442 protein-coding genes, 3 tRNA genes, 2 other RNA genes and 1 pseudogene (1 of these 448 only partly in view) are annotated in these 446511 nt (G+C 63.5%); 179 read left to right on the top strand and 269 right to left on the bottom strand.

Annotated elements, in window-relative coordinates; translation table 11 throughout:
- From AC6H34_RS21910 to AC6H34_RS21900, 3 genes are all read left to right on the top strand, one after another.
- A protein-coding gene (locus AC6H34_RS21910; protein ID WP_497540209.1) for a DUF1176 domain-containing protein crosses the window boundary here: on the top strand, window positions 1-540 show its 3' portion. It extends 570 nt beyond the left edge of the window; 540 of the gene's 1110 nt are visible here — the last part of the coding sequence; its start codon lies off the left edge, out of view; its stop codon occupies window positions 538-540.
- Between the two features lie 78 nt (window positions 541-618).
- Window positions 619-1059, top strand: coding sequence for a MarR family winged helix-turn-helix transcriptional regulator (locus AC6H34_RS21905; RefSeq protein ID WP_497540208.1), 441 nt, complete (start codon window positions 619-621; stop codon window positions 1057-1059).
- Entirely contained in the window at window positions 1056-2561 is a 1506-nt protein-coding gene (locus AC6H34_RS21900; RefSeq protein WP_497540207.1) for an MDR family MFS transporter, read from the top strand. The genes AC6H34_RS21905 and AC6H34_RS21900 overlap by 4 nt, the downstream gene beginning before the upstream one ends.
- Here AC6H34_RS21900 and eno read toward each other — a convergent pair.
- A complete protein-coding gene (gene eno / locus AC6H34_RS21895; protein ID WP_497540206.1) occupies window positions 2558-3844 on the bottom strand; it encodes a phosphopyruvate hydratase in 1287 nt (428 codons plus the stop codon). The genes AC6H34_RS21900 and eno overlap by 4 nt on opposite strands.
- The gene (locus tag AC6H34_RS21890) at window positions 3841-4830 is read right to left on the bottom strand and encodes a phosphotransferase family protein (protein ID WP_497540205.1); all 990 of its coding nucleotides are present in this window, start codon (window positions 4828-4830) and stop codon (window positions 3841-3843) included. The genes eno and AC6H34_RS21890 overlap by 4 nt, the downstream gene beginning before the upstream one ends.
- 187 nt (window positions 4831-5017) lie before the next feature.
- Between AC6H34_RS21890 and AC6H34_RS21885 the strand changes: the two genes are divergently transcribed.
- Complete coding sequence (locus tag AC6H34_RS21885) at window positions 5018-5848, top strand: DeoR/GlpR family DNA-binding transcription regulator (protein ID WP_448147068.1); 831 nt, start codon at window positions 5018-5020, stop codon at window positions 5846-5848.
- Window positions 5849-5934: 86 nt separating this feature from the next.
- Here the strand turns inward: AC6H34_RS21885 and AC6H34_RS21880 are convergent, their stop codons facing one another.
- The 7 genes from AC6H34_RS21880 to AC6H34_RS21850 all read right to left on the bottom strand — a co-directional run bounded on the left by AC6H34_RS21880 (window position 5935) and on the right by AC6H34_RS21850 (window position 14038).
- A complete protein-coding gene (locus tag AC6H34_RS21880) occupies window positions 5935-7017 on the bottom strand; it encodes an ABC transporter ATP-binding protein (RefSeq protein ID WP_497540204.1) in 1083 nt (360 codons plus the stop codon).
- Window positions 7018-7027: 10 nt separating this feature from the next.
- The gene (locus AC6H34_RS21875) at window positions 7028-8038 is read right to left on the bottom strand and encodes a hypothetical protein (protein WP_497540203.1); all 1011 of its coding nucleotides are present in this window, start codon (window positions 8036-8038) and stop codon (window positions 7028-7030) included.
- The gene (locus AC6H34_RS21870; protein WP_497540202.1) at window positions 8035-9804 is read right to left on the bottom strand and encodes a glycerol-3-phosphate dehydrogenase/oxidase; all 1770 of its coding nucleotides are present in this window, start codon (window positions 9802-9804) and stop codon (window positions 8035-8037) included. The genes AC6H34_RS21875 and AC6H34_RS21870 overlap by 4 nt, the downstream gene beginning before the upstream one ends.
- Window position 9805: 1 nt before the next feature.
- On the bottom strand, window positions 9806-10804 hold the full coding sequence (locus AC6H34_RS21865) for a zinc-dependent alcohol dehydrogenase family protein (protein WP_497540201.1): 999 nt from the start codon (window positions 10802-10804) through the stop codon (window positions 9806-9808).
- Between the two features lie 12 nt (window positions 10805-10816).
- On the bottom strand, window positions 10817-11668 hold the full coding sequence (locus AC6H34_RS21860) for a carbohydrate ABC transporter permease (protein WP_497540200.1): 852 nt from the start codon (window positions 11666-11668) through the stop codon (window positions 10817-10819).
- Entirely contained in the window at window positions 11665-12585 is a 921-nt protein-coding gene (locus AC6H34_RS21855) for a carbohydrate ABC transporter permease (protein ID WP_448147061.1), read from the bottom strand. The genes AC6H34_RS21860 and AC6H34_RS21855 overlap by 4 nt, the downstream gene beginning before the upstream one ends.
- Window positions 12586-12658: 73 nt before the next feature.
- Window positions 12659-14038, bottom strand: coding sequence for an ABC transporter substrate-binding protein (locus AC6H34_RS21850; RefSeq protein WP_497540199.1), 1380 nt, complete (start codon window positions 14036-14038; stop codon window positions 12659-12661).
- 434 nt (window positions 14039-14472) lie between these two features.
- Here AC6H34_RS21850 and AC6H34_RS21845 point away from each other — a divergent pair, with 434 nt between their 5' ends.
- The 3 genes from AC6H34_RS21845 (at window position 14473) to AC6H34_RS21835 (ending at window position 18385) form a co-directional block, all read left to right on the top strand.
- The gene (locus AC6H34_RS21845) at window positions 14473-15978 is read left to right on the top strand and encodes an FGGY-family carbohydrate kinase (protein ID WP_497540198.1); all 1506 of its coding nucleotides are present in this window, start codon (window positions 14473-14475) and stop codon (window positions 15976-15978) included.
- A gap of 309 nt (window positions 15979-16287) precedes the next feature.
- A complete protein-coding gene (locus tag AC6H34_RS21840) occupies window positions 16288-17334 on the top strand; it encodes a hypothetical protein (RefSeq protein WP_448151263.1) in 1047 nt (348 codons plus the stop codon).
- Between the two features lie 232 nt (window positions 17335-17566).
- Entirely contained in the window at window positions 17567-18385 is an 819-nt protein-coding gene (locus AC6H34_RS21835) for a DeoR/GlpR family DNA-binding transcription regulator (RefSeq protein ID WP_448147058.1), read from the top strand.
- Between the two features lie 117 nt (window positions 18386-18502).
- Here AC6H34_RS21835 and AC6H34_RS21830 read toward each other — a convergent pair whose 3' ends face one another.
- A complete protein-coding gene (locus tag AC6H34_RS21830) occupies window positions 18503-19405 on the bottom strand; it encodes a LysR family transcriptional regulator (RefSeq protein ID WP_497540197.1) in 903 nt (300 codons plus the stop codon).
- Window positions 19406-19592: 187 nt separating this feature from the next.
- On the opposite strand from AC6H34_RS21830, the gene wrbA reads away from it, so the two are divergent.
- Window positions 19593-20222 carry an NAD(P)H:quinone oxidoreductase gene (gene wrbA / locus AC6H34_RS21825; RefSeq protein ID WP_497540196.1) on the top strand — a complete coding sequence of 210 codons (630 nt, stop codon included), beginning with the start codon at window positions 19593-19595 and terminating at the stop codon, window positions 20220-20222.
- 48 nt (window positions 20223-20270) lie between these two features.
- The gene (locus AC6H34_RS21820) at window positions 20271-20684 is read left to right on the top strand and encodes a DoxX family protein (RefSeq protein WP_448147055.1); all 414 of its coding nucleotides are present in this window, start codon (window positions 20271-20273) and stop codon (window positions 20682-20684) included.
- Window positions 20685-20837: 153 nt separating this feature from the next.
- Here the strand turns inward: AC6H34_RS21820 and AC6H34_RS21815 are convergent, their stop codons facing one another.
- The 5 genes from AC6H34_RS21815 to AC6H34_RS21795 all read right to left on the bottom strand — a co-directional run bounded on the left by AC6H34_RS21815 (window position 20838) and on the right by AC6H34_RS21795 (window position 26848).
- Window positions 20838-22007: a CaiB/BaiF CoA transferase family protein gene (locus tag AC6H34_RS21815; RefSeq protein ID WP_497540195.1), complete on the bottom strand. Its 1170-nt coding sequence runs from the start codon at window positions 22005-22007 to the stop codon at window positions 20838-20840.
- 35 nt (window positions 22008-22042) lie between these two features.
- On the bottom strand, window positions 22043-23440 hold the full coding sequence (locus AC6H34_RS21810) for an amidase (RefSeq protein ID WP_497540194.1): 1398 nt from the start codon (window positions 23438-23440) through the stop codon (window positions 22043-22045).
- A 119-nt stretch (window positions 23441-23559) separates the two neighbouring features.
- Window positions 23560-23985 (bottom strand): DUF3592 domain-containing protein, encoded by a 426-nt coding sequence (locus tag AC6H34_RS21805; RefSeq protein WP_497540193.1) that lies wholly within the window; start codon window positions 23983-23985, stop codon window positions 23560-23562.
- A gap of 73 nt (window positions 23986-24058) precedes the next feature.
- On the bottom strand, window positions 24059-25549 hold the full coding sequence (locus tag AC6H34_RS21800) for a cryptochrome/photolyase family protein (protein WP_497540192.1): 1491 nt from the start codon (window positions 25547-25549) through the stop codon (window positions 24059-24061).
- Between the two features lie 24 nt (window positions 25550-25573).
- Entirely contained in the window at window positions 25574-26848 is a 1275-nt protein-coding gene (locus AC6H34_RS21795) for a 3-phosphoshikimate 1-carboxyvinyltransferase (RefSeq protein WP_497540191.1), read from the bottom strand.
- A 210-nt stretch (window positions 26849-27058) separates the two neighbouring features.
- On the opposite strand from AC6H34_RS21795, the gene AC6H34_RS21790 reads away from it, so the two are divergent.
- Window positions 27059-28279, top strand: coding sequence for a TCR/Tet family MFS transporter (locus AC6H34_RS21790; protein WP_497540190.1), 1221 nt, complete (start codon window positions 27059-27061; stop codon window positions 28277-28279).
- A gap of 141 nt (window positions 28280-28420) precedes the next feature.
- Here the strand turns inward: AC6H34_RS21790 and AC6H34_RS21785 are convergent, their stop codons facing one another.
- Window positions 28421-29950 (bottom strand): UxaA family hydrolase, encoded by a 1530-nt coding sequence (locus AC6H34_RS21785; RefSeq protein WP_448151262.1) that lies wholly within the window; start codon window positions 29948-29950, stop codon window positions 28421-28423.
- A gap of 58 nt (window positions 29951-30008) precedes the next feature.
- Between AC6H34_RS21785 and AC6H34_RS21780 the strand changes: the two genes are divergently transcribed.
- From AC6H34_RS21780 to AC6H34_RS21770, 3 genes are all read left to right on the top strand, one after another.
- The gene (locus AC6H34_RS21780; RefSeq protein WP_448147048.1) at window positions 30009-30737 is read left to right on the top strand and encodes a GntR family transcriptional regulator; all 729 of its coding nucleotides are present in this window, start codon (window positions 30009-30011) and stop codon (window positions 30735-30737) included.
- Window positions 30738-30748: 11 nt separating this feature from the next.
- Complete coding sequence (locus AC6H34_RS21775) at window positions 30749-31789, top strand: aldo/keto reductase (protein ID WP_497540189.1); 1041 nt, start codon at window positions 30749-30751, stop codon at window positions 31787-31789.
- Between the two features lie 179 nt (window positions 31790-31968).
- Entirely contained in the window at window positions 31969-32880 is a 912-nt protein-coding gene (locus AC6H34_RS21770) for a homocysteine S-methyltransferase family protein (protein WP_497540188.1), read from the top strand.
- A 20-nt stretch (window positions 32881-32900) separates the two neighbouring features.
- On the opposite strand, the gene AC6H34_RS21765 is transcribed toward AC6H34_RS21770, so the two are convergent.
- Window positions 32901-33482 carry a hydrolase gene (locus tag AC6H34_RS21765; RefSeq protein ID WP_497540187.1) on the bottom strand — a complete coding sequence of 194 codons (582 nt, stop codon included), beginning with the start codon at window positions 33480-33482 and terminating at the stop codon, window positions 32901-32903.
- Between the two features lie 221 nt (window positions 33483-33703).
- On the opposite strand from AC6H34_RS21765, the gene AC6H34_RS21760 reads away from it, so the two are divergent.
- The 6 genes from AC6H34_RS21760 (at window position 33704) to AC6H34_RS21735 (ending at window position 38441) form a co-directional block, all read left to right on the top strand.
- On the top strand, window positions 33704-34474 hold the full coding sequence (locus tag AC6H34_RS21760; RefSeq protein WP_497540186.1) for a GNAT family N-acetyltransferase: 771 nt from the start codon (window positions 33704-33706) through the stop codon (window positions 34472-34474).
- 169 nt (window positions 34475-34643) lie between these two features.
- Window positions 34644-34943 carry a DUF2849 domain-containing protein gene (locus AC6H34_RS21755; protein WP_497540185.1) on the top strand — a complete coding sequence of 100 codons (300 nt, stop codon included), beginning with the start codon at window positions 34644-34646 and terminating at the stop codon, window positions 34941-34943.
- Window positions 34943-36610, top strand: coding sequence for a nitrite/sulfite reductase (locus tag AC6H34_RS21750; RefSeq protein WP_497540184.1), 1668 nt, complete (start codon window positions 34943-34945; stop codon window positions 36608-36610). The genes AC6H34_RS21755 and AC6H34_RS21750 overlap by 1 nt, the downstream gene beginning before the upstream one ends.
- Window positions 36594-37367, top strand: coding sequence for a phosphoadenylyl-sulfate reductase (locus AC6H34_RS21745; RefSeq protein WP_497540183.1), 774 nt, complete (start codon window positions 36594-36596; stop codon window positions 37365-37367). Before AC6H34_RS21750 ends, AC6H34_RS21745 begins: the two co-directional genes overlap by 17 nt.
- Window positions 37368-37426: 59 nt before the next feature.
- On the top strand, window positions 37427-37927 hold the full coding sequence (locus AC6H34_RS21740; protein WP_497540182.1) for a DUF934 domain-containing protein: 501 nt from the start codon (window positions 37427-37429) through the stop codon (window positions 37925-37927).
- 166 nt (window positions 37928-38093) lie between these two features.
- The gene (locus AC6H34_RS21735) at window positions 38094-38441 is read left to right on the top strand and encodes a hypothetical protein (protein ID WP_448147039.1); all 348 of its coding nucleotides are present in this window, start codon (window positions 38094-38096) and stop codon (window positions 38439-38441) included.
- A gap of 23 nt (window positions 38442-38464) precedes the next feature.
- On the opposite strand, the gene AC6H34_RS21730 is transcribed toward AC6H34_RS21735, so the two are convergent.
- Window positions 38465-38800 carry a hypothetical protein gene (locus AC6H34_RS21730; protein WP_497540181.1) on the bottom strand — a complete coding sequence of 112 codons (336 nt, stop codon included), beginning with the start codon at window positions 38798-38800 and terminating at the stop codon, window positions 38465-38467.
- Window positions 38801-39396: 596 nt separating this feature from the next.
- Here AC6H34_RS21730 and AC6H34_RS21725 point away from each other — a divergent pair.
- Window positions 39397-40227, top strand: a complete 831-nt coding sequence (locus AC6H34_RS21725; protein ID WP_497540180.1) for a class I SAM-dependent methyltransferase — start codon at window positions 39397-39399, stop codon at window positions 40225-40227.
- A 111-nt stretch (window positions 40228-40338) separates the two neighbouring features.
- On the opposite strand, the gene AC6H34_RS21720 is transcribed toward AC6H34_RS21725, so the two are convergent.
- Complete coding sequence (locus AC6H34_RS21720; protein ID WP_497540179.1) at window positions 40339-43692, bottom strand: YhdP family protein; 3354 nt, start codon at window positions 43690-43692, stop codon at window positions 40339-40341.
- 411 nt (window positions 43693-44103) lie between these two features.
- Between AC6H34_RS21720 and bcp the strand changes: the two genes are divergently transcribed.
- The 6 genes from bcp (at window position 44104) to AC6H34_RS21690 (ending at window position 49888) form a co-directional block, all read left to right on the top strand.
- Window positions 44104-44580, top strand: coding sequence for a thioredoxin-dependent thiol peroxidase (gene bcp / locus AC6H34_RS21715; protein ID WP_497540178.1), 477 nt, complete (start codon window positions 44104-44106; stop codon window positions 44578-44580).
- A 182-nt stretch (window positions 44581-44762) separates the two neighbouring features.
- The gene (locus tag AC6H34_RS21710) at window positions 44763-45419 is read left to right on the top strand and encodes a hypothetical protein (protein WP_448151261.1); all 657 of its coding nucleotides are present in this window, start codon (window positions 44763-44765) and stop codon (window positions 45417-45419) included.
- Window positions 45420-45534: 115 nt separating this feature from the next.
- Entirely contained in the window at window positions 45535-47631 is a 2097-nt protein-coding gene (locus AC6H34_RS21705; RefSeq protein ID WP_497540177.1) for a molybdopterin-dependent oxidoreductase, read from the top strand.
- A 1-nt stretch (window position 47632) separates the two neighbouring features.
- The gene (locus tag AC6H34_RS21700) at window positions 47633-48013 is read left to right on the top strand and encodes a nuclear transport factor 2 family protein (protein WP_497540176.1); all 381 of its coding nucleotides are present in this window, start codon (window positions 47633-47635) and stop codon (window positions 48011-48013) included.
- Complete coding sequence (locus AC6H34_RS21695; protein WP_497540175.1) at window positions 48000-48596, top strand: YdeI/OmpD-associated family protein; 597 nt, start codon at window positions 48000-48002, stop codon at window positions 48594-48596. Before AC6H34_RS21700 ends, AC6H34_RS21695 begins: the two co-directional genes overlap by 14 nt.
- Window positions 48597-48598: 2 nt before the next feature.
- Window positions 48599-49888: a cystathionine gamma-synthase family protein gene (locus AC6H34_RS21690; protein WP_497540174.1), complete on the top strand. Its 1290-nt coding sequence runs from the start codon at window positions 48599-48601 to the stop codon at window positions 49886-49888.
- A 112-nt stretch (window positions 49889-50000) separates the two neighbouring features.
- On the opposite strand, the gene AC6H34_RS21685 is transcribed toward AC6H34_RS21690, so the two are convergent.
- From AC6H34_RS21685 to AC6H34_RS21670, 4 genes are all read right to left on the bottom strand, one after another.
- Window positions 50001-51110, bottom strand: a complete 1110-nt coding sequence (locus AC6H34_RS21685; RefSeq protein WP_497540173.1) for an ABC transporter substrate-binding protein — start codon at window positions 51108-51110, stop codon at window positions 50001-50003.
- Window positions 51111-51141: 31 nt separating this feature from the next.
- The gene (locus AC6H34_RS21680; RefSeq protein ID WP_497541255.1) at window positions 51142-52185 is read right to left on the bottom strand and encodes an ABC transporter permease; all 1044 of its coding nucleotides are present in this window, start codon (window positions 52183-52185) and stop codon (window positions 51142-51144) included.
- A gap of 133 nt (window positions 52186-52318) precedes the next feature.
- Window positions 52319-53839, bottom strand: a complete 1521-nt coding sequence (locus AC6H34_RS21675) for a sugar ABC transporter ATP-binding protein (protein ID WP_448147030.1) — start codon at window positions 53837-53839, stop codon at window positions 52319-52321.
- Window positions 53840-54148: 309 nt separating this feature from the next.
- On the bottom strand, window positions 54149-55078 hold the full coding sequence (locus AC6H34_RS21670; protein WP_497540172.1) for a LysR family transcriptional regulator: 930 nt from the start codon (window positions 55076-55078) through the stop codon (window positions 54149-54151).
- Between the two features lie 105 nt (window positions 55079-55183).
- On the opposite strand from AC6H34_RS21670, the gene AC6H34_RS21665 reads away from it, so the two are divergent.
- A complete protein-coding gene (locus AC6H34_RS21665; protein ID WP_497540171.1) occupies window positions 55184-56020 on the top strand; it encodes an oxidoreductase in 837 nt (278 codons plus the stop codon).
- Between the two features lie 31 nt (window positions 56021-56051).
- Here AC6H34_RS21665 and AC6H34_RS21660 read toward each other — a convergent pair whose 3' ends face one another.
- On the bottom strand, window positions 56052-57542 hold the full coding sequence (locus tag AC6H34_RS21660; RefSeq protein ID WP_497540170.1) for a hypothetical protein: 1491 nt from the start codon (window positions 57540-57542) through the stop codon (window positions 56052-56054).
- A 205-nt stretch (window positions 57543-57747) separates the two neighbouring features.
- On the opposite strand from AC6H34_RS21660, the gene AC6H34_RS21655 reads away from it, so the two are divergent.
- Window positions 57748-59328, top strand: coding sequence for an alkaline phosphatase D family protein (locus AC6H34_RS21655; RefSeq protein WP_497540169.1), 1581 nt, complete (start codon window positions 57748-57750; stop codon window positions 59326-59328).
- 14 nt (window positions 59329-59342) lie between these two features.
- On the opposite strand, the gene AC6H34_RS21650 is transcribed toward AC6H34_RS21655, so the two are convergent.
- The 7 genes from AC6H34_RS21650 to AC6H34_RS21620 all read right to left on the bottom strand — a co-directional run bounded on the left by AC6H34_RS21650 (window position 59343) and on the right by AC6H34_RS21620 (window position 66783).
- Entirely contained in the window at window positions 59343-60800 is a 1458-nt protein-coding gene (locus tag AC6H34_RS21650; RefSeq protein WP_497540168.1) for a hypothetical protein, read from the bottom strand.
- A gap of 20 nt (window positions 60801-60820) precedes the next feature.
- The gene (gene purN, locus AC6H34_RS21645; protein WP_448147024.1) at window positions 60821-61462 is read right to left on the bottom strand and encodes a phosphoribosylglycinamide formyltransferase; all 642 of its coding nucleotides are present in this window, start codon (window positions 61460-61462) and stop codon (window positions 60821-60823) included.
- The gene (gene purM, locus AC6H34_RS21640) at window positions 61459-62532 is read right to left on the bottom strand and encodes a phosphoribosylformylglycinamidine cyclo-ligase (protein ID WP_448147023.1); all 1074 of its coding nucleotides are present in this window, start codon (window positions 62530-62532) and stop codon (window positions 61459-61461) included. The genes purN and purM overlap by 4 nt, the downstream gene beginning before the upstream one ends.
- Entirely contained in the window at window positions 62529-63512 is a 984-nt protein-coding gene (speB, locus tag AC6H34_RS21635; protein ID WP_448147022.1) for an agmatinase, read from the bottom strand. Before speB ends, purM begins: the two co-directional genes overlap by 4 nt.
- A gap of 63 nt (window positions 63513-63575) precedes the next feature.
- A complete protein-coding gene (locus AC6H34_RS21630; protein WP_497540167.1) occupies window positions 63576-64586 on the bottom strand; it encodes a LacI family DNA-binding transcriptional regulator in 1011 nt (336 codons plus the stop codon).
- Window positions 64587-64703: 117 nt separating this feature from the next.
- Complete coding sequence (locus AC6H34_RS21625) at window positions 64704-65591, bottom strand: phytanoyl-CoA dioxygenase family protein (RefSeq protein ID WP_448147020.1); 888 nt, start codon at window positions 65589-65591, stop codon at window positions 64704-64706.
- A 154-nt stretch (window positions 65592-65745) separates the two neighbouring features.
- A complete protein-coding gene (locus tag AC6H34_RS21620; RefSeq protein ID WP_497540166.1) occupies window positions 65746-66783 on the bottom strand; it encodes a PLP-dependent cysteine synthase family protein in 1038 nt (345 codons plus the stop codon).
- A gap of 181 nt (window positions 66784-66964) precedes the next feature.
- Here AC6H34_RS21620 and AC6H34_RS21615 point away from each other — a divergent pair, with 181 nt between their 5' ends.
- Window positions 66965-67519: a PRC-barrel domain-containing protein gene (locus AC6H34_RS21615; RefSeq protein ID WP_497540165.1), complete on the top strand. Its 555-nt coding sequence runs from the start codon at window positions 66965-66967 to the stop codon at window positions 67517-67519.
- Window positions 67520-67697: 178 nt separating this feature from the next.
- Here AC6H34_RS21615 and AC6H34_RS21610 read toward each other — a convergent pair whose 3' ends face one another.
- The gene (locus tag AC6H34_RS21610) at window positions 67698-68843 is read right to left on the bottom strand and encodes an AAA family ATPase (RefSeq protein WP_497540164.1); all 1146 of its coding nucleotides are present in this window, start codon (window positions 68841-68843) and stop codon (window positions 67698-67700) included.
- Window positions 68844-69090: 247 nt separating this feature from the next.
- Here AC6H34_RS21610 and AC6H34_RS21605 point away from each other — a divergent pair, with 247 nt between their 5' ends.
- Window positions 69091-69654 (top strand): hypothetical protein, encoded by a 564-nt coding sequence (locus tag AC6H34_RS21605; RefSeq protein ID WP_448147016.1) that lies wholly within the window; start codon window positions 69091-69093, stop codon window positions 69652-69654.
- A 36-nt stretch (window positions 69655-69690) separates the two neighbouring features.
- Here AC6H34_RS21605 and AC6H34_RS21600 read toward each other — a convergent pair whose 3' ends face one another.
- The gene (locus AC6H34_RS21600; protein WP_497540163.1) at window positions 69691-69897 is read right to left on the bottom strand and encodes a hypothetical protein; all 207 of its coding nucleotides are present in this window, start codon (window positions 69895-69897) and stop codon (window positions 69691-69693) included.
- 133 nt (window positions 69898-70030) lie between these two features.
- On the opposite strand from AC6H34_RS21600, the gene AC6H34_RS21595 reads away from it, so the two are divergent.
- Window positions 70031-71152: a LacI family DNA-binding transcriptional regulator gene (locus AC6H34_RS21595; RefSeq protein ID WP_497540162.1), complete on the top strand. Its 1122-nt coding sequence runs from the start codon at window positions 70031-70033 to the stop codon at window positions 71150-71152.
- A 91-nt stretch (window positions 71153-71243) separates the two neighbouring features.
- On the opposite strand, the gene rpsI is transcribed toward AC6H34_RS21595, so the two are convergent.
- The 3 genes from rpsI to AC6H34_RS21580 all read right to left on the bottom strand — a co-directional run bounded on the left by rpsI (window position 71244) and on the right by AC6H34_RS21580 (window position 72927).
- Entirely contained in the window at window positions 71244-71717 is a 474-nt protein-coding gene (rpsI, locus tag AC6H34_RS21590; protein WP_448147013.1) for a 30S ribosomal protein S9, read from the bottom strand.
- A gap of 4 nt (window positions 71718-71721) precedes the next feature.
- Entirely contained in the window at window positions 71722-72183 is a 462-nt protein-coding gene (rplM, locus tag AC6H34_RS21585) for a 50S ribosomal protein L13 (RefSeq protein ID WP_448147012.1), read from the bottom strand.
- A gap of 174 nt (window positions 72184-72357) precedes the next feature.
- Entirely contained in the window at window positions 72358-72927 is a 570-nt protein-coding gene (locus tag AC6H34_RS21580) for a nitroreductase family protein (RefSeq protein ID WP_448147011.1), read from the bottom strand.
- Between the two features lie 193 nt (window positions 72928-73120).
- Between AC6H34_RS21580 and AC6H34_RS21575 the strand changes: the two genes are divergently transcribed.
- Entirely contained in the window at window positions 73121-74053 is a 933-nt protein-coding gene (locus AC6H34_RS21575; protein WP_497540161.1) for an RgsD C-terminal domain-containing protein, read from the top strand.
- Between the two features lie 29 nt (window positions 74054-74082).
- Here the strand turns inward: AC6H34_RS21575 and AC6H34_RS21570 are convergent, their stop codons facing one another.
- Together AC6H34_RS21570 and AC6H34_RS21565 are read right to left on the bottom strand one after the other, a co-directional pair.
- Window positions 74083-74979 carry a cation diffusion facilitator family transporter gene (locus AC6H34_RS21570; protein ID WP_448147009.1) on the bottom strand — a complete coding sequence of 299 codons (897 nt, stop codon included), beginning with the start codon at window positions 74977-74979 and terminating at the stop codon, window positions 74083-74085.
- A 232-nt stretch (window positions 74980-75211) separates the two neighbouring features.
- Complete coding sequence (locus AC6H34_RS21565; RefSeq protein WP_497540160.1) at window positions 75212-75703, bottom strand: NUDIX hydrolase; 492 nt, start codon at window positions 75701-75703, stop codon at window positions 75212-75214.
- Between the two features lie 171 nt (window positions 75704-75874).
- Here AC6H34_RS21565 and AC6H34_RS21560 point away from each other — a divergent pair, with 171 nt between their 5' ends.
- Both AC6H34_RS21560 and AC6H34_RS21555 read left to right on the top strand, forming a co-directional pair.
- Window positions 75875-77182, top strand: a complete 1308-nt coding sequence (locus AC6H34_RS21560) for an MFS transporter (protein ID WP_497540159.1) — start codon at window positions 75875-75877, stop codon at window positions 77180-77182.
- 85 nt (window positions 77183-77267) lie between these two features.
- A complete protein-coding gene (locus tag AC6H34_RS21555; protein WP_448147006.1) occupies window positions 77268-78152 on the top strand; it encodes a LysR family transcriptional regulator in 885 nt (294 codons plus the stop codon).
- Between the two features lie 29 nt (window positions 78153-78181).
- Here AC6H34_RS21555 and AC6H34_RS21550 read toward each other — a convergent pair whose 3' ends face one another.
- The 3 genes from AC6H34_RS21550 to folE form a co-directional block, all read right to left on the bottom strand.
- Window positions 78182-79057, bottom strand: coding sequence for an NAD(P)-dependent oxidoreductase (locus tag AC6H34_RS21550; RefSeq protein ID WP_497540158.1), 876 nt, complete (start codon window positions 79055-79057; stop codon window positions 78182-78184).
- Between the two features lie 33 nt (window positions 79058-79090).
- On the bottom strand, window positions 79091-79498 hold the full coding sequence (hisI, locus tag AC6H34_RS21545) for a phosphoribosyl-AMP cyclohydrolase (protein WP_448147004.1): 408 nt from the start codon (window positions 79496-79498) through the stop codon (window positions 79091-79093).
- Between the two features lie 134 nt (window positions 79499-79632).
- Window positions 79633-80280, bottom strand: coding sequence for a GTP cyclohydrolase I FolE (folE, locus tag AC6H34_RS21540; protein ID WP_497540157.1), 648 nt, complete (start codon window positions 80278-80280; stop codon window positions 79633-79635).
- Between the two features lie 140 nt (window positions 80281-80420).
- Here folE and AC6H34_RS21535 point away from each other — a divergent pair, with 140 nt between their 5' ends.
- The 5 genes from AC6H34_RS21535 (at window position 80421) to AC6H34_RS21515 (ending at window position 84413) form a co-directional block, all read left to right on the top strand.
- Entirely contained in the window at window positions 80421-80864 is a 444-nt protein-coding gene (locus tag AC6H34_RS21535) for an iron-sulfur cluster assembly scaffold protein (protein WP_448147002.1), read from the top strand.
- A 120-nt stretch (window positions 80865-80984) separates the two neighbouring features.
- A complete protein-coding gene (locus AC6H34_RS21530; RefSeq protein ID WP_448147001.1) occupies window positions 80985-81314 on the top strand; it encodes a hypothetical protein in 330 nt (109 codons plus the stop codon).
- Between the two features lie 94 nt (window positions 81315-81408).
- Complete coding sequence (gene yidD / locus AC6H34_RS21525; RefSeq protein WP_448147000.1) at window positions 81409-81714, top strand: membrane protein insertion efficiency factor YidD; 306 nt, start codon at window positions 81409-81411, stop codon at window positions 81712-81714.
- 56 nt (window positions 81715-81770) lie between these two features.
- Window positions 81771-83723, top strand: coding sequence for a threonine--tRNA ligase (gene thrS / locus AC6H34_RS21520; protein ID WP_497540156.1), 1953 nt, complete (start codon window positions 81771-81773; stop codon window positions 83721-83723).
- A 159-nt stretch (window positions 83724-83882) separates the two neighbouring features.
- Complete coding sequence (locus AC6H34_RS21515; protein WP_497540155.1) at window positions 83883-84413, top strand: metallophosphoesterase family protein; 531 nt, start codon at window positions 83883-83885, stop codon at window positions 84411-84413.
- Window positions 84414-84436: 23 nt separating this feature from the next.
- Here AC6H34_RS21515 and AC6H34_RS21510 read toward each other — a convergent pair whose 3' ends face one another.
- On the bottom strand, window positions 84437-85000 hold the full coding sequence (locus tag AC6H34_RS21510) for a TetR/AcrR family transcriptional regulator (protein WP_448146997.1): 564 nt from the start codon (window positions 84998-85000) through the stop codon (window positions 84437-84439).
- 729 nt (window positions 85001-85729) lie between these two features.
- A complete protein-coding gene (locus AC6H34_RS21505; RefSeq protein WP_497540154.1) occupies window positions 85730-85966 on the bottom strand; it encodes a DUF1127 domain-containing protein in 237 nt (78 codons plus the stop codon).
- Window positions 85967-86246: 280 nt separating this feature from the next.
- Here AC6H34_RS21505 and AC6H34_RS21500 point away from each other — a divergent pair, with 280 nt between their 5' ends.
- Entirely contained in the window at window positions 86247-87755 is a 1509-nt protein-coding gene (locus AC6H34_RS21500; RefSeq protein ID WP_497540153.1) for a winged helix-turn-helix domain-containing tetratricopeptide repeat protein, read from the top strand.
- A gap of 158 nt (window positions 87756-87913) precedes the next feature.
- Here the strand turns inward: AC6H34_RS21500 and AC6H34_RS21495 are convergent, their stop codons facing one another.
- On the bottom strand, window positions 87914-88306 hold the full coding sequence (locus AC6H34_RS21495; protein WP_497540152.1) for a GFA family protein: 393 nt from the start codon (window positions 88304-88306) through the stop codon (window positions 87914-87916).
- 57 nt (window positions 88307-88363) lie between these two features.
- Entirely contained in the window at window positions 88364-88570 is a 207-nt protein-coding gene (locus tag AC6H34_RS21490; RefSeq protein WP_497540151.1) for a hypothetical protein, read from the bottom strand.
- A gap of 240 nt (window positions 88571-88810) precedes the next feature.
- Between AC6H34_RS21490 and AC6H34_RS21485 the strand changes: the two genes are divergently transcribed.
- Window positions 88811-89062 (top strand): DUF6719 family protein, encoded by a 252-nt coding sequence (locus AC6H34_RS21485; RefSeq protein ID WP_448146993.1) that lies wholly within the window; start codon window positions 88811-88813, stop codon window positions 89060-89062.
- A gap of 233 nt (window positions 89063-89295) precedes the next feature.
- Here AC6H34_RS21485 and AC6H34_RS21480 read toward each other — a convergent pair whose 3' ends face one another.
- The 6 genes from AC6H34_RS21480 to AC6H34_RS21455 all read right to left on the bottom strand — a co-directional run bounded on the left by AC6H34_RS21480 (window position 89296) and on the right by AC6H34_RS21455 (window position 94212).
- On the bottom strand, window positions 89296-90009 hold the full coding sequence (locus AC6H34_RS21480) for a hypothetical protein (RefSeq protein ID WP_497540150.1): 714 nt from the start codon (window positions 90007-90009) through the stop codon (window positions 89296-89298).
- A 135-nt stretch (window positions 90010-90144) separates the two neighbouring features.
- Complete coding sequence (locus tag AC6H34_RS21475; RefSeq protein WP_448146990.1) at window positions 90145-90351, bottom strand: hypothetical protein; 207 nt, start codon at window positions 90349-90351, stop codon at window positions 90145-90147.
- A gap of 178 nt (window positions 90352-90529) precedes the next feature.
- A complete protein-coding gene (locus tag AC6H34_RS21470; protein WP_497540149.1) occupies window positions 90530-90931 on the bottom strand; it encodes a hypothetical protein in 402 nt (133 codons plus the stop codon).
- Window positions 90932-91784: 853 nt separating this feature from the next.
- Complete coding sequence (locus AC6H34_RS21465) at window positions 91785-92291, bottom strand: hypothetical protein (protein WP_497540148.1); 507 nt, start codon at window positions 92289-92291, stop codon at window positions 91785-91787.
- 234 nt (window positions 92292-92525) lie between these two features.
- Window positions 92526-93209 (bottom strand): outer membrane protein, encoded by a 684-nt coding sequence (locus tag AC6H34_RS21460; RefSeq protein ID WP_448146987.1) that lies wholly within the window; start codon window positions 93207-93209, stop codon window positions 92526-92528.
- 927 nt (window positions 93210-94136) lie between these two features.
- Window positions 94137-94212 (bottom strand) — tRNA-Thr (locus AC6H34_RS21455).
- A gap of 149 nt (window positions 94213-94361) precedes the next feature.
- Here AC6H34_RS21455 and AC6H34_RS21450 point away from each other — a divergent pair.
- From AC6H34_RS21450 to AC6H34_RS21425, 6 genes are all read left to right on the top strand, one after another.
- A complete protein-coding gene (locus tag AC6H34_RS21450) occupies window positions 94362-95726 on the top strand; it encodes an L-serine ammonia-lyase (RefSeq protein WP_497540147.1) in 1365 nt (454 codons plus the stop codon).
- A gap of 268 nt (window positions 95727-95994) precedes the next feature.
- The gene (plsX, locus tag AC6H34_RS21445; protein WP_497540146.1) at window positions 95995-97071 is read left to right on the top strand and encodes a phosphate acyltransferase PlsX; all 1077 of its coding nucleotides are present in this window, start codon (window positions 95995-95997) and stop codon (window positions 97069-97071) included.
- On the top strand, window positions 97071-98048 hold the full coding sequence (locus AC6H34_RS21440; protein ID WP_448146984.1) for a beta-ketoacyl-ACP synthase III: 978 nt from the start codon (window positions 97071-97073) through the stop codon (window positions 98046-98048). The genes plsX and AC6H34_RS21440 overlap by 1 nt, the downstream gene beginning before the upstream one ends.
- A 407-nt stretch (window positions 98049-98455) precedes the next feature.
- On the top strand, window positions 98456-98773 hold the full coding sequence (locus AC6H34_RS21435) for an integration host factor subunit alpha (protein WP_448151259.1): 318 nt from the start codon (window positions 98456-98458) through the stop codon (window positions 98771-98773).
- A gap of 198 nt (window positions 98774-98971) precedes the next feature.
- Window positions 98972-99628, top strand: coding sequence for a MerR family transcriptional regulator (locus AC6H34_RS21430; RefSeq protein WP_497540145.1), 657 nt, complete (start codon window positions 98972-98974; stop codon window positions 99626-99628).
- Between the two features lie 81 nt (window positions 99629-99709).
- Complete coding sequence (locus AC6H34_RS21425; protein ID WP_497540144.1) at window positions 99710-101341, top strand: phytoene desaturase family protein; 1632 nt, start codon at window positions 99710-99712, stop codon at window positions 101339-101341.
- Between the two features lie 122 nt (window positions 101342-101463).
- Here AC6H34_RS21425 and AC6H34_RS21420 read toward each other — a convergent pair whose 3' ends face one another.
- A complete protein-coding gene (locus tag AC6H34_RS21420; protein ID WP_448146981.1) occupies window positions 101464-101739 on the bottom strand; it encodes a DUF4242 domain-containing protein in 276 nt (91 codons plus the stop codon).
- A gap of 81 nt (window positions 101740-101820) precedes the next feature.
- On the opposite strand from AC6H34_RS21420, the gene AC6H34_RS21415 reads away from it, so the two are divergent.
- Window positions 101821-102834: an AraC family transcriptional regulator gene (locus tag AC6H34_RS21415; RefSeq protein ID WP_497540143.1), complete on the top strand. Its 1014-nt coding sequence runs from the start codon at window positions 101821-101823 to the stop codon at window positions 102832-102834.
- Window positions 102835-102885: 51 nt separating this feature from the next.
- Here AC6H34_RS21415 and AC6H34_RS21410 read toward each other — a convergent pair whose 3' ends face one another.
- The 3 genes from AC6H34_RS21410 to AC6H34_RS21400 form a co-directional block, all read right to left on the bottom strand.
- Entirely contained in the window at window positions 102886-105036 is a 2151-nt protein-coding gene (locus tag AC6H34_RS21410) for a sodium-translocating pyrophosphatase (protein WP_497540142.1), read from the bottom strand.
- Between the two features lie 341 nt (window positions 105037-105377).
- Window positions 105378-106961: a gamma-glutamyltransferase gene (gene ggt / locus AC6H34_RS21405; RefSeq protein WP_497540141.1), complete on the bottom strand. Its 1584-nt coding sequence runs from the start codon at window positions 106959-106961 to the stop codon at window positions 105378-105380.
- Window positions 106958-107671 (bottom strand): FadR/GntR family transcriptional regulator, encoded by a 714-nt coding sequence (locus tag AC6H34_RS21400; RefSeq protein ID WP_448146977.1) that lies wholly within the window; start codon window positions 107669-107671, stop codon window positions 106958-106960. Before AC6H34_RS21400 ends, ggt begins: the two co-directional genes overlap by 4 nt.
- A gap of 175 nt (window positions 107672-107846) precedes the next feature.
- Here AC6H34_RS21400 and AC6H34_RS21395 point away from each other — a divergent pair, with 175 nt between their 5' ends.
- From AC6H34_RS21395 to AC6H34_RS21380, 4 genes are all read left to right on the top strand, one after another.
- Window positions 107847-108683 carry an ABC transporter substrate-binding protein gene (locus tag AC6H34_RS21395; RefSeq protein ID WP_497540140.1) on the top strand — a complete coding sequence of 279 codons (837 nt, stop codon included), beginning with the start codon at window positions 107847-107849 and terminating at the stop codon, window positions 108681-108683.
- 10 nt (window positions 108684-108693) lie between these two features.
- A complete protein-coding gene (locus tag AC6H34_RS21390; RefSeq protein ID WP_497540139.1) occupies window positions 108694-109461 on the top strand; it encodes an amino acid ABC transporter permease in 768 nt (255 codons plus the stop codon).
- Window positions 109458-110270, top strand: coding sequence for an amino acid ABC transporter ATP-binding protein (locus AC6H34_RS21385; protein WP_497540138.1), 813 nt, complete (start codon window positions 109458-109460; stop codon window positions 110268-110270). Before AC6H34_RS21390 ends, AC6H34_RS21385 begins: the two co-directional genes overlap by 4 nt.
- Before the next feature lie 103 nt (window positions 110271-110373).
- Window positions 110374-111918 (top strand): esterase-like activity of phytase family protein, encoded by a 1545-nt coding sequence (locus tag AC6H34_RS21380; protein WP_497540137.1) that lies wholly within the window; start codon window positions 110374-110376, stop codon window positions 111916-111918.
- Window positions 111919-111981: 63 nt separating this feature from the next.
- On the opposite strand, the gene thiL is transcribed toward AC6H34_RS21380, so the two are convergent.
- The 9 genes from thiL to AC6H34_RS21335 form a co-directional block, all read right to left on the bottom strand.
- Window positions 111982-112968: a thiamine-phosphate kinase gene (gene thiL / locus AC6H34_RS21375; RefSeq protein ID WP_448146972.1), complete on the bottom strand. Its 987-nt coding sequence runs from the start codon at window positions 112966-112968 to the stop codon at window positions 111982-111984.
- A gap of 17 nt (window positions 112969-112985) precedes the next feature.
- Entirely contained in the window at window positions 112986-113447 is a 462-nt protein-coding gene (gene nusB, locus AC6H34_RS21370) for a transcription antitermination factor NusB (protein ID WP_448146971.1), read from the bottom strand.
- Complete coding sequence (locus AC6H34_RS21365) at window positions 113444-113950, bottom strand: 6,7-dimethyl-8-ribityllumazine synthase (RefSeq protein WP_448146970.1); 507 nt, start codon at window positions 113948-113950, stop codon at window positions 113444-113446. The genes nusB and AC6H34_RS21365 overlap by 4 nt, the downstream gene beginning before the upstream one ends.
- A 142-nt stretch (window positions 113951-114092) precedes the next feature.
- Complete coding sequence (locus AC6H34_RS21360) at window positions 114093-114707, bottom strand: riboflavin synthase (protein ID WP_497540136.1); 615 nt, start codon at window positions 114705-114707, stop codon at window positions 114093-114095.
- Between the two features lie 13 nt (window positions 114708-114720).
- Window positions 114721-115860, bottom strand: coding sequence for a bifunctional diaminohydroxyphosphoribosylaminopyrimidine deaminase/5-amino-6-(5-phosphoribosylamino)uracil reductase RibD (gene ribD / locus AC6H34_RS21355; RefSeq protein ID WP_497540135.1), 1140 nt, complete (start codon window positions 115858-115860; stop codon window positions 114721-114723).
- A 105-nt stretch (window positions 115861-115965) separates the two neighbouring features.
- Entirely contained in the window at window positions 115966-116448 is a 483-nt protein-coding gene (gene nrdR, locus AC6H34_RS21350; RefSeq protein ID WP_448146968.1) for a transcriptional regulator NrdR, read from the bottom strand.
- A 94-nt stretch (window positions 116449-116542) separates the two neighbouring features.
- Window positions 116543-117838: a serine hydroxymethyltransferase gene (gene glyA / locus AC6H34_RS21345; protein ID WP_448146967.1), complete on the bottom strand. Its 1296-nt coding sequence runs from the start codon at window positions 117836-117838 to the stop codon at window positions 116543-116545.
- A gap of 347 nt (window positions 117839-118185) precedes the next feature.
- On the bottom strand, window positions 118186-119430 hold the full coding sequence (locus tag AC6H34_RS21340) for a L,D-transpeptidase family protein (RefSeq protein WP_448146966.1): 1245 nt from the start codon (window positions 119428-119430) through the stop codon (window positions 118186-118188).
- Between the two features lie 300 nt (window positions 119431-119730).
- On the bottom strand, window positions 119731-120138 hold the full coding sequence (locus AC6H34_RS21335) for a DUF6163 family protein (protein ID WP_448146965.1): 408 nt from the start codon (window positions 120136-120138) through the stop codon (window positions 119731-119733).
- Between the two features lie 51 nt (window positions 120139-120189).
- Here AC6H34_RS21335 and AC6H34_RS21330 point away from each other — a divergent pair, with 51 nt between their 5' ends.
- Together AC6H34_RS21330 and hemB are read left to right on the top strand one after the other, a co-directional pair.
- Complete coding sequence (locus AC6H34_RS21330; RefSeq protein ID WP_448146964.1) at window positions 120190-120318, top strand: hypothetical protein; 129 nt, start codon at window positions 120190-120192, stop codon at window positions 120316-120318.
- Between the two features lie 125 nt (window positions 120319-120443).
- Entirely contained in the window at window positions 120444-121481 is a 1038-nt protein-coding gene (hemB, locus tag AC6H34_RS21325) for a porphobilinogen synthase (protein ID WP_448146963.1), read from the top strand.
- Between the two features lie 12 nt (window positions 121482-121493).
- Here hemB and AC6H34_RS21320 read toward each other — a convergent pair whose 3' ends face one another.
- Window positions 121494-121775 (bottom strand): Rdx family protein, encoded by a 282-nt coding sequence (locus AC6H34_RS21320; protein ID WP_448146962.1) that lies wholly within the window; start codon window positions 121773-121775, stop codon window positions 121494-121496.
- 107 nt (window positions 121776-121882) lie between these two features.
- On the opposite strand from AC6H34_RS21320, the gene AC6H34_RS21315 reads away from it, so the two are divergent.
- The 7 genes from AC6H34_RS21315 to AC6H34_RS21285 all read left to right on the top strand — a co-directional run bounded on the left by AC6H34_RS21315 (window position 121883) and on the right by AC6H34_RS21285 (window position 128682).
- Entirely contained in the window at window positions 121883-123223 is a 1341-nt protein-coding gene (locus tag AC6H34_RS21315; protein ID WP_448146961.1) for a branched-chain amino acid ABC transporter permease, read from the top strand.
- A 120-nt stretch (window positions 123224-123343) separates the two neighbouring features.
- Window positions 123344-124093: an arginyltransferase gene (locus AC6H34_RS21310; protein WP_497540134.1), complete on the top strand. Its 750-nt coding sequence runs from the start codon at window positions 123344-123346 to the stop codon at window positions 124091-124093.
- A gap of 98 nt (window positions 124094-124191) precedes the next feature.
- The gene (locus AC6H34_RS21305; RefSeq protein WP_448146959.1) at window positions 124192-124479 is read left to right on the top strand and encodes a GCG_CRPN prefix-to-repeats domain-containing protein; all 288 of its coding nucleotides are present in this window, start codon (window positions 124192-124194) and stop codon (window positions 124477-124479) included.
- A 386-nt stretch (window positions 124480-124865) separates the two neighbouring features.
- Window positions 124866-125741, top strand: a complete 876-nt coding sequence (locus AC6H34_RS21300; RefSeq protein WP_497540133.1) for a carbohydrate ABC transporter permease — start codon at window positions 124866-124868, stop codon at window positions 125739-125741.
- Window positions 125726-126541 carry a carbohydrate ABC transporter permease gene (locus AC6H34_RS21295; protein ID WP_448146957.1) on the top strand — a complete coding sequence of 272 codons (816 nt, stop codon included), beginning with the start codon at window positions 125726-125728 and terminating at the stop codon, window positions 126539-126541. The genes AC6H34_RS21300 and AC6H34_RS21295 overlap by 16 nt, the downstream gene beginning before the upstream one ends.
- A 1-nt stretch (window position 126542) precedes the next feature.
- A complete protein-coding gene (locus AC6H34_RS21290; protein WP_497540132.1) occupies window positions 126543-127592 on the top strand; it encodes an NAD(P)-dependent alcohol dehydrogenase in 1050 nt (349 codons plus the stop codon).
- A gap of 4 nt (window positions 127593-127596) precedes the next feature.
- Complete coding sequence (locus AC6H34_RS21285; RefSeq protein ID WP_497540131.1) at window positions 127597-128682, top strand: ABC transporter ATP-binding protein; 1086 nt, start codon at window positions 127597-127599, stop codon at window positions 128680-128682.
- A gap of 38 nt (window positions 128683-128720) precedes the next feature.
- On the opposite strand, the gene AC6H34_RS21280 is transcribed toward AC6H34_RS21285, so the two are convergent.
- On the bottom strand, window positions 128721-129605 hold the full coding sequence (locus AC6H34_RS21280) for a PfkB family carbohydrate kinase (RefSeq protein WP_448146954.1): 885 nt from the start codon (window positions 129603-129605) through the stop codon (window positions 128721-128723).
- A 536-nt stretch (window positions 129606-130141) separates the two neighbouring features.
- On the bottom strand, window positions 130142-130300 hold the full coding sequence (locus AC6H34_RS21275; RefSeq protein ID WP_413988376.1) for a hypothetical protein: 159 nt from the start codon (window positions 130298-130300) through the stop codon (window positions 130142-130144).
- Window positions 130301-130509: 209 nt separating this feature from the next.
- On the opposite strand from AC6H34_RS21275, the gene AC6H34_RS21270 reads away from it, so the two are divergent.
- Both AC6H34_RS21270 and AC6H34_RS21265 read left to right on the top strand, forming a co-directional pair.
- On the top strand, window positions 130510-131112 hold the full coding sequence (locus AC6H34_RS21270; RefSeq protein WP_448146953.1) for a GNAT family N-acetyltransferase: 603 nt from the start codon (window positions 130510-130512) through the stop codon (window positions 131110-131112).
- Between the two features lie 294 nt (window positions 131113-131406).
- Window positions 131407-131880: a hypothetical protein gene (locus AC6H34_RS21265; RefSeq protein ID WP_497540130.1), complete on the top strand. Its 474-nt coding sequence runs from the start codon at window positions 131407-131409 to the stop codon at window positions 131878-131880.
- Between the two features lie 64 nt (window positions 131881-131944).
- On the opposite strand, the gene AC6H34_RS21260 is transcribed toward AC6H34_RS21265, so the two are convergent.
- The gene (locus AC6H34_RS21260; RefSeq protein WP_448146951.1) at window positions 131945-133075 is read right to left on the bottom strand and encodes a Gfo/Idh/MocA family protein; all 1131 of its coding nucleotides are present in this window, start codon (window positions 133073-133075) and stop codon (window positions 131945-131947) included.
- A 240-nt stretch (window positions 133076-133315) separates the two neighbouring features.
- Between AC6H34_RS21260 and AC6H34_RS21255 the strand changes: the two genes are divergently transcribed.
- Together AC6H34_RS21255 and AC6H34_RS21250 are read left to right on the top strand one after the other, a co-directional pair.
- Entirely contained in the window at window positions 133316-133474 is a 159-nt protein-coding gene (locus AC6H34_RS21255) for a hypothetical protein (protein ID WP_448146950.1), read from the top strand.
- Window positions 133475-133657: 183 nt separating this feature from the next.
- Window positions 133658-134485, top strand: coding sequence for a MurR/RpiR family transcriptional regulator (locus AC6H34_RS21250; RefSeq protein WP_448146949.1), 828 nt, complete (start codon window positions 133658-133660; stop codon window positions 134483-134485).
- Window positions 134486-134544: 59 nt separating this feature from the next.
- Here the strand turns inward: AC6H34_RS21250 and iolG are convergent, their stop codons facing one another.
- On the bottom strand, window positions 134545-135531 hold the full coding sequence (iolG, locus tag AC6H34_RS21245; RefSeq protein WP_448146948.1) for an inositol 2-dehydrogenase: 987 nt from the start codon (window positions 135529-135531) through the stop codon (window positions 134545-134547).
- 377 nt (window positions 135532-135908) lie between these two features.
- On the opposite strand from iolG, the gene AC6H34_RS21240 reads away from it, so the two are divergent.
- The 4 genes from AC6H34_RS21240 (at window position 135909) to iolB (ending at window position 141788) form a co-directional block, all read left to right on the top strand.
- Window positions 135909-137828: a bifunctional 5-dehydro-2-deoxygluconokinase/5-dehydro-2-deoxyphosphogluconate aldolase gene (locus tag AC6H34_RS21240; RefSeq protein WP_497540129.1), complete on the top strand. Its 1920-nt coding sequence runs from the start codon at window positions 135909-135911 to the stop codon at window positions 137826-137828.
- 164 nt (window positions 137829-137992) lie between these two features.
- Window positions 137993-139819, top strand: a complete 1827-nt coding sequence (gene iolD / locus AC6H34_RS21235; protein ID WP_497541254.1) for a 3D-(3,5/4)-trihydroxycyclohexane-1,2-dione acylhydrolase (decyclizing) — start codon at window positions 137993-137995, stop codon at window positions 139817-139819.
- A gap of 165 nt (window positions 139820-139984) precedes the next feature.
- Window positions 139985-140869 carry a myo-inosose-2 dehydratase gene (gene iolE, locus AC6H34_RS21230; RefSeq protein WP_497540128.1) on the top strand — a complete coding sequence of 295 codons (885 nt, stop codon included), beginning with the start codon at window positions 139985-139987 and terminating at the stop codon, window positions 140867-140869.
- Between the two features lie 124 nt (window positions 140870-140993).
- Window positions 140994-141788: a 5-deoxy-glucuronate isomerase gene (gene iolB, locus AC6H34_RS21225; RefSeq protein ID WP_497540127.1), complete on the top strand. Its 795-nt coding sequence runs from the start codon at window positions 140994-140996 to the stop codon at window positions 141786-141788.
- 99 nt (window positions 141789-141887) lie between these two features.
- On the opposite strand, the gene AC6H34_RS21220 is transcribed toward iolB, so the two are convergent.
- The 3 genes from AC6H34_RS21220 to AC6H34_RS21210 form a co-directional block, all read right to left on the bottom strand.
- Window positions 141888-142631, bottom strand: coding sequence for an outer membrane protein (locus tag AC6H34_RS21220; RefSeq protein ID WP_448146944.1), 744 nt, complete (start codon window positions 142629-142631; stop codon window positions 141888-141890).
- A gap of 295 nt (window positions 142632-142926) precedes the next feature.
- Window positions 142927-143937, bottom strand: a complete 1011-nt coding sequence (locus tag AC6H34_RS21215) for a S1C family serine protease (protein ID WP_497541253.1) — start codon at window positions 143935-143937, stop codon at window positions 142927-142929.
- Window positions 143938-144143: 206 nt separating this feature from the next.
- Entirely contained in the window at window positions 144144-145040 is an 897-nt protein-coding gene (locus AC6H34_RS21210) for a hypothetical protein (RefSeq protein ID WP_497540126.1), read from the bottom strand.
- A 586-nt stretch (window positions 145041-145626) separates the two neighbouring features.
- On the opposite strand from AC6H34_RS21210, the gene pdxY reads away from it, so the two are divergent.
- Genes pdxY through AC6H34_RS21195 form a run of 3 tightly spaced genes read left to right on the top strand, consistent with a single transcriptional unit; the run spans window position 145627 to window position 148159 of the window.
- On the top strand, window positions 145627-146475 hold the full coding sequence (pdxY, locus tag AC6H34_RS21205) for a pyridoxal kinase PdxY (protein ID WP_448146942.1): 849 nt from the start codon (window positions 145627-145629) through the stop codon (window positions 146473-146475).
- A 60-nt stretch (window positions 146476-146535) separates the two neighbouring features.
- The gene (locus AC6H34_RS21200; RefSeq protein WP_448146941.1) at window positions 146536-147438 is read left to right on the top strand and encodes a PhzF family phenazine biosynthesis protein; all 903 of its coding nucleotides are present in this window, start codon (window positions 146536-146538) and stop codon (window positions 147436-147438) included.
- Window positions 147431-148159: an NUDIX hydrolase gene (locus AC6H34_RS21195; RefSeq protein WP_448146940.1), complete on the top strand. Its 729-nt coding sequence runs from the start codon at window positions 147431-147433 to the stop codon at window positions 148157-148159. The genes AC6H34_RS21200 and AC6H34_RS21195 overlap by 8 nt, the downstream gene beginning before the upstream one ends.
- Before the next feature lie 93 nt (window positions 148160-148252).
- Here the strand turns inward: AC6H34_RS21195 and AC6H34_RS21190 are convergent, their stop codons facing one another.
- From AC6H34_RS21190 to AC6H34_RS21160, 7 genes are all read right to left on the bottom strand, one after another.
- A complete protein-coding gene (locus tag AC6H34_RS21190; protein ID WP_497540125.1) occupies window positions 148253-149017 on the bottom strand; it encodes a 2-keto-4-pentenoate hydratase in 765 nt (254 codons plus the stop codon).
- Window positions 149018-149047: 30 nt separating this feature from the next.
- Complete coding sequence (locus AC6H34_RS21185; RefSeq protein ID WP_497540124.1) at window positions 149048-150088, bottom strand: L-idonate 5-dehydrogenase; 1041 nt, start codon at window positions 150086-150088, stop codon at window positions 149048-149050.
- Between the two features lie 18 nt (window positions 150089-150106).
- Window positions 150107-151639: a tripartite tricarboxylate transporter permease gene (locus AC6H34_RS21180; RefSeq protein WP_448146937.1), complete on the bottom strand. Its 1533-nt coding sequence runs from the start codon at window positions 151637-151639 to the stop codon at window positions 150107-150109.
- Between the two features lie 24 nt (window positions 151640-151663).
- Window positions 151664-152110 carry a tripartite tricarboxylate transporter TctB family protein gene (locus AC6H34_RS21175; protein ID WP_497540123.1) on the bottom strand — a complete coding sequence of 149 codons (447 nt, stop codon included), beginning with the start codon at window positions 152108-152110 and terminating at the stop codon, window positions 151664-151666.
- A gap of 156 nt (window positions 152111-152266) precedes the next feature.
- On the bottom strand, window positions 152267-153274 hold the full coding sequence (locus AC6H34_RS21170) for a Bug family tripartite tricarboxylate transporter substrate binding protein (protein ID WP_448146935.1): 1008 nt from the start codon (window positions 153272-153274) through the stop codon (window positions 152267-152269).
- A gap of 214 nt (window positions 153275-153488) precedes the next feature.
- Window positions 153489-154202: a haloacid dehalogenase type II gene (locus AC6H34_RS21165; protein WP_448146934.1), complete on the bottom strand. Its 714-nt coding sequence runs from the start codon at window positions 154200-154202 to the stop codon at window positions 153489-153491.
- Window positions 154203-154267: 65 nt separating this feature from the next.
- Window positions 154268-155362, bottom strand: a complete 1095-nt coding sequence (locus AC6H34_RS21160) for an isocitrate/isopropylmalate dehydrogenase family protein (RefSeq protein ID WP_448146933.1) — start codon at window positions 155360-155362, stop codon at window positions 154268-154270.
- A 323-nt stretch (window positions 155363-155685) separates the two neighbouring features.
- Here AC6H34_RS21160 and AC6H34_RS21155 point away from each other — a divergent pair, with 323 nt between their 5' ends.
- Window positions 155686-156576, top strand: a complete 891-nt coding sequence (locus AC6H34_RS21155) for a LysR family transcriptional regulator (protein ID WP_448146932.1) — start codon at window positions 155686-155688, stop codon at window positions 156574-156576.
- 137 nt (window positions 156577-156713) lie between these two features.
- On the opposite strand, the gene AC6H34_RS21150 is transcribed toward AC6H34_RS21155, so the two are convergent.
- The 5 genes from AC6H34_RS21150 to AC6H34_RS21130 form a co-directional block, all read right to left on the bottom strand.
- Window positions 156714-157445 carry an SDR family oxidoreductase gene (locus tag AC6H34_RS21150; RefSeq protein ID WP_448146931.1) on the bottom strand — a complete coding sequence of 244 codons (732 nt, stop codon included), beginning with the start codon at window positions 157443-157445 and terminating at the stop codon, window positions 156714-156716.
- Window positions 157446-157447: 2 nt separating this feature from the next.
- The gene (locus AC6H34_RS21145) at window positions 157448-158365 is read right to left on the bottom strand and encodes an SMP-30/gluconolactonase/LRE family protein (protein ID WP_497540122.1); all 918 of its coding nucleotides are present in this window, start codon (window positions 158363-158365) and stop codon (window positions 157448-157450) included.
- Between the two features lie 30 nt (window positions 158366-158395).
- Entirely contained in the window at window positions 158396-159769 is a 1374-nt protein-coding gene (locus AC6H34_RS21140) for an MFS transporter (protein ID WP_497540121.1), read from the bottom strand.
- Between the two features lie 193 nt (window positions 159770-159962).
- Window positions 159963-160229, bottom strand: a complete 267-nt coding sequence (locus AC6H34_RS21135) for a hypothetical protein (RefSeq protein WP_448146928.1) — start codon at window positions 160227-160229, stop codon at window positions 159963-159965.
- Between the two features lie 94 nt (window positions 160230-160323).
- Window positions 160324-160911: a hypothetical protein gene (locus tag AC6H34_RS21130; RefSeq protein WP_448146927.1), complete on the bottom strand. Its 588-nt coding sequence runs from the start codon at window positions 160909-160911 to the stop codon at window positions 160324-160326.
- A gap of 352 nt (window positions 160912-161263) precedes the next feature.
- On the opposite strand from AC6H34_RS21130, the gene leuA reads away from it, so the two are divergent.
- Window positions 161264-162970, top strand: a complete 1707-nt coding sequence (gene leuA / locus AC6H34_RS21125; protein ID WP_497540120.1) for a 2-isopropylmalate synthase — start codon at window positions 161264-161266, stop codon at window positions 162968-162970.
- A 107-nt stretch (window positions 162971-163077) separates the two neighbouring features.
- On the opposite strand, the gene AC6H34_RS21120 is transcribed toward leuA, so the two are convergent.
- Window positions 163078-163668, bottom strand: coding sequence for a TetR/AcrR family transcriptional regulator (locus AC6H34_RS21120; RefSeq protein ID WP_448146925.1), 591 nt, complete (start codon window positions 163666-163668; stop codon window positions 163078-163080).
- 83 nt (window positions 163669-163751) lie between these two features.
- On the opposite strand from AC6H34_RS21120, the gene AC6H34_RS21115 reads away from it, so the two are divergent.
- Window positions 163752-164063, top strand: a complete 312-nt coding sequence (locus AC6H34_RS21115) for a hypothetical protein (RefSeq protein WP_497540119.1) — start codon at window positions 163752-163754, stop codon at window positions 164061-164063.
- A gap of 147 nt (window positions 164064-164210) precedes the next feature.
- Here AC6H34_RS21115 and AC6H34_RS21110 read toward each other — a convergent pair whose 3' ends face one another.
- The 3 genes from AC6H34_RS21110 to AC6H34_RS21100 all read right to left on the bottom strand — a co-directional run bounded on the left by AC6H34_RS21110 (window position 164211) and on the right by AC6H34_RS21100 (window position 168123).
- On the bottom strand, window positions 164211-165254 hold the full coding sequence (locus AC6H34_RS21110; RefSeq protein WP_448146923.1) for an ABC transporter permease: 1044 nt from the start codon (window positions 165252-165254) through the stop codon (window positions 164211-164213).
- A gap of 42 nt (window positions 165255-165296) precedes the next feature.
- Window positions 165297-166769 (bottom strand): sugar ABC transporter ATP-binding protein, encoded by a 1473-nt coding sequence (locus tag AC6H34_RS21105; protein ID WP_497541252.1) that lies wholly within the window; start codon window positions 166767-166769, stop codon window positions 165297-165299.
- A 316-nt stretch (window positions 166770-167085) separates the two neighbouring features.
- The gene (locus tag AC6H34_RS21100; RefSeq protein ID WP_448146921.1) at window positions 167086-168123 is read right to left on the bottom strand and encodes a sugar ABC transporter substrate-binding protein; all 1038 of its coding nucleotides are present in this window, start codon (window positions 168121-168123) and stop codon (window positions 167086-167088) included.
- A gap of 219 nt (window positions 168124-168342) precedes the next feature.
- Here AC6H34_RS21100 and AC6H34_RS21095 point away from each other — a divergent pair, with 219 nt between their 5' ends.
- Entirely contained in the window at window positions 168343-169605 is a 1263-nt protein-coding gene (locus AC6H34_RS21095; protein WP_448146920.1) for an FAD-dependent oxidoreductase, read from the top strand.
- A gap of 47 nt (window positions 169606-169652) precedes the next feature.
- Here the strand turns inward: AC6H34_RS21095 and AC6H34_RS21090 are convergent, their stop codons facing one another.
- The 3 genes from AC6H34_RS21090 to AC6H34_RS21080 all read right to left on the bottom strand — a co-directional run bounded on the left by AC6H34_RS21090 (window position 169653) and on the right by AC6H34_RS21080 (window position 172293).
- Window positions 169653-170969 carry a class I SAM-dependent methyltransferase gene (locus tag AC6H34_RS21090; RefSeq protein ID WP_497540118.1) on the bottom strand — a complete coding sequence of 439 codons (1317 nt, stop codon included), beginning with the start codon at window positions 170967-170969 and terminating at the stop codon, window positions 169653-169655.
- Between the two features lie 198 nt (window positions 170970-171167).
- The gene (locus tag AC6H34_RS21085) at window positions 171168-171437 is read right to left on the bottom strand and encodes an usg protein (protein ID WP_448146918.1); all 270 of its coding nucleotides are present in this window, start codon (window positions 171435-171437) and stop codon (window positions 171168-171170) included.
- Between the two features lie 196 nt (window positions 171438-171633).
- Window positions 171634-172293, bottom strand: a complete 660-nt coding sequence (locus tag AC6H34_RS21080; protein WP_497540117.1) for a TetR/AcrR family transcriptional regulator — start codon at window positions 172291-172293, stop codon at window positions 171634-171636.
- Between the two features lie 222 nt (window positions 172294-172515).
- On the opposite strand from AC6H34_RS21080, the gene AC6H34_RS21075 reads away from it, so the two are divergent.
- Window positions 172516-173664: an HlyD family secretion protein gene (locus AC6H34_RS21075; protein ID WP_497540116.1), complete on the top strand. Its 1149-nt coding sequence runs from the start codon at window positions 172516-172518 to the stop codon at window positions 173662-173664.
- Between the two features lie 123 nt (window positions 173665-173787).
- On the top strand, window positions 173788-175365 hold the full coding sequence (locus tag AC6H34_RS21070; protein WP_497540115.1) for an MDR family MFS transporter: 1578 nt from the start codon (window positions 173788-173790) through the stop codon (window positions 175363-175365).
- Between the two features lie 144 nt (window positions 175366-175509).
- On the opposite strand, the gene ilvC is transcribed toward AC6H34_RS21070, so the two are convergent.
- The 8 genes from ilvC to serB form a co-directional block, all read right to left on the bottom strand.
- A complete protein-coding gene (gene ilvC, locus AC6H34_RS21065; RefSeq protein ID WP_448146914.1) occupies window positions 175510-176529 on the bottom strand; it encodes a ketol-acid reductoisomerase in 1020 nt (339 codons plus the stop codon).
- A gap of 244 nt (window positions 176530-176773) precedes the next feature.
- Window positions 176774-177310 carry an acetolactate synthase small subunit gene (gene ilvN / locus AC6H34_RS21060; protein WP_448146913.1) on the bottom strand — a complete coding sequence of 179 codons (537 nt, stop codon included), beginning with the start codon at window positions 177308-177310 and terminating at the stop codon, window positions 176774-176776.
- Window positions 177311-177385: 75 nt separating this feature from the next.
- A complete protein-coding gene (locus tag AC6H34_RS21055) occupies window positions 177386-179149 on the bottom strand; it encodes an acetolactate synthase 3 large subunit (RefSeq protein WP_448146912.1) in 1764 nt (587 codons plus the stop codon).
- 407 nt (window positions 179150-179556) lie between these two features.
- Window positions 179557-180765, bottom strand: coding sequence for an efflux RND transporter periplasmic adaptor subunit (locus tag AC6H34_RS21050; protein ID WP_497541251.1), 1209 nt, complete (start codon window positions 180763-180765; stop codon window positions 179557-179559).
- A gap of 46 nt (window positions 180766-180811) precedes the next feature.
- The gene (locus AC6H34_RS21045) at window positions 180812-184006 is read right to left on the bottom strand and encodes an efflux RND transporter permease subunit (RefSeq protein WP_497540114.1); all 3195 of its coding nucleotides are present in this window, start codon (window positions 184004-184006) and stop codon (window positions 180812-180814) included.
- Between the two features lie 369 nt (window positions 184007-184375).
- Window positions 184376-184885, bottom strand: a complete 510-nt coding sequence (locus tag AC6H34_RS21040; RefSeq protein ID WP_497540113.1) for a dihydrofolate reductase — start codon at window positions 184883-184885, stop codon at window positions 184376-184378.
- A 68-nt stretch (window positions 184886-184953) separates the two neighbouring features.
- Complete coding sequence (locus AC6H34_RS21035; protein WP_448146909.1) at window positions 184954-185907, bottom strand: thymidylate synthase; 954 nt, start codon at window positions 185905-185907, stop codon at window positions 184954-184956.
- Window positions 185908-185989: 82 nt separating this feature from the next.
- On the bottom strand, window positions 185990-186883 hold the full coding sequence (serB, locus tag AC6H34_RS21030; RefSeq protein WP_448146908.1) for a phosphoserine phosphatase SerB: 894 nt from the start codon (window positions 186881-186883) through the stop codon (window positions 185990-185992).
- Window positions 186884-186886: 3 nt separating this feature from the next.
- On the opposite strand from serB, the gene miaA reads away from it, so the two are divergent.
- The 5 genes from miaA (at window position 186887) to AC6H34_RS21005 (ending at window position 192123) form a co-directional block, all read left to right on the top strand.
- Window positions 186887-187819: a tRNA (adenosine(37)-N6)-dimethylallyltransferase MiaA gene (gene miaA, locus AC6H34_RS21025; protein WP_448146907.1), complete on the top strand. Its 933-nt coding sequence runs from the start codon at window positions 186887-186889 to the stop codon at window positions 187817-187819.
- A 269-nt stretch (window positions 187820-188088) separates the two neighbouring features.
- Window positions 188089-189222 (top strand): FtsH protease activity modulator HflK, encoded by a 1134-nt coding sequence (gene hflK, locus AC6H34_RS21020; protein ID WP_448146906.1) that lies wholly within the window; start codon window positions 188089-188091, stop codon window positions 189220-189222.
- On the top strand, window positions 189219-190151 hold the full coding sequence (gene hflC, locus AC6H34_RS21015) for a protease modulator HflC (protein ID WP_448146905.1): 933 nt from the start codon (window positions 189219-189221) through the stop codon (window positions 190149-190151). Before hflK ends, hflC begins: the two co-directional genes overlap by 4 nt.
- 102 nt (window positions 190152-190253) lie before the next feature.
- A complete protein-coding gene (locus AC6H34_RS21010) occupies window positions 190254-190457 on the top strand; it encodes a DUF2065 domain-containing protein (protein ID WP_448146904.1) in 204 nt (67 codons plus the stop codon).
- A 163-nt stretch (window positions 190458-190620) separates the two neighbouring features.
- Window positions 190621-192123, top strand: coding sequence for a DegQ family serine endoprotease (locus AC6H34_RS21005; RefSeq protein ID WP_448146903.1), 1503 nt, complete (start codon window positions 190621-190623; stop codon window positions 192121-192123).
- A 192-nt stretch (window positions 192124-192315) separates the two neighbouring features.
- On the opposite strand, the gene AC6H34_RS21000 is transcribed toward AC6H34_RS21005, so the two are convergent.
- Complete coding sequence (locus AC6H34_RS21000) at window positions 192316-192915, bottom strand: SspB family protein (protein WP_497540112.1); 600 nt, start codon at window positions 192913-192915, stop codon at window positions 192316-192318.
- A gap of 56 nt (window positions 192916-192971) precedes the next feature.
- Window positions 192972-193323: a transfer-messenger RNA gene (ssrA, locus tag AC6H34_RS20995) on the bottom strand.
- Between the two features lie 82 nt (window positions 193324-193405).
- Here ssrA and fumC point away from each other — a divergent pair.
- From fumC to AC6H34_RS20980, 3 genes are all read left to right on the top strand, one after another.
- On the top strand, window positions 193406-194815 hold the full coding sequence (gene fumC, locus AC6H34_RS20990) for a class II fumarate hydratase (protein WP_497540111.1): 1410 nt from the start codon (window positions 193406-193408) through the stop codon (window positions 194813-194815).
- Between the two features lie 103 nt (window positions 194816-194918).
- Window positions 194919-195107: a DUF4169 family protein gene (locus AC6H34_RS20985; protein ID WP_497540110.1), complete on the top strand. Its 189-nt coding sequence runs from the start codon at window positions 194919-194921 to the stop codon at window positions 195105-195107.
- A gap of 9 nt (window positions 195108-195116) precedes the next feature.
- The gene (locus AC6H34_RS20980; protein WP_284314351.1) at window positions 195117-195332 is read left to right on the top strand and encodes a ribbon-helix-helix domain-containing protein; all 216 of its coding nucleotides are present in this window, start codon (window positions 195117-195119) and stop codon (window positions 195330-195332) included.
- A gap of 141 nt (window positions 195333-195473) precedes the next feature.
- Here the strand turns inward: AC6H34_RS20980 and AC6H34_RS20975 are convergent, their stop codons facing one another.
- Window positions 195474-199142 carry an AsmA family protein gene (locus AC6H34_RS20975; RefSeq protein ID WP_497540109.1) on the bottom strand — a complete coding sequence of 1223 codons (3669 nt, stop codon included), beginning with the start codon at window positions 199140-199142 and terminating at the stop codon, window positions 195474-195476.
- Window positions 199143-199694: 552 nt separating this feature from the next.
- On the opposite strand from AC6H34_RS20975, the gene AC6H34_RS20970 reads away from it, so the two are divergent.
- The gene (locus tag AC6H34_RS20970) at window positions 199695-199859 is read left to right on the top strand and encodes a hypothetical protein (RefSeq protein WP_448146898.1); all 165 of its coding nucleotides are present in this window, start codon (window positions 199695-199697) and stop codon (window positions 199857-199859) included.
- 189 nt (window positions 199860-200048) lie between these two features.
- Here AC6H34_RS20970 and AC6H34_RS20965 read toward each other — a convergent pair whose 3' ends face one another.
- Window positions 200049-201461 carry an FAD-binding oxidoreductase gene (locus AC6H34_RS20965; RefSeq protein WP_497540108.1) on the bottom strand — a complete coding sequence of 471 codons (1413 nt, stop codon included), beginning with the start codon at window positions 201459-201461 and terminating at the stop codon, window positions 200049-200051.
- A 152-nt stretch (window positions 201462-201613) separates the two neighbouring features.
- Between AC6H34_RS20965 and AC6H34_RS20960 the strand changes: the two genes are divergently transcribed.
- On the top strand, window positions 201614-202132 hold the full coding sequence (locus tag AC6H34_RS20960; protein WP_448146896.1) for a thioesterase family protein: 519 nt from the start codon (window positions 201614-201616) through the stop codon (window positions 202130-202132).
- Here the strand turns inward: AC6H34_RS20960 and AC6H34_RS20955 are convergent.
- The gene (locus AC6H34_RS20955) at window positions 202119-202925 is read right to left on the bottom strand and encodes a DUF817 domain-containing protein (protein ID WP_497540107.1); all 807 of its coding nucleotides are present in this window, start codon (window positions 202923-202925) and stop codon (window positions 202119-202121) included. The two genes, AC6H34_RS20960 and AC6H34_RS20955, sit on opposite strands and share 14 nt — an antisense overlap.
- A gap of 279 nt (window positions 202926-203204) precedes the next feature.
- Here AC6H34_RS20955 and AC6H34_RS20950 point away from each other — a divergent pair, with 279 nt between their 5' ends.
- From AC6H34_RS20950 to AC6H34_RS20940, 3 genes are all read left to right on the top strand, one after another.
- Window positions 203205-204176 (top strand): ABC transporter substrate-binding protein, encoded by a 972-nt coding sequence (locus tag AC6H34_RS20950; protein WP_448146894.1) that lies wholly within the window; start codon window positions 203205-203207, stop codon window positions 204174-204176.
- 138 nt (window positions 204177-204314) lie between these two features.
- A complete protein-coding gene (locus AC6H34_RS20945) occupies window positions 204315-205370 on the top strand; it encodes a quaternary amine ABC transporter ATP-binding protein (protein ID WP_497540106.1) in 1056 nt (351 codons plus the stop codon).
- Window positions 205367-207349 (top strand): ABC transporter permease, encoded by a 1983-nt coding sequence (locus AC6H34_RS20940; RefSeq protein ID WP_497540105.1) that lies wholly within the window; start codon window positions 205367-205369, stop codon window positions 207347-207349. Before AC6H34_RS20945 ends, AC6H34_RS20940 begins: the two co-directional genes overlap by 4 nt.
- Before the next feature lie 120 nt (window positions 207350-207469).
- Here AC6H34_RS20940 and AC6H34_RS20935 read toward each other — a convergent pair whose 3' ends face one another.
- Complete coding sequence (locus AC6H34_RS20935; protein ID WP_448146891.1) at window positions 207470-208108, bottom strand: LysE family translocator; 639 nt, start codon at window positions 208106-208108, stop codon at window positions 207470-207472.
- Window positions 208109-208388: 280 nt separating this feature from the next.
- On the opposite strand from AC6H34_RS20935, the gene AC6H34_RS20930 reads away from it, so the two are divergent.
- On the top strand, window positions 208389-210749 hold the full coding sequence (locus tag AC6H34_RS20930; protein ID WP_497540104.1) for an ATP-dependent helicase: 2361 nt from the start codon (window positions 208389-208391) through the stop codon (window positions 210747-210749).
- A 200-nt stretch (window positions 210750-210949) separates the two neighbouring features.
- On the top strand, window positions 210950-211714 hold the full coding sequence (locus tag AC6H34_RS20925; RefSeq protein ID WP_448146889.1) for an SDR family NAD(P)-dependent oxidoreductase: 765 nt from the start codon (window positions 210950-210952) through the stop codon (window positions 211712-211714).
- Window positions 211715-211796: 82 nt separating this feature from the next.
- On the opposite strand, the gene AC6H34_RS20920 is transcribed toward AC6H34_RS20925, so the two are convergent.
- Complete coding sequence (locus tag AC6H34_RS20920) at window positions 211797-213032, bottom strand: cytochrome P450 (protein ID WP_497540103.1); 1236 nt, start codon at window positions 213030-213032, stop codon at window positions 211797-211799.
- A gap of 313 nt (window positions 213033-213345) precedes the next feature.
- Here AC6H34_RS20920 and AC6H34_RS20915 point away from each other — a divergent pair, with 313 nt between their 5' ends.
- From AC6H34_RS20915 to AC6H34_RS20900, 4 genes are all read left to right on the top strand, one after another.
- Entirely contained in the window at window positions 213346-214395 is a 1050-nt protein-coding gene (locus AC6H34_RS20915) for a DUF1254 domain-containing protein (RefSeq protein ID WP_497540102.1), read from the top strand.
- A 141-nt stretch (window positions 214396-214536) separates the two neighbouring features.
- Window positions 214537-215706: an aminotransferase gene (locus AC6H34_RS20910; protein WP_448146886.1), complete on the top strand. Its 1170-nt coding sequence runs from the start codon at window positions 214537-214539 to the stop codon at window positions 215704-215706.
- A 50-nt stretch (window positions 215707-215756) separates the two neighbouring features.
- Window positions 215757-216680 carry a 50S ribosomal protein L11 methyltransferase gene (locus AC6H34_RS20905; protein WP_497540101.1) on the top strand — a complete coding sequence of 308 codons (924 nt, stop codon included), beginning with the start codon at window positions 215757-215759 and terminating at the stop codon, window positions 216678-216680.
- A 95-nt stretch (window positions 216681-216775) separates the two neighbouring features.
- Complete coding sequence (locus tag AC6H34_RS20900; protein WP_497540100.1) at window positions 216776-218587, top strand: aminopeptidase P family protein; 1812 nt, start codon at window positions 216776-216778, stop codon at window positions 218585-218587.
- Window positions 218588-218730: 143 nt separating this feature from the next.
- Here the strand turns inward: AC6H34_RS20900 and AC6H34_RS20895 are convergent, their stop codons facing one another.
- The 12 genes from AC6H34_RS20895 to murB all read right to left on the bottom strand — a co-directional run bounded on the left by AC6H34_RS20895 (window position 218731) and on the right by murB (window position 233104).
- Entirely contained in the window at window positions 218731-219033 is a 303-nt protein-coding gene (locus tag AC6H34_RS20895) for an AzlD family protein (RefSeq protein WP_497540099.1), read from the bottom strand.
- Complete coding sequence (locus AC6H34_RS20890; RefSeq protein WP_497540098.1) at window positions 219023-219742, bottom strand: AzlC family ABC transporter permease; 720 nt, start codon at window positions 219740-219742, stop codon at window positions 219023-219025. Before AC6H34_RS20890 ends, AC6H34_RS20895 begins: the two co-directional genes overlap by 11 nt.
- Before the next feature lie 187 nt (window positions 219743-219929).
- A complete protein-coding gene (locus AC6H34_RS20885; protein WP_497540097.1) occupies window positions 219930-220877 on the bottom strand; it encodes a helix-turn-helix transcriptional regulator in 948 nt (315 codons plus the stop codon).
- A 19-nt stretch (window positions 220878-220896) separates the two neighbouring features.
- Window positions 220897-221385 (bottom strand): DUF3828 domain-containing protein, encoded by a 489-nt coding sequence (locus AC6H34_RS20880; protein ID WP_497540096.1) that lies wholly within the window; start codon window positions 221383-221385, stop codon window positions 220897-220899.
- Window positions 221382-223508, bottom strand: a complete 2127-nt coding sequence (ligA, locus tag AC6H34_RS20875) for an NAD-dependent DNA ligase LigA (RefSeq protein ID WP_497540095.1) — start codon at window positions 223506-223508, stop codon at window positions 221382-221384. Before ligA ends, AC6H34_RS20880 begins: the two co-directional genes overlap by 4 nt.
- 102 nt (window positions 223509-223610) lie before the next feature.
- A complete protein-coding gene (gene recN, locus AC6H34_RS20870; RefSeq protein WP_497540094.1) occupies window positions 223611-225284 on the bottom strand; it encodes a DNA repair protein RecN in 1674 nt (557 codons plus the stop codon).
- Window positions 225285-225397: 113 nt separating this feature from the next.
- Window positions 225398-226264 carry an outer membrane protein assembly factor BamD gene (locus AC6H34_RS20865; RefSeq protein ID WP_448146877.1) on the bottom strand — a complete coding sequence of 289 codons (867 nt, stop codon included), beginning with the start codon at window positions 226262-226264 and terminating at the stop codon, window positions 225398-225400.
- Between the two features lie 263 nt (window positions 226265-226527).
- Window positions 226528-227484, bottom strand: a complete 957-nt coding sequence (gene lpxC, locus AC6H34_RS20860; protein WP_448146876.1) for a UDP-3-O-acyl-N-acetylglucosamine deacetylase — start codon at window positions 227482-227484, stop codon at window positions 226528-226530.
- A 325-nt stretch (window positions 227485-227809) separates the two neighbouring features.
- On the bottom strand, window positions 227810-229483 hold the full coding sequence (gene ftsZ, locus AC6H34_RS20855) for a cell division protein FtsZ (RefSeq protein WP_448146875.1): 1674 nt from the start codon (window positions 229481-229483) through the stop codon (window positions 227810-227812).
- Window positions 229484-229723: 240 nt separating this feature from the next.
- On the bottom strand, window positions 229724-231046 hold the full coding sequence (ftsA, locus tag AC6H34_RS20850; RefSeq protein WP_497541250.1) for a cell division protein FtsA: 1323 nt from the start codon (window positions 231044-231046) through the stop codon (window positions 229724-229726).
- The gene (locus AC6H34_RS20845; RefSeq protein WP_497540093.1) at window positions 231046-231936 is read right to left on the bottom strand and encodes a cell division protein FtsQ/DivIB; all 891 of its coding nucleotides are present in this window, start codon (window positions 231934-231936) and stop codon (window positions 231046-231048) included. Before AC6H34_RS20845 ends, ftsA begins: the two co-directional genes overlap by 1 nt.
- Before the next feature lie 250 nt (window positions 231937-232186).
- A complete protein-coding gene (gene murB, locus AC6H34_RS20840) occupies window positions 232187-233104 on the bottom strand; it encodes a UDP-N-acetylmuramate dehydrogenase (RefSeq protein WP_497540092.1) in 918 nt (305 codons plus the stop codon).
- A 78-nt stretch (window positions 233105-233182) separates the two neighbouring features.
- On the opposite strand from murB, the gene AC6H34_RS20835 reads away from it, so the two are divergent.
- Window positions 233183-233770 carry a nucleotidyltransferase family protein gene (locus AC6H34_RS20835; RefSeq protein ID WP_497540091.1) on the top strand — a complete coding sequence of 196 codons (588 nt, stop codon included), beginning with the start codon at window positions 233183-233185 and terminating at the stop codon, window positions 233768-233770.
- Between the two features lie 94 nt (window positions 233771-233864).
- Here AC6H34_RS20835 and murC read toward each other — a convergent pair whose 3' ends face one another.
- The 9 genes from murC to rsmH all read right to left on the bottom strand — a co-directional run bounded on the left by murC (window position 233865) and on the right by rsmH (window position 245206).
- Window positions 233865-235268, bottom strand: coding sequence for a UDP-N-acetylmuramate--L-alanine ligase (gene murC / locus AC6H34_RS20830; RefSeq protein ID WP_497540090.1), 1404 nt, complete (start codon window positions 235266-235268; stop codon window positions 233865-233867).
- Window positions 235269-235413: 145 nt separating this feature from the next.
- Complete coding sequence (gene murG, locus AC6H34_RS20825) at window positions 235414-236508, bottom strand: undecaprenyldiphospho-muramoylpentapeptide beta-N-acetylglucosaminyltransferase (protein ID WP_497541249.1); 1095 nt, start codon at window positions 236506-236508, stop codon at window positions 235414-235416.
- On the bottom strand, window positions 236502-237674 hold the full coding sequence (locus AC6H34_RS20820; protein ID WP_497540089.1) for an FtsW/RodA/SpoVE family cell cycle protein: 1173 nt from the start codon (window positions 237672-237674) through the stop codon (window positions 236502-236504). Before AC6H34_RS20820 ends, murG begins: the two co-directional genes overlap by 7 nt.
- Before the next feature lie 169 nt (window positions 237675-237843).
- Window positions 237844-239232 carry a UDP-N-acetylmuramoyl-L-alanine--D-glutamate ligase gene (murD, locus tag AC6H34_RS20815; RefSeq protein ID WP_497540088.1) on the bottom strand — a complete coding sequence of 463 codons (1389 nt, stop codon included), beginning with the start codon at window positions 239230-239232 and terminating at the stop codon, window positions 237844-237846.
- A gap of 2 nt (window positions 239233-239234) precedes the next feature.
- Complete coding sequence (gene mraY, locus AC6H34_RS20810; RefSeq protein ID WP_448146868.1) at window positions 239235-240356, bottom strand: phospho-N-acetylmuramoyl-pentapeptide-transferase; 1122 nt, start codon at window positions 240354-240356, stop codon at window positions 239235-239237.
- Between the two features lie 79 nt (window positions 240357-240435).
- Entirely contained in the window at window positions 240436-241887 is a 1452-nt protein-coding gene (locus AC6H34_RS20805; protein WP_497540087.1) for a UDP-N-acetylmuramoyl-L-alanyl-D-glutamate--2,6-diaminopimelate ligase, read from the bottom strand.
- A gap of 126 nt (window positions 241888-242013) precedes the next feature.
- Window positions 242014-243831, bottom strand: coding sequence for a peptidoglycan D,D-transpeptidase FtsI family protein (locus AC6H34_RS20800; RefSeq protein ID WP_497540086.1), 1818 nt, complete (start codon window positions 243829-243831; stop codon window positions 242014-242016).
- Window positions 243828-244184 (bottom strand): cell division protein FtsL, encoded by a 357-nt coding sequence (gene ftsL, locus AC6H34_RS20795; protein WP_448146865.1) that lies wholly within the window; start codon window positions 244182-244184, stop codon window positions 243828-243830. Before ftsL ends, AC6H34_RS20800 begins: the two co-directional genes overlap by 4 nt.
- The gene (gene rsmH, locus AC6H34_RS20790) at window positions 244181-245206 is read right to left on the bottom strand and encodes a 16S rRNA (cytosine(1402)-N(4))-methyltransferase RsmH (RefSeq protein ID WP_497540085.1); all 1026 of its coding nucleotides are present in this window, start codon (window positions 245204-245206) and stop codon (window positions 244181-244183) included. Before rsmH ends, ftsL begins: the two co-directional genes overlap by 4 nt.
- Window positions 245207-245462: 256 nt before the next feature.
- On the opposite strand from rsmH, the gene AC6H34_RS20785 reads away from it, so the two are divergent.
- Window positions 245463-246491, top strand: coding sequence for a DUF4424 family protein (locus AC6H34_RS20785; protein WP_497540084.1), 1029 nt, complete (start codon window positions 245463-245465; stop codon window positions 246489-246491).
- A gap of 43 nt (window positions 246492-246534) precedes the next feature.
- Here the strand turns inward: AC6H34_RS20785 and AC6H34_RS20780 are convergent, their stop codons facing one another.
- Complete coding sequence (locus AC6H34_RS20780; protein ID WP_497540083.1) at window positions 246535-247695, bottom strand: S1 family peptidase; 1161 nt, start codon at window positions 247693-247695, stop codon at window positions 246535-246537.
- A 115-nt stretch (window positions 247696-247810) separates the two neighbouring features.
- Window positions 247811-248845 carry a phytanoyl-CoA dioxygenase family protein gene (locus AC6H34_RS20775; RefSeq protein WP_497540082.1) on the bottom strand — a complete coding sequence of 345 codons (1035 nt, stop codon included), beginning with the start codon at window positions 248843-248845 and terminating at the stop codon, window positions 247811-247813.
- Between the two features lie 757 nt (window positions 248846-249602).
- On the opposite strand from AC6H34_RS20775, the gene AC6H34_RS20770 reads away from it, so the two are divergent.
- On the top strand, window positions 249603-250169 hold the full coding sequence (locus AC6H34_RS20770) for a glycosyltransferase family 2 protein (protein WP_497540081.1): 567 nt from the start codon (window positions 249603-249605) through the stop codon (window positions 250167-250169).
- Window positions 250170-250228: 59 nt separating this feature from the next.
- Here AC6H34_RS20770 and AC6H34_RS20765 read toward each other — a convergent pair whose 3' ends face one another.
- The 4 genes from AC6H34_RS20765 to AC6H34_RS20750 all read right to left on the bottom strand — a co-directional run bounded on the left by AC6H34_RS20765 (window position 250229) and on the right by AC6H34_RS20750 (window position 253045).
- On the bottom strand, window positions 250229-250480 hold the full coding sequence (locus AC6H34_RS20765) for a GlsB/YeaQ/YmgE family stress response membrane protein (protein WP_448146859.1): 252 nt from the start codon (window positions 250478-250480) through the stop codon (window positions 250229-250231).
- 126 nt (window positions 250481-250606) lie between these two features.
- Window positions 250607-251003: RNase P RNA component class A (rnpB, locus tag AC6H34_RS20760), an RNA gene on the bottom strand.
- A gap of 171 nt (window positions 251004-251174) precedes the next feature.
- Window positions 251175-251921: an N-acetylmuramoyl-L-alanine amidase gene (locus AC6H34_RS20755; RefSeq protein WP_497540080.1), complete on the bottom strand. Its 747-nt coding sequence runs from the start codon at window positions 251919-251921 to the stop codon at window positions 251175-251177.
- Window positions 251922-252010: 89 nt separating this feature from the next.
- Complete coding sequence (locus tag AC6H34_RS20750) at window positions 252011-253045, bottom strand: CorA family divalent cation transporter (protein ID WP_497540079.1); 1035 nt, start codon at window positions 253043-253045, stop codon at window positions 252011-252013.
- Window positions 253046-253265: 220 nt separating this feature from the next.
- On the opposite strand from AC6H34_RS20750, the gene AC6H34_RS20745 reads away from it, so the two are divergent.
- A complete protein-coding gene (locus AC6H34_RS20745) occupies window positions 253266-253973 on the top strand; it encodes a B3/B4 domain-containing protein (RefSeq protein WP_497540078.1) in 708 nt (235 codons plus the stop codon).
- A 78-nt stretch (window positions 253974-254051) separates the two neighbouring features.
- On the opposite strand, the gene metF is transcribed toward AC6H34_RS20745, so the two are convergent.
- From metF to AC6H34_RS20700, 9 genes are all read right to left on the bottom strand, one after another.
- On the bottom strand, window positions 254052-254945 hold the full coding sequence (metF, locus tag AC6H34_RS20740) for a methylenetetrahydrofolate reductase [NAD(P)H] (protein ID WP_448146855.1): 894 nt from the start codon (window positions 254943-254945) through the stop codon (window positions 254052-254054).
- Window positions 254945-255943, bottom strand: coding sequence for an ArsR/SmtB family transcription factor (locus AC6H34_RS20735; RefSeq protein ID WP_448146854.1), 999 nt, complete (start codon window positions 255941-255943; stop codon window positions 254945-254947). The genes metF and AC6H34_RS20735 overlap by 1 nt, the downstream gene beginning before the upstream one ends.
- A 294-nt stretch (window positions 255944-256237) precedes the next feature.
- Window positions 256238-256849 carry an MOSC domain-containing protein gene (locus tag AC6H34_RS20730; RefSeq protein WP_497540077.1) on the bottom strand — a complete coding sequence of 204 codons (612 nt, stop codon included), beginning with the start codon at window positions 256847-256849 and terminating at the stop codon, window positions 256238-256240.
- Window positions 256850-256878: 29 nt separating this feature from the next.
- Window positions 256879-257256: a hypothetical protein gene (locus AC6H34_RS20725; RefSeq protein ID WP_497540076.1), complete on the bottom strand. Its 378-nt coding sequence runs from the start codon at window positions 257254-257256 to the stop codon at window positions 256879-256881.
- Entirely contained in the window at window positions 257253-257882 is a 630-nt protein-coding gene (locus AC6H34_RS20720) for a LysE family translocator (protein WP_448146851.1), read from the bottom strand. Before AC6H34_RS20720 ends, AC6H34_RS20725 begins: the two co-directional genes overlap by 4 nt.
- Before the next feature lie 186 nt (window positions 257883-258068).
- Window positions 258069-259151: a 3-deoxy-7-phosphoheptulonate synthase gene (locus AC6H34_RS20715; RefSeq protein WP_448146850.1), complete on the bottom strand. Its 1083-nt coding sequence runs from the start codon at window positions 259149-259151 to the stop codon at window positions 258069-258071.
- 324 nt (window positions 259152-259475) lie between these two features.
- The gene (locus AC6H34_RS20710) at window positions 259476-260132 is read right to left on the bottom strand and encodes an SGNH/GDSL hydrolase family protein (RefSeq protein WP_448146849.1); all 657 of its coding nucleotides are present in this window, start codon (window positions 260130-260132) and stop codon (window positions 259476-259478) included.
- Window positions 260133-260281: 149 nt separating this feature from the next.
- Window positions 260282-261052, bottom strand: coding sequence for a trans-aconitate 2-methyltransferase (tam, locus tag AC6H34_RS20705; RefSeq protein WP_497540075.1), 771 nt, complete (start codon window positions 261050-261052; stop codon window positions 260282-260284).
- A 55-nt stretch (window positions 261053-261107) separates the two neighbouring features.
- Window positions 261108-261833 (bottom strand): SDR family oxidoreductase, encoded by a 726-nt coding sequence (locus AC6H34_RS20700; RefSeq protein ID WP_448146847.1) that lies wholly within the window; start codon window positions 261831-261833, stop codon window positions 261108-261110.
- Between the two features lie 142 nt (window positions 261834-261975).
- Between AC6H34_RS20700 and AC6H34_RS20695 the strand changes: the two genes are divergently transcribed.
- The gene (locus AC6H34_RS20695; protein WP_497540074.1) at window positions 261976-263319 is read left to right on the top strand and encodes an Hsp70 family protein; all 1344 of its coding nucleotides are present in this window, start codon (window positions 261976-261978) and stop codon (window positions 263317-263319) included.
- Between the two features lie 177 nt (window positions 263320-263496).
- Here the strand turns inward: AC6H34_RS20695 and AC6H34_RS20690 are convergent, their stop codons facing one another.
- From AC6H34_RS20690 to AC6H34_RS20665, 6 genes are all read right to left on the bottom strand, one after another.
- The gene (locus AC6H34_RS20690; RefSeq protein ID WP_497540073.1) at window positions 263497-264552 is read right to left on the bottom strand and encodes an NAD(P)-dependent alcohol dehydrogenase; all 1056 of its coding nucleotides are present in this window, start codon (window positions 264550-264552) and stop codon (window positions 263497-263499) included.
- 291 nt (window positions 264553-264843) lie between these two features.
- Complete coding sequence (gene ettA / locus AC6H34_RS20685) at window positions 264844-266499, bottom strand: energy-dependent translational throttle protein EttA (RefSeq protein ID WP_497540072.1); 1656 nt, start codon at window positions 266497-266499, stop codon at window positions 264844-264846.
- A gap of 161 nt (window positions 266500-266660) precedes the next feature.
- Window positions 266661-267425 carry a site-2 protease family protein gene (locus AC6H34_RS20680; RefSeq protein WP_497540071.1) on the bottom strand — a complete coding sequence of 255 codons (765 nt, stop codon included), beginning with the start codon at window positions 267423-267425 and terminating at the stop codon, window positions 266661-266663.
- A gap of 100 nt (window positions 267426-267525) precedes the next feature.
- On the bottom strand, window positions 267526-268560 hold the full coding sequence (locus tag AC6H34_RS20675; protein WP_497540070.1) for a CorA family divalent cation transporter: 1035 nt from the start codon (window positions 268558-268560) through the stop codon (window positions 267526-267528).
- A 111-nt stretch (window positions 268561-268671) separates the two neighbouring features.
- Window positions 268672-269124: an NUDIX hydrolase gene (locus tag AC6H34_RS20670; protein WP_448146841.1), complete on the bottom strand. Its 453-nt coding sequence runs from the start codon at window positions 269122-269124 to the stop codon at window positions 268672-268674.
- 110 nt (window positions 269125-269234) lie between these two features.
- A complete protein-coding gene (locus AC6H34_RS20665) occupies window positions 269235-269492 on the bottom strand; it encodes a hypothetical protein (protein ID WP_497540069.1) in 258 nt (85 codons plus the stop codon).
- A gap of 134 nt (window positions 269493-269626) precedes the next feature.
- Between AC6H34_RS20665 and AC6H34_RS20660 the strand changes: the two genes are divergently transcribed.
- The 4 genes from AC6H34_RS20660 to AC6H34_RS20645 all read left to right on the top strand — a co-directional run bounded on the left by AC6H34_RS20660 (window position 269627) and on the right by AC6H34_RS20645 (window position 273230).
- A complete protein-coding gene (locus AC6H34_RS20660) occupies window positions 269627-269917 on the top strand; it encodes a hypothetical protein (RefSeq protein WP_497540068.1) in 291 nt (96 codons plus the stop codon).
- A 90-nt stretch (window positions 269918-270007) separates the two neighbouring features.
- The gene (locus AC6H34_RS20655; protein ID WP_497540067.1) at window positions 270008-270775 is read left to right on the top strand and encodes a glucose 1-dehydrogenase; all 768 of its coding nucleotides are present in this window, start codon (window positions 270008-270010) and stop codon (window positions 270773-270775) included.
- A 370-nt stretch (window positions 270776-271145) separates the two neighbouring features.
- Entirely contained in the window at window positions 271146-271433 is a 288-nt protein-coding gene (locus tag AC6H34_RS20650) for a hypothetical protein (RefSeq protein ID WP_448146837.1), read from the top strand.
- A 165-nt stretch (window positions 271434-271598) separates the two neighbouring features.
- Window positions 271599-273230 carry a SulP family inorganic anion transporter gene (locus AC6H34_RS20645; protein ID WP_497540066.1) on the top strand — a complete coding sequence of 544 codons (1632 nt, stop codon included), beginning with the start codon at window positions 271599-271601 and terminating at the stop codon, window positions 273228-273230.
- Between the two features lie 10 nt (window positions 273231-273240).
- Here AC6H34_RS20645 and AC6H34_RS20640 read toward each other — a convergent pair whose 3' ends face one another.
- A complete protein-coding gene (locus tag AC6H34_RS20640; protein WP_497540065.1) occupies window positions 273241-274119 on the bottom strand; it encodes a hypothetical protein in 879 nt (292 codons plus the stop codon).
- 232 nt (window positions 274120-274351) lie between these two features.
- Here AC6H34_RS20640 and AC6H34_RS20635 point away from each other — a divergent pair, with 232 nt between their 5' ends.
- Window positions 274352-274846, top strand: a complete 495-nt coding sequence (locus AC6H34_RS20635; protein ID WP_497540064.1) for a hypothetical protein — start codon at window positions 274352-274354, stop codon at window positions 274844-274846.
- 9 nt (window positions 274847-274855) lie between these two features.
- On the opposite strand, the gene chrA is transcribed toward AC6H34_RS20635, so the two are convergent.
- Complete coding sequence (gene chrA, locus AC6H34_RS20630; RefSeq protein WP_497540063.1) at window positions 274856-276085, bottom strand: chromate efflux transporter; 1230 nt, start codon at window positions 276083-276085, stop codon at window positions 274856-274858.
- Between the two features lie 333 nt (window positions 276086-276418).
- Here chrA and efeU point away from each other — a divergent pair, with 333 nt between their 5' ends.
- From efeU to efeO (AC6H34_RS20610), 4 genes are read left to right on the top strand one after another with little or no spacing between them, the layout of a single operon-like run.
- The gene (gene efeU, locus AC6H34_RS20625; RefSeq protein ID WP_497540062.1) at window positions 276419-277255 is read left to right on the top strand and encodes an iron uptake transporter permease EfeU; all 837 of its coding nucleotides are present in this window, start codon (window positions 276419-276421) and stop codon (window positions 277253-277255) included.
- Window positions 277252-278421: an iron uptake system protein EfeO gene (efeO, locus tag AC6H34_RS20620; protein ID WP_497540061.1), complete on the top strand. Its 1170-nt coding sequence runs from the start codon at window positions 277252-277254 to the stop codon at window positions 278419-278421. The genes efeU and efeO (AC6H34_RS20620) overlap by 4 nt, the downstream gene beginning before the upstream one ends.
- Before the next feature lie 47 nt (window positions 278422-278468).
- Window positions 278469-279734, top strand: coding sequence for an iron uptake transporter deferrochelatase/peroxidase subunit (gene efeB / locus AC6H34_RS20615; RefSeq protein ID WP_448146830.1), 1266 nt, complete (start codon window positions 278469-278471; stop codon window positions 279732-279734).
- Window positions 279735-279778: 44 nt separating this feature from the next.
- Window positions 279779-280609, top strand: coding sequence for an iron uptake system protein EfeO (gene efeO / locus AC6H34_RS20610; RefSeq protein WP_448146829.1), 831 nt, complete (start codon window positions 279779-279781; stop codon window positions 280607-280609).
- Between the two features lie 134 nt (window positions 280610-280743).
- On the opposite strand, the gene AC6H34_RS20605 is transcribed toward efeO (AC6H34_RS20610), so the two are convergent.
- Both AC6H34_RS20605 and xylB read right to left on the bottom strand, forming a co-directional pair.
- Complete coding sequence (locus AC6H34_RS20605; RefSeq protein ID WP_497540060.1) at window positions 280744-281943, bottom strand: hypothetical protein; 1200 nt, start codon at window positions 281941-281943, stop codon at window positions 280744-280746.
- 79 nt (window positions 281944-282022) lie between these two features.
- Window positions 282023-283480: a xylulokinase gene (gene xylB, locus AC6H34_RS20600; protein WP_497540059.1), complete on the bottom strand. Its 1458-nt coding sequence runs from the start codon at window positions 283478-283480 to the stop codon at window positions 282023-282025.
- A 270-nt stretch (window positions 283481-283750) separates the two neighbouring features.
- On the opposite strand from xylB, the gene AC6H34_RS20595 reads away from it, so the two are divergent.
- Complete coding sequence (locus AC6H34_RS20595; protein WP_497540058.1) at window positions 283751-284095, top strand: hypothetical protein; 345 nt, start codon at window positions 283751-283753, stop codon at window positions 284093-284095.
- Window positions 284092-285501: a cytochrome P450 gene (locus AC6H34_RS20590; RefSeq protein WP_497540057.1), complete on the top strand. Its 1410-nt coding sequence runs from the start codon at window positions 284092-284094 to the stop codon at window positions 285499-285501. The genes AC6H34_RS20595 and AC6H34_RS20590 overlap by 4 nt, the downstream gene beginning before the upstream one ends.
- A gap of 48 nt (window positions 285502-285549) precedes the next feature.
- Here the strand turns inward: AC6H34_RS20590 and AC6H34_RS20585 are convergent, their stop codons facing one another.
- The 5 genes from AC6H34_RS20585 to AC6H34_RS20565 form a co-directional block, all read right to left on the bottom strand.
- A complete protein-coding gene (locus AC6H34_RS20585; protein WP_497540056.1) occupies window positions 285550-286398 on the bottom strand; it encodes a sugar phosphate isomerase/epimerase family protein in 849 nt (282 codons plus the stop codon).
- 10 nt (window positions 286399-286408) lie between these two features.
- Window positions 286409-287437: an ABC transporter permease gene (locus AC6H34_RS20580; protein WP_448146823.1), complete on the bottom strand. Its 1029-nt coding sequence runs from the start codon at window positions 287435-287437 to the stop codon at window positions 286409-286411.
- On the bottom strand, window positions 287434-288465 hold the full coding sequence (locus AC6H34_RS20575) for an ABC transporter permease (protein WP_497540055.1): 1032 nt from the start codon (window positions 288463-288465) through the stop codon (window positions 287434-287436). Before AC6H34_RS20575 ends, AC6H34_RS20580 begins: the two co-directional genes overlap by 4 nt.
- On the bottom strand, window positions 288458-289975 hold the full coding sequence (locus tag AC6H34_RS20570; RefSeq protein WP_497540054.1) for a sugar ABC transporter ATP-binding protein: 1518 nt from the start codon (window positions 289973-289975) through the stop codon (window positions 288458-288460). The genes AC6H34_RS20575 and AC6H34_RS20570 overlap by 8 nt, the downstream gene beginning before the upstream one ends.
- 102 nt (window positions 289976-290077) lie before the next feature.
- Window positions 290078-291079, bottom strand: a complete 1002-nt coding sequence (locus AC6H34_RS20565; protein ID WP_448151254.1) for a substrate-binding domain-containing protein — start codon at window positions 291077-291079, stop codon at window positions 290078-290080.
- Between the two features lie 211 nt (window positions 291080-291290).
- Here AC6H34_RS20565 and AC6H34_RS20560 point away from each other — a divergent pair, with 211 nt between their 5' ends.
- Complete coding sequence (locus AC6H34_RS20560) at window positions 291291-292331, top strand: LacI family DNA-binding transcriptional regulator (RefSeq protein ID WP_497540053.1); 1041 nt, start codon at window positions 291291-291293, stop codon at window positions 292329-292331.
- 32 nt (window positions 292332-292363) lie between these two features.
- On the opposite strand, the gene AC6H34_RS20555 is transcribed toward AC6H34_RS20560, so the two are convergent.
- Window positions 292364-292813, bottom strand: a complete 450-nt coding sequence (locus AC6H34_RS20555; protein WP_448146819.1) for an SRPBCC family protein — start codon at window positions 292811-292813, stop codon at window positions 292364-292366.
- Window positions 292806-293129, bottom strand: a complete 324-nt coding sequence (locus AC6H34_RS20550) for an ArsR/SmtB family transcription factor (RefSeq protein WP_448146818.1) — start codon at window positions 293127-293129, stop codon at window positions 292806-292808. Before AC6H34_RS20550 ends, AC6H34_RS20555 begins: the two co-directional genes overlap by 8 nt.
- Before the next feature lie 334 nt (window positions 293130-293463).
- Between AC6H34_RS20550 and AC6H34_RS20545 the strand changes: the two genes are divergently transcribed.
- Window positions 293464-293736 (top strand): hypothetical protein, encoded by a 273-nt coding sequence (locus AC6H34_RS20545; protein WP_497540052.1) that lies wholly within the window; start codon window positions 293464-293466, stop codon window positions 293734-293736.
- Window positions 293737-293823: 87 nt separating this feature from the next.
- On the opposite strand, the gene AC6H34_RS20540 is transcribed toward AC6H34_RS20545, so the two are convergent.
- The 3 genes from AC6H34_RS20540 to AC6H34_RS20530 form a co-directional block, all read right to left on the bottom strand.
- Window positions 293824-294225 carry a cupin domain-containing protein gene (locus tag AC6H34_RS20540; RefSeq protein ID WP_497540051.1) on the bottom strand — a complete coding sequence of 134 codons (402 nt, stop codon included), beginning with the start codon at window positions 294223-294225 and terminating at the stop codon, window positions 293824-293826.
- 68 nt (window positions 294226-294293) lie between these two features.
- Window positions 294294-299057, bottom strand: coding sequence for an anti-phage protein ProA (gene proA / locus AC6H34_RS20535; RefSeq protein ID WP_497540050.1), 4764 nt, complete (start codon window positions 299055-299057; stop codon window positions 294294-294296).
- A 146-nt stretch (window positions 299058-299203) separates the two neighbouring features.
- Window positions 299204-300970 (bottom strand): MFS transporter, encoded by a 1767-nt coding sequence (locus AC6H34_RS20530; protein WP_497540049.1) that lies wholly within the window; start codon window positions 300968-300970, stop codon window positions 299204-299206.
- A 397-nt stretch (window positions 300971-301367) separates the two neighbouring features.
- Here AC6H34_RS20530 and AC6H34_RS20525 point away from each other — a divergent pair, with 397 nt between their 5' ends.
- Complete coding sequence (locus tag AC6H34_RS20525) at window positions 301368-301895, top strand: DUF1697 domain-containing protein (protein ID WP_497540048.1); 528 nt, start codon at window positions 301368-301370, stop codon at window positions 301893-301895.
- A gap of 45 nt (window positions 301896-301940) precedes the next feature.
- On the opposite strand, the gene AC6H34_RS20520 is transcribed toward AC6H34_RS20525, so the two are convergent.
- Window positions 301941-303038, bottom strand: a complete 1098-nt coding sequence (locus AC6H34_RS20520; protein WP_497540047.1) for a sulfotransferase domain-containing protein — start codon at window positions 303036-303038, stop codon at window positions 301941-301943.
- A 216-nt stretch (window positions 303039-303254) separates the two neighbouring features.
- Here AC6H34_RS20520 and AC6H34_RS20515 point away from each other — a divergent pair, with 216 nt between their 5' ends.
- Both AC6H34_RS20515 and AC6H34_RS20510 read left to right on the top strand, forming a co-directional pair.
- Complete coding sequence (locus AC6H34_RS20515) at window positions 303255-303848, top strand: CatB-related O-acetyltransferase (protein ID WP_448146811.1); 594 nt, start codon at window positions 303255-303257, stop codon at window positions 303846-303848.
- Between the two features lie 80 nt (window positions 303849-303928).
- Window positions 303929-304069, top strand: a complete 141-nt coding sequence (locus AC6H34_RS20510) for a hypothetical protein (protein ID WP_448146810.1) — start codon at window positions 303929-303931, stop codon at window positions 304067-304069.
- A 45-nt stretch (window positions 304070-304114) separates the two neighbouring features.
- Here the strand turns inward: AC6H34_RS20510 and AC6H34_RS20505 are convergent, their stop codons facing one another.
- Window positions 304115-305029: a hypothetical protein gene (locus tag AC6H34_RS20505; RefSeq protein WP_497540046.1), complete on the bottom strand. Its 915-nt coding sequence runs from the start codon at window positions 305027-305029 to the stop codon at window positions 304115-304117.
- A 294-nt stretch (window positions 305030-305323) separates the two neighbouring features.
- Here AC6H34_RS20505 and AC6H34_RS20500 point away from each other — a divergent pair, with 294 nt between their 5' ends.
- The 3 genes from AC6H34_RS20500 to AC6H34_RS20490 all read left to right on the top strand — a co-directional run bounded on the left by AC6H34_RS20500 (window position 305324) and on the right by AC6H34_RS20490 (window position 308089).
- On the top strand, window positions 305324-306472 hold the full coding sequence (locus AC6H34_RS20500; protein ID WP_497540045.1) for a DegT/DnrJ/EryC1/StrS family aminotransferase: 1149 nt from the start codon (window positions 305324-305326) through the stop codon (window positions 306470-306472).
- 36 nt (window positions 306473-306508) lie between these two features.
- Entirely contained in the window at window positions 306509-307279 is a 771-nt protein-coding gene (locus tag AC6H34_RS20495) for a class I SAM-dependent methyltransferase (protein WP_448146807.1), read from the top strand.
- A gap of 114 nt (window positions 307280-307393) precedes the next feature.
- Window positions 307394-308089: a CatB-related O-acetyltransferase gene (locus tag AC6H34_RS20490; protein WP_448146806.1), complete on the top strand. Its 696-nt coding sequence runs from the start codon at window positions 307394-307396 to the stop codon at window positions 308087-308089.
- On the opposite strand, the gene AC6H34_RS20485 is transcribed toward AC6H34_RS20490, so the two are convergent.
- The 6 genes from AC6H34_RS20485 to AC6H34_RS20460 form a co-directional block, all read right to left on the bottom strand.
- Complete coding sequence (locus AC6H34_RS20485) at window positions 308058-308939, bottom strand: glycosyltransferase family 2 protein (RefSeq protein WP_497540044.1); 882 nt, start codon at window positions 308937-308939, stop codon at window positions 308058-308060. The two genes, AC6H34_RS20490 and AC6H34_RS20485, sit on opposite strands and share 32 nt — an antisense overlap.
- Window positions 308940-309115: 176 nt before the next feature.
- Window positions 309116-310168: an ABC transporter permease gene (locus tag AC6H34_RS20480; RefSeq protein ID WP_448146804.1), complete on the bottom strand. Its 1053-nt coding sequence runs from the start codon at window positions 310166-310168 to the stop codon at window positions 309116-309118.
- Between the two features lie 164 nt (window positions 310169-310332).
- A complete protein-coding gene (locus tag AC6H34_RS20475; RefSeq protein ID WP_448146803.1) occupies window positions 310333-311862 on the bottom strand; it encodes a sugar ABC transporter ATP-binding protein in 1530 nt (509 codons plus the stop codon).
- A gap of 122 nt (window positions 311863-311984) precedes the next feature.
- Window positions 311985-312914: a sugar ABC transporter substrate-binding protein gene (locus AC6H34_RS20470; RefSeq protein WP_448146802.1), complete on the bottom strand. Its 930-nt coding sequence runs from the start codon at window positions 312912-312914 to the stop codon at window positions 311985-311987.
- Between the two features lie 77 nt (window positions 312915-312991).
- Complete coding sequence (locus AC6H34_RS20465; RefSeq protein WP_497540043.1) at window positions 312992-313822, bottom strand: TIM barrel protein; 831 nt, start codon at window positions 313820-313822, stop codon at window positions 312992-312994.
- Window positions 313823-314112: 290 nt separating this feature from the next.
- Window positions 314113-315141, bottom strand: a complete 1029-nt coding sequence (locus AC6H34_RS20460; RefSeq protein WP_497541248.1) for a LacI family DNA-binding transcriptional regulator — start codon at window positions 315139-315141, stop codon at window positions 314113-314115.
- 151 nt (window positions 315142-315292) lie between these two features.
- Between AC6H34_RS20460 and AC6H34_RS20455 the strand changes: the two genes are divergently transcribed.
- The 5 genes from AC6H34_RS20455 to aac(6') are packed head-to-tail and all read left to right on the top strand — an operon-like array spanning window position 315293 to window position 319260.
- Entirely contained in the window at window positions 315293-316408 is a 1116-nt protein-coding gene (locus AC6H34_RS20455) for a fatty acid desaturase family protein (RefSeq protein ID WP_497540042.1), read from the top strand.
- 31 nt (window positions 316409-316439) lie between these two features.
- Complete coding sequence (locus AC6H34_RS20450) at window positions 316440-316757, top strand: MocE family 2Fe-2S type ferredoxin (RefSeq protein WP_448146799.1); 318 nt, start codon at window positions 316440-316442, stop codon at window positions 316755-316757.
- Window positions 316758-316762: 5 nt separating this feature from the next.
- On the top strand, window positions 316763-317998 hold the full coding sequence (locus AC6H34_RS20445) for an NAD(P)/FAD-dependent oxidoreductase (protein WP_448146798.1): 1236 nt from the start codon (window positions 316763-316765) through the stop codon (window positions 317996-317998).
- 19 nt (window positions 317999-318017) lie between these two features.
- Entirely contained in the window at window positions 318018-318824 is an 807-nt protein-coding gene (locus AC6H34_RS20440) for a 3-methyl-2-oxobutanoate hydroxymethyltransferase (protein WP_497540041.1), read from the top strand.
- Window positions 318814-319260 carry an aminoglycoside 6'-N-acetyltransferase gene (gene aac(6') / locus AC6H34_RS20435; RefSeq protein ID WP_448146796.1) on the top strand — a complete coding sequence of 149 codons (447 nt, stop codon included), beginning with the start codon at window positions 318814-318816 and terminating at the stop codon, window positions 319258-319260. The genes AC6H34_RS20440 and aac(6') overlap by 11 nt, the downstream gene beginning before the upstream one ends.
- Window positions 319261-319283: 23 nt before the next feature.
- Here the strand turns inward: aac(6') and AC6H34_RS20430 are convergent, their stop codons facing one another.
- The 7 genes from AC6H34_RS20430 to AC6H34_RS20400 all read right to left on the bottom strand — a co-directional run bounded on the left by AC6H34_RS20430 (window position 319284) and on the right by AC6H34_RS20400 (window position 326697).
- Complete coding sequence (locus AC6H34_RS20430) at window positions 319284-320105, bottom strand: alpha/beta fold hydrolase (protein ID WP_497540040.1); 822 nt, start codon at window positions 320103-320105, stop codon at window positions 319284-319286.
- A gap of 202 nt (window positions 320106-320307) precedes the next feature.
- Window positions 320308-321357: a Gfo/Idh/MocA family protein gene (locus AC6H34_RS20425; RefSeq protein ID WP_448146794.1), complete on the bottom strand. Its 1050-nt coding sequence runs from the start codon at window positions 321355-321357 to the stop codon at window positions 320308-320310.
- Window positions 321358-321376: 19 nt separating this feature from the next.
- Window positions 321377-322162, bottom strand: coding sequence for a ThuA domain-containing protein (locus tag AC6H34_RS20420; RefSeq protein ID WP_448146793.1), 786 nt, complete (start codon window positions 322160-322162; stop codon window positions 321377-321379).
- A gap of 185 nt (window positions 322163-322347) precedes the next feature.
- Window positions 322348-323439, bottom strand: a complete 1092-nt coding sequence (locus AC6H34_RS20415) for an ABC transporter ATP-binding protein (protein ID WP_448146792.1) — start codon at window positions 323437-323439, stop codon at window positions 322348-322350.
- A gap of 5 nt (window positions 323440-323444) precedes the next feature.
- Window positions 323445-324263: a carbohydrate ABC transporter permease gene (locus AC6H34_RS20410; RefSeq protein ID WP_448146791.1), complete on the bottom strand. Its 819-nt coding sequence runs from the start codon at window positions 324261-324263 to the stop codon at window positions 323445-323447.
- The gene (locus AC6H34_RS20405) at window positions 324260-325207 is read right to left on the bottom strand and encodes a carbohydrate ABC transporter permease (protein WP_448146790.1); all 948 of its coding nucleotides are present in this window, start codon (window positions 325205-325207) and stop codon (window positions 324260-324262) included. Before AC6H34_RS20405 ends, AC6H34_RS20410 begins: the two co-directional genes overlap by 4 nt.
- A gap of 230 nt (window positions 325208-325437) precedes the next feature.
- A complete protein-coding gene (locus AC6H34_RS20400) occupies window positions 325438-326697 on the bottom strand; it encodes an ABC transporter substrate-binding protein (RefSeq protein ID WP_497540039.1) in 1260 nt (419 codons plus the stop codon).
- A gap of 560 nt (window positions 326698-327257) precedes the next feature.
- Here AC6H34_RS20400 and AC6H34_RS20395 point away from each other — a divergent pair.
- Window positions 327258-328274 carry a substrate-binding domain-containing protein gene (locus AC6H34_RS20395; protein ID WP_448146788.1) on the top strand — a complete coding sequence of 339 codons (1017 nt, stop codon included), beginning with the start codon at window positions 327258-327260 and terminating at the stop codon, window positions 328272-328274.
- Between the two features lies 1 nt (window position 328275).
- On the opposite strand, the gene AC6H34_RS20390 is transcribed toward AC6H34_RS20395, so the two are convergent.
- Together AC6H34_RS20390 and AC6H34_RS20385 are read right to left on the bottom strand one after the other, a co-directional pair.
- Complete coding sequence (locus tag AC6H34_RS20390) at window positions 328276-329169, bottom strand: DMT family transporter (RefSeq protein ID WP_448146787.1); 894 nt, start codon at window positions 329167-329169, stop codon at window positions 328276-328278.
- A 132-nt stretch (window positions 329170-329301) separates the two neighbouring features.
- Window positions 329302-329949: a cyclic nucleotide-binding domain-containing protein gene (locus tag AC6H34_RS20385; protein ID WP_448146786.1), complete on the bottom strand. Its 648-nt coding sequence runs from the start codon at window positions 329947-329949 to the stop codon at window positions 329302-329304.
- 178 nt (window positions 329950-330127) lie between these two features.
- Between AC6H34_RS20385 and AC6H34_RS20380 the strand changes: the two genes are divergently transcribed.
- From AC6H34_RS20380 to AC6H34_RS20365, 4 genes are all read left to right on the top strand, one after another.
- Window positions 330128-330964, top strand: a complete 837-nt coding sequence (locus AC6H34_RS20380; RefSeq protein WP_497540038.1) for a S1/P1 nuclease — start codon at window positions 330128-330130, stop codon at window positions 330962-330964.
- Between the two features lie 287 nt (window positions 330965-331251).
- Window positions 331252-331458 carry a con-10 family general stress protein gene (locus AC6H34_RS20375; RefSeq protein ID WP_497540037.1) on the top strand — a complete coding sequence of 69 codons (207 nt, stop codon included), beginning with the start codon at window positions 331252-331254 and terminating at the stop codon, window positions 331456-331458.
- Window positions 331459-332050: 592 nt separating this feature from the next.
- Window positions 332051-332221 carry a hypothetical protein gene (locus AC6H34_RS20370; protein ID WP_497540036.1) on the top strand — a complete coding sequence of 57 codons (171 nt, stop codon included), beginning with the start codon at window positions 332051-332053 and terminating at the stop codon, window positions 332219-332221.
- A gap of 315 nt (window positions 332222-332536) precedes the next feature.
- Complete coding sequence (locus AC6H34_RS20365; RefSeq protein ID WP_497541247.1) at window positions 332537-333562, top strand: alcohol dehydrogenase catalytic domain-containing protein; 1026 nt, start codon at window positions 332537-332539, stop codon at window positions 333560-333562.
- Window positions 333563-333724: 162 nt separating this feature from the next.
- Here AC6H34_RS20365 and AC6H34_RS20360 read toward each other — a convergent pair whose 3' ends face one another.
- Window positions 333725-334591, bottom strand: a complete 867-nt coding sequence (locus AC6H34_RS20360) for a helix-turn-helix domain-containing protein (RefSeq protein ID WP_497540035.1) — start codon at window positions 334589-334591, stop codon at window positions 333725-333727.
- 423 nt (window positions 334592-335014) lie between these two features.
- Here AC6H34_RS20360 and AC6H34_RS20355 point away from each other — a divergent pair, with 423 nt between their 5' ends.
- Together AC6H34_RS20355 and AC6H34_RS20350 are read left to right on the top strand one after the other, a co-directional pair.
- The gene (locus AC6H34_RS20355; protein WP_497540034.1) at window positions 335015-336277 is read left to right on the top strand and encodes a low temperature requirement protein A; all 1263 of its coding nucleotides are present in this window, start codon (window positions 335015-335017) and stop codon (window positions 336275-336277) included.
- 83 nt (window positions 336278-336360) lie between these two features.
- A complete protein-coding gene (locus tag AC6H34_RS20350; RefSeq protein ID WP_497540033.1) occupies window positions 336361-336729 on the top strand; it encodes a hypothetical protein in 369 nt (122 codons plus the stop codon).
- 785 nt (window positions 336730-337514) lie between these two features.
- On the opposite strand, the gene AC6H34_RS20345 is transcribed toward AC6H34_RS20350, so the two are convergent.
- Both AC6H34_RS20345 and AC6H34_RS20340 read right to left on the bottom strand, forming a co-directional pair.
- The gene (locus AC6H34_RS20345) at window positions 337515-338207 is read right to left on the bottom strand and encodes an outer membrane protein (RefSeq protein ID WP_448146780.1); all 693 of its coding nucleotides are present in this window, start codon (window positions 338205-338207) and stop codon (window positions 337515-337517) included.
- 292 nt (window positions 338208-338499) lie between these two features.
- Complete coding sequence (locus tag AC6H34_RS20340; protein WP_448146779.1) at window positions 338500-338715, bottom strand: hypothetical protein; 216 nt, start codon at window positions 338713-338715, stop codon at window positions 338500-338502.
- 357 nt (window positions 338716-339072) lie between these two features.
- On the opposite strand from AC6H34_RS20340, the gene AC6H34_RS20335 reads away from it, so the two are divergent.
- Together AC6H34_RS20335 and AC6H34_RS20330 are read left to right on the top strand one after the other, a co-directional pair.
- Entirely contained in the window at window positions 339073-339345 is a 273-nt protein-coding gene (locus AC6H34_RS20335; RefSeq protein WP_448146778.1) for a hypothetical protein, read from the top strand.
- Between the two features lie 32 nt (window positions 339346-339377).
- A complete protein-coding gene (locus AC6H34_RS20330; protein WP_497540032.1) occupies window positions 339378-339932 on the top strand; it encodes a hypothetical protein in 555 nt (184 codons plus the stop codon).
- A gap of 413 nt (window positions 339933-340345) precedes the next feature.
- Here the strand turns inward: AC6H34_RS20330 and AC6H34_RS20325 are convergent, their stop codons facing one another.
- The gene (locus AC6H34_RS20325) at window positions 340346-340561 is read right to left on the bottom strand and encodes a hypothetical protein (RefSeq protein ID WP_497540031.1); all 216 of its coding nucleotides are present in this window, start codon (window positions 340559-340561) and stop codon (window positions 340346-340348) included.
- A 349-nt stretch (window positions 340562-340910) separates the two neighbouring features.
- Window positions 340911-341090: a hypothetical protein gene (locus tag AC6H34_RS20320; RefSeq protein ID WP_497540030.1), complete on the bottom strand. Its 180-nt coding sequence runs from the start codon at window positions 341088-341090 to the stop codon at window positions 340911-340913.
- Window positions 341091-341555: 465 nt separating this feature from the next.
- On the opposite strand from AC6H34_RS20320, the gene AC6H34_RS20315 reads away from it, so the two are divergent.
- The 4 genes from AC6H34_RS20315 to AC6H34_RS20300 all read left to right on the top strand — a co-directional run bounded on the left by AC6H34_RS20315 (window position 341556) and on the right by AC6H34_RS20300 (window position 344695).
- On the top strand, window positions 341556-341822 hold the full coding sequence (locus tag AC6H34_RS20315) for a hypothetical protein (RefSeq protein ID WP_448146774.1): 267 nt from the start codon (window positions 341556-341558) through the stop codon (window positions 341820-341822).
- Window positions 341823-342218: 396 nt separating this feature from the next.
- Window positions 342219-342521 (top strand): 30S ribosomal protein S21, encoded by a 303-nt coding sequence (rpsU, locus tag AC6H34_RS20310; protein WP_448146773.1) that lies wholly within the window; start codon window positions 342219-342221, stop codon window positions 342519-342521.
- Window positions 342522-343267: 746 nt separating this feature from the next.
- On the top strand, window positions 343268-343714 hold the full coding sequence (locus tag AC6H34_RS20305) for a hypothetical protein (RefSeq protein ID WP_497540029.1): 447 nt from the start codon (window positions 343268-343270) through the stop codon (window positions 343712-343714).
- A gap of 312 nt (window positions 343715-344026) precedes the next feature.
- Window positions 344027-344695, top strand: a complete 669-nt coding sequence (locus tag AC6H34_RS20300; protein ID WP_448146772.1) for an outer membrane protein — start codon at window positions 344027-344029, stop codon at window positions 344693-344695.
- A 329-nt stretch (window positions 344696-345024) separates the two neighbouring features.
- Here the strand turns inward: AC6H34_RS20300 and AC6H34_RS20295 are convergent, their stop codons facing one another.
- Complete coding sequence (locus AC6H34_RS20295; RefSeq protein ID WP_497540028.1) at window positions 345025-345276, bottom strand: hypothetical protein; 252 nt, start codon at window positions 345274-345276, stop codon at window positions 345025-345027.
- A 141-nt stretch (window positions 345277-345417) separates the two neighbouring features.
- Between AC6H34_RS20295 and AC6H34_RS20290 the strand changes: the two genes are divergently transcribed.
- From AC6H34_RS20290 to AC6H34_RS20280, 3 genes are all read left to right on the top strand, one after another.
- Window positions 345418-345684 (top strand): hypothetical protein, encoded by a 267-nt coding sequence (locus AC6H34_RS20290; protein WP_497540027.1) that lies wholly within the window; start codon window positions 345418-345420, stop codon window positions 345682-345684.
- A 16-nt stretch (window positions 345685-345700) separates the two neighbouring features.
- Complete coding sequence (locus AC6H34_RS20285) at window positions 345701-346387, top strand: SOS response-associated peptidase (protein ID WP_497540026.1); 687 nt, start codon at window positions 345701-345703, stop codon at window positions 346385-346387.
- Between the two features lie 277 nt (window positions 346388-346664).
- A complete protein-coding gene (locus tag AC6H34_RS20280; RefSeq protein WP_497540025.1) occupies window positions 346665-347564 on the top strand; it encodes an SDH family Clp fold serine proteinase in 900 nt (299 codons plus the stop codon).
- A gap of 19 nt (window positions 347565-347583) precedes the next feature.
- Here the strand turns inward: AC6H34_RS20280 and AC6H34_RS20275 are convergent, their stop codons facing one another.
- The 15 genes from AC6H34_RS20275 to AC6H34_RS20205 all read right to left on the bottom strand — a co-directional run bounded on the left by AC6H34_RS20275 (window position 347584) and on the right by AC6H34_RS20205 (window position 356599).
- Window positions 347584-348177, bottom strand: coding sequence for a nucleoside/nucleotide kinase family protein (locus tag AC6H34_RS20275; protein ID WP_497540024.1), 594 nt, complete (start codon window positions 348175-348177; stop codon window positions 347584-347586).
- Window positions 348174-349457 carry a metallophosphoesterase gene (locus tag AC6H34_RS20270; RefSeq protein ID WP_497540023.1) on the bottom strand — a complete coding sequence of 428 codons (1284 nt, stop codon included), beginning with the start codon at window positions 349455-349457 and terminating at the stop codon, window positions 348174-348176. Before AC6H34_RS20270 ends, AC6H34_RS20275 begins: the two co-directional genes overlap by 4 nt.
- Entirely contained in the window at window positions 349457-349627 is a 171-nt protein-coding gene (locus AC6H34_RS20265; RefSeq protein WP_497540022.1) for a hypothetical protein, read from the bottom strand. The genes AC6H34_RS20270 and AC6H34_RS20265 overlap by 1 nt, the downstream gene beginning before the upstream one ends.
- A gap of 32 nt (window positions 349628-349659) precedes the next feature.
- Window positions 349660-349929 (bottom strand): hypothetical protein, encoded by a 270-nt coding sequence (locus AC6H34_RS20260; RefSeq protein ID WP_497540021.1) that lies wholly within the window; start codon window positions 349927-349929, stop codon window positions 349660-349662.
- 11 nt (window positions 349930-349940) lie between these two features.
- Window positions 349941-350225 (bottom strand): hypothetical protein, encoded by a 285-nt coding sequence (locus AC6H34_RS20255; RefSeq protein ID WP_497540020.1) that lies wholly within the window; start codon window positions 350223-350225, stop codon window positions 349941-349943.
- Window positions 350128-350397 carry a hypothetical protein gene (locus AC6H34_RS20250; protein WP_497540019.1) on the bottom strand — a complete coding sequence of 90 codons (270 nt, stop codon included), beginning with the start codon at window positions 350395-350397 and terminating at the stop codon, window positions 350128-350130. The genes AC6H34_RS20255 and AC6H34_RS20250 overlap by 98 nt, the downstream gene beginning before the upstream one ends.
- Window positions 350394-350969 carry a hypothetical protein gene (locus AC6H34_RS20245; RefSeq protein ID WP_497540018.1) on the bottom strand — a complete coding sequence of 192 codons (576 nt, stop codon included), beginning with the start codon at window positions 350967-350969 and terminating at the stop codon, window positions 350394-350396. The genes AC6H34_RS20250 and AC6H34_RS20245 overlap by 4 nt, the downstream gene beginning before the upstream one ends.
- A 53-nt stretch (window positions 350970-351022) precedes the next feature.
- On the bottom strand, window positions 351023-351580 hold the full coding sequence (locus tag AC6H34_RS20240) for a hypothetical protein (RefSeq protein ID WP_497540017.1): 558 nt from the start codon (window positions 351578-351580) through the stop codon (window positions 351023-351025).
- A complete protein-coding gene (locus AC6H34_RS20235) occupies window positions 351577-351705 on the bottom strand; it encodes a hypothetical protein (RefSeq protein WP_497540016.1) in 129 nt (42 codons plus the stop codon). The genes AC6H34_RS20240 and AC6H34_RS20235 overlap by 4 nt, the downstream gene beginning before the upstream one ends.
- Window positions 351706-351709: 4 nt before the next feature.
- On the bottom strand, window positions 351710-352210 hold the full coding sequence (locus AC6H34_RS20230) for a TIGR02594 family protein (protein WP_497540015.1): 501 nt from the start codon (window positions 352208-352210) through the stop codon (window positions 351710-351712).
- A gap of 99 nt (window positions 352211-352309) precedes the next feature.
- Window positions 352310-352654, bottom strand: coding sequence for a hypothetical protein (locus tag AC6H34_RS20225; protein ID WP_497540014.1), 345 nt, complete (start codon window positions 352652-352654; stop codon window positions 352310-352312).
- 9 nt (window positions 352655-352663) lie between these two features.
- The gene (locus AC6H34_RS20220; RefSeq protein WP_497540013.1) at window positions 352664-354838 is read right to left on the bottom strand and encodes a hypothetical protein; all 2175 of its coding nucleotides are present in this window, start codon (window positions 354836-354838) and stop codon (window positions 352664-352666) included.
- Between the two features lie 37 nt (window positions 354839-354875).
- Window positions 354876-355289, bottom strand: coding sequence for a hypothetical protein (locus AC6H34_RS20215; RefSeq protein ID WP_497540012.1), 414 nt, complete (start codon window positions 355287-355289; stop codon window positions 354876-354878).
- Window positions 355290-355318: 29 nt separating this feature from the next.
- Window positions 355319-356365, bottom strand: coding sequence for a phage late control D family protein (locus AC6H34_RS20210; RefSeq protein ID WP_497540011.1), 1047 nt, complete (start codon window positions 356363-356365; stop codon window positions 355319-355321).
- A 3-nt stretch (window positions 356366-356368) separates the two neighbouring features.
- The gene (locus tag AC6H34_RS20205; RefSeq protein ID WP_497540010.1) at window positions 356369-356599 is read right to left on the bottom strand and encodes a tail protein X; all 231 of its coding nucleotides are present in this window, start codon (window positions 356597-356599) and stop codon (window positions 356369-356371) included.
- Window positions 356600-356660: 61 nt separating this feature from the next.
- On the opposite strand from AC6H34_RS20205, the gene AC6H34_RS20200 reads away from it, so the two are divergent.
- Window positions 356661-357005 carry a hypothetical protein gene (locus AC6H34_RS20200; protein WP_497540009.1) on the top strand — a complete coding sequence of 115 codons (345 nt, stop codon included), beginning with the start codon at window positions 356661-356663 and terminating at the stop codon, window positions 357003-357005.
- Here AC6H34_RS20200 and AC6H34_RS20195 read toward each other — a convergent pair.
- The 29 genes from AC6H34_RS20195 to AC6H34_RS20055 all read right to left on the bottom strand — a co-directional run bounded on the left by AC6H34_RS20195 (window position 357002) and on the right by AC6H34_RS20055 (window position 385568).
- Entirely contained in the window at window positions 357002-357418 is a 417-nt protein-coding gene (locus AC6H34_RS20195) for a phage tail protein (protein ID WP_497540008.1), read from the bottom strand. The two genes, AC6H34_RS20200 and AC6H34_RS20195, sit on opposite strands and share 4 nt — an antisense overlap.
- Window positions 357418-359427 (bottom strand): phage tail tape measure protein, encoded by a 2010-nt coding sequence (locus tag AC6H34_RS20190; RefSeq protein WP_497540007.1) that lies wholly within the window; start codon window positions 359425-359427, stop codon window positions 357418-357420. The genes AC6H34_RS20195 and AC6H34_RS20190 overlap by 1 nt, the downstream gene beginning before the upstream one ends.
- A 5-nt stretch (window positions 359428-359432) precedes the next feature.
- The gene (locus tag AC6H34_RS20185; RefSeq protein WP_497540006.1) at window positions 359433-359723 is read right to left on the bottom strand and encodes a hypothetical protein; all 291 of its coding nucleotides are present in this window, start codon (window positions 359721-359723) and stop codon (window positions 359433-359435) included.
- Window positions 359723-360241 (bottom strand): phage major tail tube protein, encoded by a 519-nt coding sequence (locus AC6H34_RS20180; RefSeq protein WP_497540005.1) that lies wholly within the window; start codon window positions 360239-360241, stop codon window positions 359723-359725. The genes AC6H34_RS20185 and AC6H34_RS20180 overlap by 1 nt, the downstream gene beginning before the upstream one ends.
- A 76-nt stretch (window positions 360242-360317) precedes the next feature.
- Window positions 360318-361865 (bottom strand): phage tail protein, encoded by a 1548-nt coding sequence (locus tag AC6H34_RS20175; RefSeq protein WP_497540004.1) that lies wholly within the window; start codon window positions 361863-361865, stop codon window positions 360318-360320.
- Between the two features lie 81 nt (window positions 361866-361946).
- A complete protein-coding gene (locus AC6H34_RS20170; protein WP_497540003.1) occupies window positions 361947-362426 on the bottom strand; it encodes a hypothetical protein in 480 nt (159 codons plus the stop codon).
- The gene (locus tag AC6H34_RS20165) at window positions 362426-363244 is read right to left on the bottom strand and encodes a glycine-rich domain-containing protein (RefSeq protein ID WP_497540002.1); all 819 of its coding nucleotides are present in this window, start codon (window positions 363242-363244) and stop codon (window positions 362426-362428) included. Before AC6H34_RS20165 ends, AC6H34_RS20170 begins: the two co-directional genes overlap by 1 nt.
- Window positions 363244-364230, bottom strand: coding sequence for a hypothetical protein (locus AC6H34_RS20160; RefSeq protein WP_497540001.1), 987 nt, complete (start codon window positions 364228-364230; stop codon window positions 363244-363246). The genes AC6H34_RS20165 and AC6H34_RS20160 overlap by 1 nt, the downstream gene beginning before the upstream one ends.
- An 88-nt stretch (window positions 364231-364318) precedes the next feature.
- Window positions 364319-367564 (bottom strand): DUF4815 domain-containing protein, encoded by a 3246-nt coding sequence (locus tag AC6H34_RS20155; RefSeq protein WP_497540000.1) that lies wholly within the window; start codon window positions 367562-367564, stop codon window positions 364319-364321.
- Window positions 367564-368703: a phage tail protein gene (locus AC6H34_RS20150; protein ID WP_497539999.1), complete on the bottom strand. Its 1140-nt coding sequence runs from the start codon at window positions 368701-368703 to the stop codon at window positions 367564-367566. The genes AC6H34_RS20155 and AC6H34_RS20150 overlap by 1 nt, the downstream gene beginning before the upstream one ends.
- Window position 368704: 1 nt before the next feature.
- Window positions 368705-369577: a baseplate J/gp47 family protein gene (locus AC6H34_RS20145; RefSeq protein WP_497539998.1), complete on the bottom strand. Its 873-nt coding sequence runs from the start codon at window positions 369575-369577 to the stop codon at window positions 368705-368707.
- On the bottom strand, window positions 369577-370002 hold the full coding sequence (locus tag AC6H34_RS20140) for a GPW/gp25 family protein (RefSeq protein ID WP_497539997.1): 426 nt from the start codon (window positions 370000-370002) through the stop codon (window positions 369577-369579). The genes AC6H34_RS20145 and AC6H34_RS20140 overlap by 1 nt, the downstream gene beginning before the upstream one ends.
- A 9-nt stretch (window positions 370003-370011) precedes the next feature.
- Entirely contained in the window at window positions 370012-370278 is a 267-nt protein-coding gene (locus AC6H34_RS20135; RefSeq protein ID WP_497539996.1) for a PAAR domain-containing protein, read from the bottom strand.
- A gap of 187 nt (window positions 370279-370465) precedes the next feature.
- A complete protein-coding gene (locus tag AC6H34_RS20130) occupies window positions 370466-370963 on the bottom strand; it encodes a phage baseplate assembly protein V (RefSeq protein WP_497539995.1) in 498 nt (165 codons plus the stop codon).
- Entirely contained in the window at window positions 370953-371792 is an 840-nt protein-coding gene (locus AC6H34_RS20125) for a hypothetical protein (protein WP_497539994.1), read from the bottom strand. The genes AC6H34_RS20130 and AC6H34_RS20125 overlap by 11 nt, the downstream gene beginning before the upstream one ends.
- The gene (locus AC6H34_RS20120; protein WP_497539993.1) at window positions 371789-372193 is read right to left on the bottom strand and encodes a hypothetical protein; all 405 of its coding nucleotides are present in this window, start codon (window positions 372191-372193) and stop codon (window positions 371789-371791) included. The genes AC6H34_RS20125 and AC6H34_RS20120 overlap by 4 nt, the downstream gene beginning before the upstream one ends.
- 7 nt (window positions 372194-372200) lie before the next feature.
- Window positions 372201-373223, bottom strand: a complete 1023-nt coding sequence (locus AC6H34_RS20115) for a major capsid protein (protein WP_497539992.1) — start codon at window positions 373221-373223, stop codon at window positions 372201-372203.
- A gap of 103 nt (window positions 373224-373326) precedes the next feature.
- Window positions 373327-373701, bottom strand: coding sequence for a head decoration protein (locus tag AC6H34_RS20110; RefSeq protein WP_497539991.1), 375 nt, complete (start codon window positions 373699-373701; stop codon window positions 373327-373329).
- A gap of 82 nt (window positions 373702-373783) precedes the next feature.
- Window positions 373784-375088, bottom strand: coding sequence for a S49 family peptidase (locus tag AC6H34_RS20105; RefSeq protein ID WP_497539990.1), 1305 nt, complete (start codon window positions 375086-375088; stop codon window positions 373784-373786).
- The gene (locus AC6H34_RS20100; protein ID WP_497539989.1) at window positions 375085-376689 is read right to left on the bottom strand and encodes a phage portal protein; all 1605 of its coding nucleotides are present in this window, start codon (window positions 376687-376689) and stop codon (window positions 375085-375087) included. The genes AC6H34_RS20105 and AC6H34_RS20100 overlap by 4 nt, the downstream gene beginning before the upstream one ends.
- On the bottom strand, window positions 376689-376892 hold the full coding sequence (gene gpW / locus AC6H34_RS20095; RefSeq protein ID WP_497539988.1) for a gpW family head-tail joining protein: 204 nt from the start codon (window positions 376890-376892) through the stop codon (window positions 376689-376691). Before gpW ends, AC6H34_RS20100 begins: the two co-directional genes overlap by 1 nt.
- A gap of 2 nt (window positions 376893-376894) precedes the next feature.
- Window positions 376895-378895, bottom strand: coding sequence for a terminase gpA endonuclease subunit (locus tag AC6H34_RS20090; protein ID WP_497539987.1), 2001 nt, complete (start codon window positions 378893-378895; stop codon window positions 376895-376897).
- Window positions 378895-379473 carry a DUF1441 family protein gene (locus AC6H34_RS20085; protein ID WP_497541246.1) on the bottom strand — a complete coding sequence of 193 codons (579 nt, stop codon included), beginning with the start codon at window positions 379471-379473 and terminating at the stop codon, window positions 378895-378897. Before AC6H34_RS20085 ends, AC6H34_RS20090 begins: the two co-directional genes overlap by 1 nt.
- A gap of 176 nt (window positions 379474-379649) precedes the next feature.
- Window positions 379650-380219, bottom strand: a complete 570-nt coding sequence (locus AC6H34_RS20080; protein WP_497539986.1) for a hypothetical protein — start codon at window positions 380217-380219, stop codon at window positions 379650-379652.
- A 108-nt stretch (window positions 380220-380327) separates the two neighbouring features.
- Complete coding sequence (locus tag AC6H34_RS20075) at window positions 380328-381131, bottom strand: hypothetical protein (protein WP_497539985.1); 804 nt, start codon at window positions 381129-381131, stop codon at window positions 380328-380330.
- A gap of 330 nt (window positions 381132-381461) precedes the next feature.
- Window positions 381462-383219 carry a DNA primase family protein gene (locus AC6H34_RS20070; protein ID WP_497539984.1) on the bottom strand — a complete coding sequence of 586 codons (1758 nt, stop codon included), beginning with the start codon at window positions 383217-383219 and terminating at the stop codon, window positions 381462-381464.
- A gap of 40 nt (window positions 383220-383259) precedes the next feature.
- Window positions 383260-383514: a hypothetical protein gene (locus tag AC6H34_RS20065; protein WP_497539983.1), complete on the bottom strand. Its 255-nt coding sequence runs from the start codon at window positions 383512-383514 to the stop codon at window positions 383260-383262.
- A 57-nt stretch (window positions 383515-383571) separates the two neighbouring features.
- Window positions 383572-384360 (bottom strand): deazapurine DNA modification protein DpdA family protein, encoded by a 789-nt coding sequence (locus AC6H34_RS20060; protein WP_497539982.1) that lies wholly within the window; start codon window positions 384358-384360, stop codon window positions 383572-383574.
- A complete protein-coding gene (locus tag AC6H34_RS20055; RefSeq protein WP_497539981.1) occupies window positions 384357-385568 on the bottom strand; it encodes a DUF7146 domain-containing protein in 1212 nt (403 codons plus the stop codon). Before AC6H34_RS20055 ends, AC6H34_RS20060 begins: the two co-directional genes overlap by 4 nt.
- Before the next feature lie 103 nt (window positions 385569-385671).
- Here AC6H34_RS20055 and AC6H34_RS20050 point away from each other — a divergent pair, with 103 nt between their 5' ends.
- Window positions 385672-385854: a type II toxin-antitoxin system HicA family toxin gene (locus tag AC6H34_RS20050; protein ID WP_497539980.1), complete on the top strand. Its 183-nt coding sequence runs from the start codon at window positions 385672-385674 to the stop codon at window positions 385852-385854.
- A gap of 49 nt (window positions 385855-385903) precedes the next feature.
- Window positions 385904-386308 (top strand): type II toxin-antitoxin system HicB family antitoxin, encoded by a 405-nt coding sequence (locus tag AC6H34_RS20045; protein ID WP_497539979.1) that lies wholly within the window; start codon window positions 385904-385906, stop codon window positions 386306-386308.
- A gap of 17 nt (window positions 386309-386325) precedes the next feature.
- On the opposite strand, the gene AC6H34_RS20040 is transcribed toward AC6H34_RS20045, so the two are convergent.
- Genes AC6H34_RS20040 through AC6H34_RS20005 form a run of 8 tightly spaced genes read right to left on the bottom strand, consistent with a single transcriptional unit; the run spans window position 386326 to window position 391592 of the window.
- Window positions 386326-388023 carry a DNA cytosine methyltransferase gene (locus tag AC6H34_RS20040; protein WP_497539978.1) on the bottom strand — a complete coding sequence of 566 codons (1698 nt, stop codon included), beginning with the start codon at window positions 388021-388023 and terminating at the stop codon, window positions 386326-386328.
- Window positions 388016-388243, bottom strand: coding sequence for a hypothetical protein (locus tag AC6H34_RS20035; RefSeq protein ID WP_497539977.1), 228 nt, complete (start codon window positions 388241-388243; stop codon window positions 388016-388018). The genes AC6H34_RS20040 and AC6H34_RS20035 overlap by 8 nt, the downstream gene beginning before the upstream one ends.
- Window positions 388236-389627, bottom strand: a complete 1392-nt coding sequence (locus AC6H34_RS20030; protein ID WP_497539976.1) for a DNA methyltransferase — start codon at window positions 389625-389627, stop codon at window positions 388236-388238. Before AC6H34_RS20030 ends, AC6H34_RS20035 begins: the two co-directional genes overlap by 8 nt.
- Window positions 389624-389758: a hypothetical protein gene (locus AC6H34_RS20025; protein ID WP_497539975.1), complete on the bottom strand. Its 135-nt coding sequence runs from the start codon at window positions 389756-389758 to the stop codon at window positions 389624-389626. The genes AC6H34_RS20030 and AC6H34_RS20025 overlap by 4 nt, the downstream gene beginning before the upstream one ends.
- Window positions 389755-390594, bottom strand: a complete 840-nt coding sequence (locus AC6H34_RS20020; RefSeq protein WP_497539974.1) for a hypothetical protein — start codon at window positions 390592-390594, stop codon at window positions 389755-389757. Before AC6H34_RS20020 ends, AC6H34_RS20025 begins: the two co-directional genes overlap by 4 nt.
- Window positions 390594-390866 carry a hypothetical protein gene (locus tag AC6H34_RS20015; RefSeq protein ID WP_497539973.1) on the bottom strand — a complete coding sequence of 91 codons (273 nt, stop codon included), beginning with the start codon at window positions 390864-390866 and terminating at the stop codon, window positions 390594-390596. Before AC6H34_RS20015 ends, AC6H34_RS20020 begins: the two co-directional genes overlap by 1 nt.
- Window positions 390856-391104, bottom strand: coding sequence for a hypothetical protein (locus AC6H34_RS20010; RefSeq protein ID WP_497539972.1), 249 nt, complete (start codon window positions 391102-391104; stop codon window positions 390856-390858). The genes AC6H34_RS20015 and AC6H34_RS20010 overlap by 11 nt, the downstream gene beginning before the upstream one ends.
- Complete coding sequence (locus AC6H34_RS20005; protein ID WP_497539971.1) at window positions 391101-391592, bottom strand: phage regulatory CII family protein; 492 nt, start codon at window positions 391590-391592, stop codon at window positions 391101-391103. The genes AC6H34_RS20010 and AC6H34_RS20005 overlap by 4 nt, the downstream gene beginning before the upstream one ends.
- Window positions 391593-391692: 100 nt before the next feature.
- Between AC6H34_RS20005 and AC6H34_RS20000 the strand changes: the two genes are divergently transcribed.
- Window positions 391693-392037: a hypothetical protein gene (locus AC6H34_RS20000; protein ID WP_497539970.1), complete on the top strand. Its 345-nt coding sequence runs from the start codon at window positions 391693-391695 to the stop codon at window positions 392035-392037.
- 13 nt (window positions 392038-392050) lie between these two features.
- Here AC6H34_RS20000 and AC6H34_RS19995 read toward each other — a convergent pair whose 3' ends face one another.
- Window positions 392051-392332 (bottom strand): hypothetical protein, encoded by a 282-nt coding sequence (locus AC6H34_RS19995; protein ID WP_497539969.1) that lies wholly within the window; start codon window positions 392330-392332, stop codon window positions 392051-392053.
- Window positions 392333-392724: 392 nt separating this feature from the next.
- On the opposite strand from AC6H34_RS19995, the gene AC6H34_RS19990 reads away from it, so the two are divergent.
- From AC6H34_RS19990 to AC6H34_RS19905, 18 genes are all read left to right on the top strand, one after another.
- Complete coding sequence (locus AC6H34_RS19990) at window positions 392725-393501, top strand: XRE family transcriptional regulator (RefSeq protein WP_497539968.1); 777 nt, start codon at window positions 392725-392727, stop codon at window positions 393499-393501.
- A 404-nt stretch (window positions 393502-393905) separates the two neighbouring features.
- On the top strand, window positions 393906-394355 hold the full coding sequence (locus AC6H34_RS19985; RefSeq protein ID WP_497539967.1) for a hypothetical protein: 450 nt from the start codon (window positions 393906-393908) through the stop codon (window positions 394353-394355).
- An 11-nt stretch (window positions 394356-394366) separates the two neighbouring features.
- The gene (locus tag AC6H34_RS19980) at window positions 394367-394606 is read left to right on the top strand and encodes a hypothetical protein (protein WP_497539966.1); all 240 of its coding nucleotides are present in this window, start codon (window positions 394367-394369) and stop codon (window positions 394604-394606) included.
- Between the two features lie 10 nt (window positions 394607-394616).
- Window positions 394617-395273 carry an HD domain-containing protein gene (locus AC6H34_RS19975; RefSeq protein WP_497539965.1) on the top strand — a complete coding sequence of 219 codons (657 nt, stop codon included), beginning with the start codon at window positions 394617-394619 and terminating at the stop codon, window positions 395271-395273.
- Between the two features lie 10 nt (window positions 395274-395283).
- A complete protein-coding gene (locus AC6H34_RS19970) occupies window positions 395284-395631 on the top strand; it encodes a YfdP family phage-associated protein (RefSeq protein WP_497539964.1) in 348 nt (115 codons plus the stop codon).
- Between the two features lie 36 nt (window positions 395632-395667).
- Window positions 395668-396618 carry a DUF2303 family protein gene (locus tag AC6H34_RS19965; protein ID WP_497539963.1) on the top strand — a complete coding sequence of 317 codons (951 nt, stop codon included), beginning with the start codon at window positions 395668-395670 and terminating at the stop codon, window positions 396616-396618.
- A 61-nt stretch (window positions 396619-396679) separates the two neighbouring features.
- The gene (locus tag AC6H34_RS19960; RefSeq protein ID WP_497539962.1) at window positions 396680-397063 is read left to right on the top strand and encodes a hypothetical protein; all 384 of its coding nucleotides are present in this window, start codon (window positions 396680-396682) and stop codon (window positions 397061-397063) included.
- Window positions 397064-397099: 36 nt separating this feature from the next.
- Window positions 397100-398218 (top strand): DNA polymerase III subunit beta, encoded by a 1119-nt coding sequence (dnaN, locus tag AC6H34_RS19955; RefSeq protein ID WP_497539961.1) that lies wholly within the window; start codon window positions 397100-397102, stop codon window positions 398216-398218.
- 2 nt (window positions 398219-398220) lie between these two features.
- Window positions 398221-398496 (top strand): hypothetical protein, encoded by a 276-nt coding sequence (locus AC6H34_RS19950; RefSeq protein WP_497539960.1) that lies wholly within the window; start codon window positions 398221-398223, stop codon window positions 398494-398496.
- Window positions 398496-398939 (top strand): hypothetical protein, encoded by a 444-nt coding sequence (locus AC6H34_RS19945; protein WP_497539959.1) that lies wholly within the window; start codon window positions 398496-398498, stop codon window positions 398937-398939. Before AC6H34_RS19950 ends, AC6H34_RS19945 begins: the two co-directional genes overlap by 1 nt.
- Window positions 398932-399849 (top strand): phage Gp37/Gp68 family protein, encoded by a 918-nt coding sequence (locus AC6H34_RS19940; RefSeq protein ID WP_497539958.1) that lies wholly within the window; start codon window positions 398932-398934, stop codon window positions 399847-399849. The genes AC6H34_RS19945 and AC6H34_RS19940 overlap by 8 nt, the downstream gene beginning before the upstream one ends.
- Window positions 399846-400241: a DUF4326 domain-containing protein gene (locus AC6H34_RS19935; RefSeq protein ID WP_497539957.1), complete on the top strand. Its 396-nt coding sequence runs from the start codon at window positions 399846-399848 to the stop codon at window positions 400239-400241. Before AC6H34_RS19940 ends, AC6H34_RS19935 begins: the two co-directional genes overlap by 4 nt.
- On the top strand, window positions 400238-400471 hold the full coding sequence (locus AC6H34_RS19930; RefSeq protein ID WP_497539956.1) for a hypothetical protein: 234 nt from the start codon (window positions 400238-400240) through the stop codon (window positions 400469-400471). The genes AC6H34_RS19935 and AC6H34_RS19930 overlap by 4 nt, the downstream gene beginning before the upstream one ends.
- Window positions 400468-400932, top strand: coding sequence for a single-stranded DNA-binding protein (gene ssb, locus AC6H34_RS19925; protein ID WP_497539955.1), 465 nt, complete (start codon window positions 400468-400470; stop codon window positions 400930-400932). Before AC6H34_RS19930 ends, ssb begins: the two co-directional genes overlap by 4 nt.
- A gap of 8 nt (window positions 400933-400940) precedes the next feature.
- Window positions 400941-401735 carry a Lar family restriction alleviation protein gene (locus tag AC6H34_RS19920; RefSeq protein ID WP_497539954.1) on the top strand — a complete coding sequence of 265 codons (795 nt, stop codon included), beginning with the start codon at window positions 400941-400943 and terminating at the stop codon, window positions 401733-401735.
- On the top strand, window positions 401732-401941 hold the full coding sequence (locus AC6H34_RS19915; RefSeq protein WP_497539953.1) for a hypothetical protein: 210 nt from the start codon (window positions 401732-401734) through the stop codon (window positions 401939-401941). The genes AC6H34_RS19920 and AC6H34_RS19915 overlap by 4 nt, the downstream gene beginning before the upstream one ends.
- Complete coding sequence (locus AC6H34_RS19910; RefSeq protein WP_497539952.1) at window positions 401938-402195, top strand: hypothetical protein; 258 nt, start codon at window positions 401938-401940, stop codon at window positions 402193-402195. The genes AC6H34_RS19915 and AC6H34_RS19910 overlap by 4 nt, the downstream gene beginning before the upstream one ends.
- A gap of 217 nt (window positions 402196-402412) precedes the next feature.
- Complete coding sequence (locus tag AC6H34_RS19905) at window positions 402413-403675, top strand: site-specific integrase (protein ID WP_497539951.1); 1263 nt, start codon at window positions 402413-402415, stop codon at window positions 403673-403675.
- Between the two features lie 21 nt (window positions 403676-403696).
- On the opposite strand, the gene AC6H34_RS19900 is transcribed toward AC6H34_RS19905, so the two are convergent.
- Window positions 403697-403772: transfer RNA gene (locus AC6H34_RS19900), tRNA-Ile, on the bottom strand.
- 145 nt (window positions 403773-403917) lie between these two features.
- Here AC6H34_RS19900 and AC6H34_RS19895 point away from each other — a divergent pair.
- Window positions 403918-404634 (top strand): SIMPL domain-containing protein, encoded by a 717-nt coding sequence (locus tag AC6H34_RS19895; protein ID WP_448146771.1) that lies wholly within the window; start codon window positions 403918-403920, stop codon window positions 404632-404634.
- 188 nt (window positions 404635-404822) lie between these two features.
- The gene (locus AC6H34_RS19890; protein ID WP_448146770.1) at window positions 404823-405317 is read left to right on the top strand and encodes an Lrp/AsnC family transcriptional regulator; all 495 of its coding nucleotides are present in this window, start codon (window positions 404823-404825) and stop codon (window positions 405315-405317) included.
- 190 nt (window positions 405318-405507) lie between these two features.
- Here the strand turns inward: AC6H34_RS19890 and AC6H34_RS19885 are convergent, their stop codons facing one another.
- From AC6H34_RS19885 to AC6H34_RS19870, 4 genes are all read right to left on the bottom strand, one after another.
- Window positions 405508-405993, bottom strand: coding sequence for a hypothetical protein (locus AC6H34_RS19885; protein WP_448146769.1), 486 nt, complete (start codon window positions 405991-405993; stop codon window positions 405508-405510).
- Between the two features lie 161 nt (window positions 405994-406154).
- Window positions 406155-406628, bottom strand: coding sequence for a transcription elongation factor GreA (gene greA, locus AC6H34_RS19880; protein WP_448146768.1), 474 nt, complete (start codon window positions 406626-406628; stop codon window positions 406155-406157).
- A 118-nt stretch (window positions 406629-406746) separates the two neighbouring features.
- Window positions 406747-410052, bottom strand: coding sequence for a carbamoyl-phosphate synthase large subunit (gene carB / locus AC6H34_RS19875; RefSeq protein ID WP_497539950.1), 3306 nt, complete (start codon window positions 410050-410052; stop codon window positions 406747-406749).
- Between the two features lie 613 nt (window positions 410053-410665).
- Window positions 410666-411598: a LysR substrate-binding domain-containing protein gene (locus AC6H34_RS19870; protein ID WP_497539949.1), complete on the bottom strand. Its 933-nt coding sequence runs from the start codon at window positions 411596-411598 to the stop codon at window positions 410666-410668.
- 451 nt (window positions 411599-412049) lie between these two features.
- Here AC6H34_RS19870 and AC6H34_RS19865 point away from each other — a divergent pair, with 451 nt between their 5' ends.
- From AC6H34_RS19865 to AC6H34_RS19855, 3 genes are read left to right on the top strand one after another with little or no spacing between them, the layout of a single operon-like run.
- Window positions 412050-414608 carry a DUF3141 domain-containing protein gene (locus AC6H34_RS19865; RefSeq protein ID WP_497539948.1) on the top strand — a complete coding sequence of 853 codons (2559 nt, stop codon included), beginning with the start codon at window positions 412050-412052 and terminating at the stop codon, window positions 414606-414608.
- Window positions 414595-415992, top strand: a complete 1398-nt coding sequence (locus AC6H34_RS19860) for a bifunctional enoyl-CoA hydratase/phosphate acetyltransferase (RefSeq protein ID WP_497539947.1) — start codon at window positions 414595-414597, stop codon at window positions 415990-415992. The genes AC6H34_RS19865 and AC6H34_RS19860 overlap by 14 nt, the downstream gene beginning before the upstream one ends.
- A 26-nt stretch (window positions 415993-416018) precedes the next feature.
- Complete coding sequence (locus AC6H34_RS19855) at window positions 416019-417206, top strand: acetate/propionate family kinase (protein WP_448146762.1); 1188 nt, start codon at window positions 416019-416021, stop codon at window positions 417204-417206.
- A gap of 209 nt (window positions 417207-417415) precedes the next feature.
- On the opposite strand, the gene AC6H34_RS19850 is transcribed toward AC6H34_RS19855, so the two are convergent.
- The 3 genes from AC6H34_RS19850 to carA form a co-directional block, all read right to left on the bottom strand.
- Entirely contained in the window at window positions 417416-418285 is an 870-nt protein-coding gene (locus tag AC6H34_RS19850) for a glycoside hydrolase family 16 protein (RefSeq protein ID WP_448146761.1), read from the bottom strand.
- A gap of 312 nt (window positions 418286-418597) precedes the next feature.
- A complete protein-coding gene (locus AC6H34_RS19845; RefSeq protein WP_448146760.1) occupies window positions 418598-419671 on the bottom strand; it encodes an extensin-like domain-containing protein in 1074 nt (357 codons plus the stop codon).
- A gap of 20 nt (window positions 419672-419691) precedes the next feature.
- Entirely contained in the window at window positions 419692-420903 is a 1212-nt protein-coding gene (gene carA, locus AC6H34_RS19840) for a glutamine-hydrolyzing carbamoyl-phosphate synthase small subunit (protein WP_497539946.1), read from the bottom strand.
- A 247-nt stretch (window positions 420904-421150) separates the two neighbouring features.
- Between carA and AC6H34_RS19835 the strand changes: the two genes are divergently transcribed.
- On the top strand, window positions 421151-421612 hold the full coding sequence (locus AC6H34_RS19835) for a GatB/YqeY domain-containing protein (RefSeq protein WP_497539945.1): 462 nt from the start codon (window positions 421151-421153) through the stop codon (window positions 421610-421612).
- A 160-nt stretch (window positions 421613-421772) separates the two neighbouring features.
- A complete protein-coding gene (locus tag AC6H34_RS19830; RefSeq protein WP_497539944.1) occupies window positions 421773-422912 on the top strand; it encodes an alpha/beta hydrolase in 1140 nt (379 codons plus the stop codon).
- Window positions 422913-422921: 9 nt separating this feature from the next.
- On the opposite strand, the gene AC6H34_RS19825 is transcribed toward AC6H34_RS19830, so the two are convergent.
- A complete protein-coding gene (locus AC6H34_RS19825) occupies window positions 422922-423845 on the bottom strand; it encodes an NAD-dependent epimerase/dehydratase family protein (protein WP_497539943.1) in 924 nt (307 codons plus the stop codon).
- Between the two features lie 84 nt (window positions 423846-423929).
- On the opposite strand from AC6H34_RS19825, the gene AC6H34_RS19820 reads away from it, so the two are divergent.
- The 4 genes from AC6H34_RS19820 to AC6H34_RS19805 all read left to right on the top strand — a co-directional run bounded on the left by AC6H34_RS19820 (window position 423930) and on the right by AC6H34_RS19805 (window position 429161).
- Window positions 423930-424841 carry a LysR family transcriptional regulator gene (locus tag AC6H34_RS19820; RefSeq protein ID WP_497539942.1) on the top strand — a complete coding sequence of 304 codons (912 nt, stop codon included), beginning with the start codon at window positions 423930-423932 and terminating at the stop codon, window positions 424839-424841.
- 913 nt (window positions 424842-425754) lie between these two features.
- Window positions 425755-427074, top strand: a complete 1320-nt coding sequence (locus tag AC6H34_RS19815; protein WP_448146754.1) for a porin — start codon at window positions 425755-425757, stop codon at window positions 427072-427074.
- Window positions 427075-427296: 222 nt separating this feature from the next.
- On the top strand, window positions 427297-428262 hold the full coding sequence (locus tag AC6H34_RS19810) for a threonine dehydratase (RefSeq protein WP_497539941.1): 966 nt from the start codon (window positions 427297-427299) through the stop codon (window positions 428260-428262).
- Between the two features lie 371 nt (window positions 428263-428633).
- The gene (locus tag AC6H34_RS19805; protein WP_448146752.1) at window positions 428634-429161 is read left to right on the top strand and encodes a lysozyme; all 528 of its coding nucleotides are present in this window, start codon (window positions 428634-428636) and stop codon (window positions 429159-429161) included.
- Between the two features lie 41 nt (window positions 429162-429202).
- Here AC6H34_RS19805 and AC6H34_RS19800 read toward each other — a convergent pair whose 3' ends face one another.
- Both AC6H34_RS19800 and AC6H34_RS19795 read right to left on the bottom strand, forming a co-directional pair.
- Window positions 429203-430126, bottom strand: coding sequence for an alpha/beta hydrolase (locus AC6H34_RS19800; protein WP_497539940.1), 924 nt, complete (start codon window positions 430124-430126; stop codon window positions 429203-429205).
- Window positions 430127-430182: 56 nt separating this feature from the next.
- Window positions 430183-431076, bottom strand: a complete 894-nt coding sequence (locus AC6H34_RS19795; protein WP_497539939.1) for a VOC family protein — start codon at window positions 431074-431076, stop codon at window positions 430183-430185.
- A 206-nt stretch (window positions 431077-431282) separates the two neighbouring features.
- Here AC6H34_RS19795 and dnaG point away from each other — a divergent pair, with 206 nt between their 5' ends.
- Complete coding sequence (dnaG, locus tag AC6H34_RS19790) at window positions 431283-433193, top strand: DNA primase (protein WP_497539938.1); 1911 nt, start codon at window positions 431283-431285, stop codon at window positions 433191-433193.
- Between the two features lie 457 nt (window positions 433194-433650).
- Window positions 433651-435651 (top strand): RNA polymerase sigma factor RpoD, encoded by a 2001-nt coding sequence (gene rpoD / locus AC6H34_RS19785; protein ID WP_497539937.1) that lies wholly within the window; start codon window positions 433651-433653, stop codon window positions 435649-435651.
- Between the two features lie 107 nt (window positions 435652-435758).
- Here the strand turns inward: rpoD and AC6H34_RS19780 are convergent, their stop codons facing one another.
- On the bottom strand, window positions 435759-436001 hold the full coding sequence (locus AC6H34_RS19780; protein WP_448146747.1) for a hypothetical protein: 243 nt from the start codon (window positions 435999-436001) through the stop codon (window positions 435759-435761).
- 146 nt (window positions 436002-436147) lie between these two features.
- Between AC6H34_RS19780 and AC6H34_RS19775 the strand changes: the two genes are divergently transcribed.
- Together AC6H34_RS19775 and AC6H34_RS19770 are read left to right on the top strand one after the other, a co-directional pair.
- Complete coding sequence (locus AC6H34_RS19775; protein ID WP_448146746.1) at window positions 436148-436456, top strand: HlyU family transcriptional regulator; 309 nt, start codon at window positions 436148-436150, stop codon at window positions 436454-436456.
- 85 nt (window positions 436457-436541) lie between these two features.
- Window positions 436542-436618 (top strand) — tRNA-Arg (locus AC6H34_RS19770).
- Between the two features lie 70 nt (window positions 436619-436688).
- Here AC6H34_RS19770 and AC6H34_RS19765 read toward each other — a convergent pair.
- From AC6H34_RS19765 to AC6H34_RS19675, 19 genes and pseudogenes are all read right to left on the bottom strand, one after another.
- On the bottom strand, window positions 436689-437831 hold the full coding sequence (locus AC6H34_RS19765) for a tyrosine-type recombinase/integrase (RefSeq protein ID WP_497539936.1): 1143 nt from the start codon (window positions 437829-437831) through the stop codon (window positions 436689-436691).
- On the bottom strand, window positions 437800-438090 hold the full coding sequence (locus AC6H34_RS19760; RefSeq protein ID WP_497539935.1) for a helix-turn-helix transcriptional regulator: 291 nt from the start codon (window positions 438088-438090) through the stop codon (window positions 437800-437802). Before AC6H34_RS19760 ends, AC6H34_RS19765 begins: the two co-directional genes overlap by 32 nt.
- The gene (locus AC6H34_RS19755) at window positions 438087-438626 is read right to left on the bottom strand and encodes a GIY-YIG nuclease family protein (RefSeq protein ID WP_497539934.1); all 540 of its coding nucleotides are present in this window, start codon (window positions 438624-438626) and stop codon (window positions 438087-438089) included. The genes AC6H34_RS19760 and AC6H34_RS19755 overlap by 4 nt, the downstream gene beginning before the upstream one ends.
- Before the next feature lie 4 nt (window positions 438627-438630).
- A complete protein-coding gene (locus AC6H34_RS19750) occupies window positions 438631-438807 on the bottom strand; it encodes a hypothetical protein (RefSeq protein ID WP_497539933.1) in 177 nt (58 codons plus the stop codon).
- Entirely contained in the window at window positions 438804-439010 is a 207-nt protein-coding gene (locus AC6H34_RS19745; protein ID WP_497539932.1) for a hypothetical protein, read from the bottom strand. Before AC6H34_RS19745 ends, AC6H34_RS19750 begins: the two co-directional genes overlap by 4 nt.
- Before the next feature lie 175 nt (window positions 439011-439185).
- Window positions 439186-439446 (bottom strand): hypothetical protein, encoded by a 261-nt coding sequence (locus AC6H34_RS19740; RefSeq protein ID WP_497539931.1) that lies wholly within the window; start codon window positions 439444-439446, stop codon window positions 439186-439188.
- 1 nt (window position 439447) lies between these two features.
- Window positions 439448-439873 carry a hypothetical protein gene (locus AC6H34_RS19735; RefSeq protein WP_497539930.1) on the bottom strand — a complete coding sequence of 142 codons (426 nt, stop codon included), beginning with the start codon at window positions 439871-439873 and terminating at the stop codon, window positions 439448-439450.
- A complete protein-coding gene (locus AC6H34_RS19730) occupies window positions 439873-440103 on the bottom strand; it encodes a hypothetical protein (protein WP_497539929.1) in 231 nt (76 codons plus the stop codon). Before AC6H34_RS19730 ends, AC6H34_RS19735 begins: the two co-directional genes overlap by 1 nt.
- 2 nt (window positions 440104-440105) lie before the next feature.
- Window positions 440106-440549 (bottom strand): hypothetical protein, encoded by a 444-nt coding sequence (locus tag AC6H34_RS19725; RefSeq protein ID WP_497539928.1) that lies wholly within the window; start codon window positions 440547-440549, stop codon window positions 440106-440108.
- 39 nt (window positions 440550-440588) lie between these two features.
- Window positions 440589-440816 carry a hypothetical protein gene (locus tag AC6H34_RS19720; protein ID WP_497539927.1) on the bottom strand — a complete coding sequence of 76 codons (228 nt, stop codon included), beginning with the start codon at window positions 440814-440816 and terminating at the stop codon, window positions 440589-440591.
- Window positions 440813-442291, bottom strand: a complete 1479-nt coding sequence (locus tag AC6H34_RS19715; RefSeq protein WP_497539926.1) for a DUF4942 domain-containing protein — start codon at window positions 442289-442291, stop codon at window positions 440813-440815. Before AC6H34_RS19715 ends, AC6H34_RS19720 begins: the two co-directional genes overlap by 4 nt.
- Window positions 442288-442767: a hypothetical protein gene (locus tag AC6H34_RS19710; RefSeq protein WP_497539925.1), complete on the bottom strand. Its 480-nt coding sequence runs from the start codon at window positions 442765-442767 to the stop codon at window positions 442288-442290. Before AC6H34_RS19710 ends, AC6H34_RS19715 begins: the two co-directional genes overlap by 4 nt.
- Window positions 442768-442934: 167 nt before the next feature.
- Entirely contained in the window at window positions 442935-443246 is a 312-nt protein-coding gene (locus AC6H34_RS19705) for a hypothetical protein (protein WP_497539924.1), read from the bottom strand.
- Entirely contained in the window at window positions 443243-443518 is a 276-nt protein-coding gene (locus AC6H34_RS19700; RefSeq protein WP_497539923.1) for a hypothetical protein, read from the bottom strand. Before AC6H34_RS19700 ends, AC6H34_RS19705 begins: the two co-directional genes overlap by 4 nt.
- The gene (locus AC6H34_RS19695; RefSeq protein ID WP_497539922.1) at window positions 443511-443843 is read right to left on the bottom strand and encodes a hypothetical protein; all 333 of its coding nucleotides are present in this window, start codon (window positions 443841-443843) and stop codon (window positions 443511-443513) included. Before AC6H34_RS19695 ends, AC6H34_RS19700 begins: the two co-directional genes overlap by 8 nt.
- On the bottom strand, window positions 443840-444193 hold the full coding sequence (locus AC6H34_RS19690; protein WP_497539921.1) for an HNH endonuclease: 354 nt from the start codon (window positions 444191-444193) through the stop codon (window positions 443840-443842). The genes AC6H34_RS19695 and AC6H34_RS19690 overlap by 4 nt, the downstream gene beginning before the upstream one ends.
- The gene (locus AC6H34_RS19685) at window positions 444190-444651 is read right to left on the bottom strand and encodes a hypothetical protein (protein WP_497539920.1); all 462 of its coding nucleotides are present in this window, start codon (window positions 444649-444651) and stop codon (window positions 444190-444192) included. The genes AC6H34_RS19690 and AC6H34_RS19685 overlap by 4 nt, the downstream gene beginning before the upstream one ends.
- Window positions 444648-445799, bottom strand: a complete 1152-nt coding sequence (bet, locus tag AC6H34_RS19680; RefSeq protein ID WP_497539919.1) for a phage recombination protein Bet — start codon at window positions 445797-445799, stop codon at window positions 444648-444650. The genes AC6H34_RS19685 and bet overlap by 4 nt, the downstream gene beginning before the upstream one ends.
- Window positions 445800-445806: 7 nt before the next feature.
- Window positions 445807-446511, bottom strand: a pseudogene (locus tag AC6H34_RS19675) (hypothetical protein); the annotation flags it as partial.

The raw sequence follows: 446511 nt of genomic DNA, 5'->3' as shown, positions 1-446511 counted from the left end.
CCTGAGGTGACGGTCGCAACAGCCGGCGAAAATGCCAAGGCGAACGAGGCATTTCTCCAGGCAATCTGGCGCAAGCTCAAAAAGGATAAGGACGATTCGTGCGTCAACGCTGATCCCGACGACAGCCAGTCGAAGGCGGCCGATGGCGAAGTCGACGCGCTCGACGCGAACCACACGCTGGTGACGATCAACTGCTCGGGCGGGGGCGCCTACAACATGGACAGCGAGTTCTTCGTCGTCACAGGCGCGGATGTCGGGAGGGCACGCCTTGTCAGCTTCCCCACCCTCGCCGAGGAGGGGAGCAAGAAGCCGCCAGAACCGGCGACGTCACTGGTCAATGCCGGTTACGACGCCAAGGAAGGCACGATAGGCTATTTTGCCAAGGGACGTGGCATCGGCGACTGCGGCGACAGCGGGACCTATGCCTGGAACGGCAAGGCCTTCGTGCTGGTCGGCACGAGCAGCATGGGCCAGTGCAAGGGGGTCGGCTCGGACGATTGGCCAGTCTACTGGCGGGCCAGGATCGTTCCCGCGCAGTGACATTCCGCTGATCCGCCTCAAAAAAGCCAGATACGGAATCCATATAGATAGGTAGCCTATCTATATGGATTCCTCGACATGCCCGGCTCTTCCGATGACGCTCTTGCGCTCGCAGACGAGATGCGCCCCGTTCTCCAGCGCCTCTATCGGCGTTTCCGGCGCGAAAGCGAGGACATGGATCTCGGCATCTCCTCGATCCAGCGTCTTCTCCTCATGGTGATCGGTGAAAAGCCCGGCCTCGGCGTCGGAGAATTGGCGAAGCATGAGAAGCTGCGCGGGCCCACCATCAGCGGCCATGTCAAGTTACTGGAGGCTGGCGGGCTGATCAAGCGCCTCGCCGTCGATCCGCTCGACCGCCGCCGCTCCAGCTTCTTTCTCACCGACAGGGGCCGCGACCTTCTCGAGGAGGCCCGCCGGCGTCGACGGGACTGGCTCGTCGGCCAACTCGATCGCCTGACGCCGGAAGGACGCCAGGCTATCCGCGCCGCCCTCGCCCCGCTCGACGAGATCAGCCAGTGACCGCCCAATCCCCCGTGGCCGCCGAGAGCGCCGCCCGCCGCCGCGAGATCCGCCTGGTCTTCATCGGCCTGATGATCGTGATGGGCCTCAGTGCCATCGACCAAAGTATCGTCGCAACGGCCCTGCCCCGCATCGTTGCCGATCTCGGCGGCGTCAGCCACCTTTCGTGGGTCGTCACCGCCTATGTGCTGGCTTCCACCGCGACTATGCCTCTCTACGGCAAGCTGAGCGACCAGTATGGCCGCAAGCCGATGCTCTATGCGGCCATCCTCACCTTCCTGCTCGGTTCCGTCCTCTGCGGGCTCGCGCAGGACCTTTTCCAGCTCATCCTCTTCCGTGCCGTCCAGGGCCTGGGGGCCGGCGGACTGCTGCCGCTTGCCCAGATCGTGATCGGGGACCTCGTCACCCCCGCAGAGCGCGGCCGGCGCCAGGGCATGATCGCCGCCGTGTTCGCGGTCTGCAGCGTGCTCGGGCCCGTACTGGGCGGCGTAATCACCGATCTCCTGTCCTGGCACTGGATCTTCTATGTCAACCTGCCCGTCGGCGCCGTCGGCCTCGCCGTTATCGCCCGTGCGCTCAGGCACACGCCACCGCATCATGTCCGGCGGATCGATTATCTCGGCTCGGCCCTGTTGACCATCGCCACCACGGCCTTCCTCATGGTGCTGGCCCTGGGGGGCACGACCTGGCCCTGGACTTCGCCGGAACTGTTCGGAACGATGGCGGCCGCCCTGTCTACGACCGTATTCTTCATCCTGCACGTTCGCCGCGTGCCAGAGCCGGTGCTGCCGCTCGATCTTTTCCGCAACAGGCTCTTCGTCATCGCCAGCGTGGTGATGGCGCTCGCATTCGTAGGCCTGATGGGATCGAGCGTCTTCTTCCCCCTCTTCTTCCAGGTGGTGATGGGTGTCACGCCCTCGCATTCGGGCTTCCTGACCGGCACGCTGATGATCGCCCTGGTGTGCTCGTCCATGCTGAACGGACGCGTGCTCATGCGCTACGGCCGCTACAAGCCAGCGCAGGTAGCGGGACTTTCAATGGCCGTCATGGCTTTCGCGGTGCTCGCCTGGGCGGCGGCTACGGCGCAAAGCCTGTTCGTGATCGAGCCGGCCATGGTCGCCCTGGGATTCGGCCTCGGACTTGTCATGCCCAACATGACGATCGCCGTGCAGAATGCGCTGCCGCCCGCGCATCGCGGCGTGGGCACCGCCACCCTTTCCTTCTTCCGCTCGCTGGGTGGCCTGCTCGGCGTCACCGGCTCCGGCGCGATCCTGACCGCCCAGTTGCACGGCGCGGCCAGCGACATCGCCACCTCGGCCGACACCGGCATGCAGGCCTTCTCGAAACTGTCGCCGGCCATGCAGGCCGGGATCGTCGCCCTCTACCGCCATGCCATCGCGGTGACCTTCACCACAGGCGTGTGTATCGTTGCGGCAGCGCTCCTCGTACTGCTCTTCCTGCCGGAACTGCCGCTGGAGGGACGCTCCTCCTCCGGGAATTAGCGACGAAACGGCAGCGCCCCGCCGCCGGCGAATTTGGCCGTGCTGCCGAGCGCTTCCTCGATGCGCAGAACTTCGTTCCACTTGGCCATGCGCTCGGACCGCGCGAAGGAACCGACCTTGAGCTGGCCCGCATGCCAGCCGACGGCGAGATGAGCGATGGCGACGTCCTCCGTCTCCCCAGAACGGGCAGAGACGACGGTGCCGAGACCCGCGCGCCGTCCAGCGTCGCAGGCGGCCTTCGCCTCCGTGACCGTGCCCGCCTGGTTGACCTTGACCAGCACCGCATTGACTGATCGATCCAGAACAGCCTTCTCGACCAGCGCCGCATTGGTGACGAGAAAATCATCGCCGATCACCTGGACATGGTCGCCCACCGCCGCGGTGAAGCGCCTCATCCCTTCGTAATCGTCCTCCGCGAAGGGGTCTTCGATGGAAAGAATGGGATACCGGTCGCACCAGCCGAGCAGGTATTCGGCCATGCCATCGCGGTCCAGTTCACGCTTTTCAAGCCCGAGCACGTAGCGCCCGCCCCTACCGAATTCCGAGGCCGCGATATCGAGCGAGATTGCCGCCTCCTTTCCGGGCGTGAAGCCCGCGCGCTCGATGGCGAGCACCAGTGTGTCCAGCGCCTGCTCATTGGAAGAAAAGGCCGGCCACCAGCCGCCTTCATCGGCAACGCCCTGCAGGAGGCCACGTTCGGCCATGATCTTGCCGGCAGCGATATAGACCTCCGCCGTCACTTCCAGCGCTTCGGCAAAGCTTCCTGCCCCGGGGGCCATGACCATGAAATCCTGGATATCCGTACGTCGCCCGGCATGGGCGCCACCGCCGAAGATCTGGATCTCCGGCAGCGGGATCGTCACGGCCTCCTCCCCGGCGAGATAGTGCCAGAGGGGCAGGTCCCGGCTGGCGGCGGCGGCGTGAAGCACGGCGAGCGAGACGGCAACGGTGGCGTTCCCGCCGAGGCGCTCCTTGGTCGGCGTACCGTCAAGATCGATCATGGCCGCGTCGATGCCGGTTTGATCGAAAGGATCACGACCGACGAGCAAGGGGGCGATTTCCTCGCGCACGCTCGCCAGCGCTCCCTGAACATCGAAGCCGCCGAGCGCCTTGCCCCCATCGCGGCGGTCGACCGCCTCGCGGGTACCGCGCGAGGCGCCCGCCGGCGCGACGCCGCGCGCCACCGTGCCGTCGCTGAGCGTAACCTCGGCCTCCACCGTGGGTCTTCCCCGCGAATCCCAGATCCGCCGGGCGTGAAGTCTACGAATGGCAATATCGGTCATGGACATGTCCAGGCGTTGGCAATGGAAAGGAGATCGGCAGGAGGTCGGGCGACGAGCGGCACGGCGAAGCGGCGGACGACCTCGCGCTCATCTTCGCCTGCCAGGTATTCAACTGGAGACTTTCCGTCGACACGCGCCAGGAAGAGCGCCGGCAGCATTGCTGCCGCGCGGGCTTCGAACTCGCTCGCCGGCTCCCAGTCGATGGAGGGGCGATAGGCCTCGACCAGTGCTTCGAAGGCGTCGCGATAGGCTTCGCGAGCTACGCCCCTGCGGGCGCCCTTCAGCATGAGGTGATTGAGGCAGAAGGCGACATCAAAGGCCGGATCGCCGTGGCAGGCGCATTCCGCGTCGAGGAAGACCGGGCCATCCACGCCGCACAGGATATTCTTCGGGCTTACGTCGCCATGCACGAGGGCTCGCTTGTTGGCGAGCGTCGTCTGCGCGATGGCCTCCAGGCGGGAGGCAAGATCGGGATGTGCCTTGCCGGTCGCCAACAGATAGGGCTCGATGCGGATCGGCACGAAGGTTCCGTCATTGGCGAAGTGCGAAGCGATGGCCGGATCGCGCGCGCTCCGCGCATGGATGACACCGAGATCGTGGCCGACCCTGGCTGCGAAGGCCGTGTCCACGCGTTGGGCCAGCAGCTCCGCCTTCCAGACGGGATTGCGTTCCGGCGGCAGGAATTCCATGGCGAAGAGGCCGAGATCCACATCCTCGCCCAGAATCCTGGGCACCGCATGCGGGAGCCAGAAGCCGACTTCTCGCATCCACGCCGCTTCCGCGGCATTGCGTCCAAGCGGGGCCTCCCACACGGCTGCCACCTTCAGGCGCGCAAGTGCGCGCTTGATGCAGAAGCGCCGCCCAGGTGCCTCGACTAGGTGGATATCGGAGGAGACCCCGCCCGTCAGGGGTGACAGCCGGACCGGTTCGCCGACCTTGACCAATCCCATCCTGCGCAACGATGCGAGCACGGCGTCATCCGCCATGGAAGGAATTCCTATGTGTTTCGAGAGCGGCACGTCGACAGCTCATGAACAAGGCATTTCCCCTCTTTTTCTGTGAGTCCGAAAGTCGAAATCAAGCTTGAGCGCCGTTCGCTTCCGTGAGCTCGCAGGATTTTATTGCGAAACGGAAAGAAATAGGCTTTCTTTTAAGAAAGTCAAAGGAAACGCCATGCAACCGCCCCGCAGGAACAACGAGATTGAAACGGAGGCGCTGGATATCGATCAGCGGCGCGACAAGATCGCCGCGATGGTCAATGCCGAACAGTTCGCCTCCGTGCAGGACCTCGCCAGGATGTTCGGTGTCTCCCAAGTGACGATCCGCGCCGACATCGATGCCCTCAGCAAGGAGCGCAAGGGCCTCAGGCGCGTGCGCGGCGGCATCATGCGCGGCCAAGCGCCCTACGCCGAGACCCCCTACGAGGCCCGCAGCCGCGCCCAGGCGGAAGACAAGGCCGCCATCGGACATGCGGCGGCAGCGATGGTGCAGTCGAACGACACCATCCTCCTCGACGTCGGCACGACGACGATGGCGATCGCCGAGGCGCTGGTACGCCGCGACGACCTCGCCAACGTCACCGTCTTCACCAATGGTCTCAATCTCGCCCTCACGCTGGAAAGCGCCTATCCCCGCATCCAGACGGTGGTGACGGGCGGCAGCCTGCGCCCGCTGCAGCACTCCCTCGTGGAGCCGATGGCGACCCTGGTGCTGGAACGCATCAGGGCCGGCATCGCCTTCATCGGCTGCAACGGCATAGATCCGGATTTCGGCATCAGCACCACCAATCTCCCCGAAGCGGCTATCAAGCAGGTGATCATGCGCGCAGCCCTGCGGGTAGTGATCGTGGCCGACGGCAGCAAGTTCGGCCGGTCCACCCTCGCGCGCATCTGCGGCGTCGAAGACGTGGACAGTTTCCTCACGGCGGGCCATGTGGACAACTCCTGCGCCATGCAGCTAAAGGAACTCGGAATCGAGATCGTGAACGCGAGACCGGTGGATTAGGGACCGGGCCAGCGGCAAGGAGCCTCACGTAGCCTCCTCGCCTGCTGGCGTGAGCCCTTGCATCGCTTGGTGATCGCCTGGCCCCTTCAGGCAGCCACGCGGTCCGGCGCCCTGGCCACTGCCTTGCCGGCGCCGTCGAACACATGCAGGTGCTTGCTCGCCACCGTCAGCCCCACCTGGCTGCCCTTCTCCAGCCTGGCATCGCGCCCGGCCTTGGCGATGATCGCCTCGCCTGTCGCGGTGGTGATGTAGACAAGCTGCACCTCGCCCAATTGCTCGACCAGGTCGATCGTACCGCTCACCAAAGGGTCGCTCTCGGTGAACATCATATCCTCGGGCCGCATGCCCAGATGTCCGGCGCCGCTTGCCTGATAGCGCACGTCCGTGACCTCGCCGCCCCCAGCCAAGGTCACCACGCCCGAACCGTCGATCGCACAGGGCAGGATGTTCATGGCCGGCGAACCGATGAAGCGGGCGACGAAGAGGTTTGCGGGACTGGTGTACAGCTCCATCGGAGTACCCGCTTGCTCCACCCGTCCGGCATTCAGCACGACGATGCGATCGGCGAGCGTCATCGCCTCCACCTGGTCATGCGTGACGTAGATCATCGTCGTTTGGGGCATGCGCTCGTGCAGCTTGGCTATCTCGATGCGCGTAGCGACACGCAGCGATGCATCCAGATTGGACAAGGGCTCGTCGAACAGGAAGACCTTCGGGTCCCGTACGATGGCACGGCCGATGGCGACGCGCTGGCGCTGGCCGCCGGAGAGCTGCCGGGGCAGACGTTCCAGGTAGGGCGTGAGTTGCAGCATCTCCCCCGCAGCGTTGACGCGCTTCTCGATCTCGGCGCCTGCGACCTTCGCCAGCTTGAGGCCGAAGGCCATGTTGGCGCGCACCGTCATATGCGGATAGAGCGCATAGGACTGGAACACCATGGCGATGCCCCGCTCATTGGGCGTGAGATTGTTCATCACCCTGTCGTCGAAGCGAAGGACACCGGAGGAGATCTCCTCCAGCCCCGCGATCATGCGGAGCAAAGTTGACTTGCCGCAGCCGGACGGGCCGACGAACACCACGAATTCACCGGCATCGATCTTGAGGTCGATGCCGTGAAGCACCTGGTGCCCGGCATAGGATTTCTTGACGTTCTCGAGCGAAAGGGCGGTCATCCGAACTTCCTCATTGCAGGACCGGGTCGGTGATCGCCAGATCATCGTCCAACGGACGGAACGGTTTCAAGCCCCGCTTCGCCAGGCCGGCGTGATAGGCCTTCACCCCCTCCTCCGGCGTGATGGCGCCATCGGCGACCCTGCGCATCTGCACGATGATGCCGAGCGGATCCTCGGCAAGATTGATCTTGCGGCCGAACAGGGCCACGCGGGCACCGTATTTGCGCGCATCGTGAAGCAGCTTCAAGCAGTCATGAGTCGTGCCCGAGGAACCGCCGAGCACCCCCACGACGAGGCCGGGATCATAGCCCGCCAATTCCTCCATCGCCTTCGGCCCATTGTAGACGACCTTGAGGAATTTCGGCCTGACGTGATCAGGAACCGCGGCCAGGCAACGGATGATGCAATCGTTCACGAAGAACGGCATCGCTTCAGGCGAAAGGTCCTTCGGCGCGTTTGGATTGAAGACCTCCAGGAAGTAAGAAAATCCCAGGTCCTCACATTCGCGGCGGAAATCCTTGAACGCCTGCAGGGCCTGGCGGTCCGCCTCCACGTCGTTGTTGAAGGTCACGGCATAAAGACCGATGTCGGCTCCCCTCTCGCCGTTCCTGCCAGGCAGGGCATGGCGCAGCTCGGCCGTGCGGAACGGCAAGGCCGGCGTATTGCGATAGGCGGTATGGCGCACCGCCCAGACATCGGTTGTGTCGTTGGCGCGGATGGCCGTGCCCATTGCGCTGCCCTCGAACAGGCGCTCCTGCACGGCCAGGCGATGCAGGTTCGAGACGCTGAGCAGCATGAGGTCGACGATGTCCTGCTTCACGATCTCGCGGATCTGCTCGAGGAATTCGATCCGGCCTTTCAGGCGGCCGGTCGGCCTGCCTTCCGCATCATGGACGGGTCCCGCGTGAGCGAGGCCGAAGCCCATGTCGCTGTCCTTGGCATCGCAGATGATGAAATCCTTGGCGCCGCTCGGATCGGCCTTGATGTTGGCGAGCTTCTGGTCGAGGCGGGTAGCGGTCATAGGGCGATCCTGGCTTGAGAAGGGGCAGAGAAGAGGTCGGGGACGGCATTGACGGTGGTCAGGCGACGGGCGAGTTCGTCGATCGCCATCCCGCGGGCCTGCGGAGACAATCCCGTCTCCTCGGCGAGAATATCGGCAATGCGCTCCAACGCGGGGCGGGTCAGCAATCCGTCCATGGCCAGTGTCGTGCGGCGGAAGACGATGTCGTCGAGAGTGGCCGCCATCTCGGCCTGGATGAGGCGACGGATCTCGCGTTCGCTATAGGGCGCGCCGCCAGGCAGGTCGCGATCCGATCCCTGGCGCTGGAAGGAGACCACGCCTGCGGCTCCGGTGCCGTAGCGCTGGACCAGCTCCCGTGCCCGTTCGATAGAGATGGTCGCCTCCTGCGATAGGCTGGCGATGAGGCTTTCCAGACCGTCCTGCGTACGGGGAAAGCCTCGGCCGCCACCAATCGCGATATTCCTGGTGTCAGCCCTTCGCGTAGCTCCGAGCCGCCTGAGCACCTCGTCGGTCACCTGCTCGGCAAAGGCGCGGAATGTCGTCCATTTTCCGCCGACCAGCGAAAGTATCGGGAAGGGACGCCCCGGTGCCGGCTCGAAAGCCGGCAAGGAGTGGTCGCGGCTGACGGCTCCGGGTGTCGCCGCATCGGATTTCGGCAGGGGTCGCACGCCGCAGAAGCGGTAGACGACGTGCTCGCGGCCAAGGTCGATCGTGGGGAAGATGATGCGCAGGGAAGCGAGGAGATAGTCCTCCTCTTCATCGGTGCAGACTGCTTCTTCAGGATTGGCGACGGGTATGTCGGTTGAGCCGAGCAAAACCTTTCCCGCCATGGGATAGAGCACGCAGACGCGCCCCTTGCCGTCATCGAAGATCATGCCGTGCCCGGCCAGAGCCTTCAGGAGACCTGCGTTGTCGATGACGAGATGGGACCCCCTGGTCCCGCCGATCAGCGGCTTTCCGCCGCCCATGGCCGCATTCACACTGTCGATCCACGCCCCGCCGGCGTTCAGAACAAGTTTGGGCCGGACGGCAAAACGCTCGCCGCCGACCAGATCCTTGAGAACGATAAAGTCGTCCTGGCCGGATTCGACCGTGCAATGGTTGAGCGCGAGGCTCGCCGGACAGGCCGCCAGGCCATCTGAGACCAGTTCCACGGCGATGCGCTCGGGCGCCCGGATCACGGCATCGTGATAGGTCGAAACCGCCCGTATCGCCGCGTGCAAAGCAGGGAAAACCCGATGCGCCTTCCCTCGCCCCATCTTGGCGTGCAACGGGGTGGCCCGATTGAAGCGGCCGAACCAGTCATAGATAAACAGGCCGATCTCGGCCATCACGAAGCCGCGCTCCCTCAACGATGCCTTCATGCCCAGCGAGCGTCTGGCGGCGGTGAAGAGGCCGGCGAAGTAGGAGAAGAAGGGAATGGCGATCGGCAGCGGCGCCACCATGTGAGGGGCATTCGCCAGCAGCAGATTACGTTCGCGCGTCGCCTCGGCGGTTAGGCGGAATTCACCGTTTTCGAGATAGCGCAGCCCGCCATGGGCCATGCGCGAGGAAGCCATCGAGGCGCCGGCGCCGAAGTCCACCTTGTCGATCAGCAGGGCGGGCACTCCCTGAAGGGCGAGATCGCGAAAGGTGCCGCAGCCGTTTATGCCCCCACCGATGATGAGCACGTCGATATCGCCGAGCGCCTTGGCCCGGGCAAGGCTTTCGGCCCGGGCTGGAAGGAGGGGGGCGTTCATGGCCGGGGTCACGCCGGAATCGGCCATCTCAAGCCCCGGCCTCGAACTGAACCTTCATCGTGCCTCCCTTGACCGGGGAGCGTAGTTGCTCCGCCACCGCCTCCAGCGGCAGGCGATGCGACACAAGCGCAGCCGCCCGGCTCCCCAGGCGCTTGAGCACGGCGACGGCATCGGGAATGTTGTTGGAGAGGGAATGGCTGCCAACCAGCGTCAGCTCGCGCCGGAAGATCTCGAAGGGTGCGAAGCCGGCCTTCGCGCCGGGCGGGCATACGCCGAAGAACAGGAGGGTCGCGCCATCTCGCGCAAAGGAAGGCATGCGCTCGCATACGCCGGGAACGCCTGTGCAATCCACCACCACGTCGAACCTGCCGGGGAGGTCACCTAGCTCCAGTCCCTTCGCCTGCACGACGGCATCGGCGCCCAGCGACTTGGCTCGCTCCAGCCGCGTCTCCTCGATATCGGCGACGGTGATGTCGACCAGGCCACGAGCGCCCAGCGCCATCATCATCATGAGGCCGATCGGCCCCGCTCCAAAGATCAGCGCCTTCATGCCCGGTTTGACGCGGGCACGGTCGATGCCGTGCATCACGCAGGCGAAGGGCTCCGCCAGGGCAGCGACGTGAAAGGGCAGATCACCGATGTCGTGAACATTGCCGGCATCGAGCGATAGAAAGGAGGCAAAGCCGCCATTCGACGTGGCTCCATAGGCCTTGAGGTCTTCACACAGGCTCGGGCGGCCAGCCCGGCAGGCCGCGCATTGGCCGCAGACGATCAGGGGATCGACCGCGATACGAGCCCCGATCTCGACGCCCCCGACCGCCCTGCCCTTGTCCACGACGGTACCGGCGATCTCGTGGCCGGGCACGACGGGATAGGAGGCGAGGTATCGCCCGTGCAGGATATCGAGGTCGGTATGGCAGATTCCGGTGGCGGCGACCCTGACTACGACATCGTTGGGGCCTGGCCGCGGATCGGGAATCTCCTCGATCACGGCCTCACCGATCGCCTTGAATACCAGTGCCTTCATTGTCGTCTCCCTTCAACCCTTGACGGCGCCGGCCGTCATGCCGTCGACCATCCGTCCCACCAGCGCGGAGGTGAAGACCAAGCTCGGCAGGATGGCGATGATCGTACCGGCCGCCATCCTGCCCCATTGGATGTCCGCGAATTTCATGAAGCCCAGGATCGCGCCGGTGATGACCTGGGTATCCTTGCCCGCCAGAACGAGAGGCAGCGCATAGGTGTTCCAGGCAAAGACGAAGGCGAGCACAGCGCTTGCCAGGATGCCTGTCATCGACATGCGCGTCGCGATACGGAATTTGGTGAAGACGGAGCCGCCGTCGACTTCCACGGCCTCCTCGATCTCCTTGGGCACCTCCTCGTAGAAGGAGCGCATCAGCCAGACGATCAGCGGAAAGGTGATGAGCTGGTAGGCGACGATCAGGCCCAGCGTCGTGTTGTTCAGCCCGAGCGAGCGGTAGAGCACGAAAAGCGGCAGGATGACGAACAGTTCCGGCGCGAAGCGCAGGCTCACGAACGAGAAGGCGATATGCTCGCGGAGCGGCAGGCGCATCTTCGCGATCGCATAGGCGGCCGGCAGGCCGATGCAGAGGCTCACCGCCACCGCTCCGACCGTGACCTTGAGCGTGTTCCAGAACGGTCCGAGGAAATCCGGAAGGGCGAAGATCGCCCGGTAGTTCTCCAGCGTCGGCGTGAAGTCGATGAACTTCGGCGGGTATGCGATGATGTCGTTGCCCTGCTTGAAGGACATCAGCACGATCCACAGGATCGGCGAGAGGGCGAACAGCGAATAGACGGCGAGACCGGCGAACACCCCTGCCCCGCGCCAGCGCTGCCGCCAGTTGACGATGCGGATATCGTTCCCGTTCATGCCACCCCCTCCTTCCGGCGAAGGCGCAGCAGCAGCATCGACAGGCCATAGCACAGAGCCCAGAGCACGAAGAGCGTCGCCATCGAGCGGCCGAAGTTCAGATAGGTGATGCCCTGCTCGTAACCGAAGACATGCAGGTTCTTGGTCACGCCCACGGGGCCGCCCTTGGTGGATGACCAGATCACGTCGAACATCTTGAGGCTGTCGATGCCGCGAAACAGCACGACGAGGATGAGAAACGGCGCGCTCATTGGAATGTAGATGCGCCTGAGCTTGGTCCAGAAGCCGGCACCGTCGACGGTGGCCGCCTCGACGATCTCCCTTGGAATGGACTGCAGCCCGGCCAGCAGGATGAGAATGGCGAAGGGCGTGAAGATCCAGGCATCGATCAGCACCACCGCCCAAAAGGCCATGGTGGGCGAGCCGAACCAGTTGACCGGCTCGAGACCGATTTGGGTGAGCGAATAGTTCACGACTCCTCTTTCGACCAGCATCACCCGCCACATGATGGTCGCGGCGATGGGCGGCACCAGCATGGGTATCACCACGATCACCCGGAACACCTTGGTCCAGCGGGCGGGCCAGTTGAGCAGGAGCGCCACCGAGAAGCCCAGCACCGTTTCAAGGACTACGCAGGTGACCGCAAAGCGCAGCGTCACCAACAGCGCACCGAATTCCGGCGTCCCGGGCGTGAAGACGGCGAGGATATTGGCGCCGCCATTGAAACGAATGATGTCGGGCCGCGTGAGCTGGAAATCGCTGAAGGCCCAGTGCACGCCCTGAAGGAACGGCCAGAGAATGCCGACCATCAGGAGGATGCCCGGCAGCACGAAGAGCAGCGAGAGAAGCCTGCCATCGCGACGCCCGCCAGGCGGGCGGGCGATCGGAACAGGATTGTCGAGAGCCTGATCGGACATGGCTGCTCCGGTTCACGCAGGATACGCCGTGGCTGGAGGCGCGGACGTTTCCGTCCGAGCCTCCGGGACTCTTTCACTTCTTTGCGTTTGCTCTCACGCGCTCCATCACGGCATCGATATCGGTCGCCGCCGCCTTCAGCGTCTCGGCCGGATCCTTGCCGAGGGCGAAGGCCTCCTGTGCGGCCAGCGCCCAGCGATTGCCGGCTTCGGAGAAGCTGGTGGAAGGATTCCAGCGCCAGGAAGCATATTTATCGAGGTTCTCGGTCCAGACCTTGTTGTAGTCGCCCCAATTGGCGACGAACTTCGTCATCTCGGAACCGTTGGCAACGGACTTGCGCGTCGGGTTGATGTTTCCAAACGGCACGGTCTTGCCCATGATTTCCTTCGAGGAAGCCCATTCTATGAAGAGCCAGGCGGCCTCCTTGTTCTTGGAAAAGGCGTTCATGCCGAGGGACCACAGCCAGATGCCGGACCCGCGCCCCGCCGGCCCGGAAGGCGCCAGGGCGTAGCCGACCTTGCCGACGACCTGACTCTTCTGGGGATTTTCGAACACTTCGGCCATGTGGTCGGCATCGAGCAGGAAGACCGCATTGCCGGCGGCGAAATCGGCCTGCGCCTGTTCCCAGCCATAGGAGGCGATGTCCGAGGGGCCGTTCTTCAGCAGCGCCACCCATTTCGTCGTGGCCTCGATCGACGCCGGACTGTCGGCCGCCGAAGTGCCGTCGGCATTGATGTCCTTCGCGCCATAGGCGGCAAGCACGCTGCCATAGCCGGTAATCAGGGTCGGCCAGAATTCCTGCCCGCGCGCCACGAACCCGCTCAGCTTCTTGCCGTCCATCTCGAAACCGTTGAGCTTGGTGGCTGCGGCGACGAGATCGTCGACCGTCTCCGGCACCTTCACCCCGGCCTTGGCCAGCACGTCCTTGCGATAGGCCAGCGAGTAGCCTTCCTCGTTCATTGGAATGGCATAGAGAGGCCCCTTGCCGAGACCGCCGAACTCCTCGCCAGTCCAGCGGTTGACATTGACTGCATTGGTAAAGAAGTCCGCGAAGTCCCAGTCCGGCGCCGTCAGTTTGGGATTGTCGACGTAGGGCTGCAGATCCTCGATCCACTTTCCGGCCGAATATTCCCAGTTGGTGGAGGGGCCCGTCATGAAGATGTCCACGGAGCCGTCACCGGCGGCCAGCTGCGCATTGAGCTTGACGCGGAAATCATTCTCCGGCGCCACCTCATAGTTGACCTTGATGCCGGTCTGCTTCTCGAAATCCGGCAGCATCGAAATCAGCGCGTCCGACATGGAATGGGCGGAGAAGCCGATATTGATGGTGGTGCCTTCCTTCTGGCGCCAGTTGAAGCCCTCAGCACCGGCGCCCGTCGCCAGCATGCCAAGCGCAACGCCGGCGCCCAGAATCGACGCGAGCGCCCCACGGCGCGTGCTCCCTGCGAAAAGCATATGTTCCCTCCTGTTGATTGCCGTTTGCGGCTGTTTTTTCGCGATCTCGGCAGCCGACAGCCCCTCCCCGAGGATGGAGAACGAAAGCTCCGCACTTGCCATAGTCGCTTGCGTTAATTTCTATTTCACAAGAAAAATGGTTGTCAAATTGAAAGTTAAGCATCCGATCGGTTTTCTGATGTCTTCAGGAGACATGCGCCCGACCACACGTCGAGGCTACCGATCTTGTAACAAAGACCGCATCAAGGCCGATCTCCGAACATATTATTGCTGAGGCCCTGCGGTGACCGCCGCCCGCCGGATCGCAACCCAGGCACACCACGAACCGCAAACTTTCGATACCGAAAGCAAATGACTTTGCGTTCGGCCTCTGGCCGTGGCAAGCTGAAGGCAAGCAATCACGGGGCGGCGACAAGCCCCGCAGGGAGGTCCTGGTGGCGGAATACATCCTTGCCCTCGACGCCGGAGGAACGGCCGTCAAGGCGGCGATCTACGACATTGCGGGCCGGGAGTGCGCCGTGGCCGGCGAGACCCTTTCCCCCATCCGTCCCGCCCCCGGCCACAACGAGCGTGATCCCGAGTTGATGTGGACCGCCGTCTGCCGGGTGACCCGCAAGGCGATCGAGGTGGCCGGCATCCTCTCCGGCGAAATCGCCGTCGTTGGTCTCACGGGCTATGGCAACGGTCTCTATCTCGTCGACGGGAAAGGCACGCCGGTGCGGAACGGCATCCTCTCCTCCGATCAGCGAGCCGCCTCCATAACCGAGCGCTGGTGCAGGCAGGGGCTCGAACCCCGGCACCTGGAAATGACCAACCAGAAGATCTGGGCCGGCAAGCCGCTGCCCCTCATACAATGGCTGGAGGAAAACGAGGCGCCGGTTCTCGACAGGGCGCAGCATCTGCTGATGTGCAAGGACTTTCTTCGCTTGCGGCTGACCGGACGGCTGGCGCTGGAAATCACGGACATGTCCTCGGGCAGCCTCTTCGATCATGCCGCCAGGCGCTGGACCCCAGCGGTAATCGAGCATGTCGGTCTGGGCCATCACGCGCGCCTGTTCGGCGATCCCCTGGAATCCCTTGCAATCGCCGGCACTGTCACGCCGGAAGCTGCCGAGGCGACGGGCCTGATGGCGGGTACACCGGTCTCAGCCGGATTTGCCGACAACCTCGCCATGGCGACGGCGCTCGGCATCGTCGACGAGAGCCACCTGCATGTCGTTTCGGGTACCTGGGGGCTCAACCAGCTCATCGCCGACAGCGCGCCGACCGACGGATCGATCCTCGCGGCGATGGTCGGCGCCACACCGGGCAAATATGTGCTTGTCGACGGGGGCGCGACCTCCGCCAGCACCTTCGAATGGTTTGTCGACACCATTGTCGCCCCCGCCATCGGCGCAGGCGACCATTCCAGCGTCTATGCCTGGTGCAACGAGAAGCTGGCCGACGCCAGAGATAGCGATCCGCCGGTCTACTTCCTGCCCTACCTGAACGGTCTGCTTGATATTCCCGCCGCGCGCGGCAGCTTCATCGGGCTTTCCGGCTGGCACGGCTTGCCGCACATGATCCGCGCGGTGTTTGAGGGAGTGGCGCTGGAGCACCGCCAGAATATCGAGAGGCTTCTCGCCGGCCGCCCCCGGCCGACGGCGGCGCGTTTTGCAGGGGGCGCCGCCCGCAGCCGGCCCTGGCTCGACATCTTTGCGGCGACGCTCGACATGCCGATCGAACTCGGCACCGCTAAGGAACTCGGCGCCCTGGGCGCGGCCATCATCGCGGCGGTCTCGGCCGGCCTTTATCCGGATCTCGAGAGCGGCGTCGCCGGCATGACGCATGTGAGGGAACGCATCGAACCGGACCCCGGCAAGGTTGCGCTGATGGAAAAGCGCTATCGCTCCTATCTCGTCCTGCGCGAATGCTTGGAGCCGGCGTGGAGCAGGATATGAGGGCGGCATACGGCTCGCTCCGACCAGCAGCAAGCAGGCCGAGCCCATATCCGTTCGCCGCCTATGAAGGGAGCTTCCCGGGCCATGCCCATCCCTCCGCCTCGCGCGGAATGACGCGTGATGCCGGCGCTTTGGCCACCACGGAAGCCGACCCTCTCGACTCTTCGGTCAAATTCGATCGACAACGCCACTTTGCGCTGGTTTGACATCTTTTGATAGTATATGAGTGCCATTGAAACGAACTTGAATCGTCGCCCCCAAGATGCGACGACAGCCCGGCAGCCCAAGGAGCGACCCGCCATGACCCCGATCGACACCCGCCTCGACCAGAAACTGCGCACCATCCGCGCCGGCAACTACAAGCCTTCCGACTTCATCATCGCCGACGCGAAGGACGCGGATATGGGCTCGGGCATCACCGGTACGGGCTTCGAGCGTAGCGCCGACGGCGGCACGGGCCGTCGCCGTACGCGCGCCGAGTTCCTGGACCAGATTCAGGCCATCGTCGAGCAGGACATCGTCGATATCATGCTCGTTTCCGCTTCCAACCTGGAAGCCCTGCATGAGCGCGGCGTTTTCCGCAACTCGCTGGTGAAGCCCGCCATTCGCGCCAACGACACCACCGACTGCTGGGGCGGCGTGCGCCATCAAGCCTATACCAAGCACCCCTCGCGCCATTTTCGCACGGCGAACGTCTCCCGCGTGATGTACGGCACCAACCAGCCTGCGATCGGGGCGCCGATCGCCCTCACCGATCTCGGCCTCTATTCGGTGACGTTCATGAACGATCTCGACCACGACTACGCGGCGCTCGATGCGTTCGCCGCCTTCCGCGAGGAAGCCGCCGAGAACAACTTCAAGTACTTCTTCGAGGTCTTCAATCCGAACGTGGATTGCGGGCTCGACCGGGAAGCGATCGGCGAGTACATCAACGACTCAATCCTGCGCTGCCTGGCAGGCGTGACCAAGGCCGACCGACCGCAGTTCCTCAAGATCGTCTACAATGGCCCCAAGGCGCTGGAGGAACTTGCCAGCTTTGACCCGGCCCTCGTGGTCGGCGTTCTCGGCGGCGGTGCCGGCACCACGCGCGATACCTTCGAACTGCTGAGCCAGTCTGAAAAGTACGGCGCCCGTGTCGCCCTGTTCGGCCGCAAGATCAACCTGGCCGAAGACCCGCTGGCGCTGCTGGTGCTGATGCGCGAAGTCGCCAGCGGCAACATCGCACCGGAAGAGGCGGTGAAGGCCTATCACGGAGAACTCGCCAAGAGCGGTCTCAAGAGCAAGCTCAGCCTTGAGGATGACCGTCAGATCACCGAGACGGTGCTCCAGTCGGCCGCGCTGAAGAAAGCCGCCTGATCGCCATCGGGCCTTGCCTGAACGATCGAGAAAGGCGGATCCTCGTGGTCCGCCTTTTGTCTATCCGGAGAGCAAGGCGGGACGGCATGAAAGTTTGATGGCTTTTGCAACATTGTGGGCAGGTCTTGACCGACACTTCAAATGCCGTCGCCCGGTGCGCCTGGATCTGCTAGAGCCTTGGAAAGGTCGGTAAAGCTGGATTTATCCAGGGACGCTACAGGAGTTCGCCTGAATGGAAGCCCCCGCCACCAAGCGCGTCGAGATCATTCCCGCCAAGCGGCGCGCGATGATCCTTGAGCATCTTCGCGTGAACGGTGCGGCCTCCATCCAGGAACTCGCCGATGCCATCGGCGGCTCGCAGTCCACCATCCGCCGCGATCTCGAGCACCTGATGGAAGGCGGCTACCTCGAACGCACCCATGGCGGAGCATTGCTGGTGCCGCCGCTACAGGCGACGTTCGAACGGGAGTCCCAGATCAACGCGCATTTCCAGCGGGCCCAGAAGATCGCCATCGGTGCCGAGGCGGCCCTGCGCATCAGCAACCGCGAAAGCGTGATCTTCGAAGCGAGTTCCACCGTCATGGAGGTGGTGCGCGCCACGGCCCTGCGGGACCTGTCGCTCACCGTGGTGACAAACAGCCTGGACATCGCCCAGATCAGTTCCGACGTCGCGAGCTGGCGTGTCATCATGCCCGGCGGCACTCTCAGGCCCGGTGGCTGGCGTTCGCTCTGGGGAGAGCCCGGGGAGAGCTTCTTCAGCACGGTGCATGCCGATGTCTGCGTCACCGGCGCCTACGCTGTGACCGGCAATATCCTCACCGACGCCATGCTGGAGATCGCTTCCATGAAGCGCAAGATGATCCAGTCATCCCGTCGGACTATCGTGGTAGTCGACAGTTCCAAGTTTTCGGCCCCTTCCTTCTGCACCTTCTGCGAGCTCTCCGCGATCGACGAACTCATCACGGATGACGGGATCAGCCCCGAGCAGTTGGAATCCCTGCATGCCTACGGCGTCAAGGTGACGGTAGTACCGGTGAAGGCAGGGGCGTAGGGCGCACGACGGGAGTGGCAATCCGAGACCGCCTTCCTGCCGCCCGCATATGCGATGGCCGCTGGAGAACGCTCCCTGCTCGGCATGTCTGCCGGACGAAGCAAGTGCCTTGGACACTCACCTCGCCTCTAGCGTCTCCTTGAGCTTCCCGAGCAGCCAGCTCGCGGCCGGACCCGGCGGGGCTTCGGCGCGGTGTATGGCCTGCAGGCGGTAGATCGCATTGTCCCAGGCCGTGATCGCCAGCCGCACGAGCCGGCCAGCCTCGACATCGTCCCGCACCATCTCTTCGGGCATGCTGCCCCATCCGATCCCGGCCTTGAGCAACAGGTACTTCGCACCGAGATCGGCAAGCCGCCAGGTCTTGGCGCTGATCACCTGATAATCCCGGCCCTCCGTCAGGGGCGACCTGTCGGTGAGCACGAGCTGGATGTGATCATGCACCCTGGCGTCGGCTTCTTCAGCCGACATATTGGCGAGCGGATGATTGGGTCCGGCCACGGGAACGAGGCGCACGGAGCCGATGGGCTTTCGCACGATGCCAACTGCCGTGTGCTCCAGAGGCCCGCTGACACCGATATCGGCGATGCCCTCCAGGACATGCTGCGTTACGGCGCCCAGCGCTTCCACATGCAGGCGAAACGCCACCGTGGGAAACTCCGCCTGGAAGGCATCGAGAGCCTGCACGAGGCTGCAGGGCGGCAGCATGACGTCGACCGTCAGCGTCACCTCGGCCTCAAGGCCCGACATAAGGCCCTTGGCCTTGGCGATAAGGCCGCCCATGCCATGAGCCACCACGCGCGCCTCGGCGAGGATCGCCTTGCCTGCCTCGGTCAGTTGCGGCTTTCGAGTTGTATCGCGGTCGAACAACTCCAGTTCGAGTTGGGCTTCCAGATTGGCGATCGTGTAGCTGATCACCGAAGTCGCCCGCCCCAGGCGCTTGGCGGCGCCCGCAAAACTGCCTGTCTCAACGATGGCGAGGAAAACCTGGAGCTGGTCAAGGGTCGGCTTGGGATCTGACATATCAACTTTCTCGAACCTAATAGTCGAGATTATCCATATTTTCTCGAAGATCAATCTCGGGCATTACACGATCCAAGTTCGTTCAGGTCCTCTTCACATGCTCATTGCCGCCATCCTCGATCGCCTGCTCGGCAGGAAATCGCCCGGAACAGCACCCAGCGTACCGACTGAAATCAAGGAATCCCCCATGTCTCAGCCCAAGGTTCTCATCGTCTTCTATTCGCGTTCGGGCGTGACGGAAGCTCTCGCCAATGCCGTGGCCGAAGGTGCCCGCTCCAGCGGTGCCGAGGTTCGCCTGCGCCGTGCCCGCGAATTCGTCAGCGCCGACGTAATGGCCCAGGCCCCCGGCTGGGCCGAACAGGCTGCCGCCCTCAACGCCAAATACGAGGCACCGACCGAGGCCGACGCCGAATGGGCCGACGCCATCATCTTCGGCACCCCCACCCGCTTCGGCGCCGTCGCCGCCGAACTCAAGGCCTATATCGACTCGCTCGGCGGCCTGTGGTTCCAGGGCAAGCTCAACGGCAAGGCCGGCTCGGTATTCGGCTCGTCCTCGACGCCGCATGGCGGCAACGAATCGACCCTGATCTCCCTCTACAATCCGCTCGCCCATCTCGGCCTGATCATCGTGCCGCTCGGCTATGCCGATCCGGCGATGTTCAAGAGCGGCACGCCCTATGGCGCCTCGGCCGTCTCCGGCAACCCGCCCGCTCCTCCGACCGCCGATGACCTCGAGGTCGCGAATTTCCAAGGCCGTCGCGTCGCCTTCGTCGCCCACGCGCTCAAGACTGCCCACATCACCGAAACCAAGGCCTGAGGCCAGCGCCGTGCCCCGAGGGGCCGGCCCTCACCAAGGAGGACTGCCATGTCCGCCGATACCCGCTACCTGCCACTCATCGGTCGTATCCTGATCGCCGCGATCTACATCCTCAGCGGCTTCAGCAAGCTGACTGCTCCCGCGGCCACGGCCGGCTACATCGCCTCCGCCGGCCTGCCCCTGCCCTATCTCGGCGTCGCCATTGCGGTCGTCGTCGAACTGATCGGCGGCATCCTGCTCGTGGTTGGCTACCAGACCCGCCTCGTCGCGCTGATCATGGCTGTGTTCACGCTGGCGACCGCCGTATTCTTCCACTCGAACCTCGCCGATCAGAACATGTTCATCCACTTCTTCAAGAACATCGCCATGACCGGCGGCCTCCTCCAGGTTCTTGCCTTCGGCGCTGGCAGCTTGAGCCTCGACGCCAGCCTCGCTCGCAAGAAGGGTCTGGCGACGGCATAAATCGCTGGTGTTCCATGCCGGAACCGCCGATTGGCGACCCGCTCCCGGACACCGCTTCTATCGCAAAGGAAGGACAGCCGGACCGAAAGGTCCGGCTGTTCTCTTTGGTATGGTGGTTTCCGAGAGCCGGACGGAAAACCGGCCAACAAGGTTTCATCCCAGGTCAGGGCTTGCCTGCAAGGCCACCATCGGCTCGCCGTCGATCAGGATGGGCGTGCGCACCGAAGGGATGAAGCCATCCTTCACGCCCGGATGCGGCAACTGGACGACCATGCCGCGATGCACGGCCTGGGGATCGTGCAGGGCGTCGGCCACCGAATTGATGGGACCGGCGGGCACGCCCACGCCTTCGAGCGCTGCCAGGAGGTCATCCCGCGTCCGAAGCGCCGTCAGCCCCCCGATCAGCACCGCCAGCGCGTCGCGGTTGCATACCCTGTCCTTGTTGGTCAGATAGTCGGGATGGCGTGCGATGTCGGGAATGTTGAGCACCGCACAGAGCTTCACGAACTGGCTGTCGTTGCCGCACGCAATGATCAAATGCCCGTCCTTCGCGGGGAACACCTGGTAGGGCACGATGTTGGGATGAGCGTTCCCCATGCGCGTGGGGCTCTTGCCCGAGGCAAGATAGTTCATGGCCTGGTTGGCCAGCACGGCAAGCTGGACGTCGAACAGCGCCATGTCGACATGGCCGCCCTCCCCCGTGAGTTCCCGTCGGCGCAGCGCCGCCTGGACCCCGACCACGGCGTAGACACCGGTAAATATATCGGCAAAGGCAACACCGATCTTCTGCGGTTCGCCCTTCGGGTCGCCGGTGAGATCCATGATGCCGCCCATGCCCTGGATCATGAAGTCATAGCCCGCCCGGCTCGCATAGGGGCCGTCCTGGCCGAAGCCGGTTATCGAGCAGGTGATGAGACGCGGATTGACTGCCCTCAGGCTCTCATGGTCGAGCCCGTATTTCTTCAGGCCGCCGACCTTGAAGTTCTCCAGCACGACATCGGCCTCGTGCACCAGGTCGCGCACCTTGTCCGCACCCTCCGCCGTCTCGAAGTTGAGAGCGATGGAGCGCTTGCCCCGATTGCAGGAATGGAAATAGGCGGCCCCCAGATTCTCCCCGCCGCTCCCCATGATGAAGGGAGGCCCCCAGGTCCGGGTATCGTCCCCCTGCCCGGGACGCTCCACCTTGATCACCTCCGCACCGAGATCGGCCAGGAGTTGCCCCGCCCAGGGACCGGCCAGGATCCGGGCAAGCTCGAGTACGCGGATACCGCGCAGGGGTTTGGGCGGCACGTCAGCCGGAAGATCGGAAAAGGGAGTCCACATCGGTTGATCTATACATCTTTCGAGTTCAAAGGGGATCAGGCCGGCAGAGGCGGAAACCGCGGCGGCCTGAGGGTCTCGATCCACCGTCCAAGCGCCAGCACACCACGGTCGTCGTGGCGGCGACCGACGATCTGCACGCCCGCCGGCATGCCGTTGCCGGCAAGTCCCATGGGCAGAGACAACACCGGGCAGGCGCTGGTGAGGTTGAAGTGGCCGGTCATGTCGACCGACTTGTAACGGCCGTCCGCGAGGATCTTGTCGCCCTGCTGGAGACGGGGATCGGCAGGCGGCGCCGTCACCGCCGTGGTGGGACAGAGAAGCGCGTCATACTCCCGCAGCAACGGCGCGAAGGAACGCCAAAGCGCGGTACGGCGATGCTCGATGGCCCTCAGACTTACGGCGTCGAGACGGCGGCCCCTCTCGATCAGCTGGACCACGCCCGGGTCGAGGTCCCTCCGATGGGAATCGAGCAGGTGCCCGACATCACCGGCGAAGCAATAGGCCCAGAGGTCATACCAATCCTTGGCAGCCTGCACGGAAAACGGCGTGCGCACCCAGCTGACCTCCGCCCCCGCCCTTTCGATATCCGCGACCAGCGCATGAAAGAGGCCGGCGACCTCGTCCGACACGACATGCATGTCGAGGTCGAGCGAAACCGCAAGCCTCGGCTTCCTGGGCGCTTCGGCTATCGGAAAGACCGGCGGCAACGCCGGCAGCGAGAGGGCATCTACATCATCCGGGCCTTCGCAGGCGGAAAGGAACAGCGCAGCATCTTCGACGCTGCGAGCCAGCGGGCCGAAATGGGCAAGCGTCTCATATTGCGTGCGCAGGATGTCCATCGGGATGCGGCCGAAGCTCGGCTTCAGCCCCACGACACCACAGAGCGAGGCCGGTATGCGGATGGACCCGCCCATATCCGTGCCCTCGGCAAGCAGGACGCTGCCGGTCGCCACCGCCGCGCCCGAACCGCCCGAGGAGCCCCCCGGGGTGCAAGCCGGGTCCCAGGGGTTGCGGGTGATGCCCCAGAGCGGGCTGTGGGTTGAACCGGAATAAGCGAATTCCGGCGTAGTGGTATGGGCCAGGATGATGGCACCGGCCGACTTCAGTCGGCGGACGATGACCGGGTCGTGCTCCGGGATATGGTCTCGATGCACCTTAGAGCCGAAGGTGGTGCGCTTGCCTGCCAGCGGGGTGAAGTCCTTGATGCCGATGGGTACGCCGCATAGGGGAAGACGTTCGCGCGCGGCCGCCGACAGCGCGTCGATGCGCGTCGCCTCCGCGCGCGCCTCCTCGGCATAGATTTCCGTGAAGCAGTTGAGCCTTGGCTGGACCACCGCGCTGCGCGCGAGACATGCCTCGACCGCCGCCAATGCCGAAGCCTCGCCCCGCCGGACAGCGTCCGACAGGCCCGCCGCAGTTTCAGGTTGCGCCATACTCGTCTCCCAGACTCAATTTGCAGCAACCTAGCGGGAAGGCGCAGGCGACGGTAGAGGCCGGCACCGCCGATGGCGTCCCGCCCTTGTGGCTGCGCCGGCGTCGAGGCGACGGATACTCACGCCCTGCCGGCCCGGCGCGCCCTTCTGCCAAACACCGTCAGCACCACGCCGAGCAGCAGGAAGACCGCCCCGAGCAGGCCGGCCAATGCCGCGGAGAACCAGCGCCCGACTAGGTCATCGACCACGGCATCGGAGGGGTTCGCGGGATCGTATGCGACGCTGACCTCATCGCCGACATGCCAGGAGGAACTGCGGACCGAGTTGGTGAAACGAATGATGCTGCCGTCGGCCATCGTGAACTCGATGGCGGGCAGGCTTCCCACGGTGACGATCTTGCCCGGCGCGGTAGCGGTATGGCGGCCGCGAAGCTCATTGCCGCCGAAATAGACTCCAAGCGCCAGGGCCATCAGCCCCAGGATCATGAAAACCCTGCCGACGATGACAAGGGCAGCCGGGCCACCGACCCGCCTTGCAGTGCTCATTGGCAGTTCCTCCGAGGAGCCGAAAAGCTGAAAATAGATAAGGTAATTCTCTCAACCATATGAAATATCTCTCTTAAATTTCTTCTTTATCTCGACCGCGCATGGCTTTCCAGCTCGCGAGAGCACGCCTGCGCGCGGTATCATGATCAACGATCGGCCTGGGATAGTCATCGCCCAGCCGAATGCCGGCTCCATCGAGCACCGCGGCTCCCGCCGTCCACGGATGGTGAACGGCGGCGGCGGGCAGCCTCTCCAGTTCAGGCAGCCAGCGCTTCACATAGGCGCCGTCGGGATCGAACTTCTTGCCCTGGAGCACGGGATTGAGAATGCGAAAATAGGGCGCGGCATCGGCCCCCGTGCCGGCAATCCACTGCCAGCTCGCCGGATTGTTCGCGGGGTCCGCATCGACGAGTGTATCCCAGAACCAGGACTCGCCCTCGCGCCAGTCGACCAGCAGGTGCTTGACCAGGAAGGAACCCACGATCATCCGGGCGCGATTGTGCATGCTACCTGTCGCCCACAATTCGCGCATGGCGGCATCCACCACGGGGTAGCCCGTACGCCCGTGCCGCCACGCCTCGAGCGCTGCCTTGTCCTGTCGCCAGGGCATGCCGTCGAAGGATGGGTGGATATTGTCGCGATGGAGGCTCGGATAGTGATAGAGCAGCGAGTAGGAGAATTCGCGCCAGCCGAGCTCGGACTTGAACTTTTCGATGTCGCGGCCCGCCGTCTTGAGCGAACCAGCGTGTTCTCTCGCCGCGAGAGCGTGCCAGACCTGGCGGATCGAGACATTGCCGAAGCGCAGGAACGGTGACAGGCGCGAGGTGGACTGCCGGTCGAGCCGGTCGCGATTGTCGGCATAGCCCTTCAGATCCTCGTCGAGAAAGGCGTGAAGCCGTTCGTGCGCACCTTCCTCGCTCCGCTTCCACAGGCCGCGCATGGAGGCCGCCCAATCCGGCTTCTGCGGATCGGCATCCAGTTCGAAACGGTAGGCGAAGCGCTTCGCCACCGCCCTTGGAACGTCGGCGAAGCTCATTCGCGTCGGGGCCGGCAAGGACATCGGTGGATCGCCTCGTCGAAGCGCCTCCTTCCAGTAGGGCGTGAAGACCTGGAAGGGGGAGCCCGCTCGTGTCGTCACCTTCCAGGGCTCGTGCAGCAGGGAGCCATTGAAGCTCTCGACCGCGATACCCTTGTCACGCAATCGCGCCTTGATCCGGGCATCGATCTCCCGTCCGGACGGATCATAGCGGCGATTCCAGTGAACGCCGCACGCACTGGAAGCCTCCACCAGCGCGTCCAGGATTTCACCGGCATCGCCCGCGAGGACATGCAGGCGCCCGCCTTCTGCTGCCAGCGAACGGTTCAGGTTCGCGAGGGACCCGTGCAGCCACCACAGCGACGCACCCTGCGGCGGGCGCAGGCCTTCCTCATCCTTCTCGTGAACGTAAAGGCAGATGAGTGGAGCTCCGCCAGCGGCGGCGGCATGAAGCGCCGGATTATCACTCAGGCGCAAATCATTGCGAAACCACATGATGAAGGGCGCAGGTGAACCAGGCTTCGTCATCCCCGCCCCCTTCCCGAACTTGCCTTACGCGGTCCGCTCCTCCAGCTGAACACCGAGAGATGCCAATGCGTTCCAGTAGCCCGGATAGGTCTTGGCGACGCAGGAGGGATCCTGGATGGTGATGCCGTGGATCTTCAGCCCCGCCAATGCGAAGCTCATGGCGATACGGTGATCGGCATAGGAATCGATCGAAGCCGGCAGTGTCTGCCCGGCAAGGCCGGGATCGGAGGCGATGACGAGATCGTCGCCTTCCTCCCGAGCCAGGTCCGGCCTGATGCGGATGAGGCCGTCCGCGAGCGCGGCGATGCGATCGCATTCCTTCACTCGAAGATTGGCGATCCCGGTGAAGCGCACGGGTGTCTCGTTGAACGCCGCGAGGACGGCGAGCGTCGGCACCGCGTCCTGCATCTGGGAACCGTCGATGACGGGCGGAAGATGCGGGAAGGCCGAGATCAGTTGATAGGCCTTGGCGTCTGGCTGGGTGAAGTCGGACGCCGGCACGCCAAGATCGATCGCCCCCCCCGTGAGCACTTCGGCGGCCCACAAATAGGTAGCGGCCGACGCATCGGGCTCGATGAGATAGTCGGTGGCGCGATAGCCGGTGGGTGCCACGCGCCAGGTGGCGGCATCCGGCCGCTCGATCTCGGCCCCGAACGCACGCATTGTGGCGAGCGTCAGGTCGATGTAGCCGCGGGCCCCGATCTCCTGGCCCGTGAGGGCAATGTCGATGGGCTCGTCGCCGCAGGCAGCCGCCATTAGGAGCGCTGAGACATACTGGCTGGAAAGACCGGCATCGATCTCCACCCGATTGGCACCGAAGCGCCCCCTGCCATGTACCGTCACTGGCGGGCATCCCGTCGGCGCGTCCGCCTCGACGCCGAGGGACTTCAAGGCCGAAACCAGCGGCGCGATCGGCCGCTTGCGCATATGCTGGTCGCCGTCCACGACGACATCCCCTTCCACGAGCGCGGCAGCGGCCGTCAGGAAGCGGGTGGCCGTGCCGGCATTGCCCAGGAAGAGCGGCCCTTCGGGCTTGCGGAGGTGCCCGCTGCCCGCAACGGTGAAGCTCGTGGCATCGGGCTCCTCTATGCTCACGCCCATCGCCTGCAGGGCCAGCGCCATATAGCGGGTGTCGTCGCTCTTGAGTGCCCCGGTGAGATGGCTCGTCCCCTTGGCAAGGGCCGCCACCAGCAGGGCTCGGTTGGTGATCGACTTCGAGCCCGGCGGGACCACTCTTCCCATCAGGGGGTGATCCGGCGGAAGCACCGTCGTCCGCTCTCCGCTTGCTTGCGCCGCCATCGTCCTGTTCCTCATGTCCATGCCCGGCGAACCGGTTCGCCGGGGAAGTGCCTACGCCCCTAGGGCCATCGTCGCGCGCCTATCTACGATTGTTGCGACGCTGCGCCAAGCCCGAAGCATCGCTTCCCTCCACCGGCCCCTTGGTTGCAAGCGCCTGCAGCGGGACGGTAGAAGATCCGCCTTCAACGACTGCGCCCGGAAGACATGGCTATGACCGCTTCGAAGACCAGCCCGCACGCGCTTACCTTTGTGCTGATCACGGTTCTCATCGACATGATCGGCCTTGGCATCATCATTCCCGTGCTGCCGCGCCTGATCGAGGACGTCGCGCATGTCGACATCGCCCACGCTTCCGTCATCGGAGGCTGGCTTTTCGTGGCCTATTCGGCGATGCAATTCCTGTTCGGCCCGATCATCGGCAACCTCTCGGACGCCTATGGCCGCCGGCCCGTGCTGCTGGCCTCGGTGGCCGGCCTCGGCGTCGACTACCTTCTCACGGCCTTCGCGCCGACGATCGCCTGGCTCTTCCTCGGCCGCCTGATCGCCGGCATCTGCGGCGCCTCCTACAGCACGGCCAACGCCTTCATCGCCGATATCACCACCCGCGAGAACCGTGCCAAGGCCTTCGGCATGGTGGGTGCCGCCTTCGGCATCGGCTTCACCATCGGCCCGGCACTGGGCGGATTGCTCTCCCATTTCGGCGATCGCGCGCCCTTCTTCATGGCCGCCGGGCTTTCGATCGCCAACGTCATCTACGGCTACTTCGTTTTGCCTGAGACGCTGTCCCCGGGCAGGCGCAGGCCCTTCACCCTCAAGCGGGCCAATCCGCTCGGTGCGCTGGTGGCTTTTCGTCGACATCCGCTGCTTCTGGGCCTCGGGGCCGTCCTGTTCCTGCAGTTCCTCGCGACGAACGTCTATCCGGCGATATGGGCCTACTACACCATCTATCGCTATCAATGGAGCGAACTGGAAGTCGGCCTGTCGCTCACGGCTTTCGGCGTGATCACCGCCATCGTCCAGGGCGGGCTGGTCGGGCCGTTCATCGCACGCTTCGGGGAACGGATGGCGGCGGTGATCAGCCTCACCGTGGAATGCGTCATCGCAGTGGGCTATGGCCTCGCGACCCATGGCTGGATGATCTATGCGCTGTTGGTCGTCGGTGCGCTGCAGGGCATCGCAATGCCTGCCATCAACGCGATGATGACGCACGAGGTGGAAGAAGATGCGCAAGGCGAACTGCAGGGTGCGATTTCCAGCCTGATGGGTATCTCCGCGATCGTGAGCCCGTTCCTGGGCACGCAGCTCTTCGGCATGTTCGCGGGGCCAGGCGCCCTGATGGAACTACCGGGCGCACCCTTCTTCCTGACCGCGATCCTCTCGGTGGTCGCGCTATGGATGTTCGTCGGCGTACCGAGAAGAAGGTTGGCCTAGACCGGGAGCGCCGGCCTTCCTCTGGCGTGGCCCGTTCGATGCCAATGCCCGGCGCCTTGTCGAAGAAAGGCCCGGCCGACGAGTTCCGTCATTGCCGGGCCTTAATGCGTCTCTCTCAGCTTCCGGAACCAGCGCTGCCGGTCACATCGTGGCTCCCACCTGCCAGGGCACGAACTCGTTCGAGCCGTAACCCAGCTCTTCAGACTTGGAGTGCTCGCCGGAGGCAACCGCAAGGATCTTGGCGAAGATCTCCTTGCCTTTCTCCTCGATCGACACGCCATCGAGCACGTCGCCGCAATTGATGTCCATGTCGTCGGTCATGCGGCGGTAGATGTCGGAATTGGTGGCCAGCTTGATCGAGGGCGTCGGCTTGCAGCCATAGGCCGAGCCGCGACCGGTGGTGAAGCAAAGCACATTGGCGCCGCCAGCCACCTGGCCGGTGGCCGAGACGGGATCGTAGCCGGGCGTGTCCATGAAGACGAAGCCCTTGTCCTTCACCGGCTCCGCATATTCGTAGACGGCGGTCAGCGTGGTGGTGCCGCCCTTGGCTGCAGCCCCCAGCGACTTTTCCAGGATGGTGGTGAGGCCGCCTGCCTTGTTGCCCGGCGAGGGATTGTTGTCCATCGAGCCGTTGTTCTTGGCGGTATAGTTCTCCCACCACTTGATACGCTCGACCAGCTTCTCGCCGACTTCGCGGCTGGCGGCGCGGCGGGTCAGCAGGTGCTCGGCGCCATAGATCTCCGGCGTCTCGGACAGGATGGCCGTGCCGCCCTGATGCACGAGGATATCGGCGGCGGCGCCCAGCGCCGGATTGGCGGTAATGCCCGAATAGCCGTCCGAGCCTCCGCACTGCAGGGCCAGCACGAGTTCCGAGGCCGGAATCGTCTCGCGCTTGGCCTGGTCGGCCAGCGGCAGCATGGCCTTGATACGCTCCATGCCCTGCTCGATGGTCTTGCGCGTGCCGCCGGTGTCCTGGATCGTCATGGTCTGGAAATGATCGCCCTCGACGATGCCATATTCCTGTTTCATGCGACCGATCTGGAAGACCTCGCAGCCCAGGCCGACCAGCAGCACGGCGGCGATGTTGGGATTGGAAGCGTAGCCCCATTGGGTGCGCTTCATGATCTCGAAGCCCTCCCCCTTGTCGGCCATGCCGCAGCCCGTGCCGTGCACGAAGGGCACCACGCCGTCGATGTTCGGATAATCCTTGAGAATGCCGGACTGATTGAACGCGTCGGCCATGAAGCGGGCCACGGAAGCCGAGCAGTTCACGCTGGTGAGAATGGCGACGTAGTTACGCGTTCCGGCCTTGCCGTTGGGGCGGCGAAAGCCCTGGAAGGTCGCCTGCTCGGAAACCGGCAGGATCGCTTCTTCCCTCGCGTCCTGCGCAAAGGCGTAGTCACGGTCGAAGGCATGGAACTCGCAATTGTGCGAATGGACATGACTGCCGGGCACGATGGCCTGGGAGGCGAAGCCGATGATCTGCCCGAACTTGACGATCGGCTCACCCTCGGCGACCGGAACAACTGCAATCTTGTGGCCCTTCGGCACACGCTGCAGCGCCGCGACGCCGTCGACTTCCATGCCCGGTTCGATCACATCAACGGCAACGATAACGTTGTCTTTGCTGTTCAGGCGGAGGGTCCGGGCGGTCTTGGGAACGATCTGCATGGCGAAATCCAGGAAAAAGGCGCTGGTCAAGCGCGGGATCAATTGCTAACATGTTAGCATGTCAGATGCGGCCGTCAAAGCTTCTTATGACTTTCTCGAACCGCTGGGCCTGAGCAGCCGTGGCGGCACGACGGAGCGCGTACAATCCATCCTGCGCGAGGCAATCATCGGCTTCGAACTCGCACCGGGGGCCGATATCGACAAGCTGGAGATCTGCGAACGGCTCGGCGTTTCCCGCTTTCCCGTTTCGGAGGCCCTCGCCCGCCTGCAGGGTGAAGGGCTGGTGGAGATCCTGCCACAGCGCGGCACCCGTGTCTCGCGCATCCGGCTCGCCGACGTGCGCCAGAGCATGTTCATCCGAAGCGCCCTGGAGGCCCAGGCGGTGCGGACGCTGGCTGGCCGTTCTGCCGCGGGCGACGCAGGCACGCTGTTGCAGGATCTGGAACGCAACCTTCGCTATCAGCGGGCTGCGGCCGACGCCGGAGACCGGCGGGGATTTCACCTGCTCGATCTCGAATTCCACCTCACCCTCCTCGACGCGCTCGGCTATGGCCGCGTGAAGGCCGCCGTGGAGGCGGCGCGGGCCAGCCTTGACCGTGTAAGGCGCCTGCTGTCATCCCCGCGCCATCACGATCTCACCGTCATCGACCATGAAAAGATCGTCGCATCCATCGCGGCCGGCGATGCGGATGCGGCCAGCCGTGCCATGGAAGAACACCTCGATTTCGTCATCACCGAATTGGTGGCCTTCGCCGCCGAGAACCCTGCCCTATTCGAAGACCTGTAAGCGAGAATTCAATGTCCCAGAGCAATTTCGGCGTCCGTTCCCATGTCAGCCGCTCCGGTGCGGTCATCCGTTTCACCGAGCTTGGCTTCGGGACGGCCCCGCTCGGCAATCTCTATCGTGCCTTGGACGAGGACATCGCCGCCCTCACCGTCAACGCCGCCTGGGATGCGGGCATCCGCTATTTCGATACCGCGCCGCTCTATGGCCTCGGCCTCGCCGAGACCCGCCTCAACCCCCTGCTGCGTCGCCTGAAGCGCGAGGACTATGTGCTTTCCACCAAGATCGGCCGCCTGCTCAAGGTGGTTCCGCCGGAGCGGCGCACAGGCATCGGCAAGTTCTTCAACACGCCCTCGCGCCAGGAAGTCTACGATTATTCCTATGACGGCGTGATGCGATCGGTGGAATTCTCGCTGGAACGGCTGGGCATCGACACCATCGACGTCCTCTTCGCCCACGACGTCGACATCTTCACGCATGGTTCGAAGGAGGCGTCGGACCGCCGCATCAAGGAATTGATGGATGGGGGCTACCATGCGCTGGTCAAGCTCCGCGAGGAAGGCACCGTCAAGGCGATCGGTGCCGGCATCAACGAATGGCAGGTCGCCGAAACGCTGGCCCGCGCCGGCGATTTCGACCTCTTCCTCCTCGCCGGACGCTATACGCTTCTGGAGCAGGAAGCACTGACGAGCTTCCTGCCCTATTGCGCTGAGAAGAAGATCGGCGTGGTGCTGGGCGGCCCCTACAATTCCGGCATCCTTGCCACCGGCCCCCGGCCCGGTGCCCACTACAACTACGATCCCGCCCCGCCGGCGATCCTCGACCGGGTGGCCCGGATCGAAAGGGTCTGCGCATCCCACGGCGTCAAGCTCGTAGAGGCCGCGCTGAAGTTCCCGCTCGGGCATCCCCAGGTCGTGTCGGTCATCCCCGGCGGGCAGGCACCGCAGGAGGTGACGCGCAACGCAGAGATCATGGGCGCGAAGATACCCGCCGCACTATGGTCCGATCTGAAGGCGGAGGGCCTGCTGCGCGAAGATGCTCCGGCGCCGAAATAAGGCGCCGCCCTCGGGTGCCTGCAGGGACTATCGGCACCCCTGCGGGTTTTGGCGCACGCGGCAAAATCGCAAAGTTTCCCGGCGGCGGACGAAGCCGCCCTCCGCCCGGCAAAAGGTGGTTCAATTCCGTCATTCGCCCATGTTAGGGATGCGCCTCCTCCAATGATTGCGAGCAGGCGATGGACAAGCGTATCAGGGTACTCGATGGCGGCATGAGCCGGGAGCTTCTCAGGCTTGGGGCGCCCCTGCGCCAACCGGAGTGGTCTGCAGCCGCACTCATGGAGACGCCCGCCCTGGTGCGGCAGGTGCATGACGAGTTCATCGAGGCGGGCGCCGACGTCATCACGACCAATTCCTATGCGCTGGTGCCGTTCCACATCGGCGAGGATCGGTTCCGGCGGGACGGTGCCCGTCTGATAGCGCTTGCGGGGCAACTGGCCCGCGAGGCCGCCGATGCGCATGGGGATCGCAGCATAGTGGTGGCCGGCTCCCTGCCACCCATCTTCGGTTCCTACGAGCCGGCCCGTTTCGATCCCGGCCGGGTGCAGGACTACCTGTCGGTCCTCGTGCGTGAACTTTCCCCTTTCGTCGATGTCTGGCTCGGCGAGACCCTTAGCCTGATCGCGGAGGCGGAGGCTGCCAGGCAGGCCATCGCCGCGACGGGCAAGCCGTTGTGGATCTCCTTCACACTCGCTGACGGCCCTTCGGCGGGTAGCGAACCGCAGTTACGGTCCGGCGAACCCGTGAGGGACGCGGCTGCCTGGGCGGCAGCGTCGGGCGCCGGCGCCCTGTTGTTCAATTGCAGCGAGCCGGAAGTCATGGAGCCCGCGATACGCGTGGCCAGGGACGAGATCGGCCGAAGCGGCGCTGCCCTCGATATCGGCGTTTACGCCAATGCCTTCGAACAGCAGCAGGAAGAAGCGGCGGCCAACGAGAGCCTGCACGACACGCGCGCCGATCTTACCGCCGTCACCTACAGCCGCTTCGCCTGCGAATGGGTCGCCGCAGGCGCCAACATGATCGGCGGATGCTGCGGCATTGGCGCGGCCCATATCAACCACCTGGCGAAGGTGCTTCGGAGCCAGGCGTGAAGCCCGTCTCGCTCCGATCCTCAGCCGCCCTTGATCGCTTGGAGGATTTCCTCGGTGGGACGGATGCGCGCGAGACGTGGCATGACGTTGTCGATCGAAAAGCGGTGCATTTCGGCAGACATGCTACTCACGGCGTCTTCGGGGACCACCGGGGCATAATTGTGGGCGAAAGCATCGCGCACGGTCGCTTCCACGCCGAAATTGGTGGCGATGCCCGAGACGATCACCGTATCGACGCCGCGCCGACGCAGTTGCAGGTCGAGTTCAGTCCCGTGAAAAGCGCTCCATTGCCGCTTGGTGATGACCACGTCGGCGATGGACGTGCTGATGCGCTTGTCGAAGGCGATGGCGTCGGCCGGCATCCTGTCCTCGGGCAGGATCATCGGCGAATCGACGGGCACCTTCACGACGTCCCCATAGCCGTCGGAGAAGGCCACGCGCACCAGCACGACGACGCCTCCGGCTTTCCTGAGCGCCTTGGCCATCTTAAGGGAACGATCGACGACATCCTCGCCCGAATGCGGCGCGAGAGGCCGGTTTACAATCCAATTCTGCAGATCGATCAGGACAAGCGCCGTACGGCGAGGGTCCAGGCTCAACATTGCCACACTCCAGTCTTGCATCAGGCACGGGGAGCCGCGCAGGCTCACCTGCCATCATCCGCCGTTATAGAAGCCCGGCTTCCCCGTGCTCAAGACGCTAATGCGGGCGTTGTCACCGTGCAAAGAGGCAGAGCATCCAGAAAAGCGCCAAAGGGGTTCCGTGGGGATGCACGGCCTGGCTATGCTGCCGGGAGACATGCATAAGTTCGGAGCCTCGGATCATGGCCTATCCTTCCACCATCCTCGCCAAGCGCGCGGAGCAGGCCTGCCTCAACGGCTGGCCGGCGTTGCAGAGCGTCACGCTGGACGGCTGGCAGTTGCGTTTTTCGCGTGGCCACACCAAGCGCGCCAATTCGATCAGCCTGCTCTGGCCCTCCAGCACGGACCCATGCGCCAAGATTCGGCTTTGCGAGAAGCTCTATGCCAGGCATGACCTGCCGACGATCTTCCAGCTTTCGAGCCTCGATGTCGAAATACTCGATCCTGCTCTCGATGCGGCAGGATACGGTGCCCGCTTCGATGAGAGCTGCATCCTCCATCGCAACCTTGCAAGCAAGCCCGGGCAGGATGTACCCGCGACGGTCACGTTGCAGACCAGCGTGGTGGAGAGCTGGCTCCAGGCCCTCGCCCGCATCCAGGGCCAGAGCATGTCCGCGCAGGCCAGCAGCCGGGCCCTCTTCGGATCGATCGCGTTGCCGGCGGCCTTCTCGGCCTCCCTCGTCCCCGATGGACAGATCGCCGCGATCGCTTTCGGTGCCGTGCATGACGGCATCGTCTGCCTGAACTCCGTGGCGACCGACCTGGCGTTCCGCCGCAGAGGCCACGCCCGTCTCGCCGTGGAAGCGATCCTTGCCTGGGCCCGGCGCGAGGAGCAGGCGGATGGCGCCTGTCTGCCGGTGATGGCAGCCAACACGGCAGCGCTCGAACTCTACAGGAGCTTGGGCTTTTCTACAGAAATTGGACGTTATTCGTATCGCTTGAAGCAATCGTGATCGAGAAATCTGCCTTGAGGCCGACGCATGGCTCCTACCCATGATCTTGATAAAAAAGGTTATTTTCAAACCGAGCCATTAATCACATTTTTTGTATGTATTTAAATCTATTTGACAAAATGAATGCGAGAACCGATATCGTGGATAAATTCCAATCAGGGTTTTCGCCATGCCGCTCGCTATCACTGCCAATCGCCTGAGGGATGGGCGCGTGGTGTTCCGCACGCCGAGCGGAAGCTGGTCGCTCGATGTCGCCGACAGCGCCATCGAAACCGATGAGGCCGCGGCCAACGCCGTGATCGCTTCCGTCAATGCCAATGCCAATGAGCAGGACGTCGTCGAGGTCTATGCGGTCGAGATGAACCTGAGCGGCAAGACCCCTCGCCCCGCCAGGCTGCGCGAGGCTATCCGCGCGCTCGGGCCGACGATCGCCTACCTGCCCAAGGCTGAACTCGAGGCCGCCGAATAATGGGTGCTCTCTATCGTTACGATGAGTTCGACCACGCTTTCGTCAAGGCGCGCGTGGAGGAATTCCGCGATCAGGTTGCCCGCCGCATCAAGGGCGACATCACCGAAGAGGAGTTCAAGTCCCTTCGCCTGATGAACGGCGTCTATCTGCAGTTGCATGCCTATATGCTGCGCATCGCCGTGCCTTACGGGACGTTGTCGTCGAAGCAGTTGCGCCAGCTCGCCATGATCGGCCGGCGCTGGGATCGTGACTACGGTCATTTCACCACGCGTCAGAACCTGCAGTTCAACTGGATTGCGCTCAAGGACGTTCCCGACGTGCTGCAGGCACTCGCCGATGTCGAGATGCATGCCATCCAGACGTCCGGCAACTGCATGCGCAACGTGACCGCCGATCACTTCGCCGGTGCCGCTGCCGACGAGATCGCCGATCCGCGCGTCTATGCCGAGATCATGCGGCAATGGTCGACCGCGCATCCGGAATTGTCCTACCTGCCCCGCAAGTTCAAAGTCGCCATCACGGGCGCCGAGGAAGATCGCGCGGCCGTGCGCGTGCATGACATCGGTTACCAGATCGTGCGCAACGAGGCAGGCGAGACCGGCTTCCGCGTCTTCGTCGGCGGAGGCCAGGGCCGCACGCCGATGGTCGGCAAGGCGCTGCGCGAGTTCCTGCCCGAAGCGGATCTCCTCACCTATACCGAGGCGATCATGCGCGTGTACAACCTCGAGGGCCGTCGCGACAACAAGTACAAGGCCCGCATCAAGATCCTGGTGCATGAAAAGGGGCTCGATGCGATCCGCGAGGAAGTCGAGGCCGAATTCGATCGCGTCAAGGATAGCGCCCTCAAGCTGACGCCGGAATCGGTAGCGGCAATGGCGAAGTACTTCGCTGCCAGCCCCTTCGAGGCGATCGGCGCGACGCCCGTGTTCGATGCGGCCAAGGCGAAGGACGCTGCCTTCGCTCGCTGGGTCGCGGTCAACGTCCATGCCCACAAGAAGCCGGGCTATGGCATAGCCACCATTTCGCTGAAGCCGATCGGCGGCATCCCGGGCGACGCTTCGTCCGACCAGATGGATCTCGTCGCCGACCTCGCCGACCGCTATTCGCTGGGCGAGATCCGGATCAGCCACGTGCAGAATCTCGTGCTTCCCCATGTGAAACTCGACGATCTGCCGGCCCTGTTCGGGGCGCTGCAGGTTGTCGGTCTCGCAACGCCGAACGAGGGCCTGATCACCGATATCATCGCGTGCCCGGGGCTCGACTACTGCTCGCTCGCCAATGCGCGCGCGATCCCGATCGCGCAGGGACTGTCCGAGCGCTTCGGTTCGGCTGAGCGCCAGGCGGAAATCGGTCACCTGCCGATCAAGATCTCGGGCTGCATCAATGCCTGCGGACACCATCATGTCGCGGCGATCGGCATTCTCGGCGTCGACCGCAAGGGCGTGGAGAACTACCAGATTACGCTCGGTGGTTCGGCGCGCGAAGACTGTTCGATCGGCGAGCTCGTCGGCCCCGGATTCGGTGTCGACGGCATCGTCGACGCGGTGGAGAAGGTCGTGGACACCTATCTGGGCCTGCGGCTTTCTCCGACGGAAACATTCCTGGAGGCGGTTCGTCGTGTCGGCCTGCCGCCCTTCAAGGAGGCACTCTATGGACAGCGTGCTTGATTACCATGGCGTGGCTTCATCTGTGGATAGCCTAGCGGTCAGCGCCGATGTGGATCCGGAAGCCCAGGCCATAGCCCTGGCAGCCCAGTACCACGACGCCAGCGCGCAGGATATCCTGAAGGCCGCGCTCTCGCTTTATGGCGGCCGCATCGCGCTTGTTTCGAGCTTCGGCGCGGAATCGGCCGCCCTGTTGCACATGGTCGCCGAGATCGATCGTGCGACGCCGGTGATCTTCCTCGACACCGGTCGTCTGTTCAGCCAGACGCTGCTCTACCGCAACGAGCTGGCGCGCCGGCTCGGCCTAACCGATCTGCGCACGGCCAAGCCTCGTGCGGCGCTCGTGCAGCAGGAGGATCCTGACCGGCTGCTCGCCTACCGCGATCCCGACATGTGCTGCTGGATCCGCAAGGTCGATCCGCTCGACACGGCCCTAGAACCGTTTTCCGCCTGGATCACCGGCCGCAAGCGTCACCAGGCAGCGACGCGTTCGGCGCTCCGCCCGTTCGAAGCCGAGTCCGGCCGCATCAAGGTCAACCCGCTCGCGAACTGGAGCGCGAAGGACGTTGCCGACTACCTGACCAGGCATGACCTGCCGCCACATCCGCTGGTCGCCGACGGATATCCTTCCATCGGCTGCATGCCCTGCACGAGCCGGGTCGTCGAGGGAGAGGACGCTCGCGCCGGGCGCTGGCGCGGCAAGGGGAAGATCGAGTGCGGCATCCATGTCACGCCGGAAAAATCCGGCAGCGGCATCTGAGCAAGGCGCTCGCATTTGCGGAACCTGCCTCGGCATGAGGCGGTATGAAGGAGGCTCCCGTGGCCCTTTGGAAGAACGGCCAGTTTGAGGCCGACAGCTATCGCTCCGTCGGCGATGACGAGGTCTTGCCGGAAGGCGCGGTGATCGTGTCACTCAAGCGCTTTCTCGCGGAGAAGGACGCATTGTCGGCGCGCAACACGCCGCTCGGCGTCCTGCTGCAGCCCGCCGACAAGATCGAACTCATCGCGGACGACCTGCCAGGCTTGCCGCTTCTCGCCCTCGCCTTCCCGAAATTCGGCGATGGGCGCGCGTTCTCGCTCGCCCGCATCGCGCGCGAGCGATATGGCTTTCGCGGCGAGCTGCGTGCCGTAGGCGACATTCTGTTCGACCGTGTCGCCTATATGATTCGCTGCGGCTTCGATGCGCTCGACATCAGCAATGCGCCGACCGTTGCGGCACTCGAGGCCGGAAAGGTCCCCGTTTCGCGCGAGCATTACCAGCCTACCGGCACCGACGGCAAGAAGGGCGATCCGCTCAAGCCCTGGCGTCGCTGGGCGTGATTCCGGCCCCTTTAGCAGTCGTGAGCTGCTTTGTGCACTCCGGCGGTACAATCGGCGGGCAACGCGTTTCGCCACGATGCTTCAGGCACACAGGTGGCATGCAAAGGTCGGCCTTGCACCACCTGCCGTAAGGGACCACAATCCTCCTCTAATCGGAGGTACCGTATTGTCATTTCCGACCTTGTTCCTGCGGGCGATGTCGTCCGCGATCGAAGCTCACCACGCCAGCACCGTAACCATTAGTCGTCGCATGCCGATCCTGGCGAGCCTGCCTTTCTGGCCTCACCCGGAGAGCATCATCGAGGCGAACCTGATGGTGATCGAGAAGTTCGAAGCGCTGGCAGAGGGTACGCTTGCAGCCTCCCAGCAGCTCACGGCGCTAAGTCTTCGTGCCGCGATGGGCAAGGCCGACGCTGGCGACATCGCGACCGGCATGATGGCCGTGGCGGTGGCGGCTGCCAGGCCCGCCCAGAAGCGGGTGCGGGCGAATGCACGGCGGCTGTCGCGGAGCTGATCGGCTCCGCTCGACGGACGAGATCAGGGAAGCGGCGCCTGGCTCACGCGGAGCATCCGGCGCTCGACATTCCTGTTCCGGTATTCCTGCGGAACGGTTTCCGAAGACGAATACCATTCGCCGGAGCGGCGCTGGAGCAGATAGTCCCGGCTGATCAGCCCGACCAGGTAGCCAGCCTGCAGCGCAAACATGATCACCCCCAGTTCGAGCAGGATAAAGCCGGGTTCGACGCCATCGATCCACATCGAAGCGGTCCCCCCGAGGGCCGCGACCATAATGGCAAGGGAAAAAGGCAACAGGGGAATCCGGGTCCCGCAGAAAATTCCAAGTATAGATACCATGACGACGGGCCAGATCACGACTACCCCCTGTTGATTGGTCTTGACATCCGCACGCAATACTTATCCGCCCCTGGACGCGCTGCACGAGCAGCGCCCAAGGCTGAAACATTTAGTCACAAGCCGCCCAGGCGCAGCAAACTGCGCAGAGCAATACCTTCGATGGAATGCAAACTGCAGGGACCAGCATCGACTGATCGAGGCATCTTCCCTGCTCAACGGCACTATGTCAGCGCCGGGCGCGGCTATTGCATAGCGCGGCCGAGACTTCAAGTCCAAATACGTTGATAATCTCTGTTTAGATCGAATGAACATGCACGCGCTGTGCGAAAACGCACAACACGGCGCAAAAACACCCGTATAGAATACGGCTGGGGCGCAATGTGAGGCTTGGGTCGACTTCTATACTGGCGGTTACTCCGTCTTCTCCAATCATTCGTGCTGCCGCATCCGAACGCGGCTCCCCCCGCCAGGACCACCTGGCATTACCCGCCGTTAAGCACACTGGCGCGACATCGGTGTGGCGTCAGGCCATCAATCGGACGTAAGGTCTACATGCTGAAACGCCCGGTCGAGGCATCGGCGATGTCGTGTCCTCCTGTATCCAGAGTGCCGTCATGGTTGTCGAAAAGGTCTCGCTGACCGGAGAGAAGCAGACACTTCTCATCACGCTTTACGGCAAGGGCGAGGAAAGCCGCCTGCCGGACTCGCTCCTGCACGATCGCTTCGCCGCGGCGGCAATCGAACGTATCGACTATGACTTCAAGAGCCTGCACGTCACCCGCGACATCCTGATCGCCATCGCCATGCGTGCCCATGTCTTCGACCGCTGGACGAAGGCCTTCCTCGCTTTCCACCCGGGCTGCACCGTGCTGCATCTCGGCTGCGGGCTCGACAGCCGCATCTTCCGCCTCGATCCCCCGCCCGGTGTGCGCTGGTTCGATGTCGACTATCCGGAAGTCATCGAACTGCGGCGGCGCCTCTATCCCGAGCGCAGCGATTACACCCTGATCGGTGCATCCCTCACCGACTCCGGCTGGCTCGAGACGGTACCCGCCGATCGCCCCACCCTGATCCTGGCGGAGGGAGTTTCGCCCTATCTGCCGAGCCACGCCGCCCTGCCGCTGCTCGACCACCTCACCGCCTACTTCCCGGGCGGCGAACTGGCCTTCGACGCCTATAGCCGGCTTGGCCTGCGTATCATCCGCAAGCAGCCCTTCTTGCGGGCAAGCGGCGCCCAGGTGCATTGGAGCCTGGAAGATCCAGGCACGATCGAGAAGGCGATCCCGCGACTGCGGCTGATGCAGGATCTGCATGCCTATTCGCCGGAAGGCTACGACCCTAGCCAACTCGCCAGGATGACCCCCGCCACGCGGGCGGCGATCTGGCTGTTCCAGGTTGTGCCGGCGCTTGGCAAGGTCGGGCGCCTGCTGCGCTTCCGCTTCTAGGGCAGGTTGGGGGCAGTTCGAACGGTTCGCTCTGCCTGACATGCGGAAATCACGAGGATCTTGCGATACGTGACGATCCCGTCCGAAAGTAAAACGCGCTGAGCAACGGCCTCAATTGGTCTGTTTCTGAAACTCGAAGATCTTGCGCAGGAAGCCGGGCGCAATGGCGGACAGAGGATTCACCGTCAGCACCGGCGCACTGGCCCGGCCTGCGACCTTGAAGTTGATGGCGAACAGGCCGCCATATTTGCCGCCCCCGAGGATCTCGCCGAGAAGGGGGATCTTGCCGAAGATGTTGTTCAGCGCATAGGCCGGCACGAAAGTCCCGACAAGGCCGACGCGATCCGCCGCGTAGTCGATGTCGCCGGAGAGGCTGACGCCGACATCCGGCCCCCAGACCACTGAATCGAGGATGCCGATGCGCGAGGCCGTCCGCGTAAAGGAAAGCTGGAGGCGGGTGAACTTGGCGGAGTTGCCGTTGAGCGGCGCGTCCACCGAGGCCTTGCCCGAATTCTTCAGGGTGGTGCGATACTGTCCGAGAGCCGGCTCGTTCTCCACCGCGAAATCGCGCATGATGAGATTGCCGCGCATGTTATCGATCACCGGCGTGACACGGGCCGAAAGGCTGCCGCCGCGCAGATGCGTATAATAGTCCATGAAGCGCATGAAGGCACCGGCATCGGTGGACTGGGCGTCGATGACGTTGGAGCCGCTGTCGTCGTCGTTAAGAGCGGCCGTCAATTGGCCGCCGCTATCCGAAGTGCCCTTGAGGTCCAGTTTCCGGATCGTCGTGCCTTTGCTCTCGAGAGCCAGGCCGAACGAGCTGAGCGTTTCGTCGTTGAAGCCGAGCAGCTTGTCGATCTTGATGTCGGCGCTGAAGCTGCCATTGGCGCCGCTCGCCTTCGAGCGCTTCTGGAGCGAGGAGAGCAGCGGGCGAGCGTCGAGCTGGTTGCCGCGCACATAGACCTTCCAGCCGTTGGCGGCAGGTTCGAAGGTGCCTTGGAAATCGTCGCCGGGCGACAGGCGGATCGTGCTCATCGTCGCCTTGCGCAGCTTGTTGTCGGCTGTGAGAGCCACGCTGCCGCGCAACGACACGGGTCCATTGTCGACGACGATGTCCTGCACCGTCCCCCCGCCGCCCTTGTCGGCAGGATTCCAGGTGAAGCTGGCCTTCGCAGGCTTGCCTGCCGGCTTCTGCCAGCCGGGCAGCAGGTCCTTGATACGTACCGCAGTCAGATCGAGGTCGATGTCGAATTGAGGATCGTTCGTTCCGTTCGTGGGACGAATATCGGCCACGATCGGCCCGCTCAGCGCATCGCCGAAATCAATCCCCTTCTTCTTGCGGATCGCATCGTCGAGCGTAACGTTGAGGGCCATCTGCGCATCGTGATCGGCCGCCTTGCGCATATCGATGGTGGCCGGCAGGCCCCCGAAAACGCCTTTGCCGGTAAGCAGGAGCAGCCCCGGCTCGATGGAGACCTTCATGGTGCCGTTGTCGAGCTTGCCACCCGACAGGTGGTCGATCGACATATCCTCCATGCCGCCGGTAACGGAATAGTGCACCTCCTCCGGCTTGGGATGGTCCTCGAGCGGCATTTCGAGCTTCACGTCGAGATCAGCAGTGCCGGTGACGCTGTTCGGATCGATCTCGATCCCCTTGACCGCATCCGACAGCGGAGGCTGGGTTAGGAGCTTGGCGACCGCACGCGTGGGACCGTTGATCGAGAAGCCGACGATCTGGTCCGGCGGATTGGGCGCGAAGTCCGGGATTGTGTAGGAGCCCTTCTCGACCGAAAGCTCGTCGCCGTCCCCCGTATCGATGCTGCCGCTGTCGACGACGACATTGAGACGCCGACCGCTGAAAGTGACCTTGGCCTCGACATTGCTGACCGGCGGAAGCGTATCGACGATCTGCACCGTCCCGTTGGAGACCGTCACCTCCCCATGCATCGCCTCGTCAGGCAAAGGCGGTGTCTTCCCGTTGACGGCGACCAGTGCGTCCCGGGGGACGGTAAGAGTCAGTCTTGCGCCATCGAGCACGCCGGCCTTGATGTGGTCCTCCATCCACGCCTTGGCGCGAGGCAGGGAGAACACCGGCCAGACCCGCGTCATGGCCACCGCGGGCAAGTTCTTCGCGTCCAGTTCAAGATCGATGGCAGGCGTCTTGCCCCCGAAAGTCACGCCGCCGGTGAAGCCGATGGCCACCGTGGGACCGGTCGCCCCGCCCTTGTCGAGGGTCAGGCGATTTGTAGCCGGATCATAGCGTCCCTCGACGCCGATGCGATCGAGCTTGAGCGGCGGCTGCTCGGCGCGCCGCCCGGCAAGCAGGACATCCGGCGCAGCCAGGTTGAAAGTCCAGATTTCTCCGGTGCCGGCCGAGGGCGGAACTATGGTGCCCTTGAAATCGATGATGCCCTCTCCGGCCTTGACCATGGCGCTGTCCAGCCGCACGACATGTGCGGCCTTGTCCCAGTGAACGCTGATGCCCGCCTTGTCGTAGACGAAGGGATCGGCCCGCGGCTCGACGTCCCAGACGCCGCCCTCGCTCGTCACGTTGGCCTGCGCCATCTCCAGCGTGCCATCAGCCTGGATGGTTGCGCGCGCCAAGACGTCGAACGAAGCGGTCATCGCGGGCTGCTCCGCGCCCGGCGCGAATGTCGTCACCAGTTCGCTCAGTACGAGGTTGTTCGCCTTCACGTCGATGGTGCGGGGCTCGTCGCCCGTGCCCGAAGTGGTCGCGTTCACCGTGCCGCCGCCGGCGGCCAGGGCGATCGACAGGCCTCCCGCCGTCGCGGTGCGCCTGATGGTCAGGTCGATGTTGCGGTGGGTGATATCGTGCCCGAGCGCCTGATCGTGGATGGCGAGGGTAGCGTCCTTGACCTCGACGGTGTCCACCGATCCGGCGGATGCGATGATGGCGTCGAGCGCGTTCATGACCGCCACCGGCGACAAGGCCTCTCCCACCGGCTGTTCGGCCGTCTGTACGCCCGGCCGCAGTGTGAACTTGCCGTCGCGGCTGACATAGGCCGTCGCCGCGGCTCCCTCGACCACGATGGAGCGCGCCGCCACGCTGCCCGCCAGGAGTGAAGCCGTATCGAGCCCGATGACGATGCGCGGCGCGGATGCGATTTCGGTGTTGCCGTCCTGGATCGTGACGCCGCTGATGGTCGCGGTCATGCCGCTGTCGCGGCGCTCCAGCGCAACATCCGCTATGTTGATGCGATAGCCGGGCGGCATCTTCTCCGCGATGGCATCCCGAACGGTCTGCGTGACGAAGGGCATCGACATCGGCTCGTTGGCCAGACGCCAATAAAGAATGCCGGCCATCGCGCAGACGACGGCCACGAGGGTCAGCATCAGGGAGACGCAGCGGCGCATGAAGATCGCCCCGAAGCTGCGCCGATGCCGTTTGGAACGTATCAGTGACCGCACGCGCTCTTCGCGGGCCGCCGTTTCATGCGGCATTTCATTCTCGTGGGAAGTGCCGTAGCGGGAGCTATCCACGGCTGTCGTTGCATCCTTCGGCTTTTCGGCCTCCGGCTCCTTTTTCTGCAACGCGTTATGGACGTTCCTTGGCATCAACGATTCGCCAGCCTCTTTCAATAGGCCCCTCGCGAGCCTGCGCGCGAAGGGGTGACCACTGTCTCATCCCGCCTTGCGGCCTTACCGGGGGATTGCAGCAAGATGAAGACACAAACACTTGAAACAGCTCGACTTTCGAAAAGCCGGGCCATCTGCCGATACGCTGGACAAACCGTTGTTTCCGACACGAATTCGCCGACGCAGGAACACGAAGGCAGAAACGCTCTGGACCATACCTGTCATGACCCATACACGATTGTGCTCTTAGCCGCCATTTGGTCGAAAGGAAGGCACATGCAGACGCTTCAGGCTGGGCAGCCCGCTCCCGCCTTCTCCCTCCCAAAGGCTGATGGCGGAATCGTGAGTCTCGCCGATTTCAAAGGCCGCAAGCTCGTCATTTTCTTCTATCCCAAGGCGGATACGGAAGCATGCACACGCGAGGCGATCGATTTTTCGGGCGCGAAGGCAGATTTTGCCGCCGCCGGCACCGAGCTCCTCGGCGTCTCGCATGATCCGGTCAAGAAGCAGCAGAAATTCGTCGCCAAGCATGGCCTCAGCACCACCATCGCCTCTGACGAAACGCTCGACATGCTGAATGCCTATGGAGTCTGGGGCGAGAAAAGCATGTATGGTCGCACCTATCTCGGCATCGAGCGCACGACCATGCTGATCGACGCAAAGGGCGTCATTTCCCAGGTCTGGCCCAAGGTACGCGTCGCCAATCATGTGGCGGAGGTCCTGGAGGCGGCGAAGGCCCTGCACGCCCGTTAGGACCTGCCGCGAGGCGGCGGTAGCGGGCTTGATTTGGCCACAACCGCGGCGCAAGCACGTGCGCGGGGCGATATCCGTCGGCTTGTCGTGCGGAGTGTCTGGGGCGTCATCTCTGTTCCGGAGAAGCCCGCCAAGTGCAGAAAGTTCATGTCGTCATTCACAACTACGCCCTCGATTTCTGGATGGCGCGCGGCGCGGTCTTCGTCATCGCCATGCTCCAACTGCTCTTGGTCAACGACCTGACCGTCGGCCCACGCTGGCTGGCCCCGGCCATCGAGCTGATCATGCTCATCCCGCTCTCCATCGCCACGGCCTGGACACAGGTCAGGGTTCGCTCGGCGACGGCTGACCATCATTGGGAAGCCATCCGAAACTATCGCCTCTGGATCAGGCGGACGGCCATTCTTCTCACCGCCGTCGTCAGCCTTATCAATTGCTTCGCGCTCCTCCAGCTCGTGCGCCGGCTCTTGGAAGGCCATGGCGGCAGCGCCCAGACCCTGCTGGTGGACGCCCTCAACATCTGGGTCACGAATGTCATCATTTTCGCGCTCTGGTACTGGAGCACGGACCGCGGAGGGCCGCCCACCTGCGGGCTGACGAAACGAGCCGAGGCAGATTTCCTGTTCCCCCAGATGACGCTGTCCGACCGTGAGCTCGACAACTGGATTCCGGGGTTCGTCGATTACCTCTTCCTCGCCTTCACCAACGCGACCGCCTTCTCGCCGACCGACACCCTGCCATTGTCTGCGCGGGCCAAGCTCCTGATGATGACGGAAGCGATGATTTCGTTGCTCACCGTCGCCCTCGTCGCGGCCCGCGCCGTGAATATCCTGGCATAGACGACGCCTCATTCGCCGCATGAATGGATCCATCAATTCTTGCGATGGACAAAAGCGGGGCTGGCGCTTGCCGGCCCCTGCCCGTAGATTAGCCGGGCAACATCAAGAGCTTTCGATGAACAGACCGCTCGGCCCGATCCGCAGGGCCTCCGCCTGCCCGCATGATTGCCCCTCCACCTGCGCGCTGGAGGTCGAAGTGCTCGACCGCAAGACGATCGGGCGGGTGTATGGTGCCGCGGACAACAGCTTCACCAAGGGCGTCATTTGCGCCAAGGTGGCCCGCTACGCCGAGCGCGTGCATCACAAGGACCGCCTCCTCCATCCCCTGATGCGCACCGGTCCCAAGGGATCGGGCCAGTACAAGCGCATAGACTGGGACGAGGCGCTCGACCGCACCGCGCAGGCCATGCTGGCGGCCGAGCGAGATTTCGGAGCGGAGAGCGTTTGGCCCTATTACTATGCAGGCACCATGGGGCTGGTGATGCGCGACGGCATCAACCGCCTGCGCAATGCGAAACGCTACTCCGGCCAGTATTCGACCATCTGCACCTCTCTGTCCTGGGCCGGCTATCTCGCGGGCCATGGCCGCATGGCCGGCGCCGATCCTCGCGAGATGGCGCAGTCGGACTGCATCGTGCTGTGGGGCACCAATGCGGTGGTGACTCAGGTCAATGTCATGACCCATGCCGCTGCCGCCCGCAAGAAACGCGGCACGCGGATCGTTGCAGTGGATGTCTACGACAACGCCACGATGCAGCAGGCCGACGTCAAGATCATCCTCAAGCCGGGTACAGACGGGGCGCTTGCCTGTGCCCTCATGCACGTTCTTTTCCGGGACGGCTACGCGGACCGGCCCTACCTCGAGAAGTTCTCCGACCATCCCCGCGAGTTCGAGGCACATCTGGCCACCCGCACACCCGAATGGGCCGCCGCGATCACCGGCGTTCCCGCTACCGAAATCGAGGCGCTGGCCAAGCTGCTGGGCGAACGCCCCCGCACTTTCTTTCGCCTCGGCTACGGCTTTGCACGCTCGCGCAACGGGGCGGCCGCGATGCATGCGGTCAGCTCGATTCCAGTGGTGATGGGCGCCTGGCAACATGAAGGCGGCGGCGCCCTGCATTCCAATTCCGGCATGTTCGGCTGGCGCAAGAGCCTGATCGAGGGGCTGGACGTGCGCGACCCCAAAGTGCGCCAGCTCGACCAATCGCGCATCGGCCCCATCCTCACAGGAGACCCCGAAGCCCTGCTGGGCGGTCCGCCGGTGAAGATGCTGCTGATCCAGAACACCAATCCGCTATCGGTTGCGCCGGACCAGACCCTGGTCAAGCAGGGCTTCGCACGCGAAGACCTCTTCACCGTGGTGCATGAGCAGGTGATGACGGATACCGCGAAAATGGCCGACATCATCCTGCCGGCGACGATGTTCGTCGAGCATGACGATGTCTATCAGGCCGGCGGCCAGCAGCACATCCTGTTGGGGCCGAAGCTGGTAGATCCGCCGGGTGAATGCCGCAACAATCATGAAGTGATCACGGCCGTCGCCGCGCGCGTCGGTGCCGAGCATCCGGCCTTCGCCATGGACCCTCGCGAGCTGATCGACCGCACGCTGCAGGCTTCCGGGCATGGCACGCTGGCGGAACTGGAGGAAAAGCGCTGGCTTGACGTGCAGCAGCCCTTCGAGAAGGCACATTTCCTCGACGGTTTCGGCTGGCCCGACGGCAAGTTCCGCCTCAAGGCCAACTGGCCCAAGAACCCCTACGCCGCCCCGGCGAAATTCGGTCCCGTGCACGACATGCCGGAGTTCCCGGACTATTGGACGGCAATCGAACTGGCCGATGAGACCTTCCCCTTCCGCCTCACGACCAGCCCGGCGCGCAACTTCCTCAATTCGAGCTTCACGGAGACTCCGACTTCGCTGGCCAAGGAGGAACGGCCGACCGTGCTGATCCATCCCGACGACGCCGCAGCCGCCGAGATCGATGACGGGGACAAGGTCGAGCTCACCAGCCTGCGCGGCAGCGTGAAACTCCACGCCAAGGTCTTTTCCGGCCTCCGCCGAGGCGTCCTGATCGCCGAGTCGATCTGGCCGAACTCATCCTATGAGGATGGCAAGGGTATCAACACTTTGACGGGGGCCGATGCGCCGGCCCCGGTGGGTGGCGGCGCCTTTCACGACAACAAGGTCGCCATCCGCAAGCTTCAAGCAGCCTGAGATGGTCGCGCCCCAGGATGGAAGCGCGGCCGAAGCCGTCGTCGCCGCACAGCTCGAAGCCTATAATCGACGCGATATCGAGGCCTTCATGGCGTGCTGGCACGAGGATGCTGTCTATTTCGCCCATCCCGACACGCTTCTCGCCAGGGGCGCCGCCGAGATCCGGGCCCGGCACCTCGACCGCTTCCGCGAGAGCGCCCTGCATGGAAGGCTGATTGCCCGGCTGTCGGTCGGCGATCTCGTGGTCGATCGTGAAATCGTCACCCGCAACTTTCCCGACGGCATTGGCGCGATCGACGTGATCGCCATCTACCAGGTGGAATCCGGCAGGATCGCCCGGGCCTGGTTCAAAATGGGAACGCCGCGAATTGGATCCCCGTAAGGCGAATTTGCCCGTCCTCGCCTTCTCGAGCGCGGCGGAGTGGGATGAATGGCTCGCCGAGCAGACCTCGGACAGCCCTGGCGTCTGGATGAAATTTGCCAAGAAGGGCCGCGGGACGCCGACCATCGCCAAGCCCGAAGCCATCGACGTCGCCCTCTGCCACGGCTGGATCGACGGACAGCTCGGCAGCCTGGACGAGGATTATTTCCTCACCCGCTTCACGCCCCGGAAAGCCGGAAGCATCTGGTCGCAGAACAATCGGGTCCGCGCGCTCGCCCTGGTCGAGCAAGGCCGCATGCACGCGGCGGGGCTCGCGGAGATCGAAAGGGCCAAGGCCGATGGGCGCTGGGACGCCGCCTACGCCTCCCAGGGCAAAGCCGAAATGCCGGAAGATCTCAAGACCGCGCTGAAGGCCAATGCCACGGCGGCCCGATTCTTCGAAACGCTCAACGGCGCCAACCGCTATGCTATCCTTCACCGCCTGCATAACGCCCGCAAATCGGAAACGCGGGCGCTCAAGCTGGCCGAGTTCGTGACCATGCTCGAGCGTGGGGAGACGTTTAATCCGAAAAGGAGAGGCTGACCATGGCAACGGACCGCAGCCACAAGGCCATGCTTAACAACCATCCCCTCCACCCCGAGACCCTGATGCTCGGCTACGGCTATGATCCCGCACTCTCCGAAGGATCGGTGAAGCCGCCTGTCTTCCTGACCTCGACCTTCGTCTTCCAGACGGCCGAGGACGGACGGGACTTCTTCGATTATACGTCGGGCCGCCGCGCCCCGCCGGAGGGCAGCAGCGCGGGCTTGGTCTACTCGCGCTTCAATCACCCCAACACCGAGATAGTAGAGGATCGCCTCGCAATTTTCGAGCAAGGCGAGACCGCCCTCCTGTTCTCCTCGGGCATGGCGGCGATTTCGATGGCGGTGCTCGCCTATGCCCGCCCCGGCGACGTGGTGCTGCACAGCCAGCCGCTCTACGGCGGCACCGAGACGCTGCTCGCCCGCACGCTAGCCGATTTCGGCATCGGCCAGGAGGGCTTCGTCGACGGCCTTCATGCCCGTGAGATCGGCGAGGCCGCGGACCGAGCCGTGAACCGGGGCCGCGTCAGCGTCATCCTCATCGAAACACCCTCCAATCCCGTCAACACGCTGGTGGACTTTGCGCTGGTCGGTGAGGTCGCCGACCGCATCGCCGAGCGGCAGGGTGCCCGCCCGGTCATTATCTGCGACAATACCCTCCTGGGTCCCCTCTTCCAGCGTCCCCTCGCACACGGCATCGACATCGTCGTCTACTCCGCTACCAAATATATCGGCGGACACAGCGACCTCATCGCCGGGGCGGCGATCGGCAGCAAGCCCATGCTGAAGCCCGTCAGAGCGCTTCGCAGCGCCATCGGCACGCAGCTCGATCCGCATACTTGCTGGATGTTGGGCCGTTCGCTGGAAACCCTGTCGCTTCGCATGCAGGCCGCGGCGCGCAACGCGATCACCATCGCGGACTTCCTTGCGGCCCATGGCAGCGTCGAAGCAGTGCATGCACTGCATCACCTGCCCGAAGGCGGCGCCGCCCGCACCGTGTTCGACCGGCAATGCACCGGCGCGGGTTCGACTTTCAGCCTGGAGATCAAGGGCGGCGAGGCGGAGGCCTTCCGCATGCTGAATGCCCTGCGCGTCTTCAAGCTCGCGGTGAGCCTCGGCGGCACGGAGTCGCTCGCAAGCCACCCCGCTTCCACCACGCATTCCGGCGTGCCGGCGGACCTGCGTGCCCGCCTTGGCGTAACGGCGAGCACCATCCGCCTGAGCGTCGGCATCGAGCATGCCAACGATCTGATCGCCGATCTAGCCCAAGCACTGGAGGTCTCGGGCACATGAGGCACGAGACGCGCCGGCGCTGCCCTATGGGGCGCAGCCGGCCCCTCCCCCAGATGGGGGAAGGGCTCCTCGCGCCCATTGCTGGCCGCCCTGTTGAGCGGCGCCCGTCGTCCTACTGGCCCGTCCAGATCTTCTTGTAGGCGTCCCGGTAGCCGTTGTCGGGATCGAAGACGTTCTTGGGGCCGCCGTCATAGGCGATGTTGTCCGGCGTCACCAGATGGACGCCAGGAACATAGCCCGACCACTTCTCTCCGGCGAAGGCGCGGTTGAGCTCGTCCACCAGCTGCCACCCCTGCATGGCCAGGGGTTCCGGCACCGTGGCCGCCTGATGGTCCTTGGCACGGATGCGCTGATAGGCCGATTCCGAACCGTCGCCCGCCGAAATGTTCTGCGGATCGCCGTCACCGGCGATGCCGGCGGCTGCCAGCGAGGGCGGCATGAAATCGTAGTAGAGGTCGTTGATGGCGAGGGAATATGTCCACTTGGCGCCGTTCTGCTGCAGCAGCGTCGTGGTCAACTGAGGAATGCGGGTGGAAACATCGGCAAGCGGGGTATCCTCGAAAGCCAGCACAGAGCAGCCGCCGCATTGCTTGATCACCGCCTCCATCGCGCGTCCCTTGGCGATGGCGATGGCGTAGGTCGAATCCGCGAAGATCACCACGCCGGCCTTGCCGTCGGAATCGGCGATGGCCTTCATGGCCGCGACCTTGGCGACCTCCATGGAGTCCGTGGTGACGTTGGCGAAGATCGGCACGCCGTCGAGCGGCCCTGGTTTCGGCCCCGAATGCCAGCCCACCAGTTTGATGCCTTCCTTCGCCGCGGCTTCGATGCCCGCCTTCTGCTCCTGCGCATCGCTGCCGCCGATGATGATCGCGTCGGGCTTGAGCGCAACGGCCTGGCTCAGGGCGGTCGCCTGTCCGGAGACGGTGCCCTGCCCGTCGATCTCGCGATAATCCCAACCGATGATGCCCGCCGCCTCCTTCACGCCCTGCGCCACGCCGAGGATACCTCCGTTGCGCATGTCGCCGGCGACATAGACGATCGTCTTCTTGCCCACGGACTTCGGTCCTGTGGTGGGGCCGTCCCATTTGTCGACACGCTGCGAGGCCTTGGCGACCACGGCCTTCGCCTCATCGACAAAGGCATCGGCCCGGGCCATCGCCGGCAGCGCGAGCAATGCCAGGACACTGGCAGCCGCCATCCAGGAATTTCGTCTCAACATAGGCCTTCCTCCGCAGGTTGCGACGGTTCGCTCATGCGTCCGTCTTTTTGAGGGGTTTCACAGCGCTGCCGCGACGCCTCTGCGCGTAGCCGGCAATGCCGATGGCGATCAGCAGCGTCACGCCGTTGAACATCGGCTCCACCCAGAAGGAGCCGCCGAACTGCTGGATGCCGGCAATGCCGATGGCGAGGATGGCGACGCCCACGAGCGTGCCCCAGACATTGACGCGGCCGGGCTTGATGGTGGTGGAGCCGAGGAAGGCCCCCACCAGCGCGGGCAGCAGGTATTCGAGGCCGACGCTGGCCTGACCGATGCGCAGCTTGGAGGCGAGCAGGATGCCGGCAACGGCCGTGAGGACACCCGAGGCGACGAAGGCGCCGATGGTGTAGCGGCGGACGGGAATGCCGTTGAGGGCGGCTGCCTTCGGGTTGGCCCCGATCGTGTAGATGTATCGCCCGATCGGCAGGTGCTCGAGGACCAGCCAGAGGCAGAAGGCGAGGATGATCACATAGAAGCCGGTGATCGGCAGGCCGAACACCATGGTGCCGTTGAGGGCCAGGAAGCCTTGCGGCAACTGTGCCACGACCTGACGCCCGCCGGTATGCCAGAGCGCGACGGCGTAGAGCACTGTACCGGTGCCGAGCGTCGCTATGAAGCTGTCGATGCGGGCGACTTCCACCAGGACACCGTTGATGAAGCCGATGAAGGCGCCCAGTACCAGCACGATAACCACCGCCACCTGCCAGGGCACGCCGAGCATGGTCTGCAGGCTGATGGCCAGGATGTGCCAGATGACGATGGCATAGCCGACGGTGAGATCGATCTTGCCGGCGGCCATCGGAATCATAGCGGCCAGGGACAGGAGCGCGATGATCGCCTTGTCGGAGATGATCGAGCGCAGGTTCAGCATGGTCGGGAATGTCTGAGGCAGCAGCAGGGAGAACAAGACCGCCAGGAACACCGCAAGGATCGGCAGGCCGTAAACCGGCAGCCGGCGCGCCAGCCTTTCTCCGAAGCTCAACCGTTCAAGCTCCGCCTTTGTCGGCTCCAGCGCATCGGACTTGATCGAGTTCATCGACATACGGCGGCCTCCGTAAGCAGAATTCACGAACCCCGTTTTGGAAGGGCTTGCTGCGTCTTCTTGAAGTTCCTGCGGGATTTTCAGGGCCGGATCCCAACTCCGGTCCTGAAAATCCCGCCCAGCATCTCTATTGGGTCATCATCGCTTCCGAAGCCGACGCGGCCGTGATCACGGCCTCCGTCGTCAGGGCCTCGCCCTGGAGTTCGGCGATGATCCGGCCGCGGTTGAAAACGAGCGCGCGGTGACAGATATGGGCGATCTCCTCGAAGTCCGTGGAAACCGCGACGACCGCGAGACCCTGTTCAAGGGCGCGGGCGATCAGGCGGTAGATCTCTGCCTTAGCACCCACGTCGACGCCGGCCGTCGGATCCTCCGCGACGAGCAGCTTGCGCCCTGTCGCAAGCCAGCGGCCGACCACGACCTTCTGCTGGTTGCCGCCTGACAGGCCTTCGATGGGTAGATCGGGATCGTTCGGCCGCAGGCCGACCGAAGCACCCAGTTCCACGGCGGATTTCGCTTCCCTGCGCGGGGAGAGAAACGACAGCAGTCCTCGCCCGCTGGCACCCGGATTGAGAAAGGCGTTCTCGCGCACGCTGAGCGCCGGCGCCAGGGATTCCTCCATGCGGTCCCGCGCCATTAGCCCGATGCCGGACTGCAGCGCGGCACGAGGCGAGGATAGATCCGGTCGCGTGCCGTCGAGGGTTATCTCTCCCTCGTGAGGCACCACGCCGAAAAGCGCCCTGCCGATTTCCTCCTGTCCCGCCCCACGCAGGCCGACCAGGCCTAGCAGTTCGCCCTGGCGTACGTCGAAGCTGATCGGCCCGGCGCTAGCGGTCGATACGTCCCTCACCCGCACGCGCAGGGGTCCCGATTGCACGGCGGCCTTCTTGAAAAGATCGAGATTCGAGCGCCCGACGATGAGGCTGACGAGTTCATCCGGATTGGTCTGTCCGATCGGACGCTCCCCGACCTTCAGACCATCGCGCATCACCACCACCCGGTCGGCGATACGAAAGATCTCGTCCAGCCGGTGCGAAACGTAGATCATGCCAACCCCGCGCTGCTTGAGGTGGCGGATGGCATCGAAGAGACGCTCCACCTCGTCGGCCGGCAGGCTGGCGGTCGGCTCGTCGAGCACCAGGAAATCACATTCCACCACCAGCGCCCGTGCGATGGCGACGAGGGATTTCTCGGTGCGGCTGAGGCTGTGCACACGCGTCGTCGGATCGATGTCACAGCCGACGAGCTTAAGGGCCTCGCGCGCCTGCCGCTCGGCCGCGCGCCAGTCGATGAGGCCGAGCCTGCCGGACCACGCCCTGCCGGCGAAGCCCTGCGGCAGGCTCATATTCTCGGCCACCGTCATCCATTCCACCAGACCGAGATCCTGGTGGACGAAGGCGACGCTCTGGCGCTCGGCCCTGGCATGGGCGCGATGGCGATAGGGCTCGCCATCGATGCTCACGCTGCCGCTGTCGGGCCTGACGATGCCGCCGAGAATTTTGATCAGGGTGGATTTTCCGGCGCCGTTCTCTCCCAGGAGGGCGACGACTTCACCGCGGCCGACGTCGAAGCTCACCCCTTTGAGGGCGCGCGTGCCGCCAAAGGATTTGGCCACGTCTTCGAACCGGAGAAACCCGGCGCCAGCCATCCCGCTACCTCCCGGTCAGGCTGGTTTAATCGTTTTACTCGGACCTTGGCCTGACGAACTTTTGTCTTCGATTACCGGCAGCGTTGTCAAGAAGACTTCGTAATGGTCTGAGGAAATGCCCTGTTCCGGTCGATGAAAAAACATCGCCATGTCGTTCCAGAGATCCAAGACGTTCCACTGTCTCCTGCGACACAGGTTTTCCTGCCCCGCACCGATGCGCCACCGTTTCGGCATTGCCGTATCCACCACCTCGACATGGAATGCTCGTCGCATATACGAGGCTCGGATGACGTTTCCTCCATCGTTCAGTCACCGCTCACACTGCAGGTTGGCCGTGGCATCTGCGCCCAGGACGTCCCGGGCGACCTCGATGAAGGCGCGCAGTTTGGGTGCGCGCGAGGCTCGCCGGGGATAGTACAGGAACAACCCCGGCTCCTCGATGGCGCTCTCAGGCAACAGCCATCGGAGACGCCCTTCCTGCAGGTCCCGGCGGATGAGAGGCTCGAAGACATAGGCGATGCCGGTTCCCGCCAAGGCGAGTTCCCTCGCATAGGTTGGATCGCTTACCTGCACGCTGCCCCTCACGCTGACGGCCATGTCCTCTCCCTTTTCCAGCACCTCCCAGGCATAGAGGCCGCCGGATGCCAGGAGCCGGAAGCCGATGCAATTATGTGCCGCGAGATCGGCGATGGCCTTCGGCTCGCCATGCACCTCCAGATAGGAGGGTGCGGCCGCTATGACGGCCTTGAAGGGCGGCGTGAGGCGGATCGCAACCATATCCTGCGCAATCATGCCGCCCAGGCGCACACCGGCATCGAAGCCGCCGGCAATGATGTCGACGAGGCTGTCGTCGCTGAAGACCTCGACGACGAGGCCGGGGTGGCGGCGTGAAAGCGCCGCCAGCACCGGCGTGATGGCGTTGGGCAAGGCGACGCGCGGCGCGTTGAGACGGAGCAGACCGGCTACGCGCCCTCTCGCCGCCCGCAATCGTTCCACCGCCTCCCCGATGTCATCGAAGGCGGGGGCGATATCCGCAACGAAAGTCCTGCCCGCTTCAGTCAGCGCGACGCTGCGCGTCGTACGTGCGAAGAGCGGCGCCTCGAGCCTGTCCTCGACGGCGCGCACCGCATGGCTCACCGCAGAGGGACTCATGCCGAGATCGGCCCCCGCCGCCGCGAACCCGCCGCGCCGCGCCACCGCAAGGACCACTGGTAGATGAATGAGTAGATCGCGATCCATTCATGCACCAAATCGCATAAGATATTCGAACTCAGCTATCTTATCATCTTATGCGCAAGGAGCGATCTTCGATCACGTTCCGATGATCGAAGAAGGAGTTATGCCATGCCGGCTGCCACCACCTGGTTCATTACCGGTGCCTCCTCAGGCTTCGGCCTGAGCTTCGCCCGCTATGCCCTATCGAAAGGCTACAATGTGGTAGCCACGGCGCGAGATCCTTCCAGGCTCGCGTCATTCCAGTCGCAGGCTCGCGAACGGGTGCTCGCCGTCGCGCTCGACGTCAACGACAGGGCCAGCATCGAGGCTGCGGTCGAGTCCGCGCGATCCCGCTTCGGGCAGATCGACGTGCTTCTCAACAATGCCGGCTACGGTATCGTCGGCGCGGTCGAGGAGACGCCGGAAGCCGAGCTGCGCGCCCTGATGGAGACCAACTTCTTCGGCGCAGCGGCAATGATACGGGCCCTCCTGCCGCTGCTGCGCCACCAGGGAAGCGGCGCCGTCGTCAACATTTCCAGCCTGGGCGGCCAGCTTTCCTATGGCGGATACGGTGCCTATTCGGCCAGCAAGTTTGCCTTGGAAGGACTATCCGAGGCACTCGCGCTGGAAATGGCCCCGTTCGGCGTCAAGGTGATGATCGTGGAGCCGGGCGCCTTCCGCACCGAATTCGCAGGCGGCGCGCTGCGTCACATGCCCGTGCTGCCAGCCTATGCCGACGGCTTGCGGGCGGTACGCGATTTCACCAGCGGCATGCGCGATACACAGCCGGGCGACCCCATGAAAGCCGCGGCGGCCATCGACACCGCGCTTCGCGCCGCCAACACGCCGTTGCGGCTCCAACTCGGCAAGGATGCCATCACCGCCGTGCGCGGACATGCCGAGGCGCTGCTGGCAGACCTCGCGGCCTGGGAGAGCCTGGGTCTCGAAACGCGGATCGTGGATTGATCGATCCGCGATCGGGCGACAGGCCTGCAGCCTAGGGTTTCTTCGCGCCGGGTCCGAAGGACTGGCCGTTCACGGTGACAGTCTTGCTGGCACTGTCGAACCCGATGTCCCAGGTGAGGCGACCATCCGGGCCGGTCTTGGCAAGCCCCTTCAGGAAAGCGATGCCCATCACACCCTGCTGCGCATTCGGCATGGTGGAGGCGGCATTGGTGAAGGCGGTCATCACACCATCGAGGCTGGACGCCGAAACGCTGGCCTTGCCCTGCTGGGATGGCACCAGGCTTGTCTCCCCCTGCCCCTTCAGATCGAAGGCCGGGGCAGTGACGCTCTGCTCGAAGGCAAGATGCGGAGAGGCGCCCAGGAATGAAGCCAGGAATGCAGACTTGAGAGCGTCGGGTTTCACCTCGCCTTTCGGAACGACGAAGGTCTCGATGAGCTGGTTGGCCATGGTATCGAAATCAGCGCCTGTCAGCTTGAGATTGACGACGCCGCTCTTCGGCACCAGGGGCGCGGCCCAGTCGGGCACCATGCCATCCGGCAGTTCGAGCCCGGAGAAGCTCGTATTCATGCCGACTTCGGCGCTCTTAACAGCGCCGGTGCTGACCGTCTGGCTATCGACGGAGGCGACCTTGACGATACCCTTGGGCGTGCCGACGCTGAGGTTGGAATAGGTGATGTCCCCCTTCAGGCCCTGCCAGATCGGCAGGGCAGCCTTCAACTTTGCCTGCGCTTCTGCGCGATAGGCCGAACCGACGGCGAAGTCATGCTCGGCGAAGAACGCCAGTACATCCAGGAGACGAATATTGTGGAAACCGGCAATCGTCGCCTCCTGGTGTATCCGATCAGACCGGATAGCGATGGGCGGCATGGGGTTGCGCGGATCCTTGACGGTTACGGTTTCGACCAGATCGACCGCTTCCCACGTCATCGCCACGTCTACGACGCCATCATCGCCGGGCTTTGCATTGCTCACATAGGTGAGCTTGCCCATGGAGGCATCGACATCCTCGACCGACGAACGCATGGCCACGGTCACGCTTTCGCACGCCATGGCCTGGTTGCCGAAAGGCATGCTCTTGAAATCTAACACGCCACTGCCGCTGCAATTCTTGAGATGTTCGGCGAACTCCAGGGGTTCAGCGCCCTTCGGCGACTTGAAGGTCACGTCGATGGAAGGATGGCCGGCCGTAAAGGCATAACTGCCGTCATCCTTCTGCGTCAGTTGCACCGTGACCGGGCCGAACTGGAATTGAGGTCCATCTGCGGGCAGGCCCAGCTTTGCGCCATCGAGCGCATAGGTGAGATCGTAGTGGTCGCCCTTCGGCGTCACTGTAATCACGCCTCGGTCCACCAGCTTCCGACCGAAATAGCGCGCGAAGCCGTCGGTGATCGCCTTGGCGCCAGCGGGCGTTGCGGTAGCCGCGTGAGCAGGCGCTGCCAGGAAAAGACCTGCCAGGGCGGCGGCCGGCACAAGGCCGCGCCTTGCGCGCCCTACGCGATGACGAATGTTCGAAACAGCCATGAAAAACTCGATCCGCTGCTAAAGATCCCCATTCCTCCTATGCCATGTGTCCAACGGGTCGTGTGTGAAATTTTTGTGCACCTGCCGACCATAGCGGTGGTCGCATCGCCGCCCTGGTGCAATTTATAAAACATCCAACGAGGCGACATGCCGCTGTCATCTGGCTGTCCAACACTCCGCCCGCTTTGAAACGGGGAGAGTCGCGATGCGCATCTTTGAAAAACCCTTGTCCCGACGCCGGTTCCTGACCACCAGCGCCACCACCGGCCTTCTGGGCGCCGCCAGCAGCTTCGCCATACCGGGTCTGTCCCGTGCAGCGGATCGGCCGGTGGTCACCAGCGGCCTGCAGTCAGGCGACGTGCATAGCGGCCGCGCCGTTTTCTGGTCTCGTACCGATCGTCCGGCGAATGCGATCTTCGAGTGGTCGACCACCGAGAGCTTCAAGACGGTGAACCGTCTGCCGGCCGTGGCGACCTCGCCGGAAACCGACTACACCGCCAAGATCCTGGCGGAGGGCCTGCCATCGGACCAGGAGATCTTCTATCGCGTGCGCTTCCAGAACCTCGCCGACATCAACGTCGAGAGCGAGCCGGTGATCGGCCATCTGCGGTCGGCGCCCGCGGGCCTGCGCAACGTCTCCTTCGTGTGGTCGGGCGATACGGTAGGCCAGGGCTGGGGCATCAATCCCGATGCCGGCGGCATGAAGATCTACTCCACCATTCTCAAGCACGATCCGGACTTCTTCATCCATTCCGGCGACAACATCTATGCCGACGGCGTGATCAAGAGCGAGGTCAAGCTGCCTGACGGTACGGTATGGAAGAACATCGTCACGCCGGAAAAATCGAAGGTCGCCGAGACACTCGACGAGTTCCGCGGCCAATACAAATACAACCTCATGGACCAGAATTTCCAGGCGCTCTACCGCGCGGTGCCGGTGGTCACCCAGTGGGACGACCATGAGGTGACGAACAACTGGTCCTCCTCCAAGGACCTGTCGCATGACGATCGCTACAAGGAAAAATCGATCAAACTGATCGCCTCCCGCGCCGCCCAGGCCTTCCACGAGTACATGCCGATCGCCACGACGCTGGCCGAGCCGCGCCGCGTCTATCGCAAGGTCCCCTACGGCCCGTTGCTTGACGTCTTCATGCTCGACATGCGCACCTATCGCGGGCCAAACGGCGACAACCTCCAGACGATCGAAGGCGGCGAGGCGGCCTTCCTCGGCGCAGAACAGCTTGCCTGGCTCAAGCGCGAACTCGCCAATTCCCGGGCAACCTGGAAGGTGATCGCCGCCGACATGCCGCTCTCCCTCGTCGTGTGGAACGATGCCGACAACAAGAAGGGCTTCGAGGCGGTCTCGAACAACAACAACGGCGCCCCGCTCGGCCGCGAACTCGAATTCGCCGATCTCCTGCGTTTCATCAAGGCGGCAGGCGTGAAGAACACGGTGTGGCTAACGGCCGACGTCCACTACACCGCCGCCCACTACTACAATCCGGACAAGGCGGTCTTCCAGGACTTCGATCCCTTCTGGGAATTCGTCTCCGGCCCGCTCAATGCCGGTACCTTCGGACCGAACGATCTCGACATGACGTTCGGCCCGGAACTCAAATATGTGAAGGCGCCCGAGGCCGGCAAGGCCAACCTCTCGCCCGCCGCCGGCCTGCAGTTCTTCGGCCATGTCGCCATCGCCGCCGACACGCGCGTGATGACGGTCACGTTGCGCGACGTCGCCGACGCGTCGCTGTGGTCGATCGATCTCGAGCCGAAGCTCGGCTGATCAGGCGCCCTCGCCTACTTTTCCGGCAAATCGAAGGTCTGGCCATTGACCGTGAATTTCTTGGCCAGACCATCCACCGAGACGTTCCAGACAAGCCGGCCGTCCTCGCCGCTCTTCGCCAGGCCCTTGATCAGCGCCAGCCCGAGATTCGCATTGGCGGCGTCGGGCGAATTGAGCTTGCCCACAGCGGCTACGATGTCGTCGAAGCCCCGCATGGAGAAGACACCGTTGCCTTGCAGCTTGAGGTCGATCGGCGCTTCGGCGTGACCGTCAAAGTCGTAGGCCGCCGCCGCCGCATTCACATTGGCGGTGATGCGAGCATCTCCCTTGAACAGAAGGCTCATCAGCGCCCCCTGCACCGCATCGTTCGACGGGCTGGGGTTATCGAAAATGGTCTTCGCCGCACTATCGAGGTCGAGGCCTGAAATCTTGAGCCCGATACCCGCCTTCCCCGGCAACAACGGCGTGGCTTGCGGGGGCATCTGGGGGCTTGCGACCGTGAGGCCCGCAATATTCATATCGACCTGGTAGTTCGAATCCTTGGCGACGCCCGAAAGGGCCTGACGCTCGGCATATTGTTCCAGCTTGACGCTAACCTCGTCACTCTCGACGCTGATGCCGGTAAACTCCGAATTGATCTTGAGCATGTTCCACAGCGGGAGCGCGGCCTTCGCCTTCGCCAGCACTTCGCTTTCCAATGGCTTTTTCTTGCCCATGCCCTCGGACGAACGTGCCAGCATCAGAAGATCCGCGATCTCGTGGGCGCGGGCCGCCTCCACACCAAGATCGTAGCGCAGATCGCCGATCTTGAAATGAATGAGTTGGTCCTTCTTCTTCTCATCAGGGAAAATTGCCGTAAGGCCGCTCATCGCTACGGACAACTTCAGGTCAGCGGTGGCTCCTTGCTCCACGCCGCTCCAGGCCAGCGAGAATTTTCCCATATCGAAGTCGATGGGATCCTTCGCATCGGGCGCCTTGATGGATACGGCATCGCACCCGGCGGAAACCGTCGAGAGATAGCTGTCCTTCGGATTGAATACGCCGTTGGCAACGCAATTCGTCAGCTTCACGCTGGTGATTTTCTTCGGATCGTCGGTATCCGGCGACGAACCGGAATAGGAGAGAGGATCGGCGATGAAGGCATAGGTGCCATCATCCTTTGGCGTCACATGCACGGTACCCACGGGCAGCGGTTGAGACGGCTTCGACTTGGACTCCCCCTTGTTGGGGTCGACGATGAAATCGTAGCTTTCCCCTGCAGGAACGATCCTGACGATGCCTTTGCGAAACGCCTCGTCATCCCCCAAAAAAGCCTCCAGCCTGGCCTGCAGGTCGCGGGCTCCCTGCTCGGTCGCCGGGGCGGCATGGGCCGGCGCGAATGTGAGGGCGGTCGTCGCCATCAGGCCGGCACCGGCCAGCATCTTGAGACCACGGCGAGAAAGCCCTGGATATGAATTACGCAATGCGCCCATTATTTCTTCCCAACCCAACTCTATGCGTCGTCGATGAACACCAGATCGCCCGGTGCAATCTCGACGCGTTCACCCATCACGGGTGCTTCCCCGCGTACCACCCGGGCGAGAGCCGCCGGATAGAGCCTGTGCTCGGCTCGCAGCACGCGGGCCGCCAGTTCGGCAGCCGTATCGCCGGGCAGCACCGGGACGGCAGCCTGGGCGATGATCGGTCCCTCGTCCATTCCCGGGGTAACATAGTGTACCGTGCAACCATGCAGCCGGACACCCGCTTCGAGCGCGCGCTCATGCGTGGCCAGCCCCGGGAAGGAGGGCAGCAGGGCCGGGTGGATGTTGATCATGCGCCCCGCCCAGCTTTCGACGAAGGCCGCCGTCATCAGGCGCATGAATCCCGCGAGTGCGACGATATCCACGACATGGGCTTCGAGGCGGGCTTCCAGCGCCGCCTCGAAATCCGAACGGCTGGCGAAAGCCTTGTGATCGATCGCTTCGGCGACCAGGCCGGCCTCGCGGGCCCGCGCAAGGCCCGGTGCGTCGGGGCGATTGGAAATGACCGCGACGATTTCCGCCGGATAGGACGGGTCTTTCGCGGCCTCGATCAGAGCGGCCATGTTGGAGCCGCGGCCGGAAATCAGGATGGCGACCCGTTTGCGGCCCTTCATAGTGCGAGCGTGCCGCGATAGGTGACGCGCTCGGCGCTCTCCTGCCGCACCACCGTGCCGAGGCGCATCGGCGGCAGGCCCGCCTCCGCGAGAGCCTTCTCCACCGCCTCGGCATCGCCTGCAGCCGTGACGACGATCATGCCCACGCCGCAATTGAACGTGCGAAGCATCTCGCGCTCCTCCACCCCTCCGGTCCGCGACAGCCAGCCGAACACCGGCGGGGGCTTGATAGCGGCCAGATCGATCGATGCCCCGATGCCGTCGGGCAGCACGCGCGGGATGTTGTCGGGAAAGCCGCCGCCCGTGATGTGGGCGAGCGCCTTGATTGCGGTGCCCGTGGCCTTGAGGGCGGCGAGCAGCGGCTTCACATAGATCCTCGTCGGCGTGAGCAGCGCCTGGCCAAGGGTACCGCCTTCGCCGAAGGGAGCGGGAGCATCCCAGGCGAGACCCGACAGGGAGACAATCTTGCGCACGAGCGAATAGCCGTTGGAATGCACGCCGGAGGACGCAAGGCCGAGGATGACGTCCCCCTCCGCCACGCCGCCCCGCGGCAGGATGGCATCCCGCTCGACGGCGCCGACGGCAAAGCCGGCGAGATCGTAGTCGCCATCCGCATACATGCCCGGCATCTCGGCTGTCTCGCCCCCGATCAACGCACAGCCGGCGTCCGTGCAGCCCTCGGCAATTCCCTTGACGATAGCGACGCCCTGCCCCGGCGCGAGCTTGCCGGTGGCGAAATAGTCAAGGAAGAAGAGCGGCTCCGCGCCCTGCACGACGAGGTCGTTCACCGACATCGCCACGAGATCGATGCCGACCGTGTCGTGAATACCGGTTTCGATCGCCACCTTCAGCTTGGTGCCAACGCCGTCATTGGCGGCAACCAGCACCGGATCCTTGAAACCGCAGGCCTTGAGGTCGAACAGGCCTCCGAAACCGCCGATCTCGGCATCCGCACCGACACGACGGGTCGCGCGCACCAGTGGCTTGATGGCATCGACCATGGCGTTGCCGGCATCGATGTCGACGCCGGCATCGGCATAAGTCAGGGAATTCTTGTGTATCTTGCTCATATCCCGGCTTTGCCCTGCTTCCGCTCTGCAATCAAGCCCAGATAGTGCTGAACCACAGTTGCCCCCGCGATCGAGGTGATGTCCGCATGATCATAGGCGGGTGCCACTTCGACGAGATCGCAGCCGACGATGTCGAGGAAGCCGAGGCGGCGCAGGATCATCAGCGCCTGGCGGGAAGACGGGCCTCCCGACACGGGAGTACCCGTGCCTGGCGCATAGGCCGGATCGAGGCAGTCGATGTCGAAGGTGATGTATGTCTTCGCATCGCCCACGCGCTGGCGGACCTGCTCGACCACCTCGTTGACCGTCAGGGTCTCGAGATCCTCACCGTAGAGAATCCTGATGCCGAAATCATCGGGAGCATGGGTGCGGATACCGATCTGGATCGAACGCTCCGGCAGTATGACGCCATCCCGGACGGCGCGCCCGACGAAGGAGCCATGATCGATGCGGCCCTCGTCGTCATACCAGGTGTCCTGGTGGGCATCGAAATGCACCAGCGCCATCGGACCGTGTTTCGCAGCATGGGCCTTCAGGAGCGGCCAGGTGACAAAGTGGTCGCCACCGATGGAGCACAGCATGGTGCCGGTATCGATGATGTCGCGCGCCTGCGCCTCGATGCAGGCGGGGATTTCGCCGTGGCGCGCATAATCGAAGGAGCAGTCGCCATAGTCCACCACCGCGAGATGCTCGAACGGATCGGCGTGGAAGGGATATTGCGGATCGCCGTCGAAGATGGCCGAAGCACGCCGCACGCCCTGCGGTCCAAAGCGCGCCCCGGGCCGGTTGGACACCGCCGCATCGAAGGGAATGCCCCACACGGCAACGTCGATGCCTGTCAGGTCCCTCTGGAAACGCCGCCGCATGAAGGACAGCACGCCGCCGTAGGTCGGCTCGGTGGCGCCGCCCAGGATCTCCTTGCGGAAGACGGCGTTGTCGGTCGGGCGAGGACGCAGCGGATCGGCAGTGGGGCCAGCCATGGTGAACTCCGGAAGATGATGCCAGAGGATTTACGGCGAACGCGTGACAAAGGAAATACCAGCTCAGCGGGTGACGGGCCCGGCGACGGAATCCCGCACTATCAGCCTGGCGGCAAGTTCGATGCGCCGAGGCTCGGATATGTCGCCAGCCATGCGGGCGCGCAGGCGCTCGACGGCCTGGATCGCCAGTTCCTCGACGGGCTGGCGCATGGTCGTCAACGCGGGGCGGAAGGCACTGGCCCAGGGAAAATCGTCGATCGCGACGACCGATATGTCTCCCGGCACCCGAAGGCCGGCATCGTGGAGGCGCCGCATGACGCCGACCAGCATCTGGTTGTTGGAGACGAACAGCGCGGTAGCGCGTCGTTCGGCTCCGATCAGGGCGCCGACTGCTTCATAGGCGCCTTCCTCCCGAAAGTCGGCATGGACGATGTCCTCCGCCCCGAAGGTCAACCCGCGTGCCTCCAGGGCGGCGAGGAAGCCGCGCGTGCGTTCGACACTGGAAAGGCCCTGCTGGGGACCTGCGACAGCGGCGATATGCCGGTGCCCGAGTTCCATGAGGTGCGAGGTTGCCACGAAAGCCGCCGCGAAATTGTCGATCACCACAGAGTCGGCTCCCGCTCCCGGCGGCGCGCTGTCGACAAGCACGATCGGCGGTCCGCGGCCGATTGCGAAGGCGTCCCCGTAATCCGGAATGTCGCCGGCGGGGCACAGGACGATGCCGTCCACCCGCTGGGTACGCATCAGGGCAAGGGCCTCGCGCTCACGCGTAACGTCGAAGGCGGTATTGCACAACACCATCGAGTAGCCGTCCCGGCGCGTGATCTGCTCGACGTAATGGACCAGCCTGGTGAAGAAGGGATTGGTGATGTCGGGGATCACCAGGCCTATGAGGCGGGAGGATCCGCTCTTCAGGCTGCGGGCGATGCCGTGAGGCGAATAGCCCAGTTGGGCGACTGCCTCCCGCACTCGTGCCTGCAGCGCGTCGCTGACGAAGGCTGCGCCGCTGAGCGTAGCGGAAACAGTGGCAGTAGAGACGCCGGCGAGACGGGCAACGTCGCGGATGGTCGGCATGAACGCTCGAGTGGTAAGGTGGGCGGGCGCAAGCCTGCCGGCCAGGAAGGAATCAACCTGGCCGATTGTTACTGCTAATCGCGACCCCGACAAACGTCGGGACCGCGGCGCGAAGCGCTAGCGCCACCAATGGCCATCCGCATCCGTGCCGGCCTTGCGGGCCGAGCGCTGGGCAATGGCATTGTCGGGCAAAGGCTCGATATCCATCAGGAAGCGCTGGGCCGCGCTCATGCGTTCATAGAGGTCCTGCGTCAGATATTCACGCTGGACCAATTGCTGCGGCAGATCGCGGCGCGTGTAGGTGAGATGGAGAACGCGCCGCCGCTCACCGCTGCGGTTGACCGTGCCCCCATGCCACATCGAGGAATTGACGATGATCACCGAGCCCTTCGGGGCCTTCACATGCATCTCGCCCGGATAGGGCGCAGCGAGATCAGCGGGCGTACGCTCCTCCTCCTCGGGCGTGAGAGGGGACGGTTCCCAGTCTCCCTGGTTGACATGGGGTACGTTGATGGGATGCCACCGGTGGGAGCCGGGCACGATGCGGGTAGGCCCGTTTTCCGCCGTCATGTCGTCGAAGGTGACGATGGCGTTAAGCACCCACCAATCGTCCGGGAAATATTTCGGCACGTCGACGTGAAGATCCTGATGTCCCTTGCCCGGCAGTGGGTCGCGCAGATTGGCGCCGTGCAGCTTGAACTCGCCGAGCAGGTAGTGCGAGGCAGCCAGGAGCGGCTTGATCTCCAGGCAGCGATCATAGGCCGCCGTCTTGTTGAAGAGGTTGGATACGCGGGGAGCGCCCGGCTCGACATGCACCTCGTGCCCACCCTGCTCGCCCTCCTTGCGATGAAGATTGTCGAATTCGGCGGCCATCTCGCGGCATTCCTCCGGCGAGAACACGCCGGTGATGACGAAATAGCCGTTCTCGTCGAGGGATCGCCTCTGGTCCTCGGTAAACTCCGCTCCGGTAACGCCGAGTTCGCGCAACGCCTGCTTGGTATACATTCCCTTCCTCCGATCTGCGGTGATTCAATCACTCTTCAGCATGGCCATGTGGAAACTAGCCGTTTAGCTAAACGTTTAGTCCAGAGGAAACATACATTTTTCGACCCTGACAGACAAGGAAGCATTTCAAGACGGCAGAAGTGTGCGGCGCCCGCTAGATCAGGGCGCGGACGGCGTCGATCCGCCCGGCCAACCCCTCTCCGAAGCGGCTCGCGACCAAGGCGTCATCGAAGAGGTCGGCATAGCGTTCGCCGGAATCGCAGATCAGCGACACGATCGAGCCAGCCTGCCCTGCCTCGATCACGCGCCGCCGCAGACGCAGCACACCCATGAAGTTCGTGCCTGTGGACGGGCCGACCCGCCGGCCCAGGATCTGCGAGAGCACGCGCATGGCGGCGATGGAATCGAGGTCTGCCACGGGGATCATCTCGTCTACGACATCGCGGATGAAGGAAGGCTCGACGCGCGGGCGCCCTATGCCCTCGATGCGGCTGCCCAGGGCGGAGACCAGGCTGCGGTCACCCGTTGCGTGGTAGGGCGTGAATACCGAATTCTCGGGATCTGCCACGGCGACCTTGGTGGCGTGCCGGCGATAGCGGACGTAGCGCCCGAACGTCGCGGAGGTGCCGCCCGTGCCTGCGCCGACCACGATCCACGCCGGAATCTTGTGTGTCTCGCGAGCCATCTGGTTGAAGACGGATTCGGCGATGTTGTTGTTGCCCCTCCAGTCGGTCGCCCGCTCCGCGAAGGTGAACTGGTCCATGAAATGACCATTGGTGTCCCGGGCGAGCCGGTGCGAGGCCTCATAGACGGCGTCGGCGCTGTCGACCAGGTGCAGCCTGCCTCCATAGAACTCGATCTGCGCGCGCTTCTCGGCCGAGGTGGCGCGCGGCACCACGGCGATGAAGGGCAATCCCAGCAGCCGCGCGAAATAGGCCTCGCTGATCGCCGTCGAACCCGAGGAGGCCTCGATGATGGTGGTGCCCTCGTGCACCCAGCCGTTGCACAGGGCATAGAGGAAGAGCGAACGAGCCAGCCGGTGCTTGAGGCTTCCGCTGGGATGCGTGGTCTCGTCCTTGAAGAAGAGATCGATATCGCCGCCGATCGGCACGCTGACGAGATGCGTATCGGCAGAACGGGCGAAGTCCGCCTCGATCCTGGAAATGGCGCCGTCGAGCCAAGTGCGGGACACGCTGTTTCTCCTATGATCCGGCCTGCGCCTATAAGCGAAAGTAGCGCTTTGCGCCACCTCTGCTCCACCCCGGGGCACCGGCCGTGGCGCGTCGAACGGCCCACTCGCGAAGAGAAGATAAGGAACATCAAGGACGTCCACACGTTTTCAAAGCGGGACGGGCTCATGAGAGGAGGTTTTCATGATCCGTAAGACAGCACCCTACGCGTTTGCTCTTGCCGCAATGCTGGCGACGCCGGTCATGGCACAAGCTCAGCAGGCATCACAGCAGCCGCAGACAACGCAACCGCAGGCAAACTCGACGTCACCCGCCGGTGCCGTCACCTTCATCACCAAGGCAGACCCCGGACAGTATCGGGCAAGCCAACTCGTCGGCGTCAAGATCTACAATCCGCAGGACGAGAATATCGGTAACGTCAACGAATTGATCGTCGACAAGAAGGGTTCGATCGTCGGAGTGGTGATCGGCGTGGGCGGCTTCCTGGGGATAGGCGAAAAGAACGTCGCCCTCCCCTACTCCGTCATCTCCTGGGTGGACATGCCACCGCCGGCGCCTGATACGACGGCCGCACCACCCGCGGGCGGGGCTGGGCCGACCACCCCGACGCCCGCTCCGGCTGCAGCGCCCCGAAACACCGTGCAGGATTACCCCTATCGGGGCACACTGGCGATGACCAAGGAACAACTCCAGGGCGCACCCGACTTCAAATTCGCCTCGGAGACCTCCACCCAATAAGGACTGATCAGTCCATAATAAGTGCCACGACGAACCAACCCAACAGGATATGGAACAGGCCGGAGTCTCCCCGAGATTCCGGCCTGCGCTCATATCGAGACTGGTGCAACATGCAGCTCGGCCGCTGGAATGAAGTTCTCCGTCAGCGATGACCGGCCTTCTCCCGCGTAATTTGTCCTCAGTCCTCGGCTGCGAAGTCGCCGGACAGGCGGAGACCTTCGAGCCAGGTCTCGCCGTCGCGCTTGACCACCCTGTGAGGGCCAACGCCGGAGAGATCCCGAATGGCATCCGCCAAGGTCTGCGAATGCGTGACCAGCCAGATCTGCGTGCGCTGGGAAGCACGGACGATCATGCCGGCAAGCGGCACAAGCAGGTCGGGATGCAGGCTTGCCTCGGGCTCGTTGAGCGCAATGAACGGCGGAAGCCGGGCCGACAGGAGAGCGCCCGCCATGGCAAGATAGCGCAAGGTGCCATCCGAGAGTTCGCCCGCCTCGTAGATGCGCCTGGCATTGTCAGGGAAGACCATGCCGAAGGACGCCGTACGATCCGGCATTGGCACGACCAGCCGGGCCCCTGGAAAGGCTTCCTCGATGCTCTCCTCCAAGGCAGCGGTGTCGGTCCGGATATGCACCAGCGTGGCAAAGACGGCGGCGAGGTCGTGGCCGTCCGATGCCAGCGTGGGGGTTGCTACCGCGTGACAAGGCTGGCGCAGGGGTGAATCCCGATCGGTGCGCAGGCCATGATAAAAACGCCATTCAATGAGGGCGCGCCGGACAGCCGCTATGTCGGCCAGGCGATCGGCGTCATGCAACGTGGCGAGCGCGGTCTCGGACGCAAGCAGGGGAACACCGAAGGAACGCCTTTTTCCATCTTGTCCAAGGATGGTGAGCGACGGCCCCTTGCGTTCCAGCACGGTTTGCTCCCGCCCGCGATGGCTGAATTTGAGTGTCTCAAGCTTGACCTGCGGCTCGCCGAGGAAACCATTCCCGAAAATCGCGCCGCCCGCCTGCTGCACCAATCCCGCCTCGATGCGATAGCGATAGGCTGCAGCCTCCCCGACCAGGCCGACATCGAGGTGAATGCGCGCCGGCTCGTTCTTCGGACGTGTTCCGGCCCAGAGTGCTGCGGCCAAGCCTCCTTCACGAGCCAGTTCGTGCGCGAAGCTGCCTCGCGCCGCTGCCTGGATCAGTTGCAGGCCGCGATATAGATTGGTCTTGCCCGTGCCGTTGGCGCCGACGAAGACGGTCAGTTCGCCCATCTCGAAATGAATGGAGCGCAGGGAGCGATATCCCTTGAACCAGATATCTCTGACGGAAAAGGACATGTGCCTTCCGATCCGGGCCTGGCCAGCGCTGCCCCTTCCATCGCGGTGGGACATGGCTCGCCATGCGACCTGCCCTGACGCCCGCGAACCGCGTTGCCGCTGGGCCGATTCTCCGGGGGATAGTCGCAGCCGGCCGGGCCTCGCGCAATCCCGCCTCTGCCAGGCCTAGAACTCCGGCGAATCCGAGTGGTTGTCGCCAGGGCCAACTTCCACCATCCTGCGGAATCTTCAGCCTTGGGGGGATGGGGTGAGACGCTTATTCCTGGTTCTGGCCACCGCTCTGTCCACCGCCGGCGGTGTCCATGGGGAATCCAGCCTGCTCGGCCAATATGGCGCGGCGAGACAGGCGTTCCTTGGCACTGCCGGTAATTCGGGCAGCTTCCTGCGCGACTATCCGCAGGTGGTCTTGGCCGACATCGACGGCCTATGGCTGTCTCTCACCGTATTGTTCGATGAAGCGCAGGCTTCGGATGGTGCCATCGCCACTGCCTGCACGAAGCTTGGCATGCGGATCCGGCAAAAGAGCCGCTATGCCTTCACGGGTACGCGCAGCGCCGGCACGGATCACGAACTTGACGTGATCTACAGTTCCATGGGCGGCAACAGGTTCTCGGTCTTTGCCGAAGAGACCCAACTGTTTCGCTTTCTCGGCATCGACGCATCAAAGACCGACGAGGCGAGCCGAACCACGGTGACGAACTATCTGCGCAGCCTGAATGTTCCGGTGACGATCTTTCGGCCATCTCCTGACATCCTGGTCATCCAGCCGGAAGGCCTCAGCCCCCAGATCTTCGGACGATGCTCGGCCTGACGAAGGCGCTGGATCGAACAGAACGCGATCCAGCGCTCAACCGCGCTGGGAGGAATATCTTCCGGGAGAGCATTGCCTCTCGATCCCCTTCTCCTCTCCCCTCGGAGCGAGGAAAAGCGCCAGGAGACGGTCCAGCCAACGTCGCCCCTCTTCCACCTCCACTTCCGGCACCCCTTCCGGCAGTTCGGGTCGCTCCCATTCACGGCAATTGGCAGCCTTGAAGAAGTAGCTCGCAGGAATCATGACGCAGGTTTCCTGTTCAAGTTATTGAATCGATTCAAAAAATACGCCATGCAAATCCGCCAAAAGACAAATCTGACGGATCGTGGCTTATTGAATCGATTCAAAATAATCCGGAGGACTCTCGAAAGTCAAGATGTTTGAATCGATCCAACGCTCCTATTATCGTCGTGTCGGCCAGTGGCAGGGAGCAGCATTCTTGGAGAAGGTCGTACGTCTCGCCGACATCGCCAAGGCGGCCGGAGTGTCGCAAGGCACCGCCTCGAACGTCTTCAACCGCCCGCATCTCGTGCGCATGGAGGTTCGTGAACGCGTAGAGGGTATAGCGCGCTCACTCGGCTATCACGGCCCTGATCCCAAGGGCCGGCTGTTGCGCGCCGGCAAGGTCAACGCCATCGGACTGGTGACGGCCGAGCCCCTATCCTACTTCTTCGAGGATCCCTACGCGCGTGCCATGATGACGGCGATCTCGCAGGCCTGCGACGCGCGTGGCGCGGGGATCGCCCTGGTCTCGGCCATGAACGAGCAGAAGCTCGCATGGAACGTCCACAGCGCCCTGGTGGACGGCTTCATTCTCTTCTGCATCGACGAAGGGCCGCGGCTGGTCGAACTCACGCGAGAGCGCCAGCTTCCGTTCGTTGCCCTTCACCTGGGCACGAAGGACGAAACGATCTCGGCTATCGGCGTCGACAATTTCGCTGGCGCCCGCCTTGCGGCGCGACATCTGGCGGATCTCGGGCACCGCAGATTTGCGATCCTCGCGACGCCGCTCACGGATGAGCATTACGGCTTCGTGACGCTGGTGGACGTGCAAGCGGGTATCTACTCGACGTCACGCGACCGGGTCGCCGGGTATTTCGACGTCCTCCGCGAGTTCGGAATCGAGACCCGCAACGTCCCTATTCTCGAGACCCAAAGCGAGCACGAAGAGGCCGTTCGTCAGGGCCTGGAGCAGATCTTCGCCGCCGCGGAGCCACCCACGGCCTTGCTGTGCATGTCCGACCGAATCGCCTTCCTCGCCATCGGCTGGCTCGGCGAACGCGGCCTTTCAGTGCCCGGCGAGGTGTCCGTCATCGGCTTCGACGGCATTGCGGAAGGCGCCCAGTTCCACCCCCCCCTTACGACCATTGCCCAGCCGATCCATGCCATGGGCCGGCTCGCCGTCGAGATGATCCTGGACGATGCAGGCGGCATCGAGCGCCGGGAATTCGAGACCAAGCTGGTCACGCGAGCGTCGACGGCGCCCGCAAAGCATTGAGGCCGCAAGGGGCCGCTGCGTTCCGCAACCGCGACGGCAATAAAAAACCCCGCCGGAGCGGGGTTTTTCGAAAAACCGAAGTCCAGAAAGCTTAGCGCTTCGAGAACTGGAAGGAGCGGCGGGCCTTGGCGCGACCGTACTTCTTGCGCTCGACCACACGGCTGTCGCGGGTGAGGAAGCCTTCCTTCTTCAGGGCCGAACGAAGTTCCGGCTCGAAGTAGGTGAGGGCCTTGGAAAGGCCATGGCGCACGGCGCCGGCCTGGCCGGACAGACCACCACCGGCGACGGTGATGTTGATGTCATACTGGCCGGCGCGGTTGGCAACGGTCAGCGGCTGCTGGATCAGCATGCGCAGAACGGGGCGGGCGAAGTAGACATCCAGCTCGCGGTCGTTGACCGTGATCTTGCCCGGACCGGGCTTGATCCACACGCGGGCAATGGCGTCCTTGCGCTTGCCGGTGGCATAGGCGCGGCCATGGGCGTCGAGCTTCTGGACATGCTTGGGCGCCTCGGCGGCTGCCGCCACATCACCCAGCGACTGAAGCGAATTGAGCGTATCGGCCATCGGATCAGCCCTTCACATTCTTGGCGTTCATGGCGCCGACATCGAGCACTTCCGGCTGCTGAGCCTCGTGCGGATGCTCGATACCCTTGTAGACGCGCAGGTTGAGCATCTGCTTGCGACCGAGGGGGCCACGCGGAATCATGCGTTCCACGGCTTTCTCGACCACGCGCTCGGGGAACTTACCTTCCAAGATGAACTTGGCGGTGCGTTCCTTGATGCCACCGGGATGGCCTGTGTGGTGGTAGTAGACCTTCTGATTGCGCTTGCGGCCGGTGAGCACCACCTGCTCCGCATTGATGACAATCACGTTGTCGCCGCAGTCGAGATGGGGCGTATAGGTCGGCTTGTGCTTGCCGCGTAGACGCATGGCGATCACCGAGGCAAGGCGGCCCACAACCAGGCCCTTGGCGTCGATGATGACCCACTTCTTCTCGATATCGGCGGTCTTGAGCGTAAAGGAGGACATGGTCTCGCCTGAGTTTCGCTGTCGATCGACGGTTAAAACGGACAAGGCGACCTACGGCCGCCGAGTTGGCGTGCTTCTACACGAGCCCTCGGCGGACGTCAACGCACGTCTTTAGCGAAACATCAAAAATAGTCTTTAAAAAACAATTGCTTACGATAATGGTATTAAAATACCTTAGTTTTGAGCGTAGTATGTGACGACATCGGCAAGATTGGGACGGGGTCGGTCGGGCATGGCTTCCTTTGCCGTTCCGATATGAACGAAGCCGGCAACCTTCTCGTGGGAAGCAATACCGAGGCGAAGGAGCACGCGCTCGTCATAGGCCATCCAGCCGGTCAGCCAGCTCGCGGCGAACCCGAGCGCATGGGCGGCGATGACGAGATTCTCGCACACGGCCCCGGCGGAGAGTTCCTGCTCCCAGAGCGGAATCTTCACGTGATTGGCCGCCGTGGAGACCACGCCGACCACGAGCGGCGCCATGGAGAAACGATTCGATTCCTTCTTCCGCGCGGGCTCGTCGGCATCGGGACAGGCGGCCATGAAGGTGTCGTAGACGATCTGGCTGGCCTTGTCCCGGGCCGCGCCCTGATAGATCACGAAGCGCCAGGGCGCGAGCTTGCCATGGTCCGGCACCCGGCTGGCGATGCCCAGGATCGTCTCGAGTTGCTGCACATTGGGTCCAGGTTCCACCAGAAAGGCAGGCGGCACCGAGCGGCGGGTCTTCAAAAGCGTGACGGCATCCATCGCGAAATCCTTTTGCCGAAAATCCCTATGCGTATGCATCGAGCAACGCGCGATGACATAAGCGGTAGGATGGGCTTTGAACAGACCTCACAATGTCCCGCCCACGGTCTTCGAGCCCCGCTTCATCGGGGAGGAAGGGGTTGCAGGCCAAGATCGGGCTTGAAATTGCCGGCTTTCCGTGAATCGTGGCGGCATGAGTTTCAATCGTTCCTCCTGCCTCCTTGTGGCGAGTGCTGTCCTACTGGCCGTCTCCACGCCGCTCGCGGCGCAGCAAGCGACTCCCGACGCCGGCAAGCCGCCTGCCCCGCCGGCGGCGAATCCGGCCCCGACGTTACCGGCGGCTCCGTCCCAGGCGGGACCGGCAGCCGATCCGGCGTTGCTTCGCAGCGTGAGCCTGTCCGCGGTCTTTACAGAGAAAGGACCGCAAATCGTCTCCGGCATGAAGTGGCGTGTGTTCCGTGTCGAGTCGGCCCGATCAGACGCGGTGAAAGTGACGGAGTCCGACGATCCCAGCCCGAAATTCACCCTGGCACCCGGCCACTACATCGTGCATGCCGCCTATGGCCTCGCCGCCGTCACCAAGGACATCACCGTCGGCCGGGACGCCGTGCAGGACACGCTGATGCTCAAGGCCGGCGGTCTGCAGGTTGAAGCCTCGGTGCTCGACAAACCGATTTCGCCCACGCAGCTGACGGCCCGCATCATGCTGATCCAGCCGACGGGCGAACGCCGTCTAATCGCCGAAGGCGTATCGGCCACCGACATCATAAGGCTGCCCGAGGGCCGCTACTACGTCGAATGCACCTATGGCGATTCCAATGCCGCCGTTTCGGCGGAAATCTCCGTTACGGCCGGCAAGCTGACGGAAGCGACTTTCCACCAGATGGCGGCCAGCCTCACGCTCAAGCTGGTAAGCCAGCCAGGCGGCGAGGCCATCGCGAATACCGCCTGGTCCGTTCTCACGCCGGGCGGCGACGTCATCCGGGAATCCATCGGCGCCTTTCCGTCGCTGATCCTGGCCGAGGGCAACTACACCGTCGTCGCTCGCCACGAAGGCCGGGTCTACACTCGGGAATTCGACGTGAAGGCTGGCCAGGATGGTGACGTCGAAGTCGTGGCACGCTGAGGCAGGAGCGAGTTCCGCTTCCCTGTGCGCTACGAAGCCAGGAGCACGGGAACGCCCTTGTGCTTGGCCTTTTCCTCCGGCTCGACATGGATGGTCACGCGGGCGCCTTCGATCTCCTTGCGCAGGGCTGCCTCGAGCCTGTCGCAGATCGCGTGGGACTCCGATACCGACATCGTGCCCGCCACCACGAGATGGAAATCGATGAAGGTGACGCTGCCGACCTGCCGCGTGCGCACGTCGTGAGCCTCCTGTGCACCCTCGCTGTGGCCGGCGATCGTCCTCGCGATCCTGTCGAGCACGTCGGGAGGTGCCGAAGCGTCCATCAGGCTGGAAACGGAATCTCGGATCATCACCCAGCCCGACCAGAGAATGTTGAGCGCCACCACCGCCGCGAGGAGCGGATCGAGGACCAGCCAGCCGGTAATCGCCACCAGGCTCACGCCCACCAGGATGCCGACGGAGGTCCAGACGTCCGCCATGACATGGTTGCCGTCAGCGATCAGGGCCGGCGAGCGCCATTCACGCCCACGCTTGAGCAGCAGCCAGGCCCAGACGCCGTTGATGACGCCGGCGACGGCATTGACGGCGAGACCAAGAGCCGGCGTTTCTAGAGGTTTAGGCGCCAGAAATCCGGCATAGGCTTCCTTCAGGATCATGACCGCTGCGCCGACGATCAGCACGCCTTCCAGCACGGCTGAGAAATACTCTGCCTTGTGATGGCCATATGGATGCCCGCCGTCGGCCGGCCGGGAGGCAACGCGCAGGGCAAGAAAGGCGGCCCCCGCGGCCACGACGTTGATGATGCTCTCGAGCGCGTCGGAATAAAGTGCGAGCGAGCCCGTCAGCCACCACGCGCCGAGCTTGAGCGCGAGGACGACGATACCGATGCCGGCACTCCCTAGAGCGGCTTTCTGGGCGCGATCCATGCTGATTCCTGAATAAGAGCGGCATCCCTACGCCGATGCGCGCCATGCGCTGCTCCCTACTCCCTGCCCTCGTCCTAAGGCCAGAGCAAGTAGTATAGCTCGAGCTATCGTAAGGCAGGCAGGCACCGCCTTTTGGTGCATGGCGACGCCCGCAATACCGTAAATTTCATGCCGGAGCGGCAATTTCCGCCGCATTCCGACAGCAGGCGCAAATCCGTTTTCAATCTGGGGATTACTTGTGCCTCGCCGTTCCACCCTGCCCGGCCATGCCGCAACGTTGCCCGTCGAGATACTCTGCCAGACCGGTCGGATAGAGTTCGAGCCGCGAGCGGCGCAGGCTTGACGGCTCGAACCAGCGCGCGCGACACCGGGTGCCGTCGTCCTCCGCGAACAGGATCTCCTCCTGATCGTAGAGTTCCCGACGTATCAGATCGACGTCGACGGCGAAGATGATCTCATGCCCTGGCGCGCCTTCATGGCGATAAATATTCTCGAAAACATGCCAGCCGCCCACGATGACCACCGGGCTCACCAGTTCCTCCAGGAACTCACGCCGGAGCGCCTCCTCGCGGCTCTCGCCGAACTGGACCGAACCTCCCGGCGGGCGCACGCCTTTCAACGTTCCTGCATCGGTGTCGATCTCCACCGCCAGCAGGCTCTCCCTTCGCCAGGCGAGGCCGATGACCTTCACGCACACCGTCTCGGGGGGACGCCAGCCGGCCATCCCTTCACACCCACCCACGGAGCCGCCGCGAGGAGCAGGCCGGCATGTCATGGATCATGATGAATTCCCGTTTCACATTTTCCGTCCGAAAGCAGTAACGCTAGTTTCGCGAAATCGCAGCCGAATCAAGAACTGCGAGAACATTTCACAAAGCATAAACGGAAAAGCAAAATGGCAGGAAACGCTGGAGCCAGTCCCGCCTCGACGGGCGGAATACCTCAGACGCAGGGCGGTCTCGGCCGCATCGTCCTGGCGAGCCTGGTGGGCACCACCATCGAATTCTATGACTTCTACATCTATGGCACGGCCGCTGCCCTCGTGATCGGGCAGACCTTCTTTCCCGCCTCGGATCCGGGCGTGCAGACGCTCAACGCCTTCCTGACCTTCGGCATCGCCTTCATCGCCCGCCCCATCGGCTCGATACTGTTCGGACATTTCGGCGACAGGATCGGCCGAAAGTCCACCCTCGTGGCCTCCATGCTCGTCATGGGCCTCTCCACCACGCTGATCGGTGCCCTGCCCACCTACGCCTCGGCGGGCGTACTGGCTCCGGTCCTGCTTTGCCTTCTGCGCTTCGGCCAGGGTATCGGACTTGGGGGGGAATGGGGCGGCGCGGCATTGCTCGCGACCGAAAATGCCCCGAAGGGCAAGCGTTCCTGGTTCGGCATGTTCCCGCAATTGGGACCACCGATCGGCTTCTTCCTCGCGAATGGCCTGTTCCTGCTCCTGCTGCTCCTCCTCAGCGAAGACAGCTTCAAGGCCTGGGGTTGGCGCATTCCCTTCCTGCTCAGCACACTCCTGGTGGCAATCGGGCTGTATCTGCGCGTCTCGATCAGCGAGACGCCGGAGTTCAAGGCCGCAATGGCCCGCAACGAGCGTGTGGAAGTACCGCTGCTGGATGTCCTGCGCGACCACTGGGGCGCCCTGATACAGGGGTCGCTTACCATCGTCGTATGCTACGCGCTGTTCTATATCTCTACCGTTTTCGCCCTCGGCTACGGCGTGGCGACACTGCACATCCCAAGCATCGACTTCCTAGGCCTGCTGTGCATCGCAGTGGTGTTCATGGCGATCGCGACGCCGATCTCCGCTGCCCTCTCAGACAGTTTCGGCGCCCGCCCCGTGCTGTTGGTCTCCACTGCCATGGCCGCTCTTTCAGGTTTTGCCCTGCCTCTCCTGCTCGGCAGCGGCAATACGGTCGATATCCTCATCTACCTCTCCATCTCGCTGGGACTGATGGGCCTCACCTTCGCCCCGCTCGGTGCGCTGCTGCCTGCCTTGTTTCCAACGCGGGTTCGCTATACCGGCGCGTCCAGTGCCTACAATCTCGGTGGCATCCTCGGAGCCTCTCTCGCGCCCTATCTGGCCAAGCGCCTGCAGGAATTCGGCGGCCTGCCCTATGTCGGCTACTACATCACCGCGGCGGCCGTGATCAGCTTCCTCGCGGTGCTGAGCATCCGGCGGACAGAGGGTGCATGACCGCAGCCAGGCGTAGGCGGTAGCGCCTCGGGACCTCGCGCGCTAGGGTGGCTCGGACAGCAATATTGTTGAACCGGCCTCATCGATGCGCGCCACCGACCTATCCGAGCTTGCCGCCTTCGACGCGGTTGCCCGCCATCGCAGTTTCCGCCGCGCCGCCGAGGAGCGCGGCGTCACTGCTTCGGCAGTCAGCCACGCGGTGAGCAATCTCGAAGCGCGAGTGGGCATCAGGCTGCTCAACCGCACCACGCGAAGCGTCTCGCTCACCGATGCAGGCACCATGCTGCACAAGCAGCTTTCTCCCGCGTTCGGCGACATCGGGACGGCGCTCGATGCCCTCAACCAGTTCCGGCAGACGCCGTTCGGCAAAGTGCGGCTCAACCTGCCGAACTCGGTCGGCCCCTTCCTCGTCGGCACGGTGCTGGGACCCCTGCTCAAGGCGAACCCGAACCTCGAACTCGAAATCGTAGCCACCGATCAACTCGTCGACATCGTCGAGGAAGGTTTCGACGCCGGTATTCGCCTTGGTGAAAGTCTGCGCGAAGGCATGGTGGCGGTCAGGATCAAGCCGCGCCTGCGCTTTGCCGTCGTCGGCTCGCCGTCCTACTTCAGCAAGCATGCCATCCCCACGACGCCGCACGACCTTGCCGAGCATGTCGGCATCCAGAACATGTATCCGAGTGGCCAGCGCTACGCCTGGGAGTTCCAGCGCGGCGAGGAGACGGTGTCCTACCAACCGTCAGGACCGCTATCCCTGGACAACCATGAATTGATGGTGAATGCAGCGCTCTCCGGCGTGGCGCTGGCGTATGTCTGGGAAAACCAGGCCGAAAGCGAGATCCGCGAAGGGCGCCTCATCCGCTGCCTCGACGAATGGTGCCCGCCGGAGGACTGGTTCCACCTCTATTATCCAAGCCGACGGAATATGTCGGCAGGCCTGCGAGCCGTCATCGAGGCGATGCGGGCATAGGGTCGAGGGCGTTGCCGGAACCGGCGCGCTCAGCCCTTCCCCGCCCGCCGGGCTGCAACCCGCGACAGCGCGGCGAGATCGAGGTCGCCCTCGCCATGGGCGACACCATTCAGCAAGTTGTCCTTCAGCGTGCTCGCGAAGGGCATCGGCGCGCGAGCCGCCTCGGCGGCCTCCAGGGCAAGGCGGATATCCTTCAAGCCCAGTGCGAGCTTGAAGCCGGCCGGCTCGAAGCGCTCCTGCACCATGGCCTCGCCGTAGATCTTGTAGACCGGAGCGGCAAAAGCCGTGGACGTCGCCATCGCCAGGAAGTCGGCGGGGGCGACACCATGCCCCGCCACCATGGCCGAGGCCTCGGCCATGGACTCTATGGCGCTGACGAGCATGAAATTGGCGGCGAGCTTGACCGCATTCGCACGCTCCGGCTGGGAGCCGAAACGCCAGGTCTTCTGGCCCATGGCGTCGAAAAGGGGTTGCACGCGGTCGATCAAGCCGGAATCGCCGGCTGCAAGGATATTGAGTTGCCCTGCCTCCGCGACATTCACGCGGCCCAGCACCGGAGCCGCGATATAGCCGACACCCTTCTCGGCATGCCGCGCGGTCATCTCTTTTGCGAAGGCCACCGAGACCGTCGCCATGCAGACATGGATGGCGCCCGGTTTTAATTGCGCGAGCGCTCCCCCTTCATCGAGGATGGAACGGGTCGAAGCATCGTCCGCCAGCATGGTGACCAGCACTTCAGCCTGCGCCGTCTCAGCCGGGCTCGAAGCTGCCTGCCCCCCGAGGGCAACCAGTCGAGCGACCGGCTCCTTCGAGCGGTTCCAGGCCTTCACGGCGTGGCCGGCCCTGACAAGGTTCGCCGCCATGGCGAAGCCCATATTCCCGAGCCCGGCAAATCCGACCTGCATGACTAACTCCCCATCGCTTCCCGAGGTCGAGCCTCACTGCGCCAGCACGAGACGCGCCGGCGCGTCGTGATCGCCCTTCACCACTCGGTAGAAGCATGAATGGCGCCCGGTATGGCAGCAGCCGCCATCGCCGCCCACCTCCACGCGGATGACAAGGGCATCCTGGTCGCAGTCCGTGAGCATTTCCACCACGCGCTGGATCTGCCCCGAGGTCTCGCCCTTGCGCCACAGGCTCCGGCGCGAACGAGACCAGTACCAGGCCTCGCCGGTCTCCAACGTGCGAGACAGCGACTCCTCGTTCATATGCGCCACCATGAGCACCTCGCCCTTCTCTGCTCCAACGGCGACGACGGTGACGAGGCCGTCCCGGTCGAATTTCGGCGTGAAGACCAGACCTTCCTCAAGAGCGGCCTTGTCGCCGGGCGGGGGGAAATGAGGCATGGAGATAACCTTGGACTGAACGAAGTGAGGCCGATCCCGCGCGAGGAGGAAGATCCCACGCCGCGGATGGAAATGCTCCCGGCCTGCCCGGTCAATGATCTGGGCATGACCTCGGCGCACGGGGCACGCCGGCCTCAGCGCGCCTTGAAGGGCTGGCGAACCAGGGTGAGAAAGCGCATCTGCTCCTGCGGGTCGTCCTTGAAGACGCCGGTGAAGCCGGTGGTCACCGTGGAGACGCCCTGTTTCTGGATACCGCGCATGGCCATGCACATATGCTCGGCCTCCATCAAGACGGCCAGGCCGCGTGGCTTGAGGTGCTCCTCGATCGCCTGCGTCACCCCTGCAGTGAGATGTTCCTGGGTCTGCAGGCGCCGGGCATGGATATCCACCACTCGGGCAAGCTTGGACAACCCCACCACGCCTCCGCTCGGGTAGTAGGCGATGTGGGCATGGCCGAGGATCGGCAGCACGTGGTGCTCGCAATGCGAGAAGAAGGGAATGTCGCGCACCAGCACCATGTCCTGGTAGCCGCCCACCTCCTCGAAGATAGTGTCGAGTTCCTCGGCGACATCCTGGTCGTAGCCGGCGAACATCTCGCGCCAAGCCTTGGCCACGCGGCGCGGCGTGTCGAGAAGGCCCTCGCGTTCCGGATCGTCTCCCGCCCACTGGATCAGGGTGCGCACGGCCGCCTCCGCGTCCTCGCGCGAGGGGCGGTGCGCGGGTTTGCGATGAACGCCTTCCCGTTCTGGCCGGGCCGCGTGCTTGTCTACGAGCGCATCCATTCATCCACTCCAGCCACCGGACGACGCGCCCGGCAGTCACAAAGCCATCATTTCGTGCTGGATCGAAGAGTACCTCTCCCCAACACGCATTCCATGCTTATATAGTCGTGAGCTACGCGCCCACAACCAAGCGGCTCCCCATGCTCGACGACGTCTATAATAAACGTATTCTCGAATTGGCAGCGAATATTCCGCGTATCGGCCATCTGCCACATCCGGACGCGGCCGCTACGGCGCATTCCAAGCTTTGCGGCTCCACCGTGTCGGTGGAGCTTACCGTCGACGGCGACACGGTTTCCGACTTCGCCCATGTCGTGAAGGCCTGCGCCCTCGGACAGGCCTCGTCCTCCATCATGGCGCGCAATATCATAGGTGCGAGCAGCGCAGAACTGCGTGAAGCGCGTGAGACGATGCGACGCATGTTGAAGGAGAACGGCCCGCCTCCGCAGGGCCGCTTCGCCGAGGCTTCAGTGCTGGAGCCGGTGCGCGACTTCAAGGCGCGGCACGCCTCGACCCTGCTCACCTTCGACGCGGTGGTCTCCGCGCTCGACAGCATCGAGGCCAAGAAGGCTGCCGCAGAATAGGCAGCGCTCCGTGCCAGGTCTTCATTCGGAAAAAATGGCGGAAAATTTTCGTTGCGGCCTTGAACTTGCCGGCATTTCGGGGAATTGAGCATCACGGTTGCGGAACGATGGGAGGCGCCGATGTTGAAATTGATACTGCGGCGCACTGCCAAGTCCGGCCTGATCGGCGGCAAGAAGTTCGAACTCACCAGCCGCATCGAGAGCGACAGGGATCTCCACGCGCTGTTCAAGGGCTATCCGGACGAACTGGTGCTCGCCTACAAATCGATATGGGCCGATCGCTCGATCTCCCTCAAGCGAAGCGAATTCCTGCGCGGCAGCAAATTCTCTGTCGCCTCGCTCAACGAGATGATCGAACTGGAGGAAAGGCTCCAGATGGCCTTCGACCAGACAAAGCGCATGATCGAAATCGTGCAGACCCTCGAAACCGAGATCGCGCTCGAGGATTGATTGGTGGGCCGGTTTTCCAAGCGGGCCCTGCATTTCCGAGATGGTCGGCCTGAAGGCCGGCCCGTCCCCCCGGAGTTCGGGGAAAAGCCTCGCCATGACCCTGCCCCGCACCCTCGCCCGCTACGCCATCATTGCCTATCGGGTCACGCTATCCTCGCTGATCGGACGGCAGTGCCGCTTTTTCCCCAGTTGCTCGGAGTATGCCGAGGAAGCAATCGAGAAGCACGGCGTTTGGGCGGGTGGCTGGATGGGGGCTTTTCGCATCTGCCGCTGCCATCCCTGGGGCGGCTCGGGGCTCGATCCCGTGCCGGAGCGATTGCCCGCCGATGCAAGCTGGTATAGACCGTGGCGCTATGGCCGGCGCCGGCCTTTCGTCTGCGACGCGGGCGATCCCCAATAAACAAACGTGAATTCGCTTACCTGCTTGGTTGGCAGGAGTGAGCCTGGAGACAGACTATGCCTGTTCTGACTTTTCCCGACGGCAACCTGCGTTCCTATGAGCCCGGCGTGACGGGCAAGGCCGTTGCCGAGGGCATCTCCAAATCCCTGGCCAAGAAGGCCATCGCCGTGAAGCTCGACGGCGTGCTTGCCGATCTCGCCGACGAGATCGGCAAGGATGCCCGCATCGAGATCGTAACCCGTGAAAGCCCCGAGGCGCTGGAGCTGATCCGCCACGATGCCGCCCATGTCATGGCCGAGGCCGTGCAGGCACTCTGGCCCGGCACGCAGGTCACCATCGGCCCGGTCATCGAAAACGGCTTCTATTACGACTTCTTCCGCAACGAACCCTTCACGCCGGAAGATTTCCCGAAGATCGAGGCGAAGATGCGCGAGATCATCGCGAAGAACGCCCCCTTTACCAAGGAGATCTGGAGCCGCGACAAGGCCCGGCAGGTGTTCCGCGACAAGGGCGAGGCCTTCAAGGTCGAACTCGTCGACGCCATCCCCGAGGACCAGGACCTGAAGATCTACTATCAGAACAACTGGTTCGACCTTTGCCGCGGCCCGCACATGGCTTCCACCGGCCAGATCGGACCCGCCTTCAAGCTGATGAAGGTGGCTGGCGCCTATTGGCGCGGCGACAGCAACAATCCGATGCTGACGCGCATCTACGCCACCGCCTGGCGCAGCCAGGAGGAACTCGACCTCTATCTCAAGCAGATCGAGGAGGCCGAGAAGCGCGACCATCGCCGCCTCGGCCGCGAGATGGACCTCTTCCACTTCCAGGAGGAAGGCCCCGGTGTGGTATTCTGGCACGGCAAGGGCTGGACGATCTTTCAGGAACTGATCGCATATATGCGCCGCCGCCTCAAGGCCGACTACAAGGAGGTCAACGCCCCGCAACTTCTCGACAAGCATCTGTGGGAGATCTCAGGCCATTGGGGCTGGTACCGCGAGAACATGTTCATGGCGAAATCCGCCGGCGAGGACACGGATGACGACCGTATCTTCGCCATCAAGCCGATGAACTGCCCCGGCCATCTGCAGATCTTCAAGCACGGGCTCAAGTCCTATCGCGACCTGCCGATGCGTCTCGCCGAATTCGGCGCCGTGCACCGCTACGAGCCCTCGGGCGCCCTGCATGGCCTGATGCGCGTGCGCGGCTTCACGCAGGACGATGCGCACATCTTCTGCACCGACGAGCAGATGGCGGCCGAGTGCCTCAAGATCAACGATCTCATCCTGTCGACCTATGCCGACTTCGGCTTCGACGAGATCGTGGTCAAGCTCTCGACGCGGCCGGAGAAGCGGGTCGGCTCGGACGATCTGTGGGATCGGGCCGAAGACGTGATGATGCAGGTGCTCAAGCAGATCGAGGAGCAGTCCGGCGGGCGCATCAAGACCGGCATCAACCCCGGCGAAGGTGCGTTCTACGGGCCGAAGTTCGAATATACGCTGAAGGATGCCATCGGCCGCGACTGGCAGTGCGGCACCACGCAGGTCGACTTCAATCTGCCGGAGCGCTTCGGCGCCTTCTATGTCGATTCGGATGGCGAGAAGAAGACGCCCGTGATGATCCACCGTGCCATCTGCGGCTCGATGGAGCGCTTCCTCGGTATCCTGATCGAGAACCATGCCGGGCATTTCCCGCTCTGGCTGGCGCCCGAGCAGGTCATGGTGTGCACCATCACCAGCGAGGCCGACGAATATGCGGAGGAAGTAGTCGCAGCCCTGCGCAAGGCGGGCTTGCGCGCCGAAGCCGACCTGCGCAACGAGAAGATCAACTACAAGGTGCGCGAGCATTCGCTCACCAAGACGCCGGTGATCTTCGCCCTCGGCAAGCGGGAAGCGACGGAGCGGACCGTCTCGATCCGACGCCTCGGCTCCCAGCAGCAGCAGTTTCTTGCGCTGGACGAGGCGATCAAGGCGCTGGTCGACGAGGCGACGCCCCCCGACCTCAAGCGCTGACAGCGATGTACCGGCCCTGGGGCCGGTACGTTCCATCCCGATTGACGGAAGCCGGAAGCCCTGCCGGGCCCGTTCGCGTCCTGCCTGCCTTGGAAGCAATGCTTCACGATGCAGGCAGGACGCGAACGGGCCGAAGAAGCTCCCAACCAGGCAACGACCGTGAGCAAGCTCTTCCTCACTGCCGACACCCATTTCGGCCATGAATCCATCATCCGCCTGTGTAAGCGTCCCTTCGACAACCTGGAGGCAATGGATGAGGCCCTGATCACACGCTGGAACAGCAAGGTGGCGCCCAACGACGTGGTCTACCATCTGGGCGATATCAGCTTTCGAGCGGGGAAGCCGGCCGAGACCTATCTGGAGCGGCTGAACGGCCAGATACACCTGGTTATCGGCAACCACGACGACCGGGAAAAGCTGGAGGTGGCCGGGCGCCTCTGCTCAATCTCGGACATCAAGGAAATCGCCTGGAATGGCCAGCGCATCGTGCTTTGCCACTATCCGATGCGCGAATGGCCAGGCGCCTGGCGCGGAGCCTGGCACCTGTTCGGCCATGTCCACGGCAATCTCGACAACGCACCGCTCGGCTACAGCCTGGATGTCGGCGTCGACAGCCATGGCTACGCCCCACTGTCGATCAATGAAGTCGCCGCCATCATGGCAACGCGCAGCAAGCACTTCGGATCATGACGGCAGGGGGTGACGCCCGCCCCCTACTTCACATCCCGGACAGCGACACCGGCCAGCACCGTATCCATCACCCTGTCGACATAAGCCTGGTCCGGTGCGGTGATCGTGGAAAGGAAGCGGAACAGGATCGGGCCCAGCACCAGGTCGACGATCAGATCCGGATCCACATCGTCACGTATCTGTCCCTTGTGAATCGCCGAAATCACGAAAGCGCGTGCGATATCCTGCCGGCGCTTCAACACGATTTCGCTGAAACGCTGGCGGAACCCCCGTTCGAACTGGGCCTCGGCAAACAGCGCACGGTAGGCTCCTTCCATGACCGGGTTCGGCAGATAAGCGGCCAGGCGGTGCAGATAAGCCCGGAAATTCACCAGCGGCTCGCCGCCTACCACCACAGGTGGCATCGCCTCGCTGTAGCGGGTCAGGAATGCGTCGAGCAGAAGATCCGCCTTGCTGTCATACCAGCGGTAGATCGTCTGCTTGCCTACGCCCGCCGACGCAGCGATACGCTCGACCGAAATATCGCGATAGGGCGTGTGCTCGAGCAGATCCGCGGCGGCATGCAGGATCGCCTTATGCGTTTCCATGCACCGTGGTCTTCCGACGGGGCGTGCCGTCTGCTGAGCAATGGCCACGGACAACTCCTTATAAGCTAAATATCAATTGTAGACGTAATGTCTCGTATATAAAGCTATTCCTGCTTTTTTGCAATCAACTCTCCCTTGCAACCGTGCCAGCGGGCTAGCGCCTGCAAGCCCCTTGCAGAGCCAGGTTCAGCGGCCGTCGATCGGCACCTGAAGCGATAACGCGGACATGCCCGCTTTTTTCCCTCTTCACGAAAATTTCAATCCGCCCCGTATCGTTTCTCGTTGCAAAAGGAGACGCCGCGTCTTATAAATGACTTACTCGTGGCGAGTTGAGGTGTTGAAATCAAATCGTCGCAATGGGGGGTTATAAGCAAGTCATCCCTCACAGTCGGTAACGATTGTAAGCACGAAATTGTAGTTGACGGCGACCCACGCCGATCGAAGTGATCTATTGTAGTTTGTAATGGAACGCCGCACCTTCCCAACGGGTGCGGCGTTTTTATTTTGGAACACCCCTGCCGATATTGCCGCCACCAAGGTCGTATGCTGCAACTCACGGTTAGTTTGCTCCCCCTGTCCGTTTCGCCAGCCAGCCGGCAGCATTGGCGCTGCCGCATCATAGCTTCCGATGGGTCGGGCTGGCACATCGGCGGCTTGGCCCACGTGGTACAGTGCGGATGATAATCCCAGCTTGCGACTTGAGGCCGGTCTCGCTTTTGAGCACGTACTCTATGGTTGCCAGAAGCGCTTGGCGATCTCCCCCTCGACCTGCCAACTCGTCAGGCCGATATCCTTGATCATGTGGGGATTGGTCCTCGACATTTCCTCGAGTTCCCGCCGTAAACGTATCCGCTCGCGCCAGGTCGCGACCATGCTTCTCAAGGCCGACAGGCTGTAGAGCCGCCGGCGTGCTCTGGGCAGCGGCGCCTGGCGCGAAGCCGGCGCAAGAGTGGGGACATCGTTCATGGCAGCCTCTTGTGGTTCGAAGGCCGAGGAAACCTCGACCTGAAAGAGGATGAATTCTGGAGGACACGAACGGCGCGGTACTTAAGCCTTCCCAAATAGTTCTCAAAACTTCCAAATGAACCCCGGCGTTTTGTGTCCGCGCCGACATGGCAGATTGACGAGATCGAGCAATGGGCCGCATGGCAGGCGCATCGCCGCGCTGCCGCTCCCAAGGATGCCTCCCGTCAAACTCCAATCCACGACTGACGGCACGCCCTGAAGCCTGCTATGGATTTGCCGCATGCAGGAATCGCGCTTTGCCTTTGGGCCTTTCGTGCTTGATCCAGGTGCGGGAACGCTTCGGCGGGACGACACCCCCGTTGCCGTTGGCTACCGGGGGCTGAAGCTGCTTGCCGCGCTCGCGGGACGCGCGGGCGAAATCCTCGGCAAAGCCGAGCTGATGGACGCGGCATGGCCTGGTACTGCCGTCGAGGAGGGCAATCTCACCGTACAGATCGCCCTGCTGCGCAAGCTCCTGGGTCCGGCTGCCGACGGCGGCGAATGGATCGCCACGGTTCCGCGCGTCGGCTACCGCTTCACCGGCGCCGTCGAACGGCTCGGCAGCGCAACGCGAGAACCCCTGCCTCTCCCCGCCAGGCCATCGATAGCCGTGTTGCCCTTCGTCAGTCTCGGTAACGATCCCGAGCATGACTCGTTCGCGGACGGATTGACCGAAGACCTGATCACAGATCTCGCCAGGATCCCGGGCCTGTTCGTCATCGCACGCAATTCGACCTTCGCCTACAAGGGAATGGCATTCGACGTGCGCGCCATCGGACGGGATCTCGGCGTGCGCTACGTGCTGGAAGGCAGCGCGAGACGCGCTCCGGGACGCGTACGCATCAATGCTCAGTTGGTCGATGCCGCGAGTGGCGATCATCTCTGGGCAGAGCGCTTCGATCGCAACCTGGAGGATATCTTCGCCGTACAGGACGAAGTCACGGCCAAGATCGTGGAGGCGTTGCTCGGCAGGCTGCGCGCGCTGCCGCAACGCAATCGTCCCAGGAACCTCGAGGCTTACGATCTCTGCGTGCAGGCGCGCAAGTTGATGGACGATTCACCGCAGACAGCGCGGGAAGCACAACTGATGCTCACGCGCGCAGTTTCGCTCGATCCGCAATATGCCGAGCCTTATCGCTGGCTTGCCATGAACCGCTGGATGGGGTGGGTTCACTCGGGCGGCCCCACCGGGGATGACCGTGGCGCCGCCCTGGCACTGGCGCGCAAAGCCGTGGTGCTCGATCCCACCGATGCAGGCTGCCGTTGGGTCCTGGCCTACCTGCTTGCCTATGACCGCAGCTTCGCCGAGGCTGATGCGGAGTTCGCGAGGGCGACGGAGCTCGATCCGAACGAGGCTGATGCCTGGGCCGCACGATCCGACATAGCGGTTCTCGCGGGGCAGGTCGAGGAGGGTATCGAACACATTCGCAGGGCGTTTCGCCTCAATCCGTTCCCCGCAAGCTGGTACTATCTGGCGCTCGGCCAGGCACAATACGCCGCTGGCGACTATGAAGCCGCGGTTGGGACACTGCGCAGGGACGAAACCTATCGTACGAGCTCACGCCGCTTCCTGGCGGCAAGCCTCGCCCAGTTGGGCCGACTGGAAGAGGCACGCTCGGAGGTCGAACTGTTCCTCGTGGGCAATCCGCATTTCACCATCCGCCACTGGGCCGCGACGGAGCCGTTCCGCGACGGCGCGACGCTCGAGCATTTCATCGAGGGCTACCGCAAGGCTGGCCTTCCCGAATAGCATGCCGCCGCGAACCTGCCGAGCAGCCGTTCGATCCGACAAAGGCCTACCGCTCATCCGCGCAAAGTGCGTTGCGCTCGAGAAAGTAGTCCGGGGCAGCTCATTATCGGTGAGCGTATCTTGCGGCTCGCAGCGAGCCGGCGCGGATGTGAAACGCACTACTCCTCGAGGCGGCTCGTAGGGTCGCGATCGCGATCGTACCGTCTCGCGAGCGGAAACGGCGGCAACCAGGACTCGCGGCGGATGATCCAGCTTTCATAGGTCGGCATCAACTGGTCGGGAGCATCCAGCGATCCAAGGTTCACTTCGGTCTCGTCCGCGGTACGTGCGAAGACGGGCGACCCGCAGCGGGGACAAAAGAAGCGCCCAGCATAGCCGCGTGTTTCGCCGTCGATCGTCACCGCATCCTCTGGAAATATCGCGGACGCGTGAAACAGGGCGCCATGATGCTTGCGGCAGTCCATGCAATGGCAGAGACCGACCCTGTAGGGTCGGCCCGACGCCACAATTCGGACATTGCCGCAAAGGCAACCGCCCGTGAAACGTTCCATGCCGCCCCTCCCCTCAGATTAAGCAGGCGGAGTGTCTACAACGAGCAGCCCCGTCATTCAAAATACCTGCAGGAGGCGAGAATGCACCGCTCTTCCGCCGCTGGCGCCGTTCATCCGCAAGGCTTCGCCGAGAGCGCAGCCGATCACGGTACCCGGTGCCTCCTTCGCCTTGAAGTTCCCCTCAAAGCGCCAAGCACTGTTTGGAGGAAGTCCGCGCCGCTCGGATTTGGTTGTCGGTACCGTAATGGCGAGATAGGTGATCATCCACTTCTTCCTCGGCCCTGTCGCCTTCTGAGAAGTTCTGGCTGCGACTTGGCCATGTTCCCCGGCGGGCGCTCGATTGCAGCGACCAACCTAAAGGACGGTGACAGGGGGCAATTGTGACACGAGCGTGACGGCATCGATGATCGAGGCCTTGTTGCCCCTCGTCGCTCCAAATATCTCTTGCGTGCATGTTTCTATCTTCGCACTTTTGACGGGGGGCGAACATCAGCGGGAAGCAACATGAAACGTGCATCGATCGCATTGGTTACAGTGCTGGCTATCACAAATACTGGCTATGTCGGCCTTGCGTACGCAAATGCGGGGAAATTAGTCCAGTCCCAGATCTTGAAGCAGGAACCACCGAAGGGCACGCTGCGGGCTGGCGCAACGGCCCTAGTCGATGATGGCACATGCGGACCCGGCAAGATTAAAAAGATAACGGGCGGATCCCCCGGTACTCCGCGCAAGAAAGAATGCATCGCCAAGCCATGACCTGATGCATTCATCTTTCGGACGGAATCGTCGGGATCGAGTGCGGGAGCGCCAAGACATGCAAAGTCTCTTTGGCGCCCCGATGCCATCTTCCTAGGCTGGAACCGCCGCTCCCGCCGGGGGGCGCTTTCTTGCTTTAGGAGGTCGGCAAAGATCAGGGAGTGGGCGCCCCCGCGAGCAGGAATACAGGCCCGCGAGGATAAACCCTTATCGCCGCTGATTGCGAGCGTCGCTCACTTTCCGCCCTCGACCTCGATATAAACCTCGATAGGATCGATTACCGTGTCCTCCGCCTTCGCTGCAGCCCCTTCCGGCGTACTGAGCAATGCCTGCATCTTGGCGAGGTCCACGCCTTCGGCGACGACAGATACGCTCTTCCCGTCGGCATGCTTGAAAAGGCGATAGCTTGAGCAGAACTTAGGAAACAGCCGCTCGCGATTACCAGCTTTGAGCCACTGCTCGAAATCGCCCACGGCGTGGGTCACAACTACTGCCGTCATCGTGTCCTCCCGATTAGCTATGTTGGCCGCAAGCTGGAAAAGCCTAGGCTTGGACACATTAACATGGCCGTGCGGATCGCGTGTGCATTCCTTGCACGGCAAATCCGGAAACTCAGCGCAATCATCGGCCGCAGCTGCAACCGCGCGGCCTTCATCAGTAATGACGAAAATCGTTGGCCCACTCTCGCTCATCGTATCGACAAGGCCGCGTTTCCTGAGAGGCAGAAGCACATGATTGCGAACGAACGCATATTGCACCAAGTCTTGATTATACCCGCAAACCCTCGCAAGCGCCTTGGCTGTCCGTCCACGATCGTCGCTCAGGCACTTCAGAAGAACGAGCTCCAGCTCAGTTACCAGATCTCCGGCCACGACACCGATGCCTCCCAGATCCCAGGCAGCCCCCGCGCCAATCGCCATTTTCGTGCGTAAGTCTTGGGTGATCATTAGGGAATGCTCGTGCTCGGCCACCGCTAGCCCTTGACGTCGATCGCCGCGTCGCCCCTAACGTCGTGTCCGGGCGCTCGAACTAACCTACACGGAGATCTGGTTATCTCGCGACATCGAGCCAACGGCCAACGGCTACTCCGCAAACCAATGCTGGAAATAATGGGAGACAGCAGCTCCCGCACCGGATTGATCGGTGGTGTTTAGCCGCGCCACGGTGTCGCGAATGATGTCGGCGATCTGGGCGGCGGGAAGAATGTTGGCTTTTTCCAGGGTCAGCAGGAGCTGCTCGACCAGGATCATGCTGCCTAGAGCCGCGTCTTTAGCGTTGAAATCGGACATTAGACTTTTCCCATCAGAGGTTAAATAGAGACTCAGGCTATCCTGGTGGATCAACGTCTACATTTACTTCAGATGTGTCTCCACTCCAGCAATGCCACACTCAGAATCCTCCGAGCAAGAGTTAGATTCTCTCTGCGCATTGATGCTGGCTTGTCCCCGCATACCGGCCGGCGAAATATCAATGACCGCGACCCTGGATCTTCTCCGTTTCCAACTGATTGAGCAGTTCAGCCAGATTCGCAGCCTCGTCCAGTGCGAGGCCCGTGCAAATGATATCGTTGAAGCACGCCGGCTCACCTGTCCTCACATCGAGGACAATCCACATGATATCGTCGTCATCGGGGCATATATCGTAAGGCCGGGTGCACCGAATACCGTTGTGTTCGGGCCAATCGCTCGTCGACCGAGCTAATTTATCCACAGCCTCGATAGCATTGAGTAGACCAGCCAAGTCGTCTGCCTGCTCCATGCTCAGCCCTTCGAGTGCCAGCCCACCGACAATTGCGATCTCATTGGCGCCGGTCTCGTAGACAGCCCAATATAGGCCGTCCCCGATCGGGCGGGCTTCGTACCGTGCCATTATTCGCAGCCTACGGGCGTCCGGCCGCGTCGAGCCGGAGTTACAGCGTTATCGAAGGTGCATGTGGCAGGGTCGTCGCTCAGGGCTGGAGCGACGATACCCACGACTTTTCCCGATACGTCGCTGCGACGAAGCAAGGCGAATGCCTCGGAGATGGCATGCCTGGACGAAGTCACCTCCGGAACCGGGCCTGACGCAGTCCCTCCGTTCCGTCTAAGGACGCTGGACAGAACGGGGTGGCAACCAAGGCGATTCATTTGTGAATGTCCGAAAAACGAGAAACCGGGAACGAGCTGCTGTCTGGCGCCAAGTCAGTCGCCCGGCAGCGGAAAGGCAATGCGATAATTGTTTAAATTTTGAAACAAATCGTTGTTGTATTTGATGAGCTACCGCTTACGAGTCGCTCGCTAAGTCAGCATCATTAAGCGCTCTTCCGACAACGGCCGAATTTACCTGAATTTGGTTATGCACGGACTTTCGGGTGCGTCGGAATACAGAACATCCCCCGCCACGAAATGAAGGTGCCTGCCGGTCATGAAATGGATCCACGTGCTCTTCGGCATCCGTGACCGCATCACCCGTCGGGATTTACGATATAGGCGGTCACCACCAACGCACCGTCCCGCCTCGCACGCGCCCTACGGCCTTACCGATGCATGCATCACATCGGACGAGGGATAGGACAGCATCATGCCAGATTCGTTCCGGCCGGGCCGAGAACACTGGAAGAGCGCAGAACTTATCATCGCCGATGATGGCAGCGTGATCGACCTGACATCGAAGCAATAGGGCGGAAAGCTCTGCTGCCGAAAAACAGGAGAATTGCTCGCGAGAGAATAAAATAAGCCAAGAGCTAGAACCGCGAGGCTCCGACCCCCCTAAAAATGATCGACTCGAGGCATTTCTTCTGCGGCGCTAACGACAGGTTGTTCAGCTCGATTTTTCCTCCGGCCCAAAAATCAAAATCGACTTTGTAGGTAACCGGTGGGTTTGAGACAGTGTAGGGCTTGTCCGAAGAACCATAAAGCCGAACAAGATCCTTGTATTCGTTCACAAATTCGCTGCCGCAGCTCCATGCTGGCGCAAATTCTCGAATCAACCCGACTTGAACAAGCTGATTATTTTTAAACAGAAAGCTGATATTAAAAGTGCTGCCAGACATCTGAGCAGAACGGCCATGGATGACGACGAAGCCACCGCCGATGGGATATTGCTTTGGGGCAACACCCGCTAAGGAACTCACCTTTTCCATGCTCATTCCAAAATCGAACTTTTGGAAGCCTTTCAGAGCTCCCGGCCGATCCGATACCGGGATCAGGCTCAATGCGGAGGCTGCCACTACCAACGCCCCATGAACCATTCTCATCTCCCTCAGCTATTGCCCACCTGAGAGGCAGTTCCTCCAGCCGTCAAAGCCCTCAACGATTGCTGACGATCGGCAACGGCGCTCAGGCGTTGGATGAAGCACGCGTGAGCGAATTCGTGGCGGCAACGCAATCGATGTCGGAGAGTCGAAGATCGAGAGGGCAGAGTTCAAGCGGCAAAAGCAAAACCCCCGCCGAAGCGGGGGTTCCATTTTCGCGCCAGTTTCTGGTCAGAACTTGTAGCTGACACCAAGTGTCGTCGACACCTCGTTCAGCTTCACACGTGCGGGAACGCCTAGGTTCGTGAAGGAATTGTGCCCAAAGTCGGTGTAACGGACCTCGCCGCGCAAAAGCCAATTGTCGGTCAGGGCATACTCAAGGCCCGCACCGATGGTCCAACCGGTTCGAGTGTCACTGTTCGAAACGCGAGCGAACGGAACAGTTTGAACCGCTGTGAACTTCTCATCCCCGAACGCAACGCCGCCAGTAATATAAGGCAGGAAGCGATCAAAAGCGTATCCAACGCGAGCCCGGATCGAGCCCTGCCACTCGCTCTTGATATTTGCCGTGAAGAGTGTTCCACCAAGAACGGTGCTCGTATCCTTGTCCAGGCTCGTATAGTCGATGTCGCCCTCGAGACCCACCACGAAGCCGCCATCGAATTGATAGTTGTACCCGAGGTGTGCGCCGCCGATGAAGCCCGTATTGTCGAGGCTATTGAAATCTACGCCACCGACCCTGGCTGAGGAGTTCGTGAAAACTGCACCGGCGTGCACGCCCGCGTAAAATCCCGTCCAGCTGAAGGGGACAATTACTGGGACCACGGGCTCGACAGGCTGCGGCGCCAAATCGGCAGCGGTCGCGGTGCCGGAAACAATAGCCAAGGTGGAAGCGGCAATAAGCAGACGTTTCATTACTCATCCCCCCACAAAATGAACTACCAAAGTTATTTACCATGAAGAGCATGATTTATGCTGTATCTTTTTTGCATCACTAAGTGAATTTCTTTGGATGGGCCGCGCACCTCCAAAAACCAAAACTGCCCCTCCGGTCCAAAGAACTGAGGGGCTCAAAACCTGCGCATCCCGTTTACGATGTCGCGGGAAGCGGCGAAACATCCCCAAATACTTCAATGCCCCCAGTACGAACACCCTAACGACCTCGCGTCAGCATCAACGACGAAACCAGTCCCTTCGGTTCCGGGAGCGCCTTGCCGTTGCCGGTTGCCTTGCTATCGATCTCGCGGAGCCTCGCCAGTACCTCGTCACGAAGCGCGCCACGTCCTTGTTGCCGTCGCGCACATGCCGTTCGATCGTCTCGGAAAGCTCGCCTACCTTCTCGCCATTGCCTCCAGGCTCCCACCAAGTTTGGCCGCCACGGTCGGCTTGTGCTGCCGCTTGCCGTAGAAGATCGCCCGATACCTCCCGGCACAGCGGTGATGACGCAGCAACTCCCGCCCACAAGACCTGACGATGCCACCGCATTCTTCATTTCCGGCCCCGCCTGCGGGTAGTCATGGACTTGACGACTTCCGCGCCGCACGTGTGCCAGGATCGAGAAGGCGACCACGCCGCCGTAGGCGGCCTGACGGAGGGACGACGACGCAGAAATCTGCACCCAGTCGCGCCAGCAATCCGCTGTCGCGAGGAGCTATATTAAGGTCACCGGGAGGCAGTCCACCAAGGTGGCAAAGAAGTGCCTGGTCACCCGAAAGGTGGCCGGTAGGCATCAAACTTCCGAACAAAAACGGTCTCTCATCGGAATGACGACCGACTATTCCGGCAAAAAAGCTCTGAGCAATATGCCCGCTGATACCAAACGATTGAAATTAAAATGGAATATGGTGCCGGTTGCGTGAATCGAACACGCGACCTACCGCTTACAAGGCGGTTGCTCTACCAGCTGAGCTAAACCGGCGTCGGTTTTGGGGTAGCAATTCAAGCTCCGCCGCGCAAGTTTCCTGTGCAACGAAAATGGATGTAATATTTGTTACGAGCCGTCCGCAGACGGCGCGTTTCGATTGCTGCACTCCAATGACAGCGGCGTTTCAGGGGAACTTTCTGCCGATGATCAGTGTCTTCGACATCTTCAAAATCGGCATCGGGCCCTCCTCCTCGCATACCGTCGGCCCGATGCGCGCGGCGGGCCGCTTCGTGCAGTCCCTGCGCCAGCGGGGGCACTTCGTCCACACGCATCGCGTCGAGACCACGCTCTACGGCTCGCTCGCCTGGACCGGCCACGGACACGCCACCGACATCGCCGTGATCCTGGGCCTCTCCGGCGAGGAACCCGAGACGGTCGATCCCGAAGCCGTCGCCACCATCGTCGAGGAGGCCACCGCCAAGGGCATGCTGGCGCTGGGCGGGCGTCGCGCCATGAGTTTCGAGCGCAATCGCGACATCGTCTTCGACCGCAAGACCCCGGCGAAGGGCCATCCCAACACGCTCTCCTTCACGGCCTGGGACGAGGACGGCACGGCGCTGTTCACCGAGTTCTTTTTCTCGATCGGCGGCGGGTTCGTCCTGGCCGAAGGCGAGAGCGCGGTTGCGCAGGCCGCCGTGGAAGCCCCCCACCCTTTCAAGAGCGGTGCCGACCTCCTGCGCATCGGCACGCAGCATGGCCTCACGATCGGCGGCATCGTGATGGCGAACGAGAAGGCGAACCAGACGGAGGCCGCGATCCGCGAGCGCCTCGCGCGCATACGCGCCGTGATGGACGCCGCCATCGACCGCGGCATGAGCCTGGAGGGCGAACTGCCGGGCGGGCTGCGCGTGAAGCGCCGCGCCAAAGCGCTGCATGACCGCCTGCTTACCGATATCGGCCGCAATGTCCGCGCGCCGCACGAGGTGATGGACTGGGTCTCGCTCTACGCCATCGCCGTCAACGAGGAGAATGCCGCTGGCGGGCGCGTGGTGACGGCCCCCACCAACGGCGCGGCGGGCATCGTGCCGGCGGTTCTTCGCTACTATCGCGACTTCTGCGACTTCAGCGAGGAAGGCGCGGACGAGTTCCTGCTCACCGCCGCGGCCATCGGCATGCTGTTCAAGATGAACGCCTCCATCTCGGGTGCCGAGGTCGGCTGCCAAGGCGAGGTCGGGGTGGCGGCTTCGATGGCGGCGGGCGGACTCGCCGCCGCGCTGGGCGGCACCATCGAGCAGGTGGAGAATGCGGCCGAGATCGGCATGGAACACCACCTGGGCATGACGTGCGACCCCATCGGGGGCCTCGTGCAGATCCCATGCATCGAACGCAATGCCTTTGGCGCCAACAAGGCCATCGCTGCCGCCTCCCTCGCCCTGCGCGGCGACGGCACCCACAAGGTCAGCCTCGACCAGGTGATCACCACCATGCGCGTGACGGGCGCGGACATGCAGTCCAAGTACAAGGAGACCTCGCAGGGCGGCCTCGCCGTCAACGCGGTGGAATGCTGAGCAGCGCGAGCGGCCGGTATCCACGAGCGTTTCCTGACGATACGAGGGGTGCTTGCGCTCATGTGCCGCGTTTCTCCCCAGAATCGTCAAAATCATCATCTTTCTGACGCGAGAATCAGCCAGTCGACAAGGCTGTGTGCGGAGGCTTGGCCGAATTTCCGGCCATCATCCCTCCTTACACTCTTGTGGTGCATGGTCTTTTGCTGCAAAACGCAGCGCCTTCAAACCGCGCGCGGCGGATAGACGAAACAGGGCTCTCGAGCGATTCATGGCTTCCGACAATCGGGCTTCGAAAATTCGTATCGCCCTTGATGCGATGGGCGGCGATCACGGCCCCACGGTCGTCGTTCCCGGCGCCGAAGTCGCGCTCGCGCACCATCCCGAACTCAGCTTCCTGTTCTATGGCGACGAGCAGGCGATCCGTCCGCTGCTCGACGCGCGCCCGAAACTAGCGTCGGTCTCGAGCATCCACCATACCGACATCGCCATCAGGATGGACGACAAGCCGAGCCATGCCCTGCGCTACGGCCGCAAGAAATCCTCGATGTGGCTGGCCATCGACGCGATCAACAAGGGCGAGGCCGACGCCACCGTCTCGGCCGGCAACACCGGCGCCCTGATGGCGATGGCGCGCTTCTGCCTACGAACGCTGGCGGAGATCGACCGCCCCGCCATCGCCGCGCTCTGGCCTACGCTGCGCGGGGAATCGATCGTGCTCGACTGCGGCGCCTCGATAGGCGCCGATTCGGATGCCTTGATCGACATGGCGGTGATGGGCGCGGCCATGGCCCGCATCGTGCTCGGCGTCGAAAGGCCGACGGTCGGCCTCCTCAATGTCGGCGTCGAGGAGGTCAAGGGCCTCGAAATGGTCCGCGAGGCCGGCCGCATCCTGCGCGAGACCAGCCTGCCGGACCTGACCTATCACGGTTTCGTCGAAGGCGACGATCTCGGCAAGGGCACGGTGGATGTGGTGGTCACCGAAGGCTTCGCCGGCAATATCGCCCTCAAGACTGCCGAGGGCACGGCCAAGCAGATCGCTTCCTATCTTCGCTCGGCGATGTCGCGCACGCTCATGGCGCGCATCGGCTATCTCTTTGCACGCGGTGCCTTCCAGGCCCTGCGTGAAAAGCTCGACCCCAACCGCGTCAACGGCGGTGTCTTCCTCGGCCTCAACGGCATCGTCATCAAGAGCCACGGCAGCGCCAATGCCGAGGGCTATGCGGCGGCCATCGGGCTGGCCTACGATATGGTGAAACAAGACTTGATGAAGAAGATCACCGAAAGCCTCAGCTTCGACCACCGTGCAGTGACGGCCGCAGCCGCAGCCAACCCGGACGCAGCATAATGGCAACGCTTCGTTCCGTGATCCGGGGTATCGGTTCCTATCTCCCGGAAAAGCGCGTCACCAATGAAGACCTCGCCAAGGTGGTGGACACGTCCGACGAATGGATCGTGCAGCGCACCGGCATCCGGGCCCGGCATCAGGCGGCCGAGGGCGAGTTCACGTCGGACCTCGCCACCAAGGCGGCCCAGAGGGCCCTGGCCGACGCCGGACTCAAGGGCTCGGACATCGACCTGATCGTGCTGGCGACCTCGACACCTGACAACACCTTCCCCGCGACCGCGACGACCGTCCAGGCCAATATCGGCATGACGGGCGGAGCCGCCTTCGACGTGCAGGCAGTGTGCACCGGCTTCGTCTATGGCCTCACCATCGCCGACAACTTCCTGCGCTCCGGTTCGGCCAAGCATGCGCTGGTGATCGGTGCCGAGACCTATTCACGCATTCTGGACTGGACCGACCGCACGACATGCGTGCTTTTCGGCGACGGTGCCGGCGCCGTCGTGCTCGAAGCCACCATGGGCGACGGCTCGATCCATGACGAGGGCGTGCTGGCTGCTCGGCTGCGCTCGGACGGCACCCACAAGTCGAAGCTCTACGTCGATGGCGGCGCCTCCAGCACCGGCACGGTCGGAAAGCTGCGCATGGACGGCAAGGAGGTCTTCAAGCTCGCCGTGGGCATGGTGCCCCAGATCCTGCACGACACGCTCGACGATGTCGGCCTTCCCTTCGATGCCGTCGACTGGTTCGTACCGCACCAGGCCAATGTCCGCATCATCCGCGCTACTGCCGAGAAGCTCGGCCTAGCACCGGAGAAGGTGGTGCTCACCGTGGCCGACCACGCCAACACCTCCTCGGCCTCGATTCCCCTCGCGCTTGATGTCGCCGTCAAGGACGGGCGTATCAAGAAGGGGGACCTGGTGCTGCTCGAGGCCATGGGCGGCGGGTTCACTTGGGGCGCCGCGCTCATCCGCTGGTGATGATTTCCAGCCTTCGGACCATGCCTGCCTCGCGGATATGAGCCGCAGCCGCTGCGGTAAATGACCGGTGCCCGTGGCAGAGATGGGCGCATGGAGCGGTATTCCTGCACGGTTGCATATCGGCACGTGATGATCATGCGTGTCATGGCGAGGGGAACGCATCCGGCTTCGATTGGAGGTTGACCTGCGTTCAATTCGTCAATAGCTTCGCGTTTTCAGTGACATAGAGTCGGGACTTGAATCCTGGCCACACTGGAGAGGATTGCGGAATGGATTTCACGGCGGTGCTACGGTCATTGCCGGATATTGAACATGGTTCAATCGCGTAATCTGTAGCTGCGGTGATCGAACAACCAACAGCCTGCCCTTGTCAGGGAGGGGTCTGTCCAGCGAGGGGCATGAAAGCGATGGCGGGAAATACCGTCACAAGAGCAGATCTTTGTGAAGCCGTTTATCAGAAGGTCGGCCTGTCGCGGACAGAGTCGTCGGAGCTCGTTGAACTGGTGCTCCATGAGATTTCGAGCTGTCTGGAACGGGGGGAGACGGTCAAGCTGTCTTCTTTCGGCTCCTTCGTCGTGCGCTCCAAGGGCGAGCGTATAGGCCGCAATCCGAAGACCGGGAAGGAAGTGCCCATCTCACCGCGGCGGGTTATGGTGTTCAAGCCATCGAACATCCTCAAGGCCCAGATCAATGGTGAATCCGTCGAAGGTGTTTCGGATGAGTAAACGCAGCATGGCGGGCTCTCCCTCCCCCGGCTCGATCCGTCGATAGGCGCCCCAACGTTACTCGATAGGGTTGGCTCATGCCGCGCGGTGATGTTTTGGGTTGGAAAGATGTTATAAATACTTGTCTTTTATGACAGAATCGGACGACTGATAGGAGAGGAGCAAACTTAGCCGCCTTCCGGTCAGGAGTTCAGGGCCATGGAAAAAGCACCTGACGCGTTTCGCACCATCAGTGAAGTCGCCGAAGATCTCGATCTGCCTCAGCACGTGCTGCGTTTCTGGGAAACACGATTCACCCAGATCAAGCCGCTGAAACGGGGCGGCGGGCGGCGTTATTACCGCCCCGACGATATCGATCTGCTCAAGGGTATCCGCTACTACCTCTATGGCGAGGGCTATACGATCAAGGGCGTGCAGCGGATTCTCAAGGAACGCGGCAATCGCCATGTGATCGAGATCGGCCGTGCCCAGAACGAGGATTATGTGCCGCCGGTTGCCGTGATCCCGAGGGCGGATGAGGAAGAACGCCGCCGCGAGCGCGCCGAATGGCCGGAAGCCGAAGGGCCGGCCCATGCCGAAGCCGCCAGCGAGTATGAAGATCTGCCGGAAGAGCATATCGAGCCCGCCCTCGATGAGGAAGCGGAACAGTACGAGCCCTCGCCCGCCCAGCAGTCGCTGCCGCTTTCCTCGCTTGCCGCCCCGCCCGTCAGGGCGGAGCGTCGCCCAGCCCCGCCCGTCGAGGATCGCGCCGGCCCGGTTTCGGACGAATTGGGACGAGACGATCGCCGGAGGCTGCAGACCGTCCTGATGGAGTTGAACGACTGCAAGCGCATACTTGACGCCGCACGCGGTTGATGCTGCACCTCTTTGAAGTAGCGTCGCCTTCCTACCGGGAAGAATGAGCAAATACCGGGGCGATGCCGTTGAGGAACGAGATTGACTGGCACATCACTGCAGGGGAGCGCGCCTGCTCCCACGACCTATGACGCGGTCATCATCGGGGGCGGTCACAATGGCCTGACCTGCGCCTACTACCTGGCGCGGGCCGGCCGGAAGGTGAAGGTCCTGGAGCGTCGTTCCGTCGTTGGCGGTGCCGCCGTGACCGAGGAATTCCATCCCGGATTTCGCAATTCGGTCGCTTCCTACACCGTCAGCCTTCTCAATCCGAAGATCATCCGCGACATGGAACTCGCGCGCCACGGCCTTCGGATCGTGGAACGCCAGGCCTCCAATTTCTTCCCCTTCCCGGACGGACGCTACATCCTTTCCGGCGAGGGCCGGACGGAGTCGGAGATCGCCAGGTTCAGCAGGCGGGATGCCGCGCGCCTTGCCGCCTACAGTGCCGAAATCGAAACGATCGCGGACGTGCTGCGCGATCTCATCCTGCAGACCCCGCCCAATGTCTCCGACGACGGCTGGTTCGGTTCGCTGCCGGAATTGCTGCGGGCCGGCAAGCTCGGCCGGCGTCTGTCCCGCCTCGATATGCATCACCGCCGCGTGCTCCTCGACCTCTTCACCAAATCGGCCAGCGACTATCTCGACAGCTGGTTCGAGAGCGAGGAGGTCAAGGCCCTGTTCGGCTTCGATTCGATCATCGGCGCGTATCTTGCGCCTTCCACGCCCGGCTCGGCCTATGTGCTGCTGCACCATGTCTTCGGCGAGGTAAACGGCAAGAAGGGGGCGTGGGGCCATGCCATCGGAGGCATGGGTGCCATCACGCAGGCCATGGCCGCCGCCGCCCGCGAGGCCGGCGCGGAGATTGAAACGGACGCGCCGGTGAAGGAGGTCATCGTCGAGAAGGGCGCAACCGCCGCCGTGCTGCTGGAAGACGGACGCATCGTCCGCGCCAAGGCGGTGGCCGCCAATATCGGCCCGCGGCTGCTCTTCGACAAGATCGTGCCGGAGGATGCCGTCCCCGCCGATTTCCTCGAGCGCATCCGCCGCTTCAAGGTCGGTTCCGGCGTGTTGCGCATGAATGTCGCCTTGTCCGAACTGCCGAGCTTCACCGCCCTCCCCGGGCATGAGCAGCGCGTGCAGCATACATCCGGCATCGTGATCGCGCCGAGCCTCACCTATATGGAGGACGCCTTCATCGATGCCCGGCGCACCGGCTGGAGCAAGGCGCCCATCGTCGAAATGCTCATCCCCTCGACACTCGACGACACGCTCGCGCCAAAGGGGCAGCATGTGGCGAGCCTGTTCTGCCAATATGTGGCGCCGCAGCTTCCAGGCGGCGAAAGCTGGGACGTACGGCGCGAGGAGGTCGCGGACCTGATGATCGATACGGTCGAGCGCTACGCTCCCGGCTTCAGGCAGAGCGTGCTGGCCAGGCAGGTGCTCACGCCTCTCGACCTCGAACGCATCTTCGGCCTGGTCGGCGGCGACATCTTCCACGGCGCGCTCTCGCTCGACCAGCTCTTTTCCGCGCGCCCAATGCTGGGCTACGGCGACTACCGCACGCCTCTGAAGGGCCTCTACATCTGCGGTTCCGGCACCCATCCCGGCGGCGGCGTCACGGGGGCACCGGGATACAACGCAGCCCGCGAGATGCTCTGCGACCGGGTTTGACCCTTCTGGCCCGGTTATGGAATCGCAGGAAGCACCTTTCGTCGCTGCGCCGAAATGCGGTCGAAAGGTCCGGCGGCCGGATGTGTCGGACGCTCCGGCCGCCGGGTCTCACAGGGCCGGCGTCATCCTTCGGCCGTCATCGGCTCGATGATCGTCCTGACCTGTGATACCTTGTTGGCTGGAAAGCCGGCGCGCATGGCATGTTCGCGCACCATGCCTTCGTCCGGCGCGAGATAGATGCAATAGATCTTGTCGTCGGTGACATAGGAATGGATCCATTGGATCTGCGGCCCAAGGGCGCCCAGCACCGCGCAGGATTTCTGCGACGCGCCCTGCAACTCCGGGCGGGTCAACGCGCCCACGCCAGGCATGTCACGCTCGATTACGTACTTTGGCATAAGTGCCTCCCGATTGTTGGTTTCTCCACCGGAGCAACGTGCTCCCCGTGAATGACCACAGGATCATCCGGAGCCCGCTCAATGACCATGATCGATACACCGAGCCCCCTGATCGAAACCCCCGATGTGGCAGTTGCAACACAAAGAGTTGATCTTCTGTCAGACATTCTCGCCCACATCCGGCTGTCGGGCGCGGTATTCCTGCGTGGCGAATATTCGGCGCCGTGGGCCCTTGCATCCCCCGAGCACCCGGACCTCGTAGCATTGCTGGCGCCGGGTACCGCGCGCCTCATCCTCTTCCACATCATCCGGGAAGGCCGCGCCTGGATCAGCGCCGGAGGTTTCAGGATCGAGGCAGAGGCGGGCGATATCGTGGTGCTGCCGCATGCCCACCAGCATGCGATGGGGAGCCAGGATGCGTTGGATCCGGTGCCGATCGCCACGCTCCTGCCGCCTCCGCCTTGGAGGGGCATTCCGACCTGCCGGGTCGAAGGCGGCGGCGAGATGGCGCGCATCGTCTGCGGCTACCTGCAATGCGGCGATCTCCTGTTCAACTCCTTCATGCGCCGCCTGCCTCCTGTCTTTCGGGTTCGCCCACCCAAGGGGGTGACGGCCGACTGGATCGACGCTTGCGTCAACTATGCGCTGGAGGAGCGCACCCAGAGCCGTCAGGGGAGCGCCATGATGCTGTCGCGGTTGCCGGAACTGCTTCTGATGGAAGTCCTGAGGCTCCATTGCGAGCAGGACCCCAGCGGCAGGGGCTGGCTCGCGGCGACGGGCGATGCCGTCATCGGCCGGGCCCTGGCCCTCCTCCATTCCGAGCCATCCCGCAAATGGACCGTGGAGGCACTGGCGCGCAGTGCGGCCACGTCGCGCTCGGTACTCGATGCCCGCTTCAGGGAGATGCTGGGGCAAGCGCCGATACGCTATCTCGCCGAGTGGCGCATGCAGCTCGCGGCCGATCTCCTGCGCTCCACCGACATGAAGATGGCGGCCATCGCCGAGGAGGTGGGCTACGGATCCGAGGAGGCATTCAGCCGCGCCTTCCAGCGCCACCTCGGCCGGTCGCCGGCCGAATGGCGGTGTGTGGCATGAAAAAGGAGGGCGAAACGCCCTCCTCCCTCGATCCTGTCCTGGTCCCGCCGATCAGTGATGGGCGAGGACCGCCAGCAGCAGCAGGGCCACGATGTTGGTGATCTTGATCGCGGGGTTCACGGCCGGACCCGCCGTGTCCTTGTAGGGATCGCCGACGGTGTCGCCGGTGACCGACGCCTTGTGGGCTTCCGAACCCTTCAGGTGCTTGACGCCGTTGGCATCGATGAAGCCATCCTCGAAGGACTTCTTGGCGTTATCCCAGGCGCCGCCGCCCGCCGTCATCGAGATGGCGACGAAGAGGCCCGTGACGATCACGCCGAGCAGCATCGCGCCCACCGCCGCAAAGGCGTCCGACTTCGAGCCCGTGATCAGGAGAACGACGAAGTAGATCACGATGGGCGAGAGAACCGGCAGCAGCGAGGGAAGCAACATCTCCCTGATCGCCGCGCGGGTCAGCAGGTCGACCGCCTTGCCGTAATCGGGCTTGTCGGTGCCTTTCATGATGCCCGGCTTTTCGCGGAACTGGCGGCGAACCTCCTCCACGATGGCCGAGGCGGCCTTGCCGACCGCCGTCATGGCGATGCCGCCGAAAAGATAGGGGATCAGGCCGCCGAGAAGCAGGCCAACCACCACGAAGGGATTGGCCAACGAGAAGTTGGGTTGCACGCCTTCGAAATAGGGGTATTGCGCCGCATTCGAGGAGAAGTAGGTGAGGTCCGACGTATAGGCGGCGAACAGCACCAGAGCGCCGAGGCCGGCCGAACCGATGGCATAGCCCTTGGTGACGGCCTTGGTGGTGTTGCCGACGGCGTCGAGCGCGTCCGTCGACTTGCGCACCTCCTTGGGCAGGCCCGCCATTTCTGCGATGCCGCCGGCATTGTCGGTGACGGGACCGAAGGCGTCGAGCGCCACCACCATGCCAGCGAGACCGAGCATCGTGGTCACCGCCACGGCGGTACCGAAGAGGCCTGCCAGGGTGTAGGTGGCGACGATGCCGGCGACGATGACGATCGTCGGCAGGGCCGTGGCTTCCAGCGAGACCGCAAGACCCTGGATGACGTTCGTGCCATGGCCGGTGACGGAAGCCTGCGAAATTTCGCGGACGGGCCGATAGCCGATACCGGTATAATACTCGGTGATCCAGACGATCAGGCCGGTCACCAGCAGGCCGACGATGCCGCAGCCGAACAGGGAAGTGCCGGTGATGGCGCGTCCCGCCACGGTACCGACCTCGCCCCAGCCGATCAGGAAGTGGGTGGCGATCGCAAGTCCGCCAATCGAAAGCACGGCCGAGGCGATGAAGCCCTTGTACAGAGCACCCATGATCGACTGGTTGGCGCCCAGCTTGACGAAGAAAGTGCCGATGATGGAGGTGACGATGCAGGCCGCGCCGATGCCGAGGGGATAGAGCAGCACGTTGGAGAGCACCGGCGTGCCGGCGAACAGGATCGCTGCCAGCACCATGGTTGCGACCACCGTGACCGCATAGGTCTCGAACAGGTCCGCCGCCATGCCCGCGCAGTCGCCCACGTTGTCGCCGACGTTGTCGGCGATGGTCGCGGGATTGCGTGGATCGTCCTCGGGAATGCCGGCCTCGACCTTGCCGACGAGATCACCGCCGACATCGGCGCCCTTGGTGAAGATGCCGCCGCCGAGGCGGGCGAAGATGGAGATCAGCGAGGCGCCGAAGCCAAGAGCCACGAGCGAGTCGATGATCTCGCGGGCCTGCTTGGGATCGGCGAAGCTGAGGCCCAGGGGGCCTGTCAGCACGTAGTAATAGACGGCAACACCCAGCAGAGCGAGGCCCGCGACCAGCATGCCGGTGACGGCGCCTGCCTTAAAGGCGACCTCGAGACCCGAACCAAGCGAGTTCATCGCGGCCTGCGCGGTACGGACATTCGCCCGCACCGACATGTTCATGCCGATGAAGCCCGCCGCACCCGACAGCAGCGCGCCGATGGCAAAGCCGATCGCGCTGGGGATGGACAGGAAGTAGGCGACAAGGGCGAAGATGACGATGCCGACGCCCGCAATCGTCATGTACTGGCGACGCAGATAGGCCTGCGCGCCCTCGCGCACGAAGCCGGCGATTTCCTGCATCCGGGCGGTGCCGGCTGGCTGCGCCATTACCGACTGGAATGCCCAGATGCCATAGACGAGGGAAAGCGCCCCGCACGCAATAATAACCCACAATGAAAGCATGGACGTCTTTTTCCTTGTCCCTTACTTCGCACAAGTTGCCAAGCCCCGCCCCCCTTGGTGAAAGCCGGGGAATTGTCGGTGCGGCGAATCCTCCACCGGACGCCGTGAAATGTCCGGATTGCCCTGATGCTGCCAAAATCAGAGAGGCAGCGCAACCAACGTGGCGCGATCAGTCAAAGTTCTTTGAGAGACAGGCCTGCTGCCGCCAAGTAAAGCGGCTGATGATGACAACCGCATTTCGGTCCAGGCAATTTGGTCGAGGCTAGAAGGACGTGGGGATCGGACGGCATTTCGCCCTTTCGCAACTATGCGAGGGGCAGCGTGCAAGAAAAGGCCATTCATCAATATCCGATCGCCAGCCCGTCCTTTCGCGGATCCGAGCCGCCGGTCAACGTACCCCTGTCCCAGTCGATGACGATCATCTGGCCACCGCCCAGAGCTTCCTCCGCGATGCCGACGAGGTGACCGCGCTCCTGCAGCCCGCGCATGACGGCCGGCGGAACGCTGCGCTCCACGACGGCCCCGCCCCTGTTGTGGAACGCCCGGGGAAAATCGATCGCCGCCTGAGGATCCATGCCGTAGTCGAGGACGTTGGTGAGCACGTGGACATTGCCGAACGGCTGATAGTCGCCGCCCATCACCCCGAAGGGCGCCAAGACACGTCCGTCGCGCATGGCCATGCCGGGCATGATGGTATGCAGGGGCTGCTTGCCCGCAGCGATGCAGTTCGGATGTGACCGGTCTATCCGGAAGCCCGCACCGCGATTCTGCAGGACGACGCCGGATTTCGGCCCGACAAGGCCGCTGCCGAAGGACCAATAGGTCGAGTTTATGAAGCTGACTGCGTTGCGATCGGCGTCCACCACCGAAAGATAAACGGTATCGGAGGGCTCCATCACGGCATGCGGAAGTTCAAGGGCCCGGTCGGGCGCGATTCTCGCTCGCAGCTTGTCGGCGTAGGTCTTCGAGAGGATCCCACCGACGTCCACACGTGCCTGCCCGGGATCGGCGACCAGGGCATCGCGTACCTGGTAGGCCAGCCGTCCCGCCTCGATCTCGAGATGGAAGCGCGCCGCTCCCAGGGGGTCGAGCCCCGCGAGGTCGAAGCCCGAGAGGAGGTTCAGCATCAGCAAGGCCGTGAGCCCCTGGTTGCTGGGAGGCATCTGCCAGATCTCGGTGCCGCGATATGTTGTCTTGACCGGAGCGGCGTAGCTGCCCTGCGCGGTCGCGAAATCCTCCAGCGTGTGCAATCCGCCGCCGGCCTTCAGGCGTGAGACGAGATCCTCCGCCACCTCGCCTTCGTAGAAGCCGCCGCGTCCGTGCCGGGCGATGCGCCGCAGCGACTCGGCGAGTTCGGGCTGGCGATGCACGTCACCGGCCTTCGGCACAGCGCCGGCCGGCAAGAAGATACGTGCGGCCGTCTCGTCCCGGACGAGCAGGGCCCGCGCGTCCGACCAGTCTGCTCCGACGCGGTCCTGCACCACATAGCCATTCCACGCATAATGGATGGCCGGCGCGAGGACGCGTTCCAGCGGCGTGCGGCCATGATCGGCCGAAAGGCGGCACCAGGCGTCGACGGCGCCTGGAATGGTCACGGCATGCGCACTGTCGGTGGGAATGGCCTGGAACCCTCGTTCCTCATACCAGTCGACATGGGCGCCGGAAGGTGCCCTCCCGGCCCCGTTGAAGGCGATGACCTCGCCCTCGCCGCCCGGTACATAGAGACAGAAGACATCACCGCCGATGCCTGTCGACTGCGGCTCGACCACGGCAAGGACCGCAGCGGCGCAGATCGCCGCATCGATGGCATTGCCTCCCTCCCGCAGCAAAGCCAGGGCCGCGGCACTCGCCAAGGGATGGGAGGTGGCGACCATGGCTTCGGTCGCACGCGCCGGCGAGCGGCCGGGAAAATGAAAATCTCTCATGATATCGCTTCCTGAAATGGGCTGGCGGAAACAGCGTCCTCTTCATCGAAGAGGAGCAGGGCATGCTGGACCGAGTGCAGATGCCGGCGCATTGCCGCCTCCGCGGCCGGCGGATTGTGGCCGGCGATCGCCTCGACGATCTCCCGATGATGGGCGGACAACTCTTCGAAACGCCCCGAAGTGGTCGGATCGCTGCGCAGATGTCGCCATGCACCCTCGTCGCGCACGGCATTGAGGCTGTCGAACACCGCCGTTGCGAGCGCATTGTGGGTCGCCTCCGCGATCGCCCGGTGCAGGCGAACGTCCCAGATGTCCCAGGTGACGGGATCGCGGGCTGCGGTGCTCCGAGCGAGAAGATAGCGTAGATTGTCGATATCCATGCGGCTTGCCCGGAGGGCGGCGACCCGCGCGAAAGCTGGTTCGGTCCACAAGCTGACATCCATGAGTTCGGCCGGGCTGGTGCTGGCCGTGACGAGGGACATGCCCAACTCACGCCCGGGCGGCCTGGTGCCGACGAAGGTGCCCTTCCCGACATGGCGCCACAGGCGTCCCTCCGCCTCGAGCATCTCCAGGGCGTAGCGCAGGGCCCGGCGGCTCACGCCCAGTTCGAGCATCAACTCCCGTTCCGGCGGAAGCTGGGAACCGGAGGGATAGCGACCGCCGTTCATCAGAGCGATCAGACCCTGGATGGCTTGTTCTCGTGAATTCATATGAGACCAATTTCCATATTGGTTCCAACAATTATGGGCACATAAGTACAAAAGTCTACTGTGTTTGCAATTTTTCTTGCTGATTCATCAAAGAGTATGCACCAATAATGATATCGCCATAAAAATTGGTTCCAGACAGAAGGACCATGCTGGCAAACCCAACCGGAGCATCATCATGCGCGTGCCACGTGCCGTATCGCCTTGTCTTCGTTCCAGTTTCGGCCTGTTTGCCGGAGCGATCCTGTCCACCGCGCTGCTCTCCTCGGCACAGGCCCAGGGCGTAACGCCGCCGCCTGCCATCGCGGCGGCCAAGAAAGTCGTGATCTGCGCCGATATCGGCTCGCCGCCGCTATCCTTCTACAAGGAGGACGGCTCGCTGGTCGGCGCCGAGGTCGACCTCGGCAACGCCGTCGCCAAGCAATGGGGCGTCACCACGGAATGGAAATATGTCATCTTCGACGACATCATTCCGGCCCTGATCGCCAGGCAATGCGACATGATCATGTCGGAGCTCTACGACAAGCCCAAGCGCCGCGAGGTGGTGGATTTCGTCGACTATCTCAATTCCAGCGAGTCCATGGTAGTGCTCAAGGGCAATCCCACCGGGGTCAAGACCCTTGACGATCTCTCCGGCAAGAAGGTCGCGGTGCAGAACGGCACGACCGTCCAATCGCTCATCGAGGACGAGAACAAGAAGCTCGCGGGCGAAAGCAAGGCGCCGGCGCAGATCGTGGTGTTTCCGAAGGATACCGACGCTTTCCAGGCCCTGCGTGTCGGCCAGGTCGACGTCTACGGGACGACGGTGAAGACGGCGGGCTACTATTTCACCCAGGCCCCCGATCTCTTCGAAATCGCCGGCGAGCCCTTTTCCCGCACCGTCATCGGCGCCGCCTTCCGCAAGGATGAAAAGGACCTCGAGGGCGCTTTCGCCCAGGCACTGGACGCCGTTCGCAAGGACGGCACCTATATGTCGATCCTGAAGACGTGGGGAATCGAACGGGACGCCCTGTGAGGCCGGCCCGATGATCTTCAATTGGAGCATCTTCTTCCACTATCTGCTCGAGCCCAGCAGCATCTACCTGCACGGGCTCTGGCTCACGCTCAGCATCAGCGTCGTGTCGCAGGTTGTCGGCACGACGCTTGGCCTCTTCGTTGCCCTCGGTCGCCTGTCGCGGCTGCGCCTTCTCCAGGTCATCGCAGGCTTCTATGTCTGGGTGATGCGGGGAACGCCCCTGCTGGTGCAGATCGTCTTCATCTACACAGCGCTTGCGGCGGCCAACATCATCCGCTTCCACGACGTGGATCTCGGATTCATGGTGCTTCCTGGCAATGTGCAGGCGGGCATCATCGCGCTGAGCCTGAACGAGGCCGCCTATATGTGCGAGATCATCCGCGCCGGCATCAACTCGATCGACAAGGGCCAGACCGAAGCGGCCAAGTCGCTCGGCATGACCCCGGGGTTGCTCCTGCGCCGCATCATTCTGCCCCAGGCGGCCCGGGTGATCCTTCCTCCGCTCGGCAACAACTTCAACTCGATGCTGAAGAGCACGACGCTGCTCAGCGTCATAGGCGTCCCGGAACTTCTGCTGGCGACGCAGATGGTGACTTCGGCCACTTTCCGGGTATTCGAACTCTATTCCGTCGTGGCACTCTACTATCTCTCCCTGACCACGCTCTGGAGCGTCCTTCAACGGCGGATCGAAGATCGCTACAGCGCCCCCTTTGCCGAGGCGCGAAACAAGCCGGCGGGCCGTTCATTTCTCGGCGGCGTCTTTGGAGGCGCGCAATGAAGGACTCCGATATGCAATGGGTGGTGGAGGCCGAGCATGTCGAGAAGTGGTTCGGCTCCACGCAGGTTCTTCAAGGCGCCTCGCTCAACGTCAGGCGTGGCGAGGTCGTCGTCATCGTCGGCGCCTCGGGCTCGGGCAAGACGACCTTCGTGCGCTGCGTGAATCATCTGGAGAAGATCCAGAAGGGCCGCATCAGGGTCAACGGCCATCTCATCGGCTATCGCGAGGCGAAGGGGCGGCTAATCGAGGACAGCGAGCGCAATATCGCACGCCAGCGCCGTGAGATCGGCATGGTGTTCCAGCGCTTCAACCTTTTTCCGCACCTCGCGGCTCTCGGGAACATCGTTGAAGCGCCGATCCAGGTCCTCGGCGTCGACAAGGCGACCGCACAGGCCGAGGCCATGGCATTGCTGAAGCGCGTTGGCCTGGGCGACAAGGCGGCGGCCTACCCTTCCCAGCTCTCCGGTGGACAGCAACAGCGTGTAGCCATTGCGCGGGCGCTGGCGATGAAACCCACGCTGATGCTGTTTGACGAGCCCACGAGTGCTCTGGATCCCGAGATGGTAGGCGAGGTTCTCGAAGTCATGAAGGAACTGGCGCGCGACGGCATGACGATGATCGTCGTCACCCACGAAATGGGGTTTGCCCGCGAAGTGGCCGACCGCGTGGTGATGATGGATGGAGGAAAAGTGATCGAGGAGGCCCCGCCGGAGGTCTTTTTTACCGCTCCGAAATCGGAGCGCACCAGGGCCTTCCTCATGCGCGTGGCGGGAGCAAACGGCCATCAAGGCCAGCGGCAGCCCGCGTAAATCACCTGGCGTGCCCGCCCGCCATGACAAGCAGGGGTTGTCATGCCCCTGTCACCCTGCCTTGCAAAGGAAGCCTCGATGCAAGCTGCCCAGCGAGGAAACCATGCGCCTTCTCAGAACCGCCCTTCTCATTGCCGCTTCGACCCTGCCCGCCGCCGCGCATGCCGAGCCGCTCGCCTACAAGTCCCCCTTCGTCTCCACCAATGCCGGTGACGACAAGATCGACTTCGCCGGCGGCACCTTCGTCAATCACGGCCTCGTCGGCATCGGGCGGCTGAGTGCCGATCTCAAGGATGCAAAGGGCGATTCGCTTGGTTCCTTCTCCTCCATGGCGATCGATCCCAAGAGCTGGGCCAAGACTGCGACGGGCTATACCGGGCGGCTCTATTCGCTGCCGGATCGCGGCTACAACGATCCCGACAAGAACCTGTTCTTCGACTATCAGGGCCGGGTGCTGGCCTTCGACCTCAACTTCATGCCCTACTCCGGCCCGGGCCTTCCCGCTGCGACTACTTCGCAATCCCAGGTCACCCTCAAGCCGCTCGACGACAAGGCTGTGTTCCTCACCGGCCTCGACGGTAAGCCGACGACGGGCGCCGACCCCGGTTCGAATACGGTGAGCATGGATGGCTATACGCTGCCGGTCCCGCCTGCCGGAGCGCTGGGCGACGGCTCGCTGTCCTTCGACGCCGAAGCCCTCACCTATCGCGCCGACGGCAGCTTCTATGTCGGCGATGAGTATGCCGCGGCGCTCTATCTCTTCTCGGCGGACGGCAAGCTCAAGGGCCTGATCCCTCCCGGCCCCGCGCTGGTGCCCATGAAGGATGGCAAGATCAACTACACCTCGATGGATGCGCCGGATACGGGCCGCCGCAACAACCAGGGCCTGGAAGCTGCCTCCATCACGCCCGACGGCAAGACCTTGCTCGCGGTCCTCCAGAGCGGGGCGTTGCAGGACAGCTCGGCCAAGGGACAGGCGAACCGTGCCATAACCCGCATCTACGCCTACGACATCTCCGCCGATCCGCTGCCCAAGGCGCCGAAGGCCGTCTACGCCATCGAACTGCCGGTCTACTCCAAGAAGGGTGACGGCAAGATCGATTCCACCGCGGCGCAGAGCGAGATGGTCGCCCTCGACGACCACCGCTTCCTGCTGCTTGCCCGCGACAGCACCGGCCATGGCTGCAACTGCAAGGCCCCTGAAATGTACAAAGCCGTGCTGGTCGTGGATACGACCGGCGCTACCAACCTCGCCGGCACCGACTACGAGACGGGCGTGAAGCCGATCGCCCCGATAAAGGACGGCAAGGACGTGCTCGATGCCTCGATCACGCCCGCCAAGTCCGAAGTACTGATCAACATGCTGAATACCGCCCAGCTCAAGAAGTTCGGCATGAATATCGACAATCCCAATGCCAACGACTTCACGCTCGGTGAGAAGTGGGAAGCCATGACGCTGGTCCCCGCCCTGGATCCGGCGGCGCCCAACGATGCGTTCCTTTTCATCGGCAATGACAACGACTTCCTTACCACCAAGGGCGTCATGAAGGGTGCGGCCTACGATGCCGGCCTGACTAACGACACGATGGTGCTGGCCTATCGGCTGACGCTGCCCGAGGATCTCGCCAAGGCGCTCGCCGCAAAGTAGACAGGAGCGAGACCTGCCGCACCTCGGTGTGCCGCCCACCAGGCCGGCACACCGAGGCGCCTCTCAAAAATGACTGAAGCTACCGTGCGAGAAGGTCCTCTCCCGGCCGTCCGCGGTCAGGAAGCGCGCCGGATGGTCGCCCGAGGTCACAGTGCCCACCCATGCAACCGGGACGCCGAAGGCGCGTGCCATGCCCTCGAAGACGCTGCGCTCTCCCAGTGGTACCGCGCACAAGATCTCGTAATCATCGCCGCCGGTCAGTGCCCGCTCGAGACAGGCCGGATCGTGGGCACAGGCGTTCCTCACCGCCCGCGACAGCGGTACCGCCTCCAGCTCGACATCGGCGGAGACTTGCGAAGCGCGCAGCAGCTTGGCCAGGTCGCCGACGAAGCCGTCCGAAATGTCCATCGAGGCCGACGCGTGGGCAAGAACGGCCCCCGCCAGCGCACTGCGCGGCTGAGGCAGAAGATAGCGGCGCGTCAGGTAACTGCGATCCTCTTCGGGCAGGGCATCAAGGTCTCCCCTTCCCGTCCGCGTCAGCAATCCCAGGGCTCCGTCGCCGATCGTGCCCGTGACATACAGACTGTCCCCCGGCCGAGCACCGTCGCGGCGCGGAATACGCTCCGTCGGCGTCATGCCGAAGGCATTGACGGCTACGGTCAGCGGACCGGGCGTCTTCACGGTATCGCCGCCGAGCAGGGCAAAATCGAACTCCTCGCCGTCCTGCCGCAATCCCTCTGCGAACCTCGCCAGCCAGTCCTCGCTCCAATTTTCCGGCAGGGCGAGGCAAAGCGTATAGGCAAGCGGCCTCGCCCCCTTGGCCGCAAGGTCGGAGAGATTCACGCGCAGCGACTTGCGGGCGATGAGATCCGGCGGATCGTCGGGCAGGAAATGCACCCCGGCAACCAGTGCGTCCGTCGTGACCACGAGGTGTTGGCCTTGCGGCACGCTCAGCGTGGCGGCGTCGTCCGTAAGACCACGGGCTCCGCTCGCAGTGGCAAGCGGCGCGAAGAAACGGCTGATGAGTTGATCTTCGGTAAGCCTCGCCATGCAAGCCCCCGGAGACGCTACGAAGCCTGAAGGTGATCGCTGCGTTCGGCCTTGGCTATCTTGTCGAGCACCGCATTGACCATGCCGGCCTCGTCGCGATCCAGGAAGGCATGGGCGACGTTGACATATTCGGAGATCGTCACTTTGGGAGGAATATCGCGGCGATGCGACAATTCGTAGACGCCGGCACGCAGGATGGCCCGCATGATCGCATCGACACGCTTCAGCGGCCAGCCTTCGGCCAGCGCCTCATCGACCTTCGGATCGATCTTGCGCTGCTCCCGGACCACGCCGCCGACGATGTCGCGGAAGAAGCCCTCCTCAGCTGGTGAATACTCGACGCCCTCGATCTCCTGTCCGATCCAGTGGTTCTCGAACTCGGCCAGCACCTCGACCACGCTCGTGCCGCGGATATCCATCTGGTAGAGCGCCTGCACTCCGGCCAGGCGCGCGGCGGAGCGTTTTTGCGCGCGGCTCATGCCTCGGCCCCATGCAGGCGGCGTTTGAGCGCAATCATGTGCAGGGCCGCATCGGCAGCCCCCCCGCCCTTGTTCAGTTCGGAAATGCTGGCGCGTACTCGGGCCTGCTCGTCATTCTCGACCGTGAGAATGCCGTTTCCGAGCGGCAAGGCGCGGTCCACGGAAAGTTCCATCAGGGCGCGTGCGCTTTCTCCCGCCACGATGTCGTAATGGCTGGTCTCGCCCCGCACGACGCAGCCGAGCGCCACGGCCCCGTCATAGGCGCGGCCGCGCTGGGCGGCGGCATCGAGCGCGATGACGACGGCGGAAGGGATCTCCAGGGCGCCAGGCACGGTGATCACGTCGAAAGTGGCGCCGGCCGCCTTGATGGCGCCGGTTGCGCCGGTGAGCAGGTCATCCGCGATCTCGTCGTAATAGCGCGCTTCGACGATCAGGATATGCGGAGGAAGGGGGCCGCCGAACTCGGTATCGGCGCTTGCGGAAGAACGGCGTGGGCCGGCCATAACGGATCTCTTTATTCGGAAGGGAAGCAGCCTGGAACCATCCCGGCCGCGAAATCATATTGGAGGCGTTCACTAGAGCATCGCACCGAAAAGGGGAAGCCGCTTTTCGGCTACGATCGCGGCGATGACGAGAACCGCGGCCTCAACGGCCGGCGGCGACATCCGCGAGGCGCGCGGCGTAGCGGGCCATGGTGTCGATCTCGATATTGATCTTGTCGCCGGCCTTGGCATCGCCCCAGGTCGTCACGGCCAGCGTATGGGGGATCATCATCACGGTAAAATCGTCGCCCTCGACATGGTTGACCGTGAGCGAGGTGCCGTTGAGCGCGACGGATCCCTTCTGGGCGATGAACCTCGAAAGCTCCTTTGGCGCGCGGAAGACGAAATGAGAGGTGCCGTCCTGGTCCTTGCGGGAGACGATTTCGGCGACGCCGTCGACATGACCCGACACGATGTGCCCGCCAAGCTCGTCACCGATGCGCAGCGCGCGTTCCAGATTGACCCTGTCGCCGACGCGCCAGTTGCCCATCGTTGTCTTGTCGATGGTTTCGGAGGAGGCGTCGACCGTGAACACCGTATCCTTGTTCCCGCGGGGCGCCAGGGTCGTCACCGTGAGGCACACGCCCGCATTGGCGATGGAAGCGCCGATCGGGATCGAGTCGAGCGGATATCCGCAGGCGATGGCTACCCGCCTGGTGGAGCCATGATCCTCGAGCGAGACGATCTCGCCGATATCGGTGATGATGCCTGTGAACATGACGGGCGGGTCCTCAGCTTCTGCGTTGAATGGTCATCGTATCATGGCCGGCCATCCTGGCGGCCAGGTTGGGCAATTGCGCGTCGACTTGCGCCAGGAGTTCGGGTGTGAGCGCCACCAGCCCCTCCCCCATGGGATCGGGGGAGGAGAACTGCACGAACTCCTCGATCAGGTCCTGCTCGATCAGGGCGGCGGCAAGGTGCGGGCCGGCCTCGACCATCAGGCGCGTGACCCCGCGCGTACCGAGGAGGCGCAGCGCCTCGCCGAGATCGAGCGACTGGCTGGCTGTGGCGGGGACGGCGGCACAGCCGATGCGCATCACCTCGACGCCGGCCGCGACCAGCCCCGCTTCGGGTTCCACCGGCGCATCGGTCCGGGCGATCACCCAGACCGGGACCTCCCGTGCCGTCAGAACGAGTTTCGAGGTGAGCGGAATGCGCAGATGGGAATCGAAGACGATGCGCAGGGGCGACGAAGCCGCCATGCCCGGCAGCCGCACGTTCAGCATGGGGTCGTCGGCCAGCACGGTGCCGATGCCGACGGCGATGGCATCGCTCTGCGCGCGCATCATGTGGACGCGGGCGCTGGCGTCCGGGCCCGTGATCTGCACCTGCCTGCCCCCCGGCCCGGCGAGCTTGCCGTCGGAGGATACCGCGATCTTCACCGTCACGGCTGGCCGGCCGAAGGTCACGCGGGTGATATGCCCGACATGGGCCTGGAAGGCCTCGTCGGCCAGCACGCCCTCGGCGACATCGAGGCCATAGCGGCGCAGCATGTCGAAGCCGCGGCCCCCCACGCGCGGATCGGGATCGCGTAACGCGCCCACCACGCGCGCTACGCCCGCGCGCGCAAGGGCATCGGCACAAGGCCCGGTACGCCCGTAGTGGGAACACGGCTCGAGTGTGACATAGGCCGTGGCCCCCTTGGCAAGCGGCCCTGCCTCCGCGAGTGCCTGCGTCTCCGCATGCGGCCTGCCGCCGGGCTGGGTCCAGCCGCGTCCGACAACCACATCGGCATCCCCGACGCGACGGACGATGACACAGCCGACCGCGGGATTGGGCCAGGTATTTCCCAGCCCCCGGCGTCCCATCGCCAGTGCGGCGCGCATGAAGCGCTCGTCACGGCGCAAGGCCTCGATGGCGGAGGGGAGCATGGGCGCTGTCACGGTGCGGGGCAATCTGACCAAGCAAAGGAATTGCACAGGCAGATAGACAGGCTGGAGGCGCTATTCAACCTGCAATGCTGCAGGGCAGCTCTGTCAAAGCTGCTCCGCGCCGTCCTTGGACTCATCCTCGCTGTTGAGTTCCTCCAGCAAGGCGCTGAAGTCCTTGGCCTCGTTGAAATTGCGATAGACGGAGGCGAAGCGGACATAGGCGACGTCGTCGAGAGTCTTCAGGCCCTTCATGACGATGCGGCCGATCTGTTCCGAGGTGATCTCGCTTTCGCCGAGGGATTCGATCTGGCGTACCAGGCCGTTCACCAGGCGCTCCACACGCTCCTCGCTGACCGGGCGCTTGCGCAACGCCGTCTCGATCGAGCGAGACAGCTTGTCGCGATCGAAAGCCACCTTGCGGCCGGAACGCTTCACCACCGTCAATTCGCGCAACTGCACGCGCTCGAAAGTGGTGAAACGGCCGCCGCAATCCGAGCAGACCCGGCGGCGGCGGATCGAAGTACCGTCATCGGTTGGGCGACTGTCCTTCACCTGGGTGTCGGGCGCGCCGCAATAAGGACATTTCATGGAACATTCCTGGGAGTGCGGATGTGGCGTCCGCCTCTTGGAACCGCATCGCTCGCGAAAATGAAAGAGCGGACGAGAAGTCCGCTCTTTCAGCTCAGTAGATCGGGAAGCGCGCGGTCAGCTTGTTGACCTTTGCACGCACCGCTTCCTCCACCGACCCATTGCCGTCGGCTCCGTTCTTGGCGAGGCCTTCCAGCGTCTCGGTGATGAGATCGCCGACCTCCTGAAACTCCGTGGCGCCGAAGCCACGCGAGGTCGCCGCCGGCGTGCCGAGGCGGATACCCGAGGTCACCATCGGCTTCTGCGGGTCGTAGGGGATGCCATTCTTGTTGCAAGTGATGTGAGCTCGCTCCAGCGCCTTCTCGGCAAAGTTGCCGGTGAGATTCTTGGGACGCAGATCCACCAGCATCAGATGGTTGTCAGTACCGCCGGAGACGATATCGAAGCCATTGGCCTTGAGATTGTCGGACAGGGCGGTGGCATTCTCGACCACCTGCCTGGCATAGACCTTGAACTCCGGGCGCAGCGCTTCGCCGAAGGCCACCGCCTTGGCGGCGATGACATGCATGAGCGGACCACCCTGGAGACCCGGAAACACCGCCGAATTGACCTTCTTGGCGATCTCCTCGTCATTGGTGAGGATGATGCCGCCGCGCGGACCGCGCAGGGTCTTGTGCGTGGTCGACGTGGCGACATGAGCGTGGGGGAACGGCGAAGGATGGGCGTCTCCAGCGACCAGTCCCGCGAAATGTGCCATGTCGACGAAGAAGTAGGCTCCGACCGCATCGGCGATTTCACGGAAGCGGGCAAAATCCCAGTGACGGGCATAGCCCGAGCCGCCTGCGATGATCAGCTTCGGCTTGTGTTCATGGGCGAGGCGCTCGACCTCGTCCATGTCGACGCGATGGTCGTCCGGGCGCACATTGTAGGGCACCACGTTGAACCAGCGGCCGGACATGTTGACGGCCGAGCCATGGGTGAGATGGCCGCCGGCGTTGAGATTCAGGCCCATGAAGGTGTCTCCGGGCTTCATCAGCGCCAGGAACACGCCCTGGTTGGCCTGGCTGCCGGAATTGGGCTGAACGTTGGCATAGGCACAGCCGAACAATTTCTTTACGCGCTCGATGGCGAGATTTTCGGCCATGTCGACGAATTCGCAGCCACCGTAATAGCGGCGGCCCGGATAGCCCTCCGCATATTTGTTGGTCATGATCGAGCCCTGCGCCTCGAGGACGGCGCGTGAGACGATGTTCTCGGAAGCGATCAGCTCGATATGGTCGCGCAGACGGCCGAGTTCGAGATCGATCGTCCGCGCCAGCTCCGGATCCGCGGCATGCAGATCGGCGGCGAAGAAGCTGTTCGACAGGGTGGCGGAGCGAGCGTCATTCATCAGGGGCGGGCCTTGTTGGACAGGAGGCAGACGACATAGCGAAGTTGCGCCGCAAAGTCATGTCTGCAAGCGACCAAAGTGTGATTGGCGGACACGAGCCGTTCGTGAGACCGAAGCGTGCGGCCTGGTGCGCCGGTCTCCACAGACCGCCCGGTATTTATCCGGACGTCGAAAGAGAGGCGATTTCAGGCCCTCGGGAGCGAAACGTTGTCATCCCCGCCCTCCGGGAAAGGAAGAGGCAGGCTGGAAGCCTGGGTTCGCAGGAGCGACTACGCTCGTGCCCAAATAAAACGGCGCCGCAGATGCCTGCGGCGCCGAAACGTCCTCCTGAAGCCCCGATGCCGGAATCAGCCCTGCTCTTCCTTGGTCACCACGGCGAGGTTCGCGTAGCCGTCCTTGTTGTAGACGTCGTCACGGAATTCCACGAGGCCCTCGGGAGTGGCCCAGGCGGTGATGTAGGCCCAGAACACCGGCACCTTGGCCTGCGGCGTCGCCGTGGTGCGGGCACCCGAGCGAATGACTTCGTCGATACGGTCGCGGGTATACTCCGTACCCTGGAGGATCCAGGCGCAGAGCTCGCGTACGTCCTGCACGCGGGCGCAGCCCGAGGAGTCGAAGCGATATTCCGAACCGAACACCGACTTGTAGGGCGTATCGTGCATGTACACGCCATACTGGTTGGCGATGTTGATGCGCACCTGGCCGAGCGAGTTGCCAAAGCCGGGATCCTGGGTGAAGCGCATGCGGGTCGCCTCATCCGAATTCCAGTTGATCTGCTCGGGCTGAATCTCCTGGCCCTGGGGGGTGTAGATGCGGATATGGTGCTCGGCCAGATAGGTCGGCTCCTTCTGCATCAAAGGAATCAGGTCCTTCTTGATGATGGAGAGCGGCACCGTCCAGAACGGGTTGAAGTTCACGTTCTGAACCACGGTCGAGAGGATCGGCGAGGGACGGTCCGGCTTGCCGATGACGGTATTGTGGCGCTGCTCGACCACCCCGTTGCTGACGGCTTCGAGTTCCGTCGCCGGGATGTTCATCATGATGTAGCGGTTGCCGAGATTGCCCATGGTGCGCAGACGCACGATGTTCATCTGCAACTGCTTCAAGCGGATCTCGATCGGGATCGCGAGCGCGGCGCGCGAGGTATCGCCGACCACACCGCTGGCCAGGATGCCATGGCGGGACTGGAAGCGCTTCACGGCACCGTCGAGATAAGAGTCGAACACCGGGGAGCCGCCGAGAGAGGGAGCAAGATCACCCGAGACGATGAGGCGCTGGCGCAACGACACGACGTCGGCGTTGCGGTCGCCGAGCTGAAGGCGGCCATTGCCGGTCACCTGCGGCCAGCCGCCCTGGGAGGCGAGTTCCGTGTACTTGGCCAGCGCGTTCTGCGTCGCCTGCAGCGTATAGGGCGAGAAGGTGGGAGAGGAACTGGTCGCCGCCGCGATCGGACTGGCGACGGAATCATAGCGATCCTTCATCTCCATCTGCCCGAGGCCGAGATCGTCGGCGAGGGCGGAACGGGTAAGTGCGGTCGTCGCAGCCCCCAAAGCCAGGGTGGAGAGGAAATTGCGGCGAGAAAAATGAGACATATCGATCCAATCCTGCAGTCAAAGCCTGCTTCCGCCACGTTCCTACCGTACCGGCAGTCCCCCGCAGCCGTGAATTGGCGCAGGTATTACACCAGACAGGTAAACGAACCGCGACCAGAACAGAACTCTGTCACCAGCCCCGACAGGCATACGCGTTATACTAGACTTGAGACTGACGCCTATCGGCAGAAAACGGCAAAACCGGGACAAATATGGCGGCTCTCCGGCAAGATCACCCGGATGTGAGCTTTCCCCGCATCGCCGTGACATTGTTGCAACAGCCTGCACCCCACCCCGGCGTCAGTGATGCCGCCGCTCGCGGGACGCAAAATACGCCAGCCCGACATAGAGGGCAATCAACACCCCGATCGTCGTCATCATCGCATATTGCCGTCCGAAGATCTCGGGGCGAAACAGCGAGATGATGAAGTAGCTGCCCGAGGCGATCAACCAGATCACGCCGCCCCATGTCGCCGTCATCCACAAGCCGACGGCGGCAACCAGATCGAAGACCGCGAAGAAGATCACCGCGGTCTGGGTCAGAACGGGCATGCCAAGGAAGCGATCGGGGTCGGCATGCCCGATCCCGAGTATGAGGCACCAATGGATGATACCCTTTGCCATCCAGAGGACGGCGACGGCACGCATGAACCACAACAGATAGGCGCCATAGGGCGGGCCGTCGCGGTCGAACTCGATATCGCTCATGTCATGCCTCGTTACGCATGGTCTTCTAGCGGGGAGCGTGCCGGAGGGCAAATGGGAGCTCCGGCACCCTCTGGATGGAGCCGGCTCTACGGCCTGGCGCGCGCCAGGCCCGGAGCGGCGATCACCGATCGCCCTTCTTCTCCCCCAGGGCACTTCGTCTCCAAGGTCGTCGATTGGTGATCGAAGCTCCCGTGTCGAGCGCGCATGTTTTCGTCCGTCTTCCGGGGGTGTGACATGACGCCCTCTGCGCCAAGGCGCGGATGTGCTAGAACTATTCGAAACAATCGCCTTTCCAAGAGACTGCCATGCCCTCCTCCGTCACGCCGCTCAAGACCGCCCCCGCTCCCCGGAACGATCGGCTGGATCTCTCCGAACGCCCACGCCGCAACCGCAAGAGCGAATGGGCACGCCGGCTGGTGAAGGAAAACGTGCTCACTGCCAACGACCTGATCTGGCCGATCTTCGTGCAGGACGGCATCAATACGCGCACGCCGGTTGCCGCGATGCCCGGCGTCGACCGCGTCACCATCGATATCGCCGCGCAGGAGGCCGCTCGCGCCGCCGAGTTGGATATCCCCGTCGTGGCGATCTTCCCGTACACCGATCCGGACCTGCGCGATCCCACGGGCAGCGAGGCCCTCAACGCCCAGAACCTCACCTGCCGCGCCTGCCGCGCCATCAAGGCCAAGGTGCCGGAGATCGGCCTCCTTACCGACGTCGCGCTCGACCCCTACACCTCCCACGGCCATGACGGCCTGCTCGAAGACGGTCGCATCCTCAACGACGAGACCGTCGCCCTCCTGGTGCGCCAGGCCCTGGTCCAGGCGGAAGCGGGTTCCGACATCATCGCCCCCTCGGACATGATGGACGGCCGCGTCGGCGCCATCCGCGCCGCGCTGGACGATGCTGGCTTTATGGACGTGCAGATCATGGCCTACTCGGCCAAATACGCTTCGGCCTTCTACGGCCCGTTCCGGGAAGCGGTCGGCTCCTCCGGCGCCCTGAAGGGCGACAAGCGCACCTATCAGATGGACTATGCCAACAGCGACGAGGCCGTACGCGAGGCAGAGCTCGATCTTGCCGAGGGCGCCGACATGATCATGGTCAAGCCGGGGCTGCCCTATCTCGACATCGTTGCCCGCCTGAAATCGACCTTTGGCCGACCGACCTTCGCCTACCAGGTCTCGGGCGAATACGCGATGATCATGGCGGCGGCCCAGAACGGCTGGATCGACGGCGAAAAGGCCATGGTGGAAAGCCTGACAGCCTTCAAGCGAGCCGGCGCCGACGGCATCCTCACCTATTTTGCCCCGCGGGTCGCCGAATATCTGCGGAAGAAATAGGAGGAGGGGTAATCACCTGTCGATGTGCCCGAGATCCCGTTCTGGATCCAGCCTGTCGCGCACCAACTGCTTGAGCGTCTTCACATCGGGAAAGCCTCCGTCACGCTTGCGCTCCCAGATCTCCAGCCCTTCATATTCGATGCGGAACGCGCCGCCGGTCGCGGGGACGAGCGTGACCTCTCCCAGGTCCTCCTGAAAGGTGGAGAGGAGTTCCTGGGCCATCCAGGCTGCGCGCAGCATCCAGTTGCATTGGCGGCAGTACACGATGGTCACGCTCGGCTTGTCGTCACGCATGGGAATCCTCGAACCGAAGGAATGGCATGGGGCAAAGATAGGCTTGCGCACTGCCCGGGGAAAGCGCATCGATCGTCGAAACACAGACAGTCCCGATAGCAGCCGCCTTGATTCATCGCCTCGTCGCCCTGATCCTCATGGCATTGTGTCTCGTCTCCTGCCGGGATGGGCTCGACCAGCAGGAAGTCACGACCTGCCGGCAGACATTGCCCGCCGTGGATCTCGACGCGGAGAAGTTTCTCGTCACGGCGGTCGCACCGGCCCCGTCGCCCTACACCATGCGTATCGACTATCGCGTCACCCGGCACGGGCAGACCAGCCTCTCCTTCGTGCTGTGCGGCTTCGGACCTGGCGAACGGGGTGATCGCGCACGCGAACTGACGATCCTCTCTACGCCTACCGAGATCTATTCCCCTGTCAGGCTTCATATACTCAAGCGATACTGGCTCGACCGCCGAGACCTTTCCTATGCAGCCGATCCCGGCCCCGGTGAAACCGCGGTCGATGTGCCGCAGGTGCCGGCGCCCATCGCCTATCTCCTGCAGAGCATCGCAAACGGCTTGCCCAACATGGCGATGACGATGCTCATCGCGGTCGCCTATGCCCTGGTCTTCGGCCTCGTCGGACGGATCAATCTGGCATTCGGCGACTTCGCCGCTCTGGGGGGCATCGTCAGCATATCGGCCGTACTGGCCATGCTTGCCTTCGGTTCGGCATCCATGGCCCTCAACCTCCTCTGTGCAGGCGCAGCGGCCGTGGGCCTGACCATGCTCGCCGGCAAGGTTGTCGAGCAACTGGTATTTGCCCCCCTCGCCTTCCGGAGCGGGCAGACCATCCTGATCGCTACCCTCGGCGTCGCGGTAGCCATGCGTGAACTGATGCGTCTCATGGAAGGGCCGCAGAACCGATGGGTGCCCCCCATCGACGCCACGCCCATTCCCCTGGCCAGGGCGGAAGGCTTCGTCGTCAACATCACGCCGATGCAGATCGCGGTTGGAGCCGGAGCCACAGCGCTGGCCCTGCTCGTGGCCCGGCTCATGCATGTGACCGAGTTCGGCCGGCGCTGGCGCGCCATCTCGGACGATGCGCTGATGGCCAATCTGGTGGGCATATCGAGTCGCGCCATGCTGACACGGACCTTCGTGATGGCCTCCGCCCTTGCCGGGATCGCCGGCTTCATCACGACGGCAAGCTATGGCGGCACGGATGCCTATGGCGGCGTGCTGATCGGTTTGAAGGGCCTCGTCGCAGCCGTGATCGGCGGTATCGGCTCGGTGGAAGGGGCCCTTCTCGGCGGGCTTGCGCTCGGTCTCTTCGAGATGATCTGGCAGGCCTATCTGCCCATCGGCGAGCGCGACGTCGCGGTCATGGTGGTGATGGTGGTGATGCTGATCTTCCGCCCCGGCGGCCTGCTCGGTTTCGCCGAGACCGGTCCGCGGCAGGTCTAGGGCAGCCGTAGGTCACGCCGGGATGCGGATCGCCACTCAAAATCCCGTTCGCCCCCACGAGATACTGGCAGTTGGGGCGCCCCGGTGGTACGCTTGTCCCAATCGACAAGGAAAGTGGCGTTGAGCATAGAAATCAGGGACTCGCCGCAATTCTACCTGACTGCGCCCTCGCCCTGCCCCTATCTGAAGGGCCGGCAGGAACGGAAGGTCTTCACCCATCTGATCGGCGAACGCGCGTCCCGCCTCAACGACGTCCTGAGCCATGGCGGCTTCCGGCGCTCGCAGACTATTGCCTATCGCCCCGCCTGCGAGAACTGCAAGGCCTGCGTTTCCGTACGCGTGCCCGTGGCGGACTTCCACAAGACGAAATCCTTCCGGCGCACCTGGACGGACAACGGCGACGTCGTCTCCGACATGCGGAGCGCCACGCCGACCTCCGAACAGTATTCCACCTTCCGCGCCTACCTCGACCAGCGCCACGCCGATGGCGGCATGGCGGACATGACGGTGCTCGACTACGCCATGATGGTCGAGGACACGCATGTGAACACCAAGCTGGTGGAATATCGCCTTTCCGGCCCGGACCTGCCGGTCAATCGCCAGGGCGAGGGTCCGCTGATCGGCGTCTCCCTCACCGACATCCTCGCAGACGGCCTGTCGATGGTCTATTCCTTCTATGAACCCGGAATGGCCGGGCGCAGCGTCGGCACCTACATGATTCTCGACCACATTGAGCGCACCAGGGCGATGAGCCTGCCCTATCTCTATCTGGGCTACTGGGTCGAAGGCTCGCGCAAGATGGCCTATAAGGGCCGCTTCCTCCCGCAGGAACGTCTGGGCCCCAATGGCTGGGATCGCGTCGAGAAATAGTCCGCAATGTTTCTGAACGAAGGATGACCGGCGCGCTCAAGCCGCGTTCAGTCGTCCTGTGCGACAGTTGCCCTCATCGCAATGCCAGTGAGGGTCTCATGACTTTCCCCACCAAGACCATTTTTGCGGCCGCTCTCGCCATCACCGGCCTGGCCGCCACCATCGAAACCTCATCCGCCATGCCTCTGGGTTCCAAGGTGCCGGCGGCCTCGCCCCTGCTGCAGGATGTGCGCTGGGGATGCGGCCCGGGCTGGCACCCCAATCCGTGGGGACGCTGTGTTCCCGATCGCCGTCCGGCCTATGGCTATGGCTACGGCTATGGCTATCATCCCCACTACTGGGGGCATCCGGAGTATCGCCCCTATCATCGCTGGTACCGCTACTAGGCCGCTTCTCCCTTTGGTTCGCTTGCGCCAGGATCATCTACCGGCCGGAGCCGCCGGTCGTCGCGTAACGGCTCCAGTCTGGAAAACGGCGTCCCTACGGGGGCGCCGTTTTTCATTGTCCGACCAATCGCGTTGACGACCCGGAAAACTTGATCAATAGTTGTCTACCCCAACAATCTCGCTTGGGTTGTAACAAGACAAAAATAGAACTTGGAGGAAACGTGCCGGGGCAGTTCCGTCCCGCCACACCCGCAACCAGGCGCCGGCGCGCACTCTTCCCGATTTACGGAAGGAGGCGGCCGCCAGGTGACGTCGTTCCATCGGACGGAACGGATGCCACCTAACTTCATATAGCCCCTGTCCCTCGTTGCGCGGTGGTTGCCTCTATGAAGATCAGGACGCGCCTTCCGGTGCTTTTCACGGCACCGTCTATGCTGACGCTGCTGTTCCTGTCGCTGGTGCCGACGGTCTACGCGATCAACATCGCCTTCCAGGACCGCGAGCTCAGCAGCGAAGAGGTCAGCTATGTCGGCTTCGCCAATTTCGTCGACCTCTTCCATGACAATCGCTTTCTCAACGCCATCCGGGTATCGCTTCTCTGGGAGATCACGACGGTGGCGGCCACCATGCTCGTTGCGGTGGTACTCGCCATCCTCCTATTCGAGACGACCTCCCCGCGCGTGCGCAACATCCTGTGCGCGATCTTCATAATCCCCGTCCTGCTGCCGCGCGTCTCGGCCGCCTTCGTGTGGAAATTCGCCTTCCACCCCCTTTTCGGTATCGCCGTCTATCCCATCCGCATGATCACCGGCGAGCCGATCGACCTCCTCGCCGATCCGCGTACCGCCATGGCGACCGTCGCCATCGTCGACGTCTGGCAGTGGAGTCTTCTGTTCTGTGTCATCCTGGTCAAGCTGCTCGAAACCCTGCCGCAGCAGCCGCTCGAGGCCGCCCGGCTCGATCATGCCCGCACGTGGGAAGTCTATTTCTATATCGCCCTGCCCATGCTTGCCGCGCCCCTCGTCAGCCTGACCTTCGTCAAGATGGTCGAATCGCTGCGCGCATTCGACCTCATCTACGTCATGACCCGCGGCGGTCCCGGCATCGCGACCGAGACGCTCGACATGTACGCCTTCTCACAAGGCTTCATCGAGTCGGGGCGCATCTCCTACGCCTCCTCAATGGCCGTGCTCATGATGGTCGCCACCACCATCGCCTTCACCGTCATCTTCAAGCGGGTGAAAAAATGGCAAGAGGTCTAGCCCGTTATATCGCCTGGCTGATCATCGCCGGGCTGGTCTTCCTGACGCTTTTCCCGCTGTTCTGGACGCTGCTCAGCGCCTTCAAGAACCGTGTCGACATCGTCACCACGTCTCCCGTCTTCTTCTTCACCCCCACCCTCGACAATTTCACCTACATCCTCACCCGCGACAGCGTGCAGGCGGGCCTGATGAACTCCCTCATCGTCACGGGATCGGCAGTCGCCATCGGCGCCCTGCTGGGCCTGCCCTGCGCCTATGCCGTCGCGCGCTATCCCATGAGGCTGTCCGACGACATAAAGTTCTTCGTCCTCTCAATGCGCTTCATGCCGCCGGTCGCGATCGCCGTGCCGCTGATGGTCATATGGCTCAATCTCGGCCTGTACGACAGCAAGATCGCGCTGATCGTCACCTATTCCCTCTCGACCCTCGCCACCACGGTATGGCTCGCCATCCCGGCATTCTCGCGCGTTCCGCGTGAGATCGAAGAGGCGGCCTATGTCGACGGCTACGGCCCGTACTCGATCTTCTTCCTCATCGCCATTCCCGTCGCCGCCAAGTCCCTCATCGGCGCGCTCGTCTTCTCCTTCATCCTGGTGTGGAACGAGTTCTTCATCGCGCTGATGCTGACCACTTCCGACGCCAAGACCCTGCCCATCGTCGCCTCGGAATTCACCCAGCTAGGCCGGGACGTTCCCTGGGGCATCCTCAACGCCTCGGTCATCCTTCTGTCCCTGCCCCCGCTCCTCTTCCTGGGTGTCATCTCCGGCTTCATCAACTCCGCCCTGAAATCACGAGACTGAAATGCGCGCGCTTGTCCTGGAAAAGAAAGACGTCCTCTCCATCCGCGATATCGACCTGCCGCAGAAGGTCGGGCCCCATGACGTGAAGATCCGCCTGCACACGGTCGGCATCTGCGGCAGCGACGTGCATTACTACACCCATGGCGGCATCGGCTCGCGCAAGGTCGAGGCACCGATGGTGCTGGGCCACGAGGCCTCTGGCACGGTGGTCGAGGTGGGCTCGGCCGTGAAGAAGCTGCATGTCGGAGATCGTGTCTGCATGGAGCCCGGTATCCCCGACATGAACTCGAAGGCCACCCTGCTCGGCATGTACAATGTCGACCCTGCGGTGACCTTCTGGGCGACCCCGCCGATCCATGGCTGCCTCACCGGCTATGTCGTCCACCCGGCGGCCTTCACCTTCAGGCTTCCCGACAATGTCAGCTACGCCGAGGGAGCGATGGTGGAGCCGTTCGCGGTGGGCATGCAGGCGGCCGCCCGCGCGCGCATCAAGCCGGGCGATGTCGCCGTGGTGCTCGGCGCCGGCCCCATCGGCATCATGGTGGCGCTGGCGGCGTTGGCGGGAGGCTGCAGCAAGGTCATCATCACCGACCTGCACCAGCCCAAGCTCGATATCGCGGGCGGCTATGCCGGCATCATTCCCGTGAACATACGCGGTGACGACGTCAGGCAGGTCGTCGAACGCGAGACCGACGGCTGGGGCGCCAATGTCGTGTTCGAGGCAAGCGGCGCACCGAAGGCGATCGAAAGCGCGCCCACCCTGGCCTGTCCGGGTGGCGCGATCGTCTTCGTGGGCATTCCGGTGGATGCCTATCACCTCTCGATCCATGCCTTGATGGGCAAGGAACTCAGGGTCGAGACGGTGTTCCGCTACGCCAATGTCTATGACCGGGCCATCGGCTTGATCGCCTCCGGCAAGGTCGACCTCAAGCCGCTGATCTCGGAGACCTTCGACTTCGAACGCTCCATCGAAGCTTTCGAACGGGCCGCCTCGGGCCGCCCCGAAGACGTCAAGCTGCAGATCGAGCTCGAATCCACCCAGGACTGGTAGCATCATGGCCGACATCTCGTTTCGCAAGGTCGTCAAGAAATTTGGGGAAGTCGGCGTCGTGCACGACTTCAGCCTGGATGTGGCGGACCGCGAATTCATCGTCTTCCTGGGACCGTCGGGCTGCGGCAAGTCGACCCTGCTGCGCATGCTGGCGGGACTGGAGAACATCAGCGGCGGCGAGATCGCTATCGGCGGCCGGGTCGTCAACGACCTCACGCCCCGCGAGCGCGACGTCGCCATGGTGTTCCAGAACTACGCCCTCTATCCGCATATGAGCGTCTACGGAAACATCGCCTTTGGCCTGAAACGCATGAAGATCGCCAAGGCCGAGATTGACAGGAGAGTGCACGCGGCAGCCGCGACGCTTGGCCTCGAGCCCTTCCTCGATCGCAAGTCCACGGCCCTCTCAGGCGGCCAGCAGCAGCGCGTCGCCATCGCTCGGGCCATCGTCAAGACGCCCGGCGTCTTCCTATTCGACGAACCGCTCTCCAATCTGGACGCCAAGCTGCGCAACCACATGCGTGTGGAAATCGCGCGCCTCCATCAACGCCTCTCCACCACCACGGTCTATGTCACGCATGACCAACTGGAGGCGATGACGCTGGCGGACCGCATCGTGTTGCTGCGCGACGGCGTCATCCAGCAGGTCGGCACGCCGCGGGAAATCTTCGAGCGCCCCAGGAGCCAGTTCGTCGCCGCTTTCATCGGCACCCCGGCGATGAACTTCATCGACGTCGACCTGCACGCCCCGGCCGGCATCACCATCGACCGCACTCGCTTCGAACTCGAAGGGCGAAGCGCGGTGGTGGCGGGCATCCGTCCTGCCCATTTCCGTCCCGCGCAGCCCCAGGAGACGAGCAATCTCGTCGAAGGCACGGTCGACCTCATCGAGTTCCTCGGCAATGAAGCCCTTATCAGCCTGCAATATGCCGGCGTCGAACTCGGCATCCTGGTGCCGGCAGGCCAATGCCCCGCAGTCGGCGACAGGATACGCATGACCTTCGATCCCGAGAATCTGCATGTCTTCGACAGGCAGAGCGGCGCGTCGCTGCGCCGGAGCGATGCGGAACGCTCCCGGGCCGTAGCCTAGAGCGCTTTGTGTTTTGACGGAATCGACAATGCGCGCGGTCAGCCCAGCCGCGCCATGGCTTGCTCGACGGCATCGCGGCCAGGCATCCCGTCCCAGCCATTGCCGAGCTCGCATTTGAGGCTTGCCGCCGCGCTGGCAAATCGAGCCGCCTGCAGCAGCGGGCGCCTGTCGGCGAGCGCCGCCGCCAGGGCACCGTGGAACACGTCGCCTGCACCGGTCGTGTCCTGCACGGTGACACGCAGGGCTGGAACATGGGCGAGGCGGCCGTCTGTCCACCAGATCGACCCCTCTGACCCGAGGGTTACGCCGATCGTACCGCCGAGCCGCTCCGCCAGGGCCTGGCAGCTCGCCGCGTCCGGCTCAGCTCCCCCGCTCATCAGCGCGAAGCCGTCCTCCGAGAAGACCGGGAGACTGGAACGGCGGGCAAGATCGAACAGCTTGTCGGGTTCGATCCCCTCCGCATCGAGCACTGAAGCCACGTTGGCAGCGCGAGCGGCGTCCAGCGCCGCCGCCGCTCCTTCGAACCAGCTCACGTCGGCAAGGATTGCACCGGCTTTTTTTACGTCGCCAAGCGGCAGATGCGCCGCCGAGCATGGCAGGGAGCCGTGACCATAGCCGACGATGAAGCGCTCGCCCTTGCGATCGACGATGACCACCGCCGTGACGGTGTCCGCACCGTCTTCGAAAAGGGTTCCGGCCAGGCCCACGCCGTGATGATGCAATCTCTCGCGCAGGAACTCGCTCTCCGGATCGGCTCCCATGCGGCTCCACAGTTCCGCCGGCCGGTCCAGAACCGCGCACGCCACAGCCGCCGTCGCCGCCGGTCCGCCACCGCGCTTGGCATGGCGGAGGGCCGGGATCTTTATGGCCTGCTTGGGCATCTCCTCGATTTCAAGCACCTGGTCCAGGGTGGTCGTGCCCACGCAAATGACGGGCTGGGATCGCGTCGCCGCACTTGTCACAGTCTTAGGTCCGTTCCTCGGTACCGGCCGGGCCGGTCATTTCCTCAACTATCTCTCTGCCGCGGAACAGGTTCCGATTCTTGACGATCGGCTGGAACAAGCCCGGACCAGGCGCGTGCAACGCGGCACGCAGGCGGATAATAGGTGGAAATTGTCAGAGGAAACAACTGCCGTCTCGCCGCAGGTGGCTGCGAATCAAGTGCGAAGGAGCAAGGCGGGCTGGCACCGCTCCCAACGGCACGCCAACCATCTGTCATGCGGCCTCCGCCTCCGATATAACACCCGCGTCACGCTGAGATGGGGATGCTTGGAGCAGTATCCGCAGCCCTCTGGGGGAGCGCATTATGCAGAGAAGGACGGAGATCGTTCCGTCGTCCGATTGTGGCGGCGTACCACGCCGCACAGCTCCCCGCGCGCATATCAGGCAAAATAAAAGCCCGGCACGCAACCAAGCGTCCGGGCTCGTTTCTATTTCTCACGGGAAGCCAGCGAAGGTGTCAGCCATGCCGGGCGAGGTCAGGAATATCGCCGCGGCTGAAGCCGATCTCGGCAAGATCCTTGTCGGTGAGCATCTGATAGGCAGCCAGACGATTCTGGTAGGCCCGGTAGGCCTGGTAGCGGGCGCGCAGAGCGGCAATAAGGCTCGCGAAGATCATGATCTTTCTCTCAAATCCATTGTTTGTTGCAGTGCAATATAGAGAGGCGCCGCTCCGTCCGGTAGCGATGAGAGTGCATGGCTACCATGCGGGCATATCGCAACCACATCCGTGAAGCTTCTTGAACAAGGAACAGGACTATCGCCTCCCTCGTCGACGTCACCTCCCCCCACTCGGCAACGGGCCCAAAAGCTCCGCCGGGCGCTACCATGAATACCGATCCACCATTTGAGATCGAGGAAAGTTCACCCATGCCCCGACTGTCGGCATTCTCCGTTCCACCGACTCTCGAGACGCCGCGCCTCATACTTCGCGCACACGGACCCGGAGATCTGGAACCCTGCACGGCGATGTGGTCCGAGCCCGCAGTCCTGCGATACATCCGCAAATCCCCCTATCCCCGGGAGGAAGTGTGGACCCGCATCCTTCGCTACGGGGGGCATTGGCAGTGGCTCGGCTTCGGCTTCTGGGTCGTCCTGGAGAAGGCGACCGGGCATTTCGTCGGAGAGGTGGGCATTCAGAACTTCGAGCGTGACATCGAGCCCGAATTCCGTGGCACCCCGGAACTCGGCTACAGCATCACGAGCGCCAACCAAGGTAAAGGTTATGCCACGGAAGCAGCAAAGATGGTCCTAAGCTGGTTCGATGGCCATATTGATATTCCACATACCAATTGCATGACGAGTCCCGATAATATTCACTCACAACGGGTCGCGCTCAAATGTGGCTATGAATATGTCCGGCAGTCCATACATCAGGGCTCCCCTGTTGCAATGTTTCGTAGGCGCCGTGCCGCGCAGCCTGCAGGCTAAACCCTTCTGAAAAACGACAGATCCTATACTTACTGACGTTACGGCGAAAAACGCCATAAACTATGACATGTTCATGAATTGCACGCCGGGCGAGCATGCCCGGCAAGCTTTGCCCGAAACGGAAACTTGTCCCTCTACGCCCAGGTTCCGCTTTTTTCTTTCGCAGACTCAGTCTATTACCGGTTCGTGCCGTACCTTCGCCGCAATCCTAATCGCAGAAATAGGCATCCCGGCCGAGGGTTTATCCAAGAGTCGGCGGCGGACATGGTCCGCCGAGAGAGAGGGAGTTACCAGATGATTCGTTCAGCCATCATCGCTACCGGGCTGGCACTCGCCGGCGCCATGGCCTTCGCGGCCCCCGCCAGCGCACTTACGATGAAGGAGTGCAGCACCAAGTACGAAGCGGCCAAGTCGGGCAATATGCTCAACGGCATGAGCTGGAACGATTTCCGCAAGGCCCAGTGCGGCGCTGACGCGACGCCTGCCGCGGCTCCTGCCGCTCCCGCACCGGCTGCTCCCGCCGCTCCCGCTCCGACGACCACGGCGGCCAAGCCCAAGCCGGCGGCACCCACCGCCACGACGGGCGGTGCCGTGTTCCCGACAGCCGTATCGCCCAAATACTCCACCGAGTCGGCCGGCAAGCAGCGCATGCATACCTGCCTCGACCAGTACAACGCCAACAAGGCCAATAACGGCAATGGCGGCTTGAAGTGGATCCAGAAAGGCGGCGGCTACTACAGCGAATGCAACAAGCGGCTGAAGGGCTGAGCTGAGCCCACACGCAAGGCTTGAGAATGTTTCGAGGCCGCGGGTGCTACCCGCGGCCTTTTTGTCATCCGACCTTCACCCAGCCGCCTCCGGCGAAGCTGTCGGCTATTGCATGCACCGTTTTCTCGATGGCGAGTCCATCGTCGAAATCGAAGATCGAGGCCTTCTCGCCCTTGATTCGCCCAACCAATTCGCGGCATTCGATCACCTTGAGATCGTTGAAGCCGAGGCCGTGGCCGGGCGCTGGAATGAAGCGGTCATAGGGCCCGTGCACCGGCGCGGCGAGGATGGTTCTGAAGCCCTGCGTCTCCTCCGTGCCCTCCCGCGTGAAGAGCTGCACTTCGTTGAAGCGCTCCTGATCGAAGACGATGCTGCCCTCGTGCCCGAAGATCTGCAACTGGATGCGCCCCTTGCGCCCCCAGGCAGCGCGATTCACCGTCAATACGCCGGAGGCGCCGTTGTCGAGCCGCAACAGGGCGGTCGCGATGTCGTAATTCTCGATGGCACGGCGCCCTCCCTTGCCGTCCGGCCGGTTCGGGTAGGGGCGCGACATCTCCCCGAAGACCTCGCTCACCCCGCCGAGCACGAACCGCAGAAGGCTGAGGGGATGCACGGCGAAATCGTCGAGCGCCCCATAACCCGCGCTCGCCTCGTTGCGCATGGCGAAAGGCGCCTCGGAATCGGCCATGAAGTCCTCGTCCATCTCCATGCGAACGTGGTTGACCGTGCCGATCGCCCCCTCCCCGATCAGCTTGCGGATCAGGCGCACGACCGGATTCTGGATGTAGTTGAAGCCAAGGACGGCGACCCTGCCGCTCTCGCGCCAGGCTGCATGCATCGCCTCGGCTTCCCGCAACCGCGGCGCCATCGGCTTCTCGCACCAGACATGCTTGCCCGCCTTTAGGGCCTCGATCGCCATCTCCGCATGGAAGCGGTTGGGCGTCGTAATGGAGACGACATCGACCTCAGGATTGGCCAGGAGATCGCGCCAGTCGCCGGTCGCTGCGGCGAAACCCAGTTCGGCGGCCTTGGCGTGCGCAAGATCCGCCGAGGCCTCGGCCAACGCGACGAGGCGCGGCCGCTCGACATCGCCAAATGTCGAGGCTACCGCATTCCAGGCCAGCGCATGACATTTGCCCATGTAACCCGTGCCGACGAGGCCGACACCCAGCCCCTTTCCTTCCGTTCCACTCATGGCGCGTTCCTGCCCTCAAATGATCAACTCTTGGTCATGGGACGGTGGCATACCGCCTTGGTATGGCCGTCATTCCATTTCATTGTGCACTGCAGCACGACTTTGTTGTATGCTGCAGCGCACCAAAATCGACGCAGATCGATTCGTCTTTGAACGACCGGCCGAACCGGCCGGGCGAAGATAACTTATCCGAACGAGGCTCCCCGGCCACCCACGGCCGGAAGCCGAGGGGCAACTGCCATGCTTTTTACTGGCTTCATCGCGGCGCTCATCGCCCGCTTCTACGATCCACAGGCCCAGCGCCTCCGCAATCGGCGCCATCCCTCCATGCGATCCCGCAACAGGGACGACGATGGATCGGGAGCCGACCAATCCGGCCCGCTCACCCGAAAGTACTGAACGGCTGCACGCTGCTGCCGATCCGATGAATTTCACGGCAGCGGGGCTTGCGCTAGCCTCGGACCTGCCGCAACCTTTGCATGCGGCCGGGCGCCGGGCATGGGATCGACTCTCTCCATAGACGCCGCGCGAGACTTGCGGAGCGGCAACGGCGTTGCTCCGTTTCGGTAACGGGGCACTTGGATGGCTGAAGACGATACGCGCGATTTTGCCGACTTTTCGGCGCGTCTCGCCGAGAGGGTCGAGCAATTGCCGAAGCGTCTGCGGCAGGTAGCCCATTTCGCAAGGGAGCATCCGGATGAGATCGCGCTCGGGACTGCCGCATCGGTCGCCGAGAACGCGGGCGTCCAGGCATCCACCCTGGTGCGCTTCGCCAAGACGCTGGGATATGCCGGCTTCTCGGATCTGCAACAGGTATTCCTCGCGCGCCTGAAGGAGCGCTTTCCCGACTACCGTCAGCGCGTCGCCTTGCTGCGCACCGACACCAACGCCGGCTCGCTCTCCGGCCCGCTGCTCAATGGATTTGCCGACGCCGCGAATCTGTCGATCGAGCGGCTGCGCGCCTCCGCCGATACTGCCAAGATGGATGACGCCATCGAATTGCTCGCGGGCGCGGAGATCATCCACCTGCTTGCGGCGCGGCGGCTTTTCCCCGTGGCGGCCTACCTCGCCTATGCCTTCGGCAATCTCGGCCAACGCTGCGCCCTCGTCGACCATGTCGGCCAGCTCGGTCGCGAACAGATCGGCCTTGCCGGCCCGCGGGACGTAGTGCTGGCGATCTCCTACGCCCCCTATTCGCCCGACACCGTGCAGCTTGCCACGCTGGCGGTACAGCGTGGAAACCCGGTGGTGGCGATAACGGACAGTCCCTCCAGCCCGCTCGCTCGCCTCGCGAGGATCCGCCTGGATGTCGAGGAGGCCGATCATGGCGCCTTCCGCTCCCTGGCGGCGACGTTCGCCCTGGCGATGACCCTCGCCGTAGGCACCGCCGAACGCAAGGGCCGCGACTGACCGGCACTCAGGTCCTGTCATCGTCCATCTTGCCCTGCTGACTGGAGGAAAGGCCCGCCCTACAGCCTGACGGCTTGGCCCGTCCTGGCGGATTCGGTGGCGGCATCGGCCAGGATCTGGGCCTTCAGACCATCCTCGCCCGAGGGATTGGGCGCCTTGCCGGCTGCAATCGCATCGAGGAAGGCGGCCATCTCCAACCGATAGGCCTCCGCATAGCGCTCAAGGAAGAAATCCTGGATGGGATCGGCCAGGAAGCCGGCTCCCGTCGCCACCTCCACCGTCGTGCGCGGCACGTTGTGAGCGCGGATCAGGCCCTTGGAGCCATGCACCTCGATGCGCTGATCGTAGCCATAGGTGGCGCGGCGTGAATTGGAGATCTGCGCGATCTTGCCCGAGGCGGTCTTGAGCAGCACGGCCGCGGTATCGACGTCGCCGGCCTTGCCGATGGCCGGATCGACCAGGGCAGAGGCCACGGCATGGACCTCGACCGGATCCTCGGCCAGGAGGAACCGGGCAAGATCGAGATCGTGAATCATCATGTCGCGGAAAAGGCCGCCCGACGTCTCGATATAGGAAACGGGCGGCGGCGCCGGATCGCGCGAGATGATGGTGAGGAGTTCCACGTCACCGATCGCGCCGTCGACGATGCGCTGCTTGAGATTGGCGAAATTGGGATCGAAGCGGCGATTGAAGCCGATCATCAGGGGCTTGCCGGTCTTCGCAACCTCGGAAAGACAGGCCCGGATCCGGTCCGATGACAAGTCCACCGGCTTCTCACAGAAAACCGCCTTGCCGGCCTTGGCCGCCTTCTCGATGAAATCGGCGTGAGTCGTGGTGGGCGTGCAGATCAGAACTGCGTCGACGTCGGTAGAATCGATCGCCTCCTCCATGGAACGCACGGCGGCGCCTGTTTCGGCGGCGAGAGCCTCCGCGGAGGGCTGGTGCGGATCGGAGACCGATACCAGTTTGGCCTGCGGATGAAGCGAGGCGTTGCGGCCGTGGATCTTGCCGATACGCCCGGCCCCGAGAACTGCGAGACGAACCATTTCTCTCCCCATTGTTCGTGCTTGGCCCGACAATCGGGCATAAGATCATGTCGTGAGCATAGACGTCAGCGCAGCTCTTCAAAGGGCGATTTAGCCCTTTTGACCCGCCGCGCATCGACCTCTTGCTTCGTTCCAAAATATGGCATTTTTATTCTATATTGACAACACAATAGAATATATGTTTCATTTTTGGAGCGCGAGGCAAGGACGCGCCGGGCCTGAATCGGTGTGACCCCAACCCTCCGCGACAACAACAACAGCGCAGCGATTCCACCATGGCTCGTTGCGACGAGGAAGCGTTTGGCTGGCGATATCCTGGCCCTCCCCGCCACCGGTGTGGGAGGCCGAACGATCGGCGGCATGTCTGGAGGTCACGGATGAGCACACCCACACTCGATGTCATCACCATCGGCCGCGCCTCGGTGGATCTCTACGGCCAGCAGATCGGTGGCCGTCTCGAAGACATGGCGTCCTTCATCAAGGCTGTCGGCGGCTGCCCGGCAAATATCGCGATCGGTACGGCCCGGCTCGGCCTGAAATCCGGCTTCATCACCCGCGTGGGCGACGAGGCCATGGGCCGCTTCATCCGCGAACAGATGCAACGCGAGGGTGTCGACACCGCGGGCATCCATACCGACCCAGCCCGCCTCACCGCCCTCGTCGTGCTCGGTGTACGCGATGAAAAGCAATTTCCGCTGATCTTCTACCGGGACAACTGCGCCGACATGGCAATCGACGAGAGCGATGTCGACGAGGCCTATGTCGCCTCGGCCGCCGCCATCGTCGTCACCGGCACCCATTTCTCCAAGCCGAATACCGACGCCGCGCAGCGCCGGGCCATCGCCTTTGCGCGCAAGCACGGCCGCAAGGTGGTCTTCGACGTCGATTACCGTCCGAATCTGTGGGGCCTCGCCGGCCATGGTGCGGGTGAGGAGCGTTACATCAGGGCCGACCACGTCACGGCCCATCTCCAGACCATCCTGCCCGACTGCGACCTGATCGTCGGCACGGAGGAGGAACTGGCCATTGCCGGCGGCTCGGAGGATACGCTCGAGACGCTGCGCCGCATCCGCGCGATTTCGGGCGCGACCATCGTCTGCAAGCGCGGCCCCATGGGCTGCGTCGTCTTCCCCGCCGATATCCCCGACAGCCTGGACGACGGCGTCAAGGGGCCGGGCTTTCCTGTCGAGGTCTACAACGTCCTCGGCGCGGGCGATGCCTTCATGTCAGGCTTCCTGCGCGGGTGGCTCAGGGGAGAGCCCCTCGAAACCGCCTGCACCTATGCCAATGCCAGCGGCGCCTTCGCGGTCTCGCGCCTTCTCTGCTCCCCTGAAATACCGACCTTCGCGGAACTTCGGTACTTCCTGGAAAATGGCAGCAAGGAACGGGCCTTACGCAAGGATGCGGTCATCAACCATATCCATTGGGCGACCACCCGCCGGCCCGCCGCCGACGGATTGATGGCCTTCGCCATCGATCACCGCGCCCAGATGGAAGCCATGGCGGACGAAGCCGGCGCATCTCGCGAAAAGATTTCCGCCTTCAAGGTCCTGGCCGTGAAAGCGGCTGCAAGGGTCGCTGGAGGACAGCCGGGCTTCGGCATGCTGATCGATGGCATCTACGGTCGGGAGGCTTTGTTCCGAGCCGCCGATCATCCCTTCTGGATCGGCCGTCCGGTGGAACTGCCGGGCTCCCGGCCGCTCGAATTCGAGGGCGGTGGCGATGTCGGAACCAGCCTGATCGAATGGCCGGTCGGCCAGACCATCAAATGCCTTTGCTTCTACCATCCCGACGATCCCGAGGACCTGAAGGAGCAGCAGGAAAGGCAGCTCCTGCGCCTTTACGCGGCGGCGCGCACCGTGGGCCGCGAACTGCTCGTCGAGATCATCGCCGGCAAGCACGGTCCGCTGAGAGACGACACGGTTTCGAGTGTCGTGCAGCGTCTGTACGACCTCGGCATCAAGCCGGACTGGTGGAAGCTCGAGCCCCTCAGGACTGCCGCGGCCTGGAGGGCGGTCGCCGATGTGATCGAGCGGAATGATCCGCTCTGCCGCGGCATCGTCCTGCTCGGATTGGAGGCCCCGGAGGAGGACCTCGAGGCCGCTTTCGCCGCCGCCGCGCGCGAGCCCCTGGTCAAGGGCTTTGCCGTGGGCAGGACCATCTTCAACGAACCCGCCCGAGCGTGGCTTCGCGGCGCGCTGAGCGACGAAGCCGCGATCGACGCGATGGCTTCCAAATTCGCCAGACTCGTGGGTGCCTGGCAGGCAGCCTCAGGCCACGCGGCGGCGGCGCAATAGCGCTCGCGACCCAGGACCTCCCGCGCTATGGTGCGGGCGGGAGACAACCGGAAAACTAGATCTAGTTCCGAAATAACAAGACCTTAAAGCCAATGGCTCAACCGTTTTGACGGTTGCCGGGCTCGATCACAGGGAGAGTACTCGTGGCAACGATCCGCCTCACAATGGCCCAGGCCCTGGTCCGCTTCCTCATCGCCCAGAAGACGGTTGTCGACGGGCAGACGGTCCCGATCTTTGCCGGCGTATTCGCGATCTTCGGGCACGGCAATGTCGCAGGCATGGGCGAGGCGCTTTACCAGGTCCGGGACGCACTGCCGACCTACCGCGCCCACAATGAGCAGTCGATGGCCCATGCAGCCACCGCCTACGCCAAGGCGATGCGCCGTCGCCGCGTGATGGCCTGCACCACCTCTATCGGTCCCGGCGCGACCAACATGGTGACTGCCGCGGCCGTGGCGCATGTGAACCGCCTCCCCCTGCTGCTCCTCCCCGGCGACGTCTTCGCCAATCGCCATCCCGATCCCGTGCTCCAACAGCTCGAGAATTTCGGCGACGGCACGGTGACACCCAACGACGTCTTCCGCCCCGTCTCGCGCTATTTCGATCGCATCACCCGGCCCGAGCAGATCATCCCTGCCCTGGCGCGCGCCATGACTGTCCTGACAGATCCGGCCGAGTGCGGCCCGGTGACGTTGGCCCTCTGCCAGGACGTGCAGGCCGAGGCCTACGACTATCCCGCCTCCTTCTTCGAGGAACGTGTCTGGTCCGCCCGCCGCCAGCGCCCCGACGTAGACGAACTCGCCGCCGCGGTCGCCGCACTGAAGGCCGCCAGGAAGCCTGTGATCGTAACCGGGGGTGGCACCCTCTATTCCGAGGCGGAAAAGGCCCTGGCGGAGTTCGCCGAAAAGCATGGCATTCCCGTCGGCGAGACGCAGGCCGGCAAAAGCGCCCTCGCCCATGACAACACGCTCGGCATGGGCGCCATCGGCGTCACCGGAACCGGCGCGGCCAACGAGATGGCGGAGGAAGCCGATCTCGTGCTTGCCGTCGGTACGCGCCTGCAGGATTTCACCACCGGTTCATGGGCCCTGTTCAAGGGCGAGAAGCACCGGATCGTGGGCCTGAACACCCAGCCGTTCGACGCGAGCAAGCACAAGGCGCAGCCTCTGGTCTGCGACGCCCGGGTCGGGCTCGAGTTGCTCTCATCGGGCCTCGGCAGCTGGAAGGCGCCGGCCGCCTGGACGCAGAAGGCGATCGAGAGCCGCGGCGCCTGGCTGAAGACGGCGGCGCGCTATACCGAGGCCAGCAATGCCGAACTGCCCTCCGACGCGCAGGTGATCGGCGCCGTGCAGCGCGCTGGCAAATCCTCCGACATCGTGGTCTGCGCAGCCGGTGGCTTGCCGGGCGAGTTGCATAAACTCTGGCAGTCCGGCGCACCCGGCGGCTACCACATGGAATACGGCTATTCCTGCATGGGCTACGAAATCGCCGGCGGCCTTGGCGTGAAGCTCGCCCAGCCCGACCGGGAGGTCATCGTCATGGTGGGAGACGGGTCCTACCTGATGGCCAATTCCGAGATCGCCACTTCGATCATGGCCGGCGCCAAGCTCACCATCGTCGTTCTCGACAATCGGGGTTACGGGTGCATCAACCGCCTTCAGCGCGCCACCGGCGGCGAGAGCTTCAACAATCTCCTGCGCGACACGCGCCACGAGGAGTTGCCTGACATCGACTTCGCGGCTCACGCCGCCAGTCTTGGCGCCCTCGCGGTGAAGGTCAGGAGCCTCGCCGAGTTGGAAGCCGCCGTGACCGAGGCGCGCGGACATCGCCGTACCTCGGTCCTGGTGATCGATACCGATCCCCTGGAATCCACGGATGCCGGCGGCGCCTGGTGGGACGTCGCCGTCCCCGAGGTTTCCGTGCGACCCCAGGTCGAGGCAGCCCACGCCAACTATGTGAAGTCGAAAACCCTGCAGAGCATCGGCGATTGATCGACTTTTCCTGCAGGGCAGGAGCGGACGGGGCCAAGCTCGAGCGGCCCCGGCGCTGCGGCTCAAATCCGCTTGGCCATTTCGCGATCCCGGTGCTCGCCACTCATTTCACCAAGGCCCCGGAGGGCCGCCCCCGGCAAGGGGTGATGTATCAGGAGTTCATCCATGCCTATCCGCATCGGCGCCAATCCCATCGGCTGGTCGAATGACGACATGCCCGAGATCGGAGGCGATACGCCGCTCGAAACCTGTCTGGCCGAGGCCGGGGAGGTCGGCTTCGAGGGCATGGAACTCGGCAACAAGTTCCCGCGGCAACCGGAGGCTCTGAAGGCGGCTCTGGCTCCCTTTGGCCTGGTCTGCGTGGGCGGCTGGCATTCAATCGAACTGCTCGAGCGCGACGAACATGCCGAGTTTGCCGCCGCCCGCGCCCATATCGACCTGCTCAAGGCGATGGGGACCAGCGTCTTCATCGTGGCCGAGACGTCGAACGCCATCCACGGCGACAAATCCAGGCCGCTCTCGCGGCGCCCTCGGCTGGCGGATGGAGACTGGGCGGAATATGGCCGGCGCATCACGGCCTACGCAGAAATGCTCAGGGCGGAAGGACTGCAGCTCGACTATCACCATCATATGGGCACGATCGTGCAGTCCGGTGCCGACATCGATCATTTCATGGCCTCGACCGGCCCGGCCGTGCATCTCCTGCTCGACACCGGCCACGCAACCTGGGGCGGCTCGGACCCTGCCGACCTTGCCCACCGGTATCGCAACCGCATCAGCCACGTCCACACCAAGGACGTCCGCGCCGCCGTGCGGGCACGTTCGGACGCGGAGGACTGGAGCTTCCTCGACAGCGTGCTGGAGGGCGTCTACACCGTGCCGGGAGACGGCATGATCGACTTCCCCTCCGTCTTCAAGGCACTCCAAGGCTATTCCGGCTGGGTGATCGTGGAGGCGGAGCAGGATCCCAAGAAGGCCAATCCGCTGACATATGCCAAGGCCGGCTACGCCCATCTCAAGAAAGTGCTGGCGGAAGCCGGGCTGGCCTGAACGGGACACCGGACGTACGGTCCGCCTTGCCCTTGCCAAAGATACGTCGTTTCAAAGAGCGGACGCCGCGGCCACATCCCACAATGTCCGATATGGCTAAAGTCCGCGCTTCCGAGAGGTTTCCATGTCCAGGCTGCTCATCAAACCCGACAAGACTTCCTCGAAGATCCATCAGGTCACGCCCGAATCGGCGGGCTGGGCCTACGTGGGCTTCGAAGTGCATCAACTCCCCCCAGGCGCGATGCTGAGCGCGGATACCGCCGACAGAGAGGTCTGCCTCGTGCTCGTTGCAGGCAAGGCCTCGATCACGGCCGGCGGCCAGGATTTCGGCGTGCTGGGCGAGCGCGACAACCCCTTCGATTCGGCTCCCTGGTCGGTATACGTGCCGGCCGGGTCGCATTACGAGGTGACGGCGCAGACACCCGTGGAACTCGCCGTCTGCGCGGCCCCGGGCACCGGCGCCCTCCCGGCGCGTGTCATCAGCCCGGACAAGGTGGGCCAGGAGACGCGAGGCAAGGGATCGAACACCCGCCATGTCCGCAATATCCTGCCTGAGTGGGAGCCTGCCGAGAGCCTTCTGGTGGTCGAGGTCATCACTCCTTCCGGCAACTGGTCGAGCTACCCGCCGCACAAGCACGATCAGGACAATCTGCCGGCCGAAAGCCTCCTGGAAGAAACCTACTATCACCGCTTCAACCCGCCGCAGGGCTATGGCGTGCAGCGCGTCTACACCGACGACCGCTCTCTCGACGAGACCATGTCCTTCGGCGACCGCGACGTTGTACTGGTACCCAGGGGGTACCATCCGGTCGGCGCCGCCCACGGCTACGACCTCTATTATCTCAACGTGATGGCCGGGCCGAAGCGCGTCTGGAAATTCCACAACGATCCCGACCACGAATGGCTGATGAAGGCCTGACAGCGCAGGCAGCCACTTTGCTGCTGAAGGCGGTCGGCCTCCGGCCATATAAAAAGCCCGGCACAAATGGCCGGGCTTCCCTCCACCATACGTGGCAGATCAGAATTTGTAGGCGATACCAACGCGGATATCGTTGGTCTTCAGATTGGCGGTGTCGTTATAGCCACCGTCAGCAATTGCGGTCGGCTTGTAGTCCAGCTTGGTCTTGTCGCCGTAGTCCGTGTAGCGATACTCGACACGGGCGATCAGGTTGTCCGTGATGGCATATTCAAGGCCCGCTCCGATGGTCCAGCCCCACATCGTCACGTCGTGAGGCACTGACAGGTCGATCGGATAGAACGGCCGCCACCGGAAATCTGCGCCGGCAACACCGCCTGCGATGTAGGGCAGGAAGCGATCAAACGCATAGCCGATGCGCAGGCGAGCAGCGCCATCCCACTTGATCCTGGTGCTCGTCGGGGCATTCGGACGTCCCACCGAGGGCCCCACGCCCACCATGTCGTCCCGGCCGTCGATCGCACCGAACTTGGCGTCGATTTCAGCGCCGATCACGAAGTTGGTGTTCGCGAACTGATAGTTTGCACCAAGATAGCCACCGCCCGAGAACCCATCGCCATCGATGCTTCCCTTGTAGTCGGTAACGCCATCCGTGAGATGATAATTGCGGGTGTCAGACGAGGACCAGCTATAGGCTGCCTGAAGACCGCCATAAACGCCCGTCCAGATGTAGGGAGTAGCGACGACAGGTGCCACGGGCTCAGCAGGAGCGGGGGCGAGGTCGGCGGCGAACGCTGCAGAAGATATCGCCAACAGGGAAACCGACGCGAGAATCAAACGGTTCATCGAGCTGCTCCTTATACACTACAACTGGACGTATCACATACCGCTGAGGAAATCTGTAGCTCAATTGCAACAGTCTCCGTGATTCTAAAACCGTAGAGCACGCCGAATAAACTCTGAACACCTACAGAAGAGAGAACGAGTTCTACATTCGATTAGACTTACCTCATTGTCCTGTACACATAAGAATGCTGATCATCCAAAAGCCTTAAATCCTACGACTTTCGTTGCCGAGAATTAGCCTATGGAGGAGGGAGACCGGCAAAGCGCACCCCTCGGTACGCCCGGCCAGCATTGTTCAGGAACCCTTCCGCTCCCTGGGTGTAACCTGGAAGGAGCGGGACTTTCCGTTGCGCAAGACATCGAAGCGCGTGCTGCGTCCGATGCGCTCCTCGTTGAGCAGCCGGATGAGATCATCCACTGCGGACACCTTGTACCCATCCAGGGCGACGATGATGTCGCCGATCAGCAGGCCTGCCGAATCGGCCGGCTGGCCGGTTTCGGCAGCCGAAATCATCACGCCGGCGGGTTGATCGATACCGGCTGAGAGCTGCACCCTGCGCGCGATCGTCGCCTGCTGCGCGGCAATGCCGATGGAGGCGCGGCGCACGCGGCCGTGCCGGATGAGTTGCCCCATCACGAAGCTTGCCGTGTTCGAGGCCACCGCAAAGCAGATGCCCTGGGCTCCCATGATGACCGCGGTGTTGATGCCGATCACTTCACCCAGCGTCGAGACCAGCGGACCGCCGGAATTGCCGGGATTGAGCGCGGCGTCGGTCTGGATGACGTCGTCGATCAGCCTTCCGCTCTTGGCACGCAGCGAACGGCCGAGCGCTGAAATGACGCCCGAGGTCACCGTCGTCTCGAACCCGAGCGGGTTGCCGATCGCCACCGCGACCTGCCCGCGGCGCAGCGCGCTCGAATTGCCGAGCCTGGCCGCCGCGAGGCTGACGGGCTGCTCGATATGCACGAGCGCCAGATCGGTATCGGGATCGTCACCGATCAGCCTGGCATCGAAGCGATGGCCGTCCTGGGTCTGCACCGCGACACGCGGCGCGCCCTGCGCGACATGGCTGTTGGTGAGGACGAGCCCGTCCGGAGACAGGATGACGCCGGAACCCGATCCGGCCGGCTTACCGCCCTTCTGGATGTCGAGCTTCACCACGGCCGGGCCGACTCGGTCGACCACGCCCATCACCGTGTTGGAGTAGGCATCGAGAAGCTGGGCATCGTTAGGCGTCCCAAGAGATTGGGAAGCTTGCGGGATGGGATCCTCGTCGAGGATGAAGGTAGGAGAAGTATCGAGCAACATAGCACTAACCGGGATCAGACTTTCAATCGGTCAGCGCTATATGGGTGTACTTGATCGTTACTGTAAGGGTGCCTCGCCCAGGGCCGTGTGCATGGCTGTGATGACGGGAACGGGCCTACCGGATCGCAAAGTCGAGGACAGCGCCCGACATCGCCCACCTCCTCCAAAGAGGACCGCAGGCGGTAGCCGGCCGCCCGGTCTCTCTATCGCCCGAGGACCTGCTTCACCGTCTTGCGCACACCCTGGCGCATCGGCGTCATCACCTGCATCACGGCCGCCTTTGCGTGGTCGGAGGACGGGTTGACGCCCGGCTGCTGGGGCTTCATGCCGAGCATGCGCAGGTAGTGATTGGCCGAACGGGCGCTGCTGCGCTCGCGGCTGGCGTCGGTCTCGAAGACGAAAGCGTACGAAATACTGCGCACGGTGCCAGTCTGGACCCAGTGGGGCGCATTCTGGGGCTGATGGAAGCCCCTGCCAGGCTCGAGGTTGAAGACGTGTTCTTGCTTGGGATCGCAGCTCGCCAGATCGAGCTGGCCGATATCCACCACGCCTTTCACGTAGAAACGCTCGAGATCCGCCTCGTCCACGGCGGTCGGGGCGAAGACGTGGTAGTTCTTCGGGCCCTCGATCTGGAAGAAGTGGTTGATCTCGGGATCGAAATGGAACGGCGTCGTCGAAGCGGCGGAGGAAATGAAGACCGATGACTCCAGCCGCATGACCTTCTCGCCCTTCAAGCCGCCGCGCAATTCGCTCAGGCGGTCGAACAGCGTATGAAGCAGGTCGCGGAATTCCGAATCATGGTTCTCCACCCGCTTCAGCAGCACGCGCACCGGGCTGCTGCCCAACTGGCCCAGTGCCTCATGCGGTTTGAACATGCTGTGCTTGACGTCGTAGAATTTCGTTCCGGGCGTCGCCGCCGAAGCGGCCACGAAGAAATCCTGCGCCTTGTCGGCATAGCGCTCCGCCAAACGCACCAGGGCCTCCGGCTGGAACATGGGCAGCTTGTGCAGGCTGTGCTGGAAGCCGAAGGGCTGGGTATCGAAGGCATTCCGGTAGCCCATCGGATCGATGGTCAGAAGCTCGTCTGCTGAAGGAATCATAGTGGCCAACCCTGCGTCGCCCGAGCGACCGTGCATCTGCCAGTATTTCTGCGCCCTGTTGAAAGGCAATTCAAGATCATCACCCGGCGGTATCCGTGCGAGGAAAGTCGTGCGTGAATGACGTCGCCAGCTGCACGTCCGGCGCCAGCGAAGTCAAAAAACCAAATTAACACGTTGAAATATAATGGACAAACTAGAAAGAAAGGCCACGGCCGCGAGATTTTCCAAGCACAACCTGCCTTGCGTGAATACAACGAATACATGACGTATTGGTGCATTGTTCGACGGAAAGGCGGTGGACGGCACCCGAAGGAATAGAGGCGTTCTACCCCTAAGGAGGAGGCAGGACACGCCAATGACCCCAGCCTTCGCGGCCGTGGAACCGAGGGTTCCCATCGATGAGCGGCCGTGCCGGCGTGGACACGCGGCCCGAATCCTCGCGCGGCTTGCCCGGTATACTCCATGGAGCGGGCAATTTGATGGGATCGATCAATAATCCTGATAGGCTCGGCCGCCCTGCAATGTTGCGTCCTGCGGCATTATCGTCTCATCTGCGAGGCATCTTCCATGCCCTCCCGGTTGCGCAATGAACATTCTCTCCATCCAGTCCTGGGTTACCTATGGCCATGTCGGCAATGCCTCGGCAGTCTTTCCGATGCAGCGCCTGGGCTGCGAGGTCTGGGCCATCCACACCGTGCAGTTTTCCAATCATACCGGCTACGGGGCATGGAAAGGCCGCGTCTATGATGGAACCATGGTGGATGAACTGGTGGAGGGCCTCGCCGAACGCGGCGTTCTCGGCCGCTGCGACGGAGTGCTCTCGGGCTATATGGGTTCGTCCGACATCGGCAACGCCATCATGGCCGCGGTCGAGAAGGTGCGGGCCGCCAATTCCGCCGCCACCTATTGCTGCGACCCCGTGATCGGCGACGTCGGCCGCGGCATCTTCGTGCGTCCCGGCATTCCCGAGTTCATGCGTGACAAGGCGGTGCCGGCGGCAGACGTGGTGACGCCCAACCGGTTCGAACTCGAATATCTTTCAGGCCAGGAAATCCGGACGGTGGGCCAGGCCAAGGCCGCCGTCTCGGCGCTGCATCGCCTCGGCCCGAAGGTCGTGCTCGTGACGTCGCTCGACACGCAGGAAACGCCGGAGGACGCGATCGATCTTCTCGCCTCCGACGCCAGCGGTTTCTATCGCATGCGCACCCCGCGCCTCGGCCTGTCGATCAATGGCGCGGGCGACGCGATCGCCGCGCTGTTCAATCTGCACTGGAAGCGCTCGGGATCCGCCGCTGAAGCGCTCGATCTCGCCGGCTCCTCCATCTACGGCCTCCTCAAGCGCACGGAAGAGGCCGGCTCGCGCGAGATCCTGACCGTGGAGGCCCAGGAGGAATTCGTCACGCCGAGTCGCCGCTTTCCCGTCGAGAAGGTCTGACGGCCCCTCGGGCCCGCAGCCTTCCTCCGGCCCGCAGGGGCCAGCCATTCAGGAGTTCCCATGCCCCGCCGCTTCTACACCCTTGACGTCTTCACCGACCATGCACTCGCCGGCAATCCGCTCGCCGTGGTGCTCGACAGCGAAGGCCTCGATACCGCCGCGATGCAACGGATCGCCCGCGAGTTCAACTTGTCCGAGACGGTCTTCGTCCTGCCGCCGGCCGACGACCGGCACAGAGCCAGGATCCGTATCTTCACGCCGGGCCTGGAAATGCCCTTCGCCGGCCATCCCACGGTTGGAACCGCCGTCCTGCTGGCGAGCCTGGACCATGAAAATGCCAGCGGTGACTACTTGTTCGGCCTTGAGGAACTGATCGGCACCGTGCCCTGCGCCGTCAGCCTCGGCGGTGATGCCGCCTATGCACGCTTCGACGTGCCCGCCCTGCCCACGGAGCGCGGCGCCCCGGCCGCGACCGCGCTGATCGCCGAAGCGCTCGGCCTCAACGTCGCCGACATCGGGTTCGAGAACCACGTCCCGACATTGTTCGGCACCGGCTTCCCCTACACCTTCGTGCCGGTCCGCACCCTGGAAGCCATGGGGCGCATCCGCATCAACACCAGCCTCTGGATTTCGGCTTTCGGCCAGGAGGGCCTCGGCGCGGCCTATGCCTATACGCGCCAGACCGTGGAGCCGACATCGAGCCTCCACGCCCGCATGTTCTCGCCGGGAGACGGTATCCCCGAGGATCCCGCCACGGGATCGGCCGTGGCCGGCCTGTCGGGCGTGCTCCATCGCTTCGACGATCTCAGCGAGGGCAATCGGCATTTTCGTATCGAGCAGGGCTTCGAAATGGGCCGCCCGTCCCTTATCGACCTCACCATGCAGATCGATGGCGTGAACTTCCGCTCCGCCTCCATCGGAGGCCACGCGGTGATCGTCAGCCAAGGGAAGCTGCATGTCTGATCCGCAGATCGTCGAACTCGATGAGATCGATTGCCGCTTCGAGCCGCGCCCCTGGGCTTTCGCGGAAGAAAACCACGCGGCGATCGCAACGCACTGGGAGGAGGTCATCCGGCAGAAGCCCGCCAGCTTCAACGGCAGGATCCTGCTGCTGCATCGCTGGGAAATCAGCGGCCGGCGCTTCCGCGGTTCCTACCTCATGACAGACTATGCGAGCTTCCTGGCCTGGCGCGATTTCGGCACGCCGGGAGAGCCCAAATGGAACTGCTTCGCCATGGCGGCTCTCCAGGCGGCCGATGGCGCCTTTCTGCTCGGCGAGATGGCCGAGCATACCAGCAACGCCGGGGCCATCTATTTCGCGGCCGGCACGCCCGACCCGTCGGACCTCGACGGAGACATGGTCAATCTCGCCGGCAGCGTCACGCGGGAGCTCGAGGAGGAGACCGGCGTATCGCCCCGCGACGTGACGATCGCCGCCGGCTGGACCGCCGTATTCCATGGCCCCCGCATCGCGATGATGAAGACCGTTCGGTCGCCAGTTCCGGCAGGAGCGCTGAAGGCGAGGATCGAGGGCTTTCTCGCCGCCGACAGCCAGCCCGAACTCAGCCGCATGCATGTCGTCCGGAGCCGCGACGACCTGGTGGCCGACAGGATGCCGGCGTTCCAGCGCGCCTATCTCATGCATCGGCTGGAACGGATCTCGTCTGAAGCGCCTGGAGTCTAGAGCGCCGTCGCTCGAGACCTGGTCGCTGCCGGGGTGGGAGAAGTCTCCCGCCGGGGCGGACGAAGGCAGGGCCCGCAGCCCCTGGCACGCAACTCAGATCCTCACGGTCACGGCCTTTCCGATCGAACGTGCCGTGATTCGACCGGCACCCTCGGGTGTTTCGAACGGCCGCGTCAGCGTCCCCGTCAGGATGACGTTCCCACGGCGCAATGAAAGCTCGCGCCGGCGCGCATGGTCGATGAACTCATGGAGCGCCGCCAGCGGATCGACGAGATCCTCGCCCGCGAGCCCACGCGCCTGCTCGACACCGTCGACTTCGACGGCAACATCGGCGACGATCGCGCCGAGATCCCCGATGTCGAGGGCCTCCCCCAGCACGATGGCGTGGGCGAAGGCGTTGTCGGCCACCGTTTCCGGTACGCTCGCTTTGGTCCTGTCGGCATAGCGGGACTGCACCAGTTCGAATGACGCATGCGCCGAGATACGACCTGGCAGCGCCTGGAGAGCGCCCGCTTCGACATCCTCATCCACGACGAAGGCGATCTCGAATTCGACGACCAGGGGCCGTCCGTTCGTCCGCGGGGCGAGATCTCCGGATTTCAGCGAGCGCGACGCCACGATCTGCCCGATCAGCGGCACGGTGAGGCCGTTCTGGCGCTTACCGGCGGGACTGCCGCCGCCGAGTTTCCAGCCGACCACCGGCCCGCCGAGCCGGGCCACGAAAGCCTCCTGGACCGCATAGCCCTGCGCAAGCGTGGCCGGGCGCAGGCCCGGCGAAAAGCCGGGCAGCGCGTCCCCTCCCCGCCATGTGTCCGCAAGCAGGGAGGCTGCGGCCTCGGGGTCGAAGGCTGTGGTCATGGTGGCACCTCAAGGAACGATCGGGATTGCTCAGGCCTCGCCGAGCGCAAGCTGGACTTTTATCGACCGACTCTTGTCGGCGGCGAGGTCGAAAGCTCGCCGTGCTTCCGGCAGCGGTACGATCTCCGTCAGGAGTGGACGTACGTCGATCTGCCGCCGGGCTATGAAGGAGACCGCCGTCTGGAACTCAGTGTCGAAGCGGAAGGTGCCGACCATATTGATCTCCTTGGTGACGACGATCGACATGGGCAGATCCGCCTGGGCGCCCTGGCCGATCTGCACGATCGTTCCCAGGGGCCGCACCACCTTGAGGCCCGACAGCAGCGGTACGGCACTTCCGGCCGCCTCGAACATGACGTCGAACCAGCCTTTCTCGGCTTCGAACGACGACATGGCCTCGGGCTCGCTGGCGACGTTGATGGTTCGGTCCGCTCCCATCCGGCGCGCCATGGCCAGCGGCCCGTCGAGAATGTCGGTGGCCACGATCTCCGCCGCCCCGGCCGCTCGTGCCGCCGCAACGGTCAGGATGCCGATCGGGCCGGCGCCCGTGACCAGCACGCGCTGCCCGAGCAGTGAACCCGCGCGGACGACGGCATGGAGGCAGACAGCGAGCGGCTCGGCGAAGGCGGCCTCATTGACCGATGTACCCTCCGGCAGCGGCACCGCCTGCATGGCTTCGCAGACGATGCTGTCGCGGAACGCTCCCTGGACATGGGGCATGCGCATCGCCGAGCCGTAGAAGCGCATGTCGAGGCAATGATTGTGCATCCCTTTCGCACAGAATCGGCAGATGCCGCAGGCGAGACTCGGATTGACGGCCACGACGTCGCCGGCCTTCACCGAGGTGACGCCCGGTGCCACCTCCTGAACGATGCCGGCGACCTCGTGGCCCAGGATCATGGGCTCGCGCAGCCGCACGGCACCAAAGCCGCCATGCAGGTAATAGTGCAGGTCCGAGCCGCAGATGCCTCCCGCACGAAGGCCGACGCGCACCTGGCCAGGCCCGAGTTGCGGGAGGTCGCGTTCCTCGACGCGCAGATCGAGCGGCGCATGCAGGACCACAGCTCTCATGACAGGCTTTCCTTCACTTCATTTGACGGGTGACCGTCGCTTGCCGACAACATCGAGCGAACGGGTAAGAAGAGACGATACGCTCATCTTACGGCTGGAAAGCAGCAACGCCAGCAACAAGGTGAGAACGAGGATGCCAAGACTGATCGGACGGGTGAAGAAGGTCGAGGCATCGCCGCCCGAGATGATCATGGCACGGCGAAAATTCTCCTCAAGCAGGGGCTCCAGCACGAGAGCGAGGATCAAGGGTGCCGGACTGCAGCCCACCGTCTTGAAGAACACGCCCACTGCCGCGAAGATCGCCGCCAGCAGCACGTCGAAGGACTGGTTGTTCACGCTGAAGACGCCGATGCAGCAGAAGGCCAGGATAGCCGGAAAGAGCGCCTGGAACGGCATGCGCAGCAGCCTGATCCAGATGCCGATCATCGGCAGGTTTAGCACCAGCAGCATGACGTTGCCGATCAGCATGCTGGCGATCACGCCCCAGAACAGGTCAGGATATTTGGTCATCACCTGCGGCCCAGGGGAGATACCCTGGATCTGCAGCGCTCCCAGCATGAGCGCCATCGCCGCCCCGGCGGGAATGCCGAGCGTCAGCATGGGAATGAAATGGGTGAGCGCGGCGGCGTTGTTGGCCGACTCGGGGCCGGCCACGCCCTCGATCGCTCCCTTGCCGAAACGCGCCGGATCCTTGGCGAGCTGGCGCTCCATGGCATAGGAGGCGAAGGAACTCAGCAGCGGTCCGGTGCCGGGAAAGATGCCGAGGAACCCGCCGAGCGCCGTGCCGCGCACGATCGGCTTCCAGGCCGCGGCAAGATCCGGGCGTGTCGGCAGGAGGCCTTTGACCTTGGCCATCACACCCTCCCGGCGGATCGGGAAGCCCACATTCATGATCACCTCGGTGAAAGCGAAGAGCCCCACCGCCACCGCGACGAAGTTGATGCCATCGGCCATCGCCGGCACGCCGAAGGTGTAGCGCTCGTCGCCGGTCGTGAGGTCCGTGCCGATGCAGCCGAGCAGCAGGCCGAGCACGGACATGCTGAGCGTCGTTACCAGCTTGTCATTGGTGAGCACGCAGGCCATGACGAGCGCCATCACGATGGTGGCGAAATATTCCGTAGGCCCGAACATCATCGAGACGTCGGCGAGGAGCGGCGAAAGCACCGCGATCACCACCACGCTGACGCAGCCGGCGAAGAAGGAACCGATGGCCGAAATCGACAAGGCCGGTCCTGCCCGCCCCGCCTGCGCCATCGGGTGGCCGTCGAGGCAGATGACCACCGAGCTCGGCTCGCCCGGCATGTTGAGCATGATCGCCGTGGTGGAACCGGCGTGATGCGAGCCGTAGTAGATGCCCGACAGCATGATCAGCGAGCCGATCGCCGGCATCTTGAAGGTGAGCGGCAGCAGCATGGCGATGGCCGTGACGGGTCCTATGCCCGGCAGGATGCCGACCAGCGTGCCGGCTGCCGCGCCGATGAGGCAGAACAGGAGATTGGCGGGGCTGAATGCCACCGAGAAACCGAGATTCAGGTTTTGCAGAAATTCCATGATGCAGCTCCCTTCCGCGGCCCGTCAGCGCCAGCCCAGCGTGATCGGGAGCTGAATGACATAGATGAAGACGAACCAGGTAAGGGCCAGGACAGCAGCATAGATGGCCAGCACCGCGAGGGGCTGCCGGAAGATGCGGCTGTAGCAGCCCAGACCCATCAGCGCCGCGAGCGAGACCGCCAGGCCGAACGGCCTGATCAGGAATGAGAAGGCGATCACGCCGGCAATGATGAAGAGGCAGGCCACGACCGGAATGCGGTCCATGTGGACGGGCTGCTTCGTCCGGATGGCCTGGATCACGGACACGCCGCCAAGCAGTACGAGGCAGATCCCGAGCAACATCGGAAAATAGCCCGGTCCCATTTCGCTCGCGCTGCCGAGATCGGCCGGCAGCAGCTTGAGGGCGACGATACCTATGAAGAGAAAGAAGAGACCGGATGTGAATTGCTTCTGGTCGACGATCTTGAGCATGAAACCCTCCCCAGCAGTGTTCCATGACCGACGCCACGAAGGGCCCTGCCCTTAGCGGGCAGGAGCGACACTGCAAGACACCAAATTCGGGCCGTTTTCTTGGGCTCGGTGCCGCGCCCCGCGAAGGAGCGAGGCCGGGCCATGGCCGGGATCGGTTCAGCCGCCGAGCTTCACGCCGACCTTCTGAACGATCTCCCGCCAATGGGCGAGATCCTTCACCTGGTAGTCCCTGAAGTCCTTGCCGCCGATATCCAGGGGCTCGAGGCCGAGGTCATGGAGGCGCTGGACAGTCTTGGGATCCTGGATGATCGCCGACATGTGGTCGCGGATGGTCTTGACGATATCGGCGGGCGTGCCGGCTGGCGCATAGATGCCGGTGCACAGATCCACCGTCAGCTCCGGCATACCCTGTTCGCCGACCGTCGCGAGATCGGGCAGCACTTTCATGCGATTCTGCCCGGTGCTGGCGACGGCCCGCAGCGTGCCGGCGGTGAGATAGGACATCACCGAGGCGGAGGATGGCAGCGTCAGGTCGGCGAAGCCCCCGGTGACCGCCACCACGGCCGGCGCCGCGCCGCGATAGGGCACATGCACCATGTCGATGCCCTCGACCTTGGCGATATAGGCCGTTTCCAGATGCCCGCCGCCGCCGACGCCGGAACTGCTGTACTTCAGCTCGCCCGGATGTGCCTTGCCGTACTCGACCAGATCCTTCATCGATTTGATCGGCAGCTTGGGATTGACGGCGACGATCAGCGGATCGGACGCGAAGCCCGAAACGAATTCGAAATCGTCCGGGATCTTGTAGGGAACGCTGGGCTTGACTGCCGGCAGAATGGTGATGCCGTCGGAGGACGCCCAGAGCAGCGTATAGCCGTCATTGGTGGACTTGGCGGCCTGTTCGATGCCGATCTGGGATGCCGCGCCCTCGACGTTCTCGACCACGACGTTCTGGCCGAGGCTTCTGCTCAACCCCTCGGCGGCGATGCGCGCGGTCAGGTCGGTTCCCCCACCGGGCGGGAAAGGCACGATCAGCCGTATCGGCTTGTCGGGATAGGTGGCGGCAGAAGCGGCGCCGGGCAGGCCCGCCACGGCAAGTCCAAGGGCGGCGACGCCTCCCCGCAGGATTGTCCGCCGGCTCGGATAGCTGGATGTGGTCTTCATGATTCCTACTCCCTCGGGTCCATTGTTTTTGCCCCCGGACGTCGGACGGTACGTCTCGGGCTTTGTCGATTTCGGTTCGGGCACCCCGCATGCGTCGACGGCGGCGACCGGGGTGCGTGGGACCGCAGTAGCGATCTCCGATCGCCGCCCGCGGTTCCAAAAAGCGCTTCGTTTTCGAGAGTAGCGGTCGCAGATCGCCGCTCCCTTCCCGAAATCAGCAACCGAGCTTTGTCGCAAGCTCGGGGAAGCTATCGGCGATCACGTCGAAGTCGTGCTCGGCCCGCAGATCCTTGGTCTTGTTCGGGCCATCCTCGAGCGGCCGGTCCACATAGGCGGTCTTGAAACCGCGGCTGCGGGCAGCCAGCAGATCGCTGTTGTGCGCAGCCACCATCATGATCTGCTCAGGCGGCAGATCGAGCGCGGCGGCGCTGCGGTCATAGGTCTGGGGCGTCGGCTTGTAGGATTGCGCGATCTCGGCCCCGACGATGGCGTCCCAGGGCAGGCCGGCATGGCGAGCCATATTGGCCATCAGGGCGATATTGCCGTTCGACAATGTCGCCAGGATATACTTACGCCGAAGCCGCGTAAGGCCTTCGATGGCATCGGGCCAGGCATCGAGACGGCGCCACGCATGGCTGAGGTCGTCAATCTCGGCATCGCTCAGCCCCTCCACCCCGAACTGCGGCAGGACGAGCAGAAGATTTTCGCGATGGAGGATGTCGAGTTTTACCCAGGGCCGCTCGCCAGTGCGAACCTTCTCCATCGCAGGTTGATAGCAAGCGCGCCACTTATCCGCGAAGCCGTGCCAGTCGAGATCATATCCCTTGGGCGAGAGCGCTGTTTTTGTCTCCCGAGCGACGCCATCTCTCCAGTTGACGACCGTACCGAATACATCGAACGTCAACGCCTTTACATTGTCTATAGCCATATCTCACAGTTCCTGAATAAACCACCCGGCGGACGATAGACCGGGACACGCTGATAGCCAGGCTTTCACGGATTCTTGATCTTTTCGATCACGGCCCTGGCGATCGCGCTCGTTCCATCCTGTCCGCCGATGTCGAAGGACTTGACGGCACCGGCCCCGAAGGCGGCATCGATGGCTGTTTCGATCTCCTCGGCTGCCTCGCTCAGGCGGCTGCTGCCATGACGAACGGCAAGCCAGTCGAGCATCATGGCGGCGGAAAGGATCATGGCGACGGGATTGGCGATGCCCTTGCCGGCGATATCGGGGGCACTGCCGTGGCAAGGCTGGAAAAGCGCGTGCTCATCGCCGATGTCGGCCGACGGGGCGAAGCCCATGCCGCCGACGAGGCCGGCGCCGAGGTCGGAGAGAATATCGCCGAACATGTTCTCCGTGAGCAGGACGTCGAACTCCCAGGGCTTGCGGATGAGATCGAGCGCCATGGCGTCAATCGAATGCTGGCGCGCCTCCACGTCGGCCTGCCGGCCCGCGACCTCGAAGAAGACCTTGCGCATGAACGCGAAGGAGAGGAAGGCGTTGGACTTGTCGACCAGCGTCACGACGCCCTTGCGGTTACGGCGCTCGGATCGGCGCTTGGCGAGGTCGAAGGAGAAGCGGGAGACGCGCTCGGTGACACCCCGGGTGATGACCATAGTGTCCTTGGCGACCGTGTCGTCTTCCACCGTGCCCTTGCCGCGCGAGGCGAAGAGGCCCTCGGTCGATTCCCGAACGAGGGCGAAGTCGATTTCGCGGGCGCGGGGAGAGGCCAGCGCCAGCGGCACCCCGGGAATGGCACGGATCGGGCGCAGGCCGGCATAGAGTCCCATCCGGAAACGCAGGTCGAGTTGGGGAGCGGGTTCGGTACCGTCGGGATGTCTGATATCGGGCAGCCCCATGGCGCCGAAGAGGATGGCATCCGCCTTCTCGGCCGCCTCGAAGGCATCCTCCGTCATCGCGACGCCGGTTTCCTTGTATTGGCGGGAGCCGCCGCTGACATAGCTCTTGGAGAAACTGAAATCGTGCCGTGCTTCGACGGCATCGAGAACGGCAACAGCGGCCTCCATGACTTCCTGGCCGATACCGTCGCCAGGCATGACCGCCAGTTGAAACGAATTCGAAGACATTACATTGCTCCCTAGTGGAGCAATACTTTAAGTTGGCTGCGTCATGCCCGAACAGCATCGGTTCGGCATGCCCCCTTTCTCCGATGGCGGACGCTGCTGCGCCCCTTCCGGCAGGGCTTGAACATTCTGGATAGAAAAGTCCAGATAACCGAGCTGCTTCGCGTGCGATGGCCGACATGCCCATTCCTCGGGCCGAAGGCCGGTTTCACCGAGGCGGCTCCGGCAAGAAAACAAATGAGACGGCCTCCCTCGTCACGAATCGGGAGACGTTCGAGACAAGCGCCACCTCGAGTGGGATGGCGTCGACAAGGGAAGGGAGTGGCGTGAAGAAACCGGACTTTACCACCTTGCGGATATTCCTGACCGTTCATCGGCTGGGCAACATCAGCAAGGCCGCCGAGTATGAGCACATCGCATCATCCGCGATCAGCAAGCGCATCCAGACCCTCGAAGCCGAAATGGGCGCACCCCTGTTCTACCGCCACTCGAGAGGGGTCACTGCAACGCCGGCCGGGGAAACGCTGGCCAGACACGCCCTCACGCTCTTCGACAGCCTTAACCGCATGACAGCCGACATGAGCAGCTTCGTCTCCGGCGTAGCCGGTCAGGTGCTGATCCACTCCCATACTTCGGCGATCATCGAGTTTCTCGCACCGCAACTCGCTTCCTTCAGCGCCAAATATCCGGATGTGAAGGTCATCCTGCGCGAAGACACCAGCACGGCTGTGGTGCAATCAACGGTGGAGGGCATCAGCGATATCGGCATCTTCGGAGGCAACATCGAAACGCCGGATACCCTCAACGTGATCCGCTACAAGCGGGACCGGCTGGTGGCGCTGCTGCCGGCAGGCCATCAACTCGCGGATCGCGAGACGATCAGCTTCGAGGATCTCCGCGATTTCGACCATATCAGCCTGGCGACGGGCAGTTCGCTGCAGAAATTGCAGGCCGACATGGCTCAGGCCTGTGGCTTCGTCGTCCGCACGCGGATCGAGGTCAAGACCTTCGAACCTGCCATCCGCATGGTCGAAGCGGGCCTGGGCATTGCCATCATTCCCGATGGCGTGCTGCGCGACGAACGCGTGCGCCCCGAGGTCAGGGTGGTGCAGCTCTCCAACCCATGGGCGACGCGTCAGCACCTCATCTGCACGCGCAACGGCCGCCAGCTCACCGCCGCAGCGGCTCTGCTCCTCAAGCATATTTGCGAGAGCTGAGACGCAGGGCCCGCGGTCCGCGAGGCTCGATCAGGGAGGACAGCGCCGGCCGGTCCGTGTCCACGCCCCCCCGGCTCTCCGGCCGGGTTCACGCTCCGTGCACGGTCCTCGGCCGCATGCGGCGGGATCTCGTCATTTCATCTTCCACCGCTGACGCGGATGTCGGTACCGACCACGTAGCTGGCCGCATCGGAGAGAAGAAAAACCACGACGGAGGCGATTTCGTCCGCCGTGCCGGAGCGACCTATCGGGATGGAGGGCGAGAGCCGCGCGAGCCGATCCGGCGAATTCATATCCGTCTCGATCAGGCCGGGATTGACACAGTTTACCCGGATCCCCTCACGCGCGACTTCCAGACCCAGCCCGTGCGTCATGACGTTCACCGCGCCCTTGGTGGCCGCATAGTGGACCCGTTCGCCGGGAGCACCCAGCCAGGACGAGGCGGAGCCCATATTGACGATGACACCCCCCTGCCCGCCCCTGGCCGTCGACATACGCTGTACGGCCTCGCGGGCGCAGAAGAATACGCCCACCACGTTTACATCGATCACCCTGCGCAGTTCCTCGGTCGTCAGGTCGGCGACGCGGACCGGTCCGCCATTGATGCCGGCATTGTTGACGAGGCCGGCAATGCGGCCATGACGCGCCGCCTCGTCGAAGAGCCGCGCGACGTCCTCCTCCCTGGAGCTGTCGGCCTGGACGGCATGGGCACGGCCGCCGGCCTCCGAGATGCTCCTGACCACAGCCTCCGCATCCTGCGCTCCCTTCATGTAGCTCAGCACCACCAGCCAGCCCTGGGCGGCAGCCTGGCGCGCGATCGCGGCGCCGATACCTCTGCTGCCGCCGGTCACGACGAGAACCTTGTCCATGGTCACTTTCCTCTTTCACTGGGATCCGATGCGTCACCTTGTCCGAACCATGACTCCGGCACGCCGCGCACGCCATGGTTCCTGATCGCGAAAATCGAACCAGCCTCCGGTTCTCTCGCGCGCTGCTCCTCACTCAGGAAGATGCTGCCGCTGGTGACATAGAGAATGTCGAGGTCATCGCCCCCGAAGCTGCACATGGTCGGCGTACTGACCGGGAGACGAAGGAGACGATCGAGGCGCCCCGTCGGATCGAACCGGCCGATGGCACCGTCGAAGATCAACGCACACCAATAGAAGCCTTCGCTGTCGAAGGTCCCCCCATCCGTCTGCCAGGGCATCTCGACGCTGGAGAAGAACGGGCGCCGATTGCTCACCTGGCCGGCATCGAGGTCGAAGTCATAGGCGTAGAGCAAGCCGGCATTGGTATCCCCGACGATCATCGTACGATCATCCGGGCTGAAGGCGAGACCGTTTCCCAGGATGTAGCCCGTATCCATCCTGTGGCAGGACAGGTCGGGATCCAGGCGGAACAGCGAGCCGCCCGGATCCTCCTCGCTGGAGCCAGTGGAGACGCACCAATAGCGCCCGCGCCGATCGATCTTGCCGTCATTGAGGCGATGTTCCGGGTTGGCCGCCTCGGGATCGGCAATGGTCGTCACGCTCCCATCCGAGGGATCGAAGTGCACAAATCCCCTTTTCGTCCCCGCTACCAGCCCTCCCCCCCTCCTCAGGGCGATGGTGCCGAGCCGGTTCGGCATCGCCCACTCCCGGAACGCACCGTCGGCTCCGAGTCGCTGGATCGAAGGCCGCCGCGTGTCGACCCAGTACAGCGCGCGTTCCAGTGGGTGCCAGAGCGGTGATTCACCCACGAGATTGCCGGCCGACTTCACCACCTGGATGTCGTATTGCCGTTTGAGCATCGCATGTTTCCTCGATTGCCGGTCGGCCCTCTATCCTTCCTGATCGAATCCGTAGACTTCGGGGAGGATGAAGATCGCGGCGAGCAGGCCGACAAGGGCGATACCGGAGACCAGGAGGGTCGCGTTGGCCTGTCCTATCGCCGTGAAGATGGTGGGGAAGAGGAAGATGGATGGAAAGGCGGCCAGCTTGACGAACATATAGGAGAAGCCGCCGGCCGTACCGCGATATTCCGGCTTGGCGACGACGGTGGAGATCGTCATGCAGTTGGAGACCGAAAGGTACTCGCCCCAGATCATCACCGCCGCCGCGAAAGGCAGGACGGAAGTCCATCCCGCGTAAAGCGCCGCGGCTGCCGCCAGCAAGGCAACGAACACCGTGCCGAAGCCTAGAATGCCCACGCCGCGGTGCCCCACTTTCGTGGTGATCCAGGGCGCCATCCAGCCCGATACCGCCGCGACGCCATAAAGGCAGAAGAGGATCAGGTCGTTCCCGAGCAGTGTCGAGACGCCGACCATGGCGAACAACACCGGCAGGTAGAAGCCGAACGTCTGGAAATCGGCAGTGGCGCAGAAATTCGCGATCCAGCCATAGAGGCTGGCGCGCCAGCGGACGGGATCGCGGCGCAGGTCGGCCAGGAACGCCGTCGGGCTGGGCTTGACCACCTGGATGTCGCGGTCCGGCAGCATGTCGAGAGGGTCGTTGTACATGCTGAGCGAGACCTGCTTGGCCTCCCGGAAGCGCCCCTGGCGGATCAGCCATACCGGTGTCTCTGGAAGGTTGCGGCGCATCACCAGGATGAGAAGAGCCGGCGCCGCGCCGAGCCCCAGCGTGATGCGCCATAGCAGTTCGTGATCCATACCCGTCAACAGCAGCAGGGCGACCACCCCCACCGAGGCCATGCTGCCGACAGCGAACACGAACTGCCAGCGATTGCCCATCAACTCACGCTGGCCCTTGGGCAGGAACTCCATGATGTAGCTGAAGCCGGTCGCCGGATCGCTGCCGAGCGGGATGCCCAGGAAAAAACGCACGACAATCAGCCAGCCGATGCTGGTGACGAAGGACTGCGCAAGCGCCAGCACGATGAAGATCGCCATCGTCGACAGGAACATGATGCGCCGGCCCAGCTTGTCCGTCAGCCATCCGCCGAACAGGGCGCCGACGATGGCGCCTCCTTGCGTGGCAGCAGCGGCAAGGCCCAGGGCCAGGGGGGCCGGATTGTAGTGCTCACGGATGAAGACGAGCACGAAGCCGATGGCATAGAGATCCCAGGCCTCCACCAGAATCGACGCCAGCATGAGCCAGCCGATGGAAGAACTCTTGGTACTGTAGTTGTTTACGAGGTGACGAACCGCTTCGCCGATATTGTCTCGTTGCGGTACGCTGGTCTCTGCAGACGTCATCCAATGCCTCCCCGATTGCCCGCTTTTCTTGGCGTTGCAGGCCGACGATGTCCCTCGCCTTTGCCGCCGCCATTCGAACATTCGGGAATCAGGTAGCACCCGGGTCAGGCGCCTTGAATTATCGTCTCGGCATCCCCCCCATCGCGAAATACGATGCGTAAGAGAGCAGAAACGGTGGGGACCGCCGCACCGCTCAGCGGACGGGGTAGCCGTGGCGGCGCTGGGTGGACGAGATCAACTGCTCGGCTTTGGCATCGTCGCCGGCGCTGCAGGCCTTCGCCGCCGCATCCAGGTCCCTGCCCATGTCGTCGTGAACCTTCTTGTCCACGAAGCCGATCTTCACGTCCTTGTCGATGACACGGTGCACGAAGGCGATGCGATCACTGCAGGAAGCGGCGAGAGCGGGGGCAGCGGCACAGGAAGCCACCAGCAGGGCGGCGCAGATCAGAAGACGCATCATGAACATTCCATTGGTTTTCATGGCCGGGACCATCACGTCCCGGGATCGTCCCGATCTCTACGGCAATTTGGTTTAAAAGCCGTGAGGCATCCGCTCACGGCTGTGGCGGCGGTTCGATCTTCAGCGCGGGATCGAGCTTGTAGGTTGCGCTGAACCGGGCGGTGTCGCCTCCGCTCTCCACGCTACCCTCAGTCCTCACCGGCAACCGGCTCGCCGGATCGACATAGACGGTCATCGGCACGGTGAAGTTCGCGATCGCCGCGTCATACTTGAAGGCGACATAGCTCACGCCGTCGACGACCTTGCCGCCAAGGCACTCGATATTCCGGGCGCCATCCGAATAAAGGATGCCGGCCGCCACATAGTCGCTGTGCATGCGGCGCATGGTGCCTTCGTCGAGCGCCAGCCACAGGCCCTTCACCTTGCCCCAGGCCCGGTCTCCGACGATGATAACCTCCTGATCGCCCCGCGACGTGCTGACGAGGAGGTGGGCCGTATCAGGCACGATGACCTCCGTCACCGTTTCCATGTGCAGCGCGCCCACGGACGCCTCCCCGTCGACCCGGAAGGGGCCGGCCTCGCGTCCGTGCTGCATGATCGCCGTGAAATCGGCGACGCAGTCTGCTCGCGCTGCTGCGCCGCCCAGGAGAACTGCGACGAGTGCTAAGGGGACGGCGCGCATGGAAACTCCGGGCGAGATGGGCTGGCCACCAAAACCTAGCGCATCGCTCCTGATTCCCAAATCCGTTGGCAGTGCCGGCGCGGAATGGTCTTGCTCGCGCGGCAACATCGCTGTACAAGCCCCTCACACCGCGCGGCTTCAGCCGCTGCAAGATGAGGAACGAGCCGTGGCGATATCGCCCGCCAAGATCGAGTCGCTTGCGCTTCCCGCGCCGGCGACGGCGCTCGCCCTTCTTTCCGGCCTCCTCCTTAGCCGCCCCTGAGGGCCGGCCGGGCATCAGCCTGGGCGCTCAGGGGTTCATGTTCAGCGGTCTAGCTCGCCGCCCCTTCCCTTCGGCTGAAGAGTTTCCACCATGACATATGCAGGCAAAGTCTCGCAATTTTCCGCCCCCAAGGTCGATGTCGCCGCCAAGTACAAGCCCTGGCCCCCGATCGACCTGCCGGATCGCCAGTGGCCCTCCAAAACCATCACCCATGCTCCCACCTGGTGCGCGGTCGACCTGCGCGACGGCAATCAGGCGCTGATCGAGCCCATGGGCCACGAGCGCAAGCTGCGTATGTGGGACACGCTGGTCGCCATGGGCTTCAAGGAAATCGAGGTGGGCTTTCCCTCCGCGTCGCAGACCGATTTCGACTTCGTGCGCTTCCTGATCGAGACGGACCGCATCCCCGACGGTGTCGCCGTCCAGGTGCTGACTCAGGCTCGCGAGGAGTTGATCCGCCGCACCTTCGAGAGCCTGAAGGGCGCGAAGCTGGCCATCGTCCATCTCTATAACTCCACCTCGGAGTTGCAGCGCCGCGTCGTCTTCCGCCAGGATCGCGATGGCATCAGGGACATCGCCGTCAAGGGCGCCGAACTGATCGTCCAGCTCACGAAGGAGCTGGGTATGGAAGACAATATCCGCCATCAGTATTCGCCCGAGAGCTTCATGGGCACCGAGCTCGATTTCTCCAAGGAGATCTGCGAGGCGGTGATGGACATCTACAAGCCGACGCCGCAGAAGAAGCTGATCCTGAACCTGCCCCTGACGGTCGAGATGTCGACGCCGAACATCTATGCCGACCAGATCGAGTGGATGTCACGCAACATCAAGAACCGCGACAGCGTGATCATCTCGCTGCACCCCCACAACGACCGCGGGACCGGCGTCGCCGCCGCCGAGCTCGGGTTGATGGCGGGAGCCGACCGCGTTGAGGGGACCCTGTTCGGCAATGGCGAGCGCACGGGCAACGTCGACCTCGTCATCATGGCCGGCAACCTCATCATGTCGGGGGTCGATCCGCAGATCGACATCTCGGACGTGAACGCGCTGGTCCGCGTGGCGGAGCACTGCAACCAGTTGCCGATCCACCCGCGCCACCCCTATGCGGGTGAACTGGTGTTCACGGCCTTCTCCGGCTCGCACCAGGATGCGATCAACAAGGGCTTCAAGGCGATGGAAACGTCGAGCTCCCGGGTTTGGGAAGTGCCCTATCTGCCGATCGATCCGAAGGATCTCGGCCGCTCCTACGAGGCGGTCATCCGCATCAACTCGCAGTCCGGCAAGGGCGGCATCGCCTTCATCCTCGAGAAGGAGCATGGCCTCGAACTGCCGCGCCTGCTGCAGGTCGAGTTTTCCAAGGTCGTGCAGGGCATCGCCGACGGCGAGGGCGTGGAACTTGGCGCCGACCGGCTGTGGCATGCCTTCACCGGCGAATATCTCGACAACGGCCGCTATTCCTTCGTGTCGCACCAGGTCACCAGCGAAGGTGACGGCGAGGAACGCAGCATAACCGCGCGCATCCGCGACAATGGCGAGGAGAAGACGGTGACGGGCCAGGGCAATGGTCCGATCGATGCCTTCGTGCAGGCCATGCGCCAGGAAAGCGGGCTCGATTTCGATGTCGCCAACTATCGCGAGCATGCAATCGGCTCCGGCGCCAACGCGGCGGCTGTTTCCTATGTCGAACTGCGCATCACCAACGGCTCGACGCTCTTCGGCGTGGGCATCGACAGGGACACCACGAAGTCGGCCCTCAAGGCGGTGCTCTCGGGCGTGAACCGGATCCTGAAGAGGTAACCCGGAAGCGCGGACGGAGACGTCCGCGCGCCGACTTCTCGGAGAGGAAGCGCGGAGTGGCGGAGGCGACCAACTCGCGTTCCACGCATGGCCGCGAGGCTGGTTCCTCACCGCCCGCCGACGAGATAGCTCCCCAGCAACTGCCTGACCTCGGCTTCCAGCGCAGCATCGTTTCCCTCCTCCAGGCTGAGCGCCTTAAGGAGATGAAGGACGAGCGTGGCCATGACGGCCGCACGCTCCGGCGAAAGATCCTTGCGGGACTTGCGCAGGATGGCCGCGACACTCGCGCGAAGGGAATTGCGAAACTCGGCCCGCTTGTCTCCGCCGTCGCCCTGTGCATCGACGAGCGCAACGGCAAAGCGCCGCTCCGAGCGAAGAGCGATTGCGAAAACGATCAATTCATCCGCCAGTTCCCGAGCACTCAGATTGGCAGCCAGATCCTCGAGGCTCGCCAGCCGGTTCAGGCTCCCTTCGGCGAATTGCTGCAGCAGCGCATCGGCAAGCACTTCCTTCGAAGGAAAGAAGCGATAAAGCGAACCGATCGCCGTCTTCGAGCGAAGGCCGATCTCCGTCATCGTGGCGGCCTCGTAGCCCTTCTCGCGGAAAACCTCCGCCCCAGCCGCAAGAATGGCGGCGACGCGCAGATGCCCGCGGAGGCGCTTGGGAGTCCGGGCGTCGGCTGGCACGCTCGTTGACATATGCGAGGGTATCCTCTACTAACTGTTTTGCGAGGATATCCTCGCATATCTCTCTTCCCCCTGCCAGCCGGGCCTGAGCCTCAATGAGCGATATCCTGCTGTTCCTCGCCGGCGCGCTCCTGTGCAACGCCGTCCCGCACATCGCCAGCGGGTTGACCGGATCGCCGTTCCCAACGCCTTTCGCCAGGCCGCGTGGCATCGGGAACTCCCCGCCGCTGACGAATTTTCTCTGGGGAGGCCTGAACCTGGTGCTCGGCCTCGCCATCCTTGCGGGCCACCCCGTGGCTATCGGCATCAACGACGGCTTCATCGCCCTGCTCGTCGGCGCGCTGGCGCTGGGGGCGTTCATGTCGCGCCATTTCGGCAAGGTGAAAAGCGGCGAGATTTCGCGATAACGCCTGGGACCGCCGGCATCCCGGAAGCGACTGCCATCTCGACAGAAGGCGCAAACCTAACCGAGTGCGCCCCCTCCTATTTCTTTCTCGTTTCCAGGGGAGTCGGCAAGGAAGCCGGCTGTCCCAGGAGATGTATGCGCCTCCAGCCTACCCCGCCGCAGCACTCTCATCGCGCAAGCGCTGGGCGTAGACGTTGATGATCAGAGCTGCCAGGAGGATGACGCCGCGGATCAGGATCTTCAGGAAGCTGTCGATCTCGACGTGGTCGAGACCGTTGTTGAGGACGCCGAGCACGCACAGGCCCACGATTGTGTTGCCGATACCGCCGCGTCCGCCGAACAGGCTGGTGCCGCCCACGACCACCGCGGCAATGGCGTCGAGCAGGTAGCCGGTGAACTCGTTCTGCTGGGCGCTACCGAAATGGGCGACGCCGATCATTCCCGCGACGCCGGAGCAGATCGCCGAAATCACCATCACCGACGCCAGGATCATCTTGATGTTGATGCCGGAAAACTCGGCCGCCTCGCGATTCCCGCCCACCATGTAGATGTAGCGTCCGAAGCGCGTATAGGTCAGCACGACGTGCCCGACGGCCAGGAAGATCGCCAGGACGACGACGATCCAGGGGATGCCGCCGATGCTGCCGGAGCCGAGGGTGGTAACGAGAGAGGGCACCGCATAGGCGATCTGGCCGCGCAGCAGCAGGGCGCAGACGCCGTCGGCGATCTGCATCATCGCCAGCGTCATGATGAAGGAGGGAATACCGATCCTTGTGAGGCCGAAGGCGTTGACGAGGCCCAGTGCCGCGCAGGCCACCAGAGCCAGCACGATGGCGACGCCGCCCGGCATGATGAAATCGGCATTGGCGATGTTCACATAGGATTCCTGCGCCGTGAAGAAGGCCACCGCCACGCCGGTCACATTGGCGATGGAAGCCACGGAAAGGTCGATCTCGCCGCACAGGATCACGAAGGTCAGGCCGACCGCGATCACGCCGGTGACCGAGATCTGCACGAGGATGTTGGCGAGGTTGTCCAGCGTGACGAAGGATGGACTGGCCACGGCGAAGAAGATCACGAGCGCGAGCAGCGTGACGAAGGGCGCTATGTTTCGCATCTGGTTGCGCAGGATGGCGCCCCATCCTTGTCGCGCGAAGGCCGCCTGGCCGCCATCCTGAACCGGTGTGCTCATCAACAGAAACTCCCAGGCATGCTCATGCCGCCGCTCTTCGGCTCACGCGGCTTCGAGCAATTTGTCTTTTGAAATTGTTTCATTGGCGAATTCGCGCACGATCCGCCCTTTCTTCATCACGACGACGCGGTCGGCGAGCGAGAGAACCGTCTCCGGCTCGGCCGACACGACGATCACCGCCAGGCCCTTGTCCCTGAGGTCGCGAACGATCTTCACCACGTCGTCCTTGGCGCCCACATCCATGCCGCGCGTCGGCTCGCTGAGGATCAGCACCTTCGGAGGATAGGTCAGCCACTTGGCCAGCGCCACCTTCTGCTGGTTGCCGCCTGAAAGCGAGCCCAGCAGGGCGTTCACCAGGGGCGGACGGATATGCAGCGCCTCGATGTGGCCCTGCGCCGTCCGGCGCTCGACATTCGGCTTCAGCCACAGGCGCGAGATGCGATCGAGGATGCTGATCGAGACATTCCGGTAGATCGGCTGATGGTGGAACAGCATCGAGCGCCGGCTCTCCGGCACGAAGGCGATGCCGGCATCGCGGGCCTGCGACGTATTGCGCAGGTGGCGCGTCTTGCCCTGAAGCTCGATATGCCCGTGCGAGGGCTTGAGCTTGCCGAAAAGGGTACGGGCGAATTCGAGCTGTCCGCAGCCCATGAAGCCATAGACCCCGAGCACCTCGCCTGCCTGAACGTCGATGCTCACATCGGCGAAGGCGCGCCCATAGGACAGCCCCTGCGTCGCGAGGACCGGCGTGCCGGCAGGCTTGGCCGGCAGGCTGATCAGGCCCGAATAGCTTTCCTCCAACCCCTCATGGCCCCGGCCGATCATGTGTTCGATCACCCAGTTCTTGTCGATGCCCTGGGTCGAATGGGAAATCACATGCCGGCCGTTTCGGAAGATGGTCACGGCATCGGAAATGCTGAGGATGTCGTCGAGGAAATGGGAGATGAAGACGATGCTCCGACCGTCAGCCCGCACCTTGCGCAGCACCTCGAAGAGCCGTGCCACTTCGGGGGGCGAGAGCGCTGATGTCGGCTCGTCGAGGATGATGATGCGCGCACCCGAGAACAGCACGCGGGCAAGCTCTATCAACTGCTGCAGCCCGATCGGCAGGGCACCGATACGCATGCGCGGATCGACGTCGATGCCGAGATTCCGGAGCTGCTCGCGGGCGCCTTTCACCATGGCCGGCCAATCGACGGCGCCAAGAGCATTAAGCGGCTGCTTGCCGAGATAGACATTCTCCGCAACGCTGAGGTCCGGCACGATGCTCAGTTCCTGATGCACCATGCTGATGCCCGCCGCCAGCGAGTCGTGGGCGGAGCGGAAATGGACTTCCTTGCCGTCGATTTCCAGCGTGCCTTGATATTCGGTGTGAACGCCGGCGATGATCTTCATCATCGTCGACTTGCCGGCACCGTTCTCACCCACGAGTCCGTGGATCTCACCGGCCTGTAGCGTGAAATCCACCCCTTTCAGGGCCGCCACGCCGCCGAAGGATTTGGAGATGCCCGTCATCTTCAGCCGCGGCTGACCGAGAGCGCCCTCTTGCGTTGCGTCCAACGACATTACGCCTCACAGGATTGAAAAGATGTGCCGGTCTTCGGAACCGGCCTCGCAAACGTGACGAGGCCGAGAGGCTCGACTTGTCATGTCCTGGCCTTTCCCTGGCCTCCAGCCGTGCGCCCTCTTGCGGCGTTCCACTGGATTGCAGGGACGGGCGCGGCAATGACAAGCAGTCGAGGTGCCATCGACATTCCAGCCAATTTCCCGGGACCGGCACGACATACAAGGGAAAGTGCCGGCCTGAAGGACCGGCACCTACCGATCACGCTCAGATCAGGAAGTGCTTTTCCATCCAGAGCATGCCCGCGGCATTGTCCTTGGTGACGACCGGCCCATCCGTGACGACGTTCTTGGGAATGCCGTCGTCGCCCGTCTTCTCCCCGCCGACAACGGCCGCGACGCCGGCAACGATCGCGCCGCCATGGATGCGGCAGGACGGATTGCGCACGGTGGCGAACATCCGCCCGTCTGCCACCGCCGAAATGGCCGGGGGCATGGCATCGACGCCGCCGATCTTGATGTCGGTGCGGCCGCGCGCCTTCATGATGTTGTAGGCGGCGAGCGCCATGTCGTCATTGTGGAAGAAGGCCGCGTCGATCTGCGGATACTTCGTCAGGTAGGTCTCCCAAAGGCGAGCCGCCTTGGTGACGTCCCAATCGGCCGGCTGGGTGTCGAGCACCTCGATCCCCGGGAACTGCTTGACGACGGATTCGAAGCCCCTCGCCCGCCCCTGCGCGCCGGTATGGCCGAGGGCGCCCTGCGTCATGATGATCTTGCCCTTGCCGCCGATGGCATTGCAGAGCGCCTGCGTGACGGAGGCTCCCATGAATTCGTTGTTGGGAGCGAGGAAGGAATGCACATTGATCTGGTCGAGCGGGGCGATCAGCGTGTCCATGTCGATGACGGGAATGCCTGCATCGATCATCTTCTGCACGGGCTGCGTCAGCGTGCCGATGCCGAAGGCCTGGATGGCGACGAAATCCCACTTCTGCGAGGCCATGTTGTCGATGGCGGCGCGCTGCTTGACCGCATCGAGCTGGCCGTCGAACCAGGTCACCTCGACGTTGAAGAGCTTGCCCCAATATTCCGCGGCCTGCTTGCCCTGGGCGCACCAAGTAGCCTGGAGGCCGGCATTGGAGAAAGCAGCCTTGAGGGGCTTCTCGGAGCGCCCTGCCACTTGCGCGGCTTCCGCGGCGAGGGCCGGATCGATGCCAAAGCCTCCGAACAGGGCAGCGGCGGCACCTGCGGAGAACGAGGCGGTGCGAATGAAGTCCCGCCGCGTATGCGGCGTCGAATCCTTGGTCATTATTTCCTCCGTTGCGATTTTGCTTTCAATGCCTCGGCATTGATGCGGCCCTTTTGAGCCTGACGCGTCCGGTTGAGTCCGGTGCGCTCACATCATCTTATGATTGTTCGGACAAATGACAACTGGGATTCTTCTGCATTTCATTTCCGTTTCGTCACAACTGTGGATCGCAGAGGGCCGCCGCTGGCGGTGAATCCGGCCCTGGCGATAGGATCGGGCATGAGCAGCCTTTCCATCGCGGTCGTCGGCGCCGGCGTCGCCGGTCTCGCGGCAGCCTCCTTTCTTGCCGACGCCGGACACAGGCCGGTGATCTTCGAGCGCTTTGAGCAGGCCCGACCGGTCGGTGCCGGCCTGCTCATCCAGCCCACCGGCCTCGCCGTGCTCGAACGGCTCGGCCTGCGCGAAGAAGCAGCGCGCATCGGCTCCCGCATCGAACGTCTCCATGGCCGCAGCGGACCCGAGGGGCCCCTTATCTTCGACAGGCGCTATGACGAGTTGCTGCCCGGCCTGCACGGCACGGGGCTGCACCGGGCATCCCTGTTCCACCTCCTGATCGGCGCCGTGCAGGCCCGGGCGATACCCCTCCAGCAGGCGACGGAGATCGCGGGCGTCGAGGACATCTCGTCATTTCCCCGGCTTCTGGACGGGAGAGGGCGCCGTCTCGGCCCATTCGACCTGGTGATCGATGCCAGCGGTGCACGCTCGCGACTGCGCGAAGCTCTCGGCCCGCAGCGCATCCGGCCCTATGCCCATGGGGCTGTCTGGGGCGTGGCGCGCGACACGGGTTTCCTGCGGGATACACTGCAACAACGCTATCGCACCGCACGTTTCATGATCGGCGTCCTGCCGGTGGGTTCCTTGCCGGGCGATCCCACTCCGCTGAATGCCTTCTTCTGGAGCCTGCCGGTCGCCGAACTCGAGCGCTGGAACAAGGCCGACCTCGCCGCATGGCGGGAAGAGGTCGGGTATATATGGCCGGAAACCGGTCCCCTGACGGCCCAGTTCACAAGGCACGACCAGCTCACCCAGGCCCGCTATGCGCAATTGACCGTGCCGGCACCGGTAAGCGGACGGCTTGCCCTGCTCGGCGATGCCTGGCACCAGACCAGCCCCCAGCTCGGCCAGGGTGCGAACATGGCGTTGCTCGATGCCGCCGCGCTCGCCGATGCCATTGCGCTCCACCGCGACCTCGGCGAGGCCCTCACCTCCTTTGTAGTCGGGCGGCGGGCCCATATCCGCTTCTACCAGACCGCAAGCGCGATACTGACGCAGTTCTTCCAGTCGCATTCGCGGATGACGGGGCCCGTACGCGATGCGGCGTTCGGTCCGATGGGAAGGATGCCCTGGCTGAAAGCCGAAATGGTCAAGACGCTGGCGGGACTGAAGACAGGACCGTTCTCCTGGCGGAGGGCAGAGGAACTGGCGGGGCTTGCAGGCGGGACGCCGCGACGGATGCAGGGCATGGCCGAGGAACAAATCTGACGAAACACCGCGTCATGGCCGGGACGCCTGCCATCCCGGCAACGACACTACCGATAGAGGTCCTCCCGGGTCGGCGGCAGGCCGGAAGGACCCTTCGCCTTTTTCGATGCCAGCGTCTGGAAGATACCCACAGCCGAGCGCTCGAAGGCCAGCGAACACCCGGCGAGATAGAGGAGCCAGATCCGGGTCTTCGCTTCGCCCACCTCCTTGGCCGCGTCCTCGCGGCGGGCATGGAGGTTTTCGGTCCATGCCTTCGTCGTGCGGGCATAGTGCTCGCGCCAGGCCTCGACGTCATGCACTTCGAAACCATGGCTTTCCAGGCCGTTCGCGGACATGCCCACGGTATCGAGTTCACCGCCCGGGAAGATGTAGCGCGTGAGCGCCGCGAACTCCGGGCGCTTCTTGCGGAAGCTCTTCATGTCGCGCTTGGCTGGCCGGGCGATGGCATGGTGGAGATAGAGGCCACGCGGACGCAGCAGACTGTGGATCTTGCGGAAATAGGCGTCGTGATTGTCGAGGCCGACATGTTCGAACATGCCGATCGAGGCGATTTTGTCGAAGTTGCCCGTCAGGTCGCGGTAGTCCTTGAGCTCGACCGTCACCTTGTCCTGCAGGCCTAGCCGGGCGATGCGCTCCTGCGCGAAATCATACTGCTCCTGCGCCAGCGTCACGCCATGCGCGGTCACGCCGTAATGCTGCGCGGCGTGGCAGATCAGTCCCGCCCAGCCCGAACCGATATCGAGGAAGCGCTCCCCCGGCTGCAGGCGCAGCTTGCGGCAGATCATGTCGAACTTGGCGGTCTGCGCCTCGTCGAGCGTGGTTTCAGGTCTCGGCCAATAGGCACAGGTGTAGGCCATGGTCGGTCCGAGGAAGAGGCCATAGAAGTCATTGGACAGGTCATAGTGGAACTGCACCAGCGGCTTGTCGTCCCTTCCCTTCTCGACCTTGTCTGCGACGTCGCCGGCATAGTCATGCTTCTCCGCCTTCTCGTCCTTCCTGGGAAGCGAGCGGGTGAGGAAAGGCCACAGGCCCCGGGCGAGCTGGAGCTTGCTCAGGCGCTTGAACAGGCCCTTTGTGTTCATGCTGCCGCGACGGGCCGCAACATCGAGCAGCGTGCCGCCCTCGATCCGCAGGCTGCCATCTGCCAGGAGCTGGATGAGCTGGTCGAATCCCTTGCCCAGGGTCGCCTTGCGCACGAGGCGCGTGATGGCCTCCGGGTTCATGATCTTCAGGCGGAGATCGGTACGGGCGTCCTTTCCAAGCGGCAGGATCTCGCCATTCCACAACTCGACGGCGAAATCCGCCTGCAACTGGTCAGCCAGATGAGTGATCAGCCGCCGAGCAACCTCGATATATCTGTCCACGGAGCCTCCGCATGATTGGGAGGCGTTATAGCGTTATTTGCAGGTGATGCCAGCTTCCGGTGTGCCGGTTCTCCGACAGGCACCAACCGTATTCCGGGCCGTCCCCGATCCGGACGCCGTCGCATCCCGACGGCATTTCGCTTCCAGGCGGAATCACCATGAACAGCAAGACGCGGTTCGATCTAACCGCACTTTGCCCTAGTGAAGCCGGAACTCCTGTCCAACCGCTCGCAACTCCGCCGGCTTGATCAGCCCGCTATGCGACACGGTGACCGAGTGCAGCGCTCCTTCGAGCTTGTCCCGCCAGAAACCGAGAAATCTCTGCAGTTCGGGGAATACCGGAGCCAGGTCGTACTCCTGCCAGATATAGGTCTGCAGCACCGCCGGATGATCCGGAAGGCGATAGAGGATGTTGGCCGTTGTCAGGCCGTATCCTTCCAACTGACGACGAAACGCAACCGACACCATAGACGGTACCTCCTGCGACGGTGACAGTCATATTGCATCGCAAAAGTCACATTCCCGCAATGAAATTTTCGTTAATAATAAAACGAAATCAATATGTTAGCACTCAACACCATGGAGTGCTGCCAAAAGTGTGGCGGTCCGGCCGAACCTGGATCAGGCTCTTGGGTCCGCCATCCGCTGACGTGGCGCGGTCTCGTCACTTCGGCGCCCTGGCGCAGCAGCCCCTGAGGAATACCCGGGCGCATAGCCTGGCGCGATAGGCAATCTCCGCATCGTCGGGTGCGCTGCGCCGGCCGAGCATGACGGCGCGCTGCAATTCCATGATCATCATGCCGCGCAGCATTCCCGTCGCAGCCCCTGGATCCGGCAGTTCGAGCAGACCGCGCTCGGCCTGCAGGCGGAGCCATGTCTCGATCGCCGCGTTCGTACGCATCACGGCAGTCTCGTAGAAAGCGTCGCCAATCTCCGGGAAGCGGTCATACTCCCCGATCACCAGGCGATTCATAGCGATGGTCTCTTCACTGAGCGTCAGCTTGCCATAGGCGATGAGAATGCGCTCCAGCGCGGGCACGAGTCCGTCCTCGTCAAGCGCCTCGTCATCGATCACCAGCATGAACAAGCGGATGCGATCGGCCACGACCCTGGTGAACATGTCGGCCTTGGTCGGGATCAGCCGATACATCGTCTTGGTGGAGACCCCTGCCCTCTGCGCCACCGCGCTCATGCTGGTGGCGGCATAGCCATTGGCCTGGAACTCGCTGGCGGCAGCTTCCACGATCAGGCGCCTGGTCTCCTCGTCCGACCGGATCTGGGGCCTGCCGCGAGGGCGCTTCACCGGAAGTTGATTTTGTCGCATGACAGTTTTCCAATTTCCCGTTGACAACGGGCCTTCGCGGATTATTTTAGAAAACAACTGATTTCCTAATTAGGGCATACCGGCCGACACCGCAAGGGCGGCCAGCGCACAGAACCGGAAACAGACGCCTATTTTCGGAAAAAACGATGCGACGACGAAAGACCCGCGGCACCCGTCCTGGTTGAAGTGGGCCCGCTGCTGCAGGGAAACGAGGTACAGACAATGACCAAGCATCCAACATCCCTCGAGATCGACCGCCCGATTCCCGCCGCCGAGGCGGCTCCGGGGATGAATATCGGCACCGGGCCGGCCACGCCGCCCGCCGTGCCTCCTCCGGCACGGAAGAACCGCCTGCGCAAGCCGTTGCTGATCGGCGCAAGTCTCCTCATCCTCGCTGGCGCTGCCTATTACGGCGAACAATACTGGACGGTCGGCCGCTTCCAGATCTCGACGGACGACGCCTACGTCCAAGCCGACAATACCACGATCGCCCCAAAGATCTCGGGCTATATCAGCGAGGTCCTGGTCGGTGACAACCAGGGCGTCAAGGCCGGCCAGGTCCTGGCCCGCATCGACGACCGGGACTTCAGGGTGGCCCTCGACCAGTCCAAGGCGGACGTCCTTGCCGCGCAGGCCGCAATCGACGGCAAGCAGGCGGCGCTCGACACCCAGCAGTCCATCATCGACGCCGCCAAGGCGACGATCACGGTAGACCAGGCCAACGAGACGTTCGCCGAGCAGGACGACAAGCGCTATGCCTCATTGGCCAACCAGGGCTTCGGCAGCGTGCAGAATGCGCAGCAGGCGAGCGCCCGCATCATGGCTGCCCGAGCCACCACGCAGCGCGACACCGCTGCCCTGGTGACCGCCACCAAGCAGGTCGACAGCCTGAAGGCGGAACTCGCGCAGGCCCGGGCCACCCTTGCCCGCGACCAGGCAGTCCAGCACCAGGCGGAACTGAACCTGTCCTATACGAGTGTCGTCTCGCCGGTGGACGGCGTCGTCGGCAATCGTACGCTGCGGGTCGGCCAATATGTACAGGCGGGCACGCAGCTGATGGCGGTGGTCCCCACCAAGGCCGCCTATATCGTCGCGAACTACAAGGAAACGCAGCTGACCGACGTCCACGCCGGCCAGAAGGTCGACATCGATGTCGACATGTTTCCGGGCGTGAGCGTCAGCGGTCATGTCGACAGCGTCGCTCCGGCCAGCGGACAGGAATTCGCCTTGCTGCCGCCCGACAACGCCACCGGCAACTTTACCAAGGTGGTTCAGCGCATACCCGTGAAGATCGTGCTCGATCCCGACAGCCCGCTTGCCGACCAGTTGCGCCCCGGCATGTCGGTCTACCCCACGATCGAGACGAAGTAACCCCGGGACCGCCGGCATCCGCCGCTCCGGTCCCGGCATGAACAAGCACGCCGTTTCCACGAGGCGGGCAGGACGCGACCGACGGACTCGATCGCGACCCACCGTCCGCGCTCACAGGGAATCATGACCATGGCCCAGACATCGACCTCGACCCCTGAGAGGGCCAGCCTCACCACCTGGATCGCCATCCTCGCCGGAATGATCGGCGCTTTCATGGCGATCCTGAACATACAGATCACCAACGCCTCCCTTCTAGACATCGAAGGCGGCATCGGCACGGGCGTCGACAACGGCGCCTGGATCTCGACCTCCTACCTCATCGGCGAGATCGTGGTGATCCCACTGACCAGCTATTTCAGCCGCGTCTTCTCCTTCCGCCTCTACATGATCGCGAGCACGGTATTCTTCGCCCTGTTCTCCATGGCCTGTGCGTTCACCCACGACCTCGGCTCGATGATCGCGATGCGCGGCCTGCAGGGCTTCGCCGGAGGCGTGCTGATCCCCATGGCCTTCACCATGGTCGTGACCAAGCTGCCCAAGGCCCAGCAGCCCGCGGGGATGGCGATGTTCGCCCTCGCAGTCACCTTCGCACCTGCCATCGGCCCCACGATCGGCGGCTACCTTACCGAGAATTACGGGTGGCAGACCATCTTCTTCATCAATACCGCCCCGAGCATCGTCATGGTCGTGGCTCTCTACTTCACCCTGGAGCGCGAGCCGATGAATCTCGCCTTGTTAAGGGAGGGAGATTGGGCCGGCATCGCCACCATGGCTATCGGCCTGTCGGCGCTGCAGACCATGCTGGAGGAAGGCAACAAGGACGACTGGTTCCAGTCGACCTTCATCGTGCGCCTCGCCGTCATCGCCTTCGTGTTCCTCTCGGCATTCATCTGGATCGAGCTGACGGTGAAAAAGCCGCTCGTGGACCTCAGGCTGCTGATGAACCGTAATTTCGGCATCGGCACGGTCGCGAACGTGCTCGTCGGCTTCGCCCTGTTCGGCTCGGTCTATGTGCTGCCGCAATATCTGGGACAGGTGCAGGGCTACAATGCCGAGCAGATCGGCCAGGTCCTGGCCTGGACCGGCCTGCCCCAGCTCCTTCTCATTCCGCTCGTGCCGCGCATGATGAAGAGTTTCGACGTACGCTATATCGGCGTGGTCGGCATCTCCCTGTTCGCCCTCAGCTGCTTCATGAACATCTCGATGTCTCTGGACTATTCCGGCGACCAGTTCTTCGTGCCCAACATGGTGCGGGCCATCGGCCAGGCCATGGTGATCACGCCTCTTACCGCGATCGCCATGCTCGGCATCGCTCCCAAGGACGCCGCCAACGCCTCGGGCCTGTTCAACATGCTGCGCAACCTCGGCGGGGCCGTGGGCACGGCGAGCCTTTCCACCATCATCACCAAGCGCGAGCAGTTTCACTCCAACATCATCGGCCAGTCGGTGACGACCTACCGCGACGTGGTGCGCGAGCGGATCGACCAGATGACCGGCTACTTCCAGTCCCACGGGATCGCTGACCAGGCGCTCGCCCACCACAAGGCGATCGCCGCCCTCGGCAGCATCGTCAAGCGCCAGGCCCTGATCATGGGATTCAGCGACACCTTCGCCGTCATCGGCATCATGCTGGCGATCGCCGCGATTTCGCTGCTGTTCGCCCGGAAGGGCCAGGTAGCGGGCGGCGCCGCGGCACACTGATCCCAGGGACCGCCGCACCTTGCCGGCCCCTGAACCACCGCGGCATGAAAAAAGGGCGCGACCGTCGAGGTCAGCGCCCTTCCTCTTATTCCATACGCTTCCGGGAACCGGCTGGAGCCGGCGGTCCCAGAAAGCGCACCCGGCTTAGTTGCGGGCCTTGTCGACCAGCTTGTTCTTGCCGATCCAGGGCATCATGCCGCGCAGCTTCTCGCCGACGGCCTCGATCTGATGGGCGTCGTTGAGGCGGCGGATACCCTTGAAGCGCGAGGCGCCGGCCCGGTATTCCTGCATCCATTCCGAGGTGAACTTGCCGGTCTGGATATCGTTGAGGACGCGCTTCATCTCGGCCTTGGTCGCATCCGTGATGATGCGCGGGCCGGAGACATATTCGCCCCACTCGGCGGTGTTGGAGATCGAATAGTTCATGTTGGCGATGCCGCCCTCATAGATGAGGTCGACGATCAGCTTCACTTCATGGAGGCATTCGAAATACGCCATCTCCGGAGCGTAGCCCGCCTCGACAAGCGTCTCGAAGCCAGCGCGAATCAGCTCGACCAGGCCGCCGCACAGCACCACCTGCTCGCCGAACAGGTCCGTCTCGCACTCTTCCTTGAAGTTGGTCTCGATCACGCCCGATCGGCCGCCGCCGACGCCGCAGGCATAGGAAAGCGCGATGTCATGGGCATTGCCGGAAGCATCGTGATGGACAGCGATCAGGCAAGGCACGCCGCCGCCCTTCTGGTACTCGCCGCGCACCGTGTGGCCGGGGCCCTTCGGTGCGATCATGATGACGTCGACCGTCTTCTTGGGCTCGATCAGGCCGAAATGAACGTTCAGCCCGTGCGCGAAAGCGATGGCGGCACCGTCCTTGATGTGGGGAGCGATCTCGTCGCGGTAGATGTCGGCCTGGAGTTCGTCAGGAGTCGCCATCATCAGCAGGTCGCCCCACTTGGCGGCTTCCGGCACCGTCAAGACCTTGAGGCCATCGGCCTCGACCTTCTTGGCGGTGGTGGAGTCGGGACGAAGCGCGATGGCGATGTCCTTGACGCCCGAATCCTTCAGATTCATCGCATGGGCACGGCCCTGGGAGCCGTAGCCGACGATGACAACCTTCTTATTCTTGATCAGATTGAGATCGGCGTCACGATCATAATAAACGCGCATGGTCCTTCGTCCTTCAGACATTTCCTATGAGGGGAAGATTATTGATGGGGGCGAATAGCCCTTCATCAGGTGGGAGGCAAGTTTCGTTGCGGGAAAAAGCACGGCCGGCTTCGAATATTTCGTCCGGCACGGCCGGAACGTAGCGAAAATAGATCGGGGGCTTCGTCGCCCCTCGCTCATCGCCGCCTCTGGCCGGCAGCGCCGCCTGGATCCCGGCTGGAGAGCGGGGCAAGCGGCGCCATTCTCAAAGCGGCTCGGGGCCTCGCGAAATGGCGGCGATGCCGGTGCGCGAAACCTCCACGAGGCCGATCGGGCGCATCAGCTCGATGAACTGGTCGAGCTTGTCGCCCTTTCCGGTAAGTTCGAACACGAAGCTCTCGACCGTGGCGTCGATGACACGGGCGCGGAACGCATCGGCGATGCGCAGGGCTTCGCCCCTCTCCTCGCCCTTGCCGCGCACCTTGATCAGCATGAGTTCGCGCTCGAGCGCCCTGCCGGTGAGGGTGAGGTCCACGACCTTGTGCACCGGCACGAGGCGCTCCAGCTGGGCCTTGATCTGCTCGATCACGCTGGCCGTGCCGGTGGTGACCACCGTGATGCGCGAGACATGCTCGGCATGCTCGGTCTCGGACACGGTGAGGCTTTCGATGTTGTAGCCGCGGCCCGAGAACAGCCCCACGACGCGCGCAAGCACGCCGGGCTCGTTGTCGACCTCGATCACCAGCGTATGGGTCACGATGGTCTCGGCCGTGGAGGCCATGAAATAGGCAGATCCGGTCATGATGGATTTCCAGGTCGGTATGGATGGGCGGGGCATCCCCGGGACCGCCGGCGTCCGGCAGCCCCGGGGCAAACCTCACACCAGTTGCTTGCCCTTGGCGTCGATCACGCTGCCGATATCGACGGCCGCATCGCCCAGGATCATCTCGTTGTGCGCCTTGCCCGAGGGAATCATCGGGAAGCAGTTCTCGGCCTTGTCGACGTGGCAGTCGAAGATCACCGGATGAGGCGCGTCGATCATCTCCTTGATCGCTGCGTCGAGGTCTCCGGGCTTGGAGCAGCGGATGCCGACCCCGCCATAGGCTTCCGCCAGCTTGACGAAATCGGGAAGCGCCGCCGAATAGCTCTCGGAATAGCGCCCGCCATGCAGCAGTTCCTGCCACTGGCGCACCATGCCCATATATTCGTTGTTGAGGATGAAGATCTTCACGGGCAGGCGATACTGCACCGCCGTCGACATCTCCTGCATGTTCATCAGGATCGAGGCTTCGCCGGCAATGTCGATCACCAGGGACTTGGGATGCGCGATCTGCGCGCCGATGGCGGCGGGCAGGCCGTATCCCATGGTGCCGAGGCCGCCGGACGTCATCCAGCGGTTCGGGTCCTGGAAATGGAAGTGCTGGGCGGCCCACATCTGGTGCTGGCCGACCTCGGTGGTGATGTAGACGTCGCGGTCCTTGGTGAGCTGGTAGAGCCGCTCGATGGCGTATTGGGGCTTGATGACCTCGTCCGAGTGCCGGTAGTTCAGCGACTTGCGCGAGCGCCAGCCCTCGATCTCGCCCCACCAGCTCTTCAGCGCCGCCTTGTCGACGCTCGGCTTCGACTCGCGCCAGGCCGCGAGCATCTGCTCCAGCACATGGGCGCAGTCGCCGATGATGCCGATATCCACCTTCACGTTCTTGTTGATCGAAGACGGATCGATGTCGACATGGATCTTGCGGCTGTGCGGCGAGAAGGCGTCGATGCGGCCGGTGATGCGGTCGTCGAAGCGGGCGCCGATATTGATCAGCACGTCGCAGTCATGCATCGCCAGGTTGGCCTCGTAGGTACCGTGCATGCCCAGCATGCCGAGCCATTGCGGATCGGCGGCGGGATAGGCTCCGAGACCCATCAGGGTCGAGGTCACGGGATAGCCCGTCAGCTTGGCGAACTCGCGCAGCAGGGCCGTGGCGCGGGGACCGGCATTGATGACGCCGCCGCCCGTATAGAACACCGGCTTCTTGGCGCCGGCGATCAGGGCCACCGCAGCCTTGATCTTGTCGGCGTCGCCTTCGAGGCGCGGACGGTAGGTCTTGTGGATGTTGTCCGTCGGCTTGAAATACTCACCCGTCTTGAACTGGATGTCCTTGGGGATATCCACCAGCACCGGTCCCGGACGGCCGGTCGAGGCGATCTGGAAGGCCTCGTGCAGGATGCGCGGCAGATCCTCGATGCGTTTCACCAGATAGTTGTGCTTGGTGCAGTGGCGGGTGATGCCGACGGTATCGGCCTCCTGGAACGCGTCCGAACCGATCAGATGGGTGGGCACCTGGCCGGTGATGCACACCAGCGGGATCGAATCCATCAAGGCATCGGTCAAGCCGGTCACGGCGTTGGTGGCGCCCGGGCCGGAGGTCACCAGCACGCAGCCCACCTTGCCGGTGGAGCGGGCATAGCCTTCAGCAGCGTGGACGGCGGCCTGTTCGTGCCTTACCAGGACGTGACGAAGCTTTTCCTGATGGAAGATCGCATCATAGATCGGCAGAACCGCACCGCCGGGATAGCCGAACAGGGTGTCCGCACCCTGGTCGATCATGGCTTGCACCACCATTTCCGCGCCGGTCATTTGCTTCGTCGACATCGCCTTTTTCCTTGGCTACAGAATTTGGGCTTTCGGACTTCGTATTTTCGTTCGTTGAGCTTTAGGCAATAAAAAAGGCCCTCAAGGGGCCCATGTGCGTCATCGCAGGAGATTCGGGACTATGCCCGCTCCACCGACGACGCCAAACCTACGATAAGAATGTTGCGCAACGGAGCGCTCCTCTTTGCGAAAGTTACGGGGTTTTAGGGGCTTGTGTCGAAGCGGTCAAGCGCTGATTACGAGAAAATAACATTTGCCGCACGTTCCGGCCGCCCGGGACTCAGGATCAGGCTGTCCGAAGCGAATTCTCGGACTAGAGGGGATGGAGCGGGCACCGGCAGAAGAGATCTCCGGATGTCCAGGACCAACCCCAGCCGAGCGCGCGGACGCGCCGCCCAAGGAGCCCCCTATCCCTTTGCCTTCGCAGCTTCCTTGCCGGTGCCCACCGGGCCGGCTACGCGTACCTCATCGCCCTCCTCCAAGCCGTCGGGAGGCGAGGCGATCAGGCGATCATCCGCGGTCAGGCCGGAGCCGATCTCGATCTCGCTGCCGAGGTCCCGGGCGATCGTCACCGGCTTGAACGCCACCTTGTTGCCGGCGGCGACGGTGGCGACGCGCAGTCCCCTCTGGTCGAAGATCAGCGCGCTCACCGGGATGCGGAAGGCCCCCTGGACGCCCGAGAGGTCAAGCTTCACATTCGCATAGGCACCGGGCATCAGTTCGCCCATGGCGTTGTCGACGCTGAGCTGCATCTGGGTGGTGCCGGAGGCGACGTCGACGGCGCGAGCCGAGGCGACCACCGTGGCCGGGAAGGTGCGCCCCTGATATTCGGGCACCGAGACCGTTGCGGCAGAGCCGATCCGCACGACCGGCGCGTAGTTCTGCGGCACATTGATATAGACCCGCAAGGTGTGGACGTCCGACACCACGAACATGGCGCGCCCGGCATTCGAACCGGCGGCGATCAGATCGCCGACGTCCGTGTTGCGCTCGGTGATCAGCCCGTCGAACGGAGCGGTGACCGCCTTGTAGCCCGACAGGACCTGCAGGCGCTCGACATTGGCCTCGCCCGAACTCACGGCCGCCTGCTTGCTGGCGAGGTCAGCGACACGCTGGTCGATCTCCTGCTGCGCCACGGTATTGGAGGCGAGCAACGGGCGTTCCCGCTTTAGCGTGAGATCGGCCAAGGCCTCGGCGGCCTTCGCATTGGCGAGGTCCGCCCGGGCCTGCAGCAATTGCTGGTCCTGGTCGGGCGCCTCGATCTCCGCCAGGACCTGGCCGGTCTTGACGCTGGCGCCGATGTCGACCTTCCAGTCCTTCACATAGCCGCTGACACGCGCATAGATCGGCGCACTGTTGTTGGCCTGCAGGCGGCCGGGCAGGTTGAGGCTCACCACGCCGGGCTTTGCATCGAGCGGCGCCAGGCTGACGGTCGGGACCGCCTGCGCCTCCGTCCATTCGGCGAGCTCGGCGCTGCTCTTCTCGCGGGCGCTGATGCCGGTGTAGACCACGGCCACGGCTCCCGCGAGCAGCAGCACGCCGACAATCCCGAGCGCTCCCCCGGAGCGCCGCCTCGCCGGCCGCGTCACCGGCTCGGACGGTGCAGGGCCCTTCATGGTGCCGGCATCGGCCGGGCTGTCGAGTGCTTCGGCGATGGCGGGCTCAGACATGGCGCGGGGTCTCCTGCAGCGTCACGGGATGGAGCTTGTCGGGTGCCCCGCGGCGCTTGTGGACGAGGGAGAAGACGACCGGCACGAATACCAGGGTCGCCAGGGTTGCGAAGATCAGGCCGCCGATGACCGCACGGCCGAGAGGTGCGTTCTGCTCCCCGCCCTCGCCCATGCCCAGCGCCATCGGCGCCATGCCGATGACCATGGCGAGCGCGGTCATGCAGACCGGACGGAAGCGCACGAAGCCCGCTTCCATTGCCGCGGCGAGTGGATCGCCCAGTTCCTCCAGGCGCTCGCGGGCAAAGGAGATCACCAGCACGGAGTTGGCGGTGGCGACGCCCATGCACATGATCGCGCCGGTCAGGGCCGGCACGGAGAGCGGCGTCTGCGTAACGAACAGCATCCAGACGATGCCCGCGAGGCCCGCCGGCAAGGCGCATATGATCACGAAGGGATCGGACCACGACTGGAAGTTCACGACGATGAGCAGATAGATCAGCACGATGGCACCGAGAAGGCCCAGAAGCAGGCCGACGAATGCGCTGTTCATGGTCTGCACCTGGCCAAGCAGCACCACATTGCTGCCCCGGGGCACCTGTGCCCTGGTATCGGCGACGACTTTCGCGATATCGGCCGCGACGGCTCCCAGGTCCCGCCCCTGGGTCGTCGCATAGATCTGTACCATGGGCTGGATGTTGTATTGGGAGACCACCGCGTCGCTCTTGCTGCGGGTGACCCTGGCCACCCCTCCCAGGATCGGAAGAGAGGCCGTGCCGGCCGCCGTGATCGGGATGGTCTGAAGGGCGCCGAGGGTGTCGACCTGGTATTGCGGCGTCTGCATCACGATCGGATAGGAAACGCCGTTCCTGGGATCGAGCCAGTAGGTCGGGGAAACCTGGCTCGAGCCCGCAAGGTTGACGACCAGGGAGTTGGTGACATCCTTCTCGGTCAGGCCAACATATTCGGCCTGCGCGCGGTCCACGTCGACGTTCAGAGTAGGATTGGCATCCGACTGCTGGATGCGCGCATCGGCGACTCCGGGAATATGACGCAGCCTGCCGAGCAGCACGTCTGCATATTTGAAGTCGGCCTCCAGATCGTTGCCGCGCACCTGCAGGTCGATCGGCGCAGGCGCACCGAAATTGAGGATCTGGCTGATGATGTCCGCGGGCAGGAAGGAGAAGGTCACGCCAGGAAAGCGCTGTGGCAGTTCCTCGCGCATCTTCCGGACATAGGTGTCGGTCGGGCGGTGATCCTCGGAAAGCTTGATCTGGATGTCGCCGTCCTGGGAACCGATCACTCCGGTGTTGTTGTAGGCGAGATTGATGCCCGAGATGGGCATGCCGATATTGTCGACCAGCGTCGAAAGCTGGTCGGGGGGGATGATGCCGCGGATCGCCTTCTGGATCTCCGCGAACTCCCCGGCGCTCTCTTCGACCCGCGTACCGACGCGCAGCCGCACATGCATGAGGATCTGGCCGGTATCGACGGCAGGGAAGAAGTTGCGGCCAAGATAGGGCGTCAGGACGAAGGATGCCAGGACGAAGGCGAGGAAGCCCACGATGAAGATCGCCCGATGCCCAAGCGCGAGATCGAGCAGGCCGTGATAGCCCGTCCGGATGCGCTCGAAGCCCGCTTCGAAGCCGCGCTGAAACAGCACCAGCGGGTTGCGCGTGCGCGGCCGGCCATGAACACCGTGGTCGACATGGGGCCTGAGCAGGTAGTTGCACAGGGTCGGCACGAAAGTGCGTGACAGGATGAAGGACGAGATCATCGCAAACATCACCGCCTCGGCCATCGGCACGAACAGGAAGCGGGCGATACCGTCCAGGAAAAACATCGGCACGAACACGATGCAGATGCACAGCAGCGAGACGAAAGCGGGCATGACGATCTGCTGGGCTCCGTCGAGGATGGCGGTGCGCACGTCCTTGCCGTGTTCGAGATGCCAGTTGATATTCTCGATCGTCACCGTCGCATCGTCGACGAGAATGCCGACTGCGAGCGCCAGGCCGCCCAGCGTCATGATGTTGAGCGTCTCGCCGATGGCCGACAGCGCGATCACCGATCCCAGGATCGCCAGCGGGATCGAGGCGGCGATGATGACGGTCGAGCGCCAGCTGCCGAGGAAGAGCAGGATCATCAGGCTGGTGAGCGCGGCCGCAATCACGCCCTCGCGCGCCACGCCCGCAATGGCGCCGCGCACGAAGATCGACTGGTCTCCCAGCAGCGAAACCTTGAGGTTGTCCGGCAGGGTCGAGGCCATCTGGGCGAGTTGATCCTTGATGCCCTGGATGATGGCGAGCGTCGACACGGAACCGTTCTTGAGCACCTGCAGGAGTACGGAGCGTGCGCCGTCCACGTGCACGATGTTGGTCTGCGGCGGGTTGCCGTCCCGGACGCTCGCAACGTCCTTGATGTAGACGATGGCCCCATCCACCGACTTGATCGGCAGATTGGCGAGATCGTCGAGGGATGACGGCGCGTCGTTGAGCTGGACCGCATATTCGTAGTCGCCGATCTTCTCGGTGCCGACCGGCGTGATCAGGTTCTGGGCACCGAGCGCGTTGGCGACGTCCTGTCCCGAAAGACCGCGCGCCTGCAGGGCGTAGGAATTGAGGTCGATCTGGATCTGACGCGACTTGCCGCCGAACGGATAGGGGATCGCCGCGCCCGGCACGGTGACGAGCGGCGTACGGATCGTCTGCAGGCCGAGATCCGCGAGGCCCTGCTCCGTCATGCCTTGCCCCGAGAGGGCGATCTGCAGGATCGGCACGGTGGAGGCGTTGTAATTGAGGATCAGCGGCGGGGTGATGCCCGCCGGCATCTGCTTAAGCACCGTCTGCGACACGGAAGTGACCTGCGCATTGGCGGTACGAATGTCGACGTTGGGCTGGAAGAAGATCTTGATGATGCCGAAGCCATTATAGGAAGTGGCTTCGATGTGCTGGATGTCGTTCACCGTCGTGGTGAGGCCACGCTGGAACGGCGTGGTCACGCGGCCGGTCATCTGGTCCGGCGGCAGGCCCGTATACTGCCAGATCACGCTGATCACCGGAATGCGGATATCCGGGAAGATGTCCGTGGGCGTGCGCAGCGCCGCCAGAGGCCCGATGATCAGGATCAGCAGCGCTAGGACGATGAAGGTATAGGGACGGTTCAGGGCAATGCGAACGAGTGCGATCATGCAGCCGGGCCTGAGTCCACGTCCTGCCGCCCTCCCCCTGAACAGAGCGCCAAGCGTGAAACGAATGATGAGAAGCCCCCGGCCGCGCAGCGACAGGCGGAGCCCATTTCCCATGACACAGGTCGCGCCTGGATGAGATTCACAGCCTCGTGAAGTATTTCTCCAACCTATTCAATAGGTTGCCGTCTCGGGCGGCCCTGCAATCCGAAGCTGTGCCGCCGGCTCCGAAGCGTATGTCCCTATCGTTGAAATCACTCGGCAATTCGCAATGTTTCGAAACGAGCGCGCTGTTCAGCAAAATTCCAGAAACAAAGTTCAAACTTTTTTGTGCGACGCAACAGTCACCGTGATTTCGACGGACCGCAGGCGCTATCGCCGCTGCCAGGTGACGACCTCGAAGGAAGCGTCGTCGCCTTCGCCGCGTGGAAACGCAACACGCGAGACTTCCAGCCACTCGGTCGGCGATACCGTTGGGAAAACAGCGTCGCCCTTCGCCTCCAGGTCGAGTTCCGTGAGCAGCAGCCCGTCCGCCTTCGCCAGCGCCTGCGCGTAGATGGCCGCTCCACCCGCGACGACCACGGCATCGGCCCCCATCTCGGCCGCTATTTCCTGGCCCCGGGTCAGTGCCGTTTCGAGCCCGTCGGCGACTTCCACCCCCTCGGCCGCAAACGCCTTGTCGCGAGTGACCACGATGGTTCGGCGTCCCGGCAGGGGCCTTCCGATGGACTGGTAGGTCTTGCGGCCCATGATCAAGGGCTTGCCCATCGTAGCCGCCCTGAATTGCTTCAGGTCGGACCGCATGCGCCATGGCAGGCCGTTGTCGACGCCGATGACGCGATTATGGGCCATGGCGGCGACCATGATGACGGGAACAGGCATGGCGGCTCCTGGAAGTGCGGACATCCCTGCGACACTCTAAGGAAGTGTCGGATGGTCCGCTCTCTCGCTCACACAGCGATCGGCGCCTCGATGGCGGGATGGCACTGGTAGCCTTCGATGATGAAATCCTCGAACTTGTAGTCGAGGATCGAGGCAGGCTTGCGGGCGAAGCGAAGAGTCGGCCAGGGCAACGGCGTACGGCTGAGCTGTTCACGGACCAGATCGCCATGATTCTCGTAGACGTGGGTGTCGCCGCCGAACCAGACGAACTCACCCGGTTCGAGATCGCATTGCTGAGCCAGCATGCGGATCAGCAAAGAGGCCGTCATGATGTTGTAGGGCACGCCTAGGCCGACGTCGCAGGAGCGCTGGTGCAGGAGACCGGAGAGCCGCCCGTCGGCAACGAAATACTGATAGGTCGTATGGCAGGGCGGCAGCGCCATGCCGTCCAGTTCGGCGACGTTCCAGCCCGTGAACATCAGCCGCCGCGACGTGGGGTTGGTGCGAATGTCGTGCACCAGCCTCGCGATCTGGTCGATGCCGGCGGGATCGCGCCGGTAGAGTTGCTCCTCGCCCTGGACGTCGGTGGGCACGAAGAGCGGCCAATGCCGCCATTGCGCGCCATAAACGGGACCGAGATCGCCCCAGCGCTCGGCAAAGGCCTCGTCGGCGACGATGAGGGCCTCGAAATCCTTCTGCGAGATCTGGTCTCCCGTCTCGCGCCGATATTTGGCGAGCGGCCAGTCCGTCCAGATCGTCACCTTGTCCTTGAGCAGCGGCCGGATGTTGGTGCCGCCGTCGAGGAACCACAACAGCTCCCGCACGATCGTCTTCCACGAGACGCGCTTGGTGGTGAGAAGCGGCATCGTGCCGTCCGAAAGGTCGAAGCGCAGCGTCTGTCCGAACAAGGCGCGGGTGCCCACGCCCGTCCGGTCGCGCCGGGGCGACCCCTCGCGCCAGACTCGCTCGAGGAGTTCCAGATAGGCTTGTTCAGGATGCGGTTTGCGGGTGCGATCGAGCATGGGCTCTATATAGCCTCCGAAGAGCGATTCCGCGATGGCTGTTAGCCGTCATCCACTGTCGCAGAAGCAGGCTAACAAATATCTACCCCCTGGCGATCTCCTTGATGGAATAGCCCTGCGCATAGAGCAGCGCCGTCAGGTCGCCATGCTCGACACGCATGCGCGCCGCAGCCGCCACAGCGGGCTTGGCGCGATAGGCGACCCCGAGCCCGGCCTCGCCCAGCATGGCGAGATCGTTGGCGCCGTCGCCCACCGCCATCGTATCGGAAGCGGCCAGCCCCCTCGCCTGGCGCAGGCGTTCGAGATTGGCGCGCTTGGCCTCCTTGCCGAGAATCGGCTCCGCCACCTCGCCGGTGAGGCGGCCATCCTCGACCATGAGGACGTTCGAATGGTGCTCGTCGAAACCCACCATCTCGGCAATCCTGGCGGTAAACAGCGTGAAGCCTCCCGAAACCAGTGCGGAATAGGCGCCGTGCGCCCGCATGGTGCGCACCAGTTCCGGCCCTCCGGACGTCAGCGTAAGCCGCTCGCGGACCACTTCGTCAGCTATGCTCTCCGGCAGGCCTTTCAGGAGCATCACGCGCTCCCGCAAGGCCGGTTCGAAGGCGATCTCACCGCGCATCGCTCGCTCGGTGATCTCGGCCACCAACGCCTTGGCCCCGACGAAATCCGCAAGCTCGTCGATGCATTCCTGCCCGATCATGGTGGAATCCATGTCGGCGAGGAAAAGATGCTTGCGCCGTCCCTCACCTTCCTGCACCACCACATCGACCGGAATGCCTGCCAGCGCCTCGCGCAACCGCGCCTCGATGGCCTGCGGCGCGCCATCGGGCTCGCAGGCGATATCGGCGGCGATGCCGGCGGCGAGGAGCACGGGAGCCTGCGGCGCGCTCAGCGCCTCGGCGGCCCGGGCGAGCGCCTGGGCGTCGATGGCGGGCCGGTCGGGGTGGGAGATCAGCGTGGCGACAAGGGACATGTGGTGACTGCCAGACAATTCGATGCGGTGCTTCTGGCAGGTCCGACAGCCAGCGGCAAGTCGGCTCTCGCCCTCCATCTCGCCGAGCGCTTCGGCGGAAATGTCATCAACGCCGACTCCATGCAGGTCTACCGCGATCTCCACATCCTCAGCGCCCGTCCGGATGCGAGCGAGACGGCGCGTGCCCCACACCTGCTGTACGGCCACGTCGACGGCGCCATCAACTATTCGGTCGGCCGCTGGCGCGAGGATGCGGCGGCGGCGCTGGACTCGACACGTCGCGAGGGGAGGCTGCCCATCGTGATCGGCGGCACCGGGCTTTACTTCAAGGCTCTCGAACAGGGACTCGCCGATATGCCGGCCGTGCCGGATGCGGTGCGTGAAGCGATCCGCCTGAAGGCCGAGCCTCTGGAGACGCCGACCCTCCACGCCTGGCTGGCGAAGGATGATCCCGGGACAGCGGCTCGGCTGAGACCAAGCGACCGCCAGCGCCTGATCCGCGCGCTGGAGATCTTCGCGGCGACGGGCCGCGCCCTCTCCTCATGGCAGCAGGAACCGCACTCCCCGCCCCTGCTCGACGCCTCGCGCTGCCTGCGCCTCTTCCTCGCGCCCGAACGCCAGGTCCTCTACACCAGGATAGACCAGCGCTTCGACGCGATGATCGAACAGGGCGCGATCGAGGAAGTGCGTGCGCTCGCCGCCCGCCGTCTCGATCCCGCACTGCCAGTGATGCGCGCCCACGGCGTCCCCGGCCTGCTCCGCTATCTCGGGGGCGAGATTTCGCTCGCCGAGGCGATCGAGGGAGCAAAGGCAGATACCCGCCACTATGCCAAGCGGCAGTTCACCTGGTTCCGTCATCAGATGCCCGGCTGGCGATTCATTTCCCCGCAGGAAGCCCCCGAATGGGCTGTTGGGAGCCTGATGAACGAAATTTAACCAGCCCGCCGCCAGGAAGTGCGCCCGGCCGCCCGGAGATAGGTTTACATAGAAATATCAATGCCATGCCGATGAAGTTTCGCTTGGGGGCGAGAAGAAGGCGGGCATGCCCCAATCTTGGAGCGGGCTCATAGAGGCTTGTTTCCAAACGAGCTTTCGGATTGATCGAAGGGGCTGCGTTCCTATATGCAGCTTCTTCATGGCCCTTTCTGCCTCCCAGATCGGGATTTCGCCATGATGATGCAGACGACGATTTGAAGGACCCAGACATGCCTTGGAGTAACCAGAGCGGCGGTGGAGGCCCCTGGGGGAGCGGCGGCGGCAATGGCAGCGGCGGGCGCCCCGGTGGCGGTGGCCCCTGGGGCGGTGGTCCGGCCGGCGGCGGCGGTCCTCCGCCCGATCTCGAAGACTGGCTGCGCCGCAGCAAGGACGGCCTGAGAAACCTGCAGGGCGGCGGCGGTTTCACGCCGCGCAACATCGCCATCGGCCTGGTGATCCTGATCGTCGTCTGGCTTCTCACCGGCTTCTATCGCGTACAGCCCAACGAAGTCGGCCTCAATCTCGTCTTCGGAAAATATGTTTCGCTGAGCCCGCCGGGCCTGCGCTACAACATTCCCTATCCCATCGGCACGGTCGAAAAGCCCACCGTCACCAATGTCGAGACCATCAATATCGGGGCGCGCGGCGACAACGACAGCAACAACGAAATGCTGACGGGCGACGAGAACCTCGTCAATATCGGCTTCACCGTGCAATGGCAGATCAATCCTGCCAATCCGCAGGACTATGCCTTCAATCTCTCCAATCCGCGTGGAACGATCCGCGCCGTTGCTGAAAGCGCGATGCGCGAGGCCATCGGCCAGCGCAACATCACCCCGATCCTGACCGGCGACCGCCAGGCGATCGAGCAGCAGGTCCAGGTGGAAATGCAGCGGGCGCTCGACAGCTACAAGGCCGGCGTCCTCGTCCGCCTCGTTCAGTTGCAGAATGTCGATCCGCCTCCGCAGGTGATCGATGCCTTCCGTGACGTCCAGGCGGCCCGGGCCGACCAGGAGAACACCGTCAACCAGGCCCAGGTCTACGCCAACAAGGTGATCCCGGAAGCGGGCGGCCAGGCGGCGAGCATCACGCAAAGCGCCGAGGCCTATCGCGTCCGCACGGTCGCCGAAGCAAACGGCGAGGCCACTCGCTTCAACGAGGTCTACGCCGCCTACAAGCAGGCCCCGGCCGTGACCCGCGAACGCATGTATCTGGAAGCCATGACCGCCATCCTCTCGGATACCAACAAGGTGATCCTCGACAACAAGGCGCCGGGCCAGGGCATCGTGCCCTATCTGCCGCTGGACCGCCTGATGAAGCAGCCGCCGGCTCCCCAACAGCCCCAGCAGGGAGGCGCCCAATGAGATCGCCCATCGCTACCGGCGGCCTGATCGCAGTTGCGGCCGCCTTCATCCTCGTCTTCCTGTCGGCCTATACGGTCACCCCGCGCGACTATGCCCTGCCGCTGCGCTTCGGCGAGCCGCTGCCGGCCAAGATCGAACCGGGCCTCTACTGGAAGTGGCCGTTCATCGAGAATGTCGAATACATCAACAAGCAGGTGCTCGATCTCGACTCGACCCCGCAGGAGATCATCGCCAGTGACCAGAAGCGCCTGAAGGTCGACGCCTTCGCCCGCTATCGCGTCAAGGATCCGCTGCGCTTCTACCAGACCTCCCGTTCGGAAAAGGGAGCGGAATTGCAGCTGTCCTCGATCCTGTCCTCGGCCGTGCGCCGCGTGCTTGGCCAGGCCACCTTCGCGGCCGTGGTGCGCGACCAGCGCGCCAACCTGATGGAGAAGATCCGCAGCGACGTGAACCGCGAGGCCGATGGCCTGGGCATCGACGTCGTGGATGTGCGCATCCGCGGCGCCGATCTGCCGGACGCCAACAGCCAGGCCGTCTACAAGCGCATGCAGTCGCAGCGCCAGACTGAGGCTCAGCAGATTCGCTCGCAGGGCACGCAGAACGCCCAGATCATCCGCTCCGATGCCGACCGCCAGGTCGCCAAGATCCTCGGCGAAGCCCGGGGCAAGGCGTCGGCGACCATCGGCGAGGCCGACTCGGCCAAGGCCAAGATCCTGGCCGACGCCTATGGCAAGGATCCGGAGTTCGCGCAGTTCTACTTGTCGACGCGCTCCTATGTCGAGACGACGAAGCCCGCCAACACGCAGGTCGTGGTGAGCCCGGATTGGGATTACTATCGTTACTTGCGCTCGCCCGCCGCTCCCGGCCCGGGCCCATCAACCGGGGCCCCTGCCCCAGCGGCGCCCTCGGCCTCGGCGCCTTCGCAATAAGCTTGACGCCAGCCCTAGATAAAGCTCCATTGCGCCGGCCGCTTCCTTGCGGCCGGCGTTTTCATTGAATACCAAGAACCGTGCGTATCATGTGTGGGGCGGATGGGCAGTTTCTCTTTCGGCGATTTCATTACGGCACTCGGTCTCGCCTTCGCGATCGAAGGACTGGTCTTTCTTGCTTTTCCTGACCCCGTGCGGAAGATGATGGTCTCGGTCGCCACCTCCCCCAATGCGCAGCTGCGCATCGCCGGTTTTATCTCCGCCATCATAGGCATCATCATCATCTGGTGCGTACGAGGACTGTGACGACCCTGTTTCGAGTGCCTATGGGAACAGGATGGGACACAACATTGCGTGAATGGCAGCAGGCGTCACGCTCGCGCCGCATTCAACCCTTGAAATCCACTCGGATTGCTCACCACATCAGCGGCCAATCAACCTGGACAATGCCGCATCCACCGAGGACTCTATGCTGATCGACTCCAAGAGCCTGATGCGCCGCAGCGGCGCCGTCGCCCTCGCCGCCCTGCTCGCCGCCAGCCCGGCCGCCCTGTTCGCCCCGCCTGCCTTCGCCGCCGCCGGCCCCCCGTCCGTCGCCGACCTCTCGGAGCAGTTGATCGATTCGGTCGTCAACATCTCGACCTCCCAGACGATCACGGCCGACAACAACAATGACGACGATGAAGATGCTCCCCAGCAGCCGATGCCCAAGCTGCCTCCGGGATCACCTTTCGAGGACTTCTTCAACCAGTTCTTCAACAAGGACGGCAAGGGCGCGCCTCCACGCCCGCGCAAGACCGAGGCGCTCGGGTCGGGCTTCGTCATCGACTCCTCGGGCATCATCGTCACCAACAACCACGTGATCGACGGCGCCGACGACATCGAGGTCAATTTCAACGACGGCAGCAAGCTCAAGGCCAAGCTCCTGGGCCGCGATAAGAAGGTGGATGTCGCCGTCCTCAAGGTCGACCCGCCGAAGCCGCTGAAGGCCGTGAAGTTCGCGGACAGCGACAAGGTGCGCGTGGGCGATTGGGCGATGGCCATCGGTAACCCGTTCGGCCTGTCGTCGACGGTGACGCTCGGCATCATCTCGGCCCGCAACCGCGACATCAATTCCGGGCCCTACGACAACTATCTGCAGACCGATGCCGCCATCAACAAGGGTAATTCGGGTGGCCCGCTGTTCGACATGAACGGCGACGTCATCGGCATCAACACCGCCATCATCTCACCCACGGGTGGCTCCATCGGCCTCGGTTTCTCCGTGCCCGCCGCTACCGTGCAGCCGGTGATCGACCAGCTGGAGAAATATGGCGAGACGCGCCGCGGCTGGCTCGGCGTGCGCATCCAGGCCGTGACCGACGATATCGCCGAAAGCCTCGGCATGGATCACGCCCAGGGCGCGCTGATCGCCGGCGTCGACGACAAGGGTCCCGCGAAACCCGCGGGCCTCGAACCGGGCGACGTGATACTCAAGTTCGACGGCCACGACATCAAGGAGATGCGCGATCTTCCCCGGATCGTTGCCGATACCACCGTCGAGAAGCAGGTCGAGGTCGTGATCCTGCGGAAGGGCCAGACGCTGACCAAGACCGTCACAGTGGCCCGGCTCGATGAAGGCGACACCGTAATCAAGGCTTCGGCCGAACCTGTCGTGCCAGCGAAACCGAAGACCGCCAAGGCGTTGGGCCTCGAAATATCGGGGCTGACCAAGGAACTGCGCGACCAGTTCAAGCTCGGCAGCGACGCCAAGGGCGTGCTGATCACCAAGGTGGACGATGGCTCTGCTGCCCAGGACAAGCAGGTCAAGCCGGGCGACCTCATCATCGAGGTCGGCCAGCAGAGCGTGTCCAGTCCGGATGATGTGACCAAGCGGCTGGACGATCTGAAAAAGACAGGCACGAAGCAGGCTCTGCTCCTGCTCTCGAACGCACAGGGCGAGCTTCACTTCGTGGCCCTGGCGCTGAACTGAGCGCGGGTGCCATTTTTCGCACCGGTAGCCTGATCAAACAAAAGCCCCGCTTCAGCCACTGGAGCGGGGCTTCGTGTTTCCAAGGCACAGTGGTGCCGGATCGAACGACGATCCGCCATCCGGCGCAACTCCGAAGGAGACCCGGCGCGGCGCCCCGCGATCCCTCCTCAAGCCGCCCCGATCGGCCAGGCGCTACTTTTTCTTGCGGAAATGGTCGAGGCTGACGATCTTTTCGTCCTCGGCAGGCTTGTCTTCATCCGATGGCTCGGGCGGCGCTACCGTCTCCTCGTCCTGCGCTGCAGCAGCCTTCTTGCCGCGGGCCGGCTTTGCTGGCGCCTCCCTCCGGACCTCGACCGCCTCGGCGGGCGACGGGACGGCCCGTACGGCCGGCGCTGCCGGCTTGGCTTCCGCCACCGCCTCTTCCTCTTCGGGCTCCTCGTCGACCTCGAACTTGACGCCGAAATCGACGGACGGATCGAAGAATGCCGTCACGGCCGCGAAAGGCACCGTGAGGCGCTCGGGCGCATTGCCGAAGGAAAGCCCGACCTCGAAACCGAAGTCGCTGACATTGAGATCCCAGAACTGGTGCTGAAGGACGATCGTAATCTCCTCCGGGAACTTCTCCGCAAGGCGCGCAGGAATGCTGACGCCCGGATATTGCGTCTTGAAGGAGATGAAGAAGTGATGTTCGCCCGGCAGGCCCATGCGCGCGGCGTCGGCCAGCACGCGGCGAACCATGCCGCGCAGCGCATCCTGAGTCAGGAGATCATAACGGATATGGTCAGTACTCATCGCGCTTCTTTACCAGGCCGGCTCATTGGAAAGGCCTGCAGGCAGACCGGAAATGAAGTGGAGGCTTCTGTTGCCAGGTGCCTCCGAACCCCGCCTGCCGGTGCTACCCGTCAGGACTTGATTTCGGTCTAGTTACCGCTTACGCGGCAACCGCAACCGGAGCATAGTTGTCGTTGGCAACTATTGAAACGGCCCGATATCGGCGGAACCATGCCGAGCGAAAGCACACCCTTTACACCCTCGTCGATCCTGTTTCGCCCCCGCCGCAGCCCGCGCGTGACGGGCTCTGGTGGAGGCGCCGGGTACTGCCCCCGGGTCCGATAGGTTTATTCCGATGACCATTTATCGCCATAGCCGGCGCGAGCCGGCAAAGAGAATATAAGCTGCCTGTTCGGGAGAAAAAAGAGGCGATTGCCGCTTACGCATGCTTTCCTCAGGATTACGCAGCCTTATTTGAACGAACGTACCACGGGCCACACAGGAGAAGACGATGAACGAGCGCGCGCAGGCCACTCGCCGCGAGAGCGATTCCTTCGGTACCATCGAGGTTCCCGCCGAACATTATTGGGGTGCCCAGACCCAGCGTTCGCTGCAGAATTTCCGCATCGGCGTCGAACGGATGCCGCGGCCGCTCGTCCATGCGCTCGGGCTGATTAAATTGGCCGCCGCACGCGCCAACAGGGAACTCGGCGCGCTCGATGCGCGTTTGGCAGACGCGATCGAGCGTGCGGCACGCGAGGTTGCGGATGGCAAGCTCGACGATGAGTTCCCGCTCGTGGTCTGGCAGACGGGTTCGGGAACGCAGACGAACATGAATGCCAATGAGGTGATCTCCAACCGGGCCATCGAGATGCTCGGCGGCGCGATGGGGTCGAAGACGCCCATCCACCCGAATGATCACGTCAATCGCGGGCAATCCTCCAACGACACCTTCCCCACGGCAATGCACGTCGCCGCGGCTGTCGAGATCGAGAAGCGCCTGCTGCCGGCCCTCACGCAGCTGGCGGAAGCGCTGGAGCACAAGGCCGAGAGCTTCAAGGACATCATCAAGATCGGACGTACCCACCTCCAGGACGCGACGCCGCTCTCGCTCGGCCAGGAGTTTTCGGGTTACGTGACCCAGCTCCGCCACGGGATCCGGCGGGTGGAGGCAGGGTTGTCGGAGTTGATGCCGCTCGCTCAGGGCGGCACCGCCGTCGGCACCGGCCTCAATACACGCGAGGGCTTTGCCGAGCGGATCGCAGCGGAGCTCGCCAGCCTCACCGGCCTGCCCTTCGTCACGGCTGCCAACAAGTTCGAGGCGCTGGCCACGCATGACGCGCTGGTGTCCGCCCACGGTGCGCTCAATACCGTCGCCGTCAGCCTGTTCAAGATCGCCAACGACATCCGCCTGCTCGGCTCCGGACCTCGCGCCGGCCTGGGCGAGTTGATCCTGCCCGAGAACGAGCCGGGTTCTTCGATCATGCCGGGCAAGGTCAATCCCACCCAGTGCGAAGCGATAACGATGGTCTGCACGCGCGTGTTCGGCAACCATGCAAGCATCACCTTCGCGGGGAGCCAGGGACATCTGGAGCTGAACGTCTTCAAGCCCGTGATCGCCGATGCCGCGTTGCAGTCCGTACGCCTCCTGGCCGATGCCGCGAACAGCTTCCGCGAGCACTGCGTCGAGGGCCTGGCTGCCGATACCGCGCGAATCAGCGACCTGGTTTCGCGTTCCCTGATGCTGGTGACGGCACTCACGCCGATCATTGGCTATGATAAGGCAGCTTATATTGCGAAGGCTGCCCATCGAAACGGTACTACGCTACTTCAAGAAGTAATGGCAGCGAAAATAATGGACAAAAAGGCATTTGAGGAAGCGATGAGCCTTGCACGGATGATCACAACAGATAAAGAATGATCAAATGAATGTTTTTAACCAACCTTTATATAGCGTAAGCTGTATCTAAAAAGGTAGCAACGGAACTACTCATGCAGGAGAAAATTTCCCCTCGGGTAAATATATGGTCGAGATCATAAATTTAAGGAGAGCTCGCAAGGCTCAGGCAAAGAGGAAAGCCGAGCAGGAGGCTGCGCGGAACCGCACTCTACACGGGTTGTCACGAGCACAGAAAGAAAGGCTTCAGGCGGAGAATAGAGATGCTGAAATTCATCTCGACCAACACCGGCTGGAGCCCAAGTATGAAGAGTGATTGGCTGCCATGAAGAGCAAAGTTGTAAAACGATCGATAGTCATCGCCGGGCACAAGACGAGCGTGTCTCTGGAGGATGCGTTTTGGGATGCTTTGAAGGAGCTCGCCGCGAAACGCGACCTGACGCTCTCCGACGTCGTTGCCGAAATCGACGCGACGCGGGCCCAGGGCAATCTGTCGTCAGCCATTCGCCTGTTCGTATTGGAGAACGTTCGCCGCGGCTGAGAAGGCAGAGCATCCGCCGCCCGCGCCTTTCCCCCGAATCGTTCCTGCTCCCCAGGCATTCCCGGCATTGTCGCGACCAATCGCCCCAATTCCCGCCGGAGATGAGCCGACTCCTATCCTTCTCCCGTCTCGGCAGGGTTCCTACGGCGTGACGGCGGGCGCTTCGGTCGGAGGCGCCAATTGCGGCCCGCCCGGCAGGGTCGGCGGCGGCAACACCGTCGTCTGGCCCGGGGCAACGGGTGTCGACGGCAAGTTGTTCAAGGACGGCATTTTGATCACCGGCGCGCCCTGGACCTGCGGCACGGGGGGCGGCACCGGCGAAACCGCGGCGGGCGGCAGTTGATCCTTCGGGGGCCCGGCCGGCCCGGGCGACTGCAGCAGGGCCTTGATGCGGGCATCGTCGATCGCCTTCTGCATCTTCGCCGCCTCCGCACGCCGGGCCTCCTCCTGCACCTTCTCCTCCGCCTGCCGCTGAGCCTCCAGGATTTCGAGCTTGCGCGCCTGCTGCTCGGCGCCGCGGATGCTCAGCCAGGCAAGGAGGCCGGAAACGTCGACATCCTTCCGAAGATTGTCGATGGCGCCGCGGATCTGGACGGGAATGGAAGGAGCAGGTCCGCCGAAACCATCCGGCATATCAGCCGGCATCAACACGACGTCGCTCTTCACGGTCAGGTCGGAAAGGTCGAGCAGGCCTGAAAGCGCCACGGCACTGCCCGCCGACGCCGTGCGTGTGGAAGAGAGCCTCAATATGCCTCCCGCGAGCGAAAGGTTGCCGGTTATCGGGCTGAGATTCAACGGCTCGGTTGCCAGGCTCTGCTCGAAGGCCGGCTTCACACGGGCCGCATCGGCGGCGAGGCCGCCGTCGACCGCCGCGACGGTCTGCCTGAAGGCGTTCTCCGAAAAGCCCGACAGCACCGGCTCCTTCAGTTCCAGCGTCCCCCCGCCTGTCAGGGATGACATCAGGCTGTCGGGCGAGCGGCCCGTCCCCTGGAAGTCCAGAGCCGCGGTCAGCCGGCCATCGACATCCTGTGTCCGGAGGTCGACGTCCTTCAAGGTGAAGCGTCCGGTTGCCGCGGTATCGAGTGCGGCGCGGGAGAGCTGCAAGGCACCGGCGATGGTGCCGCCACCGAGGCTGGCGGAGAAATTATCGACGGCCACCAACCCGGCGCCGAAACTGAGCTCACCCTTCGCGTCGGAGAGGTCGGGCAAACGGCGCGATAGCTGCAGGGCCTGGGCCGTGACGGTCAGGCGGCCGGCGACGTTGTCGAGGGCGGTCGTCCCGAACGCCTCGTCGGAGAAGGCGTTGCCGTTCGCGTTGCCGGCGTCGAGATCCGCTCCCGAGAGCAGCGATCCCAGGAGCTTGGCATCGGCTTCAGCGAAGCTCAACTGCCCGTCCAAGTGGCTCGGCGAACCCGGATTGACAGTAAGGGCCCCGCTCACGGGCATGCCGAGCACCGTGCCGAACAGGTTATCGAAGGCGAAGCGCCCGCCACGCATGTGCAGGCCGGCGGACAGCGTTACCCCCTGCTCGGGCAGGACGCCGGGCAGTGCCACGCCGAAGAGCTGGGCGGGAGCGAGGACGTCGTCCGTGCTGGCGCTGACCTGCCCATCGAGAACGGGAGCCTCCAGCGAGCCCGCCACCTGGCCCTTGCCGCTGAGGTCGAGCCCGGTTCCCTTGAAGGCAGCCGTCCAGTTCATCGCAGTCCCCGGCACGCCGGACAGGCTGGTATCCAGCGAGGCACGGCCGGGAATATTGCCGGTGGAAAGGCGCAGGCCCGTCTGGCGCAGCAGGGTGGCGACGTCCAGGCTGTCGGCCTTCAGCTTGACGTTGACCGCCGACTTGCCGGAGGCATTCCCCAGGTCGGTGTCGAGCTGGATGACGCTGCCTCCGAACTTGCCATCGATCGAGTAGCGCTCCGTATTGCCGAACGCGATGACAAGATTGCCGTTGGCCGGGGAGAGGGCGGCGGCCCTGTCCGCGAAGGCCCCTACCCAGAAGGCCGGCAGGGCACTGCGTCTCAACGTGGCCGCGAGGCCCGTCAGGTCGCGCCCGTTCAGATTGACGCGGATCTCGCCCTGCGGACGGGTCCCGATATTGTCGATATGGCCGTTCGCCGTGAGGTTGGCGCCGCCCAGATCGTTCACCACCACGTCCTCGAGGGCGATCAGCTTGCCCCCGGCCTTGATATGGCCGCTGACGGACTTGGCTTCGATGCCCGCGAGCGCCAGTTCCTGCGCCTGGATCTTGACATCGGCCTCGCTGAAGATGTCGCTGCTGCCGGGCAGCAAGGCCGCAACGGACGGCAGGGCATCCAGATCGATGCGCTGGGCGGCAAGATTGGCATCGACCCGGCCGGCCGCCCTGCCCTGGGCCAGGCGGCTCCAGGCCAGGTTGCCCTTGACCGCCGCGTCATCGACGGAAAGCGTGAGCTGGGAGAGGCCGACCTTGTCGGCGTCGGCGGCGAGATTGGCCTGCAGCGTCAGTTTCCTCGCCGCATCCGGACGGCCTAGCACCGGCTGCCCCTGCAGCCAGCCGATCAGGCCGGTTGCCCGGTCGGAGTTCAAGGTGAGACTGCCCTTGAAGCCGCCGCCATCGTCGTTCACGTCGCCCGCCAGCAGCAGATGCGACTGCCCCGGCAGGTCAGCCTCGAGATGATCGACCTGGAGACGACCGTCATTCATGCGCAGGCTGGCGCGGGCATTGCGCATCAGTTCGCCGCCCAGCATCAGGCTTTCGACCGACAGATCGACATGCGAGGACGCGGCTAGGTCGGATGAGCCCGGCAAGGCCCGCATCAGCCGGGCCAGCACTGCGGCGGGCGGCATGCGCTGATCGGGACCTATGCCCGCGAAACGGTCGAGTTCGAGTTGCTTGCCGGAAAGTGCGCTCTCCAGCACCGTGCGCGTGCCGAAGGAAAGATTGAGGCTGCCGTTCAGTTTCAAGGCGGTTTCGTCCGGCCCGATCTGGATGGCTACCTTGTCCGAGATGAGGCCGGCCGGCGAAGCCGTCACGGGACCGGTGATGCTCCACGGCGTCTGAACCTCATCCGAACCATCCGACGCCGGCGCGCTGTTGGTCCTGGCGGCGAAGACCGGCCGCATCAGTGTGGCATTGCCGACGAAAGTCGGCTTGCCCTCCTGGATTTTCACCGCTCCCTCGAGATCCAGCGTCACCGGCTTGTCGGCGGGCACCGCGGTGAGGCGCAGATTGAGGCCGTTGCCGTCGAGCACGCCGGTGGTCAGCTTGATCGTGTGGGGCACTCCCGCGAATTGGGCGCCGCCCTCCGCCTTGTAGGGACCGAAGACGGAACCGGCCTCTCCCACCAGATTGATGCCGGCCAGCGTGAAGTCCTGGCCATCGGCCTTGTTGATATAGTGGAGAGAGCCGTCATTGAGCTCGAAGCTCTCCACTGCAGCGTTCAGCGAGACCAGGTTCTGCGCAAGCGGCGACACCAGCCCCTGGTCGTCGGCCACCACGGTCAGATCGGGGCTGCGCACCACGACATTCGACAAGTCGACATCGCCGCGCAACAGGCCACCCAGGCTGACATCGCCGTCGATCCTCGCCACCTTCAGCTTGGTCGTGCCGTAGGGATCTCCGATCGCCACGTCGCCGAGGGACAGCCATGGCTGAGGCAGGATGCGCGCCTGGATCTGGCCCCTGATGACCACGGGCGTCCCGAAGTGCTCGGACAGGCGGGCGCCTATATCATCGCGCCATGCATTCCAATCCACGTAGAGCGGCGCCGTGAAGAGAGCCGCAAAAGCCAGGATCAACAAGAAACCGACAACGGTGAGCGCCTCGCGCACGCCGAACTTCCTTTCATCCAGCTCCAACCGGAGCCTTACCGGGCCTAAAGATCATGCCCGCACCGGCATTTGGCGACTGGCCGTGAATATCGTCCCACTCATCGGACCATACGCGAAAACAAAGGCGGGGCGAAATCGTCAACAAGGAAAAAGCGTGGTCTGCACAAGAAGCAGGCGGCGTTCACATTTTCACCAAATCTTTAGATTTCATTAAGGTGCGTACAAAATTTGTGATATGAAAACTAGTGCCGGGATCAGTGCAAAAGCATGGGCCGGTAGGGCTGTACCCTGGACGATCCCGAAACAAATGTGGGCGTCCGGAGTTAAGGGGTGGTCGATTTGACGACCATCGTCATAACAGCGTCGCGTCAATAGAGGAACGGTATCTCTCGCTTTCAGTGAGGTGGGTACACAATGTTACGCTTGATCAGCTCCGTTGGAGTCGCATTGGCGTTAGGTGTTTTCGGCGCAGGCTTCTATACGGTTGGCACTCACACGGTTCAGAATCCCTTGGCCCGCAGTGAACCCTCCAGCCGTGTGGCAGCGGCAAACATGCTCGTATTTCTTTCGGTGGACAAGCAGACGCAGCAGGCTGGCTATCTCGACGGCCGGCCGGTTCCTTCCGGGCTAACCATGCCGATCATCGTTCGTGTCAAGCCCAAGGACGCCACCGAGGGAGCAAAGGCTGTCGGCCAGCCTGTGGTGGTCACACCATAGCCAGCGGCATTTTCTGATGATGCGCTCCGGTTTCGCTGGAAGCCGGGTCCCCTCGAGGAGAGTGCCTATGATCATACAGAATTTCGCCGGCAGGCGGGTGTTTCAGGGAGAACACCCGCCTGTTTTGCGTTCCGGCGCCAGATCCTGACTTGAACGTCTTCGCCGAAGGACCGTGGGCACTCCCGCCGCTCAATCCGGGAGGATCTTGCCTGGATTGAGGATGCCCTTCGGATCGAGCGCGGTCTTGATCGCCTTCATGGCCGCGAGAGCCGCCTCGCCATGCTCGGCCTTCAGATATTTCCGCTTGCCCTGCCCCACCCCATGTTCGCCGGTACAGGTCCCTTCCATGGCCAGCGCGCGCTGGACGAGCCGCTCGAGGAAACCCTTGCAGGCCTCGACCTCGTCGGCATTGTCGACATCGATGATCGGCTGGACATGGAAATTGCCGTCGCCGACGTGGCCGACGATCGGGGCTACGAGACCCGTCTCGTCGATATCCCGACGCGTCTCGGCCACGCATTCGGCAAGCCGCGAGAGCGGCACGCAGACATCGGTGGCAAGGCTGCGCATGCCTGGACGCAGGGCGCCCGCCGCCCAATAGGCATTGTGGCGGGCCGTCCAAAGCCTGGTGCGTTCTTCCGGCCTGGTGGCCCAGGAGAACGGGCCCCCTCCATATTCGGCCGCGATCTCGCCGAAGCGCTCGGCCTGTTCGGCCACGCCCGCTTCGCTGCCGTGGAATTCCAGGAACAGCATCGGGCTTTCCGGGAGATCCAGCCCCGAATAGGCGTTGGCGGCCCGCACCATCAGCGCGTCGAGCAACTCGATGCGCGCGACCGCGAGGCCCGACTGGATGGTGGCGATGACGGCATCGCAAGCCGCCTTCTCCGTCGCAAAGGGGCAGACGCCCGCGCTGATCGCCTCCGGAATGCCGTGCAGGCGCAGGGTCACCTCGGTGATGATGCCAAGAGTGCCTTCGGAACCCACGAGCAGGCGCGTCAGGTCGTAGCCGGCCGAACTTTTCTTGGCGCGGCTCGCGGTCGAGACAACCTCGCCATTGGCAAGCACGGCACGCACCGACACGACGTTATCCTTCATCGTGCCGTAGCGCACGGCATTGGTGCCGGACGCGCGGGTGGCGGCCATGCCGCCGATCGAGGCGTCGGCACCGGGATCGATCGGGAAGAACAGGCCCTGGTCGCGCAGATAGTCGTTGAGCTGCTTGCGCGTCACGCCCGGCTGGACCACGACGTCGAGATCCTCGGCGTGGACGGCGACGACCGCGTTCATGCGCCCCATGTCGACGCTGATGCCGCCCTCGGGCGCATTGACGTGGCCTTCGAGGCTCGTGCCGGTGCCATAGGCGATGACCGGGACGCCGTGCTCGGAACACAAACGCACGATCTCCGCGACCTCGGCCTCGCTTTCGGGGAATACGACGCCGTCCGGCGCCTGCGGCGGCAGCCACGTCAGCACGCTCGCATGCTGGTCACGCAACGCCTGGCCCGTCGAAAAGCGCGCCCCGAAGCGCGCCGCCAGCCGGTCGCATAGGAATGACAGGTCTTGGGCCGTGAACCGCCGGGCATTTTCGCCAGAATCAACCATATTGTGCTGCTTTTTCTTGAGGTGTCGCTCATTTTGCATACACTGAGTTGGGAGGCCAGCGCGAAGGCCCGCTCGCAACCAGGGTTTGGAGCCCCAATACCGGCGGTGGGCCAATGCGAGATCAGAAGAAACTCAGTTGCGTGGGAGCGGAAATGTTTGACACCAACAAGCTACCAGCGCTGTTCTTTGCACCTTTCGTGTCTTCCTCCATGCGGATAGAGCCGCAATGGATCGATTACAACGGCCATCTCAACATGGCCTATTATCATGTCCTGTTCGATAACGCCTTGGGCGAGGCACTGTCGCTCGTCGGCCTGGGCGAAGACTATATCCACCAGCGCGGCATGTCCTTCTTTACCGGGGAGGTCCATGTCATCTACAAGCGTGAACTTCACCTCGACGACCCGGTGAGGGTGCGTCTCCAGCTCGTCGGGTTCGACGAAAAGCGGCTGCACATCTACGAGGAATTGTGCCACGCGACCGAAGGATGGGTATCGGCGACCTGCGAACTGATCTCGCTGAACATCGATCTCGCCACCAGGCGCGTCGCGCCATTCCCGGGCGACATCATCGACAACCTCGCCGAGATGCGCTCCTCGCACGGCTATCTTCCGACGCCGGAAATCATCGGACGCGCCATCCGCCGGCCTGCTCCGCTTACCCGGCAATAGCCTTGCGCGCCGGGCGGCGCAGCAGCACGGGCCGGTGTACCAGCGACACCATCACAAAGCTGACGATCATCAGAAGATACCAGGCACCCAGCTTGCCGAGGGATACCAGCGCAAAGCCGTGATGCTGGTGCGGATAGATCCAGACCTGGCTGTAGGTACCAACGTTCTCGGCAATCCAGATGAACAGGGCGACCAGGAAGAAACCGAGGAGGAGCGGCATCGAGCGCCTTTCCCTGTCCACGGTGAAATAGATGTCGGTATGCCGGAACAGCCACCCGATCCCGGCGAACAGGGCCAGGCGGATGTCCGGGAGGACATGATGCGTGAAGAAATTCGCATAGATGAGGGCAGCGAGAAGCATCGTCCACCGCATGCGAGGATAGGCGCTGTAGTGGAAATCGAAGAGCCGCGCGGCCCGGGCGATATAGCTGCCTACGGCCGAGTACATGAAGCCCGAGAACAGCGGCACCATGCCGATTTTCAACAGGCTCGCCTCCGGATAGGCCCAGGAGCCCACCGAGGTCTTGTAGATCTCCATGATCGTGCCCACGACATGAAAGATCGCTATGACGGCTGCCTCGTCCCACGTCTCCAGCCTGAGGGCCAGGAGCAGTCCCTGGATGCCCAGCGCGGCAAGGACCAGGAAATCGTAGCGGCTCATCCAGAAGCCGGGCGGATAGCAAAAACGTGTCGCCAGGATCAGGGCCAGGAAAGCGCCGCCGAACAGGCACGCCGACGCCTGCTTGAGGCCGAAGAGCCAGAATTCGCGAAGGAAGAGCCGGAATGTCATCATGCGCGAGCATCCCATGAAGGCTTGCAGCCATCGTGCAGACGCGGTGATGCCGACGTGGAAATCTCGCGGAGCCGAAAGGCGCCCCAGATCCGGGCATAATGTTCAAAAACATGCCAGCAACTGATTGAAATATAATCATTATTCTTGAGGTTAAAAATACTTGCTCAGGAGAGAACTCTGCGCCAATGTTGACGTGCCGGGCCGGCAACGAACCTCCTCAAGAAAACCATAAAGTTACCGGCCAGCCGGGAACAGCAATTGGCCAGAGGGGTGCCTGCCATGGAATTTCTGAAGTCTATTCGACGTAGTACCTATGCGGCCGTGGGGGCGGCCCTGCTGACGTGGACTTCCCCCGTCTTCGCGGCCTCGCCGGAGTCCTCGGACCCGATCAAGATCGCGCTTTTCGATTGGACCAGCGTCAATCTCAACGCCAAGATCCTCGGCGGAATTCTCGAGAAGCTCGGCTATACGGTCGAATACCCGACGGCCGACTACCTCTCCAGCCTGACGACCGGCCTCACCAACGGCGACCTGACGGTCGGGATGGAGTTCTGGGACACCACGGCCGGCGAGGCCATGAAGGCGTCCGACGCCACCAAGCAGACCGAACGCCTCGGTAAACTCGGCCCGAAGGCGAAGGAAGAGTGGTGGTACCCTCTCTACATGAAGGAAAAATGCCCCGGCCTGCCGGATTGGCACGCGCTGCTCGACCCGAAATGCGCCGAGGCCTTCTCCACGCCCGATACGACGCCGAAGGGGCGCTATCTCGGCGGTCCGGTGACCTGGGAAGGTTTCGACGACGAGCGCGTGGTGGCCCTCAAGCTGCCCTTCACCGTGATCCATGCCGGCACGGATGGGGCCATGTTCGCCGAGCTCGACTCCGCCTATCAGCGCAAGGCGCCGATCATGCTGTGGATCTATTCGCCTCACTGGGCGCCTGCGAAATACCAGGGCGAATGGGTGCAATTCCCAGAGTACGAACCGGCTTGCTACACGGACCCGAAATGGGGCGTCAATCCGGATGCGAAATATGATTGCGGCAAGCCCCACGGCGAGATCTGGAAATATGCCTGGGCCGGGATGAAGGACAAGTGGCCGGTGGCCTACAAGGTCGCCAAGGCCTATTCGATCGACACCGACGAGTTGAACAAGATGAGCGGCCAGGTCGATCTCGACGGCAAGAGCATCGATGACGTCGCGGCTGCCTGGATCGCCGATCACGAGGCCACCTGGCAGGCCTGGTCGAAATAGGCCGGACGGCCTGAAGCGCTCCGGTGCCCGCTATCGTACGGGAATACCGGGGCGCCTGATTGTTGCAGCGGGCGCCCTCGCCGCCCGCCTCTTTCGATCGAGAGCAAAGGCAGCCGGATGCATGGCGCAATGGCAACCATGAGCAAGCAGGCATCGCAAAGGCGCGTGAAACTCGCCTGCCGCGGCCTGTGGAAGGTCTTCGGCCCCAATGCCGCGCATATGCTGGCATTGCACAACCATCAGCCCTCCCAGGAGGAGCTTGCCGGGGCCGGCCTCGTGGCGGCCGTTCGCCAGGCCGACCTCACGGTCCATGAGGGCGAGATCTTCATCATCATGGGCCTGTCCGGCTCGGGAAAATCCACTCTGCTGCGCTGCCTTTCCCGGCTGGTCGAGCCGACGGCCGGACAGGTCGAGTTCGACGGCCGCAACCTGCTGGCGGCCAGCGAAGCGGAAATGATCGAGTTGCGCCGCCACAAGATGGGCATGGTCTTCCAGAACTTTGCGCTGCTGCCCCATCTGACCGTTCTGGAGAACGTCGCCTTCCCGCTGGCGATCCAGGGCGTCGCCAAGCCCGAGCGGCACAAGCGTGCGCAGGAGATGGTGGATCTCGTCGGCCTCAATGGACGCGAGGGCTTTTACCCGCGGGAGCTTTCCGGCGGCCAGCAGCAGCGCGTCGGCATTGCTCGCAGCCTCGCGGTGGGGCCGGAGCTCTGGTTCCTCGACGAGCCCTTCTCTGCGCTCGACCCCCTCATCCGGCGTGAGATGCAGGATGAACTCATACGCCTGCAGACCGCGCTTCGAAAAACCATCGTCTTCATCACCCATGATTTCGACGAAGCGATCCGCCTGGCTGACCGCGTCGCCATCATGAAGGATGGCATCATCATCCAGACCGGCACGCCCGAAGAACTCGTGACCCGGCCTGCGACCGACTATGTCGCGGACTTCACCCGCGACGTTCAACGCGCCAAGGTGGTCTCTGCGGGGGGCCTCATGCGGCCGGCAACCGCGGGGATAAGCCATGCGGGCACATTGGCGCGAGGCGACAAGGTCGCCTCCTTTGCCGCCGCCGTCATCGGGGCCGGCGCCCCCTTCGCCGTGCTGGATGCCGCAGGCACCATCCTGGGCGAAGTGACGCCGGAAGCCGTGCTGGACATCCTGGCCGGCGCGGATCAACGCAGGACAGCGGCGTGAGCAATCTCGCACCGACCGCTATCGCCGAGCGGGGCGCCGCCGGACGCCGTGTGCAGGCTTGGCCGTTCGTCTGGGCGCTGGCGGCCGCCTTTGCCCTCTCGCTCTATGTGCTGCGCGACCAGTTTCCCGAGGCCAATGCCTGGCCGGAGAGCGACGCCGTGCCCTTCGCTGCCTGGTTCTCGGCCGTGATGGCGTGGCTGAAGGTCAATTTCACCTGGGCAACGCGCGCCATCGCCGCCGTACTCGATGTTCCCCTGCAGATCGCCTTCGGTCTCCTCGCCAAGCCCACCAGGCTTGCCGGCCTCGGCATCGTCGTGCCGACCCTGTCCTGGGCGGGCGTAGTCGCCTCGGCCGTCATCGCCGGCCATGCGGCGGGCGGCCCTAGGCTCGCCCTCCTGATGGCCGCCTGCTTCGGCTACATCGCGCTGTTCGGCCAATGGCAGAGCGCCATGCTGACACTTGCCCTGATCATCATCGCCGTGCCGCTCTGCGTGATCACCGGCCTCCTGCTCGGCATCTGGGCCTGGCGCTCGCCCCGTCTGGAGAAGTTCGTGGTGGCGCCGCTGCTCGACCTGATGCAGACGATCCCGACCTTCGCCTATCTGATCCCGATGCTGATCCTGTTCGGCAACAGCCCCGTTTCGGCGATGATCGCCACCAGCATCTTCGCCACGCCCCCGATGGTACGCGCGACCATGGTGGCGCTCGCGCGGGTTCCGCCGGAAATCGGGGACTTCGCAGTGATGGCTGGATGCACGCCGCGCCAGAGGCTGTGGCGGGTGCTCATCCCGACAGCGCGGCCGATGCTGATGGTCGGCGTCAACCAGGTGATCATGCTGGCGCTGAACATGGTGATCATCTCCTCGATGATCGGCGCCGGCGGCCTCGGCTATGATGTGCTTCTAGCCCTGCGTGCCCTCAAGATCGGACAGGGCATGGAGGCGGGCCTGGCCATCGTGGTGCTCGCCATCGCGCTCGACCGGCTGTCGCAGGCCTTTGCGTCGAAGGGCGGCGCGCCGGTACATCACACGACGAAGCCTTTCCTAGCGCGAAATCCGCATCTCTTCCTCGCCCTCGCCATCCTCGCCGCCACCACGCTCGCCAGTCTGGCGCTGCCCGCCCTGGCCAAGATCCCGCCGGGCTGGACCCTCTCGACAGCGCCCTGGTGGAAAGCGGCAGTCGATTGGGTCACCGTCCACTTCTTCGACGTCATCGAGGCATTCCGGGTCGCCTTGCTCGTCTATGTCCTCAATCCCATGCGGGCATTCTGCGAGAGCTTTCCCTGGCTCGGCGCTCTCCTACTGCTTGCGCTGGCCGGCTATCGGCTCGGCGGCTGGCGGCTGGCCTGCCTTATCGGCCTGCTCGTCCTGTTCTGCGCCTCCTCCGGCCTGTGGGAAAAGACGATGTCCACCGTCTACCTGTGCGGCGTCTCCGCGGTCATCGCTCTTCTGGCTGGCATTCCCATCGGTGTGTGGGCCTCGCGCAGCGACCGTTTTGCGCGCCTGATCGAACCGGTCGTGGATACGCTTCAAACGCTTCCTTCCTTCTGCTTCATCATCCCGATCGTCATGCTCTTCCGCGTCGGCGACGTCACGGCCCTGATCGCCACCGTCTCCTTCGCCATCGTGCCGGCCATCCGATATACCAATCACGGCCTGCGCCAGGTGCCGCCTACCCTGATCGAAGCGGCCAAGACGGCCGGCTGCACCCGCCGGCAGACCTTCTGGCGCGTCCAGTTGCCGATGGCGCTGCCCGAGGTGCTGCTGGGTGTGAACCAGACCATTCTGCTTTCACTGAGCATGATCATCATCTGCGCGATGATCGGCACGCGCGACCTCGGCCAGGAGGTGTTCATCGCACTGGCCAAGGCGGACGCCGGGCGCGGTATCACAGCCGGCCTCGCCATCGCCTTCATCGGCATCGTCGCGGACCGCTTGATCGGCGGGGCGAGCGCCAAGGCCAGGAAGCGATTGGGATAGTTCGCCACGTCTTCCGGGATCGAAGCGCCGTGAATCGTGGAATGTTGATTGTTGCCGCGTGCCAGGCTGGATGAACGGTTCAACCTGAACGCATTCCGCTCCCGGAGACCTGCGCCTCCATCATCCCCGCGCCGAGACCAGCCCGCGGGCACCGTCGAACAGAGACTTCGCTCCGAACCCGACGAAGACCACGCCGACGATGCGCGTCACCCACAAGCCATAACGGGCGAAGAAACGCCGCACCGGCGACAGGCCGATGGCCACGAACAGAATGAGATCGGCCACCACGAAACCGGCGAAGGCGCTGGCGATCAGCGCCGGAGTCGCTCCCCAGGTGATGCTCGAGCCATAGGGCGCAACCAAGGCTCCGAAAGTGGCGAAGGCGACGGGGTAGGATTTGGGGTTGGTAAGGCCGAAGAGAACGCCGTTCAGCAGCGGCCTCTCGGCACCGATCACGGCCGCCTTGCCGTCCTTGCGCGTCATGATCGCCTTGGCGCCCATATAGATCAGATAGAGGCCGCAGCAGATGCCGAGAACGTCGAACAGCATCGGTCCGATCTGGCTGACGCCGACGATCGCCGCCAGCGCAGCCACGGACCAGGTGATATCGCCCACGAGATGCCCTGTCATGAACCACGCTCCGGGGCCCCGCCCCTTCGCTGCGCCGAGGGTGAAGAGAGCCAGGAAGGCCGGTCCGGGCGAGATCGTGTAGATGAAGCCGGCGAGGAAGGTGGCGAAGAGGAGCGGCAGGCTGATCATGAGGAGAATCCGAGGGAGGGTGCCCGATATTGCTGCATGGATGGGGTACCGACGCAACCTTCACGGGACAGCCGGCTCCGAGAACATGGCGCCTGTAGATGGAGGGGACTTCTCGCGGCCGTCATTGCGAGCGCGGCGTCTCGCCTTCTGGACAAAGCGCCATGTTCTCAGGAACACACAGGCAGCCGACCGTTCCAGGAAAGACACAGCCTTCCAAAACTCGACGCAGCCCCCCATCTAAGCCATTATCCGGCGTCCGAGAATCAACCGAAAGCGCACCTTGTCCAACGAGCGTTCCCCTTCCCTTGCCCACCAGCCGGCTACCGGCGGCATTGCCGCGCGGGCCATGGCGGCGGCCAGGCCTGCCGTCTATCTGCAGGGTCTCAATCCCGAGCAGCGAGAGGCGGTGGAAACACTCGACGGCCCCGTTCTCGTGCTCGCCGGGGCAGGCACGGGCAAGACGCGCGTCCTCACCACGCGTATCGCTCATATTCTCGCCACCGTGCGGGCGGCGCCCCACCAGATCCTCGCGGTGACCTTCACGAACAAGGCGGCACGCGAGATGCGCGAGCGCATCGGCGTCCTGATCGGCCAGAGCGTCGAGGGCATGCCATGGCTCGGCACCTTCCACGCCATCGGCGTGAAGATCCTGCGTCGCCACGCCGAACTGGTTGACCTCAAATCCAATTTCACCATCCTCGATACCGACGACCAGATCCGCCTGATGAAGCAGGTGATCGAGGCCGAAGGCATCGATGAGAAGCGCTGGCCCGCCCGCCAGCTCGCCAACGCAATCGACAGTTGGAAGAACCGGGGTCTTACCCCCGCGCAAGTGCCGGCGGGCGAAGCCGTGTCCTTCGCCAACGGCAAGGGAGGCGCGCTCTATGCTGCCTATCAGGCGCGTCTGAAGACCCTGAACGCCGCCGACTTTGGCGACCTCCTCCTCGAATGCATCCGCCTCTTCCGCGAGAATCCAAGCGTGCTCGCCGAGTATCACCGGCGCTTCCGCTACATGCTGGTGGACGAATATCAGGACACCAACGTCGCCCAGTATCTCTGGCTGCGCCTGCTCGCACAGGCCCCGGCCGGGGAGAAGCCGAACCTCTGCTGCGTTGGCGACGACGATCAGTCGATCTATGGCTGGCGCGGCGCAGAGGTCGACAACATCCTGCGCTTCGAGAAGGACTTTCCGGGCGCGGCTGTAATCCGGTTGGAACGGAACTACCGCTCCACCGGCCACATTCTCTCGGCCGCGGGCCATCTCATCGCCAACAATGAGGGACGCCTAGGCAAGACGCTGTTCACGGATGACGAGGAAGGCGAGCGCGTCACCGTTGCGGGCGCCTGGGACTCGGGCGAGGAGGCCCGCGCTATCGGCGACGAGATCGAGACCCTTCAGCGCAAGGGCCACGCCCTCAACGACATCGCCATCCTGGTGCGTGCCTCGTTCCAGATGCGCGAATTCGAAGACCGCTTCGTCACCCTTGGCCTGCCTTATCGCGTCATCGGCGGCCCGCGCTTCTACGAACGGGCCGAGATCCGCGATGCGCTGGCTTATTTCCGCGCGACCATGCAGGCGGCGGACGATCTTGCCTTCGAGCGCATCGTCAACGTGCCCAAGCGCGGCCTCGGCGATGCCACCGTTCAGATCATCCACGACTTTGCCCGTCATAACGGCGTGCCGATGATGCAGGCAGCCCGCGTGCTGGTGGAAACGGAGGAACTCAAGCCGAAGCCGCGCCAGACGCTGCGCGACCTGATGACCTCCTTCGCCCGCTGGGCGGCGCAGAGCGAGGTTCTGGGCCACCAGGAACTGGCCGAGTTGATCCTCGAGGAATCGGGCTACACCGACATGTGGCAGAAGGATCGCACCGCCGAAGCCGCGGGCCGGCTCGAGAACCTCAAGGAACTCGTACGCTCGATGGAGAGCTTCGAGAACATGGCCGGCTTCCTTGAGCATATCTCGCTGGTCATGGATGCAAGCGAGGAAGGCGCCAGCGAAGACAAGGTCTCGATCATGACCCTGCATGGCGCCAAGGGCCTCGAATACGAAACGGTTTTCCTCCCCGGCTGGGAGGAAGGCCTGTTTCCGCACCAGCGCTCGCTCGATGAGAACGGCCGCGCCGGTCTCGAGGAAGAACGCCGGCTCGCCTATGTCGGCCTCACCCGCGCCCGCCGGCGCGCCAAGGTCTGGTTCGCCTCCAACCGCCGCATCCATGGCCTCTGGCAGGCGACGATGCCCTCGCGTTTCGTGGATGAATTGCCGGCGGCCCATGTCGATGTCGTCGAACCCTCGGGGTCCTATTCGTCGGGCGGCGGCTTCGCCATGAGCCGTTTCGACAAGGCCCAGCCGTTCGCAGGGTCGACCTATTCGACTCCGGGCTGGCAGCGCGCGCAGCAGAACATGGCATCCGGCTTCAAGGCAACGCAACCGCCGCCGCGCCGCGAACCGCTGACGATCGAGGGCGAACTCGTGGCCCGTTCCACCGGCACGGCCTCGGTGCACAAGATCGGCGACCGCGTGTTCCACATCAAGTTCGGCTACGGGGAAGTCGCGGAGATCGACGGCAACAAGCTCACCGTTGATTTCGACAAGGCCGGTCGCAAGCGGGTGGTTGACTCGTTCGTCAACGCTGCTTGAGGCGCGCCGGGCGAGGAGTGGCACTCACCATGGCCTGTCGCGACTCAAGCCCCCCTGTCGCGGTAGGGCGTCTCCTTCCGGAAACCTGCCCTCTCGTATGACGATCGTGCTTGCGAAGTTTTGACTTGGCCCCGCTGCCCTTTCCACGAATGATGTCGTTCGTCTGAACAATCCCAAAGATTCAATCGAAGGAAACGTCCATGCAACTCGATCTTGCAGGCAAGGGTGTGCTGGTCACCGGTGCGAGCACCGGCATCGGCGCGGCTGTCGCCAAGGCCTTTGCGGAAGAAGGCGCCCTCGTCGTCCTCCACTACAATTCGAGCGAGGCTGAAGCCCGGGAAGTCGAAAGCGCCATCAAGGCCAAGGGCGGGAAAGTGTGGCTGGTTCGCGGCGACCTCGGCAAGGAAGGCGAAGCAAAGCGTGTGGTGGAGGAAGCCGTCAAGGCGCTCGGGCGGCTCGACGTACTCGTCAACAATGCCGGCTCCCTGATTGCTCGCAAGCCATTTCTCGAATTGGATAGAGACCTTTACGACAAGGTCCTAAACCTGAATGTCGCGGCGGTGATCGAAGGTACGCAAGCAGCCATACCGCATCTGGAGAAGCAGGGAGGCGGCGCCATCGTCAATCTCGGCTCGATCGCGGGGAACAATGGCGGCGCGCCGGGCTCGGCCATCTATGCCGCTGCCAAGGCCGCCATCCATAATCTGACGCGTCATATGGCGACCGATCTCGGCCCCAGGAACATCAGGGCCAATGCCATCGCGCCAGGCGTCATTACCACGCCTTTCCATGCCTCGACGCCACCCGAACGCCTCGAATTCGTGCGCAAGACCACGGTGCTCGGGCGGCTGGGCACGGCGGAGGAATGCGCGGGCGCCGTACTCTTCCTCGCCTCGGACGCCGCGGCCGGCTACATCACGGGACAAATCCTGCACATCAACGGCGGACAGTTGATGCCGGCCTAGCGAGGGGCGGTCACCACCGCACTTCTCGAAACCACCACGCTTGTGATGAGTGAAATGGCGGTCGGTGACCGCCACTCCAATCCTACCAAGCCACGTCCAATGCCCTTAACCCGTGAAAATGATAGGTATCGCCATAGAGCGGCTTCCCTTGCAGGCGCAGCCCCGGGAACCGCTCGAACAGGATGGGTACCGCCACTTCGAGTTCCAGCCTAGCCAGCGGCGCGCCGACGCAGAAATGGATGCCGCCGCCGAAACTCACGTGGGGAGGCCGTTCCCGGCTCGGGAGGAAGCGTTCGGGCTCCGGGAACCTGTCGGGGTCGTGATTGGCCGCACCGAGCAGCAGCCCGACCTGTTCGCCCTTGCGAAGTGTTGCCGGACCGAGCGCGATCTCCGCCAGGGCATAGCGCTTGAACATGTGCAGCGGGGGATCGAAACGCAGCATCTCCTCCACCAATCCCTCACCTCCTGCCTGGACGGCCGCTGCCCCGAGGCCCTCCTGCAGGATCGCCTTCACGCCATTGCCTATGGCATGGACCGTCGCCTCATGCCCTGCATTGAGGAGCAGGATGCAGGTGGAGATCAGTTCCTCTTCGCCCAGCCGGTCGCCCTGCGCCTCGGCGGCAATGAGATGACTGATCAGATCGTCGCGCGGCACTGCGCGACGCTCCCTGACGTATCCCTTTAGGAAGGAAGAGAATTCCTCCGCTGCAGCAACAGCTTGATCTTCGATGCCGCGCGTGCGCTTGAACTGATACATCGCCACCATGCGATGCGACCAGTCCAGCAGTTGCGGCGCCATGGCGGGAGGAACGCCGAGCAGCTCCGCTATGAGGATCACGGGTATGGGCGTCGCGAACGCATCGATAAGATTGCCCCTGCCCTTCGCCTCGAAGCCGTCGATCAGTTCGTGCGCGAGCGTGGCGATGCGCGGGCGCAGCCGCTCGACCTGCCGGGACACGAAAGCGCGGTTCACAAGGGTTCGCAGCCGCGTATGCACCGGCGGCTCGCGCTCCAGCATGGAATGGGCGTCGACGGCGTCGAAGGGCGCGAGATGGGCCTGGGGCTGAGGCCAGCCCAGCTCCTCACGCGTGGCGACATGGAGGATTTCCCGCCCAAAGCGCCTGTCCCGGAAGAGATCGAAGACGAGCTGGTGAGATGCGGCACACCAACAGCCATACTCCTCCCAGAAGAAAAGCGGTGCGCGCTCACGGATCGCCCGGTAGGCGGGATAGGGATCCTGGACGAAGACGGGATCGGTCGGGTCGAGGGTTACGCGGAAACCGGAGGCGTCGATCTTGAGGCTGGACGGGAGGGACATGAATCGAGGCTGGCACTTCTACTGGAATTGGCTTCGGGCTTGCAGCCATGTTGTCATTGCGAGCGAAGCGGAGCAATCCAGGGGATAGAGGGCGCGCGCCTGTGCTCGCGGACTGCTTCGCTCGCGACGACGTCAGCGGCACCAAGCAGGAACGACTGTAGTACCAGGATGGTCGGGGCGCCATGTCATTCATGGACAGGACGCCGTTCGGCGTCGGCCCGACCGGCGCGGAGCAGGCTGTTACCGTTACAGAGTCAAATGCGTCGACGCTCAAGGCTAGGTTGCGTGAAGGATCATATTCGAGGGCTCCGCCATGCAGCGCAAGACAACGATTCTGGCCACCATCTTCCTCTTCGCTGGGCCAGCCCTGGCTGTTGAAACTGCGCGAGCCGGGGACACGCCGGCCGTGCCAGTGACGGCGGATAATTTCCCGCGCGCCGAGTCCGATCTCTATTTCGCGGGTGTCGTGAAGGATGCCGGCGGCCTGGGAGTAATCCTCCACCACAGGGAGCCCGCCGCCATCGAGCACCAGACCGTCATCCGCCTGAACCGCGACACATTATATTCGGCGGCCGTGTTCGACCTCGATGCAGGACCGGTGATGATAGCTCTGCCCGACGCCGGCAAGCGTTTCATGTCCCTGCAGGTCATCGACGAAGATCAATATACGCCCCACGTCTACTACGGTTCGGGCACCTACAAGCTGAGCAGGGAGGAGATCGGGACGCGCTATGTGGTGGCAGCCATTCGAACACTCGTGAACCCCGGCGACCCAAAGGACGTGACGGCGGTCCATCAACTGCAGGATGCCATCAAGGTGGAGCAACCGGGCGGCCCAGGCAAGTTCGAAGTCCCCCTCTGGGATCCGAAGAGCCAGAAGAAGGTTCGGGAGGCGCTCATCGCGCTCGCGGCTACCTTGCCCGACACGAAGGGAATGTTTGGCCCGAAGAGCGAAGTCGATCCCGTCAGGCGCCTCATAGGCTCGGCGTCCGCCTGGGGCGGGAATCCCGAGAAGGACGCGCTCTATCTCAATGTCGTTCCCGCGAAAAATGACGGAAAGGAAGTCTACAGGCTCAATGTCGGCGAGGTGCCGGTCGATGGATTCTGGTCCGTCTCCCTCTACAATGCCAAGGGCTATTACGAACCTAACAGGCTCAACGCCTACAGCCTGAACAGCATCACCGCTGAGAAGGATGGGGATGGGAAGATCACCATCCAATTCGGCGGCTGCGGCAAGACAACGGCGAACTGCCTGCCGACCATGCCTGGCTGGAACTACATGGTCCGGCTCTATCGCCCACGCCCCGAGATCCTCGACGGAACCTGGAGATTCCCCGACGCGCATCCCGCCTCGATGCCGTAGTAGAGATGCATCGGGATGGAGGCGGGATGGCAGGCCGTGAAAACACACCTGGCGGGGTCGGAGCAGGAAATTCCGCCCTCCGCCACAAATGTCATTCCCGGGCCCTTGCCAGTTTCGGGGGCTGCAGGCATGAAAACGCCCATGAGCACCTCGCCCGCGATCAATCCCAATCTCATCGACACCGCCACGCCGCCCATTCCCGAGGCCCAGGCCTGGGCCAGGGCCTATGACGGGGCGGCCGGCCCGCTGATCGACCTTTCCCAGGCCGTACCGGGCTATCCGCCGCACGCCGAATTGCTGGAGCGCCTGAGCCGGAACGCAGGCGAAGCTAGCACGGCGAGTTACGGCCCCATCGAGGGCGATACCGCGTTGCGCAAGGCCTATGCAGCCCATGTCTCGGCACTCTATGACGGGCCGATCGATTGGCGGGATGTGGCCATCACCACGGGCTGCAACCAGGCCTTCTTCATCGCGGCCATCGCGACAGCCAAGGCAGGCGACTCGATCCTGCTGCCGAGCCCCTGGTACTTCAACCACAAGATGACGCTCGACATGCTGGGCATCGAGGCGCGTGCCCTCTCCTGCCCGCCGGACAACGGCTTCGTCCCGGATGTCGAAAGCGCGGCCGAGTTGATCGATGCGACCACTCGGGCCATCGTGCTGGTCACGCCGAACAACCCGACGGGAGCGGTCTATCCGCCTCAAACGATCGAAGCCTTCGCGCGGCTCTGCCGCGAACGCGGCCTCTTCCTCATCCTCGATGAGACTTATCGCGATTTCATCGCCGGCCGCCCACACGAGCTCATCGCATCAGAAAATTATAGCAACACATTGATCTATCTATATTCTTTTTCCAAGAGCTACTGCATCCCCGGCCACCGCCTGGGCGCATTGACCGCCTCGCCCAAACTCCAAGAGCAGATCGGCAAGATCCTCGACACGCTGCAGATCTGCGCCCCGCGTGCGGCGCAAGGCCCCGTGGCGTGGGCGATCGACGGGCTCACCGCCTGGCGCCAGGCCAACAGGCTTGAAATCGAGCGGCGCGCACAGGCCTTCCGCGCGGCGTTCGATGGTCTCAATGGCTGGAAGGTTGATTCCATGGGCGCCTACTTCGCCTTCCTGCGCCACCCTTTTCACGGACGCCCTGCGTCAGGCGTCGTCAGGGAACTCGTCGAACGCTCGGGCGTGCTCTGCCTGCCGGGGCCCTATTTCGGCCCGGGGCAGGAAGGGCATATGCGCGTCGCCTTCGCCAATGCCGGCGTGGAGCAACTCCAGGCCTTGCGTGAACGCTTCTCGCGTTTCAACGCCTAGCGGGCGCGATTTCCGTTGCCCTTCCCTGCCGGGCGCGATAGCCAAGCACCATGCTTGAAGGACTGCACCCCAACAATCCCACTCATGTCGCCCGCATCGTCACGGACGAGGTGCGGGCACGCCGCATCGCCGACCTGCTGGGCGAGAGCTTCGATCCAACCGAGACGGCCATCGCTGCCTTCGAAAGGGAAGACGGCACCGCAAAGCCACCGTGGCTGGTGGAGGTCTATTTCCGGTCCGCGCCGGACGAGGACAGCGTCAGGGGCCTGATCGCCCTCGCTGCCGGGCCCGACATCGACATCGCCTTCGACAGCTTCGACGACAAGGACTGGGTGGCGGCCTCCCTGGAAGGGCTCGCGCCCGTGCGTGCAGGCCGTTTCACGATCCATGGCAGCCATGACCGCTCGGCGGTCCCGGCCAACACCATCGGCATCGAAATCGAAGCGGCGCTCGCCTTCGGCACAGGCCACCACGGCACGACGCGCGGCTGCCTGCTTGCCCTCGACGACCTTCTCAAGCGCGAACGGCCGCGGCGCCCCCTCGACATAGGCACGGGCACGGGCGTGCTCGCGATTGCCGCCGCGCGGGCGCTGCATCTGCGCGTCCTCGCCTCGGATATCGACCCCATCGCCATCGCGACGGCACGCAACAATATCCGCTTCAACAAGGCGGGTGCCTATGTCCAGAGCTTCGTTGCCCGCGGCACGACGGCCCATGCCATGCAGGCGAACAAGCCCTTCGACCTCGTCTTCGCCAACATCCTGATGGGACCGCTGGTACGTCTGGCCGCGCCGATGAGCCGGCTGCTCGCTCCTGGTGCCACGGTGATCCTGTCCGGCCTGTTGCATGCCCACGCCAACGCGGCGCTGGCGGCCTATCGCATGCAGGGCCTCCATCTCATCCGCCGCATCAAGCTGGACGAATGGACGACGCTGGTCCTGTCCTATGGCGGCGGTAAGCCGAGGAAGATCTAGGCTGAGAGCGCGGACGTCCCGTCCGCTCTTCCCGGCGTCAGACGACATCGTTTCAAAGAGCGGACGGGACGTCCGCGCTCCCAGGGATATCACCAATGCCTTTTCAGTCCTTCGATGAAGTTTCCCAGCCCTCGCTTGGTCCCGCCCGCGTCAAGGCCCTGCGTGAGAAGATCGGGGAACTCGGCCTGGACGGCTTTGTCGTACCCCGCTCGGACGAGCATCAGAACGAATATTGCCCGCCCTCCGAGGAGAGGCTCTCCTGGCTGACCGGCTTTGCCGGCTCCGCCGGTATCGCGGTCGTCCTGATGGACCAGGCCTCGATCTTCGTCGACGGGCGCTACACGGTGCAGGTTCGCGAGCAGGTCGACACCCGCCTGATCACGCCGCGCCACCTCATCGACGAGCCGCCGGAGAAATGGCTGGACGAGGCGCTCAAGCCCGGCCAGAAGCTCGGTTATGATCCGCATCTTCAATCGATGAATGAGGTTGAACGGCTTCGTTCGGCGTGTGAGAAGGCCGGCGCAAACCTCGTGCCTGTCAACGAAAACCCCATCGATGCGATCTGGAAAGATCGCCCGGCGCCGCCCGTCGCGCCGGTTGTCCTCCACGATGTGGCCCTTGCCGGCGAGGCCGCCGATTTCAAGATCGCGAGGCTGCAGGCGAAGCTGAAGGAGCAGAAGGTCGACGCCGTCTTCACCAACGACGCGCACGCGGCTGCCTGGCTCTTCAACATCCGCGGCGGTGATGTCTCCCACACGCCCCTTCCCCTCTCCTACGCGCTGGTGCCCGCGGAGGGCCAACCGACTCTGTTCGTCGACGGACGCAAGCTTTCCAACGCAGTGCGCGATGACCTGTCTCATCACATGGCCATTGCGGAACCCCGCCAGATCGAGGCGGTGTTGGCCGGGACGATAAAGGGCAAGACGGTGCGGCTCGATCCGAACATGGTGGTCGAGCACTTCGCCACACTGGTCGAACGTGCCGGCGGCCGGATCCAGAAGGGCGGCGATCCCGTCGCCCTCCTGCGCGCCGTAAAGAACGAAGCGGAGCGAGCCGGAACCCGTGCGGCCCACATTCGTGACGGCGTGGCGTTCGTGAACTTCCTCGCCTGGTTCGACCGCACGGTTCCCGGGGGCAAGGAGACCGAAATCTCCGTGGCCGAGGCATTGGAGCAATTCCGTGCCGGCACCGGTGTCCTGAAGGATCTGTCCTTCCCCTCGATCTCGGCGGCCGGACCCAACGCAGCGATCCCGCATTATCGCGTGAGCCACGGTTCGAACCGTCCGATCACGCCGGGGCTCTATCTCATCGACTCCGGCGCGCAATATGTAGACGGCACCACCGACATCACCCGCACCATCGCAGTGGGCGAGGTCACGCCCCTGATGAAGGACCGCTATACCCGCGTGCTCAAGGGCCATATCGCCATTGCGCTCGCCCGCTTCCCGAAGGGCGCAGCCGGCTCGCAGCTCGACAGCTTCGCCCGGGCCCCGCTATGGGAGATCGGCACCGATTTCGACCACGGCACCGGACATGGCGTCGGCTCCTACCTCTCGGTGCATGAGGGTCCCCAGCGCATCTCCAAGCTCGGCACCACGCCCCTCGAACCCGGCATGATCCTCTCCAACGAGCCGGGATACTATCGGGCCGGCGAGTTCGGCATCCGCACGGAGAACCTCGTGCTGGTGGAGGAAGTCGCCGTCGAAGGCGCCGAACGCACTATGTACGGTTTCGAGACGGTCACCCTGGCCCCGATCGATACCCGCCCGATCGAGGTCTCGCTGCTCACCGCGAGCGAGGTCGACTGGCTGGATGCCTATCATGCCCGCGTCTACGAGACGATTTCCCCGCTCGTGGACGATGCCGAGCGCGAATGGCTGGAGCAGGCGACCGCGAAGATCGGGTAGTTTCCCGAAACGGACGTTCGCGGCAACCGTCAAGCCGCATGGGGCACGGCCCCCACGCCCAGGACGAGCCCGAGCGTGACACGGGCGCCGTGCCTTTCCGGGCCTGCAGCGAGCCGGGGCAGGCTTCGGGGATCTGTCCCGCTCTACGGCATCGCCATGCGCAGCAATACCACGCTGGCCACGCCCACTAGGATGGTCACCAGCAGCGGCATGCGCGTCGCGGAGATGCCTGCGATCACCGTGGCGACCGTTTCCGCCGGTCCGGTAGCGAGCGCAACGGGCGCGATCACCGAGACCAGGACAGCGGCGGGAATGGCGTCGAACGCGGCTTTCTGGCGCCCCGTGAGATTGAGGCGGCCGGAGAGGAAGATGCCGGCAAGGCGGGTGCCATAGGTCACCAGTGCCATGGCGAGGATGGCTGCGACCACATGGGAATCAAGCAACATTGAGGGCTCCCTTGCCATCCTGTCTGCAGGCCCTGGGTTTGGCTGCAAGGTAGGCGGCCGCGATGCCGGCAAGGGCGCCGGCCGGCACGTGCCATGGCGCACCGAACTTGGCGTAGACAATGGCCGCCACCGCCGCGCTCGTCAGAACGGTGGCCGCCGTGGAGCGCCCTTCCCAGAAGCCGGCGATCAGGCCGATGAAGAGCGCCGTGAAAGCAAAGTCTGCGCCGTAGCGGACGGGATCGCCCAGCAACTGGCCGACTAGGCTGCCCGCCGTGCTCCACACCAGCCAGTTGAGATAGAAGAAGATCGCCATCGAGAAATAATAGAGAGGCGTCAGGGTCGTCCGGCTGGCACGTCGCTCCGACATCGCCCAATTCTCGTCGGCCATGAAGAAGAAGCCCAGGAAGCGCTGGGCCGGTGTGAACTGCCTCGTCTTCGGGGTGAGCGAGGCACCCATCAGGATATGCCGGCAGTTGATGAGCAGCGTGCCGAAGGCGAGCGTCAGGATCGGGGCCGGTTGAGCCCATTGCTCGAGCGCCGAAAACTGCGCGCTGCCGGCAAATACCGTCATGGACATCAGGGCCACCTCCGCCGGAGACAGGCCTTTCGAGACGGCGATGGCGCCAAACAGGAAACCGATGGGCACGGCCGCCAGGGCGGGCGGTGCTATGTCGATGAGGGCGGTGCGAACTTCGGATCGGGCGGACAAGACGGGGCTCCTTGGAGAGCCGCCTGATTAAACGCATCCCGCTGCAGGGTCTTGGACAAAAGTTGCAGCAGCACGTTGCGTGGAAGCGTTCATGATCGACGTCCCGGACGCGCCCAATGGAGGTGCGAGTGCAATGCCGTCAGAGAACGAGCTTCGCCCTCGGCGCGCCTCTCCCAGCAACGGGTACTTACGGCGCCCCGCCGGGGGTTCCGCGGGCTACGGCCTGCTCGCCCCTGAATGCACCCGGCGTTACGCCTGTGCGCGCCTTGAACACCCGGTTGAGATGGCTCTGATCGTAAAAGCCGCAGGCCAGGGCGACCTCGGCCGGCCCTTCCCCCTGGGCCAGCAGGCGGCGGGCCGCACGATAACGCCGATCGAGCAGATAGGCGTGTGGCGTCGTGCCCATCGTCTTGCGGAAGGACCGCACCAGGTGGCTGCGATTGAGCCCCGCCACCTGTGCCAGTTCATCGAGCGCCACATCCCTGTCGAAATGCTGGTCGAGATGAGCCCGTACCTTGGCGAGCGGCCCGCTTTCGTCTCCCAGCCGGATCGGCTCGCCCAGGCCGCCCCAGCGTCCCAGCATGGCTGAGAAAAAGCGTCCGAGTCGGGTGTCGCGCTCCAGAAGCGATATTTCGGGATCCTTGAGCGCGATCTGCAACGTCGCCAGTTCAGCGGCGAGCTCGGGATCGTGCACCACCGAGCGATCGAACCACGGCGTCCCGGAAACCGGCCTGCCGAAGGTATCCTCGGCAATGGAGCGCATCAGGTCGACGGTGGGATAGAGCACGCGGTAGACGAAACCCTCGCCCGCCGGCTCGCCGTCATGCAACTCATCCGGGCAAACCACGGCGAAACTGCCGGGACAGGCGTAATTCCTGGTCCCGCGGTGGTTGAAGACCTCGCAGCCGTCGAGAACGGCGGCGATGGCATAGGTTTCATGCGTGTGAGGCACGTAGCGGTGCCGCCTGAACACCGCGTTCAGGCACTCCAGCCCGTCATAACGCTGCTCGCGCCAGAAACGGACTGTATCACCCCGTTCGGCGGCATCCCCGAGTGTCGTGAAGGCGGTGGACTGCGGCTGCATACCCTTCAGGATAGCGCAGCCGCCGGCAACTTGCTTGGATGAAAGTTGCATCCGAGGACAGACGTCCGCCCTATTTCAGCGAAAGCATGTCACGCAGGGACCATGCGTCCTCCGCGCTGCCACGCTTGGATATGTTGAAGACGTGCCACTGGCCGCCTTCCCTCACGAAATCGTAGAGCAGAACATCGCGCTGGGGATCGCCACGATTGAAGCTGACCTCGACCTGGGCCTTGTCGCCCTGCACAGGCATGGGAGCGACCTTGAGGTCCTTGATCATCGGATCCTGGGAATCGCTGACGGGATCGAAGTCGAGCGCACCCACCTCGCCCGACTTGGCGGACTCGTCGATATCCTTCTTCACCGCAGCCGCCAGATCCTTGCTGAGATATTTGTCCCGCAGCTTGGCATTGCCGATGATGTCGATGCCCTTCGTGGCGGGCGTCTTTCCCGAGTAGATCTGCTTCACCACGGTTTCGGGCGTCGCTTCCGCCCCGAGCGCCGGCGCAGCCAGCCCGAAGGCAAGCATGAGGCCGAAGGCAAGTTTACGTATCCTGGTCATTCGCTTTTGTTCCCTGCTCCATTCACGAGCTCGAACCATTCATCCTCATTGATGACGCGAACGCCGTGCTTTTGCGCATCCGCCAGTTTCGAGCCGGCGCCGGGACCGGCCACGACGAGGTCCGTCTTCTTCGACACGGAGCCCGAAACCTTGGCGCCGAGCCGATCGGCCATGGCCTTTGCCTCGTCGCGGCTCATGCGTTCGAGAGAACCGGTGAAGACCACGGTCTTGCCTGCGACGGGGCTCTCTGCCCGCGGCTTCTCGGCATCGACGATGCGGATCTCGGCGGTGAGGCGTTCGAGGATGGCAAGGTTATGCGACTCGGCGAAATAGGCTCCGATGGCATCCACCACAGTCTCGCCGATCTGGTCGATGGCATCCATCTCGGCAGCCGCCTCCTCATCCTTGGCGGCGATGCGCAGGGCGGCCTGCTCGAAGGCCTGCCAGGAAACATAGGCGCGGGCCAGTTGGCGGGCCGTTGTTTCGCCGACATGCCGTATCCCCAGGGCATAAAGGAAGCGCTCCAGCGCGATGTCGCGGCGCGCGTCGATGGCAGCGAACAGATTGCGCGAGCTGGTATCGCCAAAGCCCTCGCGGTCCTTGAGCTTCTTGAGGTTCCGCTTGTCGCGGGCCGCAAGGGTGAAGATATCGCCGGGCTCCCGGATCGGCAGCTCCGCATCCTCGAAGAAGAAGGCGATCTGCTTTTCGCCGAGCCCCTCGATATCGAATGCACGGCGGGAAACGAAGTGGCGCAGATGTTCGATCTTCTGGAACGGGCAGGCAAATTCGCCCGAGCAGCGCCGCACGGCCCCTTCCCCGCCCGTGACCGTCTCTTCCCGCACGACCGGCGTCTGCAGGGAGCACGGGCAGAGCGCTGGGAAGACATAGGGCACGGCCTCCGGCGGGCGCTTTTCGATGACGGGTCCGAGGATCTGGGGAATGACGTCTCCAGCTCGCTGCACGATGACGGTGTCGCCGACGCGCACATCCTTGCGTGCGATTTCGTCTTCGTTGTGCAGCGTGGCGTTCGAAACCACCACTCCGCCGACCGTGACGGGCTGCAGCTTGGCCACGGGCGTCAGCGCGCCCGTGCGGCCCACCTGGATCTCGATGTCGCGAAGGATCGTCATGGCCTTCTCGGCCGGGAACTTGTGTGCGGTGGCCCAGCGTGGCGAGCGCGAGACGAAGCCGAGGCGCTGCTGCAGATCGAGCCGGTCCACCTTGTAGACCACCCCGTCGATGTCGTAGCCGAGGCTTGCACGCTGTTCCTCGATCATGTGATAGCGCTTGAGGAGTTCGTCCACGCCGTGGCAGCGCACCATTAGCGGATTGACGGTGAAGCCCCACTCGGCAAAGGCCTGCACCACGCCATACTGCGTGTCCGCCGGCAATGAACTTACATCGCCCCAGGCATAAGCAAAGAAATGCAGGGGGCGGCTCGCGGTGATCGAAGCATCGAGCTGGCGAAGGGAGCCGGCGGCCGCGTTGCGGGGATTGGCAAAGAGCGGCTTGCCCGCAGCGGCCTGTCGCTCGTTCATGGCATTGAAGTCGGCGTGCCGCATATAGACCTCACCGCGCACCTCGAAGCGCTCGGGCACCTTGCCCTTCAGCACATTGGGCACGTCTCCGATGGTGCGGACATTGGCGGTGACGTCCTCGCCCTCGGCACCATCGCCGCGAGTTGCGGCGACCACGAGCCTGCCATCTTCATAGCGTAGCGAACACGACAGCCCATCGATCTTCGGCTCCGCCGTGATGACGAGATCGTCATTGTCATCAAGGCCCAGGAAGCGGCGGATGCGACCCACGAATTCCTGGACATCCTCGTCCAGAAAACTGTTGGACAGGGAGAGCATCGGCACGCGATGGCGCACCTTGGCGAATTTCTCCGAGGGTGCCGCACCAACCCTGTCCGATAGGCTCTCCGCAGACTTCAGTTCCGGAAACTTCGCCTCGATAGCCCCATAGCGCAGCCGCAACGCGTCATACTCCGCGTCCGACATGACCGGTGCATCATCCTGGAAATAGGCCCGCTCCGCCTCCAGCAGCTTGGCCGCGAGCGCGTCGTAGTCGGCGCGAGCTTCCTCGAGAGTAAGATCGGAGACGGATTTCAGCTTGGTCATGATCGGCCCGGACAGTGCGATGAATCGACCTTGGCTTAGCATAACCGGTCTAATCGGGGCAGAGGCTTGGCGTGCCCAGCCGATGGTCTGCGCTCCAAACCCTTATCCCCCTATGCCGCCTCCCAGCAGCCTGTCCGCAGCCGCCCTCGCCTCGTCCGTCACATGCGCACCGGCGAGCATGCGGGCGATTTCCTCGCGGCGGCGAGGGCTGTCGAGCGGAGAGACGCGCGTCGCCACCTTCTCCTTTCCCTGCGCTTCCTTGGCGATGAGGAAATGGGTGGAGGCACGAGCGGCAACCTGCGGCGCATGCGTCACGTTGATTACCTGCACGCGCGCGGCAAGGCGCGACAGCCTCTGGCCGATGGCATCGGCGACAGCTCCCCCGACGCCCGAGTCTATTTCGTCAAACACCAGGGTGGGGGCCGAGCCGCGATCGGCCAGCGCCACCTTGAGCGCCAGCATGAAACGGGAGAGCTCGCCGCCGGAGGCGACCTTCATCATCGGACCGGGGCGCGTGCCGGGATTGGTCTGCACCCAGAACTCGACGCGGTCGAAGCCGTCTGGCGAAGCCAGTGTCTTGTCGCTATCGACATTGGTCGAGAACCGGGCGCGTTCGAGCTTCAGAGGCCCGAGTTCGCCGTTGACGGCCTTGTCGAGCTGCCCGGCTGTGGCCTGACGCTTTTGGGAAAGGAGGGCTGCCTGCCCCTCATAGGCCTGCCGGGCAGCCCGATCTGCCTCCTCCAGCGTCTTGAGCTGGCCTTCACCCTCGTCGAGCGCCGCAAGATCCGCCGCGTAGCGTTCCGCGAGCGCCGGGAGCCCTTCGACGGGTACGTCATATTTACGGCTCGCGCCACGAAGGGCGAACAAGCGCTCTTCCAGCCTCTCCAGCTCCGCCGGATCGAAATTGGCTTCCTCCAGCGCCGTCTGAAGGGCGATCCTCGCCTCCTCCAACGCATTCAAGGCCTGGTCCAGCGAGGCAATGGCGGGTTCGACGAGGCGAGGTGCCTGCGCGCCCCTGCGCTCGAGGCGCCTGATGATCGCTGCCAGGACCGGACCGGGCGAGTCATGGCCGCCTACGCCCTCATAGGCCTCCTTGAGGTCGACGGCGATCTTCTCGGCCTGCATCATATGGGCGCGCCGCTCGGCCAGGGCCTCCTCCTCGCCCCCCTGGACGTCCAGCTTGGAGAGCTCGTCCACGGAGTGACGCAGCCAGTCTCCCTCGGCCCTCGCCTTTTCGAGGCGGGCGCGGTGCTGGGCAAGGGTTTGCGTGGCCTTTCGCCAGGCGGCGTGCCTGGATGAGACGTCGCCCGCCAGCTTTTCCAGTCCGCCGAAGGCGTCCAGCAGCGCGCGATGCGAGGCGGGATCGGTCAAGGCGCGGTCGTCATGCTGGCCGTGGATCTCCACCAGTGCCGCGCCCGCGGCCCGCAGCACCTGCACGCTGACGGGCTGGTCGTTGATGAAGGCCCGGGTCCGGCCGTCCGCCATCTGCACGCGCCGCAGGATGAGATCACCGTCGTCCGGAATGTCGTTAGCCTTGAGCACCGCTCGCGCCGCATGGTCGACCGCTATGTCGAACACGGCCGTCACCTGCCCCTGATTCTGCCCGTGACGGACCAGCGTACCGTCTCCGCGACCGCCGAGCGCGAGCGAGAAAGCGTCGAGCAGGATCGACTTGCCGGCGCCGGTCTCACCCGTCAGCACGGATAGCCCCGAGACGAATTCGAGGTCGAGCCGATCGATCAGGACGATATCACGGATAGCGAGTTGGACGAGCATGCGCCCTTATATATCGCTCTTGCGGCCGCGCCGCATGACAAAACAGCCGGCTGCGCACAAGGAAAAGGCCGGTCGCGAAGACCGGCCTTTTCGATAGACCGAATGGGACTTTATTACAGCGTGATCGCGTTGCGGAAGGTACGGCTCAGCCAGGAGTCGGTATCCTCGCGCGGCTCGAGGCCATGGGACTTCACGAGCGAATAAGCGTCCTTGTACCACTGGCTGTCCGGGTAGTTGTGGCCCAGGATCGCGGCCGCTGTCTGCGCCTCGCTGCTCAGACCGAGCGCCATGTAGCATTCGGTCAGGCGGCTCAGCGCTTCCTCGATCTGGCGGGTCTGGGCGTATTGGGCCACCACCGTCTTGTAGCGGTTGACGGCCGCCGTATAGTTCTGCTGCTTCTGGTAGAAGCGGCCGATCTCCATTTCCTTGCCGGCCAACTGGTCCCTGACCACCTGGATCTTGAACTTGGCATCGTCGACATATTCCGACTTCGGATAGTCGGAGACGATCATCTGGAAACCTGCCAGGGCCTGGCTGGCCCGATCCTGGTCGCGCGTGATGTCCGGGATCTGCTTGTACTGGGCGTTGGCCCAGATATAGGTCGCGTAAGCTGCGTCCTTGTCCTTTGGCCACAACGTCACATAGCGCCGGGCGGAAGAGATCGCGTCGTCATAGTTCGCGGAGGAATAATTGGCGTAGGCATTCATCAGAATGGCCTTCTTCTGCCACTCCGTCTGAGGATACTGCTTGTCGAGCGCGTCGAAGCGCTTGGATGCCTTGGAATAGTCGCCGGCCTTCATGGCCACGAGGCCCTGATTGTAGAGCAAGTCGGGCGGATCGGTGGCCTGGGTGGTGTAGACCGGATCGTCGTCCCACAGGCCACAGGCGGCCAGCGGAGTCGCCAGCATTGCGATTGCGACGGCGCGAACCGCGAGCCGCGTCGCGATCACGCGGGAAGACGAGAGGGAACGCAGCGGCATCACTCAGACCTCTACTTCGACGAAAACTGGCGTTACGGCACGCTTCCGCTGGATGAAACCACCCATCAGACTCGCACCACAACGTTAACACTTCGTGGCTCGACCTTTGCAGGCAACAATGGCCCCTCCATGGCGGAAGAGCCACTTGACCTGCGGTAATTGAAGCGCCCTTCTAGCCGATTGTGAGGCCAAGCGCCACCGCTTCGATCGATTTGTACAAAGCTTTGCTGCGATATCGCCAAATGAGGCTAACGCCTCTGCGCTCAGTTGGTATCGGGCGCAAAGGCGGCAGCAGCCAGGCCGCTGCTCAGCTCGGCATGGCCGCTCTCGCGGCGTACCGGTGCATCGACCATCGTCCAGGCGCTATCATCGGCGAAGAGCGCCTCCAGCACCATGAAGTTTACGCGATGGCCACCACAATAGGACCGATAGTGGCCAAGCAGCGGTGCTCCCGCGAGAGCGAGGTCGCCCACGGCATCGAGCATCTTGTGGCGAACGAATTCGTCGCTGTAGCGCAGCCCCTCGGGGTTGAGGATGCGATCCTCACCCAGCGCCACCGAGTTCTCCAGCGAGGAACCAAGCGCAAGGCCCCGTTCCCAGAGCTGCTCGACATCCTTCACGAAACCGAAGGTGCGCGCCCGCGACAGTTCGCGACGGAACACATCCGGCGTGAGGTCCAGGATCCGGCGCTGGCGTCCGATGAGGGGCGTCTCGAAATCGATCTCGACATCGAGACGGAACCCGGCGTTGTTCTTGTCGGAGGGCAGCAACTCGGCCCAGGCACGGCCCATCTCGACCCGTACCGGCTTGAGCACCTTGATCTTGCGGCGGCGCGCACGCAGCGTGGCAATGCCGACCTGGTCGATCGCATCCACGAAAATGGCAGCCGAACCGTCCATGATCGGAACTTCGGGACCGTCGATCTCGACGGTGACATTGTCGATGCCGAGGCCACGCAGGGCGGCCATCAGGTGCTCGACAGTGGCGACGGACCCACGCAGGGGATCGCCGACCACGGTGCACAGGCGCGTGTCGATGACGTTGGGATGATGAGCCAGAATCTCCCGCTCGCGCCCATTCTCAAGATGCGTGCGCAGGAAGACGATGCCGCTATTGGCCTCGCCCGGATGCAAGGTGATAGAGACAGGCTTGCCAGAATGGACGCCGATCCCCTCAAGGGATACCCGGTCATTCAAAGTCGTCTGGAAACCAGATTTCATGTTCGTATTCCACAAGCCGTCCGCCAACAGGGCGAAACCCAACCAAAACCAGACTGGCCTGTTTTCTCTTTTGACCCCTGGCCCTTATCGACCATGCCTAGCGACATGGACTCGGGCCTTTCTTCAGAAATACGTAAAGCAGAACCCAAAGGTTTAGCCAAATCACGCTTTCTTACGGTCTGTAACACAGGTCCGCCTCATTCCGGCATCGCAGCCTAATTTCGGAATCCTTAAACATTTCAAAAGATTACGGCCCGGGCGACAAACCCGGGCCGTGGATGTTCAGTCATATGGTTACAAATTCGTCACGGGTACGAATTCGGCCTCAATTCGAGTGGCGGCGCAGGAAGGCCGGAATCTCCAGCTGCTCGTCCTCGATGGAGCGTACCTGGGGAGCCGGACGCGGAGCCGGCGGGCGGCGCTGGGCTTCCGGCGGACGGGGCGGAGCCGGACGCGGTTCGGGCTGGCGCGCCACTGGTGCCGGAGCCGGCTCGACATCTTCCGATTCCGGCCGGCCGAGACCGACGGCGGCAAGGCGCTGGAGCAGCGTCATACGCTTCCTGTCGCCACCGGCGCCCTGCGGAGCCTCAGGCGTGCGCTGGGCAGCGATCTGGGCCTGAGCCGGCATCGGCAGGTCCTCGATGCGCGGCATGCGGGGCGGGCGAACCACTGCGCGCTCGGGAGCCGGCGGCACGAAGTGGTCAGGTTCGACATAATGTTCGGGAGCGCGCGGAGCTTCCTCGACCACCGGCTCACGGAAGAGCGTGGGCTTGGGAGCCATCGGGCGCAGCGTCACGTCATTGGCGACCGCCATCGGCGCCGCTTCGACCGGCGCGGGTGCGAGAACCGGCTGGGCGATTTCGGGCTGGACCGGGGCGGTCTCGACCACGATCGGCGCCGGCGCCGGAGCAGCCTGGCGGGGCGCCGCAACGCGCGCAGCCTGGGCGGCCTGGGCCGCAGCCTGCTCGCGAACACGAGCCGTCATTTCGGCGAGGCGCATGTCATCCTTGGAAGGAGCCGCCTGGGGTAGAAGCGCCGAGTCGATGCCGGTGGCGACCACCGACACGCGCATCGTGCCCTCCAGAGAGGGATCCTGCGTGGCACCGAGGATGATGTTCGCCTCGGGGTCGACTTCCTCGCGGATACGGGTAGCGGCCTCGTCGAGCTCGTAGAGCATCATGTCGGGGCCGCCCGTGATGGAGATGAGAAGGCCGCGGGCCCCCTTCATCGAGACATCGTCCAGCAGCGGATTGGCGATGGCGGCCTCGGCGGCCAGGATGGCGCGGCGCTCGCCGGAAGCTTCGCCCGTGCCCATCATCGCCTTGCCCATCTCGCGCATCACGGCGCGAACGTCGGCGAAGTCGAGGTTGATGAGGCCCGGCTTGACCATCAGGTCGGTGATCGAGGCGACACCCGAATACAACACCTGGTCGGCCATCGCGAAGGCGTCGGCGAAGGTGGTCTTGTCATTGGCGACCCGGAACAGGTTCTGGTTCGGGATGACGATCAGGGTATCGACGCTCTTCTGCAGTTCGGCGATGCCGGACTCGGCCAGGCGCATGCGGCGCAGACCCTCGAAATGGAACGGCTTGGTCACCACGCCGACCGTGAGGATGCCGACCTCGCGAGCCACGCGCGCGATCACGGGAGCAGCGCCGGTGCCGGTGCCGCCGCCCATGCCGGCCGTGACGAACACCATGTGCACGCCGTTGAGGTGATCGCGGATCTCATCGATGACCTCTTCGGCCGCCGCGCGGCCAACCTCGGGCTGTGAACCCGCACCGAGGCCCTCGGTCACCTGGATGCCCATCTGAACGATGCGATCGGCCTTGGAGAGAGTCAGCGCCTGGGCGTCCGTGTTGGCGACGACGAAGTCGACGCCCTCGAGCCCAGCTTCGATCATGTTGTTGACGGCGTTGCCGCCAGCCCCACCAACGCCGAACACAGTGATACGCGGCTTCAGTTCCCGGATATCCGGCATTTTGAGGTTGATCGTCATGGTTCGCCTCTTTTGCAAGGCCGCGTCACCGCGCCCCTTAATTGACTTTCTTCAAGGCCTTACGACCCCTTCCTGCCCTTTGAATCAGAAACTTGCTGATTTGCGAAGCAGGCTTTTGTGTATTCCGGCCAAAATCGACCGGATTTTTTAAGTTCAAACGGCCTTGAAAAACCGTTCGTTCTTAGTAGTTCAAGGTAGACGTCCTGATTCGAAACTGGATTTCCGTTTTGAAATCAGGGTTTAGAAACTATGCTTCAACCACCGTCCCACCCGACCGAAATAACCGTCTGTTCCAGTGGCCTGAGCCCGCATCCGGACCTGCGGCTCGAAATGCTCGACACCTGCGATCTGCGGATAGACCAGAAGCCCTGCTGCCGTAGCGAAAGGCGGTCCCTTTGCTGCTTCCGGCATGCCCGCGATGCCCAGCGGACGGCCGATGCGAACCTGCCGGTCGAGGATCTTGCGGGCGAGTTCCACGGTCCCCGTGAGCTGGCACGCGCCACCGGTCAGCACCACGCGACGACCGGCCTCGGCCCAGGCTCCCGAATTGCGCAGGCGGTCGCGCACCATTTCGAGGATCTCCTCGATGCGTGGGCGGATGATGCGCACCAGCCGTGAACGAGGCACATGGTGGATGCCGTCGCCCTGGTCGTCACCGACAGGCGGCACCGATATGGTTTCGCGATCGTCGGAGGGGCTGGCGATGGTGGCGCCGTAGAGAACCTTCAGGCGCTCGGCTTCGGCAAGCTTGGTCGAAAGGCCGCGCGCCACATCCGTGGTCACGTGCGCCCCGCCGACCGCAAGGCCGTCGGCATGCACGAAGGCGCGGTTGGCGAAGACGGCCACCGAGGTGGTGCCGGCGCCCATGTCGATGAGGGTCACGCCCATCTCGGTTTCATCGTCGACCAGTGCGGAGAGGCCGGCGGCGTAGGGCGTTGCCACCATGGCCTCGACGTGAAGATGACAACGCTCGATGGCGAGCATGAGATTCTTCGCGGGCGAGGACTCGGACGTTACGACATGCATGTCCACGCCCAGCTGGCGGCCGAGCATGCCGCGCGGGTCACGGATCCCGCCCACCCCGTCCAGCATGTGGCCGATGGGCAGCGAGTGCAGCACGACGCGGCCGTCGCGAACCGAATGGCTGGCACCGGCGTCGAGAACGCGATGAATGTCGTGGTCGCAGACCTGGTGGCCACTCACCTGCACGGAGGCCGAATAGTGCTCGCTGTTGATCCGGCCGCAGGAAACGTTGACGATCACGGATTCCACGCGCACCCCGGCCATGCGCTCGGCGGCATCGACCGCGTGCCGGATGGCCTGCTCGGCGGCCTCCATGTCGACGACGGCACCCGACTTCATGCCGCGAGAGCGCTGGTGTCCGATGCCCAGGATCTGGGCTTGATGGCTGCGCCCCGGAAGCAGATCGGCGCCCTCGAGGGGGCGCAGGCGGGCGATCAGGCAGACGATCTTGTTGGTGCCGACGTCCAGCACCGACATGACGCTCGTCCTGCGAGGCGCCAGTGGCTTCAGCTTCGGCGTGAGGCCGTTCTCGAAGGGGATCATACCTTGCCCCCCTTCTTCTTGGCGAAAGCGTCGGCCCGGGCGGCCGCAGCCTGTTCACTCAAACGAAAAGTAGCGCGATCAGGCATACGCATATCGACTGCCAGTATATCTTTTTCCAAAACCTTGGCGTCGCGTTCGAGCGACGCCAAATTCTTCAAAGCCTGCACGGGATTTTCTTCCGGCAGCTTCACCACCACGCCGTTGTCCAGCGTCAGGTTCCAGCGTCGCTGGGAAACCAGCGTCGCGCCCCTGGTCCGCCCGGCGAGTTCCGGCGCGTCGGCAAGAGCCGACACGATCTCGTGGGCCCTCTTGTCCGCCCCCTCGCCCACCACCAGCGGCAGGTTGGCGAAACGCTGATCCACGGCATCATCGATCAGGGTACCGTCATCGGCGATGATCGATACCGCGCCGTCGCGCTGCCAGAGCGCATAGGGCTTGCGCTCCTCGATCGTCACCGAGAGCGTGGAGGGAAACAGCTTGCGCACCTGGGCGGACTTGACGAGTGGGAGCTTCTCCAGCCCCTCGCGCGCCACCTCGGCATCCAGGAACAGGAGAGAGGAGGTATTGGTGACGCCCGCCGCCGCGAAGATCTGCTGGTCGGTGAGTTCGCGCTGGCCAGTCACGGCCACGGTCTCGATACGAAAACCGAAGGCGTTGGCCGCCATGTCGAGTGGCGTACCGTATTGCGCCTGCAGCTGAGGCCAGACCGGTCCGGTTTCGGCGCCATAGACGATGGTGCCGGCGAGAAAGGCCAGTGCCAGCGTCAGCCCGAGGCCGCGCGGCGGATTGGAAACGAAGCGCTGCAGACGCGAGGAACGCAGATCCACCCAGGTGCGGGTCGTGAATCCGGCTTGTCGCAGATCGGGCAGATTGAACAGACGCAGCATATGCTCGAAGCCAACGCTCTCTTGATGAACCACCCGCTCGGGATGATCGTTTGGAAGGGCGGTTTCAGGAGCCCGATCATTTCCCCGGCGGGAAATGCTTCATGCCCCATTAAGGTTAGCTTTCGGACAAATCGGTAAACAATCGGTTACCGTCGCTTAAGGATTATGTCTCTAGCGGCTGGCATCGTTCACAAAATTGCATGTGGGACGCTGGGACATGCCGTTACGGTAGACACGTCCGCCCGAACCGTCACGCCGGCCGGCCGACGCGCTTGATCTCCCATTCGAGCTCTATGCCCGATTGGTTCCTGACACGTTCGCGAACTGTCTCACCCAGAGTCTCAATATCGGCGGCGGAGGCATTGCCGAGATTGACCAGGAAGTTGGTGTGCATCGGCGAAACCTGGGCTCCGCCAACGATGAGCCCGCGGCAACCGGCCTCATCCACCAGCTTCCAGGCCGAGCTGCCCGGCGGGTTCTTGAAGGTCGAGCCGCCAGTGCGTGTATTGACCGGCTGGGTGGAGGACCGGGATTCGGTGATGCGTTGCATTTCCGCCAGAATTTCCTCGCGGTCGCCGGGCTCGCCGCGGAAGACGGCCTGCGTGAAGACGATGTCGGAAGCGGCCGCGCATTTGCGGTAGGAGAAGCCCATGGCCTGCGCATCGTAAGTGACGCGAGAACCATCGCGCGCAACCGCCCGCGCGGACACGAAGACATCCTTGGTCTCGCCGCCATAGGCTCCGCCATTCATGCGCAGCGCACCGCCGATGGCGCCCGGAATGCCGCGCAGGAAGGACAGCCCCCTGATACCGGCATCGGCCGCAGCGCGCGCCACCTTCACGTCTGGCGCCCCAGCCCCGGCGCTAACGGTGAGGCCATCCACCCTGATGTCGCCGAAGCCCTTGCCAAGGCGGATGACGATGCCCTCCACTCCGCCATCCCGCACTAGGAGATTGGAGCCGAGCCCCACCACCATCCACGGCAATTCCGCGGGCAACGCGGTCATGAAGAGCGCGAGATCGTCCTCATCCGCGGGCGTGAAGAGCACTTGCGCCGGCCCACCCGTGCGGAACCAGGACAACGGCGCCATCGGCGCATTGGCTTCCAGCGAGCCGCGCAAGCCGGGCATCAGGGAACGGAGGGTCGGAGTGATATCGGGGAAGGTCATCGAAGCAAGCGGCGATTGGGATCGCGCGCTTTATTGCCTACATTGCCGCAAAAGCCCAGCGATTCTGCCGCACGCCCGATGAACAAGCCCCGGACCCACGAGGATCGCCTGCGCGCCATCCTGACAGCAGACCAGGATCTCATGGCCATCCTGCGCATTGCCCGTTCCCTCGCCCTACCGCAGTGGCGGCTCGTTGCCGGCAGCATCTACCAGACCGTGTGGAACCACCTCAGCGGCCTGCCGCGCGGGACCGGGATCAAGGATTATGATCTGATCTATTTCGATGGAAGCGACCTAAGCTGGGCGGCGGAGGATATTGTGATCAAAACGGCCGAGGCTGCCTTCGCCGGCCGGTGGCCCGTGGAAGTCCGCAACCAGGCCAGGGTACATCTGTGGTTCGAACGGCGCTTCGGCGCCCCCTACCCGCAATTGCGATCAGCGGACGAGGCCTTGGGCCATTACGCGGCAGTCGCGCATGCAGTGGGAGTACGGCTCGATGAGGATGGCCGTCTCGATATCGCCGCGCCTTTCGGGCTGGACGACATGTTCGGCCTGATCGTACGGCCCAATCCGCTGCGGGAGATCGATAAGGGGCTTGCCGCCAAGACGGCCAGGGCGAAGGCAATCTGGCCCGGTCTGACGCCCGTGGGCTTCACAACCCCATGAAGCAGCCATGCAACAGCACTCGAAAGCAAGGGCCTGCCTGCCCTGGCGAAACCGCACGAAGGGCGGGTCGCAGGAACGCCGCCTCACGTGATGCCTATCCCAGTGCCGCCAGTTCGCCCGGCAACGCATAGGCCCATTGCGTGATGTTGCCGGCACCGAGACAGACGACATAGTCGCCGGGCCGGGCGACCGACGCGACGATGCCGGCGAGCGCGCCCGGCCGCTCGAGGGCCACCACATGGCGGTGCCCACGTGCACGGATCCCGGCGACGAGGGCGTCCCTGTCGGCGCCTGGGATCGGGGTTTCCCCAGCCGCATAGACATCGGCGACGATGACCATGTCGGCATCGTTGAAGCAGGCGGAGAATTCGTTGAAGAGGCTCGCAAGCCGGCTGTAGCGGTGCGGCTGCACCACCGCTATCACCTGTCCCGTGGTCGAGGCGCGTGCGGCCTTGAGCACCGCCGCTATCTCGACGGGATGGTGGCCATAGTCGTCGAACACCGCCACGCCATTCCACTCGCCCGTGCGGGTGAAGCGCCGCTTGACGCCGCCGAAGCTCTCCAGCCCCTTGCGGATCGTCTCGGCATCCATGCCGAGATTGTGGGCCACTGCGATGGCCGCGGTGGCATTGAGCGCATTGTGTCCGCCCGGCATCGGCAAGCCCAGATCCGGTATTTCCACGACGGCGCCGGTCTTGCGGTCGCGGATCACCACGCGGAACCGCGATCGTCCGCCCGCAAGGTCGAGATCCACGAGGCGCACGTCCGCCTGCGGATTTTCGCCATAGGTGACGACGCGCCGGTCCTCGATGGTGCCGACCAATTCCTGCACCACGGGATGGTCGAGGCACATCACGGCAAAGCCATAGAACGGAATATTCTCCACGAAGGCCCGGAAGGCGTCCTTGATGGCCTCGAAGGTCTTGAAGTGATCGAGGTGTTCCGGATCGATATTGGTGACGATGGCGACGTCCGTCGGCAATTTGAGGAACGTGCCGTCGCTTTCGTCGGCCTCGACCACCATCCAGTCGCTCGATCCGAGACGAGCATTGGTGCCATAGGCGTTGATGATGCCGCCATTGATGACGGTGGGGTCGAAATTGCCCGCATCGAGCAGCGTGGCCACCAGAGATGTCGTCGTGGTCTTGCCGTGGGTGCCGGCGACGGACACGCAGGTCTTCAGCCGCATCAGCTCCGCCAGCATCTCGGCGCGACGCACGACCGGCAGGCGCCGTTCCCGCGCGGCGACAAGCTCGGGGTTGTCGCGCTTGATGGCGGTGGAGACCACGACGACCTCCGCCTCGCCGAGATTTTCGGCCGCGTGGCCGATGAAGGTCTTGACGCCTTTGTCCTTGAGCCGCTTGACGTTGTAGTTGTCCGCCGCGTCGGAGCCCTGAACCGTGTAGCCGAGATTGACCAGCACCTCGGCGATACCGGACATGCCGATGCCCCCGATGCCGACAAAGTGGATGGGGCCGATCTCGCGGGGCAGCTTCATGGAATCTCTCGGAAAAGTGGCATTTCGGTTCGTATAGGGGGGTAGGCGGCGGGAGGCAACGCAATTGGGAGCAGCCCTTCGCAGCCGGCCCATCCTTGCGGACGACGATGGGGCGGCGGCGCAGGCCGGAAACCTGCTTGCGCGACTACATGGCCGCCAGCTTCACCACCCACTCCGCCAGCCGGTCCGTCGCGTCGGGGATGCCTGCCTGGCGGGCGTTCGCCGCCATGTGTTCCAGGCCCAGAGGGTCTGCCAGGAGCGCGGCAAGGTCGCTTGCCAGCGTCTCCGGCGTGAAGTCGGACTGCATCACCATCTTCGCTCCATCGACCGCCGCAAGCGTGCGGGCGTTGGCGGCCTGGTCCTGATCCAGCGCCCCAGGAAGGGGCACGAGGATAGAGGGGCGACCGATCACGGAAAGCTCGGCGACGGTGGAAGCGCCGCTGCGGCTGATCACCAGATGGGACGCGGCGATACGGGCCGGCAGGTCGCGGAAGAACTCCTCGATTTCGGCGTTCACACCCAGATCGGCATAGGTCTGACGCACCGCCGCCAGATCCTCCTTGCGAGCCTGCTGGACGATGGTCAACTTGCGGCGCAGGCTTTCGTCAAGGCGGGCGATTGCCGGCGGCACGATCTTCGACATCACGGCAGCGCCCTGGCTGCCGCCGAAGACCAGCAGATTGATGCGCTCGCCGGTCGCGGGATAGGGCGTCGCCGCCGCGACGATCACAGCGGGGCGCACCGGATTGCCCGTGTGGATCAGCTTCGACCTCGGCACGTCGTCCATCATCGCCACCTCGGCGAAGCCGGTGGCGATGCGCGTCACCTTCGGTGCCAGCATGCGGTTGGCCCGGCCCATCACCGCATTGGCCTCATGGATCATGGTTGGGATCTTGCGCCAGGTCGCGGCCGTCAGCGGCGGCACCGTGGGGTAGCCCCCGAAACCGACGACTACGGCCGGCTTCACCCTGCCCAGCATGCGCCATGCAGCCACCGTGCCGCTGCCAAGGCGCCAGAGCGTGTTCGCCATCGCCATGGGTGAGCGCGAGCGCACCGTCTCGGAGGGAATGACGTGGATGTGCTGCCAGGCAAAAGTGCTGGTGTAGCGCTCCACCCTCTCGTCGGTTGCGAGTTGCACGACGAAGCCGAGCGGCACCAGGGCGCTGGCGAGCGCCTCGGCCGGGAAGAGGTGCCCACCGGTGCCCCCGGCGCAGAGCAGGATAGTCTTGCCGCTCACGATGCCAGCCCCACGCCGGCCTGAGCGGGACCATGGCGGCGATCCCGGAAGGAGAAGGCGCTTTCGAGCATGTCGGTGCGCGGGCGGCGACGGGTGAGCGCCAGCACCATGCCCATGCCGTAGGCGACCGAGATCAGCGATGAGCCACCGTAGGAGATGAAGGGAAGCGTCATGCCCTTGGCCGGCATCATGTGGAGATTGACCATCAGGTTGATCGAGGATTGCAGGCCGAAGAGGAGGGTCAGGCCGGCGGTGGCGAAGCGGCAAAACGGATCTTCAAGCCGGAAGGCATGCCAGAAGCCTCGCAGCACGATCAGTGCAAACATGGCGACCAGCACCATGACGAAGAGAAGGCCGAACTCTTCCCCGGTCACCGCCATGATGAAGTCGGTGTGGCAGTCCGGCAGGATGAGCTTGTAGGTGCCCTCGCCGGGCCCCTTGCCGAACCAGCCGCCGGAGAGGAAAGCGTCGCGCGCCACGTCGACCTGGAAGGTGTCGGTACCTTCCGGCTTCAGGAAACGGTCGATGCGCGAGGTCACATGCGGGATGAAGTGATAGGCGGCGACGATGCCGACCGCACCGACCCCGCCGAGCCCGACCATCCAGAACCAGTGCAGGCCGGCCATGAAGAACAATGCGCCCCAGACGATCGAGATCAGCATGGTCTGGCCGAAGTCGGGCTGCATGATGAGCAGGCCCGCCGAACAGGCGAGCAGCAGGATGGCCAGGATGTTTCCGGGCACGTCCGGCCGCTTGACATTCTCGGAGAAGAACCAAGCCGCCAGGACCACGAAGGCGGGCTTGAGGAATTCAGAGGGCTGGATGCCTGCGATCCAGCGCTTCGAGCCCTTCACCTCCGCACCGAACAGGAGCGTCGCCACCACCAGCATGATCGAGACAACGAAGACGGCCAGCGCCAGCCGCCGCAGCGCCTGCGGAGAAAGAAAGGACACCCCGACCATCACCGCCAGCGCCGGCGGGATCAGGATCGCCTGGCGGTTGACGAAGTGGAACATGTCGTTGATGCCGATGCGCTCCGCAACGGCCGGGCTGGCGGCCAGCAGGAGCACGATGCCGATCAGCATCAGCGCGAGGATGGTCATCAGCATCAGCCGATCGACGGTCCACCACCAGGAATTGAAGGCTGAACGTTCGGTACGCGAGGCCATGAATGGGAGGTCCGTCAACTGAGGCAGGATAAGCCCTAGCAGTGCTCCCGACACGGTTTAGGAAGGGTTAAGTGGGACGAGGATTTCCTGGGATCGCGGGCACGCCAGCCTGCCCCGCATCCCTCATGCGCAACGTTCCAGGAGCACGCAGGACTGCCTGCGATCCGGATCAGATCCCCTCTATCCCCGGCAGTCCCGCCACCGCCTCGCTAAAGGCCTTCCCGCGCTCCTCGAAATTGCGGAACTGATCGAAGGAAGCGCAGGCGGGCGACAGCAGCACCACCGGCTCGGCAAGGCCCGAGGCCACCGCGTCGGCAGCCGCCAGCGGCACCGCCTTCTCGATCGTCCCGGCCCGTACGTAGGGGACGCGGCCCTCGAGCGTGGCTGCAAACTCCTCGGTGGCATCGCCGATCAGGTAGGCCTTGCGGATCTTCGGAAAATAATCGGCCAGCGAACCGATGCCGCCGGTCTTGGGCTTGCCTCCGGCGATCCAGTACATCGTCTCGAAGGAGGCGAGTGCCTTGGCCGCCGCATCCGCGTTGGTGGCCTTGGAATCATTGACGAACAGCACCGGGCCGAGGTGCCCGACCTGCTGCATGCGGTGCGCAAGGCCGGGGAAACTGCGCATGCCGGCCTGGATCTGGTCAAGACCGAGCCCCTGGGCACGGGCGGCCGCGAGCGCGGCACAGGCATTCTGCGCATTGTGAGTCCCCCGCAGCGACCCTATCCCGGCGAGCGAGGCTACCTCGGCAACCTCCCCGGCGTCCGCCGAATAGAGCTTCTCGCCGACGGCATAGACACCATCCCTCAGGACCTTCTCGACGGAGATGCGCACCACCTTGCCACCCTCTCGCTCGATGTCGTCGGCGATGGCTGCACACCAAGGGTCGTCCACACCGACGACGGCGGTCCGGGCGCCGTGTACCAGGCGGGCCTTGACGGCGGCATAGTGTTCCAGCGTTCCGTGGCGATCGAGATGGTCTTCGGTGACGTTGAGCAGGATGCCGACGGAAGGATCGATGCCCGGTGCGAGGTCGATCTGGTAGGAGGAGCATTCGACGACATATACTCGGCCGGCGGATGGCGGCTCGAGCGAGAGAATTGCCGTGCCGATATTGCCGCCGAGCTGGGTGTCATGCCCGGAAGCCGCGAAGAGATGGGCGATCAGCGCCGTCGTCGTCGACTTTCCATTGGTACCGGTGATGGCAACGAAGGGCGAGCCCGGTGCCTGCAACCTGCGCTGACGCACGAAGAGCTCGATGTCGCCGATCACCTCGACGCCATGTCTGGCCGCCAGCTTCACCGTCCAATGCGGCTCGGGATGGGTGAGCGGCACCCCCGGCGACAGGACAAGCGCCGCAAGCAAGGTCCAGTCGATCTCGGCCAGGTTCCTGACAGCCAGTCCCTTGGCGGCAGCAGCCGCACGCCCCGCCTCGCCGTCGTCCCAGACGACAGGGCGCGCGCCTCCGGCGACGAGGGCGAGCGCAGTGGCGAGACCGGAGCCGCCGAGGCCGAACACGGCGATCTGGCGGTCGCCGAAACAAGTCACCGGGATCATGCTTACCTCAGCTTCAGCGTGGCAAGGCCGAGCAAGGCCAGCACGATGGCGATGATCCAGAAGCGGATGACGACCTGCGGCTCGCTCCAGCCTAGCTGTTCGAAATGATGGTGGATCGGCGCCATCTTGAAGACGCGCTTGCCCGTGTAGCGGAAGGACACCACCTGTATGATCACCGAAAGCGTCTCCGCCACGAACAGGCCGCCGACGATCAACAATACGACTTCATGCTTGGTGGCCACGGCGATCGAGCCGAGCATGCCACCGAGGGCGAGAGAGCCGGTGTCGCCCATGAAGATCTGGGCAGGCGGCGCATTGAACCACAGGAAGCCCAGGCCCGCCCCGATCATGGCACCGCAGATTACCGCGAGCTCACCGGTGCCGGGCACGAAATGAATCTGCAGATAGTTCGAGAACACCGCGTTGCCGGCCAGATAGGCGATGAAGCCGAAGCTGCCGGCCGCCACCATCACTGGCACGATGGCGAGACCGTCGAGCCCATCCGTGAGATTCACCGCATTGCCGAAGCCGACGACGATGAAAGCTCCGAAGACGATGAAGAAGTAGGAGAGAGGGAGAAGGAGTTCCTTGAAGAACGGAAAGGCCAGCGCCGTCGCCTGCGGATTGGGTTCGGCGCCGCCCCACAGGAAACCGAAAAAGCGCGCGCCTCCTGCCTCCGCCATCACGATCACGGCTACCGCCGCGATGGCGAATTCCAGGGACAGGCGCGCCCTTCCCGAAAAGCCCTTGTGGCTCTGCTTCGTAACCTTCAGGAAATCGTCATAGAAGCCGATGGCACCGAAGCCGAGCGTGACGAACAGCACCGCCCAGACATAGGGATTGGCCAGATTGCCCCAGAGCAGCACCGATACCGTCAGGCCGGAGAGGATCATCAGGCCGCCCATCGTCGGCGTGCCGCGCTTGGAAAGATGCGACTGGGGTCCGTCGGTGCGGATAGGCTGGCCCTTGCCCTGCTTCAGGCGCAACCAGGAAATCGTCCAGGGTCCGAAGAAGAACACGAAGAGCAGTGCGGTCGCGATTGCCCCGCCTGTACGGAAGGTGATGTAGCGAAAAACGTTGAGGGCCTCGAAATGTTCGCTGAAGCGGCTCAGCAAGTAGAACATGGAAACCCTCTCAAACCTTCGGCCATAGTGGCCGAATCATCTCGCTCGACGGAGCGACGTTACACCAAATGGGCCTTGATCACGCCGTTCTGCGCGCAATGGCCTCGCGCGCCACATCGTGATCGGAGAAAGGCAAGACGGTCTTGCCGACGATCTGTCCGGGCTCATGCCCCTTGCCGGCGATCAGCAGGACATCTCCGCTGCCGAGTTCGGCCACGGCCGTCTCGATGGCAAGGCGGCGGTCGCCGATGTCGATGGCGCCCGGCGCGGCAGCCAGGATGGCCGCCCGGATCGTGGCGGGATACTCACTGCGGGGGTTGTCGTCGGTGACGATGACCTTGTCGGCGAGGCGAGTGGCGATCTCGCCCATCATCGGGCGCTTGCCGGGATCGCGATCGCCCCCGCAGCCGAAGACGACCACGAGCCGCCCCTTGGCGAAGGGCTTGAGGGCCTCGAGCGCCTTCTCCAGTGCATCGGGCTTGTGCGCATAGTCGACGAGCACCGGCGCCCCCTCGACCGTGCCGACGAGATCGAGCCGTCCCTTGGCGCCACGCAGATGTTCGAGGGCCGCGAATACCGCCTGCGGCTCGCCCCCCGTTGCTAGGCAAAGGCCGGCAGCCACGAGGGCATTCTCGACCTGGAAACGTCCGGCCAGCGGCAATTTCACCGTGTAGGTGCGTTCGCGATAGTCGAGCGTGAGATGCTGGGTGAAGCCGTCGATGCGGTCGGAGACAAGGCGTATCCCCTCCCCGGCCTCCCCGACGGTGGTCAACCGCAGCCCCTTGTCCCGGGCGGCCACGATGAACTTTATCGACTCCGGATGGTCCGCTGCGACAACCGCACCGGCGCCGGGCGGCAACAGCTCGCGGAAGAGGCGAAGCTTGGCGTCGAGATAGGCCTCCACCGAAGGATGGTAGTCTAGATGGTCGCGCGAAAGGTTGGTGAAGGCACCGGCCGAAAGCCGCACGCCGTCCAGCCGATACTGGTCGAGCCCGTGGGAGGAAGCCTCCATCGCAAGATGCGTGATGCCCTTGCCCGCGAGCTCGTCGATCAGCCGATGGAGCTCCACCGGATCGGGCGTGGTCAGCGAGCCATAGGTCTCACCCCAGGGTGCCACGAGGCCGATCGTACCGACATAGGCAGCCTGGTGGCCAAGTCTCTCCCAGATCTGGCGCACGAAGGCGGCGACCGAGGTCTTTCCGCTGGTGCCCGTCACGGCCACGATCGTCGGCGGCTGGCGATCGTAGAAGGCTGCCGCGATTTCGCTCAACGCCTTCCGGGCATTTGGGACCACGATCGCGGCCACCGCGCTTTCGAGCTGCAACGGCTGCTGCGCCACGACCGCCACCGCGCCCGCCGAGACCGCCTGCGGGACATAGTCGAGCCCGTCGCTCTTCGTTCCCGGAATCGCGACGAAGACGAAACCTGGTTTCACCTGCCGGGAATCCGAGGTAACGCCGGATACGGAAATCTCTCCGAAGCGAGGATCGAGGCTGCCGGGAGGAGCGATGTCAGCGAGGGTCTTGGTCATGAGGCGATCGATCGGCGGGGAATCGGCGGGCTGCTTCTATAGACACAAGCCCGGCAATGGAACTTTTCCATAGCCGGGCCGGGGCATGATCTGCCATGCCATTCATCTTCTTTCAGGTCCGCCGCTTCAATGGGCCGTCAGCCAGGCCATGTCGAGGGCCTGGTCCTTCGGGGCGTATAGCGGCGGCACGTTGTTCGGCACCTCGTAGAAGCGGGGCTTCACGCCAAGAAGGGGCGCGATACGCTCGACGACCTTGCCGGTGGTGACGCCGCCGTTCCAGGCCGCCGTGGTGTAACCGTAGCTCTCCGGCACAGGCTGGGGCTCGTCATAGATCACCAGCACGAGATATTTGGGCTTGTCGAAGGGAAACACCGCCATGAAGGTGGTGAAGTTGTGCAGTTTGTCCTTGGCGTACCGGCCGTTGATGAGCTTTTCGGCGGTGCCCGTCTTGCCGCCCACCTGGAGGCCGGGCCGGTCCGCGAATTTGGCCGAGCCCTTCGGATCCGTGGCGTTCAGACGCAGAATGTAGCGCATCACATCGGAGGTGTGCGGCTTGAGCACCTGCGTCGAGGCAGCGATCGCCTCCTCCTCGTTCCTCACGAGGAAAGTCGGCTTCATCAGATGGCCGCCGTTCATCATCGCGCCGACAGCCATCAGCGCCTGCAGGGGCGCGACCGCGATGCCATGGCCGAAGGAGATCGTGGCCGTGTTCACCTCGCTCCAGCGCCGCGGCACCAGCGGCATGGCATTCTCCGGAAGTTCCGTGACGAGGCGGGTGGTCTGCCCCATCATGGTGAGGAACGCCTTCTGCGCGTCGACGCCGAGAGAAAGGGCGATGCGCGCCGCGCCGAGGTTGGACGAGTGGACGAACACCTGCGGCAGGCTGAGCATGCTGTAGGTCGCGTGGTAGTCCGTGATGGTGAAGCGGCCGTAGCGCAGCGGATGAACCGCATCCAGCACCGAGTTCGTTGTGTACTTGCCCGATTCGATGCCCTCAGCCACGGTCAGGGCCTTGAAGGTGGAGCCCATCTCGTAGGTGCCGACATTGATGCGGTTGATCCTGTTGGGATCGAGCGCATCGGCTGGATTGTTTGGATCGAAATCGGGAAGCGAAACCAGTGACAGGATCTCGCCCGTATTGACGTCCATGACGGCTCCGGCAGCCGCCTTGGCGCGGTAGTGAGCCATGCCTCCCACGAGCTCATCGCGCATCACCGCCTGCGCGCGCAGGTCGATGGAAAGCTGCATGGGCTTCATATCGCTCGAATTCGAGGCATAGCCGAGCGCCTGCAGGTCGCTCAGCCCCCGCTTGCTGTCGATATATTTCTCGATGCCGGCAATGCCCTGGTTGTCGATGTTGACGGCCCCGAGGACATGGCTCAGCGTGGACCCGTTCGGATAGATCCGCTTGTTCTCCATGATGAAGCCTATGCCGGGCAGGCCGAGGCGGTAGATCGCCGCCTGCTGCTCCGGCGTGATCTCACGCTTCAGCCAAAGAAAGCCCTTTCCGGAAGCTAGCTTGCTGCGCAGGTCGCGGGCATCGAGTTCGGGGAGTTGCGCGGATAGCAGCTCGGTCGCCTCGTCGACGTCGATGATCTTCTTCGGCTCCGCGTAGAGCGACGGCACCTGCACGTCGGTGGCAAGGATGCGGCCGTTGCGATCCACGATATCGGGCCTTGCAGCGGCGAGCTGGTCGGCTGCGGAACGGCGGGCGTCATATTGCTGGTCAGGCTCGGCGCCGAACTGAGTCAACCGGGCGAAGATGGCGACATAGATGCAGACGAAGCCGCCCACCAAAAGGATGATGCGGCTCGCGCTCTTCTGGAGCTTGGTCATGCGCCGGCGCGGTGGAGCGGCCCTGGGCGGCGCGGCCACCGGTTCGGGCACCTCGGCGGCGGCACTAACGCCCGCAGACAGGTCTTCCACGACGGTTTCCTCGCTCATTGCGTCGATCCTGTCACTTGCGGCGGCCCGGCAAGACCAAGCCCTTCCAGTTTCTCGGCGATCAGATCACCCTGCTGCACCTTGGCCGGCAGTTCCGAGGGATTGACGACCTGCGTGATCTTCATCGGCACGAGATCGAGATGGCGCTTGGCCATGTCGCCCACCCGCTCCGGCTGGCTCATATAGGCCCACTCGGCCCTCAAGGCCTGAATCGAACGCCGTTCCGCCTCGATGGAGCGACGAAGCTTGGCCACCTTCTCGGCCTGCAGCGTGGATTCATACTTGATGGAATAGACGCCGATCGCCGAGGCGACGAGCAGGCCGACCAGGATAAGATTGAGGATGCGCGTCACCGGCTCCTCCCGGATTGAATGTTCATGTCTGGCAGCCCGAGAAAGCTGGTGCCCGTGTCGCGTGCCGGCGCCTCGCTGCGGATCGCGAAGCGCAGTTTGGCGGACCGGGCGCGTGGATTGACGTCGGCTTCGGCGGTCGAGGCGGCGGTGGCGGCCCGATGCGTCTGCGTGAAGGTGGCCGGCGGCACCGCCGCCACAGGCGCGTGTCGGGAACCGCCCGCCTGGCTGCGCGTGCGATCGGCGAAGAAGGCTTTTACGACGCGGTCTTCAAGGGAATGAAAGGTCACGACGACCAGTCGCCCACCGGGCTTGAGCACGCGTTCAGCCGCCAGCAGGGCTTCACCCAGTTCGTCGAGTTCACCGTTGACGGCGATCCGCAGGGCCTGGAACGCGCGCGTCGCCGGGTGGATATCGCCGGGCCGGGTACGGATCACGCGACCGCAGAGATCGGCGAGCTGCATCGTGCGCGTGAAGGGCTCCTTCACCCTGTCGGCGACGATGGCCCGAGCGAGCGCATTGGCCCGCCGCTCCTCGCCCAGGACATGGAAGATGCGCGCCAGCATGTCCTCCGGCAGGCTTGCCACGAGATCGGCCGCGGTCGGCCCCTCCCCCGACATCCGCATGTCGAGCGGCCCATCCCGACGGAAGGAGAAGCCGCGGTCGGCCTCGTCGAGTTGCATCGAGGAAACGCCGATATCGAGCACGACCCCGTCAATGCCTTCCTCGCCCAGCATCGGCGCCAGAGCATCGAGGCGGGAGAAACGATCCTCGACCAGCGTGAGCCGTCCCTTCATGGCGCTCACCAGCGCCATGCCGTTCGTGATCGCCGTACGGTCGCGGTCGATGGCCAGGACGCGGATATCGGGAGCGGCGTCGAGGATGGCACGCGTATAGCCTCCGGCACCGAAGGTGCCGTCGATAAAGCGCTCGCCCGTGCGCGGCGCGAGGGCCTCCATGACCTCGGCGAGCATCACCGGCACATGCCGGGCTGCATCGTTGGAGGGCATGGGAGGTACGGGCATCGAACTCTCGAACAGCTGGATTGCGGACGAACTTGCCCGCAAATCGAGCGAATTTCTCCGATCCCATTAACGCCGATGAAAGGTTAATGAACGGTTCGCGAGCCCCCGAAAACCGGATGCAAATTCCTCTACGTCATGCGACCGCCGGGTTGGTGGAGAGGCTTTCCGAGGCGTCGCAGCATGCCTCTTTCGCTGGCCGGCAAAGGCATGCACAATCGCCGCCAATTCACGGTACCCGTGTGGAGATTCGGTTCCCATGTTGAAATCCGCCAGAGCGTTCCTGCTGGGCGCCAGCCTTGCCTCAGCCCTGCCCGGCAGCGCTGCACTGGCGGATGATTCCGTGGCCAATCTGGATGCCGGCGGCCTCGTTCTCGACAAGAGCGACCAGATCGAGCTCAGGGCGGAGGACGTCTTTCTCTCGGTGAAGCAGATCCGCGTCGCCTATCGTTTCTACAACAAAGGCGACAAGGACCTGCCCCTCGCCGTCTCGTTCCCGCTGCCCGACATCACAGGCGAGCAGGATCTGGTCGTGAGCCTTCCCAACGCTGCTTCCTCGAACTTCCTCAACTTCCAGACAAAGGTTAACGGCAAGACGACCGAGACGACGCTGGAACAGCATGCCTTCTTCACACCGGATGGGGGCCAGGAGATCGAAATAACCGACCTCCTCAAGGGCCTGAACGTTCCGCTGATGCCTCTCGGAGAGGCCACTGCTGCCGCCATCAAGCAACTCGGCGCGGAAGATCGCGGCAAGCTTACCAGCGCTGGCTATGCGGCGATCGAAGGAGAAACCGTCACACCGCTCTGGACGCTCCGATCGAGATTTACCCGCCAGCAGGTCTTTCCGGCGAAGAAGGAAGTCCTGCTGCAGCACAGTTTCACGCCAAGCGTCGGCGTCGCCTCGGGTGTCTATTTCGACAAGGCCAATCTCACGGGTGAATCGCTGGCGCAATACCAGAGAAAATACTGCACCGACGATGGTTTCCTGCGGGCCGCCGACCTCTTGACGAGGCGCATCGCGGAGGCAAAACCCGGCGCCGGAGATGCGGCTGCCGACATCAAGGCCCGGCAGACCTATTTCGGCTATGCGATTGCGCGGAACGGGCTCGGCCCGATCGGGCGCTTCGACCTTACCATCGACAAGGCCTACCCGGACAACCTCGTCTCCTTCTGCGCCGACGGGGCGAGGAAGATCTCCAGTACGCGGTATGAGGTCAAGAAGGTTAACTATACCCCGGACCGGAACATCGACGTGCTGATCCTGGACAAGCATGTGGAAAAGTAGCATCGCGAGCACAAGCATTCGGTGCGGGGGATGATGTGACGGCTCACGGCCCGGCCTTGCTTACGGTCGCATCCGGGTCATTCACGCTCGAGCATGCGGCAAGGCCCACTTCGTCGGAGACCGTCTTCACGCCCGGCAGGGTCCGCGCGTAAACTTGGCCCGGCTTGAGATCGACGGGATTCTTGAACAGGGTACGCTGGCTGTCATCGTCCTTGAACCACCCGGCATCGATGCAGCGCACCGTAGCGGCACAAGCATTGGTGATCGTGATTTGGACGGCGGGCTTACCGCCCGTGATCTTCATGTCGGTCGCCCGCTGCACGCAGTCGCCTGCATAGTTCGGCCGGGCAGGCACCGGATTCGCCGCCTTGAGGGCGACCATGGCGTCTCGGATCCAGTCGTAACTGTCGGCGACCGGTGCTGGTGCTGAACTTCCTTGGCATTTCGGATCGGCACGCGAATTCACGCCGATCTGCCTGGGTGTATCGGCGCCATCGCTCAGGATGACCGGACCGCCGGAGTCGCCGCTGCACACCGAATAGGCGGCCTTATCCGGCGCGACGAGCAGGATGTTCGAATATTCGAACACACGCAGGCCGCCGAGATCCTTGCGCTTGAGACGTATGTCGAGCTTCTTCTTGCCGGATTGCGTAACGATGTCGCCATAGCCCAAGCTGTAACCGGAGAGCACGCGCGAAAAGTGGCCATCCGCCTGGTGCGTGGTCGTGTAGTCGAGCGCGAGCGGTTTATAATCCGCCGGAATGTCGCGCGACAGCTTGATGACCGCAAGATCCGCCTCGTGCTGGTCCTGCCACCACAGGGAGGTCTTCTGTCCGGAGCCGGCGTCTTCGAAGTAGCGTGGATTGATCCGGATCTCGGCTGCGGGAATGCCCTTGCCGCCGCGCTGAAAGCGCCTCATGTCCGCACCGAAATAGACGGTCGTCGCGCCAGCCTTGGGGGTAACGCAATGCGCGGCCGTCAGGACGAAGCGCTCGTCGATGATGCTCCCGGCACAATAGTAGAAGACCGATCCCTGACGCGTGGCGATGAACACGACATATTTGCCGTAGGCATCCGCATCGCCGACATAGTGGAAAACGGGGTCGCGTGGAGGTGCGGCAGGGGCCGCGGATTTGGCGAGCGATCCGGCCGGCCATGAAGCCATGCCCGCCGCGGCCAGGACCAGGGTGAGCATCCACTTCATGAGCACCATCGCTTCCGGCAGAATCTCGTTGCCTGGAGGTTTACAACATGATGAGATAGGAAACCATGACGCTACGTCGCCCCGAGCGAAGCGCGAGAGGAGGCCGAGCGCACGCCTACCGGACGACTCTGAGAATGGCCGACGTCGTCATCGCGCAGACGGGCTTCAGCAGGATGTAAGGGACGAGCCGCCAGCCGAACAATGCCGTCCGGTCCTCGTAGCGGGTCTCCGCCTCGCGTTTCCATCTGTCGTAGAGCCTGTAGCGCAATGCCCAGAAATAGCGGTTGAGCGAAAGAACGAGTTTGAGGAACCGCTCATGGGAAGGTTTGCGCCCGACTGCCTTCATCTCCTGCCAGATCACTTCATCGGAGATGGAACGATCGCTGTCGCTATCGTCGAGCTGGCGCCGACCAGCGCCTCCGACACCGGTATTGGCCATGATTCGGATCGTATCGCGGCAATTGGCCGATGCGGCGTGCATCAGCAGCGGATGCATCACCACGACGTCCCCGGCTTCGCCGACCAATTGGACGATACTCTCCTTGCCTTCCTTCCGTGCAATGTATCCTTCGCAGAATGCCACCATGTCATGCCGTCGCACCGGCTCGTTCGTCGACGCGAGAAGTCTGGCGACGACTCGGTGCGAGCCCGCCGCGACGAGCGTGGAGGCACCGTCCCGCTTCGAGTCCGTTATGAGGAAGGCAGGTACGAATGCACAATTTCTGTCGCGGATATCATGCGCTTCCGCTGCCTGGTACCCCAGGTCGACATGCCAGCGTCCGACAAGAGGTGACGATTCGCCGGAGGAACGCACAAATCCCGGAAATGTGACGAAGAAGTCGCCATGGGTATGAAAATGCGTGCGATCCCAGCCATCTCTTCCGAAGAGTTTATCAAGGATACCGGTGAGCCTTGAGGTGATCATCCGATCGAAAACGACGCTTGCGCGTCTTTTCATAACAAATCTGGCTTTATATGGAGAGCTTTTATCAACATTTTCCTCATTCTTCAGCATTTCGAGAATCAGGTCCTCACACGCCTTTGCGGTGTCCTTCGCAAAGGCGGCCTTGATGACCATGAAGCCATCACGTTTGAACTGGGCGAACTGGCTATCTGAAATACTATCCGATTGAGTAATGATATCCGCCATATGTCGTAACCTCACGCACAACCTACCTCTTTTGATACTAGCAGGAAAAACGCGACATGGTTATGGACCATCGACAGGCGGTCCGCATAAATTTTGGGCGAGCAAGAACCGGGCCGTCCTCGGGAAGCGACCGGGATGACATCGCAGTCGGGCCTGACGGCCGGAAAATGCCCGGTGGCCGGGAGGTAGATGCAGCCGGGATAGCTCCCACCAGTCCCCGAAACATTGGGGACACAAAATTGTGATCAGTCCGGCATTGAAGCGCAATAAACTACAATACGGATGCGTCGAGTTCGAGAATTCAGCGAGAATCTCGTAAAAAACTTCGCCGAATAGAAACCTTAATGCCTACGAAATATTGCAAGCCGCCCCAGTTACCAACCGCCGATACACGCAACGCCGAATGAGCAAGCGCCATAGTTGTGAATTATGAACTTCCTGCCTTTGGGAAAATCATCTATCAGTTTCGTGTTTGATACTTCATTGCCTGGCTTGAGAGAGCCTACTAGCGCATATTGAAAAGGGTTATCGGGTGAAGAGAATTTCCGTTCTCATAGCCTGCGTCTGTGGCAACAGATATGTAGACATAGATGCAGTCCGCTCATTTCTCAGCATTGCTCTCGAATTAAAGAAGAACAAGATCGACGTGGACTTCCTCGGCCAGTCGGGGATCCCGCATCTCGAGCATGCGAGAAATGCCGTCGTAAGCTATTTCCTCAGTGGGAATTGCACGCATTTGCTTTGTCTCGATTCAGACATGGAAGTGCACCCGAAGACCGTGTTGCGGATGCTGCAATTCAGCGAAACCTACGACCAGCCCTTCACGGCAGCCCCGTATGTCTCGAAAGGCTATGACAACGAGAAGGCCGGAAGGGTATTCGCCCGCGACCTGGAGGATTTTCATGCCTCCACGATCCGCTGGAACGTGGTCTTCGAGGACCCGGCCGTGCTCACCGGGCAATCGCGCCTGAACGAGACCCGCAACGGCTTTGCGCGCGCCCTGCGCGTCGGAGCCGGCGCAATGCTATGCCGCCGGGACATGCTGGAAAAGATGGTCAACCACTTCAAGAGCGGCATGTATCATTACCACAATGTGCCCTACCGCCTTTATCCGCTCTTCAACATTCCGGTGGTGGACGGACAGGCGGTCGGGGAGGACTATGCCTTCTGCGATCGCTGGCGGGAATGCGGCGGCGAGCTATGGGTCGATACCACGGCCACGATCAATCATCATGGCTACCATTCCTATCATGGCAACCTCCAGGAAAGCCTGGAACTGCGCCGCCGCGCGAAGACGAAAAGCCAGGAGCCGAACGCCGCGTAGGGGCGGGACGGGCGCCCTCCGAAGGCGCGGCGCGACTTGCCCGAAACCCCGGACGGGCCTCATGCGCTACGAGCAAATACCCGCCAGATCATGAGCACCAGGATCGAGCCGACGATGGCGCCGATGAAGCCCGCCTTGTCGCCGGGCGAGTACCAGCCGACCTGCTGGCCGAGCCATGTCGCCAGCGCCGCGCCCACGATCCCCAGCACCGTCGTGAGGATGAAACCTGTTGGATTGTGCGGTCCCGGCGAGAGGAAGCGCGCGATCAGGCCCACGAAGAAGCCGATGAGGACGGTCCAGATAATGTTCATGCCGGGACTCCAGACGATTTCCCGCGCAATCTGGCGATGTTTGACGACAAAGACAAGAATGGACGCGAGAAGGCGTCCTATCTCTGGACTCAGGCTCCCGACAGGCCGTTCGTCCGACGGAGGGAGGATGCTAGCTGGCCTGTAAGCCGGGTTCTGTATGGCCCGCTTGCGCGAACGTGGCGGCCATTCATCTGGGGCTGCCGTTGCCGGCAACCTCAACGCAACCAACCCGAACGACAGCGCGGAAATGCGCTCCGGCGCACCCGAAGGCCGCCGCGGCCGTCCCTATTCGGTCTTGCTCCGGGTGGGGCTTGCCGTGCCATTCCTGTTACCAGAAATGCGGTGCGCTCTTACCGCACCCTTTCACCCTTACCCCGGCATCGCCGGGGCGGTTTGCTTTCTGTGGCGCTTTCCCTGAGGTCGCCCCCGCCGGCCATTAGCCGGCACCCTATTTCCGTGGAGCCCGGACTTTCCTCCATCCCAGGAGCGAACGCCCTGGAACAGCGGCCGCCCGGCCAGCTAGCCGCGCCTGTCTGACGCGATGTCATCGAGACGTCAACAAAGAAAAAGCCGGCGCAATGCGCCGGCAAGGTGTGTCTTGGAGGGAATGGGAACCATTCGTAGGATCGGATGTAGGGCACGGCGCCGAATCGCGCTGTGCGAAAACGCACAGCGCTGTTGCGCCATCCTCCTGCTATCCCCGTTTGGCAATCAAATCGCGCAGCGTCTCGATGGTGGAGGCGTCGCAGATGCCGTCGACCAAGGCGGGCCGGAAATGGCGCTGGAAGGCGGTGACGACGGCTTCGGTCAACACATCATAGGAACCGGTTATTTCCAGGCCATAGCCATAGAGCGAGAACATCGCCTGCAGAGCCTCGATCGGCTGGCCCGCCTCTCCCGGTGAGAAGAAGCGGCCACCCCGGATCGGCGACGGTGGCACGTAGAGGCCGACGCCTTCGGCCGCCAGACTTTCCCAGTCGAACCGTTCGCCCGGATCCGTCTTGCGCAGCGGTGCGATATCGGAGTGACCGAGAACATGCTGGGGCCTGATGCCGTGCCTGCGGACGATGTCGCGGCTCAGCGCCCTCACCGCCGCCATCTGGGCAGGCGGAAAATCGCGGTAGCCCCATTCATGGCCCGGGTTGACGATCTCGATACCGATGGAGTGGGAATTTATGTCGGCGACGCCCTCCCAGCTCGACTGGCCGGCATGCCAAGCACGCCTGGCCTCGGGCACCATCTGCGCGATCTCGCCGTCCTCCCCGACGAAATAATGGCAGGAGACCTGTGAAGCGGGATCCGCGAGGCGTGCGAGCGCGCCAGGCCCGTCGGGCATGCCGGTATAGTGCAGGATGAGAAGCAGTGGGCTTCCCCTGTCGATCCGCTCGCCATGATTGGGCGATGGCACCAGGCGGTGAACGAGTGTGCTATCGGGCTGCAAGAAGCGGTTCTCTAGGGTAGGATTCGGGGAGCGCTGTCATGGCTCTACGCCATCCGGCTCCGACGATAAAGCCCGTTAAGGTGCTCTCTTCAAAGCCAGTTGATGCGCTTGAGCACCCACAGCGTGGCGACTGAGGTGATGGTCACGAAGGCAACGATGACCACGAAGGCCCAGGTGTCGTTCACGCCCGGAATGCCGCCGACATTCATGCCGAACAGACCGGCCACCACGCTCGGGGGCAGCAGCAGGGCGGCAAGCGCCGCGAGGCGGTTGGAATTGCGGGCGATGCGCTCGCTGATCACGGTGCCCAGATCGTCGTGCAGGATGGTGGTGCGGTCGCGAATGGCATCGAGATACTCGATGAAGCGCATGAGCTTGTCGGTGACCTCGCGCAGGCGCAGCTTGTCGCGCTCCATGAGCCAGGGAGCGTCATCATGCTCCATGCGATTGAGCGCGTCTCGCTGCGGGGCAAGGTAGCGGCGGAGTTGGACGGAGCGGCGGCGCAGCAGCTTCAAGCGTTCGCGCACTTCGCTGGCCTCTCCGTTGAAGATCATGTCGTCGAGTTCGTCGACCTCCTCGTCCATGCCGTCGAGCACCGGCTCAAGATCACGCACGAGTTTGTCGCCGATCATGGCGAGAAGGTCGCCGGTGTGGTTGGGGCCCTTGCCCTTGTGCAGCGCCTTGCGAATGTCTCGCAGCGCCGTCATGTAATGGCCCTTGTCACGCAGCGAAATAACGCGATTGCCGTCGACCCACAAATGCAGGGGGACGAGGTCGATATCGGAGGGCCTTTCCTTCTCGTCGACATCCTCTGGAGACGTCGCGCAGACGCCGCGCAGGATGATGAGAAGACCATCATCCACGGGTTCGACGCGCGGCCGCGATTCTTCCTCGAGCAGGGCCTCGGCGATCACGGGATCGAAGCCGGCCTTGCCGTTGATCCATTCGGCGGCGACCGGATCATCCCGTTCGAGATGGATCCAGATCACGCCCTGGTCCGGTCGCCAGTTGCTGGCGCGTTCCCAATCGATCTGCTGACATCCTCCGCGGCCATCAAGCAACAGGGCAAAACGCAGCCCCGGTTCGACACCGTAACTTGCGGAACGTGAAGTCGGCTCTCCCATGCCGGCCCCCGGGAATAACTGACCGTCCCTGAGAAACTCTGGGAACGGGGAAAACATAAATGCCACAAAAGCTTGCCGCCATGTGCCGATTCACTTTATCAGGTCGGCAGGCACAGGCAAGCCGAAGTGAAGGCTCCCTGCCGGGCAAGGGATTCCACGAGACCTTGCCCGATGCCAGGGTCCCTTCCCTCATGCTCCACCGGAAACTGGTTTCTCCCTCATGGACCTCAGCATCGCCGAACTTGTCGAGCGTTTTCCCGATTTCCGCGTCGCGGTGATCGTGGCCGAGCGGCTGAATATCTCCGGCCCCCGTTCTGAGAGGCTGGACCACCTTATCCGCGAGGGCGAGGCGGAGTGCCGGCGGCGCCACGCCGGCACGGAACTCTCCGCCATTCCCGGCGTCGCGGCCTGGCGGAGCGCCTATAAGGGCTTCGGCATCAAGAAGACCAGCTACCGTTCCTCGGTGGAGCGGCTGATCAAGCGGGTGCTCGCCGGTGACAGCCTGCCTGCCATCAACAGTTTCGTCGACATCTACAACGCGGCCTCGCTGCAGCACGGCTTCTGCATCGGGGCGGACGACCTCGACAAGATCGCCCCGCCCGTTGCCTTCCGCTTCTCGCGGCCTGGCGACAGCTTCCTGGACATGGGAGCCGAGGCCGGAGATGATCCCGACGACCCGCCCAAGGACGGCGAAGTCGTGCTGGCCGACAGCCGGCACGTCCTCTGCCGGCGCTGGAACTGGCGCCAGGACATGCGATCGGCCATCACCACCGACACCAGGCGGGCGCTGATCACCGTGCAGGCGAACGGATGGGGCGATCTGGAAGCGGCAGCGGATGAATTGTCCGAGTTGCTCGAGTCGGAGTGCGGCGCACGGATCCGGCTCGCTTATGCCGACAGGGAGACACCGACGGTGACGATCCCCTAGGTGTTCGATCCTGGGCTTTGATGGTGCAGTCTTTTCGACCAAGCCGGTTCCATGCTGCCCGCAGGACCGCCCCCTATCCTACGCGGCTGCCTTCTCCACCTTCGGCCTCAAACCCAGCAGATGGCAGATCGCGTAGACGAGATCAGCCTTGTTCATCGTATAGAAGTGGAATTCGCTCACGCCGCGGTCCACGAGGTCGAAAACCTGCTCTGCCGCCACTGCGGCCGCCACGAGTTTACGAGTGGCGACATCGTCGTCCAGGCCTTCGAAGCGTTCGGCGAGCCGCCGGGGAACGCTGGTGCCGCAGCGTTCCGCGAAGCTCCTCACCTGCTTGAAGTTCTGAACCGGCACGATTCCAGGCACGATGGGTATGTCGATGCCAGCCTCGCGCACACGGTCGACATAGCGCAGATAGTGCTCGTTATCGAAGAAGAACTGGGTGATGGCACGGGAGGCTCCCGCGTCGACCTTGGCCTTGAGGATATCGATGTCGAAGGCAATCGAGGGGCTTTCGGGATGCTTCTCGGGATAGGCCGAGACGGAAACCTCGAAATCACCGAGGGACCTGATGCCGGCGACCAGATCGGCTGAGCTGGCATAGCCTCCCGGATGGGGCTCGTAGTGAGCGCCCACCCCGGCAGGCGGATCACCGCGGAGCGCCACGATATGGCGCACACCGGCGTCGGCATAGGAACGGATCACCTCGTCGACGGCCTCCCGCGTAGCGCCCACGCAGGTGAGGTGCGCCGCCGGCCGAATATCCGTCTCCCGAACCATCCGGGCCACCGTGCCGTGGGTGCGCTCCCGCGTCGTGCCGCCAGCCCCGTAGGTTACCGAAGCGAAGACCGGGTCGAGCGGGGCCAGTCGCTCGACCGCTTCCCAGAGCGAGGCCTCCATCTCCGCATTCTTGGGCGGAAAGAACTCGAAGGAAACACGGATACCACCGCGTGAGGGCAATGCATGACCAGCCATCACGCCACCTCCTGACCAAGAGAAATACTGTCGGAGACCCGGCGCGGGTCGCGCCCTGTCCATATTGAAACCGTGAGACTGGAGGGGCCGTCGCCGGCCTCCACCTCGCGCCAGCCCTCGGGCTGAAGATGCGCCGCCTCGAGCCAATGCTCGATGGTCTCGCGGGCAAAGCCGAGGCGGCGATGGGCGAAGTCCTCGCGGAGGAATTCCAGTTCGTGCGGTGAGAAGTCGACGATTACCAGCCGGCCGCCCGGCCTCAGCGCGCGGGCGATCTCGCGCAGGGCCCGCGCTCCGTCGTCGAGGTAATGCAGCACCTGGTGAACGATGATGAGGTCATAGGCGCCCGGCTCGACCGACAGCGCGAAGAGATCGCCCTGGCGCACCACGGCGTTTCGGATACCGTTGCGCTCGAGATTGGCGCGGGCGATCACCAGCATCTCGGCGCTTGCGTCGATGCCCACCGCGCGCGTCGCCAGCGGTGCGAAAAGTTCGAGCATGCGGCCGGTACCAGTGCCGATGTCGAGAAAAGCCTGCACCGGTTGGGTGCCAACCACCTGCCTGAGGACGGCTTCGACGGCATCGTCGGAAGCGTGCAGGGCACGGATACGATCCCAATCGCCGGCGTGGGCACGGAAATAATCGGCGGCGACGGAGGCACGGGCCCGGCGTACTTCCACGAGGCGGGAGCGATCCCGGGCGAGGATGCGGTCGCTGCGGTCAAGCCGCGCGAGGATTTCCGCGAAGAGTTCGGATTTCAGCGTGCCCTCTGCCAGACGGAAGAAGGCCCAGGCGCCTTCGCGGATGCGCTCTACCAGACCGGCCTCCACCAGCAGCTTAAGGTGGCGCGAAATGCGCGGCTGGGACTGGCCGAGGATCTCCGTGAGATCGGTGACGTTGAGTTCGCCCTCCGCCAGGATCGCGAGCAGGCGCAGGCGTGTGGGCTCGCCTGCCGCCTTGAGCGCACTCAATACCGTTTCGAAGGGAGCTGAAGTTGCCATTGCCCGCTTTCATTCCTCACATAAAGATATGTTTATGTGATTTCCGAAATTGCGCAAGATTTTTGTTTCAAAACCGACGACGAAGTGCGCCATGGCGACGGACGTGCAATTTGCCGGGAGCACAGGGCCAGATCCGTTCGGAAATGGCGGTATCCATAGGGCTTCCGATCGAGCCCATCGCGCGATGAAGCCGACAAGAGGAGACTGTCATGACCAACAGGCCGCAAGCCCCGGAGGGCAGGCATCAAGAACCGCGAAGAGAGGGGCTGGGGCGATGGTGGAAAGGAGAAACGCCTATCCCCGCCAGACCCACTGCTCGGGCACACGCGCGGCGAACTCCTCGCCTGCCGAGATCGGCCCCGGCCTGTCCACATAGGCGACGACGCCGCGCAGGCGCTTGGCGGCGGCGGCAAAGCGCAAGGCCAGTCCCTCGGCATCCGGCAGGTTTCTCTCGACTTCCGCGCCTGCGATTCGGCATGGAGCGTTCTGGTCGGTCACCGCAAGCACCGCGCCGGATGGGAAGAACAGGCGGGTGCCACGCGAGATGAAGGAGAAGTCGGGCAGTCCTTCCACTGCGAGATTGGCCCCGAGCCATTCCGGCGCCACCCTTTCGACCCCCAGATTGGCGGCAATGACGGAAAGTTCCTCCATCGATACGATCGAGACCTGGCGCTCGTTCTGGATCGCCTCCCCACGCTTGAACCAGGGCACCCGCACATCTGCAGGACGCAGAAAACCGGCATGGCGGTCGCCCGGAATCCCTTCATGGGTGAGTTCGAGAACCGCGCGGCGCTCCGCCCCGATCTCCTCGCCCGGCGCGGCTCCCAGCGCCGCCACCCTGCCCTTGCGCTTGATGGCGGGAATGACGGCGATATCCGGGATCGCATAGGAGGTCTGTTCTGACATCGATATTCTCTTGGAGGCAGGGCGGCCCGTCATGGCGCCGAATTGTCGTCCCGCCCACGCTGGGCGAGATGGTATTCGCGCAGGATGGGGCCGATATGCCGCTTCACCTGCCAGCGAGTCAAAAACAGGAGCACAACGAGAATTGGCAGATTGTCGAGGATGGCGCGCAGGAAGCCGACCACGATCGTGCCGACGATGCCGTCGCCCATCAGCATGTCGCCGCCCGTGAGCATGCCGAGGAACATCACGACGTAGCCGGAGATCAGCCCGGAAACCTGCGCCATCGGCAACACGTAGAGCAGAAAGTTGACCACGAAGCCCCAGCAGAACACGAACAGGGCGAACGGCACGCCGATGCGCCACCAGACGGCAAAGGCGATCTTGCCAATGATCTGCGCTTCGGTCACGCTGCTCTCTTCCAGCCCAGGGCGAGCAGGCCGGCGCCGATCATCAGCGTGCCGCCTGTGCGATTGACCAGACTCTGCACTCGCGGCTTGCGGATGGTGGAGCGCGCCATGGCCGCCATCAAGGCATAGATGCTGGCATTGAGCGTGGCGAGAACGAGGAAGGTCGCCTCGAAGATCACCATCTGCAGGGCGATCGGTCGGGACATATCGAGGAATTGCGGGAGGAAGGCCACGAAGAACAGGATGCTCTTGGGATTGAGCGCCGTGACCACATAGGCATGCAGAAAGATGCGCAGCGGCTGGCCCGCCGGCTCGCTCGCTCCATCCTGAAGCGCAGCACCGACGGGTGCACGCCAAAGCTTGAGGCCGAGATAGATCAGATAGGCAGCGCCGATCCATTTCAGTGCCGTGAATATCGCCGCAGAAGTCGCCAGCAGAGCGCCGAGGCCGAGCATCGATGCGGTCATGGCAGTGAAGTCGCCAAGAGCGACGCCCGCAACCGTCGCCCCTGCCAAGCGACGGCCATGGCCGAGCGCATAGGAAATCACGAGCAGGATCGTCGGGCCGGGAATGACGAGCAGGACGGCCGAGGCGGCCGCGAAGGCGAGCCAATGATCGAGGGGCATGGGGCAGGCTCCGAATAGGAAGCCAGCAATCCATGACGGGAGGGGAATTGCAAGCCCGGGGGCGCAGACGCCCCGTACGCTCTCGAAACGATAACGCCAAAGAAAAGGCGGAGCGCAAGGACAAGCACTCCGCCTCTCTCCGCGGAATTAAAGTTCGACGGCGGACGGGCGTCCACGCTGCCGGCGTTACGCGCCTACCTTCACCGCTGCGCGGTTGGCGATACGGCGCTGCTCGACAGCAAGCGCCAGACGCTCCAGCACGACCACGGTCGTATCCCAGTCGATGCAGCCGTCGGTAATGCTCTGGCCGTAGGTCAGCGGCTTGCCCGGCGCCTGGTCCTGACGGCCTGCGACGAGGTTGCTCTCGACCATGACACCGATGATGCGATTGTCGCCTGCAGCAACCTGCCCGGCGATATCGTCGACGACGAGCGGCTGGTTCTCGGGCTTCTTGGAACTGTTGGCGTGGCTGGCATCGATCATCACGACAGGAGAAAGCCCGGACTTGGCAACCTCGGCACAGGCGGCCTCCACACTGGCCGCATCGTAGTTCGGCGCCTTGCCGCCGCGCAAGATGATATGGCAGTCCTCGTTCCCGGTGGTCGAGGCGATGGCCGACTGGCCGTCCTTGGTAACCGCCATGAAATGATGCGGCTGCGATGCCGACTTCACCGCGTCCACGGCGATGCGCACATTGCCATCCGTGCCGTTCTTGAAGCCGACCGGGCAACTGAGTCCCGAGGCGAGTTCGCGATGGATCTGGCTTTCGGTCGTGCGCGCGCCGATCGCCCCCCAGGCGACGAGATCGGCGATGTATTGCGGCGTTGTCATGTCCAGGAATTCGCAGGCAGCGGGCAGCCCGAGACTGTTGATGTCGAGCAGCACCTTGCGCGCGATCCTCAGCCCCTTGTCGATCTGGAAGCTTCCGTCGAGATCGGGATCGTTGATAAGCCCCTTCCAGCCCACCGTGGTGCGAGGCTTCTCGAAATAGACCCGCATGATGATTTCCAGCGAAGAACCCAGGCGCTGGCGCAGCTTCACCAAACGGTTGGCGTAATCGAGAGCGGCCACCGGATCATGGATCGAACAGGGACCGATGACCACGGCGAGACGATCGTCGCTCCCGCGAAGAATATCGTGGAAGGCGCCGCGTGCCTCGCTGACGGTGCGCGTCACTTCCAGCGTGCGCGGATGCTCGCTCATTACAGCGGCGGGGGTGGTCAATGCCTTGATTTCACGGATGCGAAGATCGTCGGTGGTGCTCAACATAGCCTGGGTTCCTTGGCCTCGGGTTCCTGGAGAGAGTTGGGTCCCAGCCGGCGGCACAAAAAAACCGCCAGATGGGCTGGCGGTTGTTCGGGTCTGACTTACTGCAATCTTCAGATCGAGCGCACCCCTACCTCCGCCAGCGGCCTGCGAAAGCCAAAATACCAGTAAAAGTAGGGGGCGGATGCAAAGGTCATGGGACGCATATAGTCGCGCGAACGGGCTTTGTCACCTGTCTTTTGCATCGGAATGCATCTTCCGCTCATGCCGCTACGGAATCCTTGACGGGGCCACGACTGTCCGCATGACCACATGGCTTGCGGATGATCAGACCGAGATCGTCCTCTCACCAACCATTTCCTGCACCCTGGTCGCGATCGTCTCGCCGAGGACGCGGTGCGTCGCCTCGTCATAGTGGATGCCATCCACCGGACTTACCGCCACAAGCTTGCCGGCATCGATGAAATCGGCGCCATGCTTGCGAGCGACGGCTTCATAGAGCGGCGGCAATGCCTTCGATTTTTCGACGCCGCCTGCGAACATGGCGCCAAGGAACCCGACCAGACCGATCGGCGGCGGGCCCACGATCAGGAGCTTGGCCGGCGGGTGGCCGAGATTGGGCGTTGCGTTGATGATGCCGGCGAGTATGTCGATGCCAGCGGCAATGTCCTCGGGCGGAGCGCAGAAGCGGGCCTTCAGATCGTTGGTGCCAAGGGCGAGCACGATCACGTCGAGCGGCCTGTGGCTCTCGAGGCAGGCTGCGAGATAGCGCTTGCCGTTCTTGAAAATGCCCTCGATGAGGTCGTCACGAATGGTCGTTCGTCCCGGCAGCCCCTCCTCAATGACATGCCAGGAATGGCCGAGGATCTTGCGCATGATGCCCGGCCACCGTGTCTTGCCGTCGAAGCGGCGCTCGTCGCCGGGGCCGGCCATGGGCGGCGTGCCGTAGGTATTGGAATCACCGAAGCAAAGAATGTTCTTCACAATATTCCTCCAACTTGTTGATATTCATAGATTTCGAGCGCCCGACACACACCCTCCCGCTTTGCAGATGCGGGATATGCGTGGCGATCTCAGGATCGACGGCCCTCTTCGGCAAGCTCCGCGTCTCGCGTATGCGGATCCGGGAAAGCCTATTTCTTCGCCACGATGAAAATCCGCGGAAAGGCGAGCACCACCTTGCCGTCGCTGCGGGGCGGATAGGCCTGGGCGATACGGGCGGTGTAATCCTCCAGGAACTGCGGCTGCTCGCTCTCGTCGAGGAGGTCGAGATAGGACCGCAAGCCTGTCGCCCGCACCCAGGAAACGATGGCCGCGGCATCGTCGAGGACATGGAAATAGGTCGTGCGCCAGATGTCGATCAGCGAGGCCTGGCCGGCAAACAGATTGTAGTAGTCCTCGCCCGGCAGAATTCGCTCGCGCAGGCGCCCGCCCTCGCCGAATTTCGGCGCCCACGGACCGAGGAGCGCCGTCTCGCGCATCAGCCGATGCGACGGCTCTTCCAGATTGTCCGGCATCTGCACGGCGAGGACGCCTGCCGGGGCCGCCTGGGCCAGCAGGCGTGGCAGCAGGGCGGCGTGACCGGACACCCACTGCATGACCGCATTGGCGAATATCACGTCCGGCGCCCTCACCGCATGCCAGTGCAAGGCATCACCCTTCTCGAAGCGGGCAGATGGCAGGCGCTTGCGGGCATCGGCCAGCATGGCATCGGAGGTATCGATACCGAGGATATCGGCATCCGGCCAGCGCTCCGCCAGGAGTTCGGTGGAATTGCCCGGCCCGCACCCGATATCCACGGCATGGGTGACGCCGTCCAGCAGCACACGGCCGAGAAGATCGCGTGCGGGGCGGGTGCGCTCGTCCTCGAAGCGCAGATATAGGGAAGGATTCCAGTCAGCCATCTCGTCCACTCGCATGAAGCGCGGCACCATGGCGCGCGCCGGTCTGCACGGCCAATCAATTAATCAGGAAGCCGCCGTCGACGGGCATGGTCACGCCGTTGACCATCGAGGCCTTGTCGCTGAGCAGGAAGACGATCGCCTCGGCGCACTCGACCGGCTCGAAGAAACGCCCGAGCGGGATGCGCTTCAGCATCGGATCGGCCTTGGCGGGGTCACTCCAGGCCTTCACTGCCATGGGTGTCAGCACGATGGTGGGACAGACTGCATTGACGCGGATGCCCTGGCGACCGAGCTCGTTCGCCATCACGGTGGTGAGCGAATCGAGCGCCCCCTTGCTGGCACAATAGGCGGCGTGATCGGCGAATCCGATGCTGGAGGAGATGCTGGAGACGTTGACGATCGCTCCCTTCTTGCCTCTGGCGATCATGTCCTTGGCGCACTCCTGGCCGAAGATCATCGCAGCGACGACATTGACCGCCATGAGTTCCTGGAAAGCGCTGACGCTTGTCTCGAGAAAGGGTTCGAGCGACGTGGTGCCGGCGTTGTTGACCAGCCGGTCGATGGGCTGGATCCTGCGTGCAGCCTCCCTCACCGCCTCGGGATCGGCGAGATCGACCGCATGCGTCTCAGCATCGATCTCTGCGGCCAGGCTCGCCAGGTCTTCCTTGCTGCGGCCAATGGCGACCACCTTCGCACCCCGGTCGGCGAGAAGCTTCGCCGTTGCGCGGCCGATGCCGCGTGTCGCCCCCGTCACGACGATACGCTCTCCGGCAAATTCCATGTCGTCCTCCCTTTCCTGTTGGCGCGCATCGTAGCGACCTCGCCTGTCCTGACAAGTCTGACAAATCGCCCGTCGAAAGGGACTAGCTTTCTCGGCCCAACTGGGCTAATGCCCCCGGCCCTTCCCGTCTCCAGGACCAGCCATGCCGGATACCTCGCACTCGCGCGGGCCGACGCGCCCGCTTTCCATTGGCATCGACTTCGGCACCAGCAACACCGTGGTCTCCTTTGCAGACAAGGACGGCCGCGCCGAAGCGCTGTCGTTCGATCACGACGGCCAGACCCTCCATGGCTATGTCACCGCGCTCTGCTTCTGGGACGAAGGTGCCGGCGGCAGCCTCATGACCCGCGTCGAGGGCGGCCCCTGGGCGATCGACCAGTTCCTTGATGCGAGTTCGCCGCTGCGCTTCATCCAGTCCTTCAAAACCTTCGCCGCGAACTCCACCTTCCAGGAGACGCGCATCCTGCGCGAGCGCTATCGCTTCGAGGACCTGCTCGCCACCTTCCTGCGCACGCTCGTCAGGCATTCCGGGGGCCGGCTCGACCTTTCCTCATCCAATATCGTCATCGGCCGCCCGGTGACCTTCGCCGGCCGACAGCCGGACGATGCGCTTGCCATGCAGCGCTATCGCCTGGCCTTCGAGCGCGTGGGCGTGAAGAACGCCTCCTATGTCTACGAGCCCGTCGGCGCGGCCTTCTTCTATGCCCGCAACCTGCAGCGGGATTCGACCGTGCTGGTCGCCGATTTCGGCGGCGGCACCAGCGACTTCTCGGTGATGCGCTTCGAACATGTCGCCGGACAACTGCACGCCGAACCGCTCGGCCACGCGGGCATCGGCATCGCGGGGGATGCCTTCGACTACTGCATCGTCGACCGTATCGTTTCGCCCCGCCTCGGCAAGGGCGGGCACTTCCGTTCCTTCGACAAGGAATTGTCGATCCCCAATCACTACTATGCCAATCTTGCCCGCTGGCATCAGCTCGCCATGATGAAATCCAATGGCGATCTCAAGGGCTTGCAGGATCTTCTGAAATCGGCGATCGAACCCGAAAAGCTACGCAAGTTCATCGAGATCATCGAATTCGACATGGGGTTCGCCCTCTACAGCGCGGTATCGAGGACGAAGATCGCGCTTTCCTCGGAGGATGAAACCCGCTTCTCCTTCAAGGGAGGCGACATCGCCATCGAGGGAAAGCTCAGGCGGGAAAGCTTCGAGCGCTGGATCGCTCCGGGCGTGGCGAAGATTGCCACGACGCTCGACGAAGCCCTGCGCCGGGCAAAAGTCGAAGGCAAGGCCATCGACCGTGTCTTCCTTACCGGCGGCACGTCCTTCGTACCGGCGATCCGCAAGCTCTTCGTCGAGCGCTTCGGCGAGGAGCGGCTGGTCTCCACCGACCAGTTCGAATCGATCGCCCATGGCCTCGCGCTGATCGGTCAGGACGCGCACAGGGAACGCTGGGCGGTGCAATTGCCGGCGGCGGCCTGATCCGGCTGCACGGGCATCTCGCCCGTCGGCGCCAACATTTCGGGTTCGATGACCGATCGACATCCGAGGTACGGCCCGTCTTGCTACAAACGAAGAGGGCGATCGGTGATCGCCCCTCCGGGCGCGCGGACATCCAAAAAAAGCCGGGCAGCGAAAAGCCGCCCGGCGTGATGCGATTTACGCTGCTTCCGGCAGGCTCGTCATGTCGATGACGAAGCGGTACTTCACATCGCTCTTGAGCATGCGGGCATAGGCTTCCTCGATCTTCTGGATCGGGATGATCTCGATGTCGGAAACGATGCCCTTCTCGCCGCAGAAATCGAGCATCTCCTGCGTCTCCGGCAGACCGCCGATCAGCGAGCCCGCGAAGTTGCGGCGTTTGAAGATCACGCTGAAAGCGGCAACCGCCAGCGGCTTCTCCGGCGCACCGACCTGCGTCATGGTGCCGTCGCGCTTCAGCAGCGCAAGATAGGCGTTGACGTCATGGTCTGCCGCCACGGTGTCGAGGATGAAGTCGAAGCTGTCGGCGTGCTTGGCCATCTCCTCGGCATTCCTCGAGATAACGACCTCGTCGGCGCCCAGGCGCTTGGCGTCCTCGCTCTTGCCCGGCGAGGTGGTGAACAGCACCACATGAGCACCCATGGCATGGGCGAGCTTCACGCCCATATGGCCGAGGCCGCCGAGGCCCACGATGCCGACCTTCTGGCCGGGGCCGACCTTCCAATGGCGTAGCGGCGAGTAGGTGGTGATGCCAGCGCACAGCAGCGGCGCCACGGCGGCAAGATCAAGGTTCTTCGGCAGATGCAGCACGAAGTCCTCGTCGACCACGACGTGGGAGGAGTAGCCTCCCTGCGTCATGCCGCCGAGCTGCTTGTCGGGGCCGTTATAGGTGCCGACGAAGCCGTTCTCGCAATACTGCTCCAGTCCTTCCTTGCAGGCCGAGCAGGTGTGACAGGAATCGACCAGGCAACCGACGCCTGCGAGATCACCGGCCTTGAACTTCGTCACTTCGGCGCCGACGCGGGTCACCTCGCCGACGATCTCATGGCCTGGCGTGCAGGGATAAACCGTATTGCCCCACTCGTTGCGGGCGGTGTGCAGGTCGGAGTGGCAGACGCCGCAATAACGGATCTTGATCTCGACATCGCGCGGACCGGGATCGCGACGGTTGATCTTCGCGAGCCCAAGCGGCTGATCTGCCGCGCTCGTCGAAAAGCCGGTACAAACAAACATGGATATGTCCTTGAATAGCCGACCAGTTTCGCACCGCCTCGAAGGCCGTGTGAGCATTTGATCGGTGTTTGAAAGAGGATGTCGTTAGGATAAGTGGAGCTTGCCTCCACTTCGCGACTATAAGCCGACAATTGCTGCGGCGCAAACTTGAATTTGAAACGTCGGTTCGATCGACCGCAGGCATCGGCGCCCGACCGATCAAAATTCGCGGCGTGCGATCACATCCCGCGATGCTGTCGCCGGGGTAGCCCCCGGCGACGGCACAAGTTCGGACTTACGCGGCCAAGTCCCTCAGCGCGAGAACTTCTTGTACTGGATGCGCTTGGGGATTGTGGAATCGATACCGAGGCGCCGCTTCTTGTCCTCTTCATAGGCCTCGAAGTTGCCCTCGAACCACTCGACATGGCTGTCGCCTTCGAAGGAGAGGATATGGGTGGCGAGGCGGTCGAGGAAGAAGCGATCATGCGAGATGATGACGGCGCAGCCGGCATAGTTCTCCAAGGCCTCTTCCAGGGCCCGCAGGGTCTCCACGTCGAGATCGTTGGTCGGCTCGTCGAGGAAGAGGACGTTGGAGCCCTCCTTCAGCATCTTGGCGAGCTGCACGCGGTTGCGTTCGCCGCCCGAGAGCACGCCGACCTTCTTCTGCTGGTCCCCGCCCTTGAAGTTGAAGGCGGACGTGTAGCCTCGCGAGTTCACCTCGCGCTTGCCGAGATAAAGGATCTCGTTGCCGCCGGAGATCTCCTCCCACACCGTCTTCTTCGGATCGAGCGCATCGCGCGACTGGTCCACATAGCCCGGCTGTACCGTTTCACCGAAGGTGATGCTGCCGCTGTCGGGCTTTTCGAGGCCGAGCAGCATGCGGAAGAGCGTGGTCTTGCCGGCACCGTTCGGGCCGATCACGCCGACGATGCCGCCCGGCGGCAGGGAGAAGGAGAGATCGTCGATCAGGAGACGGTCACCGAAGGCCTTGGAGATGCCTTCGACCTCGATGACCTTGCCGCCGAGGCGCGGGCCGGTCTGAATCATGATCTGGGCCGTGGTCGGGCCCTTCTCATTGGCCTTGGCGAGCAGGTCCTCATAGGCGTTGATGCGGGCCTTGGACTTGGCCTGGCGCGCCTTCGGGCTCGCGGCGATCCATTCCTGCTCGGCGGCGAGCTGCTTCTGGCGGCCCTCCTCCTCGCTCTTTTCCTGGGCGAGGCGCTTCTGCTTCTGCACCAGCCAGGTGGAGTAGTTGCCTTCGTAGGGAATGCCGCGACCGCGATCGAGCTCGAGGATCCAGCCGGTGACGTTGTCGAGGAAGTAGCGATCGTGGGTGACGATCAGGATCGCGCCCGGATACGTGCGCAGATGCCCTTCCAGCCAGGCGACCGTCTCGGCGTCCAGATGGTTGGTCGGCTCGTCGAGCAGCAGGAGTTCCGGCTGTTCCAGCAGCAGGCGGCAGAGCGCCACGCGGCGGCGCTCACCACCGGAGAGCGTCGCGACATTGGCATCGTCCGGCGGGCAGCGCAGCGCGTCCATGGCTTGGTCGATCTGGCTGTCCAGATCCCACAGGTTCTTGGCGTCGATCTCGTCCTGCAGGCGGGTCATCTCGTCCGCCGTTTCGTCCGAATAGTTCATCGCGAGTTCATTGTAGCGGTCGAGGATCGCCTTCTTGGCGGCAACGCCGTCCATGACGTTCTCGCGGACCGTCTTGTTCGGGTCGAGCTGCGGCTCCTGCGGCAGATACCCCACGCGCGCGCCTTCGGCCACCCAGCCGTCGCCGGTGAAATCCTTGTCGATGCCGGCCATGATGCGCAGCAGTGTCGACTTGCCCGAGCCGTTGACGCCGAGCACGCCGATCTTGGCATCGGGATAGAAGGACAGGTGGATGTTATCCAGCACCTTCTTGCCGCCCGGATAGGTCTTGTTCAGACCCTGCATGTGGTAGACGAATTGATACGAGGCCATGGTGCCTTGCTGCCGCTTGTCAGAGAATGGGGATTGGGGCGGTGTGTAGCGGAGGCGGCGGAGCGGGGCAAGGGCGCGCCCGCGAAACTTCCGCCTCCGGCAGTTGCTGCTTCACATGGGTTCTCGGCCTGTCAAAGCGAGGTTCCGGGCGTATCGTCCCCTCAGTTCCAGAACCGGAACAGTTGCAGCCCGTAGAGGATGTAGGTCGGCTCCAGCCCGAAAAAGCTGGTGAGGTGGAATACCGCGTTCCAGACCGCGCCGCCAACCTGGCTGGTCCAGAGCGCAAGGAGCGCCAGCATGGAAATGAAGGGAGCGGCCTGGATGGCCTGCGCCTGGATCTCATAGGGCAGATAGGGCTTGATGATGCCGAAGCCGTCGAAGCCGGGAATCGGCAGGAGGTTCAGCACCACCGCCGAGCCCTGCAACGCCGCCAGGAAGGCCAGCGACACCCAGAATGTCGGCGTGCCCATCTGCTCGTGCAGGCCGAGCATGAAGGGCAAGCCCATGACGGCGAGCACGACGAGGTTGGCCAGGGGCCCGGCTGCCGAACACATCGCGTCCCAATGCTTGCTGCGCAGGGCGCCCGTATTGATGTAGACCGCGCCGCCCGGCAGGCCGATTCCGCCCAGCAGCAAGAAGAGGATGGGCAGGCCGAAGGTCAGCATCGGATGGGCATAGGCCAGCGGGTCGAGCGTGAGGTATCCCCGCTCGGCCACGCCCCTGTCCCCTCCCCAATAAGCCACCAGGGCATGCGCGCCCTCGTGAAGGCACAGCGAGATCACCCAGCCGGCTACGACGAAGGCGAAGACTGCGACCGGCGCATAGAGCCACCCGGTGAAGAGCGAAAAGCCCGTCACCAGGAACACCGCCAGGATCGGCAGGAAATTGGGGCTGAGGCGCCAGGGGGCGGAGACGACGCGAGACAAGGACGACTTCCGAAGTTGAACCATAGAGGTCTTAGTGTGGAAGGGCGCGCGCTCTTTCGCAAGGGCAGCCGCCCGTTTTCGGCCGATCCTTAACGATCCTTCATAGACGCAGGCCCGCGCCGACCCGCCGCAGAACCCAATAGAACAACGCCGTCGCAGCAGCGCCGATGGCCATCGCGAACCAGAAGCCGCCTTCGGTTTCCACGAAGGGCAGGTCCTTGGTGTTCATGCCGAAGATGCCGGCGACGAGACTGCCAGGCAGCAGCAGGGCGGTGATGATGGACAGGGCACGCAGCGAGCGATTGGTTTCGTCGGCCTGGCGGGCCGAAACCTCGTCCAGCAGAAGCTTGGCACGCTCCTGCAGCGTGTACATCTCGTGATCCAGCGATTCGAGACGATCGGCGAGCCGCTTGGCCGGGATATGCATTGCCGGCCTCTCCTCTTCCTCCGGCGCCTGCGCATGCCAGTTCCGCAGCACGGAGGAGAGCGACGACAGCTGGCGGTGCACGCGCACGGTGATGCGGCGGACATTGATCAGGCGGGTCCGCTCGGTGGTCGCCATGTCGCCGACGACACGATCTTCGGCCGTGTCGAGTTCATCCGTCATGGCCGCGACCCGCCGGGCGACGGAATCGCAGAAACGGTCGATGATGGTCTCGATGAGCTGGCCCGCGACCGGCAGATTGAGCCCGCCCTTCACGGCCCGATGGATTTCCTCGACCGAACGAAGCGGGTGACGGCGCCCTGAAATCACCAGGCGCTCGCTGAGCGCGAAGCGCAAGCGCCCCAGATGATCGCTCTCGCTGCCGAGTTCGCTGTGGAAATCCGCGATCACGCCATAGATGACGTCGTCGCAGGCCTGCAATCCCAGGGACTCGTCGTTGGCGAGGAACAGTTCGCGCGCTTCCTCGGGCAGTTGCTCGAGCGAGGAAAGCCAATCACGCGCCAGACGGTCGGTAAGGCTGAAATGCAGCCAGAGCCAGCCGTCCTCGGCGAGGAGCGCCGCTGGCACGTCCCGGGCATCGAGCGCCTCCGGCGCGTAGCCCTCGCGGAAACGGTAGGCCCAGACCAGGCCGGCAATCGCTGCCGGCACGAAGTTCACGCCCGGCAGGCGTTGCTGTTGAATGTTGTCCATCGCGGCTCCGCCAGGATCACCGCCCCGCCCAGCCCGAACGGGCGGCACAACCTGGCATTTCACCGGCTAGATCAAGCATGCGACAGGTTCATGACAGTTATCCGGCAACACTTACGCCGCTTGTTCCAACTGCCTGAGCAGATCCGAGAGTCCCGCTTCCTCGACCAGCAGGGCGGCATCGCGCGGTTTGAACCAGCGTCTCTCGCGCTCGCCCATCTCGCGCCAGGAAGGCAGGTTGCGGGTGACATCGAGCTGATAGACGAAAACCCGTACGAGATCGAAGTGCAGGTTGCGACGCTTCCAGTAGAGGAATTGGCCAACGGGATCCTTCCCGACCGTGCCTATGAGGCCAGCCTCCTGCTCGGCCTCGATGGCAGCCGCACGGCAATCCTTGGTGTCCTTCATGGGCCAGCCCTTGGGGATCGTCCACCGACGCGTTTCCCTGGTCGTGACCATGCAGACCTCGAGCTGCTCCCGCTCCAGGCGAAGGGGCAGCGCCGCGACCTGGCGAAGCTCCGCTGAAGAGGATGGGGAATTGCTGACGTGCTTTGCTGCCTTGGCCATTCTTTGGTGAGGAGATCCTTGTCTTCAATTATCGAAACAGAATTTACTTGGAATAGTTCAATCAATCCTTGATCGGCGTGTTGTTTCGCACACTTGTTTTGCGTTGCCCTTCACGAAAAGATCTCTTCCAGCTGGCAATCTGCAAATGCGCCTTGCCGAACCGCGCCGCATGGCTTCACCGAGGACTCCTGCGGGTTGACGTCATTCATTACCACGAAGTGCGCCATGTTTTTGTCAGTATGCGACTGCTTTGACACGACGCACAACGTTCCCACAGCTTTTTGAGACACATCACCGGGAAAGCTCTCTTCCGCTTGCAGATTTAGCCTGGCAACGAGATGCAATTCCGACGATTCGGTCGTCCCCATTATTTGAGCGCCTGGCGGTTGCCTCTAGGGAATACATGTGAGGCATGCACCCAGCATTGAAAGGGGCGAGGGCATCGCTTATGCGGACTGTCGGCGGGCGATTCGAAATCACCCTGAACGCGAGGAATGGTTCCGTGAAAACCGCTCTGCTTTTCGTCCTCCTCGGCGGTATCGCCTTTACTCTCGCCTCCTGCGGCGGAGAGGATTGCACCTCCGAGATGCTGCAGCAGAAGCACAGGGAGCTCCAGGACGCCATGACAGCGGCTCTCGCAAGGAATCCTGCCAAGGCTGCGGACAACTCGCAGGCCTGGGCCAGGGCTCTCGACCTGATGGCCAAGGCGCAGTCGGCAGGCAATTCTCCTCCGGCCGAAATCTGCAAAGCCTATGACGAGCAGATCCAGGCCGTGACGAAGCAGTCTTCCTGAACGACATCGTGAAAGAACGCTGCACATTTGTCGGATGAACCGACTGGCCTCGGCCCTGCTCGCACGCTAGGTTCGCCCCGGGAGGAAATCATGCTGACGGATATGTTCGACCTTACGGGCCGTGTCGCCCTCATTACCGGTTCGAGCCAGGGCATCGGATTGGCGCTGGCGAAGGGGCTGGCTGAAGCCGGTGCAACCGTGGTTCTCAACGGCCGCGACCAGGAAAAGCTCGACAAGGCTGCGAGGAACCTCGTCGAGCAGGGCTTCGCGATCGAGACGGCTGCCTTCGATGTCACCGACATCGCTGCGGTGGAGGCTACGGTCGCCGCCATAGAGGAACGCCACGGGGGCATCGACATCCTCGTCAACAATGCGGGCATCCAGCGACGCGCACCCTTCGTCGATTTCCCGGCCGCGGTGTTCCGCGAAGTGCAGACCACCAACGTCGACGGCGTCTTCTTCGTCGCCCAGGCCGTTGCACGGGGCATGATCGCCAGGAAAGCCGGCAAGATCATCAACATCTGTTCGGTGATGAGCGAGCTCGGCCGCGCCAACATCGTACCCTATACGGCCGCGAAGGGCGCGGTGAAGATGATGACCAAGGCCATGTGCGCGGAACTCGCCCGCCATAACATACAGGTCAACGGCATCGGACCGGGTTACATCGAAACAGAGCTCAACGCCGCATTGCTGGCGGACGAGAAGTTCTCTGCCTGGGTCGAGGGCCGCACGCCGGCCGGACGCTGGGGCAAGGTCGAGGAACTCGCGGGGGCAGCGGTTTTTCTCGCCAGCGATGCCTCGAACTTCGTCAACGGCCACATCGTCTATGTCGACGGCGGCCTGACCGCCTGCGTCTAGCACCATTGCAAGCAACGGCATTGAAGTCCGAGAGGGAATAATCGGCGGGCGGAACGCGCTATTGCGTTTTACGGCCTACTACTCGCTTGTACTTTGGTCGTATTTTAAATTGTGAAAATAATAAATATTTCTCATTTCTGTACGACATATAGAGCAAAATACGCTTATAAGTTGAATTGATGAATGCCGTCGTTTACGGCAGGCGCACTGGACGATCTCTGATTCGATTGTGAAGTGTGCCCAAGGGCACGTCATTCGCGATCCCTTTCGCCTAGTGTCTGCCGCCGGCGCCGTCTCACCTGCGCTGAAGCACCATAGAATCACGGCGCGCCGCCCGTCGGCCGCCCAAGGTGAGGAAAAGGAAGTTCCAATGAAGAAACTCTTGATCGCCGCCATGACCGGCGCCGTTGCCCTCTCCCTGGCCTCCTGTGGCGGCGGCAGCTCGAGCTGCACCCCCGAGGCCCTGAAGCAGAAAGGCACCGATCTGATGTCGGCCATGCAGGAAGCGATGAAGGATCCGGCCAAGGCTGCGGCCAATGCCGCGACCTGGCAGCAGAAGGCCCAGGAACTGATGACCAAGGCGCAGGCCGCCGGCGACAAGCCGACCGACGAAGTCTGCAAGGCCTATGACGACCTGATCAAGACCATCAAGGGCTGATCTCCACCGATGCCTGTCGATCCGTCGGCCTCCAGGGCCGGCGGATTTTTCATGAGCACAGCTGCCGCTTGCCGAGATTGCGTCATGGCGCGCACTGCGCCACATTGCCGCCACAATCCGGTCCGCTCATGCCCTTTTTCCATTTGCCGGCAAAGGGATCGGGACTTGGCGATATCGCGTAACGATGTCCTTGCCGGGCTCTCCGTTGCCGGCCTGCTGGTGCCTGAAGCGGTAGCCTATTCCACCATTGCCGGCCTTCCGCCGCAGCATGCCGTCTTTGCCGCAGTCGTGGGTCTCCTGGTCTATGCGGCGCTCGGGCGCAGCAACTACGCCATCACCACTGCGACATCCTCTTCCGCGGCGATCCTGGCGGCGACCGTGGCCACCTTCCCGATGGCGAGCGGCGTCGACAAGCAGGCGATCGCCTTCATGGCCGTGATTATCGCCGGGCTGGTCTTCCTCCTCGCCGGAACGGCCAGGCTCGGCTCGCTATCGAGTTTCGTCTCCCGCCCCGTCCTTCGCGGCTTCACCTTCGGCCTTGCCATCACCATCGTCCTCAAGCAGGTTCCGCCAATCCTCGGCATCCAGGCAAGCGGCGATCCCCTGAGGCTGGTCATCGGCATCGCAGGCCAGGTGGCGCATTGGAATGAGGTCGGCCTTGCCACGGGCATGCTGGCGCTTGCCGCCCTGCTGCTCCTGCGGCGCCTTCCGGCCCTGCCGGGCGCCTTCCTCGTCCTGGCAGCCGGCATCGCCGCAACCTACGCAATCGACTTTCCCGGCCATGGCGTCGCGATCGTCGGCCCGATCGACGTCATGCCCGAATTGCCAGTCATTCCCGATCTCAACGGGCGGGAATGGTCCCGATTGATCCAGACTTCGGTTCCTCTCGCCCTCATCCTCTTCGCCGAATCCTGGGGCACGGTGCGTTCGCTTGCCTTGCGGCATGGCGAGCAGGTCGAGGCCAACAGGGAACTGCTGGCAATCGGCACCGCAAATCTCATATCCGGCCTCGTGCGTGGCATGCCCGTCGGCGCTGGCTTCTCGGCATCGTCTGCGAACGAGGCGGCAGGCGCCACAAGCCGCCGGGCGGGCCTGGTGGCCGCCCTTGGCGTTGCCGTCCTCATCGGCGTGCTCGGCGGACAGGTCGCCCGCCTGCCCGAACCCGTTCTCGCCGCCGTGGTGATAGCGGCCATGGCGCATGCGCTCGACCCCAAGCCCCTCTGGCGGCTGTGGAAGATGGATCGCGACCAATATGTGGCCTGTGCAGCCGCGCTGGCGGTCATGATTCTCGGAGTGCTCAACGGCATGCTGGTGGCCATCGCCCTTTCGATCGCGGCCGCCTTGCGACGCCTCGGCTCCCCCCAGGTCTCGGTGCTGGGAGAACTCGGCAGTTCGCGGGACTTCGTCGACGTCGCCCGACACCCCGATGCCCATCTGGACGCCACTATCGGCATCTTCCGGCCAACCGAACCGCTCTTCTTCTTCAATGCAGAGGCGAGCCTGGCGCTCGCGCAGCGCCTTTGCGTTGACAAGCCGGCTCTGCGCGCCGTGATCCTCAGCCTGGAAGACAGCGCCGACATGGATTCGACTGCTCTGGACTCCCTCATCGAGTTCGAGGGCGTGCTGCGCAGCAAGGGCAAGACGCTTTATCTCGCACGCCTCAAGGACGATGCCCGCATCGGGCTTGTCAGGGCTGGCGCCGAGGCACTGGCCGGTCCCCAGCGTTGCTTCTGGAGCGTCTGGGATGCCTATGAGGCCGCTTCCGGCGCACTCACGTCGCCGGCGCCATCGGCATGAGGGCGGCGATCTACTTCCAGGCGGCCAGCAGGGCCTGCAGATGCGTCTCGGCCTGCTTCGCCTCCGCACCGATCTGGCCCGTCACCGTGCGGAACTCCAAGCGCGCCCTCAGCCCCTTTTCCAACGCGAGGGTGCCGATGCAATAATGCTGGCCCGAAACAGGCCAGGAATCGGTGTCGCACGAGATCAGGAAAGGGTCTCCGCCCTTGTTCTCGCGCTCGACCCAGACGCCACCGGGATAAACGTCGAAGATACCGTCGGCCTGCACGGGAGGTGGCGTTCCGGCCTTGGTCAGCCGGTCCTTCCAAGCCTGGAAATTCGCATATTCGGGCGCATCCTGCCGGAACATGCTTTCGCCGTCGAAAGTCTTCGGATCATAGATCGCCACCAAGGCGAGACGGCGTGGCGTACCCTTGGGACGCTCCTCGCCGTTGCAGAGGAAGCGCAAGGTGTCGTCCAGCCCTTCGCTGCAGAAATCGGCACGCCAGTTGGCCGACACGCCCCAGTCCTTGTCCATGGCATCGAAGTTGAGGGCAATGGCCTTGGCGGTCACGGCGGGATTGAGGCAGCCCTTGTCGACACCGGCCTTCGTGGCGAAATTGATCTCGTCATCGACGCCATCACCGGTCACCAGCGTGAGGGCCGGCGGACCGGGCACATGGAGAGTATCCTGGCCCAGCGTCACCGAAATCCCCTTGCGGAGGCAGCTTTCGGCTGCGCGGGGCGTGGGGACCGAAGCTGCAGGCGGCGTCGCCGGTGCGGCGGCAGCCATGTCTGCCTCGACCACCTGGGCGCGCGTCACCGGGCGATGCAGCATGAAGCTGCCGAACGCCAGCGCCAATCCGATTGCCCCCACGGCCGCCAAGCCTACATGCTGTCTCGATTCCATCGTCCTGCCTGGGCGGACCTTCCTGCCATCTCACGGGGTGGGCGGGAAAGAACCGCGTTATCTCGAAGTTCCAAAGAGCCTGCAGCCTCATATCACTGAAACCGCAGACTGATAGAACCGCCGAATGCGGCGAAACGGTGGGAAAAGCGATCTTTCGGTGATTCTTGCACGCTGCTGTTGCAATCCCGCTACGCCTCCACACATTGTCGACGGTCACCGGAACTCATCAAGCATGACGCTCAAGCGCCTGTTGCTCATCCCTATCCAGATCGTCGTCGGCTTCATCGTCGTCATCGACGAACTCGCGAGGCCGATCTATCGCCCGCTTATCCGCCGCTTTGCCGAATTGCACGTCGTGGAAGCGGCGGAAGCGGCGGTGGCCCGCCTGCCGCGCTTCGTCATACTGGTTCTGCTGCTGGTGCCGCTCGCCATCGCCGAGCCTCTGAAGATCTATGGCCTGCTGCAGATCGGCCAGGGGCATCTGGTCCGAGGCGTCCTGATCCTCGCTCTCGCCTATCTCGCCAGCTTCCTCCTGATCGAGCGCATCTACGACGCCAGCAAATCCAAGCTGATGACGATCAGCTGGTTCGCCTGGGTGATCAACTTCATCGCCTGGATCCGTGCCGCCATCCTCGACTGGCTCAAGGCCACGCCCGTCTGGGGTGCGATAGCGGCCACCAAGGCGCTGGTCGCACGGGCCGTGGCCGCGGTCCGCACCGCCCGCTGAGGACGGTATTCAGCCCAGGCCCGAGATGCCGCGCAAAATCCCCACCCCTCCGAGCACGACCACAACGAGCCAAGGCGGCGCGCGCCCGAACACCAGCGCGGCAAAGCCGGCCAATGCCAGGATCATATCGGTGACCCCGGTGATAGTGGACGTCAAGAGAGGCTGGTAGAAGGCGGCGGCGAGCAGGCCGATCACAGCCGCGTTGACGCCCCGCATCGCGGCCTGCACGGACCCGATGCCACGCAAGGCATTCCAGAAGGGCAGCATGCCGTAGATCAGCAGCAATCCCGGCAGGAACACCGCCACCACGGCGATCATCCCTCCCAATACACCGTTGGGCGCCGGTGCCGCGACAGCGCCGAGAAAAGCCGCGAAGGAAAAGACCGGACCAGGCATGGCCTGCGTGGCGCCGTAGCCGGCCACGAAATCGTCGACGCTCACCCATCCGGGCGCCACCATCACATCATGCAGCAGCGGCAGCACGACGTGGCCGCCACCGAATACCAGCGAGCCTGATCGGAAAAAACCGACGAAGAGGTCGAGGACGTGCCATCCCGTGATTTCAGCCAACACGGGCAGCCCAAGGAACAGGACCGCGAAGACGGCGAGCGCGCAGGCGCCCTGCCGTCGGGAAACCACGGTGGGTACGTGGGAGATGTCGGGACCGTCGCCGCCCCGGACAAGCACAAGCCCTGCGACGGCTCCCATGACGATCACGGCGATCTGCGCCCAGTTGCCCTGGAGGGTGAGCGCCATGACCGTGGCGACAACGGTGACAGCGACGAGGCGCTTGTCCGATCCCAGGATCTTCGCCATGCCCCAGACGGCATGGGCTACTATGGCGACCGCCACCAGCTTCAGGCCCTGCAGCAGGCCGATCTGCCAGGGTTCCCGGAAGGCGGAAGCACCCTGGGCGAAGGCCAGCAGCAGGATCACGGTCGGCATGGTGAAGCCGACCCACGCCGCAAGGCCACCGGCCAGCCCCCCTCCCCTGATCACGCCGAGGGCGAAACCGACCTGACTCGAGGACGGCCCAGGCAGCATCTGGCTCAGCGCGATCAGATCTGTGTAACCAGCTTCCGAGATCCAGCGTCGCCGCTTGACGAGTGCCTCGTGGAAATAGCCGAGATGGGCGACAGGACCGCCGAAGGAAAGCAGGCCCAGGCGAAAGAAAACTCCAAGAATCTCAAGGAAACGACTGGGCCGGGGAAATTGGATTGCGTCGGGCGTCTCTGTCATGGGGCACTGCAACTCACGGAACCTGCAGTCTAGCGACGAACCGTGACAGTTTGAAGCCGGTTGCAGCTTACCTAGCCGTTCGCCTTCGAAGAGAGTTCGGCAGCGAGGCCTTTCCGATCGGGATCAGAAATAGCGCAGTTTTGAAACGCTCTAAAGAATAATTCCAGACGGTCCAGTTTAGAATTACTCATATCTATAATTTAGAATTACTCTTATCTTTGATTTATAATGGCTTTTTGTATCATTACCTCTTGTTCATCAAATTCGATAGCGTGTAATAGCTCGCACGAATAACACGATGGCGACGCCGTGGGGGCGCGCGAGACCAAGGCTATGCTCGTACCATTTCTCATCATGCTGCGCGAAGGCATCGAGGCAGCGCTGATCGTCGGCATCGTCGCCAGCTACCTGCGGCAAACCGGGCGCGGCAATTGGATGCCGGCGGTGTGGTGCGGCATCATCCTGGCTGTAGGCCTGTCGCTGTCCGTCTTCGCGGCGCTTTATTTTGCCGCTGCCGAATTCCCGCAGCGCACCCAGGAGCTTTTCGAGGCGATCGTCGGCATCATCGCGGTCTGCCTGCTCACCGCCATGGTTTTCTGGATGCGCAAGGCCGCGCGCACCATCAAGGCCGAGATCCAGCATTCGATCGACGAAGCCCTGGCCTCCAGCGACCATCAGGGCATGGCGCTGGTGGGGATGGTCTTCCTCGCGGTGGCGCGAGAGGGACTGGAGTCGGTCTTCTTCCTGCTGGCGACCTTCGAGCAGAATGTCGGCTACAGTGCTCCACTCGGGGCTGTTCTCGGCCTTGCCTGCGCGGTCGTCTTCGGCGTCGCGCTCTATTACGGCGGGGCCCGCCTCAACCTCCGCCTGTTCTTCCGCTGGACCAGCATCCTGATCATCTTCGTGGCAGCAGGCCTGGTCGCCACGGCCGTGCGCTCGCTGCATGAGGCGGGACTGTGGAACCAACTGCAAGGCATTGCCTTCGACGTCTCCGGCATCCTGCCCGACGATAGCGCGGTCGGCTCCATCCTCTCAGGCATCTTCGGTTACACGGCCACGCCCACCAATGGCGAGTTCATCGCCTACCTGCTCTATCTCGTGCCGGCGCTCTTCCTTTTCCTGCTGGCCCCCTCCCAGTCGTCATCCCCAACCAAGGCAGCCCAATCGTGACAGCCCCGCGTATCAATTATCTGGCTGTCGGCGCCGGCATGGCGGCGCTCATCGTGGCCGTCGGCGTGGGCACCTACTTCTTCGCGGCCCGGCGTGAAGCGGCAGAGGGTCCCAAGCCCGGCGATGCCGTTGCCGTGGCGGTCACTGCCACCGCCTGCGACCCCAATGAGCTGACGGTGCCCGAGGGACGTACCACCTTCGCCATCACAAACAAGAGCAGCCGCGCCATGGAATGGGAAATTCTCCAGGGCGTGATGGTGGTGGAAGAACGCGAGAACATCGCTCCCGGCTTCACCCAGAAGCTGACGGCCAGGCTTGAGCCCGGCGAATATGAGATCGCCTGCGGCCTGCTGACCAATCCGCGCGGCAAGCTGCGTGTAACTGCGCTCGCCAATGCGCCGAAGCAGGTCAAGCCGAGCCTGGTCGACCTGATCGGGCCGCTGGCCGAATACAAGGTTTATGTGAGCCTGGAGGTCGACGATCTCGTCGATGCCACGAAGGAGTTCGCCGACGCCGTCAAGTCGGGCGACCTTGCCAGGGCCCAGGCACTCTATGCGCCGACACGCCAGCATTATGAGCGGATCGAGCCGGTCGCGGAATTGTTCTCCGATCTGGACAAGGCCATCGATGCCCGCGCCGACGTCTACGAGAAGCGTGAGGCCGATCCGGGCTTCACCGGATTCCATCGGATCGAGCACGGCTTGTTCGGGGCCAAGAGCACGGACGGCCTTGCTCCCTTCGCCGACAAGCTCCTGAAGGACGTTGCCGAACTGCAGGGCCGGATCTCCACCCTTGCCGTTCCTCCCGAGAAGATGGTCGGCGGTGCCGCCGTTCTCATGGAGGAGGTCGCCTCATCCAAGATATCGGGCGAGGAGGAACGGTACAGCCACACGGATCTCTCCGACTTCCAGGCCAATGTCGACGGCGCCAAGAAGATCACCGACCTGCTCGTACCGCTGACGACCAAAGCCAATGCCTCTCTGCAGAAGAGCATCGAGGAGAACTTTGCGGCGGTGAACGCCATTCTCGCCAAGTACAAGGCACCGGATGGCGGCTTCAAGACCTATGACGCGCTGACGCAGGAAGACCGCGCGGCGCTGCAGAAGCCGGTGACGACCCTGGCCGAAAGCCTGTCGACACTGCGCGGCACCCTGGGGCTGGACTGACAGGGCCTATGACCATGACAAACAAACATGCACTTCCCGAGACCAAGATGAGCGAACCGACATCGCGGAGCCGGCGCTCCATGCTGTTCGGTCTCGGCGCAGCCAGTGGCGGCGCCCTGCTCGCCGCGTTGCCAGGTACGGCGCAGGGCCAGGCCCCGACCGAGGAGCCGGGCGCCGTCACCAGCCTGCAGGACCGTCAGCCCTATCTCGGGGCCCATCAGGCGGGCGTCGCGACGCCACGGCAGGCCATGGGGCTGGTGGTCGCCTTCGACGTACTCGCCACGACGCGGGCCGATCTCGAGCGTCTGTTCCACCTTCTGACCGACCGTATCGCCTTCCTGACCCAGGGCGGCACGCCACCGATGATCGATCCCAAATTCCCGCCGCCCGATTCGGGCCTTATGGGACCGGTAGTGGCTCCCGACAATCTCAGCATCACCGTTGGGGTCGGTGCCTCCCTGTTCGATGAGCGTTTCGGCCTCGCCGCGAAGAAACCCCTCCAACTCTCCAGGATGCCCCAGTTCCCCAACGACGCCCTGAGTGAGGAAATCTGCCACGGCGATCTCATGGTGCAGATCTGCTCCAACACATTGGACAGCAACCTTCACGCACTGCGCGACATCGTCAAGAACACACCTGACCTCCTGATGGTGCGGTGGAAGCAGGAGGGTTTCGTGCCCCCGCCGCGGGCACTGGGCGAGAAGCAATCGTCTCCCCGCAATCTTCTCGGCTTCAAGGACGGCACCGCCAATCCCGACCATAGCGACGAAGCCGAGATGAAGCGCCTCGTCTGGGTGCAGGCGGACTCGGCAGAACCCGCCTGGGCCGTCGGTGGCACCTACGCCGTGGTGCGCATCATACGCAATTTCGTCGAGCGCTGGGACCGGACGCCGTTGCAGGAGCAGGAAGCGATCATGGGCCGGCACAAGCCGAACGGAGCCCCGCTCGGCGGTAAGAACGAACTCGACCTGCCCGTGTACGGCGATGATCCGGAAGGCAAGCGCACGCCGCTCGACTCCCACATCCGCCTCGCCAACCCCCGCACGCAGGAGGCCCGGAAGAACCTTATCCTGCGCCGCCCCTTCAACTATTCGAACGGCGTGACCAAGTCCGGCCAGCTCGACATGGGCTTGCTCTTCATCTGCTTCCAATCCGATCTCGCGGCTGGCTTCGCCCATGTACAGGGCCGCCTCAACGGTGAGCCGCTGGAGGAATACATCAAGCCCGTCGGCGGTGGGTACTTCTTCATCCTGCCGGGCATGCCCGACAAATCCGCCTTCCTCGGGCAATCGCTTCTCGAAGCGACCGCCTGAAGAAACCCGAAGTCCTTCAACCTTGAACTGAAGAGAGACACAGCATGAAGAATCTCAGATGGCGCATCCTGCTCGGTGCGGCTGCCTTCGGCATCGCCACCGCAGCGGTTGCGGATACCGCACCCGTCTCGCCGCTCGACCTCGTCCAGCCGGTGGCCGACTACAAGGTCTATGTGAGCAAGGGCGTGAAAAGCCTCGTCGAGGATACGGCCAAGTTCACCGCGGCGGTCAAGGCGGGCGACCTCAAGAAGGCCCAGGCGCTCTATGCTCCTACCCGCTTCCATTATGAGATGATCGAACCCATCGCCGAACTCTTCTCCGACCTCGACGGCAGCATCGACTCGCGCGCCGACGACCATGAGAAGAAGGAGGAGGATCCGGGCTTCACGGGCTTCCATCGCATCGAGTATGGCCTCTTCGAGAAGAAGAGCACCGAGGGGCTGGCTCCGTTTGCCGACAAGCTGAATGCCGATGTGCAGGACCTTCAGAAGCGCATCGCCGGCCTCACCGTACCGCCCGATAAGATGGTCGGCGGCGCTGCCGCACTGATCGAGGAAGTCGGCGCCACCAAGATCACCGGTGAAGAAGACCGCTACAGCCACACTGATCTCTGGGACTTCAAGGCCAATGTCGATGGCGCCAGGAAGATCGTCGAGCTCCTGCATCCCCTCACCATCAAGGCGGACAAGGATCTGAGCGACAAGGTCAATGCCAATTTCGAGACGGTCGAGAAGATCCTCGCCAAGTACAAGACGGCGCATGGCTACGAGACCTACGACAAGCTGACCGATGCGGATCGCAAGGCGCTGCAGGGCCCGATCACCACGCTCGCCGAGGATCTCTCCAAGCTGCGCGGCACGCTCGGCCTGAACTGAGTGTTTGCGGGCATCCCAGCCGGCCAGCCGGCTTCGACGATGTCTGCGACGCTGCGAGCGCCCCGGCGTGATCCCGGTCTTCGCTATCTGGGGCGGGCCACAAGCCCGCTCTTTTCGCAGGGGCTAGCCACCTGTCAGTTGTCGAGCAGTTCGATCGAACGGCTCAGCGCCACCTTCCTGCCGCTGATATTGTCCTTCAGAAGCACGTCGATGCGGTACGGGCCCGGCTTGTCGGCCGGCTCGAAGTGAATGCTGAGAGTGGAACGGCTGTCGAGCATGGCGAAGCGCCCCGGCACCTTGTCCTTCAGCGCCGCCACATCGGTCTGGCTCGAGCTCGGATTCACCGTGCCGTCGGGTCCCGTCACCTTGATGTCGTAGCTCACGTCGGCAGACAGATCGTCGGCAAGCTGCATCCCGGAAAACAGCACCGTCACGCCGATCGTGTCGCCCCGGCGAGCGGTCCGCGGTCCGCTGGCACCATCGAGACCCGCGGCGCGCATCGCCTCGGGGTCCGGCTTTTCCGGTAGCTTCAGGGTTGCGATGACTCCGGCAAAGTCGCCGTCATGATCAGGCGCCGGCTTGTAGGCTGCCTGGCGGGAGGCCAACAGGGTGTTGAGAACCTGCTTGTACGCGCCGCTCGCCTCCAGCGAGCGCTGCCGGATATACCGCTCCAGCACCTCGTGCTGGCGCATGTTGAGAGTGAGTCCCGCCAGGGACGTGGAGCGGATGGCCGCATCGAGTTCGCGGCTGCCGGTGAGAGGCCTCCCGGAATCGAGCGCGTCGACCATGGCGGCGACGAAGCCGGGATTGCCGGTGGCGAAGAATGCGCCCCATTTCAGATCCATCTCGATCGGAGAGCGCGGCGTCAGCGTATAAAGGTTTCCGGGCTTGTCGTTGGCGAAATTCGGCAGCTCGTGGAAGAGCGGATAGATGAGATCGCCGTTGCCGGATTGCCAGAGCGCGAAAACCAGAACGGATTTCATGTCGGGCGGATAGTTGGTCCCCTGCCCGATCCAGCCTTCCAGCCGCGAGCGGTTCTGCAGGAAGACCATGGACAGGAAGCCTGCAAGCGATGCGCGCGAAAGGCGGGTCCTGTTCACGCCTCCCGGTTCGCGTAGCGCGGCGAAGACCGGGAAAAGGGAAGTCGGATCCTTGCGCACATAGTAGAAGACGACCGTCTCGGCCAACCTGATATCGGCTGGAGTTGGCCTTGCCGACGAAGAAGCCGGCGCCGCACTCGCGACGGGAGCCGGTTTGGACGGAGCGGCGTCCTGCGCGAGAGCCGGCGTGATGCCGATGCTGCCGAGCCAGATCGCCAAGAGCAGTGGGCGCATAAGGACCTGTCGAAACGATTCAATAAAGCGGGCCGTCCGCGCATTAGTTACGGCACAACGCGGCAAAATTGCGCTCGACTTATTCGGTGGCGCCCCGAAGGGCCGGATAAAGCCTACGCCAGCCCGTCAGCGCCTCGGCATAGGCCGCCGAGAGCACTCCATCGGGCTCGATCGTCTCGACGCGTTTGGGCGGTGTGCATATGAGGGCAGGATCTTCCCCTGTCACCGCAAGGCGTGCCAGCCGCGCGGCACCGAATGCGCCGCCGGTCTCGCCGTCGGCGAGGCGGTGAATCGGAAAGCCCAGGACGTTGGCAAGGACTTCCAGCCAGAAGCGCGAGCGCGAGCCGCCGCCGATCACATCGGCGCTTTCGATGCTTGTGCCGGCCGCGGCCAGCGAATCGCGGCAATCGGCAAAGGCGAAGGCGACACCCTCCAGCACGGCCTGAACCATCGCATCCCGGCCGTTCTCATGGGCCAGACCGGCGAAGGCGCCGCGAATGCGGGAATCGTCGTGAGGCGTGCGTTCTCCCGAAAGATAGGGCAGGAATTGCACGGGCGACGGTGCCGTGGGCCTATCGCCGAGCGGAGCCAGAAGCAACGCCTCCTTGGTCTGCAGGACGTTGGCGATCCAGGCGAGGCTCGAGGCGGCCGAGAGGATCACGCCCATCTGGTGCCATGTTTCCGGCACCGCGTGGCAGAAGGCGTGGACGGCACGGTCGGGATTAGGCAGGAAGCGATCGGTCGTCGCCCAGAGCACGCCCGACGTTCCCAGGGAAACGAAGGCAGAGCCGGGCCTGATGGCACCCAGACCGACGGCACCCGCGGCATTGTCCCCCGCTCCGCCTGCGAAGACCGGCGCCTTTTTCATGCCCCAGCGTGCAACCAGGTCGGCTTTCAACTGCCCCGCTGGCGCAGAGCCCTCCACCAGGCGCGGCATGTTCCGGCGCGACAGACCGGTGGCCTCGAGCCCAGCGTCCGACCAGTCGCGCTTGCCGACATCGAGCCACAGCGAGCCAGCGGCATCCGACATTTCCTCGATCGCTTCCCCCGTCAGCACCAGGCGGACATAGGCCTTGGGCAGCACGACGAGACTCGTCCTCGCAAAGACATCGGGTTCGTGACGGGCCACCCAGAGCAGCTTGGGTGCCGTGAAGCCCGGCATGGCCTTGTTGCCGGTAACGGCCCGCAACTGCGGCCATCGAGCCTCCAGCTCGGCACATTCCGCGCTTGAGCGCCCATCGTTCCAGAGAATGGCGGGACGCAGCGGTTTGTGATCGGCTCCGAGCAGCACGGCCCCATGCATCTGGCCAGAGAGCCCGATTCCCTCGACCGCAGCCACCTGTGCCGGATGAGTTGCCTTGAGCGCGTCGACAGCGGCAATCACCGCTTCCACCCAGGCATCCGGCGCCTGCTCGGAAAACCCGGGCTGGGGACGCTGCACCGTCAATGCAACGTCATGGCTCGCCAGCACGCGCTGCTCCCCATCGGCCAGAAGCGCCTTGACCGACGAGGTACCGATATCGAGGCCTAGAAACACGCGCATTCCTCCCGAGATTCTCTGGTGGCGATCATGCGCAGGATGAAAAGCCGGAGCAAGCCCCGCCACGTGCGGACCATCACGGCGCCAAGGTCGATTCGCAGCTACTCACGACATGTTTCTGCATGGCGTCGCGTCCGTATCACGGATGCGTCACTCTCCCCGCCCTATTCAAGGGGCTCGTGGACCCCGACTTCCCATCAGGGGCTGCATGACGGTGACGCCATTCACCGCCATGGTCCGGAGCACCAGAACGCTCTGCAGCCCCTGATGCTTTTTTCGGCGGAAACGCAGCGCGCCACCCACGCGCCGGCTGTTACAAATATCTACATTCCGGACATATCGGGCTTACGTCCCACGCCTACCTGGAAGCGTCACAGCTTTCGACGGTTTCCGATGTTTTCGCCGACCATCGCCGACATCATCTCCGCTCTCGTCCTGCTGGCGCTCATCCTGTTGATGCCCAGCGTCGCCGGCGCGTGGCCGCCGTCCCAGATTTCCTCATCTTCAGCCGCCCATCTTCGGGCACAAAGCTTCCCTATGGATAAACCAATCCAGCCGCCGGGTGTGCATTCGTCGGCGACAGGTGTCCGTAGCGTCGGGAGCAATCCATGAAGGAGGACATCATCATGCCGGCAATCACCCGGCTCGATGCCGCCGCTGCGGTTCGCCGCCCCAATGCTCCCATCCCGCCGGCTCGCAGGCTTGGCATGCTGCCGGCCATCCGCCGACTCAGAACGAACCCGATCACCGTGTTCGCCCGCGAGGCCTACGAAGCTCCCTTCCTGGAAATCGGGATGCGAAAGCGCGTGGTGCTGGTCAGCGAGCCGGATGCGATCACGCATATCCTGCTCGACAACGCGGAAAACTACCGCAAGAGCCGGCAACAGCAGAGCCGCCTGCAGCCGGCGCTGGGCGACGGGCTCGTCACATCGGAAGGCGAGACCTGGCGCAACGCCCGCGCCGTGACCGCGCCGCTCTTCAATCCGAAGGCCATCGGGCTTCTGTTCGATGACATGGGAGTCGCAAGCCAGGATATGCTGGAGCGCTGGGACCTGCGTTCCTCCACTGTCCGGCCGCTCGATCTGACGGCCGAATTCCAGCGCCTCACCTATGAGATCGTGTCGCGGACCATCTTCTCGGGCGCCCTGGATGAAGACAGGGTCGACGTGCATACGCATCTGGCCATCTATTTCGACACTGTCGGTCGGGTGGATCTTGCCAGCCTCTTCGACCTGCCTTCCTGGTGGCCCAGCATTGCGGGCTGGCGTGCCAGACCCTCGCTCACGCTGTTTCGCTCCGTGGTCGATCGGGTGGTGGCCCAGAGGCTCGCCGCGGGTTCTCACCAGCCGCCGGATCTGCTCGACAGGCTGATCCTGTCCCATTCACCCGACAGCGGCAAGCCCCTCTCCGCCAGCGCCGTGGCGGACAACGTCCTCACCTTCCTGGTCGCCGGTCATGAAACCACGGCCAACGCCCTCGCCTGGGCGATCTATCTGCTGGCGCTGTTTCCGGACGCCGAGCGGCGCGTTCTGCGCGAACTGAAGGACGTCTGCGGAACAGGCGCCGTCCAGCGCGAACAGCTTGGCAAGCTGACCTACACACGCGCGGTGGTGAACGAGGTGCTGCGTCTGTATCCACCCGCTCCCTTCATGGGACGGCAGGCTATCGCGGACGACGACTATGGCCGCTATCCCGTGACGGGCGGAACCCAGATCGTCATCTCACCGTGGATCGTTCACCGCCATCGCCTCCTCTGGGACGCTCCGGACGAGTTCCGGCCGGAGCGCTTCCTCGAGGACGAAGCACTGGCGCGCGGCGCCTACATACCCTTCGGCCTCGGGCCGCGCATCTGCATCGGCCAGGGCTTTGCTCTCCAGGAGATCCTCACCGTGCTGGCAACGGTGCTGCCGCGTTTCAGCTTCGAACTCGTTGATCCGGCTCAGGTCTTCCCTCACTCCCGCATCACGCTGTCGCCGGAGGGCGGCCTGCCGGCGATCGTGCGGCCGCGTCCGATGTGAAGGGCCGGCAGGAGGAAGCCGGCCCTTCTGCGGAAAGCCTCATCGAGATCAGATGAGGCCGTACTGCTTGGCCTTGTTGCGCAGGAAAGGCAGGCCCTCGGCGAGGATCTCCTCGCGGCTGTTGGCGACGGGGCGCCATACCGACAATGCGGATGCAAGCTGCGGAGGCATATGGATGAAGCTTTCCATCGCCATGCCGCCCTTGAAGCCGATGCCGGCGAGACCCGCGAAGACCTCGTCCCATGCGATGGTGCCGGTGCCGGGGACACCGCGGTCGCTTTCCGACAGATGGATGTACTTCAGGTGCTCGCCGGCCTTCAGGATGCCGTTGGCCTGGCCCTTCTCCTCGATGTTCATGTGGTAGGTATCGAGGTGAAGGAAGACGTTGGGCGCGCCGATGCGCTCGATGATGCCGACCACCTGCTCGGTGGTGTTCATCATGTGGTTCTCATAACGGTTCACCGCTTCCAGACCGATCTCGAGGCCAAGCGTGCGGGCGTGGGCTGCGATCTTGGTCATGACCTTGGTCACGGCGTCATACTCGGTCTGGGTGGGCGGGTTGCCGGTACGTTCGCCGATCGAGCCATAGATCACGCCCGACAAGGCCTTGGCGCCGATTTCCGCGGTCTTGTCGAGGGCAAGGGTGAGGAATTCCAACGCCTTGTCCGGATTGTTGGTGGGGCGGGAATCGTTTGGCAGGCCCAGCGAGCAGACGGCACCGATTTCGTGCTTCTCGAGCAGCGCCCTGGTGTGGGCCGTATCGGCCTTGGCCGGTTCGAGCAGCGCGATCTCGACGAAGGCGAGCTTGTACCTGGCCGCTTCCGCGATCGACAGTTCCGCCGCCTCCCGCGTCCAGCTATGCGACCAGAGACTGGTATGAATACCGAAGCCCTTCATGATTCCATCCTTACACTGTGGGTTTCTTGGTGAAGAGAGACTGTAGAAATTCGCGCGCCCAGACCCAGCGCAGGATCATGACCACGAGAAGGAAGGCGCCCCACATCGCCGTGGCCAGATGCTGGTTGGCACCCAGCAGGTTGAGGCCAGAGGCGATGATCTGGAGGATCACCAGGGCGATGACCACGGGAATCACGCGCCCGAAGCCACCGAAAGGATCGACGCGCCCCAGGAAACAAGCAAGGACCGTGATCAGCAGATAGGCCTCGCCATGGCCGACGCGCACGGAATTGAAACGCGCCAGCATGACGACGCCGGCAATGCCGCACATCAGGCCCGAGAGCGTATAGATCAGCGTTACCGATCGCTTGGTATCGACGCCGGAATAGCGCGTGGCTTCGATATTGGAGCCAATCATGCGGGTGGCGAAGCCGAGGCGCGAGCGCGTCATCACCACATGCCACAGCAACGCGGCCGCGACGAGGATCCACATCGGGGCCGGCACCCCGAACCAGGTCCCGTGGCCGATCTCTCCGACGAAGGCGGGAAAGCCGGAAATGTCGCCGCCATGCGTCAGGAATTCCCCCAGCCCGCGCAGGAAGATCATCATCGAAAGCGAGACGAGGATGGGATGGGCGCCCGTATAGGCGATGATGATGCCCATCAGCCAGCCGGCGGCGGAACCGGCGGCCAGCGCGGCGGCGACACCGAGGACGAAGGCGCCCACGCCCGCATCGACGCCCCCCTGCGTCTGCAGCACCCAGGCCATGGCGAGCCCGGCGATGTTGGCGGTGAAGGTGGCCGCCAGGTTGAAGCCGCCCGAAATGATCGGCATCAGCATGGCAAGGGTCAGCAGGCCGAGTTCGGGGAGTTGGAAGGCGATGGAGACGAAGGTCGTGCCCGTCAGGAAACGATCCGTCGTCAGGCCGAGTACGACAACGACTACGACGAGGAAACCGAGGAGGCCCACCACGTCGCTGGCGAGCAGGGATTTCAGTCCGGCCTTGTCGCGATCGGAAGAGGCAGGAAGGGAGCTCATGCGGCCGCTCTCCTCGTCTTGGGGCTGCGCCAGGAACCGATCAGCCGGGCCACGCCGTCGCTCGACAGTGTAATGGCGATCAGGATGATTGCGCCGATGATCATCTTGAAGGCGTAGGGCGTGATGCCGAGCAGGTTGAGCCCGTTCTCGGTGATCGCGACCAGGAAGATGCCGAGGATGGCTCCGAGCAGCGTGCCCCGGCCTCCACCGAGGCGGGCGCCGCCGAGCACCACGGCCGCCAGGACATCGAGTTCGCGGCCGTAGAGGGCATTGGGTACCACCTCCTGGGCGTAATGCGCCTGCATGAGCCCTGCGATACCAGCCATCAGGCCGAGCCAGCCGAAGGCCAGGTAGTGCATGGCTCCGGTGTTGATACCGACGCGCCGCGCCGCCTCGGGGTTGTCCCCCATGGCATAGAGCTGGCGCCCGCTGGTGGTGCGGCGCAGCAGCAGCCATGTGACGAACACGCAGGCGGCCATCACGGCGACAGGCAGCGTCAGTTCCGCCGAGCCGTCGGCCGTATCGAGATGCAGCAGCACGATGCGGTTCGAGAGCCAGTCCGGCAGGTCGTAGAGCGACACGCCGCCGGTGAGGAACATCAGCGTCCCGAAGAAGAGATTGAAGGTCGCGATGGTCACCACGATCGAGACAATGCGGAAGTGATAGATCAGTGCCGCGTTGAAGGCACCGAGCAGAAAGCCGAAGAAGCCGGCGGCGATGAAGCCGAGCACCCAGTTGCCACCGCCGAAATACATCACCGTCAGCGTCGTGAGGTATTGCACCACCGAGGCGCCGACGGCGAACGAGATGTCGATGCCGCCCGCGATCAGCACCACCAGGAGGCCGGCGGCGAAGATGATGTTCACCGCGCTGGTGTTCAGCAGGTCGAAGATGTTCGAGAGGGTGAGAAACGTGTCGGTGGTCAGGCTGAGCCCCCCCGCCATGACGAGAATCACCAGGATTAGCCAGCCTTCCGTGCCGCCGATCCGCCAGCGGCGCCTCTCGCGGGTCGCTCCGTTCTCAGGCATGGACGTCCTCCTCGATCTTGTCGATCGGTACGACGCCCGGGACATATTCGGCGATCATGCGGCCATCGCGCATGTGCAGGATCCGGTCGGCGTTGAAATAGACCTCCGTGATCTCGTCCGAGATCAGGAGGATGGCCATGCCCTCGCGGGCGAGCCTGTGGATGATGGCGAATATCCCCGCCCGCGCGCCGACATCGACGCCGACGGTCGGGGAATCGAGGATCAGCAGCTTCGGGTTGGTGGCGAGCCATTTGGCGAGCACGACGCGTTGCTGGTTGCCGCCTGACAGAGTCGAGACCGCATTGTCCGGCGAACTGACCTTGATGGCGAGCGCGCGCACCCATTCATCGATCAGACTGCGCCGCTTCGCCGACGAGATGAGGCGGAGAAGATCGAGCAGGCGGTCGAGCACCGTGATCGCGGTATTGTCGCTGATCGACTGCGGCTGGATGAGGCCGAGTTGAAGGCGATCTTCCGACACATAGGCGATGCCTGCATCGATGGCGGCGCGGTTGGAGTGCAGGGAAAGCGCCTTGCCCTCCAGCCGGATCGCGCCCCTCGATGGCCGGGTGAGCCCAAACAGCGACAAGGCGAGTTCGGTTCGCCCGGCCCCCAGCCGGCCCGTCAGGCCGAGGATCTCACCCCGCCGGATGGCCAGGGTGATATCGTCGTAATCGCCGGGCCTGGAGAGTTTTTCGACTTCCAGCACCACCGGCAACGCAGAATGATCGTGCGCCTGTACCGCTTGGTCGAAGGTCTTGCCGGTCATCAACTCGGTAAGGCGAGTCTGCGTCATGCCCGCCGTGGGATAGGTGCCGACATATTGGCCGTCGCGCAGAACGGTGACGCGACTGCAGACATCGAGCACCTCGGCAAGACGATGGCTGACGAACACAACCGCGATGCCGTCGGCCGCGAGACGCCGCACGATAACGAGGAGCGCGTCCGTCTCCGCCTGGCTCAGGGACGCGGTCGGCTCGTCCATGAAGACGAGGCGCGCCTCCGCCACGAGGGCGCGGGCAATCGCCACGATCTGGCGCTGGGCGATGGAGAGCGTGCGCACCGGCGCGTCGAGATCAAGCCTGACGCCGAGCCGGTCGAGGATGCGTCGGGCGTCGGCCCGCATCGAGGCGTAGTTGACGAGGCGGGGTCTGCCGCCGAGATTGCGCTCGAAGGCGATGTTCTCCGCCACGGGCATTTCGGGAAACAGTGCCAGGTCCTGCCAGATCACCTGGATACCGAGCGCACGAGCCCTGGCGGGAGACAGACCGTCCATGGGATGGCCGTCGAACAGCATCTCCCCGCCTGGCTCGGGCTGGTAGACCCCGCTGATGAGCTTGATGAGCGTGCTCTTGCCGCAGCCGTTTTCGCCGGCAAGGCAGAGCACCTCCCCCGGCATGACGTTGAAGGACACCGACTGGAGAGCCTTCACGCCGCCGAACTGCTTGGAGATATTGGTCAGGGAGATCAGCGCCCGCTCGGCGGCAGGCGCCTCAGCCACGTTGGTCATCGCAACCTCTCAGGCCGTGCGATTGGAATGGCGGTCGGCGACCGCCATCCTGGAAACGATGCATCATCGAGGAGAAGGTGGCGGCCGGAAGCCGCCCTGCCCTCACAGCCCCATCTTAGCCAGGTCGTCCACGGTCTTGTCGTTGAGCTCGACGAGTTGGTCGACGATCAGATTGTGCCCGTCGGGATGCACTTCGCCGAGGCCCTCGATCTTGGTGCCGTCCTTGATCTCCTCGCCCTTGGCGACCATCGTGCCGAGCGTGACGAAGACCTCGCCGGCCTGCATCGGGTTCCACATGAAGCCGCCCGTGAGCACGCCGTCATGCACGAGCTTGCGGCCCTGCCCGGGCGAGAACGGGCCGAGTACCTTGATCTGACCCTTCTTGCCCCTTTCGGCCACGGCGCGAGCGGCGCCGATCGGCCCCTGGCTACCGAAGGCGAGGAACCCCTTGAGGCCGGGATGAGCGCGGATCAGGTCGAGCGCCGTGGAGCGCGAGGCGTCGACGTCCTCGGCGACGCCGTAGCGATCCCCGACCAGCTTCATGTCCGGGGCGTTCTTCTTGATGTAGGCGATGGCGGCATCTGCCCAGGCGTTGTGAAGCGGCACGGTGAGCGAACCGACGAACACGGCATATTCACCCTTGCCGCCGAGCGCAGCGACGAGGTTCTTGCCATAGGCCTCGCCGAAGCCCTGCACGGATGCGAGTTCGAAATCCCAGTCCGCCTGCTTCTGCTTGGGGGATTCGTGGGTGATGACCTTGATTCCGGCCTTGCGCGCGCGTTCGAGCACCGGTTCCAGCACTTCCGCGTCGTTGGGAACGACGCCGATGACGTCCACATTCTTGGCGATGAGGTCTTCGATGGCGCGGACCTGCAAGGCGGGATCGGCGCTGGTGGGACCCACCATGAAAGCATCGACGCCGAGTTCGGCCGACTTCTTCTTGATGCCGGCTTCCATGGCATTGAACCAGGGGATGCCGCCGATCTTCACGACGACGCCGATGACGGGTTTTTCCTTCGACGCATGGGCGGCGCCAAGAGCACCAGGCAGCAGGAGCGAGCCTGCGCCGACGGTCGAGGCGATCAGAAATCTGCGGCGGTTCATCCCGGCCGCACGAAGGGAATCAAAGCTCGAAGCCATGGCCACTTCCTCCTTGGAATTATTTGCCTGCAGAGGCAACCGCGAGTTATCGCCCCGCAGATGAAGGCGAGCTAAATCCATTTAGCTTTTCTTGTCAAGCCAACTAAATGGATTTAGCATTCGGTTGCACGAGCGGATCTCGACATCCGTTCCTTGGTATCGGGGTGAGAAACGAATGCCGCGGACAGGAAGCGGGCGAAGGTCCACGATCTACGACATCGCCGAGGCGGCCGGCGCATCCGCCTCCACGGTCAGCCTGGTGCTGAACGGCAGCTGGACGCGCTACCGCATCAAGGAAGATACGGCCAAGCGCATCCTCAAGACGGCCAGGGAACTCGGCTATGCCGTCAACATGAAGGCAAGGGGGCTTCGTCTTTCGCGATCGGGCCTGGCGGGCATGATCATTCCGCACTATCGCAACCGCTTCTTCGCCGGCCTTGCCGAGGCCTTCGAGACGGAAACGCGTGCGCGCGGCCTCTGTCCGATCGTCGTGTCCACCCAGCGCGACGAAGGCATCGAGGCGAGCGTGACCGCCACTCTCCTCTCCCAGCAGGTCGAATTCCTGTTCATTGCCGGCGTGCGGCATACCCAGCCCCTGAACGCGCTCTGCCATGCAGCGGGCATCCCCTGCGTCAATCTCGACCTGCCGGGCAGCGATGCCCCCTCCGTCGTCACGGACAACTACAATGGCGCGAGGATGCTCACGGAAGGTCTGATCAACCGCATGCGAAAGCGCAGGACGGCGTCGTCGAGCCTGCTCTTCCTGGGCGGCGTCGAAGGCGAACATGCAACGGACCGGCGTATCGCCGGCTTTCGCGACGCGGTCGCGGCAAGCGGCCTGGACGCGGAGCCGGAAGTCTATTGCTGCGGCTATAGGCCCTCGGCTGCCCGCGAAGCGCTGGCAGAGCGCTTCGCGAAGCATGGGCACATGCCGGGCGGCCTGTTCATCAACTCGATCACGGCCTTCGAGGGCCTTGTGCAATTCTCTCTCCAAGTGCCGCGCAACGCCATGCGCGACGTCAGCACCGTCTGCTCGGACTGGGATCCCTTCGCGGCCCACCTGCCCTTCGACGTCACGATGACCCGCCAGAACGTCGAGGCCATCATCGCGGAGGGCTACACGCTGATCGATACCTACGAGCCGGGGAAAAATCCCGTCGTCGTGGTACCCCCGGAGTTCGCACCGAGCCTTGAGAAGGAAAGCAACTGGCGGTAGCGACTGCGGCGTTTCCCCGTCCCTCTTGCCGGCTACAGCCCCGGCACCGCCTGCCCGGTCTCCAGCAGGGATTTCAGGTTGGAGAGAATCTTCGGCCAGCCCCCCGAGACGGCTTCGATGAACTTGGCGCCCGGCTGTTCCATTTCATGCGTGATGGTGAGCTTCACGGCAGCCTCCAGGGGTTCCAGTTCTATGGTGCAGAGCGAATACCCCTCGACCTTGAGCTCCGGCCGGAATTCGTTGCGCCATTTGAGCACGAGCCGCCGCGGCTCGTCGATTTCGACGACTTCGCCGGTATCGGCAACGCGGCCGTCCTGGAAGATCATGCGCCAGGAGGAGCCGACCTTCCATTCGCTTTCCTGTGTGACGCCGTACCAATACTGCTTCGTGAATTCCGGGCTCCTCAGGGCCATCCAGAGCTTCTCCGGCGTGGTCCGGATATAGGTGACGTAGACGAAGGTGCTACCCGCTGCATCAGTCATGGTCGTCTCCTTCAAGGCTCTGCTTCAATTGCGAGAGCGCGCTCAGGCGCGGACGGTCGAACTTTCCGATCCAGCGCTCCGCGATCTCGTTGATCGGCACCGGATTGATGAAGTGCAGCCTCTCCCGCCCCTGGCGGCGCCAGGAAACGAGATTGGCCTCCTCGAGGACGCCGAGGTGCTTGGTCACGGCCTGGCGCGTCATGGCAAGCCCCTGGCAGAGTTCTCCCAAAGTCTGGCCGTTGCGTTCATGAAGCCGATCCAGCAGACGCCGTCGGCTCGCATCCGCGAGGGCGCGGAAAACAGCATCCTCATTCATGAGGCACCAATATGCAACCATTTAGTTGCATGTCAACTTCTCGCAGGAAGCCTGAAGGGAGGGCGGTGCATGCTCATGCCGCCGATTTGACCATTCCTTGACCACCCCTCCCCTGCACCCAGAGAGAAAAACCCAGCAATTTCAGATTCCTGGAGAAACCAGGAACCGCCTCGGGGAAGGATGCCCTTATGCTTTCTTTATTTGTAGCCCCCGCTCGACGGGCCTAAGCAATTCCCGGCCTGCCAAGCCGAACACGCTGGAAATAGCCACCTCTGTTCGCGTTCCAGCCGTTCCGTCTGGACAGGATGCGTATTTCTTCCAAGGGTCTGAGCCGATGATCGGGTATCTGGCAGTTCCGGCACATGCCGCGAAAATCCTGCTTGTGGTGGCACCACTGATGATGGACGAGCCGCGAGTACCCCTGGACCAGCTTCTTGCCGATGGATTCCAGGTGCAGACCGCCGTGCGAGACCGCGATGTAGTGCTCTTCCTGCAGAAGGGACCACAGCTCTACGGCTGCCCGGTGCCCGCCACCTTGTTGGCGTCTGCGTCGCAGCCTGCGGGCGAAATCCCCTCGCATGAGATCCTCTGCGCTCCCTTCAAATGACAGCGCGGCGATAGGGGCATTTGCCTCTCCGCGGGAATGTCCCAGCCAAAACGCTCCGTCGGCCGGCGAGAGAGACCGGCGCGGATATCACTCTGCCGACGGCTCCCATATTCCCGTGACCGGTATCGCATCGCCCTCCGGGGGCCAGGGCGGCATGGTCACGCCCAGGGCGGCAAGGGGCTCGTCGCCCAGGGAACGAAACTGGAAATGAGTTCCGAGGGGAATGGTGAGGCAGAGTCCCGGAAGAACATCCGTGACAGACTCCTGGTCCCCTTGCTTGCGCCACATCTGCCCGCGGCCGCCCAGGAAGTACCAGATCTCCTCCACCGTCTTGTGGGTAACCGCCGCAGACGTACGGCCCGCCGCGAGTTCGAAGTGGGCCATGCCGCCACGCGGCAGATTGAGCAGAATGCGCACATCCGAGCCATCCGGCGCCTTGGCGTCGGGCTTGTCCGGCAACTGCCTGGTTTCGGGGTAGACGATTGCCATCGATAGGCTCCCTGACAAGTATCCTGGTGCGGCGCCACAGGCCGAAGGGGCATTCTCTAGATGAGCCCCTACCCGTTCACGATAAGGTCATTCTGTCGCTTGAGCAGCCCCTTGAACAGCATCGCCGTGAGCACCTCATCCAGCCGTTCCCTGAGGACGGAACTAGTCGTGGCAAAGCCGAAGAGGCGCGCAGCGGCGGTAAGCAGTGCATCACGGGGGGCGCCATAGTTGGCGGCTATCACTGCGAGGAAGGCCGCCTCGACTTCCTGCGTGGGCAGCATGTCGGGACGGCGCAGGCCCTGGCTCATCACCTGCGAGCGGTCGCGCACCACCACGGGCGCATCCGGCAGCGCATAGAAGGGACCACCGGCGATCTTGTCGGTCATGCGGGCGACATCGATGCCGTCCTGCACGGCGTCGCGCACGCGATTGCCCGCGCGAGCCAGGCCGAACGCGTCTCGGATGCGTGCAACGATCTCCTGCTCGTGCACCGGCCCTTCGGCCTGCACGACACCAACGACATAGGCGGCCATCCGTGCGGTGGAGATCTCATGAAGCTCGTGGGTCCTGGTGGTCTTCAACGTCGCCTCGACATAAGGCCTGCTCAGCGAGGACGGCTCGGTTGCTGTGATGCCCGGCTGGCCGGGTAATTCCAGCTCTGGCGGCAGCGCGACCCCTTCGGATCCAGATGCGGACGCGGCCGGAGGCGCCGTGCCGGCGAGATCAGCATCGCGACGAAGCCAGATTGCCCTTGCCCGCTCGACCGCCGCCTCGACCTTGGCCAGTTCTTCCTGCGGGCGCAGATACCAATCGGTCGACCAGATGCGATGGATGACCCAGCCCTGCGCTTCCAGCACATGCTGGCGCAGCCGGTCGCGATCGCGCGCCGAGCGCGAAGCGTGGTATTGCGCACCGTCGCATTCGATGCCGAGAAGGTAGCGCTGCGGCTTCTCCGGATCGACCACGGCGAGATCGACGAAAAAACCGGCGCTGCCGATCTGGTGGGCAACGGCGTGGCCGCGCGAACGCAGCCGGATCGCCACCTGCTCCTCGAACGGGGAATCGGCCTCCCTCCCCGTCTCGACCGCGTCGCCCAGGCGGCCGGATTCGGCATAGGTGAGGAACAGCTTCAGCGCCGCGACCCCGCGCGCATCGGCGCGACCGAGATCGATGTCCTCACCGCGAATGGAGGAGAATACCTCGCATCGATATTTGGCACGCGAGATCAACACATTGAGGCGCCGCTCGCCACCCTCGAGGTTCAGTGGACCGAAGCTCATGGCCAGATACCCCTCGGCACTCCGGCCATAGCCAACGGAGATGAAGATGACATCACGCTCGTCGCCCTGGATGTTCTCGAGATTCTTGACGAAGAACGGCTCGTGGCCTTCTCGCGTGAAGAAGGTCTCCGTGGCCGGGCTTTCCCGCCTCAGCAGTTCCAATTCCTTCAGGATGGCCTGACGCTGGGCGACCGAGAAGGTCGCCACGCCGAGTGACTGCGAGGCATGGCGGCGGGCGTGGGCCATGATCGCCTGAGCGACGGCCTTGGCTTCCTCGGGGTTGGTCCGTGTATTGCCCCGGTCATAGGCCGCCTTGGGCAGGTAACGGAAGATCAATCCTGCAGGCTCGGCCCCGCTCTTGCTCCCGCCGAGATGCGGGCTCGGAACCACCAGGAGGCGGTTGTCATAGAATTCGCGGTTGGAAACCGTGATCAGCGACTGATGCTTGCTGCGATAATGCCAGTTGAGCTGTCGGAACGCCATGCCCTTTGCGAGGCAGAGGTCGAGGACGCTTTCCGCATCACGCGCCTGGAATGTCTCGTCGTCCGGCACCTCGTCGTTCTCGCCCGTAAGCTTGGCGAAGAAGCGGGTGGGTGGAAGCTGTCGTTCGTCGCCGACGACGACGATCTGCCTCGCCCGCGCGATGGCGCCGATTGCGTCCACGGGCTCGACCTGCGAGGCTTCGTCGATGACCAGGAGGTCGAAGGCGAGCACGCCAGGCTTGAGGAACTGGCTGACCGACAGCGGGCTCATCATCATCACCGGCTTCAGCCGTTGGATGGCGGGACCGGCCTTGTCGAGCAGTTGTCGGATCGGCAGATGGTTGCGCTTCTTGGCCATCTCGCCGTTGAGGACGCCCAGCGGGCCGATACCGCCGAGCGCCGTCGGCCGCTCGCGCTGGTGCTTCAGCGCCACGCTCTCGCGGGCCAAAGCAATACGATCGCGATCGTGCACCTTGAATTGCGCAACGAGCCGATCATGGAGTTCGCCGTCGAAAAGCTTGAGCTCGGGCCATCGGGCGAAGAGATCTTGCCTCAGCGCTTCATAATAGGCGCGCTCGAAGGTCGCCTCGAGGTCGGCTCCTGCGACGCTGCCGTCAAGCAGCCCCTCGACCAGCGACCCGAGCCCCGCCTGGCGCGCCTTCCGGCAGCGATTGGCGAAGGCGATCCAGCGGCTGAGGGATTCGAGATTGGCGAACCACAGGCGCAACTGGGCCGATAGCTCCGCTGTCGGCAGGTCGGCACAGTCGTCCACACCATGGCTGCCTGGGAGATCGTAGTCGAGGAAGGCGCTGAGCTGCTTGAGCTCCTCGAACAGTCGCGGCACGCTCTGCATGATGGTCGCGCCGAGCGAGCCGAGCCCCCCACGCGGACGGGCGGCAAGATAGGTGAGGAAATCGGGCCCCAGAGACTCGGGCCGATGATCCCGCCACCAGTCGCTGATGGCCTGCAGGCCGCTCCACTCCGAATTCTCGCCGGCCCAGCGGGAGCCAAAGGCACGGGCGCCGAGCGGTGCTAGCGCCTCGAAGCGCCGCCGTTCGTCCTGCGCGGCGATCATGCCGTCGATCAGGGCAAGGCGTTCACTGAGTTCGGATGGCATCTCGATGGCCAGCACCGCCTTCAACTGGGCTTTTGCGCTCCGGTAGCGCCCGGAAAAAACGCGGAACCAGGACGCACCGTGCGCGGCGAATTCGGCTCGGACCGGCTGGAGGTCGACATTCCAGGCCTGGGAGCGGAACAGGCTAGCGGCCGCGACGGCCACCTTCTGATGATTGCGCCCAAGCGCCACCAGTTCTGCTATGCGTCCAGCCTCCTCCCGCCAGGCAGACTGGGCCAGGAGTTGCCGGTCGGCATCGGAGGGGAGCGCGGCGGTTGCCCTGGCGATGCGCAGGAGCATGTCGAGGTCGCGGATCCGGTTCACGCCGATGCCGAAATCTCGGCCCACGGAGGCCGCTGCCTCCTCGACGGCTTCGAGATCAGCCTCCACGCTGCGCATCAACTGGCCAAGGCGTTCCAGCTCGGCCGGATCGACCGCCTCGCGCCGTACGCCACGCCAGATATTTGTCGTGGGATTGCCTATGGTAGCGAGCCTGGAGGCTAGCTCCGCCATCAGGTCCCGCCGGGCCCGGGCTTCATCGCCTGTCCAGCGGGCCGCATCTTCGAGGGCAAAGCCTGCCCGCCCCCCGGCCTCGCGAATCGCCAGCAGGTGGCCGAGCAGATCGTAGGGGCTGATCCCGCTCGGCCCCCAGGGTGCGTGCAGCTTCGCGGCATGGCGGTTGAGTTCGCCCTGGACCTCGTCGAGCCGCCCAATGACCTTGGGGTCCTGCACCTGCATCTTCATGGTGAGTTCGCGGGTGCGGCGAAGTTCCTCCAGCAGCAGGCGCTTGTTCGCCTTGGTGGAGTGGAGTTCGAGCGTCATCGGCCCAAGGCCGACATGGCGCAGGCGGCGCTGCACCACATCGAGCGCCGCCATCTTCTCGGCGACGAAGAGCACCCTCCGGCCTTCCAGCACTGCGCCGGCGATGATGTTGGCGATGGTCTGGCTCTTGCCGGTGCCCGGTGGCCCCTTGATGACCAGATGGCGGCCACGGAGGACCTCCTCGATGGCGACCGCCTGCGACGAATCGGCGTCGAGCACGTGATTGAGGGCCAGCGGCGGGATGACAGGATCGATCGGCTGATCGTTGGCCACGATCGGCTCATGACCCTCGAAACCATCGCCCAACAGCGCCGCCACCGGGGCGTGAGTATCGATTGGGCTTCCCAGCGGCCAATTTTCGGGATCGAGATCGCGATACATCAGGAATTTGGCGAAGGAAAAGAACCCGAGCACCATGGCATCGGGTAACACCTCCCAGCGCTTCTTTCCGGAGACCGTTCGCGCGACATCGGCGAGATAGGCGACGATGTCGACGTCGTCCTCGTCGCGAAAATCCTCCACCGCGAGACCGAAATCGCTCCGCAGCTTGGCCTGGATCGACAGGTTCGGCGAGGCCGGCTCTCCTCGCCAGTGCAGCGAGAAACGCTCGGCCGCGCTGGAGCGCTCCAGGCGGACCGGCAGCAGGATCAGCGGCGCGTGCCGGGCGACTTCCGACTTCTCGTCCTCGAACCAGCGCAGCAGGCCGCAGGCGAGATAGAGGATGTTGACGCCCTGCTCCTCCTCGAAGCTGCGGGCGTCGTACCACATGTCGAAAAGGCGCTTCTGCAACCCATCACCGGTCAGACGGGTCTGGAGCTTCAAGTCGGTGTGGCGCTTAAGCCGGCCGTTGGCATCTCGTTCTTCCTGCGCCGACGGCTGACTGACGGAGGTCGCCTCGCCGGCGGGATCTGGCGCCTCGACGTCATCGGACGGAGGGTCGCGGCCAGGCAGGAAGGTCAGCCCTTTCGCCTCCGTCAGCAACCGATAGATTTCACTCGATTTCTCGTCGACGATTTCTATGGTGCGCACGCCCTTTACACGAAGGGGCACATTGATCAGGCGGTTTCGCGTGCCAAGGTCGAGCAATGCCTGCCTCTGAGCCAGCAGACGCTTGCGCACCATAGTGTCGGGCATTGATTCGGATCCTCTCGCCAGCGGAGTTTACACGGGCGGGAGACCGGCTTTCCAGTTAGGCGCCGGGGTGTTTCGGATCTGTTCACCGGAAATGGAAACGGCGCGGCACCTCCCGTGCCGCGCCGTAACTCGTGATTGGGGACCCGTCAGGACGGAATGTTGTCCAGATCGCGATCCTTCGTTTCCGGAACGAAGATGAGCCCGACGACAAAGGTAAGCGCCGCCACCACGATCGGGTACCAGAGACCGAAGTAGAAATCGCCGCTCGCGGCCACCATCGCGAAGATGATGAAGGGCACCAGGCCGCCGAACCAGCCATTGCCGATATGGTAGGGCAAGGACATGCCGGTATAGCGGATCCGTGTGGGGAAGAGTTCCACCAGGGCCGCCGCCAGAGGGCCGTAGACCAGTGTCACCAGGATGACCAGGGCGGTGAGGATGACCACGAGCATGGGCTTGTTCATGGCCGCACCGTCAGCCGGCGCCATCGCGTAGGTGGTCGCCGTCTGATCGGTACCATCCGAGTTCTTGACGATGTTGCCGCCGGCATCCTTCACCGGCACCTGCTTCTCGCTCACCGGATAGTTGTGCGCCTTCAAGGCCTTGTAGAGCGCGGTGGTGAACTCTGCCGTCTTGGCTTTCGCCGCAGCCGCATCCAGCCCTGCGGTGGAGATGGAGGGAATGACGGTATCGCCGATCTTGACGCTCGCGGCGGTTCCGGGCGCAGCCACCTCGTTGGTATAGGAGACCGAACCACTGGTAAGAAAGTTCTTGGCGACGTCGCAGGTGGACGTGAACTTGGCCTTGCCGACCGGGTCGAATTGCACCGAGCAGTCGGCGGGATCGGCGACGACGGTGACCTGCGAGGATGCCAAGGCTGCTTCCAGCGCCGGATTGGCGTAGTGGGTGATGGCCTTAAAGATCGGCATATAGAATACCGCCGCCAGCAGGAAGCCCACCAGCATGATCCATTTGCGGCCGATCTTGTCCGAAAGCCAGCCGAAAATCACGTAGAACGGCGTGCCGATGAGGAGCGCGATGGCGATCAGGACATTTGCCGTCGTAGCATCCACGCGCAGCGTCTTGGTGAGATAGAGAAGCGCGTAGAACTGGCCCGAATACCAGATCACGGCCTCGCCGGCGACGAGGCCGAACAGCGCGATCAGCGCGATCTTGAGATTACGCCAGCGGCCGAAGGCTTCCGTGATGGGCGCCTTGGAGTGGGAGCCTTCTTCCTTCATCTTGACGAAGGATGGGCTTTCCGAAAGCTGCATGCGGATCCACACCGAAATACCGAGCAGCACGACCGAGACCAGGAACGGGATGCGCCAACCCCACGCCGCGAAGGCCACTTCGCCGACCGACAGGCGAACGGCCAGAATCACCAGCAGCGAGAGGAACAGGCCGCCCGTCGCGGTCGTCTGGATCCAACCCGTGTAGAGCCCGCGCTTTCCGTGCGGGGCATGCTCGGCCACATAGGTCGCCGCCCCGCCATATTCGCCGCCGAGCGCCAGGCCCTGGATGATCCGCAAGGCGATCAAGGCGAGCGGCGCGGTGATGCCGATCGAGCCATAGGATGGCAGCACGCCGACCAGGAAGGTCGAGGCACCCATCAGCGTGATGGTGACGAGGAAGGTATATTTGCGGCCGACGAGATCGCCGATGCGCCCGAAGACGAGCGCGCCGAGAGGGCGAACAATGAATCCGGCTGCGAAGGCAAGCAATGCGGCCAGAAACGAAGTCGTTTCGTTCAGGCCCGAAAAGAACTGCGCTGCGATGATCGTCGACAGCGAACCGTAGAGATAGAAGTCGTACCACTCGAATGCGGTGCCGAGCGAGGAAGCGAAAATGACCTTCCGGTCCTCCCTCGATATCGGCGCTGCAGAACTGGCGGTTGCCGTGCTGTATGCCATTGGCGTTCTCTCCCAGCCGGCAAAGTCCGGTTCGACCCGAACCGCCGGAAATTTGTAAGTTTCCCCACAGGCCGTTGACCGGCCCTCTTGATTTTCATGCCGAAGGATCTTCCGGGGAAGCATAGGCTTCCCGCACCGTCCTCCAGGGCCGAAATAATAGCGGAGCGGGCCGGCGACTCGTCCGGAACAGGCTGCGCTCCCACAATCTATTGCTTTCACAGATGCTTGGCAGCGTCAAATCAGGATCTGGTTTATACTACCCAAAAGCAATCGCTGTCCGCCTTACTTGCTGCCGTCCCGCCGTTCACGCCGCCTTGGCATTCCGGAAGAGACTGGCATCCCGGCTTGCCGGCGATTGCGCTATTGTCCCCGCGATTCCCACTTGCCGGATAGCCGCATGCACCATGTTGCCCTGCTCCGCGCCGTCAACGTCGGCGGCAACAGCACGATCAAGATGGCCGAGTTGCGCGGCCTTGGCGAAAGGCTCGGTTATGTCGGCGTGAAGACGCTGCTCCAGAGTGGCAATCTCATCTTCGATACCGACGAGGCCGATACGGAGGCGCTCGAACGGAGTTGGGAGCACGCTGTCGAGGCACAGTTCGGCGTGAGGACCACCTTCCTGGTGCGCACCGCCGCACAATGGCAGGTGCTCGTCGCCGCCAATCCCTTCGCGACCGAGGCGAAGGAAGATCCCTCCCACCTCCTCGTTCTGCTTACCAGGGACGCGATAGCAGAGGCGGACGTGGATGCCTTGCGCGCAGCTGTCAAAGGCCGCGAATATATGGCCGCCGGCGAACGCTGCCTCTATGTCGTCTATCCCGATGGCATCGGAACATCCAAGCTCACGGCCAAGCTGATCGAGCACCATCTCGGCACCAAGGTGACCGGACGCAACTGGAACACGGTGATGAAACTGGCGGAATGAGAAAAACTCCCCACCCGTCCGGCTTCCGAAGGGATGCGCGCCCGGCTATGCGCCCTTGTCGGACCTCACGCGGACGATCTTGCTCCTGCGTGTCATGTAGCGGCCCGCGATATAGGCGAGCACGACCGGAACGAGGACATCATCGACCCTGCCGAGAAGCGTCGTATCAGGAATGACATCCCTGAGCAGGAAGAAATGCAGCAGGCCCAGGACAATGAGGCCGGCGCCGATGAGCCGTCGCGGATTGCCGCCCAGGCGCTTGATTTCGCGGATCGTCTGTTTCAGCCATTCCGGGGACTTTTCAAGGATCGGCGTGGCCGGCGCTGCAGCGGGAACATAGCGCTGCGCCAGCGCCGGATCCAAGGGCGAGTCGGAAGACGCCAGGATCTCGGCGCCCTGGGCCTTCATGCGCGCAACATAGGGATCGCCTGCAATCTCCGGATAAAGATCAAGCAACTCCAGAATAGTTTTGACGGTTTCAGGAGCAAGCTGCGCGCCACGCCCCTTTATGCCCACGTTGAGACGGCTCGAGTTTTTTTCCTTGAGACGAGCAATACCGGCCTCGATCTCCTCACGGCTCATGGAAATGCCGGAAAATTTCAAGATACCGCGGAGTGCATCGGCAGGATCGGCAATAAAATCCTCGTACTGAACGAGCTTTATATCACGCTCTTTTCGCCAACTGAGATAAAATCCGATATACCAAGGTATTGCGAGTCTCGAAATGATGTTTTCTAGAGTTCCATCGTCCAATCCGTCATGCGTATTGTCCAAATAAACGCTGGGAACGCCAACAAGACTCTCATTTCGGGAATGGTCTCGTAAACTGACAACGACATCGAAGAGGCTTCTGACCAGAACAATCGGTATGATATTATGTGACGCGCACAGAGAGGAAGTATATTTACTATTTCGAATATGCTGTTGCGCAACGTAATCCAAATTATCGTACTCAGATAGTCGAATCTCGCAAAACTCCTGCTCGCGTCCGCCAAAATCAGGGACCAAAACGACCTTTCGAAATCCGGTAATCTCGGCGATGGCATTGGACATAAATGTTGACGCCGATTTCGGCATGCAGGCTACGAGAATATGCCTTGGCAATTCGACTGACCTCTCTGGCAGAAATGGAACTGCGTACACAGTACCTCAGTGCCCATCGGATTTCTAGAAATGGCATGCGAAGCCAGATTTCATGAAGACAAACCACGTACGACATGCTCTCTGAGCGACCCAAGCAAATTGAAATGAAATAAGCTGGATCGTGCGCATGGCTCGCAAATGGATCGAAAGCACCATTGAAAGACAGATACCTTCGGATATCGTGGCTTCCGCAGGCTAGGTTGGCGGAGCGATTAAATGTCGATTATTTCTAGTTATTTTCGCCGGAAGCGCCTCGCGAAGAAGTTCGCTGACGACTTTTCAAGTTTCGTCTCGGTCGGCCGCCATAGCTATGGCGTCAAGGAGCACAACGTATTGCTGCCCAGCGCCGACGCGCCGCTGAAGGTCGGCAGTTTCTGCTCGATCGCCGAAGGAGTGGCGCTGATGTGCGCGGGCCACCACCTGATGTACGCCGCAACGACGTTTCCAATTTCGAACATCATGCTCGGACAGGCCGTGCCGGCGACGGCATTCGGACGCCCCGTCGGCATTTCTATAGGCAACGACGTATGGATCGGTCGCAGGGCCATGATCTTGCCGGGCGTGACGATCGGGGATGGCGCCATCATCGGCGCCGGCGCCGTCATAGCAAAGGACGTGGCCCCCTATGCCGTCATCGTTGGAAACCCTGCCAAGGTCATACGATATCGATTTGATCCCGAGACGATCGAGAAGCTGCAAGCCATCCGGTGGTGGGAATGGACCGACGAGAAGATCAAGTCCGAGGCTGAGTGGCTGTTGGGGCCGATCGATGCGTTCGTAGATCGGCATTGGCCCGCAAGGACGGATTGATACCGGCTTGATCGGCCGGCGTCACGGTGGTTTTCGCCACGCTCCGCTAAATCATCCGTACCGAAGAACGGATGAGACCGATGACGCGCACCGATATTGCGGAAAGCCTGTTCGCTCTGGCCCTGCTGGCACTTGCGGGAGTGCTGACGCTTTCGTCCGGCGCCTTGGCGGTCAATGCTTCCGCTCAAGCAAAGACAGCACAATGGCCGCGCGCTCAATGATGGACCGCGGCACCGACACAGCCGCAATCGGAGCTTTCGAGGGGCTCAGGAAGGAAAGACACGGGCTGGATGTTTCGCGTCCTGACCGGAGAATCGCCGCCAGGTATCCATCGCCCCGGTGGCAAGATCGCCGCCCAGATCGTGCAAGCCGCGAGGATAGTTCCACGTATACCAGTCGACGGCTTTCCTCAGCATGGGGCGCCTCGCAATCGCTTCCGCCGACCCCCAACAACGCTGCGACAACCTGCGACGCTTGCGGATGCTCGCGATATCGAAATGATACGTCCGGTTGTCGGCCACCAGCAGTCCCTCCTGCTGGCCCATTCTGAATGTCTGGCTCTTCCACCACTCTTCATGTCGCCAAGACCGGCCGAAACGATCGACGACGATCGGCACCAGCCCGTGAGCCATGATCTGCTTGGTCATGCCGTTCGGACCTGCCTCGAACAGGTGGCCGCCATTGGGTGCGGATAGATTCCCGGCGTCGAGCGAGGCAAACAATCTCGTAGGCACCATGAAAGCGTTGGTTCGAACACTGATGTTCGGAAAGGGAGTGTCGTCGTTCAGCCGTTCATACCCGCCGGTCGCCCCGACGATGCCGCAATCAGGCACTTTCTCGAAAGCGTCTGCATAGTATTTCAGCCAGTTTGCCGCCAAAATGCGGCTCCAGGACGTGAAGAAAATTACGTGGTCCGCAGCGATGTTCTTTGCAAGATCGAAACAGACGAGGGTCGCCGACAGGGAATCGTCATATCGCGCCACCTCGACTTTGCTGCAGGCGATCCGAGAGCGCCAGGCAGGAAAGGACGGGTCGATTTCGTCCCTGCCATATCCTTTCGAGGCAAGCACCAAATCAAAATCCACACCGGCAGGAAAGCTTGCCAGGCTACGGAAAAATGCCCAGGAGAACCGTGGATCGTTCACGGCGCGTGAGAGGTATACAACAGCTAGTCTGCCCATCTTGCCTCAGCACGGCCGACATCGGGCCACTCGTTCTCTTGTTCCCCCATGATCAGCGCGATAGACGAAAATGCGTTGGACTACAAGAATGACGCGCCTGCGGGCCATCATGCTGCTGCCGAGCCCGGAGAAAATAGTGAAGAAGTCGACGAAGCGGCCAGGAAGGCCCAAATCTTTGCTCCATTCTAGCTGAAATCGATGGCAGTCGTTCGCTGCACTGTATGGATCCTGCTCTAGCGCCCGCTGGACAGTCGCGATATGAGAGGCGATCCCATTGAAGGCATTTGAGTCATCGTGATTATCGCGCCTGAACGTATCCCTGTCGCCGGCCCCTCCATCACCGATCGCGAGCCGGAGCTTGCCGCCGAAGCCGCCCGCACGGCATGGTATTCGAACCACTATGCCTACAATGCCCGCTTCGAAAAGATGATGGCGGACTATGTCGGCGTGCGGCATGCCGTCAGCGTGCCGCATGCGACGGCCGCGCTGCACCTGATCTTCACCGCCCTCGGCATCGGTCCGGGAGACGAGGTCATCGTGCCGGATGTGACATGGATCGCCTCCGTCGCGCCGATCGTCTATGTCGGCGCCGAGCCTGTCCTCGTCGATATCCGGCCCGACACCTGGTGCATCGATCCGGCCGCCGTCGAGGCCGCCATCGGGCCGAAGACAAAGGCTATCCTGGGCGTCGACCTCTATGGCTCGATGTGTGACTGGAACGCCCTCCAGGCCATCGCGGATAAGCATGGGCTTCACCTCATCGAGGACGCGGCGGAAGCCCTCGGCTCGAGCTATCACGGCCGGCGTGCCGGCGCGTTCGGGCGCGCCGCCGCTTTCAGTTTCCATGGTTCCAAGACGGTCGCGACGGGTGAAGGCGGCATGTTCGTCACCGACGACGCGGACCTAGCCAAGCGCGTGCTGTTCCTGCGCGATCACGGCCGGAACCCCGGCGATCGCTTCTTCCTCAATCACGAGGTTGCCTTCAAGTACCGCATGAATGCCGTCACTGCCGCCCTGGGCGTCGCCCAGATGGAGCGCATCGACGAATTGATTGCCTATAAGAGGCAGATCTTCCGCTGGTATGAGGAACGGCTGCGCGGCTTGAACGGCGTTACCCTCAACGTCGAGCCCGAGGGCGTGGTGAATTCCTATTGGATGGTGACCACCGTGCTCGACCCGGCGCTCGGCTATGACAAGTTCGACCTCATGGCCGCCTTCGATCGCCGCAACATCGACACCCGGCCCTTCTTCTCGCCCTTGTCGGAACTCCCCGCCTTCGAATCCCGCACCGAGGCCAAGCGATACCTCACCCCGACCGACAAGGGACGGATATTATCGCGGCACGCCATCAACGTACCGTCGGGATACAACATGACGGAGGACAAGGTTCAGATCGTCTGCGATGCCCTGCGCGAAATTGTGGCAGCGCCGCCCGAACGGTAATCCCCTCCCCCATCAAATCAGAACAAGGCCACGAAAATGGATTTCGAGTCGATCAGGAAGTATTGGGATGACAGGGCATCGCTCGATCATACGGCCCAATCCACCACCCAGGACGTCTTCCTGAGGGAAATCGAGGCAAGGGTGCTTGCCGATGCAGTCCGCAAATATGCCGTTTCCACCATCCTCGACGTCGGCTGCGGTGATGCGCGGACGACGTCGCGCCTGGCTTCCGAGTTCAAGGACAAGCATTTCTCGGCCTTCGACTATGCGCAGTCCATGGTGACGAACTCACGGGCGACGGTCGAGGGCCTCGGCCTGACGAACATTGAACTCTTCCAGCACGATGCGACCAAGCCATTTCCCGTCACAGGCATGGATATGGCTTACACCACGCGCTGCCTCATAAACCTGCCGGGTTGGGATCTGCAGCGGCAGGCGATAGACAACATCCTGTCTTCCCTGCGACAGGACGGCATCTATGTCATGATCGAGAATTTCGTGGAAGGGCAGAGCAACTTCAATGCGCTGCGTACCCGTTTCAATCTTCCGGAAATTGCGATCCGCGACCATAACCTGTTCTTCATCCAGAACCAGACGGAAGAGTATCTTTCCAAGTATTTCAGCATCGAGGAAAGCACGAATATCAGCAGCACCTATTACATGGTGAGCCGCGTCATCTATTCGTCGATCTGCGCCTCGCAGGGCACTGCTCCCGACTATTTCGACAAGCATCACGAGTTGGCGGCCCAATTGCCGTTCTCCGGGGAGTATGGCCCCGTCCGCATGCTGTGCCTACGCAAGAAGTGAGCGCCTTGGCAATCGATCCGGGCGAGAGCCGCCGGTATGGCGCAGACGTGGCTTCCTGCCTCCACGAAGGAAGGATGACGCACAGTGCGCCCTGACGGAGACGGCCCGGAACCGATGCCGGCAGTCCACCCGCTGGCCTATGCGGAGGACAACATTATCCTGCGCTCGGCGGTCGATCGCTGGCTCTCCCGGCTCCACGGGCCGAGGAGTTTTCTCAGGATGATCGCGAAACTGTCGCGGAACAAGTACGGCGCCCGCGATGACCTGATGCGGGCGACCATCGCGCGCCGCTTCGGCATTCCGGTCGGCAAGTATACGTACGGTCACAGGCAGCTCTGCTACAAGAATACCATGGTCGCTGAAATCGGCGCATTCTGCTCTCTGGCACCGAATATCAAGGTATCGATGGGAAACCACCCCATCGACCTCGTCTCGACAAACCCCGCCTTCTATCTCGACAAATGGGGCATAGTCCCCCGCACCCGCGATGACGTCCTGACGCCCGATCGCCCGATCCGCATCGGACATGATGTCTGGATCGGCCTCAACGTGACCCTGCTCACCGGCATTACCATCGGCCATGGAGCCGTCGTCGCGGCGGGTGCCGTGGTCACGAAGGACGTGCCTCCCTACGCCGTGGTGGGCGGCGTCCCGGCGAAACTGATCCGCTACCGCTTCGACCCGCAGACCATCGAACGTCTGTTGGCTAGCCAATGGTGGACCTGGCCCGACGACAAACTGAAGGCGCAGGCCGAGACTTTCCTGGATCCCGCCCGCTTCAACCTTGGGGCCCAGGGGCCGGCCGCTTGAAATAGGCAGCCAGTTCGCGCTTCCACACGCGCCGCGCCTTGTAGACCCGCTTGCCCGTGTAGGGCCATATGGCGGCATCCAGGATAAAGCGCGTCACCGGCCCGAAATCGCGCTCGGCGAGAAAATCCCGGCAGGACTGGCTGAAGATGGCGCGCAGTTCCTTAACATGGGCCACCGAAGGCTTCTCGCCCTTCTTGGGGGTATACTCCTTGACGACCACGCGCTGGATGAAGCGCGTCTCAGGCACCGCCACGACGGCTCGGTCGAGCAGAAGCGGGTAGAGCGTCAGGTGATCGGAAGCCCATGCGTAGGGAAACTCGGTCCACACGCGGTGGACCAGCGTGCGCAGGGTCTCGGTGTCCCACAGGCCATAGTACCAACCAGCGTGGGAGCGGAACATGAGTTGCACGATCTCGATGGCCGGCAGTGTCCGCGCCGGCAGCCGGGGCACCAGAATCTCCGTCTTGCGGCCAGCCCGCCGCACATGCTCGATGGTGCCGGTCGCGAGTTTCGACCCCGGCGTCCGCTTCAGGCCGGCCACCAGCTTCTCGATATAGTCCAACGAGCAGAGATCGTCGTGGGCCCGCCACATGAAGTAGGGAGAGGTCGCCTGGTCGAGGGGATCGATGAAGTTCTTGATCGCCCCGACATTCTCCGGGCGCCTCACATAACGGATGCGCGGATCCCGGGCGGCGAACCCCTCGATGATCTGCTGAGTCCCGTCCGTCGAGGCATTGTCGAAGACGAGAATCTCGACGTCGCGGAACGTCTGGTTGACGAGGCAGTCCAGGCTCTCGGCGATAAGATCCGCGCCATTGTAGACGGGCACTCCAACAGTCACCTCAGCCATGGTTTCTCCGCCTGAATGGGTAAGGCGCGGCCACCTTAGCAGCATGGCGCAGCCGATCCCGTCATACGCCTTCCTTACCTATTGCGGCAGCGCATTCCTAGCAGGGCAACCAACAAAAAAAGCGGCCCATTCACCGGGAATGGGCCGCGCCGAGTTCAGCCGTGTTCGCTGAAGGCCTACACCTTCCGCCGCTTGTTCCTGCGGTACTGGTCGATCACCACGGCCGTGACGATGATGGCACCGAGCACGATCTGCTGGGGGGCGGCCTGGACGCCCACGAAGGTGAAGCCGGATTGCACGACGCTGAGGATCAGCAGGCCGATCACGGTGGAGGTAATACGCCCCACGCCGCCCGACAGCGAGGTTCCCCCGATCACCACGGCGGCGATGGCCTGGAGTTCGTAGCCGAGGCCTGCGCCCGCCTGGCCGGAGCCGGCACGGGCGATCTGCACCACGCCCGCAAGGCCGGAGAGCAGGCCGGCGATGCCATAGACCTTCACCAGATGCCACCTGACGTCGATGCCGGAGACGCGCGCCGCCTGCATGTTCGAGCCGATTGCGTAGGTAAACTTCCCGTAGCGCGTGTAGCACATGGCAATGTGGAAGATCAGCGCCACCACCAGGAAGATCACCGTGGGCACGTCCACCGAGAAGCCGAACAGCTCGACCGGTGAACCGATGACGCGGAAAGACGGCGTGAATGTGCTAACGGGCTGGCCATTCGTGTACCAGGTGGCGAAGCCGCGTGCCGAGACCATCATGCCGAGCGTGGCGATGAAGGGCGGCACATTGGCATAAGCGATCAGCGCCCCGTTGATCGCACCCGCGAGGAGGCCCACCGCGAGGCCGGCCAGAACCGGCACGATGAAGGGCAGGTCCGTGAGGTGCGGATAGACCACCGAGCGTGCGGTGCTGACCTGCGCCAGCGAGGCCGCAACCATCGCCGTCGCCCCCACGACCGAGCCCGAGGAAAGGTCGACGCCGCTGGTGATGATGGTCTGGGCCACGCCGACGGCGATGATCCCGATCACAGAGACCTGCAGGAAGATGATGCTGAGGCGGCCTGAGTTGAAGAAGAAGCTCTGGCCCTTGAGCGGCCAGCCGATGAGTTCGAATACCGCAATGATGGCGGCGAGCACGACCAGGATGCTCAGTTCCTGCGGCAGGCGCTTGTGCGGCTTGACGCTGGAAATCTGCGGCGACTTGCCGGCAGCCTCGTTCGCAGACATTGGATCCTCCAGTTCTTCTCGTTGGGCGCTCTGTGCAGTGCGCTGTCGGGGTTCTTTCCAATTCCCAGGGCGTGATGCGATCCGATCGCATCGCCGGACACTGCAATGACGCGCCGAAACAAAGGGTTGAGCAAGGCGGTCGGCCCGCTCGAACGAAATTTGCCCTAGCGGGCGGCCAGTTCCATGATGCGCACCTGATCGGCCTCGGCCCTGTCGAGGATGCCGGTGGCATGGCCGGCGTGCATCACGAGGATGCGGTCGCTCATGCCCAGCACCTCGGGCAGTTCCGAGGAAATCATGATCACCGCCACCCCCTCACCCGCGAGCTTGCTGATGAGGCGGTGAATCTCGGCCTTCGCGCCGACGTCGATGCCGCGTGTCGGCTCATCGAGAATGAGGATGCGCGGCTTGGTCAGCAGCCATCGGCCGATCAGGACTTTCTGCTGGTTTCCGCCCGAGAGATTCTCGATGCGCTCGTGCAGGTTCGGGGTCTTGACGCGCAGGGCCGCGCTCATCTGCGAGCAGGCGGGCAGCACCTCGCCCGACGAGACGAAGCCAGCCTTGACATAGCGCTGCGTCAGCACCGCCATCTGCATGTTTTCGAGGATATCGAGGATGAGGAAGCAGCCCGTGTCCTTCCGGTCCTCGGTGAGAAAGGCCATGCCTTGCCTCATGGCGATCGAGGGGGAGGTGATCGATACCGGCTTGCCCTTGATCTCGATCGTTCCGCTGGAGGCCGGCGTCACGCCGAACAAGGTCTCGGCGACATTGCTGCGTCCTGCGCCGACCAGTCCGGCGAAGCCGAGGATCTCCCCCGCCCTGAGGTCGAAGGAAATATCGTGGAAGACACCCGCGAGCGTGAGATTGCGAACCGAGAGAACGACGTCGCCGATCGGCACGGTTTCCTTGGGAAACATCTGGGTGATCTCACGCCCCACCATCCGCCGGATGATCTCGTCACGCGTCAGGTTGGTGGCCAGATCGGTGCCGATATACTTGCCGTCCCGGAAGATCGAGACTTCGTCGGCGATCTCGAAGAGCTCGTTCATCTTGTGCGTGATGTAGACGATGCCCTTCCCCTGCGCCTTGAGGTCGTGGATGATCTCGAACAGATGCGCGACTTCCGTCTCGGTCAGCGCCGACGTCGGCTCGTCCATGATCAGCACATCGGAATCGTAGGACACCGCCTTGGCGATCTCGACCATCTGGCGGTTGGCGACGCTGAGGCTGCCCACCTGCACCGTCGGATCGATGTTGATCTTGAGCTGCTCGAAGAGCTTGGCGGTGCGGCGGTTGAGCTCGCGATGGTCGACGAAGCCGAAGCGGGTCAAAGGCTCGCGCCGGATCCAGACGTTCTCGGCCACCGTCATGAATTGCATCAGGTTGAGCTCCTGATGGATCATCGCCACGCCGTGCTCAAGCGCGTCGAGCGGTCCGGCGAAATGCACCTCCTGCCCGCGCAGCTTCATCACGCCGCCGTCGGGCTGGTACACACCTGCGATGATCTTCATCAGGGTGGACTTGCCGGCACCGTTCTCGCCCATCAGGGCGTGCACTGTGCCGGGCCGAAGCTTGAAGGAGACGTTGTCGAGGGCGAGCACGCCGGGAAAACCCTTGCGGACGCCTTCCACCTCGATGAGGTACCCGGACCCCGAGGCACCTCGGCTCGGCGCCGCCGATTGCGCAACAGCCATCCTTGTTCTCCCTGTGCCGGAACGCTCCCCGTGGCATCGGATTCACATCCGAGCATCGCTACGGGGTCGTCAATATCGTGATCCCCTCCGGCACGAGGCCGAAGGGGTCTCGGGCAATCCGCTCAGTTCTTCTTGAGATAGTTGTCGATGTTGGCCGGGGTCACCAGTTCGAAGGGTACCCAGACCATCGGATCGGCGATCTTTTCGCCCTTGGCGAGTTTCAGGGCCGTATCGACGGCGCCCTTGCCCTGGCCGGCGGCGTTCTGGAACACCGTGACCTGCAGGTCACCGTCCTTCATGGCGCCAAGGCCATCCTGGGTGGCGTCGACGCCGCCGACGATGGTCTTGCCGCCCGCAAGGCCGGCCTGCTTGAGGGCCTGGATGGCACCGATGGCCATTTCGTCATTGTTGGAGACGACAGCCGCGGGCTTCAGGCCCGAGGTCAGCCAGTTGGTCATCAGGTCGATCGCCTGGGTGCGGTCCCAGTTGGCGGTCTGCTTCTGCAGGATCTTGATGCCGGTGCAGGGTTCCTTGCCGATCACGTCCTCGACGTCCTGAGTGCGCTGGCGTGCCGCCTGGTTGGACAATTCGCCCATGATCACCACGATGTCGCCCTTGCCGTTCAGGAGGCGACAGACTTCCTTCATCTCGAGCGTGCCGGAATCCACTTCGTTCGAGCCGACGAACGCCACCTTCTCCGGCAGCTTCTCCTCGGAGGGCATGCGGTTGACGTAGACCAGCGGGATGCCGGCATCGCTCGCCAGCTTCGTCATCTGGGGCGTGGCGTCGGTATCGACCGGGTTGACGATGATAGCGTCCACCTTCTGGGCGATGAAGTTCTGGATCTGGCTGAGCTGCTTGTTGACGTCGTTCTGGCCGTCCTCGATCTGCAGGTTCACGCCCGACTGGCCCTTTGCGTAGTCGGTCATGGAGTTGCGCAGCACGGTGAGGAAGTTGTCGTCGAACTTGGCCATGCTGACGCCGATATTCTCGGCATAGGCCGTGCCGCACAGCAGGGCGGATGCGGCAAGAGCAAGTAGGGTCCGTTTCATCGTCGTTCCTCCTGGATGTCCGGATGCACCCGTCATTTTCCGGATAATCCCCGTTCAGCGGGGAATTCGCTTGAATGTCAGGACACTACACCAGCGGTCACTAATGCCATACTTGCGGCAAGGCTTTCGCGGATGTGTGCGGCGTCCAGCCTCTGCACGCTTTCGGCAAAGGGTTCGAAGGAAAGGGGGCCGGCATAGCCGGCACCACGCAAGGCCCTGATCTGGCCGAGATTTCCGAGCCGGTCGCCGCCATCGACCAGGACGCGATGGCTGTCGCGCATGTCGCCCACGGCAATGGCGGGATCGTCAACCCCGGAGATATGGACAAGGCCGGTCCGATCCGCGAACAGGGTCTCCTCGCCCGCAAGATGATGGTGGAAGGTGTCATGCACCAGCTTGAATACCGAGCCGCCGCCCACCGCGTCGATACCAGTCACGGCTTCCGACTTGAGGCGCAGGGAACAGATTTCGAAGCCGAGCGGCTCCACAAGGCCGATAAGCCCCCGCTGCTCCAGGATGGGCCGCAGGGCCTTCAGGGCAACGGTCAGATTGGGCAACCTCTCGCCGTCGCCGCGTCCTTCGCCATCGTTGCGCGGCACCAGCACGAGTGCCCGCGCACCGGCTCCGGCGGCGTAGTCCGCAAGTTCCACCGCCTCGCGTTCACGCGTCGGCGACCAGTCGTTGAAACGCTGCAAGGCATTGATGGAGACGATCTCGATACCGGCTCCTTCGGCGGCCGCTCCCACCTCCACGGCCGGCGTACCGTCGAGGATCGCATTGGCGGCAAGGTCATTGCGGATCTCGACACGTGTAATACCCAGCGCCTGCGCAAGAGCGAACAACTCCGGCAGATGCAGCTTCGGCGCCGCCATGTGATTAAGTGCGAAGAGCTCCGCTCCCCGTGCCATACGCCTCTCCCTTGCGCCCGTGGCGCTACGCTTCCCAACCCGGGCGCTGCGAAACCATCGCGCCCTGCACTTCCGGTTTCAATCGATCAAAAATAGAATGATTGAACCTTTTTTATTACGAATTGGAATTATTATTCCATTTTTTGGAGAGCGCTGTCAAGAGCACTTTTATCACGCGTGCGTGCGCGCAGGCCGGGCGGACCAGGCAGAAATCTCGATGGGAAACACCCGTTCCTCGCCCGGGCACTGCCTTTCCTGGCATCCCGAACGAAACACAAGTTACTGACTTCTCAGATATTTTCGGGAAGGTAGAGATTGAAGGGCAGGAAGGTCTGGCTGGGTGGATCCGCCCCACCGGGCAGGCAGGCGAGCGCCATCACCCGGATGAGTTCAGCCGGCAATTGCGACACGGGCGTCCCGATTACGTAGGAGATGATCTCCTCTGTCAGCGCAAGGTGCGAGTCGGCAGTGAGTTCAGGGCAGATGGCCACGAGTCCGCTTCTCCCCTCCTCCCGCAAGGCTGCGATCACCCCCTCCATGCCTCCCCCGGCGACATAGAGCCCGACGAGGTCCGGATAGCGCCGTAACAGGTCGAGCGTCGCCTCATGGGCGATGCTGGGTTCCTCCAGATTGATGCGGCTGTCGAGCACTTCGAAGTCCGGGGCATGTTCACGGAAATAGCTGCGCAGCCCGATCTCGCGCATCTCGTGTCCGAGAAAGCGGTGGCTGCCGACCAATATGCCGACCTTGCCGGGCTCGCGCGCCGTATGGGCGATCAGCCATCCCGCCGTTCGCCCGGCCTTGCGGTTGTCGACGCCGACATAGCCGGCCCGCAGTTCGGGAGCAAAGTCTGAAAGAAGCGCGAAGACCGGTACGCCGCGCTCCTTCAACTCCGATACAGCCATGGCGATCACGGGGTGATCGACCGAGACCACCGCGAGGGCTTGGCATCGCTCGCCCATCCTGCGCATTCGGTCCGCGACGTTGGCGGGGGAAGTATCTGCCAAGTGCTCGATCGTTGCGGAGATACGATAGTCACGGGCCGATGCGGCGGCTTCGGAAATGAATTGCGCAAGATGGCGATAGAAACGGGAATCGCCCCTCAGCAACAGGAAGCCCAGGCGCAGGAGCGGCGTATCGCGGTCGAGCCGCTGCGCGATGAGCCCCGCCGCGTAATAGCCGAGCGCATTGGCGGCCTCGGCCACTCGCTTGGCGGTCTCGGCACGGACCGGAAGCCGGGCGTTGAGCACGCGATCGACGGTCGCGGGGCTGACCCCCGCCTCGCGTGCCACGTCCTGGATAGTGGGTCGGGGCATGATCCTGATATTTTCACATCAAAATGACATTTGATTTGATGTCTTTTGATAGAAACTGTCAACGTCTTCTTGAGCAGTTCGAAACTGCGTCTTAGCATTCCCTTCCAGAAACGGAGCTCCACGGCGACAGCGGAGCCCGGCAAGGGAGTTCTCGATGACGCCGACCCAGCGCGACTACAGTCTGATCGGGCGTGATGCCAAGGCCGCGGTCGAAAGCGGGCTTGCCGCTGCCGAATGGTATCGCTGCGACATTCCCCGCAAGCGCCTGAAGGAACTGATGCAACGCGAGGATGGACCGGCCATCCGCGATACCGCCATCTGGATCGGAGGCCTCGCGGCCTGTGCCCTCGGCGGCAGTCTCCTCTGGGGGACACTATGGTGCGTGCCCTTCTTCGTGCTCTACGGGATCCTGTATGGCACGGCCTCCGACTCGCGCTGGCACGAGTGCGGCCACGGCACCGCCTTCCGCACCCGCTGGATGAACGACGCCGTCTATCAGGTCGCCTGCTTCATGATCATGCGCGAGCCCACGATCTGGCGCTGGAGCCACACGCGCCATCATACCGACACGATCATCGTCGGTCGGGATCCCGAGATCGCCGCCATGCGTCCGCCCGCAATGCTGCGCCTCATCTCGAATATCTTCGCAATCGCCTCGACCTGGGCGGCGATCAAGAGCGTGCTCCTGCATGCAACCGGCCGCCTCAGCGAGGAGGAGAAGACCTTCGTGCCCGAAATGGAATGGCCGAAGGTGTTCGTGACCGCCCGCATCTGGCTCGCCGTCCACGCCGCTGCCATAGCCGCCGCGCTCGTCCTGCACTCCTGGTTGCCCGTGATGTTCATAGGCGTGCTGCCGACGATGTATGGCGGCTGGCTGATGCTCTATTTCGGCCTGACCCAGCATGCGGGCCTCGCCGAAAACGTCCTCGACCATCGGCTGAACTCGCGCACCGTCTACATGAATCCGTTCTTCCGCTTCGTGTATTGGAACATGAACTATCATGTGGAGCATCACATGTTTCCGATGGTGCCCTATCACGCGCTGCCGGAACTCCATCAGGCGATGCTCGCCGACACGCCAAAGCCCTACGCCAGCACCATCGAGGCCTATCGGGAGATCATTCCCGCGCTGCTGCGCCAGATGAGCGATCCGGAGTATTTCGTTCGCCGCAGCCTGCCCGCGAGCGCCCGTCCCTATCGCCCCGACCTGCACGGCGAGGTGGTGGCGCCCGACGACCCGCGGACCCGCTTCGCCGGCCAGCACCCTTGAAACAACAACACGAGATCTTTGGGAGGATATCATGAGCACGACTTGGATCGACGCGTGCGACGCCGACGACATCGACCAGGAAGATGTGATGCGGTTCGATCACGGCGGACGTACCTATGCTCTCTACCGCAGCCCGGACGACGAGTATTTCGCAACCGATGGCCTGTGCACGCATGAGCAGATCCATCTGGCCGACGGGCTGGTGATGGACGACATCATCGAATGCCCCAAGCACAACGGTCGCTTCAACTACAGGACGGGAGAGGCCAAGGGAGCACCGGTCTGCATCAACCTCAAGACCTATCCGGTCCGGGTTGACGGTGGCAAAATCCAGATCCAGCTGGGCTGACGGCCATGCATCCCGGGATGGTGATCGTGGGAGCCGGCGAGGCCGGTGCCCGGGCGGCGTTCGCCCTGCGCGAACACGGCTGGAGCGGGCCGGTTACTTTGGTCGGCGAGGAGCCTCACGCCCCTTATGAACGTCCTCCGCTCTCCAAGGCGGCTCTCATCGGGGAGGCACATCCGACACCGCGCTACATCGTCGGCGAGGAGCGCTTCGCGGGCGAAGGGATCACCCACATCGCAGACCGCATCGTCACCACGATCGACCGACGGCTGCGCCATGTCGGCCTCAACGACGGCAGCACCATCGCCTACGACAAGCTGCTGCTCGCGACGGGCGCCACCCCGCGCAGGCTTCCCATTCCCGGGGCCGACCATCCCGCCTGCGTGACGCTGCGCCGCTTCGAGGATGCCCTTCATCTGCGCGAGCGCTTTCGTCCGGATGCACGCATTGCCGTCATCGGCGGCGGCTTCATCGGTCTCGAACTCGCCGCAAGCGCCAGGCAGCGGGGTTCCGACGTCACGATCCTGGAGGCCCTGCCCCGCCTCCTGAGCCGGGGAGTACCGCCGGAGATCGCAGAAGTGGTGCAGGAGCGCCACCTGGCTGCCGGAGTGGCCATTCTCTGCGGCGACGGCATCGCCGCGATCGAAGACGAGGGTAGCGGTCCCGTCGTTCGCCTGGCGGGCGGCAAGCGGATCGAAGCCGACCTGGTGGTGCTCGGGGTGGGCGCGGTGCCCAGCACAACATTGGCGCAGTCGGCCGGGCTTGCGATCGACAACGGCATCGCCGTCGACGACCGCCTGCGGACGAGCGACGAAGCCATCCACGCCGCCGGAGACTGCTGCTCCTTTCCCCTGCCGCTCTATGGCGGACGGCGCGTTCGCCTCGAGTCCTGGCGAAACGCGCAGGAACAGGGCACGCATGCCGCCAGGACGATGCTGGGGCGTGAAGACCCGTTCGATGCCGTCCCCTGGTTCTGGTCGGACCAGTATGAACTCTCGCTGCAGGTCGCCGGGCTCGTCGACGAAGGGCGCCGCGCCGTGCGCCGCGACGGGCCGGACGGCTCCTTTATCCTCTTTCACCTCGATGATGAGGGACGCCTCGTCGCGGCCAGCGGCATCGGGCCGGGCAACCTGATCGCGCGGGACATCCGCCTCGCCGAAATGCTCATCGCACGACGCGCAAGGCCGGACATTGCCGCTCTCGCAGATCCCGCGACCCGCCTCAAATCCCTTCTCGCCGCCTAACAGCCCTCTAGGACACGACATGCCAAGCTACCGCCCGACCGTTGCCGACCTTCTGTCGATGCGCGGCAAGAAACAGATCGCCAAGCTGAGGGTAGAGACCCTGGATGAGGCGGAAGCGGCCGAGCGGGCCGGGATCGGCATGCTGTCCGTTCCCCCCATCCTCATGGCGAATCCCGCCTTCCGGGAGGCGGCGCCGACCGCCTTCGCCGTAACGGGCCTCGAGCATGGCCGTTTCGTCACGGCGGAGGACTATCTGCGGGCCGCCTTCCAGGCCAAGCTCCAGAGCTCGGATGCGGTCTACTGCGCGGCCAGCCTCGCCACGATCCGAACGCTGCGCGAGGAAGGCATCCCGGTGGTCAGCCATGTCGGCCTCATTCCCTCACATCGCACCTGGACAGGCGGCTTCAAGGCCGTCGGAAAGACCTTCGAATCGGCATGGCAGGTCTGGCAGCAGACAAAGGCGCTCGAGGACGCAGGTGCGTTCGCGGCGGAGATCGAGGTCGTTCCCGTGGAGATCGCCAGTGCCGTCGCCACGCGCACGGGCCTGTTCATGATTTCCATGGGCGCCGGCGGCGGTTGCCATGCTCAGTATCTCTTCGCGGACGATGTCCTTGGTGCCCATGGCGGCCACTATCCGCGCCACGCCAAGGTCTATCGCAACTTTCGCGCCGAATATGAACGTCTGCAGAAGGAACGCGTCGCCGCCTTCACCGAGTATGCTGCAGATGTGGAAAGCGGTGTCTTCCCAGCCGCAAACCAGGTGGTCGGCATCGACAAATCCGAGCTCGATCGCTTCCTGAAGGCATTGGAGACCGATGCGGATTGAGCGCTCGTCAATAGCCGACCTCGACGACTGGACCCGGATGCGCGAGGCGTTGTGGCCGTCCGAAGGCCTCGAGCGGCATCGGCAGGAATGCATGCGGATGCTCGCGCAGCCACAGGCCTGCGTCGCCTTCCTCGCCCGCGTCGATTCCACCTCCGCCGGTTTCGCGGAAGCGAGCCTGAGACGAGACCACGTCAATGGTTGCGAAACCAGCCCGGTCGGCTTCCTTGAGGGCATCTATGTCGAGCCGGGCTGGCGCCGCTGCGGGGTCGCGAGAGCCCTCGTCGAAGCCGTGAGGCGCTGGACGCTTGTGCAGGGCTGCAGCGAACTCGCTTCCGACGTCCTTCTGGACAACGAGCTCAGCCAGCAAATGCACAACGCGCTCGGCTTCGAGGAAACCGAGCGCGTCGTCTATTTCAGGCAGGTGCTGCGGCGATAGCCGTGACGGACGCTCTCCCGGATTCAACCCCGGATAAAAGCAAGAAGGTCCGGATTGATCACATCCGCATGGATGGTCAGCATTCCGTGGGGATAGCCCGGATAGATCTTCAGAGTAGCATCGGCGATGATCTTCGCCGAGAGAACACCGGCATCGGCGTAGGGCACGATCTGGTCGTCGTCGCCGTGCAGTACGAGCGTCGGCACCTCGATGGCCCGCAGATCCGCGTTGAAGTCCGTCTCGGAGAAGACCTTGATGCATTCGTAGTGGGCGTTTGCAGCTCCCATCATGCCCTGGCGCCACCAATTATCGACCACGCCGTCCAGAACCTTGGCGCCGGGACGGTTGAAGCCGTAGAAGGGGAGCGGAACCGCCCGGTAGAATTGCGCTCGGTTGGCGGCAAGCTGGTTGCGAAGATCATCGAACACGCCGATCGGCAGGCCTCCGGGATTCTCCTCGGTCTTGAGCATGATCGGCGGCACCGAGCTGACGAGCACGGCCTTTGCCACGCGCCCCTTGCCGTAGCGGGCGACATATCGGGCGACTTCCCCGCCGCCCGTCGAATGGCCGATATGCACTGCATCCCTCAGGTCGAGTGCCGCGGCGAGTTCGGCGACATCCGCAGCATAGGTATCCATGTCGTGCCCGCCCGAGGTCTGGCTCGATCGGCCGTGGCCGCGACGATCGTGGGCGATGACCCGATATCCCTGGTGGAGGAAATACAGCATCTGGGAATCCCAGTCGTCGGCGCTCAGCGGCCAGCCGTGGTGGAACACGATCGGCTGCCCCGTGCCCCAGTCCTTGTAGAAAATCTGCGTCCCGTCCTTCGTCGTGATGTAGGGCATATCCCCTTCTCCTGCGCTGTTCTGGCCAGCCCATCGCCGGCCGGGTCAGGCAGAAAATAGGCGGTTGGCCCTCGCTCGCGCTTCCAGGAATGCACCATCGATTGTGTATTCGCACGACGGTTGCACCTACCCCGCCACCTTGAATGCAAGACGCCCGGCTTCATCGAAGCCGGGCGCTTGTCTGGCCGCAGGCAGGCCTTCGTCAGGCGATCGCGGGAGCCGCGCTCGTATCGGGATCGTAGCAACGATCGATCACCCGCTGCAGATTGGCGGCGTGGCGGAAGCTCGGCTCGACCCCCTCCCCGAGCTGGATGGCCGTGATGAAGCGCTGGTAGTTCGTCCGCACCGGATCGGCATGCAGGTCCCGCCAGGCCTGGTTGTTGATGTCGTCTCCGGCACACAGGCGCAGGCTCGTATAGGGGCCGTGGTTGATCTCGATGGCCCCCTTCGTGCCGAATACGCTGAGCTTGAGCGTATTGGCATAGCCGGTCATGAAGCGGCTTGTGTGGATCACGCCCAGGGCGCCATTCTCGAAGCGCACCGACATGACGGCACTGTCGTTGGCGTTGAGCGGATAGTCGCCGATGCGGTCGCCGGGAGCCTTGTGGAAGGTGGCGAGCTGGGCCTGAAGCGCCACCGGCGTCATGCTCACGGCGTAGCTTGCAAAGTCGAGGATGTGCACGCCGACATCGCCCAGCACGCCTTTCGAGCCATGATCCTCGGACAGGCGCCAGAGCCAGCGCGGCTCGGTGGCCCAGTCCCCCCAATGGTTGCCCACCAGCCAGCTCTGCCGGTAGGAAGCCTCGACATGGCGGACATCGCCGATATCGCCCCGTGCGATCATGGCGTGCGCGGTCTGCAGAGCCGGCACGTCGCGGTAGGACAGGTTAACCATGGCGGTCAGCCCCGCGGCTTCCGCCGCTGTCGCCATCTCGTCGGCCTGAGGGTACGTCTCGGCCAGCGGTTTCTCGCACAGGACGTGCTTGCCTGCGAGAATGAGCTTCATGGTGGTCGGGTAGTGAAACCTGTCCGGCGTCACATTGGCGACCGCATCGAAGGCACCCCAAGCGAGTGCCTCGTCGAGATCGCCGAAGGAATGAGGAATGCCGTGCTCCTCGCTGAAGGCGCGGGCACGGGTCTCGTCGATATCGACGCCGGCGACGACTTCCGCGTCGGGAGACGCCTGGAAATGGCGGGCATGGGTGGCGGCCATATTGCCGGTGCCGAGCACCAGGATACGAATCTTGGGCATGGGATTGATCCTGGGAGCCTTACCTGAAGCCTTCCTCGCCATCCGCATGCAGGCGCGGTCCCTTGACCTCGATAGGTACGGGCGCCTTGTCGTGCGGGGTGTTGGGCGCCTGGTTGACGCGCTTCCACGCCGAGGCTGGGTTGCGGGCCCATTTCACGGCGTTGCCGAGAATCTTGCGGACGGTGGCGTTGTGATAGGTCGGATAGGCTTCATGACCGGGTCGGAAATAGAAGATCTTGCCGGCGCCGCGCTGGTAGGTCAGGCCGGACCGGAAAACCTCCCCTCCCTCGAACCAGGAGATGAACAGCGTCTCCATCGGCTCAGGCACCGTGAAGGGCTCGCCATACATCTCCTCATGCTCGATCTCGAAATGCTCGGGCAGGCCTTCGGCGATGGGATGGTTCTTGTTGAGCACCCAGATGCGTTCGACCTCGCCGGCCTCGCGCCAGGACAAGGCACAGGGGGTGCCCATCAACTGCTTGAAGATCTTCGAGAAATGGCCGGAATGAAGCACGATGAGACCCATGCCTTCCCAGACACGCTCCTGGACACGCCTGACGATCTCGTCCTTCACCTCGCCATGGGCGGTATGCCCCCACCACAGGAGAACGTCGGTGGCCGCGAGCCTGTCCGCCGTCAGACCATGTTCCGGCTCGTCCAGGGTCGCGGTCTCGACGGAAATGCCGCCAGCCTCCTTCAGCGCAGCAGCAATCTCGCCATGAATTCCATGGGGATAGAGCTTGCGCACCAGGGCGTTGGTTTGCTCGTGCCGGTTCTCGTTCCAGACGAGGGCGCGGATCGTCATCTCGAATTTCCTTCATAATAGGCGAATGGCCAAAGCGCTTTGGCGCGCGGACCCTGCCACAAGGGGCAGATCGAAGAAAAGCAGGTTCGGCAGAAATATTCCTCGGCGCAGAATTCGCCGAGGATGTGATTAACGGATCGCTCCGAGAGGGCCATAGAATGGCCAATTCAAGGCGTCCAGGGGCTTCAAGCCGGCAGGCGCCGGAGGGCAGCGCCATCCGCGGCGAAGAGGTGGCAGAGTTCGCCTGGCACGCCGATCGAAGTCCGGGCCGAATCTGCGACAGGCGCGTCGCCGGCATGGCGCAATGTGATCAGCTTGCCGTCGGCCGTCCGCACGTAGAGAAAATGGCTCTCGCCCAGTTCCTCCACCACTTCTATCTCACCGGAGAACGAGGAATCCCCGCCGCTTTCCGACAGATGTTCGGGCCGGATGCCGAGCTTGACCTTGTCGCCGGACCTGACGCCCGCACCGTCCACCCTCGCCACCACACTGCCGCCGCCGGGCAGCCCGACCTTCACGCCGCCCGCATCCGCCTGCATCACCTCGGTATCGATGAAGTTCATCTGGGGTGAGCCTATGAAGCCGGCCACGAACAGATTCCTGGGATGATGATAGAGTTCCAGGGGAGCGCCGACCTGTTCGACGTTGCCGGCATTGAGCACGACGATCTTGTCGGCCAAAGTCATGGCTTCGACCTGGTCATGCGTCACGTAGACCATGGTGGCGCCCATCTGCTTGTGCAGCTTGGCAATGGAGATGCGCATCTGGACGCGAAGGGCCGCGTCGAGGTTGGAGAGAGGCTCATCGAACAGGAACACCTTGGGGTTTCGCACGATCGCGCGCCCGATGGCGACGCGCTGGCGCTGGCCGCCGGAGAGCTGCTTCGGCAGCCGCTCCAGAAGGGGGGTGAGTTCGAGGATCTTGGCCGCTTCCCTCACCTTCTGATCGATCGTCTGGGTGTCCTCCTTGGCCAGTTCGAGGCCGAAGGCCATGTTCTGGTAGACGTTCATATGCGGATAGAGCGCGTAGGACTGGAACACCATGGAGATGCCGCGGTCCTTCGGCGTCTTGTCGTTGACCCTCTGGCCGTCGATCATCAGGTCGCCGGCGGTGATGTCCTCCAGCCCCGCGATCAGGCGCAGCAAGGTGGACTTGCCGCAGCCCGAGGGCCCCACGAAAACCACGAAATCCTTGTCCTCGATCTCCAGGTTCACGCCGTGAACTGTCTCGATGCGGCCGAACGACTTGCGGATGTTCTTGAGCGTCACATTCGCCATGATGCTTACCCCTTGACGGCGCCGGCGGTCAGGCCCGCCACGATTTTGCGTTGGAACAGGAGAACGAGGACGATGAGCGGCAGCGTCACGATGACCGAACCGGCCATGATGTTGCCCCAGGGCAATTCCTGCTGGCTTGCGCCGCTCATCAGGGAGATCGCCACCGGAACGGTCCGGTTGTTGGGCGAGAAGGTGAGCGCGAAGAGAAACTCGTTCCAGGCTGCGATGAAGGCGAGCAGCCCCGTCGTCACCATGGCGGGCCACATCAGCGGCAGGAAGACGCGGCGGACCACGATCCACGGCGTGGCCCCGTCCACGAAGGCGGCCTCCTCCAGTTCCCGCGGCAGTTCCTTCATGAAGGTGGTGAGAACCCAAACCGTGAAAGGCAGCGTCAGAATGAGGTTCGACAGGATTAGCGAGAACATCGTGTCGTAGATGCCGAGGGCCTTGACCACCTCGTACATGCCCGAGAGCACCGCCACCTGCGGGAACATCGAGACGGCGAGGATGGTCATCAGCAGGAGGCCGCGGCCCTTGAAGTGCACGCGGCCAAGCGCATACGCGGCCGTCACCCCGAGGAACAGCGATATGATCACGACCGTCACGGCCACGAAGAGCGAATTCAGGATGTTCCAGGCGAAGGGCTGCTGCTCGAACACGCTCACATAATTGCCGAAGTTGAAGTCGGGGATGAGCGAGGTGCTGAACAGTCCCTGTCCCGTGCGCATGGATGACAGGATGGTGTAGTAGAACGGGAAGACAGCGTAGATGACGATGGCGGCGACGAGCAGCCAGAAGCCGATGGGCTTGAGAATCCTGGTCATTTCACAGCGTCCTCCGAAACACGCACCTTGCCGGCGGTCATTGCCACGACGGTGATGAGCCCGATGATGAGGAAGAGGAGCGTGGCCGCCGCTGAGCCGTAGCCCGTCTTGAAGAAGGAATAGAGCTGCTGGCGGGCGAAGCCGGACATCGACATCGAGTAGTCGTTGTTGGGTGTCAGCACGTATATGAGGTCGAAGATGCGCAGGGCGTCCAGTGCCCGGAACACCACCGCCACCATCAGTGCCGGACGGATCAGGGGCAGCGTCACCTTGAAGAACACCTTCACGGGATGGATGCCGTCGACCTTGGCCGCCTCGTAACAGTCCGAGGGCAGCATCTGCAGCGCCGCAAGGATGAGCAGCGCCATGAATGGCGTGGTCTTCCACACGTCGACCATGATGACGGTCCACAGCGCGATCGATCCGGTGGTCCAGGAGATCTGGTTGGAGATCAGGCCGAGGCTTTGCAGGACATAGTTGACGCCGGTATCCTGGAAGATGTGGTTCACGATGCCGTTCTGGTCGTTGAGCATCCACAGCCACATCTTTGCCGACACGATGGTCGGGATGGCCCAGGGCACCAGCACGGCGGCGCGCACGATGGCACGGCCCCTGAAATTGGCGTTCAGCACCAGGGCGACGATGGTGCCGAGCACCGTCTCCAGCACCACGGAGACGAAAGAGAAGAACACGGTGTTCCACACCGAGCGCCACCAGTTGCCCTGCGTGAGCAATCCGAACCAGTGGCCGCCGGCATAGCCTAGATAATTGCCGAAACCGATGAACTTGTAGGTTGGCGTCGACAGCTTCGCGTCGGTGAAGCCGAACCAGATGGTGCGCAGAAGCGGCCATCCGGCCACGATGGCAAGCACGACCAGCATCGGCAGCAGGAAGAGCCATGCGGATTTTACCCTGGCGCGCGTCAGTTCGGATTGACTGGCCATGTACCCCCCTCTCAGGAGACCTTGTTGTTGGGGCGAGCCGGCTCGATTGCCGGCCGGGCGGCCGCCGCGGGATCGACGCATCCGGCGCATGTCGCCCGGCGTACCGACGCCAGGACCTCACGCGGCGTTGCCGGATCGATAAGGCAGATCGACCCGGCTACACGGAACGGCAGCGGGAATAAAAGCCGCCGCGAACCCGGAGAGCTCGCGGCGCAGGCGGGGAGGATTTCTTACCAGCCCGAACCCTTGATGCCAGCGAGATTGCTGTCGAGGGTGGTCAATGCGTCTTCCGCCTTCTCCTTGCCCGAGAGGACATTGGAGACGGCGTTCCAGAAGTTGGTCGACACTTCGTTGTAGTTCGCGCCGGTCACGCGCGAGGGACGGGCCACGGCGTTCATGAAGGTCGCCTTCAGATCGCCGAAGAAGGGCACGGCCTTCAACACGTCCGGATCGTCGTAGAGGGCAGTGATGGTGGGGTTGTAGCTGCCCTCGATGGCGCGACGCTTCTGTTCGTCCTTCGATGTCAGATAGACGACGAGATCGGCCGCGAGATCCGTGTTCTTGGAGTATTTGGAGACTGCGAGCTGCCAGCCGCCGAGCGTACCGGTATTCTTGCCGCTCTCGCCTCCCTTCGGCAGGGCCACTACGCCGATCTTGTCCTTGACGGGGCTGTCGGCGCCATTGCCGAGAGACCACGCATAGGGCCAGTTGCGCATGAAGGCGGCATTGCCCGACTGGAACACGCCGCGGGCTTCTTCCTCGCCATAGTTGAGGACGCCTTCGGGCGCGATCTTGCCGATCCAGCCGGCAGCGAGCGTGAGCGCAGCGGCGGCCTTGGGATTGTTGACGGTGATGTTGCCTTCGGCGTCGATGATGGTGCCGCCGCCGAAGGAATCGATCCACTCGAGCGCATCGCAGGTCAGGCCCTCATAGGCGCGTCCCTGGAAGACCACACCCCAGAACTTGTCGTTGCCGGCCTTGCGTTCGCCGTCCTGGATCTTGGTGGCTTCGTCGGTCATCTCCTGCCACGTCGCCGGCGGCTTGAGGCCGTACTTATCGAGGAGATCCTTGCGATAGTAGAGAACGCCCGCATCGGTGAACCAGGGCATCGCCACCAATTCACCATTGACGGTGTTGTTCTCGATGATCGCGGGGAAATGCTCCTTTTCGGCGCCTTTGGTATAGGGAGAGAGATTGACGAAATGCTGACCGAGAATACCTGGCCAGATCACGTCGATCTGGAAAACGTCGATTTCGGAAGAACTGGCGGACAGCTGCTGTTGATACAACGCCAGGCGCTCGTTGGTGTCATTGGGCGTCGAGACAATCTTGACGGTATTGCCCGTCTTCTTCGCCCATGCTTCCGCACCGCTCTTGCAAAGGCTCAACTCCTGGCCAACGGCGCCACAGGAAATCGAGATTTCAGCAGCATGGGCGAAGCTGGTCAATGCCATGGACGCAGTAGCGGCCAGAGCCAAACGCATGAACATGCGGACTTCCTCCTCTTGTATCGCCCATGCCGCCTTCTCTGTGGAAGGTCGGGAAAGGCTTCGGCGTTTCCCCCTGCGGGCATCACACCATGATGTGCCGCAAAGTTATTTCAAAGCGCTTTGAATTTTCATTCGGACAAAAAGAGGACTTTGTCAAGGCAGACTGTGACATGTCCGCGCAGCAACCCCCACGCGTAAGCAGAATGATGTGGAAGCCTTGGCCAAACTGAGATCTTTTGCACAAAAACCGGCCCGAATGGTAGATTTTGACCAAATGACCGAAAAAACTGTGAATTTCGCAATAAATATGACAAATGGAATGCGCGCTGCCCTGGAAATGACTATGGTGGGCGCGGGCCAGCTCGTAGAAAGCGCCGCTCAAAGCGCTTCAACAGGGTGTTCGCAGCCGCCATCGGCTGTCTAAACCGCCCATTTCGAGAAATGCCCCAAGTACTGAAGAGCTGGCAAACAGCTTCGACAAAACGGCCGCCGGCAAGTCAAGCCGATAAGTGCCGAAGACCATTTAGAGAGAAACGAGAAGGCCTGGAAGGATTGTTGCGGTGAACTTGAAGGAACTTTCCGAACACCTTGGCCTGTCGCAGACAACCGTAAGCCGAGCCCTGAACGGTTTTCCCGAAGTGGGCGAGGCTACCCGCAAGCGTGTGCTCGAGGCCGCGGAGAAGTTCCAGTATCGCCCCAATTCAAGCGCCCGCAAGCTCGCCACCGGCCGGGCCGGCGCGATCGGCATCGTCTTCTCGTCCGAGCGCAACATGCTGCTCGATCCCATTTTCACCGATTTCCTCGCAGGCGTCGCAAGCCAGTGCTCGCTGGCCGACAATGACGTGCTCGTCTCCTCCGCCCATGGCGACGAGGCAGGCACCTATCGCCGCCTTGCCCGCGTACGTTCGGTTGATGCGATGGTACTTTCCTCGCCCACCGTCGACGATGCGAGGATCGCGCTGCTGCAGCGCCTCGGCATGCCCTTGGTCGTGCATGGACGCTGCCTCACGAACCAGGCCTACGCCTATCTCGACATCGACAACGAAGCCGCCTTCTTCCAGGCGACCACCCTGCTGCTCGATCTCGGGCACCGGCGCATCGGCCTCATCAACGAGAATGTCCGCTACACCTTCGCGATGCACCGCTCCCAGGGCTGGCGCAAGGCGTTGGGGGAGCGCGCCCTCCCCGCACAGCCGGAACTCGAATGCAGCGCCCGCATGACGGAGGAGAACGGGTACCGATTGGCGCGCGGACTGTTCGATCTGGCCGATCCGCCGACCGCGCTGCTGTGCTCCTCGATCTTCTCCGCGCTGGGCGCGATGCGGGCCGCTCGCGATACCGGCCGCGTCATCGGCAAGGATCTCTCGCTCATCGCCCATGACGACGGGCTCGATGCCATTCGGCCCGAGACGCTGACACCGGCGCTCACGACCACCTTCTCCTCGATCCACGCCGCCGGTGCCCGCGTGGCCGAGATCGCCATGGCCATCACCAATGGTGCGGATGCAGCCAGCTTGACCGAGATCTGGCCCGTGGACCTGGTCTTCCGCGGCTCGACGGTGCCGCCCGTGAGCTGATCTATTCCGCCGGCACGGGCCTTGCCGCGCGGTCCATATAGAACACGAACAGCCCGCTGCCGATGATGATGACGTTGCCGACGACGATGGGCAGGGTCGGTATGTCGCGCCACACCAGCCACCCCATCAGCGTGGCCCAGACCATCGCCGAATACTGGAAGGGCGCCAGCGTGGCGGCGGGTGCCATCGACAGCGCCCTGGTGATGCAGATGAAGCAGAGCATGGCGACGATGCCGACCAGGAACATCAGGCCCGTGTCGAACCAGTCCGGCGTGGTCCAGGCAAACGGCAAGGTGGCCCCGCCGATCACGGCCGCACCGGCGAACTGCCACACCACCAACGGCAGCCAGTGAGTGCGGCGCAGGCGACGAGTCACGGTTACCGCCAGCCCGAACATGACGGCACCGAACAGGGCGATCGGAGATGCGGAGGAAAACAGGGCCGCGGAAGGCTGGAGGGCGATTAGCACGCCGATGAAGCCGGCCAGGACGGCAGCCCAGCGGAAAGGCTCGACCCTCTCGCCGAGAAGCGGAACGGACAGCGCGGTGATGATCAGCGGGGCGGCCATGTAGAAAGTCATCACATCGGCGAGCGGCATGGTGCGCGTCGCGTAGTAGAACGCAAAGGTATCGCCGGCCATGCACAGGATGCGCACGATCTGGAGCCGCCACTGGCTGAAGTCGAAGAGATCGACCTTGAGATGCCAGGCCAGCGGAAGGAGCACGACGGCGGCGCCCACCGACCGCAGCAGCATCAGCTGCCCCACCGAATAGTCCGCCACCAGCCATTTGCCGAGCGCATCGTTGAGGGCGAAGAAGAAGACGCCGGTCAGATAGAGGGCGATGCCCATCCTGACACTCACGATGCCGATGCCGGCCTGCCGGGGGGAAGTCATGTCTATCTCATTCAGCGCGGGGGACGGCGGCAGGACGGGACCCCGTTGAGTCGGGGAATTTTTGACCGGTTGATATAGGCAATATCAGTTTTCGCAGGCGGAGCAAGCGCGCGCGAAGAGGGCTATCGAACCTCACGCCGCCGCCATCTTGACGGCCATGTCGGAGGCCAGCAGCCCATCGAGGGCGACCTTGATCAGGGGGCGGCGCATCTGCAGTGCCGAAAGCGCCTTGGCCGGCCATTCGACGTAGCAGGTGCCGGGTTCCACCGTCACTGTGGCGCTCGCGGGGGTCTTGCGCAGGAAGCCTATCTCCCCGATGAAAGCCAGCGCGTGCAACGGGAAGCTGCGGCCGGCCTTGCTGACCTTGGGCGTGCCATCGAGGACGTAGTAGATCTTCTCGACCGGCGCACCCTCGCGCAGGAGGATTTGCGTGGTCTCTGCCCTGCGCCAGGTGGCAATCTGCATCAGCGCCCTGAACTCGCCGGGCGAGAGTGTGCCGAAGGCAGCGAAGAGGCGCCGTTCGTCTTCGCTCAGGCGGAACTGCGTGCGCCCGAGCAGAAGCCTGCTCATCATGAAGAGGTTCACGCCGAGATTGACGACCGTCCAGAAGATCGCGTCCCAGAGCAGCACCGCGGGAACCACGAAATAATACAGGATGTAGAGGAGCGTCGAGAGAACGAGCAGCGCCCTGAGCACGATCTGGTCCCGGCAGGTCAAGGCGGCGACGGAAATGAGGGCGGCGGCATGAATGAGGCCGAGCCTGGCGATATCGAAAAGCATTGCAGCACCGAAAGTCCGATACCGGCCCCCGCGGCCGGCATCTTGCGCCCCCGATATCGGCTGCGAGGGGGCGGAATTCTGTGCCTGAGCGCACGACGTCTTCACTCCTCGTCACGTCACTCCATCGTCACGCGACGAGCCCATGCTCTCGCTGTCATTCGACGAACGGAGCCCTTCGATGCGCATAGGTCTGTCCGGATCGTTCCTGTGTCTGGCGTTGATGGCCACCTGTGTCCCCGCCTTCGCATGGGGCGACCGCGGCCACTCCGTCGTCGCCGAGCTGGCGCAACGGCACCTTGCGCCGAAGACTGCCGGGATCGTGCACGAATTGCTGGGTGGCGCCTTGATGGCCGGCGTCGCAAGCTGGGCCGACGACTACAAGTTCCGTCCCGAGGGCACGTCCACGCAAAGCTGGCATTACATCGACATCGATGTCGCCAAGCCTGCCTATGGCGAGGAGGACTGCAAGGGCGCCTGCCTGGTTTCGGCCCTTCGAACGGAAAGCGCGATCCTGGTCGATCCGCATCGGGACGAGGCAGAGCATCGCCAGGCCCTGCTGATGCTCATCCATCTCGTGGGAGACAGCACGCAGCCATTCCACTGCGCCGAGCGCGACAACGACAATGGCGGCAATCTGGTGCCGGTGTCGCTCGCGATCGAAGGCCCCGACGGCAAGCCCCTGCCCGTCGTGCAAACCAATCTGCATGCGATCTGGGACGATGCGCTCATCAATGCCCATGTGTATGCGTGGGGCACCTACGCCGACGACCTCGACAAGCGCTTCTCGGGCAAGCTGCCCGCGCCCACCGTCTACGGCGACTGGGCCAAGACCTGGGTGGACGACTGCCACGTCGTCGCCCAGCGCCTCTACAAGATGACGCCGGCCCCGTCGGCCGGCACTCCCGTCTCCATCGGTACGGACTACCAGAGAGCCGTCCAGCCCACGGTCGACCTGCAACTCGCCACCGGCGGTGCGAGGCTGGCGGCGCTGCTGAACCACCTCCTGGGCGACTGAGGAAACCCGAGGACGCGCTTACCCTCATTCGCCCGCCGCGGCCTCAGATGCCGCCTCCTCCCGCTCGATCGGGACGCGCAAGGCATCCGGGGGAATCCAATCCGCGGGAACTGATAGTCCCGTCGAGTGGTTATGTAAGTGATACCACACGCGTCAACCGGCCGTGGCAGCATAGGGAATGGGGATGGTTTTGCCGGTTTCCCGCCCTGACCAACGAAATGGTAGCCGAGCCCTTGTCCTGCCCGTGTGGATCGCTTTGACCCTGGATTGAGGAGAGGAAGCAAGCCATGAACACGGAGCACAAAGGCGGCAAGAGTAATCTTGCGCAGGATCGCGAGCATGCCTCCGAGGCCGGGAAGAAGGGCGGCGAACAGAGCCACGGTGGTCAGCATCAGCAGTCCACGCATGGCAGCGGCAAGCAGCAAGGTGGCGGCAACTTCGCGGAAGACCGCGAACGGGCATCGGAAGCCGGCAAGAAGGGCGGCCAGCACTAACGCAAATGCATGGAAGCCCGGCCGTCTCGTGTTTCAGCCGGCCGGATGCAAGAGCCTTGGCGCCGTTCTGTGATTCGATCGCAAAGCTCGGCGCACCAAATCCCGGTTGGACAGGGCGGGAAGGAGACCCACCTGGGCCTAGCTAACCGCCCTGCCCGCCGGATCCGCCAAGGAAAGCGCGCATTCTCATGAAGGAGCCATGACGTCGGGGTCCCTCGCCTCGCCCAAGGCGGTTGGTCGCCATGTCATTGCCAGCGGCGGTCCGTCGTGCCTGCCTCATTTGCTGCCCTCCCACCATCGAATTACGATGGATCGCACCATCTTACCTGGGCCCCGACAGCAACATCGTTGATCCACGCCACTATCTGTCACCACGCTGGCATCCGCCGGAGTGCGGGCGTTGCGAAAATACTTCTGAGTTACGATGAGAACGGCAAGGCAAAAACCGTCGGCCAGCACGGATAACGTGGCCACGAATATTTAGAAAATGACCATCATTTACATAAAATCATCATTACTTGAGGCGCCCGTATTGAATTGAGATTGATGATCTCGCAGGTATCCCATCGATGAAATCGCGTTGGGGACTAATATGAGCCTCCTGAAGTTTGCAGCTACGGGTTCTGCGATCCTTCTTTTCTCCACGTCAGTCTACGCCACCGGCAGCATCGCCCTCGGTGAGAGCAAACTCTCCAATCCCCGTACGATCGGCGACTTCTTCATGGTTTCAGGCAGCTCTTCCGGCGGGACGCACATTGGCTGAACCGTCAGCCCAAGAGCCGAATATGTCTGTGCACAGGCCTAGATTGGTCGCGCCGGGATCCGATGCACCGACTTCCAGAAGAAGGCTGCTCTCAAGGAAAGACCGCGCGCTTGTGCCGGGTCGTCTCGTCTTGGAGTGGCGGCGATATCTCGGCTTGCTCACTTGGCACGCTGCCGTGAACACCCCTGGCGAAGAAGCCAGGGTCGATGCCGGGGCGAATAGCCACCCCGAAAACAGTGCCCCCCTCGCGAAACCCTCGCGGATCGTCCGAAAATTCTCCGGACGGATGACGCCAAGAAGGAGCAGAAAGTGAAGATGAAGGCAGTCGTGATGACCGGAGCCAACCGGCCCTGGGAGGTGCGGGAAGTTCCCGTTCCGAAGGCGGAGCCGGGAACTGTGTTGGTGAAAGTTCATGCCTCGGGAATGTGCTATACGGACGTGTGGGCGACCCAGGGCTATGGCGGTGATATCTATCCTCAAACTCCCGGCCACGAAGTTGTCGGCGAAATTGTCGAAGTTGGCCCTGGCGTGCACACGCGCAAGGTGGGTGATCGGATCGGCACGACCTGGGTTCAATCGGCTTGTGGTCGTTGCCCATACTGTCGGCAGAACCGTCCCCTGACCGGCCAGACTGCGATGAACTGCGATTCGCCCAGCACGACTGGATTCGCGTCGCAAGGCGGACATGCCGAGTACATCGCCATTGCGGCGGAAGGCACTGTCTTGCTGCCCGATGGATTGGCGTACACGGACGCCGCACCCATGATGTGCGCAGGCTATACGACCTGGAGCGGCCTGAGGGACGCAGAGCCGCAACCACGCGAGAAGATCGCCGTTGTGGGCATCGGCGGGCTCGGGCATGTGGCTTTGCAGTTGTCCAAGGCGTGCGGATTTGAGACCTTTGCAATTACACATTCAGCCGACAAGCGTGATCTGGCCGTGCAGCTCGGCGCCGATCAGGTCGTCGCCAACGGCAAGGAGCTACGGGATATCGGCGGTGCGGACGTCCTTCTAGTCACCACCAACGATTTCGGTTCTGCTGAGGAAGCGATCGCAGGTCTAAGAGTCGATGGTCGCGTGGTCCTTTGCGGGCTGGACTTTAACCGACCGTTCTCGATCTCGTCCGAGGGCGTGCCGTTCCACATGATGCGGCAGCGGGTAATTGGCTCGACGCATGGCGGCCAGCATTACCTCAGCGAGGTGCTTGATCTTGCAGCAAGGGGCAAGGTCAAGCCGATCGTCGAGACCTTCTCGCTCGATCAGGCGACTGAAGCGTATGACCGCCTCTCCTCCGGCAAGATGCGGTTCCGCGGCGTGTTCACGCCGTCACAAGGCCACTGACGGCCAGCGGCCTCGCGCATCGTATTAGGCTTCCCACGGTGGCGCTCTTGTCGATCAAATTTTCCCCGGCAAGAGCGCCATCTCCGCGAGGCCGGAGTACAGCTTCTCGCAATCATCGTCACCTGCTCACGAAAGTTCGTGCGACGCGCCCGTGTTCAATCGCTATCGCCGAATTTCCGAAGGTGTCGCTCCCCACGCCCGCTTCATCAATGTCGTCATATGGTTATGGGAGGAAAAACCGGTCGCCATAGCAATCTGGCCGAAGGAAAGATCCGTCTTGAGGATGAGATCGCGTGCTCGGGCCATTCGAGCGGCAATGACGAATTGATGCGGGGTTTGACCGGTGTTTTTCTTGAAGGCCCGGAGGAAATGGCTTGGCGACAAACAGGCAATCGAGGCCAGTCGCTCGAGCGATAGAGACTTTTCAAGATGATCTTGGATGTAGCTTTCCACGCGGTTCAGAACCGCCGGCGACAGCCCGCCGGTGGCCCGCGAAAACCGGTTCCCTCTCAAGGAGGAATAAGTGCGGAGCAAATGTATCGAACAAAGCGTCACGAGGGCGTCAAGCGCTGCCCCACTAAAGGAATTTGGCCCATTTAGCTCGCTATGGGCCAACAGCGCAGTGGCATGCAACTGTCTGTCGATATACCCGAACTTGGGCGGCTGCAGCTCGAACGCTTCCCTGTCGAATTCAGCGCCGGCCAAGCGTTCAAGACGAGCTTGCTCGATGTCCACCCTTAAGCTCTGCTTGCGCGTAGTCCAGCTAGCGGACGCCTCGCTCCCAGCCGGCACGATCTCGATCGCCCCGACTGGAGCAAAACCGGTGAACTTTCGATCGCTATTGACCGCAACACTCCATTGGGGCTCGCCAGCGAGATGAACGAGCAACATATGAGCCGATTGCGAAAATCCGGTTGCATTGGGCTCGGTACGCGTGAATGCCACACCCGCGCCATCGAGAATGACCTGCGGCCCCCAGGCTTCCAACCTACCACACAACATCCTGCACCCCCGGTTGAAAGTCAGCAATCACGGCCCGGCGTCAATCGGCTGGAGGAGAGCCAGCTATCAGAGTGAGCCAGAGCGTCGGAAAACAATGAGCGACAGAAAACATGTTGTCGCGAAGCCCGCGACTGACCCGTGATTTATATCGATCTACTTGGTTCTCACAATTTCCAATCCGGAAGCGCATTGCTGCCGTCCCGGCAACAGCGGCGGGGTCAAATTCACCCGATCAAAAGCTCGATTCCGATCCACCGGGTATGAAAGGCTCTCTTCGGCTAGGCAACGCGAAGGCAGGTTCCGCATCGGACTCTGCTGGTTTCTGTTCGGAAAACATATTTATCCGAGACCGCACATATATCGACCCGCGCTACTCGATCTACGCCTAGTACGGATACCGGGGAACGTGTAATAAATACTATGATTCAACCCGATATAATGAGAATTGGAATGAGCTCCGCTCTGCAATCCCCTAAAGATATACGCCACAATCTGATAAGAATGAGGGGAAGGGATCCTGACGAACCTCACCGTGTTGCCAGCCCGTTGGAACTGCTTTTTGATCTGACGTTCGTCATCGCATTTGGACTGGCAGCCTCCCATCTCGCACATGGTCTGGCGGAAGGTCACTTTCTCTCCGCGGTGATAGGTTTTGGGTTCTCGAGCTTTGCTATCTGTTGGGCCTGGATCAATTTTACTTGGTTTGCATCGGCCTTCGATACTGACGACTGGTTGTATCGTCTTGTCACCATGGTACAGATGATAGGCGTTCTCATTCTGGCTCTCGGAATACCGAGAATGTTCGCCTCAATAGAACAGGGAGCGTATCTCGACAATTCGGTGATGGTCCTTGGCTACGTTATCATGCGGGTTGCCATGATATTTCAGTGGCTGCGCGCGGCGAAGCAGGGAGGAAATCAAAGACATGCCTGCCACATATATGCCGCCGCGATTTCAATCGCTCAGATTGGTTGGATCGCACAGATATTCTTTGATCTTCCTTTAACCGCAAGCCTTATGTTTGGCGCAATTCTTGCGATTTTCGAGCTGGCAGGCCCTTACGTGGCAGAGCGTGTCGGCGGAGGGATCCCCTGGCATCCTCATCATATCGCCGAACGCTACAGTCTCTTCGCCATAATTGCACTGGGTGAAGGGATAGTAGGCACCGTTGCAACTCTTTCAGCCGTCATAGACAGCGAAGGTTTCTCACCTGCCGTCGGACTGGTCGGGCTGGCAGGGATCGGGCTGACCTTTGGTATGTGGTGGATTTACTATCTGCTTCCTTCTGCAGAGGCTTTGGAGAAGAATCGCGACAAGTCATTTTTGTGGGGATATGGGCACATGGCGATTGTTGCTTCGATTGTGGCAACGGGAGCCGGTTTGCATGTGGCTGCGAACTTCATCGAGCACAAGGCTCATATTGGCCCGACGGCGACCTTGCTAACGGTGGCAGTGCCGCTCGTTATTTTCATTGGCGGCCTCTACGCGCTCTATAGCTACCTCATGCAAAGTGGAGACACTCTTCATCGTTGGCTCTTGCTAGCCACGGCATGCGTGATTGCCCTTGCGTTCATAGCCTCGTGGTCTGGTTTGTCGATGCCGATCTGCCTGGTCATTCTTAGTTTGGCCCCAGCGGTTTCAGTGGTGGGCTATGAGGTCTGGGGGCATCTGCACACGGCGGCCATGTTGCGCGGAAGTCACGGCAATGGCTGAGTGTCGGCAAATCAGGCGCCCCGAATAGACCAGAAATGCAGGGGGGACTGTTCAAACGCTTGGACAATGCCGGATTTGGTGGAATGACCGCTTTGCCAGCCGCAACGCTGAGCTTCGTCGACGGGAGCGACTCGATCAACCAACTCGGCAAGGGTGACAGCCTGAGGAGCCGAGGCGGCCTACGCATCGAGAAGCTCGATGCCTGGAAGAAAGAAGATGGACTGGCTAGCCATCTGCAGCTCTATGGCTTCGCCAATCTCAGCTACGAGTTCCTGGACGGGACCTCGGCCGAGGTCGACAGCACCGAGACCGAACAAACCCCATGGTGGGAAGCAAACCCCGTTCCGCCACTCGCGAGGGCGCGCGGCATAAGCAGGCGACGGATGGGCCGAACACCGGGCGCTGGGAGTCAATTGCAGCGCCAAGGATCCTTGCTGCCCGGCCGGCAGTGATGCTGTCCGCCAGGTCCGCGAAGGGGGGCGGCCGGTGGCGGCGTGGACAGGGTATTTCGGTGGCATTTGCCATTGGCCCCTCGATGGTAGAGGAAGCCGCAACCACCCGCGACCTTGATGGCTGGCGAGCCTATCGGGGGTGATGCCACCAGGATGGCGGCGAGCGCAGGAGAGGCAAGAGTGAACACAAATGCCAGCCCCATCACAGTCTTGATCCTCATGAGGCCGTTCCTGACCATCAATACCGACCACATGCCAATGGAAGAACGAGCGAGACGATGTTGGACAAACATAGCGGATGGAATTGTTGCCGATTTCAGCCTGACTGAAGCCTCCAAGACCGCTCTCCTCTCGAGATTCTGTAGTATTTTGTTTCAAAGGTAAGGAGAAATCGAATGTCATCGACCATGGCACTCACGAGCGATACCGACGACACAGCTTCTCCCGCCCATTGGGTCAATCTATTCCAGGCAATATTGTCGCTTTCACGGGCGCCCAATCCATTTGCTGAGAGAGGCAATATAGGTCCCGAGAGAAGGATTGCGCGACTTGTACGAAGGGACAGGCCACGGGCGGGGACATGCCATGCTCGAGCGGGTTGCAGGTTCCGCCGGGTACCGTCCCCGAATGGGTCTCAAGCCTCCCTCCGGACCACTCCCTATTTCGCGCCCCGCCGCCCGACGGGGCTCCGGCCCATGTCGCCCGAAGTTCAGGGCGCTTCGGCGGCAAGGCAACAAAAAGCCCGGCTGCCAGGCCGGGCCCTTCCATACATCCCTGATTGAAGATCAGAACTTGTAGCTTACGCCAACCAGCCCGACCGTCTCATGAAAGCCACCCCGGAAGCGGACGCCCGGCGCGACGGCAAAGTTCGATTTCCCGAAATCACTGTAGCGCACTTCCGCCCGGGCACTCCAATGGTCATCGAAAGCGTATTCGACGCCGCCGCCGACCGTCCAGCCGACGCGCGTGTTGGTGTCGGATCCCACGAATAGCCCGTTGGCCAGGTTCCACCGTTCACGAATATCGGCGAACGCCACACCACCCGTGGCATAGACGAGAATGCGGTCGAAGGCATAGCCGAAGCGTGCCCGAATCGACCCCTGCCAGCGATTCTTCATTTCGAGCCTGCTCGGGCCGGCAATAGTGACGGCACGGTCGCTGCCGTTAATTCCGCTGATATCGATATCGCCTTCGAGACCGACGACGAAGCCACCGTCAAACTGCTCATTGTAGCCGGCATGAATACCGCCGATGGCGCCGTCCACGTTGAAGCTGTCGACCGGCGCGGGCGCGATCGAACTGGCATTGTCGCGCTCCTGCGCCCAGGCGTATCCGGCGTGGGCACCCACATAAAAGCCGGTCCAGCTATAAGGGAGGACGACGGGCGCGACGGGCTCCACCGGAGCGGCTGCCAGATCGGCGGCCGTGGCAGTGGCAACGCTGGCAAGCAGTGCGCCAGCAGCAAGGGCAAACTTCATCTCAACTCCCCCTATATTGGTTTCGACAGCTGGTAGCATCTACCAAGGTTCGATTGGTGACAAAATTACAACTACTAGGATTAAAGGATTGATTAACGATGTTGAACTTTCTAGCCCGAATGCACAGCCGCGCTGGCCCGCGAAATTGCAGCGCAGCTGTCATGCTCTATTCGCTCTCGGATCAGAAAGACTGGCGCTTGCACGACGTAGCAATCGCCCAGCCCCGTGCGCCACGCCCTACACAGGGACAGCCTGATATTCTCGACCTCGACAGGTCCCAGCGCGAAGCGACTTATTCCTCAGGTATGTAACAGAACAGCAGGCAGACAAGGCCGACTAGGCTGAAGCCGATCCACGCCCGCATTTCTCTGTCGAGTTCGGCACCGCCAAACATCCAGCTTTTGTCGGCGATATCCAGGAACCGATACAGTCCGGAGCCGAAGACGACTCCGGCAAGCATGGAGAACCAGCCTACTGTAGCGAGAATGATCCGCTTTGGCTTTTTCATTGTCTCCTGAGCGTGAACAGGCCCGGCAACATGGCGCGTTATGGCGCTTTTGCTACCGTCACCACGGTCGCGGGTCAAGGCATGGCCGACGAGGGATCCAGGGTGAGTTTATTGCCTGGGACAGTACTGGTCTTCCTCAACATGGCTTGCTCCGGAAGGATCCCGGCCTAGGTCGACGCGTAGATGGCCAGAGTTTGCGCCCAGCAGGGCCGGCGGGCCTTCTCATAAGACTCAAGATGTTGAAACTAAAAGAAAAACCCATAAGGGGCAATCCGAGAAGCGCGATACCGTCGCCCTCGGAACTCATAATGAACAGCTAATAGTGACGTGATAGGCGGATGCTTCGATCGAGAGGTCATGGCCATGCCCCGCGTCACCCATTACCTGGTCGTTCCCTTTGCCCGCGACCTCCATGGAGAACTGTTGGGACTCGGACCAGAAGAGGCGCCGGATGCAGCCACGGCCAATTTCCGGGCGTTCAACATGATGCGAAGGACAAGGCGCGTCCCCAGGGTCGTGGGGACAATCGCCTATGCGAGATCAGGCGATCCCGCTACCGGAGCCTTCGATGATGCCGTGATCCTCGCCCGCTATGGCGAGACACCCGGCGCGGTGAAAGCGATCAAGTGAAAGTTGGAATGGGGGGCTCAAAGGAGAGATGCATGCTTCGTACTCTTAACATGACCAGTGCTGCCAAAACTGCTTCGGCTGTCCTGATAGGAATTGCCCTCGTTGCTTCCCCTGCCCTTGCAAACAACGGTAAGGGTGGAGGAAATGGCGGTGGGAATGGAAACGGCAACGGCAATTCCCATGCCGACAGCCACACATCTGCATCCAACAACTCGTCTAGCCAGGATGGTACCGACCAGGGCACGACCCAACCTTCCGCCAGCAGCCTCGGTTCGTTGAACGGCTTCCTGCATGCGTCGCCCTCGGCTCTCAAACACGCATCTGCAAAATCCGAAATTGGCAGGGTGTCCATCGTTTACGCCGGCCTGCTGCAGAACTACCTCTCGCCCGCACAAGGGACTACTGCCCCGACGGCCGCGCAGGTTGCCGAAGCCCTCGAAGCAGCGGCGAACAAGCCACTCTCGCCCGACATCGTTCAGGCCATCAACGCCAAGCTGGCGGCCGTGAACCCGACCCTTGCTACCGCCATATCAGGCTACAACGGGGGTGCGACTGGCCTGGCGACGGATATTTCCAACGCCATCTGACCGCCATCGCAGTGCCCTGCGCGTAGACTGCTGCGCTCAGGGTATTCCACTTCCAGACTGAAACGCCATGAATCGAGAGATGCCCGTTATTTCCATATATTGATCTGGACGAGCGACTCGACCTGAGCGCATTCGGCTCCCGTTGGTCTTCGATCAAGCAGATTTCTGAGTCCCCGCCGAGGACTTACCTTGCCCGGCTTACCGATGAGCCGGGTATTTTCTCGCTTCTCGCCCTCGTTTCAACTGTCTAGAGCATAGTGCATTTAGACGGCGTCCTTTCTCCAGCTCAAAGTCTCGATAACAGGAGTATTTTGCGATTCTGGGTGACCCGGCTTGAAGAATACCGAGCTAGATCCCGGCAGGCATGCTGGTTGCATGGGCCGCACTGTGCCAAACATGACCGGCAGAGCCGATTACTCCTTCGACATGAAATAGGGCAGCAGGCACATAAGGCCAGCCACCGTGAAAGCGATCCACGTCCGCATTTCCCTGGCAAGTTCGTCATGGCCGAACTCCCAGCTCTTGGAGGCAATCCCCAGCAACCGATAGCACCCACAACCGAAGAAATAACCGGCGAATATGAAAATCCAGCCGGCCGTAACGACGAAAGCCCATTTTTGCTTGGTCATTGTTTCGACGCCGTGCCTTTGCGACCGCGCCCTGCGGTCGGCCGAGCGCATGATACGGCGCCTCCCGACTTTGCGACAAGATATCTTCAGGCGTCCGCGGTACCCCGACAGGTCATGATTTCGGCGAAGGCGGGGGTGTCCGGCGATTGTTGGAGGCGTCAGGATTTCTTCATCGACCGCTGGACCGAAGGGCGAACCTAATTCCTGGCCAAGAAAGATGTGCCTGGATGGAAAGCCTTTCGATCACCACCCCATTCGAAAGGCGGGAGGTCCGGCGAAATCGTCCACCCGTCGATGCCGGGCCTCTCCCTCGCTTCAAACCACGCCGAAGCCGACACGCCCAACAATCCTAGTCATCTTCGCTCCGTGAGAGCGATGTTCCCCACACGCCTCCCACGATAGCCGCCAGGAGGATGACGCCGACACGCAACGCTCCGCTATCCCACTCGGCGATCAAGGTGATGGCGGCCCCGATCACCGCCCCGACTGCGGCCCAGATAATGAAGGAGGGAGTGCGGGATGCCCTCATGGGAGTGTCGATGCTTGCCCCTACGGCACAACCGATTGCAGCCAAAGTCCCTGGACGAGAAGAATTAGGCGACAGTTAGGGCATGCGACACGAGCCACCCCATGGGCAGCAGCGCAAGCCAGGATCCGACGAAGATGCATGGAGGCTTTGCTCTCCCGGGATCTGCCGAACCGCCACAGCCGGCACCACCCGAAGACGAGCCACGACGGCGTATCGCAGATCAGGAAAACTCGGCAGGTTCGGAGGGGCGATAGACGGCGATAGACAGTGAGAGCGATGCGCTACCTGGATGGTCAAACGCTAGTCGTTTCTCCGCTTGTTCTCGCCTGGCAGGCGAACGGGACAGGTTCGCCCCCTCCCCCATGTCGAAGGAACTCTTACTGATGACACCCTTGGCATTCGTGCGGATTGCTTGTTACGGTTCCTTCCGCGCAAGCTCGCGAGTGCTCGACAGGCAGTGATAACATGCCCCGCATCACCTACTACCTCGTTATCCCCTTTATCCGGACCCCTGACGGCACCTTCCTGGCGCTCGACCCCGAAGAGGCCACGGACGTAGCGAAGGCCAAACACCGCGCCTTTAATATCGTCGGGCAAGAGCGGGGAGATGATCAGGTGGTGGGAACGATCGCTTTCTCCCGCTCCGGGGACCCGACGCTGGGCGATTTCGAGGATGCACTGATCCTGGCACGATACGGCGAGACGCCGGAGAACCTCGAGGGACTGGCGTGACGCCCTGCGATAAGCGTCCTCGTGCCAACGGCTTCGGGGATCCGCTGCCAGGTCGGCAGCGGGGCATGTTCCGCCTTTGCGATTCGCTGGATCCATCCCTCTGCTAGTGAATTCGCGCACATCAATAATAATATTGACGCGATAGCGGGCGAGGTCCAAGATGGCGGCTCGCACTTGGCAAAAAAACTGCATCGCCAAGCCATATCTTCACGAGCAGCTTTCCCAATTCATTGTGGTTTGACGCAGCGCCGCGACAGACGGAAGGCGTAGCTGTTTGCCAACCAGTACTGAAAACCAGCCTGACAAATGATCTAGTCGGCCTTGTTTTCTTCATCATTAAACCGAAACGGAGGGGTGAGGATTGGCCTTTTCTCTCATTAACATAAGGTGGCCAACATGCAGGTTCTCGTTCGCGACAACAATGTCGAACAGGCGCTAAAGGTGCTAAAAAAGAAGATGCAGCGTGAAGGCGTCTTCCGGGAGATGAAGCTGCGCGGCCACTATGAAAAGCCTTCTGAGCGCAAGGTTCGCGAAAAAGCCGAAGCTGTCAGGCGAGCTCGTAAACTGGCCAGAAAGCAGGCCCAGCGCGAAGGGCTCCTTCCGGCTCCCAAGCCCAAGCCCCGCCCCGGTGGCGCAAAAGGAAGACCTGCCATGTCTCCTCCGTCCGCAGGTGATCGTCCGGCATTCGCTGCGAAATAAACTCATCCATCTGAGCGGCGGTGGGCGCGTTACATGCTCCACTGCCGCAGGCAGGAGAGAAATGACCACACATGAATTTCATATAGGCGATATTGTTGTCCTTCGGCCCCACATTGGCAACCGCGATGAAACCGCCTACGAAGTCACGCGGATCATGCCCGGGGACGGTCCCATTCCCGTATATCGTTTGAAGGGCGTCAATACCCCTCGGGAACGGGTAGCCCAGGAACACGAGCTTCGGCATGCCACGGGAGAGAGCGTACCAGAGGGGGAGGAAGCTCCTCGCAACCTGCCAAGAATGCGTCCCGAAAGGCGGCGCCAGTGAACGAATCAGGTCCGAAGCGAAGTGACTGGGCCGCCAAAAACGCCGCTATTGACGCTGCGGCCAAGGCCATCATCGATCAGGAAACAGCCGCTAGAGATGCCAAGACAGCGCGCCTGAGGGCATTGCGAGAAGCTAGGCTAGCGGCTGCTTGCAATGATGAAGCACTAAAGCGAAATGCCCCGAGGTCTCCCCGGTCACGCTCGCGTTAGGCTGTGGGCAGCCCACCAGCATGGGCCCTCTACGCGCTGTTGCCTGTGGACTCTTCACACAGGTGTCCAGGATTTCAAACTCCACCTGAAGCCCGATGAAGCCTGTGCGGCTTGAAACAAGCACGTGCGTATCCTTGGCGTCGCTCCCCTCTATGAAGGATGTATTCATTGTCGGCTTCATTAGGATCCACTTGTAATGTGGAGCCTAGGAAATGTTTTCTCGCTGCAAGATTTCGATTTCAAATGGATCAAAAACGGTCGAGGTTATACTGCTTCAACCAGACGGGTACCTTGAACAAGAAGGGGTGACCTTTTTTGGAAAATACCTCTACGATGGCGGTAATATTCCACCGGATCGGCGGGGATGGGGTTTTGTAGTTGCTTCCCGCGAACTCAGGCTGACCGATACAGGCGACGCCAACACCGGTATGGTCGGAGGTGGATTGAAGTTCCAGGAAACGTCCGCAATTCCGCCATTCGCAATCCTGTCCCAAGCGGTTTTGACGGAGCGGGGTATCGAGCCCGTCCCCCGGAACGGAGCGGCAGCCGGCGACCTTAAAAGCGGCTTTGCCCTCGGTGCAGGGTTCAACAGCGGTTCGGTGACCTGGCGCCTTTCCGGTTACAAACGGTCCGGGTCAAATGCCTGGGCAACACCATAGCTGCAGCCAGGGAGCCAGTCCGGCTTCGACTCTGTTGCATTCCGCGCTTGTACTCAGCCCCCTGAAACCGGGGCCGACCTGCCGCTCAAAAATGGAGATGCGCCGCGACGGGCGAAGAGTGAGTTCACCGCGATTAGCGTGTCACCCCTCCCGAAAACCCTTTTCGCCCATCCATCAGCCTCACCGCGGAGCCGCCATCGAGAGGCGCACGTATAGATTAGATTGAACTCCGATGAAGTTGACATTACACCTATAGTGGTACTCGCGGAATATTTTCAGGGGTACAAATCATTCACCTTTGAGGAAACCTTAATGCGTGCCCAAATTGCGATCTGTGCCGTTTTGCTATCCTGCTCTTCGGCACTTGCGGCCGACCTGGCGCCGGCTCCGGTAGAACCGGCAGCACCTGTCGTCACACCTTATGATTGGACGGGCTTCTACGTAGGCCTTCATGCAGGCGCCGATATCGGCCAGGGCAAGGTGGATTTTGCCAAGGTCAATGGCACCGGCTTTATCGGTGGTGCCCACGCTGGGTACAATGCACAGTTCGCCGGCGGTTGGGTTATCGGCCTTGAGACCGATATCGATTATTCGAGCTTCAGCAAGTCGAAGAATGTACTTGCGGGCGCTGTCGCCACTCGCGCGGAATTCAAGAACGAGTGGCAAGGATCCACCCGCGCCCGCATTGGCTATGCCTTCGATCGGTTCCTTCCTTACATCACCGGTGGCGTTGCCTACGGCAATGAAAAGATCAGCGTCGCCGGTTTTGGTTCAAATACCCAGACCCGCGTTGGTTGGACGGCGGGCGCCGGGCTTGAATATGCGATCACCGACAATTGGACCGTGCGGGGCGAAGTACGCTACGTCGATCTCGGCAGCAAGAACTTCAACCTCGCCGGCACGCGCCACAAGGCGCGGTTCGAATCAACCAACCTCACTCTCGGCGTGAGCTACAAGTTCGATCCGGAGAAACTCTTCTAACCCGGCACTCTACGCCGACCTCGCCAACTCCGAGAGATCCCGGTCTGCCGGGTTCTCTTGTTGCGAGTTCTCACAGGTGGGGCCATCCAGGTGGCCATAATGGCGAGCCTAAATGCCCCTTGGGCGAATCACGCCTGAAGTAGTGAAAATACTTGTGTCTGGTGGGCCCGGAGGGACTTGAACCCCCAACCAGACCGTTATGAGCGCAGACAAGGCCGGAAAAACGCATTCCAGTGGGCCTGTCGAGCACCCTTTTGGGGCATATTTGGAGGTTTATCTACTTCCATTCATTGCCGTATCGTTGCCGTAGCGTTGTCGGGCGTTACGGGTCAATCACCGCCGAGGTCTCCGGCAGCCGCTCGCTGGGACCGCCGGCTATCCCTGATCACGCGCGAGCGCTGGCGCAACAGTAGATAGCCATTGCTCGGCTCCTTCAGCCCCTCGTCGAAGGCTGCAGCGGCCATGGAGAAGCCGCGGCACATGGCGACGGTTTCATAGCTATTCTCGTCGAACCAGCGCTCGACATGGAAGGTGAGCGGCATGCCCTTCGGCTCGAAACCAGTGCTGGTCGACGATCCCATTTTCGACTCCATAGAGAACATAATGAGAACATACGCCGCGCGGTGGGGCTGTCAATTGATCCAATGGCGGCCCGCGGCGGCCGCGATGACAGAGCCGGCCTTCCTTGTTAGGCTGATATCCCCGCCACCGAGGAGGCGCATATGGCCACTATCCGCGGCCCCAAGCCAAGTACAGATATTTCCGATCGCATCGGCGAATGCGAGTTCGATCTCGAAACGGCGTTCCTTGCAATCGTCGATGAGGCCGTGACCGCCGGATGGAAACCGACGGAGGTCGGAGAGGCGCTCACCGGCCTCGCCGACAACTACATGCTGGGGCTCGCGGAAAATCAGCGCCTGGCACAGGAACTGGCCTTCGTCCTGCGCAACATGAAGCGGCCGGGATTCGGCGGCGCGAGAGATTTCTAAGGCGATGTGCGGACGCGTGCGACAGACCGGGCCGGAACTGCCCGGCATTCATACCGAGATGGGGGCAACCGAGGAGACGCTCGCGAGGGCCTGGAAAGCGCACCACAACGGCGCGCCGTCGCAATGGCTCTGGTGCATCCGGCGGGAACCGGGCACGGGGCGCTATGTCCACGACCTCCTGCAATGGGGCTTCACGCCGGCCTGGTACAAGACGCTCAACCAGGGGCAAAGGCCGATCAACGCCCGTTGCGAGGGCATCGCGAGCAGCGGCATGTTCCGGAATGCCTACAAGGGCCGGCGCTGCCTGATCCCGGTCGACAACTTCTTCGAGTGGCAGAAGATCTACGGCGATGATGGCAAGCCCGTGAAAGGCAAGAAGACGCCCTATGCCATCGCCATGCGGGACCGCTCGAAATTCGCCCTGGCCGGCATCTGGGAAAGCTGGACGGACAGGGAGACCGGCCTCGTCACCAGGACCTTTGCCATCGTGACCTGCCCGCCGAACGAGCTTGTCGGCAAGATCCACGATCGCATGCCGGTGATCCTGCACCAGAAGGACTATGCCCGCTGGCTCGACAACATCGAGCCCGATCCGGCCGACCTGATGACGGCCTACCCGGCGGAACTCATGGACATGTGGCCGATCTCAACGAAGGTGAATAGCCCGAGCTATAACGAGGCGGATGTGGCGGATTCACTCTAGATTAAGTCGCTCATTTGGTCACATCGCCAGGCGCCTGCCGATATGCTATTGTCCAAATCATAGTCACTGTTAGCGTCGCCGATCTCCCAGCAAAAATTCAAGGAAAAATCAAAATGAAACACTTCTCGGAGGAAGAAGTAACTTCAGTATTGTCAACAATGAACGATCCAAAATATAATGCCAGCCGAATGCATGTTGTCGCCGCACCAGCAGGACAAGACGTAGAATATCTCAGCGGCCTACAACGCGAGAAAATGTTCAGGGCCGAGGGAACAGAATGCCAAGCTGGGGATATATACTCAACGAAACAAAAGAAACAGGCCACTCGGTAGATGTAATACGCCGAAAATACATGCAGCGACTCAGTCGACTTACTGGAAGAAATACCATATTGTATTATTCTGGGTGGCTGCAAAAAAGAACAAACCCAAATCAGTCACTTGATTTTTCAATAAATGATCTAGACAAAAACGGCTTCATGTCGGTCGTACACCAGCTCGACCGCGCAAAGGGGCTTGATTTGCTTCTGCACACTCCTGGTGGCGACATGTCTGCCACGGAGTCAATAATAGACTATCTCAGACAGATGTTCGGTACAGACATTCGGGCGATCGTGCCACAGATTGCAATGTCTGGTGGCTCGATGATCGCGTGCGCGTGCAGAGAGATAGTTATGGGGCAGCACTCAAATTTGGGGCCGTTCGACCCACAAATGAATGGCATGCCAGCGCAAGCTGTCCTCGAAGAATTTAATCGGGCGGCAGCAGAAATGAGGACCAACCCAGGAGCCGCATATGTCTGGCAACCAATCATTGGCAAACTAAACCCAGGGTATATTACACTAGTGCAGCACGCCATCACGATGGCGGATACGGTCGTAAGACAGCGGCTGGCAGATGGGATGTTCCTTAACGACCAAAACGGTGCAGCGACGATCGACTCGATTGTCGCAGAACTCGGCAGCAATCGCGCGACGCAAACTCATTCTCGGCATATACATAAGGCTAAAGCGAGATCAATTGGCCTGAAGATTGCCGATCTTGAAGCTGACCAGCGTCTACAGGATGCGGTCTTATCTGTGCATCATGCCTGCATGATAACTTTCGAGCAGTCGACGATTTTCAAGATAATCGAAAACCAAAAAGGCGCGTCATACCTTCTTGGCCACAACCCGTAGATTGCGAAGAGAACTGCCTTTAGCGCTTGACCCAAGCATAATCGGCGATCGCGTCCGCCACGGCCTCGACGAAGGCCTCCTCGCTCCCCTGGTTGCGGATGACGATATCGGGCTCGAAGGCCAGGGCCTCGCTGGAATGGGCCATGTCGGCGCCGCTGCCGGCTCCTTCGCGATCGATGCGGACAATCACGCCGCCATGACGATGTATAGCGTCGGCCTCGTTCGGGTGCCTGATATCGTCGAAGACAAGCAGCAGATCCTGACCCGGGCGCGTCACCGCAAACCAGTGATCGTCTTCCGTGTCGACCCAGAGGTTCGGGTCCATGAGATCCCGGCCCCATTCGCCGCCGAGCCGCTGCATGGCATAGCGGGGCGTGCGGCCGCCGAGATAGTGCGTGGGCACCTCCTTGAGGTCGCCCTCGATCATGCGCTCGATCGTCTCCCCGTCGACACCGCGATACCGCAGCAATGTGCGGATCATCTCCTTGAGAGCGCCGGCGAACTTCGCTCGGCGGAAGCCGTAGTCCAGCAGGACTTTGGCAGCCGTGCTCTTGCCTGCCCCGATCTTCCCGCAGAAGCCGATGATGCGGACCTTGCCAATGCCATTGTTCATGCCGGCACTCCGATGGCTGGAACGCGGTATTTCGGGCGCTGCGGGCCGGTGTCTGGCGGCGCCTCGTAGAGGGTGCCCTCCTCCGGCCGGCCGACCTCGATCCAGCGCACCTGGGCGATGCGCCGTCGCGGATGCATAGTGATGAAGAGCTGCTGCGGCGGCGTCGGCTTGAAGCGGCCGTCGCGGCCATATTCCGTCGGCCCCGGCAGGCAGCCGTTGACGAAGCCCTCCTCGAGCATGAGCGGCACGTGGAAATGCCCGATCAGGATGAGGTCGACCAGGATCTTGCGGGTGGCATAGTCGGCCACCATGCGCTTGAAGCCGCGCGCGGCCGTGGCGGCCGGGCCGATGAAGCCCTGCCCGCCGCGCGAGCCGATGCGATCGCCATGGGTGACGAGCACGCGCCAGCCATAGACCGAGAACACCGCGTCCGGCGACTTCGGCACATAGAAGGTGATGCCGGCCTCGCGCTGCAGGGCCATCTCCAGGAAGGTGGCGACGAGCCCGTCATAGCTCGTCTCCGCCATCTGCTTGGATTCCGGCTTGAAGGTGGAGCGTCCATGGTTTCCGGGGATCGCCACGATATCGATCGGGCAGCCGATCTCGCGCCGGAACGCCCGGATCGCGCCGATGAGATGGGCGACGAGGTCGCGCACGGCCGGAATGGCCAGTGCCTCGTTGGTGCGCGCCAGCTCGGCATGGATCTCGCCGGAGATCAGGTCGCCGCCGAGAATGAGAATGATCCGCTCCGGCGGCAGGCCGGACCAGTGCCGCGTGGCGAGGTCGATCACCGTGCGCACCCAACGCTCGAGCCGGGCGGCGGCGATCTTGAGGTCGAAGGAATTGAGCCCGTCGAGAGCGGCGACGTCGACCACCTCGCCCCAGTGCAGATCCGAGAGGAAGAGCACGATGGTCTCGGCCTGGCCGCTGCCGCCGGGCTGCACGCTGAAATGCACCGGCTCCAGCGGCTCGCTGGTGAGGCCGAACACGGCCGCGCGCAGGTCCTCGGCCGAAGCGGCGCGGCGCTCGGCCGCGACACGGGCCTTGCGTTCGGCCTCCACCCTGTCGCGCTGGCGGCGAAGCTCGATCGGATCGGCCTCGGCCGCCGATACCGGCTCCGGAGGCGCATCGGCCTGCAGCGATCGGGCGAGGCGCTGCGCCGTCTTCACGTTGCAGCCGATCTGGCGGGCAGCGTGCGAGGCAACCATACCCGTCTTGAGAAGGGCAATGAGCGCCTGGCGCTCGCCGGCTGTGAGGTGCTTTCCCGATACGCGGCCCATCAGGCAATCCTTTCGTCGACGGTCTCGGCCGGCACGGGCCGCACCTTGACGCCGCCCACAAGAACGGAGCCAAACCACAGCAGGGCGGCGAACACGGGAATGGAGATGAGCAGCCAGAAATAGTCGCGCAGGGTCGCGCGCTCCGGCAGGGGCGTCGGCTTGGTCGACATGAAAACTCCGGAATAAATGCAAGGCCGCCGGCCTAGGGGGCCTTGGCGGTGAATTTGATGCCCTGCCAGAGGGCATAGAGGACGCCGCTGCAGAACGTGGCGAGAATGAGCCAGCCGATCTTGCTCGCCGCGCCTTCCGACGCTTCCCTAAATCGGCGCACGAAGGTGAAATCCTTGCGCGACGCCTCGACGGCCTCGGGATCGTCGGAACGCAGGCCCATTTCGAACAGCGTTTCCTTCACCACGCGCTTGACGAGGCGCTCCATCTCGGCCTCGCTGAGAGTGACCGTTTCTTCAGGCAAAGCCATCTCCATCAGGGCTTCTCCCCACGGCAGAGGCGGGCTTCGCGATCGAGGCGGTCGAGGTCGCCGAGAACGGGGAACGCATCCGGGTGGGCGTCGAGATAATCGGCGGCGCGGGTGAGCGCCTCGGGCGGAAGGGGATTGGGGCAGAGGGCCGCGAGTTGCCTATGGATCTCGGCCTTGCGGTCGGCGGCGGTGTCAGGAACCGCCGCCACCGCCTTGGGCGGCTGCACGTGCGCGCAGGCGGGCAGCCAGATCGTGAGCATCAGAGGCAGGAGAAAGCTGCGAGCGCGCATCGGCGGTCTCCGAGATGACGGATTGGGTTTCGGCCGCGGCGGTCGAGACGGCGGCGTTCGCCGTCGCCTCGGTCGCTTGCCGGCTGGCCTGCCAGGCCGTCGCCCAATCGACGGCGGCCTTGCCGAAGGCTTCGAGGAAGAGCGCGGCCAGCGCAGACCAGAAGGCGCTCACGAACCCGCGGCGGTGCTGGTGATGGCGACGCCGCTGTCCGTGGTGGTGACGCTGGCATCCTCGCCGAGGTTGAGGCGGGCGATGATCTTCTGCGCGATCGCGTCGGTGCCGCCCAGCCAGCTCACCAGCCAGCCCGGCGCGTGGTCGAGCACATAGGTCAGCGCCTGCGCCAGCACGGCATTGCCGACATTGACGCTGAGAGTCTTGCCGGCCGTGGCGCCTTCCACCGCGTTGACGGCATAGGCGATCGCCTTGTTGAGCAGCTGCTCGGCCTGCATGGTGGTGAGCACCTGCAGCACGGATGCCGGCAGCTTGCGGAACAGCCAGGCGATGGCCGCGCCCGTGATGGCGAGCACCAGTTCGCCGACGCCGGCGATCCAACTGCCATAGGGCACGGAAACGGCGGTGGATGCCGCGTCGGTGGCGGTCTGGGCGAGAGCCGGGCTGGCGAACACGAAGAGCGCCAGGGCTGAAAGGGCGAAGGCCGCGAAGCGGCTGCGGATATCGCCGGCGGCGACGACGAAGGCGAGCAACGCAAGCGCCGCCAGCCCCAGAAGGAGCGTGAGGTTCATGGCAGGTTTCCTGATCAGGGATTGCCCGGAGGCCGCCGGGCGCGGTTCGGGCCTCAGACGTTGAGGCCGTAGAGGGCGAGCGCGGCGCCGATCAGGGCGCCGAAGAGCAGCTCGGAGACGGCGACGCCGCCGGGATGGCGCAGGCGGTGCCCAGCCTCATAGGCCGCCGTCTGCAACGGCCCGAGCAGAGCGAGCCAGGGCGAGAGCACGGCGAGCGGGGCGAGCAGCACGGCGTTGCGGATGGTGAAGCAGGCATAGTCGTTGCGCTTCTGCCCCGTGGCCGGGTCGACGATCTGGCCGAACGGGATCTGGTCGGCATAGCGCTCGAGGATCGCGGCCCACCAGCCGGGCGCGCCGCTGATGGTGCGCGGCTCGCGGTTGAGCGTGTACCAGCGGCCCCACTCCGGAATGCCCCAGAGGAGATAGACGGCCGCGAATTCCAGCGCGCGAAGCCAGCCGAGGAACGGCCAGAGCAGGAGGAAGGCGAGCGGCGCGGCATAGAAGATCGGGCGGCCGGGAAGCCGGTCGATCAGGGCGGAGATGCCGAGGAGCCCGCCGCCGCCACGCGCGTGGTTGAGAACCGAGAACAGCGGCACGAGGAGCCAGATCATTTCGGGAGGCTCCCGGCCAGCGCCCGGCCCATGGCGGGCGACATGTCGCCACTCTCGACGCGGTGCAGCGAGGCGCAGCTGGCGAGAGTGAGCGAGAGGGCGGACAGGGCGGCGAGGCGGCGCATCGGATCAGGCCTCGCTCGTGCCGGTACGAGCGCCGGCGATGCTGGTGGGCATCGGCTGCGCCGGCAGCGGAATGGGCACACCGGCCGGCCAGCGATAGGAGAATACCGAGGCCGGGTAGTCGACGATGGAGACCGCATCGCCCTGGTTGCCGCCGAGGCAGAACACTCGCTTGCCATCGGCGCTGGCGCCCACCACAAGGGTGACATGGCCACCGCCGTCGCGGCTCTTGACGGCAATCGCGCCAAGGATCGGCTTGCCGAGCGCCACGCCCCATTTCTTGTAATCGAGCGCCCAGAGCGTACCGGTCCCCTTGAGGCCGGCACGCTTCAGCCATGCGCCGACGGCGGCCGCGCACCAGGCCACGCTGTCGTGCTTGATCTCAGGATGGCCGGCCTCGGCGAACATCTGAACGACGCGGGGATTGTCGGCCGAGCCTGGGGCCTCACGCAGGCCGAGATCCTTGTAGGCCTCGACCAGCCAGGGCGGAAGCTTGGGGGTGGGCATGATCACCTCATGAAAAAGGCCGCCTCGAGGGCGGCCTTGTGGGGGAAGAATGGATGGAGAGCAGGCAGGCGACAGACCGCTCGTTTTAGCGGGGTCTCGTCAGGTGGCCGCCGGGATGGAAGGCAGCACCGTGAGGAAGGCACGGGCGACGGTCTTTGCATCGCCATTGGGAAGCGCGACGCGCAGGCGGTGGAAGTAGTCGCCCGCCAGCGCGGCGGTTTCGGAGGGAACGACGCTGATGCGGATCTTGCCGGCGGGGGCGTCCATCAACTCGATGCCGGCGTCTATCGACTTCCGGACGAGAGCGGGGCCATTCTCCTGCTTTGCCAGTGCCCACTCGATCGTGGCGCCGGTCAAATCGATGGGTCCGGCAGGCCCGGCGACGACAACGTCGATGTCGATGCTGTCGGCCTGCGAGATGGAGATCTTGTTGGAAGACGCCATGATACCTCGCTAGGTCGTAAATTTCGTGGTGACTGAAGCCGGGCCGGTGAATGTACCCGGCAGGGCTGAAGCCCCCGGGAAGCTACCCTTGAGCGTGGCCGGCCCCGGGAACATAACGGACATGGCGAATGCCGCCCGCGCATGGATGGCGCCGAAGGCCATGGCTTCAACGCCATCCAGGATCTCGACAAAACCATGGACCGCGCCGGCGTTGTAGCCATGGGCGGCGACGGCATCGTCGGCCTCGGCGATCGCCGCATCGGCGGAGACCGGGAGGGCGCCATCCGCCACGACGATGTCGGAAGCTTCGATCAGCGCGGCCAGGGCGGCGACGCGCACCTTGCCGGATGCGGAGAGTCTGTCGTCGCCGTCGACCATGGCGGCACCGCCGGTGGACGGCGCACGGCTACTGCTGGCGACAAGCGTCTCGGAGCTATCCGCCAGGGCAGCGGTACCTCTGACCCTGACGCCGGCATGGCACGTCAGGCCGTCGCCCGCATCGGCGATGCCGGCATGGCCCTTGGCCGGCACATGGCCGGCGGTGACGAGGATGTCCGAGGCCTCGATCAGCGCGGCCAGCGCAGCGACACGCGCCTTGCCGGCCGCGGCAACAACTTCGCCATCGTCGACAAGGACGGCACTGCCACCGACGGGTGCGCGGCCGCTGGTGGCCGACAGGGCCTCGAGCCCGTCGGTCAGGGGCGCGCTCGCCCTGATTCTGACGGCGCCATTGGCGGCCAGGCCATCGCCGATACCGAGACTGGCATGGGCATGGATCCTGATTTCGCCGGACGAGGCGGTGGTATCCGCCCGGTCTTGCAGCGCGGCGTCGGCAACCGATGTCACGATGCCACTGGCGGCGGCGGCGACCGTGTCGAGCGGCTCGGCGAGCGCGGCACCACCCTTGACCTTCACGGCGCCGGCAGAGGCGAATGCGTCCCCATCCGCAATCGCGACAGCCGCACGGATCCTGACGCCGGCGGATGCGGAAAGCCCATCAACGGCCTGGGCAAGAGCGGAGGCCGCCTTGATTTTCACAGTGGCCGACGCGGCGATCGTCTCGGATACGTCCACCAGCGCCACAAGCCCGGTTGCGGCCCCTGCCCCGGCCTTGGCCGACAGCGCTTCCACTGCATCGATAAGCGCTGCCGAAGCCTTGACCCTGACTGCGCCGCCGGCGACCGTCGCGTCTCCACCCTCGATCAGGGCAGAGGTCGCCGTAACACGGGCATTTCCCGCGAGGACCGCAGCCTCCATGCCATCGAGAAGGGACGCCACGCCCGCGACGCGGACCTTGCCAACGGACACAACCGTTTCGGCCCCATCCGCAAGCGCCGACGCCGCACGGACCTTGGCAGCGGCGCCGATGGCACACATCTCCGCACCGTCGTGCATCGAGGCGGCCGCCTTGACGGTCGCCTTGCCTGCGGTCGCCAAGGTGTCGGCGCCACCGGCAAGCGCGGCAACAGCCGATATCCGGCCCTGCCCGACAACCGCGATCGCTTCGGCAGCATCCGTCTTGCCGAGGCCGGCCTTTACCTTGACCAGCCCGGCAAGCGTTTTGGACTCGGCGGCATCGGTGATCGACAGGGCGCCGGTTGCGACAGAGGGGCCGATCTCACCATACCCGGACGGTGGCGTCCCCTGCCATTCCGAAGCGGCAGTGTAGGCCGTGCCGATCGTCGGGTTGGCGTCCGACAGAAGGGCAAGATAGAGGGTTCCGGTGATACCTGGCAAAAGACCGCCCGTACCCGCGACGGGATCGCCCGCGCCGATCCAGGATCCAACGACACCGGCAGCCGTGATGAAACGGAAGTAGATGCGCCCGGATGAGGCGTGCCTGGCAAAGCACACGCGACCGTTGGTATTGGCGGCGAGCGGGGTGATCGTCCCGACGGTGCCGTTGTTGATGACGGCATTGCCGCCATCGGTGCCAATGGTGATGCCATTGGTGCCGATTCCGCCGGGCCACTGGCCCGTCGCCCAGCTCGTATTGACCATGGCGACGTCGAGATAGCGGCCCGTCGACGAACCGGACAGGCCGAACTCGCAGTACTGGTTGGCGTTCGACAGGGCGTCGAGCAGCCGCACGCCGCCATAGGTCGCATTGAAGGATGCGACCTTGTTGGCGCCGCTGAGCGTAACAGCCGAGGCCTTGAAGGACGGGTCGAAGGTCGTCGCCATGCCGGGCTGTTCCTACCGCAATGCGCCGAGGCGGCGCTTACGCGCCGCTCGCCGTGATCGAGAAGGTGTTGATGATGATGTCCTGGCCCGCCGCGATGCTGGTATTGTCCAGCGTCATGTCACCGCCGCCGCCCGTGGCCGTGATGGTCCCCTGCATGTGGCAGGTGGTGCCATCGGAGGCGAACAGACGCCAGAAATCGGCGGTGCCGGCGGCATCGGCGGAGGCATCCTCCCAGGTGCCCGACTTGGCCTTGACGCCTCCCGAGGACGCCGCCATCCAGTCGGCGGGCAAGCTGATCGTCGCCAGGACGGTCCCGGTGATCGCGGCGGCGCAATTGGCGGGCGCACCGGCCGTGAGGTCGTAGATCTTGAGTACGGCGCTCGCACCGATGGCATTCTCGATGGCATCGTTCTGCGCGTCGCGCACGGCGGTGGATTTCTGCAAAGCCATGGTCTCTCTCCTCGCAGCGCTGGCGGCTGCTATTTGCGGGTTTTCTTCGTCTTCCGGCTGTCCTTGCCGGTGCCCTCGCCGGGGCGTTTCAAGGTGATCGTGGTGGTGAAGCCGCCGCGGCCGACGTTGTGGTCGACACCTTCGATCGCGTACTGGCCGTCCGCCCCCGGCCTGGCACCGACCAGCTTCAGGGTTCCCTCGGCGCGCGCGGTGGGGTTGCCGTCGATGATGACGGACCCGCCGCCCTTGCTGTCCGAGGCGGCGGCTTGCGAATTCTTGTTGTGCTGCCTGGCGTGCTTCTCGTCATCGGCCGGGTGGGCGCGCTGATGGGTGGCCTCGGCATCCGTATCCTCGGTGTCGGCCTCGATCTCCTGCCAGGCCGCCTTTTTCCGGTCGAAGTACCGGGCCTTCACCTTCTTGTAGCGGGTGATGCCGGTCACCGGGATCACGTCATAGGAGATCAGGTTATCGCCCCATGTCGCGGTCACGGTTGGCAGGGCCTGGCCACCGGGCGACTTCCCGGCGCCACGCTTGGCGATGATGATCCTGTTGTTGCGGAAGTGGGCGACGCCGCCGACCTCGTTCGCAAGGCGATCGGCAAAGTCCCAGACCCCCTCGTTCTGCAGGGCGAAGTAGTCGCGCTCCTCGTCGAGATCGGGATCGACAGTGACATCCGTGATGCCGGCGTCCTGGCCCACTTCCTTGATGGCCTCGGAGATCTTCTTCTTGTCGATGTGCTTATGCTTGCGCTGCTTCGCCTTGCCCTTGGTGTCGAGGCCCTTGGCCTCGATCTTCAGCGTCCGCCCCTGCCCGCGCGCGCCGGTTGCCTGCACATGGTCGACCTTGCCGACGAAGACCTCGACCAGGCCCGACGTGCCCCAGCCCAGCAGGACGCGCATGTCGGCGCCTTCCTTCGGGAACTGGATCTGCTGGTCGGTATCGTCGAGATCGATCGAGCAGGAATCGGAGGCCGACCCTTCCTTGTCCGTGACCTTGAGATTGATCAGGATCGGGTCGAGGGACGACGTGATGTTGTTGCCGTCGATATAGACGGCGTAGTGGGTCTCGGCCGCCATCCGTCAATCCCACAGGCTGATGACGGCGACTTCCTGCTGCTCGCGCGGGGTGTCGATCGGGATCTGCACCACGGCGCCCACCGGCAGGATCGGGCCATTGCGGGCGAGGCTCGGCGTCGTGTCGAGAATCCGCTCCACCAGCCCCGGCATCGGGCGCCTGAAGCGGTTCCAGACGATGCGCGACAGGGTCAGCCCATCGGTCTGCACCGTATAGGTTTCGATCGTGCTCGACATCGGGGCTCCGAGAAAGATATGACATCCCATCGCCGAAGTTCTGGCGAGAACAGGGGGCAGTATGCGGACGATGGTACTGGCGGGCGCCATGCTGGCGTTGGCATTCGGGACAGCAGCGTCGAATGCGGCAGAGAGACCGACATCGATCGAGGTGACGCCGCCCTACATCAAGAAGGACACCGGCTGGCTGACGATTATGGTGAAGGTGACCAACAACACCGACGAGCCAATCGGCCATCTCAAGGTAAAGTGCGCGGTGACCAAACCCGAAGGCGGGCTAATCGAAGAGCGCAACCTCGAATTCTCAGACCTTCGCCCGCGCATACCGGAATGGGATCTGGTCGACTTTTACTCGACGAAGGATCTTTCGTTGAAATACCAGTGCCGAACCGGCGGCTACAACTAACCGAACAGGCTCGAAATGATGCTGTAGTAGCTTTCCGCGCCGGGCCCGTCATCGCGCTTGAGAGTGACCTCAAACTCGATGACCTGCCCGACGCCGTTTGCGGAAAGCTCACTACCCTTCGCTGAAGCCTTTCCGATGACGAACCATCCAAGCGCGGCGCCGTCGCCGCGCGTCAACGGTACCGCCTGGCCGGACAGCCGGATAGACCGCAGATCGTCAAGGCTTCCGCCGAACCGCTGCGGGAAAAGCTTTCCGGACAGCGTGATCGTCTCCTCCGCCTCGCCGACGAACTCAAGCCGCGGCCGCCGGCCGAGGATCGGCTTCGACGCGAAGTCGGCGCCGGCGTCCTGGGAAACGTCCTCGATGTTGAGGGGATAGAGTTCGAACTGAACCGAGCCCAATTGGTAAAGCATCAGCGGATCCCGGTGTTGGCGGCAGGGGCCCCGCTGCCACGGGCGGCGCGGGCGGCGGCCGGGCCGCCGGATGGCCCGCGCACCGTGCCGGAGTTGATCTCGTCCATCAGGTTCTTGATGTCCCTCAGGTCCTGTTTCAGAGCCGCCGTGTTACCACCCGGCTTCACGTTCACGATCGCCTCAAGGCCGTTGATGTTCTGGATACCAATATCCAGATCCTGCAGCAGTTGCTTGGCCTGATCGACCTGCCCGGTGTTGACCTGCGGCGTGATCTCCGCGGGCCGTTCCGGTGGCAGCGGGGTTCCGGTCCGCGACTGTTGCCCGAACCCATACGGGATCTGCGGGCCCAGAACCTCCTTGCCCCCGCGCATCGGCAGGCGGCTATCGTCCTTCGTGAGCGGCTCGACGAACCCGGGGTGATCGATCTGTATTTGCGCATCCTGCCGCTGGCGTAGCCGATCAAGAAGCCCCGTGCGGTTAGCCTGATACTTCGCGTCCTCGGCCGCAATATAGGCGCTTAGCCGCTCGTTCTCTGCCTTGCGCTTGGCATACTCGGCGCGCTGCTCGTCATTAACGGGGCCGCCGCCGTCGTTGATGTCAGCGAAATACTGGTCATTGAAGCGAACGGTCTGCCGCGCCGCATCATATTCAGTCGACTGCGGTCGCCCCCTTCGATAGTCGTCACGGATCTCATTGGATCGATCCTTGAACGGCTGGCCCTTCTGTCCTGTCCAGCTGATCGCATTGGGGTCGTTCGCGGCCTGCTCGTTCATGTCGTGAATGGCATCAAGGAACCCCAGTGGCCCCTTCTTCATGTTCTCGGAAATGGTACTCAGGAAATTCGCCGATCGATTGATTTCATCGGTCAACGTCTTCAGGAAGTCGGTGACGCCTCCCTTGTCCAGCAAGCCGCCGAGGGCGTTGGTGACGGCGCTCGTTGCCGTCGCCAGTCGCTCCATGCCGGAGGCCGCGTCGTTCGCAACCTTGGCGAAGTCCCTGTCGACCGTCCCCGCAGCGTTGCCGAGTTCGCCGCGAAGCTCCCGCATCTGCTGGCGCTGAGAGATCAGCGCCCGCATGCCAGCCTGCATCTGGGCATCGTTGAACAGAAGCGGGATCTTTGACAGATCGCCCTTGGTGGCCGCCTCGGTGATATCGAGGAAGGTGTCGAAGACGTCCTTCCCCGACTTCTTGGCCTTGTCCAACTGGCCCCGGAGATCCTTGATCCCCATCTTCTTGAACTTGCCGACCGTTTCCTGCGACGTCATCTTCTGGAACACGTTCTGCAGGTTCGTCGCGGCCGATGAGGCGTCACCGGTCTGGTTCCGGGTCATCTGCAAGGCGGCGGCAAGCTTGATCAGGCCATCGGTGCCCTTCATGCCGATCGCCGCCGCGGCGGGCGCGATCGCCGGCAGGTATTGGGCCATGTCCTTGAGTTCGAACTTGCCCGCCTTGCCGGCCTTGGCCAGGATGTCGAAGGCACCCTGCATCTTGTCCGACGTGATGCCCATCGAGTTGCCGATGGCATCGGCGGTGTTGGCGATGTCGGCGACCTCGGCCCCCGATGCCTGGGCGGTCTTCGCAACCGAGGGAAGGAATGCCAGGCTGTCCTTCATGTTCCGGCCGGCGGCCGTCAGGGTATCGAGCCCTTCCCTCACCGTATCGACACCGAGACCGGTGTTATTGGCGATGTCGAAAAGCTGCTTCTTCGCGTTCGCAACCTCGCCCGCCGTCGCTTCCGCCGTGATCCCGATCCGGGTCATCTGTCGATCAAAGGCAGCGAAATCCCGATAGGATTTCACGGCATAGGCCCCGACAGCAGCGGCCCCGCCGAAGGCGATCAACCCCTTGGCGCTGCTCTCGAGGCCCTTGTCGAAGCGGGCAAAGCCGCCCCCCCGGCTGGCCTGGTTGGACTTCCTGACGAGGCCATCAAGCGCCCTGCCAGCCTTGGCGGCCGGGCCACTGACCATGTCTTTCAGGCGCGCGACCAGCTCCGCCGTCAGGATGGTCATACCGATTACTCCTGTTCGCCGTCGTCAGCCGCGCCGACACCGTCTGCGTCCGTGGTGGCAATGATCATCGCCAACACATCGTCGAAGTCACTGCCGACCAGATCCCCGATGATCTCGCCCGGCAGGCCGGTATTCGAGGCGACGAGCGCGACGGAACTGGCGGCGTCCGAACCGCCGGCATCGGTGACGGCCTGCGCCGCGAGGCGATCGCGGACCCGGATCCGCTGCACATCGATTTGAATGAGGTGCCCCACTTCAAGGGGCACCGGGTACTTCAAGGGGACGGTGACCTTCATCAGATCAGGCCCAGCATCGCATTGCGCTTGGCATGGCGATTGACGCCATCGACGCGCAGGACGCTGTTCTTCCAGTCGAAGAAGTACTTCTCCGTATCGTCGAAGAACAGCTGGTAAAGGAGCACGCCATTGATGGCGTAGTCGTTCGTCAGCAGGTTCCCGTTCTGGAAGGCATCGCTTTCGATCTTGCCGAGTTCGCCTTCGATGACCGCCTTGAGGGCGACATCCTTGCCGGTGATCTTGTCACGCATGGCCCCGCGCATCGTGTACATGGTCATCTCGCCGCTCATGTACCCGAAATTCGTCAGAACCTGCGGGTCATGGCCGACGAGCTTGAAGGTGGGTTCCAGCTTCTGGATGCCGGTGCGGACCTCGATATCAAGGATGGCGCCGCCGGCGGCGTGGTCCTGATACTTGCTCTGCAACATCGGAAGCTTCACTTCCTGGATGGACAGATGCTTGGAGGCGGTGGGGTCGGCGGTGCCGACGAAGAGGTTCATGGCCTCGACGATGAGCATGGGGCGGCTCCTTTCGCCGGCACCGGGCCATCAGGCCCGGGCCGAACGCTGTTTCGGGGATGGGTTCCGGCGCCGGTCAGGCGACGAGGTCGAGCTGCGCGGCGAGATCGTCGAGCAGGGTGTCGAGGGCGGCGCGGTAGCGTGCCGAACGGATGCCCAGCTTGCGCAGGACCGGCGCTTCCTCAGCCTGGAAATTGACCGTGAACTTGCCCTGGCGCAGGTTTTCGGGGCTGTTCAGCGCCTTGGTGAAGCCGACCTGGTAGCCGAGGATGTCGCCATTCGCCTGCAGGTCGCGAAGCGCGAGCTGCATGGTCTGGATGATCGCTTCGACGGTCTGGATCGTGATGTTGAAGCGGCCGAGATAGAAGCGCAGCGCCCGCAGGAACAGCAGGTGGATATAGTCGCGGCCACGCGTGACGTTGTAGAACTGCCACAGCTCGTCCTCGGAGCAATTGTCCGTGCCGATATAGATGAAGCCGGAAGCCGCGATGGCGCCTTCCACCCCCGCATCGCCGCGCACGATGATGCCGCCGTTGACGGCGAGGATCTGCTGGCCCTCGGTGCTGCCGTCCGTGATCGAGAAATCGATCGACCGGCCGGGTGCGACGATCCCCTGCACGGCCTGGTTGGCCCAGCTGTGGAAGGGACGGCCGCCGTTCTCATGGTCACGCCTGACGCCGATGCCGAGGACACGCCCCGAGGCGTCCTGCTCGGTCGCGTCCGCGCCGACCTTGACACTGATGCCAACCGGGATGATGCGCTGGCTGCTGATCGTCTCGCGCCAGGCCTGGAAGTGCGCCAGGCTGTCGGTGGGCCCCTGCACCACGGCATGGGCGAGAAGGCGCTCGAGCACCGGCGGCAGCGCGGCGACCACAGGGTTTGCGGTGACCGCCCCGGCCGTGACGGCGGCCGTGACATCGAAGCCGTCGCCGACCGCGAAGTCGATGAGGCCGTCTCCGATCGTGAACTTGATGTGGTCCCCGGTATAGGCGCTGCCGACCGTGGCATTGGCGAGCGGGATGTTGTCAGGATCGGCCACGCTGAAGGTGCCGCCATCGGTCGCCACAGAGGTGCAGCGGACGCGATAGACGCCGTTCTTCACCGACGCTCCATAGGCCGGGTTTGCCAGCGTCAGGGCACCGTTGCCAGTGTTGCCGCCGGACTTGGCGGCGCTGTTGACGGTGACAGTGGGCGCGCCCTGCGTGAATTGCTTGGTGAAGCCGGGGACGGCGACCAGCCGCGGCACGATGCCAAGCTCAGGGCCGGCCTTCGTCAGCGCCCAGATGCCGGTTTTAGCCGCGCTGGATCCGATGATGTTCGTCATCGTCTCGTTGTCGTTGGCTCCTTCGGCAACGCGGACGATCACGATCTGCGCCGCGACTTCGTAGGCGCCCAGCTGGTCGTTGATTCCCGCGACGGCATCGGCGAGCGCACCGGGGCCAAGTTTCACCGTCGTGGTGGCGTCGTCCGAAAAGATCCGGACCGGGGCATTCACCGGGAAAACGTCGACGTCGGCATCGGCGGCGGGGCCAACGAGGGCAACGATCGCCATGTCGGCGCCGGTGACCGGGCGCGGCTCGTCGTCCACCGACGTGATGCTGATGCCAAAAATGGGCTCGCTCATAGGGGTTTGCTCCAAAGAAAAACCCCGCCTTCGCGGGGCGGGGTCTACGAGATGGGCGGTGCTGCCCGGTGAGTTCGGCGGCTAAAGGCCGGCGCACATGGTGAAGAAGGCGTCGATTTCCTCGGTCGTCTTGCCGAGCGCGGCGAAGCCGGCCTGCATCATCGGATCGTTGCGCAGGAAGCTCGCCGAGTATTCGGCGGCGAGTTGCACGGCCCGGGGTTGCTGTTTGATGTAGGCCTTGACATCGTCATAGATCTCCTCCCGGTCGCAACCGAGCCAGAACTGACGGGCCGAGACGCTGTCGGGGGCGGCAGGCGACGGGGCATCCTGCAAGGCGTAGCCGGTGCCAATCGATCCATCCGGATTGCGCACGTAGAAGGGTGCGCCGGTCGCGATCTTGCCTTCGACAGGCACGAAGGGCCGGGGCACGGCGAGGCCGATCGCCGCCAGTTCCGCCGCGCTCCACAGATCCTCGATATTCAACGGGTGAAGCACACCGTTTTCGTCGGGAAGCCGATCCTGGCCGTTCCATGGCTTGAGGGTGTCAATTCGAACGAGCATCAGGCAATTCCCCGATATGTGATGACGATCAAGCCTTGCCCGCCTGGGCCGCCATTCTGTCCGGTCGTGGATCGAGCCGATCCACCACCGCCGCCGTAGAGGCCACCGGTCGGGCCAGCTCTGGAGTTGTCGATATTCGATCGTCCGCCGCCGCCGCCGCCTGACCCATGGGTCGCGTCATATTCCGTGCCTGGCAGACCCGGATTGGCATTCCCGGTTGTTGCCAGCGCACCACCGGCCCCACCGAAGCCGGCATCGCCGGCACCGCCATTGCCGGGATTGGACCCGCCATTGACGCCGTTCCCGTTGGGCCCGGCGGCGCCACCGCCGCCAGCACCGCCGCCGTCACCCTGCCCTCCGGTGCCGCCGGAATATTTCAGGTCGCCGATGCCGGCGCTCGCTTGTCCGCCAGCACCGCCCGGCCCGCTCGCGGCTACGCCGCCCGCGCCGCCCTTGGCGCCCACGAAGGTGCCGGAGCCGGCATAGGTCGTGTCACCCATCCAGGTGTCACCGCCTGACGGCGCGGTTCCCGCCGCCGAGCCCGCAGGCGCCCCGGCGCCGACATTGTAAGGGACCGATGCACCTGGGGTCAGCCTGACATTGTTCTTGCGTGACCAGCCACCACCGCCACCGGCACCCGGATTGGTGTTGGCGGAAAGTCCCGCCGCACCGCCACCACCGATCACGTCAATGGTGTTGCTCTCGCTGTTCCAGTCGGGCGGAACGATCCAGTTGTTGAGGCCGGTTGTGGTCAGGTAGATGCGCTTGGTCACGTAAGTGACCTGCGCCCCGACGTTCGGGATCATCCCCGGCAGCATCAGGCAATCCCCTTCACAAGAGAAGCATGGATCTTGGACGCCGAGGCGTCCTCGACGACATAGTAGAGCTTGTCCCAGGAGTTCGCCGGCGTCGAAAGCGTTGGGGCGATCCCGCCGCCGAACTTCCACGCCGAACTGAAGGAGAGCGTGCGACTGCCGGCGCCGTCCTGAAAGATCGAAATCGAGCCGGTTTGCCCCGTCTTCATATTGGTAGGGGTGCCAAGGGTTCGATTGCCGCCCAACGTCACGTAGAAGTTGAAGCCAGTGGAGAAATCCAGCGGAATGGTCGATGCGTCCGTGAGCTGCGGCGCCCCTGCCGCTGCCCATACAAGGGCAGCATCGAGCATCTTGTTTGCGGCCGCCGCGCGGTATTGAGCAATCGTCGCGAGGTCATAGCCGGACGACGTTCCGAAGAAGGGCTTGTTTGCGATGACACCCCAGTCCGGGGAAGCATCGACCAGCTCGATATAACTCGCGTCGGCCGTCTTGCTGCCGCTGCCCTTGTAGACGAGACGGCGCCCATCGGTGACGAAGACGAGCGACCCCGTGACAATCGTGGCCAACTGCCCCGATGTCAGCGCGGTGAGGTCGCCTGTGGAGACGACCGGCGTGAACTGCTGAAGTACCGGAATTCTGGCAGGGTCGAGGGTGCCTGTCAGGATCTGCCCGGCGTCGATGGAGGAGGACGCCAGTTTCGCCGTCCATCCGCTGAGATTGGCGGCGTCGATGATGCCAGCCACCCATCCGGAGCCGGCGCTCTTCATCAGAACCTGAAGCGCAGCAGCGCCGGTGACGTTGACGTCCGTCAGGTCATCAAGGGTGATCGTGACCGCCCCGACGTTCTGCTTGCCGTCGAGGGCATCCTGCAATCCCATGACCTGGCTGATGCTATGGGAATGGATCAGAAGCGCCCGTGCCGCGACAGCGGTCAGGAGCCCGGTGACATCGACGTCGATTGCCTGGAGCGCCGTGATCAGGCGCGCCATATCCTCCGAAAGCCAGTTTCCCGGTGTCGGAACCGGATAGTTCCGATTTGCGCTGCGATCGTCGCCGCCAACAGCCATTGGTCAAACCTCAGAGCGAATACGCGCGCATCCGCGCAAGGGAAGGCCGCGCGGCGGGGCCGCCGGACAAGGAAAGCCGGACCCGGCCACCGCCGGCAGCGGTGTATCCGGTCTTGGCAAAGCTCGGTTCCGTCCACCCGCTGCCTAGCGTCCCGGTCGACCCGGCCGTCATCGCAGCCCAGGTGTTGTTGGCGGCATCGACATCGACCGTCACGCCAGACCCGGCAGGCAGGAAGGCCGCGAACAGCGCCTTCACGCTGATCGCTGTTCCCATCGGGAAGACACGGGTGATGTACGTGCCGGTGGTGCGGATCCGACCGCAGATCAGGGTCGATCCGGGGTATAGGATCGGGCTGATCTTTTCGGAGCCATTGAGAATGGCCCGAAGCGTGACGGTCTCATTGATGAATTCAGCCGCCGCATAGTTCTGATCGGGGGCAAGCTGGACCACATCGCCGCTGGCGCGCACGATCTCGTAGCGCATCCTGGCATCGGCAGTCGGGATATCGACGGTGCCGCGCACGATGAAATCAGAGACGTTGTCGAGGTCGCCGGTCCACAGGTTGACCGTCTTGCTCGTCGCCGTGAACTTCGCCGCGATGATCTGGAACCACAGGTCGGCGTCATTGTGCGGGGTCCAGGTCGAACGGTTCGACGAGGACAGCATGACACCCACGGTGTAGGGGTTCGCGGACACGAAGCTCTGGTTCGATTGATCGACATCGCCCAGCTTCGCGATCGCGAGCGCGTGGGTGGGATCGTCGGTCATGACGACGAAGCAGTATTCGGCCAACGGGGACAGATACACAGGGGCAGCGAAGCGCGCCGGCACGACGTCGCCGATGTTGATCGACGTCATGTTGATGAAGGCTTCGGCCAGGATCTCCTTGGTCGGGTAGCCGTTCAGCGTCTTCGCCAACTGGACACGGACACCGCGCGACCTGACGCCGATCGCCGTGAACTTGATGTTCACCCCGACGATCTGCCTGCCCTCGATCAAGGTGAAGGTCTGGGCAAGCGGATCGCTGCCGTGGCTCAAATCGAACTGGCTCGGGCCGTTCGAGGTCTGCGCCGTGGTCACCACACGATTGGTAACCTGCGTGACCACAGGGGCCGGCGGCGTCGCCTTCGCCGCTTCCCGGGTCACCAGCGTCACCCGCTGCATGGTGGTGATGTCGATGACCCCCTCGCCATGGAACAGCGCCTCGGCATAGCTGCCGGCGGCGCCATCGGCGCGCAGGCGGCGAGTGCCGACAGGCATCAGGGCCGGGATCGTGAAATCATCCTCGATCTCGCCATTGGCGTCGGCGGTCTGCGTGCCGGCGGGCTTCACGTCGACACCGTCGAAGGTCAGCGTTGCCAGGTTCTCGCCGACGCCGAAGCCGGCGATCCTGAAGTGGATCGGGATCTGCCGAAGATAGACGGCGCTTTCCAGATCCTCTTGAACGACGACGTTGACGGTCGTCGTGCCCGGCGGCTGATTGGGCGCCGCCGTGAATTCCATCGTGACCGGCGAGGTCCAGTCCGTGATGTGATCGGTCCAGTAGTCCGTGGGCGGCTCGATCTTGAGATCCGCCGGCAGCGGGATGAAATTGTCGTAGGGGTTGATCGCCATGCCCGACGTCGCGAGGGGCTGGCTGACGACGACCTCCTCGCTATAGGCCAGGAACTCGACGGCGGATCCGGCGCGCTCGATCTGGACCTGGTCGATGCCCAGCTGCAACACCCCCTGATTGCAGGCGGCGGTCTGGCTGGCGCCCTGATCTCGGTAGAAGTCATCGACGAAATTGTCGGTGAAGATCCCGTTCTTGCTGACGGGCTCCCGCGCCAGGATATCGCGCGAAAGCTCGCTGCGATCGAACTGGTCGAGGATGTCGACGAGCCGGTCGAAGTACCGGCGCATCCGGTCATAGGTGTAGTTGTGGGTGCCGTCGTTATCGATGACCGGCGAGGCCAGCCAGTCGTTGGTGACGGTCGCGAGTTTCAGCAAGGTCGAAGGCGTCGGCGGCTCCACCGCGCCGAGGCGGGCGGACAGCCCCTTCACGTACACAGGAAGGCCGCTGATATCGAGGCACATCAGGTCGATGCGCGGCAGCTTCGAGGTATACGAGGCAAGCACAGGCTGGTTGTGGACGCCCCCGGAAACGGTGATCTGGGTCGATGTCACCGCGTCGGGCACGACATTGGCGTTGTAGAGATAGGTCACGCTATAGGTCGACGCCGCCGCCGGTTCCGCACCGCCCGGGGCCCATGACACATTGCCGGACGACAGGACGTAGTCGGTGCTGGGGGCATAGGTGGTAGCCCCCTGCGTGATGGTCTCGATCGCCACGACGGAACCATGGGCCAGGGTATCGAGGCCGCCGGGCACTGGGCTGCGCACGACCAATTCGGTGACGCGCTTGACCACGATGACGGACGAGACCGCAGCGATCGGCGGGCGCTGAACCGTAATGATCGTCGGGGCGTTGTCGGCCGCCGTATAGGTCGATGGTTCGGCGGCAACGGCTTCGAGATCCGGATCTTCGGTCACGGCGAAGCGCAGCGCATACTCGCGCGTGCGCTTCCATCCCCGGATGTTCGCGGTCCCCTTCTCGATCGAGAAGATCTGGTCGGTCCCGATCTTGCCCAAGGCCCGGACGATGCAGCCATCCACGATGTAATGGCCGTTCGCCTGCTCGTCGTAGAGGGCAAGCGCCGCCAGGATGCCTTGAAGGGCCGGCGGCTGCGTCTGGTCGACGGGGGTGCCATCGGCGAGAAGATAGACCGGAAAGAAGTCGCCGGGCTGGGCGTCATCGGCCAGCGCCCAGACCGCCGTTTCCTCGATGCGCGCCGCGCCGGGCTGGCCCTCGGCAAGCGACCCCGGTTCAAGGCCCTTCAGGCTGGGATCGTCTTCCCATGTCACAAGCGTAGTCTGGATCTTGATGCCGACCTGCACGTTCCCCGTCATGGGTACGCTGGACAGCGTCGCAGCCACAACCGGACGGACGTCACCGCGTGCATAGATCCTGCCGGCGGCGAGGGCCACGGTTCCGCTGTCCTGATCGACGCTGATGTCGGCACCGTCGACCCGGTCGCCGTCCTTGGCGACCATGTTGCCGATGCGCTGTTGCCGACGCCGGATGATGGTCTGGGCCTCATTGAAATCGGCGCCCTGGAACAACTTGCCTTCGGGCAACAGGACCTGCTGCCGGTTTGGCCCAGCATCAGCGCGGTCATACGTGCTCGGCAAGCCGGACGGATGTTCGTAGGCCATCAGAACCTCAAGATGTAGCGAACCTGTTCCCGCACAGTCAGGCCGAAGGGAACGGAAACCGATTGGGGGGCGACTGCGACGCCGCCTGATAGCTGCGCCGCCGAAAGCCAGTTCTTGCCGGGCTTGACCCCGGCGGCGCGCGTGGCGCCGAAGACGACAGCCGTTGCAATGGCGGGCTGCCCTGCCCCGTCGCCGAAATCGGAAGACGCGATGACGATCAGGCCCTGCGGCGCAGCGGCATCGACGCCATAGGTCTTCCCGGCCAGCGTGTAGGGGCCGGACACCGCTTCACTGACGGGCCGAACAACAGCCGCCGCATAGCCGATGACGGCGCCGCCAGCGGCCGAGAAACGGATGTAAGCGGTCTGGGCAAGAATCCCGTTCGCCATCGCGGCGCGGCGGGCGTCGTCGCCGGGGATATCCCACTCGAAATCAGCGGTATCCCAGGGATAGTTGGCGTCTTCCCAGACGTCGGAAGTGCCGACTGGCGGGATCCAGACCCCGAGGGCATCGAGATCTGCCTCGACGAGCGCGGCAGTGGCATCGTAGCGGCGACCGAATGACCACTGTGTCAGGACATCGACGACCGTGGATCCCTTGATCCCGGGCAACCGGACCCCGGAATGGTCTGATGTCAGCGACGCCGACGTCTTCTGGTATGACGTTTCGCAGGCCCGGACGTCGTAGCCGGCGAAAGCCCGCCAGAAGATCGACCGCGCCGGCACCGATAGCGACGTGATGCCGGCGATCCGCGCCAGGTCAGGCGTGTCCGCATCGCGGACCCGATCAAGGGCCAGTTGGAACCTGTTCCACAGCACGCGACGGGTCGGCTCTTCCTCGAGCGTTGCCGCGTATCCGATCCACGCCAGCCCCATCGCGATCGCGGCCGGCGTCCCCCGGATCCGCTGCCACTGGACACCGACGCTGATCAGCGTCAGCAGGTTCGGCACATAGGGCGTCAGCGGCGACAGCCCAAGCTCCCAGACCCGGAAGGGCTGGAAAGCCGGCGGCGGTGAAGCCCAGCCGACCGGGATCAGGGCATATTCATCCGCGAGGTTGGCCCAATCGTCGGTGACCTCGGAATTCAGCTTCTCCCAGGGCGTCGCTTCCCGGGGAAGCAACAGCTTGTGTTCCGCCATGTCAGTATGCCCGGCCCGTGACTGTCAGGGTAACGGCCCCGATGCGGATCGCCTGGTAGGGCTGCGCGGCCACGATGCCCGACGGCCCGCCGAAGGTGGGCGCAGCGGTATAGACACCATCGGCCATCAGCTTGCCTGCGACCCATGCGCCGGTCAGGTCGCGGCCCAAGGCGCCCACGGCGGCCCACTGCGCGGGCAATGCCGCCGCGAGTGTCGTTGCAAGGTCGTCCGGAGCATCCGGAAGCAACACGAGGTTGGCGGACACGTTGGCGACGATGACGACCGCCGCGCGGACGTCGAGCGTGTCATTGACCATGCGGACATTGCTGGCATTCAGCGCGGCACGCACGATCGCGAGCAAGGCGGCATCGGCAACGCCGTTGTTATCCGTCGCAAAGATCGCGATGTGGACTGTCGGATCAAGCGGCGTCAGGTAGACATAGGCGTCGGCGACCCGCAGGGATGCCGTCATCGCGATGTACTTGTAGCGCTCCTGCGTGCCGCCGGGCGAACGGCCCTGAATGGCGAGGATGACCCGCAGCTTCAGGCGGGCGTCGCTTTCACCCGGTAGCCGGACGACATCATAGAACGCCGCGAGATGATCAACGGCGCTGCCCTCGGCATAATAGAGGTAGGCTGATCGCGCGATCTCGTTGCCCCGCGCGCGCAGGATCGTTTCCCGATAGGAGCTTTCCTCAAGCAGGACCGCCCCGGGATCGGTTTCGAGATCGGCGACGTCGTAGTCGATCCCATAGGCCGGCGCGCGACTGACGAATTCAGCCTTCCTCTCAATGAGAATGGCCTCGTAGTCGATCGTCTCAATGATGGCAGGGCGATCGAGGCCGGCGAGATAGTCGATGGTGAATTCCGCCATCAGGAGGCCCCTTCTACATACCAGCGGCCGGCATCGGCATAGGAAACACTGACCTTTCGGCCGCCTTCTGGGGTGAAGTCGCCGAGGTGGGCGCGCGGGCGGTATTCGCCTTCCAATCGAAAGGCGATGGAACCCAGGCGAGTCAGTTCGGTCGGAACGATGTGGTCGACGTGGTAGCGGGGCTCGAACGTGGCGATCGCGGTCCACATCGCCGTCCAGAACGGCAGGATGTCCTTCTCGCTGATGTTCTGCCCCAGCATCTTCGGTACCAGGGATCCGACATATTCGCGCATGACGCGCTCGCCGAAATTCGTGGTGAAGATCACCCCGAGGCTCTGGACGACGTGGGGCCAGCCGATTAGGGGCTTGCCCGTGAAGCGATCGATGCCCGACCCCGCCAGGCCGCGAAGGGAGATAACAGCCATGTGGGCGCCCTACGGGATCTTGAAATTGCCGCGCCCCGTCGTGGCGTGGCCGCATGCTGCGTGATCGCCTTCCCGGCAAACCGGGATGCCGTTCACGCGGAACTTCGAGGAGCCTTCGATCATCGGCGGTGGCGGCGCATGCGGCGGCTCGCCATGGGCGGCAACCTTGTCGCCGACCAGAACAACCGCATTGCCGCCAACCTTGAACTTGGCGCCCTGGTTGCCCAGCTGCACGCCGCCGGCGAAATCGACACCGACGCAAGCAACGCCTGGCATGCTGGTCTCCATGGCCTCGGCCCCTTGCCGCGGACGATGCGGCAAGGGGCCCGGCTGCTCTCTCGGGGGTTATAGGTGGGTGCCCTTGCCCAAGGGGCTGTCCAATCCATCCACGGCGAGCGCGGCCGTCGGCGCAAACGCTCGGTCATTCGATGGCATCCGCCCAGGACAGAGGCGGGCTGGGAAATCAGGTAAAGTCGTAATCCGAGGCCGTGGCCTTGATGCCCGAGCCGGATAGCTCGAGCGTGGTCCCGCCGACCGTCGACGTGATCTTGCCGTCCGTGATGTCGAGCGACACGCTGCCGATCTCGACCAGGACCTGTTTGCCCCGCACGGCAACCTTGAGGGAGCCGAAGGTCATGACGTGCTCATCTCCCTTGTCGGAGGGCGACTTGTTGTCGTCCGACCATGTTGCGGGAACCGCCGTTCCCTGCCGGAAGTCCCCCGATGGCGAAAGCATCGTCATCGGCTGCCCCACCGATGGCGGGCTATGCAGCTTCAGCGCACCGGCGACCTGCGTGTAGGGCACATCCGGCGACAGGAACGGCTCATCGTCCGTGCCGCCGATGCGCAGCCGCACGGTGCCCTTGGCCGGGTCGACCGAATGGACCTTTCCGTTCACAACCGTGCTGGCGAGCCGCCGCTCGAGGTCAATCAGCCGCTGCACCAATTCATCATGGTCCATCGTCGGCTTCCGGCGGCAGGGCCGCGTCGATGACCTCTTCATTGCTGACGAGATCGCCTGCTGTCATTTCGATCACGGGCGGCGCTTCCTGCACGTCATCCGGATCAGTGGTCGGCTCGAAGATCGGGGCCAGGCCGATGGCACGGACTTCGGCCAGGGTGAGGCCAAGCGAGGCCTGCGCCACCTGCCAGTCGAGCAGCGCCGGAGCTTCCATCCGCGTGCGCAGCAGGCCGGCATAAACGGAAAGCAGCGGGTCGGCCTGCATGGCCGCGATGAAATCCGCCCATATCGTGCCGGCGACCGGGGTGCCGAAGGGCGGATCGGCGATGGTGTCGACGGTGTAGACGATCTGCCTGGCGGCATAGCGCACGCCGTTGTTGGCGTCCGCGGTGCGATGGCTGGCATAGTCCATCCGTTTGGTGACGATACGGCGCCAGAGTTCTGACCATGGGCCCTGCCCCGCCTGCAGCACATTGACCACCTCGGCCTCGACCAGGTCGAGCATGAATTCGATGCCTGGGTCGGTCTCGGCGAAGTCCAGCGAGAGCAGGGTGCCGCCTTCCCCGTCCGGAATTAGGGAATAGGAGGCGATGATGATCTCGATGGTGAGGTCGAGCTTGCGCGCGCCCGCGTTGATCTGGCGAGGCTCGCCGCCGCGATCGTCATTCTCGGTGAGCACGACGATGACGGGGCGACGTTCGGACGGATCGCGCGGGGTGGTCTCGGCCAGCGGCAGGATGCGGCTGTCATAGACCATGTCGGCCGCCGAGGTGGCGTTCTCCAGCATCCGCACCGTGGCGATGCGGAGCGCGAGGCGGGACAGGCTCATCTCGGCGGACCTTCGATGCAATAGAGGACGATACGCGAGCCGCGGCGGTTGCCGAGCCGAGCGACCTCGAGGACGGAAGGCTCGCCGGACGGAGCATTTAAACGGACGATTCGATCACCGTCACGGGGCAACCATGACAGGAACGGTGCCACCGGCAGGTAGGCGACGAGCGGGTAATTCGCCGCCTGACGGTCCCACTGGGTCGCCGTGGCGGAATCGGTGACGCGCTCGACACCGTCCCTACGGATGATCACGGCGCAGGCTGGAACTGCGGCGCGGCACGGATCGTCGCCAGCGCTGTAATTGCCGGCAATGCGCGGCTGCACGATGACCGCCTCGCCCCACCATTCGAGGTGCGGGGCGAAGGCGTCCACCGCCGCCTCCTCGAAGGGCGTCGGCATCGAAGGATCAGGGCGCCAGCTTGAGACGGCGGAGCGTCTTGGGCTGGGTGATCAGGTGGATCGGGTTCGACTGGACCTCGAACTTGGCGCGCTTGGAGGTGCGCTCCTCGGTCAGCTCGCTCGCATAGCGCGGCAGGCCCATGGTGTTGACCGTATCCCAGTAGTCGGCCGGGGCGTAGCGGGTGATGTAGAGGCCCGGCACGCCAACGAAAAAGGAGATGGCCTCGTCGTCGGCGATGAAGTTGCCGCCGACCGCCTGGCGCGCCACGGCGCTGGACTTGTAGCGCTCGAAGGTCACGCCGCCCATCTCGACCTTGTCGGGCTGGGCATCTCGCAGCGCCGCAGCCGACGGGGTGTTGAGGAAGCTCTCCTTGAACTGCTTGTTCTTGAGGATGGCCCTGAAGAAGTCGCGGCCGCACAGCGTGTGGACATGGCCGTAGGACGGCGCTAGCAGATCGTCCTCCATCTGCATGATCAGTTCCATCGACTCGTCGCGGAACTCGAAGGCATCGTCGGCCAGGTCGAAGGTGATCGCGGCGGGTGCCGTGAGATCGAATTCCTTGTAGATGTCGATGATGGTCTTGCCCTTGCCGGAGATGACCTTGCCGCGGAGCACGCCGAGCTTCATCCACTCCTCGGTGAGATCGAAGTCGACGAGATGGCGGTTGAGCTTGTTGTGGACGAGCTGCTCGATGGTCATCAGGGCCGGCTGTCCGATCGCCGAAGCATCGCGGACGTTCTGGATCTCATCCGCCTTCACGAACTCATCGCGCTGGAGATGCGCGGTCGCGAGCTTGCGGTAGTTGTTCTTGGCGTGGTCGACGGTCTCGCCGGGGCCGCCGCGCTCGCTCGGTTCGACGAGCTGGAGCAGGCCGTTGATGCTGACCAGCGCGATGTCCGTGGTGGTGATGCCCTCTTCCTGAAAGTCGACGATGGCGCCGACCTGGCCGGGAATGGCAGGCTGGTTGTTGACGTACTGGGTGAGGGAAACCAGGGTGAACGGATCCTGGTTGAAGACGTCCATGTCCATGGGGAGGCTCCAACAAAAAACCCCGTCAGAGGCGCGCTCTGCGGGGCTTTCGGGGTGAAAGGGAATCGCGGCGAGACAGACCGGGGTTCGCCCGGCCAGGCGGTCAGCGGACGATGATGTTCTTGGCGGCGAGGCTGGCGTAGACGGCGGCCTTCTCCGGGTCGGTGTCGGTCGCGGCGTTGAGCGTGAGCGCCACGCCCTTGACCTCGGCCAGTCGGGTCACGGCCGAAGCCTGCACCGGATTGGCCGCGTCGAGACGCGTCTTGCGGCGCAGAATGGCGGCCGCGTTCTGGCTGCCGTCGGTGGCCGCGGGAGCGTGCGGCACATATAGACCGCTCGCGGTGACCAGACCGAGCACTGTGCCGGCCACCAGCACGCCGGAACCGGCGGCAAGCTGGATGGTATCGAGCGAGATGGAGCCGGGCATCTCGGTGAGCAGAAACTCGTCCGTATGACGGCCTTCGGTGATGGCGGACATGAGAAGCTCCGAAAAGAATGCGCGCCAGGGATCAGGCCCGGCGCCTGGTGAAAAGGGAACGGGCTAGAAAGCCCGTGCGGGATCAGCGGGCCTTGCGGCGATTGGCGTAGATATTGCCGGCGTCGAGCACCTTGGCATCGCCGCCGGGCGCCTTGTCGCTGGCGGAGATCTTCGGGTCCGGGACATTGCCATCGAGGCGGGAAACCTTGGCTTCCACTGCGGCGGCGGCAAGAACGCTCGCGGCGACTTCGGCCGACATGTCGGTCTCGAAGGCGAGCTTGTTGGCCAGCGCCGGGCGCTTCTTGGCTTCTTCACTGCCGAGGATGGTGGAAATGCGGGTCTTGGCCGCCTCGGCGCCGGCTTTCTCGCCTTCGCCACGGCTGGTCGCCTGGGCGGCTGCGAGCTGTTCGGAGGTGATACCGGCCTTGTTCTCGCCGGACTGCTGGGTCTGGTCGCTCATCTGCGATCCTTTGGGTTGAGCCCGGCGATTGCGGGCGGGGGAAGCGAAAAGCTGCGCCTTGCTTGCGAGACGATCGGCAAGGCCCGCCGCAACGGCGTCGGTCCTGCCCTGGGTGGCGTGGCGCCCGCGATACATGCGGGCCTCGGTCGCCATCGCCTGGTCGGCCGTGAGGCGCTCGCCCCGCCCTGCTGCAACCACCTGCGCGAAGGTCAGCCTGAGATCGTCGATATGTTCCTGAATCGCTGCGCGGGCTTCCGGCGGAAGGGCCTCGAAGGGATTGCCCTCGACCTTGTGGCGGCCGGAGGCGATCAGGCTCACCTTGATGCCGACATTGTCGAGCAGCTTCGAGAAGTCGATATGCGTGGTATAGACGCCGATGGAGCCGACCTGGCTCATCGGCGTCATCACGATTTCATGCGCCTGCGATGCCAGCCAGTAGGCGGCGGAGGCCGCGAGGCCGTCGACATGAGCGATTACCGGCTTGACCACCGCCAGGGCCTGCAAGGATTCGGTTGCCGCCTCGATGCCGGACACGGTGCCGCCCGGGCTGTCGAAGCCGATGACAACCTCGTCGACCGAGCTATCGGCCGCGGCGGCGTCGAAGGCCGCGGCGAGCCAGCCATAGGATGTGAAACCGTAGCGGCTGCCGTCGACATCGCCCTTGTTCAGAAGGGAACCGACGACAGGGATGACGGCGCGGCCAGCCTGTGCCTGATAGCGCGGCGCCGTGGTGGCGTTCAGAGCGCCGGAGCGCTGGGCGACATCGGCGGCAAGATAGGCCGAGCGGATATCCTCGGCGCGAGTATCGAGGACCAGCAGCGGCTCGGCGGTAAGCGCGACCGGCCACGCAGCGGCGTTCACGGGAGCGGCAAGGGCGGCGAGCGCCTCCGGCAAGGCCGAGGCGATGGTGGCGAGGGGATTTGTCAAGCCTGCTGCTCCGATTTTGGCTTATCCTCAGGCGGAGTTTCGTTTGGCTTATCCTCCGGCGGAGTTTCGTCGGCGGTGACCATGGTGGCGCTCACCCGGCGCACGCCCTTTTCGACCAGGAGCGCCTGCTCGTAGGACTGCTGCTCGATCGTCTCCTCCCAGTCGAGGCCCTGCTCCGCGTTCTCCGCCTCGAGGGTGGAGATGAGGCCATCGACGCGAAGGTTGGCGGACTGCGCTTCCTTGACCGGGTCGACATAGCCACGCGGCGAGCCGATCCAGCGAGCCGAAGCCCAAGCGGCCGGCATCTCCCAGAAGCTCGGCGCTCCCTTGGGGATCTCGATGTAGCGGTCGAACGCCTCCTCGAGGAAGGCAAGGTAGACGGGCGTGACGACCTGCTCGACGAAGGAGGCGAAGTCGCGGCGGACGCCGCGCCAGACCTCATTCAGGGCCGCGCGGGCCGAGGAATAGTTGACCTGCGACCAGTCCATGGTGAGCTGCTCGTAGGAGAGCCCCAGAGCGGCTGCGATCGAGCGCAGGAAGGTGCGCTGGAAGGTCTCGAAGGCCGCTGTCTGACGCGGCGCATTGTTCATGACGAGTTCGTCGCCGATCGGCATCACCGGGATGCGCACACCGTTGACGACGGGCGCCCCGACATCGGCCCAATAGCCGTCGCGGGACTCGGCGAAGGTCTCGCTTGCCGCGTGCAGCATGCCGGTGGCGTCCGACAGCGACATGTTGGACTTGATGAAGGCGGCATAGAGTGCGTTGGCCGCGGCGTTGTTGATCTCATGCCGGCGGTGCTGGGCCGTCATCTTCAAGGATTCGACCACGGATGCGAAGGCAGTGATCGAGCGGGTCTGGTCCTCGCGCTGGCCCTCGAAACCATGGATGAAGATGGGGCGGCCCCAGGCTGTCTCCCGCTGAACATAGGTCCAGGTGAGCGTCTTGGTCACCGACAGCCAGTCAGAGGGATGGGCATCGCGCACCCAATAGCCGATGGGTGCGCCGTTGCCATCGAGGGCCACGCCGTTGCGCAGCGCAGTCGATTCCATCAGATGTGACGGCGTCGACAGGCGATCCGGGTCGATCGCCTGGATGTTGGTGCGGTACCGCGCCCCGTACAGATCCTCCTGACGCCAGCGCATGGCGATGCAGACCTCGCGGCCCGTCACCCAGGTGTGCGCGAGCTGCCGGAAGCGCCCGTTGAGGCTCATCCGGCGCTGCGAATCGAACAGGAAGCGCGGATCCTGCGTGGCAAGCCGGTACTCGGCTTCGATCTGGGCTCGGACCTTGCGGGCCTGCTCGACCGAGATGCCGAGGGCCCGGTAGTCTGGCTTGGCGACCAGGCGCAGGCCTGCACCGATGAGCATGTCGACGAGGCGCGTGACCGCGGCGGCGGCATGCGGGTCGTTGTGCTCGAGGTAGCGGGTGCGCGACAGCGCCATGTCCCGCGCCGGGCGGATCTCGCGATCGGCCGACAAAAGCGCCGGGCGCATCGTGCCGAGTTCCTGCGACCGCCGCGATGCCGCGCGATAGGGCTCGTGACCGGCTTCCGTCGAGGCTTGCGCCTTGAGAGGGAAGCCGTACATGTCGATGAGCATCAGAACACCACGACGACAGCGCCGCGGCGCGGCTGGCCGCTCAAGGCCGCTTCGAGCGAGGCGATATAGCGCTCGAGATCGGCGCGGTTCACCGCGTTGAAGGTGGTTTCCTGGCCGTCGATGACCAGCTTGACAACGGAACGGCCCGTCATCAGGAGATGCAGGGCCCGCCGGGCTTCAGCAAGGGCTTGGGCGAGGTCCAAGGCTAATCTCCGGCGTTGATCTTTTTCAGGCGGTCGAACATGCCCGGCTTCTTCGGCGAGGCTGGGGCGGGTGGTGTATCCGCCGGCTTCTCACTCGCCTGCACCTTGAGCGGTGCGGGCGCGAACAAGTCGGGCGTGATTTCGGTCTCTGGCACGCCACGCAGAGCTGCGAGCTTGCGCCAGTCGGCTTCCGTCATTCGCGTGATGCCGAGAAACTCGGCCAGCGCCATGTTGCCGATGCGGCAATCGAGGTAATGGTTGTCGCCGCGGGCGACCCATTTGCGGCCCGTGGTGATGCCGCGGACCTTGATGTCGTCGAGATATTCCGACGTGATCTGCTTGAAATAGGCCTCGTCCTGCCAGCGGCCGAAATGGCAATAGCCGGGGTTGGCCTGCCCATCCTCGTCGAGGCGGGGCTTGCGCAGATTGTCATAAAACTCCCGTTTCAGAGACCATGTGCCGGTCTTCCACAGCTTGGCGCCGTGCTTCTGCACGCGGCCCTGCATGTTGATGTCCACCAGCTTGGGCTGGGCCGAGATGGCCGGATGGTGCCATCCGTCCTCGCCCTTCAGCGCCATGGCGTTGAGGCGGTTCGCGGTCCAGGCATAGACCTGGTTGGAGCGGCCGCCGTCGCCGGCGTCGACGCCCATGACATCGAGAGTGCGCAGGCGCCCCCACGGATCGGCGTAAGCCCGCTCATAGACCTCGTCGAGGCTCGCCCAGGCGCCGGCGTGAATATTGGTGGTGTCGCCAACCAGAAAGCCGTGGTCGACGACATAGGAACGGCGGCTCGCCGTCCAGGCGACGACCTCGAAAAAGAGGCCGTTATGCTGGACGTCGACCATGACGGTGAGCAGAAGCCCGTCCGCCGGGATGCGCCGCTGGACGAGGATGTCCTCGCGGCGCTCCATCAGGAGCTTGTGGTCTGGCGCGTCACCCCGGAACTTATAGGCGAGGGCCAGGAAGAGGTTGTGGAAGTCCTTATTGGCCTTCTCGGACTTCAGGCTCTTCAAATACTCGACGGCCATGTCCTCATAGGACAGCATCAACGACATGAAGCCGTCGACATGGAAACCGGGGTGGTTCGCCACCGGCTTGGTGGCGACGAACCGCCCTGCCCTGACGGCCGGCACCCGCTCCGCCTCAGTGATCCAGTGGCCGCAATGCGGGCAGATCATCACCGATTTGTGCGGATGGTCTTTGTCGACCTGGAAGTACTCCATCTTCTGGACGAATTCGTCGCCGCATTCGACACAGGTGATGTTCCAGAACCGCTGGTCCGACTGCAGGAAGGACTTGTCGATTCGGCAGTGGCCGGGCGTCTCCATCGTCTCGTCGCCGAGGTCGATCTCCGGCGTCGAAAGCTCGAGGATCTTGTACGACTTCGTGCGCCGGAAGGCGGTAAACCGGCCGAAGAAAAAGGTTTCCGGGTCACCCTTGCCGGGGATGTCCTCCCATTTGGAGACCTCGTCCTTGACCCCCTTCTTCATGGTGACGGCGGACAGGTCCATCACCGCATTCGCGTTGGCCAGGGCAAGCACGCCGCCCGGGAATTTCTTCTCGTTCGTCGTCGAACCCTTGCCGGAGCGCTGGGTCTGCGGCGCGAACACCTGACGCTTGGCGCGCTTCTCGAAAGCCTCGATCAGCGGCTGCAGCTTCTGCGAGTTCAGCTTGCGCAGGGCCTCGATGCCAGGCGCACCATAGAGGAAGTTCGCCGGTTCGCGGTCGGCGCAGAAGATCGCCCATCCCATGGCGAGGATGGAGACGCCCGTCTGCTGCGCCTTGCGCACCGTGACGAGCGGAGCCGGATGCCATTCATTGAGGCAATCGGCGATCTCGGGCAGATAAGGCGCGCCTTCCGCGCTCCACAAATCGCCGGCATATTCCCCGTCGATCAGGACGAGGTTTTCCTTGAGCCACTGGCTCAACGGGATGCGTGGCCGAGGCCGGATGGCCGCAGACAGCACCCGCCTGACAAGGGCATTGGCGTCCGGATGAGGCATCAGGCCACCTCCCCGGAGGCAGGCTTGATCGCCTTGTCGATGGCGTCTGCGATCGCGCTGCGGAGGCGCTCCACCTCGGCCTTGAGGACGACGCGGGCGCCATGTCCGCCATCCCTGGCAATCGCGGCGGCGATGTCGTCAGCCAAGGCCGGCAAACGGTCCAGCGCCTGGATGATATCGGCAGCAACCTCGCCGAGCGCGACCTCGACATCCGCCAGCGGCACTAGAGAACCCTTGAACGATTCGAGTTCAAGGCGCCGGCGCTCGGCCTCATGCCAGGTCTTCTGGCGAAGGGCCTCTTCGTAGGTCTCGCTCGGCTTGACCTTCATCTCCGGCTGGGCCGGACGCTGGGTCTTCGACGGATCGTCGAACAGGCCGCGCTTGTGATCGTACTCGGCGACGTTCACCGAGGCGACACGGCCCCGGCTGTCCCGTTCCACGGTCAGGCCGTGCTTCTCGACGAGATCGCCGACCTTCTTGCTGACAGACTGCTTCGAAACGCCGTCACGATCAGCGATATCGGAGATCGACCACATGACAGTGCGCGGCGTGTCAACCGCCGTTGTCGCCTCTGTCACCTCAGTCAACCCTGATTTTCAACCTGCCTAACTGGCAAAATTCCGGGCCATTTACGGCCGCGGGGGGTGGGGGTGGCCCGGAAGGACCCGTTGCATTTCTGCCACACCCTCGCGGGATGCATGGATGAAGGGGATGCGCCCCCTAGGCATGCATCATTCGCATGCCTGCCGAGGGGTCAGCCCCCGAGCATCCGGAGGAGTTCGTGGCCGACCCGGTCGGGCAGGTCTCGCGCAATGATGGTCTGGAAGGCCGAGGCCGTCTCGCCCTGCACCATTTCCTCGGGGATGTAGACGCCCGACTTCTGCTTGGCGATCGGCGTTCGAGAGCCCCCTGCCCTCTTGAAGACATGCCCGCCCATACCGAGCGCGACACGATTGGGGAACAGGCCACCCTTCTGGAACGTGCCAGGGAAAAGCCGGCGCTGGTTTCGTGGCGCGGCGCTCACACCCTTGCGGGTCTCGCGCGGGGAGAAGAACTTCAGCGAGATATTCCCGCCTCGCGTCTTCATGGTGTAGCTCAGGTCGGCGAAGGAAGGTTTCTTCACCTTCAGCGCCTTGACGATGACCTTGCGCTTGAGACCGGTCTGATGCGTCAAGGAACGCAGCACCTGCGTCCTGGCTTTGTCGCCCGTGCGGCTCAAGGCCCGTTGGAATGCCTTTTCAGGGTGCTTGCAGGCCGCCATCATATTGGCGAAGCGCTGGAGATTGGCATCGGCCGGCGAGATGATGATCGAAAGACCAGCCATTACATGCCCGCCTCCTCGCCCAAACGAAAAGCCCCGACGCGGTTTGCATCGGGGCTTTCTGTTACCTTTTTCAGTGTGTTGAAGGCTATGTCAAATCATCGCCGCGCGTCAAGCATTTTGTCGGGAATTTTCGAGCAGGATGCGCCGGCCCTGAAAAGCCCCGGTTTCCCAAGGCCTTACGGGATGCATGGTCGGCTCGACTCGGATGCTTTCGAGCTTGCCGGCCAACTCATCGGCGAGGAATGTCAGGGCCGCATGCCATAGCTCGTATTCGGCTCGCGCCACGGCCACGGGGTAGGCATCTGGCTCAAGATAGAATCGCTGATAGGCGCCGGGATAGGGCCGCTTGCGCTTGTGATTGTACCCGTCGACCTCAACCTCGCGCGCCTCGCGGCCGGCGCCGCGCAGTTCACGACGAAACCAGGCCGGCCCACCCTGCGCGTTTCGCTCCACATGCACGGCGAACGGGCCGCCCTCCCAGTCCGGCGCATCGCCCATGATGGCGTGGTGGACGATGAGGCGCTTGACGGGCTGGCGCAGCCGCTCTCTGCCATCCTCGCCCACCACAGTGACTGCACGCAGCGCACGCACGGCGGCCGCCTTGCCCAGCGTCCGCGCTTCCTGCGCGATGTCATCGAACGGCGACCAATCCTCGGGCAGGCAGAGTTCAAGCCCCTCCAAGCTCTCGACGGCCTCGGCGACGATCAGGGCATCGTTGTGGGGCAAGCGGATGGAAGCAATGTCAGGCAGGACGCCCAAGCCATTGTAGTCGATCACGGTGAGCAGTTGCGTATAGCTCTCCATGCCGGCCCAGCCGGAGCGAATACCATCCGGGCCTGACATGCCCTTCCAATGCGGCAGCTCATCCACATAGGCCCACTTCAGCACCCGCTCGATCTCCATAACCCTCATGACAACACCTTTCCGCTTCAGGGAGGCTAGGGAGGCAAATTTTTCGTGGAGGTATTTGCCTCCCTGAAAACCGTTGCTCGAAAGCCTTATAAAACAAAGACTTATCCAAACTCAGGGGCGCTAGGGAGGCTAGGGAGGCAGTTTCCCGCATCACATGTGAGAAGCGCTTCAGGCAATCGCATCGCTCAAACGCATTCTCATGTATTATCCCGGAAAATGGCTCCCTAGCCTCCCTAGCCTCCTAACCTGTTGATTTCCTTCGGACTTCCTCAGGGAGGCAAATACCTCCGCCGGCCATTTGCCTCCCTAGCCTCCCTGAAAACGCCCCTGTCAGCCCCGTTGCTCGGCATAACTATGGGTGTCGGAGGGCCGAAACTCGTCTCTGATGCGCAGGCCGCGATAGACCGAAAGCCCGTTCGTCTTGGCCTTGGACGCGCCGAGCCCGCTCACCTTGTCGGGCAGCGCCTTGGCGAAGGTGGCGACGTTCACGCAGAAGAAGCCCTGTTGCTTGCAGAACACCTGATAGGCCGCATAGAGGTCGCCGGGCGTCTCCATGTCCGTGGCGTTGCCGGAGATCGTGCAGGCGGCGTTGAGGAAGGCGGCATAGCTGTCGCTCTGCTCGCGATATTCATCGGTCGCCGCGCGCACGGCGTCGGGAATGGCGAGGCCGCCTTCGAGATAGGAGAGCGCGCCGGCGATCATCCAGTTGAGCACGCCGGCCCGCTCGCCCCAGAGCTTTTCGGGCAGATCCTTGTCGACATCCTCTTTCGGCACCTGGACGAGCCAGGGCACGAGCAGCACGCGTCGCCAGATACCGTCATCGGCCCCCTTGATGTTCGGCTTGTGGTTGCCGGAAATGATCAGCTTGAAGGTGGGATAGACTTCGATGAATTCCTCGCGCATGCGCCGCAGCAGGATCGGCTCGCCCGAGGTGAGGCTTTTCACCATGCTCTCGCGGAAGGTCATGCCGGTCTCCGGCTCCGAGGCACGCACCACGCGAGCGCCAGGCACGCGAACGAGGTCCGGCGTCGCCTCAGAGCCCTTGCGCCTGTCATCGCCCGCCAGCGTCTCGAAGGGCACCGTGGTGGCATAGTCGCCGAGCAGCTTGCAGACGAGGTCGACCAGGGTGGACTTGCCGTTGCGACCCTTACCGTAGAAGAACACAAACACCTGCTCGGCCGTGAGCGCCGTGAGCGCATAGCCGAGATAGCGCTGGATGAAGTTGCGCACCGCTTCGTCTGGCTGCACCGTCTCCAGGAAGTTGAGGAATTTCGGGCACTCCGCCGCCTCGTCATAGTCGAGCGGCGCGAGCTTGGAGATGAGATCCGCCTTGTCATGCGGATCGAGCCGCACCGTCCATGGCCCCTTGCCGGCCTCGCCCTTGGCATTCTTGCCGCGTACGAATCGCAGCGAGCCGTTTTCGAGATTCACGACATAGGGGTCGAAGTCGAGCACGCTGACATTGCGGGCGCGATAGACGGCCGCCTCCTTCAGCATGTTGTCGACCTTTCCGGACGAGCCGGACGTCTTGCAATAGCGCAGCCGCTTCGACTTGCGCTCCGAGACGCGCTTTTTCACGCCTTCGGCCGCCAGTACCAGCTTTTCGAGCCGCAGGGCCTCCGTCATCTCCTCCGGGGTGCGCTCCTTGCCCTTGGCGATGAGGGCCTTGTAGTCGGCCTCGGCATCGCGGCCGGCCATGATGGTTTCCCATTCCCTTGGCGTCGGGCCGAGGAACAGCGTCTCATGCTCGATCGCTTCCACCGTGCCATGGGCGAGCGGTCGGATATGCTGCCCGGTGAAATCCGGCGCCCAGCGCTTGCCGTCGAACACGAAGAAGCCGAGATTTTCCACCGAGAGCACATTGTCGCCATGCCGCGTCAGGAAGCGCCGGCCGTTGCCGATGTCGGTTTCCGGCTCGAGCGCGCAGGCCTTCAGCTCATGCCACGCCTTCGCCGGCAGATAGCCGATATCTTCCTTGGAATAAGGCGGTTCCTGCACCACGGGTGTGAGAGGGCCAGAGCCGGCAATCACGGGCGCGCGCTCGATCGCATCCACGATGCGGCCGAGATTGGGAGAATGTTCGTTCACGCGCGCCCCCAGACGAAAGCAAGCAGATTTTCAGGAATAGCTATCGCGCGTAGCGATGCTGGGCGGGCGCCGCCGAGGGTGCATCGAGGGCGTGCTCGATATCCTCCGCCAACCGGGGATTGTCCGCCCTCACGCTCGCCGCATAGGCCCTGGCCGCGACGACCGCATGCGGATCTGCTCCGCTGAAATCCAGCACCAGGCAATAGCGCCTGGATGGCGGAATCGGCTTTCCATCCGCGCGCTCGATCACAAAGCGAGGCTCGAGCCCGCCCTCTCGGTATTTCGAAGTTTCCATAGCCATTCGTCCTTTTGCCGGGCGTGCGCAGTGGGAAGGACATGGCAACGGCGCACATCAATGCCATGTGACGGACTCCCTCGGGGGCTGGAGTTCGAACGAAGGCTGCCACCAGGCTTCGCGATCCTGAGAGCCGTCGGCCAAGATCTGCTTTTCGAAGCGCTTCGCCTCGCGCCAGTCGTTGGCGTTGCGGCCTTGCTTGCGAGCTGCAAATGACCAGGCCATGCTATCGGCGCTGTAGAGGAGCTTCTTTACGCCCGGGTAGAAGATGGCCGAGCGCTTGAGCCCGAACCCATGGAGCTGAAGGTCAGGGCGCACGGCCTTGATCGTCCCCAGGACGTTCAAGACATCGATCGGCGATCCGTTACGCTTGCAGACACTCCCGACACCGACCCACATGCCTTGCCTAAGCCGATCGCCGTAAAGGGCGATATGGCGCACATAATCGGCAGGATCGAAGCCTTGCAGAGTTGGTAGAATGGGCGCGCCGACATCGCAGGAAAGGAGTTCGTCATAGCGCTCGATCGTCAGGCGATGGTGATCCGAGACCGTCAGACCAGTCTTTTTCAGGATGAACGGCTCGCACATGTAGTCCTGCGCGACGACGGCCTCGAGAAGGCCGCAGCCGATCCAACGCCGGGCCGCCTCGGCATATTCGGCAACCGAGTGCCTATAGCATCCATAGGTGCTGATTTCGGTAAAGGCGCCGGAATCCATGATCCAGCGCTTGACCGGGAAGCCGGACTTCCGACCTCGAATGCGGTTGATGGAGATGCATGCACGCTCGAAGTGCTGCGTATCGCTCGGTTGATGCAGCCCGACGAAGAACTGAAGATCTGTCGTCACGCGGCACCCCGCACCATGTCGTTGAAATCGGCCCCGTCGTCGGCCATGGCCATGCGCACGCGCTTGACGCTGGGATAAAGCCGGGCGATCCGCAGGGCGGCACGCTGCAGGGCCATCTCGGTGAAGAAGCGCTCGGAATCGCCGTCGCCGAGCAACACCACTTCCTCGACGCCCTCCGGCACCGCGAAGGCCTGGCTGTTGAGGTCCGGCAGCGAGCCCGGCACCTTCACCGGGCGATGCCGCCCCTTGGCGTCCACCTTGCGCGCGGTCGGGTGGTCGATGCTCTCCATCGCCTTGCCGGCGAGGTTGCCGAGATCCACCGAGGAGAGGAAGGCATCGCCCTCCCCCAGCCGCTGCGCCGAAGCCAGCGCATGCCAGACGGAGAGCACCGTCTCGATGCCCTCGCCCGCGAATAGGCGGCGCGGCTCGTTCGGGAGGCGCAGCTCGATGCGGTTGCCGTGCTTGGAGCCGCGCACTTTCTTGGCCGGCAATGCCTCGCCGCTGGAATCGAGCCCAGGCGAGAATTTGCTCCACACGCCGCCGGCCTGGGCGAGATAGGTGATGTGCAGCCCGCGAAACGTGCCGTCCGGCCCGGTGATCGCGGCGATCATCGCCGGCCCGCTGTGGCAGGGCCTGTTCTCGCCCGGCCTGAAATAGTGCATGCGGTCGTGGAAGCGCAGCCGCGCCCGTTGCGGAATGAGCGGGATGCCGCGCGCGGCGAGGTATTCGCCCGCCGGCGAGCCCATCACGCTGCGCCCGTGCCGCCAGATGTCGTAGAGCCGCTGGCGCTCGGCCTCGCGATAGCGCGCGCCCTCCGCCGCCTTCTCGGCCTCGATCCGCGCCGCCTCCGCCGCGCGCTCGGCCTGGCGCTTCTCGATCTCGGCACGCTCGGCCGGCGTCAGGGCCTGCCCGCGCGGCGGCGGCGAGCCGGTGAGGATCTCGCAGGCCTGCACGAAGTCGACGCGCTGCGCCAGTTGCACCAGCTTGATCACGTCGCCGGCCTCGCCGCAGTGCCGGCAGTTCCAGATGTTCTTGCGCGTGGAGACGGCGAAGCGGTCGCGCCCCACGCCCTCGATCGGGCAAGGCCCCGTGCGCTCATTCCCTCTCGACAGCCTGGCGCCCGAAGGCAGCAGGCGCTCGGCCGTCGTCACCAGGTCGACCGCGCGCGCCTGGGCAATCCACTCCTCGAAGGCGGGGTCGGTTGTCATGGCGCTTGTCCCGGCACAAAAAAATGTGTATGAACATACACACTGTTACTTGACGCCATGCGTATAAATGTGTATAAACATACACATCGAAACGGGAGGCGCGATGGAACGAGACCTGAGAAAGATCCGGCAAAAGCTCGAAAGCGAAGGCTGGATCGCACGGAACCAGGGAGACCACATGGTCTACACCCACCCCGAAAAGAAAGGCCGGGTGGTGGTTCCGAAAGGGCGGGGAGACCTGCCGAGCGGCACGGCCCGCAACATTGCGAAAACAGCCGGGTGGTAAGCCACCCGGTCGACCTTCCCGAACCTTCAACCTTGCCAGGGCAGCAACCATGACCATGTACATCGCGGTGCTCGAAAAAGAGCCCGACACGCTCTGGGGCGTGCATTTTCCCGATCTTCCCGGCTGCACGGCGGCCGGCGAAACCATGAACGAGGCGACGGCCAGGGCGACCGAGGCCTTGCGCCTCTGGGCCGAGGACGCGCTCGACAGCGGCGAAGCCTTGCCAGTTCCCACCAGCCCCGACGCCATCGTCGAGCAACTGGAGGCGGACGGCATCAAGGGAACGCTCTTTGCGGTTCCCCTTCTCACCAACTCCTCGCGCATGGTGCGCGTGAACGTCACCGTACCCGCCGATGCCCTCGAGGCGATCGACGCGGCCGCCAAGCGCCACGGCATGAACCGCAGCGCCTTTCTCACCTCGGCGGCCATCGAGAAGATCAAGCAGGTGGCGTGAGAGCCCGGAGGTCGCGGTCATTCTGCGGCCTCCGCTACCCGCGCGAGATCTGGGCAGTTCGCCCGAACCAATGCCTTCGCCAGAACCGGCGAGACCGAGTTTCCGCAGCACTTCACCGCCACGGTCGAGGTGAAGGGCCGGCCGTCTGCGTCGCGCTCGATCTCGTAGGAATCCGGGAACCCTTGAGCGCGGAAGAGTTCGCGCGGCGTCAGCATGCGCATGCCGATATCGACGATGTGATGCGGTTCACCATTCACCATGACCAGCCCAAGGCGATCCTCGGCGGTGACGGTATGCATGGGGTCACCGAGCGCTTGGCCGATCGCCGTGCGGTAGTACTTCGTCAAAAATGCCCGCACTTCAGCGAGATGGCCGCCGCCGGCGCAGATCGTCGGCGCCGGCTTTTCGATGCTCTGGTCGCGCCGATCGCCGCCGTGCATCGAAACCAGATGCGCAGCCGTGACCGCCTGCGTGCAGCCTTTGCCGACGATGGTCGAGACCGGCTCGTCCGCACCGTGCCCGACCATGCCGGTGTTATGTTGGTTGAGGAATGCGGCAACGACTGCGTGGCGATTTTCGGTCACGACCGTGCGGACGGGTTCCTCCGCACTCGCCGATCGGTCAGGAGAGCCGGAGCCCGCACCATAGTAGGCCGAGAGATGAGCCGTCACGACGCCATGCCGAGGCGCCCCAGCCATCACGGTGTGCAAGGGTTCACCCGGTTGCGCACCCACCGAGTTCTCCGAGAACTTGGTGAGATGCGCCGCCACCAGGGCATGCTCCCCCCTGGGTGCACAAGTGATCGTGCGCAAGGGTTCGTCGATGGCGTGAACCCTTGAATCGCCCGTATGAGTTATGGGCACGATGAAGGGCTTGGCCGCATCGATCACATAGCGCTGCACGCCTTTGGCGATGCGTGCCATCGTGTTTTCGGCAAGCGGTCGGTTGCAGCCGATCGCCCGCCCTTCCTCGCGAGTGAGGAAGATGGATGGGCACGCCCGCCACCAGTCGATGCAGTCGGCGGCCGTCCGCCAGGGCAGGCTTTTGCCATTCAGAACCGCATCGCTGTTGGGGGCCGCATGAGACGCCGCCGGCCAGACGATCTTGCCGCCGTCGCGCCTGGCGATCAGGAACAGCCGCTTGCGGATTGTCGGCGCACCGTAGTCACAGGCCCGCAGCTCGCGATGCTCGACCTTGTATCCGAGCCGGCGCAGTTCCTCCGTCCATTGCCCGAAAGTCTGGCCCTTGCGATCCGGGCACGGCCGGCCTTCAGGCGTCAGCGGCCCCCAATCGCGAAACTCCTCGACATTCTCCAGCATGATCACGCGAGGCCGTGCGCGCTTGGCCCAAAGAACCACGACCCAGGCAAGGTCGCGGATATTCCGCTTCAACGGTTTGCCGCCCTTGGCCTTGGAGTGATGTTTGCAGTCCGGCGAAGCCCAGAGGAGGCCGACACGGCGATGTCCGACGTGGTCGAGCGGGTTTACGTGCCAGACATTGCGCTGCAGGTGCAGGGTTGCGGGATGGTTCACCGCATGCATGCGGATGGCATCGGCGTCGTGATTCACCGCGATGTCGGGCGATCGGCCGAGCGCCATCTCGATGCCGAGCGAAGCGCCGCCGCCGCCGGCAAACAGGTCGACAATCAACTCGTCCTGGTCGAACACCATCGGGGCAGCCGGGCCAAAGCCCGGGAAGTAATCAAGATCACGCATGGCCCAGAGATTCCCCGATAATCCGAATGCGATGATGGCCGTAGAACTCGACCCGGCCGGCGGCCGCGAGCTTGTGCCAGGTGCTTTTGGTGACGGGCGCGCGCTCGCCCTGGGCGAGAAGCACCTGCCGGTTGACCTCGGGAAAGCAGCCGTCGCCGCCATGGTCCTGGAACCACTTCAGCGCCTCGCGCATGGCCAGGGAGAGTTTCTGCTCATGCATCGGATCTGGCCTCCTCGAGCGCTCCGAACAGCGGCCCGGCGTCGAGGGTGCCGAAGCGTGCCTTGGCACTCTCTGCCTTGCGGGTTGCGGGGCCGGCCTCGGCCAGGGCCATGCGGCGGGCAATGTCGGCGCGATAGTCTTCCTCGCGCTCGATCAGCACGGCCGAGAAGCCTTCGCGGAAGGCAGCCTCGCCCGTGGTGCCCGTGCCGGCGAAGGGATCGAGCACCACGCCGCCCGGCGGCGTGATGAGCCGGCAAAGCCATTGCATCAGGTCGACGGGCTTGACCGTGGGATGCTTCGAGCCGATGCGGTCCCAAGCATCGGCCTTGGCGGAATAAAAGAAACGGGCGGCTTGCTTCGAATAGAGTCCGAAGAAGGCCTCCACTTCCGCACTGCCGTCGTGCAAGAGGTTCGCCGGCCAGCGCTCCTCGTCGTCGAAGAGATTATCGATCAGGCAAGCGCCAACATGGATGGCGCCGGTGCCGTACATGAGCACGTTGGCCGCAACCGTCTGCTCGATCGGCTTTCGAGCAAGCACGATCGGCTCCCAGGCCGGCTTGAGCGCCGTCTCCCAGCCCTCCCAAGCCTCGGCCTCCGGGGTCGCAGGCTTGTCGCGCCGAAAGCCATCCTTGGACGTAAGGGCATAGTTGGTGCGATCGGTCCATTCGTCGACCGTGCCCGTGATCTCGCGCTCGGCCTCCTCGAAACACTGATCGAATTCATTGCCCAGGGAAAGGGCGGCCTTGAGATCCGGCCACTGCTCCCGTGTCGGGAGGCGATAGCCGGTTTCGAACCACATGAAGCCGCCGCCGCCTAGTTGCTCGCCTTGGGCGATGAGCCCCATTCGCCGCGCCGCTTCGCTCTGCGAAATCCCGATCGCCTTGCGGGCTGCCTTGATCGCACCCTGTATCTTCGGCAGCGCGCTCCAGTCTCGCCGCTTGTCGATTCCCTTGCTGACGTCATGGCTCTTCGGGAAGCCGCTGCCATAGGCCCAGGCGAGCTGGTCACGGATCTCGAAGCCGGCATCCTCGATCGCGCAGGCGAGCCGGTGATAGGCGCGCGTGCCGCCGAAGGCGACGATGTGGCCGCCCGGCTTGAGCACGCGCAGCACCTCGGCCCAGAAGGCGGGATCGAACGCCACCTCCCCGGTATCCCAGGCCTTGCCCATGAAGCCGGCCGAGGCGCGGGCATAGAGCCCGTCACGCCCATGCACGGCTGGCGCGCTGCCCGGCTTGCCGAAGCGCTTGCCGATCGACACCAGCGCATAGGGCGGGTCTGTCACCACGGCGTCGATCGAGTTGTCTCCGGTCGCCTTGATGGCCTCGCGGCAATCGCCCGCGCGCAGCACCACCCGGCCACCGAGAAAGGAAACGGGCTCGCTCATGCCCGCCTCCGCTCGCGCTGGCGGGAGAACGCCCGGCGCTCCAGCTGCCACATGCCGTAATCGGCGACGAGCCAGACGATGGGCGAAGCCCAGATCAGCAGCCCGGCGAGGATTAGGTTGTGCGCGCTCATGCCACCGCCCTCCGGCGCTTGGAGACGAGCTTGAACCAGTCGATCGCTAGCGCCCGCGCAGTCGGCATTTTCTGCCCCTTGCGGACATTGGATTCGGCGTGGGCGAGCCACTCTTTCGGCATCCTGGAACGGATGAGATCGGCCAGGGCGTCGGGCTCGAAACTGCCCTTCCATTCCGCCTCGGTGAGCAGCTGCGTCACCGCCGCGATCTCGACGGCCGGGATTGGCGCGCGCTCCGCTTCGACGAGGATTTTCAGCATCCGGGCCGAGAAACGCACGCCGCGTGTCTCCACGATCGTGCGGATCATGGATACCGCCATGGTGTCGCCAACCTTGCAGTCGTCGGCACCGAGCGGGTTGCGCAGGATACGGACACCGGCGAGGTCGCAGGCTTCCCGCATGGCCACGGCAACTTCCTCACCGGAAGCCAGTGCGGCATGGAACATCTGCGCCGGCGTCATGGCGATGCGATCGCGGTTGTGCCGCACGAAGGCCGAGGCCCTGTCCGCCACCGCCGAGGCATCGACGATCATCACCGGGATCATGGCGATGCCTGGATGGGTCGCCGCGGCAATCGCGGTATGCTGGCCGTCGATCACCACAAGCGCGCCATCCTTGCCTTTGGCGCAGATCGGAGGCTTCATCGCCTTCCAATCCCACTCGGCCACGATGCGGCGTATCAGGGCCTCGGACTTCGGGCCGAGATCGCGCTGGTAGCTCTCCTCGACCAACAGGGCGGAGGGCTGCACCCATTCGAACCAGGGCTCGTCACCGACGATGGCATTGGGCACGATGGCGCCGAGCGCCAGCGCTTCGATTTTTCGGGTTGCGCTCATCATATGCCTCCCGCTTCAGCGGCCATCAGCGCGGGCGAGCCTGCATGGCTAAGCGGAACGGCCGGCGGCAGGTGGAGACGGCCGAAGCTGTCGTTTTCCGCGACCTCGTCGTATGGCTGGTGTTCGCGGGCGAGATCGGCGAGATGGGCAAGGCAGGCCTGCGCCGGCCGTGACCGGTTCCGTGCGATGATCGGCGCCACCTTGCCGAGGAAGCCGCAACGTGCCGCCGGGCTCTCGAGCCGGCGCAAATGCGCGAGCATGTCAAACAGCATTGGCAATCTCCCTGATGAGCTTGAGGTCCGACGGGCTCCACAGCCCGTTCGAGGTGTCGGCCAGGATTGCCGCGAGCCTTTCGGGCTTCAGCCGGCAGGCCTGGCGGATCTGGAAGGCGAGGAAGCCCGCCGCCGCCATGCGTCGCGCCATCCGTTCCACCCGGCGGGCGCGCTTCACCACGGCGATGCGCAGCGGCGGCTTGCCCAGGTGGCGGCGGCCGACGATGAGGATGGTCATCGGGCAGCGGCGGCCGCCGCCACATTGGCGAGCTTGCGGGCCACGTCCGTGAGGATGTCCTGATGTTCACCGAGAACCTTGAGCACATCCTTGGCTTCGCGAGGCGTCACCACGCCGTCAGCTAGGGCGGCGCTCAATTCGGCGGAAACCCGCGCACCGCTGCCTGTCGCCTTGATCAGGTCACCGACAAGGTTTCCGGCGGGCTCATCATCGGCCATCGGCACCAGGCGATGCCCGGTCAGCGCCGCAAGGGCGCGGGCGAATACCGGCTTCTGCGTAACGAATTCGAGCAGGAAGATCACTTCGAGCGGCGACAGGTCCTTGTGGGCGTCTGACTGCCACCGGCTGATCGAACCCTGGGAAAACCCGGTGAGCTGCTCGACCCTCTGCGGTCCTGTTGAGCCCGGCGCAACGCAGGCCGCGACCTGGGCGCGGCTGGAACTCTTGATCAGCGTGATGAGCCCATCGGGCAAAGCGAGATTGTCCACGAAAATCGCCTTCGTGTTTTTTCGTTCCGAAACAGGGTTTTGCGTGCGATGTCAGGCCATCGGGTCAGGACGTATCGGCACCAACCACCGGAGAGCAGACATGGCGGATGCCATCGACAGATTCAGGGAAAAGGAAGCAAAGGACGCCCTGCGCGCGACAATTACCCTCGCAAGAGGATTGATTGGCGGCATCGTCAAAGGAAATCCTGCCTTTGCCGAAGTTGTGCGCGATGTCGTGGACAGTGCCGAGTCCGCCCTGCAAAAGGACAATCTGGGCGCGCCGGCCGCGGATCACATGCGGAGCATTTTCGACGATCTCAGGCAAAGCGCCTTCAGGAAGGCGGCCACAGATCCCGGCGAGCGACATCGCGCCATCCAGGGTGGCGCGCTCGATAGATTGGGGCCTTCCGAGATTGGGGCCCCACGAAGGCCGCGCGGCAAGTGACACCGGCATCATGTCACGCGCCCCTATACCAGTTATTCAGATAATCCTCATCGACCTCGACGGCCACCAGGCCATCGAAAGCAGGACCAAGCGGATCGGTATCGGAATCGAAGCAGCGGGCGAGGCGGGCGCGCCAATAGGGCAAGCCGCCGATGAGGGCCGCGACGCTCTCATCACCGAGGCGGAAGCGCCTGGTGCTGCCATCAGGCAAATTGAGACTGATCGTGACGTCATAAGTCTTGGGGCAGCCCGAGACACTGCGAACGACCGCCAGCGGATAGGGATGCGGGCTCATTCAGGCCTCCTCGGAAACACGAACAGGCGCCGCCGCGCAGGGGCAAGCGGCGGCGCCCGCCTGGGTGTCAACGACAGGCAGGGAAGGACGGGGAACGTCGGAAGGCCAGGGCAGACCCTCGGGCCAATGGGCCGAAAACCAAGACACACCGCGCTCCACACGGCGGACGCCCATATCGCCGCCCTGACGAAGGTGCTTGAGGCGTGTGCCATCGCCGAAGACGAGGGTGGAGACCCTAGACTCTGACAAATGCCGGAAAGCGGCATAGGCATTTGTGAGCGCGAAGATGTGGTTGATCGAGTTCATACAACGATACAGCGATAAAGATAGCGCCATGTCAAGGCTATTTTTATCGCATGCGATGACGATGGTGATAGGATAATAATATCGCAATGAGAACGATCGCGGATAGAATTCAAGAGCGCCTGGATGATCTCGGGCTACAGCCGACGCCGACTTCGAGAGCGGCGGGTCTGTCGCCGAGTGCCATCAGGAACATTCTCGAAGGCAAATCGGCCTCGCCACGAGCGGATACGCTAAAGCGATTGGCAAGCGTTCTAGAAACAACGCCAGAGTGGCTTGACGAAGAACGCGGTCCCAAGACCTCATTCGATGCCGCCCTTTCGAAAGGGCTCAAGGTCATGGAGAAGCGAGCACTAGAGCAGGACGCAACTAGGCAGCCCATTTTGAAGCAACCCGCCCCTCCTGCATTGCCACCGCGTCAAAAACTCTCTCCACCGAATATTGCCGGCTTTGTCCCCGCCCCAAGCATGTTGAACGAACGCATGCCGGTGCTTGGCCTCGCCGTCGGCGGGGCCGACGGTCGCTTCAAATTCAATGGTGAAGTCGTGGAATACGTTGAGCGCCCCGAGTTCTTGAAAGGGGTGGTAGGCGCTTATGGCGCCTATATCGACGGAGACAGTATGTTTCCGCGCTATAAACCTGGCGAAATGGTATGGGTCAATCCAAACAAAACGCCGAGACGCGAGGATGACGTGCTCGTGCAACTCTTCCCTGACGAAGAAGGCGAGCCGCCCGAAGGGTACGTGAAGGAGTTCCGTGCCTGGACGCCGAAGACACTAGTGCTCTGGCAATATAACCCCGCGCAAGAAATGATCATCGAGCGGCCGTTAGTGAAGTCAGTGCATGTCATCGTGGGGCGTCGATGATGTCAGGCCACCTCGCGAGCGAATTGCTCTGGCACCTTTCCATGGCAATAAACGACGACCGCATCGTCGAAGTCGCCAGTATCAGGATCACCTGATCGGTAGAAGGCGAGCGCTCCGCCGCGTTTCCCGTGCAGTTCGCAAAGCAGACGAGCCGCTTCCGCGTGCTCGGCCGGAATGGGGTCGCACGGTACTAGCTTTCCCCGGACTCCCACAACATATGGCTGCACGACGTAATATGTGAACCTCGACATACCCACTCTCCCCGGCCCAGAACAAAAGAAGAACCAACGTAACAAGAGAGTCAAGAAGCGTTAGCAAAATCTTATAGCGATAAATTTCACGCTTGCGCTTGACACGCTAAAAATATCGCTCATTATCGCCGCTATCCACTTATGGAGGCGCCGATGCCATTCCTTCCTGCTTTGTCCCATTATCGCTATGTCGATAATTCCCCACGTTGCCGGCTGCATGTCAGCCGCGTCGGCACCAGGGATGATCGCCGGCGGCTGACCTTCGTGCTCACCCGGCAGCTGGTCGAGAAGCTGGGATGGCAGGGCGGCGAGCGTATCGTCGTTTCCATCGGCACCGGCGAGGACCTCGGCGCCTTCCAGTTCGCCCGCGTCGACAAGGCGAAGGCGGGCAGCAAGCTCATTCCCAATTCGCGAGCCCATGGCTTCCGGCTGCACATCACCCTGCCGCCGGAGATCCACGGCATTCGCCCGGCCGAGTTCCTCGACCGCCTGCCCCTGCCCGTCACGCTCGAATGGTCGATCCGCGACGGTGCGCTCGAGCTGCGCAGCCAGCCGGCCGACGAGGCCGCCAACCCTTCCAACGTCACCGCCCTCCGCTCCTGAAAGGACGAGCCATGCAGATCTATCGCAACCAGATCACCGACGTCCCGGCCCTGCGCACGTTGATGGCCAAGGACATGATCGAGATCCTCGTCGATCGCGGCATGGACGCCGGCATCACCGAGGCCGACCTGCGCCGGCGCGGCTGGACCGAGGCGCAGATCCGCCAGCATGGCGGCAACGCCCGCGAGCGCATGGAGGTGGTCCGCGCCAAGCGCCGCGCCTCGATCGATCTCCGTCACGCCTTCGCCTGAGGCCGCGCCATTGATCTGGTCGCAAACCTCCTCGGGCGTCGCCTTCGACCTCCTCAACCCCCGGGCCGAGGACGTCGACTTCATCAACGACGTGGCGCCGGCGCTCGCCCGCAACGGGCGCTATGCCGGCAACGTGCCGACCGGCCATCTCTCCATCGCCCAGCACTGCGCGCTCGGCTGCGACGCCGTCATGCAGGAGACCGGCCGGTCCGACATGGCCGCCGCCTTCCTGCTGCACGACGCGCATGAGTTCATCATCGGCGACATCACCTCGCCGACGGCCGAGGCGCTCGACGAGCTGGTGTCGATCGGCCTGCGCACACTCACCGGCGAGAAGGACAGGGACCGCAAGGCCCTCGGCAAGAGCCTGTTCCGCCGCGCGCTCGGCCAACTCAAAGGCAATGTCGACAAGGCCATCTTCGCCGCCGCCGGCGAAGAGCTGCCCACGCCGGAAATCGCCAAGGTCGTGCATGCCATGGACCTGCGCATGCTCAAGGCCGAGCGCGACCATCTCTGCGCCGCGCCGCCCCGCCCCTGGCATCCCTCGATCGAGGGCGCCCGGCCCGTGCCCCTGCGCGGCAAGATCAAGCTCTGGCCCTGGGACAAAGCCGCCGACGAGTGGCTGAAGCGCCTTCGCCAGTACTGCCCCCACGCCAACGGTTTCTGAGGAGACTTCCATGAAACGCATCCGCGATGCGCAAACCATTATCGGCGCCCTGGAAGGCGGCGAGGCCGCTGCCGCCCTCGGCAAGGAGATCACCGAGACGCTCGCCGCGCTCAAGGATCTCAGCGGCGGACGGCCCAAGAACAAGATCAAGGGCAAGGTCATCCTCACCCTCGATATCGAGGTGGAGGGCTCCTCGGCCGAGATCACAGCCGATATCCAGTCCAAGCGCCCCAAGCCGGTGCGCGGCGCCTCCTTCTATTGGGTTCTCGACGACGGCTCGCTCTCCACCGAGCACCCGCAGCAGACATCGATGTTCGACGGGCCACGCTCGATCGACCGTACCGAAGCCGCCGGCTGATAGCCGGCACCCCTCCCCCAGCAAGGAAACAAGCCCATGGCTCCCTCGCCTTCGAACGCCGGCCCGGCCGTCGCCGTGCCCTCTGACCAGTCCATTCGGGATATCGCTGAACTCGGCCGCAAGGCCAGCGGCGTCGAGATCGTCACCATCATGCCTCCGTCGAGCATGGTCGGCGTTCCCTCCGCCATTCCGGCCGCCGTCGTGCATGGCGATCGCCCCATTCTGGAAGGCGTCAGCAGCCTTATCGAGCAGTTCCGCACCAGGCCGGAGGCCAAGCGCGGCACGGCGAAGGCGCTCACGCTCGACAGCTTCATCGCCCTCGCGGTGCGCCACAAGACGGAAGACAGCGCCGTCTTCGCCGACACCACCTGGACCAAGCCCGGCTTCACGGCCGTGATCGACTATCATCAGAACGCGTCGCGCGGCGCTGCCGACAATCTGCGCCACCGTATCGCCTACAGCTTCCCGCTCTCGGAAGAGTGGCAGGCCTGGACGGCGCTCAACGGCAAGACGATGACGCAGGGCGACTTCGCGGCCTTCATCGAAGATCGCATCGCCGATCTCTCCAGCCCGACCACGGCGGAAGTCACCACGCTCGAGCGCGACTTCGGCACGACGGTGGCGACGCCGAGCGATCTCATCCGCCTCTCTCGCGGCCTGCAGGTCAACGTCGAATCCCGCGTCAAGCGCACCGTGAACCTGCAGACGGGCGAGGCCGAGGTGGCCTTCGAGGAGCAGCACAAGGACGCCAACGGCGCCCCGATCAAGGTGCAGGGCCTCTTCATCCTCTCGGTCGCCCCGTTCTTCATGGGCGAGAAGATCCGCATTCCGGTGCGCCTGCGCTACCGGCCGAGCGGCGAAAAGCTGATCTGGTTCTATCAGATCTACCGCCCGGACCAGTTCGTCACCGAGCGTGTGCGCGATGACCTCGCCACCGTCGCCGCCCAGACGGGACTGCCCTGCTTCGAAGGCTCCCCCGAGGCCTGACGCCGCCACACCCGGCGGCTCCGGCCGCCGGGCCTTCAGCCCGAACACCAAGGCATTCCCGATGTATCGCCTCCTTCTCGGCCAGCGACATGACAACGACGACGATCGCGCCCACTTCGTGCAGGCCATGACCAACCTCAACCCGCAGGGCTTTCGTCAGCCGGGCCGCAAGCCGGGCTCGCTTTCCATGGTCCAGAAGGCCTCGATAAAGGCCGGCTGGATTGAGAAGAAAGATTGCCTCCCCGAGCAATCCAAGCGGTCGAAGGCAAAACGCAGGGCCCGTGAGGCCACGCTCCGCAACCATGCGCGTATCGCCGCAATCGGTCCCCATCCCAAATACCGCAACAGCACTGGCCAGAGCGTGTTCGCGACGGTGCAGACCGTCAAGGAGTGGAAGCGCGCCGGCGCCGCCTGGGACAAGGCCAATCCGCCGCCGGTCAAGTAACCGGCGCCCCGTCTCCCCGAACTCCGCAGGCACCCCATGGACATCACCATCGAACGCGGCGCGCTCGCCAAGGCCCTTTCCACGGTCGACAGGATCGTCGAGCGGCGCAACACCATCCCGATCATCGGCAATGTCGCCGTTCATGCCGACGCTGGCAGCCTGCGCCTGGTCGGCACGGATCTCGACATCCAGGCCACCACCGTCGCGCCGGCCGAGGTGCGTCTGCCCGGCGACGTCACCGTGCCCGCCAACCTTCTCGCCGGCATCGTCGGCAAGCTGCCGGAGGGTGCACAGGTCACGCTCACCACCCAGCCGAACAACGGCCAGATCGCCGTGCGCTCCGGCCGCTCGCGCTTCATGCTGCAGACGCTGCCCGTTGCCGACTTCCCCGACATGCCCGTGACGGACATGGAGCGCAGCTTCGCCCTGCCGGGCAAGCTCCTCGCCGAACTGGTCGAGCGCACGCGCTTCGCCATCTCCACCGAGGAGACGCGCTACTACCTCAACGGCATCTATCTCCATGTCCTGGAGATCGAGGGCGCACCCCGGCTGCGGGCTGTCGCGACCGACGGGCACCGCCTGGCGCGCTTCGAGATCCCGGCGCCGGAGGGCAGCCAGGGCATGCCCGGCCTCATCGTGCCGCGCAAGACGGTGGGCGAACTGGCCCGCCTCGCCAAGGACGTCGAGGCCGACCTCGCCTTCGAGGTCTCCAAGGCCAAGATCCTCCTCACGGCAGGCGACACCCATCTCCTGTCCAAGCTGATCGACGGCACGTTTCCGGACTATCAGCGCGTCATCCCGCAGGGCAACGACAAGGTGGCCGCGCTCGATGCGGCCGAGTTCGCCCGCGCCGTGGATCTCGTCTCGTCCATCTCCTCCGAGCGCGGCCGTGCCGTGAAGCTCGGCCTGGAGCCCGGCATCCTGCACCTCACCGTCACCAATCCGGATGCCGGCGAGGCCCGCCAGGACGTCGAGGCCGACTATGACGGCCCGCCCGTCGAGATCGGCTTCAACGCCAGGTACCTCACCGATGCGCTCGGCGCCATCGGCGGGGACACCATCGAACTCAAGCTCGCCGACGGGATCTCCCCCGCCATCCTGCAATCCAAAGCCGACGACAAGCTGCTCGTCGTGCTCATGCCCATGAGGGTCTGACCATGTCCAGGCACCAAGCCCATGCCCGCTGCGACGGCGGCGTCCTGCTGATCGTCACCACGGGGCACGGCCACCATGTCGTCGAGCATCGCTTCTCGATGCCGCTCGGCGAAGCGAGGGTCCTGCGCGACAGCCTCGCCTCCTCCATCGCGGCGGCCGAGCACTTCTGCGACCACCGGCGCAGGCGCATCGACCAGCTGCGCGCCGAGATCGAACAGCTCGAGGCGGAGTTGGCCTGCGACCGTAAGGCAACGCCCTCGCCGGCGGAGGGCTGGTAATGGCACGCGTCTACGTCGCTTCGAGCTGGCGCAACGCCAAGCAGCCTGAGGTGGTCGAGGCCCTGCATCGCCATGGCCATGCGGTCTACGATTTCCGCGGCACCGACGAATATGGCGTCAAGGGCTTCGCTTGGTCCGACGTCGACCCGAAATGGGAGTCGTGGAAGGCGCAGACATACAGGGAAACGCTTCTGGCGCACCCGCTGGCCGCGCGCGGCTTCATGCGCGACATGCGCGCCATGCAGTGGGCCGACACCTGCGTCCTCGTCCTCCCCTGCGGGAGGTCGGCGCATCTCGAGGCTGGCTGGTTCTGCGGTCAGGGCAAGCGTTGCATCATCCTCACGCAGGACGGCGAAGAGCCGGAGCTGATGGCCCTGATGGCCACCACAATCTGCGTGTCCCTTGAGGAAGTCATCGCAGAATTGGGGTTTGGCCATGGGTGACCACACCGGCATCGAATGGACTGACGCGACGTGGAATCCGATCGTCGGATGCTCGATCGTCTCGCCGGGCTGCACCAACTGCTATGCCATGAAGCAGGCGGCGCGCCTGCTCGACGGAAACCCGAAGGCGCCGCACTATGCCGGCACCACCCGCACCGTGAACGGCAACGCCGTCTGGACCGGCAAGGTGGCGCTCGCTCCCGAGCATATACTCACCCAGCCCCTACGCTGGAGCAAGCCGCGCCGGATCTTTGTCAATTCGATGGGCGACCTCTTCCACGAGCACGTACCGGACGAGTGGATTGCGCGGGTATTCGCCGTCATGGCAGCCGCGCCTCGGCATACATTCCAAGTTCTCACCAAGCGGCCTGACCGCATGCGCGAATACTTCGGCAATGGCGTGAGCCACCGGTGGGGCTGGGACAGGGTCTCGCGTGAAATGGGCCTTGGCGGTGTCCTGGCCCTTGTCCTGCGCAACGTCTGGCTTGGCATATCGGCGGAAGATCAGATCCGCTTCAATGCGCGCATTGCCGACCTGCACGACACGCCGGCAGCCGTGCGCTTCATCTCGGCCGAGCCTCTGGTGGGCGAGATCGATATGGCCTTCGACATAACGCCGGCCATGCGAATCGACTGGGTCATCGCCGGCGGCGAGAGCGGCCCCGGCGCGAGGCCGATGCATCCGGATTGGGCGCGCAGCCTGCGCGACCAGTGCGCCGATGCCGGCGTTCCCTTCTACTTCAAGCAATGGGGTGAATGGGCGGACGCCGAGAGCATCAGCTCCGAAGAGCTTGAGAGCTTCGACGCACGTGGCCTGACTGGCGATGGCGTCGTGCGTGTGGGGAAGAAGCGCGCCGGCCGCCTGCTCGACGGTGTCGAGCATAACGCCTTTCCGGGGGTGCCAGCATGAGCGCCCCCGCCCGCATCCAGCTTTCCCGCGGCAAGGGCTGGCGCATGCCACCGAACACGGTGAGGGTCGATCGTGCGACCCGCTGGGGCAACCCCAATATCGTTTGGCGCGATGTCGATGGCCAGTGGCTCGTAAGCCGCGGCGGCATCCACTACGACGTCGAATCCAACGATCGGGAAGCCGCGCAACAACTCGCAGTCGAGCTTTTCCGCAAGCAAGTCAACGACACCGCGGCCGCATCGCGCTGGGGCGCCTACCCTCATCCCACCGACATCATCAAAGCGCTGCGCGGCAAGAACCTCGCCTGCTGGTGCAAGCCCGGCATGCGCTGCCATGCCGACGTGCTGCTCGCCATCGCCAATCGCCCCATCTGTGAGGCGGCCGGCGCATGATCAAGGCACCTCAACGCCAGCCCGTTCTCCTGTCGGCGCAGGAAATGCGCGAAATTCAGTGTGCGCTCCTCACCTGGTGCGACGTCATCCGCGACAGCCGCAACGGTGCCCAGATCCAGGGCGCGCCGACCGCCGATCTGGCCAAGCACATCGGGCGTATCCGCAATCTCCAGGCCCGCATGATGCGCGCCGACATCAGGCTTTTTCCGAGGCAAAGGGACAATACATGAGCGGCAGCGTCAACAAGGTCACTCTCATCGGCCATCTCGGCCGAGATCCCGAGATCCGGCGTACCCAGGACGGCGGCGCCGTGGTCAATCTCAGCATCGCCACCAGCGAGACATGGCGCGACAAGGCCACCGGCGAGCGCAAGGAGCGCACCGAGTGGCACCGCGTCGTCATCTTCAACGAAGGCCTGGCCAAGGTGGCCGAGCAATATCTGAAGAAGGGCTCCAAGCTCTATCTCGAAGGCCAGTTGCAGACCCGCAAATACACGGACTCGACCGGCGCCGAGCGGTACTCCACCGAAGTGGTGCTCCAGCGCTATCGCGGCGAACTCGTCCTGCTCGACAGCCAGGGTCGCGCCGCCCCGAGCCCGGACGATTACGGCACCACCACCACCCGCCAATCCCCATCGAGCCAGACCGGCGGCTATTCCAGCGCCGACATGGACGATGACATCCCGTTCTGAGGTGAGCCATGACCCCACCCCTCCGCGCCCGCGAGTTGAAGCCTTGCCCGTTCTGTGGCGGCGCTGCCGAGCGCATTGACATCGACGAGGGCGAGAATGCAGGCGGGTCGTGCATAAGCTGCACGCAATGCCTCGCCTCGGGCAATGTCGAGTTCGGCTTCAAGGAGAACTTCGTCTCCAACTGGAACCGCCGCGCCACCCTCGAAGCCTCCGCCACCGCCCCCAAGGGCGATGCTGTGGCGTGGCAGTGGCGCATTAAGTCAACCATAGCGGGAAGCAATTGGTCAGAATGGCGCAACAGTGCGTGCCCGGGATCGTCTGACGAAACTTGTGTGATCGAACTGCGAGCCCTTGGCGTGATCGACACCTCACCGCCATCCCCCAAGGCCGAGCGGTCCACGCCCGCCGCGCCGGAGACAGATAATCGCGACGAGAACGGCCTTGCGCCGACATGGCGATTGGACCTGGCTAAGCGGAATGTGAGCGCCAAGATCTACGCCGCACAGCAAGGACCGCTGGAAGTTTCGTTGGGTTGGCTTAAAGGCCTCGCGAGTTTTCTGGACAGCCTGTCCCAGCCAGCCGCCAGCGTGGGGGAGGTCGAGAAGGCGGCGAACAACCTGTGCGCATGGGCGGACGATTTCAAAACACAAGTGGCGATGTCACTGCCATTCGCAACCGGCTTCGATAATACGGAAGCTCTGAACAGAGCGGCACGGGCTATCGATCTGATCCCCGAGGTAACGGTAGCGATTGAAAGCGTCGAAGCTGCCATCCGCGCCCGCTCCGGAAAGGCCACGACATGACCAGCACAGTCATCACCCACGTCCTGCGGGTCACGTCCGATCCCGGCGCGCCCATCTTCCGGACCTGCGTCATCTGCGGGCAGGCGGGCCTTTCGAAGTCAGATACCGGGCAGCCCTGCCCGAACCCCGATGGCCTGACGGCCGAAGGCGTCGTCGATCTGCTTGAGCAGATTGCGGCCGAAGATCGAGCGGCGGAGGGGTCATGACCGCCGTAACCAGCGCAGAAGACATGGAAGCCCGCATCGTTGCACCGACAAGGCTGCCTTTCCCAACGCGGCTCGGCATCAGCTGCCCAACCTGTGAAGCCGTTATCGAGTTCGAGCCGGCCGAAGACGACGCGGGCTCTTTTCATGCCGAGGATGAGTGGCCGGCCTGCGAGGCTTGCAACATCCTGATCGAAGTCCAGCCGATCCGCGTAGTCAGTGCGAACGGCACTTACCATGCCACAAGGCGCTTCTAATCATGCGTGACCTTTCAACGATCATCGCCCGGCTCGGGCCGGATATCGGGGATGACGTGCCCTTGCGTCTGGACGTCGCGGCCCGTATCGCGTTTCCTGACGGCTCGATTGGGGCGTCATCCTTGCGCAGCGAGGCGGCCCGGGGGCGCCTCGCCCTCGTCCGCATCGCCAACAAGGACATGACGACTCTCGGCTCGATCAAGCGGATGATGGAAGCATGCCACGTAAAGCCAAGCCTGCCCGCCTCTGGCTCCGGCCCGCAGCCGGGGACCGGGAGCCCGTCTGGATCATCCTCGACCGTGGACGTCAGTTCAGCACGGGCTGCACTGCAGATGCGCATAAGGAAGCTGAAGAAAAGCTCGTCGAGCACATCGCCGCCAAGCACAACCCCGCCGCCCAGGAAGATCAGCGCCCCCGTTATCCCCATGAAGTCGCCCTAGCGGACGTTCTGTCGGTCTATGTCGACGACATCGTCGAGGCCAACCCGGACAAGGAGCGCATCATGCTCCGAATTGCGCGGCTGGACGAATGGTGGGGCGCAAAGATGCTCTCTGACGTCTCGCCGGCAAGCTGCGCGCAGTACACCGCCCACCGGAAGAAGATCGCTTCGGCCGCCGCAAAGCAGAAGGCCGTGCGAAAGCAGCCGCAGGCCATCACGGGCGGCGGCGCGCGGCGCGACCTCGAGGATCTGCGGGCGGCGATCAACCACCACGCCGAACGTCAATTGCACGTCGGCCGCGTCAAGGTCGCCCTCCCCGACAAGGGCAAGGCGAGGCAGGACTGGCTCTCACGCGAGGAAGCCGCGCGGTTGCTCTGGGCCTGCTGGCGCCACAAGCGGGCCGAGAGGCCCATGCGCGGCGACCGCAAGGGTGAGATCGTCGAGGGCGACTGGTACGACCTTCGCCATGTCGCCCGCTTCCTGCTGATGGGTCTCTATACCGGCTCACGGCCCGGCGCGATCTTCACGGCATCGCCCTACGCCGGATCGAATCGCAGCTTCATCGATCTCGACAGCCAGACCTTCTTTCGCCTCGCCGAAGGCCGGCGCACGACGAACAAGCGCCAGCCGCCCGTGAGGCTGCCCCCGCGCCTGGTCGCCCATCTCAGCCGATGGAAGGACAAGGGCGCCTTCGCGCAATATGTCGTCGAGTGGAACGGTAAGCCGGTCAGGTCGATCAAATACGGCCTCGCCGCCGCGCTGAGGGCTGCCAGCATCGACAAGCGAGTCACGCCCCACACGCTGCGCCATACCGCGGCGACCTGGATGATGCTCAACGGCGTGCCTACCCTGCTCGCCGCGAACTACCTCGGCATGAGCGAAAAGATGCTGATCGAGGTCTATGGCCACTACCACCCGGACTTCCAAGGCGAGGCTGTCGCCGGTCTCACGAGCAAGCCGAAAAGCCGCATATCATTGCCGCAATCATTGCCGCAAAAGACGAACACCAAGGCAAAGACCGACGCGGTCCCGCACAAATAATTGAATTTAAATGTGAATTTCTGGTGGGCCCGGAGGGACTTGAACCCCCAACCAGACCGTTATGAGCGGCCGGCTCTAACCATTGAGCTACAGGCCCGGCTGTGCCAGACGGCGCATCTATAGGCAGAGTCTTGCCACCATTCAATCCGCTTCGTCATTTCCGTTGCACGATAGGCCGTCATCATGCCGCCGCCTTCGGTTGCAAGCTTGCCCGTCCACACTGTTCTTCCGGAGTTCCCGAAATGCTGTCGTCCCTCCCTGCCCGCCCCGCCTTCGCTGTTCTGCTGTTGGCCGGCTCGTTCGGGCTTGCCCATGCCGACGAGGTGAGGCGCTCGATCTCGATCAACGGCGAGGCCGCGATAAGCGCCAAACCTGACGTGGCCTATGTCAGCATCGGCGTGGAGAACGCGGGCAAGGTCGCGACCGAGGTCCTTGCCGCGAATTCCAAGACCACGGGCGATGTCCTTGCCGCACTCAAGGCCGCGGGAATCGACGCCAAGGATCTGCAAACGTCCGGCTTCACCGTGCAACCGCAGATCCTGCGCCCGCAGAGCAGCTCGCTTTCAAGTTCCGACGACAGCCCCTCGATCACCGGCTATACGGTCGGGAACACGGTGAACGTCACCCTGCACGATCTGCCCAGGCTGGGCGACGTGCTCGACAAGGCCGTGACGGCCGGTGCGAATTCCATAGACGGCATCCAGTTCGACGTTTCCAATCCGTCGCAATTGCTCGACGACGCACGCAAGGCCGCGCTGGCGGATGCCAGGCGCAAGGCCGAGATCTACGCAAATGCTTCCGGCCTCAAGCTCGGGAAGCTGGTCGAATTGAGCGAGAACACCGGCCCGGTCGGCGGGCCCGTGTATCGGACGAAAATGGTGCAGGCGGCCGTACCCATCGAATCGGGCGCCAACACGCTGAACGTCACGGTCTCCGCGCGCTTCGAATTCGACGAGTGAGCCGCCCGCGGGAGCCTCGTCAGTATCGCGAAACACTCGGGTTGCGCTGCACCAACTCTAGTGCAGCCGCCCGTCCGTTGTAACGGGGACGCGCAAGTTTGTTTCACAGAACAAACCAGCCTGCGTAACAAAGATGCTTGCCTGCCCTTTCACGGCGGTTTAGGACGGCTTACCTGTTCGCAACCGGAATGCTTATCGTGCGCGCACGCCTTGACGCCGTCGACTGGAAAATCTTAGCGGAACTTCAGGCCGACGGCCGCATGACCAATGTGGAACTGGCCAAGCGCGTCGGCATCTCCGCACCGCCCTGCCTGCGGCGCGTGCGGGCACTCGAGGATGCCGGCGTGATCAAGGGCTATCGCACCATCCTCGACGAGGCTTCGCTCGGTTACGAGATCACCATCTTCGCGATGGTCAACCTCACCTCGCAGGCCGGGGCCGACCTGTCCTCCTTCGAGAACTACGTGAAGAGCCAGCCGCTGGTGCGCGAGTGCTGGATGCTCTCGGGAGACATCGACTTCGTGCTGAAGTGCGTGGCGCGGGACCTGCGTTCGTTCCAGGCCTTCGTTGCAGAACTGACTGCGGCTCCCGCCGTGCGCAACGTCAAGACGGCGCTGACCCTGCGCTCGATCAAGGACGATCCGATCGTTCCGCTCGAACTCGACCTCGGCGAAACGGCGTAGCCGCAACGCGGCCGATAACGCGCCATAGGTGCAGGCTATAAGCGAGGCACGCCAAACACGGAGTGCCGTCTACGACCGCCATCCTTTCCTCTCGCAGGCGGTACCGTGCGGGAAATTGCGATCGGAGAGCGCCGTTCCCGCAACCCGCAAAGCCAGGGCAGCGCCCAAGGGCGAGGCCGCGCTCCGCCAGCTACGATGCGAGCTTGCTCAGCACCCAATGCGCATAGCTCGAGGCCAGCCAGTCATAGCGTCGCGATGTGGGCATGGGGACTTCCGGCATGGCGTCCACCGATGCGGTGGAGGCAAAGAGCGGAAAGCTCTTCAGAGCACCGCCCGAAGCCGAGAGCAGCGTAATCCGCCCGTCCAGCGTGTCGACGCTGTCGAAGCTGACCAGCCCGCCGTCGGAGTCAGTCGGAAAGCTGATATCGGTCAATTGCACCACGAGCGTCGCACCGCCCTTGGCGCCCGGCTGGTAACGCGAACCGAGCTGCCGGATCAGATTGCGCTGGACATAGGCCGGCATCGTCTCCAGCCAGAGATTGCCGCCCCCGCTGACGCGTACCGCCTTGATGACCGGCAGTCTCGACACGTCGACATAGGCGGTGGCGCAACCCGCGAGCATCAGGCTGGCGCCGAATGCGAGAAAGGCCCTGCGCCCGATAACACCAGATGTCATGACACCTTCCTCCTCAGACCGTCCACCTTCTATAGAAGGTACCATCGCGGCGAGCGAGGCAATTCCGAGTGACGGCAACGCGGCGGTTCTCAACATAGGAAACGCCGCATCCCGATCAGAATGCGGCGTTCATGCGTCCTGGAACGGAACCCGGTGAGCGGTCAGTTCCAAGCGACGTTGGCGATCTCATAGGCCTTGGGCCCCTTGGGGGTATTCACCTCTACGGAGACGCCCATCTTCTTACCGACCAGCGCACGCGCCAGCGGCGAGCCGATGGAGATCTTGCCGGAACGGACGTCCGCTTCGCTCTCGCCCACGATCTGGTAGGTCTTCTCTTCCTCGGTATCCTCATCGATCAGCGTGACGCGCGCGCCGAACTTGACGGTATCCCCGGACAGTTTGCTGACGTCGATCACCTCGGCGCGCGACAGCATATCCTCGAGCTCGGCGACCCGGCCTTCATTATGGCCCTGGGCCTCCTTGGCCGCGTGGTATTCGGCGTTCTCGGAAAGGTCGCCATGGGAACGCGCTTCGGAAATCGCCGCGATGATCCGCGGCCGCTCGATCTGCTGGCGTTCCCTCAATTCTGCCTCGAGCGCGGCGTAACCCGCCGGCGTCATCGGGATCTTGTCCATTGCTTCGTCTTCTCTTCAAAACGCAAAAGACACGCGCGCGCCGGACCAGAATCCTGCGCGACACACGCATCTTATTGCAAAGTTGTAGCGCCCTCCCCGGCCGGGGCGGGCGCTATCTTCAGAAATAGGACTGCAGGGGCTTAACTTCCAGATCGCCGCCCATATAGGCCTTGATACCCTGTGCAGCCGCTACGGCTCCAGAGAGAGTGGTGTAATATGGGACTTTATGCAAGAGGGCGGCGCGACGCAGGGAACGCGAGTCCTGCAGGGCCTGCGCTCCTTCGGTGGTGTTGAACACCAACTGGACCCCGCCATTCTTGATGGCGTCGACGATATGGGGCCGCCCCTCCAGAACCTTGTTGATACGCGTCGCTGCGACGCCATGCTCGGCCAGGAAGCGCTGGGTGCCGTCGGTCGCGATGATGTTGAAGCCGAGAGCGGCGAGCTGCCGGATCGAATCCAGCACGCGCGGCTTGTCGCTCTCCTTCATCGAGACAAAGACCGAACCGCCGGTCGGGACGGTCACGCCCGCACCGAGCTGGCTCTTGGCGAAGGCCACGGCATAGTCGCGGTCGAGGCCGATCACCTCGCCCGTCGAGCGCATTTCCGGGCCCAGGACCGTGTCGACTCCAGGGAAACGGGCGAAGGGATGCACCGCTTCCTTCACCGCGATATGGTCGAACTTCTTCTGGGCCAGGTTGAAGGAGGCGAGGCTCTCCCCAGCCATGATGCGCGCAGCGATCTTGGCGATCGGCACGCCGATCACCTTGGCGACGAAGGGCACCGTGCGCGAGGCGCGCGGATTGACCTCCAGCACATAGATCTCGCCGTCCTTGATGGCATACTGCACATTCATCAGGCCGCCGACATCGAGGGCGAGCGCCATGGCCCGGGACTGGCGTTCCAGTTCCGCGAGGATCTCCGGGCTCAGCGAGCGCGGCGGAAGCGAGCAGGCCGAGTCGCCCGAATGGATGCCGGCCTCCTCGATATGCTCCATGATGCCGGCGACGAAGACATCCTTGCCGTCGGCGAGGCAATCGACATCGACCTCGATCGCGTCCGAGAGATAGCGGTCGAACAGCAGCGGGTTCTTGCCGAGCAGCGTGTTGATCTGACCGGTCTTGTCGTTGGGATAGCGCAGCTTGACCTCCGGCGGCACCATCTGCGGCAGAGTGCCGAGCAGATAGTCGTCGAATGTCACCTCGTCGCGGATGATCGCCATGGCGCGCCCGCCCAGCACGTAGGAAGGGCGAACCACCAGGGGCAGGCCGAGATCGCCGACCACGAGCCGCGCCTGCTCCACCGAATAGGCGATGCCGTTCTTGGGCTGGCGCAGGCCGAGCTTGTCGAGCAGGCGCTTGAAGCGGTCGCGGTCCTCGGCGAGATCGATCGCATCCGGCGTCGTGCCCAGGATGGGAATGCCGGCCTCCTCCAGCGCTGCGGCAAGCTTCAGCGGCGTCTGGCCGCCGAACTGCACGATCACCCCGTGCAGCGTGCCGCTCGACTCCTCGACCCTCAGGATCTCCAGCACGTCCTCCGCGGTGAGCGGCTCGAAATAGAGCCGGTCCGAGGTGTCGTAGTCCGTGGACACCGTCTCGGGATTGCAGTTGATCATGATGGTTTCATAGCCGGCGTCCGACAGGGCGAAGCAGGCGTGGCAGCAGCAATAGTCGAACTCGATGCCCTGGCCGATCCGGTTCGGGCCGCCGCCCAGGATGACCACCTTCTTGCGGTCCGAAGGATGCGCCTCGTCGGAAAGCGTACCGGCGAAGGGCGGCGCATAGCTCGAATACATATAGGCTGTGGGAGAGGCGAATTCGGCGGCGCAAGTATCGATGCGCTTGAACACCGGATGCACTTCGAGTTCCGTGCGAAGTTTCTTGACCGTTCCTTCCGAAACACCCGCAAGCGCATCGAGGCGGCGGTCCGAAAAGCCCATCGCCTTGAGGGCGCGCAGTGCGCCGGGCGTCTTGGGAAGGCCGATCGCCTTGATCTTCTGCTCGGTCTCGACGATGCCGCGGATCTGCGCCAGGAACCACGGGTCGATCCGGCACGCACCGTGGATCTCGGCATCCGAAAGCCCGAGACGCATGGCCTGCGCCACGTTCAGCAGCCGGTCGGGCGTGGGTGTGCCGAGGGCGGCACGGATGGCGTTCTTGTCGTCTCCCTTGCCCAGGCCCTCGATCTCGATCTCGTCGAGGCCGTTGAGACCGGTCTCCAGCGAACGAAGCGCCTTCTGGAGGCTCTCCTGGAAGGTCCGGCCGATGGCCATCGCCTCACCCACCGACTTCATCGCGGTGGAGAGGATCGGCTCAGCCCCCGGGAACTTCTCGAAGGCGAAGCGCGGCACCTTGGTGACCACGTAGTCGATGGTCGGTTCGAAGGAAGCGGGGGTGGCGCCACCCGTGATGTCGTTCTCGATCTCGTCGAGCGTATAGCCGACGGCGAGCTTGGCCGCGACCTTGGCGATCGGAAAGCCCGTCGCCTTGGAGGCCAGCGCCGAGGAGCGCGACACACGCGGGTTCATCTCGATGACGACGAGGCGGCCATCGGCGGGGTTTACGGCAAACTGCACGTTCGAGCCGCCGGTCTCCACCCCGATCTCGCGCAGCACCGCGATCGAGGCGTTGCGCATGATCTGGTATTCCTTGTCCGTCAGCGTCAACGCCGGCGCGACGGTAATGGAATCGCCGGTATGCACGCCCATCGGGTCGATGTTCTCGATGGAGCACACGATGATGGCATTGTCCGCCTTGTCGCGGACGACCTCCATCTCGAACTCCTTCCAGCCGAGCACGCTCTCCTCCACCAGAACCTGCGTGGTGGGTGAGGCATCGAGCCCCCGCTCGATGATGTCGATAAACTCGGCCTTGTTGTAGGCGATGCCGCCGCCTGTCCCGCCAAGCGTGAAGGAAGGACGGATGATGGCGGGCAGGCCGATAAAATCGAGGGCTTCCAGCGCCTCCCCGAGGGTCTGGGCAAGGCGCGAGCGAGGGGTCTCCAGACCGATCTTCGCCATCGCCTCGCGGAAGCGTTCGCGGTCTTCGGCCTTGTCGATGGCGTCGGCGTCGGCACCGATCATCTCCACGCCGAACTTGTCGAGCACGCCCATCTCGGCGAGTTTCAGCGCCGTGTTGAGGGCAGTCTGGCCGCCCATGGTGGGCAGCAGTGCGTCGGGCCGTTCCTTTTCTATGATCTTGGCCACCACTTCCGGCGTGATCGGCTCGACATAGGTCGCATCGGCGAGTTCCGGATCCGTCATGATGGTGGCCGGATTCGAATTGACCAGGACGACGCGATAGCCCTCCTCGCGCAGGGCCTTGACGGCCTGCGTGCCTGAATAGTCGAATTCGCAGGCTTGGCCGATGACGATCGGACCGGCACCTATGATCAGGATAGAGGAGATATCGTTGCGTTTTGGCATTGCTCGTCCGAATTAGGGCATGAAAAAGCCGCGGAGGGGACTCCACGGCACCGGGCGGATCGAGCGGTTCGACTAAACCATTTTGACGTGGGGGGAAAGGGGCGCGGCGCGTTTCTGCCATGAAATCGGTGCGGGCCTTGCCGAGTTTCCGCGCATAGCCACATAGATCCCTCGCATGAAACCGATTCTTGCCTTGCTAGCTGCAGTCTTCGCGCTGGCCGCCTGTCAGACCCCTTCGCAATCCAGCCAGGCCGCATAGGCGGACCCGCCGAGCCCGGTCGGAATCACCGGACGCCTGCTGGAAAGCGGCCGCCTGCTCCCACAGGCACGCCTGCATGTCGTCTCCGCCAACCGCCCGGAGCGTACCATCACGGCCACCACCGATGCGAGCGGACGCTTTCATCTCAGCCCCGACGATACCGGGCCGGCTTCCCCGGGCGGCGACATACTGCGTATCGAAGTAACGGGCCGGGACTATCGCGCGACCGGCGAGGTATCCCCCGCCTCGCTGGAGGTTACCTGCGACCTGGGCGCCTCAACAGGGGGCAGCGAGATCCAGATGAACCCGGCGACTGAATCGAGACGGATGAAATGCTGGTGAACGGCAGGTTCCTCACGCCATTGCATTGCGAGGATCGTGGGGCGAGGTCCCGCTGACGGGAACGCCGGCATGGCCGGCGCGCGCCTCCGCGAGGGCGAAGCGCCGAAAGGCCGCCACCTTGGGCAAAGCCAGTGCACCGGGCGGATAGACCAGGTAGTAGCCATAACTGAGCGTGACCTGACGGTCGAACAGGGCCACGAGCCGCCCCTGGGCGAGAAGCGCCTCGACGACGCTGCCAACGGCCAGCCCCACGCCCTGCCCCGCCAGCACCATCTCGATCAGCACGTTCTCGTCATCGAACAGCGGGCCGTATTGCCCAAGGGCCGGATCGAGACCGGCGACGATCAGCCATTCACGCCAGTCGCCGCGATTGCCATCATGGACAAGCGTCGCATGTGCAAGATCGGAAGGAGTCGACAGGCCGAGCCGCCTGACATAGTCGGGGGAAGCCACCGGCATCGTCACGGAGGAGCCCAGCAGTTCCGAAGTCAATCCCGGCCACTTGCCGAGACCGCCACGAATGGCGAGGTCGAGCCCTTCGGCAGCGAGGTCGAGCGTCGCTTCCGTATGGCGTACGGAAATCTCGATCTCCGGATTCAGTTCGGCAAAACGCGGCAGGCGCGGCGCAAGCCATCGCGCGCCAAAGGAGGCCGTGGTGGTGATTGCGAGCATGGCCTGCGAGCGCCTCACGCCGGCGACCGCCCGCTCGATCTGCTCGAAGGCGGCGACGGCGACCGGCAGCAGGTGCTGGCCCGACACCGTAAGGCTGAGACTGCGCGTGGTGCGCTGGAAGAGCGGAACTCCAAGCTGCTCCTCGAGCACCCGGATCTGATGGGAAACCGCCGCCTGCGTCACGTTCAGGATCTCCGCCGCCCTTGTGAAGCTCAACGTCTGGCCGGCGACGGCAAACACCCGCAAGGCAGGCAGGGATGGCATCGCGTCCATGCAACACTCACAAGAGTTTCTTATTAATACGAGAGCATATGCAAGATCATCTCGTTTGTCGAGGCAGCCTGTCTTCGGCAAAATGTCAACGACATCATGACAGGGGCTGCCGACGAGAAGGAGATGAGAACCATGATAAATTCTTATCTGATGGCAGGATTGACGCGAGGACTGAGCCTGGGCCTGGAGCGAAAGTGGACGGACAATCCGGAGCGGCCTCTCGCCGATTTACGAAGAGACGATGCCGCCTCGCAGCAGGACCGGCTATCAGGGGGCGTGCAGCAACCTCTCCGGCGATTGCCGGTATGCCGAATGGAGCAGCGCCGGCTTGCCCTGCGTTAACCGACGGACGCGCCCCGCCGCCGTCATGGTGCGGGGCGTCGTAAATCTGACGCCCAAATGCTGCATGTGCTAACAGACTTCAGGTGCCTGAAACCGGGAGGCCAGCAGCATGAGCGCAGGGCGTGTCGCGAACGGAGTCGGATCAAGAGGGCTCTTCGATTTCAACCCCATGACGGCCTTCTGGCCGACGGGGTGGAACACCACGGACAAGCAAGGGGAGCGCTCTGGCACGGCGGCGGATCTCCTTGTCGACTGTGCGGACTACCTCACGGACGCGGCACAGCGCGGTATCCTCTTTCTCGACGTCCTGCGCCAGCGCGGCAACCAGGCGATCGTCACTCAGGCGCGCGAAGCGCCCAACGTGCTCAGTTTCGATGCCGAAGTGATTCTCGATGGACGAGATTTGCCGAAGGCGGTCAACTACGCACTGCTGCGTATCGTGCCGCCGGACGGCATGACGGTCGATCCGGCCAAGCGTCCCTTCATCGTTTTCGATCCCCGCGCCGGACACGGCCCCGGCATCGCCGGCATGAAGCAGGATAGCGAGATCGGGGAGGCGATGCAGGCCGGCCATCCCTGCTATTTCGTGGGCTTCCTGCCGGTACCCGTGCCTGGGCAGACGATCGAGGATATCTGTACGGCTGAGGCCGCCTTCGTCCGCAAGGTCACCGAACTCCATCCCGAGGCGCCCGGTGCACCGGCGCTCATCGCCAATTGCCAGGCGGGCTGGCAGGTCATGATCATGGCGGCTCTTCATCCTGAGCTGCCCGGGCCGATTCTGATCGCCGGCGCTCCCCTCTCCTACTGGGCCGGAAACCGTGGCAAGGCGCCGCTGCGCTATCTCGGCGGCCTTCTCGGCGGGACCTGGCTCACCGCCCTGTCCGGCGACGTCGGCGCGGGGATCTTCGATGGCGCGAATCTCGTCGCCAATTTCGAGAGCATGAATCCGGCCAATACCTATTTCCGCAAGAACTACAATGTGTTCGACAATGTCGACAGTGAAGCGCCCCGCTTTCTCGGTTTCGAGGCCTGGTGGGGTAATCCCGTGCTGCTCAACGCGGAAGAGATGCAGTGGATCGCCGATAATCTCTTCGTCGGCAACAAGCTGACATCCGGCGGCATCGTGACCTCGGACGACGTGCGGGTGGACCTGCGCAATATCCGTTCGCCCATCGTTGTATTCTGCTCCTGGGGAGATGACATCACCCCACCGGCCCAGGCGCTGGCCTGGATCACGGACATGTATGAACACGAGAAGGACATCGTCGCTGCGGGGCAGACCATCGTCTATTGCGTGCATGAGACCATCGGCCATCTCGGCATCTTCGTTTCCGGCAAGGTCGCCAGCCGGGAACATGGCGAGTTCGCCAGTTGCATGGAGATGATCGACCTGATGCCGCCGGGTCTCTACGAGGCCGTGATTGAGGAAGTCGACGATGCGACCGCGCATCCCGAACTCATCCATGGCAAATATCTCTTTCGCCTGGAGGTGCGCACGCTCGATCACATACGGGCCTTCGGCGACAATCCGCCGGAGGATGACAGGCGCTTCGCGACGGTGGCGAGGGTGTCGGAGATCAACAACGGGCTCTACCGCACCTTCCTGCAACCGGCGGTGCGCGCCTCGGTCACCGGCCCCTTCGCGGACGCGCTTCGCCGGATGAACGCCCATCGCCTGCGCTATGCTGCCTTTTCAGACATGAATCCCCTCGTCGAGGCGGTCAAGCCCTTCGCGCAAGCGGTACACGAGAACCGCCGCCCGGTTCGTGAGGACAATCCGTTCCGGCGTCTCGAACATTCCGCCGCCGAGATCATCGAGGCTTCCTGGAAGAACTACGGCGCGATGCTCGACACCTGGAAGGAAGCAGCCTTCCTCACGGTCTATGGTTCCCGTGCGCTCCAGGCTGCGGTGGGCATGCCCGAAAGCGACACCGACGTTACCCCGCGCCTCGCCCGCAGCGTCATCCGCGAGACCGTTGCGGCCAAGGCCGAACTGGACCTGCGCAGCAAGCTTTCCCGGGGCGGCCCGGTCGAGGCGCTGCTTCGCTCGGTCAACTATATCCACCGGGCCGATCGCATGGTTGACGAGCGGGCCTTCGCAGCGCTCGCGCGCTACCAGGACGAGATTGCGCGCGAGGGCATCAGTTTCGAGCGCTTCAAGGAGATCCTGCACGACCAGGCCCTGATCGTCGGCCTCGACGCGGAGGCGGCGCTCGAGACATTGCCTCGCCTGCTGCCGGAGGATGTGGAGGAACGCCGCAAGCTTCTCGACACCGTTCGCCGGGTGGCCGATGCCGTCGGCACGCTCTCGTCCGCCACGGCCGAAAGGCTGGCGCGCATAGAGGCGATCTTCGATATTCCGCTCTTTCCCGCCGCGCCGCCGCCCAACGAGGAGCAGCACCCATCTGCAGATTCCATGGCCGAGCCGGCCGGCGAACCCGCTCCACCGGAGGCACCGCCTGCCCCGGAGCAGCCCTTGATCCAGGATTCCACGGCCCAGGCGGCCGGTGAACCCGCTCCAACCGAAGTGCCTGCCCAGGACAAGCCGGCTGCGACGAAGCCTGCTGCCGCGGCGAGCGCCTCCATCAGGACTTCGGCGCGCCCCTCGACGGCCAGGCCGAAGCGCACCCCAAGCCGCAAAGGGAAGGAAGACCATGGCGCTGAGTAAGACCTATGAGGATCTCCTGGTCGGCGACGAGGCTTCGATCTCACGGCTGCTGACACCGGACGATCTCTACGTCTTCGCCCATGCCAGCGGCAATCTGAACCCGGTGCACATGCCATCGGAAGATGGCGCGGAATGGGATGAGAAGACCCCTGTTCCCTCCATGCTGCTGGGCTCGATGTTCTCGGCGGTGCTCGGCAACATCCTGCCGGGGCCCGGCACGCTCTATCATTCCCAGGACCTGAACTTCCTCGGGCGTGCCCGTGTCGGCGACACCGTGACGGTATCGCTCGCCGTCATCGAAAAGAACGGTGACAACAAGGTATCGTTTCGTACACGCATCCTACGCGGTGAGGAGATGCTGGTCGACGGAGTCGCCATCGTTCACCCACCCAGGGTCGGCCGGGAGATCGGACATGCCATCCTGCCGGCATTGACCATCGCCCGCCATCGGCATGTGGCGCGTCTTCTCGATGCCTGCGAGAACCTGCCGCCAACCCCAACGGCGATCGTGGCGCCCGAGGACGAAAGTTCCCTGCGCGGCCCTGTCGAAGCGGCAAAGGCCAACCTCATCCGCCCGCTGCTGATCGGAGATGCGGCAAGGATCCATGCTGTCGCCGCGGAGCACGGCATCGATCTCGGCGGCATCGAGATCGAGGACCTGGCCAGCCACGACGCCGCAGCGGCCCGCGCCGTGGAGATGGTGCATCAAGGCCGGGCCAAGGCCGTGATGAAGGGGTTGCTCCACACCGACGAATTGCTGCGCCATGTCGTCAAGTCGCAGGGCGGATTGCGGACGGGCCGGCGCATCAGCCATGTCTTCGTGATGGACGTGCCCTATCTCGATGATCTGGTACTGGTGACGGATGCCGCGATCAACATCGCTCCCACCCTCGAGGACAAGGTGGACATCACCCAGAACGCCATCGACCTTGCGATCGCGCTGGGTATCGTCCAGCCCAAGGTCGGCGTGCTTTCGGCGGTCGAGACCGTCAACCTGAAGATCCAGTCGTCGATGGACGCCGCCATCCTCGCCAAGATGGCCGATCGCGGCCAGATAAGGGGAGGTCTCGTCGACGGGCCCCTGGCCATGGACAATGCCATCAGCCTCTCTGCGGCCAAGACCAAGGGCCTGGTTTCCCTGGTCGCAGGCCGGGCGGATGTCCTCGTCGTGCCCAATCTGGAAGCCGGCAATATCCTCGCAAAGGACCTGACCTTCGCCGCACAAGCCGAGGGCGCGGGAATCGTGCTTGGCGCCAAGGTGCCCGTGCTGCTCACCAGCCGCGCCGACGATGCCGCCGCGCGCCTGTTCTCGTGCGTTACCGCCGTGCTCTACGAGGCCTGGCTGCGAACCGGTACCAGTGTGGTGCCGCCAGCGCGCAACTGATACCATCATTCGCCGGAGACGTTCTCATGGCGCATGTCATCACATTGAATGCCGGGTCCTCGTCGATCAAGTTCGCCCTGTTCGGCGTTAACGGCGAAGAGCCGCGCCCCTTGGCCGTCGGGATCGCCGAGATGGTCGGCGACTCACGCCGCATCAAAGTGCGCGACGGCGACGGCAAGGTCACGCATGAGAAAGGCTGGGAAAGCCTCCGGCCGTTCCACGTCGATGCCCTCCAGCGCATCCTCGCGTGGCGCCAGGCGGCCTTGCCGGATATCAGGATCGTGGCAGCCGGTCACCGGGTCGTCCATGGCGGGCTGCGCTACAACGCGCCCACGGTGGTGAACGAAGAGGTCCTGAACTACCTCACCTCGCTCGTTCCGCTTGCGCCGCTTCACGAGCCCCATAACATCGCCGGCATCGAGGCAGCGCGGACGGCGTGGCCGGACATTCCGCAGATCGCCTGCTTCGACACCGCCTTCCACCGCGCGCATCCTTATGTGAACGATACCTTTGCCCTGCCGCGTTACCTCTATGACGAAGGCGTACGGCGCTACGGCTTCCACGGCCTCTCCTACGAATATGTATCGGGTCGCCTGGCCGAGATCGCCCCCCTGCACGCAGCCGGACGTGTCGTGGTGGCACATCTGGGAAACGGCGCCTCGATGTGTGCCATCCGTGATGGACGGTCGGTCGCAAGTTCCATGGGTTTCACTGCGCTCGACGGCTTGCCCATGGGCACGCGCAGCGGCCAGCTCGATCCAGGCGTGGTGCTGTATCTGATGCAGGCCAAGGGCATGAGCGCCGACGAGATCGCCGAAATGCTCTACAAGGAGTCCGGTCTCAAGGGACTCTCCGGCCTCTCGCACGACATGCGAGAGCTCGAAGCCGCCGACACGCGCGAAGCACGCCAGGCCATCGAGTACTTCGTCTTCAGGATACGGCGCGAGCTTGGCGGCCTTGCCGCCGTGCTGGAAGGGCTCGACGCCATCGTCTTTTGTGGCGGCATCGGCGAAAATGCCTGGCAGGTGCGTGAATTCGTGCTGGAAGGCATGGCCTGGCTCGGTGTTGAACTCGACCGCGTCGCCAACCGAGCCGGCCATCAGGTCGTCTCCTCCGAGCGCTCGCGAGTGCGCGTCTTCATCATTCCCACCAATGAGGAAGCGATGATCGCGCGCCATACCGTGTCGGCACTCCAGCGCGAAAGGGTCGCATGACATGGGATCATGCGGCGACTTGAGCAAGATGGCCCCGGGGCGGGGCATCGTGCGGTGAACCCAAGCGTGGGCGCCGCCATCCCCGGCGGGCTGAAGACCCAGGACGAGGATTCCGGGGTCAAGCAGCTGACTTGAGGGACTTGGCGGCTTACGCCGCTAGCCGCGGCAAGCGGCGCGGTATCCGGAATGACCGTATGAGACCGCCGCCCTCAAGGTTTCACCGCTTTCGCGTCTGCGTCCTTCGAATAGATGCGGATATAGTCGATCTGCATGTCGTAATGTCCGCTGGCGGGCATGGCGATCGGCCAGCCCCCGCCCATGGCCAGGTTGAACATCCAGAAGAACTTGTCGGTGGTCTGCGGCCGAAGCAGCTTCATCCGATGCACTTCCTCGCCATCGAAATAGCAGATCACCTCGTCGTCGCCGACCAGAAAGCCATAGGTATGGAAGGCCGCCGACATGTCGGGCAACCCATGCTTGACACCCGCCGAATAGGATTTGTCGCCCCAGTTGTGAACGGTGGAGCGCATCACCGTCATGTCGTTGCCATAGGCCTCGATGCCGTCGACCTCCAGGGTGCCCTCCGGATCACCGCCGGCCTGCTGCGACTTCATGTTGATGGCCCAGTTTGCCGGCCATACCCCGGAACCCGTGGGAAATTTCTCGCGCACCTCGACATAGCCGCGCCGGAACACCGCGCTGGGCGGACGGCCGTTCGAAAAGGCCGTGGAGATCATGCCGGAATACCATTTGCGGTTCCAGCCATTGGGATCGACGAAGTCGGGCTTGTAGATGGCGCGGATGGTCAGGACGCCGTCCTTCACGGTGTAGACCTGGTTGAACATCTCCCGTTCCCGCGGGTCCACCGTGACGAAATAGCTGTCCGAGCCCCATTGGCCGCCATTGGGCTGGGTGCCGGCCTGCCATTTCGTCAGGTCCAGCTTGTCGCCGTTGAACTCGTCGTCGAGGATGAGCTTGTATCCCGTAAGGTCCGGGCCGGCCGCCGCGGCCAGAGCCGGCACGGCAAGGAGACAGGCAGTCGTCAGCGTCAGAGCGAGGCGCCGGGCCGCGAGTGTCATGGTCATTTCCTTTCAGGCCGCCGAAGGGCAGCGACATCGACAGGCAAGTCGATTCATCCGTAGGAGGCCGCAGCGTCGGCCTGACGGCGTCGATCGTTTCAGGAAAACTGCCAAAGGCCTTCGCGGGGGGCAACGCCCACTTTATGACGAGCCCTGGCCATTAGGTTGACACCCCTTCGGGATCCGCCATCATTATGCATGATGGTGCGTTCCGAAAATTTCAACCTAAGGTCGCAAAACCGTCACTTCATGACGCGCTGGAACAGCGAATCCGTTGCCGCCCTGCTGCTCCGCCGAACGAGACGGGCGCCCTCAGCGACAGGCTTTCCAGCGCCCCATGTCCATATGGAAATGGTCCTCGTGATAACCATCGGAGCCGGGTCCCAGCACGACCTGGAATACGTCACAGGTTACCCCGTGCACGTCCCGCAGAAAGGCGGCATTGGCGCCTTTCCCGTAGAAATCCTTCTTGACGGTGATTTCCTTGCCGCTCGCGGTGATGTAGCCGGCGATATCGATGGCATTGCCATGGCCATGCTCGGACAGCTTGGCGCCGCGCTTGCGGTTCATGCCTCGGCAGTCATAGGAAGCGGCGATCTTGATCGACACCACGCTCTCGCCAAGCTCTTTCTTGGCGGCCGCCTGCATCCCGGCTTCCCATCGCACCAGGCCGCCGACCATGGCGCTGTCGACGATCGCGGCCGGTTCCAGCGTCGTGCGGCTGTTGGGGCCGAGCGCCATGAGGCGATAAGGCTGCGGCACGCTGCAGGCCCCCTTGGCGATCGCCGCCTCCGGCGTCATGCGCGCCAGGTTGTTGATGGCCATGCCGGCGCCCGGAAAGGCACCGAGCATGGCGACTTTGGTTTCGGGTTGGGGCGGGTTTGCACCAGGATTGAGATTCATCCGGTCGTCGATGCCGCCTGGCCGGCGAACCGGCAGGGGCACGAAGGCATGGGTCAGCGTGCCGGGTGGGATCGCGGCGCCAGGCCGGGAATCCGGCTGCACCTCAACGGGTGCCTGCGCCTGTCCGGCCGGCGGAACATCCTGCTGGGCCGCCGCTTGCGGGAGATGGATCGCACTGTCCGGCCGCTCCGGGGGCAGTGGCGTCTCGGCATATGCCGCTACCGTCTGAGGCACCTCGGGGCGCTCAGGGGGCGTCGGGACGCCGCGCGTGATGATGTCCGGCAGGTCCTCGAGGCCAACCGAGGCCCTGATCGCCTTCATCAGCTTCGGCTTGGGCGCAAAGGGCTTCAGCGGCTTGGCAGTGGCGGCATCGAAGCTCTTCTGGAAATAATCCGGGAGGGAAACCAGGGACGGGTCGGCCGACTGGGCCGCGGCACTACCGCAAAACAACGCCAGAAGAAGCCAAGCGACGCCACCTCGCATCCACACTCCTCCGGTTGCGGTCAGGCGTTGTGTTGCGCAACTGCGGCAACACCATGGCGAGATGCCATATTCTCGACAAACCTCTTAAAGAGGTAGTGACTATCCTGTGGACCGGGCGAAGCCTCGGGATGATGCTGGACTGAAAAGACCGGCCGCCCCGACAGGGCGATGCCGCAATTCGAGCCATCGAACAGCGAGGCATGCGTCTCGACTACGCCTTCGGGCAGGCTGTCTCGATCGAGCGCGAAGCCATGGTTCATGGACACGATCTCCACCTTGTCGGTGGTGAAGTCCTTTACGGGATGATTGGCGCCGTGATGCCCCTGCTTCATCTTCCGCGTGCGGGCACCGAGCGCCAGGCCGAGCATCTGGTGGCCGAGACAGATGCCGAAGATCGGAACGTCCCTGTCGAGCAGCGTCCTGATCACCGGCACGGCGTATTCGCCGGTAGCCGCAGGATCTCCCGGGCCGTTGGACAGGAAGACCCCGTCGGGCTTGAGGGCCAGGATGTCATCGGCGGATGTCGTCGCAGGCACGACCGTCACGGCACAGCCGGCGGCGGCCAGCAATCGCAGGATGTTGCGCTTGATGCCGTAATCCACGGCGACGACGCGATATGCCGGGTCCTGCAGATGGCCATAGCCCTTCGACCATTCCCACACAGTCTGGTCCCAGTCGAAGCGCTGCGCGGTGGTGACGGGCGGTACGAGGTCGAGCCCGTCCATGGACGGCAGACCGGCGGCCTCCCGCTTGAGGGCCTCCACGTCGAAATTGCCGTCCGGATCGAAGGCAAGCACGGCGTTGGGCATGCCCCCTTCACGGATGCGCGCCGTGAGCGCACGGGTGTCGATCCCCGCGATGCCGGCAATGTTGCGGGCCTTGAGCCAGGCGTCGAGATGGCGGCTGGCGCGGTAGTTGGCAGGCTCGGTGATCGGCGCATGCAGGACCACGCCGCGCACGCCCGAACTGGACGCCAAGTTCACGGTCTCGATGTCCTCGTCATTGACGCCGACATTGCCGATGTGGGGGAAGGTGAAGGTGATGATCTGGCCGGCGTAGGACGGATCCGTGAGGATCTCCTCATAGCCCGTCATCGCCGTGTTGAAGCACAGTTCGCCCGACGCCTTGGTGGTGGCGCCGAGGCCCTGGCCTTCGATCACCGTACCGTCGGAGAGAACGAGAAGGGCGGTCGCCTTGGGTTCTGCCCAGCCGTTTTGCCAGCCATTTTCCATGCTATCGACCCTCATCCTTGCTTGTGCGACTGTCATTTTCATCTTAAGTGCCAGATGAATGGCGGCGGCATAGCGTGCTCCGCCCGGCAGACGCGGCGGAAAGTAGGGATCGGACGGCTTGTCGTCAACCCTCCTCGTTAACCAAATAATCAAGCAACAACAATGGCTTGTGTTTGGAACGTCAAATAATCCACCACCGGATGCCGTTTTTCGAAGGCTTTTGATTCCAAGAAGAAGGCAGACATCCATGTCTCTGCGCGAGGATTTCACCACCGCTGTCAAGGACGCCATGAAGAGCGGCGACAAGCCGCGCCTTTCCGTCGTGCGCATGATCCAGGCCGGTCTCAAGGACCGCGACATCGCCGCGCGCGGTGGCGAGCATGACGGCAAGATCCCGGACAGCGAGATCCTCTCCATGCTGCAGAAGATGATCAAGCAGGCGCAGGAAACGCTGGAAACCGCCGTCAAGGCCAGCCGCGCGGAGATGGCGGAGAACACCCGGACGGAGATCGAGATCCTCTCCTCCTTCCTGCCCAGGCAGATGGACGTCGCGGAGACGAAGGCTGCCATCAAGGCCGTCGTCGCCGAGATCGGCGCGGCCGGCGTCAAGGACATGGGCAAGGTCATGGCCGTGCTGAAGGAACGCTTCGCCGGCAAGATGGACTTCTCCAAGACCAGCCCGCTGGTGAAGGAAGCCTTGAACGGCTGAGTTCCGCCGAAAGATCATCCCGGCACGATGCCGTATCCTGCAAACCGGCGGCAAACGGGGGCGGCCTGCCGCCTCCGTCGGCCTTAACCTTCTTTTAACTGTCCCCTTCCCTGCCGCCGTCGTGCCCGCTAGATTGCCGCGCTCACGGATCGGGAAGGGCATGGCGTCCATATTCAAAATGTTCCTGCAGCTTTCCGTCATGCTGGCGCTGGCTGCAAGTCTTGCCGCCTGCGCCGACCGGCCGGGCCCCAATCTGTTGCATCCGGTGGCTGTGACCGCCGGGGTGGGAACGCCCGTCAAGGTCCTGATGGCGACCACGCGCAAGCGGTCGGACGCCAATAAGCTGGATTTTACCAGCAACCGCAACTTCGGGCTCAGCTACGAACAATACTCGATCTCCATTCCGCCCAATCACGTCCCCGGCAAGATCGAATGGCCCAGTTCGCCCCCCGGAGACCCAGCCCGCAATTTCGTGGTGATCAGCGCCGGCGCCCTCGACGAGAAGGGCTTCGACCAGTCACTCTTCGCCGGCAAGAAGAGCAGCGGCGACGTCATCGTCTTCGTCCACGGTTACAACACCAACTATCAGGAAGCCGTCTATCGCGTCGCCCAGCTCAGCAAGGACAGCGGCTCGGACAACACGGTGATCGGCTTTGCATGGCCTTCGCTGGGCACCCTCACCGGCTATGTCGCCGACCGGGAATCGACAACCTATTCGCGCGATTATTTCGAGCAGTTCCTCAACGATCTCGCCCGGGCGCCCGGAGTAAAGCGCATCCATATCATCGCCCACTCCATGGGCAACTGGCTGACGGTGGAAACGCTGCGCCAGGCCAAGCTTCGCAGCCGCTCGGCCTTCCTGCCCAAGCTCGGCGAGGTCTTCCTGATGTCGCCGGACATCGACGTCGATGTGTTCCGGACCCAGCTCGACGCGATCGGCAAGCTGAACGAGCCCATCACCGTGGGGGTCTCGCGCGACGACCGTGCACTCGGAGCCTCCCAGCGCCTGGCGGGCGACGTTCCCCGGGTGGGCAACGTGCTCATCAGCAATCCCCAGGCCCAGGCGGCGATCAAGCATTACGGCCTGCGCGTGATCGACATGTCGGATAACAAGAGCCTGGATTCCATGAACCACAGCAAATTCGTGTCGATACTGCCGGCGCTGAACGAGGTCACCCGGAACGATTCGATGGTAGCGAGGGGCAATCCGATCTCGCGCACCGGCGTGTTCGTGGTGGATACCGCCGGCACCATCCTGACGGCGCCCCTGCGTCTTGGCGAGGCCGTGCTGGGGCAATAGCGGCGACGCTCAAGACCCGCGGAAGCTCTCCGCCGTCAGGGGTATTCCCACCTCGAGCGGCGTCGGCGTCAAACCGAAACGGCGCTCGAACTTGCTGCTGTCGACCAAGAACGGCCGATCGTGCTGGAAATATGTCTCACGCCATTCGCGCATGAAAGGCACGAAGAGACCGAGGAGGGACTGCAGCCAGCCCTGCATTTCCATCAGCCGCGGCTTTACCCCGAGCCTTGCGGCCGCCATGGCCAGGATCTCTCGCGGCGTACGGGCCGGCGCGCTCGGCACGTGCCAGATCTGGCCATACGCATCGTCGGGCGCATCGAGCAGCAGGATGGCGGCCCGCGCGACGTCCGGCACATAGGCGAGAACATGCGGTTCATCGGGCCTTACGACGAGTTGGGCCGCCCTGCCCTTGGCCATGGCACCAATCGTCGGCGCACCCAGGACCGAATTGGTAACGCCCGGCCCATAGAAATCGGGTGCCCTCAGCGCCGCGACCTTGACACCCGACGCCTGCCATTGCCGCGTGATGGCGGCGCGCACCCTGCCCTTGCGCCCGGTTGCGGCCATCAGCATGTCCTCGCGCAGCGGTTCGGACTGCAGCCCGTACATGTAGAGATTGTCGATGAAGACCAGCCGCGTGCCGCCGGCCGAGCAGGCCGAGAGCATGTTTGCCATGATCTTGGGCCAGTTCTCCTCCCAGACGGCTGCATCGTAGGGCAGCCCGACGGTGCAGATCAGAGCCTGCGCGTTGCCGACGACCTTCGCGAGTGCGGGGCCATCGAGGACGTCGCAGGCTTCGAAGCTCGCACCGGCCGGCAGCTTGCCGGGTTGCCGGCGCTGGACGACGACGCTTTGCCGCCCAGCCTTCCCCAACTGCTCGGCGATCGCCAGCCCCACCGGCCCACCGCCCAAGATCACGATCCGTTCAGACATTGTCGCCTCCTGTTCAATGCGACGGAGGTAGCAACGGCCCTATCATAATTCCAATGCATGCTTTATATCCGAACTATGCGTGACATGCATTTGAAGGCCATCGATCTCAACCTTCTGACCGCACTCGGTGCCCTGCTGCGCCAGCATAGCGTCAGCCGCGCTGCACGCGAGGTCGGCCTCAGCCAGCCGGCGATGAGCCGGGCACTCGACCGGCTGCGCCATCTCTTCGGCGACGAATTGATGATCCGCTCAGGTGCGGGCATGGTGCTGACGGCGCGGGCCGAGACACTCGCTCCGCGCGTGCAGGCGATCCTCGCCGACATTCTCGACGTCGTGGCGGAGCCGGAGTTCGATCCCGGCAAGGAACGCCGCACGCTCCGTATTGCCGCGGTCGACTCGCAGACCGCCCTGTTTTTCCCAGGGGTCATGGCTCGCCTGCTGAAGGACGCACCGGATGTCGACCTGAGGGCCGTCCCCATGGGCCCGGACCTCGCCCGGCGCATGCAGGCCGGCGAGGTGGACCTCACCTTCTCCCTGGCCAACTATCCGCTGCCGCCCGGAACCCACAGCGAGAGCCTTCTCGAGGACAGGCTTGCCTTGGTCCTGCGCCGCGGCCATCCGGTTACCGCGATGGAAGTGCTGACCATGGCGGACTACGCTGCGCTGACCCACGTCACCATGTCGATCTTCGGGGACAGCCACACCGAGACGGATGCCACGCTGGCCGCCGCCGGCCTGGAGCGGCGCATTGCTCTGACGACGCCGCATTTCAGCGCCGCCCTCGCGACGGTGGCCAGGACAGACATGGTTACCCTCATCTCGCGTGCCTTTGCGCGCCAGTTCGCCGAACCGCTCGGACTGGTCCTGCTCGAACCGCCCTTGCCCACCGGAGCCCTGCATCTCACTCTGGTCTGGCCTGCCTCCCGCAAGAACGACAGACTGCTCGCCTGGTTGCGCGGCATATTCAAGGAGGTGGCGGCCGAGATGGCTGACTGATTCAGATTGCGGAACGAAATCTTGGAGCGCGGCGCCATCCGCGCGGTTTGTGACCGCAAGAAATCCTTCAACGCAGCATGAAGGTCGTGGACGCCGTGGTGCCTCCGTTCGATAACAGTTTGTGGAGAGCGCAGATCCCTCTGCCGAACCGACTCGGAGTATCCTCGACGATCATTCCCCTCCCGGCGCCTCCGCGGTAAGCAAGCAGCCCACAGCTCTCGTCCGGGCCAAGACCGGGTGGCACAAGCCGATACGATCTCGCCCCCGAGCGACACGGGAATGCATCCCGGCTTTCGGGGCTCATCACGTGAGTTGAGGAATCGTCGACGCTCGTCTTATTCCCGAGCAACAGCAGCATCGCCAGGACCGCATTCTATAGTTGCATTCTACAGTTTAACTTCTTTTTGCGTGTCATTTTTTATAATTTTACAATCTTTGCTGCCGGACGCTTCGCAGCCACGCCTCTACGAAGGAACGGTGGAGCGCCCCCACAAGCAGCCAACCATTCCCTGAATATCCCGCAGTGCAGCACAAGCTTGGAAAGCTGCGACAGATACTGAAACATTATCAAATCTTAATGCGAAGATTTTCGCATATGTGATCCTACATCCCTAGTTATTATCTCCATTTACTTAAATTAATCCAAATGTCATAAAATATAACTTCAGTTAAATTAAATTGTCACAATTTAGTATGTGGCTTTTTGGATACATTCTCTAGTTATAAAAACGTCACATCAATCTAAGATTGTAATTTCTATTGTAAGAACATCTCTGATTCAGCAAGGACATGTCGGCTCTCGTTTCACGTGCATCCATTTCTGACTGCATCTCTTGAGGCAGCGGTTCGCGGATTTGGCACTGGAACGATCGGCCCAAATGAACGCAATCCAACTTGCTCAGAGAGCCTTCCGATGACGATCAAATCTCTTCTGCTTGGCGCAGCGGCCAGTGTTGCCGCATTTTCCGCCGCTCAGGCCGCCGACCTTCCCATGACTAAGGGAGAAGCGGTCGAATATGTGAAGGTCTGCTCGGCCTTCGGACCGGGCTTCTTCTACATCCCCGGCAGCGACACCTGCCTGAAGATTTCAGGCGAAATCCGCGCGGACTACCGCTTCTACAACCAGGACGGTGATGGCGTAAGCGGCCGCAATTTCCGGGCTGATTCCTACAAGCAGACCCGCAACATTCACAGCAGCGCCTTCAATACCGAAGCTCGCCTCTCGTTCGACGCCCGCACCCAGACCGAGTACGGCCTGCTGCGCTCCTTCTTCCAGTTGCGCGCCAACAGCCATCCCATCAACTTCGATTCCACCAAGGATACGTCTGGCAATACCTTCTCGATCAAATATGCCTATCTGCAGTTCGGTGGCCTGACGGCCGGCTTCGCGCATTCCTATTTCGGCTTCTATGACTATGAATACGGCAATACCGTCTGGGGTCCGTATTACGCCGAGTCGAATGTCGTCAACCTGCTCGCCTATACCGCCGATTTCGGCAGCGGCTTCACGGCGACCCTGTCGGTCGAAGACGGAAGAGACCACCGCCAGAACGCTTTCGCCAGCACCCAGCAGGGTGGCCAACAGGTTCCTGACGTCGTTGGCCAGGTCCGTCTGAAGCAGGATTGGGGCTCGCTCGCGCTCCAAGGCGCTCTGCACCAATATCGTACGGCCGAAGCTCTCGATGCCAACGGAGTGCCGATCGCACCCGGACAGGCCGGATACATCGCTCACAATGATAAGTGGGGCTACGCAGTCGGCGGCACCTTGCTCGTCAACATTCCGGCCATCGACAAGGGCCATCTGGTGATCGAAGGCCAGTACGCCGACGGCGCGCTGGACTATCTCGGCATCGGTTCCTCGAAGCTCAAGGGCCAGGACTACTACTTCAACTCGAACAACAGCTTCGACGGCGGCAAGGGCTGGTCGATCACGGCCGAACTCGGCGGCAACTTCACGCCGCAGTGGGGAGCCAACCTCGTTGGCGCCTATATCGACACCAGCTACGACAAGTATAATCCGGATGGCAGCGATCGTAAGGTGAAGGAATATTCGCTGACGGGCAACGTCACCTACACCGTGGTGAAGGGACTGACGGTCACGGGCGAGCTCACCTACACCCATCAGCAGATCGACAATGCTCTCTATACGCCTGTCGTGGGCGGAGCGACCTTCCATCGGGACGCCAAGTCGGACTTCTGGATGGGCGGCATGCGCATCAAGCGCACCTTCTGATCCAGAATACCTTCCGTTCGATCTCGGGGTCCGGCATCTGTCGGGCCCCTTCCTTTTGGAAGGCCTCGCCAGCCACTGAGTTCCACCCGTCGAACGGCGTGGCAGCGGCCCTTGAGCCGCGAGCGAAATAAGCGCAAGAGCTAGATGGATCTCCGCCGCGCCGCCGGGATCGCCTTCCCCCAGCGGCAATATTGCACAGCATTGCGTCCCAACAGGTTGATAATGCCTCTTTTTTCCTGGGAAGAACTCGTTTCCGCCGCCGACCTCATCTACAGCCAGCTGCCTCCGACACCGCAGATCGTCTGGCCTCTGTTGAGCCAGCGCGCCGGAGCGGCAGTCTGGGTCAAGCATGAGAACCACACTCCGATCGGCGCGTTCAAGGCACGCGGCGGCATAAGCTTCATGGACTGGCTGAGCCGCTCCAGGCCGCATATTCGCGGCATCGTCACGGCCACGCGCGGCAACCACGGCCAGGCGCAGGCACGTGCGGCCACCGCCGCCGGCATTGAGGCCAAGATACTGGTCCCCTTCGGCAATTCGGCCGAAAAGAATGCAGCGATGCGCGCTTTTGGGGCCGAACTTATCGAGTTCGGCCGGGATTTCGACGAAGCGCGCCTCGAAGCCGTCCGCCTCTCGAAGAGCGAAGACCTCTTCCTGGTACCGCCCTTCCATAAGGAAATCGTGCGGGGCGTCGCCACCTACGCTTTGGAACTCTTCACCGCCGCCCCAGGCCTTGACTCGGTCTATGTGCCGATCGGCTGCGGTTCCGGCATCTGCGGCGTGATTGCGGCCCGTGACGCCCTTGGCCTGCGGACGAAGGTGGTCGGCGTGGTCTCCACCGAAGCCGCAGGCGCCAAGCTCTCGTTCGAGGCAGGCCGTATCATCGAAACCAGTTCCGCCAGCACTCTCGCCGACGGCATGGCGGTCCGCGTCCCCGTCGCCGAGGCTTTCGAGATCTATTCCAGCGGGGCCGACCGCATCGTCGCGGTCGACGATGAAGAGGTGAAGGCCGCCATGCGCTCGCTCTACCGCGATACCCATAATCTCGCCGAAGGAGCCGGTGCAGCGGCATTCGCGGCCCTGATGCAGGAACGGGAGAGGATGCAGGGCAAGGAAGTTGCGGTCATCCTGTCCGGAGGCAATGTCGACATGGAAGTCTATTCCAGGGTCATCGGGAGCGAACGCTAAGCGCCGGAATATTGCCGGTTTCGGCTTGGCCCCGATTACAGCTCCCGACCAAGGCTAGGGCTTCGCCGAGTGCGGCGAGCCATTTCATAAATTATTCAGAAATATTTCATGACTTATCGAGCGTGAACGATAATAATTAAACTTTATATAGTTCCAGAACTAACTTAAATATCGGCATGCGACATTACAATATAAGCTTAATTTCTTTGGAAGTTGATATTTAGTAAGTAAATATTATTCAATTTTATGTATATATTAATTCGTATTTCAGAATAAAATCTCAATATAATATAGATTTATTTAAAGCTAGAAAAATAGGCACCAATGCCAATCGGACGTGATCTGGCAGAGCATTCACGAGGGCAGGAACGATGCTGTCGGTTTCAAAGCGTGGCTTGATCGAACTCATTGGCCATGAGGCCATCGTGCAGACACCATACAAGGACTCCAAAGGCGTCTGGACGATCGGAGTCGGACATACGAGAAGCGCCGGCCCGCCCGATCCCAGGTCCTTTGGCGGGGCGATGACACTCGAGAAAGTAGTGGAACTCTTCCAGGCCGACATCGGGAAATTCGCGGACGACGTCAATTCGGTCCTCAAGGTGACCGTGTCCCAAGCCGAATTCGATGCGCTCGTCTCGTTCCACTTCAACACGGGCGGCATCAAACGAGCCAGCCTCATCAAGTCCCTCAATGCCGGCGACCGAAAGAAGGCTGCCGAGGAGTTCATGAACTGGAACAAGCCTCCGGAGATCGTCGGGCGGCGCAGCAAGGAACAGAAGCTGTTCGCGGAAGGAGCCTATTCGGGCGCCGGCAAGGTCACGGTCTATCCAGCCGACGACAGCGGCAGCGTCCAGTGGAAGAAGGGACGAAGCGTCGATATCTCCGGCATGATGTGAATATGCCTCGAACGCGCTGCCGTGGCGCCGCACCCGGCCCGTCACGCCAGCATCCCTCTTTGCCGCAACCACGTCTCGTAGCTGCCCGGCCAGTCGGAAGACGGCGTGTCGGGCCGGCCCATGCCGAACCCGTGGCCGCCGCCCGACAGGTGCAGCAGCTCGACCGGCACACCTGCGCCCTTGCACGCCTGCGCCATGATCTCGCTGTTGGCTGGGTTGGAAACCTCATCGTCCTCCGCCTGCGCCAGGAAGATCGAAGGGCAGTCCTGCCGCACGTGGATCTGCACGGACCATTCTCCGCTCTTCTCCGCCGAGGGATGCCGCCCGATCAGGGCCCGTCGGGTCGAAGTATGGTCGTAAGGCGGTTCCAGGGTGATGATCGGATAGATCAGCGCGGCATTGTCGGGCCTGGCCGATTGGGCATCGGCGGCATCGAAAGCCCGATAGGCGCGGAAGGCGGAGCGGGTGGCAGCCAACCCGAGCAGATGACCGCCGGCGGAGAATCCGAGCACGCCCACGCGGCGGATGTCGATCCCGTAATCGGCGGCGCTTGCCCGGATGAGACGGATCGCGCGCTGGGCATCCTGCAGCGGCGCCAGCGGCCCCGCTCCCCAGGCTTCCCCCGGCAAGCGATAGGCGAGCACGAAGGCGGTGATGCCTCTTGCGGCAAGCCAAGTGGCAGCGGGATGAGCCTCTCTGCCCATCTCGATCCGCCTGTAGCCGCCTCCGGCCGCCACGAGCACCGCCGAGCCGTTGGGCCGGTCCGGCTGATAGACCTGCAGACAAGGAGTGGCGATGTTCGACCAGGCACCCCGCGAGCTGACGTCCACCGGCTCGCCCGGGCCGCCACCTCCCGGAGGCTCGCCCGGCCAAAGCGGGATCGTCGCCACGGGAGAAGCCGCCGCGATCGGCGAGCCGATTGTCGCCGCCATCAGGAAAAGCAGGGTACGACGATCAAGAAGCATGCTGCACCTGCCATCATGGGCCAGGCTGAGCCTGGCCAGACCCTCGACGAGAGGCGCTATCCTCGATTCCCGCCATGAATCTCCGCGATATAGCCTCCGGGAAATCGAACGATCGCTTCCCGCCGGCCGGCCGCCGCATAGGGCGCGACCAGAATCTCGACGCCCGCCCCCTTGGCCTTGGCGAGGGTCTCGTCGAGATTGCTCACCTCATATCCCGTCATGTCGTGGCCATAGGGCCAGGGAATCTTGCCGTCCGATACGAACACCACCATCCCGCCGAAGCCCGACTTGATGCGAATGCGCCGGATCGTTCCCTCAGGCCGGCCGACTTCGATCCCGGGCGCACGGGGGTCGTCGGAGACGACCGTGCCGCCCGAAAATTTCAGCCAATGCGACACGAAGGCGTCGGCAACGTCGGCGGTGAGATAGATGCGATTCTCGGGTACGGTCGCGAGCGGAGGGTAGTTCGGCTTGGCGGTATGCCAGTAGAGCTGCATGTTCACGCCGCCCGGCCACTGGATCAGCGCGTCTCTCCCGATCGGATCGGGGAACGTATCGACAAGGCGGATCGCGCCATTGCCGAGCGCGGAAGCGACCGCCGCATCGATATCGGTTACAAGATATCCTGTGCGTTCCTCTCCGAAGGGATAGGGAACGGGGGTCTTGAAACCGAAGACCGACACGATTCCGGCCGGCGTGACGACGAGTTGGGACAGGGTCTCGCTGGGCGTGGGGGTTACCTGGAACACCCCCTGTTTTCCGGCCTTGCCGCCGAAGGTGGCGATGAAACTGGCCACGAAGCGATCGAAATCGCCAGGCTCGACATAGACATGCGTGGAATCGTATTGCGGTCCCACCGAATAGTCGGTCCGCGATTGGGCGGATGCACCGCTAAGAAACAACAGGGACAGCAGGCCCGCACACAAGGCTCTTGAAAGAAAGACGGTCATTGCTCCTCGATTCCTGCAGATGGTTTTGGGGCTGCTTCGAGCCTCGCCGACGCGCCCTACCAATATGGGAATCGGCTCCGGCCGAACCTCGCATATCTTCCGGCCACCTGTCTTCCGAAGTAGAATAGCGGGGAAGAATCTTCAGGGACACATGGCGAGAGCCGGTGCCCCTTGCGAAATGGCACGATGTCGTCACATGTGAGCCCATGAAATACCCGCCGAACCTGCTTGACGAAATCCGCGCCCGCCTCCCCGTCACGGCCGTGGTGGGCAAGCGCGTCAAGCTCAAGAAGCAGGGCCGGGAATGGCGAGGGCTTTCACCGTTCAACGCCGAGAAGACCCCGTCCTTCTACGTGAACGACCAGAAGGGCTTCTATCACTGCTTCTCCTCCGGCCGGCACGGCGACATCTTCCGCTTCCTGATGGAGACGGAGGGCGTCTCTTTCCCGGAGGCCGTGGAGCGCTGCGCGGGAGAAGCCGGCGTCACCCTGCCCAAGCTCACGGCCGAGGATATCCGGCGCGAGGAGCAGCGCGCCTCTCTCCATGAGGTCATGGAGATGGCCGCCGCCTTCTTCCAGTCACGCCTGCACGCACGCGAGGGCGCAGCCGCGCGCGGCTATCTCACCGATCGCGGCCTCACGCCCGCAATCCAGGCGGAATTCGGCATCGGCTATTCGCCCAACGAGAAATTCGCCCTGCGTGACCACCTCGCCGGCAAGGGGGTGGACCGCGACGCCATGATCGAGGCAGGCCTGCTCGTCCACGGCGAGGACATCCAGGTTCCCTACGACCGCTTTCGCGACCGCGTCATGTTCCCGATCCATGACGCCCGCGGCAAGGTCATCGCTTTCGGCGGCCGTGCCATGGACAAGGAAGCGGGGGCCAAATACCTCAATTCCCCGGAAACCTCTCTCTTCCACAAGGGCTCCTGCCTCTATAACCACCATCGCGCCCGCAAGGCCGCGCATGACAAGAGCAGCGTCATCGCGGTGGAAGGCTATGTCGACGTCATCATGATGAGCGTCGCCGGCTTCGGCCACACCGTCGCCCCGCTTGGCACAGCCCTGACGGAAGACCAGCTCAACCTGCTCTGGCGCATGAGCGAGGAACCGATCCTGTGCTTCGATGGCGACAAGGCCGGGCGCCGCGCCGCCTTCCGCGCCGTGGACGTCGCCCTGCCGCAGATCGGGCCGGGCAAGACCATGCGATTCGCCCTTCTTCCAGGCGGCCAGGACCCGGATGAACTGGTGCGCTCCTCCGGCGCGAGCGCCGTGAACGAGGTGCTCAAGGGCGCCCTGCCCCTCGCCGACATCCTGTGGACACGCGAGACGGAGGGAGTCGACTTCTCGACGCCCGAGCGCCGTGCGGCCGTGGAACGCAAGGTGTTGGATGCGCTGGCCCCCATCCGCGACGAAACCGTGCGCAAGCACTATCGCGCCGAAATGCAGGGGCGGCTCAACAGCTTCTTCGCACCGGCCCGCGCAGCCGAAGGTCGCCCCGAGGGCGGCCAGCGCTCATGGCGGCGCGCGCCCGGCGGCGGGCGCCAGGACACTCTGCCGATGGCGCGCCTCGTCACCGCGGGCGTCAGGGAAAGCGCACGCGTGCGCGGCGGCCACGGTGCGGTGCCCGCGCGCGAGGCGCTCATCCTCGCCGCGGTGGTGGCGCATCCCGTTCTCCTCGACGATCATTGCGAACTCCTCGCCGAGATCGAATTCGACAATGCCGAGGCCAATCGCCTGCGCCAGGCGCTGATCGACTGCGTGGCGCACGGCCTGCACGAATCACCTGAGATCGAGGTGGAGCTTCATGGCCTCGGATTCGAGCGCCTGCTCCATTACATTACCTCCGTAAGCGCGCCGACTCACTTCTGGGTGCGTCGGGACGCCGCTTTTCCTGACGTTCGCGACGGATTCGTGCATGCTGTGGCCTTGCATCACAAGAACCGTACGTTACATAAGGAACTCAGGCTCGCGGCCGCAGCGCTGGAGCAGGACCTCACCGACGAGAATTTCGCAAGGCTCCAGAACATCAAGGCACAGATCGCCACGATGGAAGGCACCGAAGCGACGATCGAAGGGTTCGGGGCTTCTTCGGGGCGTGCGTCTCGGGCCATGTGAAGTCAATGACGATATTCAGGGTTAACGGCGGATTAGCCTTTGCCCGGGTAGTGATAGCGCCAACCCTCGAAAGGGACAGCCGGCTTCGATGTCATCGCCTCGCCGCGAAGATATGAAACTGGAGAGACCTTCGAAGGGACATGGGGCAAGGCGATGACCAGTCGGGTGGCTCCGGATACCGGATGCTGCCCTTTTTGGTGTTGCCGGTCGGCCCTCCCCCTAGGGGAAGGAATCGTGCCTTGCCTCGCAAGGGTTTGGCACAGGGTTGTTGTATTCGCCAGTGCTTTCGAGCGGGAATTTTCCGCCCGGCAGGCTGGCAGGCGCCAAGCAGGGTTTCCCGGGTTGGAATTGGCTTCTGGCCCGGGAAGCCCTGCAAGGAACTTGGAAAGACGCATCGATTTGCGAGGCCCAGCGGATAGCCTCGCGAGTTTTGCTTTGGCGATCGAGGGAAAGCGATATGGCGAAAAAAGAAGCTGACAAGGAAGAGACGCCGGAAACCGAAGCGCCGAGCCAGGATAGCCCCTTGCTCGATCTTTCGGACGCCGCCGTCCGTGCCTTGATCAAGCGCGCCAAGAAGCGTGGCTATGTCACGCATGAGGAGATCAACAACGTTCTCCCCTCCGATCAGGTCGATGGCGACCAGATCGAGGACGTTCTCGCCATGTTCTCCGAGATGGGCATCAACGTCGTCGAGAACGAGGAAAACGAGGAGACCGAGGAAAGCCCGGCTAACGAGGAAGAGGAAGCCGAGGGCGGCGACCTCGTCGAGGCCACCTCCACCCGCGCCATCGCCTCGACCACCACGGCCAAGGAGCCTACCGACCGTACCGACGATCCCGTGCGCATGTACCTGCGTGAGATGGGCACGGTGGAGCTTCTGTCGCGCGAGGGCGAAATCGCGATCGCCAAGCGCATCGAGGCCGGCCGCGAGGCTATGATCGCGGGCCTTTGCGAGAGCCCCCTCACCTTCCAGGCCATCATCATCTGGCGTGACGAGCTCAACGACGGCAAGATCCTTCTGCGCGACATCATCGACCTCGAAGCCACCTATGCCGGCCCCGACGGCAAGAACGTGCCGCCGGTCGCCATGGGCGAAGGCAGCGTCGAGGGCGGCGAAGCCGAGCAGCAGATGGACGACGACGCCCTTCCGCCGATGGACGGCGAGATGGACGAGGACGACATGGAGAACAACGTGTCGCTCTCGGCCATGGAGGCTGAATTGAAGCCGAAGGTCCTGGAGACCTTCGACCTCATCGCCGACGACTACAAGAAGCTGCGCCGCCTGCAGGACGTGAACGTCGAGAGCCGGCTGCAGAACCGCTCGCTCTCGCCTTCGCAGGATCGCAAGTACAAGAAGCTGAAGGAAGAGATCGTCACGAATGTGAAGAGCCTTTCGCTCAACCAGGCGCGTATCGACGCCCTCGTCGAGCAGCTCTACGACATCAACAAGCGCCTGATCGGCTATGAAGGCCGCCTCATGCGCCTGGCCGAATCCTATCGCGTCGACCGCTCGGACTTCCTGAAGACCTACCAGGGTTCGGAACTCGATCCGAAGTGGATCCTGCGTGTCTCCAAGCTCGGTTCCAAGGGCTGGAAGGAGTTCGTGGCCCACGAACTCGAGACCATCAAGACCATGCGCGAGGACATCCACAACCTCGCGACCGAGACCGGCCTCGAGATCACCGAGTTCCGCAAGATCGTGCATATGGTGCAGAAGGGCGAGCGCGAGGCACGCCAGGCGAAGAAGGAAATGGTGGAGGCCAATCTGCGCCTCGTCATCTCCATCGCCAAGAAATACACCAATCGCGGCCTGCAGTTCCTCGACCTCATCCAGGAAGGCAATATCGGCCTGATGAAGGCGGTCGACAAGTTCGAGTACCGGCGCGGCTACAAGTTCTCGACCTACGCCACCTGGTGGATCCGGCAGGCGATCACCCGTTCGATCGCCGACCAGGCCCGCACCATCCGCATCCCCGTGCATATGATCGAGACGATCAACAAGATCGTGCGCACGAGCCGCCAGATGCTGCATGAGATCGGCCGTGAGCCGACGCCGGAGGAACTGGCCGAGAAGCTTGCCATGCCGCTGGAAAAGGTGCGCAAGGTACTGAAGATCGCCAAGGAACCGATTTCGCTCGAAACCCCGATCGGCGACGAGGAGGATTCACACCTCGGAGACTTCATCGAGGACAAGAACGCCATCCTTCCGATCGACGCGGCGATCCAGTCCAACCTCCGCGAGACCACCACGCGCGTTCTGGCCTCCCTCACCGCCCGCGAGGAGCGCGTGCTCCGCATGCGCTTCGGCATCGGCATGAATACCGACCACACGCTGGAGGAAGTCGGCCAGCAGTTCTCGGTGACGCGCGAACGTATCCGCCAGATCGAGGCCAAGGCCCTGCGCAAGCTCAAGCATCCAAGCCGCTCGCGCAAGCTGCGCAGCTTCCTCGACAACTGATCCCCGGAGCGGCGGACGCCCTGTCCGCCCTTCATGGAAGACGTTTGGAGTTCTTGATTGAAAGGCCTTCCCGATCACCCGGGAAGGCCTTTTTCATGTCCCGCGCCTCAGCGCCAATGGCCATGATGGTGATGGCGATTGTTCCAGTCGTGCCAGTGGTTGCCATAGGGATAGTCATCGATGGCTTCGTCGCAGGCGCCGAAGAAACGGTACCAGGGCAGGATGCATTCGGCCCGGGCATTCTGCTCCTCGGGATGCCTCTCGGCCGGGCGAGAAGCGGCCTGGGATGCTCCGGCGAGGACAAGCAGGCTTCCGGCCAGAAACGCAGCGGTGATGATCAGCTTGGACATGGCATTTCCCAGGAAGGTTCTGATTGAGATGTCGTAGGTGAACCGCGGATTCGCAAGATGGTTGCAAGCCCCCCTCGCGGCCCCATTGGCGGAAGGCGCCGATGAGACTATCCTGACCGCAACATCAACAAGACTGGGACACGCTCGTGGCTTCCTTCCTCAAATCACTCTCTTCCCTGTTCGGCGGCGGCCGCGAATCGGGCGGCGACAGCGCCGCGCCGGCCCCCAAAGGCGACGGCGAGGAATATAACGGCTTCGTCGTGCGCCCGGCCCCGTACAAGGAAGGCGGCCAGTACCAGACCTGTGGATTCGTCGAAAAGGAAATCGGAGGCGAGCTGAAGACCCACAAATTCATTCGCGCCGACCGTTTCGCCAGCCTCGATGACGCCGTCCAGTTCTCGCTGACCAAGGGAAAACAGCTGATCGACGAGCAGGGTGAAGGCCTGTTTCGATAAAGTGTGAAAAAAAGCGCACAAAGCGCTTGCATCCCCGGGCGCCCTTGGCTATCAGGGCGCCTCGGAAGCGTTTTCGCTTCCCAGCGCGCCCGTAGCTCAGCTGGATAGAGCATCAGACTACGAATCTGAGGGTCAGAGGTTCGAATCCTTTCGGGCGCGCCATTCTCCTTTTCACCCCTATATATTTCAATAGGTTACGGCTCGATTTTGTCGCACCTATTCGAACCACGCTTCAAGGTGCGACACTTCTGTCGTTCCTTTGTTCTGCGGTCGGCGTGAGAATCCCCTCTGCGACAAGAGTCTCTGCGATCCGCTCGAAGCCCTTCGTGGCCAGCAGGAGCGCCCTCGCCTTCTTGGTATAGGTGCCTGACTGGCGCGTGTTCGACCATCCGTACATCGCTTCGAGCTCGACTTCCGAACCGCCGTTCTCCGAGCAGATCGTAGCGCCGCCCTTCCGAAGCCCATGCGGGGAGCAGTCTGGCAGCTTTGCCTCGACGCAGCGGTCCTTGAACCAATTGCCGAAGGAAGCCCCGGAGGCGAACGGCTTGCCATAGGCGTTGAGCAGATAGGCCAGTTGGTCGGTCTCAGGCATTGCCGCGATCGCCTGCACCAAGGGCCACGGCGTGTGAGTTATGAGTTCCGCTCCGGTCTTGCTGGTCTTGAATTTCACCTTGCCGCTGCGCGCGTGCTGGCGCCCGAATTTCGTAGCGTCGGAGCGCCGCAATCCCGTGAAAAGCAGCAGCATGCATGCGAGATAGGGCATCGTGCCAATAGGATGCCGCTCGATGTATGCCCGGAGATCGTCGATCGTCCAGGTGTAAAAGCCCTCGGTGTCGGTCTGGATCTTGCCGATGCCGCCTGCAGGATTCGACGGAACGATCGCTAGCGATGATGCCCAACTGTAGAGCGCCTTGATAGATTTCAGCCAATCATTGGCGTTGCCTGGTACCGCGGCGCGTTTTGCCATGCCCTTCGCGATGTTCTCGGCCGGGATGAGCATGGGACGATGCCCGCTCTTTTCCTTCATGGCCTCAAGGATCTTGCGCCGTCGGCCGCGGCCGATCGGGTTCATGGTCAGGTACTTCGGCGATTCGACGAAATACCGATCTATCAGCCAGCCGAGTGTCTTGGGCGCGAATTCTTGCCGGCCTGTGGCCTTCTTCTCCGGTAGAGGTGCATCGGAATGCAGCTCTTTCACAGCAGCCCGGTATTCATCGACGAACTCTGGCGACGACACGGGATGCTTGAGCCGGATGCGCCTGCCTTTGACACGTGCATAGATCACACGCCGGCCGTGACGCGTCTTCTCCTCGCTAAGGTATTGAAGGTCTATTTCCATCCCCTCAGGGTGCTTCATCGCCCCAACCGTCGTCAACGCCGTCTCCTGGGGATTGCGGGGACTGATCGTCCCGCATCTGGTCAAAGGCCGCGTCGAGAGCGCGCATGTCCCAGATTACGCGTCGATCTATCCTGATCGGCTTGGGCATTTTGCCCTCTTCGACAAGCGAGAGAAACTTCGTCTGGCCGATGCCAATATAAGCAGCCGCTTCCTCACATGAGAGGCCTCGGCGCGGTGACGGTGATAGAGGCAGCACAATGGTAGTGGCGGATTCGACGGCGCGGGTGTGTTTCATCGAGCCATCTCGCCAGCTACGTCCTTCACAATCGCGATCGCTTCACTGGGAAAACAATCGAACCATTCTCCTCGGCGTCGACTGGAGGAAAGCCGCGCATGTACAGCGCGTTCGATTAGACGAGCGTCCTTCTCAGCCACCTCGATTGAAAACGCACATGTCACTTCCACAGGTGACGCGACATTCAAGTCGGCAAGGCGCTTGGCAACGTCAAAGGCGATCCCAACTTTCACGTATCGCCCGCTCTCCATGACATAGACGCTCCTGCGACCTGTCTCCCGCGGCTTGACCTGCCTTTCAGCTTTCGCTTGTTGACGCTGTTCCAACACGTGCTGCATCGCCTTGATCGCGCCAAGGGACGTGTAGAGCCTGCCGCCGATGCGCCAGGCTTCAAGGGCTCCGTTCGCCAGAGCCTTGCGCAAGCCGCTCACAGACATTGTCCCGTCGGGAAATGCAAGTTGTGCAGCGATATGGAGCTGCAGCGGGGTATCGTCTCGGATCTCGTCGAGGGCAGGCAGGCGTGGACGGCGGCTCATGGTGTCACTCGCCCCCGCCCCAGGAGGATTCGTCATCGCCCGGGATCATCTCGCGCGTGTCGTGGATCAGGCCACCGAGGCCGGCCGCGACCAGCGCCACGCCGATCGCTGCGACAGGCGGCAGGGACGCAGCGCAGAGGCAGATGCCGGCGGCGAGCGCGATAAGGTAGCGCTTGGTCATGCCGACTCCCTTTCGCGCTTCCTGGCGCCTGCGTGCTCGGCTGAGGCCTTTGCCAGGACTTCCAGCTCATCGGCGGCGAGTTCGATCCCTCTTTCGACGATACTCGTCACGGATATCGCGTAGGGTATGATCGACGTCAGGCTGGCCAAGCGTGCCGCAGTGCTGTCCGACAGACGAATTGTAAGATTCTTGCTCTTTGTCATCTGCTCTCTCCTGGTCCCCACGGCGGTTTCCCGCGCAGGCGGTTCAATGTCATGCCCAAGCTGTGGTCGACCCAGAACAGCTTATCGCGCGGCCATTCGTCATCCGCCGGGATGACACGTTTCGCCATGGCGACTAGCCAGCGGGCCAAGGCGTAGCGGGTGATTGGGAAGCGGGTCACAGCCCGATCTCCTTCCCGATCTGCGCCAATGTCGTGAGATCCTCGCGGATGCTTTTGTCCATCCAGAGGAGGTCGACGAGCTTGCGGCCCTCGACGACGCCGATATTGAAATCGTCGGAGCCTCGGATCTCGAATCCGTGCCGCTTGGCGTCTTCCAGCAGCTTGAAATGCGTGCCGTCGCAGTAGTGCTCGATCGAGATCGGGCCACCGTCGGTGCATATCGCCTGGGACGTGATGACGACGTAGGAGCGTGCCATCCTATTTCCTCCCGAACATGTCAGGCTGCCCGCGCTTCTCGGCGCGCGTGATCGATGCATTGTGGGCATGGTGCTTGGCGTCATAGGAGAGATGGCACCTTTGGCAGAGCGCCTTGAGATTTGCCGGGTCGCTGTTCTCCGGCTGGTGGTCCAAGTGCGCGACGGTCAGAACGATGCGGATAATGCGAAGTTGGATGTCATAGCCTTCGCACCAGGCGTGATCGCCCTCGCGCGGCCAAGTGAGGCGCAAGCCGTTGTCGCCAGTCGGCCGGGCCTTGTGAAAGACACCTGCGCGCGTTCGTCCTCCCAGCGCATGGTTCTCGACGCCGCAAAACTCGCAGCGGTGGTCTGCGCGACGCAATATGTCCTGCCTGATCTTGGACCAGTCTGCCGGGTAGCGCGCTTGATTTTCGGGGCGGATCGGCATCAATTCCCCCTCGCCAGATAAACGCCCAAGGCCTCGATAATGCGGACGGGATGCACCTCCACGACAATGTTGCAGGCCTCGCAGGTCGGCCAGTCATGCTCGGCATAGAAAGCGCCGGCATCATCCTCGGCAGGCTCATAGTCGAGCTCAGCGCCACAACTCGGACATTCGGTGCAAAGACGGGTAGGACGCGGCAGTCTGGTGGCGCGCAGGATCGTAGCCTCTGCCATCGTCATCGCTCCCACACAATGCGGTAGGCGACGACTTCGCCGTACTCGGCGTCTTTCTCCCATCGGACGAAACGCGCCTGCGCCTTGGTCTGAAGACCACCTTTACGCATGACCTCGACCATCCAGTTCGGATCGATCGCCGGCACGACCTGGCCTTCTGCGGTCTTGGGCTGCGCGGCCCATGTGATCCAAGCGCTCGCTCTCATTTCTGCCTCGGCGGTGTCGAGAAATCGGTGAGGATCTTCCCGCAGCGCATGCACTCGCAGCGGGTGGTGACTCCTCGGTGGCGTTGGCGCGGCCCGGTCGGGCTGGCCCAGTACCAGCGCAGGCGCCATGCATGACCGAAGATGAAGCAGCGGAGGTTCATCAAATCCCCCTGCCGCACGGACAACCGCGTTTACGATCCGTCCCGCCATTTCGTGCAAGCCGGTGATCACTTTCGGCAACAACCGGCCCGATGTTCTGCACGGGTTCTTGGGAGGCCGTCATTCCGCCTCTCCGATTTCTTGGCTGCCCAACGCCTGATTTGCGAGCTCGACCAGCATGCGAAGCCCATCAAGGTCGTTGATCCTGGCGAAGGTCGCGATGATGGGTGGGTCACCCCCATCCGGGTTGTTGCGGACGATGCAAGGCACGAGACAATTCTCCCAGGGACCTTCCATCAAGCGGAAATAGGTCGGCTTCGGCTTCGCGTTGGCGGGGTGCGTGCTCATGCGTCGACCTCAAACCTTGCGCCAAAGTAGGGATCATGGTGTCGAGACAGAGTGCTCGGATCAGGCTTCCGCACCTTGACAATGATGGTGTTGCAATAGGTTCCCACGCTGGCGAAAGAGCCGGCAGGAAGGTCGACATGCTGCCCGTTCATGTCGATCATCAGCTTTCGAAAGGCTGTCGTCTTCTTGGTGCTTCGAAACTCGGTGCCAGCCGACATGATCGCCACTAGAATTCCGCCGGGGCGCAAGAACTTCAGCGCATGCACGACATGGTCAATGTCGCGCTCTCGGTCGAATGGTGGGTTCATCACCACGCGGTCGTACAGACCATCACGCGGAGGCTGGAGAGCAAGAAAATCTGCCCGTTGCACACAATTGTAGATCCACTCGCGGCGCAAGCCGGCCGCTCTCTCCTCGTTGATCTCGACGCAGTCGACGATGCACCCCTTCCTAACCAGCGGCCTGGCGAGGTTGCCGGTGCCGGCGCTCGGCTCAAGCACTCGCAGCGGTGGCTCGTCCTTCTGGCGATAGAGCGGCACGGCATCTACAACCCGTTCCGTCGCCGCGTCTGGAGTCGGATAGAACCCGTAGTTTTTGGCCAACGACGTCTTTGGGGTGTGCAATCCCCAATCTTCATCCGGACCGCGTTCTTCCGGAATTGGGGCACCATAGTATTCGCCTAAAAGCTGGTTCACCTTGTCGAGCAGGTCATCTCGCTTGAACCACAGATGCGCATTGCCATTCATGAAGCAACGCACCCGGAAATACTCCGTCTCGACGAAGGACTGTCTGGCGCCGTAATGGCCGGCACGCGATTCCTCGATCGCAGCGACTAGGCCGGCATGAACGAGCGGTACGGGTTTCCCCTCCAGGACCATAAAGGCGCGCTCGATATCATGGATCGTATCGCGCTCATTTCGGTAGTAGTTCCAAGAGCCATACTCGTTGAACGCGCGGGTCAGGATGACTCGGCTGCCGATCTTCCATCCATCGTGTGAGCGAAAGCGTCGATCCAAGCTGGAGAAGCACATCGCGATTCCGCGCCTGAAGATCGTGCCTGCGTCCAGGGCGAATTGCTCCAGCGTCGCTATGACATTCTCGACCGTGACTTCTGGCGGGTCCTTTTGAAGTTGCGACCTGAATTCATCCTTGGCGCGTTTGTCCATTAGAGTGTCGAGTTCCGTCATCCGGATCAAATGCGCCCAGACATCCGTGTCGATCATCCTCCGAGCAGCGCCGAGAAAATCATCCCGAATAGGAAGATCCAGGCCGGAGAGGAAGCCACTACGTTCCTCCTTAGCATGATGATTGATGCCGGTTTGGGTAGGAGCGGCCACCAATGTCGCGCTTAATGCCTCCTGCAATGCCGAGGCGGCTGTACCCAGGGCGCTGTGCGCATCGGTGTAGAGCGACAAGGCTCGGTTTCTGTTCGCGACAATTTGATCAATGGTCGCGCGCGGGACGAGTGCGCTCATTCCGCCCACCTCTGGCTGCAACTGAATTGCCCATCCCGCACGGACGGGTAGTCGTTCGCCTCGCACCGCTCTTGGGATAGGCCGCATGAACAGAGCTCGACGGCCGGCAGCCCGGTCGCTGTCAGGCGCTCCGACGCCACCTTGAGGTAGCCGATCGCGCCTGAACCATCCTCGGGCTTCTGGATCTCCTGATCCTTGTCGAGCACGACAATCGCCTTGCGCTCATGCCAAGCGCGGACGATGCCGCGGCGCGTGATCATGCTCTTGAGCGTAAGCTCGCCGTATTCGTTGGGATTTTCGACTATCTCGAAGGCCTTCACGTCGACGACCGAGCCCGGCGGAAAATCCTTCTGAGGCAACGAGCACTTCATGGTCACCTTCGTGATGCTATGCCCCTTCAGCGCGGCGAGCGTTTTCTTCCGGATGCTGCAGTCCGCCTTGCGGTGGCAGTTGTGGCAGGGATGGAGGACGGTCATGCCGCCTCCCCAACCGATGATGGGAGCAGATCAAGCCGCGCGACGGCATTCGAATCCCAGATGCACCCAGAGGCGCAATCCCGGCCGTAGTACCAGTTGAGTTCGAGGCGAGCCGACCAGATGTAAGGAGCGATGATAATGCCGCTGTAGGTTTGGGCGACACTTCCCTAGTCTATCGTGAGGCCATGGAAGTATGCCGCACTGGGTCGCCCGAAGCGTCTCTGGAAATCAGTAAGTTCCCCATGAGAGCAGAGGCGCAAAATATTGGCGTCTGGCGCCAAAATGACATCGTATGCCAGCTGCTTCCCGACATCGCGGAAGCCTTCTGACCGACACCATGATTCCCAATCGTCCTCGCCGACAATCGAGACCCAGAATCCGCGCGGCTTCGAATACGAAGCGAGATCATCGAAATCCAGTTGCGTGGTGGACCGAACCTTTTTGATAGCGGCATTGCTGTAGTGGCGGAGGACGGTCATGCCAGCGCCTCGATCTTCTCGATCGCGCTCTCGGTCTGCGCCTTCATCGCCAGAAAAGACATCGTGTCGAGATACTGGCCGATCTCCACATAGCGCCATTGCTCAAGTGCTTGCTTGGCCGCTTCGAGCGCAACCTTCTGTGACTCGATGATCGCGCGCTGATCGATCTGCCCGACCTCAGCCGGCGGTGCACTCCCAGTGGATTCCACCGTCGTCGGGCCGCTGAACTTGATCGACATCGAGCCGTCTTTGTGGATGCTGATCTCAGCCATTGACCGCCTCCTGCATCCGGGCGCCCGACATTGCGTTGAGCGAGGTGATCATGTGGTCAACCGCTTTGTCACAGGCGTTGGCGTCTCCCGTCGAGGCGTTGAGCGTCGTGACGATGACTGCCCTGACGTCGGCCGTCTTCTCGCTCGGGATCTGGTAGGCGCCCATCGTGACGATGGTCATTGCCTCCAGCGCGGCCTTGAGGCCGGTCAGAGCCAGGGCCGACATCTCGGTGCCGTCCGGTGCCGAAACCACGGCATCGGTGAAGGAATTGACGATGTTGTCAGCGAGCGCGTCGGCGTGCGTGTAGAACTGGTGCTCGTTCATGAGGATGCTCCGTCGCGGCGAACAACGCCGTGGTTGAACGTCTTCTTCAAAGGGGACTTGCGGCTGCCGTCCATCGGCCTGCCCGTACGTCGATAGGCGCCGGTATGCTTGTCGCGCTGACGATCCGATTTCCGGATGCGTCCAATGTCCTGTGCGGTCTTGGCCTTGTGGCAAACCCTGCAAAGCCACTGCCCGTTTTCGATCACGCTCTCGCCGCCGAGTTCGACAGGCAACACATGATCCGCATCGCCTTCGCCGACCTTCAGGCGCGCCCCGCATGACTCGCAGCATCCGTTGGCTCGAAGAGCGATGTCGCGGCACTGCTTACGCGTAAAGTTGTGCGCCCTCATGCTGCCGCCTCGCGAGCTTTGGCAAGACGCACACCGGCCATCTGCTCGATCTCGTCTCGCAATGTCCCTTCCGGTACGCCGGGCAGGATCTCGTCGAGGATGATCGGCCAGACGAAATCGAAGTAGGAGCGCCACTCCGGCAGCGACCAATCGCCGGTCGGCAGCGGCGTACCCTTCGCGATCGACCCGTCGGCGGCGACATAGACCGCCGTGATCTTGTGGGCACGGAGCATCAACGCCGTGTGGACGGAGTTGCCGTCCGGAAAGTGGCCGGTCGCTTGGGCGATCTTCGAGCACAGCGCCCGGTACAGGCGGGTGAGATCGAGCGGCGCGGGGCGGTCTACCGTGACTCTGAGCGCTACCGATTGCGGGAAGCGCTCCAGCTCCTCGCGGTCGTAGGCGCTGGCGACCACCAAGGATGCACCGCGGCGCACCATGACGAGTTCGATTGCCATCATGCACCTACCTGGACCTTGGCCGCTTCCGAGCGGAGTTGATCGAGATGCGGCTCGAGGTCTTCGAACTGATCGTTCGTCAGCTTGCCGAGCCAGAAATTGAACTTCTTCAACCCCTCCTTCGCTTTTGCCCGGGCCTGTTCAAGGACAGCGAGCGCCGCAGCATGCGTTGCCGGTTCGCCGACCTGGTCGGGCGCAGGCGGCTCAGGAACTGGCGGCTCCGGCGGGGCGGTCTCCTCGGCAGGCTTGGCGTCAGCAATGCGTGCCTTGTGCTTGTCGAGCAGCCCCGTCATCTCAGTGATTTCGGCTGTCACGAGCTTGCGTGTGGGCTGCTCGCGTCCCTTCCATGCGGCCTTGAGCTCGTCCTCGGTCTTGGCGACCGCAAGCACCTTGTCGAGGCCGGCGACGTAGTCCGTGAAGGACCATTCGGGCGGCTGCTCGGGTGCGGGAGGCGCGGGTTCGTCAACGATCTCGCCAGTGACCTCCTGTGATGCCGGCGGTGGTGCAGGCGGCGGCTCGGGTGGAGCGGGAGGCGCTATCGCCTGATGCTCGATCACTCGCCCTTCCATTTCGTCGTCGGTCGGCTGATTGCTGACCGCCTCGGGGAAGGCCATGCGCAACGCCTGGGCCTCGGCAACCTTGGCCAGTTGTCCATAGGCACGCTTCGTCCACATCGCGTTCGGGGCAAGCGTCTCGCGACTGGCCGTCGCATAGTTCTCCAGCCAGAATTCCTTGGCGGTGAAAGAGCGTTCCTTGCCGGCGATCAACCGATAGACCGTGATCTTGCACCACTCGGGGAAGCGTACCTCCTTGCCGCTCAGCGTCTCGGTCTGTATGGGGCCGTATTCAGGTTCGCTCTTGCCGACATATTGGCCGGTGCGCGCGGCGTCGACGCGATAGCTGTAAATGCCAGGCATGATGACATCACGCATGGCACCCTTGCCGCTTGCGGCGTCCTTCACCCACATCGGAACGATATGGACGGGCTTCATCATCGGATCGAGATTGCGCGCCCGGCAGTAGGTCAGCACCAAGCCTATCGAAGCAGGCTTCGCGCCGGGATAGAGCGAGCTCTCCATCGCCTGGATAAGTTCGCCGTCGGAGAGTTGGGCAACTGCTGTGGTCTGCGCGACCGGCACGATCTGGTTCATGGCTGCCTCAGGCTGCGTACTGCTGGGTTTTGCCTTCGGTGCCGGGCACAGTCAGGCCCGCGGCGATCACGCGGCCGGACAGGGTGCGCACGACTTCGACGAACTCGGTCGGCGGCTCGGCCATCGCGGCGAAGAAAGCCGCTGCCGCCTTCAGATCGGTGATTTCGGTCACCTTGCGGGTCTTGAGAACGACGGCGCGCTTCTGCCCGGCTCGGGCCGTACCAAGGTCGACGACCGATTCATCGACGCCGGCGGCTTCGGCAGCTAGCTTCGCTGCAGCTTCGAGCCTCACCTTCTCGGCCTTCAGGAAGTCGCCCACGACGGTTTTCGCCGACTGCTTCGCCCGCGCCGCCTTGTCGATAACCGGCTTCCATTTCGCATCGACGGCTCGTCCGGCGCTGAGATGCGGTTCCTTCTCGGCCTTGTGCTCGGCGGTTGCGGCCTTTTCGAACTCGCCGAACTTGGTGGCGATGTCGGACATCCTATCGGCTGTCGCCTGGTCGGTGATCGGGCCGGCCGCCATGAGCTTGCGAGCCATCGCATCCCATTCGGCCATGTCGGCGACGATCTGATCGAGCGTCGATCCGCTGTTGTGACCGATGCCGGGCTGGGGCTGCTGTTCTTCGGTCGCCGGCTGCACCGCTTCCTTCGGCGGCAACGCGGTCTCGTCCGGCCACGGCTCGCCCACCATCTTCGCCATATAGTCGGGGTG

Source organism: Labrys sp. ALF-8 (assembly GCF_059699065.1).
Note: the sequence above shows the minus strand (reverse complement) of the source record. Positions and strands in the feature narration are given on the sequence as shown.

Excerpts from the sequence above, each read along its gene's own strand:
- AC6H34_RS21905 (WP_497540208.1), top strand. The coding sequence starts at position 619 with ATGCCCGGCTCTTCCGATGACGCTCTTGCGCTCGCAGACGAGATGCGC.
- eno (WP_497540206.1), bottom strand. The coding sequence starts at position 3,844 with ATGACCGATATTGCCATTCGTAGACTTCACGCCCGGCGGATCTGGGAT.
- AC6H34_RS21890 (WP_497540205.1), bottom strand. The coding sequence starts at position 4,830 with ATGGCGGATGACGCCGTGCTCGCATCGTTGCGCAGGATGGGATTGGTC.
- AC6H34_RS21885 (WP_448147068.1), top strand. The coding sequence starts at position 5,018 with ATGCAACCGCCCCGCAGGAACAACGAGATTGAAACGGAGGCGCTGGAT.
- AC6H34_RS21880 (WP_497540204.1), bottom strand. The coding sequence starts at position 7,017 with ATGACCGCCCTTTCGCTCGAGAACGTCAAGAAATCCTATGCCGGGCAC.
- AC6H34_RS21875 (WP_497540203.1), bottom strand. The coding sequence starts at position 8,038 with ATGACCGCTACCCGCCTCGACCAGAAGCTCGCCAACATCAAGGCCGAT.
- AC6H34_RS21870 (WP_497540202.1), bottom strand. The coding sequence starts at position 9,804 with ATGGCCGATTCCGGCGTGACCCCGGCCATGAACGCCCCCCTCCTTCCA.
- AC6H34_RS21865 (WP_497540201.1), bottom strand. The coding sequence starts at position 10,804 with ATGAAGGCACTGGTATTCAAGGCGATCGGTGAGGCCGTGATCGAGGAG.
- AC6H34_RS21860 (WP_497540200.1), bottom strand. The coding sequence starts at position 11,668 with ATGAACGGGAACGATATCCGCATCGTCAACTGGCGGCAGCGCTGGCGC.
- AC6H34_RS21855 (WP_448147061.1), bottom strand. The coding sequence starts at position 12,585 with ATGTCCGATCAGGCTCTCGACAATCCTGTTCCGATCGCCCGCCCGCCT.
- AC6H34_RS21850 (WP_497540199.1), bottom strand. The coding sequence starts at position 14,038 with ATGCTTTTCGCAGGGAGCACGCGCCGTGGGGCGCTCGCGTCGATTCTG.
- AC6H34_RS21835 (WP_448147058.1), top strand. The coding sequence starts at position 17,567 with ATGGAAGCCCCCGCCACCAAGCGCGTCGAGATCATTCCCGCCAAGCGG.
- AC6H34_RS21830 (WP_497540197.1), bottom strand. The coding sequence starts at position 19,405 with ATGTCAGATCCCAAGCCGACCCTTGACCAGCTCCAGGTTTTCCTCGCC.
- wrbA (WP_497540196.1), top strand. The coding sequence starts at position 19,593 with ATGTCTCAGCCCAAGGTTCTCATCGTCTTCTATTCGCGTTCGGGCGTG.
- AC6H34_RS21820 (WP_448147055.1), top strand. The coding sequence starts at position 20,271 with ATGTCCGCCGATACCCGCTACCTGCCACTCATCGGTCGTATCCTGATC.
- AC6H34_RS21815 (WP_497540195.1), bottom strand. The coding sequence starts at position 22,007 with ATGTGGACTCCCTTTTCCGATCTTCCGGCTGACGTGCCGCCCAAACCC.
- AC6H34_RS21810 (WP_497540194.1), bottom strand. The coding sequence starts at position 23,440 with ATGGCGCAACCTGAAACTGCGGCGGGCCTGTCGGACGCTGTCCGGCGG.
- AC6H34_RS21805 (WP_497540193.1), bottom strand. The coding sequence starts at position 23,985 with ATGAGCACTGCAAGGCGGGTCGGTGGCCCGGCTGCCCTTGTCATCGTC.
- AC6H34_RS21800 (WP_497540192.1), bottom strand. The coding sequence starts at position 25,549 with ATGACGAAGCCTGGTTCACCTGCGCCCTTCATCATGTGGTTTCGCAAT.
- AC6H34_RS21795 (WP_497540191.1), bottom strand. The coding sequence starts at position 26,848 with ATGGCGGCGCAAGCAAGCGGAGAGCGGACGACGGTGCTTCCGCCGGAT.
- AC6H34_RS21790 (WP_497540190.1), top strand. The coding sequence starts at position 27,059 with ATGACCGCTTCGAAGACCAGCCCGCACGCGCTTACCTTTGTGCTGATC.
- AC6H34_RS21785 (WP_448151262.1), bottom strand. The coding sequence starts at position 29,950 with ATGCAGATCGTTCCCAAGACCGCCCGGACCCTCCGCCTGAACAGCAAA.
- AC6H34_RS21780 (WP_448147048.1), top strand. The coding sequence starts at position 30,009 with ATGTCAGATGCGGCCGTCAAAGCTTCTTATGACTTTCTCGAACCGCTG.
- AC6H34_RS21775 (WP_497540189.1), top strand. The coding sequence starts at position 30,749 with ATGTCCCAGAGCAATTTCGGCGTCCGTTCCCATGTCAGCCGCTCCGGT.
- AC6H34_RS21770 (WP_497540188.1), top strand. The coding sequence starts at position 31,969 with ATGGACAAGCGTATCAGGGTACTCGATGGCGGCATGAGCCGGGAGCTT.
- AC6H34_RS21765 (WP_497540187.1), bottom strand. The coding sequence starts at position 33,482 with ATGTTGAGCCTGGACCCTCGCCGTACGGCGCTTGTCCTGATCGATCTG.
- AC6H34_RS21760 (WP_497540186.1), top strand. The coding sequence starts at position 33,704 with ATGGCCTATCCTTCCACCATCCTCGCCAAGCGCGCGGAGCAGGCCTGC.
- AC6H34_RS21755 (WP_497540185.1), top strand. The coding sequence starts at position 34,644 with ATGCCGCTCGCTATCACTGCCAATCGCCTGAGGGATGGGCGCGTGGTG.
- AC6H34_RS21750 (WP_497540184.1), top strand. The coding sequence starts at position 34,943 with ATGGGTGCTCTCTATCGTTACGATGAGTTCGACCACGCTTTCGTCAAG.
- AC6H34_RS21745 (WP_497540183.1), top strand. The coding sequence starts at position 36,594 with ATGGACAGCGTGCTTGATTACCATGGCGTGGCTTCATCTGTGGATAGC.
- AC6H34_RS21725 (WP_497540180.1), top strand. The coding sequence starts at position 39,397 with ATGGTTGTCGAAAAGGTCTCGCTGACCGGAGAGAAGCAGACACTTCTC.
- AC6H34_RS21720 (WP_497540179.1), bottom strand. The coding sequence starts at position 43,692 with ATGCCGCATGAAACGGCGGCCCGCGAAGAGCGCGTGCGGTCACTGATA.
- bcp (WP_497540178.1), top strand. The coding sequence starts at position 44,104 with ATGCAGACGCTTCAGGCTGGGCAGCCCGCTCCCGCCTTCTCCCTCCCA.
- AC6H34_RS21710 (WP_448151261.1), top strand. The coding sequence starts at position 44,763 with ATGGCGCGCGGCGCGGTCTTCGTCATCGCCATGCTCCAACTGCTCTTG.
- AC6H34_RS21705 (WP_497540177.1), top strand. The coding sequence starts at position 45,535 with ATGAACAGACCGCTCGGCCCGATCCGCAGGGCCTCCGCCTGCCCGCAT.
- AC6H34_RS21700 (WP_497540176.1), top strand. The coding sequence starts at position 47,633 with ATGGTCGCGCCCCAGGATGGAAGCGCGGCCGAAGCCGTCGTCGCCGCA.
- AC6H34_RS21690 (WP_497540174.1), top strand. The coding sequence starts at position 48,599 with ATGGCAACGGACCGCAGCCACAAGGCCATGCTTAACAACCATCCCCTC.
- AC6H34_RS21685 (WP_497540173.1), bottom strand. The coding sequence starts at position 51,110 with ATGTTGAGACGAAATTCCTGGATGGCGGCTGCCAGTGTCCTGGCATTG.
- AC6H34_RS21680 (WP_497541255.1), bottom strand. The coding sequence starts at position 52,185 with ATGAACTCGATCAAGTCCGATGCGCTGGAGCCGACAAAGGCGGAGCTT.
- AC6H34_RS21675 (WP_448147030.1), bottom strand. The coding sequence starts at position 53,839 with ATGGCTGGCGCCGGGTTTCTCCGGTTCGAAGACGTGGCCAAATCCTTT.
- AC6H34_RS21670 (WP_497540172.1), bottom strand. The coding sequence starts at position 55,078 with ATGGATCGCGATCTACTCATTCATCTACCAGTGGTCCTTGCGGTGGCG.
- AC6H34_RS21665 (WP_497540171.1), top strand. The coding sequence starts at position 55,184 with ATGCCGGCTGCCACCACCTGGTTCATTACCGGTGCCTCCTCAGGCTTC.
- AC6H34_RS21660 (WP_497540170.1), bottom strand. The coding sequence starts at position 57,542 with ATGGCTGTTTCGAACATTCGTCATCGCGTAGGGCGCGCAAGGCGCGGC.
- AC6H34_RS21655 (WP_497540169.1), top strand. The coding sequence starts at position 57,748 with ATGCGCATCTTTGAAAAACCCTTGTCCCGACGCCGGTTCCTGACCACC.
- AC6H34_RS21650 (WP_497540168.1), bottom strand. The coding sequence starts at position 60,800 with ATGGGCGCATTGCGTAATTCATATCCAGGGCTTTCTCGCCGTGGTCTC.
- purN (WP_448147024.1), bottom strand. The coding sequence starts at position 61,462 with ATGAAGGGCCGCAAACGGGTCGCCATCCTGATTTCCGGCCGCGGCTCC.
- purM (WP_448147023.1), bottom strand. The coding sequence starts at position 62,532 with ATGAGCAAGATACACAAGAATTCCCTGACTTATGCCGATGCCGGCGTC.
- speB (WP_448147022.1), bottom strand. The coding sequence starts at position 63,512 with ATGGCTGGCCCCACTGCCGATCCGCTGCGTCCTCGCCCGACCGACAAC.
- AC6H34_RS21630 (WP_497540167.1), bottom strand. The coding sequence starts at position 64,586 with ATGCCGACCATCCGCGACGTTGCCCGTCTCGCCGGCGTCTCTACTGCC.
- AC6H34_RS21625 (WP_448147020.1), bottom strand. The coding sequence starts at position 65,591 with ATGTATACCAAGCAGGCGTTGCGCGAACTCGGCGTTACCGGAGCGGAG.
- AC6H34_RS21615 (WP_497540165.1), top strand. The coding sequence starts at position 66,965 with ATGATCCGTAAGACAGCACCCTACGCGTTTGCTCTTGCCGCAATGCTG.
- AC6H34_RS21610 (WP_497540164.1), bottom strand. The coding sequence starts at position 68,843 with ATGTCCTTTTCCGTCAGAGATATCTGGTTCAAGGGATATCGCTCCCTG.
- AC6H34_RS21600 (WP_497540163.1), bottom strand. The coding sequence starts at position 69,897 with ATGATTCCTGCGAGCTACTTCTTCAAGGCTGCCAATTGCCGTGAATGG.
- AC6H34_RS21595 (WP_497540162.1), top strand. The coding sequence starts at position 70,031 with ATGTTTGAATCGATCCAACGCTCCTATTATCGTCGTGTCGGCCAGTGG.
- rpsI (WP_448147013.1), bottom strand. The coding sequence starts at position 71,717 with ATGGCCGATACGCTCAATTCGCTTCAGTCGCTGGGTGATGTGGCGGCA.
- rplM (WP_448147012.1), bottom strand. The coding sequence starts at position 72,183 with ATGTCCTCCTTTACGCTCAAGACCGCCGATATCGAGAAGAAGTGGGTC.
- AC6H34_RS21580 (WP_448147011.1), bottom strand. The coding sequence starts at position 72,927 with ATGGATGCCGTCACGCTTTTGAAGACCCGCCGCTCGGTGCCGCCTGCC.
- AC6H34_RS21575 (WP_497540161.1), top strand. The coding sequence starts at position 73,121 with ATGAGTTTCAATCGTTCCTCCTGCCTCCTTGTGGCGAGTGCTGTCCTA.
- AC6H34_RS21570 (WP_448147009.1), bottom strand. The coding sequence starts at position 74,979 with ATGGATCGCGCCCAGAAAGCCGCTCTAGGGAGTGCCGGCATCGGTATC.
- AC6H34_RS21565 (WP_497540160.1), bottom strand. The coding sequence starts at position 75,703 with ATGGCCGGCTGGCGTCCCCCCGAGACGGTGTGCGTGAAGGTCATCGGC.
- AC6H34_RS21560 (WP_497540159.1), top strand. The coding sequence starts at position 75,875 with ATGGCAGGAAACGCTGGAGCCAGTCCCGCCTCGACGGGCGGAATACCT.
- AC6H34_RS21555 (WP_448147006.1), top strand. The coding sequence starts at position 77,268 with ATGCGCGCCACCGACCTATCCGAGCTTGCCGCCTTCGACGCGGTTGCC.
- AC6H34_RS21550 (WP_497540158.1), bottom strand. The coding sequence starts at position 79,057 with ATGCAGGTCGGATTTGCCGGGCTCGGGAATATGGGCTTCGCCATGGCG.
- hisI (WP_448147004.1), bottom strand. The coding sequence starts at position 79,498 with ATGCCTCATTTCCCCCCGCCCGGCGACAAGGCCGCTCTTGAGGAAGGT.
- folE (WP_497540157.1), bottom strand. The coding sequence starts at position 80,280 with ATGGATGCGCTCGTAGACAAGCACGCGGCCCGGCCAGAACGGGAAGGC.
- AC6H34_RS21535 (WP_448147002.1), top strand. The coding sequence starts at position 80,421 with ATGCTCGACGACGTCTATAATAAACGTATTCTCGAATTGGCAGCGAAT.
- AC6H34_RS21530 (WP_448147001.1), top strand. The coding sequence starts at position 80,985 with ATGTTGAAATTGATACTGCGGCGCACTGCCAAGTCCGGCCTGATCGGC.
- yidD (WP_448147000.1), top strand. The coding sequence starts at position 81,409 with ATGACCCTGCCCCGCACCCTCGCCCGCTACGCCATCATTGCCTATCGG.
- thrS (WP_497540156.1), top strand. The coding sequence starts at position 81,771 with ATGCCTGTTCTGACTTTTCCCGACGGCAACCTGCGTTCCTATGAGCCC.
- AC6H34_RS21510 (WP_448146997.1), bottom strand. The coding sequence starts at position 85,000 with ATGGAAACGCATAAGGCGATCCTGCATGCCGCCGCGGATCTGCTCGAG.
- AC6H34_RS21505 (WP_497540154.1), bottom strand. The coding sequence starts at position 85,966 with ATGAACGATGTCCCCACTCTTGCGCCGGCTTCGCGCCAGGCGCCGCTG.
- AC6H34_RS21500 (WP_497540153.1), top strand. The coding sequence starts at position 86,247 with ATGCAGGAATCGCGCTTTGCCTTTGGGCCTTTCGTGCTTGATCCAGGT.
- AC6H34_RS21495 (WP_497540152.1), bottom strand. The coding sequence starts at position 88,306 with ATGGAACGTTTCACGGGCGGTTGCCTTTGCGGCAATGTCCGAATTGTG.
- AC6H34_RS21490 (WP_497540151.1), bottom strand. The coding sequence starts at position 88,570 with ATGATCACCTATCTCGCCATTACGGTACCGACAACCAAATCCGAGCGG.
- AC6H34_RS21485 (WP_448146993.1), top strand. The coding sequence starts at position 88,811 with ATGAAACGTGCATCGATCGCATTGGTTACAGTGCTGGCTATCACAAAT.
- AC6H34_RS21480 (WP_497540150.1), bottom strand. The coding sequence starts at position 90,009 with ATGATCACCCAAGACTTACGCACGAAAATGGCGATTGGCGCGGGGGCT.
- AC6H34_RS21475 (WP_448146990.1), bottom strand. The coding sequence starts at position 90,351 with ATGTCCGATTTCAACGCTAAAGACGCGGCTCTAGGCAGCATGATCCTG.
- AC6H34_RS21470 (WP_497540149.1), bottom strand. The coding sequence starts at position 90,931 with ATGGCACGGTACGAAGCCCGCCCGATCGGGGACGGCCTATATTGGGCT.
- AC6H34_RS21465 (WP_497540148.1), bottom strand. The coding sequence starts at position 92,291 with ATGGTTCATGGGGCGTTGGTAGTGGCAGCCTCCGCATTGAGCCTGATC.
- AC6H34_RS21460 (WP_448146987.1), bottom strand. The coding sequence starts at position 93,209 with ATGAAACGTCTGCTTATTGCCGCTTCCACCTTGGCTATTGTTTCCGGC.
- AC6H34_RS21450 (WP_497540147.1), top strand. The coding sequence starts at position 94,362 with ATGATCAGTGTCTTCGACATCTTCAAAATCGGCATCGGGCCCTCCTCC.
- plsX (WP_497540146.1), top strand. The coding sequence starts at position 95,995 with ATGGCTTCCGACAATCGGGCTTCGAAAATTCGTATCGCCCTTGATGCG.
- AC6H34_RS21440 (WP_448146984.1), top strand. The coding sequence starts at position 97,071 with ATGGCAACGCTTCGTTCCGTGATCCGGGGTATCGGTTCCTATCTCCCG.
- AC6H34_RS21435 (WP_448151259.1), top strand. The coding sequence starts at position 98,456 with ATGGCGGGAAATACCGTCACAAGAGCAGATCTTTGTGAAGCCGTTTAT.
- AC6H34_RS21430 (WP_497540145.1), top strand. The coding sequence starts at position 98,972 with ATGGAAAAAGCACCTGACGCGTTTCGCACCATCAGTGAAGTCGCCGAA.
- AC6H34_RS21420 (WP_448146981.1), bottom strand. The coding sequence starts at position 101,739 with ATGCCAAAGTACGTAATCGAGCGTGACATGCCTGGCGTGGGCGCGTTG.
- AC6H34_RS21415 (WP_497540143.1), top strand. The coding sequence starts at position 101,821 with ATGACCATGATCGATACACCGAGCCCCCTGATCGAAACCCCCGATGTG.
- AC6H34_RS21410 (WP_497540142.1), bottom strand. The coding sequence starts at position 105,036 with ATGCTTTCATTGTGGGTTATTATTGCGTGCGGGGCGCTTTCCCTCGTC.
- ggt (WP_497540141.1), bottom strand. The coding sequence starts at position 106,961 with ATGAGAGATTTTCATTTTCCCGGCCGCTCGCCGGCGCGTGCGACCGAA.
- AC6H34_RS21400 (WP_448146977.1), bottom strand. The coding sequence starts at position 107,671 with ATGAATTCACGAGAACAAGCCATCCAGGGTCTGATCGCTCTGATGAAC.
- AC6H34_RS21395 (WP_497540140.1), top strand. The coding sequence starts at position 107,847 with ATGCGCGTGCCACGTGCCGTATCGCCTTGTCTTCGTTCCAGTTTCGGC.
- AC6H34_RS21390 (WP_497540139.1), top strand. The coding sequence starts at position 108,694 with ATGATCTTCAATTGGAGCATCTTCTTCCACTATCTGCTCGAGCCCAGC.
- AC6H34_RS21385 (WP_497540138.1), top strand. The coding sequence starts at position 109,458 with ATGAAGGACTCCGATATGCAATGGGTGGTGGAGGCCGAGCATGTCGAG.
- AC6H34_RS21380 (WP_497540137.1), top strand. The coding sequence starts at position 110,374 with ATGCGCCTTCTCAGAACCGCCCTTCTCATTGCCGCTTCGACCCTGCCC.
- thiL (WP_448146972.1), bottom strand. The coding sequence starts at position 112,968 with ATGGCGAGGCTTACCGAAGATCAACTCATCAGCCGTTTCTTCGCGCCG.
- nusB (WP_448146971.1), bottom strand. The coding sequence starts at position 113,447 with ATGAGCCGCGCGCAAAAACGCTCCGCCGCGCGCCTGGCCGGAGTGCAG.
- AC6H34_RS21365 (WP_448146970.1), bottom strand. The coding sequence starts at position 113,950 with ATGGCCGGCCCACGCCGTTCTTCCGCAAGCGCCGATACCGAGTTCGGC.
- AC6H34_RS21360 (WP_497540136.1), bottom strand. The coding sequence starts at position 114,707 with ATGTTCACAGGCATCATCACCGATATCGGCGAGATCGTCTCGCTCGAG.
- ribD (WP_497540135.1), bottom strand. The coding sequence starts at position 115,860 with ATGCTCCCCTCCGCCATCGAGGCCTTGCGCCGTGACGAGCGCTTCATG.
- nrdR (WP_448146968.1), bottom strand. The coding sequence starts at position 116,448 with ATGAAATGTCCTTATTGCGGCGCGCCCGACACCCAGGTGAAGGACAGT.
- glyA (WP_448146967.1), bottom strand. The coding sequence starts at position 117,838 with ATGAATGACGCTCGCTCCGCCACCCTGTCGAACAGCTTCTTCGCCGCC.
- AC6H34_RS21340 (WP_448146966.1), bottom strand. The coding sequence starts at position 119,430 with ATGTCTCATTTTTCTCGCCGCAATTTCCTCTCCACCCTGGCTTTGGGG.
- AC6H34_RS21335 (WP_448146965.1), bottom strand. The coding sequence starts at position 120,138 with ATGAGCGATATCGAGTTCGACCGCGACGGCCCGCCCTATGGCGCCTAT.
- AC6H34_RS21330 (WP_448146964.1), top strand. The coding sequence starts at position 120,190 with ATGGGAGCTCCGGCACCCTCTGGATGGAGCCGGCTCTACGGCCTGGCG.
- hemB (WP_448146963.1), top strand. The coding sequence starts at position 120,444 with ATGCCCTCCTCCGTCACGCCGCTCAAGACCGCCCCCGCTCCCCGGAAC.
- AC6H34_RS21320 (WP_448146962.1), bottom strand. The coding sequence starts at position 121,775 with ATGCGTGACGACAAGCCGAGCGTGACCATCGTGTACTGCCGCCAATGC.
- AC6H34_RS21305 (WP_448146959.1), top strand. The coding sequence starts at position 124,192 with ATGACTTTCCCCACCAAGACCATTTTTGCGGCCGCTCTCGCCATCACC.
- AC6H34_RS21300 (WP_497540133.1), top strand. The coding sequence starts at position 124,866 with ATGAAGATCAGGACGCGCCTTCCGGTGCTTTTCACGGCACCGTCTATG.
- AC6H34_RS21295 (WP_448146957.1), top strand. The coding sequence starts at position 125,726 with ATGGCAAGAGGTCTAGCCCGTTATATCGCCTGGCTGATCATCGCCGGG.
- AC6H34_RS21290 (WP_497540132.1), top strand. The coding sequence starts at position 126,543 with ATGCGCGCGCTTGTCCTGGAAAAGAAAGACGTCCTCTCCATCCGCGAT.
- AC6H34_RS21285 (WP_497540131.1), top strand. The coding sequence starts at position 127,597 with ATGGCCGACATCTCGTTTCGCAAGGTCGTCAAGAAATTTGGGGAAGTC.
- AC6H34_RS21275 (WP_413988376.1), bottom strand. The coding sequence starts at position 130,300 with ATGATCTTCGCGAGCCTTATTGCCGCTCTGCGCGCCCGCTACCAGGCC.
- AC6H34_RS21270 (WP_448146953.1), top strand. The coding sequence starts at position 130,510 with ATGAATACCGATCCACCATTTGAGATCGAGGAAAGTTCACCCATGCCC.
- AC6H34_RS21265 (WP_497540130.1), top strand. The coding sequence starts at position 131,407 with ATGATTCGTTCAGCCATCATCGCTACCGGGCTGGCACTCGCCGGCGCC.
- AC6H34_RS21260 (WP_448146951.1), bottom strand. The coding sequence starts at position 133,075 with ATGAGTGGAACGGAAGGAAAGGGGCTGGGTGTCGGCCTCGTCGGCACG.
- AC6H34_RS21255 (WP_448146950.1), top strand. The coding sequence starts at position 133,316 with ATGCTTTTTACTGGCTTCATCGCGGCGCTCATCGCCCGCTTCTACGAT.
- AC6H34_RS21250 (WP_448146949.1), top strand. The coding sequence starts at position 133,658 with ATGGCTGAAGACGATACGCGCGATTTTGCCGACTTTTCGGCGCGTCTC.
- iolG (WP_448146948.1), bottom strand. The coding sequence starts at position 135,531 with ATGGTTCGTCTCGCAGTTCTCGGGGCCGGGCGTATCGGCAAGATCCAC.
- AC6H34_RS21240 (WP_497540129.1), top strand. The coding sequence starts at position 135,909 with ATGAGCACACCCACACTCGATGTCATCACCATCGGCCGCGCCTCGGTG.
- iolD (WP_497541254.1), top strand. The coding sequence starts at position 137,993 with ATGGCCCAGGCCCTGGTCCGCTTCCTCATCGCCCAGAAGACGGTTGTC.
- iolE (WP_497540128.1), top strand. The coding sequence starts at position 139,985 with ATGCCTATCCGCATCGGCGCCAATCCCATCGGCTGGTCGAATGACGAC.
- iolB (WP_497540127.1), top strand. The coding sequence starts at position 140,994 with ATGTCCAGGCTGCTCATCAAACCCGACAAGACTTCCTCGAAGATCCAT.
- AC6H34_RS21220 (WP_448146944.1), bottom strand. The coding sequence starts at position 142,631 with ATGAACCGTTTGATTCTCGCGTCGGTTTCCCTGTTGGCGATATCTTCT.
- AC6H34_RS21210 (WP_497540126.1), bottom strand. The coding sequence starts at position 145,040 with ATGATTCCTTCAGCAGACGAGCTTCTGACCATCGATCCGATGGGCTAC.
- pdxY (WP_448146942.1), top strand. The coding sequence starts at position 145,627 with ATGAACATTCTCTCCATCCAGTCCTGGGTTACCTATGGCCATGTCGGC.
- AC6H34_RS21200 (WP_448146941.1), top strand. The coding sequence starts at position 146,536 with ATGCCCCGCCGCTTCTACACCCTTGACGTCTTCACCGACCATGCACTC.
- AC6H34_RS21195 (WP_448146940.1), top strand. The coding sequence starts at position 147,431 with ATGTCTGATCCGCAGATCGTCGAACTCGATGAGATCGATTGCCGCTTC.
- AC6H34_RS21190 (WP_497540125.1), bottom strand. The coding sequence starts at position 149,017 with ATGACCACAGCCTTCGACCCCGAGGCCGCAGCCTCCCTGCTTGCGGAC.
- AC6H34_RS21185 (WP_497540124.1), bottom strand. The coding sequence starts at position 150,088 with ATGAGAGCTGTGGTCCTGCATGCGCCGCTCGATCTGCGCGTCGAGGAA.
- AC6H34_RS21180 (WP_448146937.1), bottom strand. The coding sequence starts at position 151,639 with ATGGAATTTCTGCAAAACCTGAATCTCGGTTTCTCGGTGGCATTCAGC.
- AC6H34_RS21175 (WP_497540123.1), bottom strand. The coding sequence starts at position 152,110 with ATGCTCAAGATCGTCGACCAGAAGCAATTCACATCCGGTCTCTTCTTT.
- AC6H34_RS21170 (WP_448146935.1), bottom strand. The coding sequence starts at position 153,274 with ATGAAGACCACATCCAGCTATCCGAGCCGGCGGACAATCCTGCGGGGA.
- AC6H34_RS21165 (WP_448146934.1), bottom strand. The coding sequence starts at position 154,202 with ATGGCTATAGACAATGTAAAGGCGTTGACGTTCGATGTATTCGGTACG.
- AC6H34_RS21160 (WP_448146933.1), bottom strand. The coding sequence starts at position 155,362 with ATGTCTTCGAATTCGTTTCAACTGGCGGTCATGCCTGGCGACGGTATC.
- AC6H34_RS21150 (WP_448146931.1), bottom strand. The coding sequence starts at position 157,445 with ATGGACAAGGTTCTCGTCGTGACCGGCGGCAGCAGAGGTATCGGCGCC.
- AC6H34_RS21145 (WP_497540122.1), bottom strand. The coding sequence starts at position 158,365 with ATGCTCAAACGGCAATACGACATCCAGGTGGTGAAGTCGGCCGGCAAT.
- AC6H34_RS21140 (WP_497540121.1), bottom strand. The coding sequence starts at position 159,769 with ATGACGTCTGCAGAGACCAGCGTACCGCAACGAGACAATATCGGCGAA.
- AC6H34_RS21135 (WP_448146928.1), bottom strand. The coding sequence starts at position 160,229 with ATGATGCGTCTTCTGATCTGCGCCGCCCTGCTGGTGGCTTCCTGTGCC.
- AC6H34_RS21130 (WP_448146927.1), bottom strand. The coding sequence starts at position 160,911 with ATGCGCGCCGTCCCCTTAGCACTCGTCGCAGTTCTCCTGGGCGGCGCA.
- leuA (WP_497540120.1), top strand. The coding sequence starts at position 161,264 with ATGACATATGCAGGCAAAGTCTCGCAATTTTCCGCCCCCAAGGTCGAT.
- AC6H34_RS21120 (WP_448146925.1), bottom strand. The coding sequence starts at position 163,668 with ATGTCAACGAGCGTGCCAGCCGACGCCCGGACTCCCAAGCGCCTCCGC.
- AC6H34_RS21115 (WP_497540119.1), top strand. The coding sequence starts at position 163,752 with ATGAGCGATATCCTGCTGTTCCTCGCCGGCGCGCTCCTGTGCAACGCC.
- AC6H34_RS21110 (WP_448146923.1), bottom strand. The coding sequence starts at position 165,254 with ATGAGCACACCGGTTCAGGATGGCGGCCAGGCGGCCTTCGCGCGACAA.
- AC6H34_RS21105 (WP_497541252.1), bottom strand. The coding sequence starts at position 166,769 with ATGACGGGCATCTCCAAATCCTTCGGCGGCGTGGCGGCCCTGAAAGGG.
- AC6H34_RS21100 (WP_448146921.1), bottom strand. The coding sequence starts at position 168,123 with ATGACCAAGGATTCGACGCCGCATACGCGGCGGGACTTCATTCGCACC.
- AC6H34_RS21095 (WP_448146920.1), top strand. The coding sequence starts at position 168,343 with ATGAGCAGCCTTTCCATCGCGGTCGTCGGCGCCGGCGTCGCCGGTCTC.
- AC6H34_RS21085 (WP_448146918.1), bottom strand. The coding sequence starts at position 171,437 with ATGGTGTCGGTTGCGTTTCGTCGTCAGTTGGAAGGATACGGCCTGACA.
- AC6H34_RS21080 (WP_497540117.1), bottom strand. The coding sequence starts at position 172,293 with ATGCGACAAAATCAACTTCCGGTGAAGCGCCCTCGCGGCAGGCCCCAG.
- AC6H34_RS21075 (WP_497540116.1), top strand. The coding sequence starts at position 172,516 with ATGACCAAGCATCCAACATCCCTCGAGATCGACCGCCCGATTCCCGCC.
- AC6H34_RS21070 (WP_497540115.1), top strand. The coding sequence starts at position 173,788 with ATGACCATGGCCCAGACATCGACCTCGACCCCTGAGAGGGCCAGCCTC.
- ilvC (WP_448146914.1), bottom strand. The coding sequence starts at position 176,529 with ATGCGCGTTTATTATGATCGTGACGCCGATCTCAATCTGATCAAGAAT.
- ilvN (WP_448146913.1), bottom strand. The coding sequence starts at position 177,310 with ATGACCGGATCTGCCTATTTCATGGCCTCCACGGCCGAGACCATCGTG.
- AC6H34_RS21055 (WP_448146912.1), bottom strand. The coding sequence starts at position 179,149 with ATGTCGACGAAGCAAATGACCGGCGCGGAAATGGTGGTGCAAGCCATG.
- AC6H34_RS21050 (WP_497541251.1), bottom strand. The coding sequence starts at position 180,765 with ATGAAGGGCCCTGCACCGTCCGAGCCGGTGACGCGGCCGGCGAGGCGG.
- AC6H34_RS21045 (WP_497540114.1), bottom strand. The coding sequence starts at position 184,006 with ATGATCGCACTCGTTCGCATTGCCCTGAACCGTCCCTATACCTTCATC.
- AC6H34_RS21040 (WP_497540113.1), bottom strand. The coding sequence starts at position 184,885 with ATGCCTGTTCCCGTCATCATGGTCGCCGCCATGGCCCATAATCGCGTC.
- AC6H34_RS21035 (WP_448146909.1), bottom strand. The coding sequence starts at position 185,907 with ATGCTCGATCGCACCCGCAAACCGCATCCTGAACAAGCCTATCTGGAA.
- serB (WP_448146908.1), bottom strand. The coding sequence starts at position 186,883 with ATGTCCCTTGTCGCCACGCTGATCTCCCACCCCGACCGGCCCGCCATC.
- hflK (WP_448146906.1), top strand. The coding sequence starts at position 188,089 with ATGCCTTGGAGTAACCAGAGCGGCGGTGGAGGCCCCTGGGGGAGCGGC.
- hflC (WP_448146905.1), top strand. The coding sequence starts at position 189,219 with ATGAGATCGCCCATCGCTACCGGCGGCCTGATCGCAGTTGCGGCCGCC.
- AC6H34_RS21010 (WP_448146904.1), top strand. The coding sequence starts at position 190,254 with ATGGGCAGTTTCTCTTTCGGCGATTTCATTACGGCACTCGGTCTCGCC.
- AC6H34_RS21005 (WP_448146903.1), top strand. The coding sequence starts at position 190,621 with ATGCTGATCGACTCCAAGAGCCTGATGCGCCGCAGCGGCGCCGTCGCC.
- AC6H34_RS21000 (WP_497540112.1), bottom strand. The coding sequence starts at position 192,915 with ATGAGTACTGACCATATCCGTTATGATCTCCTGACTCAGGATGCGCTG.
- fumC (WP_497540111.1), top strand. The coding sequence starts at position 193,406 with ATGAACGAGCGCGCGCAGGCCACTCGCCGCGAGAGCGATTCCTTCGGT.
- AC6H34_RS20985 (WP_497540110.1), top strand. The coding sequence starts at position 194,919 with ATGGTCGAGATCATAAATTTAAGGAGAGCTCGCAAGGCTCAGGCAAAG.
- AC6H34_RS20980 (WP_284314351.1), top strand. The coding sequence starts at position 195,117 with ATGAAGAGCAAAGTTGTAAAACGATCGATAGTCATCGCCGGGCACAAG.
- AC6H34_RS20970 (WP_448146898.1), top strand. The coding sequence starts at position 199,695 with ATGCTCGTATTTCTTTCGGTGGACAAGCAGACGCAGCAGGCTGGCTAT.
- AC6H34_RS20965 (WP_497540108.1), bottom strand. The coding sequence starts at position 201,461 with ATGGTTGATTCTGGCGAAAATGCCCGGCGGTTCACGGCCCAAGACCTG.
- AC6H34_RS20960 (WP_448146896.1), top strand. The coding sequence starts at position 201,614 with ATGTTTGACACCAACAAGCTACCAGCGCTGTTCTTTGCACCTTTCGTG.
- AC6H34_RS20955 (WP_497540107.1), bottom strand. The coding sequence starts at position 202,925 with ATGATGACATTCCGGCTCTTCCTTCGCGAATTCTGGCTCTTCGGCCTC.
- AC6H34_RS20950 (WP_448146894.1), top strand. The coding sequence starts at position 203,205 with ATGGAATTTCTGAAGTCTATTCGACGTAGTACCTATGCGGCCGTGGGG.
- AC6H34_RS20945 (WP_497540106.1), top strand. The coding sequence starts at position 204,315 with ATGAGCAAGCAGGCATCGCAAAGGCGCGTGAAACTCGCCTGCCGCGGC.
- AC6H34_RS20935 (WP_448146891.1), bottom strand. The coding sequence starts at position 208,108 with ATGATCAGCCTGCCGCTCCTCTTCGCCACCTTCCTCGCCGGCTTCATC.
- AC6H34_RS20925 (WP_448146889.1), top strand. The coding sequence starts at position 210,950 with ATGCAACTCGATCTTGCAGGCAAGGGTGTGCTGGTCACCGGTGCGAGC.
- AC6H34_RS20920 (WP_497540103.1), bottom strand. The coding sequence starts at position 213,032 with ATGTCCCTCCCGTCCAGCCTCAAGATCGACGCCTCCGGTTTCCGCGTA.
- AC6H34_RS20915 (WP_497540102.1), top strand. The coding sequence starts at position 213,346 with ATGCAGCGCAAGACAACGATTCTGGCCACCATCTTCCTCTTCGCTGGG.
- AC6H34_RS20910 (WP_448146886.1), top strand. The coding sequence starts at position 214,537 with ATGAGCACCTCGCCCGCGATCAATCCCAATCTCATCGACACCGCCACG.
- AC6H34_RS20905 (WP_497540101.1), top strand. The coding sequence starts at position 215,757 with ATGCTTGAAGGACTGCACCCCAACAATCCCACTCATGTCGCCCGCATC.
- AC6H34_RS20900 (WP_497540100.1), top strand. The coding sequence starts at position 216,776 with ATGCCTTTTCAGTCCTTCGATGAAGTTTCCCAGCCCTCGCTTGGTCCC.
- AC6H34_RS20895 (WP_497540099.1), bottom strand. The coding sequence starts at position 219,033 with ATGTTGCTTGATTCCCATGTGGTCGCAGCCATCCTCGCCATGGCACTG.
- AC6H34_RS20885 (WP_497540097.1), bottom strand. The coding sequence starts at position 220,877 with ATGCAACTTTCATCCAAGCAAGTTGCCGGCGGCTGCGCTATCCTGAAG.
- AC6H34_RS20880 (WP_497540096.1), bottom strand. The coding sequence starts at position 221,385 with ATGACCAGGATACGTAAACTTGCCTTCGGCCTCATGCTTGCCTTCGGG.
- ligA (WP_497540095.1), bottom strand. The coding sequence starts at position 223,508 with ATGACCAAGCTGAAATCCGTCTCCGATCTTACTCTCGAGGAAGCTCGC.
- recN (WP_497540094.1), bottom strand. The coding sequence starts at position 225,284 with ATGCTCGTCCAACTCGCTATCCGTGATATCGTCCTGATCGATCGGCTC.
- AC6H34_RS20865 (WP_448146877.1), bottom strand. The coding sequence starts at position 226,264 with ATGCCGCTGCGTTCCCTCTCGTCTTCCCGCGTGATCGCGACGCGGCTC.
- lpxC (WP_448146876.1), bottom strand. The coding sequence starts at position 227,484 with ATGAAATCTGGTTTCCAGACGACTTTGAATGACCGGGTATCCCTTGAG.
- ftsZ (WP_448146875.1), bottom strand. The coding sequence starts at position 229,483 with ATGACGATCAACCTCAAAATGCCGGATATCCGGGAACTGAAGCCGCGT.
- AC6H34_RS20845 (WP_497540093.1), bottom strand. The coding sequence starts at position 231,936 with ATGCTGCGTCTGTTCAATCTGCCCGATCTGCGACAAGCCGGATTCACG.
- murB (WP_497540092.1), bottom strand. The coding sequence starts at position 233,104 with ATGACCTTCCCCGATATCACTCCGACCCTCCGTTCCCTGATGCCCGGC.
- AC6H34_RS20835 (WP_497540091.1), top strand. The coding sequence starts at position 233,183 with ATGAACAAGCCCCGGACCCACGAGGATCGCCTGCGCGCCATCCTGACA.
- murC (WP_497540090.1), bottom strand. The coding sequence starts at position 235,268 with ATGAAGCTGCCCCGCGAGATCGGCCCCATCCACTTTGTCGGCATCGGG.
- AC6H34_RS20820 (WP_497540089.1), bottom strand. The coding sequence starts at position 237,674 with ATGGCCTCGCGTACCGAACGTTCAGCCTTCAATTCCTGGTGGTGGACC.
- murD (WP_497540088.1), bottom strand. The coding sequence starts at position 239,232 with ATGATCCCGGTGACTTGTTTCGGCGACCGCCAGATCGCCGTGTTCGGC.
- mraY (WP_448146868.1), bottom strand. The coding sequence starts at position 240,356 with ATGTTCTACTTGCTGAGCCGCTTCAGCGAACATTTCGAGGCCCTCAAC.
- AC6H34_RS20805 (WP_497540087.1), bottom strand. The coding sequence starts at position 241,887 with ATGACCAAGACCCTCGCTGACATCGCTCCTCCCGGCAGCCTCGATCCT.
- AC6H34_RS20800 (WP_497540086.1), bottom strand. The coding sequence starts at position 243,831 with ATGAGCGAGGAAACCGTCGTGGAAGACCTGTCTGCGGGCGTTAGTGCC.
- rsmH (WP_497540085.1), bottom strand. The coding sequence starts at position 245,206 with ATGCCCGTACCTCCCATGCCCTCCAACGATGCAGCCCGGCATGTGCCG.
- AC6H34_RS20785 (WP_497540084.1), top strand. The coding sequence starts at position 245,463 with ATGTTGAAATCCGCCAGAGCGTTCCTGCTGGGCGCCAGCCTTGCCTCA.
- AC6H34_RS20780 (WP_497540083.1), bottom strand. The coding sequence starts at position 247,695 with ATGAAGTGGATGCTCACCCTGGTCCTGGCCGCGGCGGGCATGGCTTCA.
- AC6H34_RS20775 (WP_497540082.1), bottom strand. The coding sequence starts at position 248,845 with ATGGCGGATATCATTACTCAATCGGATAGTATTTCAGATAGCCAGTTC.
- AC6H34_RS20770 (WP_497540081.1), top strand. The coding sequence starts at position 249,603 with ATGGAAGTGCACCCGAAGACCGTGTTGCGGATGCTGCAATTCAGCGAA.
- AC6H34_RS20765 (WP_448146859.1), bottom strand. The coding sequence starts at position 250,480 with ATGAACATTATCTGGACCGTCCTCATCGGCTTCTTCGTGGGCCTGATC.
- AC6H34_RS20750 (WP_497540079.1), bottom strand. The coding sequence starts at position 253,045 with ATGGGAGAGCCGACTTCACGTTCCGCAAGTTACGGTGTCGAACCGGGG.
- AC6H34_RS20745 (WP_497540078.1), top strand. The coding sequence starts at position 253,266 with ATGGACCTCAGCATCGCCGAACTTGTCGAGCGTTTTCCCGATTTCCGC.
- metF (WP_448146855.1), bottom strand. The coding sequence starts at position 254,945 with ATGGCTGGTCATGCATTGCCCTCACGCGGTGGTATCCGTGTTTCCTTC.
- AC6H34_RS20735 (WP_448146854.1), bottom strand. The coding sequence starts at position 255,943 with ATGGCAACTTCAGCTCCCTTCGAAACGGTATTGAGTGCGCTCAAGGCG.
- AC6H34_RS20730 (WP_497540077.1), bottom strand. The coding sequence starts at position 256,849 with ATGTCAGAACAGACCTCCTATGCGATCCCGGATATCGCCGTCATTCCC.
- AC6H34_RS20720 (WP_448146851.1), bottom strand. The coding sequence starts at position 257,882 with ATGCCCCTCGATCATTGGCTCGCCTTCGCGGCCGCCTCGGCCGTCCTG.
- AC6H34_RS20715 (WP_448146850.1), bottom strand. The coding sequence starts at position 259,151 with ATGTTGAGCACCACCGACGATCTTCGCATCCGTGAAATCAAGGCATTG.
- tam (WP_497540075.1), bottom strand. The coding sequence starts at position 261,052 with ATGGCTGACTGGAATCCTTCCCTATATCTGCGCTTCGAGGACGAGCGC.
- AC6H34_RS20700 (WP_448146847.1), bottom strand. The coding sequence starts at position 261,833 with ATGGAATTTGCCGGAGAGCGTATCGTCGTGACGGGGGCGACACGCGGC.
- AC6H34_RS20695 (WP_497540074.1), top strand. The coding sequence starts at position 261,976 with ATGCCGGATACCTCGCACTCGCGCGGGCCGACGCGCCCGCTTTCCATT.
- AC6H34_RS20690 (WP_497540073.1), bottom strand. The coding sequence starts at position 264,552 with ATGTTTGTTTGTACCGGCTTTTCGACGAGCGCGGCAGATCAGCCGCTT.
- ettA (WP_497540072.1), bottom strand. The coding sequence starts at position 266,499 with ATGGCCTCGTATCAATTCGTCTACCACATGCAGGGTCTGAACAAGACC.
- AC6H34_RS20675 (WP_497540070.1), bottom strand. The coding sequence starts at position 268,560 with ATGGACAACATTCAACAGCAACGCCTGCCGGGCGTGAACTTCGTGCCG.
- AC6H34_RS20670 (WP_448146841.1), bottom strand. The coding sequence starts at position 269,124 with ATGGCCAAGGCAGCAAAGCACGTCAGCAATTCCCCATCCTCTTCAGCG.
- AC6H34_RS20665 (WP_497540069.1), bottom strand. The coding sequence starts at position 269,492 with ATGGGGACGACCGAATCGTCGGAATTGCATCTCGTTGCCAGGCTAAAT.
- AC6H34_RS20655 (WP_497540067.1), top strand. The coding sequence starts at position 270,008 with ATGCTGACGGATATGTTCGACCTTACGGGCCGTGTCGCCCTCATTACC.
- AC6H34_RS20650 (WP_448146837.1), top strand. The coding sequence starts at position 271,146 with ATGAAGAAACTCTTGATCGCCGCCATGACCGGCGCCGTTGCCCTCTCC.
- AC6H34_RS20640 (WP_497540065.1), bottom strand. The coding sequence starts at position 274,119 with ATGGAATCGAGACAGCATGTAGGCTTGGCGGCCGTGGGGGCAATCGGA.
- AC6H34_RS20635 (WP_497540064.1), top strand. The coding sequence starts at position 274,352 with ATGACGCTCAAGCGCCTGTTGCTCATCCCTATCCAGATCGTCGTCGGC.
- chrA (WP_497540063.1), bottom strand. The coding sequence starts at position 276,085 with ATGACAGAGACGCCCGACGCAATCCAATTTCCCCGGCCCAGTCGTTTC.
- efeU (WP_497540062.1), top strand. The coding sequence starts at position 276,419 with ATGCTCGTACCATTTCTCATCATGCTGCGCGAAGGCATCGAGGCAGCG.
- efeB (WP_448146830.1), top strand. The coding sequence starts at position 278,469 with ATGAGCGAACCGACATCGCGGAGCCGGCGCTCCATGCTGTTCGGTCTC.
- efeO (WP_448146829.1), top strand. The coding sequence starts at position 279,779 with ATGAAGAATCTCAGATGGCGCATCCTGCTCGGTGCGGCTGCCTTCGGC.
- AC6H34_RS20605 (WP_497540060.1), bottom strand. The coding sequence starts at position 281,943 with ATGCGCCCACTGCTCTTGGCGATCTGGCTCGGCAGCATCGGCATCACG.
- AC6H34_RS20595 (WP_497540058.1), top strand. The coding sequence starts at position 283,751 with ATGCTTTTTTCGGCGGAAACGCAGCGCGCCACCCACGCGCCGGCTGTT.
- AC6H34_RS20590 (WP_497540057.1), top strand. The coding sequence starts at position 284,092 with ATGAAGGAGGACATCATCATGCCGGCAATCACCCGGCTCGATGCCGCC.
- AC6H34_RS20585 (WP_497540056.1), bottom strand. The coding sequence starts at position 286,398 with ATGAAGGGCTTCGGTATTCATACCAGTCTCTGGTCGCATAGCTGGACG.
- AC6H34_RS20580 (WP_448146823.1), bottom strand. The coding sequence starts at position 287,437 with ATGAGCTCCCTTCCTGCCTCTTCCGATCGCGACAAGGCCGGACTGAAA.
- AC6H34_RS20575 (WP_497540055.1), bottom strand. The coding sequence starts at position 288,465 with ATGCCTGAGAACGGAGCGACCCGCGAGAGGCGCCGCTGGCGGATCGGC.
- AC6H34_RS20570 (WP_497540054.1), bottom strand. The coding sequence starts at position 289,975 with ATGACCAACGTGGCTGAGGCGCCTGCCGCCGAGCGGGCGCTGATCTCC.
- AC6H34_RS20565 (WP_448151254.1), bottom strand. The coding sequence starts at position 291,079 with ATGAACCGCCGCAGATTTCTGATCGCCTCGACCGTCGGCGCAGGCTCG.
- AC6H34_RS20560 (WP_497540053.1), top strand. The coding sequence starts at position 291,291 with ATGCCGCGGACAGGAAGCGGGCGAAGGTCCACGATCTACGACATCGCC.
- AC6H34_RS20555 (WP_448146819.1), bottom strand. The coding sequence starts at position 292,813 with ATGACTGATGCAGCGGGTAGCACCTTCGTCTACGTCACCTATATCCGG.
- AC6H34_RS20550 (WP_448146818.1), bottom strand. The coding sequence starts at position 293,129 with ATGAATGAGGATGCTGTTTTCCGCGCCCTCGCGGATGCGAGCCGACGG.
- AC6H34_RS20545 (WP_497540052.1), top strand. The coding sequence starts at position 293,464 with ATGATCGGGTATCTGGCAGTTCCGGCACATGCCGCGAAAATCCTGCTT.
- AC6H34_RS20540 (WP_497540051.1), bottom strand. The coding sequence starts at position 294,225 with ATGGCAATCGTCTACCCCGAAACCAGGCAGTTGCCGGACAAGCCCGAC.
- proA (WP_497540050.1), bottom strand. The coding sequence starts at position 299,057 with ATGCCCGACACTATGGTGCGCAAGCGTCTGCTGGCTCAGAGGCAGGCA.
- AC6H34_RS20530 (WP_497540049.1), bottom strand. The coding sequence starts at position 300,970 with ATGGCATACAGCACGGCAACCGCCAGTTCTGCAGCGCCGATATCGAGG.
- AC6H34_RS20525 (WP_497540048.1), top strand. The coding sequence starts at position 301,368 with ATGCACCATGTTGCCCTGCTCCGCGCCGTCAACGTCGGCGGCAACAGC.
- AC6H34_RS20515 (WP_448146811.1), top strand. The coding sequence starts at position 303,255 with ATGTCGATTATTTCTAGTTATTTTCGCCGGAAGCGCCTCGCGAAGAAG.
- AC6H34_RS20510 (WP_448146810.1), top strand. The coding sequence starts at position 303,929 with ATGACGCGCACCGATATTGCGGAAAGCCTGTTCGCTCTGGCCCTGCTG.
- AC6H34_RS20505 (WP_497540046.1), bottom strand. The coding sequence starts at position 305,029 with ATGGGCAGACTAGCTGTTGTATACCTCTCACGCGCCGTGAACGATCCA.
- AC6H34_RS20495 (WP_448146807.1), top strand. The coding sequence starts at position 306,509 with ATGGATTTCGAGTCGATCAGGAAGTATTGGGATGACAGGGCATCGCTC.
- AC6H34_RS20490 (WP_448146806.1), top strand. The coding sequence starts at position 307,394 with ATGCCGGCAGTCCACCCGCTGGCCTATGCGGAGGACAACATTATCCTG.
- AC6H34_RS20485 (WP_497540044.1), bottom strand. The coding sequence starts at position 308,939 with ATGGCTGAGGTGACTGTTGGAGTGCCCGTCTACAATGGCGCGGATCTT.
- AC6H34_RS20480 (WP_448146804.1), bottom strand. The coding sequence starts at position 310,168 with ATGTCTGCGAACGAGGCTGCCGGCAAGTCGCCGCAGATTTCCAGCGTC.
- AC6H34_RS20475 (WP_448146803.1), bottom strand. The coding sequence starts at position 311,862 with ATGGCTGTTGCGCAATCGGCGGCGCCGAGCCGAGGTGCCTCGGGGTCC.
- AC6H34_RS20470 (WP_448146802.1), bottom strand. The coding sequence starts at position 312,914 with ATGAAACGGACCCTACTTGCTCTTGCCGCATCCGCCCTGCTGTGCGGC.
- AC6H34_RS20465 (WP_497540043.1), bottom strand. The coding sequence starts at position 313,822 with ATGGCACGGGGAGCGGAGCTCTTCGCACTTAATCACATGGCGGCGCCG.
- AC6H34_RS20455 (WP_497540042.1), top strand. The coding sequence starts at position 315,293 with ATGACGCCGACCCAGCGCGACTACAGTCTGATCGGGCGTGATGCCAAG.
- AC6H34_RS20450 (WP_448146799.1), top strand. The coding sequence starts at position 316,440 with ATGAGCACGACTTGGATCGACGCGTGCGACGCCGACGACATCGACCAG.
- AC6H34_RS20445 (WP_448146798.1), top strand. The coding sequence starts at position 316,763 with ATGCATCCCGGGATGGTGATCGTGGGAGCCGGCGAGGCCGGTGCCCGG.
- AC6H34_RS20440 (WP_497540041.1), top strand. The coding sequence starts at position 318,018 with ATGCCAAGCTACCGCCCGACCGTTGCCGACCTTCTGTCGATGCGCGGC.
- AC6H34_RS20430 (WP_497540040.1), bottom strand. The coding sequence starts at position 320,105 with ATGCCCTACATCACGACGAAGGACGGGACGCAGATTTTCTACAAGGAC.
- AC6H34_RS20425 (WP_448146794.1), bottom strand. The coding sequence starts at position 321,357 with ATGCCCAAGATTCGTATCCTGGTGCTCGGCACCGGCAATATGGCCGCC.
- AC6H34_RS20420 (WP_448146793.1), bottom strand. The coding sequence starts at position 322,162 with ATGACGATCCGCGCCCTCGTCTGGAACGAGAACCGGCACGAGCAAACC.
- AC6H34_RS20415 (WP_448146792.1), bottom strand. The coding sequence starts at position 323,439 with ATGGCGAATGTGACGCTCAAGAACATCCGCAAGTCGTTCGGCCGCATC.
- AC6H34_RS20410 (WP_448146791.1), bottom strand. The coding sequence starts at position 324,263 with ATGACCAGGATTCTCAAGCCCATCGGCTTCTGGCTGCTCGTCGCCGCC.
- AC6H34_RS20405 (WP_448146790.1), bottom strand. The coding sequence starts at position 325,207 with ATGGCCAGTCAATCCGAACTGACGCGCGCCAGGGTAAAATCCGCATGG.
- AC6H34_RS20400 (WP_497540039.1), bottom strand. The coding sequence starts at position 326,697 with ATGTTCATGCGTTTGGCTCTGGCCGCTACTGCGTCCATGGCATTGACC.
- AC6H34_RS20390 (WP_448146787.1), bottom strand. The coding sequence starts at position 329,169 with ATGACTTCCCCCCGGCAGGCCGGCATCGGCATCGTGAGTGTCAGGATG.
- AC6H34_RS20385 (WP_448146786.1), bottom strand. The coding sequence starts at position 329,949 with ATGCTTTTCGATATCGCCAGGCTCGGCCTCATTCATGCCGCCGCCCTC.
- AC6H34_RS20380 (WP_497540038.1), top strand. The coding sequence starts at position 330,128 with ATGCGCATAGGTCTGTCCGGATCGTTCCTGTGTCTGGCGTTGATGGCC.
- AC6H34_RS20375 (WP_497540037.1), top strand. The coding sequence starts at position 331,252 with ATGAACACGGAGCACAAAGGCGGCAAGAGTAATCTTGCGCAGGATCGC.
- AC6H34_RS20370 (WP_497540036.1), top strand. The coding sequence starts at position 332,051 with ATGAGCCTCCTGAAGTTTGCAGCTACGGGTTCTGCGATCCTTCTTTTC.
- AC6H34_RS20365 (WP_497541247.1), top strand. The coding sequence starts at position 332,537 with ATGAAGGCAGTCGTGATGACCGGAGCCAACCGGCCCTGGGAGGTGCGG.
- AC6H34_RS20355 (WP_497540034.1), top strand. The coding sequence starts at position 335,015 with ATGAGCTCCGCTCTGCAATCCCCTAAAGATATACGCCACAATCTGATA.
- AC6H34_RS20350 (WP_497540033.1), top strand. The coding sequence starts at position 336,361 with ATGACCGCTTTGCCAGCCGCAACGCTGAGCTTCGTCGACGGGAGCGAC.
- AC6H34_RS20345 (WP_448146780.1), bottom strand. The coding sequence starts at position 338,207 with ATGAAGTTTGCCCTTGCTGCTGGCGCACTGCTTGCCAGCGTTGCCACT.
- AC6H34_RS20340 (WP_448146779.1), bottom strand. The coding sequence starts at position 338,715 with ATGAAAAAGCCAAAGCGGATCATTCTCGCTACAGTAGGCTGGTTCTCC.
- AC6H34_RS20335 (WP_448146778.1), top strand. The coding sequence starts at position 339,073 with ATGGCCATGCCCCGCGTCACCCATTACCTGGTCGTTCCCTTTGCCCGC.
- AC6H34_RS20330 (WP_497540032.1), top strand. The coding sequence starts at position 339,378 with ATGCTTCGTACTCTTAACATGACCAGTGCTGCCAAAACTGCTTCGGCT.
- AC6H34_RS20325 (WP_497540031.1), bottom strand. The coding sequence starts at position 340,561 with ATGACCAAGCAAAAATGGGCTTTCGTCGTTACGGCCGGCTGGATTTTC.
- AC6H34_RS20320 (WP_497540030.1), bottom strand. The coding sequence starts at position 341,090 with ATGAGGGCATCCCGCACTCCCTCCTTCATTATCTGGGCCGCAGTCGGG.
- AC6H34_RS20315 (WP_448146774.1), top strand. The coding sequence starts at position 341,556 with ATGCCCCGCATCACCTACTACCTCGTTATCCCCTTTATCCGGACCCCT.
- rpsU (WP_448146773.1), top strand. The coding sequence starts at position 342,219 with ATGCAGGTTCTCGTTCGCGACAACAATGTCGAACAGGCGCTAAAGGTG.
- AC6H34_RS20305 (WP_497540029.1), top strand. The coding sequence starts at position 343,268 with ATGTTTTCTCGCTGCAAGATTTCGATTTCAAATGGATCAAAAACGGTC.
- AC6H34_RS20300 (WP_448146772.1), top strand. The coding sequence starts at position 344,027 with ATGCGTGCCCAAATTGCGATCTGTGCCGTTTTGCTATCCTGCTCTTCG.
- AC6H34_RS20295 (WP_497540028.1), bottom strand. The coding sequence starts at position 345,276 with ATGGGATCGTCGACCAGCACTGGTTTCGAGCCGAAGGGCATGCCGCTC.
- AC6H34_RS20290 (WP_497540027.1), top strand. The coding sequence starts at position 345,418 with ATGGCCACTATCCGCGGCCCCAAGCCAAGTACAGATATTTCCGATCGC.
- AC6H34_RS20280 (WP_497540025.1), top strand. The coding sequence starts at position 346,665 with ATGCCAAGCTGGGGATATATACTCAACGAAACAAAAGAAACAGGCCAC.
- AC6H34_RS20275 (WP_497540024.1), bottom strand. The coding sequence starts at position 348,177 with ATGAACAATGGCATTGGCAAGGTCCGCATCATCGGCTTCTGCGGGAAG.
- AC6H34_RS20270 (WP_497540023.1), bottom strand. The coding sequence starts at position 349,457 with ATGGGCCGCGTATCGGGAAAGCACCTCACAGCCGGCGAGCGCCAGGCG.
- AC6H34_RS20265 (WP_497540022.1), bottom strand. The coding sequence starts at position 349,627 with ATGTCGACCAAGCCGACGCCCCTGCCGGAGCGCGCGACCCTGCGCGAC.
- AC6H34_RS20255 (WP_497540020.1), bottom strand. The coding sequence starts at position 350,225 with ATGCGCGCTCGCAGCTTTCTCCTGCCTCTGATGCTCACGATCTGGCTG.
- AC6H34_RS20245 (WP_497540018.1), bottom strand. The coding sequence starts at position 350,969 with ATGAACCTCACGCTCCTTCTGGGGCTGGCGGCGCTTGCGTTGCTCGCC.
- AC6H34_RS20240 (WP_497540017.1), bottom strand. The coding sequence starts at position 351,580 with ATGATCTGGCTCCTCGTGCCGCTGTTCTCGGTTCTCAACCACGCGCGT.
- AC6H34_RS20235 (WP_497540016.1), bottom strand. The coding sequence starts at position 351,705 with ATGCGCCGCCTCGCCGCCCTGTCCGCCCTCTCGCTCACTCTCGCCAGC.
- AC6H34_RS20230 (WP_497540015.1), bottom strand. The coding sequence starts at position 352,210 with ATGCCCACCCCCAAGCTTCCGCCCTGGCTGGTCGAGGCCTACAAGGAT.
- AC6H34_RS20225 (WP_497540014.1), bottom strand. The coding sequence starts at position 352,654 with ATGGCGTCTTCCAACAAGATCTCCATCTCGCAGGCCGACAGCATCGAC.
- AC6H34_RS20220 (WP_497540013.1), bottom strand. The coding sequence starts at position 354,838 with ATGGCGACGACCTTCGACCCGTCCTTCAAGGCCTCGGCTGTTACGCTC.
- AC6H34_RS20215 (WP_497540012.1), bottom strand. The coding sequence starts at position 355,289 with ATGGCTTTGCAGAAATCCACCGCCGTGCGCGACGCGCAGAACGATGCC.
- AC6H34_RS20210 (WP_497540011.1), bottom strand. The coding sequence starts at position 356,365 with ATGGCGGCCGAGACCCACTACGCCGTCTATATCGACGGCAACAACATC.
- AC6H34_RS20205 (WP_497540010.1), bottom strand. The coding sequence starts at position 356,599 with ATGTCGAGCACGATCGAAACCTATACGGTGCAGACCGATGGGCTGACC.
- AC6H34_RS20200 (WP_497540009.1), top strand. The coding sequence starts at position 356,661 with ATGCGGACGATGGTACTGGCGGGCGCCATGCTGGCGTTGGCATTCGGG.
- AC6H34_RS20195 (WP_497540008.1), bottom strand. The coding sequence starts at position 357,418 with ATGCTTTACCAATTGGGCTCGGTTCAGTTCGAACTCTATCCCCTCAAC.
- AC6H34_RS20190 (WP_497540007.1), bottom strand. The coding sequence starts at position 359,427 with ATGACCATCCTGACGGCGGAGCTGGTCGCGCGCCTGAAAGACATGGTC.
- AC6H34_RS20185 (WP_497540006.1), bottom strand. The coding sequence starts at position 359,723 with ATGAAGGTCACCGTCCCCTTGAAGTACCCGGTGCCCCTTGAAGTGGGG.
- AC6H34_RS20180 (WP_497540005.1), bottom strand. The coding sequence starts at position 360,241 with ATGCTCATCGTCGAGGCCATGAACCTCTTCGTCGGCACCGCCGACCCC.
- AC6H34_RS20175 (WP_497540004.1), bottom strand. The coding sequence starts at position 361,865 with ATGAGCGAGCCCATTTTTGGCATCAGCATCACGTCGGTGGACGACGAG.
- AC6H34_RS20170 (WP_497540003.1), bottom strand. The coding sequence starts at position 362,426 with ATGCTCGTTCGAATTGACACCCTCAAGCCATGGAACGGCCAGGATCGG.
- AC6H34_RS20165 (WP_497540002.1), bottom strand. The coding sequence starts at position 363,244 with ATGCTGCCGGGGATGATCCCGAACGTCGGGGCGCAGGTCACTTACGTG.
- AC6H34_RS20160 (WP_497540001.1), bottom strand. The coding sequence starts at position 364,230 with ATGGCGCGCCTGATCACGGCGCTCCAGGCAATCGACGTCGATGTCACC.
- AC6H34_RS20155 (WP_497540000.1), bottom strand. The coding sequence starts at position 367,564 with ATGGCCTACGAACATCCGTCCGGCTTGCCGAGCACGTATGACCGCGCT.
- AC6H34_RS20150 (WP_497539999.1), bottom strand. The coding sequence starts at position 368,703 with ATGGCGGAACACAAGCTGTTGCTTCCCCGGGAAGCGACGCCCTGGGAG.
- AC6H34_RS20145 (WP_497539998.1), bottom strand. The coding sequence starts at position 369,577 with ATGGCGGAATTCACCATCGACTATCTCGCCGGCCTCGATCGCCCTGCC.
- AC6H34_RS20140 (WP_497539997.1), bottom strand. The coding sequence starts at position 370,002 with ATGGCTGTTATCTCCCTTCGCGGCCTGGCGGGGTCGGGCATCGATCGC.
- AC6H34_RS20135 (WP_497539996.1), bottom strand. The coding sequence starts at position 370,278 with ATGCCAGGCGTTGCTTGCGTCGGTGTCGATTTCGCCGGCGGCGTGCAG.
- AC6H34_RS20130 (WP_497539995.1), bottom strand. The coding sequence starts at position 370,963 with ATGGACCATGATGAATTGGTGCAGCGGCTGATTGACCTCGAGCGGCGG.
- AC6H34_RS20125 (WP_497539994.1), bottom strand. The coding sequence starts at position 371,792 with ATGAGCCTGTCCCGCCTCGCGCTCCGCATCGCCACGGTGCGGATGCTG.
- AC6H34_RS20120 (WP_497539993.1), bottom strand. The coding sequence starts at position 372,193 with ATGCCGACGCCCTTCGAGGAGGCGGCGGTGGACGCCTTCGCCCCGCAC.
- AC6H34_RS20115 (WP_497539992.1), bottom strand. The coding sequence starts at position 373,223 with ATGGACATGGACGTCTTCAACCAGGATCCGTTCACCCTGGTTTCCCTC.
- AC6H34_RS20110 (WP_497539991.1), bottom strand. The coding sequence starts at position 373,701 with ATGTCCGCCATCACCGAAGGCCGTCATACGGACGAGTTTCTGCTCACC.
- AC6H34_RS20100 (WP_497539989.1), bottom strand. The coding sequence starts at position 376,689 with ATGCTCATCGACATGTACGGCTTCCCTCTCAAGGCGCAAGCCTCGACG.
- AC6H34_RS20090 (WP_497539987.1), bottom strand. The coding sequence starts at position 378,895 with ATGCCTCATCCGGACGCCAATGCCCTTGTCAGGCGGGTGCTGTCTGCG.
- AC6H34_RS20080 (WP_497539986.1), bottom strand. The coding sequence starts at position 380,219 with ATGGCTGGTCTTTCGATCATCATCTCGCCGGCCGATGCCAATCTCCAG.
- AC6H34_RS20075 (WP_497539985.1), bottom strand. The coding sequence starts at position 381,131 with ATGAGGGTTATGGAGATCGAGCGGGTGCTGAAGTGGGCCTATGTGGAT.
- AC6H34_RS20065 (WP_497539983.1), bottom strand. The coding sequence starts at position 383,514 with ATGGAAACTTCGAAATACCGAGAGGGCGGGCTCGAGCCTCGCTTTGTG.
- AC6H34_RS20055 (WP_497539981.1), bottom strand. The coding sequence starts at position 385,568 with ATGACAACCGACCCCGCCTTCGAGGAGTGGATTGCCCAGGCGCGCGCG.
- AC6H34_RS20050 (WP_497539980.1), top strand. The coding sequence starts at position 385,672 with ATGGAACGAGACCTGAGAAAGATCCGGCAAAAGCTCGAAAGCGAAGGC.
- AC6H34_RS20045 (WP_497539979.1), top strand. The coding sequence starts at position 385,904 with ATGACCATGTACATCGCGGTGCTCGAAAAAGAGCCCGACACGCTCTGG.
- AC6H34_RS20040 (WP_497539978.1), bottom strand. The coding sequence starts at position 388,023 with ATGCGTGATCTTGATTACTTCCCGGGCTTTGGCCCGGCTGCCCCGATG.
- AC6H34_RS20035 (WP_497539977.1), bottom strand. The coding sequence starts at position 388,243 with ATGCATGAGCAGAAACTCTCCCTGGCCATGCGCGAGGCGCTGAAGTGG.
- AC6H34_RS20030 (WP_497539976.1), bottom strand. The coding sequence starts at position 389,627 with ATGAGCGAGCCCGTTTCCTTTCTCGGTGGCCGGGTGGTGCTGCGCGCG.
- AC6H34_RS20025 (WP_497539975.1), bottom strand. The coding sequence starts at position 389,758 with ATGAGCGCGCACAACCTAATCCTCGCCGGGCTGCTGATCTGGGCTTCG.
- AC6H34_RS20020 (WP_497539974.1), bottom strand. The coding sequence starts at position 390,594 with ATGAGCGCAACCCGAAAAATCGAAGCGCTGGCGCTCGGCGCCATCGTG.
- AC6H34_RS20015 (WP_497539973.1), bottom strand. The coding sequence starts at position 390,866 with ATGCTGTTTGACATGCTCGCGCATTTGCGCCGGCTCGAGAGCCCGGCG.
- AC6H34_RS20010 (WP_497539972.1), bottom strand. The coding sequence starts at position 391,104 with ATGACCATCCTCATCGTCGGCCGCCGCCACCTGGGCAAGCCGCCGCTG.
- AC6H34_RS20000 (WP_497539970.1), top strand. The coding sequence starts at position 391,693 with ATGGCGGATGCCATCGACAGATTCAGGGAAAAGGAAGCAAAGGACGCC.
- AC6H34_RS19995 (WP_497539969.1), bottom strand. The coding sequence starts at position 392,332 with ATGAGCCCGCATCCCTATCCGCTGGCGGTCGTTCGCAGTGTCTCGGGC.
- AC6H34_RS19990 (WP_497539968.1), top strand. The coding sequence starts at position 392,725 with ATGAGAACGATCGCGGATAGAATTCAAGAGCGCCTGGATGATCTCGGG.
- AC6H34_RS19985 (WP_497539967.1), top strand. The coding sequence starts at position 393,906 with ATGCCATTCCTTCCTGCTTTGTCCCATTATCGCTATGTCGATAATTCC.
- AC6H34_RS19980 (WP_497539966.1), top strand. The coding sequence starts at position 394,367 with ATGCAGATCTATCGCAACCAGATCACCGACGTCCCGGCCCTGCGCACG.
- AC6H34_RS19970 (WP_497539964.1), top strand. The coding sequence starts at position 395,284 with ATGAAACGCATCCGCGATGCGCAAACCATTATCGGCGCCCTGGAAGGC.
- AC6H34_RS19965 (WP_497539963.1), top strand. The coding sequence starts at position 395,668 with ATGGCTCCCTCGCCTTCGAACGCCGGCCCGGCCGTCGCCGTGCCCTCT.
- AC6H34_RS19960 (WP_497539962.1), top strand. The coding sequence starts at position 396,680 with ATGTATCGCCTCCTTCTCGGCCAGCGACATGACAACGACGACGATCGC.
- dnaN (WP_497539961.1), top strand. The coding sequence starts at position 397,100 with ATGGACATCACCATCGAACGCGGCGCGCTCGCCAAGGCCCTTTCCACG.
- AC6H34_RS19950 (WP_497539960.1), top strand. The coding sequence starts at position 398,221 with ATGTCCAGGCACCAAGCCCATGCCCGCTGCGACGGCGGCGTCCTGCTG.
- AC6H34_RS19945 (WP_497539959.1), top strand. The coding sequence starts at position 398,496 with ATGGCACGCGTCTACGTCGCTTCGAGCTGGCGCAACGCCAAGCAGCCT.
- AC6H34_RS19940 (WP_497539958.1), top strand. The coding sequence starts at position 398,932 with ATGGGTGACCACACCGGCATCGAATGGACTGACGCGACGTGGAATCCG.
- AC6H34_RS19935 (WP_497539957.1), top strand. The coding sequence starts at position 399,846 with ATGAGCGCCCCCGCCCGCATCCAGCTTTCCCGCGGCAAGGGCTGGCGC.
- AC6H34_RS19930 (WP_497539956.1), top strand. The coding sequence starts at position 400,238 with ATGATCAAGGCACCTCAACGCCAGCCCGTTCTCCTGTCGGCGCAGGAA.
- ssb (WP_497539955.1), top strand. The coding sequence starts at position 400,468 with ATGAGCGGCAGCGTCAACAAGGTCACTCTCATCGGCCATCTCGGCCGA.
- AC6H34_RS19920 (WP_497539954.1), top strand. The coding sequence starts at position 400,941 with ATGACCCCACCCCTCCGCGCCCGCGAGTTGAAGCCTTGCCCGTTCTGT.
- AC6H34_RS19915 (WP_497539953.1), top strand. The coding sequence starts at position 401,732 with ATGACCAGCACAGTCATCACCCACGTCCTGCGGGTCACGTCCGATCCC.
- AC6H34_RS19910 (WP_497539952.1), top strand. The coding sequence starts at position 401,938 with ATGACCGCCGTAACCAGCGCAGAAGACATGGAAGCCCGCATCGTTGCA.
- AC6H34_RS19905 (WP_497539951.1), top strand. The coding sequence starts at position 402,413 with ATGCCACGTAAAGCCAAGCCTGCCCGCCTCTGGCTCCGGCCCGCAGCC.
- AC6H34_RS19895 (WP_448146771.1), top strand. The coding sequence starts at position 403,918 with ATGCTGTCGTCCCTCCCTGCCCGCCCCGCCTTCGCTGTTCTGCTGTTG.
- AC6H34_RS19890 (WP_448146770.1), top strand. The coding sequence starts at position 404,823 with ATGCTTATCGTGCGCGCACGCCTTGACGCCGTCGACTGGAAAATCTTA.
- AC6H34_RS19885 (WP_448146769.1), bottom strand. The coding sequence starts at position 405,993 with ATGACATCTGGTGTTATCGGGCGCAGGGCCTTTCTCGCATTCGGCGCC.
- greA (WP_448146768.1), bottom strand. The coding sequence starts at position 406,628 with ATGGACAAGATCCCGATGACGCCGGCGGGTTACGCCGCGCTCGAGGCA.
- carB (WP_497539950.1), bottom strand. The coding sequence starts at position 410,052 with ATGCCAAAACGCAACGATATCTCCTCTATCCTGATCATAGGTGCCGGT.
- AC6H34_RS19870 (WP_497539949.1), bottom strand. The coding sequence starts at position 411,598 with ATGGACGCGATGCCATCCCTGCCTGCCTTGCGGGTGTTTGCCGTCGCC.
- AC6H34_RS19865 (WP_497539948.1), top strand. The coding sequence starts at position 412,050 with ATGAGCGCAGGGCGTGTCGCGAACGGAGTCGGATCAAGAGGGCTCTTC.
- AC6H34_RS19860 (WP_497539947.1), top strand. The coding sequence starts at position 414,595 with ATGGCGCTGAGTAAGACCTATGAGGATCTCCTGGTCGGCGACGAGGCT.
- AC6H34_RS19855 (WP_448146762.1), top strand. The coding sequence starts at position 416,019 with ATGGCGCATGTCATCACATTGAATGCCGGGTCCTCGTCGATCAAGTTC.
- AC6H34_RS19850 (WP_448146761.1), bottom strand. The coding sequence starts at position 418,285 with ATGACACTCGCGGCCCGGCGCCTCGCTCTGACGCTGACGACTGCCTGT.
- AC6H34_RS19845 (WP_448146760.1), bottom strand. The coding sequence starts at position 419,671 with ATGCGAGGTGGCGTCGCTTGGCTTCTTCTGGCGTTGTTTTGCGGTAGT.
- carA (WP_497539946.1), bottom strand. The coding sequence starts at position 420,903 with ATGGAAAATGGCTGGCAAAACGGCTGGGCAGAACCCAAGGCGACCGCC.
- AC6H34_RS19835 (WP_497539945.1), top strand. The coding sequence starts at position 421,151 with ATGTCTCTGCGCGAGGATTTCACCACCGCTGTCAAGGACGCCATGAAG.
- AC6H34_RS19830 (WP_497539944.1), top strand. The coding sequence starts at position 421,773 with ATGGCGTCCATATTCAAAATGTTCCTGCAGCTTTCCGTCATGCTGGCG.
- AC6H34_RS19825 (WP_497539943.1), bottom strand. The coding sequence starts at position 423,845 with ATGTCTGAACGGATCGTGATCTTGGGCGGTGGGCCGGTGGGGCTGGCG.
- AC6H34_RS19820 (WP_497539942.1), top strand. The coding sequence starts at position 423,930 with ATGCATTTGAAGGCCATCGATCTCAACCTTCTGACCGCACTCGGTGCC.
- AC6H34_RS19815 (WP_448146754.1), top strand. The coding sequence starts at position 425,755 with ATGACGATCAAATCTCTTCTGCTTGGCGCAGCGGCCAGTGTTGCCGCA.
- AC6H34_RS19810 (WP_497539941.1), top strand. The coding sequence starts at position 427,297 with ATGCCTCTTTTTTCCTGGGAAGAACTCGTTTCCGCCGCCGACCTCATC.
- AC6H34_RS19805 (WP_448146752.1), top strand. The coding sequence starts at position 428,634 with ATGCTGTCGGTTTCAAAGCGTGGCTTGATCGAACTCATTGGCCATGAG.
- AC6H34_RS19800 (WP_497539940.1), bottom strand. The coding sequence starts at position 430,126 with ATGCTTCTTGATCGTCGTACCCTGCTTTTCCTGATGGCGGCGACAATC.
- AC6H34_RS19795 (WP_497539939.1), bottom strand. The coding sequence starts at position 431,076 with ATGACCGTCTTTCTTTCAAGAGCCTTGTGTGCGGGCCTGCTGTCCCTG.
- dnaG (WP_497539938.1), top strand. The coding sequence starts at position 431,283 with ATGAAATACCCGCCGAACCTGCTTGACGAAATCCGCGCCCGCCTCCCC.
- rpoD (WP_497539937.1), top strand. The coding sequence starts at position 433,651 with ATGGCGAAAAAAGAAGCTGACAAGGAAGAGACGCCGGAAACCGAAGCG.
- AC6H34_RS19780 (WP_448146747.1), bottom strand. The coding sequence starts at position 436,001 with ATGTCCAAGCTGATCATCACCGCTGCGTTTCTGGCCGGAAGCCTGCTT.
- AC6H34_RS19760 (WP_497539935.1), bottom strand. The coding sequence starts at position 438,090 with ATGAAACACACCCGCGCCGTCGAATCCGCCACTACCATTGTGCTGCCT.
- AC6H34_RS19755 (WP_497539934.1), bottom strand. The coding sequence starts at position 438,626 with ATGAGCCGCCGTCCACGCCTGCCTGCCCTCGACGAGATCCGAGACGAT.
- AC6H34_RS19750 (WP_497539933.1), bottom strand. The coding sequence starts at position 438,807 with ATGACCAAGCGCTACCTTATCGCGCTCGCCGCCGGCATCTGCCTCTGC.
- AC6H34_RS19745 (WP_497539932.1), bottom strand. The coding sequence starts at position 439,010 with ATGACAAAGAGCAAGAATCTTACAATTCGTCTGTCGGACAGCACTGCG.
- AC6H34_RS19740 (WP_497539931.1), bottom strand. The coding sequence starts at position 439,446 with ATGGCACGCTCCTACGTCGTCATCACGTCCCAGGCGATATGCACCGAC.
- AC6H34_RS19735 (WP_497539930.1), bottom strand. The coding sequence starts at position 439,873 with ATGCCGATCCGCCCCGAAAATCAAGCGCGCTACCCGGCAGACTGGTCC.
- AC6H34_RS19730 (WP_497539929.1), bottom strand. The coding sequence starts at position 440,103 with ATGGCAGAGGCTACGATCCTGCGCGCCACCAGACTGCCGCGTCCTACC.
- AC6H34_RS19720 (WP_497539927.1), bottom strand. The coding sequence starts at position 440,816 with ATGAGCACGCACCCCGCCAACGCGAAGCCGAAGCCGACCTATTTCCGC.
- AC6H34_RS19715 (WP_497539926.1), bottom strand. The coding sequence starts at position 442,291 with ATGAGCGCACTCGTCCCGCGCGCGACCATTGATCAAATTGTCGCGAAC.
- AC6H34_RS19710 (WP_497539925.1), bottom strand. The coding sequence starts at position 442,767 with ATGACCGTCCTCCATCCCTGCCACAACTGCCACCGCAAGGCGGACTGC.
- AC6H34_RS19705 (WP_497539924.1), bottom strand. The coding sequence starts at position 443,246 with ATGACCGTCCTCCGCCACTACAGCAATGCCGCTATCAAAAAGGTTCGG.
- AC6H34_RS19700 (WP_497539923.1), bottom strand. The coding sequence starts at position 443,518 with ATGGCTGAGATCAGCATCCACAAAGACGGCTCGATGTCGATCAAGTTC.
- AC6H34_RS19695 (WP_497539922.1), bottom strand. The coding sequence starts at position 443,843 with ATGAACGAGCACCAGTTCTACACGCACGCCGACGCGCTCGCTGACAAC.
- AC6H34_RS19690 (WP_497539921.1), bottom strand. The coding sequence starts at position 444,193 with ATGAGGGCGCACAACTTTACGCGTAAGCAGTGCCGCGACATCGCTCTT.
- AC6H34_RS19685 (WP_497539920.1), bottom strand. The coding sequence starts at position 444,651 with ATGATGGCAATCGAACTCGTCATGGTGCGCCGCGGTGCATCCTTGGTG.
- bet (WP_497539919.1), bottom strand. The coding sequence starts at position 445,799 with ATGAACCAGATCGTGCCGGTCGCGCAGACCACAGCAGTTGCCCAACTC.